Raw genomic sequence first — 461,373 nt, forward strand, 5'->3', positions numbered from 1 at the left:
CGCCGTAGAGAATGATGCCAGGACGCGCCCAGTCGAAATGGGACTGTGGCCACAGCAGAATACCGCCGGATGCCGCAATCGAGCGCATCCCCGGCTTGCCTTCGCAGAAGGTATTAAAGATATCCAGCTGCCGCTCGGTCGCACCGCACTCGGGCTCATCGGCACGGGCGAAGTGGCTAACAATATTCACCGGCTGGCGCACGTTTTTGCACCGGCATAAACGCTGATAAAACGCTTCCGCGCTCTCCGGACGCACGCCCAGACGGTGCATGCCCGTATCGAGCTTCATCCATACGGTCACCGGCTCGCTCAGCTCGGCGGTTTCAAGTGCGGCGAGCTGTTCTTCGTTGTGTACTGCCGTGTGAAGATGCTGGTCAGCGATGGTCGGCAAATCTGTGGCTTCGAAAAAGCCTTCGAGAAGCAGAATGGGTTGAGTAATGCCGCCCGCGCGCAGGCGGAGGGCTTCTTCAAGACGGGCGACGCCAAAGGCGTCGGCATCGGGGAGCGTTCGCGCGGTCTCCAGAAGACCGTGTCCGTAAGCGTTCGCTTTCACGACTGCAACGAGCTTGCTGGCAGGCGCCAGTTCACGCAGACGTTGCAGGTTGTGTCGCAGAGCGCGGCGGTTAATAACAACAGTTGCCGCTTGCATTTGAATTCCTTAGAAATTACTCATCATCATATTGAGGACCGGCATAGTTGTCGAAACGCGACCACTGTCCGTTAAAGGTCAGACGCACCGTCCCGATCGGGCCGTTACGTTGTTTACCAATAATAATTTCGGCGATCCCTTTCAGGTCGCTGTTCTCGTGATAAACCTCATCACGGTAGATAAACATGATTAAGTCGGCATCCTGCTCGATGGAGCCGGATTCACGCAGGTCGGAGTTGACCGGACGCTTGTCGGCACGTTGTTCCAGGGAGCGGTTAAGCTGCGACAGCGCAACGACCGGTACGTGCAGCTCTTTGGCTAACGCCTTGAGCGAGCGGGAAATCTCTGCAATTTCCAGCGTACGGTTGTCGGAGAGCGACGGGACGCGCATCAGCTGAAGGTAGTCGATCATGATAAGACCGATACCGCCGTGTTCACGGGCGATACGGCGCGCGCGGGAACGAACCTCCGTCGGCGTCAGGCCGGAGGAGTCATCAATATAGATGTTACGTTTTTCCAGCAAAATGCCCATGGTGCCGGAGATGCGCGCCCAGTCTTCATCATCGAGCTGGCCGGTACGAATGCGGGTCTGATCCACACGCGACAGCGACGCCAGAGAACGCATCATAATCTGCTCGGAGGGCATCTCAAGACTGAAGATAAGCACCGGCTTATCCTGCAACATCGCCGCGTTTTCGACGAGGTTCATCGCAAATGTGGTTTTACCCATCGACGGACGCGCGGCGACGATGATCAAATCCGACGGCTGCAGGCCGGCGGTTTTCTTGTTCAAATCGTCATAGCCGGTGTTCACGCCGGTGACGCCATCGTGCGGCTGCTGGAACAGCTGTTCGATACGGGCAACGGTGGCGTCGAGGACATCGGCGATGTTTTTTGGGCCTTCGTCTTTATTGGCGCGGCTTTCGGCGATTTTAAAGACGCGGGACTCAGCAAGGTCGAGCAGGTCTTCGCTGGTGCGGCCCTGCGGATCAAAACCGGCTTCGGCGATCTCGTTCGCCACCGAGATCATCTCGCGAACGACTGCACGTTCGCGCACGATATCAGCGTAAGCGCTGATGTTCGCCGCACTAGGCGTGTTTTTTGACAGCTCCGCCAGATAGGCAAACCCACCGCAGCTGTCGAGTTGACCAAGACGCTCCAGCGATTCCGCGAGCGTGATCAGGTCGATCGGGCTGCCCGACTCCTGCAGACGCGCCATTTCGGTAAAGATGTGGCGGTGCGGGCGGGTGTAGAAATCTTCCGCCACGACGCGCTCGGCGACGTCGTCCCAGCGTTCGTTATCCAGCATTAAACCGCCCAACACCGACTGTTCCGCTTCAATCGAGTGCGGCGGGACTTTTAACCCTGCGACCTGGAAATCACGCTCGCGAGGTTCAGTCTGTTTGTTGAAGGGTTTGTTTCCTGCCATAGTGAATGGAGTTACCGAGATAAAGAGTGGGTCGAAAGATTACCATATTTTTCTTACGGAGGGAGCATGGCAACGCGCATTGAATTCCAGAAACACGGTGGGCCAGACGTACTGAAAGCGGTGGAGTTCACCCCTGCCGCACCTGGCGAAAACGAAGTGCAGGTTGAAAACAAAGCCATCGGCATAAACTACATCGACACCTATATTCGCGGCGGTCTTTACCCGCCTCCGTCAATGCCGAGCGGCCTGGGCACCGAGGCAGCCGGTGTCGTCGTCAAAGTGGGCTGCGCAGTTAAGCATATTAAAGAGGGCGACCGCGTGGTGTATGCGCAGTCCGCGCTGGGCGCTTACAGCTCCGTTCACAACGTTCCGGCGGATAAAGCCGCCCTGCTGCCTAACGCCATCTCCTTTGAGCAGGCGGCAGCCTCGTTCCTGAAAGGTTTGACCGTTTACTATCTGCTGCGCAAAACCTATGAAATTAAACCCGACGAGCAGTTCCTGTTTCATGCTGCGGCGGGTGGCGTCGGGCTTATCGCCTGTCAGTGGGCAAAAGCGCTGGGCGCGAAGCTGATCGGCACCGTCGGAAATGCACAAAAAGCGCAGCGCGCGCTGCAGGCGGGCGCCTGGCAGGTGATTAACTACCGTGAAGAGAGCATTGTTGAACGGCTGAAAGAGATCACTAACGGCAAAAAAGTGCGCGTGGTGTATGACTCGGTAGGGAAAGACACCTGGGAAGCGTCGCTGGACTGCCTGCAGCGTCGCGGTCTGATGGTAAGCTTCGGGAATGCGTCAGGCGCGGTAACCGGCGTTAACCTGGGCATTCTGAACCAGAAAGGTTCTCTGTACGTGACTCGCCCTTCCCTGCAAGGATACATCACCAACCGGGAAGAACTTGAGGAAGCCAGCAACGAGCTGTTCTCGCTGATCGCCAGCGGCGTCATCAAAGTGGATGTGGCAGAGGCGCAGAAATTCGCGCTGACCGATGCGCAGCGCGCGCATGAGGTGCTGGAGAGTCGGGCGACGCAGGGGTCGAGTTTGTTGATTCCCTGAGCCCTAAAAAGAAATTGGGCTTCCCGTGGGAAGCCCTTTCTTTTTTTAGTTCGGCTGTATGTAGGGTACAGCTCGATGAATTCTTTAACGGCAGTCATAGTGACAGATTCGATAAGTAAATCCTATTCTGTTCTAAGCCCTGCCGCCGGAAAAGTTACAAGTATGTGACGAACCCCTCAATACCTTAGTAACGGAAGCGGTTATTGCGCTGATAACTGGGCACTTTTGGCGCTTTAATCGCCCGAATCACCCACACGACCGCAATGGCCAGCAGTAGCCACGGCAGCAGTTTTATCGTCAGGGCAAACAGTCCACCGATAAACATGACCACCGTCGCCACCACGATAGCCGCCAGAATGCCGAGCAGCGAAACGCCTGTCGCTAACAGCATGACAAAAAATCCAATCACAAAAAGTAGTTCCAGCATGGTGCTCTCCCACGAGTTCCCGAGTAATGCAGTAAGCATTACAAGAATCATGCCAGTATTAACCTGTTGTTATTAAAGCAAAACGCCCCGCGAGCGTTCGCAGGGCGTGGTGAATTTGACGAACTTTTAGCGAAAGTTATCGCTTGTCTGCCACCAGTCGCAGCGCATGTTCCAGCACCTCGATATCTGCACCGGCTTTATGCGCATTCTCGCTCAGGTAGCGACGCCACTGACGCGCGCCCGGAATACCCTGAAACAGGCCAAGCATATGGCGGGTGATATGGCCGAGATAGGTGCCATTGCTCAACTCGCGCTCAATGTAAGGGTACATCGCACGCACGACGGCAACCGGATCGGTGTCTGCGCCTTCGATGCCAAAAATTTCGCGATCGACCGTCGCCAGAATGCCCGGGTTCTGATACGCCTCGCGCCCGACCATTACGCCATCCATATGCGCCAGATGCGCTTTGGCCTCTTCCAGCGACTTGATGCCGCCGTTGATGGACATCGTCAGGTGCGGGAAGTCACGCTTCAGCTGATACACGCGCGGATAGTCCAGCGGCGGGATCTCACGGTTCTCTTTCGGGCTGAGGCCGGAGAGCCAGGCTTTTCGCGCGTGGATGATGAACATCTCGCACTCGCCTTTCCCGGATACCGTATTGATGAAGTCGCACAGGAATTCGTAGCTGTCCTGGTCGTCAATGCCGATACGGGTTTTGACCGTGACCGGAATGGAGACCACATCGCGCATCGCCTTGATGCAGTCCGCCACAAGCTGCGCGTTCCCCATCAAACATGCGCCAAACATGCCGTTTTGCACGCGGTCGGACGGGCAGCCAACGTTAAGGTTGATCTCGTCGTAGCCGCGCGCTTCTGCCAGCTTCGCGCACTGCGCCAGCGCGGCCGGATCGCTGCCGCCCAGCTGCAGGGCAACCGGATGCTCTTCTTCGCTATAGGCCAGATAGTCGCCCTTACCGTGAATAATTGCCCCGGTGGTCACCATTTCGGTGTACAGCAGCGTATGGCGGGAGAGCTGGCGCAGGAAATAGCGGCAGTGTCTGTCCGTCCAGTCGAGCATCGGCGCAATGGAGAAACGGTGTGCAGGGAAAGCGGTCTGTAATTCTGACGACATGGCGAAGTTTTAAGCATCTGGTGGAAAAGGGGCGCTACTATAGCACAGGCTCAAAAAGGATACGATCCGGCTTGATGTGATATCAAAAAGTGATATCATTTACTCCAACTTTGGCGGGGAAGAAAATTAAAATGGAATCTATCAACTATGAAAACATTGAACGCCCGCCACCAAAAAACATTGCAGTTGATTTTCTCTGTGCCAACGCCCAGTTCTCTGGAATGGCGCAGAATTGAAGCGCTTTTTATCGCATTGGGTGCGAAAGCCTCAGAAGGCAACGGCTCAAGGGTAAGATTCGAAATCAATGGAGTTGTGGCTTCGTTTCATCGTCCTCATCCGGATAAAGAAGCGAAGGTTTATCAGGTTCGCGACGCAATGGCTTTTCTCATCGCAACAGGGGTGTCTCCATGATTAACACTATGACTTATAAAGGCTATGCCGCAAAAATAGATTACAGCGACGAAGATCTGTGCTTCGTTGGGCATGTTGCTGGCATAAGAGATGTTATCGGTTTTCATGCTGATAACGTCGCTGCCCTGCGTAAAGCGTTTGAAGAAGCAGTTGATGATTATCTGGCTTATTGTGCTGAGCAGGGCCGAGAGCCTCTGCGACCAGCTAGCGGAAAAATCAGTTTGCGCATCTCGCCAGAAGTCCATTCAGCGATCAACATTGCCGCTGAAGTTTCAGGTAAAAGCGTGAATCAATGGATCAACGATACGCTGGCTAAAGCAGCACGCGGATAAGTGTAAAGGGCACCAGCAAGGGTGCCCTTTGTATTTAGAACGTCATACTCAGTTGCGCCCCTGCACCCCAGGTTTCTTCTTCACCGTACAGACCCATCAGGTCAACATGAACGGTACTGAACGGCGCGAAGCCAACACCGCCGGTAAAGACATTGCTGTCGTTACCCTTCACGTCCGCGCGATAACCCGCACGCACGGCCAGCCAGCTGAGCGGCGTAACCTCGGCACCGACGCCAACGTACTGCGACGTATCTTCGCTCTTGAAGCCTTTGGTTTCCGTCAAATCGCCATCGGCGGTCAACGTCACCAGATCGTTGTGCCAGGCGGCACCGGCGGTCACTACAGGACTGATTTGATAAGTATCACGCACGCCATCCACTTTCTTCGTGTCGATATCCCGGGAAAAGAGATTTTGTCCGGTTAGACCAACGGTCCAGTTATCACCAAAGTCAGCAGCAAGACCGGCGTCAACGTTAAAGCCGGTATCATCATTACGATAGCGACTACTATTGATATCGCCGCTGTCGAAGTTGTAGATGGAGACCGTATAGTTATAGAGCCAGGTTTTCTGCAGCTTAGGCGTGATACCGACAGAAACCGGTACGCCGCTAATGTCAAACTGACGCGCCACCGCCACACCATAGTCCGACACGATCGCCGCGCGACCAAAACCTTTTGACTTCAAATCATTCGGATTTACCGCTAACGCGGTGGCTGGAACGGCTTCAATACCGCGCAATGTGTCAATATCGCCCTGATCGATATAAGAACTCACGCGTGCGCGCGCATTCGCTTTTGCGACGAATGCTACGGATAACACGTCATTAGGAATGCTGACGGCAATCCCGGCACCCGCTTTACCGCTGGCGGTTTTTCCTTTCAGAGAATCCAGTTGATTAGCAAGATCGCCAGCGGCGGCTGAGACGTTCCGGGAGGCCGGACTCGCGGGATTGAGGAGATCGAAAAGATTAATATTATCCAGCGTGCTGCGATATTTGCTGACATCGTCGCTGATATCATCAATCTTATCGCGCAGATTGTCCTTATCCGAAATTTGAGCGCCAATTGACGGCAGAATAACCGTGACATCATCATCCGGCTTTGCCTTTGCCAGCAGCGCCGGGTTTATCAATACTGCACTGCCATAGCTCCCAGCCGCAACGCCGGTTCCACCCATTGCGTCACTGCGCGCTTCTGTCCAGGTATTGGCTGCTCCCGCCTGATTTGCCATAAACAAGGAAACAGCGATGCTAACCACCGAAAATTTAAAAATTTTTTTCACAGTATGCCCGTTATAGTCTGTTATGAAATAACCCCTGTCTGTTATCACCCAAACAGGAACGAACTATTGCTGTGAATAAGTAGTAAAAGACCCGCTATTTCTATCCCTAAGTAAAACTCCCTTACGGCCTGTTATATTTTGTGACGGCCCTCAATATTTATAGAAGAGGAAATTATTTTTTCCCAGGTTTTCCATCATGCGGTCCAAAAAACTGGGGTGGGTGGTCTACCCAGCGATCCTCACGGGTAGCGGCATACACCGGATTGAGGGGATAGTAGATGCGATTGTGCTTCTTGTTGGCCTCGCCTACGACCAGCAACCGCACCTCTTCCTCCGTGTTGTTGATAAAGGTGTGGCAGATACCGGTTCCGGCAGGGAACCCCACGCTGTCGCCCGGTTCAAGTTTCCATAAATAGCCATTAATCCACGCCTCTGGATAACCTTCGAGCACGTAAATGAACTCTTCTTCATCGCTTTCCGCGTGCGGATAGGACGTCCTGCGCCCGGGCGGTAAACGCTCATGATGGATACCAATGCGCCCGAGCCCAAGCCTGCGAGCCAACGGGGCGCCGATAGAAAAAAGCTCATCGCTATCTGGATAGGTCGAATCATCCGCACCTTCAACGTCGCGCCAGTGCCGAATACAGTCAGGTCTTTTCATTGTTTATTTCCCGGTTTGTAATGGGTCAGGTATAGCACAGACTGGTGGATCTCGGTGTTTTTACCAGAACATGATAAAGTGGGGGTTTTCCGTCCTATAACATCCGGGGTGCTAAATGGATAAGTCCACAAAAGAGCTGTTAGCGCAGGCCGAAAAGCTGTGCGCCCAACGCAATGTGCGCCTGACTCCGCAGCGCCTTGAAGTCTTACGTCTGATGAGCCTGCAGCAGGGTGCTATCAGCGCCTACGATCTGCTCGACCTGCTCCGTGAAAGCGAGCCGCAGGCGAAGCCACCGACGGTGTATCGCGCCCTGGATTTCCTGCTTGAACAAGGGTTCGTGCATAAGGTTGAGTCCACCAACAGCTATGTGCTGTGCCATCTGTTTGATCAGCCCACCCACACATCGGCGATGTTTATCTGTGACCGCTGCGGCGTGGTGAAAGAAGAGGGTGCGGAAGGCGTGGAAGATATTATGCATACGCTGGCGGCGAAAATGGGTTTTGCCCTGCGCCATAACGTGATTGAAGCGCACGGGCTGTGCTCTGCCTGCGTGGAAGTGGAAGCCTGTCGTCATCAGGACGCGTGCCAGCACGACCACTCAATTCTTGTGAAGAAAAAGCCGCGTTAACGGCAAAAAAGGCGGCTTAGAGCCGCCCTGTGGGTTATTCAGCGTTACCAGCGGTAGTCGTTACGGGTTTCCCAGTCTTTGACTTCGTTTTCCGCCTGATCTTTCGCGTAACCGTAACGTTCCTGAATTTTACCGACAAGCTGATCGCGTTTACCTTCAATGACGGTCATATCGTCATCAGTCAGCTTACCCCACTTTTCTTTCGCTTTACCTTTGAACTGCTTCCAGTTGCCGCCGATTTCGTCTTTATTCATCATCGTGTCCTCTTAGTTAAGCGTCGGGTCGTAACGTCCGTTACGTTCTTTTCTGCTGGACGTGATAATTATTGTAGTTAAGGATTCGGCAGTTGATTTCATATTCGGAATCTTTAACCGTCACGATATATCGTGGCGCGAGGGAAACCAGGTATTGTTTTGCCAGTGGCGGTGCCAGATAAAAGCCAGCGATATCCCTCGCAGCGAGAGGAAAACGGCCAGGGCCAGCCACAAACCGTGATTACCCAGCCAGGGAAGCGTCAGCAGCGTCAGGCCAAACCCTGCCGCCGCGACCGCCATGCTGTTACGCATTTCCACTCCGCGCGTCGCACCAATAAACATGCCGTCCAGCAGATAACACCAGACGCCGACCACCGGTAAGATGACTTGCCAGATGAGATAGTGACTCGCCAGCTCGCGCAGCGCAGGGATAGACGTCAGCAACGCAACGATCTGCTCACCAAAGCAGGCGTAAACCAGGCCGAACGCCAGCGCCACCAGTCCCGACTGACGGCAGGCTGCCCGCCAGACGTCCCGAAGCTGCCCGCTTTCGCGCGCACCGTACGCCTGCCCGGAATGCGCTTCTACCGCATAGGCAAAACCGTCCAGCGCGTAGGCGGTAAAGGTCAGCAGCGTCATCAATACCGCATTGACCGCAACGATTTCTGGCCCCAGTCGAGCCCCGAAAACCGTTAGAGCACCGAAGCAGAGCTGAAGCAGCAGCGAGCGCAGCATGATGTCACGATTGAGCGCCAGCAGCTTACGGATATTGCCGCGCCATGCGGTTTTGAGCAGCGCCAGGGAGATGCCGCGCATCGCCAGCACGCGCCAGACCATCCACAGGCCAATAATAAAGGTTCCGTACTCGGCAATCGCCGTCGCCAGCGCCGCGCCCTGCACGTTCATGTGCAGGCCCATTACCAGCCAGACATCCAGCACAATGTTGAGAAGGTTGCCCACTACCAGCAAAATGACTGGCGCACGGGCGTACTGAACGCCCAGTAGCCACCCCAGCAGAACCAGGTTAGCCAGCGAGGCGGGCGCGCTGAGCCAGCGGATTTCAAGGAAACGTCGCGCCTGCGCCAGTACCGCCTCGCTGCCGCCAACAACGTGGAGCGCAAGGTCGATCAGGGGCGCACGTAATAAAACGATTAACGCCCCCGCGCCAAGCGCAAGGATCAGCGGCTGAACCAGCGCGCGCGCCAGACGCAGCGGATCTTTTGCACCATAAGCCTGTGCCGTGAGCCCGGTGGTGCTCATACGCAAAAAGAGCAGCAGCATAAACAGGAAGCTGGTTGCCATCGCGCCAATCGCCACGCCGCCAAGATAAACAGGCGAATCAAGGTGACCAATAACGGCAGTATCGACCAGACCGAGCAAGGGAACGGTAATATTGGAGAAAATCATCGGCAGAGCAAGACGCCACAATGCCTTATCGGATGCCGTCAGCAGTGACATGAAAAATACCGGGAGTCGAGAATGAAGCAGGCTACAGCGGCGCCATAGCCTGTCAGGAAGTGGTTACAGCCATTCGCCGTTGCGAATGACCCCAACCGCCAGTCCTTCGATAGAGAAGTTGTGTTCGCGGAGATCGACCACAATCGGGGAGAACTCGTTGTTTTCAGGCAGTAGCTGAACGGTGTTCCCCTGTTTTTTCAAACGCTTGACGGTGACTTCATCATCAATGCGTGCGACAACCACCTGGCCGTTACGCACATCCTGCGTTTTGTGCACCGCAAGCAGATCGCCGTCAAGAATGCCGATGTCTTTCATCGACATACCGCTGACGCGCAGCAGGAAATCAGCGCTCGGTTTGAACATGGCCGGATCGACCTGGTAGTGGCCTTCAATATGCTGCTGTGCCAGTAAAGGCTCACCGGCAGCAACACGCCCCACCAGCGGAATGCCCGTCTCTTCTTCCACCAGCAGGCGGATACCACGTGACGCGCCTGAAACAATCTCAATCACGCCCTTACGCGCCAGCGCTTTCAGGTGTTCTTCGGCAGCATTCGGAGAACGGAAGCCCAGACGCTGCGCGATTTCCGCACGCGTGGGTGGCATACCCGTCTGGCCGATATGATCCCGGATGAGATCAAACACCTCTTGCTGCCTGGTCGTTAACGCTTTCATTCCGCCCCCTGGGTGTATATACAGTTATGCTGTGAGTATATACAGTCAAAGGCGATTTTGGAACCAAAAACTGCACAAAAAACCAGGGACTTAATTATTCCTCGAGGCTCATCGGAAATGTGACCAAAGCAGCGTGACCCAGGTGATAACGGCAGTGATAATCGCCAGCAACACGGCAGCAGAGCCCATGTCTTTTGCACGACCAGAAAGCTCGTGGAAATCTGAACCAATGCGATCAACAACGGCCTCAATAGCGCTATTAAGAATTTCCACTATCATCACCAGAAGCACGGAACCGATAAGAAGTACGCGGGTAATTGCATCAACATCAAGGAAACAGGCGATGATCACCGCGATGATAGCGGCGACGCCCTCCTGGCGAAAGGCGGCTTCGTTGATCCACGCAGCACGGAACCCTTTCCATGAATAGCCGGCGGCTTTGATGATACGCGTTAACCCAGTGGTATTATTGGCCATTAAAAGAACCTTTTATGAAAAAAAGCGTCAGTAACAGGAGCTGTAGCGCGTTTCGCTACAGCCTGAAGTATGACGGGTAACAACAGAAATTTTGCGCGCTTTCTGTTATCCTTGCGCAGCAATTGCATTATTAACCAGAGGCTTTACATCGTTTATGTCCGGCTGGCCACGAATTTACTACAAATTACTTAATTTACCATTAAGCGTCCTGGTAAAAAGCAAGTCTATCCCAGCAGAACCCGCGCTGGAATTGGGGCTCGATACGTCGCGTCCTATTATGTACGTTTTGCCTTATAACTCGAAGGCAGACTTACTGACGCTTCGCGCCCAGTGTCTGGCGCATGACTTACCTGACCCGCTTGAACCGCTTGAAGTTGACGGCACTTTGCTGCCGCGCTACGTGTTCATTCACGGCGGGCCGCGCGTGTTCACCTACTACACGCCAAAAGAAGAGTCCATCAAGCTGTTCCATGACTATCTCGACCTGCATCGCAGCAATCCCGATCTGGATGTGCAAATGGTGCCGGTATCGGTGATGTTTGGTCGTCGTCCGGGTCGTGAAAAAGGTGAAGAGAACCCACCGCTGCGTATGCTTAACGGCATCCAGAAGTTCTTCGCGGTCTCCTGGCTGGGACGCGACAGCTTTGTGCGTTTCTCCCCTTCCGTTTCGCTGCGTCGAATGGCGGACGAACACGGCACCGACAAGATCATCGCGCAAAAACTGGCGCGCGTGGCGCGTATGCACTTCGCGCGTCAGCGCCTGGCTGCCGTAGGGCCGCGTCTCCCGGCGCGTCAGGATCTGTTCAACAAGCTGTTGGCCTCCAAAGCGATTGCCCGCGCCGTTGAAGACGAAGCGCGCAGCAAGAAAATATCGCATGAGAAAGCCCAGCAGAACGCGATTGCGCTGATGGAAGAGATTGCAGCGAACTTCTCTTACGAGATGATTCGCCTGTCCGATCGTATTCTCGGCTTTACCTGGAACCGTCTCTATCAGGGCATCAACGTTCATAACGCCGAACGTGTACGTCAGCTGGCGCATGATGGTCATGAGATTGTCTATGTTCCCTGCCACCGCAGCCACATGGACTACCTGCTTCTTTCCTACGTGCTCTATCACCAGGGGCTGGTACCACCGCACATTGCTGCCGGTATCAACCTGAATTTCTGGCCAGCAGGTCCGATCTTCCGCCGCCTGGGTGCCTTCTTTATCCGTCGTACCTTTAAGGGCAACAAGCTCTACTCCACCGTGTTCCGCGAGTATCTGGGCGAGCTGTTCAGCCGCGGCTATTCCGTGGAGTACTTCGTCGAGGGCGGTCGCTCCCGTACCGGACGTCTGCTCGATCCGAAGACCGGCACGCTGTCGATGACCATTCAGGCGATGCTGCGCGGAGGAACCCGTCCCATCACGCTGGTGCCTATCTACATTGGCTATGAGCACGTGATGGAAGTGGGCACGTACGCCAAAGAGCTGCGCGGTGCGACCAAGGAAAAAGAGAGCCTGCCGCAGATGTTGCGCGGCTTGAGCAAGCTACGCAATCTCGGTCAGGGCTACGTGAACTTCGGCGAACCGATGCCGCTGATGACGTACCTGAACCATCAAGTTCCCGAGTGGCGCGAATCCATCGATCCTATCGAAGCAATTCGTCCGGCCTGGCTGACGCCAACGGTCAACGGCATCGCGTCCGAGCTGATGGTGCGTATTAACAACGCCGGTGCGGCTAACGCCATGAACCTGTGCTGTACGGCGCTTCTGGCTTCGCGTCAGCGCTCGCTGACCCGTGAACAGCTCACGGAGCAGCTGGATTGCTATCTGGACATGATGCGCAACGTGCCATATTCCGTTGATTCAACCGTACCGTCTGCTACCGCCAGTGAGCTTATCGATCACGCGTTGCAGATGAACAAGTTTGAAGTTGAAAAGGATACGATCGGCGACATCATCATTCTGCCGCGCGAGCAGGCAGTGCTGATGACCTACTACCGCAACAACATCACCCATATGCTGATGCTGCCGTCGCTCATGGCGGCCATCATCACCCAGCATCGCCGCATCTCGCGTCAGGAGCTATTGCGTCACGTTGATACGCTCTACCCGATGCTGAAAGCGGAACTGTTCCTGCGCTGGAGCAAAGATGAGCTGGCGGGCGAACTGGATAAACTGACGGAAGAGCTGCGTCGTCAGGGGCTGATTACCGTCTCAAACGACGAGCTGCACATCAATCCGTCGCGCTCCCGTACCCTGCAGCTGCTGGCGGCCGGTGCGCGCGAAACGCTGCAGCGCTACGCCATTACGTTCTGGCTGCTGAGTGCGAACCCGTCTATCAACCGCGGTACGCTGGAGAAAGAGAGCCGGACGCTGGCACAGCGCCTGTCCGTTCTGCACGGCATTAACGCCCCTGAATTCTTCGACAAAGCGGTCTTCAGCTCCCTGGTGCTGACGCTGCGTGACGAAGGCTTCATCAGCGATACGGGTGATGCCGAGCCGGAAGAGACGCTGAAGGTGTACCAGATGCTGGCAGAGCTGATCACCTCGGATGTGCGTTTGACGATTGAGAGCGCCACGCAGGGCGAGTGATGTGAAAAAGCCGGGTGGTGGTTTCACCTGACCCGGCCTGGCGTTCTGCATAATAGAAAGGCCCGGTAAGCGCTAACGCTACCGGGCCTTATTTTTAAGCCTTGTTACATCACCGCATTCAGCTCAGCAGCGTAAAGGCTATCATCCCGACAATCGCACCCGTCGTGCCGAGGATGGTTTCCATCAGCGTCCAGGTTTTCAGGGTTTGCGCTTCGGTGGCGCCGGTAAATTTACCGAACAGCCAGAAGCCCGCGTCGTTGACGTGAGAGACCACAATCGAACCGCCCGCGATACAGATAGACAGCGCGGCCATCTGCGCACCGGAGTAGTTCAGCTGTTCAATTACCGGCATCACCAGCCCCACGGCGGTTAAACACGCCACGGTTGCGGAACCCTGGATGATACGCACCGCCGCGGCCAGCACAAAGCAGGTTACCGCAATCGGCAGGCCCATCCCGGTCAGCGCTTCGCCCAGAGCCGGACCCACGCCGGAATCCACCAGGACCTGCTTGAACACGCCACCCGCACCAATCACCAGCAGGATAATACCTGCGGGCTGCAGCGCGGCACCGCAGATCTCCATCACGCGGTCTTTCGGCATCCCCTGACGCATCGCCAGGCCGTAAATCGCCACCAGACAAGCAACCAGGATCGCCGTGAACGGGTGGCCGATAAACTCAAACCACTCGTAGGCGCTGGAACCGACCGGCACAAAGCGCGCGGCGATGGTTTTCAGACCCACGAGAACCAGCGGCAGCAGGATCAGCGACAGGCTGAAGCCGAAGGACGGCATTTTGCCTTCGCCCAGGTGCGGCTCGGTAATGTCGTCCGGAATGTGCAGCTCAACGTAACGGCTGATAAAGTTACCCCACAGCGGACCGGCAATAATCATCCCCGGGATCGCCGCGCACAGGCCAATCAGGATCATCCAGCCAAAGTCAGCGTGCATCTGGGAGGCCAGCAGCATCGGCGCAGGCCCCGGCAGCAGAAACGCTGCGGCTGCCGCCACGCCCGCAAACAGCGGAATAACCAGCTTCACGAGGTTAGTGCCGGTATGGCGCGCCATGGAGAACGCGACGCTTATCAGCAGCACAACGGCGACTTCGAAGAACAGCGGCAGCGCGCAAATCAGGCCAGCCAGGCCAATCGCGTAGTGCGCCCGGCTGTGGCCGAAGGATTTCAGCATCTTGACGGCAATCTGGTCGACCGCGCCCGTCTCGTGCAAAATCTTGCCAAACATCGCGCCAAGGGCGACCACAATCGCCAGGAAGCCCAGCGTACCGCCCATCCCTTTTTCCATCGTCGCGGCGATCTTGTCGAGCGGCATACCGGAAAAGAGACCTGCACCTATAGAAACCACCATCAAAGCAACAAAAGCGTGCATGCGCGCCTTCATCACCAAAAACAGCAGCAGCAATACGGAACCCACTGCTGTCAAAACTAGCGTTAATGTACTCAAAACTTACTGCCTTTTATTAATGACCTCGATGGTGCTGGCAACAACACCTTCCAGTGACTGATCGATATCAACCACTAAGACGTCTTTCTCATCTTCACCCGGCTCCTGCAGCGCTTCGAACTGCGTCACCAGCATCTGGGTTTTGAAGAAGTGACCTTTACGCGCCTTCAGACGGCTTTCAATCACCTCGAAATCCCCTTTCAGGTAGATGAAGGAGAGGTTCGGGTTGCCGTCGCGCAGCAGGTCGCGATAGGTTTTTTTCAGCGCAGAGCAGACGATAAGAGAAACTTTGTTGGTACGCTGCATAGCGAACGCGGCGTCATTCAGCGCCTGCAACCACGGTTTGCGGTCGTCGTCGTTCAGCGGCTCGCCGGAGGCCATTTTCATGATGTTGCTGCGCGGATGGAGGAAGTCGCCATCAAGGAACGCAGCCTGGAGTTGATGCGCCACTTCGCTGGCTACGGCTGATTTCCCGCTACCGGAAACGCCCATCAGGACGTAGACGTGGTGATCGTGATTAGTCGTGCTCAAAGGGTGTCCCTCAGTCAATTGTTACGGGTAACAGTTATCGGTAACATTGTCCTGCCGGGGCAAAAGAGAAGCAATATCCAAACGTGCGCGAAGTGAATAAGTGTGAGCTACTTCAAATTTGTCAGTTCAAATAGATCCACCCGGTGACAAGGTGAAACCTAAATCTAACATTTTCGGAGTAACCGTCTCACCGCGAATGCGCGCCAGCAGGCGTTCTGCGCCAATGCGGCCCATACGTTCACGCGGGGTCAGGACGCTCGCCAGACGCGGCTCCATCACCTGGCCGATGTCGTGGCCGTGGAAACCGGCAATCGCCATATCGTCGGGGATCTTAAGCCCCAGACGCTGACACTCAAACGCCGCGCCGACCGCAAGGTCATCGTTGGTGCAGAAAATACCGTCCAGTTGCGGATACTCGCGTCGTGCCTGACGCATCAGCTCAATACCCGACGTATAGGAAGAGGACTGCTCCACCATCACGCTGTACGGGGTTAAGTTCGCGTCGAGCATTGCCTGCTCGTATCCCTTCTGTTTGATGATAGTACGTTCATCAAGACGCGCACCCAGATAGGCGATATGACGATGCCCACGGGCGATGATGGCCGCCGTCATCTGGCGCGCCGCTTCGAAGTTATCGAACCCAACGGCGATGTCGAGGCACGGCGACTGGCTGTCCATCAGCTCCACCACCGGAATACCGGCCACTTCGATCATTTTGAGCGTGCGGGCAGTGTGGGTACGTTCCGTTAAAATCAGGCCGTCGATGTTCCAGGAAAGCATCGATTCAAGACGTTCCTCTTCCAGTTCCGGCTTGTACCCGTAGTGGGCGAGCATGGTCTGATAGCCAAAAGCATCGGTGACGCTTTCGATACCGCGCAGAACTTCGGCGAAAACCTGGTTGGTCAGGGAAGGAAGCAGGACACCTACCGCACGGCTGGTCGCATTGGAGAGAATATCGGGTGCGCGGTTGGGGATATAACCCAGTTCATCAAGAGCCGCGGCAATCTTGCCACGCAACGCCACGGAAACCTGTTCCGGGTTACGTAAAAAACGGCTGACCGTCATTTTGGTCACACCGACGCGATCGGCGACATCCTGAAGTATGGGGCGTTTCTTTTTCATCGTCCTGAGAAATCTTGAAGTGAGAGATTTGCTCAGTTTATCACGGACAAAGCTCAACCTTCCCCGTTTAAAGGGAAGGTTGAGTAATTATTTATACCGGCGGCAGGTCAAACAGCAGGATTTCACTTTCGCTGTCGGCGTGCACGGAGAGCGCCTGCTCATCCCAGATGGCCAGACCATCGGCGGTGGTTGCTTTGGTGCCGTTGATGGACACTTCACCTTTCACGACCTGGATCCAGACGCGGCGGTTGGCGGCAATCTGATGAACAGACTGTTCGTCTTTCGCCAGCGCCCAGCGGTACAGCTCCATATCCTGATGCACCTTCAGGGAACCTTCACGCGCATCCGGTGACAGCACCAGCTGTTTGCCCTGTTTCGCGTCGAAGCGGCGCTGCTCGTAGCGCGGCGTGATGCCGGTCTCTTCTGGAATGATCCAGATTTGATACAGGTGCAGTTTTTCCGTTTTGCTCGGGTTGTACTCGGAGTGACGCACCCCGGTACCCGCGCTCATAATCTGGAACTCGCCCGCCGGAACCTGCTCTTTGTTGCCCATGCTGTCCTGGTGCTCAACCGCCCCTTCCAGCACGTAGGTCAGGATTTCCATGTCTTTGTGCGGGTGGGTACCGAAGCCCTGGCCTGCATCAATCACGTCGTCGTTAATCACGCGCAGTGCGGAGAAGCCCATGAAGTTCGGGTCGTAGTAGTCGGCAAACGAGAATGAATGCCATGAGTCCAGCCAGCCATGATTCGCGTGACCACGTTCGTTTGCTTTGCGTAAGTAGATCATTGTTTCACCCTCAGTTCGTTTCGATGGAGTAAGTGTGGACGCAAACCGCCTGGGATCATAGAGGGTGAAAATTGACTCCTCTGTTCAAAAATTATGAACAAGCGAAGAGGAGCCGTTTTTGCTTATTTCGCGAGGGTTATCGTGGCAGGAGAAGCCTGCTCGAAGGCCCGCTCAAGGATTTCCAGGTTGGTAAGAACGTCAGATTCCTTGACGTAATTCGGCGCGCCGGTTGTGAGGGTTTCATACAGCGCATCGTACACGCGGCCATAGTCGCCCACTTCCGGTTTGAGTTCTTCTTTTGCGGTTGTGCCATCGGCCTTCACATACTCCAGCACGCCCACGGAATCATCCGCCGCAAAGCCCGGCTCGCCCGGCATGATGTTAGCCTTCAGGCTGGTCTCCTGCTGGTCGATGCCGTACTTAATGAACGAGCCTCGGGTGCCGTGAACGATAAATTTTGGATAGTCGATTTTCACCAGATGGCTGGTTTTGACGATGGCTTTCAGGTCGCCGTAGAACAGCTGCGCTTCAAAGGTGTCGTCCGGGTTGGCTTTATTACGCAGGCTGCGGATGTCATACGCCACGTGGTCCGGTCGGCCAAACAGGGAGATGATCTGGTCCATGGTGTGCACGCCCAAACCATAGAACGAGCCGTCCTGCGGCAGGCCGGGCTGGGTCTCCGCCACCGGACGGTAGTAGTCGAAGTGGCTTTCGATTTCTACGATGTCGCCCAGCTTGCCGCTTTCAATCGCCTTTTTCGCCGTCAGGAAACAGCTGTCAAAGCGACGGTTCTGATACGGCGTAACGGTCAGGCCTTTGCTTTTCGCCAGCGCGAACAGCGTTTTCGCTTCGGCGATGGTCGGGGTGAACGGCTTTTCCACCAGCACGTTTTTGCCCGCTTCCAGCGCGCGTTTGGCGTAATCGAAATGGCTGTCGGCATGGGTGCAGACGACTACCAGTTTGACCTGCGGGTCGTTAAGCACTTCATCGAGATCGCTGGTGAAATGGATGTGGGAATACTGCGGGGATTGCTCTTCCGGCTTCGCGCGGCGACGGTAGATATGGGCCACGTGCCAGCTGTCTTTACGGTTGAGAACATACGGCAGGTGGTAGCGGGTCGTACTTTTACCAAATCCAATAAATGCGCAATGTAGTGTCATAGCTCAGTCCTTTTGGAAGGTTACTGAGTCTAACCATAACAAAAAAAAAGCCAGCTAGAAGCTGGCTAAAGTAATACTGGAAGCAATGTGAGCAATGTCGTGCTTTCAGGTTCCCGTAGGGGTCTTCCTGAATGCATAGCAATAATAATCATTCTCATTCGCACTTGTCTACTTTTTTTTGCAAAAAATAGCGGTTGACTCAAATTTTAAAGTCATTGATGTTGAAAGGGACATTTAACTGACTGAGGAACAAGGAATGAGTGAGATAGTGATACGCCATGCAGAACCGAAAGATGCCGAAGCCTTACGCCAGAACTACATGCATCCCGGGGTGTATCACGACACGCTACAGCTACCTCATCCTTCCCTTGAGTACTGGCAAGAACGTCTTATTACAAAACCCGGACAAAAACGGCTGGTCGCCTGCATTGATGAGCAAATCGTTGGCGATCTGATGCTTCAGGTGGAAGCCAGCCCGCGACGCAGCCATGTGGCAACGTTCGGTATCAGCGTTGCGGCGCACGCTCAAGGACGCGGCGTCGGGAGCGCGCTCATGCGCGAGATGATCAACCTGTGCGACAACTGGCTGCGCATCGAACGTATCGAGTTAACGGTTTTTGCCGATAACCCTGCTGCACTGGCGCTGTACCGGAAGTTTGGCTTTGAAATCGAAGGCACCGGCAGGAAATTTGCCCTGCGCAACGGCGAGTATGTGGATGCGTATTATATGGCGCGGATGAAGTAGTTTGTTGCCCTCTCCCACAGGGAGAGGGCATGAAACACGTAGGCCGGGTAAGGCGAAGCCGCCACCCGGCAATACATCAATACCCCGCCGACAAATCATCCACCGACCGCGGGTCCGACGCGCCAAACAGCGCCCCGTCCGGCCCCACCATAATGCTCTGGGTGCTGCCCATCGCCTCTTTCACCGCCACCTTTTGACCGCGCTGTTCAAGCAGCTTGATGGTATCCGGGCTAAAGCCCTTCTCCACGCGCAGTTCGTCCGGCAGCCACTGGTGATGGAAACGCGGGGCGTTGGTCGCTTCGGCGACGTTCATCCCAAAGTCGATGCTGTTCACCACCATTTGTAGCACCGTGGTGATAATACGGCTGCCGCCAGGGCTGCCGGTTACCAGCCAGGTTTTCCCGTCTTTCACGACAATCGTAGGCGACATGGACGACAGCGGACGTTTCTTCGGCCCTACCGCGTTCGCATCGCCGCCAACCAGCCCGTAGACGTTCGGCACGCCCGGCTTGGCAGAGAAGTCATCCATCTCGTTGTTCAGCAGAATGCCGCTGCTGCCCGCCACAATTCCGGTGCCAAAGGTAGTATTGAGCGTATAGGTCACCGCCACCGCGTTACCGTCTTTATCCACCACCGAGAAGTGGGTGGTCTGGTTGCTTTCGTACGGCGCCAGCTTGCCGGGGCGGATCTCGCTCGACGGTTTTGCCTTGTTGATGTCGATCTGTTCCGCAATGGATTTGGCATACGCCTTGTTGGTCAGCGCCTGCCACGGCACCTTCACGAAGTCCGGATCGCCGAGATATTCCGAACGGTCGGCGTAGGCGCGTTTTTCCGCTTCCGCCATCACCTGCATGGCATCCGCGCTGCCGAAGCCGAACTTGTGCATATCGAAGTTTTCAAGAATATTGAGGATCTGCACGATGTGGATCCCACCGGAGGACGGCGGCGGCATGGAGAAGACCTCGTAGCCGCGATAGGTGCCGCTAATTGGCTCGCGCTCCACCGCCTTGTATTCCGCCAGATCCGCTTTGGTGATGAGCCCGCCGTTCTTTTGCATCTCTTCCGCAATTTGGTCAGCAATCGCCCCTTTGTAGAAGGCGTCCGGACCGTGCTCCGCAATCAGCTCCAGGCTTTTGGCGAGGTTCTTCTGCACCAGCTTGTCGCCCTTCTTCAGCGGCTCACCGTCCTTCCAGAAGATGGCCTTGCTGTTTTCATGATTCGGAATAACTTCGCTGCCGTAGGTCTTGAGATCGTCCGCCAGGGCATCATTCACCACAAAGCCGTCGCGCGCCAGCTTGATGGCAGGCTGTACCACCTTGTTCAGCGGCAGGGTGCCGTATTTTTCCAGCGCCAGCGAGAAGCCCGCGACGGTACCCGGCGTGCCGGTGGCGAGATGCGAGGTCAGGGATTTTTTGCCGTCAGGGTTACCCTGGTCGTCGAGGAACATATCCCGGGACGCCTGGGAAGGCGCCATCTCGCGGAAGTCGATGGCGGTGGTTTTGCCGTCTTTGGTGCGCAGCATCATAAAGCCGCCGCCGCCGAGGTTACCCGCCTGCGGATGCGTTACCGCCAGCGCATAGCCGACGGCGACCGCTGCATCCACCGCGTTACCGCCCTGCTTGAGAATATCGACGCCCACTTTTGTTGCCAGCGCATCCACTGACGCCACCATGCCATGGGTTGCCCGCACGGGATGAAAAACATCTTCCTCCACGCCGTAAGAGACCGGAGGCGCCGCTGGCGGGTTGGCCGCCACGCTAAATGTGCCGCCGGCCATCAGCGCGGCGATGGCGACCCAGCGCAAAAACGTTGGTTTAATCATTATTGTTCTCCAGGTGAAGGGATCCATATTCCCCGCTTAAGCCTGGTTCACAACTCCTAAAAAATCATCGTCATGGTGAAATCAGGGTAAACTTAAGAGAGACCTCAAAAGGAGGAAATGACAATGAAACGCTTGATGATTCTTGCGGCGCTGATCCCGTTTGCCGCGCTCGCACAGCCACTCAACACCCTGAACAACCCAAACCAGCAGGGTTACGTTATCCCGAGCCAGCAGCGCATGCAGACCGAGATGATGAGCCAGCAACAGCAGCAGAAAGGGATGCTTAACCAGCAGCTTAAAACGCAGACCCAGATGCAGCAGCAAAGCCTGCAAAATCAGATGAACGCCAACACCCAGCGCGTGCAGCAGGGGCAGATGCGCGAGCAGCCGCTGCCGAATAAAAACGGCGGGATGTTAGGGGGGATGACGTCGTCAGGCAGCGGACAGCAGCATATGCTGCCGCCGCAGTCGAATGGCAGTATGCTTAATCCGCAGAACTAAAGTCCGGGCCTATCAGGTCAATTGCATCGGTACAGATGCTGTCCACGCCCCAGCGCAGCAGTTCGGCTGCACGCTGGGGTTTGTTAACCGTGTAGACCAGAATATGCAGACCCGCGTCTTTCAGCATCTTCACCCGCGCCTCATCCAGCAGCCTGTGATTGAGATGGATAGAGACGCACGCTAAGCGCGTCGTCAGCTCGCGCCAGTCCTCGCGCCACTCGTCAAGCAGCAGCCCGCGCGGCAGCGCCGGCACGGCCGCCTGTGCCGCTTCCAGTGCGTCAATTTCAAACGAGGAGAGCAGCGGCGGCGTCATGCCTTCCCACAGCTCGCGCGCGGCCAGAGCAATCACCTTGCCCGTCAGCGGCCCGGTGCCGGTGGTCGGTTTGATTTCGATATTGGCCATCATGCCGTGCAGGCGACAGCGATCCGCCACGTCCGCCAGCAGCGGCAGCGGTTCGCCTTTGAAATCGCCGCTGTACCAGCTTCCGGCGTCCACCTTCAGCAGATCGTGCCACGGCAGCTCCCCCGCCACGCCCCAGCCGTTGCTGGTGCGTTCGAGGTTATCGTCATGCAGCAGGAAAATTTCGCCGTCTTTCGACAGCTTGGCGTCGAACTCGATCATCGCGTGACCGTAGCGCGCGCCCATGTCGATGGCCGCCAGGGTGTTCTCCGGCGCCAGCTTACCGCCGCCCCGGTGGGCGACGACGTGGGGATAAGGCCAGTTGCTCATACTCGTTGTCCTGTTTCACCGTCAAATAAGTGCAGGTGATTTTCCGGCAGGTGCAGCCACAGCGTGCTGCCGGCTTTCGGGCGCTCCTGATGCGGCAGGCGCACCACCATTTTTTGCTCGCCCCAGCGCCCGTGCGCCAGGTTATCTGCACCCAACATCTCCAGCGTGTCCATCACCAGCGGCACGCCGCCGTCCGCCTGAGAGGTTAAACCGATATGCTCCGGGCGGATACCGAGCGTCATCTTACGCCCGGCGTAGCCACGATAGTACCAGTTGATCGGCAATGCCATCCCGCTTTCCAGTTCAAAATGCGTGCCCGCGCTGCTGATACGCCCTTCCAGCAGGTTCATTGCCGGACTGCCGATAAAACTCGCCACAAAGCGGGTGGCCGGTTTTTCGTACACTTCCACCGGAGTGCCGATCTGCTCGGCGATGCCTTTGTTCATCACCATCACGCGCTGGGCGAGGGTCATGGCTTCGACCTGATCGTGGGTCACGTACAGGGAGGTGGTTTTCAGACGACGGTGCAGCTGCTGCAGCTCAAGACGCATCTGCACGCGCAGCTTGGCGTCGAGGTTAGAGAGCGGCTCGTCGAACAGAAATACCGCCGGGTCGCGCACGATGGCGCGCCCCATCGCCACGCGCTGGCGCTGGCCGCCGGAGAGCTCGCGCGGGCGGCGCTTCAGCAGGCCGTCCAGCTCGAGAATGCGCGCCGCCTCTTTCACCCGCTCGTCGATGTGGCCTTTGCCCATGCCGCGGATTTTCAGCCCCCAGGCCATGTTCTCCTCCACGCTCATGTGCGGATAGAGGGCGTAGTTCTGGAACACCATCGCGATGCCTCTGTCTTTCGGCTCCATCTCGGTGACGCGCTGGCGGTCAATCCAGATATCCCCGGACGTCACGCGCTCCAGCCCCGCCACCATGCGCAGCAGCGTGGATTTGCCACAGCCGGACGGGCCAACCATCACGATGAATTCCCCGTCCGCCACGTCAAGCGTCAGCGGCTGAATAACCTGGGTTTTACCGTCCCAGCTTTTGGTTACTGCCTGAAGTTTTAAACCTGCCATCTTATTTCTCGCTATCGACCAGGCCACGGACAAACGCACGCTGCATGGCTAAAACAATGACTACGGGTGGGATAAGGGTGAGCAGCATTGCCGCCATCACCTGGTTCCAGAGGGTGGTGCCTTCGCCGGTGGCGATCATGCCTTTGATGCCCGCCACGGCGGTGCCGAGGTTGACGTCCTGAATAATCAGCAGCGGCCACAGGTACTGGTTCCAGCCGTAGATAAAGGTGATCACAAACAGCGCCGCAAGGTTGGTTTTCGACAGCGGCAGCACGATGTCGCGGAAGAAGCGCATCGGCGACGCGCCGTCGATGCGCGCGGCTTCAATCAGCTCGTCCGGCAGGGTCATAAAGAACTGGCGGAACAGGAAGGTGGCGGTCGCCGAGGCCATCAGCGGCAGGGTTAAGCCCGCATAGCTGTCGAGCATCTTGAGGTTGGCGATCACCTCCACCGTCGGGAAGATACGCACTTCCACCGGCAGCATCAGGGTAATGAAGATCATCCAGAAGAAGAGGTTACGCAGCGGAAAGCGGAACCAGACGATGGCGAAGGCCGAAAGCATCGACACCGTAATTTTGCCGACCGTAATGCCAAACGCCATGATGAAGCTGTTGAGCATCATCAGCCAGAACGGCGCGCTGTTAGCGCCCACGCCCTGGGTCCAGATGGTCTTCATGTTCTCGAAAAGATGCCCGCCGGGGATCAGCGTCATCGGCGTGTCGAACACCGCTTTGGTGTCCAGCGTGGCGGCGACAAACGCCACGTACAGCGGGAAGAGGATGACGATGATCCCTAAAATCAGCATGGTATGGCTGAAAATCGTCAGCCCGCGACGGTTCTCAATCATTGGTAGCGCACCTTACTTTCGACATAGCGGAACTGCACCACCGTGAGGATGATGACGAGGAACATCAGCACGACGGACTGCGCGGCAGAGGCAGAGAGATCCAGACCGGCGAAGCCTTCGCGGTAGATCTTATAAATAAGCGTCGTTGTCGCCTGCACCGGGCCGCCTGCGGTCGCCGCGTCGATCACCGGGAAGGTGTCGAAGAAGGCGTACACGAGGTTAACCACCAGCAGGAAGAAACTCACCGGGGCGATCAGCGGCAGCGACAGCCTGAAGAAGCGACGAATGGGCCCTGCGCCGTCAATTGCCGCGGCTTCCACCAGCGAGCGCGGAATGGACTGCAGCGCGGCAAAGAAGAACAGGAAGTTGTAGCTGATCTGCTTCCACACCGAGGCGAACACCACCAGGAACATCGCCTGGCCGCTGTTCTGGGCATGGTTCCAGTCGTAGCCCAGCTCGGCCAGGAAATGGGTAATCAACCCGCGCCCCGGGTTAAACAGGAAGATCCACAGCACGGCGGCGACGGCGGGAGCCACGGCGTAAGGCAGCAGCATCAGGGTCTGATAAATACGGCTGCCGCGCACCACGTAGTCCACCAGCGCGGCGAAAAACAGCGAGGCAACCAGACCGCTGACGGTCACCAGCGCGCTGAACTTCATCGTCGTCCAGAAAGAGTCCAGGTAGTAGCTGTCATGGAACAGCGCGGTGAAGTTGTCCAGGCCAACAAACTGGCTGGAGAGCCCAAAGGGATCGACGCTTTGTACCGAGTACCATAGCGCTTCGCCCGCAGGCCAGATAAAGAAAATAACGGTGATGACCAGCTGCGGCGCGACCAGCAGATACGGCAGCCAGCGGGAACGGAACACCGGACGGGATGATGACATTGAGATTTGGTTCCTGAACAATGCCGGGTGGCGGCTACGCCTTACCCGGCCTACATGGGGCACGTCGTAGGCCCGGATCGCTACGCGTCACCGGGCATTTTTTTACGATTTGGTCGACTGCTCAAAGCGGCGCAGCAGCTGATTCCCGCGCTCTACCGCAGAGTCCAGCGCCTGCTGTGGCGTTTTCTTCCCGGTCCACACGCTTTCCAGCTCTTCATCCACGATGGTGCGGATCTGCGGCATATTGCCCAGACGCAGGCCCTTGGTGAACGGCAACGGCGGCTTGTTCAGCATCTGGCGCGTCGCAATGTCCGCGCCTGGGTTCTTGCTGTAGAAGCCCTGCTCGCGGGTCAGGTCGTACGCGGCTTTGGTGATCGGCAGGTAGCCGGTCTTCTGGTGCCACTCGGCGGCGTTTTCAGGCTTGGCCAGGAAGTCGAGGAACTCGGCTACGCCTTTGTAGGTGCCCTTGTCTTTTCCCTGCATGACCCACAGGCTCGCCCCGCCGATAATGGCGTTCTGCGGCGCGCCCTTCACGTCAGCGTCGTACGGCATCATGCCCACGCCGTAGTTGAATTTGGCGTAGTGACGGATATCCGCCAGCGAGCCGGACGAGGCGGTGGTAATGGCGCAGTCGCCGTTGTAGAACTTCTCGGTGGATTCGTCTTTACGCCCGAAGTAGCTGAAGTCGCCCTTCTTGTTCAGATCGGCAAGCAGCGCGATGTGCTTCACCTGCTCCGGCTTGTTGAACTCCAGTACCGCATCGGTGCCGTCGAAGCCGTTGTTTTTGGTCGCCACCGGCAGGCCGTGCCAGGCGCTGAAGTTTTCAATCTGGATCCAGCCCTGCCAGCCGCTGGCGTAGCCGCACTTCATCCCCGCCGCCTTCAGCTTCGCGGTGTACTCGGCCAGGTCCTGCCAGGTTTTTGGCGGCTGCTCCGGGTCTAAACCGGCTTTCTTGAAGGCGTCTTTGTTGTAGTACAGCACCGGCGTAGAGCTGTTAAACGGCTGGGACAGCAGATGGCCGGTTTTGGAATCCGTGTAGTAACCCGCGACGGTCGGTACGAACTGCGATTCGTCGAAGTTGATGCCCGCCTCTTTGAACACTTCATACACCGGCTTGATGGCTTTGGAGGCCATCATGGTGGCGGTGCCCACTTCATAAACCTGTAACAAGGCTGGCGCGTTGCCGGTACGGAAGGCGGCGATACCCGCGCTCAGGCTCTGCTCGTAGTTGCCTTTGTACACCGGCACAATTTTGTAATCCGGGTGGGTGTCGTTGAAACGCTGCGCCAGGGAGTCAACTTCTTTACCCAACTCCCCTTCCATTGAATGCCAGAACGGAATGGTGGTGACAGCCATTGCGTTCGTCGCAAAAGCCAGACCCAGTGCCAGACCCAAAGCTGTGTGTCGTAACGATGTCATTGTCATCTCTCTTATTGTGCCGGATGCGCGATATCACGCGTTTTATGCTCGCGAGGTAACATGACATGCTCGAATTACAGAAAAATAACTGTTTGTTTACAGATAAGTGACAGCCAGGCGTCAGGGGGATGATGGTTGTGTGAAAGGGCGTAGTGGTTAAAAAAGCCGGGTGGCGGCTACGCCTTACCCGGCCTACTCGATCCCGTAGGCCCGGTAAGCGTAGGGTATGAACCGGAAACATGGGTAACACTTTAGACCGGATACATGGGTAACAGTTATAACTGGCATAGAAGAGGAGACTCGCTATGCCCTGGACTGAGACCCGACCTATGCAACGCCTTGATTTTATCCGTGCCTGCCATGCAGGTACGGACTCCTTCTCCGCTCTTTGCCGTCTTTTTGGTATCAGCCGTAAAACCGGCTATAAATGGCTTCAGCGTTTTGACCCCTCTGACCTGTCATCTCTCTCTGACCGGTCGCGCGCGCCACACTCCCACTCCCGGACGGTTACTGATGATATCGCCGGACACCTGACTGCCCTGCGTCAAAAACACCCTGACTGGGGCCCCAAAAAACTGCGGATGTGGCTGCTCAATCATCACGTCGATTTTACCGTCCCTGCTGCCAGCACTATCGGCGATATCCTCAAGCGTGAAGGCCTGGTTCCGGATAAAAAGCGAAAACGCAGAACCCCGGGTAATCGCCAGCCCCTGACCACCATCAGTGAGAACAATCAGGTCTGGAGCGCTGATTTTAAAGGCAAGTTCAGGCTGCTGAGCAGAGAGTACTGCCATCCCTTCACCCTGACCGACAATCACAGCCGGTATCTTCTGAGCTGCCGGGGAACGGACCGGGAGAGCGAGCCCTTCGTCAGGCAGTGCCTGACGGATGCATTCCTGGAGTACGGTCTGCCGGAAGTCCTGAGAACGGATAACGGTCAGCCGTTCGCGGGAACAGGTATCGCCGGGTTAAGTCGCCTTGCCGTCTGGCTGATAAAGCTGGGCATCAGACCGGAACGTATCAGAAAGGGGCATCCGGAAGAAAACGGCCGTCATGAGCGAATGCACCGCTCGCTGAAAAGTGCAGTGAAACAGGGCAACACCTTCATGACGATGGAAGAACAACAGCGGTGGTTCAGTGACTACCGGGAAGAGTTTAACCACGAAAGGCCGCATGAAGCCCTGGCGGGTGCAACGCCTGGAACGGTATGGAAACCCTCAGGCCGTCACTGGGATGGCAGGGTTCCTGAATATGTTTATCCGGAAGGAGGGACGGTCTACAGGGTGAAATCGAGGGGGACACTCTATATGGGGAAAAAGGGGACGGTGTTCCTGAGTGAAGCGCTGACTGATGAGTACATCATGCTGGAAGAACAAGATGATGGCCTTGAGGCCATCATCTTTAACGGAATAACGCTTGCGTACTATGACCGAAAAACCCAGAGTGTGCTCCGGATAGACTAAAAAGTGTTACCTATGTTCCCGGTCTGATCTGTCACCTATGTATCCGGTCATACAGTAGCGCCACCGGGCGATACAGACGGCTCAGCCGCCCAAATACGCGCTCCGCACCGCTTCGTTCGCCAGCAGCGCGTCGCCGGTATCCTCCAGCACCACGCGGCCGTTCTCCAGCACGTAGCCGCGGTCAGCGAGCTTCAGCGCCTGGTTGGCGTTCTGCTCGACGAGGAAGATGGTCATCCCCTCTTTACGCAGCTGCTCAATGGTGTCGAAGATCTGCTGAATGATGATCGGCGCCAGACCGAGCGACGGTTCGTCCAGCAGCAGCAGGCGCGGCTGGCTCATCAGCGCGCGGCCAATCGCCAGCATCTGCTGCTCGCCGCCGGACATGGTGCCCGCACGCTGGATGCGGCGCTCCCACAGGCGCGGGAAGAGTTCATATACCCACTTGATGCGGGTCTGGTATTCATCGCGGTGAGCGAAGAACCCGCCCATCGCCAGGTTCTCTTCCACCGTCATTCGGGAGAAGACGCGGCGCCCTTCCGGAACAATCGCCACCGCCTCGCGCATGATTCTGGCGGTCTGCCAGTCGGTAATGTCTTTGCCATCGAACACAATCCGCCCGCTGGTAGCGCGCGGGTCGCCGCACAGGGTACCGAGCAGCGTGGTTTTGCCCGCGCCGTTGGCGCCAATCAGGGTGACGATTTCACCCTGATTGATATGCAGGCTGACGTCGTGCAGCGCCTGGATCTTGCCGTAGTGCGCATTGACCTTGTCGAACGTTAACATCGCTTTTTCCATCTTATGCCTCACCAAGGTATGCGCGGATCACGTCCGGGTTGTTGCGGATCTCTTCCGGCGTGCCGTTTGCCAGCGGCGTGCCCTGGTTTACCACGTAGATACGGTCCGAAATGCCCATCACCAGCTTCATGTCGTGCTCAATTAGCAGAATGGTGGTGTCGTGACTATCGCGCAGCTCGGCAATCAGCTCGTCCAGCTCTTTGGTCTCTTTCGGGTTGAGCCCTGCCGCCGGTTCGTCGAGCATCAGGATTTCCGGCTGCGTCACCATGCAGCGCACAATCTCCAGGCGACGCTGGTCGCCGTAGGCCAGGTTGCTCGCCTGACGGTTGGCATGCTGCAGCAGGCCAATTCGGTCGAGCCAGGTGGCGGCGCGGTCAAGCGCTTCATCCTGCGCGCGGCGGAAGGCCGGGGTTTTCAGCAGGCCGGAGAACAGCCCGGATTTCAGCTGCTGATGTTGTGCCACCAGCAGGTTCTCAATCACCGTCATCTCGCGGAACAGACGCACGTGCTGGAAGGTACGCACCACGCCCATGCGGGCGATCTGCTGGCCCGGCAGCCCTTCCAGGTGCTGGTCGCGCAGCATGATGGTGCCACCCGTCGGCTTGTAGAAGCCGGTCAGACAGTTAAAGACCGTGGTCTTTCCCGCGCCGTTCGGGCCAATCAGGGAGACAATCTCTTTCTTGTGCAGATCCAGATTCACGTTGTTGACCGCCAGCAGGCCGCCAAAACGCATCATCAGACCGTTAACGGATAATAATGGCTGACTCATGCCTGCTCTCCTTTCGCTTGCCCGTTCTTCAGCTTCAGCTGTGGACGGGTCATCGGCAGCAGACCCTGCGGACGCCAGATCATCATCAGCACCATCAAACCACCCAGCATCAGCATGCTGTACTCGTTAAAGTCGCGCATCAGCTCGCGCGAGACCACCAGCAGGATGGCCGCGAGGATAACGGCAAACTGTGAGCCCATCCCGCCGAGCACCACAATCGCCAGCACGAAGGCGGATTCGGCAAAGGTGAATGATTCCGGGCTAACGAAGCCCTGACGCGCGGCAAACAGCGTTCCGGCGAAACCGGCAAACGCGGCGCTGATGGTGAACGCGGTCAGCTTGATGCGGGTCGGGTTCAGGCCAAGAGAGCGGCAGGCGATCTCATCTTCACGCAGCGCTTCCCACGCGCGGCCCAGCGGCATGCGCAGCAGACGGTTGATCACGAACAGGGTAATCACCACCAGCAGCAGCGCCACCAGATAGAGCCAGATCACGCGGTCGGACGGGTCGTACTTGATGCCAAAGAAGTTGCTGAAGGTATCCCAGCCGCCTTCGCGGGCGGTACGGCTGAACTCCAGGCCGAAGAAGGTCGGTTTCGGGATCTGGCTGATGCCGTTCGGGCCGCCGGTCACTTCGGTGTTGTTGAGCAGCAGGATACGGACGATTTCGCCGAAGCCTAAGGTCACAATCGCCAGGTAGTCACCGCGCAGGCGCAGCACCGGGAAGCCGAGCAGGAAGCCGGCAGCGGCAGAGACCAGCCCCGCCAGCGGCAGGCAGGTCCAGAAGCCGAGACCGTAATAGTGGTTCAGCAACGCAAAGGTGTAGGCGCCGATGGCGTAGAAGCCGCCGTAGCCCAGCACCAGCAGGCCAGACAGCCCTACAACCACGTTCAGACCGAGACCGAGAATCACGTAGATCATGGTCAGAGTGGCGATATCCACGGTGCCGCGAGACACCACAAACGGCCACGCCACGGCGGCCACCAGCAGCGCCACGAGGAACAGCTTCTGCTTAACGGTAGAGCCGTCGATTGCCGGCAGGACGAATTTCGGCCCGGAGACGTTTTTCAGCGTCTTCTGGAACAGCGGACGCAGCAGCTGGAACAGGAACACCACGGCAGTGCCGATAAACACCCACTGCCAGCGGATGTCGGGGGCGGTATCCACCACCAGCTTCGTGCCGTCCAGACCTAACTGGACGCCCATAAAGACGCCCGCCAGCACGAAGAACATGGCGGCAGAGAGCAGCGCCATTGCAAAATGCATCGGTTTCATACTTTCTCTACCTCCGGACGGCCCAGAATACCGGTAGGCATCACCAGCAGAACCAGAATCAGCAGGGCAAACGACACCACGTCTTTATATTCCGTGCTCAGGTACGCCGAGGAGAGCGCTTCCGCCACGCCCAGGATCAGGCCACCGATCATCGCGCCCGGAATACTGCCGATACCGCCCAGAACCGCCGCGGTGAAGGCTTTCATCCCGGCCATAAAGCCGATGTACGGGTTAATTACGCCGTAGAACTGGCCGAGCAGGACGCCTGCGACGGCCGCCATCGCTGCGCCAATCACGAAGGTTAGGGCAATCACGCGGTCGGTGTTGATGCCGAGGAGACTCGCCATCTTCAGGTCTTCTGCGCACGCGCGGCAGGCGCGTCCCATACGCGAGTAGCGGATGAACAGCGTCAGGGCAAGCATCGCAATAAAGGTCACGACCCAGATAACCAGCTGCATGGTGGTGATAGAGGCGGAGAAGTTTTCGCTGGCCCCCACAATCCACTGGCCGTTAAACAGGCTTGGCAGCGCCACGTCGCGCGAGCCTTCGGTCAGGCTGACGTAGTTTTGCAGGAAGATCGACATCCCGATGGCGGAAATCAGCGCAATCAGACGCTTGGAGCTGCGCACCGGCCGGTAGGCCACGCGCTCGATGCTCCAGCCGTAGGCGCTGGCTATCACAATCGCGCCGACAAACCCGGCGGCGACCAGCAGCCAGCTGCTGTCGATGCCCATCATCATCAGGGCGGCAATGATCATAAAGGAGACGTAACTACCGATCATGTACACCTCGCCGTGGGCGAAGTTGATCATGCCGATAATGCCGTAAACCATCGTGTAGCCGATGGCGATCAGCGCGTAGGTGCTTCCCAGCGTAACGCCGTTAAACATCTGCTGCAGGAAATAGAGAAACTGCTCGGACATATGCAAACCTTTTTATACCCGCCCGTCATGCCGGGCGGTGGGATAATTATTTGGCGGCCGAGGACGAACCGTCGGCGTGCCACTTAAAGACACCAAACTCAAATCCCTTCAGATCGCCTTTCTCATCCCAGTTCAGCGGCCCAATCACGGTGTTCGCCCCGTGTGCTTTTAAATCTTTCACCAGATCCAGCTGCTCTTTGCTGCCGGTACGCTCCAGCGCGGTGGCCAGAGACTGTACGGCCGCATAGGTGATCCAGACGTACGGACCACTCGGATCTTTCTTCTGCGCCTTGAGCGAATCCACGATAGCCTTGTTGGCCGGATCCTGGTCATAGCGTTTTGGCATCGTCACCAGCATGCCTTCAGCAGAACCCCCCGCGATGTTAGACAGAGAGGCATTACCCACGCCCTCTGGCCCCATAAACTGGGTTTTCAGGCCGGTGGCGCGCGCCTGACGCAGCATCTGGCCCATTTCCGGGTAGTAGCCGCCGTAGTAAACGAAGTCGATGTTCTCTTTTTGCAGACGGGCGATCAGCGCGGAGAAGTCTTTCTCACCGGCGGTAATACCGTCGAAGAAGACGATGTTCGCGCCGCCTTTTTTCAGGCCGTCCTGCACGGATCGCGCCAGGCCTTCGCCGTACTGCTGTTTGTCATGAATAATGGCAATGCGCTGTGGCTTAACGGTCTCGAGGATGTACTTGGCGGCGGTGGGACCCTGCGAGGAGTCCAGACCGGCGGTACGCATGATGTGCTGATAGCCGCGCTGGGTCAGCTCAGGGTTCGTTGCGCCTGGGGTGATCATCAGGATGCCTTCGTCTTCGTAGATATCAGACGCAGGCTGGGTGGAGGATGAACACAGGTGGCCGATCACATACTGAATACCGTCGTTGACGATTTTGTTGGCGACCGCGACGGCCTGTTTCGGATCGCAGGCGTCGTCATATTCCACGCCCACCAGCTTGTCGCCCTTGATGCCGCCCTTGGCGTTGATGTCTTTAATGGCCTGGCGCGCGCCGTTGAACTCCATGTCACCCCACTGGGCAACAGGGCCGGACATCGCACCCACTACCGCAACTTTAATGTCGTCGGCCATAGCGGCATGCGAGATCGACAGTGCGACCATCCCCGCGATTAACGTCTTCGCGTTCCTTTTCATCTGTGAATCCCCATTCGTGATGTCGTGTTTATATTTTGTTTTATTATGGTTAAAAGCATTCTGTACTTTTAATGAACAACGCTATTTTTACCAGTGCCTTTAATGGTTTAGCGCAGGTTTTTGTCAAAAACCAGACTAAAATCTCTATTTTTCAGGCGATTAAGCAAAGATAATATTCTGAAATAAGGCAGAGATAAACAAATAAAAGTGCAGTTTGCAGCATAAAATAACGGTACAAAGCGCCGAATAAATCACTACCCTTCAGGTTAAAATTCTGCTTATTTTTCGATCCATGTGTTTTCAAGCTGCCCATCGCGTTGCCAAAAAACTAATCACCTGGTTAATGAGAATAAAAAGAGGAAGCCGCTGAGTGAATAAATTGAGTACACTGCCCCTACTCAATCTGATTTGGACAAGTAGCTAATGAAACTGACTATCGTGCGTCTGGTGACCTTTAGCGACCAGGATCATATCGACCTGGGCAAAATCTGGCCGGAATATTCCCCTTCGTCGCTGCGCGTTGATGAGACCCACCGTATTTATGCCGCGCGTTTTAACGAGCGCCTGCTGGCTGCGGTTCGCGTCACCCTGAGCGGTACAGAAGGGGCGCTGGACTCGCTGCGCGTACGTGACGTCACCCGTCGTCGCGGTGTGGGACAGTATTTAATTGAAGAAGTGATCCGTGAAAACCCCAGCGTGACCTCATGGTGGATGGCTGACGTAGGCGTGGAAGACCGCGGCGTGATGGCGGCGTTTATGCAGGCGTTAGGGTTTACGGCGCAGGAGAGCGGGTGGGAGAAGCGCCAGAGTTGATTTATGCGGCCTGATGCCCTCACCCCGGCCCTCTCCCACGGGGAGAGGGAGAACACCGAGCGGTCCCCTCTCCCTGTGGGAGAGGGTTAGGGTGAGGGCATCAACCCGCACCAGTTTTATTTTGCGTCTGTCGCCGTCCCGTTCGCATGCCAGTCAAACACGCCGAACTCGAAGCCCTTCAGGTCGCCCTTCGCGTCCCAGGAGAGTGGCCCCATGACGGTCTGGACCGTGTTCGCTTTCAGCCAGGTGGCAATCTCAGCCGGGTCGGCTGACTGGTTCAGGCCCGCCTGCAGAGACTGCAGCGCCGCGTAGGTGGTCCAGACGAACGCGCCGCTTGGATCCTGTTTCTTCGCCTTGATGGCATCCACGATAGGTTTGTTCGCAGGGACCTGGTCGTAGTTCTTCGGTTTGGTCACCAGCAGGCCTTCGGCTGATTCACCCGCAATGTTAGACAGGGACACGTTCGCCACGCCTTCCGGGCCCATAAACTGGGTTTTCAGGCCCGCAGCGCGCGCCTGGCGCAGGATCTGGCCCATTTCCGGGTGGTAGCCACCGTAGTAAACGAAATCAATATTCTCTTTCTTCAGACGCGCCACCAGGGTGGAGAAGTCTTTCTCACCGGCAGTGATCCCATCGAAGAACACCACGTCAGCATTGGCTTTCTTGAGGTTGTCCTGCACGGAACGCGCCAGACCTTCACCGTACTGCTGCTTGTCATGAACGATGGCAATGCGCTTCGGCTTCACTTTTTCAACGATGTATTTCGCCGCGGTTGGGCCCTGGTCAGAGTCCAGACCGGTGGTGCGCAGGGTCAGCTTGTAGCCACGCGCGGTCAGCTCTGGTGCGGTCGCCGCCGGGGTGATCATCAGAATACCTTCGTCTTCGTAGATATCAGACGCTGGCTGAGTAGAGGAAGAGCACAGGTGACCGATAACGTATTTAATCCCGTCGTTCACCACTTTGTTCGCAACCGCGACCGCTTGTTTCGGGTCACAGGCATCATCATATTTTACGATTTGCAGTTTTTCGCCTTTGATACCACCCTTAGCATTAATGTCTGCAACCGCCTGCTCAGCGCCGGTAAATTCCTGGTCGCCGTACTGTGCTACCGGACCGGACATTGCGCCAACCACGGCCACCTTGATGTCTGCCTGTGCCATGGTGCTGAATGCCAACGCGATACATCCTGCCAGTAACGCTTTACCCTTCATGTTCATCCTGAGATTCCCCATTATTATGGTTATTACGATTGTTGTGATGTTGTTGTGCAGCGCTTTATGTCAGTTATAGGTGTGCTGTCCGCGCTTTTTCAGCATACTCTGCTAAAACATACCCGATTTTTATGATTTTGGAATAGCTAATTTGAAATGAATATATGCCAGGCCCGGCAGGGATTTTCGCCGGGCATGTGGCTTTAACGTGTCAGCGACGCGGAGATAATGTCCAGCGCTTTACGGAACTGCGCTTCAGGGATAGTCAGCGGATAGAGGAAGCGAATGACGTTGCCGTAGACGCCGCAGCTCAGAAGAAGCAGCCCTTCCTGCAACGCGCGCTCCTGCACCTGGCGGGTAAATTCCGGCGAAGGCTGACCCGTTTGCGGGTCGTTAAACTCCACCGCCACCATCGAGCCCTGCGCGCGAATGTCAGCGATATACGGGCAGTGTTCCTTCGCCTTGTTCAGCACTTCCACCAGATGATGGCCAAGATGCGCCGAGCGCGTGCAGAGATCCTCTTCATCAATCACATCGAGTACGGCATGCGCCGCCGCAATCGCCAGCGGGTTTCCGGCGTAGGTACCGCCCAGCCCGCCCGGCGCGGGTGCGTCCATCACCTCAGCACGGCCCGACACCGCTGAGAGCGGCATTCCGCCCGCCAGGCTTTTCGCCATGGTGATCAGATCGGGCTTCACGCAGTGGTGTTCCATCGAGAACAGCTTGCCGGTACGGGCAAAGCCGCTTTGCACCTCGTCGGCAATCAGCAAAATACCGTGGGTGTCGCACAGGGCGCGCAGCGCCTGCATAAAATCAGCTGGCGCAATGTTGAAACCGCCCTCGCCCTGAACCGGTTCGAGAATAATGGCCGCGACCTGGTCGGGGGCGATGTCCGCCTTAAAGATGCGTTCCAGGCTTTTCAACGCTTCCGCCGTGCTGACGCCGTGCAGGTCATTCGGATACTGCGCGTGATAGACCGACCCGGGGAACGGGCCAAAGCCGAGCTTGTACGGCGCAACTTTGCCGGTCAGCGCCATGGTCATAAAGGTGCGGCCGTGGAACGCGCCGCCGAAGGTGATAAGGCCAGGACGTTTGGTGTACGCCCGGGCAATTTTGACCGCGTTTTCGACCGCCTCAGCTCCCGTGGAGAAAAACGCCGTTTTAGCCGGACCGTCAACGGGCACGCGCTGGTTGATGCGCTCGGCAAGGGCGACATAGCCCTCATACGGCACAATCTGGTACGCCGTATGGGTAAACGCGTGGAGTTGTTTTTCAATGGCGGAAATGACTTTTGGATGGCGATGCCCGGTATTCAGCACCGCGATCCCGGCGGCGAAGTCGATGTACTCGTTGCCTTCCACGTCCCACACCGTGGCGTTTTCAGCTTTATCGGCATAGAAGTTACACATCACGCCGATACCGCGCGGCGTCGCCTGTAAACGCCGGTCGTTCAGTTCGTTATTTTTCACCCTGTCCCCCTGAGAAAGTCGCCTGCTTAGCGCATCAGTAAGTGTTTGCCAGGGGGAGGGAATTCGCCAGAGCGGGCGCTAAAAAAACAAAACCCCCGAATTTGCATTCGAGGGTTCTCGGTGTACTTCGCGGAAATTACGCTTCGATAGCGGCGCGAAGTTTTTTCATGGCGTTCTTTTCAAGCTGGCGGACACGTTCCGCAGAAACGCCGTAGCGGTCGGCCAGCTCCTGCAGCGTGGACTTGTTGTCTTCGTCCAGCCAGCGGGCGCGGATAATATCCTGGCTACGTTCGTCGAGGCCTTCCATCGCATGGGTCAGCTTGTTCGCGGCCTGATCTTCCCAGTTATCCTCTTCGATGCCATCGGCAAAGTTAGAGGTTTTATCCTGCAGATACAGAACCGGCGCCATCGGCTGGCTGTCAGATGCGTCGTCGTCGGAGGACATATCAAAGGTCATGTCCTGCGCGGCCATACGGGATTCCATCTCACGCACGTCTTTGCTGGTTACGCCCAGCTCGCGCGCCACCATTTCCACTTCATCCTGGTTGAACCAGCCCAGACGCTGCTTGGTTTTACGCAGGTTGAAGAACAGTTTGCGCTGCGCTTTTGTCGTGGCGACTTTCACGATACGCCAGTTGCGCAGCACGTATTCGTGAATTTCTGCTTTGATCCAGTGCACGGCGAAGGAGACCAGTCGCACACCCACTTCCGGGTTGAAGCGACGTACAGCCTTCATGAGACCGATGTTACCTTCCTGAATCAAGTCCGCCTGCGGCAGGCCGTAGCCCGCATAATTACGAGCAACGTGAACAACAAAGCGCAGGTGAGACAGGATCAGCGTCTTAGCTGCTTCCAGATCGCCCTGGTAATGCAGCTTTTCAGCAAGCTCCTTTTCTTCCTCGGCCGTTAACATCGGCCAGGTGTTCGCAGCCCGGATGTAAGATTCCAGGTTACCAACAGGGGCTAAAGCTAAAGTTTGCATTTCTTTGGTCATTCATTCCTCTCAATGTTTCTTCTGGTCCAGGTCGTCCCCGTCAGGCAACAACCATGCCAAAGCGTTTGAGCAACGAGATTAGCATTCACTCTTTTATCAGACAGTGATTTTATCCACAAGTTCCAGGTGCAACGGTGAATAAATTACGCACAAAATGTGACATGGAAATGATAACAGGGGGAGCGACGACAGGGACGCTTTCCCTGCAGAGCGAACATCTCGGTGCAGGGAAAGATTATATCACGCTTTTATTAGTCGGGAGTAAAGTGACGTAAATGTTGAACGGTTGCCAGCCAGGCTGCCACCCACCCAATCATTGAGCAAACCAGCAGCAGTAACAGGCACTCATCGAACCCTAAGCCACTGATATCAAACTTCGTTCCGAAAACCTGCGCCACTTCAGTCACGGCAGACGAAAGCCGCATCACCAAAATTTCTGACAATATCAGTGAAAGAAATGCGCCGGAAAAACCGAGTAATGCACCGCCGTAAAGGAACGGTCGGAGGATGAAGCCATCCGTCGCACCAATCAGTTTCTGCACGTTGATGGTATCGCGACGGGCAAAGATGCTCAGGCGTACGCTGTTACCAATGACGAGGAAGACCGCCGCCACCATCAGCACGCCAATCATCGCCGCGACGCGTCCTACCAGTCCGGTCAGGGCAGCAAGGCGCGCAAACCAGCTGTCGTCCATGCGCACTTCATCAATGCCCTTAATGCGCGTGATGCGATCGCGCAGGGTGTTAAGCGAATCGGTCCCCTGGAAATCCAGCTTCGGGATCACCACCGCCACGGCGGGCAGCGGGTTCTCTTCGAGCATATCCAGCGCGCCGCCAAAGCCAGACCAGTTACGGAACTCGCCCAGCGCGTCTTCACGTGAGAGATAGTTGACCTTCTCCACGCCCTGCTCGGCCTGGATTTGCCCAACCACCTGCGCCGCGGCGTTATCGTCGAGCGCTTTATCCATATAGACCGTGATCTGCGGGGACGGATAATACTGTGAAGCCGCCTGGTTGACGTTTTTATAGACCATATAGCAGACGCTTGGCAGCGTCAGGGAGATGGCAATTACCATCACCGTCAGAAACGTCGCCAGCGGTTTGCTTTTCAGGTCCTGCAGCGCGCCGTGGAAGGCGTAGCGCACCTGCTCGTTAAACACGTTGGTTTTACGGGAGGCCGGTTTTGGCGCGGCCTTCTGGCGCTTCGGCGCATTACGATTGCCGTCACCACCGCCCTGCGGCTTACGGAAACGGTCAAACCGGTTCCCGAACTGCCGAATCTGGTTCATTGCATCACGCTTGTTCACCGTGGCCTCCGTGCAAATGCCCGTCGCTCAGGGTCAGCATGCGGTACGAACGACGGGAAATGAGCCCAATGTCGTGCGTCGCCATCAATACGGTGACCCCTACGCGGTTAAATTCCTCAAACAGACGCAAAATCCCTTCGGACAGGGCATCGTCCAGGTTACCGGTTGGTTCATCCGCCAGCAGCACCGCAGGCTTGTTCACCACCGCGCGGGCGATGCCCACGCGCTGCTGCTCACCGCCGGACAGCTGGATCGGGAAGTTCTTCGCTTTGTCCAGCAGCCCGACCTTATCCAGCGCCGCAGAGACGCGACGGCGGATATCGTCATAGCTGGCGCCGGCAATAATCAGCGGAATGGCCACGTTATCGAAAACGGTGCGATCCATCAGCAGGTGGTGATCCTGGAAAATCATGCCGATCTGACGACGCAGGAACGGCACTTCGCGGTTTTTCAGGCGGCTGATCTCATGGCCGCCGAAAAAGATTTTCCCGGCGCTTGGCCGCTCGATCCCACAGATAAGCTTGAGCAGGGTACTTTTCCCCGCGCCGGAATGGCCGGTCAGGAATGCCATCTCGCCCGGCTGCAGGTGGAATGTCACCCCCTGCAGCGCTTGTCTCCCACCGAGATAGGCCTTGCTGACGTGTTCAAAGCGAATCATTGTTAGTCCTCTCGGGCAAATAATGCCTCAATAAAGTCGTCCGCTTTAAACGGACGCAAATCCTCAATACGCTCGCCCACACCGATGTAACGGATAGGAATGCCGAACTGATCGGCCACGGAGAAGATCACCCCGCCTTTCGCGGTGCCGTCCAGCTTGGTCAGCGCGATCCCCGTCAGTCCTACCGCTTCATTGAACAGCTTCGCCTGACTGATGGCGTTCTGTCCGGTGCTGGCATCAATGGTCAGCATAATTTCATGCGGTGCGTCTTCGTCCAGCTTCTTCATGACGCGAACGATTTTCTTCAACTCTTCCATCAGGTGCGATTTGTTCTGCAAACGCCCTGCGGTATCGGCAATCAGCACGTCCACGTTGCGCGCCTTCGCCGCCTGGATGGCGTCGAAGATCACGGACGCGGAATCCGCGCCGGTATGCTGGGCAATCACCGGAATGTTGTTGCGCTGGCCCCAAACCTGCAGCTGCTCAACCGCTGCCGCACGGAAGGTATCGCCCGCCGCCAGCATCACCGATTTGCCCTGCTGCTCGAACTGACGCGCCAGCTTGCCGATGGTGGTAGTTTTACCCACGCCGTTCACGCCAACCATCAGAATAACAAATGGCGTTTTGCCTTCAATATTAAGCGGTTCGTCAACTTTTGCGAGAATTTCGCCCATCTCGTCTTTCAGCAGACCGTACAGCGCCTCGGCGTCGCGCAGCTGTTTGCGGCTCGCCCCTTCGGTCAGGTTGGCGATGATCTTACGGGTGGTTTCCACGCCAACGTCCGCAATCAGCAGCTGTTCTTCCAGCTCTTCAAAGAGATCGTCGTCGATCTTCTTGCCGCGGAACAGACTGATAAATCCGGAACCTAAGTTTTCTTTGGTTTTGAGCAGGCTGCGCTTCAGGCGTGCGAAGAAACCTTCTTTAGTCGGTTTTTCCTGCTCCTGAACGATCTCTTCTTCCGGTTCTTCTTCCACCGGCACGACGATGACCGCTTCTTCAGCCGCTTCCGCAGCCAGCGCCTGGGCTTCCAGCTCTTCGTCGGTCAGTTCTGGCTCGAGTGCCGCCTCTTCTTCAACCGCCTCAACGATTTCAACGGTTTCCGCTTCGGCCTGCCACTCTTCGGCAGACACCTCTTCGGCTTTCACCTCTTCCGGCAGCGGCAGCTCTTCGCGCTCGATTACGGCCTGCGGCGCTTCGGCAACGGCCTCAACGACAACCGGTTCTGGCTTCTCGCTCTCCTGAACCTGTTCAGTGACCTCAACCACCTCTTCAGCAAAGGATTCAATCTCTTCTTTGCTGTGCGCCGTTTCTTCCGCTTCGACAACCGCGGCGGTTTCTACAGGCGTTTCAGGCTGTGACTGCTCTTCAACGGCTTGTTGCTCTTCGGTTTTCTGTTCTGTTTCTTGCTCTTTTTCACCGAAGCCCAGCCAGGAAAAGAAGCCACGTTTTTTTTGTTTTGCCATCTGCGACTACACTCCTCGCGGCGCTATATACATGGAAGCTAAAAAAATGATGAAATAGTCTAACACTTTACTTAATTGACATCACCGCCCGCAATCGCAGGCCAATTGTTAACAGAGCTTTCCTGAGATGAAGAAACCCAACCGCGCCCCGGCCGGTCAAATTCGTATTATCGGCGGTCAGTGGCGAGGCCGGAAATTACCGGTGCCGGATAGCCCCGGTTTACGCCCTACTACCGACCGCGTGCGCGAGACGCTGTTTAACTGGCTGGCCCCGTCAATGGTAGACGCCCACTGCCTGGACTGCTTCGCCGGAAGCGGTGCGCTCGGGCTGGAAGCGCTGTCGCGCTATGCCGCCAGCGCCACGCTGCTGGAGATGGAGCGCGGCGTTGCGCAGACGCTGCAGCAAAATCTGGCGACGCTGAAGGCGGGCAACGCCAAAGTCGTGAACACCAACACGCTGAGTTTTCTAGCGCAGAAAGGCACGCCGCATAACGTGGTGTTTGTCGACCCGCCGTTCCGCAAGGGGCTGCTGGAGGAGACGTTATCCCTGCTGGAGCAAAACGGCTGGCTGGCGGATGACGCGCTAATTTACGTTGAAAGCGAAGTGGAAAACGGTTTGCCGCCGGTTCCCACTCACTGGGATCTGCACCGTGAAAAAGTCGCGGGTCAGGTTGCTTATCGTCTGTATCACCGTCAGGCACAAGGAGGATCCGATGCCGGTACTGATTAACCTGGGACGTTTGCTGATGCTGGGCGTCTGGGCGTTCTTGATTCTGAATCTGGTGCACCCGTTCCCGCGCCCGATGAACATTTTCGTTAACGTGGCGCTGATTTTCACGTCGTTCATGCACGCCCTGCAGATGGTGATGCTGAAAAACGGCCTGCCGAAAGACGGCCCGCAGATGACGGGCTGGCAGCAGCTGCGCGTGTTTATTTTCGGCGTGTTTGAGCTGCTGGTGTGGATGAAAAAGTTTAAGGCGCAGGTGAAGAAGTAAGGTGCGGCCTGATGCCCTCACCCTAACCCTCTCCCACAGGGAGAGGGGACTGTTCGTGCATTATTCCGTCCTGAACCCCTCAAACCGCGACCCTTTGTAGCTCAACGTCCCTTTCTCCCCCACCGTCAGCTGATGATACTGCTGCGCCTCCAGGCGGAAGGTCATCTCCAGGCCGCCCGTTTCCGGCTTAAAGCTCGCTTCATAGCGCATGCTGGTTCCCGCAGGCGTCACCTGCTGCTGGCGCGAGCGGCGGTCGTTGAGCGGCTTCTCACGCTTGTTCGTCACCACCACGCGCTTTTGCATCAGCGGCGCGGCATCGTTATCCGCCTTCTCGCGGCGCTGCTGCACGAAACGGAACGAGGCGGCAATAACGATAATCGCCACCACGATAATGAAAAAAAGCGGCATCTTGCTCATTGAAAAATCCCATCAGATTATGCGGAATTCAGGATACCTTGCCTGTACCGGCATTGCCAAACGCCCGCTCGCGTCACTACACTGGATCAGAAACTGATTATTCAGACTTAACAGATACAGGGAGTTAATATGCTTTGGTCATTTATCGCTGTCTGTTTTTCCGCATGGCTTTATGTCGATGCGTCGTACCGCGGTCCCACCTGGCAGCGCTGGTTGTTTAAACCGGTCACGCTGTTGCTCCTGCTGCTGCTGGCCTGGCAAGCGCCGATGTTTAACGCCGTCAGCTATCTGGTGCTCGCCGGGCTGTGTGCGTCCCTGATAGGCGATGCGCTGACTCTACTCCCCCGCCAGCGTCTGCTCTATGCCGTGGGCGCGTTCTTCCTGTCGCATCTGCTCTATACCATCTACTTTGCCAGCCAGATGACGCTCTCGTTCTTCTGGCCGCTGCCGCTGGTGCTGCTGGTGATTGGCGCACTGCTGATTGCGGTGATTTGGTCACGTCTGGAAGAGATGCGTTTGCCGGTCTGCACGTTTATCGCCATGACGCTGGTGATGGTGTGGCTGGCGGGCGAGCTGTGGTTCTTCCGTCCGACCGCTCCGGCAATGTCCGCATTCTTCGGTGCCGCGCTGCTGCTGATCGGGAATGTCGTCTGGCTGGGCAGCCACTATCGCCGCCGCTTCCGGGCGGATAACGCGATTGCCTCCGCCTGCTACTTTGCCGGGCATTTCCTGATTGTGCGTTCGCTTTATATCTAAAATAGCGCTTGACTCTGGAGTCGACTCCAGAGTGTATGCTGCGGTTAATGAGAAAATTATCATTGCCGGAGACTGCCATGTCGACTCCAGAAATACCTAAAAAAGTTCCTCAATTCTCGGCACTTAAGCTCAGGCCGGCTCCGTCGAAAGACGACTGCTGCTGCGAAGGCGCGTGCGAAACGCCAACTCAACCCCTTCCTGAAAGCGGCAACCGCTTCAGCTGGGTCGTCAACGGCATGGACTGCGCGGCCTGCGCCCGCAAAGTGGAAAACGCCGTCAAACAAGTGCCGGGCGTGAGCCACGTTCAGGTGCTGTTCGCCACCGAAAAGCTGCTGGTTAGCGCCGATAACGACGTCAGCAAGCAGGTTGAAGCCGCCGTTAGCAAGGCGGGATATACCCTGCGCAGCGAAACGGCGCCCGTTGAAAAAACCTCCTCCCTGAAAGAAAACCTGCCGCTCATTACCCTCATCATCATGATGGCCCTGAGCTGGGCGCTGGAACAGATTAACCATCCGTTCGGCAATCTGGCGTTTATCGCCACCACCCTGGTCGGGCTGTTCCCGATTGCCCGCCAGGCGCTGCGCCTGATGAAAAGCGGCAGCTGGTTTGCCATCGAAACGCTGATGAGCGTGGCGGCAATCGGCGCGCTGTTCATTGGCGCGACGGCAGAAGCGGCGATGGTGCTGCTGCTGTTCTTAATCGGCGAACGTCTTGAAGGCTGGGCGGCAAGCCGTGCGCGTAAAGGGGTCAGCGCGCTGATGGCGCTGAAGCCGGAAACCGCCACTCGCGTGATAAACGGCACGCGTGAAACGGTCGCCATCAATACGCTGCGCCCGGGCGACGTGATTGAAGTGGCCGCCGGGGGGCGTCTGCCCGCCGACGGCGCGCTGCTTACCGCCACCGCGAGCTTTGATGAAAGCGCCCTGACCGGGGAATCCATTCCGGTAGAGCGTGCCGCAGGTGAAAAAGTGCCTGCTGGTGCCACCAGCGTCGACCGCCTGGTGCAGCTCATCGTGCTTTCCGAGCCGGGCGACAGCGCTATCGACCGTATCCTGAAGCTGATTGAAGAGGCCGAAGAGCGCCGCGCGCCGGTCGAACGCTTTATCGATCGCTTCAGCCGGATTTATACCCCTGCCATCATGCTGGTTGCCCTGCTGGTCACTATCGTTCCGCCGCTGTTCTTCGGCGCGCCGTGGGAGGGCTGGATCTATAAAGGCCTGACGCTGCTGCTGATTGGCTGCCCGTGCGCGCTGGTGATTTCCACCCCGGCGGCGATTACCTCCGGGCTGGCGGCGGCGGCACGTCGCGGGGCGCTGATTAAGGGCGGCGCGGCGCTGGAACAGCTGAGCCAGGTCCAGCATATCGCCTTCGATAAAACCGGCACGCTGACCGTCGGCAAGCCGCAGGTGACCGGCGTGTATCCGCAGGACATCAGTGAAGACGAACTGCTAATGCTGGCCGCCGCCGTGGAGCAGGGCTCCACTCACCCGCTGGCGCTGGCGATTGTGCGTGAAGCCCAGGCGCGCGGGCTGAACATCCCTCCGGCAACCGCCCAGCGAGCGCTGGTCGGGTCAGGGATTGAGGCCTCCGTTGACGGTAAAAAGGTACTGATTGTCGCGGCTGGCAAGTCTTCTCATCCAGAGGTTGAGGCGCTAGAGCAGACCGGACAAACCGTCGTGACCGTGATGCAGGACGGCGTCGCGAAAGGGATGCTGGCGCTGCGCGATACCCTGCGCGATGACGCAAAAGAAGCCGTAGCGGCGCTGCATCAGCTAGGCGTGCAGGGCGTTATTCTTACCGGTGATAACCCTCGCGCGGCGGCAGCGATTGCCGGTGAGCTGGGGCTGGAGTTTAAAGCCGGATTGTTGCCTGCGGATAAGGTCAGCGCGGTAACGGAGCTGAACGCTCGCGCGCCGCTGGCGATGGTCGGTGACGGGATTAACGATGCCCCCGCGATGAAAGCCTCCACCATTGGTATAGCGATGGGCAGCGGTACCGACGTGGCGCTGGAAACGGCCGACGCGGCATTGACGCACAACCGCCTGACCGGGCTGGCGCAGATGATTAGCCTGGCGCGGGCGACGCGGGCCAATATCCGTCAAAACATCGGCATTGCGCTCGGTCTGAAAGGGATTTTCCTGGTGACGACCCTGCTCGGCATGACCGGGTTGTGGCTGGCGGTGCTGGCGGATACCGGGGCAACGGTGCTGGTGACGGCGAACGCGCTTCGGCTGCTGCGCCGCCGGTAAAAAAGCCGGGTGGCGGCTACGCCTTACCCGGCCTACAATTCGTCACGACACGTAGGCCCGGTAAGCGTCAGCGCCACCGGGCTATTTTTCAGGAGAAGTAGCTCATCGCCAGGCCTAAAAACAGTACCAATCCGACGTAGTTGTTGTTCATAAACGCTTTAAAACAGGCGTCGCGCTCGCGCTTCGCAATCAGCTTTTGCTGGTACGCAAACAGCAGTCCCGCCACCAGCACGGACCAGTAAAACTCCCAGTTCAGACCGTTCAGGCGACCGATCGCGACCATCAGCGCCAGTACCGCGACCTGCAGGATACCGATAATCAGCTTGTCCTGACGACCAAAGAGGATGGCGGTTGATTTGATGCCAATTTTCAGGTCATCGTCGCGGTCTACCATCGCGTATTGCGTGTCATACGCCACGGCCCAGAGAATGTTCGCCAGGAACATCAGCCAGCAGCTGAGCGGTAAGGACTCACTAACCGCCGCAAACGCCATCGGAATCGACCAGCCAAACGCCGCGCCCAGCACCACCTGAGGCAGGTGGGTATAGCGCTTCATAAACGGATAAACCCAGGCCAACGCCAGCGCCGCAACGGAAAGCAGAATGGTCATGGTGTTGAGGGTTAACACCAGCAGGAAAGAGAGCAGCACCAGAACAATGAACAGCACGCGGGCTTCTTTCCCGGTGACCTGCCCGCTGGGTAACGGACGACCGGCAGTACGCTTAACATGGCCGTCGAATTTACGATCGGCATAGTCATTCACCACGCAGCCCGCCGCGCGCATCAGCCAGACGCCGGCAACGAATACGCCCAGGATCCACAGCGGCGGCACGCCCGGCGTTGCGAGCCACAGCGCCCATAGGGTCGGCCACAGCAGCAGTAACGCGCCAATGGGTTTATCGGTACGCATTAAGCGGTGATACGCCAGCAGCTTATTCTGCGTCAGGCTCCACTCCATTTTTTCTTCCTCTTAGTACAACGGTGATGCCGGTAAAAAAAGCTCCGTCAGAATTAACGGTTTACCGCTCAGGCGAAGGCGGGAACGACGCCCCCAGAGTTCGGCATCACGACCAATCTCAATAAAATCCCGGGTAAGCTCAGACGAGGTGAAAAGGTAACGCCCCAGCGGCGTTTTCCCCAGACGCTGCAGCGCCAGTTCTGGCCCGGAAAGGGTGGACTCGGGCACCACCGTCCGCCCGGCAAGCCATGGCTCACCGTCAGCACAGAGTAAAATTTCGCGCAGCCAGTAACGTGGCTCTTTCGGCAGCAGCGGCAGCTCGCTGGCGATCTCATCGCCAGAAACAAACCCTTCCTGAATCAGGGTCACCGTGACCGTTTTACCCTGTTGTTCAAAACGTTTCGTCATGGAATCTTCCAGCAACAGCCAGTCCAGCTGCTGCGGATCAAGCGCAGGTATTTGGTCGAAATAGCGCAGCGCACGCAGTTGCGTTAGCGCAGGGTGTGACATGCCAGACTCTCCGATACATAACGTAATGGCATTGTATCGCAGAAACACGGATTGAGGGGGGCCAAACGTTATTTAACGATCACGATCGCAACATGGGCGCAACAGCCTGGCGGATACGAAAAAAAGTGCGCCCACTCAGGCGCACCAAACTACTAACAAATCAGCACTGTGGGGAAACGGTTACCCCTTGCCTTTTACACTGCTGATAAAGGTGGAACGGGCAGTGGTTGAACCTAAGCGTTCGGCTTCATCAAGCAGTTTCAGCGCTTTATCGACATCGCCGCGCTTCACCGCCTGCTTAATGGCGTTGTTGAAGTACTCTTCGGTGTCGTTCAGAACCGGCTCAGCTTTCTTCGCCGGGGCAGGCGCTGCGGTCGCCACCGGTGCGGCTGCCGTAGCAGCTGGCGCGGTATAGGCAGGAGCAGCAGTGTTACCTACAGTGACAGGGCCGGTACCGGAGGAGCCAAACAGCGGGCCGACCAGCACGCTGGACGCATTGTTCGTTGAGACTTTCAGCTTGAGCAGGCCGTCGGTGACGTGGCGCGCTAAAGGATCCGGGATATCCGGAACAGAGTTACCCGTTCCTTTGGCGTAGGCTTTTGCCGGATCGATAAGCTTAGTGGTCTGCTGTAGATCTTTTTCAGTCGTGAAAACCAGAACATAAATCTTCTGCTGTCCCAAAGCTGGCGTCAGGCGCATTTTGCCTTCCAGGCGGTCGGCGCTCATGACGCCAGGCTCCTGATAGCTAAAGTACTCGCTTGGGAAGAAAGCAGATGGCGTCAGATTCTGATCCAGAATCAACACGTTCGGCGCAAAGACGCTGGTTTGCTTGTTCACTTCGCTGGTCAGCGTCAGGGTCAGCTCACCAATGTTGGCCGGCACGCTGTAGGCGGCAACAGGCCCGGCGATCCCCGGCACGTTCAGCTGCTGGCCGCCCGTAGAAAGCTGTGTCGACTGTGTTTTGGATTGATCAACAGGCGTCCATGTCAGCTGCTGGAGCGCCGCCGCCGGGATCGCCGGCGCAGCGCTGGTATTTTGTGGTACGAAATTCACGTCTGCAAAGGAGACCGCCGGAACACAGGCCATCAGCCCCGCAGAGAGGCACAGCGCGACGAGACTTTTCTTCATTTTCATTGTTATTACCTCTGATAGCGTGAGCACTGCGGTGGCCAGGCAATAGCGCGCAGCACCCTAAGGATAGAGGGGCTTTCGCCCCTCTTTTAGGTCATTACGTCAGGTCTAACGAATTACCACCAGATTTCCATCTGGGCACCGAAGGTCCACTCATCAGAGTCGCCACGGCTGAAGGTTTTTGCGGACGTGTCGCTGTACGCAATACCAGAGTCATAGCCTGCACCGGAGTCGCCGTTCGCGTAGCCCCATTTCTCATCCCATTTCGCGTAGGTTGCGAAGACACGGATAGCCGGACGGGACCAGATGCTGTCGCCAGCCTGCCATTGCTGTGCCAGGGTAATTTTGTACTGGCTGTTAGTGTCGTCAGTTTTCTGAGACTTGACGTTGTCGTAGCCCACTTCCAGCAGGGTGCTCATGATTGGCGTCCATTTGTACATAGGACGAACGCCGACGGTCCACCATTTGGTGCCGTTGTTGTTATCCAGGTTGATGTCCTGGTACATACCCACGTACATCAGATCCCAGGAATCGCCCAGAGAGATCGCACCGTGGTCCAGAACACGCCACATGTCGCCGTTGTTGTTGATGCTACCACCTTCCGGACGGCCCTTGCCGTTGGAGGTCATAGAGTCAGTTGCGTACTGCAGCACAAACTTGTTAAAGCCCTTCAGCATGCTCTGGGTATGTTCAGCGGTGAACATCCAGCCGTCTTTAGACGCGCCAGGCTGCAGGTAGTAGTCATCTGGAATATTGGTGTGGCCATAATCAACACCGAACTCCAGCGTACCGCCTTCGTTGACCTGCATCTGTGCTAAACGGACGTCGAAGACATCGTTCGGTACCAGGTTGTCATAAATACGGTTACCCAGCGCGTCACGATCGGCAAAGGTCGCTGAGCCGCCCGCTTCAGAAGAACGGGTTGCTGCCAGAGAGAGCTTACCGAAGCCCAGGTCGATGTTTTCGATACCCGCACCAGGACCTGAAATATCCCAGTAGTAGAAGTCGATCATGTGAACGTCATGACGCTGATAGAAGCGCTTACCGGCCCAGATGGTAGAACCTGGCAGTGCTTCAATGAGGTTTTTACCCTGCACGTTAGCTTCACGGAAGGCTGGGCTGGTGGATTCCCAGTCGTTCTGCTGAGAGACGGAATACGCGACGTTGGTGTCGAAGTAGAAGCTCTTATCGCCCTCTTTCCACACTTCCTGGCCCAGTTTCAGTTCAGCGTAGGTTTCACATTCGTTACCGAGACGGTATTTACTTTGAGCACCTGTTGCCTGGAAGCATTGCTGTTCACCGCCACTCCCGGTCCAGCCAATGCCGGAACGAGCATAACCTTTAAAGTCCACGGCGCCTGCCTGGGCAGACAGGATGCCTGCCGCAACGGCGATTGCCAGAGGGACTTGTTTGCGCAGAGTAATCATCATTCTATCTCCTGAGATCATTGCTTTTCTTTGAACACTTCACCTGTCGGTTTCGTGTCTTCTTTTGGGATTGCTTAAACGCCTGGCTCTTTGTGCAACCGACGACATGCAGTGCCATCCTCACGGAACAGATGGCAACGCTCTGGCGGCAAGCCGATAGCGAATTTGGCACCCTCTTCTACCAACACCACGTCATTCTGGCGGTAGACCAGGTTCTGACGGATGGCGGGGATCTGGATATGAATCTGTGTTTCGTGACCAAGCTGTTCGACGACCTGAACGTCACCTTCCAGGGTCACATCGGCGATGTGGCTCGGGAGTAAATGTTCAGGACGAATACCCAGGGACATGTTTGCCCCGACCTGTACGTTGGCGCTGTCGACCGGCAGCCAGACCTGCTGGCGGTTTGGCAGCTCCACCTGTACCTGTTCAATGGCTGTCGCGGTCACTTTGACGGGCAGGAAGTTCATCTTTGGCGAGCCAATAAAGCCCGCAACAAAGCGGTCTGCCGGATAGTGGTACAGCTCCAGCGGTTTACCCACCTGCGCCACGCGGCCGGCATCCAGCACCACGATTTTGTCGGCGAGGGTCATCGCTTCCACCTGATCGTGGGTGACGTAAATCATCGTGCGGCCAAGACGCTTGTGCAGACGGGAGATTTCAATACGCATCTGGACGCGCAGGGCGGCATCCAGGTTTGAGAGAGGTTCATCGAGCAGGAACACGCGCGGTTCGGCCACCAGCGTACGGCCAATCGCCACACGCTGACGCTGACCACCGGAAAGCGCTTTCGGTTTACGCTCCAGCAGATGAGCCAGCTGTAACACTTCCGCCACCTGCGTCACGCGCTGGTTAATGACCTCTTTCTTCGCGCCGGCCAGCTTCAGGCCAAAGGACATGTTTTCGGCAACGGAAAGGTGGGGATAGAGTGCATAAGACTGGAACACCATGCCTACGCCACGTTCGGCGGGCGGGATGTCGTTCATTCGGGTATCACCAATCAGCAGGTCACCGCTGGTGATCGTTTCAAGACCGGCAATCATACGCAGCAGAGTAGATTTACCACAGCCTGATGGGCCAACAAACACCACGAATTCGCCTTCGTTGATGTCCAGATTGATGTCTTTCGACACCACAACGTCACCCCAGGCTTTCGTTACATTACGCAGCTGTACGCTCGCCATGCCCTTCTCCCTTCGTTACAACCTGTCACCGACAGAAACATTCAAGATAAGTTCACTATGGGGTATCCATTACTTTCCCGAATCCTCCACCCCCCGCCTTTTTGATGGGGGAGGAGGCGGGAGGATGAGAGAGCAGGCTCTGCGACCGCTGTGGGAGGGCTGAGGCAAAATTCGTGAAGCCGCCTGCAAAATTCAGTGGGTTTTTATGTGCGCCAGCACTCATAACTTAAATTTATGCAACAGAGATCACACAAACGGGGGGTGGGGCGTAGGGGTTGGGAGGATGGAAAGAGGATGTCAAATAAGGAGACTGAGACACGTTGAACCACTGAAGTCATACCATGAGACATCACCAAAAAGGATGGCAGCTATGAATATCAAGACTGGCGCACGCGTTTTCGCATTGTCCGCCCTCGCAGCAATGACGATTTCCGCACCGGCGCTCGCCAAAATTGAAGAAGGCAAACTGGTTATCTGGATTAACGGCGACAAGGGCTATAACGGCCTGGCCGAAGTGGGCAAAAAATTCGAGAAAGACACCGGTATCAAAGTTACCGTAGAACACCCGGACAAACTGGAAGAGAAATTCCCGCAGGTTGCAGCAACCGGCGACGGCCCGGACATCATCTTCTGGGCGCATGACCGTTTCGGGGGCTACGCGCAGTCTGGCCTGCTGGCAGAAGTGACGCCAGATAAAGCCTTCCAGGACAAGCTGTTCCCGTTCACCTGGGACGCCGTTCGCTATAACGGCAAGCTGATCGCTTACCCTATCGCGGTTGAAGCCCTGTCTCTGATTTACAACAAGGACCTGGTACCAAACCCACCGAAAACCTGGGAAGAGATCCCGAAACTGGATAAAGAGCTGAAGGCGAAAGGTAAATCCGCCCTGATGTTCAACCTGCAAGAGCCGTACTTCACCTGGCCGCTGATTGCTGCCGACGGCGGTTACGCGTTCAAGTTTGAAAACGGCAAATATGACGTGAAAGACGTGGGCGTGGACAACGCGGGCGCGAAAGCGGGTCTGACCTTCCTGGTTGACCTCATCAAGAACAAACACATGAACGCGGATACCGACTACTCCATCGCGGAAGCGGCGTTCAACAAAGGCGAAACCGCGATGACCATCAACGGTCCGTGGGCCTGGACCAACATCGACAAGAGCAAAATCAACTATGGCGTGACGCTGCTGCCAACCTTCAAAGGCAAGCCGTCTAAACCGTTCGTTGGCGTGCTGAGCGCGGGCATCAACGCTGCCAGCCCGAACAAAGAGCTGGCGAAAGAGTTCCTGGAAAACTACCTGCTGACCGATCAGGGTCTGGATGAAGTGAACAAGGACAAACCGCTGGGCGCCGTTGCGCTGAAATCCTTCCAGGATCATCTGGCGAAGGACCCACGTATCGCGGCCACCATGGATAACGCCCAGAAAGGCGAAATCATGCCGAACATCCCACAGATGGCCGCGTTCTGGTACGCCACGCGTACCGCGGTCATCAACGCTGCAAGCGGTCGTCAGACTGTCGATGCCGCGCTGAAGGATGCTCAGGGTCGTATTACTAAGTAAGTCTGAAAAACGGCGGGTGGCGCATGCGCTTACCCGCCCTACGACTACGGCACGATCCGTAGGTCAGGTAAGCGCAGCGCCACCTGACGATAAGTTTCCACCGTTGTAGAGGAAGAACCCCATGGATGTCATTAAAAAGAAACGCTGGTGGCAAAGCGACGCGCTGAAGTGGTCAGTGATAGGTCTGCTGTGTCTGCTGGTGGGTTACCTTGTTGTTTTAATGTACGTGCAAGGGGAATATCTGTTCGCCATCATGACGCTGATTTTAAGCTCTGCTGGCCTGTATATTTTCGCTAATCGTAAAGCCTATGCCTGGCGCTATGTCTACCCGGGCGTGGCCGGGATGGGGCTGTTTGTCCTGTTCCCGCTGATTTGTACCATCGCCATTGCGTTCACCAACTACAGCAGCACCAACCAACTTGCGCAGGAACGCGCGCAGCAGGTCCTGCTGGATCGCTCATATCAGGCAGGCAAGACCTTTAACTTCGGCCTGTACCCTGCCGGTAACGAGTGGAAGTTAGCGCTTACTGACGAATCAAGCAGCAAATACTATGTCTCCGACGCGTTCAAATTTGGCGGCGAGCAGAAGCTGGCCTTAAAAGAGGCGCAGGCCCTGCCGGAAGGTGAACGTGCCAACCTGCGCGTTATTACCCAGAACCGTCAGGCGCTGACCCAGCTCACCGCCGTGCTGCCAGATGAAAGCAAAGTGACCATGAGCTCGCTGCGCCAGTTCTCCGGCACGCAGCCGCTGTACACTCTGGCGGACGACGGCACGCTGACCAACAACCAGAGCGGCGTGAAATATCGTCCGAATAACGACATTGGTTTCTATCAGTCCATTACTGCCGACGGCAAATGGGGTGATGACAAGCTCAGCCCGGGCTATACCGTCACCATTGGCTGGGACAACTTTACCCGCGTGTTTACCGACGAAGGCATTCAGAAACCGTTCTTCGCCATCTTCGTCTGGACGGTGGTCTTCTCGGTGCTGACCGTGATCCTGACCGTTGCCGTGGGCATGGTGCTGGCCTGTCTCGTCCAGTGGGAATCTCTGAAAGGCAAAGCGATTTACCGCGTGCTGCTGATTCTGCCGTACGCCGTACCGTCGTTTATCTCGATTCTGATTTTCAAAGGGCTGTTTAACCAGAGCTTCGGTGAAATCAACATGATGCTGAGCGCCCTGTTCGGCATCAAACCGGCCTGGTTCAGCGACCCGACCACCGCTCGCTCGATGATTATCATCGTGAACACCTGGCTCGGTTATCCGTACATGATGATCCTGTGCATGGGCCTGCTGAAGGCTATCCCGGACGATCTGTATGAAGCCTCGGCGATGGACGGCGCGGGCCCGTTCCAGAACTTCTTCAAGATTACGCTTCCGCTGCTTATTAAGCCGCTGACGCCGCTGATGATTGCCAGCTTCGCCTTTAACTTTAACAACTTCGTGCTGATTCAGCTGTTGACCAACGGCGGCCCGGACCGCCTTGGCACCACGACGCCAGCAGGCTATACCGACCTGCTCGTGAGTTACACCTACCGTATCGCCTTCGAAGGCGGCGGCGGCCAGGACTTCGGTCTGGCGGCAGCGATTGCCACCCTGATCTTCCTGCTGGTAGGCGCCCTGGCGATTGTGAACCTGAAAGCCACACGTATGAAATTCGACTAAGGAGGGCACTGATTATGTCTATGGTCCAACCCAAATCACAAAAGCTGCGCCTCTTCGCAACGCACTTAGGCCTGCTGATTTTCATCGCGGCGATCATGTTCCCGCTGCTGATGGTTATCGCCATCTCCCTGCGTTCGGGTAACTTCGCGACCGGGAGCCTGATCCCGGACGAAATCTCCTGGGAGCACTGGAAGCTCGCGCTGGGCTTCAGCGTGGAACACGCGGATGGCCGCGTCACGCCGCCGCCGTTCCCGGTGCTGCTGTGGCTGTGGAACTCGGTGAAAATCGCAGGCATTACCGCCATTGGTATCGTGGCGCTTTCCACCACCTGCGCCTACGCCTTCGCCCGCATGCGCTTCCCGGGTAAAGCGACGCTGCTGAAAGGGATGCTGATTTTCCAGATGTTCCCGGCCGTGCTGTCACTGGTGGCGTTGTATGCCTTGTTTGATCGTCTGGGCCAGTACGTACCGTTTATCGGTCTGAACACCCACGGCGGCGTGATCTTCGCCTATCTTGGCGGTATCGCACTGCATGTATGGACCATTAAGGGCTATTTCGAAACCATCGACGGCTCGCTGGAAGAAGCGGCCGCGCTGGATGGTGCGACTCCGTGGCAGGCGTTCCGCCTGGTGCTGCTGCCGCTGTCGGTGCCTATCCTGGCGGTGGTGTTTATTCTGTCGTTTATCGCTGCGATCACTGAAGTACCGGTTGCCTCACTGTTACTGCGTGATGTGAACAGCTACACCCTGGCCGTCGGTATGCAGCAATACCTCAACCCGCAAAACTACCTGTGGGGCGACTTTGCCGCGGCGGCGGTTCTTTCCGCCATCCCGATTACCGTGGTGTTCCTGCTGGCGCAGCGCTGGCTGGTCAACGGCCTGACGGCGGGCGGTGTGAAAGGTTAAGTTTCATTTGTTATGCCACTGCAACCCTCAACTTTAGACGTATTGTATTGACCCAACTTGTGACTGTTGTTAGGCGGCCTCCGGGCCGCCATTTTTTTATTCGCGTTTCAGCCGCTTCGAATTGCACAGCCAGAGGGTGATCACCAGCAGCAGGATCGCCGCCGAGTAGATCAGCACGTCGAGCGGAGATTTATGATCGACGATGATCAGACGCACTATCGCGGTGATCCCGATGTAGACAAAATAACGCAGCGGGAAGTGAAAGCCGGACTGAAAGTACTTCACAATCAGGGCGATAAATTCAAAGTAGAGAAAGTAGACTACCAGGCCTTCCACCAGCGCATATTTGCTGGTTTGTTCAGGGGCGAACAGTACATCCGCGAGATGCACCGTCTCTTTACCCAAAAAGACGACCAGTATCAGGCCAAGGCTCAACAGACCGAGGTTCAGCACGGTCTGGAGGATAGTTGAGATAAACTCAACGCGCGGGCGAGTCAGGGATGTCATACAGCACCTCATTCTCCAGGGCGAGGTTCCTGTATAACGCAAAAATGTGACGGGGATCTATATTTTTTAATTATGTTTTATGTAGGAAGAAAACCGATGGAGCGTAAACAAACCGGGGTTCGTAACGTGACCTGTGGCGACAATGTGATCGTATATGAACCTGCTAACCTTTACGACTGTGTGCTGGGCAACGGCGTATTCGTCGGCCCGTTTGTTGAAATCCAGGGCAATACGCGCATCGGTGACGACTGCAAAATCCAGTCGCACACCTTCATCTGCGAGTATGTCACTATTGGCAAGCGTTGCTTTGTTGGCCATGGCGTGATGTTTGCCAACGATATGTTTCGGGAGGGGAAACCGAACGCCGACCGAGAGAGCTGGGGCCATATTACCGTGGGGGATGATGTTTCGATAGGCAGTGGAGCGACCATTCTGGCGGTATCCATCTGCGACGGTGCGGTGATTGGTGCAGGGAGCGTGGTAACAAAATCGATCGTCGAGAAAGGTGTCTATGCCGGGAACCCGGCGAGGCTACTGCGCCGCTTGTGATTCGCCCGGTGGCGCTGCGCTTACCGGGCCTACAAAAACCGTTGGCCGGGCAAACGCAGTGCCGCCCGGCGTGAAGCATCAGCGGAAGTTAATGTTCTTATCGCTCGTCATGTCATACAGCTGGAACTTACGACCCAGCTGCTGACCGCCGTCACGCGTCAGCGGCGTCCAGCCAATCGCCGCGCGGCTGCGGGTTGGGCCTGACGAGAACAGATCCAGCGGAATGGACACGTAAACCCCTTTGGTGAAGTCCCCTTCCCCATATTCGTCCGGCGAGACGTTGGTGATGGTGGCGTACCCGCCCACCACGACGCCGCTGTCGAAGTGTTTGGAGATGTCCAGCGTACCGCCCTTATCGCCCGCCAGGTACTGGCCGACGCTGGCTTTCACCAGCACGTCAGGGGCGAACGACGGCGTCCAGTAGGCGGTCAGATGTCCCGTTTTGACGCTGTAGTCGGTGAACTTCATCATGTCCTGCGCGCTGCGCCAGTCACGCTGCTTGACGTAGTTGGCATCAACCCCGAACGCCCAGTTGCTGTCGACCGGACGATAAAGCACTTCTGCACCCGCGCCGCCGTACATGGTTTCCAGATACCCGCCGTACACCTGGCCGTAGAAGCCGTTGCCGAAGTACTGGAAGTAGTTGGCCTGCAGGTTATTCACGTAGGCATCGTTCTGCACGTATTCACGCACGCGGGTACGCACGCGCGGCAGCGTCGAGTCTTTTGGCGGGTTGGTGTAGTTGAACTTGTCGTAGTTGTTGGCGATGTTGCCGAACAGGCTGCCGGTGGTCAGCAGATGGTCGGTGAGCCACAGATCCGCCGTCGCCATGACGCCCAGCTGATACATGTAGAAGTTTTCAGGCCCGCCGACGGACTGGTTCAGCACCGGATCGATATGGAAATCAAAGCGCGATTTGTCGATATACCAGCCCTGCTCGGTGGTGTCTGGCACCACGGGCTCGATGCGTTTTTGCACCAGCTCGGTTTCATGCCCGAGCGGCTCGCCTTCCAGATGGCGCTTAAGGCTGGCAACGTCCGTTTCGGTTGTGACCTGCGGCAGGTTGAGGCGGTTTTCCGTCACGCGGATCGTGCGGATCCCCTCCGGCAGATCGTTCATAACGATCCGGTTGGCGCGTTCGATCCCTTCGCGCGAGTCGCGGTATTTCACCTGCTCGCCGGTGACGTAAAGCGTGTCGCCCTTGGTCTGAATCTTCGGATCCGCCAGGCCTGCATTGTATTTCAACAGCGTCAGCTGGTTTGCCACCACGGAGTGCTGCAGAATCGCATCCTGCGGCTCCGGCTGGTACGCAGGGCGGGCGTTATCATTGTAGTGCGGCCGCATGTCGTTAAAGTTGGTGCGCAACGTGAAGCCAAACATCACCGTATTGCCGCGCTCGTAGCTGAGGTTAACGTCGGCCCAGTCGGTGACGCGATAAATGGCGCCGACGTTAAACTTGCTCTTCTGCTCAATTTTCCCGGCGAAGTCCTGCGAGTAGTCATTCCCTTCATACTCCAGCTTCAGGCGTAATGGCTGCCAGGGCGTTTGATACTCGACCCCGCCAAACAGCGAGGCGGGGCCGTGGAACATCTGGTCACCGTTGATGGAACCGGCTTTTTTGTAGCTGTTATCGCGATAGCAGTATTTGTCGCTGTAGGAGCAGAACGGGTTTTTCACGTTGCCGCTGGTGCCCAGATAGCCCCACCCCAGGCCGAGCGAGAAGTCGAACGGCCCCCAGGCTTTGCTGGCCACGATGTATTCCGCATCAAACAGACCGGTACCACCGATATCTTTGGCACCCACGGACACCTGCGGCATCCAGTAACTCTCTTCCCACAGGCGCAGCTTGACGTCGAAGGCTTTATCTTTGTAGGTCTGATCGCCGGAGAACGCCTCAACGCTGCTGTATTGTTTCGTACGTACGTCGGTATAGCGCAGCGTGGTTTCAAGCCACGGGAACAGCTGCACCGACGCCGAGTAGTAGCGATACTGGTCGTTATCACGGTAGTTAAGGCTAATTTCCCCTTCACGCGCCATACGCGCGGTGGGCGTTTGCAGTAAACCGACGCCGCCGAAGTCTGACTGAGACGGGCCAATGGGTGCCGGATACGTTTCTGCATGGCAGGCGGCACTCACGCAGAGCGCCAGCATGCTGTAGAGATAAGTTCTTTTCATTATTCCGGTATCCGCTGAATCAGGGAGTGAAGGATATCGGCGTTAAGCCCGTCATACGCCTTCGTCCAGAAATGGTCGGCAAAACCGACAAAAATGATGCTGCCCGGCATAGGTTCGATATGCCGTTTATTCCAGTAAGCCACGGGGGCTTTTTGTGTGTGTCCGTCAGGGTAAACCACCCAGGCGTAGCTGTTATCGGCACCGCTCAGCAGGCTCTGCTCGTCGAGGTAGCTCGCCACGTCACGACCTGGCGTAAAGGGCTTGTTACCCGGGCTGCTGATAAGCCCCATCACGGTCACCGTCGTCGGCTTCGCCGGAAGCCAGAGCGTATACTCCCCTTCAAGCGTCGGGTTGCCCTTTTCCGTGACGCGCACTTCATCTGGATCAAGATTCACTTTCTGACGGCCCGTCACCTTCAGCGCCTGCAGCTGCTGGCGAACGCTGTTGATGGCCGCCGCGTCGTCGCCATCTTCCTGCTCCGCTAACCCCGTCAGCCTGGCAAGGAGCGCCTTGTGCTGTTGTTCCGCTTCAGCGGTCTTCTGCCGTTCAGCGATCACTGCCCCCGGCCACCAGCTGTTGGCGAGCCTTGGCTGTCCGACGAGATCGAGCAGATGCTCGGCGTGGGTTAAGGTTTTGGGTTTTTCACTGTCCGGCGTGTAGACCTTTACCGTCCCTGCGGACCATGCCAGCGGCGCGGCAAGGCTGGCGAGAAGCGCAACGTGGATGAGCGTTTTCATGATTTCGCCGCCTTGATCAGGGTGGTTTTAACCGGGAAGAATCCGGCACCGAGATACTGCAGGGACTGGCGGATCTGCCCTTCCTCGTCGATCCAGAAGCGGTTGTGCCAGGTGGCCTGTTCGGTGGTGACTTCTTCATCCAGCACGCGAACATGGGTTTCGTCGCTGCCGACTGTCACGCTGTCCGTGCCGTCCCAGCGGAAGGTCGAGCGTGCCGTGGCGTAACGCACCTGCTTATGTTCGGTCCAGCCCATCGTGCGCGTCCAGCTTGCGCCGTCGGCGATCTGGTTCGGCTCGATCAGCGGATCGGCAGCGATATTATTCACTTCCAGCAGGTTGTCGCCGCCCAACAGGGTTTTCACGATACGGCCATGCTGCGTCACGATGGTGGCCTGATCCTGCGTCACCCATTTCTGCTGCCCGTTTTCATCGAAAGCGAGCACCACAAACAGCTGCGGGCCATCGTTAAGCTGCATGTACTGACTGGCATAGGGCATGTTTTGAAGTTCGTCATCGGTCAGATGTACGCCCGGCGTGCCAAACACGCTTTCCCACAGTGAATTTCCCAGCCCTTTAGTGGTGGCCGAGCACGCCTGCAGCAGCAGGCAAATCAGAATGATTGCAGGTCGCTTCACGACTCTTCTCCGAAGGGGCGAAATAACCACACCGAAGTGTGGTTATGATTAAAACACCCGCTATTACTGGGTGCTGGTTGTCGTGGTGGTCGTGGTTCCGGTATTGGAGCCATCACCGCCACCGGTTGCCGCCAGCGCGACACCCACGGCTGAACTTACGGTGCTGGCGCTGGCTGCGGTAGAACTTCCCGCAGACGCAGACGTCGCAGCCGAACCTGCCGCTTCCCCGACCTGAACCGGAGCTGCATAAACAGATGTCGCCGCAAGCGCAGATATGGCAAAAATGCCATACAGTACTTTCTTCATAACAATTTCCCTTCAATGAATGAATGGAGATTTGCCCGAAAAGAATTTCAGGCGGAATCGAGTATACACAACTACTGCCGTGGGTTTGCCGTAAGGGGAAATAGGGAGCGGGTTTTCGGACTAATGGATAAAATCGAAATTAAAGGCAAATTACATAAATATATAACCAATATAAATCAATAAGTTATAATATAAAGACATTAATTAGCTTCTACGTATTTTCTTAAAATAAACCGCAGCAATTAACGGGTTAAGCGTCTTTTTCGGATTAAACTCAGATCCAGAATTTGAGTTAACTAACAGACATCAGGAATTATCCGATAAAAAAATGCCGGCATTAAGCCGGCACGTTTTCATGACGTTTTAATTACGCACGCCATGCTTTATAACGGTTGATCAAACCATTTGTCGAGCTGTCATGGCTGGCAATCGCTTTATCGTCACCCAGCTCTGGCAGAATACGGTTTGCCAGCTGTTTGCCCAGCTCAACGCCCCACTGGTCAAAGGTGAAGATGTTCAGGATGGCGCCCTGCGTGAAGATCTTATGCTCGTACAGGGCAATCAGCGCGCCCAGGCTGAACGGCGTGATTTCGCGCAGCAGGATGGAGTTGGTTGGACGGTTGCCTTCAAACACTTTGAACGGCACAACGTGGTCCAGGGTTGCCGGATCTTTACCCTGGTCACGGTATTCCTGCTCAACCACCTCGCGGGATTTACCGAACGCCAGCGCTTCGGTCTGCGCAAAGAAGTTCGACAGCAGTTTCGGATGGTGGTCGGACAGCGGGTTATGGGTGATAGCCGGGGCGATGAAATCGCACGGTACCATTTTGGTGCCCTGGTGAATCAGCTGGTAGAAGGCATGCTGACCGTTAGTGCCCGGCTCGCCCCAGATGATTGGGCCAGTCTGGTAATCCACCGCGTTGCCGTTACGGTCAACGTATTTACCGTTGGATTCCATGTTGCCCTGCTGGAAGTAGGCCGCAAAGCGGTGCATATACTGGTCGTACGGCAGGATCGCTTCGGTTTCAGCGCCGAAGAAGTTGTTGTACCAGATACCGATCAGCGCCAGCAGCACCGGCAGGTTTTTCTCTGGTGCGGTCGTGGAGAAGTGTTTATCCATCGCGTGCGCGCCAGAGAGCAGCTCAACGAAGTTGTCGAAGCCCACGGACAGGATGATGGACAGACCGATCGCAGACCACAGGGAGTAGCGGCCGCCAACCCAGTCCCAGAACTCGAACATGTTCGCGGTATCAATGCCGAACTCGCTGACGGCTTTACCGTTGGTAGACAGCGCCGCGAAGTGTTTCGCCACGTGCTTGTTGTCGCCTGCGGTTTTCAGGAACCAGTCGCGCGCGCTGTGGGCGTTGGTCATGGTTTCCTGAGTGGTAAAGGTTTTGGAGGCCACCAGGAACAGGGTGGTTTCCGGGTTCACGTTCTTCAGCACTTCGGCGATGTGGGTACCATCGACGTTAGACACAAAGTGCATATTGAGGTGGTTTTTATACGGGCGCAGCGCTTCGGTCACCATGAACGGACCGAGGTCAGACCCGCCGATACCGATGTTCACCACGTCGGTGATCGCTTTGCCGGTGTAGCCTTTCCAGCTTCCGGAGATGATCGCTTCAGAGAAGGTTTTCATCTTTTCCAGCACCGCGTTCACTTCCGGCATGACGTCTTTGCCGTCAACGATGATTGGCGTATTGCTACGGTTACGCAGGGCCACGTGCAGCACGGCGCGGTCTTCGGTGCGGTTGATCTTCTCACCGGAGAACATGGACTTGATGGCGTCGGCAAGCTCAGTCTCTTTCGCCAGATCCTGCAGTTTTGCCAGCGTCTCTTCGGTAATGCGGTTTTTGGAGAAATCCACCAGCATCAGGTCGTCGAAGGTCGCGGAGAACTTAGCGAAACGACCGGCATCTTTCGCGAACAGATCCGCGATGGTGACGTCTTTCATTTCATCAAAATGTTTCTGGAGTGCCTGCCAGGCAGCGGTCTGCGTTGGGTTGATGTTTTTCATTAGCAATACTCTTCTGATTTGAGAATTGTGACTGCGGTCGATTGTAGCGCCTGCAAATAAAAATTGTGATGGTTTTTATGCCATTGCCCTGGCCTGCATCAAACGCAGGTGAAAAGACCCGAAAAGTATAGCTGCTGAAGTGGCCTCCTGCGGCGGCGAAATGTCGCCCAAAACAGGCTAAAACGGAGCATAAAATATGGCCCTGTTATAAGTCCTGTTTCTCAGGGGTACCCCCCCATGAAAAATCCGCATAATCCCAGCATTGACAGGACCTCCCCCGCATTTTATTTATAGGGCCGTATTTTGCGCCTGCACCTGTTTTCATTTCATTCTTGTGCCATGGTCGCTTATTCATTCCCTGACACGAGGTTGTTATGACGAGTTTTGTGGTCGCCAAGTTTGGCGGCACCAGTGTGGCAGATTACGCTGCCATGAACCGCAGCGCTGATGTGGTGCTGGCCGATCCGAATACCCGCCTGGTGGTGCTTTCTGCATCCGCTGGCGTGACGAACCTGCTGGTTTCTCTGTCTGAAGGACTTGAAGCGACAGAACGTTTCGTGAAGCTGGACGCGCTGCGCAAAATTCAGTTCGACATCCTTGAGTGTCTTCAGAATCCGAATGTGATCCGCGAGGAAATCGAACGCCTGCTGGAAAATATCACCACCCTGGCAGAAGCGGCGTCTCTGGCAAACTCCTCGGCCCTGACGGATGAACTGGTCAGCCACGGCGAGCTGATGTCTACCCTGCTGTTTGTTGAGATTATGCGCGAGCGTAATATTCAGGCGCAGTGGTTTGACGTGCGTAAAGTGATGCGCACCAGCGATCGCTTTGGCCGTGCCGAACCGGACGTTGAGGCTCTGGCCGAGTTGACCAGCCAGCAGCTGGCACCGCGCCTGGAAGAAGGTATCGTGATCACCCAGGGCTTTATCGGTAGCGAAGCAAAAGGACGCACGACGACGCTGGGCCGCGGCGGCAGCGACTACACCGCCGCCCTGCTGGGCGAAGCGCTGCACGCCACGCGCGTAGATATCTGGACGGACGTGCCGGGCATTTACACCACCGACCCGCGCGTGGTCTCTACGGCAAAACGTATTGATGTGATCGCGTTTGAAGAAGCGGCGGAGATGGCTACCTTTGGCGCGAAAGTGCTGCATCCTGCAACCCTGCTTCCCGCCGTGCGCAGCGATATTCCTGTCTTCGTTGGCTCCAGTAAAGAGCCGAAAGCAGGCGGCACAATGGTGTGTAAGAGAACCGAAAGCCCGCCGCTGTTCCGCGCCCTGGCCCTGCGTCGCAAGCAGACGCTGGTCACGCTGCACAGCCATAACATGCTGCACTCCCGCGGATTCCTGGCAGAAGTGTTTGGTATTCTGGCGCGCCACAATATCTCCGTAGATCTGATCACCACGTCAGAAGTGAGTATTGCGCTGACCCTGGATACGACCGGCTCAACGTCCAAGGGCGATACCCTGCTGACCCAGTCGCTGCTGATTGAGCTGTCCGAGCTGTGCCGCGTGGAAGTAGAAGAAGACCTGGCGCTGGTTGCCATCATTGGCAACAAGCTGTCGCGCGCCTGCGGCGTGGGCAAAGAGGTGTTCGGCGTGCTCGACCCGTTCAGCATCCGCATGATTTGCTACGGCGCGTCCAGCTACAACCTCTGCTTCCTGGTGCCTGCCGATCAGGCCGAGCAGGTGGTGCAGAAACTTCATCAGAATTTGTTTGAATAAAATTCGTTAGCACGATAAACAATACCTATAAGCCGGGCACAGACCCGGCTTTTTCATAACTAAACAACACGACAATACTGCAAGGAATTCACTATGTTATCCGTCATTACACGGCTGTTCCCGCTATGGGCGCTGCTGCTCTCCGTACTCGCGTATTACACCCCCGCCACGTTCACGGGCATTGGTCCGTGGGTCGCCACGCTGCTGATGCTGATCATGTTCGGTATGGGCGTGCATCTGAAAATCGACGACTTCAAACGCGTACTGTCTCGCCCTGCGCCCGTCGCAGCGGGGATCTTCCTGCACTACCTGGTGATGCCGCTTGCGGCGTGGCTGCTGGCGATGGCCTTTAAGATGCCGCCCGATCTCTCCGCCGGGATGGTGCTGGTGGGCAGCGTGGCCAGCGGAACGGCGTCCAACGTCATGATCTACCTGGCGAAAGGGGATGTGGCGCTTTCCGTCACCATCTCCTCCGTTTCCACGCTGGTGGGCGTGATTGCCACGCCGCTGTTAACCCGCCTGTACGTGGACGCGCATATTCAGGTCGATGTGATGGGCATGCTGCTGAGCATTCTGCAGATTGTGGTGATCCCGATTGCGCTGGGGCTGGCCATTCACCATCTTTTCCCGCGCGTGGTGAAGGCCGTTGAGCCGTACCTGCCTGCGTTTTCGATGGTCTGCATTCTGGCGATCATCAGCGCCGTGGTGGCGGGTTCCGCATCGCACATTGCCTCCGTGGGCTTTGTGGTGATCATCGCAGTGGTGCTGCATAACACTATTGGCCTGCTGGGCGGCTACTGGGGCGGGAAGCTGTTTGGTTTTGACGAATCGACATGCCGCACGCTGGCAATCGAGGTAGGCATGCAGAACTCCGGCCTGGCGGCGGCGCTCGGTAAAATTTACTTCTCCCCGCTGGCGGCCTTGCCTGGCGCGCTGTTCTCCGTCTGGCATAACCTCTCCGGCTCGCTGCTGGCGGGTTACTGGTCCGGCAAACCGATTGATGAGCAAACGAAAAAAGATGCGGTGAAGCAGGGTTAATTTACGCGGCTTGCTTTACACTGAAGCCTCCCCAACAGGAGGCTTCAGCAATGGCTACACCACGTTTGACCCAGAAAGACATGACGGAAGCCGAGCAGCGCGAACTGAAAACGCTTCTCGACCGCGCCCGTATCGCACATGGCCGCACGCTGACGAACGCCGAAACCAATCAGGTGAAAAAAGAGTACATCGATAAGCTGATGGCGCAGCGTGACGCCGCGGCGAAAAAAGCCCGCAAGCTGAAAAAAGAGCAGGCTTATAAACCCGATGCAGAGGCGACCTTTTCCTGGTCGGCCACAACGTCTACCCGTGGAAGGCGCTAATCAGCGCCCTTTCTTTTTACGCCCCGGCTGAGTAAAGCGCTTTCCGTTGCCCGGCTTGCCTCGCCCTTTCTCTTCCGCCTGCGGCGCCTTCACCACCGGGCGCTTAATCGCCTGGGTTTTCGGTTTGGCTTTAGCTTTCGGCTTCGCTTCAGAAGACGAGTTCTCGATAAGCTTGAACAGCTCAATCAGCTCATCGCCAGTTAAGTCGCGCCACTCGCCCAGCGGAATACCGGACAGGCTGACGTTCATGATGCGCGTGCGTTCCAGCTTCGTCACTTCATAACCGAAGTGTTCGCACATGCGGCGGATTTGGCGGTTCAGGCCCTGCACCAGGGTAATGCGGAACGCGAACGGTGCTTCTTTCTTCACCTTACACTTCTTCGTGACGGTGCCGAGGATCGGCACACCGGCACCCATGCCGCGAATAAATTCGTCCGTGACCGGCTTATTCACCGTCACAATGTACTCTTTCTCGTGGTCGTTACCGGCACGCAGAATTTTGTTGACCAGATCGCCGTGGTTGGTGAGGAAAATCAGCCCCTGAGAGTCTTTATCCAGACGGCCAATCGGGAAGATACGGCTGCTGTGGTTCACGAAATCAACGATGTTGTCCCGTTCACCGTCTTCCGTGGTGCTGACAATCCCAACCGGTTTGTTCAACGCGATAAACACCAGGTCTTCAGCATCGCGCGGCTCGATGACCTGACCATTCACTTTAACCACATCGCCAGGGGCCACCTGATCGCCGATGGTGGCGCGTTTGCCGTTAAGAAACACGTTACCTTGTTCAATGTAACGGTCAGCCTCGCGACGTGAGCAGATCCCGCTCTCGCTAATGTATTTGTTTAATCGGGTTGATTGAGTTGGCAGCATAGTTTCTCCTGTGAAGGGCGAAATATACCTTAGGTTTGGGCCGAAAAAAAAGATTAGCCGACGGTAACTGAGACGGGTTTTCCAAGTTTACACAGCATCATGATCAGCGTATCAAGCGTGAACTTACTGGTTTTGAGGTTCACGACATCAGACACTCGGGGACGAGAGACGTTTAGCCTGGCGGCAGCGTCAGCCTGACGCAGTTTATTCTCCGCAATCCACGAGGAAATTTCCTGCATCAGTTGCCGCTTGATGGCAAGCAACTGCTCAACCTCTTTCTCGGCGCATTCGTGTAGTTGTTTAGCTTCACTTTCTTCGAAACCCAGTTCAGCAAAGATGTTCGTTTCTGAAGCCGTCACATGCCGAATTTTTGTATCAACGCGTCTTCCCATTTTCATCCTCTCCGAGCATCAAGCACCGACTGAAAACGTGCCTTTGCTATGTATTTATCATGGCCTGATGTCCGCTGCGTTTTCTTCTTAAAGCAATGCAGTACGTAAACAGCATCCTCGTAACGAGCCAAATAGATAATTCGGTATGCGCCCGTGTCACCGCGCAACCGTATCTCTGCAACGCCTTTGCCGATCTCTGAGATGGGCTTCCAGTCCGCCGCCTCTAATCCAGCCTGTAATCGGTGTAGCTGATATCCCGCATCCCGTCGGATTTCCTCCGGGAAGCCGCGCAAATCATCGAAGGCACTCCCCATCCATGCAATGGGCCTCATTGCTGGTCTTTCAGAAAGCATACCACATCCCTGTATAAAATTTTATACATTAAAAATCACATTGTCTTACTCCACAGGTCTGCATATGACCTGTGGGTGTGACGTTACGTTTTCAGTGGAGTTTGGTCACGTCTCATGGAGAGGATCTGCGAGGCGCTTTCAGAGATTAATATTCGTCCCGCTCGTCGTCTTCATCCGGCTGTTCCATCACGCTGTACGCCACCGCGCAGAACAACGAGTTGAGACGCTTCATATCCCCCAGCAGCCCCAGGTGCAGCGAACTGGTTTCGATACTCTGCACGTTCTGCTGGTGCAGACGCTCGACGTGGGCGTGCGAGTAGCGGCGGTTCAGAATACGGAAACGATGCTTGTTGCGGCGCAGGCGGCGCGCGCTCGGCACGTCGCTGGAGAAGAAGACCGACATCGCCAGCTTGAGGTTGCTGACCAGCTGTTCGTGCAGCGCTTCCAGCTCCTTCAGGCCTTCACCTGAAAACGCACGGCGCGCGGCAAGGGATTTGTCGGCGATCTCGCTGCCCATGCGCTCAACGATATCCGAGGCCTGCTCAAGGTTAAGCGACATCTCAATGATTTCCGCCCAGCGGCGCGACTCCTCTTCCGCCAGCTCGTCCTGCGGCATACGCGCCAGATAAAGCTTGATGGCGGTATAGAGCACGTTGATGTCGTCCGCTAACCTGCGCAGCTCTTTCTCTTCGCGCGGCTCGCCGTGCATCACCTTTTGCAGGCCTTCGAGCATGGTTTCCATTGCGTCGCCCATGCGCAGCGTCTCACGCGCGGCATTCGCCAGCGCCAGCGCCGGGGTATCCAGCGCGGACGTATCCAGGTGCTTCGGTTTCAGGCGCGCATCCAGCTCAGGTTCGTCCTGAATGAGTCGTTCGCAGAAGCGAGCCATCGGCCCAGCGAACGGCACCATCGCCAGGCAGCGCACCAGGTTGTAGAACACGTGGAAATAGATCACCAGCTCCGCCTTCGGCAGCGGAAGGTTGTCCATCAGGTTCGCCAGCGGGTGGATAAAGGGCAGGATAATCAGGCTGCCCACCAGCTTAAACAGCAGGCTGCCGAGGGCCACGCGGCGGGCGGCAGCATTCGCCGCGCTGTTATTGAGCATCGCCAGCAGGCCCGAGCCGAGGTTAGCCCCGATCACCAGACACAGCGCCACCGGGAAGGAGATCGCCCCTGCGGCGGTAAGCGTGGCCGTCAGCAGAACCGCCGCCAGGCTGGAGTAGCTGACGATGGCAAACACCGCGCCAATGAGCGCGTCCAGCATGATGTCCCCGGTCAGGGAGGCGAAGATGACCTGAACACCGTTGGCCTCGGTGATAGGCGTGACCGCCTGCACAATCAGCTCCAGCGCCAGCAGGATCAGCCCCAGGCCAATCCCTACGCGCCCGAGCTGTCCGGCGCGCGTCTGTTTGCGGCCGAGGAAGAAGATGACGCCGAGAAAAATCAGCAGCGGCGACAGCCAGGAGAGATCGAAGGTCAGAACACGCGCCATCAGTGCGGTACCTACATCCGCTCCCAGCACAATCACCAACGCCGGGGCCAGCGCGACCAGATCCTGCGCCACAAAAGAGGTGACAAGCAGGGTTGTGGCGTTACTGCTTTGCACCAGTGCAGTAACGCCAATGCCCGCACAGAAGGCGAGCGGCTTCTTCTCAACGCTGCTGCTGAGAACGGTACGTAAGCGCGCGCCAAATACGCGCATCACGCCGGTACGGACGATATGGGTGCCCCATACGAGCAGTGCGACTGCAGAGAGCAGGTGTAACAACGTCAACACGGAAGGTGTTCCTCCTTATCGTTATCTGTTTTCCTGAGGTTTAGCGCGTTGGCCCGGCAAGCGCAGCGCCACCGGGCAAAAGATAAGAACCTTCTTCCAGTATAAGGGTTTAAACGTAAGAAAGAGACAGGGCGCCCAATGAGCGCCCTGTTTGTTGTAAGGAAAAGTGATTTTAGTCGGCGTCGTAGCCGAGATTAGGGGCCAGCCAGCGCTCCACTTCAGACACGCTCATCCCCTTGCGCAGGGCGTAATCTTCGATCTGATCCCGCTGCAGCTGCGCCACCGCAAAGTACTTGCTGTCCGGATGGCTGAAGTACCAGCCTGAGACGGACGCGCCCGGCCACATGGCGAACGACTCGGTGAGCTTCATGCCGGTATGGGTTTCCACGTCCAGCAGTTTCCAGATGGTGCCTTTTTCGGTGTGTTCCGGACAGGCCGGATAGCCCGGCGCCGGGCGAATGCCCTGGTAGTTTTCGCGGATCAGATCCTCATTGCTGAGGTTTTCGTTCGCCGCGTAGCCCCAGTGCACCTTACGCACGCGCTCGTGGAGGTACTCAGCGAAGGCTTCTGCCAGGCGGTCGGCAATCGCTTTCACCATGATTTTATTGTAATCATCGTGCTGCGCTTCGAACGCGTCCGCCAGCGCATCTTCTTCCAGACCGCCGGTTACCGCAAAGGCGCCGATATAGTCGGCTTTACCACTCAGCTTCGGCGCGACGAAATCGGCCAGGCAGTAGTTGGCAAAGCCCACTTTCTCCGTCTGCTGGCGCAGATGGCGGCTGACCGCCAGCACGTGGGTGCGGGTTTCATCACGATAAATTTCGATGTCGTCGCCCACGCGGTTCGCTGGGAACAGGCCCACCACGCCGCGCGGGTTGAGGGTTTTCTCTGCGCTCAGCGCGTCGAGCATGTCGTTGGCATCTTTAAACAGGCGCTTCGCCTCCTCGCCTACCACCTCATCCTCCAGGATGCGCGGATATTTTCCCGCCAGCGACCAGGTCATAAAGAACGGCGTCCAGTCGATGTAGTTGCGCAGCGTTTCGATGCTGGCCGTTACGTCCTGCACGCCCAGACGGTGTGCGACCGGCGGCGTGTAGGTGGACCAGTCAAAGGCCAGATCGTTGTCGCGCGCCGCCTGAAGCGAAACAGGCGGGGTGCGCGGCTTCTTACGGCCGTGCTGGATGCGAACGGTTTCGTACTCTTTACGGGTGCGCGCCACAAAATCGTCGCGCTGGGTGTCGGAGAGCAGCGCGGAGACCACGCCCACCGTGCGCGAGGCGTTCTGCACGTAGACCGTCGGGCCGCTGTAGTTCTGCTCGATTTTCACCGCCGTGTGCGCTTTCGAGGTGGTCGCCCCGCCAATCAATAACGGGATGGTGAAGCCCTGTCGCTCCATCTCTTTTGCCACGTTGACCATTTCGTCGAGCGACGGCGTAATCAGCCCCGAGAGGCCAATCAGGTCGGCGTTCACCTCGCGCGCGGTCTTGAGGATTTTGTCCGCCGGGACCATCACGCCGAGGTCGATAATTTCGTAGTTATTGCACTGCAGCACCACGCCAACGATGTTCTTGCCGATGTCGTGCACGTCGCCCTTCACGGTGGCGATAACCATCTTGCCGTTGCTGGAGCCTTTCTCTTTGCTGGCTTCGATGTAGGGCTCAAGATACGCCACCGCCTGCTTCATCACGCGGGCGGATTTCACCACCTGCGGCAGGAACATCTTGCCTTCGCCGAACAGATCGCCGACCACGTTCATGCCGTCCATCAGCGGGCCTTCAATCACCTCAATCGGGCGGGCTGCCTGCTGGCGCGCTTCTTCGGTATCGAGCTCGATAAATTCGGTAATGCCTTTGACCAGCGAGTATTCCAGACGCTTTTTCACGTCCCAGGAACGCCACTCGGCCTGCTGAACGTTTGCCGCCTCATCCGATTTGCTGCCGCGGTATTTTTCCGCCATGTCCAGCATGCGCTCGGTGGCGTCGTCGCGGCGGTTAAGGATCACGTCCTCGACGGCATCGCGCAGCTCGGCAGGGAGGTCGTCATAAATCGCCAGCTGACCGGCGTTAACGATCCCCATGTCCATGCCGTTGCGGATGGCGTAGTAGAGGAACACGGCGTGGATCGCTTCACGCACCGGGTCGTTACCGCGGAACGAGAACGACACGTTCGACACGCCGCCGGAGATCAGCGCATGCGGCAGCTCGCGCTTGATGTCTTCACACGCCCCGATAAAGTCCTGGGCGTAGTTGTTGTGCTCTTCAATCCCGGTCGCGACGGCGAAGATATTCGGATCGAAGATGATGTCTTCCGGCGGGAAGCCCACCTCTTCGGTTAAAATTTTGTACGCGCGGCGGCATATCTCAATTTTGCGCTCGCGGGTATCCGCCTGGCCCACTTCGTCAAAAGCCATTACCACCACGGCAGCACCGTAGCGGCGGACCATCTTCGCGTGGTGGATAAAGATATCGACCCCCTCCTTCATCGAGATGGAGTTGACGATGCCTTTACCCTGAATGCACTTCAGCCCTTTTTCGATAACTTCCCACTTGGAGGAGTCGATCATGATCGGCACGCGGGCGATGTCCGGCTCCCCGGCGATCAGGTTGAGGAAACGCACCATTGCCGCTTCGGCGTCGAGCATCCCCTCGTCCATGTTGATATCAATAATCTGCGCGCCGCTTTCCACCTGCTGGCGGGCGACGTCCAGCGCTTCGTTGTATTTCTCTTCTTTGATCAGACGCTTGAACTTTGCCGAACCGGTGACGTTGGTACGCTCACCCACGTTCACAAACAGGCTGTCGTCGCCGATGGTCAACGGCTCGAGGCCGGAAAGGCGACAGGCAACCGGCAGCTCGGGCAGCTTGCGCGGCGGCAGCCCGGCCACGGCGTTGCTCATGGCCGCGATGTGCTCCGGCGTGGTGCCGCAGCAGCCGCCGACGATGTTCAGGAAGCCGGACTCGGCCCACTCGCGGATTTGCGCCGCCATGGTGTCGGCATCGAGATCGTATTCGCCAAACGCGTTCGGCAGACCGGCGTTCGGGTGGGCGGTGACGTAGCATTCCGCGATACGGGAAAGCTCCTGCACGTACTGGCGCAGTTCGTCCGGCCCCAGCGCGCAGTTGAGGCCAAAGGAGAGCGCTTCGGCGTGGCGCAGGGAGTTATAAAACGCTTCGGTTGTCTGGCCGGACAGGGTGCGGCCAGAGGCGTCGGTGATGGTGCCGGAAATCATGATCGGCAGGTCAACGCCGAGCGCCTCAAACTCCTCTTTCACCGCGTAAATCGCGGCTTTGGCGTTGAGGGTGTCGAACACCGTCTCAATCAGAATCAGATCGGAACCGCCTTCCACCAGCGCTTTGGTCGACTCGCGGTAGGCGGCCACCAGCTGGTCAAAGGTGATATTACGAAACGCCGGGTCGTTGACGTCCGGTGAAATCGACGCGGTGCGGTTCGTCGGGCCAAGCACCCCGGCAACGTAGCGAGGTTTGTCCGGCGTGCGGGCCGTCCACTCGTCGGCACAGGCGCGCGCCAGCTTCGCGGCTTCAAAGTTGATTTCCGCCGAAAGGGATTCCATCTGGTAATCCGCCATGGCGATGGTTGTCGAGTTGAAGGTGTTGGTTTCAACGATATCCGCACCCGCTTCGAAGTAGGCGTTGTGGATATCCTTAATAACGGACGGCTTGCTGAGCACCAGCAGGTCGTTGTTCCCTTTCAGGTCGCAGGGCCAGTCGGCAAAGCGCTCGCCGCGGAAATCCTCTTCACTCAGACGATAGCCCTGGATCATGGTGCCCATGCCGCCGTCCAGCACCAGAATTCGTTCATTTAACTGCGCACGCAGTTGCTCTACTTTGCTGCTCACACTTGCTCCCGACAACGCTCAACAAGGCCAAAAGGCTGGGTTCCATACTGGCACAATCTCGCAGGGTGGAAAAGGCGCACAGCGGTAACATGAGACATGTTCACCATCACTCCTCCGATCAGTCATGAAAGCGGTTGCAAAATCACCAAATAAAACGAAAATGATTTCCACGATACAGAAAAAGGAGTTCGTCATGGTCACGACCGTTCCCGCCAAACGCGGCAGAAAGCCTGCTGCCACCACCGCCGCACAACCCGGCGGACAGGTTCAATCGCTCACGCGCGGTTTGAAGCTGCTGGAGTGGATAGCCGAGTCGCACGGCAGCGTGGCCCTGACCGAGCTGGCCCAGCAGGCTGGTCTGCCGAACTCCACCACCCACCGCCTGCTGACCACCATGCAACAGCTGGGCTTTGTTCGCCAGGTCGGCGAGCTGGGGCACTGGGCGGTGGGCGCGCATGCGTTTATCGTTGGCAGCAGCTTCCTGCAGAGCCGCAACCTGCTGGCAATTGTGCACCCGATTCTGCGCAAGCTGATGGAAGATTCCGGCGAGACGGTAAACCTGGCGGTGCTGGACCAGAGCGACCATCAGGCGATTATCATCGACCAGGTGCAGTGTACGCAGCTGATGCGCATGTCCGCACCGATTGGCGGCAAGCTGCCGATGCACGCGTCCGGGGCGGGGAAAGCGTTTCTCTCGCAGCTGAGCGAGGAGCAGGTGACGGGGCTGTTACACCGTAAAGGGTTGCACGCCTATACCCACGCCACGCTGGTGTCGCCGGTGCATCTGAAAGAAGATCTGGCCCTGACCCGCAAGCGCGGCTATTCGTTTGATGATGAAGAACATGCCCTGGGCCTGCGCTGCCTCGCGGCCTGCATTTTTGACGAGCACCGCGAGCCGTTTGCCGCCATCTCCATCTCCGGTCCGATTTCGCGCATGACCGACGACCGCGTGACCGAACTGGGTGCACTGGTGATTAAGGCGGCGAAAGAGGTGACGCTGGCGTACGGTGGGATTCGTTAAGATCGCTTTGCCGGGTGGCGGCTTCGCCTTACCCGGCCTACATGATGTCCTCTGAAAACCTGATGCTAAACCTCTGCCTGCGGCGGTAGGCGTACACATCTTCGACATGCCCATTTTTGATCCGCGTTTGCAGTCCGCGCCAGTAGCTGGCACGGAACAGATCTTCATGCATCTCTTCGAATAGCGGCCCGATGCGCGGGTCGGCGCACAGCCAGTGGCGAAACTCCTCAGGAAACACATCGCCCGGCGAGACGCTGTACCACGGCTCACCGGAGAGCTCATCTTCCGGGTAGCGGGGCTGTGGTATATCGCGGAAGTTCACCTCGGTCATGTAGCAAATTTCGTCGTAATCGTAGAACACCACCCGCCCGTGACGGGTGACGCCGAAGTTTTTAAACAGCATATCGCCCGGGAAAATATTGGCGGCGGCCAGCTGGCGAATCGCGTTGCCGTATTCTTCAATGGCATCCCGCAGCGCCTGACCTTCGGACTGCTCAAGCCAGATATTCAGCGGCACCATGCGGCGCTCAATGTAGAGATGGCTAATCACGATTTTGTCACCCAGATCGGTGATTTTCGCGGGCGCTTCCTGCATCAACAGCACCAAGAGCGCCGGGTCGATCTGCTGTTTATCCAGCACAAAGTTTTCGAATTCCTGAGTATCCGCCATGCGCCCGACGCGATCGTGCTCTTTGACCAGCTGATAGCAGGCGCGAACGTGCGCGGCGGTCATCTCTTTCTGCGGCGCGAATCTGTCTTTAATCACCTTAAAGACCCGGTCAAAGCCCGGAAGCGTAAAGACCAGCATCACCATGCCGCGAATGCCAGGCGCTTCGATGAACTGTTCATCAGCGGTGGTGACATAGCGCAGGTACTCCCGGTAGCTTTCCGTTTTGGCGTGCTTCTGGCAGCCAATCGCCATATACAGCTCGGCGGTGGTTTTGCCCGGCAGGATCTCGCGCAGCCACTCCACCAGCGCGGCAGGCAGCGGGGCGTACACCATGAAATAAGAGCGGGCGAAGCCAAACACGATGCTGGCCTCGGCGCCGGTGGTCAGGCAGGTATCGACAAACAGTTCCCCGTCGTCGGTACGGTGAATGGGCAGCAGAAACGGCACAATGGCGGTTGGCGTAACCAGTTTGCCCACCAGCCAGGCGGCTTTATTGCGGTAGAAAAGCTCGTTGGCAACCTGCAAATGACTGTGGCTGAGCACCTCCGCGCCGAAGGTTTCGTTGAGATGCGCGTGGATATAGCCGATATCCCGGGTTTTATTCTCCCAGGGCAGGCGCAGCGGTAAATCCGTTAGCACGCGGTGCAGGAGCTTTTCCCATCCGCGATCGGGAAAGAAATCTTTCGCCAGCGGACGTGGAATGGTGCGAAAGCGTCGCTCGGGCTGGGAGCTGAAGATAAATAACCGCTCAGGAGATAATGAGCGGTGGTCAAATAACCGGCAATAGACGGAGTTGAAAAAGCTCTCCGCAATTTCGAAGCGCGGGTAGTCGGGTAACAAATGGGTGTAGTGCTCTTTCACGCGCAGTAAAAATTCCGCATCCGGGCTTTTACCGTCGGTAATACAGCGCAGCTGCTCCACCACCAGACCCACGTGGTGATCATAGAGATGGATACGCTGCTTCATGGCCTGCTGAACCGCATGCCAGTCTGCATGTTCAAAGCGCTGCTGCGCGCCGGATGTCACTTCAAGAAAACGACCATACTGGGCATCGAAGCCCTGCAAAATAGTTTGGGCAATCAGTAATTCCAGGCCACGCGACATATATTCCCCTTACCCAGCCCCCTCCCCAGAGGGGAGAGGGGGAAAAGATTAGAACTGTGCTTCTTCCGTTGAACCCGTTAAGGCGGTGACGGAGGAGGCGCCGCCCTGAATAATGGTCGTCACGTTATCGAAATAGCCGGTTCCCACCTCCTGCTGGTGAGACACGAAGGTGTAGCCGTCTTTGCCCGCCGCAAATTCTGGCTGCTGCACCTTCTCAACATAGTGCTTCATGCCCTCACCCTGCGCGTAGGCGTGCGCCAGGTCGAACATGTTGAACCACATGCTGTGGATGCCTGCCAGGGTAATGAACTGGTATTTGTAGCCCATGTCGGACAGCTGCTGCTGGAAGCTGGCGATGGTTTTGTCATCCAGCTTTTTCTGCCAGTTAAAGGACGGCGAGCAGTTGTAGGCCAGCAGCTTGCCCGGGTATTTCGCGTGGATGGCGTCGGCAAAGCGTTTTGCCAGCGCCAGATCCGGCGTGGAGGTTTCACACCAGACCAGGTCCGCGTAAGGCGCGTACGCCAGGCCGCGGCTGATCGCCTGTTCAATGCCGGCATGGGTGCGGTAGAAGCCTTCGCTGGTACGCTCGCCGGTGATGAATTCGCTGTCGTACGGGTCGCAGTCAGAGGTGATCAGGTCAGCCGCGTCCGCATCGGTACGGGCAATCACCAGCGTCGGCACGCCGAGCACGTCAGCAGCCAGACGCGCGGCAACCAGCTTCTGAATCGCTTCCTGGGTTGGGACAAGGACTTTGCCGCCCATGTGTCCGCATTTCTTCACTGACGCCAGCTGGTCTTCGAAGTGAACGGCCGCTGCACCGGCCTCAATCATCGATTTCATCAGCTCAAAGGCGTTCAGCACGCCGCCGAAGCCCGCTTCCGCATCCGCGACGATCGGCAGGAAGTAGTCAGTAAAGCGCGGATCGTTAGGTTCGATACCGGCGGCCCACTGGATCTGATCCGCACGGCGGAAGGTGTTGTTGATCCGATCCACCACCGACGGCACGGAGTTAGCCGGATAAAGCGACTGATCCGGATACATGCTGGAGGCCAGGTTGGCGTCCGCAGCGACCTGCCAGCCGGAGAGGTAGATCGCCTCAATACCGGCCTTCGCCTGCTGCAGCGCCTGACCGCCGGTCAGCGCGCCGAGGCTGTTGATGTAGCCCTTTTTAGAGCCACCGTGCAGCAGCTTCCACATTTTCGCCGCGCCATTTTGCGCCAGCGTGCATTCCGGATTGACCGAGCCGCGTAATTTCACCACTTCCTCCGCGCTGTAAGGACGGCGGATGCCTTCCCAGCGAGGTTGTGTCCACTCTTTCTTTAACTCTTCGATTTGTTGGGTACGGGTTTTCATGTGCAGATGCTCCATATTGTTATGTGGTGAGTTACGCCAGGAAGCGGTAGCCCGGCAGGGTCAGGAAGTCGATTAAGTCATCTGATGTGGTGATTTGTTCCATCAGGCGCGCAGCGTCGTCAAAACGCCCGCTGCTGAAGCGGTGTTCGCCCAGCTCGTCCTGGATCACCCGCATCTCTTCGGCCAGCATCTGGCGGAACAGAGATTTGGTCACGGGCTTGCCGTTGCTGAGCGTTTTTTGATGGTGGATCCACTGCCAGATGGAGGTACGTGAGATCTCCGCCGTCGCGGCATCTTCCATCAGGCCGTAGATCGGCACGCAGCCGTTACCGGAGATCCACGCTTCGATGTACTGGACCGCGACGCGGATATTGGCACGCATGCCCTCTTCCGTCCGCTCGCCCGCACACGGAGCCAGCAGCTGTTCTTCAGCCGTTGGAGCATCGTCTTCGCGCGTGACAAACAGCTGGTTTTTATTGTCACCGAGTACACGGTTGAAGACCTCCATCGCCGTATCGGCCAGGCCGGGGTGGGCAATCCACGTGCCGTCGTGACCGTTACGGGCTTCAAGCTCTTTGTCGGCCTTCACCTTGTTGAGCACCTGATTGTTGCGCTCTGCGTCTTTGCTCGGGATAAATGCCGCCATGCCGCCCATCGCAAAGGCGCCGCGCTTGTGGCAGGTTTTGATCAGCAGACGCGAGTAGGCGCTCAGGAACGGTTTATCCATGGTCACGACCTGGCGATCCGGCAGCACGCGATCGGGATAGTTTTTCAGGGTTTTGATGTAGCTGAAAATATAGTCCCAGCGTCCGCAGTTCAGGCCGACAATGTGGTCGCGCAGGGCGTGCAGAATTTCATTCATCTGGAACACGGCAGGCAGCGTTTCAATCAGCAGCGTGGCCTTGATGGTGCCGCGCGGCAGGTTGAAACGATCTTCCGCATAGCTGAACACCTCGCTCCACCAGGCCGCTTCCTGCCAGGCCTGCGTTTTTGGCAGATAGAAATAGGGACCGCTGCCTTTTGCCAGCAGGTTCTTGTAGTTGTGGAAGAAATAGAGTGCGAAATCAAACAGGCTGCCCGGAATGGCTTCCCCACGCCAGGTGACATGTTTTTCAGGCAGGTGCAGGCCGCGTACGCGACAGATCAGCACCGCCGGGTTCGGTTTAAGCTGGTAAATTTTACCGGCTTCGTTGGTATAGCTGATGGTGCCGTTCACGGCGTCGCGCAGGTTGATCTGCCCGTCGATAACTTTGTTCCAGTCTGGTGCCAGTGAGTCTTCAAAATCGGCCATAAAGACTTTAACGTTGGCGTTCATGGCGTTGATCACCATTTTGCGCTCTACCGGACCGGTGATCTCAACGCGACGATCCTGTAAATCTTCAGGGATGCCGCGGATTTTCCACTCGCCACGTCGAATGGAAGCAGTTTCCGAAATGAAGCCAGGCAACTTGCCATCGTCAATTTCCTGCTGCTGATGCATGCGTGCCGCCAGCAGCTTATTACGCTGCGGCGTAAAGCGGGTCACCAGTTCAGTCAGAAACTCTACCGCTTCCGCCGTCAAAACTTGCTGTTCTTGCTCGCCGTACGGCTTGGTAAAGGCCAGTTCATCGACCGTCGTTGCCTGTTGAGTCATTACTCTGCTCCTCATCAAAGATCCAAAATCACGCCCCCGATGCGAACGAAAGATCGTTGGGTAGTTTTCGCTCAGCAGAATTAAGACTATCTATATTTTTTCCAAAATCAAAAACAATTTCCATTTTAATTATTAATTGCAGTTAATTAATTGATTTTACTGAGATTAAAGTTTTATCGAACGGTGAATGACATTTCGGAAATGAAAAAGGCACCCGAAGGTGCCTGATTTGAATAGCTGAAACGCTTTAGGATCGTTTAGTGCAGAAGATTACTCCAGCGTCGGATTCATGTGACGCAGATCGTATGGCGTTATCTGATAGACGTAATAGTTGAGCCAGTTGGTAAAAAGCAAATTCCCGTGACTGCGCCAGGTTGCTCTCGGTTTGTTTTGCGGGTCGTCTTTCGGGAAATAGTTGTACGGTACATCCGGATTAAGACCCGCTTCGACATCACGGAAATACTCTGACGCAAGGGTATGCGGATCGTATTCAGGATGCCCGGTCACGAATGCAATGCGTTTATCCTTGCTGGCAAACAGATAAGCATCTCCATCTTCCGTTTCGGCCAGGATCTCCAGATCGGTGTAATCACGAATCAGCTGGGCCGGGAAATCGGCGTAGCGAGAATGCGGGGCCAGAAAAGAGTCATCGAAACCACGCGTCAGCAACGCATGTGGATGAAGAATGTGGTGTTCGTATACGCCGGAGAGCTTTTCAGTGCGGGTTTGCTTGGGGATGCCATAAAGAATATTCAGTGCGGCTTGTACAGCCCAACAGACAAACAATGTCGACGTGACGTGATCTTTTGCCCACTCCAGCACCTGTTTGATCTGCGGCCAGTAGGCGACATCGTTAAATTCAACCAGACCGAGCGGCGCGCCGGTCACAATCAGTCCGTCGAAGTTTTCACCCTGAATGTCCTCGAAGTTACAGTAGAAGTTGTTCAGGTGCTCAGAAGGCGTATTACGTGACTCACGGGCATCGATTCGCAGCAGCTGAATATCGACCTGCAGCGGGGAGTTCGACAGAAGACGCAGGAACTGGTTTTCTGTTTCGATCTTTTTTGGCATCAGATTGAGAATAAGCACCTTCAGCGGGCGAATTTCCTGACCTGTCGCACGCGAAGCCGTCATGACGAAGACGTTTTCTTCACGCAAGAAATTGACGGCTGGTAGCTCGTCCTGCACCCGAATCGGCATAGCTTATTATCCTCACAGCATACGTATAAACGTTTAGACATCCAGATAGCTAACGATACCCAGAAATGGTTTGAATGTCGAGCCTGCAAGAGGAAGGTGAGAAAGTTTCAAGGAGGGGGAAAAACAAAAGCAAAAAACCCCGCACCTTACGGTACGGGGTTCTTCTAATTGATGCCTGGCAGTTCCCTACTCTCACATGGGGAGACCCCACACTACCATCGGCGCTACGGCGTTTCACTTCTGAGTTCGGCATGGGGTCAGGTGGGACCACCGCGCTAAAGCCGCCAGGCAAATTCTGTTAAATCTGTATCAGGCTGAAATTGATTGTCTGTCTCTCGTCGCCGAAACAGCTTCGGCGTTGTAAGGTTAAGCCTCACGGTTCATTAGTATCGGTTAGCTCAACGCATCGCTGCGCTTACACACCCGACCTATCAACGTCGTAGTCTTCAACGTTCCTTCAGGACTCTCAAGGAGTCAGGGAGAACTCATCTCGGGGCAAGTTTCGTGCTTAGATGCTTTCAGCACTTATCTTTTCCGCATTTAGCTACCGGGCAATGCCATTGGCATGACAACCCGAACACCAGTGATGCGTCCACTCCGGTCCTCTCGTACTAGGAGCAGCCCCCCTCAATTCTCCAGCGCCCACGGCAGATAGGGACCGAACTGTCTCACGACGTTCTAAACCCAGCTCGCGTACCACTTTAAATGGCGAACAGCCATACCCTTGGGACCTACTTCAGCCCCAGGATGTGATGAGCCGACATCGAGGTGCCAAACACCGCCGTCGATATGAACTCTTGGGCGGTATCAGCCTGTTATCCCCGGAGTACCTTTTATCCGTTGAGCGATGGCCCTTCCATTCAGAACCACCGGATCACTATGACCTGCTTTCGCACCTGCTCGAGCCGTCACTCTCGCAGTCAAGCTAGCTTATGCCATTGCACTAACCTCCTGATGTCCGACCAGGATTAGCTAACCTTCGTGCTCCTCCGTTACTCTTTGGGAGGAGACCGCCCCAGTCAAACTACCCACCAGACACTGTCCGCAACCCGGATTACGGGTCTACGTTAGAACACCAGCCATTAAAGGGTGGTATTTCAAGGTCGGCTCCACGCAGACTGGCGTCCACGCTTCAAAGCCTCCCACCTATCCTACACATCAAGGACCAGTGTTCAGTGTCAAGCTATAGTAAAGGTTCACGGGGTCTTTCCGTCTTGCCGCGGGTACACTGCATCTTCACAGCGAGTTCAATTTCACTGAGTCTCGGGTGGAGACAGCCTGGCCATCATTACGCCATTCGTGCAGGTCGGAACTTACCCGACAAGGAATTTCGCTACCTTAGGACCGTTATAGTTACGGCCGCCGTTTACCGGGGCTTCGATCAAGAGCTTCGCGTTGCCGCTAACCCCATCAATTAACCTTCCGGCACCGGGCAGGCGTCACACCGTATACGTCCACTTTCGTGTTTGCACAGTGCTGTGTTTTTAATAAACAGTTGCAGCCAGCTGGTATCTTCGACTGATTTCAGCTCCACCCGCAGGGGCTTCACCTACATATCAGCGTGCCTTCTCCCGAAGTTACGGCACCATTTTGCCTAGTTCCTTCACCCGAGTTCTCTCAAGCGCCTTGGTATTCTCTACCTGACCACCTGTGTCGGTTTGGGGTACGATTTCGTGTTACCTGATGCTTAGAGGCTTTTCCTGGAAGCAGGGCATTTGTTACTTCAGCACCGTAGTGCCTCGTCATCACACCTCAGCGTTAAAAGAGTTCCGGATTTACCTAAAACTCCCGCCTACATGCTTAAACCGGGACAACCGTCGCCCGGCTAACATAGCCTTCTCCGTCCCCCCTTCGCAGTAACACCAAGTACAGGAATATTAACCTGTTTCCCATCGACTACGCCTTTCGGCCTCGCCTTAGGGGTCGACTCACCCTGCCCCGATTAACGTTGGACAGGAACCCTTGGTCTTCCGGCGTGCGGGCTTTTCACCCGCATTATCGTTACTTATGTCAGCATTCGCACTTCTGATACCTCCAGCACCCCTCACAGGACACCTTCAACGGCTTACAGAACGCTCCCCTACCCAACAACGCATAAGCGTCGCTGCCGCAGCTTCGGTGCATGGTTTAGCCCCGTTACATCTTCCGCGCAGGCCGACTCGACCAGTGAGCTATTACGCTTTCTTTAAATGATGGCTGCTTCTAAGCCAACATCCTGGCTGTCTGTGCCTTCCCACATCGTTTCCCACTTAACCATGACTTTGGGACCTTAGCTGGCGGTCTGGGTTGTTTCCCTCTTCACGACGGACGTTAGCACCCGCCGTGTGTCTCCCGTGATAACATTCTTCGGTATTCGTAGTTTGCATCGGGTTGGTAAGCCGGGATGGCCCCCTAGCCGAAACAGTGCTCTACCCCCGAAGATGAGTTCACGAGGCGCTACCTAAATAGCTTTCGGGGAGAACCAGCTATCTCCCGGTTTGATTGGCCTTTCACCCCCAGCCACAAGTCATCCGCTAATTTTTCAACATTAGTCGGTTCGGTCCTCCAGTTAGTGTTACCCAACCTTCAACCTGCCCATGGCTAGATCACCGGGTTTCGGGTCTATACCCTGCAACTTAACGCCCAGTTAAGACTCGGTTTCCCTTCGGCTCCCCTATACGGTTAACCTTGCTACAGAATATAAGTCGCTGACCCATTATACAAAAGGTACGCAGTCACACCACGAAGGTGCTCCCACTGCTTGTACGTACACGGTTTCAGGTTCTTTTTCACTCCCCTCGCCGGGGTTCTTTTCGCCTTTCCCTCACGGTACTGGTTCACTATCGGTCAGTCAGGAGTATTTAGCCTTGGAGGATGGTCCCCCCATATTCAGACAGGATACCACGTGTCCCGCCCTACTCTTCGAGTTCACAGCCTGTGTGCTTTCGTGTACGGGACTATCACCCTGTACTGTGCGACTTTCCAGACGCTTCCACTAACACACAAGCTGATTCAGACTCTGGGCTGCTCCCCGTTCGCTCGCCGCTACTGGGGGAATCTCGGTTGATTTCTTTTCCTCGGGGTACTTAGATGTTTCAGTTCCCCCGGTTCGCCTCGTTAACCTATGTATTCAGTTAACGATAGTGTGACGAATCACACTGGGTTTCCCCATTCGGACATCGCCGGGTCAAAGGTTCATATCACCTCGCCGGCGCTTTTCGCAGATTAGCACGTCCTTCATCGCCTCTGACTGCCAGGGCATCCACCGTGTACGCTTAGTCGCTTAACCTCACAACCCGAAGATGTTTCTTTCGATTCATCATCAAATTGCGAAAATTTGAGAGACTCGAACACACATAACATGTGTGTCGTTTCAATTTTCAGCTTGATCCAGATTTTTAAAGAGCAAAACTTCTTAATGCACTCAAAAGTACATTCAGAAGTTCATCATTCATCAGACAATCTGTGTGAGCACTACAAAGGCAGGTTCTTTAAGGTAAGGAGGTGATCCAACCGCAGGTTCCCCTACGGTTACCTTGTTACGACTTCACCCCAGTCATGAATCACAAAGTGGTAAGCGCCCTCCCGAAGGTTAAGCTACCTACTTCTTTTGCAACCCACTCCCATGGTGTGACGGGCGGTGTGTACAAGGCCCGGGAACGTATTCACCGTAGCATTCTGATCTACGATTACTAGCGATTCCGACTTCATGGAGTCGAGTTGCAGACTCCAATCCGGACTACGACGCACTTTATGAGGTCCGCTTGCTCTCGCGAGGTCGCTTCTCTTTGTATGCGCCATTGTAGCACGTGTGTAGCCCTACTCGTAAGGGCCATGATGACTTGACGTCATCCCCACCTTCCTCCAGTTTATCACTGGCAGTCTCCTTTGAGTTCCCGGCCGGACCGCTGGCAACAAAGGATAAGGGTTGCGCTCGTTGCGGGACTTAACCCAACATTTCACAACACGAGCTGACGACAGCCATGCAGCACCTGTCTCAGAGTTCCCGAAGGCACCAATCCATCTCTGGAAAGTTCTCTGGATGTCAAGAGTAGGTAAGGTTCTTCGCGTTGCATCGAATTAAACCACATGCTCCACCGCTTGTGCGGGCCCCCGTCAATTCATTTGAGTTTTAACCTTGCGGCCGTACTCCCCAGGCGGTCGACTTAACGCGTTAGCTCCGGAAGCCACTCCTCAAGGGAACAACCTCCAAGTCGACATCGTTTACGGCGTGGACTACCAGGGTATCTAATCCTGTTTGCTCCCCACGCTTTCGCACCTGAGCGTCAGTCTTTGTCCAGGGGGCCGCCTTCGCCACCGGTATTCCTCCAGATCTCTACGCATTTCACCGCTACACCTGGAATTCTACCCCCCTCTACAAGACTCTAGCCTGCCAGTTTCGAATGCAGTTCCCAGGTTGAGCCCGGGGATTTCACATCCGACTTGACAGACCGCCTGCGTGCGCTTTACGCCCAGTAATTCCGATTAACGCTTGCACCCTCCGTATTACCGCGGCTGCTGGCACGGAGTTAGCCGGTGCTTCTTCTGCGGGTAACGTCAATCGACAAGGTTATTAACCTTATCGCCTTCCTCCCCGCTGAAAGTACTTTACAACCCGAAGGCCTTCTTCATACACGCGGCATGGCTGCATCAGGCTTGCGCCCATTGTGCAATATTCCCCACTGCTGCCTCCCGTAGGAGTCTGGACCGTGTCTCAGTTCCAGTGTGGCTGGTCATCCTCTCAGACCAGCTAGGGATCGTCGCCTAGGTGAGCCGTTACCCCACCTACTAGCTAATCCCATCTGGGCACATCTGATGGCAAGAGGCCCGAAGGTCCCCCTCTTTGGTCTTGCGACGTTATGCGGTATTAGCTACCGTTTCCAGTAGTTATCCCCCTCCATCAGGCAGTTTCCCAGACATTACTCACCCGTCCGCCGCTCGTCACCCAGGAGCAAGCTCCCTGTGCTACCGCTCGACTTGCATGTGTTAGGCCTGCCGCCAGCGTTCAATCTGAGCCATGATCAAACTCTTCAATTTAAGTTTGATGCTCGTGAATTAAACTTCGTAATGAATTACGTATGTTCACTCAGAGACTTGGTATTCATTTTTCGTCTTGCGACGTTAAGAATCCATGTCACTTTGAGTGCCCACACAGATTGTCTGATAAATTGTTAAAGAGCAGTTGCAACGCGGCTTTCGCTCACCGTTGCGAGGTGGCGTATATTACGCTTTCCTCTTTCAGAGTCAACCCGTTATTTCAGGATTTTTTCTCTTCAACCGACCGGGTTGTTTGTGAAGTGATTCACATGTTCCGTGTCGATGGAGGCGCATTATAGGGAGTTCTCAGCGGGCCGCAACCGCTAAATGACAGAAAAATGACTGACTGCTGCATTCCACAGCAAAACCCCGCCTTATACCTTTTTACACACAGACTTATCCACAATGATACGAAAAAGTGAAAATGTGCGAGCGTTGCGCAAACGTTTTCGTTAAAATGCTCGCGCTTAACAAGGATGCCCCGTCAGGTGTGTTAGATGAGTTTTTCGCAGGAAAATTCATCTAACGCTCTCTGTAATCGTGAAATCCAGGGGATTTACCATGCAACAACGTCGTCCAGTCCGCCGCGCTCTGCTCAGTGTTTCTGATAAAGCCGGTATCGTCGAATTCGCTCAGGCACTTTCCGCACGCGGTGTGGAGCTGCTTTCTACAGGCGGTACCGCTCGCCTGTTAGCAGATAAAGGTCTGCCGGTAACCGAAGTGTCCGATTACACCGGTTTCCCGGAAATGATGGATGGACGCGTCAAAACCCTGCACCCGAAAGTGCACGGCGGTATCCTTGGCCGTCGCGGTCAGGACGATGGCATTATGGAACAGCATGACATCGCGCCAATCGACATGGTGGTTGTTAACCTTTACCCGTTTGCCCAGACCGTTGCCCGCGAAGGCTGCTCTCTGGAAGATGCCGTAGAGAATATTGATATCGGCGGCCCGACCATGGTGCGCTCCGCGGCCAAGAACCATAAAGATGTGGCCATCGTCGTAAAGAGCAGCGATTACGAAACCATTATTAATGAGATGGATGCCAACGAAGGGTCACTGACGCTTGCAACGCGTTTCGACCTCGCCATCAAAGCGTTCGAACACACCGCCGCGTACGACAGCATGATCGCTAACTACTTCGGTAGCCTGGTACCGGCTTACCACGGTGAAAGCAAAGATCCTTCTGGCCGCTTCCCGCGCACCCTGAACCTGAACTTCATTAAGAAGCAGGATATGCGTTACGGCGAGAACAGCCACCAGCAGGCTGCCTTCTATATAGAAGAAGAGGTAAAAGAAGCCTCTGTTGCGACAGCCCAGCAGGTTCAGGGCAAAGCACTCTCCTATAACAACATTGCTGACACCGACGCCGCGCTGGAATGCGTGAAAGAGTTCAGCGAGCCGGCCTGCGTTATCGTCAAGCATGCGAACCCATGCGGCGTTGCCGTGAGCACCTCTATTCTGGATGCCTACGATCGCGCCTACAAAACCGACCCGACCTCTGCATTCGGCGGCATTATCGCCTTCAACCGCGAGCTGGATGCTGAAACGGCTCAGGCAATCATCTCCCGCCAGTTTGTTGAAGTGATCATCGCGCCATCCGCATCCGAAGAGGCGCTAAAAATCACCGCTGCAAAACAGAACGTGCGCGTGCTGGTATGCGGCCAGTGGGCAGAACGCGTGCCGGCCCTGGACTTCAAGCGCGTGAACGGCGGTCTGCTGGTTCAGGACCGCGATCTGGGTATGGTGACAGAAGCCGACCTGCGCGTGGTGACCAAACGTCAGCCGAGCGAACAGGAACTGCGTGACGCACTGTTCTGCTGGAAGGTTGCGAAGTTCGTCAAATCCAACGCCATCGTCTATGCGAAAGAGAACATGACCATCGGGATAGGTGCGGGCCAGATGAGCCGCGTCTACTCCGCAAAAATCGCGGGTATTAAAGCAGGCGATGAAGGTCTGGAAGTCAAAGGCTCCGCCATGGCTTCTGACGCCTTCTTCCCGTTCCGTGACGGTATCGACGCGGCAGCCGCTGTAGGGATCACCTGCGTGATCCAGCCTGGCGGCTCAATCCGCGACGACGAAGTGATTGCCGCCGCCGACGAACACGGCATTGCGATGATCTTCACCGACATGCGCCACTTCCGCCATTAATTCCCGGAGCTGAAAATGAAAGTATTAGTAATTGGTAACGGCGGACGCGAGCACGCTCTGGCGTGGAAAGCGGCGCAGTCTCCGCTGGTGAAAACGGTCTTCGTGGCGCCGGGCAACGCCGGTACCGCACTGGAGCCGACTCTACAGAACGTCGCCATTGGCGTAACCGATATCCCGGCGCTGCTGAGCTTTGCCCAGAGCGAGAAAATCGACCTGACCATCGTCGGCCCGGAAGCGCCGCTGGTGATTGGCGTCGTCGATGCCTTCCGCGCGGCGGGCCTGACAATCTTCGGCCCAACACAAGGTGCCGCGCAGCTGGAAGGCTCCAAAGCCTTCACCAAAGATTTCCTCGCGCGTCATAACATCCCGACGGCGGAATATCAGAACTTCACCGAAGTAGAGCCAGCCCTGGCCTATTTACGTGAAAAAGGTGCGCCGATTGTTATCAAGGCCGACGGTCTGGCAGCAGGTAAAGGCGTGATCGTGGCGATGACTCTCGAAGAAGCCGAAGCCGCAGTTCAGGATATGCTGGCGGGCAACGCCTTTGGCGATGCGGGCCACCGCATCGTGATCGAAGAGTTCCTCGACGGCGAAGAGGCCAGCTTTATCGTGATGGTCGACGGCGAGCATGTTCTGCCGATGGCCACCAGCCAGGACCACAAGCGCGTGGGTAATGGTGATTCCGGCCCGAATACCGGCGGGATGGGCGCCTACTCCCCTGCTCCGGTAGTGACTGACGAAGTACACCAGCGCACCATGGATCGCGTCATCTGGCCTACCGTGAAAGGGATGGCGGCGGAAGGTAACACCTACACCGGTTTCCTTTACGCAGGTCTGATGATCGACAAGCAGGGTAACCCTAAGGTTATCGAATTCAACTGCCGCTTTGGCGATCCGGAAACGCAGCCCATCATGCTGCGCATGAAATCCGACCTGGTGGATCTGTGCCTGGCGGCCTGCGAAGGCAAGCTCGACGAGAAAACCTCGGAGTGGGACGAGCGCGCGTCTCTGGGCGTGGTGATTGCTGCGGGTGGTTACCCGGGCAACTACAACACCGGGGATGAGATCCACGGTCTGCCGCTGGAACAGATTGACGGTGCGAAGGTATTCCACGCCGGTACGAAGCTGGCTGAAGACGATCGCGTTCTCACCAACGGCGGACGCGTGCTGTGTGCGACCGCACTGGGTCATACCGTGGCAGAAGCGCAGAAACGCGCCTATGCGCTGATGGCGGATATTCACTGGAACGGTAGCTTTAGCCGTCAGGATATCGGCTATCGCGCGATTGCGCGTGAGCAGGACGAGTAATTTCACACCCTCACCCTAACCCTCTCACAAAAGGAGAGGGGATCGTTCGTAGGCCGGATAAGCGTTAGCGCCATCCGGCTTAATCCACAGAATTCAGAAACTCTTTTCCGTCGGCTGCCAGGTGCAGAAGTCTTCATTCGCCACCAGCAGCAGCTGAGAGCCTTCCGGCGCTTCCAGCCACGCCACACTCACCTCCATTGATGAATGACGCTGACGGCGTTGAATGTGTTCGGTTGCCCAGGATTCAAGCTCAGGCTTGACCGTCTGCCCTTCGCAGGTGGTCACCGTCCCATCGGCATGCCAGCGCCCCTGGCGCAGCACGACGCGGCCCAGACGAAGCGCATCGCTGGTCTGGCGGATTTGTTCGGCACGATAACGGTAGAGGGCGATTTGATCGCTGGAAAGCTGCTGTTTTTGACCGCTGACTTCGCGCTGCATAAAGCTCAGCTCGCCATGGTCGTCAAAACGCACTTTCACGTGTTCGGGGGTCTTGCTGTAGACGTTCAGCTCAATCAGCGACAGGTCATCTCCCTGCCAGCGATATTCCGCAGTCGACGTATTGCCGTTATGCCACGGGCTGAAGGCAGAAAGCAGATGCACTTCGCCGCCGGAATCCTTGCGCCAGATCCTGACCGCGCCCTGGTTGTCCGCGTAACCGCTGGCGGTAAACGGCGGCAGGGAAGTGTCGTGGCTGCAGGATGACAGCAGCAGCATGCCTGCCAGCACGAGCGTTCCACGCCAGAAAGACAAAAGGGGCGTTACCGCCCCTTCGCTAAAACTGTTCACTGCCACGCGTCTTACTTAACAGCGTCTTTCAGTGCTTTACCAGAAACAAATGCCGGCACGTTAGCTGCGGCGATTTTGATTTCTTTACCGGTCTGCGGGTTGCGGCCAGTACGCTCAGCGCGGTGGTTCACTTTGAAGGTACCGAAACCAACCAGTTGTACAGCATCGCCTTCTTTCAGAGACTCAGTAATAGCAGCCAGGGTAGATTCCAGAGCAGCTTTAGCCTGCACTTTAGACAGATCAGCCTTGTCCGCAATTACATCAATCAGTTGAGTCTTGTTCATAAGTTATCCTTTCAATGTGTTTATCGCTTGCTAAGCATCGAGTGCGACGAAAATGCCAAAAAAGCACTCTCCTGCATACACGCACCGATAGCCACTTTTTTTCGCCCCCCAAATGTAGACCAGACAAGGGGCGAAAGGGAAGAGTCGAGGAGCGACAAAACGGGCGTTATCTCAAGTTTTCTTGTCTCATTGGTTAAAAATTATACCAATATTGCTCTCAGCAGCCTCTCGCAAGTCCGCGCGCAGCCCTTTTATCAGCTCGATATCGCGTTCTTCACACTCTGCCAGCAGGCGGAAAATTTCCCACTGAATGTCCCATTCCTGCTCAACCGCCGGGTTCGCACGCAGCTCTTCGTCGGTCATCTCGCGACCTTCCTGGGTCATTTCCAGCATCGCGACGGTCGTAATAGATGCCTTACTGACTTCAATAGCGTGCTCCAGCGTTTCACCGCTCAGACGGGAGTGAAGCAGCTCGCTTAACGCCACGCAGGCATCAATAGCCGGGTAAACACCGTACAGGTCAAAATCATCCGCAGCCGGAATCGCCTCTTCCAGCTTTTCCAGCTGGGAGTCGAAGTTCACCTTCGCGTCTTTCACCGTCAGCGTTTCCCAGATCAGATCCAGAATGCGGCGGTAGATATGGCCATCACCAAAGCCCGTCTCCTTACAGAACGCGGCATAGTTGGGATACATGCGCTCGCACAGGCAAGCCATAAACGTCACGTGCTGCCAGCTTTCAACTTTCTCAAGGCGCAGGTGAATCGGGTTTTGTAGCATGATGATCTCTCGAATCGAAAATTAGGCGCAGTTTACCTGAATCACCGCTGAATTTCCTGCCAACGAACAAAAGCCGGACGCGAAGACGCCACGGCGTCTGCCCAGCGCGTCGGCTCCGGCAAGCGGTAGCCCTTCATGCAGCGCTGCACCCACGCCAGGGCGCTGTCCATGCTCACCCGGTGCCCGGTGGCGATAAAGAGCGGGTTACAGCGCGCCTTGCTGCGCCAGACCCACGCTAACTGCTCGCCTTTATGGATAAGCGGTGCCAGCGCGCCCGGCTCGGCAGAAAGAGGTTCAAACGCGCCGCACAGGCGTTTCTTGGCGACGCCAATGGTCGGCACATCCACCAGCAGCCCAAAATGGCTGGCAACGCCTAAACGGCGCGGGTGTGAAATACCGTGTCCATCGACAAACAGCAGGTCAGGTTTTTGCGAGAGTTGCTCCCACGCTGCCAGCAGCGCGGGATATTCGCGGAAGGAGAGAAAGCCCGGAATGTACGGCATGGTGGTCGCGATACGCGCGACCTTGTACTCCACCAGCTCAAGCGACGGGTATTTCAGTACCACCATCGCCGCTCGCGTCACTTCCCCGCCCTGCTCGAATCCGACGTCTGCTCCGCCAATGTACTGCGGAGGATCCTTATCCAGACGATCCTCGCGGATCACCGATGAGGCCAGTTCGATTTGCTGAGCGCGTAGCGACGCGAGATCCATAACCACTCCTTACTTGTGATACTGGGCAGAAAGCCGATGCACCGCCTCCACAAATACGCCTGCGTGTTCTGGCGGCACATCCTGATGAATACCGTGGCCGAGGTTAAAGACGTGGCCTTCCCCCTGGCCGAAACCAGACAGTATAGTCGACACTTCTTCTTCAATGCGGGCTGGCGGCGCATAGAGCATGGACGGATCCATATTGCCCTGCAGCGCCACTTTGTCGCCCACGCGACGACGCGCATCAGCAATATCGGTGGTCCAGTCGAGGCCCAGCGCGTCGCAGCCGGTTGCCGCCATAGCTTCCAGCCACTGACCGCCACCTTTGGTGAACAGCGTCACGGGCACGCGGCGACCTTCGTTTTCACGCAGCAGGCCATCAACGATTTTGTGCATGTAGTACAGGGAGAACTGCTGATAATCGCGCCCGGTCAGCACGCCGCCCCAGGTATCGAAAATCATCACCGACTGCGCACCGGCTTTAATCTGCGCGTTCAGATAGAGGGTGACGCTCTTCGCCAGCTTGTCGAGCAGCGCATGCAGGGCCAGCGGCTCGGCGTACATCATCTTTTTAATCATGGTGAAGGCTTTGCTGCTGCCCCCTTCCACCATATAGGTCGCCAGCGTCCACGGGCTGCCGGAGAAGCCAATCAGCGGCACTTCACCTTTCAGCTCGCGGCGAATGGTGCGTACGGCGTTCATCACGTAGCCCAGCTCGCCTTCCGGATCGGGGATCGGCAGCTTATCCACGTCGGCTTTGCTTTTGATTGGGGAGCTGAAACGCGGACCTTCACCGGTTTCGAAGTACAGGCCAAGGCCCATTGCATCCGGAATGGTCAGAATATCCGAGAAGAGGATCGCAGCATCCAGCGGGAAGCGGCGCAGCGGCTGGAGCGTCACCTCACAGGCCAGCTCGGCGTTTTTGCACAGCGACATAAAATCGCCCGCCTGCGCGCGCGTGGCTTTGTACTCTGGCAGATAGCGTCCCGCCTGGCGCATCATCCACACCGGGGTGACATCAACGGGCTGGCGCAGCAGCGCACGCAGATAACGATCGTTCTTCAGTTCGGTCATTTTTGCAGTTCCTTAAGCGTCATGGCCTCAGTGTAACACTACTCATACTCGGCCCGACACATCGCCACGGTATCTTCTATCAGCCGACGCGCCACGGTGCCCGGCGGAGGTAACAGCGGTAAATCGTCGTAGCGATACCAGTTCGCTTCAAGCAGCTCTTTCTGGTCGATAACGATCTCGCCGCTGTCGTATTCGGCCATAAATGCCGTCATCAGCGACTGCGGGAACGGCCACGGCTGGGAGGTGACGTAGCGCAGGTTCTTCACTTTGATCCCGCTCTCCTCCATTACCTCGCGCGCTACCGCCTGCTCCAGCGTTTCGCCCACTTCGACGAAGCCGGCCAGCACGGTGTGAACGCCGTTGCGATGGCGGGTATGCTGCGCCAGCAGGATGGAATCCTCCCGGCGGATGGCGACAATGATGCACGGCGCAATCTGCGGATAATAACGTTCGCGACAGTGGTTACAGAGCAACGCCCACTCGGTTTTGCTCGGGCGCATGGTATGTCCGCAGTAGCCGCAGTATTTATGCGAGCGGTAAAACTCTGCCAGCTGCACGCCGCGCCCCGCCAGCTGGAACAGCCCGACATCCAGATCCAGCACCTGGCGAACGGATCCCATATCCTGGCGGCGAGCCTGTTGGATCAACCACACAGGATCGCCTTGCCACTCGCCGATCTTCAGCGCGTGCTGGCCTACAAGATCGAACATTTCCGCTGCACCGTAGGGCAACTCTCCGGCAGGCAGCCATAATTTTTGTTCGTGACTGACGATCCACCAACCAAGATCTGATTTTTCAATAATACGATCCATATCTATTGCACTACCTTCGCTTCACTGACATGTTGTTAGCATTGTGGTTACATTCTGGATAAGCAGATTCAATCCTACATTTTGCGGAGTCGACCATGTTAAACCAGCTGGAAAGCCTGACTGAGCGCGTTAGAGGAAGTAACAAACTGGTGGATCGCTGGCTACATGTGCGCAAGCATCTACTCGTGGCTTATTACAATCTGGTCGGTATTAAGCCTGGCAAAGAATCGTTTATGCGACTGAATGAAAAAGCGCTGGATGATTTTTGTCAGGGCCTGGTCGACTATCTATCCGACGGCCATTTCAATATTTATGAACGCATTATCCGCGAAATGGAAGGGACAACACCGTATTTAGCGGCCAGCAAGCTCTATCCGCTGCTGGAAGCCAACACCCAGCAGATCATGGATTACTATGATTCCGCGCTCGAGAACGCCATCGATCACGATAACTATCTTGAGTTCCAGCGGGCGCTATCCGATCTCGGTGAAGCGCTGGAAGAGCGATTCACGCTTGAAGATAAGCTGATCGCTCTCGTGCTGGACAATGATTTGAACATCAGTAACGAAGAGAACGTCGCGCGCCCTGCTTGAGTTCTTCATCGTTAACGAGTAATTTACAACCATTCGCCCCTCTCACGAGGGGGATTTTTCTTGTCGGAGTGCCCAGCGCCTGAAAGCGCGGGCTGAGACCGTTAATTCGGGATCCGCGGAACCTGATCAGGCTAATACCTGCGAAGGGAACAAGAGTCAAACAGCTGTTGTATCGCCTAAGGGCGATCCTCTCTTGCTTCATCCGTCGTCTGACAAGCCATGTCCTTCACTTTTGGAATGAGCTATGTCTACTGCAAAACTGACCCGCCGCGAACAGCGCGCACAGGCCCAACACTTCATCGACACGCTGGAAGGCACCGCTTTCCCGAACTCGAAACGCATCTACATTTCCGGCTCGCAGGCCGATATCCGCGTCCCAATGCGCGAAATTCAGCTCAGCCCGACGCTTATCGGCGGCAGCAAAGATAACCCCCAGTTTGAAGACAACGAAGCCGTGCCGGTATACGACACCTCCGGCCCGTACGGTGACCCTGATGTTGCCATCAACGTCCAGCAGGGTCTGGCTAAGCTGCGCCAGCCGTGGATTAATGCGCGCAACGACTGCGAAGAACTGAGCGTGCGCAGCTCTGCGTACACCAAAGAGCGCCTGGCCGACGACGGTCTGGACGAGCTGCGCTTTACCGGCCTGCTGACGCCAAAACGCGCCAAAGCGGGCAAATGCGTGACCCAGCTGCACTACGCGCGCCAGGGCATCGTCACGCCGGAGATGGAGTTCATCGCCATCCGCGAAAACATGGGCCGCGAGCGCATCCGTAGCGAAGTGCTGCGCTACCAGCATCCGGGCGAAGGCTTTGGCGCTCGCCTGCCGGAGAACATCACGCCGGAGTTTGTGCGCGACGAAGTGGCCGCAGGCCGCGCGATTATCCCCGCCAACATCAACCACCCGGAATCCGAGCCGATGATTATTGGCCGCAACTTCCTGGTGAAGGTCAACGCGAACATCGGTAACTCGGCCGTGACCTCCTCCATCGAAGAAGAGGTGGAAAAGCTGGTCTGGTCCACGCGCTGGGGGGCGGACACGGTAATGGATCTCTCCACTGGCCGCTATATTCACGAAACCCGCGAATGGATCCTGCGTAACAGCCCGGTACCGATTGGCACCGTCCCGATTTATCAGGCGCTGGAGAAGGTCAACGGTATTGCCGAAGACCTCACCTGGGAAGCGTTCCGCGACACGCTGCTGGAGCAGGCTGAACAGGGCGTGGACTACTTCACTATTCACGCGGGCGTGCTGCTGCGCTACGTGCCGATGACGGCGAAGCGCCTGACCGGCATCGTCTCGCGCGGCGGCTCCATCATGGCGAAGTGGTGCCTCTCCCACCATCAGGAAAACTTCCTCTACGAACACTTCCGCGAAATTTGCGAAATCTGCGCCGCGTACGATGTCTCTCTGTCGCTGGGCGACGGCCTGCGTCCTGGCTCTATTCGCGACGCGAATGACGAAGCGCAGTTTGCCGAGCTGCACACGCTGGGCGAACTGACCAAAATCGCCTGGGAGTACGACGTGCAGGTGATGATTGAAGGCCCAGGCCACGTGCCGATGCAGATGATCCGCCGCAACATGACCGAGGAGCTGGAGCACTGCCACGAAGCGCCGTTCTACACCCTCGGGCCGTTGACCACCGATATTGCGCCGGGCTATGACCACTTCACGTCAGGCATTGGGGCGGCGATGATCGGCTGGTTCGGCTGCGCCATGCTCTGCTACGTGACGCCGAAAGAACACCTCGGCCTGCCAAACAAAGAGGACGTGAAGCAGGGGCTGATCACCTACAAAATTGCCGCCCACGCGGCGGATCTGGCCAAAGGCCACCCGGGCGCACAAATTCGCGATAACGCCATGTCGAAGGCGCGCTTCGAATTCCGCTGGGAAGACCAGTTCAACCTGGCGCTGGACCCGTTCACCGCCCGCGCCTATCACGACGAAACCCTCCCGCAGGAATCAGGCAAAGTCGCGCACTTCTGCTCTATGTGCGGGCCGAAGTTCTGCTCGATGAAAATTAGCCAGGAGGTGCGCGACTACGCCGCCGCGCAGACCATTGAAGTGGGCATGGCGGACATGTCAGAAACCTTCCGCGCCAAAGGCGGCGAAATCTACCTCAAAAAAGAGGAGGCGTAATGTACCAGCCCGATTTCCCGCCCGTCCCCTACCGTTTAGGGCTCTATCCGGTGGTGGACAGCATGGAGTGGATAGAGCGCCTGCTGAAGGCTGGCGTTCGCACCCTCCAGCTGCGCATCAAGGATAAACGCGATGACGAGGTGGAAGCCGATGTGGTTACCGCCATTGCGCTTGGGCGTCAGTATAACGCCCGCCTGTTTATCAACGACTACTGGCGGCTGGCCGTTAAGCACCAGGCTTACGGCGTGCATCTGGGCCAGGAAGACCTGGAAACAACGGATCTGAGCGCTATCCGTGAAGCCGGGTTGCGTCTTGGCGTTTCAACACACGACGACATGGAGATCGACGTGGCCCTGGCGGCCCGTCCCTCTTACATCGCGCTGGGTCACGTCTTCCCGACGCAAACCAAGCAGATGCCCTCCGCACCGCAGGGTCTGACGCAGCTGGCGAGTCACGTGAAACGCCTTGCCGATTACCCTACCGTCGCTATTGGCGGAATCAGCCTTGAGCGCGCCCCGGCGGTGCTGGAGACCGGCGTCGGCAGTATCGCCGTCGTCAGCGCCATCACCCAGGCCGCAGACTGGCGGCTCGCCACCGAACAGCTGTTACAGCTGGCAGGAGCGGGTGATGAACGATCGTGATTTTATGCGCTACAGCCGTCAGATCCTGCTGGAAGATATCGCCATCGACGGGCAGCAAAAACTGCTCGCAAGCCGGGTGCTGATTGTTGGTCTGGGCGGGTTAGGCGCGCCCGCCGCGCTTTATCTGGCTGGTGCAGGTATCGGTACGCTGGTGCTGGCCGACGACGACGAGGTTCACCTCAGCAACCTGCAGCGACAAATCCTCTTTACCACCGAGGATATCAACCAGCCGAAAGCGCAAGTCACCCGGCAGCGCCTGAGCCAGCTCAACCCGGATATCGCGTTGATTGCCCTGCAGGATCGGCTCAGCGGTGAAAGCCTGCGCCGTGAGGTCGCCCTTGCCGACGTGGTGCTGGACTGCACGGACAACATGGCGACGCGCCAGGCGATTAACGCCGCCTGCGTGGCAAGTAATACGCCGCTTATCACCGCCAGCGCGGTGGGGTTCGGCGGACAGATGATGGTCCTGACCCCGCCATGGTCGCAGGGCTGCTATCGCTGCCTGTGGCCGGACGATGCAGAGCCAGCGCGCAACTGCCGTACGGCAGGCATTCTTGGTCCGGTGGTCGGCGTAATGGGCACGATGCAGGCGCTGGAAGCCATCAAGCTGCTTAGCGGCATGGAAACGGAACGCAATACGCTGCGGCTGTTTGATGCCCGCTCCAGCGGCTGGCGCCATCTGGCGTTACACCGCGCCAGCCGCTGCCCGGTATGCGGAGGCCGCGATGCGCATTCTGTTTAACGATGAGCCGATGAGATGCGACGACGGGCTCACCGTTGCGGTACTGCTCGACAAGCTGCGTCAGCTCAAGCCGGGAACGGCGCTGGCGCTCAATCAACAGATCCTGCCGCGCGAGCGGTGGGAACATCAGCAGGTCAATGACGGCGACCAGATCCTGCTGTTTCAGGTTATCGCTGGGGGCTGAGATGTTACATATTGCCGACAAAGTCTTTGATTCACATCTGTTTACCGGAACCGGAAAATTCGCCTCGCCGCAGCTGATGGTGGATGCCATTCGCGAAAGCGGCAGCCAGCTGGTGACGCTGGCGCTCAAGCGGGTGGATCTGCGTCATCACAGCGATGCCATTCTGGCGCCTTTACTGGCGGCTGGCGTCACGCTGCTGCCTAACACCTCCGGTGCCAAAACGGCCGAAGAGGCGATTTTTGCCGCGCAGCTGGCCCGCGAGGCGCTCGGCACCCGCTGGCTGAAGCTGGAAATTCATCCTGACGCCCGCTGGCTGCTGCCCGACCCTATCGAAACGCTGAAAGCGGCTGAAAAGCTTGTACAGCAAGGGTTTACCGTCATGCCTTACTGCGGCGCCGACCCTGTCCTGTGCAAACGGCTGGAAGAGGTCGGCTGCGCCGCCGTCATGCCGCTGGGCGCCCCTATTGGCTCAAACCAGGGGCTGGAAACCCGCGCGATGCTGGAAATCATTATTGAGCAGGCTACCGTACCGGTGGTGGTGGATGCGGGAATTGGCGTGCCCAGCCATGCCGCGCAGGCGCTGGAAATGGGCGCCGACGCGGTGCTGGTCAACACGGCCATCGCGGTTGCCGACGATCCGGTCATGATGGCGCGTGCGTTCCGCATGGCCGTAGAGGCTGGCCTGCTGGCAAGGGAGTCCGGCCCCGGCTCGCGCAGTTTCCAGGCGCAGGCCACCAGCCCGCTGACCGGTTTTCTGGAGGCGATCTCATGAGCACGTTTACCGAGCGCTGGCGGCAGCTTAGCTGGGACGACATTGCCCTGCGCATCAACAGCAAAACGGCGGCTGACGTGGAGCGCGCGCTGAATGCCCGCCATCTGACCCGCGAGGATCTGATGGCTCTGCTCTCCCCGGCGGCCAGCCCGTACCTCGAACCGATGGCCCAGCGAGCGCAGCGGCTCACCCGGCAGCGTTTTGGCAACACGGTGAGTTTCTACGTGCCGCTCTATCTCTCAAACCTGTGCGCCAATGACTGCACCTACTGCGGTTTTTCCATGAGCAACCGCATCAAGCGTAAAACGCTCGATGACGATGAGATTGCCCGCGAGTGTGCGGCCATTCGTGAAATGGGCTTTGAACACCTTCTGCTGGTCACGGGCGAACATCAGGGAAAAGTAGGAATGGACTATTTCCGCCACCACCTTCCCGCCATTCGTCGTCAGTTTGCGTCGTTGCAGATGGAAGTGCAGCCCCTGGCGCAGGAGGAGTACGCGGAGCTCAAAACCCTCGGGCTGGACGGGGTCATGGTCTACCAGGAAACCTACCACGAGGCGACGTACGCCCGGCACCACCTGAAGGGCAAGAAACAGGATTTCTTTTTCCGGCTTGAAACGCCGGACAGGCTGGGCCGCGCGGGCATCGACAAAATCGGTCTGGGCGCGCTGATCGGGCTCTCTGACAGCTGGCGGGTGGATTGCTACATGGTGGCGGAACATTTGCTGTGGCTCCAGCAGCACTACTGGCAGAGCCGTTATTCCATCTCCTTCCCGCGCCTGAGACCTTGCGCAGGCGGGATTGAACCGGCTTCGCTAATGGATGAACGCCAGCTGGTGCAGACCATCTGCGCGTTTCGCCTGCTCGCCCCGGAAGTGGAATTATCGCTCTCAACGCGTGAGTCCCCGGCGTTTCGCGATCGCGTTATCCCGCTTGCGATTAACAACGTCAGCGCGTTTTCCAAAACGCAGCCCGGCGGCTACGCCGACGATCGTCCGGAGCTGGAGCAATTTGTGCCGCATGACGGACGACGTCCGGAAGCAGTCGCCGCAGCGCTGACGGCGCAGGGTCTTCAGCCCGTCTGGAAAGACTGGGACAGCTGGCTGGGAAGAGTCTCGCAATGACGTTGAAACGCACTGCAACATCATAAAAAATTGTCGAGGCGCTACGAAAAGGCAAAACCGGATGATTGTCAGCGATCGTCCGGTTTTTTATTGTCACACGGTCAGCAACGGATGCTGACCAGGGCGAAAAGCTTCTTCCTCGTTTCGCCCTGCCTCTGGTTCATTGCACAAACGGCCCCCGGCCATTTGAATAAGTATTTTCTTAATGGTTCTTAAGATAAATCATCCCGTCAGAAACCGTGTGCCGTATAATTCACCGCTAACCGCAGGACAGCGACTATGCTGAGAGGATATCGGCAGACGAAAAGTATTCACCATCAGGAACGATGTACAGCTCATGGCACTTCACAGCAAAAAGCTCTCTTTTACCCGGCCAATCATGCTCAGCTTCGCGGGGATCATCTGCAGTTTTGTGGTGATCGCGGTCGCGGTGACGCTTTCGCAACGAAAGGATTTTCTTGAGGATTATCACAAGATTAACAGCAATTTCACGCACAACCTGGCGGTGAACTACACCGAGTCGATCCTGCGTGAAAACGACTATATCCTGGGCCGCTCCGCGATGTACTTTTCGCGTAACGACAGGCTAAACGAGACGCTCAACGTCAACCCGACGCAGGGGCTGCAGATGGTGATGCATCTGCAGAACCTGATGCCGACCGTGTCCTCCATCTCGCTGGCGGACACGCAGGGGCATTATCTTCGCGCACCGGAAGTGCTCCCCACGGAGAAGAGTAAAACCTTCGATCCCCGGACGCGGCCGTGGTTTGTCGCTCAGGCCGAAGCCAGTATCTTCAGCCACTATACTCGCCCCTACATGGACTACTTCACCGGCCATCCGACGGTCACGCTCTATAAGCCATTGATTTCACCGGAAGGCAGACTGAAGGGAACGATCGCGTTTCATCTTGATTTGACGTCAATGGGCTACACCCTGCGTCAAATGGTGGCGCCCGTTCAGGGGGAATTCTTCGTCGTCGAACGCGACGGCGCCGTTGTGCTTCACCCGGATACGGGCGCGCTCTTCAAACAGTACGTGAGCGAAGCGCTGATGGACAAAATGACCAGCGGCGAAGGCCACCTTTACGACAAGAAAAGCAACGCCTGGTACTACTACTACTCGTTTACCAATCCGGACTGGTTTGTCATTTACCGGGTATCGGGTGCGACGCTCACCGATATCACCCGCCACGAAACGACGATCGTTGGCTGGGGGTTTGCGCTGGCAGCCATCATCATCATTCTCTTCGGCTTATACCTCCGCCACGCCTCGCGTAGCGTGTTGATGCACATTATCAATGCCATCAAAACCGGCGACGTCAGCGAGGCGCCGCGGCTGGAAGCGATGCTGAGCCATACTATCCAGTCCAATAAAGAGCGTGAGATGGCCTACGTGCGCCAGGCCACTCACGATGCGCTGACGGGCTGTAAAAACCGCCGCGCATTTGATAGCGATATCGCGGAGCTGCTGAATGCCCAGCAGCCTTTCGCGATGGCGCTGGTGGACATTGATAACTTCAAGTCGATTAACGACACGCTGGGCCACCTGACCGGTGATATCGTTCTGCGCAACGTGGCCCGCGAAGGGATCCAGATCATGCAGCCACATCACGTCTCGCTTTACCGGTACGGTGGAGAAGAGTTTGCGGTAATTTTCCAGGCTGAGCAGATGACGTCTGCGCTCTCATTACTGGAAGCGTGGCGTACCGCTGTTGAAAAACGCGTCTGGCGCGAAGAAAACCTGCGGGTTACGTTCAGCGGCGGTCTTGGGGAGTGGCATTTTGAACCGCTGGATCAATTTGTCGGAAGCGTTGATAACGCCCTCTACAGCGCCAAACAGCAGGGTAAAAACCGCATTAACCGAACGTCCATCAGCTAATCCTCCCTCTTTCACCCCTGCCCGTTTCGACGGGCCGGGTACACGACAACGCAAAATTGTAACCGGTTTCAGAAAATCGCCGGTTTCTTTGTGATGCCTGACACACAATCGCGGTAAACCGGTTGTTGAAGCGGTCTGCACGGGATAATTATCAATAAACACATGTAGATCGAGGCTGATTATGAAGAACATCGTTTTATGCTGTGCAGCGGGAATGTCAACCAGCATGCTGGTTCAACGTATGAAAGACGCCGCGCAGAAAAAAGGGGGTGAAGTCACCATTAAAGCCGTTCCGGTTGCGGAGTTTAAAGACAACATCGCGACGGCCGACATCGTATTGCTGGGGCCACAGGTTAAATACGAGCAAGCTAAACTTCAGGCGCAGGCCGAGCCGCTGGGTAAAAAGGTCGCGGTGATCGACATGATGGATTACGGCATGATGAAAGGTGATGCCGTACTGGAAAAAGCGCTCAAACTTCTGGAGTCATAATGGAAGACTTAGAAACCACGATTATGGAACTGCTGGTCAATGCAGGCGCGGCGCGCAGTGCGGCCCTGACGGCGCTACAGATGGCGCGTAAAGGTGAGTTTGACGAAGCAGAAAAAGCGATGGAAGAGTCGCTCGAATATGTGAAGCATGCGCACACGATCCAGACGCAGCTTATCGGTCTTGACGAAGGAACCGGGAAGCTTCCGGTTAACCTGATCACCGTCCACTCTCAGGATCACCTGATGAACGCGATGGTCATTCAGGATCTGGCGGGCGATATGATTGAGCTTTATCGTCGGATCCCATTGGTAAACTGATAACACACAGATGTAAAAAAACCCGCCGAGGCGGGTTTTTTATTGTCGGGTGGCGCTGCGCTTACCCGACCTACGAGGCACATGCCCGGTAATGTTCACCACCGGGCATCAACGATTACTCGTTGTCGGAACCGCCCAGACCTGCGTTCAGCAGTTCTGCCAGGCTCGCGGATGCATCTTCAGCAGTCACCTGCGGTGCAGCTGGCAGTTCGCCCGCAGCACGACGACGCATACGATCCTGATGGTACGCATAACCGGTACCAGCCGGGATCAGACGACCCACGATAACGTTCTCTTTCAGACCGCGCAGTTCATCACGCTTACCAGCAACAGCGGCTTCGGTCAGGACACGAGTCGTTTCCTGGAACGATGCAGCAGAGATGAAGGACTCGGTTGCCAGAGACGCTTTGGTGATACCCAGCAGATCGCGCGCGAAGGTCGCACCGATTTTGCCGTTCGCTTCCAGATCGCGGTTAGCAATCTTGACGCGTGAGTATTCAACCTGCTCGCCTTCCAGGAACTCGGAGCTGCCTGCGTTTTCGATGGTTGCTTTACGCAGCATCTGACGAACGATAACTTCGATGTGCTTATCGTTAATCTTAACGCCTTGCAGACGGTAAACGTCCTGCACTTCGTTGGTGATGTAACGCGTTACCGCGTGTACGCCACGAAGACGCAGAATATCGTGCGGCGCTTCTGGACCATCGGAAACCACGTCACCACGTTCTACACGTTCACCTTCGAACACGTTGAGCTGACGCCACTTAGGAATCATCTCTTCGTACGGTTCGCTACCATCTACTGGGGTGATAACCAGACGGCGCTTACCTTTGGTTTCTTTACCGAAGGAAATGATACCGCTGATTTCAGCCAGGATAGCAGGTTCTTTCGGACGACGTGCTTCGAACAGGTCCGCAACGCGTGGCAGACCACCGGTGATATCTTTAGTACCACTGGATTCCTGTGGAATACGCGCCAGCGCATCACCCGCACCGATCTGAATGCCATCTTCCAGCTGAACGATCGCTTTACCCGGCAGGAAGTACTGCGCAGGCATGTCGGTACCAGGGATCAGAACGTCGTTACCCTGAGCATCAACGATTTTCAGTGCAGGACGCAGATCTTTACCACCGGCAGTACGTTCAGCAGAATCCAGAACCACCAGAGAAGACAGACCGGTCAGCTCGTCGGTCTGACGAGTAATGGTCTGGCCGTCGATCATGTCAGTGAAGCGGATGAAACCACTTACTTCGGTGATAACCGGCATGGTGTGTGGATCCCAGTTTGCAACGGTTTCACCGCCGGCAACCTGCTCGCCATCACCTTTCGCCATAACCGCACCGTAAGGCACTTTATAGCTCTCTTTGGTACGACCGAATTCGTCGATCAGCTTCAGCTCGGTGTTACGAGAGGTCACAACCAGCTTGCCTGCGGAGTTAACAACAGACTTCGCGTTGCTGAGCTTGATGCTACCTTTGTTTTTCACCTGGATGCTGGATTCAGCAGCCGCACGAGATGCCGCACCACCGATGTGGAACGTACGCATCGTCAGCTGTGTACCCGGCTCACCGATGGACTGTGCCGCGATAACGCCGATTGCTTCACCTTTGTTGATGATGTGGCCACGCGCCAGGTCACGACCATAGCAGTGCGCACATACACCAAAGTCGGTGTCACAAGATACAACGGAACGTACTTTCACGGAGTCAACAGAGTTCGCTTCCAGCAGGTCACACCAGTGCTCGTGCAGCAGCGTGTTGCGTGGAACCAGAATGTCTGCAGTGCCCGGCTTCAGAATGTCTTCCGCAGTCACACGACCCAGAACGCGATCGCGCAGTGGCTCTTTAACATCACCACCCTCGATAACCGGGGTCATGGTGATACCTTCGAGGGTGCCACAATCGTCTTCGGTCACAACCAGATCCTGCGCAACGTCAACCAGACGACGCGTCAGATAACCGGAGTTCGCTGTTTTCAGTGCGGTATCCGCCAGACCTTTACGAGCACCGTGCGTGGAGATGAAGTACTGGAGTACGTTCAGACCTTCACGGAAGTTCGCGGTGATTGGCGTTTCGATGATGGAGCCATCTGGCTTCGCCATCAGACCACGCATACCTGCCAGCTGACGAATCTGTGCTGCGGAACCACGCGCACCGGAGTCGGCCATCATGTAGATGCTGTTGAAGGAAACCTGCTGCTCTTCTACGCCGTCACGGTTGATCACGGTTTCGGTCTGCAGGTTATCCATCATCGCTTTGGATACACGATCGTTCGCCGCTGCCCAGATATCGATAACTTTGTTATAGCGTTCGCCCGCGGTAACCAGACCAGACTGGAACTGCTCCTGGATCTCAGCAACTTCGGCTTCCGCTTCAGAGATGATCTCGTGTTTCTTCTCTGGGATGACCATGTCATCGATACCAACAGATGCACCTGAACGCGCTGCATAAGCAAAGCCGGTATACATTGTCTGGTCAGCGAAGATAACGGTCGGCTTCAGACCCAGAATGCGGTAACAGGTGTTCAGCATTTTGGAGATCGCTTTCTTGCCCAGCGCCTGGTTGACGATGGAGAAAGGCAGACCTTTCGGTACGATCATCCACAGAATAGCACGGCCAACGGTCGTGTCTTTCAGGCTGGTTTTCGCAACGAATTCGCCGTTTTCATCTTTTTCGTATTCGGTGATACGCACTTTAACGCGCGCATGCAGAGAGGCCAGGCCAGCGCGATAAATACGCTCAGCTTCTTTCGGGCCAGTCAGCACCATGCCTTCGCCTTTGGCGTTAACACAGTCACGGGTCATGTAGTACAGACCCAATACAACGTCCTGAGAAGGAACGATAATTGGTTCACCGTTCGCTGGGGACAGGATGTTGTTGGTAGACATCATCAGCGCACGCGCTTCGAGCTGGGCTTCCAGCGTCAGCGGTACGTGAACAGCCATCTGGTCACCATCGAAGTCGGCGTTATATGCCGCACAAACCAGCGGGTGCAGCTGGATAGCTTTACCTTCGATCAGCACTGGCTCAAATGCCTGGATACCCAAACGGTGCAGGGTTGGTGCACGGTTCAGCAGTACCGGGTGTTCGCGGATAACTTCGTCCAGGATGTCCCAAACGACAGCTTCTTCACGCTCAACCATTTTCTTAGCGGCTTTGATGGTGGTGGCGAGGCCACGCAGTTCCAGCTTGCCGTAGATGAACGGTTTGAACAGCTCCAGTGCCATTTTCTTCGGCAGACCGCACTGATGCAGACGCAGGTATGGACCTACGGTGATTACAGAACGACCGGAGTAGTCAACACGCTTACCGAGCAGGTTCTGACGGAAACGACCCTGTTTACCTTTGATCATGTCGGCCAAAGATTTCAGAGGACGCTTGTTAGAACCGGTGATCGCACGACCGCGACGACCGTTATCCAGCAGGGCATCAACCGCTTCCTGCAGCATACGTTTTTCGTTACGTACGATGATGTCCGGCGCAGCCAGATCCAGCAGACGTTTCAGACGGTTGTTACGGTTGATAACGCGACGATACAGATCGTTCAGATCGGACGTTGCGAAACGACCACCATCCAGCGGAACCAGTGGACGCAGATCTGGCGGCAGAACCGGCAGAACGGTCAGGATCATCCACTCTGGTTTGTTACCAGACTGAACGAACGCTTCCAGCAGTTTGATACGCTTGGTCAGCTTTTTACGTTTGGTTTCGGAGTTGGTTTCGTTCAGCTCTTCACGCAGCTGCTCGCACTCTTGCTCCAGATCCATGCTCTTCAGCAGGGCCTGAATAGCTTCCGCACCCATCTTCGCGTCGAATTCGTCACCGAACTCTTCCAGCGCGTCCAGATACTGCTCTTCAGTCAGGATCTGATGACGTTCCAGGTTCGTCATCCCGCCTTCGATAACCACATAAGATTCGAAGTACAGAACACGTTCGATATCGCGCAGCGGCATATCCAGCAGCAGACCGATACGGGACGGCAGAGATTTCAGGAACCAGATGTGAGCGGTCGGAGACGCCAGCTCGATGTGGCCCATGCGCTCACGACGCACTTTGGTCTGGGTCACTTCAACGCCGCACTTCTCACAGATCACACCACGGTGTTTCAGGCGCTTGTACTTACCGCACAGGCACTCGTAATCTTTTACTGGCCCGAAAATACGCGCACAGAAAAGGCCGTCACGCTCAGGTTTGAACGTACGGTAGTTGATGGTTTCCGGCTTTTTGACTTCACCGAAAGACCATGAACGGATCATGTCTGGCGAAGCCAGAGCAATTTTGATCGCATCAAACTCTTCGGTTTTAGTCTGCGCTTTCAGAAACTTTAATAAATCTTTCACGGATTTGCTCCCGTCGGAGTTAGCACAATCTGGTGCCGGGGGTTAACCCGGCACCAGTGACCTGTTTGAGCGAGAATTACTCGTCTTCCAGTTCGATGTTGATACCCAGCGAACGAATCTCTTTCAACAGTACGTTGAAGGATTCTGGCATGCCCGGTTCCATCTGATGGTTGCCGTCCACGATGTTTTTATACATCTTGGTACGACCGTTCACGTCATCAGACTTAACGGTGAGCATTTCCTGCAGGGTGTATGCCGCGCCGTATGCTTCCAGCGCCCACACTTCCATCTCCCCGAAGCGCTGACCACCGAACTGTGCCTTACCACCCAGCGGCTGCTGAGTAACCAGGCTGTAAGAACCGGTAGAACGAGCGTGCATCTTGTCGTCGACCAGGTGGTTCAGTTTCAGCATGTACATGTAACCTACGGTTACCGGACGCTCGAACTGTTCACCGGTACGGCCGTCAAACAGCGTAATCTGACCAGACGTTGGCAGACCACCCAGTTGCAGCAGCTCTTTAATTTCAGCTTCTTTCGCACCATCGAAGACCGGCGTTGCGATTGGCATACCTTTTTTCAGGTTCTCAGCCAGGCGCAGCACTTCTTCATCGCTGAAGGTATTCAGGTCGACTTTCTGACGCACGTCGGTACCCAGATCGTAGGCACGCTGGATGAATTCGCGCAGTTTCGCGACTTCTTCCTGCTGCTTCAGCATGGCGTTAATCTTGTCGCCGATACCTTTCGCAGCCATACCCAGGTGAGTTTCCAGGATCTGACCGATGTTCATACGAGACGGTACGCCCAGCGGGTTCAGTACGATATCTACCGGCGTACCGTTAGCATCGTGCGGCATATCTTCGATCGGGTTGATCTTAGAGATAACACCCTTGTTACCGTGACGACCTGCCATCTTATCACCAGGCTGGATCTGACGTTTAACGGCCAGATACACCTTAACAATCTTCAGCACGCCTGGTGCCAGATCGTCGCCCTGAGTGATTTTGCGGCGTTTCGCTTCGAGTTTTTTCTCGAACTCGTGTTTCAGTTCGTCATACTGCTCAGCCAGCTGTTCCAGCTGATTTTGTTTCTCTTCGTCGGTCAGGCCCAGTTCCAGCCAGCGATCGCGTGGCAGTTTGTCGAGCTTCTCAGCTTCAACGCCACCGGCAACCAGCACCGCATAAATACGGCTGAACAGACCCGCTTCGAGGATCTGCAGTTCTTCAGACAGGTCTTTCTTAGCCTGTTTGAGCTGCATCTCTTCGATTTCCAGCGCACGCTTATCTTTCTCAACGCCGTCACGGGTGAAGACCTGAACGTCGATAACCGTACCGGAAACACCGTTTGGTACGCGCAGAGAAGAGTCTTTAACGTCAGACGCTTTCTCACCGAAGATTGCACGCAGCAGTTTCTCTTCTGGCGTCAGCTGGGTTTCACCTTTAGGCGTAACCTTACCAACCAGAATGTCGCCGCCGGTCACTTCCGCACCGATGTAAACGATACCGGATTCATCCAGTTTGGAGAGCGCAGCTTCACCCACGTTAGGGATGTCAGCGGTGATCTCTTCTGGCCCCAGCTTGGTGTCACGGGACACACATGCCAGTTCCTGAATGTGGATGGTGGTGAAACGATCTTCCTGAACCACACGCTCGGAGACGAGGATGGAGTCTTCGAAGTTGTAACCGTTCCACGGCATGAACGCTACGCGCATGTTCTGACCGAGCGCCAGTTCACCGAGGTCGGTAGACGGACCGTCTGCCAGCACGTCGCCGCGCTCAACTGGCTCACCCAGAGATACGCAAGGCATCTGGTTGATACAGGTGTTCTGGTTAGAACGGGTGTATTTGGTCAGGTTATAAATGTCGATACCTGCTTCGCCCGGATACATCTCGTCTTCGTTAACTTTGATAACGATACGGGATGCGTCGACGTACTGAACAGTACCGCCACGTTTAGCAACCGCAGTAACACCGGAGTCAACGGCAACAGCACGTTCCATACCGGTACCAACCAGCGGCTTATCAGCGCGAAGAGTTGGAACGGCCTGACGTTGCATGTTCGCACCCATCAATGCACGGTTGGCGTCATCGTGTTCCAGGAACGGGATCAGGGACGCACCGACGGATACCACCTGCTGGGTGGATACGTCCATGTAGTCAACCTGGTCGCGGCTGAACAAGCTGGATTCGCCTTTGCTACGGCAGGTAACCAGATCTTCTACAAAGTGGCCTTCGTCATCCAGGTTGGAGTTCGCCTGAGCGATAACGTAGTTGCCTTCTTCAATAGCAGACAGGTAATGAATTTCGTCGGTTACAACACCGTCAGTCACTTTACGGTACGGGGTCTCGAGGAAACCGTATTCGTTAGTCTGTGCGTAAACGGACAGGGAGTTGATCAGACCGATGTTTGGACCTTCAGGCGTTTCGATTGGACATACGCGACCGTAGTGCGTCGGGTGTACGTCTCGAACTTCAAAGCCTGCGCGTTCACGGGTCAGACCGCCTGGGCCGAGTGCAGAGATACGACGTTTGTGCGTAATCTCAGACAGCGGGTTGTTCTGGTCCATGAACTGAGACAGCTGGCTTGAACCGAAGAACTCTTTCACTGCTGCAGAAATCGGCTTGGCGTTGATCATATCCTGAGGCATCAGGGTATCCAGATCGCCCAGAGACAGACGCTCTTTCACCGCACGCTCTACACGTACCAGGCCAACGCGGAATTGGTTTTCCGCCATTTCGCCTACGGAACGGATACGACGGTTGCCGAGGTGGTCGATATCGTCCACTTCGCCTTTGCCGTTACGGATATCGATGAGCTTCTTCATCACTTCGATGATGTCGTCTTTGCTCAGGATACCGGAACCTTCGATTTCGTCGCGCAGCAGAGAACGGTTGAACTTCATACGACCAACCGCGGACAGATCGTAGCGGTCTTCGGAGAAGAACAGGTTCTCGAACAGGCTTTCCGCCGCTTCGCGAGTTGGTGGCTCACCAGGACGCATCATGCGGTAGATTTCTACCAGCGCGCTCAGACGATCGGTGGTTGGGTCGACGCGAATAGTCTCAGAGATATACGCGCCGTGGTCCAGATCGTTGGTGAACAGCGTTTCGATACGTTTGTGGCCAGACTGGCTCAGCTTAGCCAGCAGATCCAGGCTCAGCTCCATGTTCGCTGGGCAGATCAGCTCACCCGTTGACTCGTCAACGTAATCTTTCGCGGCTACTTTTCCTGCAATGTACTCAACCGGAACTTCGATGAGTTTGATATCATCTTTTTCCAGCTGGCGGATGTGGCGCGCGGTGATACGGCGACCTTTTTCCACATACACTTTGCCGTCGGCTTCGATGTCGAACGACGCGGTCTCACCACGCAGACGTTCCGGCACCAACTCCATCTGCAGCTTGTTGTCGCGGATTTCAAAGATCACTTTCTCAAAGAACAGGTCCAGGATCTGTTCAGTGGTGTATTGCAGCGCACGCAGAATGATGGTTGCAGGCAGCTTACGACGACGGTCGATACGGACAAACAGGTTGTCTTTCGGATCGAACTCGAAGTCCAGCCATGAACCACGGTAAGGAATGATGCGTGCGTTATACAGTACTTTACCGGAAGAGTGTGTTTTACCTTTATCGCTGTCGAAGAAGACGCCCGGGCTACGATGCAGCTGGGAAACGATAACACGCTCAGTACCGTTGATAACGAAAGTACCGTTGTCCGTCATGAGTGGAATTTCACCCATGTAGACTTCTTGTTCTTTAATGTCTTTTACGGTGCCTTCCGGCGCTTCGCGCTCGTAGATCACCAGACGCAGTTTTACGCGCAGCGGTGCGGAATAGGTCACGCCACGGATCTGACATTCCTGAACGTCAAACACCGGTTCGCCAAGGCGGTAGCTGACGTACTGCAGCTCGGAGTTACCGCTGTAGCTCTGAATCGGGAACACGGAGCGGAAGGCTGCTTCCAGACCGTACTGCCCTTCAGGATCTTGCTCGATAAACTTCTGGAACGAGTCAAGCTGGATAGAAAGGAGATATGGAATGTCCAGAACTTGTGGACGTTTACCAAAATCCTTACGAATACGTTTTTTCTCGGTATAGGAGTAAACCATAGGGTTCCTCAGCTCGCTGACAAGTCGACCCATCTGTCCGACGAAGGGACAGTTTGTGCAACACCATTTTGTGGACCGGAAAATTGAATACTTTCCGCAATACCTGTTGCTATCACGCTTAAATCATTTCGTCGCGATTTACACAGAGCGAGCACCCTGTCGCAATATATTAAGTCGTCGATAGAAACATGCATTGTCAGGACAATCAGCAGTCAAACAGTGTGAAATGCTACTGATGCCTTACAGCGCAAAAAGGCTGGTGACTAAAAAGTCACCAGCCATCAGCCTAATTACTTAGGCTGCAACCAGAAAAGTTGGCTTATTTAACTTCAACTTCAGCGCCAGCTTCTTCCAGAGATTTTTTCAGTGCTTCTGCGTCGTCTTTGCTCACGCCTTCTTTCAGCGCAGCTGGAGCAGATTCTACCAGGTCTTTAGCTTCTTTCAGACCCAGGCCAGTTGCGCCACGTACTGCTTTGATAACAGCAACTTTGTTAGCGCCAGCAGCTTTCAGAATTACGTCGAATTCAGTTTTTTCTTCAGCAGCTTCAGCCGGGCCCGCAGCTACAGCTACAGCAGCAGCAGCAGAAACACCGAATTTTTCTTCCATTGCAGAAATCAGTTCTACAACGTCCATTACGGACATAGCTGCAACTGCTTCAATGATTTGATCTTTAGTGATAGACATTTAAATTGTTCCTGAAAATCAGAATAAGTTTATACGTAAGCAAATGCTTTATAAAGATAACTGCGATTAAGCAGCTTCTTTCGCATCGCGAACAGCAGCCAGAGTGCGAACCAGTTTGCCAGCCGAAGCTTCTTTCATGGTTGCCATCAGGCGTGCAATTGCTTCTTCGTAGGTCGGCAGGGTTGCCAGGCGATCGATGTTCGATGCCGTGATCAACTCACCTTCAAAGGCTGCAGCTTTGACCTCAAATTTTGCATTCGCTTTCGCGAACTCTTTGAACAGACGAGCAGCAGCGCCCGGGTGTTCCATAGAGTATGCAATCAGGGTCGGACCAACAAACGTGTCTTTCAGGCACTCGAACTGAGTACCTTCAACTACGCGACGCAGCAGGGTGTTACGAACAACACGCATGTATACGCCAGCTTCACGACCTGCTTTACGCAGTTCAGTCATTTTGTCTACAGTAACGCCACGGGAATCCGCAACTACTGCAGACAGCGCGCCTTTGGCTACTTCGCTGACTTCAGCAACAATCGCTTGTTTGTCTTGAAGATTTAAAGCCATTAGCTTTGCTCCTGGATGTTTGCCGGAACTCATGTTCCGGAACTCACTTCACTCTCCCCAACGGAAAGAGCGTCTTAATACGGTGAGCAGAAACAAGCCAGAGTATCCAAAAATAATCTTAGCGTTCTGTCACCGTCTACGCAGGGGATTAAGTCTCTTGCGAAACACCTGCGGTCTTCGACGGAGGCCTGGATTAGGCCAGGCTCCAACGAACAAATCTTTTAGCCGCTAACTTTCGTTAGCAAACGTGGGGGTAAGATTGTAGACAAAATCACCGCCCACGTAAAGGCATTAGTTTGCAGCAGCGCTCAGGCCAGCCTGGTCAACTGCAACACCTGCACCCATGGTGGTGGAGATGCTAACTTTCTTGATGTACACGCCTTTCGCCTGAGTTGGTTTTGCTTTTTTCAGCGCAACCAGCAGAGATTCCAGGTTTTCTTTCAGTTTGTCAGCGTCAAAGTCCACTTTACCGATGGTGGTGTGGATGATGCCGTTTTTGTCGTTACGATAACGAACCTGACCTGCTTTAGCGTTCTTAACCGCTTCAGCAACGTTAGGGGTTACAGTACCAACTTTCGGGTTTGGCATCAGGCAGCGTGGACCCAGAACCTGGCCCAGCTGGCCAACAACGCGCATTGCATCTGGAGAAGCAATAACAACGTCAAAGTTCATTTCGCCTTTCTTGATCTGATCAGCCAGATCTTCCATACCTACCAGTTCAGCGCCGGCAGCTTTAGCAGCTTCAGCGTTTGCACCCTGAGCAAATACAGCTACGCGAACGGAACGGCCAGTACCGTGTGGCAGTACAGTTGCGCCACGAACGTTCTGATCGGATTTACGAGCGTCGATGCCGAGGTTAACGGCAACGTCAACGCTTTCAACGAACTTAGCAGTTGCCAGTTCTTTCAGCAGAGCGATAGCTTCGTTGATGTCGTACTGTTTGGTCGCATCAACTTTGTCACGGATCACGGACATGCGCTTGGTCAGTTTAGCCATTTCTTAGTCCTCCACTACCAGGCCCATGGAACGTGCAGTACCTTCGATTGAGCGAGTCATCGCTTCAATGTCGGCACCAGTCATGTCGGCAGCTTTGGTCTGCGCGATTTCCTGCAGCTGAGAGCGGGAAATTTTACCCACTTTGTCTTTGTTCGGTTTACCGGAACCAGACTTGATACCAGCCGCTTTCTTCAGCAGAACTGCTGCTGGAGGGGTTTTGGTAACGAAAGTGAAAGAACGGTCAGCGTAAACAGTGATTACGACTGGGATTGGCAGACCTTTTTCCAGGGATTCGGTTTTGGCGTTGAACGCTTTACAGAATTCCATGATGTTCACACCCTGCTGACCCAGAGCTGGACCAACTGGTGGACTTGGGTTCGCCATACCAGCTGCAACCTGCAGCTTGACGTAGGCTTGTACTTTCTTAGCCATTCTAAAATCCTCTGATTGGGTAATAGCGCCTCAGGAAGGCTCCCCGTGAATAAAATTCGTTTTACGGGCCGGGGCCCATAAAAACAAAAGGCGCGAAATTGTATTCCAATCTCGCGCCCTGTGCAACGATTAAATCGCCGCTTTTTTGATCGCTGCTTAGGCTTTTTCGACCTGCGCAAAGTCCAGTTCTACCGGGGTCGCACGACCGAAGATAGAAACAGAAACTTTCAGGCGGGACTTCTCGTAGTCCACTTCTTCAACGACGCCGTTAAAGTCAGCAAACGGACCGTCGCTAACACGAACCATTTCACCCGGTTCAAACAGCGTTTTAGGACGCGGCTTATCACCCACCTGCTGCAGGCGGTTCATAATCGCATCAACTTCTTTGTCGCTGATTGGCGCCGGACGGTCAGACGTGCCGCCGATAAAGCCCATCACGCGCGGTACGCTGCGCACCAGGTGCCAGCTCGCGTCGTTCATCACCATCTGAACCAGCACGTAACCCGGGAAGAATTTACGCTCGCTTTTGCGACGTTGGCCGCCACGGATCTCAACCACTTCTTCGGTCGGAACCATAACTTCGCCAAATAACTCTTCCATGTTGTGTAATTTGATATGCTCACGCAGCGACGTTGCTACGCGGCCTTCAAAACCGGAAAACGCCTGAACGACGTACCAACGCTTTTTAGGGGCTTCAGACATCTTAGAACCTCAGGCCAGTAATAAAGGAAACCAGGCGAACCAGAATACCATCCAGTCCCCACAGGATCAGTGACATTACAGCGGTAACCGCCGCTACGATCAGCGTGGTGTGCAATGTTTCCTGGCGAGTCGGCCAAATGACCTTACGAACTTCGGTACGCGCTTCACGTGCAAAAGCAACGGTTGCTTTACCTTTAGTCGTCAACAGCGCGACACCGCCCGCTGCAGCAATCAGAATCACCACTGCCAGCGCGCGGAGCGGCAGCATCATGTCACGATAAAGATAGTTGCCAACGATTGCCACAATCAGCAGCACGGCAACAGCGACCCACTTCATCGCTTCCAGGCCGCGCCCGCTCCCTTGAGCTTCGGTATTCGCACTCATAAACCAACCTGTCAGAAGAATTCTACAAATAATTTCACCCCGCGATTGCGAGGCGAGCCAAATCGAAACGCTAATCCCTTTATGGATTATACGCTCTCTGCAGAGCCTGTCTCAGCAATGATTATGACAAAAATAATCACTGATGAGCCAGGTTCTGATGTGAAAGCGTGCAAAAAGGGCATCAAATGATGCCCTTTTCATGCGCATTGCGTCAAATGTTATCAGCGATTAGCCGAGAACTTTAGCAACCACGCCCGCGCCAACGGTACGGCCGCCTTCACGGATTGCGAAACGCAGACCGTCGTCCATCGCGATTGGGTGGATCAGAGTCACAACCATCTTGATGTTGTCGCCTGGCATTACCATCTCAACGCCTTCTGGCAGTTCGATGGTACCGGTCACGTCAGTTGTACGGAAGTAGAACTGTGGACGGTAGCCTTTGAAGAACGGAGTATGACGGCCGCCTTCGTCTTTGGACAGAATGTACACTTCAGATTCGAACTTAGTGTGTGGCTTGATTGAGCCTGGCTTCGCCAGTACCTGACCACGTTCGATTTCTTCACGTTTGATACCACGCAGCAGAACACCAACGTTCTCACCAGCACGGCCTTCGTCCAGCAGTTTGCGGAACATTTCAACGCCAGTACAGGTAGACTTCGCAGTCTCTTTGATACCAACGATTTCAACTTCTTCGCCAACTTTGATGATACCGCGCTCTACACGACCGGTAACAACGGTACCACGACCGGAGATGGAGAATACGTCTTCGATTGGCAGCAGGAATGGCTTGTCAATCGCACGCTCTGGTTCTGGGATGTAAGAATCCAGGAAGCCAGCCAGTTCGATGATTTTCGCTTCCCACTCTGCTTCGCCTTCCAGCGCTTTCAGCGCTGAACCACGAACGATTGGGGTATCGTCGCCTGGGAAATCGTACTGAGACAGCAGTTCACGAACTTCCATCTCTACCAGTTCCAGCAGCTCTTCGTCATCTACCATGTCGCATTTGTTCAGGAACACGATGATGAAAGGAACGCCTACCTGACGACCCAGCAGGATGTGCTCACGAGTCTGAGGCATTGGGCCGTCAGTCGCAGCAACAACCAGGATCGCGCCGTCCATCTGCGCAGCACCGGTGATCATGTTTTTAACATAGTCGGCGTGGCCTGGGCAGTCTACGTGCGCGTAGTGGCGAGTCGGGGTGTCATATTCAACATGAGAGGTGTTGATGGTGATACCACGAGCTTTTTCTTCTGGTGCGTTATCGATCTGATCGAATGCGCGAGCAGAACCACCGTAGGTTTTTGCCAGAACGGTAGTGATTGCAGCGGTCAGCGTTGTTTTACCATGGTCAACGTGGCCGATAGTACCGACGTTAACGTGCGGTTTTGTACGTTCAAACTTTTCTTTAGACATCGATTGTCCCTCTAAGACACGGATAAATCGGTGATATCACCACATCAACCAGGCGAAATGCCTGAATTGTTGAATACAGTAAAATTGAAACAGAGAGAAACGGGAAGGAGAAGTGAAGTGGTGCTGATACCCAGAGTCGAACTGGGGACCTCACCCTTACCAAGGGTGCGCTCTACCAACTGAGCCATATCAGCACGTATTGGAGCGGGCAGCGGGAATCGAACCCGCATCATCAGCTTGGAAGGCTGAGGTAATAGCCATTATACGATGCCCGCATCCTGAAACTCGGCTACCCAGTTCTTTCTGTAACAAAAAAAGAGATTTCTCTCTTTTTCAGTTTGAGCTGGCTAATTTTCCCAACCAGCTCCGGCGGCATTTACGCTGCCAGAAAGTGGTGGTGGGGGAAGGATTCGAACCTTCGAAGTCTGTGACGGCAGATTTACAGTCTGCTCCCTTTGGCCGCTCGGGAACCCCACCGGACTTGATGGTGCCGACTACCGGAATCGAACTGGTGACCTACTGATTACAAGTCAGTTGCTCTACCTACTGAGCTAAGTCGGCATCAAGTAGCGCGCATTCTATGGATACCTGCGCGGTCATGCAACTAAAAATTTGCATAAAACGTTCTTTCGCTCACATTTTATGCGAACGGCGTATCGGACGCTGTAAAAGTAGTCATTTGAGGTCAAATATTCAACATATCAGCGTGATTTGCACCGTATTCACCGTAGCGTGACGGCTTCCGCGTTACGCAGCGCTTTCCATCTTTTTTCTTATTATTCCTGTCATCTGGTGTTAACCTCCTGCCCATTGTCCAAAATTAACTGTGTGATGAGCCATGATCCGGCAGTGTGATGCTGGCTCACTGAAGCATGCTTATGAGCAAAAAAGAGCAAACGTTAATGACGCCTTATCTTCACTTTAACCGCAGCCAGTGGGCTGCCCTGCGTGATTCCGTCCCTATGACGCTGACGGAAGGTGAAATCGCACGGTTAAAAGGGATAAACGAAGATCTGTCCCTGGAAGAGGTGGCAGAAATTTATCTCCCCCTCTCTCGCTTGCTTAACTTCTATATCAGCTCGAACCTGCGCCGTCAGGCTGTGCTGGAGCAGTTTCTCGGGACGAACGGTCAACGCATTCCTTATATCATTAGTATCGCAGGCAGCGTGGCCGTGGGTAAAAGTACCACCGCGCGTGTTCTGCAGGCGCTGCTGAGCCGCTGGCCGGAACACCGCAGCGTGGAGCTGATCACCACCGACGGCTTCCTGCACCCGAACGAGGTATTAAAAGAACGCGGGCTGATGAAGAAGAAGGGCTTCCCGCTTTCTTATGATATGCACCGTCTGGTGAAATTCGTTTCCGACCTTAAATCTGGTGCCCCAAACGTCACCGCGCCAGTCTATTCGCACCTGATCTACGATCGCATCCCGGGTGGGGATAAAACGGTGGTCCAGCCGGACATCCTGATTCTGGAAGGTCTGAACGTGCTGCAAAGCGGGATGGACTATCCTCACGATCCGCATCACGTATTCGTCTCGGATTTCGTCGATTTCTCTATTTATGTCGATGCGCCGGAAGACCTGCTGCAAAACTGGTACATCAACCGCTTCCTGAAGTTCCGCGAAGGGGCGTTCACTGACCCGGATTCCTATTTCCACCACTATGCCCAGCTTTCTGAAGAAGAAGCGATCAACGTGGCCACGGGGCTGTGGAATGAGATCAACTACGTGAACCTCAAAGAGAACATCCTGCCGACGCGCGAGCGCGCGAGCCTGATCCTCACCAAGAGCGAGAAGCACGCCGTCGACCAGATTCGCCTGCGCAAATAATCAAGCAGACATAAAAAAACCGGCTTAGCGCCGGTTTTTTTCGTTATGCCTGTGGCTTCTCGCCATTTTCATCCTGATCGACCGCGAAGCAGGCAACCAGCTGGCCGCCATAATCCTTCAGCTGCGGCTGGAGCTGGGTGCACGGGCCAAAGCGGCGACTGCAGCGGGCGTTGAATGCACATCCCGGAGGCGGATTCATCGGACTTGGCAGTTCACCCGTCAGCTTAATACGCTCACGACGATCGTCCGGGTTCAGACGCGGCGTCGCGGACAGCAGCGCCTGGGTATACGGGTGACGAGGGTTATTAAAGATCTGGTCTTTGGTCCCCTTCTCCACGCAGCGCCCCAGGTACATCACCATCACTTCATCGGCAATATGCTCCACCACCGACAGGTCGTGGGAGATGAACACGTAAGACAGCCCCAGCTCCTGCTGGAGATCCATCATCAGGTTCAGCACCTGCGCACGCACGGATACGTCGAGTGCAGAGACCGGCTCATCGGCAATCACCACGTCCGGATCGAGCATCAGCCCACGGGCGATCGCAATACGCTGACGCTGGCCGCCGGAGAACATGTGCGGATAGCGATCGTAATGCTCGGTTTTGAGGCCGACCTTCGCCATCATCGCCAGCGCTTTTTCACGGCGCTGCTCTTTGCTCAGATTACTGTTGATCAGCAGCGGCTCTTCCAGAATCTGCCCGACTTTTTTACGCGGGTTCAAAGAACCATACGGGTTCTGGAACACAATCTGGATTTTCTGGCGACGCAGCTTCTGCGCCTGCGGATCGTGCTTAAGCAGATCCTGCCCCTGATAATAGAGCTCACCGCCGGTCGGCACTTCAATCATCGTCAGCAGACGGCCCAGCGTGGATTTACCGCAGCCTGACTCCCCTACCACCGCCAGCGTTTTACCGCGCTCGAGGTTAAAAGAGACGCCGTCCAGCGCTTTCACCAGGCGTTCAGGGGCAAACAGCCCCTTCTTCACCGGGTAGTATTTTTTCAGGTCGATGGCCTGCAACAGCGGCTGTTGCTTGGTGGCCTGTTGCGTACTCATAGTGTTGGCCTCCCGGCATCATCGAGTGGGTAGTGGCATTTCGACTGACGACCGTCAGCAAGCTGGTTCAGCTCTGGCTCTTCTGCCCGGCATTTGTCCGTCGCATATGGGCAGCGCGGATTGAGCAGACAGCCCTGAGGACGGTCATATTTACCCGGTACCACACCCGGCAGCGACGCCAGACGCGCTTTGTCCTGGGCAAACTCCGGCAGCGCGCGTAAAAGCGCCTGGGTATACGGGTGACGCGGCGCGCGGAAAATATCGTGTGAATTTCCGGTCTCGACCACCTGACCGGCATACATCACGATAATTTTGTGCGCGGCTTCGGCCACCAGCGCCAGATCGTGCGTAATCAGCACCAGCGCCATATTCTCTTTCTGCTGCAGCTCCAGCAGCAGTTCGATGATTTGCGCCTGAATAGTCACATCCAGCGCCGTCGTCGGTTCATCCGCAATCAGCAGTTTTGGTCGACAGGCAATCGCCATCGCGATCATCACGCGCTGGCTCATCCCGCCGGAGAGCTGGTGCGGGTAAACGTCCAGACGCGATGCCGGGTCAGGAATACCCACCTGGTTCAGCAGATCGATCGCGCGCTGACGACGGGTTTTCTTATTCCCGCCCTGATGCACCTTAATCGCTTCCATAATCTGGAAACCCACGGTGTAGCAGGGGTTCAGGCTGGTCATGGGATCCTGGAAAATCATCGCCACTTCGGCGCCCACCAGCTGGCGGCGCTGTTTCTCAGAAATGCGCTTCAGGTCCTGACCGTTGAACTGCAGGTTTTCCGCCATCACGCGGCCCGGGTAATCAATCAGCCCCATGATCGCCAGTGAGCTCACTGACTTACCGGAACCGGACTCCCCGACAATGCCAACCACTTCGCCCTGATTTACGCTGTAGCTGATGCGGTCCACGGCGCGAAACGGGGTGCCTTCGTCGCCAAAGTGCACCGATAATTTATCTACATTTAATAACGCCATCTCGTGCCTCTTACTGCTTCAGTTTGGGATCAAGCGCATCACGCAGGCCATCACCCATCAGGTTAAATGCCAGCACCGTCAGCAGGATTGCCAGACCCGGGAAGGTGACAACCCACCAGGCGCTTTGTGCGAACTGCAACACGTCGGAGAGCATAGTGCCCCACTCAGGTGTTGGCGGCTGCGCACCCATGCCCAGGAAGCCAAGAGCGGCCATATCAAGAATGGCGTTAGAGAAACCGAGCGACGCCTGAACAATCAGCGGCGCAAGGCAGTTAGGGAAGATATTAACGAACATCTGGCGCATCGCACCGGCACCCGCCACGCGAGACGCCGTGACGTAATCGCGGTTCACTTCCACCAGCACCGCCGCACGGGTTAAACGCACGTAGTGAGGAAGCGCCACGAAGGTCAACGCCAGCGCGGCGTTACCAATCGACGGGCCGAAGATCGCCACCAGCACCAGCGCCAGCAGCAGGCTTGGCAGGGCCAGCATAATATCGACGACACGCATGATGATATTATCAACGATGCCGCCGAAGTAACCGGCAACCAGGCCGAGTACGACGCCCATGATCAGCGACAGCACAACAACGAGACAGCCGACCAGCAGCGACAGACGCGCGCCGTACATCAGACGCGACAGCACGTCGCGGCCCACGTCATCGGTACCGAGCAGGTGCGTCAGGCTACCGCCGTCCTGCCACGCAGGCGGGGCGAGCAGCGCATCGCGGAACTGGTCCGCCGGGTTATACGGTGCGAGGAAGTTCGCAAACACCGCAATCAGGATCATGATTGCGACATACACCAGCCCTACCACCGCGCCTTTATTGCGCTTGAAGTAGTGCCAGAATTCCTGCAGCGGCGTCATAGGAACCGGTGCAGCGACCACTTTATTTTGAGTGACTTGTGACATGATGGTCCCTTACTTCTTATGACGAATACGCGGGTTCACCACGCCGTACAGCAAATCGACCAGCAGGTTGACGAGGATAATCATCGTCGCGACCAGCAGTACACCGCCCTGCACAACCGGATAGTCACGGCGTTGCAGCGCGTCAATCAGCCAGCGTCCAAGGCCCGGCCAGGAGAAGATGGTTTCGGTCAGGATCGCCCCCGCCAGCAACGTCCCCACCTGGAGGCCGATAACGGTCACCACCGGCAGCATGGCATTACGCAGCGCATGAACGATGATGACGCGCATACGCGTCAGGCCCTTGGCACGCGCGGTGCGGATATAATCCTCACCCAGCACTTCCAGCATTGATGAACGGGTCATACGCACGATCACCGCCAGAGGAATGGTGCCCAGCACCATGGCAGGCAGGATCATGTGCGCCACGGCATCAATGAAGTTGCCCTCTTCGCCCCAGATAGCCGTATCAATCAGCATAAAGCCGGTGAGCGGGTTGGTATCATCCAGGAAGACCATATCACTGACGCGCCCGGAGACAGGGGTTAGGTTCCATTGCACGGAGACCAGCATGATCAGCATCATGCCCCACCAGAAGATAGGCATGGAGTAGCCGGTCAGCGCCAGGCCCACGGCGGTATGGTCAAAAATAGAGCCACGCTTGACGGCAGCCAGTACCCCGACAGGAATACCCACCGCAGTGGCGAAAATCATGGCGCAGACGCCAAGCTCCAGTGTCGCTTTAAAACGCGGCACGAACTCGTCCCACACCGGAAGACGGCTTTTCAGCGAAATCCCTAAATCACCGTGCAACACGCCCCAGATATAGTGGAGGTACTGCTGCCACATCGGCTTATCGAGACCGAGTTCCGCCAGCAGCTGTGCATGGCGCTCAGGGGAAATACCACGCTCGCCCGCCATAATCATTACCGGGTCGCCGGGGATCATATGGACGAAGGCAAAAGTGAGAAGGGTGATACCGATAAACGTGGGGATAACAAGTCCCAGACGTCGGAGGATGAACTGCAACATAACCCGGATTCTCTCTGATGACGCACGACCAATGGCGTGACGTCTGTATTGCTCACAAATGTAAATTCCCTCTCCCTGTGGGAGAGGGTTAGGGTGAGGGGATACATGCACGACCCTCACCCCTGCCCTCTCCCAAAGGGAGAGGGAGAACACCCTACTTATTATTCAACAGATACGTTTTCGAAGTGGTGTTTGCCCAGTGGATCAACCACGTAGCCTTTCACCTCTTTACGCACTGGCTCGTACACGGTGGAGTGAGCAACAATCAGCGCCGGAGCCTGATCGTGCATAACAACCTGAGCCTGCTTGTACAGTTCAATACGTTTGTTGTGATCGTCGGTCGCACGCGCCGGCTGGATCAGGTCTTCAAACGGCTTGTAGCACCAGCGAGAGTAGTTAGAACCGTCTTTCGCCGCTGCGCAGCTGAACAGGGTGGCGAAGAAGTTGTCCGGATCCCCGTTGTCACCGGTCCAGCCCATCATTACCGCCTGGTGCTCACCCGCTTTGGCGCGCTTCAGGTACTCGCCCCACTCGTAGGTCACAATCTTGGCCTGAACGCCAACCTTAGCCCAGTCAGCCTGAACCATTTCCGCCATACGGCGTGCGTTCGGGTTGTATGGACGCTGTACCGGCATCGCCCACAGCTCAACGGTAAAGCCTTTATCCTGGCCCGCTTCTTTCAGCAGCGCTTTCGCTTTCTCAGGATCGTAGGTGTAGTCTTTAACGTCATCGTTATAGCCCCACATGGTTGGTGGGATCAGGTTTTTGGCAGCAACGCCTGCGCCCTGGTAAACCGCTTTGATGATCGCTTCTTTGTTCACCGCGTAGGTCAGCGCCTGACGCACTTTCACGTCATCAAACGGTTTCTTCTCGGTGTTGAAGGAGAGATAGCCCACGTTCAGGCCAGCCTGCTCCAGCAGGTTGATGTTCTTGTCCTGCTTCATGCGGGCGATGTCTGCCGGGTTCGGGTACGGCATCACCTGACATTCGTTTTTCTGCAGTTTTGCATAACGCACTGAGGCATCAGGCGTGATGGAGAAGACCAGACGGTCAATCTTCGGCTTGGTGCCCCAGAAGCCTTCGAATGCTTTGTACAGAATGCGGGAGTCTTTCTGGTACTGCAGCAGTTGGAATGGACCGGTACCGATTGGGTTCAGGTCGACTTTTTCCGGCGTACCGGCTTTCAGCATGTTGTCCGCGTACTCTTTGGACAGAATTGAGGCGAAGTCCATGGCCAGGTCAGCCAGGAATGGCGCTTCCGGGCGAGTCAGCACGAACTGAACCGTTTTATCGTCCACTTTTTTCACTTCAGCGATCAGGTCAGGCAGACCCATCCCTTCGAAGTATTCATAGCTGCCGCCAGACACTTTGTGGTACGGGTTCTGAGCGTTTTTCTGACGGTCGAAGGAGAACACAACGTCGTCGGCGTTGAAGTCGCGCGTTGGTTTGAATTCTTTGCTGTCCTGCCACTTCACGCCCTGGCGCAGGTGGAAGGTATAGGTTTTGCCGTCTTCGCTGACGTCCCACTTCTCGGCCAGACCCGGAATCACTTCCGTGGTACCGGTTTTGAATTCAACCAGACGGTTATAGATCGGTACAGAGCTTGCGTCGTAAGTCGTACCAGAGGTAAAGAGCTGTGGGTTAAAGCCTTCCGGCGAGCCTTCAGAACAGTAAACCAGGGTTTTTGCCTGTACGCTTGCTGCCACGGTCATAGCCACCAGGCTCAGACCAAGCTTCAGCATCCCTGACTTCTTCAAGGAAATACTCATTATTCTGCTCCAATGTGATGTTTTGCTTTGTTGTGTTACGCCGCCAGACCTTTATTTATTTTTTACCCGGTCCGGTCGGTGATGCCCGAAGGCTTTAAAGGGATGGAGAATCCTTTCAGAAGAGCGTTTGAGTTGCAGCGCAGATCGTCCCTGAAATGCCCCTCATGCCCTACAATCTGTCAATAGAATGTGAAAACGTCAATACAGGTGACGGGGATTTACGCTGAGTGTGAGAAACCGCAAACAAAGATTAAAAAAACTATGTGTGCCAGTTTTCAGCAGGGAAATTTATGCTACTCGCCCTCTTGCAGCACAACTCTCTTCATATTTCGCAACAATCAGTGATTAACTTTTATTCAGAATGGGTAAATTTTCTTGCAGAACGGTGATTATCTGAGCACTAAATACCGCGAACGTTAAAACGCACAGCGGAAAATGCTGAGGTTATCCATAAGCAACGCGAAAAAAGATCAATCTATATATAAAAAAATACAATGGATTATGTCACAAAATCGTTAACAGATAGGCAGAAGCGGGTGTAAGGGGCGTTTTGGTGACTCTGAAGGGCTAAGATCATAATGCAAAAAGGGCTAACCTTGCGGTTAGCCCTTTTCAGAATGTGGTCGGCGAGAGAGGATTCGAACCTCCGACCCACTGGTCCCAAACCAGTTGCGCTACCAAGCTGCGCTACTCGCCGAATGCGGAGCGCATCTTACTGCTGAGGTGCGCCCCCGTCAATCCCTTATTTTCAAAAAAACAATCAACTGGCGATATTCTCGCCAGAGCAGCTACTGCGCGGCTTTTGCGGTGTTATCAGGGAGTTTACACCAGTTGTTGTTTTCGTTAATCCCACCATTCGGTGAGGTATAGCCGAGACACCCCATAATGGTGTCGTACAGCTCAACGTGACGACGCGGCACCTTCATCTCCGCCTCTTTTTTCAGCTGAGCAAACATCTTCGCCTTCTCCGGATTTTCAAGATACTTATCCGACATCCACATGATCATCGGCACGCGGAACTGTTCTGGCGGTGCCAGCTTGCGCGGCGTACCGTGCAGGTGCTCTTTCTCGTTGATAGATTCACCGTGGTCTGCCGCGTAAATCACAATCGCTTTCTTATCGCGCAGCTGGTCAATCACCCGGCTCAGGAAGGTATCCACATACAGAACCGAGTTATCGTAGGCGTTGATCAGCTCCTGCTTGCTGCAGTCTTTATTAATGCCCACGCACTCAGGCTGCCACTTCGCGAAATCACGCGTGTAGCGCTGGTAATAGCTGTAGTGTGACCCTTTGGTATGCAGAATAACCAGATGCTTGCCCTGTGGATGATTCTTGAGTGACTCCGACATCTCTTCCAGAAGCAGCATGTCATCGACGTTTTTACCGCGGTTGCGCGGCTCGGCGCCAATCTGCTCGCGGTACGCGATGTTATCTGCCAGCGTGTTGGTGTAGAACCACATCTCACTTTGCATGGCGAACAGGTCAGAGCTAAATCCAAGCTGCTTCAGCACGGCAAACACGTTTTGCTCTTTCAGCGTGCGTTGCGGGTTATCGCTTGCACCGCCTTCACGCACAAACATACAGCGCAGCGAGAGCTTGGTTGCGGTATCGCAGGAGTAGCCACGGTAGGCCACCAGGTTCTTTTCCTGCGCCAGCTTTGGCGTGGTATCCCGGTCATAGCCGAGAATGCCCATATGATCCCAGCGCGTCGTTTCGCCAATGACAAAGACGACGTACGTATCATCAATCCCGTCGGCTGGCGGCTGGTAGGTGAATTTTTTCAGTGGATTGATCAGAGACTTCACATCACTGGATTCATCCGCCTGCGCCCAGGCATACAGACCTAACGCTGACAGCCAGTTAGACGGCAAATAGGAGTTTGCCACCACGCCGCCATAGCTTGGCATATCAACGCCCGTCGCTTTTTCGACGCGTTTTTGCTGCGTTTCCATCAGGCGGATAGGCGCCCATACCAGCAGACCGGCCAGCAGGACGACGACGATATTGCGGATCCGCTGTCCACGCGTACGCAGCTGGCGTAACAGCGTATAGCGGCAGGTATTGCTCCAGATAAAGAACAGCGGGATCAGACAGGTTAAAATCGTCCAGACGATAAAGCCGTTCCCAACCACCTCTTTCGAGAGATCGATATCCGTGGTCATCACCGAGGCAACGATACCGTAGCCAATGACCACGTTCATAAAGGTCATGTAATAGCTTGCGGCAGCAGAAATAATCACCACCAGCGAGGCTAAAATTTGCCAGGTTCGGCGGCCAAAGAGAGAGAGCAGGCGTAACAGGAAAAAGGTAGCCAGAACAGAGCCAAACACTTCAATCGCGGCGAATATCCCATTGCTTACGGTGAGGTGTTCAAAATAACCTTCCACTCTTCTGAACAGCACCGCGCCATTCAGAAACAAACCGATATAGACAGCCAGCATCAGACACAAACGTTGCTGGGTAAGAGACCTAATGTATTTCATGCAAACAACCCTGGGGGAAGGGGTATAAAGACCCGCCGAATCTCAAAGAGAAAGCGGACACAGTAAGTAAATGCGTAAGGAAGCGTTATAAGAAACGTCTACAAGCGCGGTAAGTAGACCACAGCGGGAGAGAAAAGTGGCAGCAGAGAGTGTGATCGGGGTAAATTTTTACAAAATATCGAGACGGGAAGCCTCTCGGATAAAGAAAAAAGAGGCCGCAATGGCCTCTTTCATACCGCTTATGCATGCACTTCTTTAAATACTTCGCGCTGCGGCTGGCGAATCGTGGTGGACAGCGCCAGGGAGATAATCAGCAAGGCGAAGATGACGCAGAAGGTCACGTAGAACCCGCCGAACAGGGAAGCAATCAGCGAGCCGCAGATACTGCCGATCCCGAAGCCCAGATAGATAACGCCGTAGTTTTTCGCCAGATTGTTCAGGCCAAAGAACTCGCTCACCAGTGACGGGAAGACGGTAATGGTGCCGCCGAAGTTAAAGGCCACGCAGGCAATCGCCGCGAAGAAGGTGGCTTCATTCAGCGGAGCGAACAGCAGCGCCGCCATGCCGACCAGCGAAACCACCTGCCCAATCGTAATCACACGGATGCGGGCAATTTTGTCAGACAGAATACCGAGGATCAGGCGACCGGAGAGGTTAGCAATGGAGATCACGGTTACCGCATTGGCCGCCGTGGCCGCATCCAGCTTCACCATCCCCTGCGCGATATCCTTCGCCACGCCGATAACATACAGACCGCTCATGCAGGCCGTCAGGAACATCACCGCCAGCATCCAGTACTGCGGCTTACGCATGGACTGCGCGAGAGTGAAGTCGTTCTCCACCACGCCGTTAACGGATTTGACCTCCTGCTGCGGCGCATCGGTCATCAGCGTGGCGCCGAACAGAATCATCACCAGCACGATTGCGCCCCAGATCATAAAGGTGTTTTCGAGGCCAACGGACGCCAGCAGGTGGGAGTCGATAAATTTGAACCCGAGGCTGCCCAGGCCATAGGAGCCGATGGCGAACGCGGAGATTAAGCCTTTACGCTCCGGGAACCACTTCACGCAGTTTGACAGCGTCAGCAGGTAACCTGCGCCGTCCGCCAGCCCCACCAGCACGCCGGCGCTCAGCCACAGCATCATCAGGTTGCTGGAATGCGCCGTCAGGAAAAAGCCCAGCCCCAGCAGTATGCCGGACGCCATCGTCACACGCTTCACGCCAAAACGCTCCTGCAGCTTGCCCGCGACGGAAGACGAAATCGCCAGCCCCAGGCTCAGCAGACCAAAGGAGAACGCAACCTGGCTGACCGGTGCGCCGAGTTTGTCGGAAAGCGCGCTGTTAAACAGGCTCCAGGTATAAACCGACCCCAGAGCAAACTGGGTGACGATGGTGCCAAAGAGCGTGAGCCAGCGCGTGCGGTTATAAGTTGATGTGTTCATGGCAGTTGTCCTGCAAGAGAAATTAAGGAAGTTCGCTGAGGACAACGATAAACAAAACCTTAATACCCTTGGGGGAAAACGGCATGAAATGCAGGCGGAACGGAATGAAATGCCTGGAATCGGGAATGAATGGCCTGGCCCGGGAATAAAGCGACAGCGTGTTAGTATCTGCTATCGCTGTAAAGCCCGTGGTTATTGTATTCGAGATGTTATCGTAACGTTTAAAAAAGTAACAACTCTAGAAATTGGCGCTGACGCCGAGGGTGTACAAAACTCCTCACCGGTGGTGGTGTGCTCCCCCTGAGCCAGCGACGCGTAGGCCGCCACGTGCGTATTAAATGGAATATCCGTTCCCACGGTGACGTCCATCCAGCTACCGCTTTGGGCAGGGGCTGGCGTTTGCGGCATGCCAAACTGCGATTTCCACTGGTTTTCACCAAACTGCTGGTTATAGCTTATCTGCGCCCACGGACGGAGATCGCCGTACTGGGTATTCACGCGCCAGCCCAGCGTGCTAACGCTGGCATGCCAGAGCGGATCGGTGAGAGCCTGCGTCGACGCGCTATCACCAAACTCGTTGACCATCATGGGGGCCGTGCCGTCGTACCGCCACGCCACCACCGGGCCGGTGGTGACACGTGCTGAAACCGGAAAATTCCAGCCCACGCTCATCGCTCCCTCTGTCGTGCTGCCAGATGGTATATTCAGGGCAAGGCCTGGCGCATTTTGTGAAGACTGAATACGCTCGGCCAGAATATCCTCATAACGCGGTTGGTGATCCGCGTCCCATGTATAGCGTTCCGCCATATTATTTTGGGCGTCTGAAACGATATATTCCTGTTGCCAGGCAGACGCTGTATTACAAAAAAACAGGCAGGCTGAAATCCCCACCAGGCCAGAAGCAGCATGGCGACCACTGATTTTTTTTATCATCATCAACGCGACCCCAGAGAGAGCCGAATTCGGCGATATTTGTCGTTATTCAGGAAGAGCTTATAGCCCTGTATTAACTATTGTCTTTATAGTAAACACGTCAAGCCGGTCAGAAAGAAAATTTTGCGAAATCAGTATCAATAAGGGAGATGAGGGATGGAACGTTGCGGTTGGGTAAGCCAGGATCAGCTTTATATCGACTATCACGATCGGGAATGGGGCGTGCCGGAAACGGAGGGTAAAAAACTCTTTGAGATGATCTGCCTGGAGGGCCAGCAGGCGGGGTTATCGTGGATTACGGTACTGAAGAAACGCGAAAACTACCGCAACGCCTTCCACCAGTTCGATCCTGTCGCCGTCGCCGCGATGACCGATGAGGACGTGGAACGCCTGGTGCAGGATGCCGGCATCATCCGCCATCGCGGTAAAATCCAGGCCATCATCGGTAACGCACGCGCTTACCTGGCGATGGAACAAAACGGCGAATCGTTCTCAGATTTTGTCTGGTCGTTTGTGAACAACGATCCGCAGGTCACCCAGGCCGCCACGCTCGCGGAAATCCCGGCCTCTACCCCGGCCTCGGATGCCCTCTCGAAGGCCCTGAAAAAACGCGGCTTTAAGTTTGTCGGCTCCACCATCTGCTACGCCTTTATGCAGGCCTGTGGCCTGGTCAACGACCACGTTACCGGCTGCTTCTGTCATCCGGGAGGCCATCATGATCCGCAAATGGCAAAGTGAGAATACCGCGCCGCTTCTGAGCCTGTGGCTTGAAAGCACTACAGAAGCGCATCCGTTTATTGAGCCGGCTTACTGGAAAGAGAATGAGGCCATGGTGCGGGACGTTTACCTGCCGTCGGCGGAAACCTGGGTCTGGGAACAGGACGGCGAACCTTACGGATTTATCAGCGTGATGCAGTCTCAGTTTGTCGGCGCGCTGTTTGTCGCGCCTAAGTGCATCGGGAAAGGCATCGGGCGCGCGCTGCTGAACCATGTTCAACAGCGCTTCCCGCACTTAACGCTGGAGGTGTACCAGAAAAATGTCCGGGCGGTGAATTTCTACCATGCTCAGGGCTTTCGCATTGAAGATAGCGCCTGGCAGGATGACACTCAGCACCCGACGTGGATCATGAGCTGGCAGGCGGATCAAACGCCGTTAAGGTAAGCTCGGGTCCCTGATATTTCTCGACCCAGGCCAGGGCCGTGTTCCCTGCGCAACCGTTCCCCAGCTTCGAGCTGGGGAGATCTTTGGTCAGCACGTTAACCGCCCCGTTTTTACAGATACCGCCTTCGGCGGGCTCAAGGTCGGGCCATGCGCCCTGATGAATGCAGATCACGCCCGGTTTAATCCCGTCGCTCAACACCGCCCCTGCCAGCACCTGCCCGCGCGAGTTCCAGACGCGCACCACGTCGCCGTCCGCGATCCCGCGGGCTTTCGCATCGAGGGTATTCAGCGTGACCGGCTCTCGCCCCGCGACCGCATACTGCTCGCGCAGGGACGTATAGTTAAGCTGGCTGTGCAGACGGTGCGCGGGATGCGCTGACAACACCTGCAGCTGCTCCGGCTGGGCGTTGCCGTGCCACTCGTCCGGCTCGAGCCACATAGGGTGTGGCGGGCAGTCGGCATAGCCAAAGCTGGCGATGCGCTCGCTGTGGATCACGATCTTTCCGCTTTCGGTTTTCAGCGGGTGGTTCTCCGGATCGCGGCGGAAATCGGCAAAACGGACAAACTTCGCGTTCTGTTCGCTCTCCGGCATCTCGACGATCTGGTTCGCCTCCCAGAACTCAGCAAAGGGAGGAAGCGTCACGCCCTGCGCCGCGCCGCGCTGTACGGCAATCTGGTAGAAGGTCTCCAGCCATTCGAGGTCAGTTTTCCCTTCGGTAAAACGCTCGCGACCGCCCGCTTCCCATAGCTCGCTCAGTTCAGCAAACACGTCAAAATCATCACGCGCCTCATCGCGCGGGGCGACAACGCGCTTCATCGGGACCATATGCTGGTTGCTGTAGTCACCGGTCATGGTGAGATCGTTACGCTCAAACGAGGTGGTCGCCGGCAGCACAATATCTGCATGCTTAGCCGAGCCGGTCCAGAAGCACTCGGAAATGACCACCAGCTCCGGCTTTTGCCAGGCGCGGATCAGGCGGTTGGTATCCTGATGGTGCGTGAAGTTCGACCCGCCCGCCCACCAGACAAATTTAATGTCCGGGAAGTGGCGGTCCAGACCGTTGTGCTGATAAAAACCGCCGGGGTTTTCCAGAGCTTCAACGATCCGCGCCACCGGGATTTTATCCACGGCATCCACGCCGCCCTGCACCGAGCCTTGCAGAGACGCCAGCACCGCCGCTTTACGCGTTGGGTTACCGCCGTTCGCAAAGTGATAGGAGAGACCAAAACCCCCGCCCGGCGTGCCGATCTGCCCAAGCATTGCGGCAAGCGTCACCAGCATCCAGTGTTTTTGCTCGCCAAACTGCTGACGCTGCATTCCCCAGCCGGACATTAACATCGTGGTGTTTTTATGGAACAACGCCGCCAGTTCGCGGATTTTCTGCGCAGGAACACCGCAAATATCTGCCGCCCACTCTGCCGTTTTCGCGACCCCATCGGATTGGCCCGTCAGGTAGTCGGCGAATTTATCGAAGCCGGTGGTACAGCGCGTCAGGAATTCGACGTCGTGCCAGCCGTTTTCGACCAGCGTATGGGCGATACCCAGCATCATCGCCACGTCGGTGCCCATATGGGGGGCAACCCACTCGGCGCTGTCGCCGAAGAAATCCATGGTTTCAGAGCGCATTGGGTCAATGCAGATGATGCGCTTGCCGCTTTTGCGCAGCGCGTCGAAATAACCAATGCCCTGCTCGTCGCTGGCATTCCAGGCAATTTTCAATGTGTTAAGCGGGTTAGCGCTCCAGAGCACCACCACGTCGGTGTGCGCCAGCACCAGCGGCCAGCTGGTCTGCTGCTGGTACACTTCGTTGCCCCCCACGACATACGGCATGATCGCCTGCGCCGCGCCGGTGGAGTAATCACCCAGATGACCGGTGTAGCCTCCCGCCAGGCTCATATAGCGCTGCAGCAGCGTCGAGGCCTTATGCAGCACGCCGTTAGAACGCCAGCCGTACGACCCGGCGAAAATGGACGACGGCCCGTAACTGTCGCGAATGCGCCTGTGCTGGGCGTGGATCAGCGCCAGCGCGTCATCCCAGCTCACGCGAACAAACTCATCCTGACCGCGAATACCCTGAGGCTTGTCCGGCGAGGCCAGAAAACCTTTACGCACCATCGGCCAGCGCACGCGCGTTTTGCTATGCACCTGATCGCGAACGACGGTCTGTAACGAGTTGGGATGTTGTGTTGGCAGTGCCCCGCGGGACGACAGAACATTTTCGCCATCGGTTTCGACCAGCATCGGCCCCCAGTGGGCGGCGGTCAGAATGGTTTTCGTTGAGGTGCTCAAGCGTGCGCTCCTGGTTGCGTGCAGGTTTTACGGCCTTCTTGCTGAGGCAGTTTATGGTTTGTCACAAATTTCAGACTTATACCCGGAATTTTCTCCGTATCTGGACGTCATAATCAACTGCCACGCTCGCCGTGGCAAAGAATAAAAAGGATTAAGGAAAGAAGATGAAAAAACGCGTACTCGTTATTGCCGCTCTGGTGAGCGGTGCACTGGCTGTTTCTGGCTGCACAACCAACCCTTACACCGGTGAGCGCGAAGCGGGTAAATCCGGCATTGGCGCGGGTATCGGCTCGCTGGTCGGCGCAGGCGTTGGGGCGCTCTCCTCCTCTAAGAAAGATCGCGGCAAAGGCGCGCTGATTGGCGCTGCGGCGGGCGCAGCACTGGGCGGCGGCGTCGGGTATTACATGGACGTGCAGGAAGCGAAGCTGCGCGACAAAATGAAGGGTACCGGCGTGAGCGTAACGCGCAGCGGCGATAACATCATCCTGAACATGCCGAACAACGTGACCTTCGACAGCAGCAGCGCAACGCTGAAACCTGCGGGGGCGAACACCCTGACCGGCGTGGCGATGGTGCTGAAAGAGTACAACAAGACCGCCGTGAACGTGATGGGCTACACCGACAGCACCGGCAGCCAGGATCTGAACATGCGTCTGTCCCAGCAGCGCGCCGACGCCGTGGCCAGCTCGCTGATTACCCAGGGCGTTGAAGCGAACCGCATCCGCACCAGCGGCATGGGCCCTGCCAACCCTATCGCCAGCAATAGCACGGCGGAAGGCAAAGCGCAGAACCGCCGCGTTGAGATTACGTTAAGTCCAATTCAGTAGGTAAAAGCAAAACGGCAACCCCGTTGCCGTTTTTAGTGTTTGCGCCCTCTCCCGTGGGAGAGGGTTGGGGTGAGGGCACCAAACCGCAACCTCCGGTAAGCGCAGCGCCACCGGGCAAATTACTTGATTCGCCAGATTTTCCCGTTAAGGTATTCTCACTAAATTCAGGGAAATCAGCGATGAGCAAACCAGCCCGGGCCACCATCAGCGACGTGGCGAAAGCCGCCAAAACCGGTAAAACCAGCATTTCGCGCTACCTTAACGGCGAGAAACACCTGTTGTCCGACGCATTGCTGGCGCGTATTGAACAAGCCATTGCCGATCTCGACTACCGTCCCAGCCTCATGGCGCGCGGGCTCAAGCGCGGTCGCACCCGCCTTATCGGGCTTATCATCGCTGATATCACCAACCCCTATTCCGTTAACGTGCTCAGCGGTATCGAAGCCGCCTGTCGCGAGAAGGGCTTCACGCCGCTGGTCTGTAATACCAACAACGAAGTCGACCAGGAGCTGCATTACCTCGATCTGCTGCGCAGCTACCAGGTCGAAGGGATTGTGGTTAACGCGGTGGGCATGCGTGAAGAGGGTTTAAACCGCCTGCAGCAGTCCTCCCTGCCCATGGTCCTCATCGACCGTAAAATTCCGGAATTTGCCTGCGATGTGGTCGGGCTGGATAACACCCAGGCCGCTACTACCGCCACCGAGCACCTGATCGAACAGGGCTTCGAGGCGATTCTGTTTCTGAGCGAGCCGTTAGGGATGGTCAACACCCGTCGCGAGCGCCTGAGCGCATTTCGCGCCACGCTGGAGCGATATCCCGGCGTGATCGCCGAAAATGCCGAAACCCCGCTTCACGAAGCCGACCAGCTCGACAACACCCTGCGTCAATTCCACACGCGCCATCGCGGGATGCGCAAAGCCGTTATCTCCGCCAACGGGGCGCTGACGCTTCAGGTCGCCCGCTCGCTCAAGCGCATTGGCCTACACTGGGGCAGCGACATCGGTCTGCTGGGGTTTGATGAACTCGAGTGGGCGGAGCTGGCTGGCGTCGGCATTACGACACTCAAACAACCCACCTGGCAGATTGGCTATGCTGCTGTTGAACAAGTGGTTCGCCGTATTGAAGGCACCAGCGATGCCGTTCGCGAGCAGGTCTTCTCCGGCGAGCTGATCGTTCGCGGCTCCACCGCGCGTTAATTTTCCCTTGTGATACCGATCATAAATTCGACATCCTGACCTTTTCTTTGGAACCGGTTCCATCTAGCGTAATAGTATTGATATGTTGCGATGGAGTCCGAAGATGGGCAGGAAAATTATGGTGGTCACCGCCGCGTACGGTGCGGAACAGGTGCGACAGGCGGGCGGTCAACGGGCAATGCTGCCCGTTATTGCAGGCGCGGGGGCAGACGGCGTGGAGATCCGCCGGGAACTGTTCAGCAGTGAAGAGCTGCTGGCGCTGCCTGCGCTGGGAGAATCCATTGAGCTGCTGGGCCTGCTGGCGTGCTACTCCGCCCCCGCCGCCCTGTTTATGCCCGACGGCACCCTCAACCCGGACCTGACCCGCTATCTCTCTGAAGCTAACACCCTGAACGCCCTGTGGCTGAAGGTTTCCCTGGGCCATTTCCGCGACGCGCAGCCTCTCGACGCCCTGCGTAGCCTGCTGAACGCAAGCGGCATGGCGCTGGTCGTGGAGAACGATCAGACCGACTGTGGACAGCTCGCACCCATGCAGCGCTTCCAGGCCGCCTGCCGGGAAATGGCGCTCCCCGTCACGCTGACCTTCGACATGGGCAACTGGCTGTGGGTTGGCGATTCGCCTGAAGAGGCCGCACGTCATCTGGCCCCTGCGGTAAGCTATATCCACGTTAAAGCCGCCGTGCCGCATAAAGATAACTTCCGCGCCGTGGCACCGGACCACGCCGATGCGCGCTGGCTGGATCTGCTCGGCCAGCTGCCTGCCGATGCCCCGCGCGGTATCGAGTTCCCGCTGGAAGGGACGGATTTAACCGCCGTTACCCGCCATTACGTCAACCTGCTGCGCGAGGAGTAAATCATGCACAAGACGCTGGATGTCATCACGATCGGCGAAGCCATGGCGATGTTTGTCGCCACTGAAACGGGCGAACTGAGCGCGGTAGAGCACTTTATCAAACGCGTGGCAGGCGCAGAGCTAAACGTCGCGACCGGCCTGGCGCGTCTCGGCCTGAACGTCGGCTGGGTCAGCCGCGTGGGGGACGACAGCTTTGGCCATTTCGTCCTCGACTCGCTGAAAAAAGAGGGTATTGATGCCGCAGGCGTCACCCTCGATGGACGCTTCCCTACCGGCTTTCAGCTTAAATCTAAGGTTGAAAATGGAACCGATCCCATCGTGGAGTATTTCCGTAAAGGATCGGCCGCAAGCCACCTCTCTGTAGCGGATTACCACACCGACTATTTCGCCTCCGCGCGCCACCTGCACCTGAGCGGCGTGGCGGCTGCGCTGTCTGCCAGCTCGTATGAGCTGCTGGATCATGCGGCAGCCACTCTCAAAGCCCAGGGAAAAACGATCTCTTTCGATCCGAACCTGCGCCCGGTGCTGTGGAAAAGCGAAGCGGAAATGGTCGAGAAGCTGAACCGTCTGGCGTTCAGGGCGGACTGGGTCCTGCCGGGCCTGAAAGAAGGGATGATCCTGACGGGTGAAAATACGCCGGAAGGCATTGCCGATTTCTACCTGAATAAAGGCGTAAAAGCGGTGGTGCTGAAGACCGGCGCCGATGGCGCATGGTTTAAGACGGCCAACGGCGAACAGGGCGCGGTCGCGGCGGTGAAGGTTGAGAACGTTGTCGACACCGTCGGCGCGGGCGACGGTTTTGCCGTGGGCGTAATTAGCGCCCTGCTGGAAGGCAAAACGCTGCAGCAGGCCGTCGCGCGGGGCAACAAGATTGGCTCGCTGGCCATTCAGGTGCAGGGCGACAGCGAAGGATTACCAACGCGAGCAGAGCTTAACGAATAAACATCCCCCTCACCCTAGCCCTCTCCCCAGAGGGGCGAGGGAATGACTTGCTCCCTCTCCCCTCTGGGGAGAGGGCCGGGGTGAGGGGCATAAATCGCACTCAACAAAACAAACCACCGTGTACCCTACAGACAACGGCGGTAACAACCTCAACAACAGAGGCAAGCCTATGAACAGTTCGACCAATGCAGTAAAACGCTGGTGGTACATCATGCCAATCGTGTTTATCACGTACAGCCTGGCGTACCTTGACCGTGCCAACTTCAGCTTCGCGTCCGCGGCGGGGATCACAGAGGACCTTGGCATCACCAAAGGTATCTCCTCCCTGCTGGGTGCCCTTTTCTTCCTGGGCTACTTCTTCTTCCAGATCCCCGGCGCGATTTACGCAGAACGCCGCAGCGTGCGTAAGCTGATCTTCGTCTGTCTGATCCTGTGGGGTGCCTGCGCGTCACTGACCGGCGTGGTGAACAATATTCCTGCCCTGGCCGCCATTCGCTTTATCCTCGGCGTCGTTGAGGCGGCGGTTATGCCGGCGATGCTGATCTACATCAGCAACTGGTTTACCAAATCTGAACGCTCGCGCGCGAATACCTTCCTGATCCTCGGTAACCCGGTGACGGTGCTGTGGATGTCGGTAGTGTCTGGTTACCTGATCCAGTCCTTCGGCTGGCGCGAAATGTTTATCATCGAAGGGGTCCCGGCTGTGATCTGGGCATTCTGCTGGTGGGTGCTGGTGAAGGATAAACCTGCCCAGGCGAAATGGCTTTCCGAAGACGAGAAAGCGGCGCTGCAGGCACAGCTGGATAAAGAACAGCAAGGCCTGAAGGCGGTACGCAACTACGGTGAAGCCTTCCGCTCCCGCAATGTGATCCTGCTCTGCGCGCAGTACTTTACCTGGAGCATTGGCGTGTACGGCTTTGTGCTGTGGCTGCCGTCTATTATCCGCAGCGGCGGCGAGAACCTTGGCATGGTAGAAGTGGGCTGGCTCTCTTCCGTACCGTATCTGGCCGCAACCATCGCCATGATCGTCGCATCATGGGCATCGGATAAGCTGCAAAACCGTAAGCTGTTTGTCTGGCCGCTTCTGCTGATCGCTGCCTTTGCGTTCATTGGCTCCTGGGCCGTCGGCGCGAATCACTTCTGGGCCTCTTACGCCCTGCTGGTTATTGCCGGTGCAGCCATGTACGCCCCGTACGGCCCGTTCTTTGCCATCATCCCGGAAATGCTGCCGCGTAACGTGGCGGGCGGCGCGATGGCGCTGATTAACAGTATGGGTGCGCTGGGTTCGTTCTGCGGCTCCTGGTTCGTTGGCTACCTGAACGGTGCCACCGGCAGTCCGTCCGCATCGTACATTTTTATGGGGGTGGCGCTTTTCGCCTCCGTGTGGCTTACTTTGATTGTTAAGCCTGCTAATAATCAACAACACCCTGTCGGCGCTCGCCACGCCTGAATCCTTAAAAATCAACGGAGATTAGCATGAAGCCGTCCGTCATTTTGTATAAAGCACTGCCGGAAGATCTGCAGAAACGCCTTGAAGAACACTTCACCGTCACGCAGGTGAAGAACCTGAGCCCGGAAACCGTGGCACAGCACGCCGAAGCGTTCGCCAGCGCCGAAGGCCTGCTGGGTTCAAGCGAGAAAGTGGATGTCGCCCTGCTGGAGAAAATGCCGAAGCTCCGTGCTACCTCTACCGTTTCCGTGGGTTACGACAACTTCGATGTGGACGCCCTCAATGCCCGCAAGATCCTGCTGATGCATACGCCACATGCCCTGACGGAAACCGTGGCCGACACGCTGATGGCGCTGGTACTCACCACGGCGCGTCGCGTGGTGGAAGTCGCGGAGCGCGTGAAAGCGGGCGAATGGACAAAAAGCATTGGGCCGGACTGGTTCGGCGTGGACGTTCACGGCAAAACGCTGGGCATTGTTGGCATGGGGCGTATCGGGCTGGCACTGGCGCAGCGCGCGCATTTTGGCTTTAACATGCCGATTCTGTATAACGCGCGTCGCCATCACGGTGAAGCCGAAGAACGCTTCAATGCCCGCTACTGCGAGCTGGATACCCTGCTACAGGAGGCCGATTTTGTCTGTCTGGTTCTGCCGCTGACGGACGAAACGCGTCATCTGATTGGCAAAGAGGCGTTTAAGAAAATGAAGCAGTCAGCCATTTTCATCAACGCGGGTCGTGGCCCGGTGGTGGATGAGAAGGCGCTGATTGAGGCCCTGCAAAACGGTGAGATCCATGCAGCAGGTCTGGACGTCTTTGAGCAGGAGCCGCTGCCGGTGGATTCCCCTCTGCTTTCGCTGCCTAACGTGGTTGCCCTGCCGCACATCGGCTCAGCCACCCATGAGACGCGCTACAGCATGGCGGCCACCGCGGTCGATAATCTCATCGCCGCCCTTAGCGGAAAGGTGGAGATAAACTGCGTGAACCCGCAGGTGCAACGATAGAAACGAAAAAACCCGCCAGAAGGCGGGTTTTTGAATTTTGTGCTACTGGGTTGGAAGCTTACAGGCTTACAACGTTACCAGCTGCTGGGCCTTTAGCGCCGCTTTCGATGGTGAAGGAAACTTTCTGACCTTCATCCAGAGATTTGTAGCCATCGTTCTGGATAGCAGAGAAGTGTACGAACACGTCTTTTGAGCCATCGTCAGGAGTGATGAAGCCGAAACCTTTATCAGCGTTGAACCATTTTACCAGACCAGTCATTTTAGCAGACATAGAAATTACCTTATTAACAAATATATTGTGCCTTCCGGCTTGATGGATTGCGTTACAGATTTTTAAGCGATGAAGGAAGGGTCACAACGAAGGGTATCTATGGATAACAATCTGGACTGCTTTACTAAACTGCTTTAGGTCTGTGTAACAAACCGACGGGGATAGTTATACCGATGTGGTAGAAGAATGACAAGCGTTATTTTCGATATGCATAAAAAAAACCCCGCCGGAAGCGGGGTTTTTTCGGTTTATTCTGTGGCCGTAACTGCGGCACTCCAGGCCTGGCTAAAGGCCTGATGCTGGGAGGCCAGCGGCCCAATCAGCGTATTGTACTGGCTTGCCTGCTGCGAGGTCGGGAACTGAATGCCGTTGGCAACAAAGCTCACCTGAGCCTCCTGCTGAGCGATAAAGTCACCCACCTGAACCAGCTGCTGCGTGAAGATTTGCGCGGCCGGAATCAGCGGTTGCAGTGCTTCAGACGGTTTTGTCACCACTTTCTCATACACTTTGTCGAAGACCGGTTTGAGATCGTCGCCCTGCTTCAGCGCAGAACGTGACGCGTCGGCCTGCATTTTCGCATTCTGCAACTGCTGGCTCAGCACGCCAAGCGCACCGTTGGACTGGCGAAGCGGTTCGCGCTGCGTCATATAATCCTGCGGAACGCGAATGGCGTTCACGCTATCCACCACGGGACGGATTCCGGAATCCATCGCCTGGCTCACCTGCTGTGAATAACCATAAAGAATGGCGTAATCGGACACGAAGGGGCCAAACTGTTTTTTCTGATCCGCAGTCAGCGTCGGCAACCGCTCACCGCTGCGCATCACTGTATTCTGTAGAAAATCGATAAACGCTTTGCGCTGATCGCCTTCTTTATCAAAACACCCACTCAGGCTAACAACCATCAACAACGCCGCAATAGGCGCAAACCAGCGAGAGCAGGACTTTCCTGTCGCCATTTTATTACTCCTTTCACCCAAAAAAGCGCACACCGGCACACGCGTGCCCGACGCTGACAAGGATAGTCCAGGTCAGCCTTGCAAGATACTCTTTTCATGCAAAACGGCTATTGCCGATTTATTTCTTACCATTTACAAAAAAATACCTGGCGAAGCCGACATATGACTAATCAGGGAATTAGCATAACTATCCATATTGCTGAATCGTGTAAAGCGATCGTTACCGCACGATTAATCACACCCGTGACGATCCTGGGTTGGTATTAGGGACTATTCTTAACTGGCTCTCTGATGTTCTTGATCACGATGTGAGATTTAAGAGGAGTCCTCAATGGAATATAAAGATCCTGAGTTTGAGCTGCTGAGCAGCCTGGAACAGATCATTTTTAAAGATGTACCGCAGACAATTACCCTGCAACAAAAATCCAATCCCTTTACAGAATATGAGCAATTGCGCAAAGGGACAGGACTGAAAACGGAAGAATTCGCCAGAGCGATGGGTGTCAGCGTGGCGATGGTGCAGGAGTGGGAGTCAAAACGTGAGAAACCCACCCCAACCGAGCTAAGGCTGATGCGCCTGATTCAGGCCAACCCTGCACTCAGCAAACATATAGCGTAGTGAAGTTTGAATGCCCCCGCCTTTGCGGGGGCTTGTGTTTTAAAGGCTATCACAACGCCAGCCCGCCTCTTCCCATACCCATTCATGCGTTAACGTTAAGCCTCTTAAAAAAGCCTCATCGTGTGATACCACCAGCAGAGCCCCGGGGAAACCGGCCAGTGCCGCTTCAATGGCCTGGACCGAGGCCAGATCCAGATGGTTTGTCGGACGTAACCTGGCTCTCTTTATATGGAGTTTTTTCCTGTTCGATATCCTGGTCCTGGCATTGGTGGCTAATCTGGTTTCGGGTTCCCTAACGTGCAGCCCCTACCCTGCTGCTAGTGGCGCTGAGCTTCCTATCTATCGACATGAGAGAATCAAGTTCCTTTTTGCTGGTGCGTTAGATGGTGTTGACTATGTCGAGCGTTGCTTGCGGATCGTCTGCGACTATGTTCTTTTCTTTTTTAACCATAGTAAAAACTTGGTCATGAGCATGCGTATAGCTGAAGTATGCACCGTGAGGCGGGTTGGCACTCTTAATTGTAATGGTGGATTTTTGCACGAAATATACACAGGGGTTTGAGGCGGCAGATCGTGCACGGTTTGTGCACCAGTCGCGCCAGTATGAACTTTGGTTTTCGGTTGAACATCCTATTCTTTTGCCGCTCAAACACCGAACCTCTCGCCTTTTAATTTACTCGAAGTTCTCAAGAGGGCGTTATTCTCAATTGCTATCAGCGCGGTAGCTCGAATAATAGTGCCCCGCTATAATGCGTTGACTTTTTAACCACATAAAGCAAAGGGATTTATTATGCCGAGTAAAGGTGTTTTTCTCTACCACCTAGATAAAACCACCTGTGGCGGGCGAATTATTGCCGGCGCACCGGATGAAACCTACGAAATAGGCGGCATAGTGCGACAACAGGTTCGGGCCGGAGACCCTGTAACCTGTGGTGTTCATGAAGGCCGGTTTCGGGTCTGTGGCGGTATGGGAGACACCTATGACGTTAATGGTGTTCTAAAGGAATGGGCTGGGTCGCTGGACAGTTTCAGCTCCTGTCCATGTAGGGCCCGGTTTGTTCCCACCGTTTTTTCGCATACCTACGACAGTAACTGTAATGCCGGTCGGATGGCTGAGCGGGAGAATACTATCCGCAAGAAAAAACTGGCTGAAGAGAAAGAGAAAGATCTTGAGCCTATGCCTGTTCCGGTTCTGATCTATGCTACGCAGCACAGAATGGACGACTATGACGCGAAGGATATGCATCACGGCGATCTGAATGAGGAGACTCTGAAGGGCCGTTTCGACCTTACTGACGTATCAGCGAAAGTAAACCCTTATAAGTTGACTCTTGCACCGTCTGCTACTGCCAGTCCTTATAGCGGATTTTATCCGGGTAGTCTAAAGGAGAATGAGTCGATGGTGGTCAGCCGAGAAGAAAGCGCCCGGATAATGTTTGATGAGTTCCGTGAGCTGGCGAAGCTGTTTTCATTCCAAGGGGAATATAAGGACATCATCACCGAAATGATTGACCACATGCAAGATAACAGTGGCACTCCTTACAGCAACCCGATGTTGGATAAGGCGCTGAAAGAGCAGATCCTTAATGACCATACTGAGCAAAGCTCCTTGCTGGTAATTCGAGATATTCTGACGTCTGCTATTAACTACGAGTATGGGTTTATTCCGCTTGATAAAAAGAACAAATTATTTGATGAGAGGGGTAACTTTAAGGACTTAAGCATGGCAGTCCTTCCAAAATTTGATCGTCTTATCGACCAGACTAACGGGTTGGTAATCACCGTCCATGATACATGGTCCACGCATATTACACTGGAGTCACTGGAGGTGACGGGCGAGAGTTACCGGGCAAAAGTTCGCTACCGGATTCAGGATCACTTCGGGCTAGATGAGGCGGATATCCTGAATTCTGTTTTCCATCAGGGGCGAATTTTTCGTATCTGGTTTGTGCTCCAGCGCTGGCAGGAGTACGACTATAAACCGTTTATCACCGAGATGAATACTACCGTTGAAATCAGCGGAGGCCGTGGATGAATAAGCGTTTGACAGGTGGCGTTGTGGCAGTTGCGGTTTGTAGCTATTTGCTCTGGCAGTTTTTCACTCCGGTTGAAATTGTCGCTGTTCACGACGGTAATACGATACTGGTAAGGCATTTCCCTTACCTGAAAAGCCGTCAGATAACCTGGTGGGAAACCAATAAGGATCAAATTCAGGCAAAATACGGCATACCGTGTAGAGGAGAGGATGATTATTACAGCGTGGTAATTATGGACTATGGTGAGGGGTATCGTATCGATAGAGGAACGGATGAAGATTCGGATCTACTGTGTTTTGATGATATTTCCGTAAATAAACGTTGCATCAAAAAAAAACCTCGTCTATGGATTCGATTCAGTGAAAATACAGGTCTGTTCTATCGTTAGTCCTCATTATTTCAGAATGGGTCTCCTAGAGATCTTTTTTTCCGCGTGCATTATTTTTCTCTGAAAAAGTGTTTAGGTCCAATCATACGAACACGAACGGCTGGACCTAAGCGAAAATCTGCTGCAACTCGATGCAATTAAGTACCCGATCTGATCACCCCAGCTCCCCGGCGTGCTGGATGCACCTCTGCCAACAGCATGTTCCTCATTGCGATAATTTTGCGAGTCCATTTCCATAAACATTTTTATTATCAGAGGCATAATTATTAATTTCGCCATAAAAAAACCCGCCGAAGCGGGTTTTTAGCATTTGTCACAACGGGCACATTACTGCAGCAGCGAAATATCCGCTACGCGCAGGAACAGCTCGCGCAGTTTCTCGAGCATGGAGAGACGGTTAACACGCAGCTCTTTATCTTCTACGTTCACCATCACTTTCTCGAAGAAGGCGTCGATAACGTCACGCAGCTCGGCCAGCTCCACCAGCGCTTCCTGGTAGCGGCCTTCCGCAAAGTACGGCTCGAGCTTGTCGCGCAGCACCACAACCTGCATCGCCAGAGCGATCTCTTCCGGCTCTTTCAGGGTTGCGGCGTTCACGCGCTCGTTCAGCGTCTCGTCGGATTTCGCCAGAATGTTAGATACACGCTTGTTGGCTGCGGCCAGGGCAGATGCCGCTTCCAGGGTACGGAAGTGGGAAACCGCCTTCATACGCGCATCGAAATCAGCCGGACGGGTCGGACGTCGCGCCAGCACCGCCTGAATGGTGTCAACGGTGTAACCTTCGTCCTGATACCACGCGCGGAAACGACCGAGCATAAAGTCGATCACATCATCCACAACGTTCGCGTTGGTCAGCTTGTCGCCGTACAGACGCACCGCTTCTTCGGTCAGCGTCTGCAGATCCAGGTTCAGGTTCTTCTCAACGATGATACGCAGCACGCCCAGCGCAGCACGACGCAGCGCAAACGGGTCTTTGTCGCCTTTCGGATGCTGACCGATACCAAAGATACCCGCCAGGGTGTCCATCTTATCGGCAATCGCCACGGCACAGGCAACCGGGTTGGACGGCAGTTCGTCACCCGCAAAGCGCGGCTGATACTGCTCGTTCAGGGCCACGGCCACGTCTTCCGCTTCGCCATCGTGACGCGCGTAGTGCATGCCCATCACGCCCTGGGTGTCGGTAAATTCGAACACCATGTTGGTCATCAGGTCGCACTTGGACAGCAGGCCCGCACGCGTCGCGTGGTTCACATCTGCACCGATTTCGCGGGCAATCCAGCCGGACAGCTCAGCGATACGGTCGGTCTTGTCGCGCAGCGTGCCCAGCTGCTGCTGGAACAGCACGGTCTGCAGGCGCGGCAGGTTATCTTCCAGACGCTTTTTACGGTCGGTATTGAAGAAGAACTCCGCATCCGCCAGACGTGGGCGCACCACTTTCTCGTTACCGGAGATAATCTGGATCGGATCTTTCGATTCGATGTTTGCCACGAAGATAAAGTTTGGCAACAGCTTGCCGTCGTTGGCGTAAACCGGGAAGTACTTCTGGTCACCCTTCATGGTGTACACCAGCGCTTCAGCCGGCACGGCCAGGAATTTCTCTTCAAACTTCGCGGTCAGCACAACCGGCCATTCAACCAGAGAGGTCACTTCTTCCAGCAGGCTTTCGCTCAGGTCAGCGTTACCGCCAATCTGGCGTGCCGCTTCTTCGGCGTCCGCTTTGATTTTGGCTTTACGCTGCTCGTAGTCGGCAATAACTTTACCGCGCTCCAGCAGGATCTGCGGATACTGGTCAGCATTGTCGATGGTGAACTCAGGCTCGCCCATGAAGCGGTGACCGCGGATCACGCGATCGGACGCCACGCCCAGAATGGTCGCCGGGATAACGGCATCGCCCAGCAGCAGGGTCACGGTATGCACCGGACGCACGAAGTGCACGTCGGACGCGCCCCAGCGCATCAGCTTAGGAATCGGCAGCTTCGCCAGCGAGGTCGCAATCATGTCAGGCAGCAGCGCTTCCGCGCTTTCGCCTTTCACGTGCGCACGGTACAGCAGCCACTCGCCTTTATCCGTAGTCAGACGCTCGGCCTGATCGACGGTGATGCCGCAGCCGCGCGCCCAGCCTTCAGCCGCTTTGCTCGGCTTGCCTTCCGCGTCAAACGCCTGGGCAATCGCCGGGCCACGTTTTTCGACTTCGCGATCCGGCTGAGACGCCGCCAGATTTGCCACTTTCAGCGCCAGACGGCGCGGGGCGGCAAACCACTCAATTTTACCGTGTGCCAGGCCAGCGTTATCCAGCTCGGCAGTCACGTTCGCAGCGAAAGATTCAGCCAGGCTGCGCAGGGCTTTTGGTGGCAGCTCTTCGGTGCCGATTTCCACCAGGAAAGTTTTCTCAGACATGGCCGCCTCTTATTTGTTTCGGTTGCACATCGGGAAGCCAAGGGCTTCACGGGACGCATAGTAAGCTTCTGCAACGGCTTTGGTCAGGGTACGAATACGCAGAATGTAGCGCTGACGTTCAGTCACGGAGATCGCTTTGCGGGCGTCCAGCAGGTTGAAGCTGTGGGCGGCCTTCAGAATACGCTCGTAAGCAGGCAGCGGCAGCGGAGTCTCCAGCGCCAGCAGCTGCTGCGCTTCTTTCTCGTACTGCTCGAAGCAGGTGAACAGGAAGTCCACGTCCGCGTATTCGAAGTTATAGGTGGATTGCTCCACTTCGTTCTGATGGAACACGTCGCCGTAGGTGGTTTTACCCAGCGGGCCGTCGCTCCAGACCAGGTCGTAAACGCTGTCTACGCCCTGAATGTACATCGCCAGACGTTCCAGACCGTAGGTGATTTCACCGGTGATCGGCTTACATTCCAGACCACCCACCTGCTGGAAGTAGGTGAACTGGGTCACTTCCATGCCGTTCAGCCACACTTCCCAACCCAGACCCCAGGCACCCAGCGTTGGGTTTTCCCAGTTATCTTCCACGAAACGGATGTCGTGGATGGTGGGATCCATACCCAGCTCTTTCAGCGACCCGAGGTACAGTTCCTGAATGTTGTCTGGTGATGGCTTAATCACCACCTGGAACTGATAGTAATGCTGCAGACGGTTCGGGTTTTCACCGTAACGACCATCGGTCGGACGACGAGAAGGCTGCACATACGCGGTCGCCATTGGCTCAGGCCCCAACGCGCGCAGGCTGGTCATCGGGTGTGAAGTGCCGGCGCCGACTTCCATGTCCAAAGGTTGAACAATGGTACAGCCCTGACGAGCCCAGTAATCCTGTAAGGTCAGGATCAGGCCCTGGAAGGTCTTGGTATCAAACTTTTGCATAGTATTTCGTGCTGGATACGTGTGGTTTTAAATGGAAGGGACCAGTATACCCGCTGGCTGCAAGATATACAGTACGAAACGGGGTTGTTTAGGGAAAATTGGGAAATAAGCCTTGCGGCCAGAACGCTGACGGCGTCTGGCTGTTGATTATACCAGCAGGCTAGCGCATGGAGAGGTGTAAAAACTGGCCGTCCGCATCAAACGAGCAGACAAAGCCCTCTTTGCGCGACGTATGGCCCCGCAGCTCATAGCTTCCCTGAAAACGCTCAAACCCGGTGACATCAATATTCTGAACGTCAGCGTTATAGCGGCGAGCGGCCCGATCCTTACAGAGCGCTTCCATATCCAGTGAACGTTCCGGGCTCATTTTACCCTGCTGCGCTTTTTGCACAGGTGCTTCTTGCGGCGCACCGCATCCCGCCAGGCTCGCCAGCAGAAAGAGTGACGCCACACGCTTCATCATCATTTTTATTACCGCCCTGGTCAGTGGCTGTTATTTTTAGTATCAAAGCTTTTATAGATTACGGTCCGGCATTCTGCGAATCTCGCGGCCTCCCTACAAGCCTGCTGAATAAAACTCAGAATTTTCCAAACGAAGACTTTTGGACAACGGCAGTCACACTCAATTTACAGGGAATACGAGGAACTGATGCAGTCAAAAATTAACTGGATTGATAACCTGCGAGGAATAGCGTGTCTGATGGTGGTCATGATCCACACGACGACCTGGTACGTCACGAATGCCCACAGCATCAGCCCCGTTAACTGGGATATCGCCAATATTCTCAACTCTGCGTCACGCGTCAGCGTGCCGCTGTTCTTTATGATTTCCGGCTTTCTCTTTTTTGGCGAGCGCAGCGCGCAGCCGAGGCATTTCATTCGCATCGCGGCCTGTCTGGGGTTCTACAGCGCCGTTGCCCTGCTCTATATCACCCTGTTCACCTCGATTAACGCCGGGCTTTCGCTGAAATACGTGCTGCAAAAACCGGTGTTCTATCACCTGTGGTTCTTCTTCGCCATTATCGTTATCTATCTGGTCTCCCCGCTCATCCAGGTAAAGAACGTCAGCGGTAAAATGCTGCTGGCCCTGATGGCGGTGGCTGGCATTATCGCCAACCCGAATACGCTCTCACAGAAAATCGACGGATTTGAGTGGCTGCCGGTCAATCTCTATATCAACGGCGATACTTTTTACTACGTGCTTTACGGCATGCTGGGGCGCGCCATCGGGATGATGGACACGCAAAAACGCGGTCTGAACTGGCTCTGCGGAGCGCTGTTTATCGCTGGCGTGGCGGTGATTTCACGCGGGACGCTGCACGAGCTGCAGTGGCGCGGCAATTTTGCCGATACCTGGTATCTGTATTGCGGGCCGATGGTCTTTATCTGTGCCGTTTCGCTGCTCACGCTCGCCAAAAACACCCTGAACGCGCGTCCCCTGCCCGTGCTGAGTCTGATCTCCCGGCACTCTCTCGGGATTTACGGTTTTCACGCGCTGGTGATCCACGCGCTGCGCACGAGAGGCGTTGAGCTAAAAAGCTGGCCGGTGCTGGATATCGTCTGGATTTTTGCCGCCACGCTGGCGATCAGCCTGCTGCTGTCGATGCTGCTGCAAAAAATAGACGCTCGCCGCTTCGTCAGCTAATGCTTCGCTGCCGGGCGCGATGGTACTGGCGCGGGGAGGAAAACCCTGCCGCCAGTGAAGCCTGCTCCACGCCGCGCCCCTGCAATAGCCACTGCTCCGCCACCGCCAGACGCAGTTGCTCCAGATAATCGCGAACGCTAATGCCTAAATGTGACTGGAAAAGCCGGGTGAGATGACGCGGGCTGACGTGCGCCAGTGCGGCAATGTCAGGCAAGCTCCACGTTTTTTGCGGCTCGGCGGTGAGCGCATCCTGCGCCCGATGAATCGCCGGATGAAGATGATTGCGGTAGCGTAGCCACGGAGATAGCTGGGGATCGTCACCCGAACGGCGGAACCAGACCACCATCTCACGCGCCACGGTCAGCGCTTTTTCGGGGCCGCACAGGCGGTTAATCATGTGCAGCGCCAGATCGATGCCCGACGTGATCCCCGCGCTGGTCCAGATATTCTCATCCTGCACAAATATGCGGTTTTCTTTAAACGCCGCCGTGGGGGCAGCGGTGCGTAAACGGCTAATAACATCATGATGGGTTGTGCACTGTCGGTTGTTCAGCAGGCCCGATTTCGCCGCCAGTAAGGCCCCTGAACAGACGCACATCACGGCGATCTCCTGGCGCTGGATCTGCGGCTGCAGGCGCATCAGCCAGTGCTGGATCTGCTGCGCCTGTGGCGTTGAGAACTGAACGCGGGAGTCGCTCACCCCCGGCAAGACCAGCAAGCTGCCCGATGGCAGGCTCTCCAGCAGCGGCTGGATGCCGCTCATCGTCAGGCCTATCGACGTCGGAACCTCCGGCTGCGGGCCAATGTAATGCAGACGAAACGCGTCGCCTGCCAGCACAAAGGTTTCAGCCGGGCCGGTCATGTCTAATGACAGCACCCCGGGCAACATCACGAACCAGACGTCGATGCTCATTACAGGGACTCCAGCGTCTCCGCTACCGTTTTAATCTCGGCAAAACGCCCGGACAGTACCGTCTCGGTACGATGGCGAATTTCCGCTGCGCTAAGGGTAATGCCCTTGTACGTCATGGGAAACGTCAGCGTTGCCTCACTGACAAAGGTCACAGCATAACCCAGATCGGATGCCACCCGGGCGGTGGTTTCGCAGCACTGTTCAGTGCGAATGCCGCAGATAATTACACTGTTGATATCACGCTCGCGCAGCCAGCGGTCAAGCCCGGTATCCGTAAACGCATTATGGACGTGTTTCTGGAAAACAACATCCGGCTGATGACGCAAAAAGGCCATCGGTTTGACATAGCCGCTTTCCAGGGTGAAAGGACCGTCTTCATCTACGTGAAAAATATCAACGACCGGAATATTGCGCGCCTGGCAGCCTTCAATCAGCCCCAGCATCGCCTGCTGAAAGGCAGGGATCTCGCTTTCCTGCCAGTAATTGCGGTGGTGAAATGACTGCTGAGTATCGATGTTGATTAATGCAGTGCGTGACATGATGGATCTCCTCGCCAGTGGGTGTGACACCATACTGGCAAGGAAATGAAGGCACGCACAGACCAAAAAAGGACATCCTCGTGCCTCTCCCGGACAAGCGTATTTACGACATCAGCGGCAGCAGCTGCTGGTAGATTTTGCGGAACACGTCGCGCCTTTCCGCGTACCGCGCATGGCGCGCCGCGTCAGGCACATGCGCCTGTTCAAGCGTAAGCTGCGGCAACAGTTGCGAAAGCGGCTGTTCCGGGTTCATAGCTATCTGCGCCAGACGCGCGGCGCCGAGCGCGGGTCCGACATCCCCGCCGGTGCGGAAATCCAGCTGCAAACCGCTGATATCCGCCAGCATCTGTCGCCAGTAAGCGCTTCGCGCACCGCCGCCAATCAGGGTGACGCTCGTCGGTTTCAGACCGCAGTCGTGCACCACGTCCATCCCGTCGGCCAGGGCATAGCCTACGCCTTCCAGAACCGCGCGCGCCAGTTCTGCCGGGCCATGCTGATGGGTTAAGCCAAAGAACACCCCTTTTGCTTCCGGATTGTTGTGCGGCGTACGCTCGCCGGAAAGATACGGTAAAAACCAGACGGTACCCGCAGCGTCATCCGCCTGCTGCGCCGCAGAAATAAGCGCCGGAACGTCGGCCATGCCGGTGAGTTTTGCCGCCCAGTCCAGGCAGGACGCCGCGCTGAGCATCACCGACATCAAATGCCATTTCCCGGGAAGAGCATGACAGAAGCTGTGCACAGCGCTTTCTGGATTACTGCGATACCCGTCGCTGACGGCAAAATAGACGCCAGACGTCCCCAGCGACAGCATCGCCTGGCCCGCCTCAACCATGCCAACACCGACAGCGCCCGCCGCGTTATCGCCGCCCCCGGCCACCACCGGTACGGCAGGCATATTCCAGCGCTCAGCAACGGCTGGCAGCAGCGCGCCCGTCACCTCACAGCCTTCGTACAGCGCGGGCATATGTTCACGGGTCAGATGGCAGGCGTCCAGCATCGCCTCGCTCCAGTCGCGCTTCGCCACGTCGAGCCACATCGTGCCGGCGGCATCAGACATGTCGGAAGCAAAATCGCCCGTCATGCGAAAGCGCAGATAGTCTTTCGGCAGCAGGACTTTCGCCACCTGACGGAAAATCTCCGGCTCGTGGCGCTGCACCCACAGAAGCTTAGGCGCAGTAAAGCCGGGCATCATCAGGTTGCCGGTAATCTCGCGGGAGGCAGGTACGCGCGCCTCGAGAAGCGCACACTCTTCCGCGCAGCGGCCATCGTTCCAGAGGATCGCAGGACGCAGCACGCGATGCTGGCTATCGAGCAGCGTAGCGCCGTGCATTTGTCCGGCAATCCCCAGCGCTTTCACGTCGCGCAGGCTGTGCTGCTCACCTAAGGCTTTGATTGCGCGATCCGTCGCCTGCCACCACTGCTCCGGATCCTGTTCCGACCACAGCGGATGCGGACGTGAAACCTGCAGCGTTTCCGTCTGCGTTGCTAGCACGTCGCCCTGCTCGCTCAACAGGATGGCTTTCACACCCGATGTGCCAAGATCGATCCCGATATACATTGTGGTGACTCCTTTGACAGAAATGCCCGGTGGCGCTGCGCTTACCGGGCCTGGATGCTGTTATTTATCGAACAGGTAATGATTGACCAGGTTTTCCAGCAGTTCCTGGTGCCCGCTCTGGTGCTGCGGTGCCAGCTGATGTTGTTCAGCGTACTTTGCGATTTCCGCAAGCGATAACTGCCCTTTCAAAATTTGCTGGCCCAGCTCACTGTTCCAGCCGCTGTAACGCTTCGCTACGCGTTTATCCAGCTCGCCGTCTTCAATCATTCGAGCCGCCACTTTCAGCGCCAGCGCCATGGTGTCCATCGCGCCAATATGGCCGTAGAACAGATCGTATTTGTCGGTGCTCTGGCGACGCACCTTGGCGTCAAAGTTCAGGCCGCCGGTGGTGAAACCGCCCGCTTTGACGATCTCGTACATCACCAGCGCATTCTCTTCCACGCTGTTCGGGAACTGGTCGGTGTCCCAGCCCAGCTGTGCATCGCCGCGGTTCGCATCGACAGAGCCGAAGATACCCAGCGCGATCGCAGACGCGATCTCGTGATGGAAAGAGTGCCCCGCCAGCGTAGCGTGGTTGGCTTCAATGTTCACTTTGATCTCTTTTTCCAGACCGAACTGCTTCAGGAAGCCATACACCGTTGCCACGTCGTAGTCATACTGGTGCTTGGTCGGCTCCTGCGGTTTCGGCTCGATCAGCAGCGTGCCGCGGAAGCCGATTTTGTGCTTATGGTCGACAACCATCTGCATAAAGCGGCCAATTTGTTCGCGCTCCTGACGCAGGTCGGTGTTCAGCAGGGTTTCATAGCCTTCACGGCCCCCCCACAGGACATAGTTTTCACCGCCCAGCTGATGCGTGGCGTTCATTGCCGTCACCACCTGCGTGGCCGCCCAGCTAAACACGTCCGGATCCGGGTTGGTTGCCGCGCCCGCGCCGTAGCGAGGGTTGGTAAAGCAGTTTGCCGTGCCCCAGAGTAGCTTCACGCCGCTTTGCTGCTGTTTCGCCGCCAGTACATCCACCATCTGCGCGAAGTTGTTCAGATACTCTTTCAGCGACGCGCCTTCCGGCGACACGTCCACGTCATGGAAGCAGTAGTACGGCACGTTCAGCTTGTGGAAGAACTCAAACGCCACATCGGCTTTGCGTTTCGCCAGCTCGATGGCCTCACCCGGCTGCTGCCACGGGCGGTCAAAGGAACCCACGCCGAACATATCGGCGCCGTTCCAGCAGAAGGTATGCCAGTAACAGGCGGCAAAGCGCAGATGATCTTCCATGCGCTTACCCAGCACCAGCTCATCCGGGTTGTAGTGACGAAATGCTAAAGGATTGGTCGTTTTTGGGCCTTCGTAACGAACACGATCGAGTTGGTCGAAATAAGCTTGCATATTGAGCTCCATAATCAGGGTATGCGGCGAGTCGTTGATACAGGAGTAATAGTGAATAGACATTTTGGGTTGCTCAATTACGTTATTTCACACTGCTATTGAGAGAATGCACAACTGTGCGCTGGCTCGCAAAATAATGCGCAGGCAAACTATTTTTCGGCGCATATTCCAGAATCAAATGTAATTAAGACGTTACGTATTTTAAAATCCGATCGCGGTCATAAATTCAGAAATAAACCAAATATCATAATGAGAAGATAAAAATCTGTAATTGCCAGCCCGCCTTTCCGCGTTAAAAATTTGCTGCGTCTCAGCAGTGAATGTTTCTTTTATCTCAGCAACACATACCCCTACAAAAAGGCCTAATAATTATGAAGATAAAGAACCTGACTCTAACGCTTTGCACTACGCTCCTCCTTGCAAGCTTTGCAGGACATGCCAAAGAGGTCAAAATTGGCATGGCGATTGACGACCTGCGTCTGGAGCGCTGGCAAAAAGATCGCGATATTTTTGTTAAAAAAGCAGAATCCCTCGGCGCCAGCGTGTTTGTTCAGTCGGCTAACGGCAACGAAGAAACACAAATGTCGCAGATCGAGAATATGATCAACCGTGGCGTCGATGTTCTGGTCATTATCCCCTATAACGGCCAGGTATTAAGTAACGTGGTGAAAGAAGCCAAACAGGAAGGCATAAAAGTCCTGGCCTATGACCGCATGATTAATAATGCGGACATTGATTATTATATTTCGTTCGACAATGAAAAAGTCGGGGAATTACAGGCGCAAAGCCTGATCGACAAAGTGCCTCAGGGCAATTATTTCCTGATGGGCGGCTCTCCGGTGGATAACAACGCCAAACTGTTCCGCGAAGGGCAAATGAAAGTCCTTAAGCCGTACATCGACAACGGGAAAATTAAAGTAGTTGGCGATCAGTGGGCCGACGGCTGGCTGCCAGAAAACGCGCTGAAGATCATGGAAAACGCGCTGACGGCCAACAATAACAAAATTGACGCGGTTGTGGCCTCCAACGATGCCACCGCAGGCGGCGCTATCCAGGCCCTGAGCGCCCAGGGGCTGGCCGGTAAAGTCGCCATTTCAGGACAGGATGCCGATCTGGCTGGCGTAAAACGCATTATCGCAGGCACTCAAACCATGACGGTCTACAAACCGATTACCCAGCTGGCCAATACGGCGGCGGAAATCGCCGTAGAGCTGGGCAATGGCAAACAACCTAAAGCAGACGCGACCCTGAATAACGGGCTGAAAGACGTTCCGGCTCGCCTGCTCACACCGATTGAAGTCAACAAAGAGAACATTGACGCCACCGTGGTTAAAGACGGTTTCCACAAGAAGAGCGAACTGTAATCCGGCGCGGCCCCTGCTCTGCGGGGGCGCATCACGTTGTACTGTTCTTCCCTCGGGTTATGTGGAGCGGTTATGCCTTATTTACTTGAAATGAAAAGCATCACCAAACGCTTCGGCACGGTGAAAGCCGTCGACAACGTCAGCCTCCGGTTAAACCCCGGCGAAGTGGTTTCGCTGTGCGGTGAGAACGGTTCGGGCAAGTCGACGCTGATGAAAGTGCTGTGCGGGATCTACCCACACGGCAGCTACGAAGGTGAAATCGTCTTTGCTGGTGAAGTTATCCAGGCGACACACATCCGCGATACCGAACGCAAAGGCATCGCCATCATCCACCAGGAGCTGGCGCTGGTGAAGCATCTCACCGTGCTGGAGAACATTTTCCTCGGGGCCGAAATTTCCCGCCACGGCGTGCTGGATTACGACACCATGACGCTCCGCTGCGAAAAGCTGCTGGCGCAGGTGAGCCTCAACATTTCCCCGGATACCCGCGTGGGGGATCTGGGCCTCGGGCAACAGCAGCTGGTCGAAATAGCGAAAGCGCTAAATAAACAGGTCAGGCTGCTGATCCTTGATGAGCCGACGGCCTCGCTCACCGAACAGGAAACCGCGGTTCTGCTCAATATCATCCGCGATCTGCAAAACCACGGTATCGCCTGTATCTACATTTCGCACAAGCTGAACGAGGTCAAAGCTATTTCGGACACCATCTGCGTGATCCGCGACGGGCAGCACATCGGCACGCGTGAAGCCGCCGGGATGAGCGAAGATGACATCATCACCATGATGGTGGGCCGCGAGCTGACGGCACTTTATCCGAATGAACCCCACGCAACGGGCGATGAAGTGCTGCGCGTGGAAAACCTGACCGCGTGGCACCCCGTTAACCGCCACATCAAGCGCGTCAATAACGTCTCGTTTTCCCTTCACAGCGGAGAAATTCTTGGGATTGCGGGCCTCGTCGGTGCCGGGCGCACGGAGGCCGTACAGTGTCTGTTTGGCGTGTGGCCGGGGCGCTGGGAGGGCACGATTTATATCGACGGCCAGCCGGTGAAAATCGACAGCTGCCAGCAGGCGATTGCCCGCGGCATTGCCATGGTCCCGGAAGATCGCAAAAAAGACGGCATCGTGCCGGTCATGGCGGTGGGTAAAAACATTACGCTTGCGGCACTCGATCGGTTCTCCGGGGCGCTGAGCAGCCTGGACGACGCCGCCGAGCAGCAGTGCATTCTCCAGTCGCTTGCCCGGCTGAAGGTCAAAACCTCCTCACCGGAGCTGGCGATTGGCCGCCTGAGCGGGGGAAACCAGCAGAAGGCGATTCTGGCGCGCTGCCTGCTTCTCAATCCACGCATATTAATCCTTGATGAGCCCACGCGCGGGATTGATATCGGTGCCAAATATGAAATCTACAAACTGATTAATCAGCTTGTACAGCAAGGGATTGCCGTCATTGTCATTTCGTCTGAGTTACCCGAAGTGCTCGGCCTGAGCGACCGCGTGCTGGTCATGCACGAGGGAAAACTGAAAGCCAACCTGATTAACCAGAACCTGACGCAGGAGCAGGTGATGGAAGCCGCTTTAAGGAGCGAACGTCATGTCGAAAAGCAATCCGTCTGATATCAAAGTCGCTGTTCCGACGCCCGGTGCGTTTGCGGGGTTAAAAGCGCTTAACCTGCAGGTTTTCGTGATGATCGCGGCAATTATCGTCATCATGCTGTTCTTTACCTGGATGACCGATGGCTCGTACTTAAGCGCGCGTAACGTCTCCAACCTGCTCCGCCAGACCGCCATCACCGGCATTCTGGCCGTGGGCATGGTGTTCGTGATTATCTCCGCGGAAATCGACCTGTCGGTCGGTTCGATGATGGGGCTCCTCGGGGGTGTGGCGGCGATTTTTGACGTCTGGCTCGGCTGGCCGCTGCCGCTGACCGTGGCGGTCACGCTGGTGCTGGGTCTGGTTCTGGGAGCCTGGAACGGCTGGTGGGTTGCCTACCGTAAGGTGCCATCGTTCATTGTCACCCTGGCGGGGATGTTGGCCTTCCGCGGGATCTTAATCGGCATCACTAACGGTACCACCGTCTCCCCGACCAGCGCGGCCATGTCGCAGATTGGCCAAAGCTACCTCTCAGATAGCGTGGGCTTTACCCTCGGAGTGATTGGGTTGCTGGCGTTTGTCGCGTGGCAGTGGCGTGGTCGTATGCGTCGTCAGGCGCTGGGGCTGGCTTCTCCGGCGTCAACCTCGGTGGTGGGGCGTCAGGCGCTCACGGCGGTCATTGTGCTGGGCGCCATCTGGCTTTTAAACGACTATCGCGGCGTTCCGACCCCCGTCCTGCTGCTGGCGCTTTTACTGCTGGGCGGCATGTTTATGGCCACGCGCACCGCGTTTGGCCGCCGTATTTATGCCATTGGCGGCAATCTTGAAGCTGCCCGCCTCTCGGGTATCAATGTCGAGCGCACCAAGCTGGCGGTCTTCGCCATAAACGGCCTGATGGTCGCTATCGCCGGGCTGATCCTCAGCTCGCGTCTGGGCGCTGGCTCTCCCTCCGCCGGTAACATCGCCGAGCTGGATGCTATCGCCGCCTGCGTCATTGGCGGCACCAGCCTCGCAGGGGGTATCGGTAGCGTGGCGGGCGCGGTCATGGGGGCATTTATCATGGCATCGTTGGATAACGGGATGAGTATGATGGACGTCCCGACGTTTTGGCAGTATATCGTCAAGGGGGCCATTCTTTTACTGGCAGTCTGGATGGACTCAGCCACCAAGCGACGGGCCTGATAACCGTATTGTGACTTAATTGGGAAGTGAGCCATGTTTGAAAAGCGTCACCGCATTACGTTGTTATTCAATGCCAATAAAGCCTACGACCGTCAGGTGGTGGAAGGTGTTGGTGAATATTTGCAGGCGTCGCAATCCGAATGGGATATTTTTATTGAAGAAGATTTTCGCACCCGTCTGGAGAACATCAAAGAGTGGCTGGGCGATGGCGTCATCGCGGACTATGACGATCCCGTCATCGAACAGCTGCTGACCGACGTCGACGTCCCGATTGTGGGCGTCGGCGGCTCCTACCATTCGCCCGAACACTATCCGCCGGTTCACTATATTGCCACCGATAACCATGCCCTGGTCGAGGCCGCCTTTCTTCATTTAAAAGAGAAAGGCGTCCATCGCTTCGCGTTTTATGGGTTACCGTCCACCAGCGGCAAGCGCTGGGCCGTTGAGCGCGAACACGCGTTTTGCCAGCTGGTCGCGAAGGAAAAGTATCGCGGCGTGGTGTACCAGGGGCTGGAGACCGCGCCGGAAAACTGGCAACACGCGCAAAACCGCCTGGCGGACTGGCTGCAAACGCTGCCGCCGCAAACCGGTATTATTGCCGTGACGGACGCCCGCGCGCGGCACGTGCTGCAGGTCTGCGAACATTTGCACATCCCGGTGCCCGAAAAGCTGTGCGTGATTGGCATTGATAACGAAGAATTGACACGCTATCTGTCTCGCGTGGCGCTCTCCTCCGTTGCACAGGGCACGCGTCAAATGGGTTATCAGGCGGCGAAGCTGCTGCATCGTCTGCTGGATAAAGAATCTCTGCCGCTTCAGCGCCTGCTCGTGCCTCCTGTCCGCGTCGTAGAACGTCGCTCAACCGATTATCGCTCCTTAAGCGACCCGGCCGTCATTCAGGCCATGCACTATATTCGCAACCACGCCTGCAAAGGGATAAAGGTCGATCAGGTGCTGGATTCGGTAGGCATTTCGCGTTCGAATCTGGAGAAGCGTTTTAAAGAAGAGGTGGGCGAAACCATTCATGCCGTCATCCATGCTGAAAAGCTGGAGAAAGCACGCAGCCTGCTCATTTCCACATCGCTGTCGATCAACGAAATCTCGCAGATGTGCGGTTACCCGTCCCTGCAATATTTCTATTCGGTGTTCCGCAAAGAGTATGACACCACACCGAAGGAGTATCGGGATCGCCACAGCGAGGTGCTGATCTAGAAAAGAAAACGCCTTCCGGTGGAAGGCGTTTTTTTGAGATTACATATGGGCGGCGATTAAGCGCTGGTTATCCTGGTACATGGCGAACAGATAGTTGTTATAGCTTTGTCCCTTTGTCGAATAACCTTTAAGCTTGTGGATCATCGTACTGGCCGTCACTTCCTGGTCCGCCTTACGCAGCTGAGCGCGTGATTTACGGAACGATGAGTAGGCCGGGTGCGTGTTCAGATTCACCACGTAGGCGCTGACGGAATCTTTCACAGATTCAAACTGCGAATAGCCTTTCACTTTGCCAGGGGCATTATTACAACGACCTTTCACACATTTCATGCCGAAAAGGTTGTTGTTGCTACGCGCAAGCTTAGACGTCCCCCAGCCGCTTTCGGCAGCAGCCATGGTCGCAACCATGCTGCCCGGGATGATATCCACACGCTCAAGGAGAGCATTCCACGGCACACGGCGGGTGTTACCGTTCCAGCTCAGCTTGTAGCGCTTCGTGATATCTTTCAGACGCGCGCGCTCTGACGGCGACCAGCGGCTATCGTACTGCTTGGAAATCAGCCAGTTACGATCCGCAGTAATCGCGGCATTTTGACTCGTGATGTAAGGCATTACCGTCCGGAGAAACGCTTTTTTCCTTGGTGTTCCGGAAGGGTATTTTCGCAAATCAGGAAGTGAACTACTCTTTGCACTATTGCGAGAATACTCTTGTTTACTGCTAACCTTACTACTTGTCGTCTGTATTACGTGGGCTTTCTTACTCGTTGTATCCGTGTGCGTCTTCGCAAGCACCTCACCCGAAAATGCCGTGGTGAGTAACATGAGTATCGCAGCCCCATATCGTCGAATGGGAGTCGATATCATTAGGTCTCCTGGTCGGATGTAATCATCCCAACACCTTATTTTTTTCACAAATTTGAGAGCGGAATCTCAAATCATATCAAAAATAGACTTCAAGAGCACGTATAGAAATAGTCCAATTCCGAAACTATGTCACCTGAAACTTGCTCATAAAAACATCATTCCACGAAAACTGTGTGCGCTATCGCAGATAACTGCCTAATTTTGCGCGAGATCACTCATCCTCACGCATCCTCCTGGCAGAAAGCGACGGGGGATGAGTTTTTGCCCACCGCCTGATGGCACACTGGTCAAAAATGCCGCGACAGGAAAAAGGAATGAAACGTACCGCATTAGCCTTTCTGATGTTACCCGCACTGGCGCATGCCAACTGGTCATCGCCGGGGTTTAGCGCCTTTAGCGCTGAAGGCACAGGGGTCTTTACCAGCCAGGCAAAGCTTGCGAAGGGTACGCGTCCTCTGACGCTGAGTTTTGACAAGACGTGCTGGCAGCCTGCGGACGCGATAAAACTCAACGAGATGCTGTCGCTCAAGCCCTGTGACGGCACGCCGCCGCAGTGGCGCCTTTTCCGCGACGGTGACTACCAGATGCGGATTGATACCCGCTCCGGCACGCCCACCCTGCTGCTGACGATTCAGAGTGCCGCAGAACAGCCGGTTGCAAACGTCATCCGCCAGTGTCCGAAGTGGGACGGCAAACCGCTGACGCTGGACGTCAGCAATACCTTCCCGGAAGGCTCCGTCGTGCGCGACTACTACAGTAAACAAACGGCGACGGTGCAGAATGGAAAAATAACCCTGCAGCCAGCCGCCAACAGTAACGGCCTGCTGCTGCTTGAGCGTGCGGAAACCGACAAGCCTGCGCCGTTTAGCTGGCAAAACGCCACCGTCTATTTTGTGCTGACCGACCGTTATGTGAATGGTGACCCGGGCAACGACAACAGCTACGGTCGCCATAAAGACGGCATGCAGGAGATTGGCACCTTCCACGGCGGTGACCTCAAGGGACTCGCCGGCAAGCTCGATTATTTACAGCAGCTGGGGGTGAACGCGCTCTGGATAAGCTCTCCGCTTGAGCAGATCCACGGCTGGGTAGGCGGTGGCACAAAAGGAGATTTCCCTCACTACGCCTATCACGGCTACTACACCCAGGACTGGACAAAGCTCGACGCCAATATGGGCACTGAGGATGACCTGCGCCAGCTTGTCGACGAAGCGCACAAGCGCGGGATCCGCGTTCTGTTCGATATCGTCATGAACCACGTTGGTTATGCCACCCTGGCAGACATGCAGGAGTATCAGTTTGGTGCCCTGTACCTGCAGGGTGATGAGCTGAAAAAGACGCTGGGAGAACGCTGGACGGACTGGAAGCCGGGCGCGGGCCAAAGCTGGCACAGCTTTAACGACTACATCAACTTTAGCGACAAAGCCGCATGGGAAAAATGGTGGGGTAAAAAGTGGATCCGCACCGATATCGGCGATTACGACAACCCTGGCTTTGATGATTTGACCATGTCGCTGGCATTTCTGCCGGATCTGAAAACGGAATCCACGACGCCTTCCGGATTGCCAAACTTTTACCAACACAAGCCCGACACCCATGCGAAGGCCATCACGGGATATACCCCGCGCGATTATCTGACCCACTGGCTCAGCCAGTGGGTCCGTGACTACGGCATCGACGGTTTCCGGGTGGATACGGCAAAACACGTTGAGCTTGCGGCCTGGCAACAGCTGAAAGACCAGGCAAGCCAGGCGCTGGCCGCCTGGAAAGGAGCGAACCCGGACAAAAAGCTCGACAACGCACCGTTCTGGATGACCGGGGAATCCTGGGGCCACGGGGTGATGCAAAGCGATTATTACCGCCACGGTTTTGATGCGATGATCAACTTTGATTATCAGGAGCAGGCGGCAAAAGCGGTGGATTGCCTGGCCGATATGGATCTCACCTGGCAGCAGATGGCGGAGAAGCTGCAAAGCTTCAACGTGCTGAGCTATCTCTCATCACACGATACGCGCCTGTTCCGTGAAGGGGGCCAACGCGCGGCAGAGCTGCTTCTGCTGGCGCCGGGCAGCGTGCAAATCTATTACGGGGATGAATCCGAGCGTCCGTTCGGCCCCACAGGCTCCGACCCGCTGCAGGGCACCCGTTCGGATATGAACTGGCAGGACGTCACGGGCAAGCAGGCCCTAACCGTCGCCCACTGGCAAACGCTGGGCCAGTTCCGCGCCCGCCATCCGGCGATTGGTGAAGGCAAGCAAACCACGCTGTCGCTGAAAGAGGGGTACGGCTTCGTGCGCGAGCACAAGGGCGATAAGGTGATGGTGGTATGGGCAGGTAATCAATAACGGCACACGCCAGTTCCCTCTCCCTGTGGGAGAGGGTTAGGGTGAGGGGAATCCCACCAGAACTATTCACTACACAAATCAAAATCCACCATACAAAACAACAAATCCGACCACATCACCCGATTTGCACCAGCACGGTGCTAGCGTTATGGTTACCCACTTTCAAAATAAGCTCGACAGATCACCTGCTATGACGTTTTCACTTTTCGGCGACAAATTTACCCGCCATTCAGGCATTACTCGCCTGATGGAGGACCTCAACGACGGGCTGCGCACACCGGGCGCAATCATGCTCGGCGGCGGAAACCCGGCTCAAATCCCGGAGATGACGACCTATTTCCAGACGCTGCTCGCTCAGATGCTGGAAAGCGGCAAAGCAACCGATGCGCTTTGCAATTACGACGGCCCGCAGGGTAAAACCGAGCTGCTGGCACTCCTCGCCGAAATGCTGCGTGACGAGCTGGGTTGGGATATCGAACCACAGAATATTGCACTGACAAACGGCAGCCAGAGCGCGTTTTTCTACTTGTTTAACCTGTTCGCAGGGCGTCGCGCCGACGGCACCACCAAAAAAGTGCTGTTCCCGCTGGCACCGGAGTATATCGGCTACGCTGATTCCGGCCTGGAAGAGGATCTGTTCGTCTCCGCGCGCCCGAATATTGAGCTGCTGCCGGAAGGCCAGTTCAAATATCACGTCGATTTTGAACATCTGCATATTGGTGAAGAGACGGGCATGATCTGCGTATCGCGTCCGACTAACCCAACGGGCAACGTGATCACCGACGACGAACTGATGAAGCTGGATGCGCTCGCGAATCAGCACGGCATTCCGCTGGTGATCGATAACGCCTACGGCGTGCCGTTCCCGGGCATTATCTTCAGCGAAGCACGTCCGCTGTGGAACCCGAACATCGTCCTGTGCATGAGCCTCTCTAAGCTCGGTCTGCCCGGCAGCCGCTGCGGCATCATCATCGCTAATGAGAAAATCATCACCGCCATTACCAATATGAACGGCATTATCAGCCTTTCACCGGGCGGCATTGGCCCGGCAATGATGTGCGAAATGATTAAACGCAACGACCTGCTGCGTCTGTCCAATGACGTGATCAAACCGTTCTATTACCAGCGCGTTCAGGAGACGATTGCGACAATTCGCCGCTATTTGCCGGAAGAACGCTGCCTGATCCACAAGCCTGAAGGGGCGATTTTCCTGTGGCTGTGGTTTAAAGATTTGCCTATCACCACCGAACTGCTCTACCAGCGCCTGAAAAAGCGCGGCGTGCTGATGGTACCGGGCGATTATTTCTTCCCGGGGCTCGATAAGCCGTGGCCGCATACGCACCAGTGCATGCGTATGAACTATGTGCCCGATCCGGAAAAAATCGAAGCGGGGGTTAAGATCCTCGCCGAAGAAATCGAAAAAGCCTGGCGCGAAGGCAATTGTTAAATAATAAGGCTCTTCAAATGAAGAGCCTTAATTTTTCCGTGATCTATATCTTATATAAAGGATATATCCTTCAGTATTTATTCCCTATTATTTAAAGGGATTATTTAGGATAATTCCTGTTGTTTTAATGGCGCTATAGTAATTAGAAAATAATTAAGTGCACGTTAAATAATAATTCAATTAACCCCTTGTTATATAAAATTTAAAACCAACAGCACTGGCAGAAAAATATCCTCGAAGCGAGTCTGTGTGCATTTTTAAAATACTGCATATACTCACTAATACGCCGCTCGGCGTTCTATTGCGTGGAGTATTTTTATGCTACCTAATAATGCTAGTCGCATCAGCGTAATTGCTGCTGCGGTACTGCTCGCGTTCTCTCTTTCTGCCTGCAGTGGAAGCGGTGGCGGATCTCACTCAACAGCCAAAAATAACCCTGCAACCGGAAGTAATACCGGCTCGGGTGACGGAAGTGGCACAACGGCTAACAATGGTGGTTCAGGTAGTAACGGATCTGGCTCAGGATCAGGGACAGGCTCCGGTTCCGGTTCCGGTTCAGGCTCAGGCACGGGCACGGGCTCAGGCTCCGGAACAGGCTCAGGAACGGGGACCGGGGGTAACGGCAGCGGAGGAACCGGAACAGGCAACACGGGCGGTGGCGGCACAACCACTGCAGGTGTGAATACTGTGCTGGGTGATGCCGGTAAAACGGTGACCAGCGTCGGCTCTACGGTGGACAGCCTGGGAAGCCAGATTCCGACAAATAATCCTGTAACATCAACCGTTTCAACAACCGTCAGCGGCGTTGGTAGCGCCGTCTCTACCGTGGGGACTGGCGTCACAACCGGCGTTGGCAATCCGGGTAACGCGAACGGTGTGGGGACAACGGTTAAAGGCGTGACTACGTCGGTCACTTCATTGGGCAATACCGTTTCAACGGTAGGCACGGGCCTGGCGAGTTCTACTTCAGGAACACCGGTCAGTGGCGTAACCGGCCTGACGGGCAGCGTGGTAAACAGTACAGGGCAACTGGTCAGTAACACCGGCACAGGTTTAACCAACACGGTAAGTAGCCCTGCTATAACGCAGGTAACAACCGATACCACAACCGTTGCCAACAAGACGCTGGGCGGAGTACAGGGCGTGACGCAAAGCGTGGGCACCACGACGGGTCTCGGCACACCGGTCAACGGTCTGCTGACGCAGGTTGGAAACACCGTGAGCGGCGTGGGGACCAACGTCAGCAACAGTAATAGCGGGCTTAACGGCGTGGGTCAGGTCGTACAGAACGTCGGCCAGACGGTGACGGATAGCGGCACGCTGGTGAAACCCGCCTCTTCGACAACCGGAGGAGGATCGGGCTCTCTCACGGCCAATGCAAATGTGGCGGCCACGAACAACAGCCTGGGTGCAACGGTCAATACGACCCTCAATACCCTGACTGCTGGCGTTACGGCCAACGCAGCAACAACATCAAGTCAAAACACGTCGACAACTAACCCGGTCAACGGTCTCAACACGTTAACCTCCGGTCTGCTGACGCCAAAACAGTAAAACGGTTATTGCCTTTCTGCGCCCCTGCTTCAGGGGCGCGTTGTACAGCGACACTCCCCCTAACCGGGAATGACGAACAGGGATAGCGCGATGAAAAACCATTTCCTTTTTTCGCTGACGGGGCTGGTTGTGCTGAGCATGGCCCGCGCCGATACACTGCCCTCTATTATTAACCCAGATAACCCGGCGCAAGTTTCTCGTAACGTTGCCCCGGAACAGCCTGAGACCGTCCCACAGCCGAAAGTCAAAATAGAAAAACCGCAGTCAACGCTAACGCCTGAAACGCCCATTACCATTCATCACATTCAGTTTATTGGCGGCACGCGTTATCCCTTGCAGGAATTACTTAAACCCTTCAGGCCTTATGCCGGAAAAACCGTGCCGCTAAAAACGCTCACGGGGCTGGTAAATGATATTACGGCGCGCTATAAGGCCGACGGTTTTCCGCTCTCCTATGCCTGGCTGCCGGATGATAATTTCCAGCAGGGAAATATTAAAATTGTCCTGGTCGAAGGGTACGTCGCTCACAGCGACATAACCAGTAATAACCCCAATATCGCCGCGCGCCTTAAACGTTTGTCAGAAAAGATCATGGGGGAAAAACCCCTGACTCAGAATACGTTCGATCGCTATAGCCAGCTGATGACCCGCACCCCGAACGTTCCGGTCACGGCTAACGCGCAGCTGCCAACCAATATCTATGGCGCGGCGGCGATGCAGATAACCGGTAATCAGGAGCGGAGCTGGAATATCGCTTCCACGATCGATACCCGTAAAGGGCAAGATTTAATGATGCTGAACGGCACGCTCAGCAACCTGACAAGTTACGGCGATCAGCTGGGCGTGGCCACGCTTATACCCTTAGATAGCAACACGCGAAAAAACTATGTCGGTCTGAACTGGCAGCAGTTTTTAAACGATGAAGGGCTGACGATGCAGCTCAAAGGCAGCTATTACCGTGAAGATCCGCGAGATTTTTCACCCCTGCTCTCTTTGCCCAATAATATTCAGGTCGATTCGAAGCAAAAAACAACGCAGTACAACGGCGGCGTGACGTTTGGCTATCCATTGCTGCTGACGCAAAAATCACAAATTAATCTCACCGGCGGTTTTGATTATACCGACCGCCAGGATGATTATGCCCTGCAGGCCAGACTGCAGGGCAAAACCTATAAACTGGATTCCCTCAACCAACACGCGCGGTATCCTGCGCTGGAAGTGGGAATTAATGGTGCGCATCAATTCACAACCGCCAGCATCAGCGGCCGGCTCAACGTCCGTCAGGGTATTGATGCGATGGGGGCCGATATCGTCTCAGCCCCTAAACCCGATATGAATTTTACGCTCACAAAAAGCTATCTGGACGCTGCCTGGCTGTTTGCCGATAAGTGGCGGCTATCAACCTCCTGGGAGGGAGACTGGTCAAATAACACGTTGCCAGAGCCCGAACGCGTTAGCTTCGGTGCCCAGCGCTTTGGCCGTGGATACCAGGACAGTGAAGCAAGCGGTGATTACGGCTATGGCGGGCAGGTAGAACTGCGCTATATCAAGATGCGGAAAGAGAGCACCTGGCTTGCCACTATCCAACCCTATATCCTGGCCGATACCGCGCAAACCTGGTTTAACACGTCCGGCTTACCTCATCAGCGGCTCGGGTCAGTGGCTACCGGGGTGATGATAGGCGATACGCGCCACTATAGCGTCACGGTGGAGGCGGCAAGACCCGTCGGTGATGTTCCGACAGACAGTCGCAACAGGGACTGGCGCTACAGTCTGACGTTCACGTGGAATTTCAATAAAATGCAGTAAGCTTTTCAGCCCGAATACTGACAGGGTCAACACAGCGCAGCGCGTGGGTTGGACAGGCCTCCACGCAGGCCGGTCCGCCTTCGCGATGCACACATAAATCACATTTCAGCGCCTGCGGCTTATTTCCCTCCAGACGAACCTGCATCGCGCCAAACGGACACGCCACCACACAGCTTTTGCACCCGATGCAGCGCGTCTGCTCAACGAGCCAGGCTCCCGCCGTACGGCTGATGGCATGGGTTGGACAGACGTTAGCACAGGGCGCATCCTCGCACTGATGGCAACCCACTGCCGTAGTGTAAGCGCCCCCTTTAACCACCCGAAGGCGGGGCGTAAAGGCATTAGCGGAGACAGCGCCCTGATGCGACACCGCGCAGGCCACTTCGCAGGTGCGACACCCAATGCATTTTTCCGCATCCGCCATGATAAATCGGTTCATCTGTTACGCCTCGCGCACGTTAAAACCCAGCTCTTTTGAAATAGCCTCTGCCGTTTCGCGCAGCGGCTTGAGTAAGTTCTTCTCACCCACCTGCTTCATGCGCGACGTTGAAAGCGAAATGGAGATCGCATACGGGACGCGGCCGTGGATATCAAATACCGGCACGGCAATGCAGGAAACCCCCAGCTCGTTCTCTTCTTTGTCCATCGCCATGCTGCGATCGCGAATTTCCGCCAGCTCATCATACATGGCGCTCAGCTCAGTGATGGTGTTGCGCGTCAAAGGTTGGATCTGTTCCTGATGGCTTTCCCAGTAGCTCGCCACGTAATCCTGATGACCAAACGCCATGTAGATCTTGCCCATTGCGGAGCAGTAGAGCGGCATATGCTGACCGATATAGGCGCGCGTGCGCAGCATACCGGTTGTCGGTTCGAGCTTGTAAATCAGGATCGCGTGGTCGTCTTCCCGGCTGGAGAAGTTCACCGTCTCGCCGGTCGCGATGTTCAGCGCTTCGAGGTGCGGAGCGGCCACGTGAATGATATTCAGCGACGACAGCGCCTTTTGCCCGACGGCGATAAATTTGGTGGTCAGGCGATAGCTGCCCGCCGCGGGTGCCGGGGTCACGTACCCGCACGACTGTAGCCCCTGCAGCAAGCGGTGCACCGTGCTCTTATTCAGCCCCGCCAGTTCCGATAAATGCGCAAGCGGACATCCGTTCGGATAGTTGCTGAGGATCTCAATCAGCATCAGGCCGCGAAACAAGCTCTGGCTGCCTGCTGGCCTCTCTTTTTCTTGCGTCATTTCGCTCTCTTTCATGCTCATTAAATGGCTCCTTTTTGTCGCGCCCTGATGGTAGCGCAAAGTGTGGTTCAGTTCACGATCTCAACAGAAAAAACACAACCATTTGATTTTAATCGATTTTGAAAAACATGAATGTCGTTGATCTGACAAAATTTGATCGCTATATTTGAAATCAGATTTCGCATAGTGAAATTTAGCGATAAAAAAGCACTCGCACTTGCCCCTTAAAAGAACAGGAGAACAGGGATGAAAGTGACCTTTGAAGAGTTGAAAGCGGCGTTCAATCGGGTCCTGCTCGATCGCGGCGTGAAAGCGGAAACCGCAGACGCCTGCGCCGAGATGTTTGCCCGCACCACGGAATCCGGCGTTTATTCGCACGGCGTTAACCGTTTTCCACGCTTTATTCAGCAGCTTGATGCAGGCGATATCATTCCCGACGCCCAGCCAAAACGGGTGATGACATTAGGGGCTATCGAACAGTGGGATGCCCAGCGCTCCATCGGCAACCTGACGGCGAAAAAGATGATGGATCGCGCCACCGAGCTGGCGTCCGACCACGGTATTGGTCTGGTGGCGCTGCGTAACGCCAACCACTGGATGCGCGGCGGCAGCTACGGCTGGCAGGCGGCGGAGAAGGGCTATATTGGCATTTGCTGGACTAACTCCATTGCCGTGATGCCCGCATGGGGATCAAAAGAGTGCTGCATCGGCACCAACCCGCTGATCGTGGCTATTCCCTCTAACCCGATCACTATGGTCGACATGTCGATGTCGATGTTCTCCTACGGCATGCTGGAAGTGAATCGCCTGGCCGGGCGCGAGCTGCCGGTCGATGGCGGCTTCGACGACGAGGGCAATCTCACCCGAGAGCCGGGCGTGATTGAGAAAAACCGCCGTATTCTGCCGATGGGCTACTGGAAAGGTTCAGGCTTATCCATCGTGCTCGACATGATCGCCACCCTGCTCTCCAACGGTTCCTCCGTCGCGGAAGTGACCCAGGACAACAGCGACGAGTATGGCGTCTCGCAGATCTTTATCGCCATCGAGGTTGATCGCCTGATCGACGGCCCAACCCGAGATGCCAAACTTCAGCGCATCATGGACTTCGTCATCACCGCCGAACGCGCTGATGAAAACGTCGCCGTCCGTCTGCCGGGGCATGAATTCACGCGCCTGCTGGAAGAGAACCGCCGCGACGGCATCACGGTTGACGACAGCGTGTGGGCGAAAATCCAGTCTCTGTAAGGAGTGGACCATGATATTCGGACATATTTCACAGCCAAATCCGTGTCGCCTGCCGCAGGCGATTGAAAAAGCACTTAATTTTCTACGCACCACGGATTTCACCGCCCTGGCGCCAGGCGTGGTGGAAATTGAAGGCCGCACTATTTTTGCCCAGGTTCTCGACCTGACGACAAAGGAACCGCACGAGAACCGTCCGGAAGTGCACCGCCGCTATCTGGATATTCAGTTTTTGGCCTGGGGTAAAGAGAAAATCGGTATCGCTATTGATACCGGCAATAACGAAATAAGCGAATCATTACTGGAACAGCGAGATATTATTTTTTATCGCGACAGTGAAAATGAATCGTTTATCGAAATGATACCCGGCAGCTATGCCATATTTTTCCCGCAGGATGTACACCGTCCTGCCTGTATTAAAAACAAGGAAGCCACAATTCGTAAAATTGTGGTGAAAGTGGCAATCAGCGAATTAGATTAATTTTCTGATAAATACAGGAACGCGAAATGACCAACACCGGTTTTATTATTGGTGCGTACCCCTGCGCACCCTCGTTTCACCAGAAAGGGGAAGAAGAAGAACAAACCTTCTGGCGGGAACTTTCCGACACCCCGAATATTCGCGGGCTGGAACAGCCTTGCCTTGAAAATCTGCATCCTCTCGGCGACGAATGGCTGTTCCGCCATACGCCGGGTGAATGGCAAATTGTGGTCACGGCAGTGATGGAAACCATGCGTCGTCGCGGTAACAACGGCGCGTTTGGCCTGGCCTCAGCCGACGAAGCGCAGCGTAAAGCGTGTGTAGACTTTTACCGGCATCTGCACCAGAAAGTTAACGCCGTGAACTCCCGTTATCCGGGCAAAGTGATTGCCCTGGAAATGCAGGCAGCCCCGCAGGCGGGCAATGCTTCCGTCGAACAGGCTACCGAAGCGTTTTCCCGCTCGATTCGGGAAATCGCGGGCTGGGACTGGGACTGCGATCTGGTGCTGGAACACTGCGATGCCATGAACGGCCCGGCACCGCGCAAGGGCTTCCTGCCCTTAGAGCAGGTGCTGGAGGTGGTGAAAGAGACGGATATCAGCGTCTGCATCAACTGGGCGCGTTCGGCCATCGAAGGCCGCAGCACGACCCTTCCGCTTGACCATGTTCAGGCCGCGCTCAACGCCGGGAAACTGGGTGCACTGATGTTTTCGGGCACGACCAGCCACGGGGAGTACGGAGAATGGCAGGATCTGCACGCGCCGTTTTCTTCATTCTGCGCCGACAGTTTGATGTCCACTGAACATGCAAAATCACTCTTTACTGCGGCGAGCGCCGCAACGTTGAAATTCTCCGGTATTAAATTACTGGAAATAAATGCTAATGCTGACGTCAGCCATCGCATCGCCATTTTGCGCGACGGTATTAGCGAAATGAATAAAGCAACGCAATAACAATAATAAAAGTTTATTCCGGTTACATTACTGAGAGATTAACTATGAATATTTCTACTCATGCTCTACATGCGGACATTCCGCGCCAGCGCTGGCTAAGAATCATTCCTCCCATTCTTATCGCCTGCATTATTTCATATATGGACCGCGTGAATATCGCGTTTGCGATGCCGGGTGGTATGGATGAAGAATTAGGTATTACCGCAACGATGGCGGGCCTGGCGGGCGGGATCTTCTTTATCGGCTATCTGTTCCTGCAGGTTCCCGGCGGCAAGATTGCCGTGCACGGCAGCGGCAAGAAGTTTATCGGCTGGTCGCTGGTTGCCTGGGCGGTGATCTCGGTGCTCACGGGCCTCGTAACGAATCAGTATCAGCTTCTGGTGCTGCGCTTCTTACTCGGCGTGGCGGAAGGCGGGATGCTGCCCGTTGTGCTCACCATGATCAGCAACTGGTTCCCGGACGCCGAGCGCGGTCGCGCCAACGCGATTGTGATCATGTTCGTGCCCATCGCCGGGATTATCACCGCCCCGCTGTCGGGCTGGATTATTACCGCACTCGACTGGCGCTGGCTGTTCATCATTGAAGGTCTGATGTCCGTCGTTGTGCTGGTGCTGTGGGCGTTCACCGTGTACGACCGTCCGCAGGAAGCCCGCTGGATCTCAGAGGCGGAGAAAAACTATCTGGTGCAAACGCTGGCGGCGGAGCAGCAGGCCATCGCTGGCAAAGAGGTAAAAAATGCCTCGCTCAGCGCGGTGCTGTCCGACAAAACCATGTGGCAGCTGATCGCCCTGAACTTCTTCTACCAGACCGGGATTTACGGTTACACGCTCTGGCTGCCGACCATCCTGAAAGAGCTGACGCACACCAGCATTGGTCAGGTGGGTATGCTCGCCATCCTGCCCTACATCGGGGCCATTGCGGGCATGTTCCTGTTCTCTACGCTTTCTGACCGCACCGGCAAGCGCAAGCTGTTTGTCTCCCTGCCGTTGATTGGCTTTGCGCTCTGCATGTTCCTCTCCGTGGCGCTGAAAGCAAACACCTGGCTGGCGTATTCCGCCCTGGTAGGCTGCGGGTTCTTCCTGCAATCCGCCGCGGGCGTGTTCTGGACCATTCCGGCGCGACTGTTCAGCGCCGAGATGGCGGGCGGCGCGCGCGGCGTGATCAACGCCCTGGGCAACCTCGGCGGCTTCTGTGGCCCGTATGCGGTTGGCGTGCTGATCACCCTGTACAGCAAAGATGCGGGCGTTTACTGCCTGGCGGTGTCTCTGGCGCTGGCGTCGCTGCTGGCCCTGCTGTTACCGGCGAAATGCGATGCTGGCGCAGAGCCTAATCCCACGGTGACGCCACACAAGCGTGCGGCCTGATGCCCTCACCCCACCCCTCTCCCACGGGAGAGGGAGAAAACCGAACCGTAGGCCGGGTAAGCGAAGCGCCACCCGGCGAATAAGTGAGATGAAGATGAGTGAAAAAGAGCCCTTCTGGCTGGGTATCGATTGTGGCGGTACTTATCTGAAAGCCGGTTTATACAACAGCCAGGGTAAGGAAGTCTGTATCGAACGTCGCTCGGTTGCCACGCTCAGCCCGCGCGCAGGCTATGCGGAGCGGGATATGCCCCAGCTCTGGCAGCACTGCCACGCAACCATCGCCGCGTTGCTTAAGAATTCAGGCGTAAACGGCAACCAGATTAAAGGGGTCGGCATTTCTGCACAGGGCAAGGGACTGTTTCTGCTCGATAAACAGGACCAACCGCTGGGCAACGCCATACTCTCCTCTGACCGCCGGGCGCTGGACATTGTGCAGCGCTGGCAGCAGGACGGCATTCCCGCAAAGCTTTATCCGCATACGCGCCAGACGCTGTGGACCGGGCACCCGGCCTCGCTCCTGCGCTGGGTGAAAGAGAACGAGCCGCAGCGGTACCAGCAGATTGGCAGCGTGATGATGGCGCACGACTATCTGCGCTGGTGTCTGACCGGCGTGAAGGGCTGCGAGGAGAGCAATATCTCCGAGTCCAATCTCTACAACATGAATACCGGGAAATACGACCCACAGCTTACGCGCTGGCTCGGTATCAGCGAAATTGACGGCGCCCTGCCGCCGATTGTCGGTTCAGCAGAAATTTGCGGGGAAATCACCGCTCAGGCAGCCGCCCTTACCGGTCTCGCGGCGGGTACGCCCGTCGTGGGTGGACTGTTTGATGTGGTTTCCACCGCAGTCTGCGCCGGGCTGCAAGACCAACACACGCTAAATGCCGTGATGGGCACCTGGGCCGTCACCAGCGGGATCGCCAGTGCGCTTCGCGACAACGAACCTTTCCCGTACGTCTATGGCCGTTACGTGCACCCGCAGCAGTACATCGTTCACGAAGCCAGCCCCACCTCGTCCGGCAATCTTGAGTGGCTCACCGCACAGTGGGGCGATATGTCATTCGATGAGATCAACCAGGCTGTTTCCAGCCTGCCGAAAGCGGAAAGCGATCTGTTCTTCCTGCCGTTCCTCTATGGCAGCAACGCCGGGCTGGAGATGACCAGCGGTTTCTACGGCATGCAGGCGCTACACACCCGCGCGCACCTGCTGCAGGCGGTTTACGAAGGCGTGGTGTTCAGCCACATGACCCACCTCAACCGCATGCTCGAACGCTTTACCCAGGTGCAGGCACTGCGCGTGACGGGTGGTCCAACCCATTCGGACGAGTGGATGCAAATGCTCGCCGACGTCAGCGGGCTGGCCATTGAACTGCCGCAGGTGGAAGAGACCGGCTGTTCCGGCGCGGCGCTGGCGGCGATGGTGGGCACCGGTGTGTTCACCGACTTCCACTCAGCGCAGCGCGCGCTCAAACATGACATCCGGGTGATTGAACCGGACATGCGCGCCCATGCGGCCTACCAGCGCAAATATCACCGTTACCAGCTACTGATTTCAGCACTACAGGGCTATCACGCCCGTGTTAAGGAGTACGACCTATGAGCCGACCATTACTGCAGCTGGCGCTCGACCACACTTCACTGCAGGCCGCGCAGCGCGACGTCGCGACGCTTGCAGATCACGTCGATATCGTCGAAGCGGGCACCATTTTGTGCCTGACCGAAGGGCTGAACGCCGTGCGCGCCCTGCGCGAGCAGTGCCCGGATAAAATTATCGTTGCGGACTGGAAAGTGGCCGACGCCGGAGAAACGCTGGCAGAACAGGCGTTTGGCGCGGGCGCGAACTGGATGACCATCATCTGCGCTGCACCGCTGGCCACCGTTGAACGAGGCCACGAGGTGGCACTGCGCTGCGGGGGAGAAATCCAGATAGAACTCTTTGGTAACTGGACGCTGGACGACGCGCGCGCGTGGCATCGCGTCGGCGTGAAGCAGGCAATCTACCATCGCGGGCGCGACGCACAGGCGAGCGGCCAGCAGTGGGGCGAAGCGGATCTCGCGAAAATGAAAGCGCTCTCCGACATCGGTTTACAGCTTTCAATTACCGGCGGCATCACCCCCGCCGATCTGACGCTGTTTAAGCAGATCAACGTTAAAGCCTTTATTGCCGGGCGCGCGCTGGCAGGTGCCGCTAATCCGCCGCAGGTGGCGCAGGCATTCCATTCGCAAATTCGCGACATCTGGGGAGCGTAACCATGCGTCAGCATCCGTTAGGGATTTACGAAAAAGCGCTGCCGAAAGATCTCTCCTGGCCGGAACGCCTGGTACTGGCGAAAAGCTGCGGGTTCGATTTTGTAGAGATGTCGGTTGATGAAACCGACGAGCGATTATCACGCCTCGACTGGAGCACCACGCAGCGCGCTTCGCTGGTTGAAGCGATGCTGGAAACCGGTGTGGCAATCCCCTCCATGTGCTTGTCTGCCCACCGTCGCTTCCCGTTTGGCAGCCGCGATGAAACCGTGCGCGAACGCGCCCGCGAGATCATGACCAAAGCCATCAGGCTGGCGCGTGACTTGGGCATTCGCACCATCCAGCTTGCCGGGTATGACGTCTATTACGAAGAGCACGATGAAGGGACGCAGCAGCGTTTTGCCGACGGGCTGGCGTGGGCGGTAGAGCGGGCCGCCGCCGCGCAGGTGATGCTGGCGGTAGAGATCATGGATACCGCGTTTATGAACTCCATCAGCAAATGGAAAAAGTGGGACGATATGCTCGCCTCGCCGTGGTTCAGCGTTTACCCAGACGTTGGCAACCTGAGCGCGTGGGGCAACGACGTCACCGCCGAGCTGACGCTGGGCATTGACCGCATTGCGGCTATTCACCTGAAAGATACTCAACCCGTCACCGCGCAAAGTCCCGGGCAGTTCCGCGACGTGCCGTTTGGCGAAGGCTGCGTCGATTTTGTCGGCGTATTTAACACGCTGAATAAGCTGAACTATCGCGGCGCGTTTCTGATTGAAATGTGGACTGAAAAAGCAAAAGAGCCGGTGCTGGAAATCATCCAGGCGCGCCGCTGGATTGAAGCCCGTATGCAGGAAGGAGGCATGACATGTTAGAACAACTCAAAGCCGAGGTGCTGGCAGCAAACCTGGCGCTGCCCGCCCACCAGCTGGTGACCTTTACCTGGGGCAACGTCAGCGCGGTTGACCGCAAAAGCGGCATGATGGTGATCAAGCCCTCCGGCGTGGAGTACGACGTGATGACAGTGGAAGATATGGTGGTGGTGAATATCGCCACGGGCCAGGTTGTCGAGGGTAATAAAAAACCCTCATCAGACACGCCCACCCATCTTGCGCTGTACCGTCGCTACCCGGAGATTGGCGGCATCGTGCATACCCATTCTCGCCACGCCACCATCTGGTCGCAGGCGGGGCAGGATTTACCCGCCTGGGGCACAACGCACGCGGACTATTTCTACGGAACCATTCCCTGCACGCGCCTGATGACCACGGCAGAGATTGCCGGAGAATATGAATACCAGACGGGTGAAGTGATCATCAAAACCTTCGAGGAGCGCGATCTCAGCCCGATGCAGATCCCGGCAGTGCTGGTCCACTCCCACGGCCCGTTCGCCTGGGGTAAAGACGCTGCCGATGCGGTCCACAATGCCGTCGTGCTGGAAGAGTGCGCGTACATGGGCCTGTTCTCACGCCAGCTCGCACCGCAGTTACCGGTTATGCAGCAGGAGCTGCTCGACAAGCATTATCTGCGCAAGCACGGGGCGAATGCCTATTACGGCCAGTGATGCTCTTTACAGATCGTAGGCCGGGTAAGGCGAAGCCGCCACCCGGCTTTACCGCATCAGAAACGCCAGGTCAGGCCGGTCATCAGCGCGAAGCTGTCGTCGCGGTCGATCATCGGGCTGTTCTTCACGTCGTCAGGCAACACGGTGTAGACCGCGCTGGCGTTGAGGTACAGCTTCTGGGTTAACTGATATTTAGCCGCCAGGCCGACGTATGGCGACCAGCTGTCACCGGCGGTGTATTGCTCCAGTCCTGAACGGCGAGACTCGCTGCCGGATACGCCGTAGTAGTAGTCGTTATAGCTTTCGTCGCTGTAGAACACACCAACAGAAGGCGTCAGGGTCAGGCGCTCCATTCTGATCGGACGGAAGTACGATACCTCGCCCACCACGCCACCGCTTTCATCCGTGGCATCACCCGAGACCGCCACTTTCAGCGAACCCCAGCTTTCATGGCGGTAGTACGCGCCGCCGAGGAAGGCTGACGCTTTACGCTCATCAAGCTGCTTCATCTGATGGTCATCGTTGTCATCAGGATCGAAATGCAGCGGCATCCACGACGCGGTCAGGCTGAATTCATTTTTTGCGTCTTTCCACAGGATCCACCCGCCGGTGGTCTGGCGAACGTAAAAGCGATCGCCTTCGTAGCTAATTAACGGTACTGCGGTCGTATTTTCGTTATAGCCTTTGTAAGGAGACTCATTAAATACAGCCCCCGCTCCAAGTGAAAAGTCTCCGGCCATTGCTGAGGATGTTGCAAATAACGCGGCAGCGATGAGTAAATTGTATTTAATAGTCATTACATGTAATCCATTAAAATGCCAAACAAGCGAGGCGCATAATAATGGTTACAAATTTGCCAATGCAACGCTGCGGTTTATATAATATTATATATAAAATCATATAGATGGGTGCGCATGATGAATAAATTACAGCTAAAGCCTCGCGAATTAAAAATTATATCCGTCATCGCAGCCACCCACAGCATTGGTGATGCCGCCGCCCTGCTGGGCATGGCGCAGGCCAACGTCAGTAAATATCTGTCTGATTTTGAAACGCGGGTTGGACTAAAGGTTTTTGAACGCACCACGCGGCAACTGGCCCTTACCCAGTTTGGTGAAGCGTTACTCCCTTACGTTAATGCCACGCTGGATAAGAACAGTCAACTCGTTAATTTCATTGCTGATTATAAGCATGAAAAGCGCGGAAGGGTCACAATCTATGCCCCTACAGGTATCGTGACTTATCTCGCGCGCCACGTGATCCATCAGATAGAAGATATCGGTGACATTCGCATCTCCCTGAAAACCTACAACCTGGACCGGAATGAGTTTTCAGAAGGCGTTTCCTTTCCCGATGACTGCGACATTTTAATTACCTATGCGCAACCGAAAGACGAAAGCCTGGTCGCCAGCGTGTTGACAAAATATTCCGTAACGGCGTTCGCAACCGTTGAGTATTTAAATAAACATCCCTTAACGGGACCTGAAGATTTAATTAACCACTCCTGCATTCTCATTGACTCCATGCTGGTCGATGATGCAAACATCTGGCGTTTCCGCGTGCACGGCAGTGATGATGTGCATGACTACCGTGTGACCGGTAATTATATTTGCGACAATACGCAGACGGCCCTGGAGCTGGCAAGAAATAATCTTGGGATTGTTTTTGCACCCAAAGAGAGTCTAAAGAAAGAATTAACAAACGGGATGCTGGTCCCCTGTTTCCCGCATCAGGAAGAGTGGTGGCTCGATCTGACGGCTATCTTCCGCAAACGCGAATACCAGCCCTGGCGGGTGCAATATATTCTGGATGGCGTTCTGAACTGCCTGCGCCAGCAAATTGCTCAGGCCGTCCATGGACGGCCTGAGATGGGTGATTAGAACAGCCCCAGCGGTTTATCGGAGTAGCTGACCAGCAGACATTTGGTCTGCTGGTAATGCTCCAGCATCATCTTATGGGTTTCACGCCCGATGCCCGACTGCTTATAACCGCCAAAGGCCGCGTGCGCCGGATAGGCGTGGTAGCAGTTGGTCCAGACACGCCCGGCCTGAATGCCTCTGCCCATTTTATAGGCCAGATTACCGTTGCGGCTCCAGACGCCTGCTCCCAGGCCATACGGCGTGTCGTTGGCAATCTCCAGCGCCTCCTCCATGGTTTTGAAGGTGGTCACGGCCAGCACCGGTCCGAAAATTTCCTCCTGGAAGACGCGCATGTTGTTCTGACCGAACAGGATCGTCGGCTCAAGGTAATACCCTTCCTGCAGATCCCCTCCCAGCACTTTACGACGACCGCCGGTCAGAATATCCGCCCCTTCTTTCTTGCCGATATCAATGTAGTTGAGGATGGTTTCCAGCTGTCCGTGCGAGACCTGCGCGCCCATCTGCGTGACGTTATCGAGCGGGTTACCGCTGCGGATAGACTCAACGCGGCGAATGGCCCGCTCCATAAAGCGCTCATAGATGGACTCCTGCACCAGCGCGCGGCTTGGGCAGGTGCAAACTTCCCCCTGGTTAAACGCAAACAGCGCAAACCCTTCCAGGGCTTTATCGAAGAAGGCATCCTCTTCCTCCATCACGTCCGCGAAGAAGATGTTCGGGGATTTCCCGCCCAGCTCCAGGGTCACCGGAATAATGTTCTGCGTGGCGTACTGCATGATCTGCTGGCCCACTTCCGTCGACCCGGTAAACGCCACTTTGGCGATCCGTTTCGAGGTAGCAAGATATTCTCCTATCTCACCGCCCGCACCGTTGACCACGTTAATCACGCCCGGCGGCAGAAGATCGCCAACGATTTCCATCAGCAGCAGCACCGAGAGCGGGGTCAGACGCGCCGGTTTCAGCACAATGCAGTTCCCGGCCGCCAGCGCGGGCGCCATTTTCCAGCTCGCCATCAGCAGCGGGAAGTTCCACGGAATGATTTGCCCGACGACGCCCAGCGGTTCGTGGAAGTGATACGCCACGGTGTCGCTGTCTACCTCGCTTATTCCGCCCTCCTGGGCGCGAATACAGGAGGCAAAATAGCGGAAATGGTCGATGGCCAGCGGCACGTCTGCCGCCATCGTTTCCCGGATCGGCTTGCCGTTATCCCAGGTTTCCGCCGTCGCCAGCAGCTCCAGATTCTGCTCCATCCGGTCGGCGATTTTGAACAAAATGGCCGCGCGGTCCTGAACGGAGGTATGGCCCCATTTATCTTTCGCTTTGTGCGCCGCATCCAGCGCCAGATCGATATCGCGCTTGCCGGAGCTGGCTATCTCGCACAGCGGCTGGCCGGTAACGGGGGTCAGGTTGGAATAGTATTCGCCGTCGACGGGAGCAACCCAGTCGCCGCCAATGAAGTTGTCATAACGAGGCTTCAGCTTGAGGGGAAAACCATACTCGCCGGGCTGGATACGCGATGAGGGAGGATTGTTTGTCATGACCGTCTCCTTGCTGTTGGTGTACAACAAGGGTAGTTCCGGCTGGCGATTTTCTCGCCAACCGGTAACGGCGTTTACGACGGGGGTCACATCGCGGCGCGATAAATCGCCACTATCTCATCATGGGTAGCCTGAACGGGATTGGTGAACCCGCAAGCATCCTTCAAAGCATTGGTCGCAAGAACCGGAATATCTTTCTCTTTGACGTTCAGTTCACGGAGGCCGGACGGGATATTCACTTTACGAGCCAGGGCGCGAATTTCCACGATGCACGCCTGTGCACCCTGCTCATCAGTCATCTTGCTAACATCTACGCCCATGGCTTCCGCACAGTCGCGCAAACGGGCTGCCGCCACTTTACTGTTAAACACCTGAACGTGCGGCAGCAGTACCGCATTACATACGCCGTGTGGAAGGTCGTAAAAACCACCCAGCTGATGCGCCATCGCGTGTACGTAGCCTAAGGAAGCGTTGTTAAACGCCATGCCAGCGAGGAATTGTGCATAGGCCATCGCCTCGCGAGCCCGCGCATTACTGCCTTCTTCAACAGCATGCACCAGATTTTCGCTGATCATCGTCACTGCTTTAAGGGCACAGGCATCCGTAATAGGCGTGGCTGCCACGGAAACATAGGCTTCAATCGCGTGGGTCAGGGCATCCATGCCGGTTGCCGCCGTTAGCGATGCAGGCATCCCTGCCATTAGAGAAGAATCGTTGACGGACAGAACCGGTGTGACATGTTTATCTACAATAGCCATTTTAATATGGCGCGCCTCATCGGTAATAATACAGAAGCGTGTCATTTCAGAGGCTGTACCGGCGGTGGTATTAATGGCAATCATTGGCAATTGCGGTTTTGCCGAGCGATCAACACCCTCATAGTCACGGATATCGCCGCCATTAGCGGCCACCAGTGCAATACCTTTTGCACAGTCATGTGGCGACCCGCCGCCCAGTGATATAACGCAGTCACAGTGGTTGCTCTTTAATATTTCCAGACCAGCAGCAACGTTTGCCGTTGTTGGATTCGGATGTGTGCCATCGTAGACCACACTGGAAATATCGCGCTCCTTAAGCGCGTTTTGGATATCAGTAACCATACCCAGTTTGCTCAGCATCGCGTCGGTGACAATCAGCGCGCGGCGCCATCCGTAGTCGCGCATGGTATCCATCGCGGAGGATAATGAATCAGAACCAATAATATTCACGGAAGGAATATAAAATACGGATGCAGCCATAATAAATCCTCAAAGAGATATAAACTATCGGCAGCATACGGAAAATATTATTTTAAAAATATGATCAAAAACCTGTTTTTGCGTACACTCTCGCAGGTTTAAAAAATTAAATCTGCGAAAGTGTTAATTAATATATAAATCTATTCCAATCGATTCTTATTCTGTATCAATCCCGGTTTTCGTTTCAGGAAATAATAATGAATCGCGCAATAAATGATCGTTACCGCGACGGCGGGTAAATCCAATCCGATTAAAATATTCCAGAATTTGAATCGCCAGCTTGCGGCCCACGTTCAGCCGGTCGCGGAAATCGGCTGCGCAGGTTGAGCCTCTTTCCTGATCCAGCTCGCGGATCAGGTTGGCAAACGCCACAATGCGATCGTTACGGTAATAACGATCTTTCACGATCGCGACTATTAGCCCCTGCTGCGCCGCATGGCGCAATACCTGACGCATTACCTGCTCGTCGGTGCTCGTTTCGCGGGCCAGATCGCGAACCCACCACGGCTCATCGCCAAACAGCGAGGCCACTTTTTGCCATACTGCTTCTTGCTCTGCGGTGAACCCGGCCTTGTGATCCGGCAGATGCAGCCAGCCGTGGTGGCTTTTGATCGCCCCGCTTTCGCGCATGTTTTCAATCAGCAGCAGCACCAGCGCATCGTCTTCCATCGGCAGCGCCATGCGTCGCAGGCGCTCGCGGCCCGGGCCTGGCTCATCCTGATGCTGCTCATGGTACGTCGCCAGCGTGTTCAGTATCTTACGCTGCCAGCGTGCAGCAACCGGAGCATTAAGCAGGCTATTTCCAGCCTGAATAAAGCCCGGCTGATGGGTCAGCTGGCGTAAGCCTTCCTCGCTCAGCTGGCGTGCCCATGCAAAATCACTCAGGCTCACCGCACCGCGATCGAGATGCACCCGCAGCGCGGCGCTATCATCGCTAGCCTGCGCCAGCGCTGCCAGCCACTGCAGATATTCAGGTTTACGCTTGCCGCGTCGCGGTGGATTCAGCGCGACGACCCGAGCCCCGGCCAGCGTTTCCCGCGCGGAAATATCACGCAGTACCAGACGATCGTTGTCTGCAAGCCAGAGCGGTGAATCGAATACCAGTTCAGCAAGGTCGTTTTCCAGCAGCGACACGCGCCCGGTGATATGGCTGGCCGCGTGGTGAATATGCAGCGGCTGCCATTGGGTCAGAGGCACGTTTGTCCGCAGAGAGACAATGACGCGTTCAGACGGTTCTGGTGGGGCATCGGCCAGCAGCCAGTCGCCGCGGTTAAGCTGCTCTTTTTCCGCATCCCCGGCAATGTTCAGCGCAATCCGCTGCCCGGCATGAGCGCACTCTGCGGGCTGGTTTTGTGCATGTAAGCCGCGCACGCGCATCGGCTTGTTAACGCCCGTCAGCCACAGGCTATCCCCCACTTTTACTTCACCGCTCAGCGCCGTACCGGTAACCACCAGGCCCGCGCCTTTGACGGTAAACGCCCGGTCAATGGCCAGACGGAAGCGGTGATGGCTGGCGTGGTCACGCGACGAAAGTTGCCGTAAGTGGTGGCGAAGTTCATCGATACCGCGCCCTTCTGTCGCCACGGTGACAAAAAGCGGAGCATCATCAAAACCATATTCCCGCAGGGTCGCCTGTACCGTTTCGCGCACCTCGCTGACGCGTGCGTCATCCACGCGATCGGCTTTGGTCAGCGCCACGGTCAGCTGCGGGTTGCCAGTCAGCTGCAGGATCGCCAGGTGCTCACGGGTTTGTGCCATAACGCCATCATCGCAGGCCACCACCAGCAGGGCATGATCGATGCCCCCCACGCCCGCCAGCATATTAGACAGAAACTTTTCATGCCCCGGAACATCTATAAAACCCAGTACGCGGCCATCAGGCTGGGGCCAGTAGGCATAGCCCAGATCGATGGTCATGCCGCGCTTTTTCTCTTCCGGCAGGCGGTCGGCGTTTATACCGGTAATCGCCTGCAGTAACGTGGTTTTTCCGTGGTCGACATGACCGGCGGTGGCAATAATCATTTCAACAACATCTCCAGAAATCGCTCTTCATCTTCAAGGCAGCGCAGATCCAGCCACATTCGGCCATCGTAAATCCGCCCGATAACCGGCGCAGGCAGGCCACGCCAGCGCGAAGACAGGGCTTCAAGGTGGCTGCCGCGCCCGTCGCGCGGGGTGAACGTGAGCGCTTCACTCGGCAGCCTGTCCACCGGCAGCGAACCGCTGCCAATCTGCGACTGGCAGGGTTCAATGCGAACGTCAAAATCGGGGTAGTGTGGGGCAATGCGCGGCAGCAGTAATTCGGCCTGGGCGCGAATCGAGGCGGCATCGCGGCTTAACAAACGCAGCGTGGGCAGGCGATCGGCCAGTTTCTCCGGGTGGAGATAGAGCCGCAGCGTCGCGTCCAGCGCGGCAAGCGTCATTTTATCGGCTCGAAGGGCGCGCTTGAGCGGATGCTGCTGCAGCTTCGCAATCAGCTCGCGCTTGCCGACGATAATCCCGGCCTGCGGCCCGCCCAGCAGCTTGTCGCCGGAAAAGCTGACCAGGCTAACGCCCGCGGCAATCATCTCTTGCGGCATCGGCTCTTTCGGCAGCCCGTACAGGCTCAGATCCACCAGCGAGCCGCTGCCGAGATCGGCAATCACCGGTATATTCAGTTCGCGCCCCATCGCGGCCAGCTCCGCCTCTTCAACCGTTTTGGTGAAGCCTTCAATGTGGTAATTGCTGGTGTGAACCTTCATCATCAGGCCGGTATTTTCATTCACCGCCGCGCGATAATCTTTCGCATGGGTGCGGTTGGTGGTGCCCACTTCATGTAGCATGCAGCCCGCCTGGCGCATCACGTCCGGAATGCGAAACGCCCCGCCAATCTCCACCAGCTCGCCGCGGGACACCACCACCTCTTTGCCGCTGGCGGTGGCCGCCAGCATCAACAGTACCGCTGCGGCGTTGTTATTCACAATGCAGGCATCTTCCGCGCCGGTCAGCTGGCACAGCAGGTCCGCCAGCGCCCGGTCACGATGCCCGCGTCCGGCGCCGTCCAGATCGTACTCCAGCGTCACGGGGGCTCGCATGGCCTGTGCGACCGCCGCAATAGCCTCTTCCGCCTGCTGCGCGCGGCCCAGGTTGGTATGCAGCACGGTACCGGTCAGGTTAATCACCGGGCGTAATGCGCTTTGCGCTTTCTCGTCCAGCCGGTATTCAACTTCCTGCTCCCACGCCGTGCACCAGTCGGGCAAGGCGTTTTCTGCCTGAATAGCGCATCGGGCTTCGTCCTGAAGCAGGCGTAACATCTCCACCGTCGCGGTATGGCCGAAGCGCTCAACAACAGCATGCATGCGGGGCTCGCGAAGGAGACGGTCGGTAGCGGGGATCTGGCTGTACAGCGAATGATGAGTAGTCATGAAAGCGCCTGGCGAGTAAATATCTTCCCCCCTCCCGACGGGAGAGGGAGTTAACATGTGGAGGGATTGTACCGCCTCCGACGCCGAAGTGTTATAACCCGCGTCAAGCCTTTGGCGGTTCGGTCCGGGCAAAGCTCTCGCGGCTAAAAAGCGTGTCTGCCAGTTTCACCAGCAGCGGACGGTCGACGCACCAGCCAGGTGAAACGCGGCGGAAGTTGAGATAGCCGATGGCGCAGGCGATGGCGATGGTTGCCAGGTTCAGGCTGTCGGCTTGAATCTTTCCCTCCTGGATTAGCTGTTCGCACCTGTCCAGGCTGCGGCTGATTTTTTCCCGCTGGCGTAACAGCTCCGTTTCCGACTGCTGGGCGGCGGGCCTTGCCTGTTCACGCACGGAGGTTAACGCCGCATCCATAATGCCATCGGCCAGGGCTTCGATTTGCTTCACTGCCAATGCCGCTTTTGGGTCAGCCGGCAGCATTGCCGGGGCAACGCCCAGCTGCTCGATATACTCCGCAATAATCGGGGAATCGAACCAGTATTCGCCCTCGTCCGTCACCAGCGCCGGAACTTTCCCCAGCGGGTTGTACTGCGCGACGCCGTTTTCAGCGTTGTAGGGCTGTTCATTGATGAATTCAAACTCAATCCCTTTCTCCAGCAGGAGAATCGAGATCTTTCGCACGAAGGGACTGGTGTAGCTACCGATGAGTTTCATTGCCTGATCCTTGATGCCGGAAAAAGGTCAGTATGGATCAAGCGATGAAAAAAGGGCAGGTATGCGTGTCGCATTCCTGCCCTGGAAGGATTAGTGATCGAGGTAGAGGTAGTGCATCCAGCTGGTCATACGGAGCAGCACTTTACGCATCACCGAGACGTGGGCGAAATGGTCCGAGTAGACCGCCACCTGGGCATAGATACCGTCTGGCAGCGCTTCGACTTCCGCATTCGGATCCAGTTCGATAGTGCCCAACACGCCATCCGTTCCGGGCACGACCGTCAGCGACTGCAGCGCACCCTGCGCCTGATAGGTTCCCCCCGGCACCACCGGCAGGATCGCGGTGAGCTTCCCGGAGAACACCTGGCCCGGCAGCGCGTTAAACACCACTTCCGCTTCATCACCCGGCTTCAGACGCAGCAGCGAGTTCTGACGGAACTGGGCCACGATCAGACGCTTCTGTTCAGGAATAAAGACCATCACCGGGCGCAGAGGCAGCGCGGCGGCATACGTTCCCGGACGGATCAGCACCTGGGTGATGTAGCCATCGCTTGGCGCACGTACCACGGTCTGATCCAGGTTGTATTTGGCTTCGGCAAGCTGAGCGCGTAAGGAGGCAATCTGCGACTGCTCGCCATTCACCATGCTGTCCAACTGGCTTTGAATCTGCGTCTGTTCAGCAACGGAGCCTTTTACCAGCGCATCCTGCGCGAGATAGTTCTGCCGCGCGTTGTCGATATCGCTTTCAGAGAACGGATTCACCTTCGCCTGGCTGCCTTTCAGGTAGCGCTGATAATCTTTATACAGGCGGTCACGCTCTGCGGAGACGCGCGTCGTATTGGCGACGGCCTCCACCAGCTGCGCTTTCAGATTGTCGATATTGTGCGTCGCGGTCACCAGGTCTGCCTGGAGTCTGTCGACGCGCGCCTGGTAGCGGCCTGGATCAAGTTTAAATAACACTTCGCCTTTTTTAATGAGCTGGTTATTTTTATCGGTCACTTCACTGACCACCCCGGTAACCTGCGGCGTAATCGGAATAGAAATAACCGCTTTTTGCGCAGTAAAAGTATACGGGTGGTTATAATTCATTAACAGAATAAGACCGGCAACAATAAACACCCCGCCTAATGTCGCGGTGGCAAGCGTCCACTGGTTTACCGGAATACGGAATATTTTAAAAATCACCCAGGCAAATGCCACATAGGTCAAAATAATTAACAGATCCATGATTAGCGCTCCAGCGTGTTCTTATCAGCAGCAGGCTTTACCGCGGCCAGCTTTTGTTCGAGTTCCGCCACGCGTTTGGCGAGCGCATCCATGCCCGGCACCTCATCAGGCTTTGTGATGTGGTTCTGCATACCCCAGCCGCGATCTTCACGGTACAGCGTGGCCCAAATCCACAGGAACGGCCAGATGGCATGGAGCGTAAACAGGCTAATCCAGCCTGCCGTGTGAATCGCATCGGCATGGGGATGGTTACGCTTTTTGGCCATATTATAAGGGATATCATGAATGGCGATGATTCCGTAAAAGAGAACCAGAAATACAAAAATCAATACGCCCAGCGCAAAATAGTTGAGAAACATATTCTCCTCACTTAAACAACGTCAACTCATTAAATTAATATAACGGTATGCAACCTAATTAATTTTTATAAGCACGGGGTTGTGCTTACTATTTACGAGCCGGGGAGTATGGGTTTTTATAATATCTCCATGCAAGTTTATAAGCGTGTCAAAATATATCCTGAATAATAATAGACTTAACCTTACAATATAAGCGTAATCCACCTTTTAACTTTTCGCCATACCACACATCAAAAGTGGTTTTTTAGCTTAACGTGTCGTGCTAGGTCATCCTGACGCCGAATTACCAGGCAGAGTTTGCCGCCGATCGCAGCAGGAGAAATCTGCATAAAAATATTTTGTGAAATCAGTCACAATCCGGAAACAAACACACAAAACCAAAACGTGAACACCATCACAGAAAAGGGTGGTTTTTGCTTTATTTCTCGCCATCGTATTTTTTTTGTCCATCCGTTTTGTGATTCAGATCACCTCATTGATATCCACACCCCCTACATTTACGTGATGCACATCACACAAATTTCCACTGTCTGGACAGTTGAACGATTCAGTGCCAGATTTCACAGCATCAGAACAGGGTCCGGCTACCTCTGCCGCCTCATTAACAATAAACCTCGGGCCGCAAGCCTAAGCGCAAACAGAAGAAGGGGTGTTTTATGTCATCCGATTTCAAGATCAAAGTTCAAAGCTTTGGTCGTTTCCTCAGCAACATGGTGATGCCAAATATCGGCGCGTTTATCGCGTGGGGTATCATCACTGCATTGTTCATTCCGACAGGGTGGTTGCCTAACGAAACGCTGGCGAAACTTGTTGGCCCAATGATTACCTATCTGCTGCCGCTGCTCATCGGTTTCACCGGTGGTCGTCTGGTGGGCGGTGACCGTGGTGGCGTAGTGGGTGCCATCACGACCATGGGTGTTATCGTCGGCGCGGATATGCCGATGTTCCTCGGTGCAATGATTGCCGGTCCTCTGGGCGGCTGGGCGATTAAGAAATTCGACGTCTGGGTTGATGGTAAGATCAAATCCGGCTTCGAAATGCTGGTGAACAACTTCTCTGCGGGCATCATCGGGATGATCCTCGCGATTCTGGCGTTCATGGGCATTGGCCCTGCGGTTGAAGTGCTGTCCAAAATTCTGGCGGCAGGCGTTAACTTCATGGTGGCGCACGACATGCTGCCGCTGGCGTCTATCTTCGTAGAACCGGCGAAAATCCTGTTCCTGAACAACGCCATCAACCACGGTATCTTCTCGCCGCTGGGTATTCAGCAGTCTCACGATCTCGGCAAGTCCATCTTCTTCCTGATTGAAGCGAACCCGGGTCCGGGTATGGGCGTTCTGCTGGCGTACATGTTCTTTGGTCGCGGCAGCGCTAAGCAGTCTGCTGGCGGTGCGGCAATCATTCACTTCCTGGGCGGTATTCACGAAATTTACTTCCCGTACGTGCTGATGAACCCGCGTCTGATCCTGGCCGTTATCCTCGGCGGTATGACCGGCGTGTTCACTCTGAGCGTGCTGGGCGGCGGTCTGGTTTCTCCTGCTTCTCCGGGTTCTATCCTGGCGGTACTGGCAATGACGCCAAAAGGGGCGTACTTCGCGAACATCGCGGCGATCTGTGCGGCGATGGCGGTCTCCTTCGTGGTCTCTTCTATCCTGCTGAAAACCAGCAAAGTGAAAGAAGACGACGATATTGAAGCGGCGACCCGTCGTATGCACGACATGAAAGCCGAATCCAAAGGCGCAACCCCACTGACCGCGGGCGATGTCTCTAACGACCTGAGCCACGTGCGTAAAATCATCGTTGCCTGCGACGCCGGTATGGGTTCCAGCGCAATGGGTGCAGGCGTGCTGCGTAAGAAAGTGCAGGATGCGGGCCTGACCAACATCTCCGTGACCAACAGCGCCATTAACAGCCTGCCGCCGGACGTTGACCTGGTCATCACGCACCGCGACCTGACCGAACGCGCCATGCGCCAGGTACCGCAGGCACAGCACATCTCGCTGACCAACTTCCTCGACAGCGGCCTGTACACCAGCCTGACCGAACGTCTAGTTGCGGCGCAGCGTCACGAAGACAACGAAGTGAAAGTGCGCTCCAGCCTGCAGGACAGCTTTGACGAGAGCAACGCCCACCTGTTCAAACTGGGTGCGGAAAACATCTTCCTCGGTCGTACAGCGGCAACCAAAGAAGAAGCGATTCGCTTTGCCGGTGAGCAGTTGGTGAAAGGCGGCTACGTTCAGCCTGAATACGTTGACGCGATGCTGGAACGCGAAAAACTGACGCCAACCTACCTGGGCGAATCCATCGCGGTGCCGCACGGTACGGTTGAAGCGAAGGATCGCGTCCTGAAAACCGGCGTCGTATTCTGTCAGTATCCGCAGGGCGTGCGCTTCGGTGAAGAAGAAGACGACATCGCCCGACTGGTGATTGGTATCGCCGCTCGCAACAACGAGCACATTCAGGTGATTACCAGCCTGACCAACGCGCTGGACGATGAGTCTGTTATCGAGCGTCTGGCACAGACTGAAAGCGTTGAAGAAGTTCTGGCACTGCTCAACAAATAACGGTACTCCTCCCTCTCCCCCATGGGGAGAGGGCTAGGGTGAGGGGAAACGTTCCTCACCCCAGCCCTCTCGGGTAAAAACATTGATGAAGGTTAACACTATGAAAGCATTACATTTTGGCGCAGGTAATATCGGTCGTGGTTTTATCGGTAAACTGCTGGCAGACGCGGGCATTACGCTGACATTCGCCGATGTGAATCAGGTTGTCCTGGATGCCCTGAATGCGCGTCATAGCTATCAGGTACACGTGGTCGGTGAAAACGAGCAGGTTGAGACGGTATCCGGCGTCAACGCGGTCAGCAGCATCGGTGAAGACGTTATCGACCTGATCGCCAGCGTCGATCTGGTTACCACGGCGGTAGGCCCGGTTGTCCTTGAGCGCATTGCTCCTGCGGTCGCGAAAGGCCTGGCAAAACGCAAAGCGCAGGGCATCGACACCCCGCTGAACATCATCGCCTGTGAAAACATGGTGCGCGGCACCACGCAGCTGAAAGGCCACGTTCTTAACGCTGTAGCAGATGAAGACAAAGCCTGGGTTGAAGCGCACGTCGGGTTTGTGGATTCCGCCGTTGACCGTATCGTTCCGCCATCAGAATCTGCCACCAACGACCCGCTGGAAGTGACCGTGGAAACCTTCAGCGAGTGGATCGTGGATAAAACCCAGTTTAAAGGCGCCCTGCCGACCATTCCGGGAATGGAATTAACCGATAACCTGATGGCATTTGTCGAACGCAAACTCTTCACGCTGAACACCGGGCATGCTATAACCGCGTACCTCGGAAAATTGGCCGGTCATCAGACCATTCGTGACGCTATCCTCGATGAGAAGATCCGCGCGGTGGTAAAAGGGGCAATGGAAGAGAGCGGCGCGGTGCTGATCAAACGCTACGGTTTTGATGCTGATAAACACGCAGCATACATCCAGAAAATCCTCGGTCGCTTTGAAAACCCGTATCTGAAAGATGACGTTGAGCGCGTGGGCCGTCAGCCTCTGCGCAAACTGAGCGCGGGCGATCGCCTGATTAAGCCGCTGCTGGGCACGCTGGAATACGGCCTGCCGCACGCCAACCTGGTGAAAGGGATTGCCGCTGCGATGCATTACCGCAGCGAGCAGGACCCGCAGGCGCAGGAACTGGCTCAGCTGATTGATAACAAAGGCGCACAGGCTGCGCTGGCGCAGATTTCCGGTCTGGACGCCAACAGCGACGTGGTTGTGGAGGCGGTTAACGCATACAACGCAACCAAATGATGCACAGTGAGGCGCAGGTTAACCTGCGCCCAGATAATAGATTGTCAGATATGCAGGCAATAATGGAACAAACCCAGGCCTTTGAAAATCGTGTGCTTGAGCGTCTGAATGCTGGCAAAACCGTACGAAGTTTCCTGATTGCCGCCGTCGAGCTGTTAACCGAGGCGGTAAATATCCTGGTGCTTCAGGTGTTTCGCAAAGACGACTACGCGGTAAAATATGCTGTAGAACCGTTACTGGACGGAGACGGACCGCTGGGCGATTTATCCGTGCGTCTGAAGCTGATTTATGGTCTTGGCGTGCTGAACCGGCAAGAGTATGAAGATGCGGAGCTGTTAATGGCGCTGCGCGAAGAACTCAATCATGACGGTAATGAGTACACCTTTACCGATGATGAGATCCTGGGGCCCTTCGGCGAGCTGCACTGCGTCACCGCGCTGCCCCCAGCCCCCCATTTTGATAACAGCGACCCTGAGCTCTACGCGATGCAAAAGCTGCGTTATCAACAGGTTGTCCGTTCCACGATGGTTCTCTCCCTGACTGAGCTGATTTCCCGAATCAGCTTAAAAAAAGCGTTTCAGAAGTAAGCCTGCTCACATTGGTGTATCCTTCCCTGTAAATTCCCCGTATTCAGAGTTATTTGTCATGAAAGAAGTCGAAAAGAACGAAATTAAACGCCTGAGCGACCGCCTGGACCTGATCCGCCACCAGATGGCTGGCCTGTCCCTGGTCGATTCCGCCGAGAAGTACGCCGAGCTGGAAAAAGAAGCCGCCACGCTGGAAACAGAAATCGAGCGCCTGCGCGAAGTGAAAGGTCAGAAGCTGAGCAAAGAAGCGCAGAAGCTGATGGACATGCCGCACCGCCGTGCGATCACCAAAAAAGAACAGGCCGATATGGGCAAGCTGAAGAAAAGCGTCCGTGGTCTGGTGGTCGTGCACCCGATGACCGAACTTGGCCGCGAAATGGGCCTGAAAGAGATGACGGGCTTTTGTAAGACGGCGTTCTGATTTCATGCCGGGTGGCGCTGCGCTTACCCGGCCTACTCTTTTCCCCTTCGCGTGAATTGGTCCAACCAATAGCGCAATCAATCCTCCCCCGGTTCACAATTCCATTATTTCCGCTCACAAAACCATTGCTAGCTCATAACATCTGGTTAACCATTCATTGTCATTAACCCTACAACACAACATTGGCAGGACCACTTTTACACAACCTGTGACGCAGAGTTGAGCGGAGACTCACCCGCAGCGCAGGCTGTCTGGTCCCCAGGAGACCTGCATGAGCCTCTGGCAACAAAACTACGACCCGGCCGGAAATATCTGGCTGTCGAGCCTGATCGCATCGCTTCCGATCCTGTTCTTCTTCTTTGCGCTGATTAAGCTCAAGCTGAAGGGCTACCTCGCCGCGACGTATACCGTTGCTATCGCCCTGATGGTGGCGCTGTTCTTCTATAAAATGCCGGTCGATCGCGCGCTGGCATCCGTCGTCTACGGTTTCTTCTACGGCCTGTGGCCGATTGCGTGGATCATCATCGCGGCGGTCTTTGTCTATAAAATCTCGGTGAAAACCGGGCAGTTCGACATTATCCGCTCGTCAATTCTCTCCATCACGCCGGACCAGCGCCTGCAGATGCTGATTGTCGGCTTCTCCTTCGGGGCGTTTCTGGAAGGTGCGGCCGGCTTTGGCGCACCGGTGGCGATCACCGCCGCGCTGCTGGTGGGTCTGGGCTTTAACCCGCTCTATGCCGCAGGCCTGTGCCTGATTGTGAACACCGCGCCGGTGGCGTTTGGCGCGATGGGCATTCCGATTCTGGTGGCCGGACAGGTCACCGGGCTGGACAGCTTTGAGATCGGCCAGATGGTTGGCCGCCAGCTGCCCTTCCTGACCATTATCGTCCTGTTCTGGATCATGGCGATTATGGACGGCTGGCGCGGCGTGAAGGAGACCTGGCCTGCGGTGATGGTGGCGGGCGGTTCGTTCGCCATTGCCCAGTACCTCAGCTCCAACTTCCTCGGCCCGGAGCTGCCGGACATCATCTCTTCGCTGGTGTCGCTGGTCTGTCTGACGCTGTTCCTGAAGCGCTGGCAGCCGGTACGTATTTTCCGCTTTGCCGACATGGGCGCCTCGCAGGTTGATCAAACCCTGGCCCGTACAGGCTATACCGCGGGACAGGTGATCCGCGCCTGGTCGCCGTTCCTGTTCCTGACCGCAACGGTCACCCTGTGGAGCATCCCGCCGTTTAAAGCCCTGTTCGCGCCGGGCGGGGCGCTGTACGACATGGTGATTAATATTTCCGTACCGTTCCTCGACAAGATGGTCGCCCGTATGCCGCCGGTGGTGCACGCCGCCACGCCGTATGCCGCGGTCTATAAATTCGACTGGTTCTCCGCTACCGGTACCGCCATCCTGTTTGCCGCTATCCTTTCCGTGGTGTGGCTGCGCATGAAGCCTGCGGCCGCGGTGCAGACCTTTGCGGCGACCATTAAAGAGCTGATGCTGCCGATTTACTCCATCGGCATGGTGCTGGCGTTCGCGTTTATCTCGAACTACTCCGGCCTGTCATCGACGCTGGCACTGGCGCTGGCCCATACCAGCCACGCCTTCACCTTCTTCTCGCCGTTCCTCGGCTGGCTGGGGGTGTTCCTGACCGGTTCCGATACCTCGTCTAACGCCCTGTTTGCCGCGCTGCAGGCAACGGCAGCCCAGCAGATTGGCGTGTCGGACGTCCTGCTTGTGGCCGCGAATACCACCGGCGGCGTGACCGGGAAAATGATCTCTCCACAATCCATCGCCATTGCCTGTGCGGCGGTGGGACTGGTCGGTAAAGAGTCGGATCTGTTCCGCTTTACCGTGAAACACAGCCTGATATTCACCTGCATGGTGGGGGTGATCACTACCCTGCAGGCCTATGTCTTAACCTGGATGATCCCATGATAGTGATGCCCAGACGCCTGTCCGACGAGATTGCCTCTCGCGTGCGGGCGCTGATTGAAGAACAACAGCTGGAAGCGGGCATGAAGCTGCCCGCCGAACGCCAGCTCGCCGCCCAGCTTGGCGTGTCGCGCAATTCACTGCGCGAGGCGCTGGCGACGCTGGTCAGCGAAGGGGTGCTGCTGAGCCGTCGCGGCGGCGGCACCTTTGTGCGCTGGCAGCATGACGACTGGTCCGAGCAAAACATCGTTCAGCCGCTGAAGACGCTGATGGAGAACGACCCGGACTACAGCTTCGACATCCTTGAAGCGCGTCACGCCATCGAAACCAGTACCGCCTGGCACGCGGCCATGCGGGCAACCGACGCCGACAAAGAGAAACTCATCGCCTGCTTTGAGGCCACGCAGAGCAGCGACCCGGATATTGCCTCTCAGGCGGACGTGCGTTTTCACCTGGCGATTGCCGAGGCGTCGCACAATGTGGTGCTGCTCCAGACCATGCGCGGGTTCTTCGACCTGCTGCAATCCTCCGTTAAACAGAGCCGCCAGCGCATGTATCTGGTTCCGCCGGTGTTTGCCCAACTGACCGAACAGCACGAGGCGGTGCTCAAGGCCATTCTGGCCGGTGATGCCGAGGCCGCACGCAAAGCGATGATGGCGCATCTCGGCTTCGTGCACACCACCATTAAACGATTCGATGAAGACCAGGCCCGACAGGCGCGTATTACCCGTCTGCCTGGCGACAGTGATATTTCCAGGGAGAACAAAGCATGATTATTTCAGCAGCCAGTGACTATCGCGCCGCGGCGCAGCGCATTTTGCCCCCGTTCCTGTTCCACTATATCGACGGCGGGGCGTATGCCGAATACACCCTGCGCCGCAACGTGGAAGATCTGTCGGAGGTGGCTCTGCGCCAGCGCGTGCTGAAGAATATGTCTGACCTGAGCCTTGAGACAAAGCTGTTCAACGAAACGCTCTCCATGCCCGTGGCGCTCGCGCCTGTAGGCTTATGCGGGATGTATGCCCGCCGTGGCGAAGTGCAGGCCGCCGCTGCGGCGGATGCCAAAGGCATTCCGTTTACTCTGTCCACCGTGTCCGTCTGCCCGATTGAAGAGGTCGCCCCGACCATCAAGCGCCCAATGTGGTTCCAGCTGTACGTCCTGCGGGATCGCGGCTTTATGCGTAACGCGCTCGAGCGCGCGAAAGCGGCGGGCTGCTCCACGCTGGTCTTTACCGTCGATATGCCGACCCCCGGCGCGCGCTATCGTGATGCCCACTCCGGCATGAGCGGCCCGAACGCTGCGCTCCGTCGCTACTGGCAGGCCGTGACCCACCCGCAGTGGGCGTGGGATGTCGGCCTGAACGGTCGGCCTCACGATCTGGGTAATATCTCGGCTTACCTCGGTAAACCGACCGGGCTGGAGGATTACATCGGCTGGCTGGCGAACAACTTCGATCCGTCGATCTCGTGGAAAGACCTGGAGTGGATCCGCGAGTTCTGGGATGGCCCGATGGTGATCAAGGGGATCCTCGATCCGGAAGATGCCCGCGACGCGGTGCGCTTTGGGGCAGACGGGATTGTGGTTTCTAACCACGGCGGACGCCAGCTTGACGGGGTGCTCTCTTCCGCACGCGCCCTGCCGGCCATCGCCGATGCGGTGAAAGGCGATATTGCCATCCTGGCCGACAGCGGCATCCGCAACGGGCTGGACGTGGTGCGTATGATTGCGCTGGGCGCCGACAGCGTACTGCTGGGGCGTGCGTATCTGTATGCGCTGGCGACGGCGGGCCAGGCAGGCGTGGCGAATCTGCTCGACCTGATCGAAAAAGAGATGAAGGTGGCGATGACGCTGACCGGTGCGAAAACGATCGGTGAAATCAGCAAAGACTCCCTGGTGCAGGAGTTAAGCAAATTACCGGCGGCGCTGGCTCCCCTTGCTCAGGGAAACGCGGCCTGACCTTCTCCGGTTAACCCCCCTTTCTCATGCGCCCGATTTCCCCCTCGGGCGCTTTTTTATGCCAAAAATAACATCCAGATAACATATTGGATAAGAAAATTTGACATCCACCAGCCGCCCGCAATTGTATAGACAAGCAAATACAAGAACACAAAAACAACATCAGATCGGAGTGGAGCGTATGGCGTATTCAGGTAAGGTGGATATTCAGCAGGTGATCGATGACAGTCCCTTTTCGCGGTTTCACTGGCTGCTCATCGTGCTGGGCTTTCTGGTTCTGGCAATCGATGGTTTTGATACTGCAGCGATGGGCTACATCGCGCCTACGCTGTCTGCAGAATGGGGGATACACAAACAGGATCTGGGGCCGGTGCTGAGCGCGGCGCTGCTGGGGCTGTCGCTGGGCGCGCTGATCGCCGGTCCGGTATCGGATCGGGTGGGGCGCAAGCGCGTGCTGGTCTTCTCCTGCCTGTTCTTCGGCCTCGCGAGCCTGGGAACGGCCTGGGCGCAAAGTCTGAATACCCTGACGCTGTGGCGCTTTCTGACGGGCCTGGGGCTCGGTGCCGCAATGCCTAACGCCATTACGCTGATCTCCGAGTTTGCCCCCCAGCGCTGTCGCGCCATGGCGATTAATACCATGTACTGCGGCTTCCCTCTGGGTGCGGCGGGCGGCGGCGCGATCTCATCCTGGCTTATCCCCCACCACGGCTGGCGAAGCGTGCTGCTGACCGGGGCGATTGCTCCGCTGATTTTAACGCTGCTGCTGGCGCTGTTTTTACCGGAGTCCGTGAAGTTTCTGGTGCAGCGCGGGAAAGACGTCATGCAGGTCCGCCGCATCGCCAGCCGGTTCGCCCGCAGCACGCTGGATAGCGTCACGGGCTTTTTCCTCGCGGAGGAGAAAGTCGCGTCTAAAAAAGGGAGCGTGTCGCAGCTGTTTTCCATGCCCTGGCTGCCCGGCACCCTGATGCTGTGGGTGACCTATTTTATGGGGCTGGTCATTTACTACGTCCTGCTGAGCTGGATGCCAACGCTGATGCAGGGGATGGGTTATGCCCTGGCGGAATCCGCCTGGCTCACCTCGCTGTTCACCTTCGGCGGCACCGCAGGCATTCTGCTCGCGGGCTGGATGATGGACCGCTGGGAGGCGCACAGGGTGGTTGCGTGCGGTTTTGTGCTGACAATGGGCCTCATTCTTTTGCTTGGCATAGAGCATAACCATATCGCCCTGTTTGGTGGGTTGATTTTCCTGATGGGGATCGCGATGAACGGTGCGCAATCGGGCATGCAAACCCTGGCCGCCACCTTTTACCCTACCGAGTGCCGCGCGACGGGCATCGCCTGGATGCAGGGGATCGGCCGCTTTGGCGGCGTGGCGGGAACCATGACCAGCGCCCAGCTTCTTTCCATGCAGTGGCAGGCAGACAGTATTTTAATGATTCTCAGCGTACCCGCCCTGGTGGCCGCTGCGGCAACCGTCTACAAAATGCTGTACAGCCGCTCGCAGGAACCCGGCGTCGCGTAGTTCCTCTCTTTTCTGCTATTCTGCCCCCGCAATTAAGGGGGCAGCATGCTTAACATCGTTTTATTCGAACCAGAAATTCCGCCGAATACCGGCAATATCATCCGCCTGTGTGCAAACACCGGTTTTCGTCTGCATATCATTGAGCCGATGGGCTTTACGTGGGACGACAAACGTCTGCGTCGCGCAGGGCTGGATTATCATGAATTTACCGCCGTCGTTCGCCATCACGATTACGCCGCGTTTCTGGAAGCAGAGAAGCCGCAGCGCATGTTCGCCCTGACGACCAAAGGCACGCCAGCGCATAGCGCCGTAAGCTATCAGGCAGGTGACTATCTGATGTTTGGCCCGGAGACGCGCGGCCTGCCGGCCACGATTCTGGATGCCCTGCCCGCCGAGCAGAAAATCCGTATTCCGATGATGCCGGACAGCCGCAGCATGAACCTGTCGAACGCGGTGTCGGTGGTGGTGTATGAAGCCTGGCGCCAGCTGGGTTACCAGGGCGCCATATTAAGGTAGGCCCGGTAAGCGCAGCGCCACCGGGCAAAATCTCAGATGCCGTCACCATACTCGAAGGTATGGTGAATGCCGTTGAAGTGCTGATCCATGTCCATGGACGGCTTATCGCTGTCTGGTTTACCGACGATGCGCGCCGGTACGCCAGCGGCAGTAGTATGCGGTGGTACAGGCTGGAGCACCACGGAGCCTGCGCCGATCTTCGCGCCGCGCCCGACTTCGATGTTGCCGAGGATCTTGGCACCCGCGCCAATCATCACCCCTTCACGAATTTTCGGATGGCGATCGCCGCTGGTTTTACCGGTGCCGCCCAGGGTGACCGACTGCAGGATCGAGACGTCATCTTCAATGACCGCCGTTTCCCCGACGACAATCCCGGTGGCGTGGTCGAGCATGATCCCGCGGCCAATTTTCGCTGCCGGGTGAATATCGACCTGGAACGTCACGGAAACCTGGTTTTGCAGGAAGATCGCCAGCGCGCGGCGGCCTTCATTCCACAGCCAGTGGCCGATGCGGTAAGCCTGCAGGGCGTGGAAGCCTTTCAGGTACAGCAGCGGCGTAGAATATTTATCGACCGCCGGGTCACGCGTGCGCACGGCCTGGATATCGCAGGCGGCAGAGGCGATCATTTCCGGGTCTGCGGCGTAAGCCTCTTCCACCACTTCACGGATGGCGATAGCAGGCATGATCGAGGAAGCCAGCTTGTTGGCGAGCATATAGCTCAGCGCGCTGCCAAGATTTTCGTGCTTGAGTAGCGTCGCGTGGTAGAAACTGGCCAGCATAGGCTCGCAGTCGGCCAGCGCCCGGGCTTCGGCTTTAATATTGTTCCAGACGATATCCAGTTCTTCACACGGCATTGCTTACTCCAGACGATAGTTAATGACCAGCCAGTTCTGCGCTGGCTGGGTCATTCAGGTGACAACGGTTCCGACTAGTTACTGCTGCGCTCGTCCTTGCGCGCACGACCTAATAAGGTCAATGCTGCCTCGCGCGCATTTTTTCCGCAATACAATACCTGATAAATTTCCTCGGTTATTGGCATTTCGACACCGAAACGGTGTGCCAACTCGCGGACTTCTTTGGTATTGCGATAGCCTTCAACCACCTGACCAATCTTCTCCTGCGCGCCTTTTACATCGCTGCCCTGTCCGAGCATCATGCCAAAACGGCGGTTACGAGACTGGTTGTCGGTACAGGTCAGCACCAGGTCGCCCAGGCCAGCCATCCCCATAAAGGTGGCCGGATCGGCACCCAGCGCTTCGCCCAAGCGGGACATTTCGGTCAGCCCTCGGGTGATCAGCGCCGTACGCGCATTGGCACCAAAACCAATGCCGTCTGACATCCCGGCACCAATCGCAATCACGTTCTTCACCGCACCGCCCAGCTGCACGCCGATAAAATCGGGGTTGCTGTAGACGCGGAAGCTCTTGCCGCAGTGCAGCAGCTGTTGAAGATCGTCGGAGAAAGCCTGATCGGTGGAGGCCAGCGAAATCGCCGTCGGCAGGCCAGCGGCCAGCTCTTTGGCAAAGGTCGGGCCGGAGATGACCGCCAGCGGGATCGCATCACCCAGCGCTTCGCGGGCAACGTCCTGCAGCAGGCGTCCGGTTTCGGCTTCCAGTCCTTTTGTCGCCCAGACAATGCGCGCATCCGGGCGCATCAGCGGCTTAATCTGACGGAGCACGTCGCCAAATACATGGCTCGGGACCACAATCAGAATGTTGCGGCTGGCCGCCAGCGCGGTCGCAAGGTCGCTTTCAAGGTGCAGGGAGTCAGGGAACGGAACGTCCGGAAGAAACGCGACGTTACAACGATCGCGTTGCAGCGTGGCGATATGTTTTGGGTCGTGGCCCCAGAGAACCACTTCGTGACCATTTCTTGCCAGCGTGATGGCAAGAGCGGTGCCGTATGAGCCGGCACCGATCACAGTCATTGACGCATTAACAGTGCTCATCAGGCATCCTGATGTTGTTCAGCACCTTCGCCAGCTTGCTGCTGCAGATAGTTCATGAACAGCGCATCAAAGTTAACTGGCGCAAGGTTCAGTTGCGGGAATGTACCGCGGGAAACCAGGCTGGTGATGCATTCACGCGCATACGGGAACAGAATGTTCGGGCAGTACGCACCCAGGCAATGCGCCATCTGGTTGCCTTCGATACCGCCGATAGAGAAGATGCCGCCCTGCTGTACTTCACACAGGAATGCGGTTTCTTCGCCCAGAGATGCGGTAACGGTCACACGCAGCACGACTTCATACACGTCATCTGCCAGTTGGGTAGATGCGGTATCCAGATCAAGTTTAACCTCTGGCTGCCAATCTTTCTGGAAAACATGTGGCGCATTTGGCGCTTCGAAAGAGACGTCCTTGGTGTAGATACGCTGGATCTGGAAAGTCATTTCGGTGTTGTTTTGTTCTGACATGGAAATACCCTTTTTAATTGTCCTAAAGTCTCTTAGCTCAGCAGCGGATCGAGTCCACCACGGGCGTCGAGCGCATACAAGTCATCACAGCCGCCAATGTGCTGCGCATCAATAAAAATCTGCGGAACCGTCGTACGACCACTACGTTTGATCATCTCTTCGCGTTTAATCGCGTCACCGTCAATTGGCAGTTCCTGGAACGTGACGCCTTTGCTGTTCAGCAGCGCTTTCGCACGATGACAGAACGGGCACGTCGCTTTGGTATAGATCTCAATATTGGCCATGACTGAACTCCTTATTTACCGCGAACCAAAGGAAGATTTTCCCCGCTCCAGCCGGAAATACCTTCTTTCAGCACCGTTACGTTTTCGAAGCCTGCTTTATGAAGCGCGCTGGCAGATTCCTGTGCCTGCATGCCGGTCGCATCGACAACGATAATCGGCTGGGCTTTGTGTTTCTCAAGCTCACCGACGTTGTTCGCTTTGATTTCAGCTGGCAACAGGTTGATTGCGCCTGCAATGTGACCTTTACGGAAATCGTCACGCTGACGCAGATCGACCACGACGGCATCTTCTTTGTTAATCAGACGCGTCGCTTCACCACGGGTGATAACCTTAATTTTAGACGTCAGGCTCTTAAATGTGGTGAACAGCACAGCAGCCAGCAGGCCAATCCACGCGATGCTCAGAACCGGATGGCGGCTAACGAATTGCATAATTTCTTGCATGGAGGGTAACTACTCCCGACTAAGTGATAAAAAAAACCAGGACAGGAGTATACCTGTGCGTTCTGGCAAATACAGCCAGCGACCATAACCTAATCCATTTTCTGCGGCATGCCACCTAAAAAAATGCCTCAAAATGGTCTGGTCAGCACCTTGCCCCTGCGCTTTCTTTGATCTTCTGCGGCTATTTGATCGATTCAGCTGTAGTAAAATTACGCAAATTTTGACTCTTGAGCATGAGGTTGTCGCAATGTCGGTTTCTAAAAAACCTATGGTACTGGTGATTCTGGATGGCTATGGCTACCGTGAAGACAGCCAGGATAACGCTATTTTCAACGCCAAAACCCCGGTCATGGATGCGCTGTGGGCAAAACGTCCGCATACGCTGATTGACGCGTCTGGCCTGGAAGTGGGCCTGCCGGACCGCCAGATGGGCAACTCCGAAGTCGGTCACGTAAACCTGGGCGCGGGTCGTATCGTGTATCAGGACCTGACGCGTCTGGACGTTGAAATCAAAGAACGCACCTTCTTCTCCAACCCAACGCTGTCTGGCGCGGTCGATAAAGCCGTTGCCGCTGGCAAGGCCGTACACATCATGGGCCTGCTCTCTGCAGGCGGCGTGCACAGCCACGAAGATCACATCATGGCGATGGTTGAACTGGCCGCCGAGCGCGGTGCGGAAAAAATCTATCTGCACGCCTTCCTGGACGGTCGCGATACGCCACCACGCAGCGCAAAAGGCTCTCTGCAAGCCTTCGAAGAGAAATTCGCCGCGCTGGGTAAAGGCCGCGTAGCGTCCATCATTGGTCGTTACTATGCCATGGACCGCGACAACCGCTGGGATCGCGTTGAACAGGCCTATGACCTGATGACCCTGGCAAAAGGTGAGTTCCAGTTCGCGACCGCCGTTGAAGCCCTGGAAGCGGCTTATGCACGTGATGAAAACGACGAATTCGTGAAAGCGTCCGTGATCCGTGCTGAAGGTCAGGCTGATGCCGCCATGGAAGATGGCGACGCGCTGATCTTCATGAACTTCCGCGCCGACCGTGCGCGTGAAATCACCCGTGCGTTCGTCAACAGCGACTTCGACGGTTTTGCCCGCAAGAAAGTGGTAAACCTCGATTTCATCCAGCTGACTGAATACGCCGCAGACATCAAAGCGCCTTGCGCGTATCCACCAGCATCGCTGGCAAACACCTTCGGCGAGTGGATGGCGAAGAACGATAAAACGCAGCTGCGTATCTCTGAAACCGAGAAGTACGCGCACGTCACCTTCTTCTTTAACGGCGGCGTTGAAGAGCCGTTCAAAGGCGAAGACCGCATTCTGATCAACTCCCCGAAAGTGGCCACCTACGATCTGCAGCCAGAAATGAGCTCTGCCGAACTGACGGAAAAACTGGTTGCGGCCATCGAGAGCGGTAAGTACGACACCATCATCTGTAACTACCCGAACGGCGACATGGTGGGGCATACCGGGGTGATGGAAGCGGCAGTGAAAGCGGTTGAAGCGCTGGACAACTGCGTTGAGCAGGTAGCAAAAGCGGTTGAATCCGTTGGCGGCCAGTTGCTGATCACCGCTGACCACGGTAACGCTGAACAGATGCGCGACCCGGCGACCGGCCAGGCGCACACGGCTCATACCAACCTGCCTGTTCCGCTGATTTATGTAGGTGATAAATCACTGAAAGCAGTGGAAGGCGGCAAGCTTTCTGACATCGCGCCAACCATGTTGACGCTGATGGGTATGCCGATCCCTGAAGAGATGACTGGTAAGCCGCTGTTCATCGTGGAATAATCGCTCCCCATGAGGGGAAAGGCGATTTTTTCAATCACATGGGTCGTGAAGCCGCTTAGGTTATCAGTCAGACCTCTGTTTTACGCCAGCGCGCTCAGCGCTGGCGTATTGCTGTGCGCCGCATCCGCCCACGCGGATGACCGCGACCAGCTGAAATCCATTCAGGCCGATATCGCCGCCAAAGAGCGTGCGGTACGCCAGCAGCAGCAGCAGCGCTCCGCCCTCCTCGCCCAGCTTAAGCAGCAGGAAGAAGCGATCTCCGCCGCCACGCGTAAACTCCGTGAAACGCAAAACACCCTCGCCCAGCTGAATAAACAGATCGACGAGATGAACGCGTCGATTGCCAAACTCGAGCGCCAGCGTGATGCGCAGGAGCGCAATCTTGCCGCACAGCTTGATGCCGCATTCCGCCAGGGTGAACATACCGGACTCCAGCTGATCCTCAGCGGCGAAGAGAGCCAGCGCGGCCAGCGCCTGCAGGCCTACTTTGGCTATCTCAACCAGGCGCGTCAGGAGACGATCGCGCAGCTGAAGCAGACGCGCGAAGAGGTCTCCACGCAAAAAGCCGAGCTGGAAGAGAAGCAGAGCCAGCAGCAGACGCTGCTCTACGAGCAGCAAGCCCAGCAGGCGAAGCTTGAGCAGGCTCGCAACGAGCGTAAGAAAACCCTCTCCGGGCTTGAATCCTCCATTCAGGAAGGTCAGAGCCAGCTGAGCGAAATGCGCGCCAACGAATCAAAACTGCGTAACAGCATCGCCCGTGCGGAAGCGGCGGCGAAAGCGCGCGCCGAAAAAGAGGCTCGCGAGGCGCAGGCCGTTCGCGACAAGCAGCAGGAAGCGTCCCGCAAAGGGACTACCTACAAGCCAAGCGAGAGCGAACGTTCCCTGATGTCGCGTACCGGCGGTTTGGGCTCTCCTCGCGGTCAGGCTTTCTGGCCCGTTCGCGGTTCAATTCTGCATCGCTATGGCGAACAGCTGCAGGGTGAGCTACGTTGGAAAGGGATCGTTATCGGTGCGTCTGAAGGTAGCGAAGTGAAAGCCATTGCCGATGGCCGCGTGATTCTGGCCGACTGGCTGCAGGGTTACGGACTGGTGGTGGTGGTCGAACACGGTAAAGGTGATATGAGCCTTTACGGCTACAACCAGAGCGCGCTGGTCAGCGTCGGCACGCAGGTGCGCGCAGGCCAACCCATCGCCCTTGTGGGCAGCAGTGGCGGTCAGGGCCGCCCGTCACTCTATTTCGAAATTCGTCGCCAGGGTCAGGCGGTCAATCCACAGCCGTGGTTGGGAAGATAAGTTTTGCTTCAATTTCGTCGATTGGTTTTCTCCGTCGTCAGCGCGCTGGCGCTGGCTGCACCGGTATATGCAGGTAAACTCGCTATCGTGATTGATGACTTCGGTTATCGTCCACACTATGAAAATCAGGTGCTGGCGATGCCGTCGGCCATCTCTGTCGCCGTCCTTCCGAATGCCCCCCACGCGCGCGAGATGGCGACCAAAGCCCACAGCAGCGGTCATCAGGTGCTGATCCACCTGCCAATGGCCCCCCTCAGCAAGCAGCCGCTGGAAAAAGATACCCTGCGCCCGGATATGAGCAGCGAGGAGATCGAGCGCATCATCCGCGACGCCTACAACAAAGTGCCGTATGCCGTAGGGCTGAACAACCATATGGGCAGCGCGATGACGTCAAGCCTGTACGGGATGCTCAAAGTGATGCAGGCGCTGGAGCGTTACAACCTCTACTTCCTCGACAGCATGACCATCGGCAACAGCCAGGCGATGCGTGCCGCTCAGGGAACGGGCGTAAAGGTGATTAAGCGTAAGGTGTTCCTGGATGATACCCAGAACGAAGCCGATATCCGCATGCAGTTTAATCGCGCGGTTCAGCTGGCCCGCCGCAATGGCTCAGCCATTGCCATCGGTCACCCGCACCCGTCTACCGTTCGCGTCCTGCAGCAAATGCTGCCGACCTTGCCTGCCGATATCACGCTGGTGCGTCCGAGCGATCTGCTGAACGAGCCGCAGGTGGATACCTCTACGCCGAATTCTGCGCAGCCCGTCCCGACGGCGCCGCGTAATCCGTTCCGCGGCGTGAAGCGCTGTGCACCGAAGCAACCGCTTGAACCGGTCTATGCGACCCGCTTCTTCTCCGTCATCGGAGACAGCATCAGCAACAGTACGCTGGTGAAATACGTCCAGCAGCAGTGGCAGGGATGGGGTAAGAAAGCCTGACGCTTATTTCGCAATCTGAGAGTCCGTCTGCTCGTTAGCAACGGACTCTTTTTTTTCCTGATATTGATACCAGGATTTGAAATACTTCAAAAAGCTATAGGCTGTGGCATACAGTCCTGTCGCCACCCCCACTTTGCCCTGACGCCAGGCACCGCTAAACAGATACCATTTGAAAAAAGCGCCGATGGCGCTGATTACGCCGCGCCCGATAGAGGGCCGTATTTTTTGATGTTGAACCAGGCGGGTTGAATAACAGTTTAATTTGTTAAAAAGCTCATGCAGCGTGGGAAACGTATCATGTTTTACATAGCCCGGAATACGCGCACAACGGAGAAAACCTTCGACCTGATCGTCTACCGGTCGGTTATTAAACCGGGACTGTTTACGGTTAAAAAGACGCACAGGGTAATCAGGGGATGAAACAGGATAGATCGTGCGGACTTCTTCCCCCAGAACAAACCAGTGCCGGCATATTCGCCATGCCATTCCGGGGTCTGGCTCATCGCCTGCTTTTAACGTTAAAACGGCATTAACCGTTTCCTGGTCAAGAATTTCGTCGCTGTCGATGCACAGGACCCAGTCATTGCTGGCTAACGATACGGCATGGTTCATCTGCTCGCCATGCCAGCCAAATTTTTTATATACGGGTAGCAGCCCAAAGCTTTCACAAATATATCGTGTTTTGTCCGTACTGCCTGAATCGACCACGACAACTTCATCCGCTATTTTTAAAAGAGGCGGGATAACATCGTGCAATAATCTTTCAGAATTAAATGTTAATAAGCAGACCGTTATTTTAAACATTTTTCCACTCTCAATAGCAGCCTAAATTAATATTATTAATACTATATAAATGAGTAGAGATGATTAAAGTCCTGAATCACACTTTTCAAATAAGCGCGTTTGAAATTTTGTCTAATCCTGAAGCGCAATAAAATAGAAAAATCTATTTTATTTCAACAGATTCTTTATAATGCAGTCAGATGAAGGGTAGCACACGGATTCAGACATGCCGCACAAAAGTAAAATTCTCCTCCTGGACACGGGTAAAGAATGGGGGGGAGGCACCAACAGTATGCTTGAGCTCCTGAAGCGAATCAATCGCGATAAATTCGATATTACCTGTTGTTTTTACAGTGATTATAGTCGTGCTGGAGGTGAGACAATTGGCCAGGTGCTCAACGGCATCGGCATCCAGCTCATCGTGATCCCTCAACGTCAGCAGCCGCTCTGGGCCAAATTGCTGAAGGAAGCGGGACGTAGCCTGCTGTTTTTCTCACGCAGCGCCCGCAAGGCATTAACACGTCATGTGGATACTATGTGGCGCATCAGGCCTAACGTCAGCAAGATCGAAACCCTTTTCACCCAGGGCGGTTTCGATACGCTCTATATGAATAATCAACCGGGCTCGAATGAGGAAGGCTATCTCGCGGCGGCAAAACTGCAGGCGCGGTTGATTCAGCACTGCCGTATTGAACCTGTTTTGACCCCACCGCTGGTGAAGCTGGTTAATGCCCATGCCACAAAAATCATCGCCGTCTCGCACGGCGTTGAACGCGTGTTGCTTCAGCATGGCGTCCGTCCCGAACTGTGTACGACGGTCAATAATGCCATCGACATCCACCAGCCTTTACCTGACCGACGCGCGATGCGCCAGCGCCTGAACATCGATGACGACACGTTTGTGTTCGGCAGTATTGGGTCGTTAATCCCTCGCAAAGCCAATCACCACACGCTGGAGGCGCTGGCGCAGTTCAGCCAGAAGCATCCCCAGGCGAAATGGAAAATGGTGCTGGTCGGCGAAGGTGCCGAACGCCGCGCTTTAGCGGAACAGGCCCGGGCGCTGGGAATTGAATCCCGCGTCATTTTCACCGGCTTTCAGAATACCCCGTTTGATTACCTCGCTACGTTTGACGCCTTTATTCTCGCCTCAAAAAGCGAAGGGCTGCCGCGCGTGGTGCTGGAAGCGATGCTGCTCAATATCCCTGTGATTGGGTCTCAGGTGACCGGCACGGCGGAATTAATTGACCATGATTCGACAGGGCTGCTCTTCCCCTGGAGCGATGTTTCACAGCTTGCACAGCATCTGGACAATATCTGGGCAGACGCGGATCTGCGGGCTCGACTGGCTGCGGCCGCATACCAGAACGTCTGTCATACCTATGCCATCGAAAACTATGTCAGCGGTGTCGAAGCCGTGCTTGGCGCGCGCTAACCAAACGAGATAACTATGTTTAAATTTCTTAATGCTCGCTATCGTCATATCACCGGGCGACACAACATTCCTTACAGCTCTCTGCCCGCGACGGGCGCACTTGCTGCGGTGGATTCTATTGTGATTCCGTGTACCGGCGCAGATTTCGTCGAAGAGGCATTACTCTCTGCCACCTTCGCGGAACGTTATGCCACCGGGGTGAGCGAAATCGTCATCGTCAGCGATCAGCCTGAATCCGCTTTTGGGGTGCTGCCGCCGAAAACACGCGTAGTGACGCTTAACCTTCCGGTTCGCGAGGAAGGTTACCGCTATAAGCAAATCTACCTCAGCCGTCTGGTGAAGCTTAACGCCCCGCTGCAGGCGCGTGGTGAAGGCGTATTGATGATCGATTCCGATCTCAACCTGCTGAAAATGCCCGAGATCGGCATGGCCGATATGCACATCTACTCCAGCTTCCGTCAGGGCAAAATGATTGCCAAACTTGACGGTGCGCCAGCGGAGAAAGTGCCGGCGTATTACAAAGAGACGGTGCGCCCGTATCTGGTCGATCACGTTAACGGCGCGTTTCTTGCGGCAACCAAAAAAACCTGGCGCCGTATCTGCCCGCTGTGGCTGACGCTGTTCCAGGATACCTGGGAACTGATGGATGATACGCAGCCGCCGACCGATCAATTACCCCTCGCCGCGCTGCTGGACATGCTGGATTTAAAAACGGTTAACCTGGGCGACTGGATGAACTGGCCGGTCTCCAAGAAGATCGGTGGTCAGGAAGCCGTTGTACCGAAAGAGGTGATTGGCGCACACGGCGGTTTCCCTCTCTCCGAATGGCAGAAGTATCTTGAATCGCCGGATAACAAACTGTTGTTCAAAGGTCAGGACTACACCCGCAAGGTGCGTTACCTGACGGACGAAGAGAAAAAGAATCAATGAAAAAAGGGGCCTGAGGCCCCTTTTTGATTATTTATCCCAGCTCAGGATCACTTTCCCTGACTGGCCGGAACGCATCGCGTCGAAGCCCTGCTGGAACTCATCGATGGAGAAACGGTGAGTAATAATCGGGGACAGATCCAGACCGGACTGGATCAGCGCCGCCATCTTATACCAGGTCTCGAACATCTCGCGGCCATAAATGCCCTTGATGAACAGCCCTTTGAAGATAACTTTGTTCCAGTCGATAGACATATCTGACGGCGGGATACCCAGCATCGCGATACGGCCGCCGTGGTTCATGGTGTCGAGCATGGTGCGGAACGCCGGTGGCGCACCGGACATCTCCAGGCCCACGTCAAAGCCTTCGGTCATGCCCAGCTCTTCCATCACGTCGGTCAGGCTCTCTTTCGAGACATCAACCGCGCGGGTGACGCCCATTTTGCGCGCCAGCGACAGACGGTATTCGTTCACGTCGGTGATCACAACGTTGCGCGCGCCCACGTGCTTCGCCACGGCAGCGGCCATAATGCCGATTGGGCCCGCGCCGGAGACCAGCACGTCTTCACCCACCAGGTCGAAGGAGAGCGCCGTGTGCACCGCGTTGCCGAACGGGTCAAAGATGGAGGCCAGATCGTCAGAGATGTTGTCCGGAATTTTGAACGCGTTAAACGCCGGGATCACCAGGTATTCCGCGAAGCAGCCCGGACGGTTTACGCCCACGCCAATGGTATTACGGCACAGGTGCGTACGTCCGCCGCGGCAGTTACGGCAGTGACCGCAGGTAATATGGCCTTCTCCGGAGACGCGGTCGCCAATTTTGAAGCCTTTTACTTCCTGGCCGATACCCACCACTTCGCCGACATATTCGTGACCGACAACCATCGGTACAGGAATGGTTTTCTGCGACCACTGGTCCCAGTTGTAGATGTGAACGTCAGTACCGCAGATAGCCGTTTTACGAATTTTGATCAGCAGATCGTTATGACCGACTTCCGGTTCCGGCACGTCGGTCATCCAAATCCCTTCTTCCGCTTTCAGTTTGGATAACGCTTTCATCACACGTCCTCAGGCAATGACGCCCAGCTGTTTACCGATGCGGGTAAAGGCTTCCACCGCACGTTCAATTTGTTCAGGCGTATGCGCCGCAGACATCTGGGTGCGGATACGCGCCTGACCTTTTGGCACCACCGGGAAGAAGAACCCGGTGACGTAAATCCCTTCTTTCTGCAGCTCGCGGGCAAATTGTTGCGCGACAACCGCATCACCCAGCATCACCGGAATGATCGCATGGTCAGCACCGGCCAGGGTGAAGCCTGCGGCGCTCATTTTTTCACGGAACAGGCGGGCGTTGGACCACAGGCGGTCGCGCAGCTCAGCGCCGGACTCCACCATCTCCAGCACCTTGATAGACGCAGAGACAATGGCGGGCGCCAGGGAGTTGGAGAACAGATACGGACGGGAGCGCTGGCGCAGCCACTCAACCACCTCTTTACGCGCGGCGGTATAGCCGCCGGACGCGCCGCCGAGCGCTTTGCCCAGCGTACCGGTGATGATGTCCACGCGGCCCATCACGTCACAGTATTCGTGGGAACCACGGCCGTTTTCGCCGACAAAACCGACCGCGTGAGAGTCATCGACCATCACCAGCGCGTCGTATTTATCCGCCAGGTCGCACACGCCCTTCAGGTTGGCGATCACGCCGTCCATGGAGAATACGCCGTCGGTGGCGATCAGCACGTGGCGAGCACCTGCTTCACGAGCCTCTTTCAGGCGCGCTTCCAGCTCAACCATGTCGTTGTTGGCGTAGCGGAAACGCTTCGCTTTGCACAGGCGTACACCGTCGATGATAGAGGCGTGGTTCAGGGCGTCGGAGATAATCGCATCTTCTGCGCCGAGCAGGGTCTCAAACAGACCGCCGTTGGCGTCGAAGCAGGAGGAGTACAGAATCGCATCTTCCATTCCGAGGAAGCTCGCCAGCTTTTGCTCAAGCTGCTTGTGGCTGTCCTGCGTACCGCAGATAAAGCGTACGGAGGCCATGCCGAAACCGTGGGTATCCATGCCGTTTTTTGCAGCGGCAATCAGCTCAGGGTGATTCGCAAGACCTAAGTAGTTGTTCGCACAAAAGTTGATCACATGGCTGCCGTCGGCAACGGTGATGTCCGCCTGCTGGGCAGACGTGATAATACGCTCTTCCTTGAACAACCCTTCCGCACGTGCGGTGTCGAGGTCGCTGTTTAACTGTTTGTAAAAATCACCACGCATTGCAATTCTCCAGACTCGGCAAATTTCGGGACATATTACCCAAACCTATAGTTCATGACGAGATGACACGTCATCTCTTGTCGTTTTTGCAGCATAAATCACGCGTACCCCTGCGCTGTGAAGGTGAATGGCTGAAGGGCAGCCATACTAATGATATGATAGAGACATTAGCGTCCGGGATTGTCCCCGGGCTTCACACTTCAAAGGTTACAGTTATGATCATCGTTACCGGCGGCGCAGGCTTTATCGGCAGCAATATTGTTAAGGCTCTCAATGACAAAGGCATCACCGACATCCTGGTGGTTGACAACCTGAAAGACGGCACCAAGTTCGTCAACCTGGTGGATCTGAACATCGCTGACTACATGGATAAAGAAGACTTCCTTATCCAGATTATGGCAGGCGAAGAGTTCGGCGAGATCGAAGCCATCTTCCACGAAGGTGCGTGTTCTTCCACCACCGAGTGGGACGGTAAGTACATGATGGACAACAACTATCAGTACTCAAAAGAGATCCTCCACTATTGCCTGGAGCGTGAAATTCCGTTCCTGTACGCCTCCTCCGCGGCAACCTACGGCGGCCGCACCTCGGACTTCATCGAGTCCCGCGAATATGAGCAGCCGCTGAACGTCTACGGCTATTCTAAATTCCTGTTCGACGAGTACGTGCGTCAGGTTCTGCCGGAAGCGAACTCGCAGATTGTCGGCTTCCGCTACTTCAACGTCTACGGACCGCGTGAAGATCACAAAGGCAGCATGGCAAGCGTAGCGTTCCACCTGAACACCCAGCTGAATAACGGCGAAAGCCCGAAACTATTCGAAGGCAGCGACGGCTTTAAGCGCGACTTCGTTTACGTGGGCGACGTTGCCGCAGTGAACCTGTGGTTCTGGGAAAACGGCGTATCCGGCATCTTCAACCTGGGTACGGGCCGTGCGGAATCCTTCCAGGCGGTGGCTGACGCAGCGCTGGCGTACCACAAGAAAGGCAGCCTTGAGTACATTCCGTTCCCGGAAAAACTGAAAGGCCGTTATCAGGCGTTCACGCAGGCCGATCTGACCAACCTGCGCGCCGCAGGCTACGACAAGCCGTTCAAGACCGTTGCCGAAGGCGTAACGGAATATATGGCCTGGCTGAACCGCGACGCATAAGTATGAAGATTCTGGTGATCGGCCCGTCATGGGTGGGCGACATGATGATGTCGCAAAGTCTCTACCGCACGCTCAAGGCGCGTTATCCCCAGGCGATAATCGACGTGATGGCACCCGCATGGTGCCGTCCGCTGTTGTCGCGTATGCCGGAAGTGAATGAAGCCATCCCGATGCCGCTTGGCCACGGGGCGCTGGAAATCGGCGAACGCCGCAAGCTCGGCCATAGCCTGCGCGAGAAGCGCTACGATCGGGCGTATGTCCTGCCAAACTCCTTTAAATCCGCCCTGGTGCCCTTTTTTGCGGGCATCCCACATCGCACCGGCTGGCGCGGCGAAATGCGCTACGGCCTGCTGAACGATGCGCGGGTGCTGGATAAAGAGGCCTGGCCGCTGATGGTGGAGCGCTATGTGGCGCTGGCCTATGACAAAGGCGTGATGCGCAGTGCGCAAGACCTGCCGCAGCCGCTGCTCTGGCCACAGCTTCAGGTTAACGACGGTGAAAAATCTCAGACCTGCAGCGCGTTTGGTCTTTCGTCTGAACGCCCGATGATTGGCTTCTGCCCTGGCGCCGAGTTCGGCCCGGCAAAACGCTGGCCGCACTATCACTATGCGGAGCTGGCGAAACAGCTGATTGACGAAGGCTACCAGATTGTCCTGTTCGGTTCGGCAAAAGACCACGAGGCTGGCAACGAAATTCTCGCGACGCTCAGTAATGAACAGCAGGCCTGGTGCCGCAACCTGGCAGGCGAAACGCAGCTTGAACAGGCGGTTATTTTAATTGCCGCCTGTAAGGCCGTGGTCAGCAACGACTCTGGCCTGATGCACGTCGCTGCCGCGCTCAACCGCCCGCTGGTGGCGCTGTATGGCCCAAGTAGCCCGGACTTCACGCCCCCGCTTTCTCATAAAGCGCGCGTCATCCGCCTGATCACCGGCTACCACAAAGTGCGCAAAGGCGATGCCGCAGAAGGCTACCATCAGAGCCTGATCGACATTACGCCAGAGCGCGTTCTCGAGGAGCTTAACGAACTGCTGTTGAGCGAAGAAGGATAACGAATGCGGGTACTGATCGTTAAAACCTCTTCGATGGGCGATGTTCTGCATACGCTGCCGTCACTGACGGACGCCATGCGGGCCGTTCCAGGCATTCGTTTTGACTGGGTGGTGGAAGAAGGCTTCGCGCAGATCCCCACCTGGCATGAAGCGGTTGACCGCGCGATCCCGGTGGCGATACGCCGCTGGCGCAAAGCGTGGTTCTCCGCGCCGATTAAAGCCGAACGCAAAGCCTTCCGTGAGGCGGTGCAGGCACAGCACTACGACGCTATCATCGACGCCCAGGGGCTGGTGAAAAGCGCCGCGCTGGTGACGCGTCTGGCGCACGGCGTAAAGCACGGCATGGACTGGCACACCGCCCGTGAACCGCTGGCGAGCCTGTTCTATAACCGCCGCCACCACATCGCAAAGCAGCAGCACGCCGTCGAACGTACCCGCGAGCTGTTTGCAAAAAGCCTGGGCTATGCGAAACCGGAAACCCAGGGTGACTACGCCATTGCGCAGCACTTTTTGCGCAATACAGATCCCTCTGCTCAGCCTTATCTTGTCTTCCTGCATGCCACAACGCGCGACGATAAACACTGGCCGGAAACGCACTGGCGAAGCCTGATTGAATTAATGCAACCCACCGGCATCCATATTAAACTCCCGTGGGGCGCCGAACATGAGCGGCAGCGCGCAGAGCGTCTGGCAGCAGGCTTTTCGCACGTCGAGGTATTGCCGAAACTCACGCTGGCGCAGGTTGCAGCGCAGCTGGCGGGGGCGAATGCTGTTGTTTCCGTTGATACTGGCTTAAGCCATTTAACCGCGGCGCTGGATCGTCCGAATATTACGATTTTTGGTCCGACCGATCCTGGACTGATCGGGGGTTACGGTAAAAACCAGCATCAGATGGTCAGCCCGACCCAGCAAACGAAGGATATCAGCGCAGATGCTATTTTTTCATTTTTACAGGGCAGCCGTTGGCTTTCCAACAGGGATATCTAACGCATGAGTTACGTATTTCTGCTGATTTTACTCTTTCCGGTGAAGCTTATCCGGAAGCTGTTCCGCAAAGAGACAGGTAAAAACCTGGTCATTCAGACGGCAAAAATCGGCGATTTTGTTAATGCAACGCCCCTTCTGGCATACCTGCAAAAAAGCGACGTGCTCGTCAGTCGTAGCGTCGGTGCATTGGCGAAGCATGATGAGACGATCGACGAGATTTTTTTTATCGAGCAGCATAAGCGCAGCCTGTGGCGAAAGCTGGTCTTTGCCTGTCGGATCATGAACCGCTATGACAATGTCTATCTTCTGCAGCCTAACAGCGTGAACCTCTTTTTTGCCTCCGTGTGTAATGCTAAAAACAAACAGTTTTTAAGCATTTACACGCGCAGATGGTATCACGGGATTTTCTATGCAACGGCAGACGGTACTGTTGAACACGGTAGAAAGACGCTGTCGGTCACGAACTATCTGAAACTGGCCGATCGCGCTCTGAGCTGGCAAGACTCTCCCAAGCACGCCACAAAACCCCTTTTCAAACCCGCGACCTATCCGGCAATCCTCGATAAACCGGGCGTGATCCGCATTGGCATCAGTATCGCCGCCGGGAATAAAGCGAAAACCGTTCCGCCGGTCATCTGGAAGCAAATTGCCGATCGTCTCGCCGACCTGCCCTGCGAATTTTATGTGTTTGGCGCCCCAAATGAACAATCGTGGATGGATGATATCACCCGCGATTATGGTGAACTGCCCAACTTTATTAATATGATTGGCAAAATCTCCCTTGAAGAGTTGCCGTGGGCCATTTCTAAAATGGATTGCTATATCGCGTCTGATTCGGGGAATGTCTACATTGCCGATGCTGTCGGGGTGCCGGTAATCTTATTGTTCGGGCCTTGCTGCCACTATGAACAGCGTCCGCTCGGCAACGTATTGCTGATTGGTAATGATGACAACATCTGCTCATATGTTTTTGAAACACGATATTACTTCTCACAGAGCCGGGAAGAACTCTTCGCTGTAACAGACGAATCGCTACGTGACCTCAAACATTTCATTTGCGAGCTACCAACAATTAACGCAAACGCAAACACCTTTGATGCTCTGGGAAACTAATTATTATGGCTTTTCTAAGCATCATTATTGCCGCGCATAACGCCAAAGATACGCTTAACGCCACCCTGGAAAGCCTGCAAAACGCGATTAATGGTGCGGGCGATGATGTAGAGATCATTATCTTTAATGACAGTTCCGATGACTCAACACAGGATATTATTGAGGCATGGCTGCCAACGTTTCCGAATGCGCAAGCCCGATACGTTGAGTACCGTAACGTTGGTCATGTTCGAAACAGTGCCGTCTCGCTGGCCTCAGGTGAATACATCACCATGCTGGATAGCGATGACCGATTGAAACCGGGCAGCATCCGGGACGCCGTGGCATACCTCAAAACAGAGCGCCCTGATATGCTACTGACGCGCCTGCTGGAAATTCGTGACACCAAAAAAATCACCGCCGACTGGCAGGGGTTCTCTCCTGTTGCTTTGTCACAACATGAGGCAATAAAGCGGTTCCTGCAGCACAAAGATTTTCAGGCACATCTCATCGGGCAGTTCATTCATCGGAAATTGTACGCAAGCAACCCGATTCCTTCGATGGTCTGCTATGAAGATTTCGCCGTATTTCCCGGCATGTTGATGCAATCGAGTAAAATAATCTATCAGCGTCAGGGACACTATTATTACATCAAACGTGGCGACAGTTTGTCGAGCCGACTTGATGCCAGTAAAATCGCGACGTTGATTGATTGCACATTGCAAATGGAAAAAACATTCCCGCATTCTTTTAAGCAACTTGTTCATTGTCACTGGTTTGATATCTACAGTAACCACCGGCAACATCTGACCGAGATGCAACTCAAACTGGTTAAACAGCGGGTAAACGCACTTTATTCTTTCTCTTTCTTCTTCTCGAGAGATGTACGTTTCAGCTACAAAAAAAGGGTCATCGAGGCATTATGGAAAAAGTAAAACTGCGGCTTTATCAGCTTACGCTGATTTTGAGCCTTATTTCGCTTGCGCTGGCGCTGCTGAGTTCAGGTAAGCAACGAGAGTTTTTCTATATTGCAATTTATGCCAGTATTATCGGTTTAGCTTGCGAATATAAAAAAATCACACTGCGTCCCTTTTCTATCGCATTACCCATTTTGTTGGTAGGGTTACTCAACCTTATCTGGTATATGGTGTATGAATATCATGGCGAAGGTTTAAACGCTTATAGCGATTATCTTGGTGCCAGTAAGAAACTGATTTTAGCGAGCATTCTCGTTTTCTACCTTGACCGGTTTAAAAGCTACATCGATAAAACCTCTTTCCAGAAATATTTCCTGTTTGCGGTAAGTGCGGGATTTGTCCTCGCCACAGGTTATGGCTTGTGGCAGGCGACGCAGGGTGTGGATCGTGTCGAGATGGCCATAAATCGTCCTACCGTATCGGCCTATGTTTACTCTGTCCTGTCACTGGCGCTGGTATACAGTCTTTATCTTCAAAAAAACAGAAAACTGTATGTTGTTGCGGGTCTCACCATCTTAATTTCCTGGTTTGTTATCCTTTTTACAGGAACACGCGCCGCAATGGGGCTATATTTGCTTCTGGCGATTGTGCTCACACTTTACCACTTCAGAAGAATTCATCTTAAAACCATGCTAATTTTCTTATGTATAGTGGCAGGTATTGTTATTGTTAGTTACAAACCCTTGATCTCGCCAAAGATAGATCAAACGCAGATGGAACTGGAAAGATACCAAAAAGGCAACGACGCCACGTCACTCGGTGCGCGTTTTTCCATGTGGATAGTCGGTATTCAGAACGGACTTTCTCACCCACTAGGACAGTCAATTGAAGATCGCGAGGTTTGGTCACAGCATTATGTTAAAGAGGGCCATCCCCACCTGGTTTCCGCACTCGGATTTCTTAGGATACATCTGCACAATGAGCTTATCGAAAAATACTCTCTGCAGGGGATCCCCGGCCTGGCGATATTATTATTCTTCTATATATCGATGATCGCTTACGCGCTTAAAAACAGAAATGGCCTGCTGCTGACGGCCATGCTTCTTTTATTACTCTATGGCCTGACGGACGTTATACTATTGAGCTCAGAAGCCTTAATTTTCTTTGTCACCGTGTTTGCGCTGAGTACACCTTTTTCGCAAACCAGGCAACGTTAATGATTATGCCCGCTGATGCGGGCATTATTTTTTCTTGTATTGATAAAACTCCGCCAGCGTCATCCCCACCGTCTTATCGGATAACCAGCTAAAGAGCGTTTCTAAATCCTGATACAGCCCTTCGATCGCCGCCTCATCTTTAAACGTAGGGCTTCCGTCAGGCATAAATTCCGACGAATGAAGCATAAACTCCACGTACTCACTTCCCTGAGACAGGCATTGCTGTGCAACCTGAATCATCTGCACCGCATTCCCACCGGACGGTCTTAGCCAGTTCACAGAGGGTGAGCGGTATTTACCGCGAATCCTGTCGTAACCCTGTTTGATCGTGTTCAACCAGGCCGGGTGTTTATACTGAATGCTCATCGGCACTTCGAGTAATGGGCTATTGCCCGCCCGGGAAATATTATCTAAATCCATAAAATAGGCGTGGTCGGGAAAATGCTGATAATTCGTTCCGCCATTTCCCTGCGGTGCCCCCTTCGCATTGCGCCAGTTCACCCGCGGCGTCACGGAACAATCCACCTGATAACCCAGTTCAACGAGCAATTTTGCATAGCGACTGTCAAATGCCCAACGCCCGGCACGGTGGCTTAACATTTTGGTCTGGAAGGTCTCTTCCAGCAGGCGGGTCATGAACAGCACTTTCTCGCGCATAACCTCATCCGAAAACTCAATCAAATAAGGCTGCCAGCGCCAGTCATCTCCTGTGAGATCGTGCTCCGGTGGGCTATTCCATGCGTGAAGGTGCATCCCCACTTCCCCCTGACCACGGGCGATCGCGTCCCTGGCGAATTCAATGAAAACAGGTTCGATCGCCATCTCGTAATTGGTCAGCCACACGGGCTTAAAGCCGAAACGCTCACAAAGCGTCTGGAATCGCGCCAGATAGCGCGCGTTTTCGGTTTTAATGACGCGGTGATTTTGCCAGAGATTATCGCCCTCAGTATCAATTGTGATGATAAACGCTGGTTTGTTCATAATGAGTCCGCAAGACAGGAAAGTTAGCGCTATGTTACGCACTCTCCAAAGCATGAGTAAACCCTTCCAGGGAAATTCCTGAGATTATGGAGAAAGAGTGCAAGTCGCTATCAGGTCTATTAGAATTGCCATCAGTACAACGCCGATAAGATGATGATGAATAACTTACCTGACACACCTGATTTGCGCATTTTACTTATCAAACTCCGCCATCATGGCGACATGTTGCTGACCACTCCCGTCATTGATTCGTTACGTCAAAAATGGCCGCAGGCGCAGATTGATGTCCTGCTGTATGAAGAAACGCGCGATATGCTCGCCGCGCATCCGGCGATCGGTACAATTTATGGAATCGATCGTAAATGGAAGCAGCTGGGCACGCTGAAGCATCTTCAAAAAGAGTGGCAGTTGCTGTGCGCGTTAAGAAATCAGCATTATCATCTGGTCATAAACCTTGCCGATCAGTGGCGTAGCGCTATCGTCACCCGTTTTACCGGCGCACCCGTTCGGCTCGGATTCGCGTTTAACAAACGCAACAGTGCATTCTGGCGTTTTTGTCATACCGATCTGGTCTCTGTCGACGGCCACACATCCCTGCATACGGTCGAACAGAATCTCTCCATTTTGACGCCATTATCGGTCGCGCCGCAGCCTGCCGTCACCATGGCCTACGCCGCAGAGGACTGGGATCATGCCCGTCAAAGACTGACGCAGTCGGGTGTGGGCGAGCGCTATGTCGTGATCCAGCCGACGTCCCGCTGGTTCTTTAAATGCTGGAGCGAAGACAAAATGGCGCAAACCATTACTGCACTGCAGCAGGATGGCCATACGGTTGTGCTCACCGCGGGGCCGGATAAAAAAGAGCTGGCGATGATCGATCGCATACTCGCTGCCGCACCGAAAACCGGTGTCGTTTCGCTGGCGGGCCAGTTGACGCTGCGTCAACTGGCGTCGCTTATCGATCACGCCTCTCTGTTTATTGGTGTCGACTCCGTGCCGATGCATATGGCCGCCGCGCTGCAAACGCCCTGCGTGGCGCTGTTTGGCCCTTCTAAACTGACGTTTTGGTCTCCATGGCAGGTTAAAGGGGAAGTGATCTGGGCCGGCGATTACGGCCCGCTCCCCGATCCGGATGCCATTGATACCAAAACGAAAGAACGCTATCTCGACGCCATTCCCGTTGATGCTGTCGTCTCCGCCGCAAGGAGATATCTGCCATGAAAGACCATCGTCTGGCCATTGTTCGCCAAAAGTATCGCCCTGATGGCGGAGCGGAACGCTTCGTTTCGCGCGCCCTTACCGCGCTGAGCAATCAGAACCTTGAACTCAACGTCATCACGCGTGAGTGGCAGGGAGAGAAGCAAGACGACTGGCATATTCACATTTGCAACCCTCAAAAGTGGGGTCGCATCAGTCGTGAGCGCGGATTTGCACAGGCCGCGCGCGCACTGTGGCAGCAACAGCAGTTTGATATTGTTCAAAGCCATGAGCGCATCCCGGGTTGTGATATCTACCGCGCGGGTGATGGGGTCCATCGCCGCTGGCTGCTGCAGCGCGCGCGTATTTTACCGGCCTGGCGTGCGCAAATGCTGATGTTTGACCGCTATCACCGCTACGTGATGCGTGCGGAACGGGAAATGTATCAGGCACCTGAGTTAAAAGCCGTAATCTGTAATGCGGAGATGATCAAACGCGAAATCGTTGAAGACTTTGATATTGACGCAAATAAAATCCATGTGATTTATAATTCTATTGATTCCAGCCGCTTCATTCCGGCCCAGGAGTCACAGCGTGCGATTTTGCGCCAACAGTTTGGTTTGCCAGCCGATGCGGTTGTGTTCTGTTTTGTAGGCTCAGGGTTTGAACGAAAAGGATTGGCCAGCGCCATACGCGCTATCGCGGGAACATCAGCCTGGCTGATTGTGGTTGGACAAGATAAGGCAGAAAGTCGTTATCGCGACCTCGCCCGTTCGTTAGGCTGCGAGGGGCAAATCCGTTTCCTGGGGGTGCAAAAAGAAACTCTGCCTTTTTATCAGCTATCCGATGGTTTACTGTTGCCAACGCTGTATGATCCCTTTCCTAACGTCATTCTTGAAGCGATGGCCTGCGGCTTGCCCGTCATTACTTCAGAGAGTTGCGGTGGTGCAGAATTTATTCAACAAGGCCAGAACGGGTTTTATTGTGACGCACTTGATATCAGTACATTGAAGGAAGCGGTAACAGCCGTCCCTTCTCTGGAAAAAAATAACAATATGGGACGAGCAGCACGTGAACGTGTAAAAGACGCCACTCCCGAAAAACTATCAAGTCAGCTTATTACGCTTTATCAAAAATTACTGGATTAAAAATGCGCATCCTAATGATTATTGATGGTTTACCCGGTGGAGGAGCTGAAAAAACGGTTCTTACACTCTCCCGTGGGTTAATAGAAATGGGGCATCAGGTCTCTCTATTCTCTCTGCGGAAAGTGTGCGACTACGCCATCCCGGAAGGCATCGATTATCAGGTTGTTCAGGACACATGTAAAAAACCGTGGCGAAAGCTGACGGAGATCCCACGTCGCGCCCACCTGCTGGATCAGGCGATTGAACGGGCTGAACGCAGCGGCAAATTTGATGTGGTTTTCTCTCATTTGCACAAAACTGACCGCATTGTGGCGCACTGCCGCGCGCTGGAACGTGACAAAGTCTGGTTCTGCGTGCACGGCATGTTCTCGTTCTCCTATCTTCGCCATCGCAGCGGACTTTCACGCTGGTTTAAACACCTTAAAATTCGTCATACCTACGAAAACCGTAACGTTGTCGCCGTCTCAGACGCCGTGTTGAAAGATCTTTCCGAAACGCTGGCACTCAATCTTCGACGCAAAGCGGTTATCCATAATCCTTTCGATATTCCTGAAATTCAGCGTCTGGCGGATGCTCCCTTCGAGATGCAGGGAAAGGATTACATCATTCATGTTGGCCGCTTCCATGAGCACAAACGCCACGACCGTCTCTTACGTGCGTTCGCCCTGAGTAAAATTGACACAACGCTGGTCATGATGGGCAATGGATCCGAAGCGCAAATTCAAAAACTCAAGCAGCTTGCTGCCGAGCTGGGTATTGAAAACAAAGCGGTTTTCCGCCCTTTCGATTCCAACCCCTATCCCTGGATTAAAGGGGCGCGCCTTTTAGTGTTAAGTTCTGACTGCGAAGGTTTTGGTAATGTGCTGGTCGAAGCCATTATCTGCCAGACGCCACCGGTCAGTACAAATTGCCCCGGCGGCCCCGCCGAAATCCTTACCGGCCCCTTAGCGCGCGGGCTGGCAGAGTTAAATGACGCGTCACTGGCAAAAACGCTGGCGCAGATTTATACCGCCCCGCCGGTCGTTGGCGATGCAACCATCGCGTCGTTCGGTATTAGTGCTATTTGCCAGCAATATATTGCTCTGGTCGACAATCAAAAATAATCAGGTTTCTTATGCAAAATTCAGCCCCATTGTTGAGCGTGGTGGTTGCCGTTTATAACGGTGAAGCTTTCCTGGATCAGTTCTTTACCTGCCTTGTGAATCAACGCATCGACAGCATGGAAGTCATTATTGTCAATGATGGCTCTACTGACCGCTCGATGGAGATCGTCGAAAACTGGCGAGAAAAACTGCCGCAGCTGCAGGTCATAGAACAGCAAAACCAGGGCGTATCCATCGCGCGTAACACCGGTCTGGCCGTTGCGACGGGTCAATATCTCTCTTTCCCGGATATTGATGATGTCTTTAAACCCGGCATGTACCAGCGCCTGCTGGAGATGGCCGTTACGCAGGATCTGGATGTCGCTACCTGTAACGGGAACTACGTCTGGGAGAACAACAAGAAACCCTCACGCCCGATCTTCCCTGAAGACAAACTGGCTTCGACAGGGGTCATGGCTGGCCCGGCGTGGTTAAAAATGGCGCTGGATTCGCGTAAGTTCCTTCACGTCACCTGGTTGAACATCTATCGCCACGACTTTATCCGTAAACACAGTTTCCATTTCGAACCCGGCCTGCGCCATCAGGATATCCCGTGGACCACCGAAGTGCTGCTCGCGGCAGAGCGGGTTCAGTACACCAGTGAGCGTTATTACGACTACTACATTCACTCCGCATCGGTGTCCCATATGCCTGACAATGACGACACGCTGATTCGCTCCGCGCGCCACTACATGAAAATCCTGCAGTTGCTTGATGCCATCAATCAGCGTTACCCGGATAAAGTGAAAGGGATCCCTGCCTGTCACTGGCAAATTGCCAAAGAGGGGCTGGGAATTATTCACACCTTCGACAACATGAAGGATGAGAAGAAGAAATCAATGATTATCAAAGAGTTCTTCGAAACAGGTATCTGGAAACTCATCTGGAAAAGTGCAAAAAGTCCGCGTCTGCGCTGGCGGCTGGGTCGACGTTATTTCCGTTTGAAACGGTATCTGGCATAAGAGATAGCTTTACCTGGCCTAAATGCTTAGAATTTGCCCGCCGAAACTAAAAAACGGATAATCGCTTGGAATTGTTGTATACCGCTCTGCTCTACATCATTCAGCCACTGGTGTGGCTGAGACTGTTGCTTCGTAGCCGGAAAGCGCCTGCGTATCGTAAACGCTGGGCTGAACGCTATGGCTTCTGCCGCAATAAAGTCACACCGGACGGTATTTTGCTGCATTCCGTTTCTGTCGGTGAAACGCTGGCGGCGATCCCGCTGGTTCGCGCCCTGCGTCACCGCTATCCGTCGCTGCCAATCACCGTCACGACGATGACGCCGACCGGCTCCGAGCGCGCGTTATCCGCTTTCGGCAAAGACGTGCAGCACGTCTATCTGCCTTACGATCTGCCCTGCGCCATGAATCGTTTCCTCAACACCGTGCGCCCGAAGCTGGTGATCGTGATGGAAACCGAACTGTGGCCGAACATGATTTCCGCCCTGCATGCCCGTAAAATTCCGCTGGTCATTGCCAACGCGCGCCTGTCAGAGCGCTCGGCGAAGGGTTACGGCAAGCTGGGTAAATTTATGCGCCGCCTGCTCAGCAGGATCACGCTGATCGCCGCGCAGAACGAAGAGGACGCGGCGCGCTTCATCGCGCTGGGCCTGAAACGCAACCAGCTTGCGGTAACGGGCAGCCTGAAATTTGATATTTCTGTTACCCCTGAGCTCGCCGCCCGTGCGATCACACTGCGTCGCCAGTGGGCCCCACGCCGTCAGGTCTGGATTGCAACCAGTACTCATGATGGCGAAGAAGAGATCATCCTGCAGGCTCACCGCAAGCTGCTGGAAAAATTCCCTGATTTACTGCTGATCCTCGTGCCTCGCCATCCGGAGCGTTTTAAAGATGCCCGTGAAATGGTCCAGAAAGGCGGCTTCAGCTTCACGCTGCGCAGCAGCGGTGAAATCCCTTCCGGCAGCACCCAGGTGGTGATTGGCGATACGATGGGCGAGCTGATGCTGCTGTACGGCATTGCTGACCTCGCGTTTGTCGGTGGCAGCCTGGTCGAGCGCGGCGGTCACAACCCGCTGGAGCCGGCAGCCCACGCCATTCCGGTGCTGATGGGGCCGCACACGTTTAACTTCAAAGATATCTGCGCGAAATTACAGCAGGCCGATGGTTTAATTACCGTGACCGATGCGGATTCGGTGGTCAAAGAGGTATCGACCCTTCTGACTGACGAAGATTATCGCCTGTGGTACGGGCGACATGCCGTCGAAGTGCTGCACCAGAACCAGGGCGCACTGACCCGACTGCTGCAGCTACTGCAACCTTATCTGCCCCAGCGGAGCCACTAATGTCAACGCGTCTGTCGGTCGTAATGATCGCCAAAAACGCCGCCGACCTGCTTCCGGATTGCCTGGCCTCCGTCGCCTGGGCTGACGAGATAGTCATTCTTGACTCCGGAAGTACGGACAACACGGTGGACGTTGCCCGGGCGGCGGGTGCAAAAGTCTTTGTCGACGCTGACTGGCAGGGCTATGGCATCCAGCGCCAGCGGGCGCAGGGGTATGCCACAGGTGATTATGTCCTGATGCTCGACACCGACGAGCGCATTACGCCGGAGCTTCAGCAGGCCATTCAGGCGGTGCTTTCCTCGCCCCAGCCTGGCGCCGTATACAGCATTGCCCGCCGCAACTACTTCCTTGGCCGTTTTATGCGCCACAGCGGCTGGTATCCCGACCGCGTCATGCGCCTCTACGAGCGCGAGCGGTATCAGTACAACGATAATCTGGTGCATGAATCCCTGAGCTGCGATAGCGCCCAGGTCATCCCCCTGACGGGCGATTTGCTGCACCTGACCTGCCGTGATTTCGCGAGCTTCCAGCGTAAACAGCTCAACTATGCCACCGCATGGGCGCAGGAGCGTCACCAGCGCGGCAAGAAGGCCTCGCTGACGGGAATCTTCACCCACACGCTGGGCGCGTTCCTGAAAACGCTGCTGCTGCGTGGTGGCGTACTGGACGGTAAGCAGGGCTGGTTACTCGCGGTAGTGAATGCCCAGTATACTTTCAACAAATACACCGAGCTGTGGGCGCTCTGCCGCGGCTACTCAGAGAAAACGTGAGCCATGAGCACAAAAGCGATTTATCCGGGTACCTTCGATCCGATCACCAACGGTCATGTTGATATCATCACCCGTGCGGCGTGCATGTTCGACAAGGTGATCCTGGCCATTGCCGCCAGCCCCAGCAAAAAGCCGATGTTTGACCTCAACGAGCGCGTAAAGCTCGCCACCGATGCCATTTCGCACCTGCCGAACGTTGAGGTGGTCGGGTTTAGCGACCTGATGGCAAACTTCGCCCGCGCCCAGCAGGCAAATATTCTGATCCGTGGTTTACGCGCGGTGGCGGACTTCGAGTATGAGATGCAGCTGGCGCACATGAACCGCCACCTGATGCCGGAGCTGGAGAGCGTGTTCCTGATGCCCTCCAAAGAGTGGTCGTTTATCTCTTCCACGCTGGTGAAAGAGGTGGCGCGTCATCACGGCGACGTCACCCATTTCCTGCCGACGAACGTCCACCAGGCATTGATGGAAAAGCTAAAGTAACCCTATTTCTGGCACTGACGGCAGTAGAACGTGGCGCGCTGAGCGTGCTTCGTGGCAATAACGGGCGTGCCGCAGACTCTGCACGGTTCGCCTTTACGGCCATACACCTGAAGCTCCTGGGCAAAATAGCCCGGCTTGCCGTCACTCTGCAGGAAGTCCTTCAACGTTGTCCCGCCCTGCTCAATAGAGCGCAGCAGTACCGCCTTAATGACCCGGACCAGCAGCTCACACTCCTGCGCAGACAGCGTAGAGGCCAGCCGATCGGGATGGATCCCGGCCGCGAACAGCGATTCGCTGGCATAGATATTCCCCACGCCGACCACCAGCTTGTTATCCATCAGCCAGGGCTTAATCGGGCTTTTCTTCTTCGCACACTTCGCCTTGAGGTATTCCGCGTTAAACGCGTCTGAAAGCGGCTCCGGGCCCAGATGCGCGAGCACGTTATGCCCTTCCAGCTCCTTCGTCCACAGCCACGCGCCAAAGCGCCGTGGGTCGGTGTAACGGAGCACTTTGCCGTTGCTCATCACCAGATCGACGTGGTCGTGCTTTTCCGCAGGCAGTTCTTCGGTAAGAATGCGCAGGCTCCCGGACATCCCCAGGTGGATAATAATCCAGCCGTCGGGCAGCTCCAGCAGCAGGTATTTAGCGCGGCGCTGTACGCTAAGGACGGGTTTATCGCTCAGGGCATGGATCTCATCGGACACCGGCCAGCGCAGACGTCCATTGCGGACCACCGCGTGAAGAATCGTCGCGCCGACCAGATGTGGCTCAATGCCGCGACGGCTGGTTTCTACCTCAGGTAATTCAGGCATGGTTCCTCCGTTGAGATGCAGAATGCAAAAAACCCCGCAGTTGCGGGGTTTTTCGATACAAGGAGACTAAAATTATTTGATTTTAGCTTCTTTGTACAGTACGTGCTGGCGTACAACTGGATCGAATTTTTTCAGTTCCAGTTTTTCCGGCTTAGTACGTTTGTTCTTCGTGGTGGTGTAGAAGTGACCTGTACCAGCAGAAGAAACCAGCTTGATTTTCTCGCGAATACCTTTAGCCATGATTTATTTCCTCTTTAAGTACTTAGTACTTTTCGCCACGGGCACGCAGTTCGGACAGAACTGTATCGATGCCTTTCTTATCGATTACACGCATACCTTTAGCAGATACGCGCAGGGTGACAAAACGCTTCTCGCTCTCAACCCAGAAACGGTGAGAGTGCAGGTTCGGCAGGAAACGGCGTTTAGTCGCGTTCAGTGCGTGGGAACGGTTGTTACCGGTCACCGGACGCTTGCCAGTAACTTGGCAGACTCGGGACATGTCTATTCTCCAAAAATCAAATTAGCTCGAGCTTCGTATGGGGTATCGGCGCCTCGTCAGGCTTTACAGCCCGGTCATCGCATAGTTCTAAGTGAACTCTCGATTGCCAGGCCCAAATGCCAAACCCGAGATTCTCAAAGGTGGCGTAGTATACGCTGACTCGGCGGTGTGCTCAAGTCCCGAACAGACAAAGATCCCGATGGATCGCGAGAAATAGCCTAAATCCAGCCATGTTCTGCGAAAGAAATGTACTCACCGCGGCCAATTATCAGATGGTCCAACACACGAATGTCCATGAATTGACAGCATTTGATAATGCGTTCGGTGATTTCTTTGTCCGCTCTGCTCGGTTCTGCACAGCCAGAGGGGTGATTATGCGCGAGGATCACGCCCGCTGCATTCACTTTTATCGCTTCCCGCACAATTTCACGCGGATGCACCTCAACGTGGCTCAACGTGCCCGCAAAGAGACAGCTATGTTTCAGCACCCGATTTTTGTTATCGACAAAGATCACCATAAAGATCTCGCGTTCAATATCGGTTAACTGGCTTTGCAGGAATTCACGCGTCATCGCGGGCGTCAGGATCGGATCTTCCTTCTCCATACGAACATTGTAAAAACGGCGGGCAAGTTCAGCAATGCCCCTCAACTGGGCATATTTCGCCACGCCGATCCCCTCAACGTGCTTAAACTGCGCCAGATCGGCGGTCAGTAAACCGTACAGCGAACCGAAATGTGCTATCAGCTCTTTTGCCAGCGTAAATACCGTTTTTCCGGGCGTGCCGGTACGTAAAAAGAGCGCCAGCAGTTCATCATCTTTTAACAGGGTGACGCCATAGCGCAGCAGTTTTTCGCGCGGCAGCAGCTGCTCATCCTCTTCTTCCATGCTCTTTCTCCCCTTTTTTAACCTCATGCTGCCACAGGCCAATTCGTCGCTCGACGGCCACATTGCGTTCTTGCGTAGCGCCTCGCAAAGTGGTCGAAGGACAAAATCACCCCGCTTTGGGGATTGTGATAAAATGCCCGCTCTCTGGTGAAACCCAACAGGAAAGAATCATGATGAGCCTGGCCGGTAAAAAAATCGTTCTTGGCGTGAGCGGCGGCATTGCTGCCTACAAAGCGCCGGAGCTGGTGCGTCGTCTGCGCGAGCGCGGGGCGGATGTGCGGGTCGCGATAACCGAAGGCGGTAAAGCCTTTATCACTCCCCTGAGCCTGCAGGCCGTTTCAGGATACCCGGTATCTGACAGCCTGCTCGATCCGGCTGCCGAAGCCGCGATGGGCCATATTGAGCTGGGTAAATGGGCTGACCTGGTCATCCTCGCCCCCGCCACGGCTGATTTAATCGCTCGGGTGGCAGCCGGTATGGCAAACGACCTGGTCTCTACCATTTGTCTGGCCACGCCTGCGCCTGTTGCCGTCGTTCCTGCCATGAACCAGCAGATGTACCGTAACGCGGCCACCCAGCACAATCTGGAGACGCTGGCCTCACGCGGCCTGCTTATCTGGGGCCCAGACAGCGGCAGCCAGGCCTGCGGCGATGTTGGCCCGGGTCGCATGCTTGACCCGCTGACGATTGTTGATATGGCCGCAGCCCATTTTTCGCCTGTCAACGATCTGCAACATCTCAACATCATGATTACCGCGGGCCCGACGCGCGAGCCGCTGGATCCGGTGCGCTACATCACCAACCACAGCTCCGGCAAAATGGGTTTTGCGATTGCCGCCGCCGCCGCAAGGCGTGGCGCGAACGTCACGCTGGTGAGCGGCCCGGTATCGCTGCCTACCCCTGCGTTTGTGAAGCGAATTGACGTTACCACCGCGCTGGAAATGGAAGCCGCCGTGCAGGCACATGCGCAAAGCCAGCAGATTTTTATCGGCTGTGCGGCCGTCGCAGACTATCGTGCCGAGACGATCGCCGAGGCTAAAATTAAAAAGCAAGGCGATGAATTAACACTAAAAATGGTGAAAAACCCGGACATTGTTGCCGGTGTCGCCGCACTAAAAAGCCATCGTCCATACGTTGTTGGGTTTGCCGCAGAAACGAATAATGTGGAAGAATATGCCCGGCAAAAACGTACCCGCAAAAACCTCGATTTGATTTGCGCGAACGACGTATCGCTGGCCACACAAGGATTTAACAGCGACAGCAACGCACTGCACCTTTTCTGGCAGGATGGAGATAAAGTCTTACCGCTTGAGCGCAAGGAACTCCTGGGCCAACAATTACTCGACGAGATCGTTACCCGTTATGATGAAAAAAATCGACGTTAAGATTCTGGACCCGCGTGTTGGCGAGCAATTCCCGCTGCCAACCTATGCCACCTCCGGCTCTGCCGGTCTTGACCTGCGCGCCTGTCTCGATGACGCCGTAGAACTGGCTCCGGGTGCCACTACCCTGGTTCCAACGGGCCTGGCAATTCACATTGCTGACCCGTCGCTGGCAGCGGTGATCCTGCCGCGTTCTGGCCTGGGCCATAAGCACGGCGTTGTGCTGGGTAACCTGGTCGGCCTGATCGACTCCGACTACCAGGGTCAGCTGATGGTCTCCGTCTGGAACCGTGGTCAGGACAGCTTCACCATTGAGCCGGGCGAGCGTATCGCACAGATGGTCTTTGTACCGGTGGTACAGGCAGAATTTAACCTGGTGGCAGACTTTGACGCCACCGACCGTGGCGAAGGCGGCTTCGGCCATTCCGGGCGCAAATAACGGCCCGAAAGACACGTATCTCACAGCGTCATAATGCAATAACAAACCGCAAACGCCAGTTTGCGGTCGCTGTGTGGATGCCAGCCTGGCAAGTGCTTATTTTCAGGGGTATTTTGTAACATGGCAGAAAAACAAACCGCGAAAAGGAATCGTCGCGAAGAAATACTTCAATCTCTGGCTCTGATGCTTGAATCCAGCGATGGCAGTCAACGCATCACCACCGCTAAACTGGCCGCCTCTGTGGGCGTGTCTGAGGCGGCGCTGTACCGTCATTTTCCGAGCAAGACCCGGATGTTCGACAGCCTGATCGAGTTTATTGAAGACAGCCTGATCACGCGCATTAACCTGATTCTGAAAGACGAAAAAGACACCACCGCGCGTCTGCGTCTGATTGTGCTGTTAATTCTGGGCTTCGGTGAACGCAATCCGGGCTTAACCCGTATCCTCACCGGCCACGCGCTGATGTTTGAGCAGGACAGACTGCAGGGCCGCATTAACCAGCTTTTCGAACGTATTGAAGCGCAGCTGCGCCAGGTACTGCGCGAAAAGAAAATGCGTGAAGGCGAAGGTTACAGCATTGATGAAACGCTGCTGGCGAGCCAGATTCTGGCGTTTTGTGAAGGGATGCTCTCCCGCTTTGTGCGCAGCGAGTTCAAATATTGTCCAACGGACGATTTTGACGCCCGCTGGCCGTTAGTGGCTGCTCAGTTGCAGTAACACCGTTGCCGGATGGCGGCTTCGCCTTATCCGGCCTACGAAATGCGTAGGCCCGGTAAGCGTAGCGCCATTGGCGCAATTTAATTACACCCCGAACTCTTCCCGGTACGCGCGTACCGCCGCCAGATGGTCCGCCATCTCAGGCTTCTCTTCCAGATACGCAATCAGGTCTTTCAGGGTGATAATCGACGTCACTTTACAGCCGTAATCGCGCTCGACTTCCTGAATAGCGGAAATTTCACCGCGACCACGCTCCTGACGATCCAGAGAAATCAGCACGCCAGCAAGCGTCGCACCGTTGGCCTGAATAATCTCCATCGATTCGCGGATCGCCGTTCCCGCGGTGATCACATCGTCAACCAGCATGACGCGGCCCTGCAGCGCGCTGCCGACCAGATTCCCGCCTTCACCGTGGATTTTGGCCTCTTTGCGGTTAAAGCAGTACGGCACGTCGCGGTCATGGTGTTCCGCCAGCGCCACCGCGGTGGTGGTCGCAATCGGAATGCCTTTATAGGCCGGGCCAAACAGCAGGTCAAAATCAATCCCGGAATCTACCAGCGCTTCGGCATAGAAACGGCCTAACAATGCCAGATCGCGCCCGGTATTAAACAGCCCGGCGTTGAAGAAATAGGGGCTCTTACGCCCGGATTTCAGCGTAAATTCGCCAAACTTAAGTACCTGCTTGTTAAGCGCAAACTCAATAAACTGGCGCTGATACGATTTCATGGATTTGCTCCTTTGGTTTTTCTGTCTTACAGGCAAAAAAAAGGCGACTCATTGGTCGCCTTTAAAATCAATTTTCTAACGCCGCTTTCTGCGTCGTTACAATGGATTCGATTCCCCCTCGGGCCAACGCCAGCAGGGAGAGAAGCTCTTCGTGAGTGAACGGCTCGCCTTCCGCCGTACCCTGTACCTCAATGATGCGACCATCTTCGGTCATCACCACGTTCATGTCGGTTTCGGCTGCGGAATCTTCAACGTATTCCAGATCGCAAAGCGCTTCGCCGTTAACGATACCGACAGAAACCGCCGCAACCATACCTTTCATTGGGTTGGTTTTCAGCTTACCGGCCGCAACCAGCTTGTTCAGGGCATCGGCCAGCGCTACGCAGGCACCGGTAATGGATGCGGTACGCGTACCGCCGTCAGCCTGAATGACGTCGCAGTCCAGCGTGATGGTGAATTCGCCGAGGATTTTCAGGTCAACGGCGGCGCGCAGCGCACGCGCGATCAGACGCTGAATCTCCATGGTACGACCGCCCTGCTTACCCTTTGCCGCTTCACGGGCATTACGGGTATGGGTCGCACGCGGCAGCATTCCGTACTCAGCGGTGATCCAGCCCTGGCCCTGACCTTTCAGGAAGCGCGGAACGCCTTCTTCGATGGAGGCGGTGCACAGAACTTTAGTGTCACCAAACTCAACCAGCACGGAGCCTTCAGCGTGTTTTGTATAGTTACGGGTCAGGGTGACGGGACGCACCTGATTGGCGCTACGGCCTGATGGACGCATGATGGATTCTCCGGCTTGAAACGAATGTGGCTGCGCATTATACGGATAAAGGACGCTTATTCCTATCCTGAGAAGCCCCCGAAAGCTATAATCCCCCCATCTCTCCTTTAAAAACGGGAATGTCTATGATCCGCAGTATGACCGCCTACGCCCGGCGTGAAATCAAGGGTAGCTGGGGCAGCGCCACATGGGAAATGCGCTCGGTAAACCAGCGTTACCTGGAAACGTATTTCCGTATGCCGGAGCAGTTCCGCAGCCTTGAGCCTGTCGTACGTGAGCGTATCCGTAATCGTCTGACGCGCGGGAAAGTGGAATGTAACCTGCGCTTTGAACCTGATGCCAGCGCACAGGGCGAACTCATCCTCAACGAAAAACTGGCGAAACAGCTCGTGAATGCGGCGAACTGGGTCAAAATGCAGAGCGATGAAGGCGAAATCAACCCGGTTGATATTCTGCGCTGGCCTGGCGTCATGGCCGCCGGTGAGCAGGATCTGGATGCTATTGCCGCTGAAATCCTGGCAGCCCTCGACGGCACGCTGGACGACTTTATCGTTGCTCGCGAAACCGAAGGCCAGGCGCTGAAAGCGATGATTGAGCAGCGCCTTGAAGGCGTGAGCACCGAAGTTGCCAAAGTCCGCACCCATATGCCAGAAGTGCTGCAATGGCAGCGCGAGCGTCTTGTCGCCAAACTGGAAGAAGCGGAAGTTCAGCTGGAAAACACCCGTCTGGAACAAGAGCTAGTGCTGATGGCACAGCGTATTGATGTCGCTGAAGAGCTGGACCGTCTGGAAGCGCACGTTAAAGAAACCTACAATATTCTGAAGAAGAAAGAAGCTGTGGGCCGCCGTCTGGACTTTATGATGCAGGAGTTCAACCGCGAGTCGAACACCCTGGCGTCTAAGTCGATCAATGCAGAAGTGACGAATTCAGCGATTGAGCTGAAAGTGCTGATTGAGCAGATGCGCGAGCAGATCCAGAATATCGAGTAGTGCCTTTCGGGTGGTGTCGACCGCACCACCCATTACTATTTCTAATCCATCTCAACGCCAATTTTTTCAAATCACCGCCTTTCATCAAGCCTACCCAATACAAATTGATAAAAATTTATAGGGAAAACTGACTCGCCTTAGAAAATCTCAATCGTGATCTTGCGCACAAATCGCTAACCTCCCCCGCGTTCACACCGGAGGGTATATGCTGCTTCACATCCTTTATCTCATTGGCATCACCGCAGAAGCCATGACCGGCGCACTTGCCGCCGGGCGTCGCCGTATGGATACCTTCGGCGTAATCATTATTGCTACCGCGACCGCACTGGGCGGCGGTTCCGTACGCGATATTCTGCTTGGCCATTACCCGCTCGGCTGGGTTAAACACCCTGAGTACGTAATTATCGTGGCGACGGCTGCCGTGTTAACCACCATCGTGGCGCCCGTTATGCCCCATCTTCGCCGCCTGTTCCTGGTGCTTGATGCGCTGGGGCTGATCGTCTTTTCGATCATCGGTGCGCAAATCGCGCTCGATATGGGGGAAGGGCCGGTCATCGCCACCATTGCTGCCGTGGTCACGGGCGTATTCGGTGGTGTGCTGCGCGATATGTTCTGCAAGCGCATCCCCCTGGTCTTTCAAAAAGAGCTGTATGCCGGCATCTCCTTTGCGGCAGCGGTACTTTATATCGCCCTGCAGCATTACGTTTCGAACCATGACGTGGTGGTCATCTCGACGCTGCTGTTTGGCTTTACGGCCCGCATGCTGGCGCTGCGTCTGAAGCTCGGGCTGCCCGTTTTTCATTACAAACACAGCGCGCACTAGCTTCAGAATCCGCTGATGTGCTGTTCAGCGAGCCATTTCGCCAGCACATCAATCTGAGGCGCGTGCATCCAGTTAACGATTTGTCGCGCTTTCTCCTCTCCCGTTCCCGGCAGGGTTTGCCAGACCTTTGCGTTGCGCCCGCTCATCTCCTGCCACGATATGTCTCCCATCGCCTTCAGCGAAGCCTGCGTCATTGGCACACCTAATGCCATGAGCCAGCGGATAAACGGCTTCTCGCGCACCAGATTGAATCGGTGCCAGAGCGCCAGCCCGCGTGCTGAGGAAAACCCCGGTGTAGACTCCAGCTGCGCCTGAGTTAATAACAGCCATGAAAAGAGATGTTCAAAATGATGCGCCTGCCAGAGGGTCCGCCAGCCTGACTCGCCTAATCCTTCAATATCGAATACCTGCTTTGAGCTGAGCCACGTCAGCCGGGCAAAGAACTGCTCCATACACTCCGGCGAAGCATAGAAACAGCTAAGCGCATGATAGCGCGGGGCCGGAGGCTCTGGTTTATGCCTGTCCGTCCCGCGCCAGAGCACCTTATCAAACCGGGGAATACCCTGCCCGGCCAGGCTGACCTGTATCTGATCACCCGGGGCAATATCCAGCCTCTGCCAGCGCCCAACCGAACCCAGACTCACCCGCTGCACCTGTTTATCATCCAGTTGCACGGGTTCCAGCGCTGCTACAACGGAAATTTTGCCCGTTCGCCCCACGGAAAAATGAATATCACTCACCTCAGCGGCCTGGGCTGCAGGAGGATATTTCCATGCGACAACCCAGTTGCCTTCACCCGGCAGCCAGCCTTCGCCCGCGGGTTCATCCTCCGAACGCACCACAATGCCATCCGTGGCAAAGGGTAATGCGGTCACGTGCCAGGCCGCGCGCTGTTTCTCGACGGCATCAACAGATTTAGCGGGAAGCGTATACCGTGCCGACAGCGTAAAACCGGCCTGAGACAGTTCAGCTAAAGAGGTCTGCATATCTTTCGGTCCGTCCGGCCAGGCCCAGATTAATATGCCTATCCTGCTCAATAGCGAGTTATCCTTTTGCCGCATCATCGCCCCCGCCACCTTTGCGCGAGCGTTCATTCCGCCCATCTGGTTCTGAATGTGGTTGTCACGTAACCAGAAAAGCTCGCCCTGTAAGACGCTATTCGCCAGCGCGCCGGTGAGCTTTTGCGGAACCGACGGGATTAAACGTACCTTATCGGTCCAGTCTTCCCCTTTCAGGCCATCACCGCGACTGATGGCCTGGGTTAACTTTCCGTCACGATAGACCAGCGTCACCGCCACACCGTCAACTTTCGGCTGCAGCCACAGATGCTGTCGGGCACGCATCCACTGCCTCAGCTCCTCTTTGCTGGCCACTTTATGCACGCCCGTGTGGGCAACAGGATGTTTTACGCTTCCCCTCAGCGCGGGGAGTTTCTCTTCTGAAGTCTCGCTGCCAAAACAACGCTGCCACTGCGTTAACCGCCCGTGAAGCTGGTCGTAAACCTCGTCGTTGATCTCGCTCACGCCCTGCTTCCAGTAGGCCTCATCCCAGCGTTTGATTTGCGCGCTTAACGACGCCATCTCTTTCTCTGCTTTTGCCTGCGACCACACCGGACATACCGCCGCGCCATAGCCACACCACAACAGCATTAACCCGCTTATCCATCGCCACATCGCTACCCCTCCTTTGCAATGCAGGAGGTATACCCGGATGCCCGAAACAACGCTAACGGCAACGTTTCACAATGCGAGACGCCATCCGGTATTTCTTTTGGTTGCTGAAAACCCCGGATAAAACCTGAAAACGGCACGCAAAATTCAATAATCCAGGGGAAAAAGTGTGACAAAGGCTACGTCACGGTGCGCCGACGTGTATAATAAGCCCGTATGTAGGACTTCTTCGTTAACACATACAAAAGACTCTCATGGCTCAAGGCACGCTTTATATTGTTTCTGCCCCTAGTGGCGCGGGTAAATCCAGCCTTATTCAGGCACTGTTAAAAACCCAACCGTTGTACGACACACAGGTTTCTGTTTCTCACACCACGCGCCAGCCGCGTCCGGGTGAAGTACACGGTGAACACTATTTCTTTGTGGATCACGACGAATTCAGAGCGATGATCGGCAGAGACGCGTTTCTTGAACACGCTGAAGTATTCGGTAATTACTACGGTACCTCGCGTGAAACCATTGAGCAGGTTCTGGCCACGGGCGTGAATGTGTTCCTGGATATCGACTGGCAGGGCGCACAGCAAATTCGCAAGAAAATGCCTGACTCGCGCAGTATCTTTATTTTACCGCCATCGAAAGATGAGCTTGATCGCCGCCTGCGTGGCCGCGGCCAGGACAGCGAAGAAGTGATCGCAAAGCGTATGGAACAGGCTGTTGCAGAAATGAGCCATTACGCGGAATATGATTACCTTATTGTGAATGATGATTTTGATGCCGCATTGAGCGATCTCAAAACCATTCTTCGTGCAGAACGTCTGCGTATGAGCCGCCAGAAGCAGCGACATGACGCATTAATCACCAAACTGTTGGCAGACTGAACCCACTTTCAGTATCATGCCCAGTCATTTCTTCACCTGTGGAGCATTTTAAGTATGGCACGCGTAACTGTTCAGGACGCTGTAGAGAAAATTGGTAACCGTTTTGACCTGGTGCTGGTCGCCGCGCGTCGCGCTCGTCAGATGCAGGTAGGCGGTAAAGATCCGCTGGTACCGGAAGAAAACGATAAAACCACCGTTATTGCACTTCGCGAAATCGAAGAAGGTCTGATCAACAACCAGATCCTCGACGTGCGTGAGCGCCAGGAGCAGCAAGAGCAGGAAGCCGCAGAACTGCAGGCCGTAACCGCTATTGCTGAAGGTCGTCGTTAATTAAACCTGCGGGTCGCCCTTGTATCTGTTTGAAAGCCTGAATCAACTGATTCAAACCTACCTGCCTGAAGACCAGATTAAGCGTCTTCAGCAGGCGTATCTCGTTGCACGTGACGCTCACGAGGGCCAGACACGTTCAAGCGGTGAACCCTATATCACGCACCCGGTAGCGGTGGCCTGTATTCTGGCCGAGATGAAACTCGACTACGAAACGCTAATGGCCGCTCTGCTGCACGACGTGATCGAAGATACCCCTGCCACCTATCAGGACATGGAACAGCTGTTTGGCAAAAGCGTTGCCGAACTGGTGGAAGGGGTCTCTAAGCTTGATAAGCTGAATTTCCGCGACAAGAAAGAGGCGCAAGCCGAAAACTTCCGCAAGATGATTATGGCGATGGTGCAGGATATCCGCGTCATTCTCATCAAACTCGCTGACCGTACCCACAACATGCGCACGCTGGGCTCACTTCGTCCGGATAAACGTCGCCGCATTGCCCGTGAAACCCTCGAAATCTACAGCCCGCTGGCGCACCGTTTAGGTATTCATCACATTAAAACCGAGCTGGAAGAGCTGGGTTTTGAAGCGTTGTACCCAAATCGCTATCGCGTGATTAAAGAGGTGGTGAAAGCCGCACGCGGTAACCGTAAAGAGATGATTCAAAAAATCCTCTCTGAAATCGAAGGGCGCTTACAGGAAGCGGGAATCCCGTGCCGCGTCAGCGGTCGCGAGAAACATTTGTACTCCATCTACTGCAAAATGGTGCTCAAGGAGCAGCGTTTTCACTCGATCATGGACATCTACGCCTTCCGCGTCATTGTCCACGACTCGGACACCTGCTATCGCGTGCTGGGGCAGATGCACAGCCTCTACAAACCGCGTCCGGGTCGCATGAAAGATTACATCGCCATTCCAAAAGCGAACGGCTATCAATCTTTGCACACCTCGATGATCGGGCCACACGGCGTGCCTGTTGAGGTGCAAATTCGCACCGAAGACATGGACCAGATGGCAGAGATGGGTGTCGCCGCACACTGGGCTTACAAAGAGCACGGTGGCGAAAGCAGCACGACCGCACAAATCCGCGCCCAGCGCTGGATGCAGAGCCTGCTGGAGCTTCAGCAGAGTGCGGGTAGCTCGTTTGAATTTATCGAGAGCGTTAAATCCGATCTCTTCCCGGATGAGATTTACGTTTTCACCCCAGAAGGTCGCATTGTCGAACTGCCTGCGGGCGCAACGCCGGTCGACTTCGCTTACGCCGTGCATACCGATATCGGGCATGCCTGCGTCGGCGCGCGCGTCGACAGACAGCCTTACCCGCTGTCTCAGCCGCTCTCCAGCGGCCAGACGGTAGAAATTATTACCGCGCCGGGCGCACGTCCGAACGCGGCCTGGCTGAACTTTGTCGTGAGCTCCAAGGCGCGCGCCAAAATTCGCCAGCTGCTGAAAAACCTCAAGCGCGATGATTCCGTCAGCCTGGGGCGTCGTCTGCTCAACCACGCGTTGGGCGGCAGCCGTAAGCTGGCTGAAATTCCGCAGGAGAACGTCCAGCGTGAGCTGGAACGTATGAAGCTCGCGTCGCTTGATGACCTGCTGGCAGAGATTGGCCTCGGCAACGCCATGAGCGTGGTGGTGGCGAAGAACCTGCAGCAAGGCGACACGACAGCGGTGCCGGCAACCACGCAAAGCCACGGACACCTGCCGATTAAAGGCGCAGACGGGGTGCTGATCACCTTCGCAAAATGCTGTCGTCCAATTCCTGGCGACCCGATTATTGCGCACGTCAGCCCGGGTAAAGGGCTGGTTATCCACCACGAGTCCTGTCGTAACATTCGCGGCTACCAGAAAGAAGCCGAGAAATTTATGGCGGTCGAGTGGGATAAAGAGACCGCGCAGGAATTTATCACCGAAATTAAGGTGGATATGTTCAACCACCAGGGTGCCCTGGCGAACCTGACGGCAGCGATCAACACGGCCTCTTCCAATATTCAGAGCCTGAATACGGAAGAAAAAGATGGCCGCGTGTACAGCGCCTTTATTCGTCTGACCGCCCGCGACCGCGTGCATCTGGCGAATATTATGCGCAAGATCCGCGTCATGCCGGACGTGATTAAAGTCACCCGAAACCGAAACTAGGTTTATGAATTCACAACGTTATGCACGTATCTGCGAAATGCTCGCCAGGCGTCAGCCTGACCTGACGGTCTGCATGGAGCAGGTGCATAAGCCTCATAACGTCTCTGCTATCGTTCGTACCGCAGATGCCGTCGGTGTGCATGAAGTGCACGCCGTCTGGCCGGACGGCCGTATGCGCAATACGGTCTCGGCGGCGGCAGGCAGCAACAGCTGGGTGTCTGTCAAAAATCATCACACCATTGGCGAAGCCGTATCGCACCTGAAAGGGCGCGGGATGCAGATCCTGGCCACTAACCTGTCCGCTAAAGCCGTGGATTTCCGCGAGATCGACTACACCCGCCCGACCTGCATTTTGATGGGTCAGGAGAAAACCGGGATCACCCAGGAAGCGCTGGATCTGGCGGATCGGGACATCATCATTCCGATGATCGGCATGGTCCAGTCTCTCAACGTCTCCGTGGCGTCCGCGCTCATTCTGTATGAAGCGCAGCGCCAGCGTCAGAACGCCGGGATGTACGAGCGCAGCAACAGCATGCTGCCGGAAGAGGAACAGCAGCGCCTGCTGTTTGAAGGTGGTTATCCGGTGCTGGCTCGCGTTGCGAAGCAGAAAAAATTGCCTTACCCCCACGTCAACGCGCAGGGCGAAATTGAAGCCGATGCCGAGTGGTGGGCCACCATGCAGTACGCCGGGTAAGCGATGAAAGGCCGCCTGTTGGATGCCATCCCGCTTAACAGCCTGACGGGCGTGGGTGCGGCGCAAAGCAATAAGCTGGCAAAAATTGGCCTGCACACCGTGCAGGATCTCCTGCTTCACCTCCCCCTGCGTTACGAAGACCGCACCCAGCTCTATAAGATTGGCGATCTCCTTCCCGCCATTTACGCCACCGTTGAAGGCGAAGTCCTGAACTGCAACATCACCTTCGGCGGACGCCGGATGATGACCTGCCAGATCAGCGACGGCACCGGTATTCTCACCATGCGGTTTTTCAACTTCAGCGCGGCAATGAAAAACAGCCTGGCGACGGGCCGCAGGGTGCTGGCCTATGGCGAAGCCAAACGCGGGAAATACGGCGCAGAGATGATCCACCCGGAGTACCGCGTACAGGGCGATCTCAGCACGCCGGAGATGCAGGAGACGCTCACCCCGGTTTACCCGACAACCGAAGGCATCAAGCAGGCGACGCTGCGTAAGCTCACCGATCAGGCGCTGGAGCTGCTGGATACCTGCGCCATTACCGAGCTGCTGCCGCCCGAGCTGGCGCAGGGCATGATGAGCCTGCCCGAGGCGCTGCGCACCCTGCACCGCCCGCCGCCAACGCTGCAGCTCAGCGATTTAGAAAGCGGCAAACACCCCGCCCAACAGCGTCTTATCCTTGAGGAATTACTGGCACATAACCTGAGCATGCTGGCGCTTCGCGCGGGCGCGCAGCGTTTCCACGCCCAGCCCTTAAGCCCGCTTGATGAGCTCAAAGATAAGCTGCTGGCCTCGCTGCCGTTTAAACCCACCGGCGCGCAGGCGCGCGTCACCGCCGAAATCGAACGCGATATGGCGCTCGACGTGCCGATGATGCGCCTGGTGCAGGGCGACGTCGGGTCCGGTAAAACGCTGGTTGCCGCGCTGGCGGCCCTGCGCGCGATTGCCCACGGTAAACAGGTGGCGCTGATGGCGCCGACCGAGCTGCTGGCAGAACAGCACGCCAACAATTTCCGCGCCTGGTTCGCGCCGCTGGGGATTGAAGTGGGCTGGCTTGCCGGGAAGCAAAAAGGCAAAGCGCGCCTTGCGCAACAGGAGGCAATTGCCAGCGGGCAGGTGCAGATGATTGTCGGCACGCACGCCATCTTCCAGGAGCAGGTGCAGTTTAACGGTCTTGCGCTGGTGATTATCGACGAGCAGCACCGCTTCGGTGTGCATCAGCGTCTGGCATTATGGGAGAAAGGCCTGCAGCAGGGCTTCCACCCGCACCAGCTGATCATGACCGCCACGCCGATTCCGCGCACCCTGGCGATGACCGCCTACGCCGATCTGGATACCTCCACCATCGACGAACTGCCGCCGGGCCGTACGCCGGTCACAACGGTCGCCATTCCAGACACGCGCCGCAGCGATATCATCGACCGCGTGCGCAACGCCTGCACCCACGAAGGGCGTCAGGCCTACTGGGTCTGTACGCTGATTGAAGAGTCTGAACTGCTGGAAGCGCAGGCCGCCGAAGCAACGTGGGAAGAGCTTAAGCTGGCGCTGCCGGAGCTAAACGTGGGTCTGGTTCACGGACGCATGAAGCCCGCCGAAAAACAGGCGGTGATGCAGTCGTTCAAACAGGGTGATTTGCATCTGCTGATCGCCACCACGGTGATCGAAGTCGGCGTGGACGTTCCGAATTCCAGCCTGATGATCATCGAAAACCCGGAACGTCTCGGCCTTGCCCAGCTCCACCAGCTGCGCGGGCGCGTTGGCCGTGGCGCGGTAGCGTCCCACTGCGTACTGCTCTACAAAGCTCCGCTCTCAAAAACCGCCCAGATGCGGTTGCAGGTGCTGCGCGACAGCAACGACGGCTTTGTGATTGCGCAAAAAGACCTGGAGATCCGCGGCCCGGGCGAACTGCTGGGCACGCGTCAGACGGGGAACGCGGAATTCAAAGTGGCGGATTTGCTGCGCGATCAGGCTATGATCCCCGAAGTTCAGCGCCTGGCTCGCCATATTCATGAACGCTACCCCGAACAGGCGGCAGCGTTAATTGAGCGCTGGATGCCGGAAACCGAGCGCTATTCCAACGCCTGATTTCAGGCAAACATCGGCAGCATCAGGTACAGCTTAATCACCAGCGCGTTGACGATATCAATAAAGAACGCCCCGACCATCGGGACCACCAGAAACGCCATGTGCGATGGCCCGAACCGTTCGGTGATCGCCTGCATGTTGGCGATAGCCGTTGGGGTAGCTCCCAGGCCAAACCCGCAGTGACCCGCCGCCAGCACCGCCGCATCATAGTTTTTACCCATCATGCGCCAGGTGACAAATATGGCGTATAGAGCCATAAACAGCGCCTGCACCGCCAGTATCGCCACCATCGGCAGCGCCAGCGAGGCCAGCTCCCACAGCTTGAGGCTCATCAGCGCCATCGCCAGGAACAGCGACAGGCAGACGTTGCCAAGCACCGATACCGCCCGTTCAAACACGCGATAGAAGCCCATCAGCGCCAGACCGTTGCTCAGGATCACCCCGATAAACAGCACGCAGACAAACGTCGGCAGTTCAAACGCTGAGCCCGCCAGCCATTGCGCAACCACTTTGCCCACGGTCAGGCAGATGGCGATCGTCGCGATGGTTTCAATCAGCACCAGCGAGGTAATGCTGCGCCCGACGTCCGGCTTTTCGAACGCGGTCGGCACCAGCTCATCGTCAGGCCTGCCGTTCGGCGTGGTGGAGTGTTTAACCAGATACCGCGCCACCGGGCCGCCAATCAGGCCACCCAGCACCAGACCAAAGGTCGCACAGGCCATCGCCACTTCCGTCGCGTTTTCAAACCCGTAGCGTTCGATGAACAGCTTGCTCCACGCCGCCCCGGTACCGTGACCGCCCGAAAGGGTAATCGACCCCGCCAGCAGCCCCATCAGCGGATCCAGCCCCAGCAGCGTCGCCATCCCGATGCCGATAGCGTTTTGCATCAGCAGCAGCCCCACCACCACAATCAGGAATACGCCGAGCACTTTACCGCCCGCCCGCAGGCTCGCCAGGTTGGCGTTCAGGCCGATGGTGGCAAAGAAGGCCAGCATCAGCGGGTCCTTCAGGGACATATCAAAATCGATTTCCCAGCCCATGCTTTTTTTCAGTATCAGCAGAGCCAGCGCCACCAGCAGGCCACCGGCGACAGGCTCAGGAATGGTGTATTTCTTCAGAAGGGAAACGCTATGTACCAGCTTACGGCCAAGCAGTAGGACCAGCGTTGCGGCAACAAGTGTCGACAACGTATCGAGATGAATCATAGAAGGCTCCTGTTTTGCGCGTGTTCCATACACACGCGGCGTTATCCTGGGCCGGTTTGCGCTCTTCATGAGCTCCCGGCGCGAAAAAGTGTAATTTTTTTTCCCGATGCGTTGTAGAAAACCTGCTCACAGCGGCAGATTTTCTTCCCTTTTTTTGCTGGCAATCGTTTGCTTTTACCAGGTGGTCAGATAAAATGCCCGCTTTTCCACCGTGGGATTGCCGCCGATGTCCGTTAACACCATAGAGTCGCCTGATGCGCAACCGATTGCGCAGAAGCAAAATAGCGAACTGATTTACCGCCTTGAAGACCGCCCGCCGCTGCCGCAAACGCTTTTCGCCGCCTGCCAGCATCTTCTGGCGATGTTTGTTGCGGTGATCACCCCGGCGCTGCTGATTTGCCAGGCGCTCGGTTTACCGGCGCAGGACACGCAGCACATTATCAGCATGTCTCTCTTCGCCTCCGGCGTGGCCTCGATTATTCAAATTAAAGCGTGGGGTCCGGTAGGGTCGGGATTATTGTCGATTCAGGGCACCAGCTTTAACTTCGTGGCACCGCTGATCATGGGCGGTACGGCGCTGAAAACCGGCGGTGCGGATGTTCCGACCATGATGGCGGCGCTGTTCGGCACGCTGATGCTGGCCAGCTGTACGGAGATGGTGATCTCCCGCGTTCTGCATCTGGCTCGCCGCGTCATCACCCCACTGGTTTCCGGCGTCGTCGTGATGATTATCGGCCTGTCGCTGATCCAGGTGGGCCTGACCTCCATCGGCGGCGGCTATGCCGCAATGAGCGACCACACCTTCGGCGCGCCGAAAAACCTGCTGCTGGCGGGTGTCGTGCTGGCGATCATCATTCTGCTTAACCGTCAGCGTAACCCCTACCTGCGCGTGGCCTCGCTGGTGATCGCCATGGCGGCCGGTTACCTGATGGCCTGGGCGCTGGATATGCTGCCGCAAAATACCGCACCGACAAATGCCGCGCTAATCACTATCCCAACGCCGCTTTATTACGGCCTGGGCATTGACTGGGGCCTGCTCCTGCCGCTGATGCTGGTCTTTATGATCACCTCTCTGGAGACCATCGGTGATATCACCGCTACCTCGGACGTCTCCGAGCAGCCGGTATCCGGCCCGTTGTATATGAAGCGTCTGAAAGGCGGCGTGCTGGCGAACGGCCTGAACTCGTTTGTCTCTGCAGTATTCAACACCTTCCCGAACTCCTGCTTCGGTCAGAACAACGGCGTGATCCAGTTGACCGGCGTGGCCAGCCGCTACGTCGGTTTTGTGGTGGCGCTGATGCTGATCGTCCTCGGTCTGTTCCCGGCGGTAAGCGGCTTTGTGCAGCACATCCCTGAGCCGGTGCTGGGCGGCGCAACGCTTGTGATGTTCGGGACTATCGCGGCCTCCGGCGTGCGTATCGTCTCCCGCGAGCCGCTGAACCGCCGCGCGATCATGATTATCGCGCTGTCGCTGGCCGTCGGTCTGGGCGTATCCCAGCAGCCGCTGATCCTGCAGTTTGCGCCAGACTGGGTGAAAAACCTGCTCTCTTCCGGCATTGCCGCGGGCGGTATCACCGCTATCGTTCTGAACCTCGTTTTCCCGCCTGAGAAAAATTGATTTCTCCCACGGCAGGCAGTCAATGCCTGCCGTGACATCTAATTACACCATTCCCGCCTTGAGGATTGCGCATAAATCGTGCATAACTCCCTTATGTGCGTTTTTGCGGGATGGAAGACCATGAAATTTATTGGAAAGCTACTCGTCTATCTTTTGGTAGCTCTGCTCATTGTGTTACTGGCGCTCTACATTCTGCTCCAGACCCGCTGGGGCGCGTCTCAGGTCAGCAGCTGGGTGACGGTGAATACCGACTACGAACTCAGTTTCGACAAGATGAATCACCGCTTTTCGTCGCCTTCCCACATCATTCTGGAAAACGTCACCTTCGGTCGGGACGGTAAACCCGCCACGCTGGTAGCCAAAAAAGTCGATATTGGCCTGAGCAGCCGCCAGATAACCGATCCGCTGCATATGGACACCATCACCCTGTTCGACGGCACGCTGAACCTCTCTCCGCAAACCGCGCCGCTGCCTTTCCAGGCGGATCGCCTGCAGCTGAACAACATGGCCTTTAACAGCCCGAATACCGAATGGGACCTGAGCGCGCAGAAGGTCACGGGCGGCGTCAGCCCGTGGCAGCCGGAAGCGGGCAACGTGCTGGGGAACAACGCGCAGATTCAGATGAGCGCAGGTTCGCTGACCCTGAACGGCGTACCGGCCACCAACGTGCTGATCGAGGGCCAGCTTAACGGCAAGGAGGTGGTGCTGAAAACGATTGGCGCGGACATGGCCCGTGGCTCACTCACCGGCTCCGCCCTGCGCAACGCCGACGGGAGCTGGATTATCGACACCATGCGCCTGAACGAGATCCGCCTGCAGAGCGATAAAACGCTGACGGCGTTCTTCGCGCCGCTGGCCACCATCCCCTCTTTGCAGATTGGTCGTCTGGACGTGACCGACGCCCGGCTTCAGGGCCCGGACTGGGCGGTGACCGATCTCGATTTAAGCCTGCGCAACCTGACGCTCAGCAAAGGCGACTGGCAGAGCCAGGAAGGTCGCCTGTCCATGAACGCCAGCGAGTTTATCTACGGCTCTCTGCATCTTTTCGACCCGATCCTGAATGCGGAGTTTTCCCCGCAGGGCATGGCGCTGCGTCAGTTCACCTCCCGCTGGGAAGGCGGCATGGTGCGCACCTCCGGCAACTGGCTGCGTGACGGTAAAGCGCTGGTGCTGGACGATGTCGCCATCGCCGGGCTGGAGTACACCCTGCCTGAAAACTGGAAAACGCTGTGGATGGATCCCCTGCCGGAATGGCTGAACAGCGTGACGCTAAAAAAATTCGGTCTGAGCCGCAACCTGGTGATCGACATCGATCCCGCCTTCCCGTGGCAGCTCACATCCCTGGACGGCTATGGCGCATATTTACAGCTGGTGAAAGACCGTCAGTGGGGCGTGTGGGGCGGTAGCGCAACCCTGAACGGCGCGGCGGCAACCTTTAACCGCGTGGACGTGCGCCGTCCGTCGCTGGCGCTGAACGCCAACGCCGCCACGGTGAACATTACCGACCTGAGCGCGTTTACCGAGAAAGGTATTCTGGAAGCGACCGCAACGGTTTCACAGCTTCCGCAGCGTCAGACAACGGTGAGCCTGAACGGGCGCGGCGTGCCGCTCAACGTGCTGCAGCAGTGGGGCTGGCCTGCGCTGCCGATTACGGGCGACGGCAATATTCAGCTCACCGCCAGCGGCAGCGTGCAGGCGAATGTCCCGCTTAAGCCGACGGTGAGCGGCAAGCTGAACGCGGTGAATATGGATAAACAGCAGGTGCAGCAGACGATGACCAACGGGATGGTGTCGGCGGTGGCTCCGGCACAGTAAATAGCCGGGTGGCGGCTTCGCCTTACCGGGCCTACGATCCCATGTAGGCCCGGTAAGCGAAGCGCCACCGGGCATTTTTACGGCTCAGAAGTGAACCACCACCTCATTCCCATCCGCTTTCACCACCACACCCCACTCGCTGCCCGCGTGTGAACCGCCCTTCACGCCGCTCACCTTCTGCACGTTGCGCAAGCACACCGACCAGTTTTGCGCGTCTCCCGCGCCGGTAAAGGTCACGATGTCGCCCCGACGTGACGCCTTCAGCGTGAACGCCACGGAGCCGTCCGCCGCAGGCACTTTGCTCACCGCCGTTGCGCCGTCGTCCAGGTTAAACAGCTGGAAGGCCGTCCCCTCGTTCCACGCGTAGTCCGGCTTCTGGTTATTGTTACCCAGCGCCAGCAGCGTGTTATCGCGCACGTAGACCGGCAGGCTCATGAAATCGTGCTGCTGCTTATGCCAGCGGCTGCCCTGAATTTCGTCGTTATGCCACAGGTGCGTCCAGCGTCCTTCCGGCAAGTAAAACTGCACGTCCCCCGCCTCGGAGAACACCGGCGCAACCATCAATGAATCCCCCAGCATGTACTGGCGGTCGAGGTAATCGCACGCCGGATCGTCCGGGAACTCCAGCATCATCGCCCGCAGCATCGGCGTGCCGAACTCGCGGGCCAGCGCCGCCTGACGATACAGATACGGCATCAGCTGACACTTCAGCTGCGTGAAGTGGCGCACCACGTCGCAGGACTCGTCATCGTACGCCCACGGCACGCGGTAGGATTTGCTGCCGTGCAGGCGGCTGTGGCTGGAGAACAGCCCGAACGCGCACCAGCGCTTGTAGACGTGCGCCGGGGCGGTGTTTTCGAACCCGCCGATATCGTGGCTCCAGAACCCGAAGCCGGACAGGCCAATCGACAGCCCGCCGCGCAGGCTTTCGGCCATGGATTCATAATTGGCGTAGCAGTCGCCGCCCCAGTGCACCGGGAACTGCTGCGCACCGACGGACGCCGAACGGGCAAACAGCACCGCCTCTTCTTCCCCCACCGTTTCTTTCAGCACGTTCCACACCAGCTCGTTATAGATGTAGGCGTAGTGGTTGTGCATCTTCTGCGGATCGGACCCGTCGAACCACTGCACGTCCGTCGGGATACGTTCGCCGAAGTCGGTTTTGAAGCAGTCGACGCCAATGTCTACCAGGCCTTTCAGCCTGTCGGCATACCACCGGCACGCCTCCGGGTTGGTGAAGTCATAAATCGCCAGCCCCGGCTGCCATTTGTCCCACTGCCACAGGGAGCCGTCCGGGCGCTTGAGCAGGTAGCCCTTCTCTTTCAGCTCCCGGAAGATCGGGGATTTCTGGCCGATGTACGGGTTAATCCACACGCAGACCTTCAGCCCTTTCTCTTTCAGGCGGCGGATCATCCCTTCCGGATCCGGGAAGGTCACCGGGTCCCACTCGAAGTCGCACCACTGGAAGGCCTTCATCCAGAAGCAGTCGAAGTGGAACACGTGCAGCGGGAGGTCGCGCTCGGCCATGCCGTCGATAAAGCTGTTTACCGTCGCTTCGTCGTAGTTGGTGGTGAACGAGGTGGTGAGCCACAGGCCGAACGACCAGGCAGGCGGCAGCGCCGGACGCCCGGTGAACTGCGTATAGCGGTTCAGCACCTCTTTCGGCGTCGGGCCGTCGATCACGAAGTACTCCAGATATTCCCCTTCCACGCTGAACTGCACTTTGGAGACCTTCTCGGAGCCAATTTCGAAGGAGACGTTTTCCGGATGATTGACCAGCACGCCGTAGCCGCGGTTGGTCAGGTAGAACGGGATATTTTTGTAGGACTGTTCGGTGCTAGTGCCGCCGTCGCGGTTCCAGGTTTCGACCGTCTGGCCGTTGCGCACCAGCGCGGTAAAGCGCTCGCCGAGGCCGTAGACCGTTTCCCCCACGCCCAAATCCAGACGTTCAAACACGTAATTGCGGTCGGTATTGCTGTCCTGCACGTAGCCGTTGTTTTTCAGCTGGCTGCCGGTGATGCGCTGCCCGTTACGCAGGAAATCCAGCGACCAGAACTCGCCTTTGGTGACGCGCACGCTGACGCTGCCGCTTTTTAGCTCGGCAAAATCGGCGTTGTTTTCAATCTCTACCTTCACGTCTTTCAGAACGTTCAGCGGATAGTGCGGGCCGTTATTCAGCGCGCCCTGGAAGTGCTCGATGCGCACCCCGACAATCCCTTCCTGCGGGGCAAACAGGCGCACCGTGAACATCAACGTGTCGAGCTGCCAGGTGCGTTCGCGCACGTCGCGCGGCGCCACGTACACCACCAGGTCATTGCCCTGCTGCTCCACGTCGAACACCTGAACCGGATACGTCACGTTCAGGCCCGGTTGAATGAGCCAGTTCCCATCACTGATTTTCATACTCTCGTCCTCTTAGTTCTGTAATTCTTTGCTGACCGGCAGGTTTTCAAACTCCTGCTGATTGCGGCGCGCGCCCTGCGCCAGCTCGCCCATGATTTTGGTCAGGAAGGGGGTTTTCAGCGTGTAGTAGCGTTTGGCGATGATGGCGCTCAGCACGTAGCAGACCGCCGGGGCCAGGGTAAACAGGCCGATAATAATGCTGATGGTCGCGCTGTTCTGGGTTTTGGCTGCCGCGTCGTAGCCGCCGCCTGCCAGCATCCAGCCGATCATCGCCCCGCCCAGCGCCAGGCCGAGCTTCAGCACGAACAGCGTGCCCGCAAAGCTGATGCCGGTCAGGCGCTTGCCGTTGGTCCATTCGCCGTAGTCGACGGTATCGGACATCATCACCCACTGGATTGGCGTCACCAGCTGGTGCAGCACGCCGATGACGAAGATAAAGGCGAACATCAGCACGGTGGCGTGCATCGGGACGAAGAACATCGCCACGCTGACCACCGCCAGCGCGGCGTTGGTCCACCAGAAGATGCTGACCTTGCACTTCCAGTCGGTGAGCGGTTTCGCCAGCGCGGAGCCGATCAGGTTGCCAACGCAGTAGGTGGTGAGGAACGCGACGAACACCTCCGGCGAGCCCATGATCCAGGTGCAGTAATACATCATCGCGCCTCCGCGCACGCAGACGGCGAGGATGTTGAGGATGGTGAGCACGCCGACGATGCGCCACTGGTCGTTGTGCCAGATGTCGCGCAGGTCTTCCCGCATGGAGGTGGTGCTCGGCGGCACCTGGATGCGCTCTTTGGTGGTGAAGAAGCAGAACGCCAGCATCAGGAACGCGACCACCGACAGCACGGCGATCCCGCCCTGGAAGCCGAACGCCTTATCGTCGCCGCCAATCAGGTTCACCAGCGGCATCATCAGCACCGTGGAGAGCATGCCGCCCGCGGTCGCCAGCACAAAGCGCCAGGACTGAAGGGAGATACGCTGCGTCGGGTCGTTGGTGATCACGCCGCCGAGCGCGCAGTACGGGATGTTGACCACGGTATAGAGCAGGGTCAGCAGGGTGTAGGTAACGGCGGCGTAAATCATTTTGCCGTTGAGGCTGAGGTCCGGCGTGGTGTAGGCCAGCACGCAGACGATACCGAACGGGATGGCACCAAACAAAATCCACGGACGGAACTTGCCCCAGCGGCTGCGGGTGCGGTCGGCAATCAGCCCCATGCACGGGTCGGAGATCGCATCCAGCGCGCGCGCCAGCAGGAACATAGTGCCGACAAACCCGGCGGGAATGCCGAAAATATCGGTGTAGAAAAACATCATGTAAAGCATGACGTTATCAAAAATGATGTGGCTGGCAGCGTCTCCCATGCCGTAGCCAATCTTCTCTTTTACTGACAATACTTCGCTCATCTTTTTTATCCTTCACGCTGTAGGGGGCGCTGAGACCGGTTACAAAGTTTTAAACCATTGTTTCAGGAGCGGGTATTGCGTTTTCTGGTTAGCAGATTACGTTTCTTGTTTTTTGTGATCGCGGTAAATGTTGAGAGCACGAGGGGCTAACATGAGGATTTTCTTAGGAATTAACTGAAACAGGGGTGTACAGGTCAAAAGAGAGGTGAAAAAAGTGGTGTGGGGTATGTGGTAAATGCCTGAAAGTAGCTATAATGCGCCCCGCCTCCATGTAGCAATCGAGGCGCGGAAGATCGTCATCTCCGGTGAGGTGGCTGGACTTCAAATCCAGTTGGGGACGCCAGCGTTCCCGGGCAGGTTCGACTCCTGTGATCTTCCGCCAGATTTTCTCTCTATTAACTAATTAAAAATTAGTTTTCAATCAAATATTCAAAGTAATCAACTCTCTGTCGTCACTTTGGTTTTGCTGCTCATCAGGGCTGATGGACTTTAGATATTGCATTACGGAATCATTTTCCAGAAGTGAACGATAAAGTACAAACTCCCAATTACTTCGTGCCTCATGTAAATCATGCTCCGAATATCGTGCATGAAGAACTTGCTCAATATTGAAGTTTGTGTTTTTTAACTTCCTAATCCATTTTTTTATTTCTTTATCGCAATAAACGAGGATTCTTTCTTTAACTTTAAGAGATATTATATGCAATATGATCGCTCTTTGTTCTTGCACATTATCCGTTCTAGTTGAAAATTTCACCTGAAAATTAACCTTACCCTCATCCAGTGAAGAAATTATTTCTATAATAACATTATCAAGAAGTGTTGAATAAAATGGATGGGCAAACATAACTAAATCATTTTCTTGGGAAAAGTATTTATTACTTTTTATCGGTGCACATGACCGACATTGTGGAACTAAATTATTTGGATATATAGAATATTCAGCAAGCTTATCTTTTGGTATAAAATGGTCTAATGTATCCGGAATAGTTGGATTTCCACAGTATGGGCAAGATGTCAATGCATGCTCACGTCTTTTAGAAATCAAAAGCTCTTTGAGCCTTGAAGTGGGATAGTTGTATAAATCAATAAAATGTTTTTTTAGGTCGCTATTTGCTTCAGATGAAAATATACTTTCGGGTAGATTGTTATCCAATCCATTGACAATATAAACATAATCATTATATTTTTCGCATATTTCTTTTTTTAATGTAGGTAATGAGACCTTTCTAGCCTTCTTACAAGCAAGGCCTAAATTCAACCATATTTTCTCGTCCTGCGTCAGTAATGCTTTAATAATTTTCATTTGCACCACCTTAATTAGAACTGTTTATCTTAGAAGCTAAGTATACCAACCCTTCGTCACCAATTTTATGCGATAACTTATCCAAATTTTCATTAAGACTTAACTTTTCATCCATAATATCATCAATCTCATGTTGATATGGTTTCTTTATGGAATAATCATCAAAAATCTCTCCAATTATTTCTTCTAAGGATTCTCCGTATGTTTCTATATTAGGACGATCAATCATCGTGCCAAAGGTAGCTTCTTTTAAAACATGAACACAATTTCTCTGAACTTCTCTTGCTATCAATGAAGAATGAGTAGCTATAATTGCATATGATTTTCTGTTTTTAAGTATAGTTTTCAACATTTCAATTAACCCAATCTCTAATGCTGGATGTAAATAAAGTTCAGGCTCATCTATTATAATTAATGTTTCATCTTGAATTTCTGACACTATTGATGGAATCATAAAAGAATAAATTTGTTGACCAGAGCTTAGTTTTATTTCTTCCCCATTATTTAGAAAACTGGCTCCTGCTTGGTAATTAATTTCTTCATCTTCATTGTTAAAATTAATTTTGTCACCGCTCATAGTTACATCTATATTTTTATTTTTTATAGTTTTAAATCTTATGGTGTCAAATTTCATTGATAATGAGAGTGTTGAAAAAATCGTTTTAAGTTTTCCTTGCCCACCTTCCGCCCACCACGCTACATCTCTGTCATATTCAATAGAGTTTAAAATAGATTTGGCTGAAAACGAAGTCGGCCATTCTCTATCAAATTGCCCTTCAACATTCCTAAAGCCTATGTAAGTATAATCATTTATTGATAATGGATTGTCATGGATATTTATCGGGTTTTGTAAACCATATTTGACAGATAAAAGTTCAGATAACTCTCTATTCGTATTGAAACTCTCAAAAGGAGAATAAGAGACTACGATTAATTTATTAAACAATGGCTTAGATCTTGCTGATTTTAGACCAGTAATGACATCACAAACCTCTTTAAGTATGTGTGTTTTTCCTAACCCATTTTTACCTATAATAAGATTAATTTCTCTAGGTATATCATTCAATTTATTAAATGAAAGAGTAAATGGCTCAAAAGAATCGCCTAAATCATTTAATGCGATTTCAATAACCCCATTAATCTCATAACTACCCATGGCAATTTTTGTGCCGTTTTTAAGTATAGACTTACTGCTTGAATTATCCCTATAAAAACGGCTAGTAAACCCATACCAATTTTTATAGAGATTCAAATTATCCTTGTAGTAGCTAACATCACACAATCTTTTTAAAATATTTATTGCTTGTTGTTCTTCAAAAAGACTGGCTATAGCCTTGTAATATTCAATGTTATTCGGCATTGATACTATCATTTTGGGTCGAAAAAGTTTTGTCACATCGTAAATTTTATTTCCTTCAATATGGTTACCTTCCTGTTCGAAAAACTCCCTCATATTTCGACTGTCTGGAGATAATACCATTACATTTCCAATCTTTTTTGCTAAATTCTTAGATTTCACATAATATAATTGGAAGTTTATAGCCAAACCACCTTCTTTATTTCCTTTTTTCTCAGGATATCCTAAATTATCAGGAAGAAAGTGCAGACCTATATAATATTCAAACCCATACCAATTGGAAAAATAAATTTTCATTCATTATCCTTAACATTTTATAAAAAGCATTAATATCTAATTATAATTTTGGAACAATACCTTTCCTAATCAACTCATTTTTAGCAATAGTTTTTATCCAATTCCCCAAACTCATCCCTGCATCCTTTGCTGCAGCCTCAAATTGCGCCTTCAACTCAGGCGTAATACGAATCTGAAAAGTAGGTGCTTTGCCGGATTTAGATTTGTTAGGGTCACGTTTAGCTGTTGACATGTACGTACCTACAAGAGCAAGATATCTTCACTGAGGTACGTACCTTAACATACGAAAACCTCAAATTGAAACGCTCTCGCCAGGTACTCGCAATACCGGACGAGAGCTAACCTCACCAACTATCAAGGAGTTGATTATGGCTGATTCGCATTCTACCCCAGACACCGACCAATCCGGAACCGAGCGTTCGTTAATTGTGGGATATCGCCCGAATGTTTTCGACAAGTCCACGCCGAAAATCATCCTTTCCGGCAAGTGGCTGCGCGCAGCGGGTTTTGATACCGGACAGCAGGTTACGGTAAAGATCATGAAAGGATGCATCGTTCTGGTGGCCTATAACGAGCAGGAACAAAGGATTCTGGACGATTACAAACGCACTAAAGCAAAGTTATGCCAGATAGAGAGCACGCTGGCGAGCCTGCAATTATCATAACCGTTCCCGTTGTTATCAAGTTGGCTGCTGCATGCAGCCAACATAAAAAACAATATGGAATGCCAGATTTCTTCCATAACATCCAAAACGCAATCGAACCCAACATGTAATGCTAACTTACAAGTTCAATATTTGATGACATTCATCATTTCAATACCTGATGCTATGTTAACTAACGATGGCAAAGAGATCATAATTCAACGTTATAATTTCAAAAAATCTATCTAAGAAACTAATACATCGCAAAGAGCAATGTTAAGTCCCACTCCAATATTTTATTTGCTTTTCTATTTTGAAATGAAAGTCACAATTTAAATCCATAATGAAGAGTAGTTTCCCTCAGTCTATAAAAGGAGATTGAGATGGCTATACCTGTTTACTTATGGCTCGAGGATAATTCAGGCCGGAGGATTAATGGATCTGTCGATATTAAAGATCGCGAGGGTTCAATAGAAGTGATTGAATTTATGCATTCTATAGAACAGCCTATAGATAAATTCTCCGGAAAAATTACTGCAAAACGTATTTATAGTACCTATTCATTCATGAAAGAGATTGATTCATCATCCTCTTATCTATACAAAGCCTTGTGCACTGGGCAAACACTAAAAAAGGCAGAATTCATATTTTACAGGATAAACCATAACGGTCTTGAAGAGGCTTACTTTAAGACAACTTTAGAAAACGCAAGAGTTGTTCAAATTGAACCTATCATGTTTGATATTAAACATCCGCAAAACGAACACTATACACACCATGAATATGTAGATATGACATATGAAAAAATCACATGGCACTACATTGATGGAAACATCATTCACTCTGATACCTGGAAAGAACGCGCTTAAGGAGAAAGTATGTCCTAGGAATATGATGTAAAAGAGCATAAATTTTATCTGGATGGTGTCTACCAATTTGATGCAGATTACGCAGGTGCAAGTGGTTACAAAAACGATCCGTCACAAGAATGTGTAAAAAACAGCGGACCGCTGCCACGAGGTACCTACACTATTGGGTCCCCTCATAATTCAGCCCACACTGGGAAATATACTCTCAGCCTCACACCCTATTCGACAAATGATATGTGTGGTAGGGACTCATTTAAAATACATGGTAAAAGCAGTTTGCACCCTGACGACTCTTCAGAGGGCTGCATCATTGCTCCTCTGAGTGCCAGAAGGAGTATCTGGAAAAGCAACGATACGGTATTGATTGTCAAATGAAGCGTGTATTTTGTTTATTGCCATTACTCGTTGCAGTCAGTTCGCACGTCTCAGCAACTGAAATGACCGGCTTCGCGACCCAGTATTACGATGAAGACGGATCGCTGACGGAAATTTCAACAACAATGCCCCTTACCCCAATCATCACCATCGGTAAGAAAACCGTGCAAATGGAGGTTACTCATCTGGCAGACATCTCCAGCACACCAGTTAACAAAGACAGTTCCGCACGCTGGGTCTGCCTTCATGACGACGATGATACGAATTACTGGTTCATTTCTGATAACGAAATGGGTGCAGGATTGTTAACTGCGCTAGTTATAGCCAAAGATGGCATCCATGAAGAGTGTGCTAAAACAACGGAACCTGTCAGAGTATCAGTCGCTAATGTTCCATTATTAAATGCGACGCATGGCAATTTAGTCGCATTGTTCGGCGAGAAAGAGACCGCCAAAAAGAAAGCGATGCTTTTTTATCAGGAGACGCCAGCACAGAATGGATTCATCCAGAGCAATACGGTCTCTTATTACTTCGATGGCGAAAAAGTGCGTGGCGTAATCATCGGGCAAATTACCAGTAACTAGCTTGCAGACTCCCTCTCCAGAGGGAGAGGGCGTTAAACCTGCCCACCCAACCGCATATGCAACAACGGAAACGGATTCCCCTGCCCGTCCAGTTCCGAGCGTCCGACCTGCTCAAACCCCATATGGCGATAAAACGCGACGCCCTGCGGGTTCTGCTCGTTCACGTCCACCTCGTTCGCGCCAAACTCTGCGATGGCGTGTTGCAGCAGCAATTTCCCGACGCCCTTCCCCCGGCTCGCGTCGTCAACGAACAGCATTTCAATGCGGTTTTCATCCACGCCTAAAAAGCCGTGAATAACACCTGCGTCATCGCGAGCGATCACGACCTTGAGGTTAGGCAGGTAGGCGTTTAGCAATAACGGGCGCAGCGCCGCAATATCGCTTTCCTGCAAAAAGTGATGGGTGGCGCGGACGGAGGATTCCCAGATCGCGACCAGACGTTCGAAGTGTGAGGGGAGTGCGGTTTCTATTTTCATGGGGGGATCATGTTTGGAAAATCCTACTAATGCAAGTCACTCTGTGCGGCCTGTTCCCCCTCACCCTAACCCTCTCCCACGGGGAGAGGGAACCGATTGTGCGGTTTATCACCCCACACCGTTCGCGCTAAACCCTAATCTCCATCACCGCGTACACCCCGTCCTTCGGCACTATCACGGTGACGTTTTCCGCCGGCACGCCCGCCGCGAGGTGAATATCCTGCAGCTGCTGTAACGACCTCGGGTGAATATCCTCCCAGCCGATACCGCGCAGCACAAAGTCAATTTGCGGGCTGCTGGTGAGCATGTTCGACACAATCACCGCGCCGCCGGGCTTGATCAGCCGCAGCGCGCGCTGGAGAAAAATCACCGCATCGGTATCGTTGAAGTATTCGAAAATCCCCAGCGCGTCGACCAGTTCGGCCTGATGCTCGCCCAGCTCCAGCAGCAGGTCCTCGTTACGCACCAGCGTATGGAGCAGGTTGCGCCTGAGAAGTGTCAGCTGTTCGCCCACCACAATGCCTTCCTGCGCCGCCATGGTTTCGGCCCAGCTGAGCGCCACGGGGTCTTTGTCTACCAGCGTGAGATACACCTGCTGGCCGTCGAGCTTTGCTTCGCGCAGCGCCTCCAGCACCGGGATAGCGGCACCGCCCGCGAGGCTGACCCAGTTGTTCTCGCTCTCATTATGAATGTACTTATCCACCAGCGCGGCCAGCACCCTGGCGCGGGAGCGCACGCCAACCGCATCGTTAGCGTGGATAAACCACTGGCGGCTTTCGCTGTCCATTTTGGTGCCGTCGGGCAGGCGATCTTCCAGCGGGTTTTGCACCACAAACAGCGCCAGCGCGGAAGGGACAAGCCGGGTTCGCCACGCGGCAAGCGCCGGGCGGTTGCGGAAGGCCTGTTCGGAAAAGCGGTTCTGGGGAACCAGCACGGCCTGCCCCCCTTCGTCGTATTCCACCCTCGGAGGCCGGAGCGCTGGCTCGGCTTTCAGGGCGCGGTCAAGGGAGGCGATCTCGCGGGCAGCGTCGTCTTTCATCGGCCACTGGTCGCTGACGTCGGGAAATGACGCGCTGAAAATCGTCATATTTTCCGGTGCATCGCCGCGAAAAGGCTGCCAGTTCATGTCGTCTTCCCTCCGTTAGGCTTTTAACGGAAGTCTATCCAGGCGGGCCAGTAATACCCTACGAAGAAAGCACGAAATCGGCACATCAGTTCTGCGACGCGCGCCATACTCCCGGCGTACAGCCGTACTCGATCTGAAAATGACGAATAAAGTGGGCGCAGTCGCTAAACCGCATCCGTCGCGCAATATCCGTCACGCTTTGCTGAGAGTTTTTCAGCAGCCAGCAGGCATAGCGCAGCCTGGCGCTGCGAATAAATTCCCGCGCCGTTTTGCCAAACTCGGCGTGAAACAGGCGGTTGAGCTGACGTTCGCTCAGCTTGACGTCCTGAGCGAGCCTGGCGGCGTTCAGCGGGTGAGTCAGATATTGTTCGACGATCGTCACCGCCCTGCGCAGCCGTGAATCGGGGATCATGGCGATATTCGCGGGCCGTGGCGTGGCGTCATCATGCGGAGAAAGAGACAGCCGCCGCGAGGTGATGGCCGCAACGTCGTCTCCCCCGTGGGTGCGGATCAGCGACGTCACCAGGGTAAGCGTTGAGATCCCACCCGGGCAGGTCAGCACATCACCTTCGTCGATAAAATCGAGGCCTTGCTCAGCATAAACCTGCGGGAACCGCTGCGTGAAAACGCCATGATGATGAGGATGAATCGAGGCGCGACGCTCGTTCAGTAAGCCTTCCTTCGCCAGAATAAAGCTGCCGGTACCAATACCTATCAGGGGAACGTTGTTGTGATGAGCTTCCGAGAGAAACGCTCTGTCGCCACGGTGTCCCTGGTGAAGATACTCCAGACCTCCACCGATCACCGCAATGTAGTCGAAGTCGCCGGGCGGTGAATGGGCGGCTTCGGGCCGCACGCTGATCCCCGAGCTGCTAACTATCGGTAAATCGGGATAAATACTTATCAGGCTGAGTTTAAAGCGTATTTTCTGGCTACGCTTCTTGACGCTGGATGCAATGCGTAACGCCTCTAATAATCCTGAAAATGCGAAAAGCGAGAACTGGGGCCACAGGAGTAACCCCATATGCAGGGATTTATTCCGTGCAGGCGTCATTCTGACGCTATCATCAATTAAAGTTTTCATTAACTTGCCGAAGAATAATAATTACATTATCGCAACATTATTGTTGCTGTTATATTTCCCTAAGATAGGTCCTGGCTGTTAAATCAAGCATAAATGATGTCCGCAAAAATTAAAAACATTTATCCCTGTCGCTATCCGTTTTTTGACGTGTGGCACACATAGGTCGGTAATGTGCCCAGAATAAATAAATAATTCTCATTCTGCTGTTTCTTAATACGCATATAAATGTTTTTATTCGGATAGATAAAAAATAAGGGCTCGTACTTCTCCAGCCAGCTGTCGCTGATGTTGTCGTCCGGAAATTTCATATTGCGTATGGACGTTAGATTATAGACGCTGTCTTTGCGTTCAATCTGAAAGAAAATTTTGCGATTCAGGGTCTTCGTTGGGTCGCTTTTCACCTGGCCGTTCATACTGAGTATTCCGCTATTACCCTCCACGGTGTAATTCAGCCACAGAGAGAGCGTCTCATCACGGTGATGTTGAATAAAGTTCACCTGACAGGCAAAGGGCTGGATGTAATGGCGATGCCAGAGGTAATACGCCGCCACGACAGCCCCCAGCAGCAGGCACAGACAGAGCGCAACGAGCGTTTGACGGTAGCGAACCATACTAGCGATCCTCTATAAAATAATCGGACATACAGCGGTTGGGTTCCGTCATCGGCCTGTCACAGCGAATGACCGACGCGCGAGGCAGCAGCGTGTAGCCGCTGACATATACCCAGGGGTAGTTCGCGCACTGGTCCTTAAACGGGGTGGCATAGGCCAGGGCTTTATCCCGATCGCGTTGCGTTTCAATATCGCGAGCAAAATAGAGCTGACACTCGCCCATCTTCATCGCGAAGCGGTATCCGTCCACAAAATAGCTGTCATGCAGCAGGTTATGGCTGATAACGCTCACGCCAGCCAGTACCAGCAATACCACCAGCGCGCCCGGCAGCCAGAAGCGGCGTGTCGAAACCATCGGAGCGACAGTCTCTTCGCAGACATCCGGAACAGCGCATTCTTCCTCTGCAGCCTGCGGCTGCATCTCTTTAATAGTGATTTGCGTATCGCTTGCGAGCGTCAGTCCAATGCGCGGGATAGTCACAATCGGATCGGTTTCGAAACCCACCTTCTTCAGCCCTTTACGCAGAATAGAAATGTTCTGGTAATAGGTATTAGGCGAAACCAGCATCCCCCGGCGCTGCCAGACAATATCCATGCACTCCTGTTGAGTCACAATACTTCCGACTCGTTCTATTAATAACAACAAACAGCGGCCCGCCGGGGAATTTAATACCACCACCCGGTCAGGATTGTTGAGATCGCGTAATGTGCTGGCGGCTGGGTGAAACTCTACCAGGCCATTAATAATGTAATGCTTATGCATAGAATGGGCTAAATACCTCCGGTCAACACCTGTTACTACAGTAGAATCCCTTCACGGTTAACCTGCGTATCCCTCGCCTGTGTAAGGATTAATGTGACGGATAAATGCGCAACTGTATATCCTGGCACCTGGCGAAAAATCTTATTTTTCCTTTCTCTTTATCTGACTGACCTGAAGTTTTCTTAACCGCCATTTAAAGCCGTCTTGACACTGACAAAACTCGACAAAGGTGCCCGTTGAACGCTTTAGCCATCATTGTCTGAATTATTCAGCATGCTTAATTTGTTTTTTTAACAAAAAGCAGAGAGGAAGCGCTCTGCCAGCGTGTTTCGAAATTACGAGTAATTCGAAAGCTGTCGTCTTAATTAACAATTTCGGCACGAAACTGTTAGCCACCGTCAGTAACAACCCGCCTCGCATGACGTCACCAGACTATTTCCTTACAAAACATTTATTAAAGCTAACTTTTCAATAAAAACTACCGGTATGATTATTTACAGGCAGATAAGCAAAAGCCGGTTTAGCGAGGAGAAATTGACGCTACACCTAAACTGCACTTAAAACAAATTAAGATTAATTCAGGTTACCTCTTTTACGCCCTGAGTATAGTGGGCTCACACCGTGCAATGCTTAATTGCTTCGAAAATACAGGCATCGTTCTGCCAGACAGACGAGTCTCATTACAATTATAAATCGAGGGAATGACATGGCGAATAAGCTCAACAACACACGTCATTTAAATATCGCGCTATTGGGTGGAGATCACTTTGCGCGTCTGGGGATTGCTGCGTTATTAAAAAATATTGCCCCGACTATGCAGATTACAGCATCAATCGATGATTACGCGGCGATCGAAACGATACTAACGGCTGCACCGGTAGATGTGATTTTTTTATCCGGCACGGAGAAATATCACGCGGGATATGATTGCCTGAAATATATCAGGAAGATGAAAGTCCTCTATCCCGGCGTACTTATTTGCATGTATTCCGCACCGGCGAATTCCTGGCTGTGGATACGCGGTGAAATAGACGCCTATATATCGCTGCAGGAGCCGCTTTATCACTGGCGAACCAGCGTATTAAAGCTGGTCGATAGCCGTTATCGACCCAAAAAGAAACCCACGGCGTTATCGCTGACGCCGGGCGAATGGCGAGTATTGAAGGAACTACGAAAAGGTCTGGATATGCGTTACATCGCCGAAACAGAGCAGCTTTCTTACCGTCGTGTCAGCGCGTTAAAAAGCTCAGCGATAAGAAAACTCGGGCTCAGGAACAAGACAGATTTGCTGGTCTTTTTAACCAGTTAGACCTGCTGCTTTCAGAGCAAATCTCGACATAACACCATAATGGAATCAGGACAATGAAAGCTCAATTCAATAATAAAACGCTGCTTGCGATCGCGATTGCTGCATTACTGCCAGCAGGCACGGCGCTGGCTGCCGGCACCAGCGGCGGCACGGTGAACTTTAGCGGCAAAGTGGTGACCTCCGCCTGCGCCATCAGCGCAGGAAGCGCAAACATTGACGTGGATATGGGCGAAGTGCGTACCGCAACGCTGGCGAGTGCAGGCAGTGAAGCCAGCACGGCAAAAGCGTTTGCCATCACCCTGGAAGATTGTGAAATCGCCGACACCTCAGCCTCAACGGAAGAGAACCCGATTGCCGCGACAACCGTGGCGGTCACCTTTACCGGTACGCCGGACGGTTCCGATGTTAACAGCTTGTCCGTCGGGGCAAACGGCAGCACCAACTCTGCGCAAAACGTGGCTATTCGCCTTTATGACGAGCAGGGCAACGTAGTGAGGCTGGGTGAACCGGCTTCGGCCATCCCTCTGCGTAAGGGAGCCAACACCCTGAACTTCAGCGCGAAATATTACTCGCCGAAGGGCGGCGCCACCGCGGGTGATGCCAGCGCTGTCGCGACCTACACCGTGACCTATTCGTAATCTTCAGGCCCGGTCTGCGGTCCGGGCCTGGCTCAGCTTTCAGGAGAAACACTATGCGCGTAAACACATGGATTTGCCTGGCGGGTACGTTATGTTCCTCCGCCGTCTATGCCGGCGGCGTGGGGTTGGGCGCAACGCGAATGGTCTACTCCAGCGCCACCACCCAGTCGATGATGCAGGTGAGAAACACCCATCCCGATGCCACGTTCCTGATCCAATCATGGATGGAGAATGAGAAAGGCGAACGCACCAACGACTTCGTGATCACGCCACCGCTGTACGTCATGAAACCGGCCAGCGAAAGCGCGGTGAAAATCATGTTTAACGGGAAAGCCCTGCCAGCGGATCGGGAGACGCTCTACTGGATGACGGTCAAAGCCATCCCCCAGCAGGCGAAAAGCGGCTCCGGGAATACGCTGCAGTTTGCGTCGGCTAACCGCATCAAGGTCTTTTATCGCCCGGAAGGACTCGGAGAAAGCGCGGGAGAAGCGTGGAAACGCCTGACCGGCGCCTACCGCACCGGAAGAGTGACGCTCAGCAACCCCACGCCGTACTACCTCACCACCATCAACGTGAAAATTGACGGTATCCCGGTGCAGCCGGTGATGGTGCCTCCAAAAAGCAGCGTGACGCTGGCCGAAACCTTTAGCCATGCGGGCAGCATGAGCTATCAGACCATTAACGATTATGGGGCATGGACCCCGGCCACGCGCGCGTCGTTATCCCAATAATAAAAACAGTAAGGCGTGACCACGTGAAAATAAAAATCCTGTGCGCCACGGTGATCTCCCTGGTGATTCGGCAAGCCGTGGCTGCTGAAAGCGAGCTGCAATTTAATCCCGCGTTCCTCAACGGCGAGAGCGCAAACAGCGCCGATCTCGCCTGGGTCAACGCCGGGAGCGCGTTGCCGTCGGGTGATTACAACCTCAACGTGTATATCAATACGAATTATGCGTTCACAGGTAACGTCACGTTCCGCCTTGCTGAAGGCAGCACGGGTGAAGCGCTGCCCTGCCTCACGCCCGAGCAATTTGCCGCGCTGGGCATCGATAGCCATCAGGCGAAGGGCGGCGACCTGCCGCTGACGCAACGCTGCATCTTCTTAACGAAGGCGTTTGCGGATACGCAGTTTGATCTGGACCAGAAGACGCTCACCCTGAGCTTCACCGTGCCGCAAAGTGCGATGCGCAATGTGCCGCGCGGGTACGTTAGCCCGGAAAGCTGGGAGGCAGGCATTCCTGCCGCGTGGCTGAATTATGTGGTCAACGGCTCGAACAATGAGTATCGCGGCGAGACGCGCACGCGGGAACAACAGCTGTTTGCGAGCCTCAACAGCGGCGTCAACCTGGGCGCGTGGCGGCTGCGTGATTTCACCACGTGGACCAAAGACAGCAATGAGCTCACCCACGTGCAGACCTGGCTGCAGCGCGATATTCGCGCCCTGCGTGCGCAGGTGTATGCCGGGGAAACGTACACCTCTGCGCAGGTCTTCGATTCCGTGGGCCTGCGCGGCATCGCCCTGAAAACCGATGACAATATGCTGCCCACCAGCCTCAGCGGCTACGCGCCAGAGGTTCGCGGCATCGCGCGAAGCAACGCCACCGTGACGGTTCGCCAGAACGGCAACGTCATCTATCAAACCTCCGTTCCACCAGGGGCGTTTGTGCTGAAAGATCTCTACCCGACCTCCTCGGGCGGCGATCTGGCGGTCACCATTCAGGAAAACGACGGCAGCAAAACGCAGTACACGCTTCCCTTTGCCAGCGTGCCAAACCTGGTGCGTAACGGACAGGTGAAATATGCCCTCGGTGCCGGGAAATACCGTCCGACGGGCAATCAGGATGCGCTCTCTTTCGCGCAGGGCGAACTGTTCTATGGCTGGCAATATGGCCTGACGTTTTACGGCGGGGCACAGTTTGCCGATCGCTATAACGGCCTGGCCTTCGGGTTTGGGCAAAACCTCGGCCGCTTTGGCGCCTACTCTCTTGACCTGACCCACGCCCGCAGCCAGCTGGCGGACGATCGGCACTACAGCGGTGATTCGTTACGCCTGCGCTACAGCAAGCTGCTGAATGATATTGGCACGCGGGTTAACTTCTTCTCCCTGCGCTACTCCACGAAAGGGTTTTATACCCTCAGCGACACGACGTACAAAGGGATGTCGGGCGGATCGCCAAAGCAGACTGTGGAAGACGATGGCACCGTCACCACCCATTACGACAACGTGTACAACCTGCGCATGTCGCGCAAGGCAAAAAACCAGCTGCTGCTGTCGCAGCCGATGGGACAATACGGCTCGCTGTCACTGTCGTGGGATCAGCAGACCTACTGGAACACGTCAGACACCACGCAAAGCCTGCAGTTTGCGTGGAACGCCACGTTTCGTAATGTGTCAGTTGGCGTCAGCGTCCAGCGAAGCTCAAGCCTGTATGACGACAAGAAAGATAACATCCTGTCGATGTCGATTTCGGTCCCGCTGGGCAACCCGGCGCTGTCGACCCGCGCGCGCTTTACCACGACCCATGCGGACTCCACCGGTACAACCGCCAGCACGGGCGTGAGCGGCTACCTGCCGGGCCAGGAAAATCTGTTCTATAGCGTCAACCAGCGCTACAGCGCCCAGCAGCACTACGGCGGCGATGCCACCCTGCAATACGAAGGCGCGTGGGGAGACTACAGCCTGGGCTACAGCTACGCCAGCAACTCCCGCAACCTCAGCTACGGCATCAGCGGCGGTGCGGTAGTGCATGAAGATGGCCTGACGCTGAGCCAGCCGCTCGGGAACACCAACATTCTGGTGAAAGCCCCGGGGGCCAGCAACGTCGCCGTGCTTAACCATAAGGGCATCAAAACGGACAGCCGTGGCTATGCGGTGATCCCGTACGCCACGCCGTACCGCGTTAACCAGGTCGCGCTGGACGTGACGACCGCCGGCAACGACGTGGAGCTGGAAAACGCCATCGCCAACAAAACGCCTACCGACGGTGCCCTGGTTCGCGCCACCTTCACCACGCATCAGGGAGCAAAAGCGATGTTTATCGTGCGTCACGGCAACGACGTGCTCCCCTTCGGCACGCTGGTCTCGCTCGATAATGACAAAACCAGCGGCATCGTTGGCGATGGCGGCAGCCTGTATCTCTCCGGTTTGTCAGAGAAGGGCACGCTGAAGGCCGTGTGGGGTCGCGGCAACGGCCAGCGCTGCGCCATGACCTATGCGTTAAACAAGCAGAACTATAACGCCCGCACCGGTCTCTATTCGCAGGAGGTGGTATGTCAGTAACGTTCCGGATCGGCTGCATCGCACTGCTGGTTTTCGCTTTCCCCGTTCGCGGGTATGACGTGCTGGTTTCCGTCACCGGCAATTTGATCGGCAATACCTGCGTAGTGGCGCAGGACTCCGAGGAGCAGAACGTGCCGCTGGGCACCATTGGCATCAAACAATTTACGCGTACCGGGGCCGTCAGCAATATCAAAACGCCCTTCACGCTCAGGCTTGAAGCGTGCGGGCCCACCTTTGCCGGCGTAAAAATCCGCTTCAGCGGTACGCCGGATGACGCCAACCCGCAGCTGTTGAAGATTGCCGACGGTGGCGCTACCGGCGTGGCGGTGCAGATCCTCGATAAAGAGAGCGTACTCATTCCCCTGAACACGCAAACCACCGCGTACGGAACGGCGGGGGATGACAGCGTACAGATGACCTTTTACGCACAGCTGATAGCCACCGCTACGCCAGTGGGCGCCGGCGATGTGTCAGCCTTCGCCACCTGGACAACGGAGTATCTATGATGCGTTTAGCGTTTCTTCTCGGCGGATTACTTTTCTGCGTCAGCGTGCAGGCTCTGGACTGGAAATCGGACATTACCCTCTCCCCTCAGCCGATGACCTACAGCGGGCCAGCGGATTCCGTGGTGCCGGGCAGTATTATCGGATCGACCTGGAGCGCGACAGCCAGCGTGCAGCAGGTGTTCTGGTGCGGGCTTATTTTTACCTGCAACAAAGGCACGCTGCAGCCCAGCAGCAGCGCGATTTCGAGCGGTGCGACGGTCACCATCGACGGCGCAAACTACACCATTTTTGAGACCGGCGTACCGGGCGTGGGGTACATCATCGGGCTGAAGGATTTTAAGGGTACACAATATATCCCCCTGCAAAACGGTATCACGCAAAGCTACCCGGCAGAGGGCACCAGTGGGTATGCCCAGGATCTGGGCTGGTCAGCAAAAGTCACCTTTATTAAAACCGGTACGGCGCTGAAATCCGGCGTCTATAACATCCCGACCATCAACGCCGCGGTATTAACCGCCTATAACAACGAGACGAAAACGGCGCAGGTCATCATCAGCCCGACCACCATCACGGTAACCGCCAGCGGGTGCACGGTCGGCAGCAAAAACGCCAGCGTGGCGCTCGGCACCATTGATATTCGCACCCTGCCCACGGTGGGAAGCACGTCGCCATCGGGGACGTTTACCGTCGGCCTGACCTGCGACGCGAACGTGGAGGTTCACGCGGTGATGACCGATCAGACCACGCCGTCGAACACCTCGTCGGTGGTAACGCTGACCGGAGACTCCACTGCGTCCGGCGTTGGGGTGCAGTTTTTCTACAACGGCACCGGACCGCTGACGATGGGGCCGGACAGCTCGGCCGCGGGCACGACCGGCCAGTTCTTCATCCAGAGCACCACGGCGGCGCAAACCCTGTCGTTACCGTTCCAGGCGCAGTACATCCGAACCGGCGAACTGGTCCCCGGCTCGGCCAACGCGCTGGCCAGCATTACGTTTTCCTACCAGTAAGGGCTACTGCTTGACCCACACCAGCTGGTCAACCCGGAAGCCCAGGCTGCGCGCGGTGTTCAGGTAATCCTGCTTTACCGCATCCGGGATGGTCGGCGTGCGCGACAGGATCCACAGGTAGTCGCGGTTCGGGCCGCTGACCAGCGCGTACTGGTACTTATCGTCGAGCCTGATCACGTTATAGCCGCCGTAGAACGGACCGAAGAAGGACACCTTCAGCGCGGCGGTGGTCGGCTCGCCGGTAAAGTACGCTTTCCCTTCGCTCTCGTTCCACTTGTTCTTCACCGGATCGTAACCCCGGTTGAGCACGCTGATGCCGCCGTCGCTGCGCTTGCCGTAGGTGGCGGTAACCTGCTCCAGCCCGCGTTCAAAGCGGTTTTCCAGACGGGCGACCTCATACCATTTGCCGAGATAGCGGCTGGCGTCAAAACCGGAAATTGGCTGCACGCCCTTCGGCGGCGTGGGAGATTTACAGGCGACCAGCGTCAGCGCAATGGCAACACCGGTCACAACAGGCCATAGCTTCATGAGAATTCCTTTCATTTGCACGGTTGGACGTTAAGTGTAGTGCACCGTTTCGGCGCTTCATCCCGTTCGGGAAAATTCGTAGTATATTGAGAGTATTCCTCCACTCTGGACACGGACATGGCTTACTCCATCGGCGAATTCGCCCGACTCAGCGGCATCACCGCCACCACCCTGCGGGCGTGGCAGCGTCGCTATGGTTTACTCAAGCCACAGCGCACGGAAGGCGGCCACCGCCAGTACAGCGATGCGGACGTCCAGCAGGCGCTAAAAATCCTCGACTGGGTAAAAAAAGGCGTCCCGATCGGCCAGGTCAAACCGCTGCTGGAACGCCCGACGCCGGGACGGACCAACAACTGGCAAACCCTGCAGCAGAACATGCTGCAACGCCTGCAGGACGGCAAAGTCGAGTCCCTGCGCCAGATGATTTACGACGCCGGACGCGAGTACCCAAGGCCGGAGCTGGTCGCCAACGTGCTGCGCCCGCTGCGCAGCCAGGTCTCGGCCAACGTCGCCGCCGCCATGACCCTGCGCGCGATCCTCGACGGCATCATCATCGCCTACACCTCGTTTTGTCTCGAAGGTGACAAAAAAGCGCCGGGCGATAACATTCTGCTCAGCGGCTGGCACCTGAATGACCCGTGCGAGATCTGGCTCGAAGCCTTAACGCGCACCGGGCAGGGCCACCGAATCGACATCCTGCCGGTTCCGCCTGACGCGCTGGCACCGGAAATTTTCCCGGAGCGTAAATGGCTTCTGGTCACCAGCGGCAAACTCACCGCCGGGCGGAAAAAACAGGTGGAGCAGTGGCAGCAGCAGGTATCGCTTGAAGTGATTATCCTCTGATAATTTTCTCCTGCGGGAATCTTCACGAAAAGTTGAATATTTTCCCGCGCCGCAGATGCTAACGTTTTCCTGTGACGAATAACTCCACAGGAAAACACCATGAAAAAAACTGCCCCTCTGCTGATCCTGGCCTCGATGGCCTTTGCCCCTGCCGCCTTTAGCGCCCCTGCCGGCACCCTGAGCGTCCACATTCTCGACCAGCAAACCGGGATGCCGCCATCAGACGTGACCGTGACGCTGGAGAAGCAGCAGCAGGACAAATGGACCCAGGTTGCCAGCGGCAAAACTGACCACGACGGCCGTATTAAATCGCTCTATCCGCAGGATCAGGACATGCAGCCTGGCGTGTATAAAGTGACCTTCAAAACCGCAGATTACTTCCACGGCAAAAAGCTGGACTCCTTCTTCCCGGAGATCCCGGTGCTGTTTACCGTGACCCGCACCAATGAAAAGCTGCACATCCCGCTTCTGCTGAGTCAGTACGGTTACTCGACCTACAAGGGCAGTTAATACGCATTGATTCTAAAGGAATAAAAAAAATAGTTCCGCGAATACTTGGACAAATTAGTCATGTTGTGTAAGTTTTAATTATATGAACGGGAGGACCACACCATGACAACGAAACCTGTACTCGGTATTAGCGGATGTTTAACCGGCTCCGCCGTTCGCTTTGACGGCGGACACAAGCGTATGGGCTTCGTCATGGATGAGCTGGCCCAGTGGGTGAATTTCAGGCCCGTTTGCCCGGAAATGGCCATCGGTCTGCCGACGCCTCGCCCGGCCATACGCCTGACGCTGATGGACAGCGGTGAAACGCAGCTCCGTTTCAGTAAACCGCCTCATGATGATATTACGCAGAAAATGGCCGATTTTACGGCGGACTATCTGCCAAAAATCGGCGATCTGTCAGGATTTATCGTCTGCGCAAAATCCCCAAGCTGCGGCCTGGAACGCGTGCGGCTGTACGATGAAAACGGCAACCGGGGCCGCAAGGAGGGCGTCGGGCTGTTCACCGCCGCCCTTCTTGAAACCTACCCGTGGCTGCCCGTCGAGGAAGACGGTCGCCTGCACGACCCGGTGCTGCGGGAAAACTTTATCGAGCGAGTATTTGCCCTGCACGAACTGAACACGCTGCGTAAAAATGGCCTCACGCGCCGCGCGCTGCTGGACTTCCACAGCCGCTATAAGCTTCAGCTGCTGGCGCACCATCAGGCAGGCTACCGTGAAATCGGCCCTTTCGTTGCCTCGCTGCACGAGTGGGAAGACCTGGACGCCTTCTTCGTGGCGTACCGGGAAAAGCTAATGACCATCCTGAAAAAACCCGCCTCGCGGAAGAATCACACCAACGTGCTGATGCATATTCAGGGGTATTTTCGTCGCCAGCTGAACACCCGCCAGCGAGGCGAGCTGCGCGACGTGATCCTGCACTATCGCAACGGACAGTTGCCTATTCTCGCCCCGATCACGCTGCTGAAGCACTACCTGGCCGAATACCCCGACCGGTATCTGATGACGCAAAACTACTTTGATCCCTATCCTGATGATTTGGGTCTGCGTCTGGCAGTCAAGTGATCAAAAAAATGCGAAGGCCCCATTAACCCGTAGAGGCCCAAAGCAGTACCCCGTTTAGACGACATCCTCACTGTCGTCTCTTTTTTGCATTTCATCTCAAAGACTGTGATTATATACAGGCTTATTCTGCAAAAAGGGGCCTGCCTGTGATCAACACCCTGCACATTCAAAACTACCGCTCCATCCGCGATATGTCGCTGGAGCTGGAGCAGCTCAACATCGTCTTTGGGCCGAACGGCACCGGTAAATCCAATATCTACAAGGCGATACATCTTATGCACAGCGCCGCCCAGGGGCAGTTTTCCCAGGCACTGGCGAACGAGGGCGGCATTCTGAAGGTGTTCTGGGCAGGTAAAACCCGCAGCGACCAGCTGCGGCGGATGAATCTGGCCGTGGAAACCGAGACCTACGAATACGAGCTGCAGGTCGGGTTTGTGGAGAAGCTGCCCTATCCCTCGCAGTTTCAGCTCGATCCGGTGATCAAAGAGGAGTCCATCTGGCTGAGCGGCCAGCACCGTCGGCCTTCTTCACAGCTGATGAAGCGTAAAAATCAGGCGGTGTTTCTGAACAACGTGCATCACGAGAAAGTGACCCACAGCGGCACGCTGTATGAGAACGAATCGGTGTTCGGGCAGCTCGGCGAGCCGCATCTTTACCCGGAAGTGTCGCAGATGCGCGAATCCCTGCGTAACTGGCGCTTTTATCATGAGTTTTCCGTCGCGTCCGGCTCGGCGATGCGCGCCCCGCAGGTCGGTTTCCGCTCCCCGGTGCTGGCCAGCGACGGCGCCAACCTGGCGGCGGCGTTCCAGACCATAGTGGAGATTGGCGACGAGCTGCTGCTGATGCGCATCCTCGACCAGGCCTTCCCCGGCTGCGTGTTCTACAGCGACAACAGCGGCGGACGTTTTCGCATGATGATGCAGCGCGAGGGGCTGAGCAGACCGCTTGAACCGGCGGAGTTCTCCGACGGCACCCTGCGCTTTCTGTGCCTGGCTGTAGCGCTGTTAAGCCCGCGCCCACCGGCGTTTATCGCGTTGAACGAACCGGAAAACAGCCTGCACCCGCAGATGCTGCCCGCCCTGGCGAGCTTAATCGCCGAGGCCAGCCGCTACTCGCAGATCTGGCTCACCAGCCACTCGCCGGAGCTGGCGAAGTTGATTGAGAAACAGCGAGCGTTTTCGCTGTATCAGCTGTCGATGGTGGAGGGAGAGACGAGGGTGGAGCGGTTGGGGTAGTCTCCAGAGGCACGGAGACTATTTTTCCGTATCTCGCTTCAGTGAAGCATGCCAATAAAGAACCCCAGATACCCGGCCCTGCTTAACCATATAAAGGGGCTGGTGAGGCCGGACCGCCGGATATTAACCAACTCTCTCATGGGCGCAAGCCCATCATTTTTGATAACGACATTTTTTGCGCAATAGCGACAGTGCATAATTAGAAACAAAATCCCGGCGATCACGAGACCAAAAAAGCTTTCTCGACTCCCCCAAAAATGTGCGCTTAATTTTAAATAAGTTAATCCCCATACGCTTAGTAAAAAGACGATAAATGAACATGCTGCGATATTCATGTCTCGCTTACTGCCCATCCCAAAAAAGAGGGCATCAAAGAAAGACATAGAGGTAAAAGGTGACTGGACGCTTCTTCCCGTCACTTTACTAAAGCGAAAAAAAACGGCCGTTCCAACTACAAAAGCGAAAAGTGCAATTCCTAATAATACGTAAATCATTTCAAGAATCCTTTTTGCCGCCTCATTCAGTACACCTATCTGTTCTTCGACAGGTAAGAAAGTATATTATCGGCATCAGGTTTGTTTGGTTGAGACTTAGTACGCCACACATTTTCTTCTTCCGCTATGTGCTCTCCTGTATCAGCATTAGAACAGCAGGTACGCCCGAAGGTGCATTAGCTCACGCTATCGTCTGGTTGGCATCATTCATCGCATCACCGGTATTGTTGCCTGCAACCGAGAGTGGAGAGGCTGGGGTAACTCAATCTCTTCATACCCAACTTACCGGGGTGGGTCTTCGGATCGGTTCTTTTCCTTTGCCATAACGCACTGTATTCCTCCAATGAGGATCCCACCACTAATAGCAAGGGTAGTAGCTTCAACAAGATCGCTGACTGGAAAATCAAATTGTCCGATGAAAAAAAAGCTGACCAGGGCAATCAACAAACGTCCAAATAAAAGCGTGGAAAATATTCCTGCTATCCAAACAGTGGCCAGTAACAAGAATAATTTTACCCTTGCAGTAATCATTATTTTTCCTCTATATGAATGCGGCAAACTGGTGAAGGACTGTAATCACTAGCTTCTGTAGGTTCCTGAATGCTCACATTTCTTAACCTGTCATTATTACAGAACTTTCACGCTAGTTCTGCAGACGGAACGTCCTACGCCACTCCGCCGGGCTGACCCCAAAACGCGTCTTAAACTGCTGTCGCCAGGTGACGGCGGAATTAAACCCCACCAGCTCGGCCACGCTTTCAACGGGCATATTTCCGGCTTCAAGCAGGATCTGGCTGCGCCGCAGGCGTTCGGCGGTAAGCCAGTGGGCGACGCTCATCCCCGTGGCTTTAATAAAATGACGGGTCAGCGTGCGGCGGCTCATCGAAACCACCTCCGCCAGTGAGTCCAGGCTATGCGGTTCGGTGATGTGCTGCTGTAGGTAGTCGATCAGGCAGTTAATGCGTCCGTCGCGGGTATCTTTCGGCACCGGCTGGGCAATGAACTGCGCCTGCCCGCCCTCACGGTGGGGCGGAACAATCATCCGACGGGCAATCTGGTTCGCGACCACGCTCCCAAAGCGCTGGCGAATGATATACAGACAGCAGTCCAGCGCGGCGGCAGTGCCTGCGGAAGTGATGATATTGCCGTCATCCACGTAAAGGGCATTAATATCCAGCCGGACGTTCGGGAAGAGCGACTGAAACTGGCGTTCGAACTCCCAGTGGGTGGCCGCGCGTTTGCCGTCCAGGATCCCCGCATAGGCGAGCACAAACGATCCCAGACACAGCCCGACGATTTCCGCGCCGTTGTCTCTCGCCTGCACCAGGCTGTCGAGCAGCGCCTGAGGCGGGCGTTCAAGGACGTGCTGCCAGTAGGGAACGACGACAATATCGGCCTGACCAATGGCGGTGTAATCCTGCGTGGCGTTGAGGGCAAATCCGTCTTTTGAGGTGAGAAACCCTGGCGTTTCGGCGCAGATCGTAACGTTAAAGCGCTTTTCGCCAGAGACCGAATCACCAAACAGAATGCAGGGAACGGAGTAGTGGAACGGGCTGAACCCGTCTACCGCGACAATCGCGACGTTGATTAGCGACATCTGTCTCTCCTTTCCCTTTAACGCACTCAGAATATAACGGTTTCGCCATCCTGGGGAATGCTCACTGCGTCACCCACCTGATTGGCTTCAACGTACTCACGCAGCGCGCTGCGGGTCAACAGGCAGTGGTTAATCGCCTCCATATGGATCGCCACAATGTTGGCCTGCGGCAGCAGGAAGTGAACGTTGAGCACGTCCTCCTGCCCCATAATAATGGGCCCAAAACCAATGACGTGGGCATAGCCCGCGTTCAGCACCACCACGTCCGGCTGGTGCTTTTGCAGATCGGCCGCCACCTCGTCACGCCAGACGGTATCTCCTGCAAGATAAAGCGTCTTCTCATCGGGATGACGCAGCACCACGCCACAGGCCTCGCCCAGCCGCTCCGCCAGCTCCGGCACGGCGTAAGCGCGATCGGTACCGTGCTGCCCGCCGTGGGTTTTCGTAATCTGAATATCGTCGAAGAAGGTCGCTTCGGTCATGACCGTCAGGTTGCTAAACCCCTGGCTGCGCAGCAGCGCGGCGTCACGGTCGTTTTGCACGTAGATCGGTTTATCTTTGGCGATCAGCTCCGCCGCGGCGCGATCCCAGTGATCGTCATGGGTATGGGTGACGATCACCGCGTCGGCGTCCAGCAGCGTGTTCACGTCAACGGGGAGTTCGACCGTCGGGTTACGGCGTTCGGCATGCGCCGTGCCGGGAAAGCCCGGATAAGCGCCCTTCGGGGCCAGCATCGGGTCGATTAAAAGACGTTTTCCGGCGTAGGAAATAAGCTGGGTGGCGTTGCGAATGTGGGTAATGTTCATGGGCTATCCTCCGGTTGGTGTGATAAGGAGGATAGCCAGCCGTCACTATTGGCGCTGTGGGCTAAAGGGCGATTACCGATGGAATCGGGCCAATTTAAGCAACCCGTCTTCCGTCAGAACGTTTACCAGCCCGGCACTGCCCCGCCGTTAAAGATCGTCTCCGCCGCTTTTGCCACCTCAGGCGACTGATACGACTGGATAAACGCCTTCACGTTCTCCGCGTCCTTGTTATCTTCGCGCGTCACCACGATGTTCACGTACGGCGAGTTTTTGTCTTCAATAAAGACGCTGTCATGCACCGGCGACAGCCCGGTTTGCTGAATATAGGTAGTGCTGATGATGGCGACATCCACTTTCGGGTCGTCCAGCACGCGCGGCAGCTGCGCCCCTTCCAGCTCCATGATTTTCAGGTGTTTAGGGTTGGCGGTAATATCCAGCGCCGTTGGCAGCAGCCCGGTGTCCGGCTTCAGGGTAATCAGCTTCTCTTTTTGCAGCAGCAACAGCGCGCGGCCGAGGTTGGTCGGATCGTTTGGAATGGCAATGGTTGCCCCGTCCTTCAGGTCAGACACGGATTTGATTTTGCGGGAATAGCCGGCCATCGGGAAGACGAAGGTGTTCGCCACGGCCACCAGCTTGTACCCATGCGCCTTGTTATCTTCTGCGAGGAACGGGCGATGCTGGAAGACGTTGGCATCCAGTTCTCCCTGGTTGGTGGCATCGTTGGGCAATAGCGAGCCGCTGAAGCCGACCAGCTCCACGTCCAGACCATATTTCTCTTTTGCCACCTTTTTGGCGACTTCCGCCACGTCCTGTTCAGCGCCGTTGATGACGCCCACTTTAATGTGTTTGGCATCATTGCCACTTTGATCGCATCCTGCCAGCAGCAGGCCAGCAAGTACCAGAGCACCCAATCGACGTTTCACAAGACAGTTCCTTTTGATAAATGGTGTAGTGACTATATCGACAACGAGACGCTGAAATAAAAACCGAAAAAGAATCAATAAGAAGGATACGTTATATGCGGCCTATTGTCGGGTGGCGCTACGCTTACCCGACCTACGCGCGGAGGTGTTGTAGGCCCGGTAAGCAAAGCGCCACCGGGCTATGGAGTCACGCCTGCCGACGCAGCGGCGCCTCACGTAAAAACCACGACAGCGCAAACGCCAGCACCATAATCCCCGCCGCCAGCAAGAACACCGCGTGAATGGCCGAGCCAAACGCATCGAGATAGTCCAGCCTCAGGGCGTCTGGCAAATGATGAATGGCGGTCGGGTTCAGCTCGCGCGGCAGTTCCGCCCCTTCAGGCAGCCTGTCGACCAGCCCTGACTGCAGAACGTTCGTGAACACCGCGCCAAACAGCGCGACGCCAATGGCCCCGCCAATGGAACGGAACAGCGTGACGCCAGAGGTGGCTACGCCGTATTGATCCGCCGACACGCTGTTCTGCACCGCCAGCACCAGCACCTGCATCACCAGGCCCAGCCCCATGCCCAGCACGCTGGTAAACAGGTACAGCTGCCAGGTCGGAGACGCGATAGAAATGCGGGTCAGTAAAAACATTCCCACCACGCCGAGCAGCGTGCCGAGGATCGGGAACAGACGGTATTTCCCGGTACGGCTGATGATCCGCCCGCTGATAATGGAGGTCAGCAACAGCCCGCCCATGAGCGGGATCAGCTGCAAACCGGCCTGCGTCGGGGTCGCATCTTTGACGACCTGCAAATAGAGCGGCAGGAAGGTCACCGAGCCAAACAGCGACATGCCGATGATAAAGCCAATCAGGCTGCAGAGCAGGAAGCTGCGGTCGCGGAAGAGCGACAGCGGGATGATCGGCTCCCACGCCAGCCGCTCCTCATAGATAAACCCGGCAATGCCCGTCAGGCCAAAGGCCAGAATGCACCACAGCTGCGGGTCGCTCCACTGGCGAACGGTGCCGCCTTCGGTGGTAAACAGGATGATGCACAGCAGCGCCATGCTGAGGTAAATCGCCCCCAGATAGTCAATCTCGTGCTTGCTGCGCCGCGCGCTGCCGTGGAACACCGCACCAATCACCAGCAGGGCAAACAGCCCCAGCGGCAGGTTGATGTAGAAAATCCAGCGCCAGGAGACGTGCTGGACGATAAACCCGCCGATCAGCGGCCCAATGACCGTCGCCAGCCCGAATACGCCGCCAAACAGCCCCTGATAGCGCCCGCGATCGGCAGGCGGGATCACGTCCGCCACGGCGGCCATGCTGATGACCATCAGGCCGCCGCCGCCCAGCCCCTGCAGGGCGCGCATCAGCACCAGCTGGGTCATGTTCTGTGCCAGCCCGCACAGCGCGGAGCCCACGAGGAACAACACAATCGCGATTTGCAGGACGATTTTACGCCCAAACAGATCGCCGAACTTGCCGTACAGCGGCACCACGATGGTGGAGCTGAGGATATAGGCCGTCACCACCCAGGAGAGCTTATCCAGCCCCCCAAGCTCGCCGACGATGGTCGGCAGCGCGGTAGAGACAATGGTCTGATCCAGCGCCGAAAGCAGCATCACCAGCAGCAGCGCGCTGAACAGCAGCTTAATCGACGGCGCTTTTTGCGCGGTTGGGGTCATGACGTCGGATTCCATAAGAGATCGCTTGAAATTAATTAATCGCATAATTAATATTTGTGGAAGTGATGAATAAGATCAAGAGGCACCGTGGTCATGCCAGCATTAAAAGACAATTCTGAACCGCGCCGCCCCGGCCGCCCTCGCGGGGGTAAACGCGTCACCGCCAGCCGCGAACAGCTGCTGGATATCGCCCTGAACCTCTTTTCCCGTCAGGGGATCGCCAACACCTCACTCAACGCCATCGCCAAAGAGGCGGGCGTCACGCCCGCGATGCTGCACTATTACTTCAACTCCCGAGAGCAGCTGCTGGATGCGATGATTGAGGAGCGTTTTCTGCCGTTACGCGAGAGGATCGGATCGATTTTCGCCGATAACCGGGATTCGCCGGTGAACGCCCTGACGGAAATGGTCAAGGTGCTGGCCGAACTGGCGGAACAGCATCACTGGTTTGCACCGCTGTGGATGCAGGAAGTGATCGGTGAGATGCCCGTTTTGCGCACCCATCTCCAGGCGCGGTTTGGCGATGAAAAATATCAGGCGACGCTCGCCACCATCAAAGGCTGGCAGCAGGAAGGGAAGCTGAATAATGAACTGGCACCGGAACTGCTGTTCACCACGCTGCTGAGCCTGGTGCTAGTGCCGTTCTCACGCATGCGCAATGACGAGAGGCTAAAATCCCTCTCGCCGGAAATCATTGTCCGTCATGCGCTTGCCGTAATCGGTACCGGGATAGGCGGTTAAAGCGCTTTTGCCAGATAGTGGCGCTGCATGCCCGCAAAGGGGTAATCCTGCAAAGACATTTGCAGCTGGTACCCCTGTTTTTCATAGAACGGGCGCGCCTGGAAGCTGGCCGTATCCACTAGCGCGTGCCTGCAGCCTTTGCGTCGGGCTTCGTCTTCTGCCGTTCTGATGAGCTGGCTGCCAACGCCGGATCCGCGCACGGTCTCGCTGACCCACAGAAAATCAATATTCAGCCAGTCGCCTTTACGCACCCCAATTAGCCCGCCGAGCATGATGCCTTTTTCGTCCCGCACGTAAACGCCAATATCCCCGCTGAAGGTCGCCAGATCTAAAAACTGCCCGTTATACGATCTCAGCCCCGTTAATAACTCTTCTTTTTCTTCCGGCGTAACTTTTTCAGTGATGCTCAACTGCATTTTGTTCTCCTTATTTTGAGCGCAATCTGAATATCTCACAGCTTCACCTTCATAAAAACTCCTTATTTCCTCCATTGTTTAACCCTGGAAATATTCATTCAATATGTAAATAAAAAAAGCCTTTCCAATACGCACCTAAAACGTATACTGAGAACGATCATTCTCACTTTTACACGGTAGCCGACGATGAGTACGAAACTGGAAGAACGACAAAAACTGCGCCAGGACGAGATTGTCACCGCCGCGCGCCGCTGCTTTCGCGCCAGCGGATTTCATGCCGCCAGCATGTCGCAGATCGCCAGCGAGGCGAAGCTTAGCGTCGGGCAAATTTACCGTTATTTCAGTAACAAAGACGCGATTATCGAAGAGATGATCCGCCGAATCATCGACTCGCGCATCGAGGAAATGCAGGGTAAAACCCTGGTAGAAGGGATGCCGCAGGCGCTCGCCTGGCGACAGACCCTCAACGAAGATGACGATGCGCTGATGCTGGAAATGTCCGCTGAGGCCACGCGCAATCCGCAGGTGGCAACGATGCTGATAGAAGCCGAATCGCGCATGTTCGCCAACGCCTGCGCGCATCTGAAAAAACAGTTTCCCCACCTGAGCGACGAGCATATTCGCTGCTGCGTGGAGATTACCGCCGTGATGATTGAGGGGACGATTTATCGTCGACTCACGCCATTAAAAGTACCGTCAGAACAATTAGAGCCTCTTTATCAGGATATTTTAAATATGCTTTTCTCTGCGAAGTAATCGCATATGAATAATTAGCGGGAATAAGTAATTCCCCATTTTTACATTTCTGGCTCAGCCAGAGATGCGGTATCGCTGTGCCTTTAAATAGCCCTCCTCCCTGTTAAGCGATTAACGGGGCAGGCATCGTTCACCCTGGAAAAAGATTATGAAAACCATAACAACCTCCATCGCGGCATTACTCCTCCTGACAGGGTGCGATAATGCGCAAACATCTGCTCCCCAGCGTCCTCTTCCGGACGTGGGGATTGTCACCCTCATGAGCCAGCCGGTGTCCGTCGTCAGCGAGCTGACGGGCCGCACCACCGCCGCCATGAGCGCCGAAGTGCGCCCGCAGGTGGGCGGCATTATTCAGAAGCGGCTGTTCACCGAAGGCGATACCGTTAAAGCCGGACAGGCGCTGTATCAAATTGACCCTTCCAGCTACCGCGCCGCCTACGATGAAGCCGCCGCGGCGCTGAAGCAGGCCCAGGCGCTGGTAGCGGCCGATTGCCAGAAGGCCCAGCGCTACGCGCAGCTGGTGAAAGACGACGGCGTGTCGCGTCAGGACGCAGAGGACGCGAAGTCCACCTGCGCGCAGGATAAGGCCAGCGTTGAGTCAAAGAAGGCCGCGCAGGAGAGCGCGCGCATTAACCTCAACTGGACCACCGTCACCGCGCCGATTGCCGGACGCATCGGCATCTCCTCCGTCACGCCCGGCGCGCTGGTGACCGCCCAGCAGGATACCGCGCTCGCCACCGTTCGCGGACTGGACAGCATGTACGTCGATCTCACGCGTTCCAGCGCCGATCTGCTGCGTTTACGCAAGCAAACCCTTGCCACTAACAGCGATACGCTAAGCGTGTCGTTAATCCTTGAAGACGGCAGCACCTACAGCGAGAAAGGCCGTCTGGCGTTAACCGAAGTGGCGGTGGATGAATCGACCGGCTCGGTCACGCTGCGCGCCGTCTTCCCGAACCCGCAGCATCAGCTCCTGCCGGGCATGTTCGTTCGCGCCAGGGTGGATGAGGGCGTCATGAGCGACGCGATCCTCGCCCCACAGCAGGGCATCACCCGCGATGCCAAAGGCGCCGCCACCGCGCTGGTGGTCAATGCCAGCAACAAGGTCGAGCAGCGTCAGCTGGAGACGGGCGACACCTACGGCGACAAATGGCTGGTGCTGAGCGGCCTGAAGGCGGGCGATAAGCTGATTGTGGAAGGCACCGACAAAGTGACTGCCGGGCAGGAAGTGAAAGCCGAAGAGATGAAAGCCAGTGGAGGAAACGCCTGATGTTTTCCCGCTTCTTCGTGCGTCGCCCGGTCTTTGCCTGGGTCATCGCCATTCTTATCATGCTCGCCGGGATGCTGGCGATCCGCACGCTGCCGGTGGCGCAGTACCCGGACGTCGCCCCGCCGTCGATCAAGATCTCGGCCACCTACACCGGTGCCTCCGCGCAGACGCTGGAAAACAGCGTGACGCAGGTGATCGAGCAGCAGCTCACCGGGCTGGATAACCTGCTCTACTTCACCTCCACCAGCAGCTCGGACGGGTCGGTGAGTATTAACGTCACCTTCGAGCAGGGAACCGATCCGGATACCGCCCAGGTGCAGGTGCAGAACAAGGTCCAGCAGGCGGAATCGCGCCTGCCGACCGAGGTGCAGCAGTCCGGCATTACCGTCGAGAAATCGCAGAGCAACTTCCTGCTGATCATGGGCGTGTACGACAAAACCGACGCCGCCAGCAGCTCGGATATCGCCGACTGGCTGGTGAGCAATATGCAGGACCCGCTGGCGCGCGTGGAGGGCGTCGGCAGCCTGCAGGTATTCGGTGCGGAATATGCCATGCGCATCTGGCTCGACCCGGCGAAGCTGGCGTCCTACTCGCTGATGCCGTCCGACGTGCAGAGCGCGATTGAAGCGCAGAACGTGCAGGTCTCCGCCGGTAAAATCGGCGCGCTGCCCTCGTCGAACGCCCAGCAGCTGACCGCCACCGTGCGCGCCCAGTCGCGCCTGCAGACGGTGGATCAGTTTAAAAACATCATCGTGAAGAGCCAGTCCAGCGGCGCGGTCGTGCACATCAGCGACGTCGCCCGCGTGGAGATGGGCAGCGAAGATTATACCGCCACCGCGAAGCTCAACGGCCACCCGGCGGCGGGTATGGCAGTCATGCTTTCACCGGGCGCGAACGCGCTCAACACCGCCACGGCGGTGAAAGATAAAATCGCCGAGTTTAAAAAGTCGATGCCGGAAGGCTACGACGTGGCCTACCCGAAAGACAGCACCGAGTTCATCAAGATCTCCGTTGAGGACGTGATTCAGACCCTGTTCGAAGCCATTATCCTCGTGGTGGTGGTGATGTACCTGTTCCTGCAAAACATCCGCGCGACGCTGATCCCGGCGCTGGCGGTGCCGGTGGTGCTGCTGGGCACCTTCGGCGTGCTGGCGCTGTTCGGCTACTCCATTAACACCCTGACGCTGTTTGCGATGGTGCTGGCGATTGGGCTTTTGGTGGATGACGCCATCGTGGTGGTGGAAAACGTCGAGCGTATTATGCGCGACGAGGGGCTGCCCGCGCGGGAAGCCACCGAGAAATCAATGGGAGAAATCTCCGGCGCGCTGGTCGCCATTGCGCTGGTGCTCTCTGCGGTATTCCTGCCGATGGCCTTCTTCGGCGGCTCCACCGGGGTGATTTACCGCCAGTTCTCGGTCACCATTATCTCGGCGATGCTCCTCTCCGTAGTGGTAGCGTTGACCCTGACGCCCGCGCTGTGCGGTTCGATTCTGAGCCACACGGCGCCGCATAAAAAGGGCTTCTTCGGCGCGTTTAACCGCTTCTACAGCAGGACCGAGCGCGGCTATCAGAACAAGGTCCTGCGCGCTCTGCGCCGTTCCGGCGGCATGCTGGTCATCTACGCCCTGCTCTGCGGCGCGATGGGCTTCGCCATGCTTAAGCTGCCGGGCAGCTTCCTGCCGACGGAAGACCAGGGCGAAATCATGGTGCAGTACACCCTGCCGGCCGGCGCGACGACGGTGCGTACCGCCGAAGTCAGCCGCCAGGTGCGCGAGTGGTTCCTCACCAACGAGAAAGCCAACACCAACGTTATCTTCACCATTGAAGGCTTCAGCTTCAGCGGCAGCGGCCAGAACGCCGGAATGGCGTTTGTCTCCCTGAAAAACTGGTCCGAACGTAAAGGCGATGAGAATACCGCTCAGGCCATTGCCCTGCGCGCCACGCAGGAGCTGAGCACTATCCGCGATGCGACCATCTTTGCCATGACGCCGCCTGCGGTGGACGGTCTGGGCCAGAGCAACGGCTTTACCTTTGAGCTGATGGCCAGCGGCGGCACCGACCGCGACGCGCTGCTGAAGCTGCGTAACCAGCTGATTGGTCAAGCCAACCAGGACAGCTCGCTGCACGCCGTGCGCGCTAACGATCTGCCGCAGATGCCGCAGCTTCAGGTAGATATCGACAACAACAAGGCCGTGTCGCTGGGGCTGTCCCTGAGCGACGTGACCGACACCCTCTCCAGCGCCTGGGGCGGGACCTACGTGAACGATTTTATCGACCGCGGCCGCGTGAAAAAGGTCTACATCCAGGGCGACAGCGACTATCGCGCCGTACCGTCCGATCTCAACAAATGGTATGTGCGCGGCAGCGACAGCACCATGACACCGTTCTCCGCCTTCGCCACCACCCGCTGGGAGTATGGCCCGGAAAGCCTGGTGCGCTACAACGGCTCGGCGGCGTATGAGATTCAGGGCGAAAACGCCAGCGGCGCGAGCTCCGGCACGGCGATGAGCACAATGGAGCAGCTGGCGAATAATCTGCCGTCCGGCAGCACCTGGGCGTGGAGCGGTTTGTCGCTGCAGGAAAAACTGGCGAGCGGTCAGGCGATGAGCCTGTATGCCCTCTCCATCCTGGTCGTGTTCCTGTGCCTGGCGGCGCTGTATGAGAGCTGGTCGGTGCCGATTTCGGTCATCCTGGTGATCCCGCTTGGCGTGCTGGGCGCGGCCGTCGCCGCCTCCCTGCGTGGCCTGAACAACGACGTCTACTTCCAGGTGGCGCTGTTGACCACTATCGGCCTGTCGTCAAAGAACGCCATCCTGATTGTCGAGTTTGCCGAAGCCAAAGTCGCTGAAGGGTACTCCCTGACCCGCGCCGCGCTGCGAGCCGCCCAGACGCGCCTGCGGCCGATCGTCATGACCTCGCTGGCGTTTATCGCAGGGGTGACGCCGCTGGCCGTGGCAACCGGTGCAGGTGCCAACAGCCGCGTGGCAATTGGTACCGGCATTATCGGCGGGACGCTGGCCGCGACGCTGCTGGCGATCTTCTTCGTCCCCTTATTCTTTGTACTGGTGAAACGTCTGTTCTCCGGTAAGCACGCGAACCGGAGGTCATAATGTTTCGTGTCTCTGTTTTAGTCTTAGCCCTGCTGAGCGCAGGCTGTGTGTCGTTAGACCCAACGTATCAACGCCCGGACGCCCCCGTCCCGGCAACCTTACCCGGCGCGCACGGCGAAGCCACTGCCGTGGTGAGCCAGTGGCAGCAGGTGATGAACGACGCGCGGCTGAAAAGCATGGTGACGATGGCGCTGAACAGCAACCGCGACGTGCAAAAAGCGATTGCGGATATCGACGCCGCCCGCGCCCAGTACGGAGAAACGCGCTCGTCCCTGTTCCCGACGGTGGACGCGGAGCTGAGCCACACCCGCAGCCGCACGCTGGCGAGCGGCGTGACCACCAGCGACGAAGCCAACGGCGCGGTCTCCAGCTTCGAGCTGGATCTGTTTGGCCGCAACCAGAGCCTCTCCCGCGCCGCGCGTGAAACCTGGCTTGCCAGCGAGTTCACCGCGCAGAACACGCGCCTGACGATGGTTAGCGAGCTGACCACGGCCTGGGTGACGCTGGCGGCGGATAACAGCAACCTGGCGCTGGCGAAATCCACGATGGAGAGCGCGGCGAATTCGCTGAAGATTGTGAAGCGCCAGCAGGAAGTGGGCGTCGCGGCGGCGACGGACGTCAGTGAAGCGATGGCGGTTTACCAGCAGGCGCGCGCCAGCGTGGCGAGCTACCGGACGCTGGTGATGCAGGACAAAAATGCCCTTAATCTGCTGGCGGGCGATACGGTGCCGGAGAACCTGCTGCCCGGCATGCTGGAGAGCCTGAGCGATAACGCCATCACGCTGATCCCGGCGGGCGTCAGCTCCAGCGCGCTGCTGCGTCGCCCGGATATTCAGGAGGCCGAGCATAACCTGCTGAGCGCTAACGCCAACATCGGCGCGGCGCGCGCCAACTTCTTCCCGACCATCTCGCTCACCGCCAGCGCGGGCGTCGGCAGCGATTCCCTCTCCTCCCTGTTCAGCCACGGGATGAAGGTCTGGTCGTTTGCACCGTCCATCACCCTGCCGCTGTTTAGCGGCGGGAACAACCTGGCACAGCTGCGCTACGCGGAAGCGGAGAAGAAGGGACTGATCGCCACCTACGAGAAAGCCATCCAGAGCGCGTTTAAGGACGTGGCCGACGCCCTTGCGCGACGTGAAACGCTGAGCGAGCAGCTCGACGCCCAGCGCGAATACGTCGCGGCGGAGCAAAAAACGCTGGACGTGGCAACGCGCAGCTATAAGGCGGGCGCGGGGGATTATCTGACGGTGCTGACCGCGCAGCGGTCGCTGTGGTCGGCGCAGGAATCGCTGATCGCGCTGCAGCAAACCGACCTGGAAAACCGCATCACGCTGTGGCAGTCGCTGGGCGGGGGGATCCAGTAACCTTATCGGTGGGCGATTCTCATGCGCAGAAAAGAGAAAATCATACTTTCGGCTGGAATCGCTACACTGAATGTAACGATATATTTCATGGGAAGCATGTGACTTCTAAAGGGGGTTGTTGATGAAAGCTGCGCACCTGGTCTGCCTGCTGGTTTGTCTGCTCTTCGCCGCGTTTGTCCATGCTCAGGAAAAGGAGGATCCGGCGAAAGAGGCGCAAATAAAGCAGCAGGTCCTGAAAGATATTAAGAAAACCTGTACGCCACAGAAAAAGCAGAGCGATAAGGCCTGGCAGGAGATGATTTTGTCCTCCGAGGCCAATCAGCTGCTGATCAAAAACGCCATCACCGCCGTCAAGCGCGACAACCTGGACGCCTACTGGGCCGCAATTGGCCAGGTTGATTGTATGGAAGATTATTGAGGGCTGGAAACGTGCTTCTCGCCGGGTGGCGGCTGCGCCTTACCCGGCCTACACAATATTTTTAACGCTTACGCATGTCCGGAATGATCAAATCCCCACGCAGAACGTAGGACCCGAGCATCTGCGTTTTCTCCGTCAGCCAGCTGACAATGCGCGCCGCCATGGCGTCCATGGAATATTCAATCGCCGGGATCACCGGAATACCCGGCAGATGCAGCGATCCGCCAAGGCTGAAGACCATGATGTCGTCCGGCACCGATTTATTAAACGCCTGCAGCTGCGGGATCACCCGCTGGGCTTCCTGCTCGTCCGCCACCAGCAGCGCGTTGAAATTCAGGGTGCTGGCGTTGTTCAGCAGCTCCTGCAGCGCAACGGATGAGGAGGTGGCGTCCATAAAGACCAGGTTGCGATTAAAGGGCAGGAAATTTTTCTCCAGCGCGTGCTTGTAGCCGAGCAGCACCTGGTCGGCAAAACCGCTGCCGTGCGGGTGGATCAGCGCAATCTGGCGACGCCCCTGGCTGGTGAGGTAGTTACAGGCGGTTTCGGCGGCAAACGCGTGATCGAACTGGATGCTGTTGGCGTTATCAGACTCCATACAGTCGACCAGAATGACGTTTTCCATATCCACGTCCAGCGGGAAACGGGCGCCAATCACCAGGATGTCGTCACACAGGCCGCAGGAGAGTTCTTCAAGGGCGTGCATCACTTCCGCTTTGCTGTGCGCGAAGCGCAGCAGGAGGTGTTTTTGATGCTGGCTGAGCTGTTTTTCCAGCGCGTAGAGATAACCGGTGGTCTGGTTAATGTTTTCCTGCGCGCAAATGACCCCGATACAGCCCGTCGACTGGCTCAGCAGCGACTGGGCGATCACGTTAGGCCGGTAGTTCAGCTCATCCACCGCTTTCAGTACGGCCTGACGGCTGGCTTCCTTTACGCCACGCGACCCGCTCAACACTCGCGATACCGTGGCTTTAGACACCCCGGCAAGACGTGATACATCATTGATTGTCGACATCTCTTTCCCCTGGCAGGCTTACCTCGCGCCTGCAAATTCCATGACCGCTTCGGCTCACATTATAGCCAGAACGGAGTATATCCGTTTCCGTTTTCCATGGAAACCGATTTTCCGTTTCCACTCAAAATGATGTCAAAACAGCCAAATTATGTGATGCGCATCCGGTTAATTAGCCTCATAAGCAAGGGATCTTGATGGGTATCACACTTCTGTCTTTTATGAATGGAAACCGGTTTCCGTATAATGTCCAATCATCCTCGCAATAACTTTTTACATTTAGAGGATGGTTGTCGATGTTCAAGATTATGCTGTGCTGCTCTGCCGGGATGTCCACCAGCCTGCTGGTCAGCAAAATGGTCGATGTCGCGAAAGAACGCGGTTTGCCGGTGAAGATTGATGCGTACGGTGTTTCCGAATTTGATACGCAGTTTCCGCAATACCAGGTTGTCCTTCTCGGACCGCAAGTGAAATACATGTTAAAGACGCTCTCAGACAAGGCGGCGACGCAAGGCATTCCGGTACAGCCCATCGACATGATGGACTACGGCATGCAGCGTGGCGATAAAGTACTGGACTATGCTCTGTCGCTCATCGAAGCGGCACACTAAAAGGTGTTCACATGAGTTCGTTATATCAATCCATGGTCGCGGTGATTGAGCAGTCAATTACCCCACTGGCCGCCAAGCTCGGCCAGCAAAAGTATGTGATTGCCATCCGCGACGGCTTTACCGCCGCGCTGCCGTTTATGATCATCGGCTCGTTTATGCTGGTGTTCATCTTCCCGCCGTTCTCGGCGGATACCACCAACAGCTTCGCCCGCGGCTGGCTGGATTTCTCCCAGACCTACCGCGAGCAGCTGATGCTGCCGTTTAACCTCAGCATGGGCGTGATGACCTTCTTCATCTCGGTGGGGATTGGGGCGAGCCTGGGGCGTCAGTTTAACCTCGACCCGGTGATGTCCGGCCTGCTGGCCTTTATGGCCTTCCTGCTGGTCGCCGCGCCGTATGCCGATGGCAAAATCTCGACCCAGTATCTCTCCGGCCAGGGGATTTTTACCGCGCTTATCACCGCCATCTACTCCACCCGCGTCTATGCGTGGCTGAAGCAGAACAACGTGACCATTCGCCTGCCGAAAGAAGTGCCCACCGGCGTGGCGCGTTCGTTCGAGATCCTGATCCCGGTGATGGTGGTGATCGGTACGCTGCACCCGCTGAACCTGTTCATTGAAGCGCAGACCGGGATGATCATCCCGCAGGCGATCATGCACCTGCTGGAGCCGCTGGTGTCCGCCTCTGACTCCCTGCCCGCCATTCTGCTCTCCGTGCTGCTGTGCCAGATCTTCTGGTTCGCCGGTATTCACGGCTCGCTGATTGTCACCGGCATCATGAACCCGTTCTGGATGGCGAACCTCTCCGCAAACCAGGCGGCGCTGGCTGCAGGCGCGGCGCTGCCGCACGTTTACCTGCAGGGCTTCTGGGATCACTACCTGCTGATTGGCGGCGTAGGCTCCACGCTGCCGCTGGCGTTCCTGCTGCTGCGCAGCCGCGTTACCCACCTGCGCACCATCGGCAAAATGGGCGTAGTGCCAAGCTTCTTTAACATCAACGAGCCGATTCTGTTCGGCGCGCCGATCATCATGAACCCGATGCTGTTTATCCCGTTCGTGTTCGTTCCGCTGGTCAACGCCTGCCTGGCGTACGGCGCAACCAAACTCGGCTGGCTGGCACAGGTTGTGTCGTTGACCCCGTGGACCACCCCTGCGCCGATTGGCGCCTCGTGGGCGGCGAACTGGGCGCTGAGCCCGGTGGTGATGTGCCTGGTCTGTATGGTGATGTCCGCGCTGATGTACCTGCCGTTCCTGCGCGCCTATGAGCGTACGCTCATCAAAAACGAAGAGCAGAAAGCCCAGGCAACCGTTGGCGCCGCTGAGACCGCCAGCAATTAAGTCAAAGAGGAAGAGTCATGAAATACGCATTTCCCGATAATTTCTGGTGGGGCAGCGCAAGCTCCGCTCTCCAGACGGAAGGGGCAAGAGAGGGGGAAACCACGTGGGATTACTGGTTTGCCCGCGAGCCGAACCGTTTTCACAACGGCGTGGGGCCGCAGCAGACCTCCACGTTCTATCAGCACTGGAAAACGGACATTCAGCTGTTAAAGCAGCTGAACCACAACAGCTTTCGCACCTCGATTAGCTGGGCGCGCCTGATCCCCGACGGCATCGGTGAAGTGAACCCGGAATCGGTCGATTTTTACAATCAGGTCATTGATGAGCTGAATGAACAGGGCATCACTCCGTTTATCACCCTGTTCCACTTCGACATGCCGATGGCGATGCAGGACATCGGCGGCTGGGAAAACCGCGACGTGGTGGACGCCTACGCCCGCTATGCGCAGATCTGCTTCGAGCTGTTTGGCGACCGCGTGCTGCACTGGTTTACCTTCAACGAGCCGATCGTGCCGGTGGAAGGCGGTTATCTGTACGACTTCCACTATCCGAACGTGGTGGATTTCCAGCGGGCAGCCACCGTGGCGTATCACACCGTGCTGGCCCACGCGAAGACGGTTCAGGCTTACCGCGCCGGGCATTACGCGGGGGAGATTGGCATCGTGCTGAACCTGACGCCGTCGTATCCGCGCTCGCAGAACCCGGCAGACGTGAAGGCGGCGCACATTGCGGACCTGATGTTTAACCGCAGCTTCCTTGACCCGGTCCTGCGAGGGGAATACCCGGCAGACCTGGTCGCGCTGCTGAAATCCTACGATCAATTACCCGCCTGTAAACCGGAAGACGGCTTCCTGATTGCGGAAGGGAAAATCGACCTGCTCGGCGTGAACTACTATCAGCCGCGTCGCGTGAAGTGTCGCGACAGCGCGGTGAACCCGCAGGCGCCGTTTATGCCGGAGTGGTTCTTTGATAGCTACGAGATGCCGGGCCGCAAGATGAACCCGTACCGCGGCTGGGAAATCTACGAGCCGGGTATTTACGATATTCTGGTTAACCTGCGCGACAATTACGGCAACCCTCGCTGCTTTATTTCTGAAAACGGCATGGGCGTCGAAAATGAGCAGCGCTTTATTGAAAACGGCCAGATAAAAGATCAATACCGCATTGATTTTATTTCCGAACATTTAGCCTGGCTGCATAAGGGTATTAGCGAAGGGTGTAATTGTCTTGGCTATCATATGTGGACGTTTATTGATAACTGGTCATGGTGCAACGCGTATAAAAATCGCTACGGATTTATTCAGCTCGATTTAAAGACGCAGCAGCGTACCATCAAGAAAAGCGGAGAGTGGTTTGCCGCCACCGCCTTAAAAAATAGTTTTGAAAAAGAGTAATGATGATGATCGCACTAGAAGAAGCCGTAATGGAAATTATCGTCAATGCCGGACAGTCCCGCAGCCTGTGCTTTGAGGCACTGCACGCGGCGCGTCAGGGCAACATAGACGAAGCTAAAAGCCTGCTGCGCGAAGCCGACGGCTACGCGCGCCAGGCGCACAAGATGCAGACCAAACTGATCGAGCAGGACGCGGGCGAAGGCCGCCAGCCGATGACCTTAATTATGGTGCACGCGCAGGATCATTTAATGAATTCTTTATTAGCGCGTGAATTATCCGAAGAAATTATTCATTTATATCAGAGATAGTCTATGGCGAAATAATTACTGTAATACCTCTGTACCCTAAATAGAGATCCACTTGTTCTGATGATAGCGACATACTCTGTCAGATCGGAGCGGGATGGTTATTGTCTGAATAAAATTAAACTATATTGAGATAACCATGAATACGATTAAAAAACTTCCATTAACCATGGCGGTTATCGCCGCGCTTTGCCCAATTTCCGTGCTCGCGCAGGAATTCACGCAGGAGCAAATCGACGCCATTGTGGCGAAAGCGGTGGATAAAGCCCTGGCCGAGCGTCAGGCCAAAATGGATGCGGCGGTCGCCAAAAAAGCGGACGTGGTGACCGAGCCGCAAAGCGCGGCGCAGTCCCCGGATATGGCGATCCCGTTCGGCATTAAATTTACCGGCTACGCCCGCTACGGCGCGCACTTCCAGGCCGCCGATCAGAAATACGTGGCGGTGGACGGCTCCTACAACGGCGCGTCCGCGATCGGTCGTCTGGGCAACGAAGGCAACGCCGGGGAATTCCAGCTCTCCAAGGCCTTCAAGGGTGAAAACGGCGCCATCTGGGACATCAACGTGATGATCGACCACTGGGGCGACGAAGTTAACCTGAAAAAAGCCTACGCGGGGGTGACCAACATTATGGCCTCTAACCCGAACGCCTATTTCTGGGCCGGTCGTGACTTCCACCAGCGTCCGCAGCAGGGCATCAACGACTACTTCTGGATGAACCACGACGGCCAGGGCGCCGGGGTGAAAAACTTCGACATCGGCGGCGTGCAGTTCGACGTGGCCGCCGTCGCGGCGGTGGAATCCTGTAGCCCGGAAGTGATGGAAGACGAAGCGAACCCGTCGCGCATCACCTGTACCGGCGGTTCCGGCACGGGCGACAAAGGCAACTACGCCGCGACCTCAAAAATCCACGGCATGAAGCTCGGCCCGATCGACATGGAGCTGTACGCCAACTACGGCTTTGACTCCAAGGCCGTGGAGAGCGATGAACGTCTGAACGCCTGGCAGGGCGGCGTGGTGCTGAGCCACACCAACGACAGCGGCGTGAACAAGGTGATTGCCCGCTACTCCGATAACGCGGACAACAGCGTGTTCAACAAAACCGAGGATCTGACCACGGTCTACGCCAGCTTCGAAGGGTTGTACAAATTCACCCAGGCGACGCAGGTGGAGTACATCCTCGCCTTCCACGACTACGACAACAGCCGCGATAAGACCGACAACCGTAAGAACTACAACGCCATCGTGCGCCCAATGCACTGGTGGAACGACGTTCACTCCACCTGGCTGGAAGCGGGCTGGCAGCACGTTGATTACGACAACGGCGGCGACAACAAGGGCTGGAAGCTGACCCTGTCGCAGAACATGTCTATCGCCATGGGGCCGGAGTTCCGCCCGATGCTGCGCTTCTACGTGACCGGCGGCAAAGTAGATAACGAACGCACCGCGCGCGTGAACGGCACCAAAGACGAAACCCTCGACGACTTCAACGTCGGCGCAATGTGGGAGGCGTGGTTCTAGTACAGCGACGTTTTTTTCGCCCGGCGGCGCTGCGCTTGCACGGGCCTACAAAACCTTGTAGGCCGGGTAAGCGCAGCGCCACCCGGCAAGATCCCATGTTATGCTACAAAAAAACCAACATAGCAGGGGAGAACATGGGTTCCACACGTAAAGGGATGCTGAACGTCCTGATTGCCGCCGTTTTATGGGGCAGTTCCGGCGTTTGCGCGCAGTACATCATGGAGAAAAGCCACATTTCTTCGCCTTACCTGACCATGGTTCGTCTGCTGTTTACCGGCGTGATCCTGCTGACCTTATCCTTCGTTCACGGCGACAAGATTTTCTCGGTCATCAAGCATCGCAAAGACGCCCTCAGCCTGCTGATTTTCTCACTCGTCGGCGCGCTCACCGTACAGCTCACCTTCCTGCTGACGATTGAAAAATCCAATGCCGCCACAGCCACCGTGCTGCAGTTTCTGTCGCCGACCCTCATTGTGGCGTGGTTCGCCCTGGCGCGGAAAAAGCGTCCCGGCGTGTTTGTGCTGTCGGCCATTTTGACGTCGCTTGTCGGTACGTTTCTGCTGGTGACCCACGGCGACCCAACCTCGCTCTCCATCTCGCCTGCCGCGCTGTTCTTCGGCATCGCCTCGGCGTTTGCCGCCGCGTTTTACACCACCTATCCGTCAACGCTTATCGCCCGCTACGGCACGCTGCCGATTGTTGGCTGGAGCATGTTGATTGCCGGATTGATGCTGACGCCGTTCTACGCCGGACGCGGCACCACCTTTGTGATTGACGGCAGCCTGCTGCTAGCGTTTTTCTACCTGGTGGTGATTGGCACGGCGCTGACGTTCAGCCTGTATCTGAAAGGCGCACAGATGATCGGCGGGCCGAAGGCGAGCATTCTGAGCTGCGCCGAGCCGCTGAGCAGTGCGCTGTTGTCGGTGATTTTGCTGGGCGTGGCGTTCACCCTGCCGGACTGGCTGGGAACGCTGCTGATTGTGTCGTCGGTAGTGTTGATTTCGATGGATTCGAGAAGACGGGTTCAGACATCGGCGTAGCCTGATGCCCCCACCCAAACCCTCTCCCACGGGAGAGGGAGAAAGCACTACTTCGCCTTAACCTTCCCCGCCACCAGCAGCGCCGTCAGCAGCATCAGCGTGCCGGAAATCACCAGCGGTGACGTCAGCCCCAGATGGTCGAGCGCCACGCCGCCAATGGCCGCACCGCAGGTATTCGCCAGCTGGATCACCGCCACCTGAATCGACCCGGCTTTCTCCGCCTGATCGGCCAGCGTGCGGGTGATCCACGTCGACCAGCCGACCGGGATCAGCGCAAAGGCAAAGCCCCAGATAATCGCAATCGCCGACGCCACCCACTTATCGCTACCCCACAGCACCAGCACCGCTGCACTGACAGCCAGTACCAGCGGCGCACCCGCCAGCGCCACCTTCAGGGAGCGCTTCAGGAACGGAGACGACAGCGAGGTGCCGACAAAGCTGGCGATGCCGAAGCTCAGCAGCACCAGCGTCAGGCCATCGACATCAAAGCCCGCCATGGTCATAAACACCGGGCGGATGTAGGTGAAGAAGGCAAACTGCCCGGCAAAGGCCATAAAGATGGCGGTCATCCCCGCCAGCACGCCGGGGCGCTTCAGCAGCACAAACATGTTCTGCTTGTGGTGCGCCGCTTCGCCCGGAAGCGACGGCAGCGCCTTCCACACCCAGATAATGCACAGCAGGCCCATCACCGCAGCGGCGTTAAAGACGTTACGCCAGCCGATAATCCCGCCGAGGAAACTGCCTAACGGCGCGGCGATCACCAGCGCGATAGAGACCGCACCGAAGATAACGGACAGGGCTTTTGGCACCGTGCGCGCCGGCACCAGTCGCATGGTGAGCGAGGCCGACATCGCCCAGAAGCCGCCGAGCCCCAGCCCCAGACAGGCGCGACCGAGCAGCAGCAGGGTGAAGCTTTCCGCGAAAGAGACCAGCAGGCAGGAGAGCGTCAGCAGCACGCTGAACAGGATGACCACCTTGCGGCGGTCGATGGTGCCAATCACCTGGGTGATAAACAGGCTGGCGAACATCGCCACGAAGGCGGTGACGGTAACGGACTGCCCCGCCACGCCTTCGGAAATACCCAGATCCTGCGCCATCGGCGTCAGGAGGCTCACCGGCAGAAACTCAACGGTAATCAGGCAGGCGACGCAGAACGCCACGGCGAAAACGGCCGACCAGTTGGGGCGAGAAACCTCTTTGGTCTGCGGTCTGGTCGTGGGCTGGATATGTTCTGTCATGGCGTCACCTGAAGATAAAAACGTGCGGAAAAGTCGCGCAGTTTATCATCAAAAGTGTGACGAATTTAACGATTTGACAACTTTTGTCGTTTTTAATGGGCCAGGAGGGAGATCGTCACCGACTGATACCTTTTCAGCATAACGAAAATGAAAATTCAGTATCCACATTTGAGGTGAAACAATCATAGCGTCTGAAAAGGAGAAACTATGAAAACACGTACTTTATCTCAAAATCTTACCGTCAGTGCTGTCGGCTATGGTGCCATGGGTCTGAGTGAATTTTATGGGCAGACTAATGACAAAGCCTCACTGCAGGTATTGCATAGCCTCATCGATCTGAACGTGACGTTTATTGATACCGCAAATTTATATGGCCGTGGTCATAATGAAAGACTAATCGGTCATTTTCTTGCCGGGCTGGATAAAAGCACTCGCGAGCAGTTCAAAATAGCCACGAAGTGCGGCATCGATCGCTCGCCTGACGAGTCTTACGCCCGCACCATCAACAATACGCCTGACTATATCATCCGCTGCTGTAATGAGTCCCTCAAGCGGCTTGGCGTTGAACGCATCGATCTCTTTTACCTTCACAGATTGAGCAACGAAACACCGGTCGAAGAGAGTATGGATTGCCTGAGTGCGCTCGTTAAAGAAGGTAAAATTAACCATATTGGTCTTTGTGAAGTTTCAGCGTCAACGCTGCGACGGGCCCATGAAGTCCATCCGGTCACCGCGCTGCAAACGGAATATTCTCTGTGGACACGCGATATCGAGGAAAGCATTCTGCCGGTCGTTAAAGAGTTAGGTATTGGTCTGGTGCCCTACTCGCCTCTTGGCAGAGGCTTCCTGACGGGAAAATACCTCAACAATAGCGAGTTTGCAGAAGGTGATTTCCGTAGAAATAACGAACGTTTTGTTCAGTCCAGTCTCGATCATAATCGCCAGCTGCTTGATATCATCCACCCGCTGGCGGCGAAGTACGGCTGTACCGCAGGTCAGATTGCCCTTGCCTGGCTGTTAGCGCAATACGATAAGCTGGTTCCCATTCCTGGCACTAAGCACCTCAACTATCTGACCGAGAATGCGCAAGCAGCCGACATTGTGCTTGATATGAACGACATTGAATCATTGAACAACCTTCATCGTCGGATAGCGATCAAAGGCGATCGCTATTCCGCCGAGGGTATGAAGGGCGTGAACGCCTGATACCTCATCATGAAATAAAAAAACCGGGTAAACCCGGTTTTTTTATGTCTACAGATACGCCGTGCCGTTAGCGATAAACGCTCAACGCGACGCCTTCCCCACCGCCTACGCACAGTGCGGCGACGCCACGCTTGCCGTCGTTACGGACCAGGGAATGAACCAGCGTCACCAAAATCCGGCAGCCAGATGCGCCTATCGCATGCCCAAGCGCGATGGCCCCGCCGTAAGGATTGATACGATCCGGGGAAATCCCAGCCTGCTGAATCACCGCCAGCGCCTGGGCGGCAAACGCTTCGTTGGATTCAAGGTGATCGACATCCTCAGACTTCCATCCCGAGCGGGAAAGACAGTCGGCAATGGCTTGAATCGGAGCTGCGCCCATTAATGCCGGCTGGATACCGGAATTGGTAAACACGCCCAGCGAAGCCAGAACCGGCAAGCCACGCGCTTCGGCGGTATCACGCGTACAAAGCAGCACCGCAGCGGCACCGTCATTCAGCGATGACGCATTTCCCGCCGTCACCGTTCCCTCTTTTCGGAAGACAGGCCTCAGCTTCGTCAATTTTTCAATACTGGTTGCACGCGGCCCTTCATCCCTCTCCACGCAAATCGTTTCGCCTTTTCGCGTCAGCCACTCAACCGGCACAATTTCGCGCTCAAAAATGCCGCGCGCCTGCGCTTCAAGCGCATTGTGGTGAGAGATAAGGGCATACTCATCCTGCATTTCGCGGCTGATACCAAACTCCGTCGCAACATTCTCAGCGGTGATACCCATATGATAATCGTTGAAGGCATCCCAGAGCCCGTCAGAAACCAGGCTATCTTTGAGAGTGATATCACCCAGCCGCGTTCCGCTACGTGACGTCATGGCGATATGCGGCGCGTTGGACATACTCTCCTGACCGCCGGCGATAACAAACTCAGCCTCACCCGTCTGAAGCGCCTGCATGCCTAGATGGACCGCCTTTAGCCCGGAACCACAAACCTTATTGATTGTCAGACATTGCGTTTCTACCGGTAATCCGGCATTCAGGGCCGACTGCCGGGCCGGATTCTGCCCGCAACCCGCAGTAAGTACCTGCCCCATAATGACCTGAGAGATATCACCGGCCTCTATGCCAGATTCTTTCAGGAGCGCCTGAATGACCCGACTTCCCAGGTCAGAGGCGGAATGCTCCGCAAGCGCGCCCTGAAATGCGCCAGTCGCCGTACGGCGGGCTGCAATAATGACAACCTCGCTCATGCGCCTTCCCCTTTCAGTCCTGGCAAGGTATGACCCGTCGCGGCCATTGCCGCCCGGTATGCAGTAAGACCATTCATACAGGCGGGAACGCCAGCATACACCGCCATCTGTATCACGATTTCAAGCAGCTCTTCCGGCGTCACGCCTGTGTTGAGCGCGCCTCTCATATGCAGTTCCAGCTGCGGCATGGCATTACCCAGCGTCACAAGCGAGGCGACGGTCAGCATTTCGCGCGTTTTGAGATCCAGTCCCGGACGCCCCACCACATCCCCGAACGCATAGTCGGTAATCAGGGCGGGCAGCCCCGGGTCCAGCTCGCTCAGGCGGCGGGTAACTTTATCCGCGAGTCCCGCTTCAAGACGGTCCATAATCTCTCTGCCATAGCGCGTGCGGTCATTAATTTGACTCATAAGATTTCTCCAGAGGGGACTGTTTTGCGGTCAACGTTGCAGGAATAACCGCGACAAGCAGAACGGACAGGCCGATGGCCGTGCCGGCGACGATATACAGGAGCGGCATTGAAAATGCTGAAACCATCCAGGCACCGACCGACGCGCCGATACCAATGGCGGTATTGAAAAACGAAACGTAGATTGCGGAGGCCGGGAAGGCTTTATCCTCGGCCATACGTAAAACCCACGTCTGGAAGCCGACAAATATTCCTGACACGGCAACGCCCCAGAGAATCATGCTGATGAATATCAACGCAGCAGAGAGCGAAGAACCTGATAGACCCAGGAACAGCAGCACCGCACAGATCAGCAGTACAGACAAAGAGACCGTCAGCTTGAGATACTTATCAATCAACACGCCGGTCAGGAAATTACCGGCCAGACCTGCAATGCCGTAAACAAAAAGCACAGCGGGAATAAACGCGGTGGACAGTAAACTCTGCGTGTGCAGCCAAGGTTCAATGTACGTAAAGGCGGCAAAGTGGGCCGTAACGGCCAGCAGGGTAGCGGAGTAAATTTTCCACAAGGTAGACGATTTCAGCACGCCTTTAAGTGCATCCAGGCCAAGCGCACTTTTGCTGGTGATCTGGGGAACAAGCACGCTAATACCCACAAAGGCAATTACGCTCAGCGCGGCCATCAGCCAAAATGCCTGCCGCCAGCCGAAGTGAATACCAATGTAGTTGGATACCGGCACGCCAAAAACGCTTGCTGCGGAGACGCCACCAAATACGATTGACGTTGCCGCCCCAATATATCTGGCAGGAACGATAGCAACCGCCGTTGCACCGATCATCGCCCAGAATGCACCGTGAGCAAGCGCACCCAGCACTCGGGCGCTAAGCAGCGTGCTGTAGGTGTTTACCGTCGCGGCCATGATGTTGGAGATCAGAAGCACCACGGTGAGCACGAGTAAAAGGCGTTTCTTGGCCACATTGCCTAAAAAGACTGAGGCAAACAGCGCACTCAACGCCCCTACCCAGGCATAAAGCGACACGGTCATGCCCACGGCGGATTCCGAAGACTGTAGCCCCTCTGCGATTGGCGTTAATAATCCGACCGGCGCCAGTTCGGTAGTGACAATAGTAAACGTTGAAATAGCCAGAATGAATAAAGCAAGCCATGACCTTAACGTCATATTTTGCAAAGAGAGTTCTGAAGTCATACTACTTACCTCAATGATGGTTTAAATAATGTGCCAATTTTTTTCTGTTGCATATCTGGTAAGCGCGGAATGCTCTCCCACACACACGGGATGCCCGATGGCTTCGAGCATTGGAATATCCGAAACATCGTCACCGTAGGCATAACAATCCGCCGGGTTAATCTCCTTATCCCGGCAAAACGTCATAAGCGCGTCTTTTTTACCCGATCCAATTGTTTGCGGCAGGCCGATTTCACCTGTTAACTCACCTGCTTCATTTATTATGACCGGCGCACAGAGTACATCCGTTACCCCAAGGTATTTCGCAATGGGTGAAAGAATCGGAAGCATAGAGCCCGATATAAATACGGTGTACATGTTCTGGCTCTGATGTTTTTTAAGTGCTGCAACGGCGCTATCAATAAAAAACTCATTTTCCAGCTTACGCCTGAACCATTCCTCGCCCATTTCGTCCAGATAACGACAAGATACACCTTTAAACTGGCGATAATACTCTCGGTTCAGCGTCTCCCTTGGCACACCGTTTTTTACGTCGGCACGAAAGCGAGACATAAAGCGTTGAAGACGATCGTGTTGATTATTTTCCCTGCACCAGAAATCATAGAAATCAAACATACTTTTAATATTTATAAGCGTCTCATCAACGTCAAAAAATGCGGCGTGTTTACGCAAGGCCTATTCCTCGTAGTTTTTTCTTCGACTCTTAACCGGGAAATCTTTATCCGTACCAGGCACGCCTGCATCCGCCCAGCGGGAAGGCGGAATTTCAGAAACTACCACGGAAATTTTATCCAGCGGTGCACCTGTATTTTTGTGAACGGCAAACGTAATATCTTCCTGAAGCCTGATGATTTGATTTTCATCTTTCGTCGGCCAGGTCATCACATGAACAAACGGCATACTTTTCTCACTCTATAGTTGTAAATTCATCGAAGGAACGGCCTTTGAGTTTTAAATGGGCATGGATATCGCCTCCAAGACCGTAAAAACCAATTGCACCGCCGTAGCTCTGACGCGAGCTCATATAAAGTACGACTACGTTAATAATTCTGTTTCCTTTCCTCTCCGGTGCCGGAAAAGGATCGGTTAACTCAGCCCAATATTCGGCATTACCTTCACTATCGGTTATAAATACGTTGGGTATGCCCAGCGGGCCAGGCCTGCTCGGCGCCTCAGAGGCTAAATCGTTTTCCCTGAGACTCATCACGGTATAAACGCTATCCGGAACAAGACTCCGGAACGAAAACGTGAACCGTGCTCGTTTTTTATCTTCGGACAACGTGACGTCAAAAGTTCCCTCTGCCTCAAGCCAGGCAGCGAGGGTGACAGGCTGGATGTCTCGCTTTCCATCGCTGCTGCGATAATCTGCGATATAGCCGTCATGAAGCGGCACGCTCGGCCTCTTTTCTTTGTTGGCGTGCGGCCGCTGTTCCGGTGCGAAAATCATCCGATAGTTGTTCATCGGAATGGGTAAAGGAAGAGTATGAAGAATGATGTCCTTCAGCGCGTCCTGAGGCATTTTCTCTATATCACACAGAATGTTATAGGGTGCGATTTCCCCAAATGCCGGGAGCACGCTGTCCGGTGAGACAATGACGCTTCGCCACTGCAGACCGTTATCCACGGGCACCATGCCAACCACGACAAAATTACCCTTCCCGTCCATGACCTCCGCAGGGGGGTAAAGCGGCCCCTGCGTGGTCGCAGCCAGACGGTATTTCTGGCTACGTAATTCAGGCATGCGTTACCCCCTGAACCACCCCTTGCTGCTGAACGATGGCCGCCTGCATGGCAACCTCAGCCAAAGATTTTTCTTTCTCTGTAATCAGGGCGGAAGGATAGACGGTGAACGACACATCCATTGTTGCGCAAAGCGTTTGGTGCTGAGTGACGCGTACCTGTGCCTTGAAACGCCCCCGGCGGTCGTTAATATCTTTTTCCAGAAATTCAAAATGGACCAGCGCCGGTAAAGGGAACAGAAAACTGGCAAAATTGATTGCCATGCTATTAATGACGTAATAGCGCCCGCTTTCCTGCTGGTAAATAAACTCTTCGGTGACGCCGATAAAGGCCTGTCGGCTGGCTTCAACCAGCAGCATTCCCTGAATATGCTGGCCCGTCTGGTGATCCGCCATCAATTCGCAACGCTCGTCGATCAACAAAGGCATAGCATACAGATCGGGATTATGCTCAGCCTGTTCCGCAGGCCCTATAAGTACGTTCTGTTCCAGCTTTTTATGGCAATGTGCATTTTTTTGGTCGCTAACCAGTTTTTCCAGAGAGCACATTTTAAGTTTATTACCATGAACTGCGTTTCTTGCCTGGTTTGAAATTACTTTTCCGGCAAAATCCTTGCGCACGCCCTGACCAACAATAATTTCGTGTTCTTTATCAATGATATTCGCAGGGATCTGAGTCAATAATTCAAGCTGAGATATAGTCAATACATCTTTACCGTTGGCAAATTCATTAAATTTATCGCCAACCACAACCAACTTTTTACAGTTCATTCAGTGTTCCTCAACAACAGCAAGCACGGTAGATACGCGTATAAAGGCCATCATTGCCGCCAGTGATAAAGTTGTCGCCGGCCTGCTGGATGATTTCCTGGTAACGCGCATTAGTAAATGCTTCTTTATATGCTGCTTTATCACCGTTGAATGAGGAGATAAACATTACGCCCGGAACGCCACTGATCAGAGAATGAAACGCTTCGAAACTTTCAATCTTATCTTTGTTATCTCTTACCACATTAAAAATGGTTTCATCGCGCCACTGACGGTACTGCTGATAGTTATGCGCAGGCACTTCAACGTGACGAAGCTGGATATAATTTGATTCTGGTAAGTTCTTTTTATTATCGATCGGGGATTCAACAAACTTAAGTAATTCGCGACGAATATCGGCAGAAAGAACATCAGAGAAACGATGGAACATGGAGTCCATTTCACTCTCAACCCACGCAATCTCTTTAATATCGTTGAACGCGCGCAGTTCCAGCAATTCATTAACACCGTTTTCTTCACAGGAATAGTAGCGAACGTTTTCATTGCTTTTTAATGAAGTGAATTCTTTTTCAGAAAAAGCATTTTTTAATGGGAAGCGTGATACCAGTACATATTTAGACGACATAATTACTCCGAATATTGATTGAGTGAGGATTCGGATAGAAATTTATCAATACAGGAAACAATTGGAATTGTTAAATTTGTAATATATTTTTGGTATTACTGTTAAAACGGGTTTTGCTGCCCGCATTTAGCGTGTAATATCGAAATCGAAAAAAGACTAAATACCTTTTCGCATTCAGGACTCACGTATGGCCACAGCAGAACATTTAATCAGCAATAACCTGCCCAGTATCAAACAATTACAATGCTTTCTCGCTGTTGCACATGAACTGAATTTCCGTAAGGCTGCCGAACGTCTACGCATGACTCAACCACCGTTGACGCGTCAGATAAAGTGCCTTGAAGCGGTTCTGAAACGTCAGTTGTTCAGCCGCAGCACGCATGACGTTAGCCTCACTGAAGCAGGTCGTGCGCTGGTTGTTCAGGCAGAAAAAATACTTAAAGACATCAGCAATCTAAAAGAAGATCCTCTCTCTTCTGAATCGAGCCTGCGTATCGGACTCACGCGGACGCTTAACTTTGAATATATTGAACCCGTGAATACCCAGCTTCAAAAAATGAACGCGGGAGATGATGTCGAAACGCCGGACCTGACGTCAGCCCAACTGCTGCAAAGCTTGTCTAAAAATATGCTGGATCTGGTGCTGACCGGTGAAAAAGGAACGGGTCATGAAGACATTGTTCAATACCGCTGGGTCTGCCAGGAACCGTTGCTCATCGCAATGCCCTCTTTACATCCTGCCAGCCTGAAAGAGAAAGTCGCGCTGGAGGATATTAGCGATCTCCCGATTTTTTGGTTTTCGCGAAGCGCTAACCCGTCATTCTATGACAAATGCGAAAGCTACTTTGATACGCTGAAAACGCCGCTGAGGCGGATAAAAGAGCCGGATGATACCCTCGTGATGCTAAGCCGTATCGCAAGAGGGAAAGGATTTGCGCTGCTGCCTCAGTCGAAATGCACCTTTAATCAGGAAGGACTTTGCTACCGTGAACTCACGGACGCGGAGGCAAAAAGGTTAAACATAGATATCTATGCCGCCACCCGCCTCAATGAAAACAGAGAAGAGATTCTTAACGCTCAAAATATCCTGTGCGGAAAAACGGCTTAATGCAGGTAAAACACACCCTCTTCCGGCAGGAAGAGCTGGTTATAGCGTAGCTGGAAGGCGTTCAGCTCCTGCGGATCGGGCTCCATTTCGCGCATAAAGCCAAGCGCCAGACGAATTTGCGCATCGGTAATGGGTGCCGCAAGGCGGGCTTTACGCAGCATACGGTGCCATGTATGCAGATTCTCTTCACTGCCATCGACAATGCAGACCTGCCAGATCAACAGCACCTGCGCGGCGTTTTGCAGATGCGCCTCGTCGGGGCGTTCAAGATAACGGATAAACTCATTGCCCGACGTTTTGCCAAACTGGTCAATCATCGACTCGACCGGCATTGGGGTGATCCCCAGCCGTTCGCTTAATCGTTTGATGGCGCGGCGGGAATCCGAAGTCAGGACGCGAAATCCCACCACAAACACCACGGCAAGCGTTGCCAGCATTATCCAGACCATGCGTTCTCCTTAGAATAGCCGCTCATCATAGCGGGAAACGCAGGGCGTCAACAGCGGGCAGAACCATAATAGTGAACTGAAAAGATGTTGAAGAATGGGATATGAGGAATTAACGCCTTCGGCGTAAATGTAAAAAAGCCCGGCATCACACACCGGGCAAAGAAGTTACCTGCACACTCAGGCTGCTTTTAATTTCTGCGCACGATTCTCACGGCGAATCTTACGTTCTTCCAGCACCGCCACCATCGCCATCAGGACGATACAGCCGATGGCTGCGGCATCCAGCGCCGCGAAGGTGCCCGCCCAGCCGGTGAGGCCGAAAATTGGCGTGCCGTCGGCGATCATCCCCAGGCCCAGCTTGGCGAAGCTGTCGCCGATAAGATAAGCGAAGGTGCCCTTAATCCCATCGGCGGCGCCGATCGCTTTTTTCGGGACGAAGCCCACTGCCGCCACGCCGATCAGCAGCTGCGGGCCAAACACCAGGAAGCCGAGCGCGAACAGGGAGGCCAGGTAAACGTACTGGTTGCTGGCGTGCTGGTAGACGCCGAGCGTGGCGATAATCAGCGCCAGCGCGACGCAGGCCACCAGCGCACGACGGCCGTTGGCGAGGTCGGAGAGCCAGCCCCACAGCAGCGTGCCGACCAGCGCGCCCACTTCGAACAGGGTGAAGCCCTGAATCGCCACTTCTTTAGACAGCTTCAGCTCCTGGAAGGCATACACGGTCGACCACTGGTCGATACCGATGCGCACCACGTAGAGGAAGATGTTTGAGAAGCACAGCAGCCAGATCACCTTGTTTTTCAGCACGTACTCAACAAAGATCTGCCATTTGGTCATCTCGTTTTCTTCGGTCTCTTTGTCCTCTTCGCTGATCTCCTCGCCGAACAGCTCTTCAGCTTTGCCGAGGCCGTAAGATTCCGGGGAGTCGCTGCCGAAGCGCAGGCCGATAAAGCCGACGATCAGGGCGATAATCGACGGGAAGATAAACATGCCGATCACGTGGCCGTCGAACAGGACGTTTGCGCCAAACAGCGCCACGCCTGCCGCACCCGCCCCGCCGAGGTTGTGGGAGATGTTCCACATGCCGAGGTAGGAACCGCGCTTGCGGCGCGGGGTCCATTTGGTGATGGTGGAGTAGCTGCACGACCCGCCGGTACTCTGGAAGAAACCGCTCAGGGCGTAGAAGGCGATCATCAGGAACAGGCTAACGGAGCCGGTGCCCATGCTGGCGCTGAAGCCAAGCATACAGATAGCGGAGAGGATCAGCATAAACGGCAGGAACTGCTTGGTGTTTTTGCCGTCCGCGTAGTAGGAAACGACGGTTTTACCCACGCCGTAGGTGATGGAGAAGCCCAGGCCAATCATCCCCAGCTGCGTCATGCTCAGCCCGTAGGTTGAGATCATGTCGTTCTGCGCGATGTTAAAGTTTTTGCGGATCAGGTACATGGTCAGGTAGCCGATGAAGACCACCAGATAGGACTGCATGAACGGTTTGAACCACATTTTGCGCCGCACGTCGAGCGGCAGGTCCAGGGTCGGCTTGCGCACCTGGTTTAAGAAGGCCAGCATGACTGAGTTACTCCTGAGCTGATTTTTGCAGCATTGTAAAAATCAGCCGGGAGAGATGCCTGAGACAGCGTCCAGGTAAAACCGGGAAAATTTCCTAGTTTTGCGCTATTCGGGGTGAAAAGGTGAGACGCATCACGCTTCGCTCACCTCGCGCGGCGCCTGCGCGTTCAAAAACGGCAGCAGCAGCAGGGCGGAGATCCCCGCCGCGATGGCGATCACCGCGAAGAACCCGCTCCAGTGCCAGACGTCGATCACCCGCGCCAGCGGCCAGCCGGAGAGCGATGCGCCAAGGTAGGCGAACAGCCCGACAAAGCCCGTCGCCGCGCCTGCCGCCTCTTTGTGGGAACACTCCGCCGCCGCCATGCCGATCAGCATCTGCGGGCCAAAGACGAAGAAGCCGGTGGTGAAGAAGCACGCCGCCTGCATCACGTAGCTGGCGAACGGCATCAGCCACAGCGAGCCGACGGAGAGCAAAATCCCGGCGGCGAAAATCAGGTTCATCGGGCCACGGTTGCCGTTGAACAGCTTATCCGACCCCCAGCCCGCCACCAGCGCGCCGATAAACCCGCCCAGCTCGAACATCGTCACCGCCGAGTTAGCGGTCACCAGGTCCACGCCGAGCGTCTCGGACATGTACAGATTGCCCCAGTCGTTGATCGCCGCGCGCACCACGTAGACCAGCACGTAGCAGAGCGACAGCAGCCAGATGTACGGGTTTTTCAGCACGTATTTGGTGAGGATCTCCCTGCGGGTCAGCCCAGCTCCTTCCTGCTGCTGGGCAATCTCCATCTCGTCGTGCCGCCAGTCTCCCACCGGCGGCAGGCCGACGGTTTGCGGCCTGTCGCGCAGGCGCCAGCAGAGGAACAGCCCGGCGACAATCGCGAGGCCTCCGGCAATCATCATCCCCGCGCGCCAGCCGTAGTGCAGCGCTGCGGCACCCACCACCATCGGGATCAGCGCCCCGCCGACGTTATGCGCGGTATTCCAGATTGCCCACCAGCCGCCGCGCTCGTTGCGCGAATACCAGGCGGTGAGCAGGCGGGCGCAGACCGGCGCGCCCCAGCCCTGAAAGAAGGCGTTCAGCGCCCACAGCAGGGCAAAGGCCCAGAGCGAGGTGGAGAAGCCAAACAGGATGTTCACCACCCCGGTGGCGATCAGCCCAACGCCCATAAAATAGCGCGCGTTGGAGCGGTCGCTGACGATGCCGGAGAAGAACTTCGACAGGCCGTAGGTGATGTAAAACAGCGTCGCCAGCAGGCCGATATCGGTACGCGTCATCACGCCGCTGGCGAGGATTTCCGGCGCGGCGGCGTTGAAGCTTTTGCGGGTGAAGTAGAACAGCGCGTAGCCGAGCCAGATGGTCATCAGGATATGGCGACGCCAGTAGCGGTAGCGGGAGTCGATTTCCGCTTTGTCGCCTATCGGCGCGGCGCTGGCAGGGGTTTTAAACATGGTGCGTCCTTAACGGCAAACTGACGCTGACGCGCGTCCCGTGGGTGCAGGAAATGTTCAGCGTGCCGCCGAGCGCCTTCACGCGCTCGCGCATGCCCGCCAGGCCAAAGCCCTGCTGGCCGGAACCCGGCGGCAGGCCGCAGCCGTCGTCTTCAATCACCAGCTTGAGGCTATCGTCCTGCTGCCAGCCCTGGATGGTGACCGCGCTGGCGCTGGCGTGCTTGACGATATTGTTCAGCCCTTCCTGACAAACGCGGAACAGCGTCACGCGCTGGCCTTCGCTGAGCGCAGGCTCGTTAATGCGCCAGTCGAGATGGCTGACAATGCCGCGGCTTTCCAGCTCCATCTCGCGCATCAGGGAACGCACCGCCTGCTCAAGCGTAAGGTCGTCGAGCTGGCGCGGGCGCAGCCGTCCTAACAGGCGACGAACGGAGTCATAGACGCCCAGCGAAAGCTGTTCGATATGCGCCCCGCCCTGCTTAACGCCCGCGTTTTCCGCCGCCAGGCGCTGGACAATGCCCGCCTGGGTGCGAATGGCGGTGATGGTCTGGCCGATATCGTCGTGCAGCTCGCGGGCCACCTCCTGCCGCACGCTCTCTTCCGTCTCCAGCAGACGCTCAGCCAGACGGCGGTTGCGCGCCAGCTCGGTCTGCAGGGACTGGTTCAGCTCGCGCAGGCGCTGAATGCCCGCGCCGAGCAGCAGCCCGGTCAGGCTCTGGGCCAGCAGGGAAAGCAGCAGGTCCACCGGATGATCGTGCCAGGTCTGGCTGGCAATCAGCGCGATGGCGTTCATCAGCGTCGCTATTAGCGCCCCCTGCCAGCCGTAGTGCCAGGCCAGGGCGATGATTGGCAGCGCCAGGCAAAACGGCGTGAAGCGTGAAAGCTCGGCGGGCAGGCCAAGCTGGAGCCACAGGCTCACCACAAACAGCAGCAGATACCAGATGAGGTGCCGGGCGCGCCAGTTCACCGGTTGAGAAACCAGCGCCGGGCCGAGCGGCTGCCAGACGGTGCTGGTGAGGTAGTGCCAGATCACGAGGCAGGTTGGGGCCAGCGTCAGGCCGCCGGTGAGGGTCAGCAGCAGGGCGTTGAGCATCTCCTTCTCGCCGACCCACGGAAGCGACTGCAGCAGCGCGGCGGCAATCAGCGCCGCCCCCTGACGCAGCAGCGTGCGCCAGTCGCGCTGGTGGCGGTAGCGGGAAATGAGCGCAACCGGGAGAAGCGTGAGCAGGCTTCCGGTCATCAATAAGGGCAAGTGCGCGAGGGCAACTTCCTGCGCCAGCCAGACCAGCATCAGCCACTCTGCGCCGAGCAAAACCGGCCAGTAGGCGCGCGGACACTGGAGCATTAACCCCAGACGCAGGCCGAAGGGAAACAGCAGCACCGCCAGCTCGGGGCGTTCCACCAGGTGCAGGCTGATGCTCCACAGGCAGAACCAGGCGGCGGAGAAGATAAAAAAGCTGGCGACAACGGCGATCAGCCGCGAAAAGACGGGACTCATTGCCAGCTGTCGAACATGCGGCGCGCCAGCTCCACGTCGTTGCTGACGTCGAGTTTTTCCATCAGGTTGGCGCGATGAACGTGCACGGTTTTCGGGGACAGATCCAGCTCGGCGGCAATCTCTTTCACCGACATCCCCTGCGCGAGTTTTTCCGCAACCTGGCGCTCGCGCTTGGTGAGCGGGTCCTGCCTTCCGGCCGCCAGCTTGATGGCGATATCCGGCGTTAAATAGCAGCCGCCGGTGGAGACGGTGCGCACCGCGGCGATCAGTTCGTCGGGGCTACAGCGTTTAGAGAGGAAGCCGCGCGCGCCCGCGTTGAGCGCCTGCTCGACCAGCGCCGGGCTGTCGTGGACCGACAGCATAATCGTCGCCATCCCTTTTGGCAGCTGGCTTAACAGCTCCAGCCCGGAGAGATCGGGCATCGATATATCGCAGATACAGACCTGCACCCCGCGCCCCGGCAGGCCCGCCAGCGCCTCGCGGCCGGAACCAAACTCGGCCACGACCTGAAAATCCGGTTCGAGGTTCAGAAGCTGGGCAAAGCCGGAGCGGACGATAAGGTGGTCGTCGATGAGAGCGATGGTGGTCATGGTTTGATCCTGATGCGTGAATACGCCGGATGGCGGCGTAAACGCCTTATCCGGCCTACGTGTAAAGTCCTTGTAGGCCGGATAAGCGCAGCGCCATCCGGCAAAAGCCTGTAACCTTAAGGGATTTACTCGAAAAACACCGCAATTTTGTTAAACATGGTGGGGTCGGACTGGTTGCGCGCCACTTTGGTCACGTCTTCCAGCTTGTCGATCTGCGCCATCATCTGCTCCAGCCGCTGATCGTCGTTGACCAGTAGCCAGATGCGGCTGTGCTCGCTGCCCTGAATCGGCAGGCAGAGAATGCCTTCCACGTTGAACGCCCGGCGGGCAAAGAGCCCGCAGACGTGGGTCATGACGCCAGGGTGGTTGCGGACGGTGAGTTCCAGAATGACGTTATCATGTTGTTTCTGCATGGCTTATTCTCCCACCATCTCAGTATTTGCCGCACCCGGCGGCACCATCGGATACACTTTTTGTTCAGGGTCGATACGCACGTGGATCAGCGCCGGGCCTGGGCGAGAAATCGCCGCCTGCAGCGCCGCGTGGGCATCCTCTTCCGCGTTCAGATCGCAGGTATGCAGGCCAAAACCGGCGGCAATCTGCATAAAGTTAATCATCCCCGGATAGGTCGCCGCAAACACCCCCTGCTTGTAGAACAGGCTCTGCTGCTGGTGCACCAGCCCCAGCGCCTCGTTGTTCATCAGGATGATTTTCACGTCTAACTGGTTTTCGGCCGCGGTCGCCATTTCCTGAATGTTCATCATCAGGCTGCCGTCGCCGGAGAAGCAGATGACCTTGCGGTCCGGATTCGCCAGCGCCGCACCCACGGCTGCGGGCAGGCCAAAGCCCATGGTGCCGAGACCGCCGGATGTCAGCCACTGGCGCGGACGGTTCAGCGGGTAGGCCTGGGCGGTCCACATCTGGTGCTGGCCCACGTCGGTGGTGATAATGGCGCTGTCGTCCACGCAGCCGGCCACGGCGTTGATCAGCCCGTAGTGGCTCAGCGGGTCGCCTTCGGTTGGGATGGCGCCCGGGAACTCGCGCTGCAGATCGGCCACCAGCTGACGCCAGTCGGCGCGGTCGGCTGCGTCCGTCTGCGGGATCAGCTGCGCCAGCACTTCCGCCACGTCCCCCTGAATCGCCACGTGCGGCTGCTTGATTTTACCCAGCTCCGCGCGGTCGATATCCACGTGAATGATCTTCGCATTCGGGCAGAACTGCTCGGTTTTGCCAATCGCCCGGTCATCAAAACGTGCACCCATAACAATCAGCAAATCCGCTTCTTGCAGGATGTAGTTGGTGCTGCGCGCGCCGTGCATGCCCAGCATGCCGAGAGAGAGCGGGTGCGCTTTGGGCAGCATGCCCAGCGCCATCAGGGTCATGGTGGTCGGCAGGTTGGCTTTTTCCGCAAACTGACGGATTTCATCCGCAGCGTTAATCGCCCCGCCGCCCAGATAGAGCACCGGGCGTTTGGCGGCGTTAATCATGGCGGCGGCGTCGCGCACGTTCTCAGCGCTGAATTCCGGCGCGGGGGCACGCTCGCCCGGCTCCGGCAGAACGTCGATCTCAATCTCTGCGGTCTGGACATCCTTAGGAATGTCTATCCACACCGGGCCCGGACGGCCAGACTGCGCAATGCGGAACGCATCGCTGATAACCTGAGGAAGCTCGCTGATATCGCGAACTAAATAGTTATGTTTGGTGATGGGGATAGAGATGCCGTAGGTATCCACTTCCTGGAACGCATCGGTACCGATCATCGAAGACGGCACCTGGCCGGTAATGCAAATCAGCGGAATGGAGTCGAGGCGCGCGTCGGCGATAGCGGTGACCAGGTTGGTCGCCCCCGGGCCGCTGCAGGCCATACAGACCGCCGGTTTACCCTGCGTACGCGCCATGCCCTGAGCGATAAAGCCGGCCCCCTGCTCGTGACGCGCCAGCACGTGGCGGATCTGCGTGCTTTGGCTTAACGCATCGTACAGCGGCAGCACCGTGCCGCCAGGGATGCCCGCAACGGTGGTGATGCCCTGTCGTTCCAGCAGATGAACGATCAGCTGCGCGCCAGTAAAACGCGTCTTGGTGGATGTTGTGCCCGAACTTGCCATGCTCCAGTCCTTTTCTTCTGAGCCGACGTTACGCGTCGTATTTCAGGTTGCAGATGCGTTGGCTGCGTTCACTCACCCCAGTCACGTACCTGTGTACGCTCCCGGGGATTCGCTCACTTGCCGCCTTCCTGCAACCCGAACTACTTAGCGTATCCGGGAGGGGTCCTAAACGAAAAACCCCGCCCGGTTTGCGCCGGCGGGGTTTTGGATTCGTGTGTTGATCCAGTCCCTACGGCGCATTGCCGACGACCACCACCACACGCACGACGACCACTGCGGCAGGTTGCGCAGTTTTTAGTAGGGTCGAAGTGAAGATGGATGAAGTCATTGGGGACCTGTGTTTGGAATCATTGATTGAATTTATACAAACACAGGTTTTCAGGCGTGACAATGGAAATATTTTCATCTGCGCAAAAATGCGTCAGGGATCACGTTTCGTTTGTTGAGTAATGACACTCAAAAATTCAGTTTTTACTCACTCAATAAACAGAGCAGGTGATACCCCAAATCTGGCCGCCAGCTTTTTAATATGGTTCAGAGTAAGCTGTCTCTGGCCATTCAGAACCCGTGAAACCATTGATTTACTGCCAATTTCATCCTGAAAATCCGATATCGTCAGGTTGTACTGATCCATCAAGGTTCTTAAAACCGCAATACCGACGGGAACGGACTCCATCTCCTTGCGTAATGCGACTATCTCTGGCCGACTGGCTTCGTAACGGCTAATCCTGGCGCACACAATATCCAGCAAGGGGCTATCGGGCTCGTTCATAAGGAGATACTCAACCAGCTCAAGCGCATCCTTATAATCTTTCTCGCTCGGCTGTTCACCCAGTAAAGGAACGGCCGCAACAAGGGCATGCGTAGCTTTCATTGCATCAGCGACGATCATCATTTCTTCCCCTTAGTGCGATGTTTCTCCGTAAAACGGTCATATTCCTTATGCTGGGGAAACTGGGTTACCGCATCCCAAATAGCTTTCATAGAGATTAAATGCATACTGCATGCCTGCCGCGTCCGTTGCCATTATGGCAATGATGACACGCATTGCCAATAAGTCAACAGGCATCTTTTTATGGGCAGACCAGAAAACAAAAAACCCCGCCTAAGCGAGGTTTTTATCAGGGTTTTGCGGTTGGTCGCCGCAGAACACACTGTGTTACGTCAACGCAAAAAGTATACGCGATCGAAGACGAACGCGCAATTCCGGCACGGATTTTGACGTTTTTGAGTATGGATCGCCTTCCTGATTTTGTCCAAAAAATACTGTTCATGCATACAGTATTTATCTATACTGAGGGTGTTCGCAGTGAGCGAGGGGGCCGCAGTTCTACCGGCGCAACGAAGTCCTGGCTGAAACGGGTGGTGCCGTCAGTGCCTTAACCCCCTGAAGTGAGCACACTGTGTTACGTCAATCCAGGTGCTGGCAACAGGCGGCGGAAAGGTACGCCAGCATCGTGCTCCTTTTAACCAAAAGGAGACGCGTATGAGCGTAGTGGATATGGTGATACTTATCCTCAAACTCATTGTTGCTGTACTGCAACTGCTTGATGCTGTCCTGAAATTCATTCGCTGATTCAGGTTCAAGTCGCACCTGAGAGGGGCGGGCAACCGCCCCTCTTTAATAACGAGGGAATGCTATGTCGCGTCTGTTAATTGAGCCTGTCACACCGGATGAGCCGGGGTATATCGCCCTGAAGGCGGAAAGTATCGCATTGAATTTCAACATGCTGCGCAGGCTGGAAGAGAACTGGCAGCGTGGTGAGAACCGCTTTAACGCGCCGGGTGAAAAGCTGCTGGGTGCGTTTCTCAACGGCAAGCTGGTGGGCGTGTGTGGTCTGAATCGCGATCCGTTCAGCCTGCAGCCGCGTGCCGGGCGCATTCGCCATCTCTACGTCAGCGAGAAGTGCCGCGGGCTGGGCATCGGCAAACAGCTTTTGACCGTGGTCATGGCCGATGCCAGCATCTGGTTTGATTTCCTGAATACCCATGCGCCGGGCAGCGCCTACGGGTTTTATCATCAAGCGGGTTTTACGCTGGTCTCAGACGAACCGCGGGTGACGCACCGCCTTTTTTGTGCGGTGTAACCGGCTGGCAGCCTCAGGATGTGAATGTTACAGTTGAGTGACAATTCATCACCCGATACGCCATGACCATCACCGTATTCTGCATTTTGCTTTTCGCCGCGCTGCTGCATGCCAGCTGGAACGCCATCGTTAAAGCCGGAACGGACAAGCTCTATTCCGCAATAAGCGTCAGCGGCTCCGCCACGGTTATCGCTCTGGTCTTACTGCCGTTTTCCCCACAGCCATCTGCTGCAAGCTGGCCGTTTTTGATTGTTTCCTGCGCATTGCAGGTGGTCTATACGGTGCTGGTTGCCAAAACCTATCAGGTCTCGGATATGAGCCAGACCTATCCCCTGATGCGCGGTACCGCCCCGCTGCTGGTGGCGCTGATCAGCGTTCTGGCGCTCGGGGATAGCCTCTCCTGGCTCGCCTGGTCCGGCATTGGCGCGATCTGCCTGTCGATTCTCATTATGGCGATGAATGGCCGTATGCAGTCACGCAAAGGGGTCTGGCTGGCGCTGCTGAACGCCTGTTTCATCGCAGGCTACACGCTGGTGGACGGCACCGGCGTGCGGCTGTCGGACACCGCGCTGGGCTATACGCTGTGGACCTTCTTTATGAACGGCTTCTGCCTGCTGAGCTGGGCGATGGTGGCGCGTCGGCGCGAGGCGTCCGGCTACCTGCGCCTGCACTGGAAAAAGGGGTTACTCGGCGGCGTTGGCACCATGGGCTCTTACGGTCTGGCGCTCTGGGCCATGACGCAGGCACCGCTGGCGGTGGTCGCGGCGCTGCGTGAAACCTCCATACTCTTTGGTGCGCTGATCGCGTTTGTCCTTTTAAAAGAGAAGGTTGCAGGCCTGCGCATCGCGGCGGCGCTGGGGATTGCCGGCGGCGCTATTCTGCTGCGCCTGGCGTAAATCACTGGCAACATTAGTTGCCGTTCTTGTTTACAAATCCTGCCTTTCCCGGTTTTTTCATTCACCACGACAATGCTTAAATTGTCATCTCTCTGTGGTAGATTCCTCGCGCATTTATGGGAATGCGTAGTCACTTATTCTTCATTTTTCTCTTTTGGCAAAAGTATTCAGCGACATGAAAAAACAAAGGAACGTTAACTTATTGTTGATGCTGGTGTTACTGGTGGCCGTCGGTCAGATGGCGCAAACCATCTACATTCCGGCGATCGCCGACATGGCAAAGGAATTGAACGTCCGCGAGGGCGCGGTGCAGAGCGTGATGGCAGCCTACCTGCTGACCTATGGCGTTTCGCAGCTCTTCTACGGTCCGCTGTCCGACCGCGTCGGGCGTCGCCCGGTGATCCTGGTGGGCATGAGCATTTTCATGGTGGCGACCGTCATTGCGATAACCACCCATAGCCTGACCGTACTGATTGCCGCCAGCGCCCTGCAGGGCGTCGGGACAGGCGTCGGCGGGGTGATGGCGCGTACCTTACCGCGCGATATGTATCAGGGCACCCAGCTCCGTCATGCCAACAGCCTGTTGAATATGGGTATTCTGGTCAGCCCGCTGCTGGCCCCGCTGATTGGCGGCCTGCTGGACACGATGTGGTCCTGGCGCGCCTGCTACGCCTTCCTGCTGGTGCTGTGCATCATTGTCACCTTCAGCATGGCGCGCTGGATGCCGGAAACGCGCCCGCAGGACGCGCCGCGCACGAAGCTCATCACCAGCTATAAAACGCTGTTCGGTAACGGATCGTTTACCTGCTACCTGCTGATGCTGATCGGCGGCCTGGCGGGCATTGCGGTGTTCGAAGCCTGTTCCGGCGTGCTGCTGGGCGCGGGGCTGGGTCTGAGCAGCATGGTCGTGAGTATTCTGTTTATTCTGCCGATCCCGGCGGCGTTCTTCGGCGCGTGGTTTGCCGGACGCCCGAACAAACGCTTTTCCACCCTGATGTGGCAGTCGGTGATCAGCTGTCTGCTGGCGGGTCTGATGATGTGGATCCCGGGGCTGTTTGACGTGATGTCGGTCTGGACGCTGCTCATCCCGGCGGCGCTGTTCTTCTTCGGCGCGGGAATGCTGTTCCCGCTGGCGACCAGCGGCGCGATGGAGCCGTTCCCGTTCCTCGCAGGCACGGCGGGCGCGCTGGTGGGCGGTTTGCAGAATATCGGCTCCGGCGCGCTGGCCTGGCTCTCGGCCATGATGCCGCAGACCGGGCAGGCTAGTTTGGGCCTGCTGATGACGCTGATGGGGCTGCTGATTTTACTGTGCTGGCTGCCGCTGGCGTCGCGTGTCCCGCATCACGAGCAGCCGGTTTAACCGCATGATGGCCCGGCTTCTCGCCGGGCTTTTCACAGACGGGCGCAATCATCGCCTGCAATAACGGCTCTGGCGCGGGCCGCCAGGCTCCCTCTTCTCCGTCGTAAAACTGGAAATCCGCGTTAAGCGCATACGGGATTTTCGCCTTTTGCAGCTCGCAGGCCATAAAGGTGGTGAAGGCCAGCTGCGAAGCGGTTGGCGTGAGGTGGTTTGACTCCCCCACGCCCCAGCCCCCGACCCAGCTAACGTGCCCGGTTTTTTGCTGCCAGCGCAGCGCGGTAGTGATGCGATTATGGATAGCCGCTTTCTCCGCCGCCGTGCCGGACGTCCACGGGTATTTACCGCTATTTTTCAGCGGCCCCCACGGGAAAATATGCCACTCCGCCAGCAGGAAATTTTGACTGTGCGCAGGCAGCTTCAGGCTGGATAAATCCTCCGGCGCGGCACGCAGGCGCGGCGCAATAAAGATCATGCGCTGCGGGTCAATGTCGTGGATTGCTTTAATGGTTTTTTCATACACGCGGTTTAGCGATGCGAGGTTATGGTTAAGCTTGTCGGCGGGTTCGTAGATGAGATCAAAGCCCAGCAGCGGGTAGCTCTGTCCGAAATAGTGCGCCACGGCAATCCACCAGTTGATCGTCTCTTTCTCGTTATCGGCTTTAGGGTCGTTTTTATATTCATCGGCCTGATAAGCGACTATCGGGATCACGCCATACTGCTCGCAGGCCTCCACCAGCTTGCGCAGGTGGATCAGCCGCGCTTCCGTCGGCTCATCGGCCACGCGGATGCGCACGTGGGTAATGCCTTTTGCACGAAAATCGCGAACCACCAGCGGGTCGAATTCGCGTATGCCGCGTTCGGTGCGCGCCCAGTCCACGTCCATCCCGACGCCCAGCTGCTGCGCATAATGGGCAGCCGTCAGCGGCGGCTCAGCGGCAATCGCCCAGCCGGAAGAGATCAGTAACGCAGAGGCAATAAAAGGCTTTAACACGGTTTACCCTGGATAAATCGAAAGCATTACCTGTATTTAGCACGCTTTTTCACATTTGGTGTAGAGCGAAAGCGTAATAATTCTTCAACCTGCCAGTTCTCTCAGCCAGCCGATAAAGGCGTCTATTTTCGGCCACTGACGGCCAGAAAGCGTCGAGATATAGTAGTGCTGATGACACTTCAGGGTCTTTTCACCAAACGGGGCGATCAGCTCGCCCCGCTCGAGCCGCTTCTGCACCAGCCGCTTTCTCCCCATCGCGACGCCGACGTGGTTAATGGCCGCAATAATCGCTAAGTCGGAACGATCGAAACCAATGCCCGACGATGGCGGCATATTCACCGCAAAGTGTTGCGCCCAGCTCAGCCACTCATCCGTACCGGAATCATTGCTCCAGGCCTGACGATCGTGCAACAGCGTGCAGTGGCTGAGGTTATCGGGGTTTTTCAGCAGTTCATGCTCGCGGGCGTACTGCGGTGAGCAGACGGGCAAAATCTCCTCGTCCATCAGGAAGTGATGAGAGAGGTGGTTTGGCGGCGTATCGTCGAAATAGATCGCCAGATCGACACCCGTTCGCTGCATATTGACGTAATCATTACCGGTCAGAATGGTGAGTGAAATCGACGGATAGCGGCGGGTAAAGTCCCCCAGCATGGGCACCAGCCAGCACTGGGCAATCGACGGGCGGGAGTACAACGTCAGCGTGCCGGAGAGCGCCTGGTTTTTGATGTCCAGGATCTCCTGATTCAGGGTGTCGAGGGACGATTTCAGCGTCCAGTAAACGCGCTTTCCCTCCTGCGTCAGCTCGACTTTACGGTGCGAGCGAACAAACAGCTGAATACCCAGCTCCTCTTCCAGCAGGTTGATGCGGTGGCTCACCGCGCTGGGGCTGAGCGACAGCTCCTCCGCCGCCAGGGCGAAGGACTCATGCCGGGCGGCGACTTCAAAGGTATACATTTTCGACAGCTGCCAGCCGTTTAGCAGCCGGTTTCTGGCTTCATTTGTATCGGTCATCACAATTCTCGCGCGTAGTTTCTGCGCTCAGCATACCGTTTAAGGGTGAATTTATGTGAACCTAATACGGATTAAGTGCGCTTTTTAGAGCGCAGTCACTCAGTTGATCCAATCTGGCTCATCTGAACGCCAATTTATATCGTTTGTCAGCCCACGCCGTTTTTTCGTCCAATACCCCCAGATGACATAAGGGTGAGGTGAGATATGGGATCTCAGGTCTGGGTTGTGGCAACGCTGCTGGTCAGCATTGTGTTGATTGTTTTAACCATCGTAAAACTGAAGTTTCACCCGTTCCTCGCGCTGCTGCTGGCGAGCTTTTTCGTCGGCGCGATGATGGGGATGAGCCCGCTGGATATGGTGAACGCCATTGAGAGCGGAATTGGCGGTACGCTGGGCTTCCTGGCGGCGGTGATTGGTCTGGGCACCATTCTCGGCAAAATGATGGAAGTCTCCGGCGCGGCCGAGCGCATCGGGATCGCATTGCAGCGCTGCCGCTGGCTGTCGGCGGACGCGATTATGGTGCTGGTGGGCCTTATCTGCGGCATTACGCTGTTCGTGGAGGTGGGTGTGGTACTGCTGATCCCGCTGGCGTTTTCCATCGCCAAAAAGACCAACACGTCGCTGCTCAAGCTGGCCATTCCGCTCTGTACCGCGCTGATGGCGGTGCACTGCGTGGTGCCGCCGCATCCTGCGGCACTGTTTGTGACCAATAAATTAGGGGCGGACGTCGGAACGGTCATTGTCTACGGTTTGATGGTAGGCCTGATGGCCTCTCTGGTCGGCGGCCCGCTGTTCCTGAAACTGCTCGGCAATCGTCTGCCGTTTAAACCGGTTCCGGCGGAATTTTCAGACCTGAAGGTGCGGGAAGAGCACACCCTGCCGTCGCTGGGCGCCACGCTGTTCACGGTGCTGCTGCCGATTGCCCTGATGCTGGTGAAAACCATCGCCGAGCTGAATATGGCAAAAGAAGGCACGCTGTATACGCTGCTGGAGTTTATCGGCAACCCGATCACCGCCATGTTTATCGCCGTGTTTGTCGCCTACTACCTGCTGGGGATCCGCCAGCATATGGGCATGGGCACGATGCTGACGCACACCGAGCACGGCTTCGGCTCTATCGCCAACATTTTGCTGATTATCGGCGCGGGCGGCGCGTTTAACGCCATCCTGAAAACCAGCGGACTGGCGGACTCGCTGGCGCATATTCTCTCGAACCTGCACATGCACCCTATCCTGCTCGCCTGGCTGGTGGCGCTGGTGCTGCATGCCGCCGTTGGCTCCGCGACGGTGGCGATGATGGGCGCCACGGCGATAGTCGCGCCGATGCTGCCCCTCTACCCGAACGTGAGCCCGGAGATCATCACCATTGCCATCGGTTCCGGCGCCATTGGCTGCACGATCGTGACAGATTCTCTCTTCTGGCTGGTGAAGCAGTACTGCGGCGCGACCCTGAATGAGACCTTCAAATACTATACGACGGCGACGTTTATCGCCTCGGTGCTTGCACTTGGCGGCACATTCCTGCTTTCTTTCATTATCTGAGCGCGAAGAGACGTATTATGGAAAACGCAACTATCACTACTTTAACCGCACAGTTTCCTCTGGTTGAGGATCTGATTGCCCTGAAAGAAACCACCTGGCTTAACCCGCGCACCACAACGCTGGCAGAAGGGTTGCCCTATGTCGGGCTGACCAAAGCCGACGTGGACGACGCGCACGCTCGCCTCAACCGCTTCGCGCCGTACCTGGCGAAAGCCTTCCCGGAAACCGCGGCAACGGGCGGGATTATCGAATCCGAACTGGTCGCCATTCCGGCGATGCAAAAGCGGCTGGAGAAAGAGTCCGGCAAGGCCATTCCCGGCACCCTGCTGCTGAAAAAAGACAGCCATCTGCCGATTTCCGGCTCGATTAAAGCGCGCGGCGGCATCTATGAGGTGCTGACCCACGCGGAGAAACTGGCGCTGGAAGCCGGGTTGCTGAGCCTCGAAGACGACTACAGTATTCTGCTGGAGCCGCGCTTTAAGGCGTTCTTTAGCCAGTACAGCATTGCGGTAGGCTCAACCGGCAACCTCGGGATGTCTATCGGCATCATGAGCGCACGCATCGGCTTTAAGGTCACCGTGCATATGTCTGCCGACGCACGCGAGTGGAAGAAAGCCAAACTGCGCAGCCACGGCGTCATCGTCGTGGAATATGAGCAGGATTACGGCGTAGCGGTGGAGCAGGGACGAAAAGCGGCGGAAAGCGATCCGAACTGTTTCTTCATCGACGATGAAAACTCCCGCACCCTGTTCCTGGGCTATGCGGTGGCGGGCGAGCGCCTGAAGGCGCAGTTTGCCGAACAGGGCCGCGTGGTGGATGCGGAACATCCGCTGTACGTCTACCTGCCGTGCGGCGTCGGCGGCGGCCCCGGCGGCGTGGCGTTTGGCCTGAAGCTGGCCTTTGGCGATAACGTCCACTGCTTCTTCGCGGAGCCAACGCACTCCCCGTGCATGCTGCTGGGCGTGTACACCGGCCTGCACGATGAAATCTCGGTACAAGATCTGGGCATTGATAACGTGACGGCGGCGGACGGTCTGGCGGTAGGGCGTGCCTCCGGCTTCGTGGGCCGCGCGATGGAACGCCTGCTCGACGGGTTCTATACGCTTTCCGATCAGAGCATGTACGACATGCTCGGCTGGCTGGCGCAGGAGGAAGGCATTCGTCTGGAACCGTCCGCGCTGGCGGGCATGGCCGGGCCGGTGCGCGTTCATTCGCATACCAACGTTACCCATCTGGTGTGGGCGACCGGCGGCGGGATGGTGCCGGAAGACGAGATGGCGAAGTATCTGGCGAAAGGGAAGTAATTATGCCGGGTGGCGGCTGCGCCTTACCCGGCCTACGGTTCGCGGCAGTTGTAGGCCCGGTAAGGCGTAGCCGCCACCGGGCTTACAGATTCACTATTTGCTGAATATGGGTAACTGCAAAGAGTAAAGACAGAGACAGCACGGCCAGCGCGATGAGGAACTTATCCCGCACCGCCTTCGGCTGGACAAAATCGTTCTGCGCCACGTCCATCAGGTTACGGCTGCGGGTATAGCGCCATAAAATAATCGCCACCAGCGCCAGCACAACCAGTGAGATCCAGAATGGCATACCCGTGCGGTGCCAGTTGTGCTTAATCGCCAGGGCGATCAGCGCGCCATACCCCAGCAGCGTGCGCAGCCAGGCGAGTGACGTCCGCTCCGGCTGCAGGCCGGGGTCCGCTTCGCGCCGCGCTTTGCGGCTATCCGCCATAGAACACCAGCACCATTACCACGCCCGCCACCGTCAGCAGAATCGTGCTGATGATGATTAACCCACGCGTATAGGGCAGATCCTGCTTCAGACGCATCGCCTTCTCATTGCGCAACCAGCGCAGATAGCCGTAAATCGCCAGCACGCCCGCGAACAGGCACAGCAGCAGCGCCAGCACTTCACGGATCGGCGGCGTAGCGAAATCCGGCGCGAGCTGATCGAGACCGACCCCAGCGGCAAGAAAGCCCAGCGCGGTGCGGATCCACGCTAAAAAAGTGCGTTCATTAGCCAGAGAGAAGCGGTAATCCGGCGCTTCGCCGAGGCGGGAAATTTTCATGGAGGTTCCTTGTCGTGCTGCGGGCAGGCTTCAGCATAGCGTAAATCGACAAGGACAAGGAGACCGGCATCGGGCGATGCCGGTCAGGACGATTAATGCAGCTCTGGCCAGTACTCTTTGTTGGCCTCGATCAGGTCATCCAGAATCGCTTTCGCGACGGACGCGCTCGGCACGGTTTTCGACAGGGTGATCGCCTGCCAGAGTTTCTGGTACGAACGCTGCTCCCAGGCATCCACCACCAGTTTTTCCACCGCCACCTGCTGGCTCATCAGCCCTTTCTGGAAGTGTGGTATATCGCCCACCGTGAGCGGTTCCGGCCCGTTATGGCCCACCAGGCACGGGATCTCCACCATCGCGTCGGCATCAAAGTTATGGATGGCCCCGTTGTTTGGCACAATCAGCAGCATCCGCTCCTGGGTGTTAAAGGCAATTGCCGTCGCCAGATCGACGATGTACGACGCATGTTCGTCAATTTCCAGCTCACCGGCAGCGGAGTTACCGGCTTCGATAATCGCCCGGCAGGAACTGAACACGTGCTTCTCACGGTGATCCATGACCTCATTGGCGCGGGTACGTTCCGGGTTGGAGTGCGCGACCACGTAGTCCGGGAACAGGTAATACTTCAGGTAGGTGTTCGGCATGGTGTCAGGATCCAGCGCCTGCACGTCTTTTGCTTTAGCAAAGGTATCGTTCCAGCTCGCTTCGGTATGCGCATCTTCCGAAGGCGGAACATAGCCGTTTTTCGCCACGTATTCGCGCAGTTTCGGCATCAGATCGTTTCCGTTCAGGTCTTCAATCGACGTCCACCAGCCGAAGTGGTTCAGGCCGTAGTAGCGCACGCGCATCTCTTTGCGGTCCTTCAGGCCGACAATCTGCGCCATGCGCCCTTCAATGCCGATCGGCATATCGCAGATGTTGAGGATTTTGGCGTTCGGACGCAGGCGACGCGTGGCTTCCGCGACAATCGCCGCCGGGTTGGAGTAGTTCAGCATCCACGCGTTTGGGGAGTATTGCTCCATATAATCCACCAGTTCCAGCACGCCGCCGATAGAGCGCATGCCGTAGGAAATCCCGCCCGGTCCGCAGGTTTCCTGGCCCAGCACGCCGTGGCGCAGCGGGATTTTTTCATCTTTTTCACGCATCGGGTATTTGCCCACGCGGATATGCGCCATCACGAAATCCACATCGGTAAACGCCGCTTTAGGATCGGTGGTGTAGCTGAACTCAATCTCCGGGGCTTGTTCCTTAAGGATGATTTTGCACGCTTCGGCGATGGTCTCCTGACGCGCGCCGTCGTTGTCATAGAACTTCAGGGCGCGCAGCGGGAAACGGTCGCGGTTGGCTAACAGCATCAGGACGATACCAGGCGTAAAGGTGCTGCCGCCGCCTGCAATGACAACTGAGAATTTTTTCATGATATAGCCTCTGTCAGGGTGGTTTGTTCATTCGATAAAGGGGTTTTCATCAGCGATTCAAGCTGGTCGCGCACCTGAGGAACGTGCAGGCCGACAATCACCTGAATGCCGTTGCCGCGTCGCACCACGCCGTGGGCGCCGAGGGCTTTGAAGACGTCATCGCTTTGCGTTTTCGCCATATCGACCAGGGCGATACGCAAGCGGGTGGCGCAGTTGTTGATGCTTTCGACGTTGGCCGCGCCGCCGAGCGCCTGTAAGAACCCGGCGGCCTGCCCGACCTGCTGGCTGGCCGCCGCCGGGGCGGTGGTTTGCCCGCGCGCCGCCTTATAGTCGGCCTTGCTGTAGAGCTTGATTTCGCTCTCTTCCCGGCCCGGGGTTTTCAGGTTCAGACGCGCAATCAGCGTTTTGAAGACCACGAAGTAGATCCCGGTGAAGCAGACGCCGATGCCAATCTGGGTGAATACCGTCGAGGCGTGGTTATGGAACATCGGGATCCAGTTTTGCGGCAGGAACTGGTCCAGCAGGCCGCCTCCCATGTTCCCCACGACGCCGAAGGCGTACATCACCGTTGCCATGGTGGCCGCCAGCACGGCGTGCACGGCAAACAGCAGCGGCGAGATAAACAGGAAGGTGAATTCGAGGGGTTCGGTAATGCCCACCAGCACGGCGGTGAGCGTGGCCGGGATAAGCAGGCCCGCCACCTTGACGCGGTTTTCCGGCGACGCGGTATACCAAATCGCTAGCGCAATCCCGACCGAGCCAAACACTTTAGAGTTGCCGTGCAGGGCGAATCCGCCTTCCGGGAAAAGGGTTTTCAGCGGCAGGGTACTCTGGCTGAATTCCTGCAGATGCTGCGCCCAGTAGACCTGAATCCCGCCTTCCACCGCCGCCGGGCCGAAGATAAACGGACCGTAGACGAAGTGGTGCAATCCGGTTGGGATCAGAATGCGTTCCAGGAAGGTATACACCCACACGCCCAGCGCACCGGCAGAGCGCAGGAACGCCTGAAGGGATTCGATGCCCATCTGCACTTTCGGCCAGCCCAGCAGCGTCAGCCAAGCGCAGGGGATCATGACGAAGAACGCGAGGATAACGACAAACGAACTGCCCTGAAAAATGCCCAGAAAGACCGGCAGCGGCTTGTCGAAGTAGCGGTTGTGGATGGCGGTGACGATGCCCGAAATCACGATCGCGCCGATGATGCTGGTATCAAGCGTTTTGATCCCGGCAATCATCGCCAGCCCGCTTCCTGCCGTCGGTTCGGCAGAGAAGTCGACGCCAAAGAAATGGCCCCAGGTCATCCCGATCGCGTTAATGAAGTAGTTCCAGGTCAGAAAGCTAATCAGCACCGCCAGACAGGCGCGGCCCTGCGCCTGCTTCGCCAGGCCAATCGGCAGGCCAACGGCAAAAATCAGCGGCATATTGCGGAACACCGCCCAGCCGCCTTCTTCAATGATGTGAACAATTTGCGCGAACAGATTATCAGGGGCAGTTAAGGCTTCGCCGACAAACAGCGGGTTGCGAAGCATGATGGCGATTCCCACCACGATCCCGGCGAATGGAAACAGCAACACCGGGGTAAACATGGCACCGCCAAAACGTTGTATTTGACTGAGCATTTTTAAATCCTCATGAAACAACCTGTAGGGGTAGAGGCCTTTATGGTTTTTTGCTGGCCTGAGGTGAGCATAAGAACTTACTGATGCGCGAACATGGCGTGCCGCTGCGATTCGTGATCGCATTCATGGTTTTATTTTGACCAATCAGGTCTACTTTTTGAGGTAAACATGGACATGTCAGGACGCAATCCACGCCCTGATAAGGGCATAGAGGTCTACTGGTGATCTACAAATCTATTGCCGACAGGTTGCGGCTGCGGCTGAATTCGTCGGACTACAACATCGGCAGCCCGCTGCCCGGCGAAAAAGCGCTGGCGCAGGAGTTCGGCGTGGCGCGAATGACCATCCGCAATGCGCTGGATCTGCTGGTGAGCTGGGGGCTGGTTGAGCGGCGGCACGGCAGCGGGACCTTTGTCTCACGCAAAGACGTTCACCACGAAACCACCAACCTGACCGGGCTGGTGGAGGTGCTGCGTCAGCAGGGAAAAGAGGTGCAGAGCAAGGTCTTGCAGTTCGAAGTGATGCCCGCCCCACCCGCCATCGCCAGCCAGCTGCGGATTCAGGTGGATGAGCGGATCTACTTTTCCCGGCGTGTGCGCTACGTGGACGGAAAACCGCTGATGCTGGAAGACAGCTTTATGCCGGTGAAGCTGTTCCGCAATCTGTCGCTGGCGCATCTTGAGGGGTCTAAGTTTGATTACATCGAGAAGGAGTGCGGGATCACCATTAGCGGCAACTACGAGAGCCTGACGCCGGTGCTGGCAGATAAAACGCTGGCCGGTTATATGAACCTGCCGGAACAAACGCCGCTGCTGCGCATTACCTCTCTCTCCTACAGCGACAGCGGCGAGTTCCTCAACTATTCCGTGATGTTCCGAAATACCAGCGATTACCAGGTGGACTACCATCTGCGGCGCATCCACCCGGACGACCTGCTAGCTCATCCCCCAGAACAGCACCGCCAGTAGCTGGGGTGTGATGATGCGCAGGAACATCACCAGCGGATAGACGGTGGCATAGGAGAGCGCGGCCGCGCCGCTGGTGGCGTGCAGGTTGTTGGCAAAGGCCAGCGCGGGCGGATCGGTCATGGAGCCCGCCAGCATGCCGCACAGGGTCAGGTAGTTCATTTTGGCGAACATCCGCGCCAGTATTCCCACCGTCAGCAGCGGGATCGCCGTGATAAAGATGCCGTAACCGACCCAGCTCATCCCTTCGCCCTTGACCAGGGTATCGACAAAATCCCCGCCGGATTTTAGCCCGACCACCGCCAGGAACAGGACGATGCCCAGCTCGCGCAGCGCCAGGTTGGCGCTCGGCGGCATAAACCAGTAGAGCTTGCCGATACAGCCGATACGCCCGAGGATCAGCGCCATAATCAGCGGCCCGCCCGCCAGGCCCAGCTTGAGCGCCACCGGGAAGCCCGGCACGTACACCGGAATAGAGCCGAGCAACACGCCAAGTCCGATACCGATAAACACCGGCAGCATCTGCACCTGCTGCAGTTTTTGCTGGGCGTTACCCACCATATCCGCCACGGCGTCGATGGACGACGGGCGCCCGACCAGGTTGAGGATATCCCCGAACTGCAGGCTGGCCTCCGGGCTGGCGACCAGTTCAACACCCGCACGGTTGAGGCGGGAGATCACCACGTCGTAGCGCTCTTTTACCTGTAGATCGCGTATTTTCTTGCCCAAAACCTGCTCGTTAGTCACCACAACGCGTTCCACGCGCATATCGGTGCCGCGGGTCGAGAGCGAAGTATCCACCTCCTGACCAATCACCAGCCGCGCGTTGTTTAAATCGCCGGGCTGGCCGACCAGGTGCAGCAGATCGCCCTGCTGGATAACGGTGCCGGGCGCGGGCACCATCAGCATATCGTCACGCTTAAGGCGGGAGCAGATGATGTTGGCGCTGTTCAGGATCGGCACGTCCTGAATCGCCATATTATTCAGGTTGGGGTTATCGACCCGAATGTTGATGGTTTTGATCGGCATATGGCCGTTGGTGAGCGTGGTTTCGTGGTCCTTCGCCTCTTTGTCGACGTTAATGCGAAACAGGACGCGTACCAGCCACATGGAGAGCAGAATGCCGCAAATCCCAAACGGATAGGCCATGGCGTAGCTCATCCCCATCTGGTCGACAATGCCGGGTTCAATGCCCAAATCGCGAAGGATTTGCTGCCCGGCACCGAGCGCAGGCGTGTTGGTGACCGCCCCGGAGAAAATGCCCAACACCACGGGCAGCGGGATATCGAAGATTTTGTGCAGAATTGCGGTGACCAGCCCGCCCATCACCACAATGCCGAGGGCAAACAGGTTGAGCCGTAATCCAGAGACCCGAAGTGAGGCGAAAAAGCCCGGCCCCACCTGAATACCGATGGTATAAACGAAGAGGATCAGGCCGAACTCCTGGGTAAAGTGGAGCATTTCAGCGCTGAGAACCAGCCCGAGCTTGTCGGCGAAGTGTCCGACAAAAATGCCGCCAAACAGCACCCCACCAATCCCAAACCCGACGCCGCGGATTTTGATATTCCCTATCCACAGGCCAACAACAGCGACCAGGGCCAACACGCTTACGGTTAACGCGATATCACTCATGATCCACTTCCTTGGCATAACCTTAGTTATGATAAGGATTCTCTCAGAGCTGGATACGGTTGTATGGGCGATGGCGCACAAAAAAGCCCTGCCGGAGCAGGGCTTAGTGCAGTCTGTGAGTATTGTCGGGTGGCGGCTGCGCCTTACCCGACCTACAGGTTCGGCGGGCTTGTTAACTGTTTAACGCCGGCCGCTCGCTAATGGCGATACGCTGCGGCGCGATGGCTTCCGGCACGTTGCGGAGCAGGTCGATATGCAGCAGCCCGTTGGTAAACGTTGCGCCGGACACTTCCATATGGTCTGCCAGGGTAAAGCTCAGGCTAAACGGCTGATTAACCAGCCCCTGATGCAGCCATTTGGTCTCGGTCTCTTGTTTTTCCGGCGACCCCTTCACGGTCAGGCGCGTGCCTTCAAGCTGGATGTCCAGATCGTCCTGGCGGAAACCGGCCAGCGCAAGGGTAATGCGATAGTGGTTATCGTCGCTTTTTTCGATGTTGTACGGCGGAAACGTCTGTTGCTCGGTGGTGCTTTGCAGGGCGTTAGCCAGTTTGTCAAAACCAATCCACTGACGCAGCAGGGGGGATAAATCATAGTTACGCATACTAAATCTCCTTCTGAGAAGCGAGTTCGGCACAGTTCAATTTTGTGCGCAGTTGTTCCTGCAAATCCCGATGGATTCGCATATGCTCCCGTTACGGCAAGCAAGTCCGGGTGGGCCGCTCACGCGACCCGCGTAATTAGTTAATTTCGATACGACGCGGTTTTTTCTCTTCCGGAATCACACGTTCCAGTTCGATAAACAGCAGGCCGTTGACCAGGTTCGCGCCTTTAACGTGAATGTTCTCGGCTAACTGGAACTTGCGTTCAAAGTTGCGCTCGGCGATGCCCTGATAAAGGTAGGTACGTTCTTTCTGCTCGGCCGTATGGGAACCTTTCACCACCAGCAGGTTGTCCTGCGCGGTGATCTCCAGTTCGTTTTCTGCAAAACCGGCGACGGCAATGGCGATGCGGTAGTGGTTTTCGTCAACCAGCTCAACATTGTATGGAGGGTAGCCGTTGCTCTGGCTTTGGTTATTTTCTAAATGGTTAAACAGGCGGTCAAAACCAATTGCAGAACGGTATAGCGGAGAAAGATCGAAGTTACGCATAAATAAAACTCCTGAAATCAGCGAGAAATTGTAGCCTTCCACCATGGACAGGCCTTTGCGCCCCCGAACACCCATCAGGCGAGTTCGTTATCGGGTCACATTCTTAAAATGGGTCTGCAATCGGGCTTTTCAAGCACACCAACTGCACTTTTTTTTGCACTTTCCTGCATCTCGCTTAGACTGGGACAACAGCACAAAGGGTTAAATTGCGATGGCTGCCACAGTGCGGGGTTATCGGGCTATCCATTTTGGATAAGGCTCGCTATAACCCTGAGTTGCAGGTCTATGCAGTGCCATTAACGATGACTGAGTGATGATGAAAAATGTTCTGATAAAGCTGACGACGTTCAGCGGGGTTGTTTTACTTTGCGGGTGTTCGAGCGTGATGTCTCACACCGGCGGTAAAGAAGGAACATATCCGGGGACGCGCGCCAGCGCGGCGATGATCTCCGATGACGATACAAACTGGGGCACCAAATCCCTGGTTATCCTGGATATGCCGTTTACGGCCGTGGCGGATACGCTTCTGCTGCCGTGGGATATGTTTCGTAAGGACAGCTCCGTGCGCTCACGGGTAGAAAAAAGCGAGCAGGAGAATCTGGCGACAAACGCCGTCATCCCGCCCGCAGAGATGCCTCCACGCTAGTGCTGCGCGGTTTCCGTTGCCCAAAGCTGACGGAAACCGCCCGTCTCTTCCATCCACGCAATAACGCGCCCGTCCGGGGAAAACACGACCGCATCAGCAGACGGCGGGTTACCGTGATCGGACGTTAAAAACGTCACCTCTCCGGTCTGCGCGTCGCAGCAGGCAATCCGATTTTCGAGCACAAACCCCAGACGGTCGCCGGAAGGATTCCAGTTAAATGCAGACTGGATGCCGCTCTCAGTATGGGTTAACTGGTGTGGCTCACCGCCCTCAGGAGAGATTAGCCACAGCTGCACAATGCCGTTATCATCCCGCATCAGAAACGCGATCTGCGTCCCCTGCGGGTTGCTGCGTACCCAGTGACGCGGCACGTTCACCAGCCCTGGATAACGGTTCTGGTGAGTGAAGGTCAATCGACGCTGCATCACGCTGGCAGGCGGCGCTGGCAGGGTCTCTGCGGTGCCCTGTAGCGGCGCATCGCCCGCACGCTTCCAGCCCTGCTCGTCTTTCGGCAGGTCGACGATAAACAGTTCGGGTACTTTTTCGCCCTGCGCAGAGAGGGTGTCGCCGATAAACGCCAGCCTGTCGTTGCCCACCCAGCCCTCTTCGTAAGCGCGGTTGATTTCATCGCTGCCCGGCTGTGGGTTAGGCGTCGTGCGGCTAACCAGCACGCTCCAGAAGGTTCCCGAATATTCACGGGGATGGTTTCCCTGCGGGTTCACCGGGCCGTAAGGCGCAGCCACGCCGACGTTGCGTAAATCAAGTTTAGGATCGCGCGCGTGCAGGACATGGTCGTTATAGGTAAAGCTGACGAGCTGCCCGTTCGGGCTGAAGACATGGACGTGGCTGCCGCCGCGCAGCGCGCCTGCGGTGTAAGGCGCGGTGATGTCCATCGCGTCCAGGTTGCTCACCTGACCGTTTTGCGCAATCACCCCCTGGCGATGATGAAAATCGTAGTGCCAGTCTGCGTCCGGGTTTTTCGGGCCGTGGATAAAGACATATTTCTCTTGTGCAGGATGAACGGTCACCACGCCGATATGCGCGCCGTCAGTGGCGCGATAAACCACCTCTACCTCACCCGTAACGACGTTGACCCGCTCGATGGTTTCACCGGTGAACGACGCACCGGACGGGCGCACGTCGTACACCAGCCACTGGCTGTCCGGCGTCCAGGTATTGATGTTAGTGAGCTGATGATGGTGGGAGGCGAAGGTGATTTGTTTCATGAGGATACCCTGATGCACGCTGAGTGCATCAGGGTAAAACATCCGCAGGGATTAGCCTACTCGTTTCACATCGCCCACCAGCAGGATGTAGGAGAGTGCCCCGATCAGCGCCACGGCAGAGATATAGACCAGCGCCGGGCCGAAGCCGTAGTCCTGCGCCAGGTAGCCGATAACCAGCGGTACGGTGATCCCGCCCAGCCCGCCGACGAAGTTGAACACGCCGCCGGTCAGGCCAATCAGCCGCATCGGCGCAAGAGACGACACCAGCGACCAGGTGATAGAGGCGAAACCGTTACCGAAGAACGCCACCGCCATCAGGGTCATAATCCACACCGGATCGTTGGTGTAGTTGGCACCCATGATGCAGGTTGAGATCAGCAAGCCGCAGATAATCGGCGTTTTACGCGCCACGCCCAGCGAGTAGCCTTTTTTCACCAGCTTATCGGCCAGCCAGCCGGAGAGCAGTACGCCGAAAAACGCCGCGAGGAACGGCACGGTGGTCATAAAGCCCGCCTTCAGCGCCGTGATACCCTTTTCCTGGGTCAGATAGTTCGGGAACCAGGTCAGGAAGAACCACAGCGTGGAGGTCACCGCGAACTGGCCCAGATAAACGCCCACCAGCTTACGGTGGAAGACCAGCTTCCAGTCCGCTTTGGTCAGCGGCTGGCGCGCCTCTTTTTTCACCGGCGCATCGCCATCCACCAGGCCACCGCCGTCGCGGATGTAGTCCAGTTCGGCTTTGGTGATGCTTTTGGTCAGACGCGGCGGCTGGTAAACCTTGAACCAGATCAGCGACCAGATAATGCCAATCCCGCCGGTGACGATGAACACCCAGTGCCAGCTCAGCAGCTCCTGGATCCAGATCAGCAGCGGCGTCAGGAACGCCAGGCCAACGAACTGCCCGGAGGTGTAAAAGCCGACGGCAGACGCACGCTCGTGCTCCGGGAACCAGCTGGTCACCATGCGGTTGTTGGTGGGAAACGCGGGCGCTTCGAAAATTCCGGTGATGGCGCGCAGGCCAATCAGCGACATCAGCCCGGTCGCGAAGCCCTGGAACAGGGTCGCCACGGACCAGCCGAAAATGGCGATAAAGTAGGTCATACGTGAACCGACGCGGTCAAGGAACCAGCCGCCGGGGATCTGGCAGAGCGTATACAGCCAGGCAAACGCCGAGAAGACGTAGCCCATTTCCGCTTTGGTGATGCCAAACTCTTCCTGAATATGGGCCGATGCCACGGCAAGGTTGGCGCGGTCGACATAGCAAATGACCACGGTAATAAAGATCATAATCAGCGTCAGGTAGCGGCGACGCCCGGTTTTTGTAGCGGTAACAGGAATATCCATCGCAATCTGTCTCCAGATTTTGGGCATAGCGAAGCCGCTCACCATGCCCTGTAATTTACAGAGGGTTATATTTTTGTATGTACGTTTTTTTGCCCGGTGGCGCTGCGCTTACCGGGCCTACGGGATGGCGATTACCATTCCGCTACGCTGCCGTCCTCATGACGCCACAGTGGGTTACGCCAGTCCGGCGCATTTTTACTCAGCTCAATGACTTTGGCTTCGTCAATCTCTACGCCAAGGCCCGGCTTCGTTAACGGTTTAAAGAAACCGCCTTCCATGCTGAAGTCTTCTTTATTTTTCACAAAATCGAGCAGTTCCGCGCCCTTGTTATAGTGAATGCCCATGCTCTGTTCCTGGAACACCGCGTTGCGGGAGACAAAGTCGACGTGCAGGCAGGCAGCCAGCGCGATTGGTCCGAGCGGGCAGTGCGGCGCCAGCGCCACATCGTAGGCTTCGGCCATCCCGGCAATTTTGTAGCATTCGGTGATGCCGCCCGCGTGAGAGAGATCCGGCTGCAGAATCGCAATGCCGCCCGCTTCGAGCACGCGTTTAAACTCGAAGCGCGAGAACATGCGTTCACCCGCCGCGATAGGAATGTGGGTCTGTTCTGCCAGCTTCGGATAGTACTCCGCCTGCTCGGCCAGCACCGGCTCTTCGATAAACAGCGGACGATACGGCTCCAGCTCTTTGATCAGCACTTTGGCCATCGGCGCGCTGACGCGGCCGTGGAAATCCAGACCAAACTCGATCTCGTTGCCGAAGGCTTCACGGATTTGCGCCACGGTATTCACCGCGCGATCCACCGCGCGCGAGTTGTCGATAATGCCCATCTCTTCGCAACCATTGAGCTTGAAGGTGTCGAAGCCGATGTTGCGCAGCTGCGTGATGCCGTCGATCACTTCCGCAGGACGGTCGCCGCCGACCCAGCTGTAGGCTTTTATTTTGTCGCGCACCAGGCCGCCTATCAGCTGCCAGACCGGCGCGTTCAGCACTTTGCCTTTGATATCCCACAGCGCCTGGTCGATACCGGCGATGGCGCTCATCAGGATCGGCCCCCCTCGGTAGAAGCCCGCGCGGTACATCACCTGCCACAGGTCGTTAATGCGTGCCGGATCCTGACCAATCAGGTATTCCCCCAGCTCGTGCACCGCGGCTTCAACGGTGCGTGCGCGCCCTTCAATCACCGGTTCGCCCCAGCCCACAACCCCTTCGTCGGTTTCGATTTTCAGGAACATCCAGCGCGGGGGTAAACGGTACGTGGTGAGTTTGGTTATTTTCATTTCACTGCCTCTCGATACGCTTTCACAAATGCTGCCGCCTGCTGCGCGGTACGTTCCACGGACTGCCCGGCGCGATACAGATCGCTGCCGAGCCCCGCGCCCACACAGCCCGCGCTCATCCACTGGCCCAGGTTTTCTGGCGTTACGCCGCCCACGGCAAAGACCGGCACGCTGGCGGGTAAGACCGCTTTCAGCGCTTTGATGTAGTCCGGACCAAAGGCCGATGACGGGAAAATTTTGAGCGACTGCGCGCCCGCATCCAGAGCAGCAAAGGCTTCCGTGGCGGTGGCGCATCCCGGGCAGACGGTCATGCCGTAACCCACGGCGCGGCGGATCACCTCAGGCTGAATGTTGGGCGTGACGATAAGCCTGCAGCCCATTTTCGCCAGTTCATCCACCTGCTCCGGGTGCAGCACGGTGCCTGCGCCAATCAGCGCCTTCTCACCGAACGCCTCCACCACGGCCGGAATGCTTTTTTCCCATTCCGGCGAGTTGAGCGGGATTTCTACCGCGTCGAATCCGGCGTCGATAACCGCACCGACGTGGGCTAACGCCTCATCGGGCGTGATGCCGCGCAAAATCGCGATAAGGGGAAGATCAGTTTGCCACTGCATGAGCGATGCTCCTTATTCCTGCCTGAAATGCCGTGTCGCCGGATACCGTTGAAACGTTACGCCCAACGGCGCGAAACGCCTGCTCGTAGCGCGACGTTAGCGATGCGCCGGCGACAAGGGTGATGGCCTGCTCGTGCGCGACGAAATCACGCATGCTGGCGACTTCTGCGCCAATCAGCAGGCCGGAGAGAAATTCGCTGACCTGTTCGCGCGGGAGATTTCCCAGCACGTGCGAGGCGCGAACCTCAAAAAGCTGCGGCAAAACATCAGGGGAAGCGATCCCACGTTCAAGCCCGGCAGCAAACGCCTCTGACGAGGCTTCCTGCTCCGGCAAACCGGCTCCCACCAGTGAATGGTTGAGCAGCAAATGGTGCAGTTCGCCGGTCATTACGGTGCGAAAATCGTGGATTTGCTCAGCGTCGGCCTGGACCCACTTGCAGTGCGTCCCGGGCATGACGTAGACAGAAGAAGGAGAAAGCGTGCGCGCGCCAAGCAGCTGCGTCTCTTCGCCGCGCATCACGTTATGGTTATCGTCGCGAGAGACGCACAAACCGGGAATGATCCAGATATTGTCGCCAACGGACGTTAACTGCTCGCCAATAGCGGAAAAATGGGCGGGAACAGGCAGATATGGCGCAACTTTCCAGCCTACGTTACTGCCGACCATGCCCGCCATTACCACCGGCGTGGCGCTGTCGCGCCAGTGTTGTGTGACCTCTGCTAACACCGCCTCAGGGGATTTACCGTTCAGGCGCGTCACGCCTGCTTCTGATTGCCTGCTCTCCAGGCACTGTTCGCCGTGGTACAGCCAGGCGCGCAGATTGGTCGATCCCCAGTCAATTGCGATGTAGCGAGATGTCATGTGATTTCCTTTAGCCTTCGTGTCGAGCTGGCAATCATAGTTAGTGCCGCCTGCTCTGCCGCATCGCCGTCCTGATGCCGTATCGCATCGAACAGCGCTTTATGTTCCTGGAGCGTTTTCGGCATGTTAGCCTCATCGCCCATCCAGGTACGTTCAAATACCGCTCGCTGTAGCGAGCTGATCGCCACGCTAAGCTGCTGTAATACTGGGTTATGCACCGACTCCAGCACCGCTTCGTGATAGCGAATGTCCGCCTCGTTAAACGCCTCCCGGTTCTGGTTATTGGCGATCATGTCGTTTAAAGCCGACTCAATCTGGGCCAAATCGCCGGAGGTTGCGCGCTCCGCCGCCCAGCGGGCGATGGCCGGTTCCACCAGGTTTCGGACTTCGCTCATCGCGCCGATAAGCCGCGGGTCGTAGTCGTTTTCCAGCACCCACTGCAGTACGTCGGTATCGAGGTAGTTCCACTGGTTGCGCGGGGCAACAAACGCGCCGCGGTACCGTTTCATTTCAATCAGCCGCTTCGCCATCAGCGAGCGGAACACTTCCCGGATGATGTTGCGCGAGGTTTCAAACTCCTCACACAGTTCAGCCTCTGCTGGCAGCGGCGAACCGGGAACGTATTTGCCCCCCACAATCTGGGTGCCCAGCGTGATGACGATGCGATCGGTTTTATTGAGAGTCATGGAGAGTCCTTGTGCTCTGTATGTCCATCACTACTTTACCGCGACCGCTGAATTTCACCTCACTTTTGCAGTACAAACGTGAGAGAGTTCGTCTTCGCCGCGGTGACAATGTAGTACAATCAATTAATGTTGTACTACAATCAAGATCACAAAAAGAACAATCCAATAAATTCAGCGCAAAAAAAAGCCCCGGTTAATAACCGAGGCTTATTATTCAGAGCGACTGTTACTGCAGCACAAATTTCTCGATCGCGTAGGCAACGCCGTCTTCGAGGTTGGATTTGGTTACAAAATTAGCCACTTCTTTCACCGACGGGATCGCGTTATCCATCGCCACGCCCATACCCGCGAACTCGATCATCGCGATGTCATTTTCCTGGTCACCCAGAGCCATGATCTCTTCCGGCTTGATACCCAGCGCATCAGCGAGCGATTTCACGCCGGTGCCTTTAGTGACGCGTTTATCGAGAATTTCGAGGAAGTACGGCGCGCTTTTCAGCACGGTGTACTTCTCTTTTACCTCGGCCGGAATGCGCGCAATCGCTTTATCCAGAATCTCCGGCTCGTCGATCATCATCACTTTCAGGAACTGCGTCGCCGGGTCCATTTTCTCCGCTTCACAGAACACGAGCGGAATGGTCGCAACGTAGGATTCATGTACCGTGTAGTAGCTGATATCGCGGTTGGCGGTATAGAGCGTATTGCGATCGAGCGCGTGGAAGTGGGACCCCACGTCGCGGGACAGTTTTTCCAGGAACAGGTAGTCATCGTAGCTCAGCGCGGTTTGCGCAACCGTACTGCCATCTGCGGCTTTCTGCACCAGCGCGCCGTTATAGGTGATGCAGTAGTCGCCAGGCTGATTCATGTGCAGCTCTTTCAGGTAGCTGTGTACGCCCGCATACGGACGGCCCGTGGTCAGGACCACATTCACGCCCTTTGCGCGCGCCGCGGCGATCGCGTTTTTAACGGCTGGAGAGATGGTGTGGTCTGGCAGCAGCAGCGTGCCGTCCATATCGATTGCAATGAGTTTGATAGCCATGAGTTCCCCGGGATAAATGATTGCTGCCTCATGCTAACGCGATTAAGCCCACAAAAATAGAGCTACATTGCGCAACAGAAACACCCCTTTTACGCTTATCCCGGGGAACAAAGGCTTACTCGCGGGTGAGAACGATTTTACCGAACGCGCCGCGGTCGAGGTGTTCAAACGCCTGTTCAAGCTCGTTAAAACGGTAGCGATGTTCGATCACCGGCTTCAGTCCGGTCACATCCACGGCGCGGACAAAATCTTCCAGCGCCCGGCGGTGGCCAACGCCAATCCCCTGAATGACGGGGGATTTCAGCAACAGTTCGCCAGCAGAGAGCGTAATCTCCGTCCCGGCCAGCACGCCGATAACAGAGATACGTCCGTGAACGGCAACGGCGCGCAGGGAATGCTTCAGGTTCTCGCCACCTACGGTTTCAATAATATGGTCGATGCCGCGATCCTGCGTGAGCGCCAGCGTATTTTCAGCCCAGTCGCCTTTCAGCCGGTTGATGCCCTGGCTGGCCCCCAGCGTTTTGGCCAGCGCCAGTTTTTCATCACTCCCCGAGGTGACAAACACCTCCGCACCGTGGGCTTTTGCAATTTGCAGGGCGAATATCGCCACGCCGCCCGTGCCCTGCACCAGTACCGATTGCCCGGCGCGGAGCTGACCGCGCTCCACCAGCGCAAACCAGGCGGTAAGCCCTGCGCAGGGTAAGGTGCTGGCCTCGGCGTCATCCAGCGTCTCCGGGGAGGCCGCCAGCGCGTCTTCATTCACAATCACATACTCGGACAGCATGCCCTGGAAGTATCCGCCGGACGTTTTGTAGGGCAGATTGCGCGCGTCCGCCTGCGGCTTACCGTCGAGCCACTCGGGAAAGAAGGTTGAGATGACGCGCGCGCCGGGTTTGAAGCGCGTAACGCCTTCACCAATGCTGTCCACCACGCCCGCCATGTCAGACGCCGGGGTAAACGGGAAGGAAAGCGGGATCGGCATGGTGCCTTCAACAACCATTTTATCGCGATAGTTAAGCGCAACGGCATTCACCCGTACGCGTACTTCACCCGGGCCTGGCTGTGGAACGGGCGCCTGAGTCAGCTTGAGGTTCTCGCGCCCGAGGGCGTCCATGGACCAGCGTTGCATTGTCTCTGTCATTTTATTTCTCCTGCCATCAGATGAGCTTTAGTCATGACAGTCTACCGTTGACTAAAGGTCGCCAGTGGCGATAAGTTTTCCCTTTATTGACGCCAGAATCGATACAATCCATGACCGATACGCTGAAGGATATTCCTGTTTTTGTGGCTGCCGTTGAGGCGGGAAGTTTTGCTCAGGCCGCAGTTCGCCTGCATTTGTCACGCTCGGCGGTAGGAAAAAGCATCGCTCGCCTCGAGGAGCGGCTGGGGGTACGCCTGTTTCAGCGCACCACCCGCAGCCAGAGTCTGACCGATAACGGCGCCCTTTTTTATGAACGCTGCCTGCGCGCGCTGGAGGAGATTCGAGGCGCGGAATCGCTGCTTGAAACAGGGAAACAGCAGGTCAGCGGCCGCCTGCGCGTTGCCATGCCGGTGCTGTTTGGCCGCCAGTGTGTCGCTCCGCTGCTGATAGCGCTGGCGCAGGAACACCCAGGGCTTGAACTGGAAATGTCGTTCAGCGACCGCGTGGTGGATCTCGTCGAGGAAGGGTTTGATATGGCGGTGCGTAACGGCACGCTTCAGGACAGCAGCGTTCTGGTCGCCAGAAAACTGGGGGAACACCGCATGGTGCTGTGCGCCGCGCCGGATTATCTGCAGAAGAAAGGTCAGCCACAAAGCGTTGATGATTTACCCCAGCATACGGCGATTAACTATCTGCGCGCAGGCAGAGTGTTGTCCTGGCAGCTGATGGATAACGAAGGAACGTCGCACACCTTTACACCCCGATCGTCGCTCAATATGGATGATTTGCAGGCGATTTGCGACGCTGTACTGGCCGGACACGGCATTGCATGGCTACCCTGCTGGATGGTCGTCAAAGATATTCACCAGGGTAAACTCGTCCCGCTCCTGAAGCAGGCACCGGATGTGCATTTCGACGTTCATGCGGTCTGGCAGCAGACGCCGCACCTGCCGCTGAGGGTAAGAATGGCGATAGATACGCTGGCGAGCCGTTTACCGTCCGTGATGTCGCTGGATATGCCTGCGCCCACAAAAAAGCCGCGCTAAAAGCGCGGCCAGTTATCGTGCGGTATAACGACGATTAAATATCGATATTTGCCGCTTTCAGGGCGTTCTCTTCGATGAAGGCACGACGTGGTTCAACCGCGTCGCCCATCAGGGTAGTGAACAGCTGGTCAGCAGCAATCGCGTCTTTAACGGTTACGCGCAGCATGCGGCGACTTTCCGGATCCATGGTGGTTTCCCACAGCTGATCCGGGTTCATTTCGCCCAGACCTTTATAACGCTGGATCGCGAGGCCACGACGGGACTCTTTCACCAGCCATTCCAGCGCCTGCTCGAAGCTGGCTACCGGCTGGCGACGTTCGCCACGTTCGATGAACGCATCGTCTTCGATCAGCCCGCGCAGCTTCTCGCCGAGCGTGCAGATACGACGGTATTCCGGACCGGTCACAAACTCGTGTTCCAGCGGGTAGTCGGTATCAACGCCGTGGGTACGCACGCGAATAATAGGCTCGAACTGCTTATCGGCGTTCTGCTGGATATCGCATTTCCACATGCTGCCGTGCTGCTCTTTCTCGTTCAGATCGGTCACCAGAGCGTTCACCCAGCGGGTCACGGTCTGCTCGTCGCTCAGATCGGCTTCGGTCAGGGTTGGCTGATAAACCAGCTCCTTCAGCAGCGTTTTCGGATAACGGCGTTCCATACGCGTGATCATTTTCTGCGTGGCGTTGAACTCGGACACCAGACGCTCCAGCGGCTCACCGGCCAGTGCAGGGGCGTGAGAGTTCGCATGCAGGGTCGCGCCATCAAGGGCGATCGCGATTTGGTACTGATCCATCGCTTCGTCGTCTTTAATGTACTGTTCCTGCTTGCCTTTCTTCACTTTGTACAGCGGCGGCTGTGCAATATAGACGTGGCCACGTTCAACGATTTCAGGCATCTGACGATAGAAGAAGGTCAACAGCAGCGTACGAATGTGCGAGCCATCGACGTCCGCATCGGTCATGATGATGATGCTGTGGTAGCGCAGTTTGTCCGGGTTGTACTCATCACGGCCGATGCCGCAGCCCAGCGCGGTGATGAGCGTCGCCACTTCCTGAGAAGAGAGCATCTTGTCGAAACGGGCTTTCTCAACGTTGAGGATTTTACCCTTCAGCGGCAGGATAGCCTGGTTCTTACGGTTACGGCCCTGCTTCGCAGAACCGCCCGCGGAGTCCCCTTCCACGAGGTACAGTTCAGACAGCGCCGGGTCGCGTTCCTGGCAGTCAGCCAGTTTGCCCGGCAGGCCTGCTAAGTCCAGCGCGCCTTTACGACGGGTCATTTCACGGGCTTTACGCGCCGCTTCACGGGCACGCGCCGCATCAATAATTTTGCCCACCACGATTTTCGCGTCGGACGGGTTTTCCAGCAGGTATTCGCTCAGCAGTTCGTTCATCTGCTGTTCAACCGCCGATTTCACCTCGGAAGAGACCAGCTTGTCTTTGGTCTGTGAGGAGAACTTCGGATCCGGCACCTTCACGGAGACAACGGCAATCAGGCCTTCACGGGCGTCGTCACCGGTGGCGCTGACTTTCGCTTTCTTGCTGTAGCCTTCTTTGTCCATGTAGGCGTTCAGGGTACGGGTCATCGCCGCACGGAAGCCTGCAAGGTGAGTACCGCCGTCACGCTGTGGAATGTTGTTGGTGAAGCAGTAGATGTTTTCCTGGAAACCGTCGTTCCACTGCAGCGCCACTTCCACGCCAATACCGTCTTTTTCGGTGGAGAAGTAGAAGATATTCGGGTGAATTGGCGTTTTGTTCTTGTTCAGATACTCAACGAACGCTTTGATACCACCTTCGTAATGGAAGTGGTCTTCTTTGCCGTCACGCTTGTCTTTCAGGCGAATAGAGACGCCGGAGTTCAGGAACGACAGTTCACGCAGGCGTTTCGCCAGGATGTCGTACTCGAATTCGGTGACGTTGGTGAAGGTTTCATGGCTCGGCCAGAAGCGCACCAGGGTACCGGTTTTGTCGGTGTCGCCGGTAACGGCCAGCGGCGCCTGCGGCACGCCGTGCGTATAGAGCTGACGGTGAATTTTGCCTTCGCGCTGGATAACCAGCTCCAGCTTCTGCGACAGGGCGTTAACCACGGAGACGCCTACGCCGTGCAGGCCGCCGGAAACTTTATAGGAGTTATCGTCGAACTTACCGCCTGCGTGCAGCACGGTCATGATCACTTCTGCAGCAGAGACGCCCTCTTCCGGGTGAATACCCGTTGGGATGCCGCGACCATCATCGGTGACGGAGACGGAGTTGTCCGCATGGATGGTGACCACGATGTCTTTACAGTGACCCGCGAGCGCTTCGTCGATAGCGTTATCTACCACCTCGAATACCATGTGGTGCAGACCGGTGCCGTCATCCGTGTCGCCGATATACATACCCGGGCGCTTACGCACCGCATCCAGCCCTTTCAGGACTTTGATACTGGAGGAGTCATAAGAATTCGACATCAACGTTTCTCGCTCATTTCAACTTGGGTTAATCCGTTATTTTACCCTTTTCCACGGTAAACATCTTCGAATTTTCGTCCGACATGTCTATAACGTGTTCAGCGCTAATGGCGCTGACGAAAACCTGCGACTGCGTGGCTTTTAAGCGGCTGGCAAGCAGCCCGCGCCGCGCGTCGTCGAGTTCCGAGGCAAAATCATCTATCAGGTACAGGCAGCGTCTTCCGCTCTCGCGGGTGAGAAACTCTCCCTGTGCCAGGCGCAGCGCACACATCAGGAGCTTGAGCTGCCCGCGCGACAGCGTGTCTTCCACCGGCGCACCGTCGGCACGAATGCGGAAATCCGCCTTGTGCGGGCCGTGCGCGGTGTAGGTCAACATGCGGTCGCGCTCGAAGTTTCTCTCTAACACCTCGGCATAATCCGTCTCTTTCTCCCAGCCGCGCTGGAAGGAGAAGGTGAGAGAGAATTCGGGTAAAAACTGTTTGCAGGTGTCGGCCATGTCTTCGGCGATACCTGCGCTGTATTCGGCACGCCAGCGGCTGATTTGTTCCGCGAGAGGGATTAACTCCATGTCCCACGGACGCAGCTGGGCGTAACGAGTAACCTGGCGCAACGCGGCGTTACGCTGCTTGAGCAGACGCTTCAGGTTGCTCCAGGCGTTAAAGAAACCGGCTTCGTTGTGAAAGCATCCCCAGTCGAGGAATGCTCTTCTGTATTTGGGGCCGCCGTTGAGTAAAGTAAACCCCTCCGGCGTAATCAGCTGCATTGGCATCAGCAGCGCCAGCTCGGCCACTTTGTGACCGTCGGTGCCGTCGATGCGCACCTTGCTGTCGCCCTGCTTGTCTTTGGTCAGGCCGATGGCGGTTTCGCGCTCCGCCCCCTGCAAACGTCCGTGCAGAACAAAGGCTTCCTGCTCGTGGCGAATGACGCGACCAATCTGCAAACTGCGAAACGCCCGACCGTGACCGAGCGTATAGATGGCCTCAAGCACGCTGGTTTTGCCGCTGCCGTTTGCGCCAACCAGGAAGTTAAAGCCAGGGGATAAAGCGAGATCCGCGCTTTCGATATTGCGAAAGTCGCGGATCAACAGACGGGTGAGCGACATTACAGTCTCATTGGCATGACAACATAGGCAGCCGACTGTGATGCGGCATCTTCAATCTGTACGCTTGAAACGGAGTCGGTCAGCAGAATGCGAACGTTCTCGCATTTCAGCGCATTCAGCACATCCAGCACGTAGCTGACGTTAAAGCCGATTTCCATCTCGGTTCCGGCGTAGGTGACGTCCAGAATTTCTTCTGCCTCTTCCTGCTCCGGGTTGTTAGCGGTGATTTTGATCTGGTTTTCACTCACGTACAGGCGCACGCCGCGGAATTTCTCGTTAGAGAGGATCGCGGCACGGGCAAAGGCCTGCTTGAGGCTGTCGCAGCCTGCTTCCAGCGTTTTGTCCGGATTCTTCGGCAATACGCGGCGATAATCCGGGAAACGACCGTCAACCAGCTTAGACGTGAAGACAAAATCGCCCACGTGTGCGCGGATGTTGTTGCTGCCGATCTGCACGCGCAGCGGCGTGTCGCCACCGTCGAGCATACGCATCAGCTCAATCACCCCTTTACGCGGCACGATCACCGAATGGTTTGGCAGTGAATCGCCAATCGGCATAGAACAGACCGCCAGACGGTGGCCGTCGGTCGCCACAGTACGCAGCTCTTCACCTTCGGTTTCGAACAGCATGCCGTTTAAGTAGTAACGAACGTCCTGATGCGCCATGGAGAACTGCGTGGCTTCAATCAGACGCTTCATCGTCGCCTGTGGCAGAGTAAATTCAACTTCACTCTGCCAGTCGTCCAGGTTCGGGAAGTCCGCAGCAGGCAGCGTGGAGAGCGAGAAACGGCTGCGGCCGGAACGCACCAGCATACGGTCGCCTTCCAGCTGCACGGCGATTTCAGCGCCTTCCGGTAGCCCGCGGCAGATGTCAAAGAATTTACGTGCCGGAACCGTGGTCGCGCCCGCATCGTGCGGCTGCGTCAGCGTAACGCGCGCGATCATTTCCATTTCCAGATCTGTACCGGTCAGCGACAGCGTACCGTCCGCGACCTGAAGCAGCAGGTTTCCGAGAATACGCAGCGTTGGGCGGCCACCTAATGGGCCACTCACCTGTTGCAGCGGTTTTAATAAATGTTCACGTTCAACGGTAAATTTCATAGCGTCACGATGATAATGTTCTGATTAGATTGGAAAAATCTTCTTTTATGTCGTGGCTTTCTTCGCGTAACTGCTCAATCTTGCGACAGGCGTGCAGCACGGTCGTATGGTCACGGCCACCAAACGCATCCCCGATTTCCGGCAGACTGTGGTTGGTTAACTCCTTAGCCAGCGCCATCGCCATCTGACGCGGACGCGCCACCGAGCGGGAACGACGTTTAGACAGTAAATCTGCCACTTTGATCTTGTAGTACTCAGCCACCGTCTTTTGAATATTGTCGATAGTGACCAGTTTTTCCTGCAATGCCAGCAAATCTCGCAGCGCTTCACGCACAAAATCGATGGTGATCGCACGACCGGTGAAGTTGGCATTGGCGATAACGCGGTTCAGTGCCCCTTCCAGCTCACGCACGTTGGAGCGCAGACGCTTGGCAATGAAAAACGCCACTTCGCCCGGCAGGCGAATGTCGTTTTCATCGGCTTTCTTCATCAGGATCGCGACGCGGGTTTCCAGCTCCGGTGGCTCGATCGCCACGGTCAGGCCCCAGCCGAAGCGGGATTTCAGACGATCTTCAACGCCGTTGATCTCTTTTGGATAACGATCCGAGGTCAAAATGATCTGCTGATTGCCTTCCAGCAGGGCATTGAAGGTGTGGAAAAACTCTTCCTGCGATCGTTCTTTATTGGCAAAGAACTGAATGTCATCAATGAGCAGCGCGTCAACAGAACGATAGTAGCGTTTAAACTCTTCGATCGCATTGTTTTGCAGGGCTTTTACCATGTCCTGAACGAAGCGTTCGGAGTGCATATACACCACTTTGGCATTGGGCTTGCGCGCCATAATGCCGTTGCCCACCGCATGCAGCAGGTGCGTTTTACCCAGGCCCGTGCCGCCATAAAGGAACAGCGGGTTGTAGGCCCCACCGGGATTATCAGCAACCTGACGAGCCGCCGCGCGCGCCAGCTGGTTCGACTTACCTTCAACGAAGTTATCGAACGTGTGTTTCACGTTGACGTTAGAGCGGTAGGTTGGCTCAGCCGGTGCAGGGACATTATCCCAGCCCTGACGAGCGGGTGCGACGCGAGGGGCCGGAGCAGGAGCAGCCTGAGCAGGCGCTGCTACGTTCACGGTTTCACGAACGGTTTGGGTGACCGGCTTTGTGCCCACTTCAAAGCGCAGCTGCGGGGCATCTGACCCGCAGAAATCGTTTAGCAGTCCATTGATGTTATTAAGGTACTTGTCCCTTACCCAATCGAGCACAAAACGGTTTGGCGCATACAAAGCCAGCGTGTTATCGCTCAGTTCCGCCTGCAACGGGCGGATCCACATACTGAATTCTGTGGCTGGTAACTCATCCTGCAATCGGGCAAGACACTGCTGCCAAAGCGAAAGTGACACGGCGGACTCCACTCGAACAATAAAAGAAAACTTATTGAATATTCATGATTGTTGGCGCACATCGACATGACCCTGTGTAAAGGGGGACGTGCGAATTGCTATCTGCAATTTATCCTGACCAGGATCCTGGGATCCCGATCGGGACCGCGGATCATAGCCTAAACTGAGCCAGAGATCTTCTGTTTCTCACAGATTCTTCCCGATTTATCCACAGGAAGATCCGAAACCGGGTAAGTGTAAACGATCCTGCCGCGAGTGCCCCGCGATTTAGTCCGCATATTGGAAAAATTAATGAGCAAAGACAATTTATTGCTTAAATGATCTAACGAAGATCCGGGACGATCCTTGCGCTTTATCGTCGAGCCCGTATAATCCTCGACCCGGCGCGTGATGCTCATCTTCCTGCGTCGTCCGTTGCTCATTTTCCACGCGAAAACGTGCGGAAATACGCGGGAAATAAGGAAAGAGAATTGACTCCGGAGTGTACAATTATTACAATCCGGCCTCTTTAATCACCCACGCTGAGGCGTTAGTCGTTCGAAACTCGTTCGGGTATACGCAAAAGTCAGTGAATTTATTCAAGTTTAGGTAGAAATCGCCATGAAACGCACTTTTCAACCGTCTGTACTGAAGCGCAACCGTTCTCACGGCTTCCGTGCTCGTATGGCTACTAAAAATGGTCGTCAGGTTCTGGCACGTCGTCGTGCTAAAGGCCGCGCTCGTCTGACCGTTTCCAAGTAATAAAGCTAACCCCTGAGTGGTTAAGCTAGCATTTCCCAGGGAGTTACGTTTGTTAACTCCCGCTCATTTCACTTTCGTCTTCCAGCAGCCACTACGGGCTGGCACGCCGCAAATCACCATCCTCGGCCGCCAAAATTCGCTGGGGCATCCCCGCATCGGTCTCACAGTCGCCAAGAAAAATGTTAAACGTGCGCATGAACGCAATCGGATTAAACGTCTGACGCGTGAAAGCTTCCGTTTACGTCAGCACGAACTGCCTTCAATGGATTTCGTGGTGGTGGCGAAGAAAGGGGTTGCCGACCTCGATAACCGTGCTCTCTCGGAAGCGTTGGAAAAATTATGGCGCCGCCACTGTCGCCTGGCTCACGGGTCCTGATAGCCCTCATTCGGGTCTATCAACGCCTGATTAGTCCGCTACTCGGGCCGCACTGCCGTTTCACACCAACATGCTCAAGCTACGGAATTGAGGCATTGCGCAGGTTTGGAGTGATAAAAGGCAGTTGGTTGACGGTGAAACGCGTATTAAAATGCCACCCTTTACACCCCGGTGGAGACGACCCCGTCCCCCCAGGACCCTTTGATACCAGAGAACACTAACGATGGATTCGCAACGCAATCTTCTTATCATCGCTTTGTTGTTCGTGTCTTTCATGATCTGGCAGGCATGGGAGCAGGATAAAAATCCTCAACCCCAGCAGCAGACCACGCAGACTACGACCACCGCAGCGGGTAGCGCCGCCGACCAGGGCGTACCGGCCAGTGGCCAGGGGAAACAGATTACGGTTAAGACCGATGTGCTTGAGCTGACAATCAACACCCGTGGTGGTGATGTTGAGCAGGCGCTGCTGTTGACCTACCCGAAAGAGCTGAAGTCTAACGAACCGTTCCAGTTACTGGAAACCACGCCTGAGTTTATCTACCAGGCGCAGAGCGGCCTGACCGGTCGTGATGGCCCGGATAACCCGGCTAACGGTGCGCGTCCACTGTATACCGTCGAGAGCGACACCTTTGTGCTGGCTGATGGTCAGAACGAACTCGCAATCCCGATGACCTACACCGACGCCGCAGGCAACACCTTCACCAAAACCTTCACCCTGAAACGCGGTGAATATGCGGTGAATGTGGGCTACAGCGTACAGAACGCCAGTGCGAAACCGCTGGAACTGTCGACCTTTGGCCAGCTGAAGCAGTCCATCAATCTGCCGTCTCACCGTGACACCGGAAGCAGCAACTTTGCGCTGCATACCTTCCGTGGCGCGGCGTACTCCACGCCAGACGCGAAGTATGAGAAATACAAATTCGACACCATTGCCGATAACGAAAACCTGAACGTCAGCGCTAAAGGCGGTTGGGTGGCAATGCTGCAGCAGTATTTCGCTACTGCGTGGGTGCCAAATAACGACGGTACCAACAACTTCTATACCGCGAACCTGGGTAACGGTCTTGCAGCCATCGGCTACAAATCTCAGCCGGTTCTGGTTCAGCCGGGTCAAACCGGTAAGATGGCAAGCACCCTGTGGGTCGGTCCGGAAATTCAGGACAAAATGGCCGCTGTTGCGCCGCACCTGGATCTGACCGTCGATTACGGTTGGTTGTGGTTCATCTCTCAGCCGCTGTTTAAGCTGCTGAAGTTCATCCACAGCTTCCTGGGTAACTGGGGCTTCTCCATCATCGTTATCACCTTCATCGTTCGTGGCATCATGTACCCGCTGACTAAAGCGCAGTACACCTCCATGGCGAAGATGCGTATGCTGCAGCCGAAGATTGCGGCGATGCGTGAGCGTCTGGGCGATGACAAACAGCGCCAGAGCCAGGAAATGATGGCCCTGTATAAAGCAGAGAAAGTAAACCCACTGGGTGGTTGCTTCCCGCTGCTGATTCAGATGCCAATCTTCCTTGCGCTGTACTACATGCTGATGGGTTCCGTTGAGCTGCGCCACGCGCCGTTCGCACTGTGGATCCATGACCTGTCCGCACAGGACCCGTACTACATCCTGCCGATCCTGATGGGCGTGACGATGTTCTTCATCCAGAAGATGTCGCCGACCACCGTGACCGACCCGATGCAGCAGAAGATCATGACCTTTATGCCGGTCATCTTCACCGTGTTCTTCCTGTGGTTCCCGTCAGGTCTGGTGCTGTACTATATCGTCAGCAACCTGGTGACCATCATCCAGCAGCAGCTGATTTACCGTGGTCTGGAAAAACGTGGCCTGCATAGCCGCGAAAAGAAAAAGTCCTGATTCGGTAAGTTAACGCTAAAATAAGGGCGGTCGATTGACCGCCTTTTTTATTTGTATTGAACGAGACCAACCATGAGCCATAACGACACTATCGTCGCCCAGGCAACCCCACCGGGACGCGGTGGTGTAGGCATTCTGCGTATCTCCGGCCTGAAGGCGCGCGAGGTGGCCGAAGCGGTGCTGGGTAAACTGCCAAAGCCGCGCTACGCTGATTACCTGCCGTTTAAAGACACCGACGGCACGCCGCTGGACCAGGGCATTGCGCTGTGGTTCCCCGGCCCGAACTCCTTCACCGGCGAAGACGTGCTGGAGCTGCAGGGCCACGGCGGCCCGGTTATCCTCGACCTGCTGTTAAAACGTATTCTGACCCTGCCAGGCCTGCGCATTGCGAAGCCGGGCGAGTTCTCCGAGCGTGCTTTCCTCAACGACAAGCTCGACCTGGCGCAGGCAGAAGCGATTGCAGACCTGATCGACGCCAGTTCCGAACAGGCGGCCCGCTCCGCGCTTAACTCGCTGCAGGGTGCATTCTCAGCCCGCGTAAATCACCTTGTGGAAGCACTTACTCACCTTAGGATCTACGTGGAAGCGGCTATCGACTTCCCGGATGAGGAGATCGACTTCCTCTCAGACGGTAAAATCGAAGCGCAGCTCAACCAGGTGATGAACGATCTCGACGCCGTGCGTGCCGAAGCACGCCAGGGCAGCCTCCTGCGTGAAGGGATGAAAGTGGTGATTGCCGGACGTCCTAACGCCGGGAAATCGAGCCTGCTGAACGCCCTGGCGGGCCGTGAAGCGGCGATCGTGACCGACATTGCCGGCACCACCCGCGACGTGCTGCGCGAGCATATCCACATCGACGGGATGCCGCTGCATATTATCGACACAGCGGGCCTGCGCGATGCCAGCGACGAGGTTGAACGCATTGGTATCGAACGCGCCTGGCAGGAGATCGAGCAGGCCGACCGCGTGCTGTTTATGGTGGACGGTACAACGACCGACGCCGTGGACCCGGCTGAGATCTGGCCAGACTTTATCGCCCGTCTGCCAGCTAAGCTGCCGATCACCGTGGTGCGTAACAAAGCAGACGTGACGGGCGAAACGCTGGGCATCAGCGATGTGAATGGTCACTCACTTATTCGCCTGTCGGCGCGTACCGGTGAGGGCGTGGACGACCTGCGCAACCACCTCAAGCAGAGCATGGGTTTTGACACCAGCATGGAAGGCGGCTTCCTGGCGCGTCGTCGTCACCTGCAGGCGCTGGAAGAGGCGGCGAACCACCTTGTTCAGGGTAAAGCGCAGCTGATCGGCGCGTGGGCGGGCGAGCTGCTGGCGGAAGAGCTGCGCCTGGCGCAGCAGAATCTGAGCGAGATCACCGGAGAGTTTACGTCGGACGATCTGCTGGGAAGGATCTTCTCAAGCTTCTGTATTGGTAAATAACTACCGCTGATTAATGGTGATTTCCTCCCAGGAAATCACCATTGTCCAAATGGCAACTCGCCTAATCCCTTTTCACCCCCTATCCTGCATGCCTGCATCTATGGGGGGTTTATGGCGCGTTTTCTGTTTTGTAGTTTCGCATTAGTTCTGCTTTATCCGTCTGGTATTGATATGTATCTGGTGGGATTACCGCATATCGCCCGCGATCTGGGCGCCAGCGAGGCTCAGCTGCACATCGCGTTTTCGGCCTACCTCGCGGGGATGGCGTCGTCGATGGTGTTTGCCGGGAAGATCGCGGATAAAGCAGGCCGTCAGCCTGTCGCCATAACGGGTGCCATCATTTTTGCCCTGGCCTCTCTTCTCTGCTCACAGGCGCAGAACAGCACCGTGTTCCTGACCGGACGGTTTATCCAGGGCATTGGAGCCGGTGGCTGTTACGTCGTCGCTTTTGCCATTTTGCGCGACACCCTAAGCGCTCAGCGTCGCGCTAAAGTGCTTTCGATGCTGAACGGTATTACCTGCATCATCCCGGTGCTGGCCCCGGTCGTGGGATACCTGATCATGCTGAAATTCCCGTGGCAGAGCCTGTTCTGGACCATGGCGGCGATGGGCACGCTGGTGTTTATCCTGTCCATCACCGTGCTGAAAGAGACCCACCCGGGCTCGCAGAATACCGGTCATACCCCAACGATTCACCCAGCCGAGAAGCTGCTTAACCGCTTTTTCCTCAGTCGTCTGGCCGTGACCACGTTAAGCGTGGCGGTGATCCTGACCTATGTAAACGTTTCCCCGGTTTTACTGATGGAAACCATGGGCTTCGATCGGGGTGAGTATTCAACGGTGATGGCATTAACCGCCATGGTCAGTATGGCGGTCTCGTTCTCCACTCCGTTTGCGCTAAATGTCTTCAGCCAGCGCGTGTTAATGCTGACCTCACAGGTTTTATTCCTCACGGCGGGCGTGCTCCTGGCGACCGCCAGCTCACATGCGGTGATGCTGGTGGGTATTACCCTCATTTGTGCCGGGTTCTCGGTTGGCTTTGGCGTGGCGATGAGTCAGGCGCTTGGCCCCTTCTCGCTGCGGGCAGGCGTGGCAAGCTCGGTGCTGGGGATTGCGCAGGTCTGCGGCTCATCTCTGTGGATTTGGCTGGCGGCGGTCATCGGGCTTAACGCGCTGAATATGCTGATCGGGGTTCTGATTGGCTGTAGCATACTGTGCATTACCTTACTTATGGTCATCCGGCCCGCGGCGAATTATGAAGAAGCCCATCAGCAGTCTCGATCTTAACCTGTTGCTGTGCCTGCAGCTTTTGCTGCAGGAGCGCAGCGTCACCAAAGCCGCGAAGCGGATGAACGTGACGCCGTCGGCGGTGAGTAAATCACTGGCCAAGCTGCGCGACTGGTTTGACGACCCGCTGTTTGTCAAAACGCCGTTAGGGCTGCTGCCAACCCCGCTGACGGTAAGCCTGGAGCAGGATCTGGCCGAGTGGATGCAAATCGGCAACCAGATCCTCGATAAATTCCACCATGATTCGCCAGGCGGGCTGACGTTCGTGCTGGCAGCCGAAACGCCGTTGATGCTGATCCGCTTTAACGCCCTGCTGGAGCAGGTGAACCAGCGCTATCCGCAGGCTACGGTGAAGATGCGTCACTGGGATTACGATTCGCTGGATGCCATTACGCGTGGAGAGGTGGATCTTGGCTTTACCGGCCGAGAAACGCATCCGCGCTCCCGTGAGCTGCTGAAGCTGTTGCCGTGGTTTATCGACTACGAGATCCTGTTTAGTGACCGCCCCTGCGTGTATCTGCGTGAGGATCACCCCGCGCTTCAGGATGAATGGAACCTCGAAACCTTCCTGCGCTATCCGCATATCAGTATCTTCTGGGAACGCAGCGACACCTGGGCGCTGGACGAAGTGCTAAAGGAGATGGGTCGAGAGAGAAATATCGCCATGTGCCTGCCGGGCTTTGAGCAGTCGATGTTTATGGCAGCCCAGCCCGGGCATAACTATATCGCCACGGCTCCGCACTACTGCCACCACTACAATCAACTCCACCAGCGGAAGCTGATCGCGCTGCCTATTCCCATTGATGAAGCGCAGGCTGAAAAGCTTACCGTTCCCTTCACGCTGATCTGGCATAAACGGAACAGCCATAATCCGAAAATCCTCTGGCTGCGGGAGACCATCAAGGCGCTGTACGGTGCCAGCGATCCAATTTTTGCCTAAGAAAATGTAAAGTTCGGTCCTAAGGCTTCTCTTACTCCCATTTACTGATTAAAACAGGAGTCAAGTTAAGCGATAATCATGTAACCGTTTAACCGATTACGACCATTATCAAGGAGCGAAAAATGGCTACGCACTTTGCAAGAGGGATACTTACGGAAGGACGTCTCGTATCGGCAAGAATTTCTTCAGCCTGTCACAGTGAAGCACTCACTCTCCCGGAGCACCGCAGAACGCGGTTTTTAGCGTCCAGAGCGCTTCTCGCAGAACTGCTGTTTATGCTGTACGGCACCAGCGAGCTGCCGGACATCATTACCCAACCCGAAGGCCGCCCGGTCTTTGCCGACCCGGATCTCCCTCGTTTTTCGATTGCCTACGCGGGCAATATCATTGGCGTCGCGCTGACCACCGAAGGGGATTGTGGGCTCGACATGGAGCTTCAGCGCGCGACGCGCAGCTTCCATGGCGGTAATGCGCATGAAGACTATCCGCTCTCCAGCAATGAGAAGCTGTGGGTACGCAACCAGAACGATCCTGTCGAAGCCAGAGCCCAGCTCATTACCTTGCGCCAGAGCATTCGCAAACTCTGTGGATGCGCCTCAGACGACGCCAGCCTGCTGCAGCTGCTGCCAGGCTCCGGACGTCTGCGTGCCACCCAGGCCACGCTGGTAGAGGCGCTCAGTGACGCAGAGGATGTGCTCATTTGGTCCATTGCGGTTACCCCCGCCATCGAACGCATGAAAATATGGGAATTTGACAGTCAACAGGGATGGCGTAGCCTTCCTGATGTGCCCGAGCGCGCCAACGAGCCCGCCGCACGCCTGATGCGTTTAACCAGTTTACCGGCAGAAAAAGCATTCACCCTTAGCTGATCCAATCAGGGTCATCATGATGAAACAGGAGTAATCATGTCTGATACGTTGAAAGTAGTTACGTTACTGGGAAGCCTGCGCAAAGGTTCATTTAACGGGATGGTTGCCCGCACGCTGCCACAGCTGGCACCGGCAGGAATGGAAATTAGCGCCCTGCCGTCTATTGGCGATATTCCGCTGTATGATGCAGATGTCCAGCAGGAAGAGGGTTTCCCGCAAAGCGTTGAGGCACTGGCAGAGCAGATCCGCCAGGCCGACGGCGTGGTCATCGTCACGCCGGAGTATAACTACTCGGTTCCGGGTGGCCTGAAGAATGCCATCGACTGGCTGTCCCGTTTACCCGAGCAGCCGCTGTCCGGCAAACCGGTTCTGATCCAGACCAGCTCAATGGGCGCGATTGGCGGCGCGCGCTGCCAGTATCATCTGCGCCAGATCCTGGTATTCCTGGATGCGATGGTGATGAACAAGCCGGAATTTATGGGCGGTGTGATTCAGAACAAAGTCGACCCGCAAACGGGTGAAGTGGTGGATCAGAGCACGCGCGATCATCTGTCTGGCCAGCTGACGGCGTTTGGGGATTATATTAAGCGGGTTAAAGCCTGATAAAAAAGCCCGGTGGCGCTAGCGCTTACCGGGCCTACACTCGTCAGTAGGTCAGGTAAGCGAAGCGCCACCTGACACCACAAACCGCACCTTAGTGCGCGTCAATAAACACAATCTTCAGCACAAACAGCAACGCCACAATGATGACGCACGGGCTGAGGTCGCGGAAGCGGCCGGTACCGATCTTCATTACGCAGTAAGAGATAAAGCCCAGCGCGATACCTTCGGTAATCGAAAAGCTGAACGGCATCATCACGGCGGTAATAAACGCCGGCACCGCTTCGGTTAAATCATCCCACTTCACGCGTGACAGGCTGGAGGTCATCAGCACACCCACATAGATCAGCGCGCCGGCTGCCGCATACGGAGGAACCATACCCGCCAGCGGAGAGAGGAAGATCACCAGCAGGAACAGAATACCCACGACCACCGCCGTCAGGCCGGTACGTCCGCCCACGGACACGCCGGAAGAAGATTCAATGTACGCGGTAACGGACGAGGTTCCGATAAAAGCACCGGTCACAGAGGAGACGCTGTCCACAAACAGCGCCTGCTTCATGCGCGGGAATTTCCCTTTTTCATCCGCCAGACCCGCTTTGTCGGTCACGCCAATCAGCGTACCGGACGAGTCAAACAGGTTGACCAGCATGAAGGAGAAAATCACGCCCGCCAGGCCCAGGTTCAGGGAACCTGCCAGATCGACGTGACCAATCACGGTAGAGACGCTCGGCGGCGCGGAGACGATACCGTTATAGTGAACGTCGCCCAGCATCCAGCCCAGCAGGGTGGTGACCACGATGGACACCAGCACCGCCGCGTGAATATTGCGGGAAGCCAGGATCGCGATAATAAAGAAGCCCAGCACGCCCAGCAGCACGTTATGTGAGGTCAGGTGACCGATGCTGACCAGCGTGTCCGGGTTCGCCACGATAACGCCGGCGTTTTTCAGCCCCATCATACCGATGAACAAACCAATACCGCTGGTGATGCCCACGCGCAGGCTCACAGGAATGTTCGCAATCATCCAGTAACGCACGCGGAAAATGGTCAGCAGCAGCAGGCCAACCGCGCCCCAGAAGATAGCGCCCATGCCAACCTGCCACGGCAGACCCATCGCCTGAACGACCACGAACGCGAAGAACGCATTCAGGCCCATCGCCGGTGCCAGCGCAACCGGCAGGTTAGCGAACACACCCATCAGAATGCTGCCAAGGGCCGCAATCAGGCAGGTGGTTACAAAGACGGCGCTGGTATCCATGCCAGCAACGCCCAGAATTTGAGGGTTCACAAAAACGATATAGACCATCGTCAGGAAGGTGGTGAAACCAGCGATCACTTCGGTGCGTGCCGTTGTGCCGTGCTCGCGCAGTTTGAAAACGCGCTCAAGCAGACCCTGACCAGACGTCTGGGTAGTGTGTTGTTGACTCATCATCAATTTCCGAACAAGGAGGGAAAATTCGTCGCTATCCTATACCAAAATGCGACAATAGTGGCGGTTACGTGATACTTTTTTCATTGATTTTGCTTATACGGCAACGATTGCGTCCCGGTGAACTACCGTACGTAAACGTTAAACTTGTTAAAAGGGAAAGGCATGTCCGGAATTGAAGCGGTATTTTTCGACTGCGACGGTACGCTGGTCGACAGTGAGGTCATTTGTTCCCGCGCGTATGTCACTATGTTCCAGGAATTTGGCATTACGCTGGAACTCGAAGAGGTGTTTAAACGCTTTAAGGGCGTGAAGCTCTACGAGATCATCGACATTATTAACGAAGAACACGGTGTGAATCTGGCTAAAGCCGATCTGGAACCGGTGTACCGCGCCGAGGTCGCACGCCTGTTCGACTCCGAGCTGGAGGTTATCTCCGGGGCTAACGCATTGCTGGATGCGATGACGGTGCCAATCTGCGTCGTCTCTAACGGCCCGGTCAGCAAAATGCAGCACTCGCTCGGCAAGCTTGAGATGTTGCACCATTTCCCGGAAAAACTGTTCAGCGGCTACGATATCCAGCGCTGGAAGCCAGACCCGGCGCTGATGTTCCATGCGGCAGAAGCGATGAACGTTAACGTAGAGAACTGCATCCTGGTGGATGACTCGTCTGCGGGTGCGCAATCGGGGATTGATGCGGGGATGGAGGTGTTTTACTTCTGCGCCGATCCGCACAACAAGCCGATCGATCATCCAAACGTGACGACCTTTACCGATCTGGCGCAGTTGCCTGAATTGTGGAAAGCACGCGGGTGGAATATAACTCGCTGAAAAAACAAAGCCGGATGGCGCTAGCGCTTATCCGGCCTACAAGACTCGTAGGGCGGGTAAGCGTTAGCGTCACCCGCCACAAACATCACTCTTTCGGATCTTTACCCGCCAGCAGCTTGTCCAGCTCGTCGCCGCCCACGTGACGGAAGTCCTGACCTTTCACGAAGTAGAAAATGTATTCGCAAATGTTCTGGCAGCGGTCGCCGATACGCTCGATGGAGCGCGCGCAGAACAGGGCAGTCAGTACGCTTGGGATGGTACGGGAATCTTCCATCATGTAGGTCATCAGCTGACGCACGATGCCTTCATACTCCTGGTCGACCTTCTTGTCTTCACGGTAGATACGCACCGCTTCGTCCAGATCCATACGCGCAAAGGCATCCAGCACGTCGTGCAGCATCTGCACGGTGTGGCGGCCCAGCGACTCCAGGCTCACCAGCAGCGGCTGGTGCTGCTGAGAGAACTTCTCCAGCGCGGTGCGGCAGATTTTATCCGCAACGTCACCAATACGCTCCAGCTCGGCGATAGTTTTGATGATCGCCATCACCAGACGCAGGTCGCTCGCCGTCGGCTGACGTTTCGCAATAATGCGCACGCAGGCCTCGTCGATAGCGACTTCCATCATGTTGACGTTTTTGTCGCCTTCAATGACGCGCTTCGCCAGTTCGCTGTCCTGGTTGTGCATTGCCGTAATCGCATCAGAAAGCTGCTGCTCAACCATGCCGCCCATGGTCATCACCTGCGTGCGAATGCTTTCCAGCTCTGCGTTGAACTGGCCTGAAATGTGTTTATTAAGATTGAGGTTGTCCATGGTTTCTCCACATGCACTAAGGCAAATCAACCGTAGCGGCCAGTAATATAATCTTCGGTTTGTTTCTTCGCGGGCCTGGTGAACAGCGCGTCCGTATCGCTGAACTCAATCAACTCGCCCAGGTACATAAACGCCGTGTGATCGGAACAACGTGCAGCCTGCTGCATGTTGTGGGTCACGATAACCACGGTGTAATCCTGCTTCAGCTCGGTGATCAGCTCTTCAATACGGCCGGTTGAGATCGGGTCCAGCGCTGAACACGGCTCATCCAGCAGCAACACTTCCGGGCGAATAGCAATACCGCGCGCAATGCACAGACGCTGCTGCTGGCCACCGGAGAGAGAGTAACCGCTCTGGTGCAACTTATCTTTGGTTTCGTTCCATAATGCGGCCTTGGTCAAAGCCCACTGTACGCGCTCGTCCATATCGGCACGGGAGAGCTTTTCGAACAGGCGAACGCCAAAGGCGATGTTGTCATAAATGGACATCGGGAACGGCGTTGGTTTCTGGAACACCATCCCCACTTTGGCGCGCAGCAGGGCGATATCCTGAGCCTGGGTCAGAATGTTTTCGCCGTCCAGGATGATTTCACCTTCAGCGCGCTGCTCCGGATAGAGCGAATACATTTTGTTAAAGGTACGCAGCAGCGTGGATTTTCCACAGCCGGACGGACCGATAAATGCCGTGACCTGGTTCTTGGCGATATCCAGGTTGATGTTCTTCAGGGCATGGAATTTGCCGTAGTAGAAGTTCAAATCACGAACCTGAATCTTACCCGGGGCAGTATCAACCATACTCATTGACTCATTTCCTCATTCGGCGCCGCGAGCTGCCGCGCCGTAAAAAATTAACCGTGTTTCTTCTTCGCGAAAATGACGCGCGCCAGAATGTTCAGCAACAGTACGCAAAGGGTAATGATCAGCACCCCGGCCCAGGCCAGCTGCTGCCATTCCGCGAATGGGCTCATCGCAAATTTAAAGATCGTCACCGGCAGGTTGGCGATCGGCTGCATCATGTCCGTGCTCCAGAACTGATTGGAGAGAGACGTAAACAGCAGCGGCGCCGTTTCACCCGCAATACGCGCAACCGCCAGCAGGATACCGGTCATGATCCCGGAGATGGATGCTTTGAGCGTAATCGCAGAGATCATCTTCCATTTCGGCGTACCCAGCGCATAAGCCGCTTCACGCAGGCTGTCCGGCACCAGTTTCAGCATGTTCTCGGTGGTACGAATAACAATCGGCACCTGCAGCAGCGCCAGTGCAATCACACCCGCCCAGCCGGAGAAGTGTTCCATCTGCGCCACCACCACGGTGTAAACAAACAGACCTACCACGATAGACGGGGCAGACAGCAGAATGTCGTTGATGAAGCGAATGACTTCCGCCAGCCAGGATTTACGACCGTATTCTGCCAGGTAGATGCCCGCCATGATGCCCAGCGGCGTGCCGAAGACCGTCGCCCAGAGGATCAGCAGGCCGCTGCCCGCCAGGGCATTCGCCAGGCCACCACCCGCCGTGTTCGGCGGCGGCGTCATTTCGGTGAACAGCGACAGTGACATCCCGTCAATCCCGCGAACGACCGTCGAGAAGAGGATCCAGACCAGCCAGAACAGGCCGAATGCCATCGTCGCCATAGAGAGCGACAGGGCAATACGGTTTTTTATGCGGCGTCTGGCCTGCATTTTGCGGCGGGATTCCGCCAGTTCAGCGGTAGCTTGCATTTCGAGAGTGGCCATTAGCGTGCTCCCTCATTTTTAGCGAGGCGCATAATCATCAGCTTGGAAATCGCCAGAACAATGAAGGTGATAACGAACAGAATCAGACCCAGCTCCATCAGCGCCGCCACGTGCAGCCCCGATTCCGCTTCGGCAAATTCATTCGCCAGCGCCGAGGTAATACTGTTACCCGGCATGTAGAGCGACACGCTGTCGAGCTGGTAGGTGTTACCGATGATAAAGGTGACCGCCATGGTTTCACCCAGCGCACGACCTAAGCCCAGCATCACGCCCCCGATCACCCCATTTTTGGTGAACGGAAGGACAATGCGCCAGATTACTTCCCAGGTAGTACAGCCGATGCCGTAGGCCGACTCTTTCATCATCACCGGCGTTTGTTCGAAGACATCGCGCATAACCGCCGCAATGTACGGAATTATCATGATGGCGAGGATCACACCTGCCGCCAGAATGCCGATACCGAAAGCCGGGCCAGAGAACAGGGCCCCCACAAACGGAATGGCTGAAAGAACGTTACCGACCGGTTCCTGGAAGTATGTGGCGAACAGCGGAGCAAAGATGAACAGGCCCCACATGCCGTAAACGATACTCGGAATAGCGGCCAGCAGTTCGATGGCAATACCCAGCGGGCGTCGCAGCCAGCCCGGCGCCAGCTCCGTCAGGAACAGGGCAATACCAAAGCTCACCGGAACGGCAATCAGAAGGGCGATGAACGAGGTCACCAGCGTGCCGTAAATCGGCACCAGGGCACCGTAGATGTCGTTCGGCGCGTCCCACTCTTTGGTCCACAGGAAGGAGAAACCGAATTTCTGGATGCTCGGCCATGAGGAGAAAATCAGAGACACGATAATGCCGCCCAGCAGCAATAGCACAATCAGCGCAGCCAGTTTTACCAGCGCGCTGAAAATCATGTCACCTTTTTTACCCGGAGGGTTAAATGCAGGCTTGGTTGCAGCCATAAATTACTCTTCTGTTTGAGACGTTTTTACGAATATGCCCGGTGGCGCTGACGCTTACCGGGCCTACAGCTTAAACCGTAGGGCGGGTAAGCGCAGCGCCACCCGCCATCTTCGTTAAATATATCCTGTTAGTACAGCGCTTTACCGCTGCTGTCTTTCACGTTGGTTTTCCATGCAGCACGAATCTGCTCAACCACGCTGTCCGGCAGGGTGGCGTAATCCAGGGCGTTAGCCTGTTTGCCGCCGTTTTTGTACGCCCAGTCGAAGAACTTCAGCACTTCGGTACCCTGCTCAGGTTTCTTCTGCTCTTTGTGAACCAGGATGAAGGTAGTAGAGGTGATTGGCCATGCACCTTCGCCTTTCTGGTTAGTCAGATCCTGCGCGAACGATTTGCTCCAGTCAGCGCCTTTCGCTGCGTTAGCAAAGTTCTCTTCGGTCGGGCTAACCGGTTTGCCGTCGGCTGAAACCAGTTTGGTGTAGGACAGGTTGTTCTGCTTAGCGTACGCATACTCTACGTAACCAATTGAGCCAGGCAGACGCTGTACGAACGCGGCGATACCGTCGTTACCTTTACCGCCCAGACCGGTTGGCCAGTTAACGGTAGAGCCGGAGCCGACTTTAGATTTCCACTCTTCGTTCACTTTTGCCAGGTAGCTGGTGAACACGAAAGAGGTACCGGAACCATCCGCGCGGCGAACCACGGCGATGTTCTGAGAAGGCAGCTTCAGGCCTGGGTTGAGTTTAGCGATCGCTTCGTCATCCCATTTTTTGATTTTGCCCAGGTAGATGTCACCCAGGGTTTTGCCGTCCAGCACCAGCTCACCCGACTTCACGCCCGGCAGGTTGATGGCCAGGACTACGCCACCGATCACGGTCGGGAACTGGAACAGGCCTTCCTGAGCCAGTTTGTCATCAGACAGCGGAGCGTCTGATGCGCCGAAATCAACCGTGTTCGCGGTAATTTGTTTAACGCCACCGGAGGAGCCGATACCCTGATAGTTAACCTTGTTACCGGTTTCTTTCTGGTAGGTATCCGCCCATTTGGCATACACCGGCGCAGGGAAGGTTGCACCAGCGCCAGTCAGGCTTGCTTCTGCAAATACAGAGAACGCGCTCAGAGATAAGGTCGCGGCGACAACAGTTGCGACAGTGGTACGCATAACTTTCATAATGTCTCCTGCAAGATTTTCGTAAATCGTTGTTTAGTGGCTACGATGAGCAAAATAGGACAAACAGGTGACAGATAAATGTACGAATTATGACAGTTTTATGACAACGGAAATTTCACTTAAAAATCAGCAAAAGAAAGCTTAATTTTCATCGCGTTAGCCACTTTTATGACAAGACGTTTTCAGAAATATTTTCTTTATATGACACTGAAAAAAGTAGCTGAAGATGACAAATTGTCATTATTAAAAACGAGAAAGGATTGATTAAAAACAAACCGGGCGGGATAAAAAAGCTCCACCCGAAGGTGGAGCCTGAAGGGATTATTCTACGGTAACCGATTTCGCCAGGTTACGCGGCTGGTCAACGTCGGTGCCTTTGATCAGCGCAACGTGATAGGCCAGCAGCTGCAGCGGAACGGTGTAGAAGATTGGCGCAATCACCTCTTCCACATGCGGCATCTCGATGATGTGCATGTTGTCATTGCTGACAAAACCGGCATCTTTGTCGGCGAAGACGTACAGTACGCCGCCGCGGGCGCGGACTTCTTCGATGTTAGACTTCAGTTTTTCCAGCAGTTCGTTGTTTGGTGCCACAACGATGACCGGCATATCCGCGTCAATCAGCGCCAGCGGGCCGTGTTTCAGCTCGCCTGCCGCATAGGCTTCAGCATGAATGTAGGAAATCTCTTTCAGCTTCAGCGCGCCTTCCAGCGCAATCGGATACTGATCGCCACGACCCAGGAACAGGGCGTGATGTTTGTCAGAGAAATCTTCCGCCAGCGCTTCAATGCGTTTGTCCTGAGACAGCATCTGCTCAATACGGCTCGGCAGCGCCTGCAGGCCGTGAACGATGTCGTGCTCAACGGAAGCATCTTCGCCTTTCAGACGCGCCAGCTTCGCCACCAGCATCAGCAGAACGGTCAGCTGAGTGGTAAACGCTTTGGTGGAGGCCACGCCGATTTCGGTACCCGCATTGGTCATCAGCGCCAGATCGGATTCACGCACCAGCGATGAGCCAGGAACGTTACAGATGGCCAGCGAGCCCAGGTAACCCAGCTCTTTAGAGAGACGCAGCGCGGCCAGCGTATCCGCCGTTTCGCCAGACTGGGAAAGGGTGATCATCAGGCTGTTACGACGCACCGCGGATTTGCGATAGCGGAATTCAGACGCGATTTCCACATCGCACGGCACGCCCGCCAGGGATTCAAACCAGTAGCGAGAAACCATACCGGAGTTGTAGGAGGTGCCGCAGGCCACGATCTGAATATGCTCAACTTTACCGAGCAGTTCGTTCGCGTTTGCGCCCAGCTCGCTCAGATCCACTTCACCGTGGCTGATGCGCCCGGTCAGGGTGTTTTTGATGGCGTTTGGCTGTTCGTAAATCTCTTTCTGCATGTAGTGACGGTAAGCGCCTTTGTCGCCCGCGTCGTACTGCAGATTCGATTCGATCTCCTGACGTTTCACCTGCTCGCCTTTGGTATCGAATACGGTCACGCTGCGGCGAGTCACTTCCGCGATATCACCCTCTTCGAGGAAGATAAAGCGACGGGTAACCGGCAGGAGCGCCAGCTGGTCAGAGGCGATGAAGTTTTCGCCCATGCCCAGACCGATAACCATCGGGCTACCGGAACGCGCGGCCAGCAGCGTGGACGGGTCGCGGGAATCCATGATCACCGTACCGTACGCACCGCGCAGCTGAGGGATAGCGCGCAGCACCGCATCACGCAGCGTGCCGCCCTGCTCCAGCTCCCAGTGCACCAGGTGAGCAATCACTTCGGTGTCAGTTTCAGAGACGAAGGTGTAGCCGCGCGCTTTCAGTTCTTCGCGCAGCGGTTCGTGGTTTTCGATAATGCCGTTGTGTACGACCACGATGTGTTCAGACACATGCGGGTGCGCGTTACCTTCAGACGGTTCGCCGTGCGTCGCCCAGCGGGTGTGTGCAATACCGGTACCACCGTGCAGCGGATGTTCTTCCGCGGCCTGGGCCAGCATCTGCACTTTACCGAGACGACGCAGACGGGTCATATGACCTTCTGCATCAACGACAGCCAGACCGGCTGAGTCGTAACCACGGTATTCCAGACGACGTAAACCTTCGAGAAGGATTTCAGCAATATCACGCTGCGCAACTGCGCCAACAATTCCACACATAATTTTAGATTCCGAATTTAGGCATTATGCCTGCGTTGTCGCTGACCTGTATTTGCCCTTTCCGGGCGCCCCGAGCCTTGTAGAGAGTGGGGTTATTTTTATGGGTACTGCTTGTGGGGGGAGATATATATTTATCTCCTCACCCGGGTTTGCCTGATGACGGCTATGCCTTATCAGGCCTACTCAATCGTAGGGCGGGTAAGCGTAGCGCCACCCGCCTTGTTGTTACTTTTTCTTCACCGGGCGCTTCCAGCCCAGCTTGCTGACCTGCGGAACGCGGCTTAACACCAGCTCGTTCTCGGCCACATCGCGCGTCACGGTTGTTCCGGCGGCAATGGTCACCCCGTTACCCACGGTAACAGGCGCCACCAGCTGCGTATCGGAGCCAACGAACACGTCGTCACCGATGATGGTTTTAAACTTATTCGCGCCGTCATAGTTACAGGTAATAGTCCCTGCACCAATATTCACGTTATTGCCAATTTCCGCGTCGCCAAGATAGGTCAGATGACCGGCTTTCGAGCCTTTACCCAGACGCGCTTTTTTCATTTCCACGAAGTTACCCACGTGAGCGCCTTCCAGCAGCTCAGCGCCCGGGCGCAGACGCGCAAACGGGCCGATGGTACAGGCTGCATCCAGACGGGCATCTTCCACCACGCTGTACGGGCTGATTTCGCAGTCATCACCGATGACACTATTTTTAATCACGCAGCCGGCGCCAATTTTGACGCGATTGCCCAGCGTGACGTGACCTTCGAGAATAACGTTAGTATCAATTTCAACGTCACGCCCGTGAGATAACGAACCACGCAGATCGAAACGCGCCGGATCGCGCAGCATCACGCCCGCCAGCAGCAGTTTTTCGGCCTGCTCGGACTGATAAATACGCTCAAGACGGGAAAGCTGAAGGCGGTTGTTTACGCCGTCCGTTTCGCTGATGCGCGCCGGATGAACGGCGGCAATTTCACGCCCTTCGTGGTACGCCATCGCAATGATGTCGGTGATGTAGTATTCACCCTGCGCGTTGTTGTTGTTGAGTTTGGACAGCCAGCGCTTCATATCCGCGCCATTGGCAATCAGGATACCGGTGTTGATCTCCTGAATCTGGCGCTGTTCGTCGCTGGCATCTTTATGCTCAACAATACCCGTGACGTTGCCGTTTTCACGGGTGATGCGGCCATAACCGCTTGGATCGTCCAGCACGACGGTCAATAAACCGATACCACCCTGCGGTTTGGCTTCACGCAGGCGAGTCAGGGTTTCAACGGAGATCAGCGGGACATCGCCGTAGAGCATCAAAATGTCTTCGTCATCCGCAAAGAAAGGCGCTGCCTGCTGCATCGCATGGCCTGTACCCAGCTGTTCGGCCTGAAGCACCCAGTTGAGCTTGTCATCGCTCAGCGTCTTTTTAAGCAGATCGCCGCCGTGGCCGTAGACCAGGTGGACCTGACTGGCACCCAGTTCATTCGCTGCATCAATGACATGCTGCACCATTGGCTTTCCTGCAAGCGTGTGGAGCACCTTAGGCAGATCGGAATACATGCGGGTCCCTTTGCCAGCGGCAAGGATCACCACGCTCATCGCACTGTTTGACATACGCATCCTGACGGTAGTTTGAGTGTGAAGTAAAAACGTTTGATGCTTAAAATTCTACATCTTTTTAATCATGAATTAAGGCCCAAAAAAAAAGCCAGCCTGGTATCCAGACTGGCTTTTGTGCTTTTCAAGCCGGTGTTACATCGCTTTTTTGGTCAACTCGATAACGCGCAGTTTCGCGATCGCTTTGGCCAGCTCCGCAGACGCCTGAGCGTAATCCACGTCACCATGAGAGCTACTAATGTGCTCTTCAGCCTTACGCTTCGATTCCAGGGCTCGCGCTTCGTCGAGATCCTGGCCACGGATAGCGGTATCGGCCAGAACGGTCACACTGCCAGGCTGCACTTCAAGAATGCCGCCGGACAGATAGATAAACTCTTCGTGACCGAACTGTTTAACGATGCGGATCATACCAGGCTTAATGGCGGTGAGCAGCGGTGCGTGGCCCGGGAAAATACCCAGTTCACCTTCACTACCCGTTACCTGGATTTTCTCGACCAGACCAGAGAACATTTGTTGCTCTGCGCTGACGACGTCCAGGTGGTAAGTCATTGCCATATCACCCTCCGATTAAGGCGTTAAAGTTTTTTGGCTTTTTCCACGGCTTCGTCGATGGAACCAACCATGTAGAACGCCTGCTCCGGCAGGTGATCGTATTCGCCTTCCATGATGCCTTTAAAGCCACGGATGGTGTCTTTCAGGGAAACGTATTTACCCGGAGAACCGGTGAATACTTCCGCAACGAAGAATGGCTGGGACAGGAAGCGCTGGATCTTACGCGCACGTGCTACCACCAGTTTGTCTTCTTCAGACAGTTCATCCATACCCAGGATGGCGATGATGTCTTTCAGTTCCTGGTAACGCTGCAGCAGGGACTGTACGCCACGCGCGGTGTCGTAGTGTTCCTGACCAACAACCAGTGGATCCAGCTGACGGCTGGTGGAGTCCAGCGGGTCAACGGCTGGGTAGATACCCAGAGACGCGATCTGACGGCTCAGTACCACGGTTGCATCTAAGTGCGCAAAGGTGGTTGCTGGAGATGGGTCAGTCAAGTCATCCGCAGGTACGTATACCGCCTGAACGGAGGTGATAGAACCGGTTTTGGTAGAGGTGATACGTTCCTGAAGAACACCCATCTCTTCCGCCAGCGTAGGCTGATAACCTACCGCTGAAGGCATACGACCCAGCAGTGCAGATACTTCCGTACCGGCCAGGGTGTAACGATAGATGTTATCAACGAACAGCAGAACGTCACGGCCTTCGTCACGGAACTTCTCAGCCATAGTCAGACCGGTCAGCGCAACGCGCAGACGGTTTCCTGGTGGCTCGTTCATCTGGCCGTAAACCAGGGAAACTTTGTCCAGAACGTTGGAGTCAGTCATTTCGTGGTAGAAGTCGTTACCCTCACGAGTACGCTCACCTACGCCCGCAAACACAGAGTAACCGGAGTGCTCGATCGCGATGTTACGGATCAGCTCCATCATGTTTACAGTTTTACCAACACCCGCACCACCGAACAGACCGACTTTACCGCCCTTCGCGAACGGACACATCAGGTCGATAACTTTGATACCGGTTTCCAGCAGTTCCTGAGAGCTGGACAGCTCTTCGTAGGAAGGTGCCGCGCGGTGGATAGCCCAACGCTCTTCTTCACCGATGTCGCCTTTCATGTCGATTGGTTGACCCAATACGTTCATGATACGACCCAGTGTTGCTTTACCTACCGGGACTTCGATCGGGTGCTCAAGGTCTTTAACTTCCAGACCACGACGCAGACCGTCGGAAGAACCCATCGCGATGGTACGCACGATACCGCCGCCGAGCTGCTGCTGAACTTCCAGCACCAGGCTCTCGTTACCATTCTGTACCTCAAGCGCGTCGTACACGCGTGGTACGGCGTCCTGAGGGAACTCGACGTCCACCACGGCGCCGATTACCTGGACAATCTTTCCAGTAGCCATCTTGAATCCTCTACGTAATTCGTAAACCTGGTTAAACCGCGGCGGCCCCCGAGACGATCTCGGTGAGTTCCTGAGTAATGCTGGCCTGACGAGCTTTGTTGTAAACCAACTGCAGCTCTTTAATCAGGCTGCCGCCATTATCGGTCGCGGCTTTCATCGCCACCATTCGTGCGGCCTGCTCGCTGGCCAGGTTTTCTACAACGCCCTGATAAACCTGAGATTCAACGTAACGACGCAGCAGGGTATCCAGCAGCGGTTTCGGATCGGGTTCATACAGGTAATCCCAGGCTTTTTGCTTCAGCTCGTCATCTTCTGATGCCGGTAACGGCAGCATCTGAGTGAGCGTTGGAACCTGAGACATGGTGTTAATGAATTTGTTGCTGACAACGTACAGTCTGTCCAGACGGCCTTCATCATAGGCCTGCAACATCACTTTAACCGGGCCGATCAGTTCGGACAGGGACGGGTTATCACCCATACCGGTCACCTGAGCGACAATGTTGCCACCAACGGAGTTAAAGAAAGAGACGCCTTTAGAGCCGATCATTGCGATATCGCACTGAACGCCTTTTTCAGACCATGCTTTCATATCCGCCAGCAGTTTTTTGAACAGGTTAATGTTCAAGCCGCCACACAGACCACGGTCGGTCGACACCACCAGGTAGCCCACGCGCTTAACGTCGCGTTCTTCCAGATAAGGGTGCTTATATTCCAGATTACCGTTTGCAAGGTGACCAATCACTTTGCGCATGGTTTCTGCATAAGGACGGCTGGCCGCCATGCGATCCTGCGATTTACGCATTTTGGAAGCGGCGACCATCTCCATCGCTTTAGTGATCTTTTGCGTGTTCTGGACGCTTGCGATCTTACTACGTATCTCTTTTGCGCCGGCCATGAGCTTCTCCTCAATGCCAGGCGGCTTGTCCTGAGACAAGCCGCCGGACGATTACCAGGATTGGGTTGCTTTGAAGGAATCGAGGATAGCTTTCAGCTTGCCTTCGATTTCGTCGTTATAGCCACCGGTCTGGTTGATCTCTTGCATCAGCGGAGCGTGATCACGGTCGACGTAAGCCAGCAGAGCGGCTTCGAAGCTACCGATTTTCGCCAGTTCCACATCTTCGAGGTAACCGCGTTCAGCCGCGAACAGTACCAGGCCCTGCTGAGCAACAGACATTGGTGCGTACTGTTTCTGCTTCAGCAGCTCGGTCACTTTCTGACCGTGGCTCAGCTGTTTACGGGTTGCTTCGTCCAGATCGGATGCGAACTGAGAGAACGCAGCCAGTTCACGATACTGTGCCAACGCGGTACGGATACCACCGGACAGTTTCTTGATGATCTTGGTCTGAGCAGCACCACCAACACGGGATACGGAGATACCCGGGTTAACCGCCGGACGAATACCGGAGTTAAACAGGTTGGTTTCCAGGAAGATCTGACCGTCGGTAATGGAGATTACGTTGGTCGGAACGAACGCAGAAACGTCACCCGCCTGGGTTTCAATGATCGGCAGAGCGGTCAGAGAGCCCGTTTTACCCTTCACTTCACCTTTGGTGAAGTTCTCGACGTATTCCGCGTTAACGCGGGAAGCACGCTCCAGCAGACGAGAGTGGAGGTAGAATACGTCGCCAGGGAACGCTTCACGTCCTGGTGGACGACGGAGCAGCAGGGAAACCTGACGATAAGCAACAGCCTGTTTAGACAGGTCATCGTATACGATCAGCGCATCTTCACCGCGGTCACGGAAGTATTCGCCCATTGCGCAACCGGCGTATGGCGCCAGGTATTGCAGTGCAGCGGATTCAGACGCAGTTGCTACCACAACGATGGTGTTAGACAGTGCGCCGTGCTCTTCCAGTTTACGAACCACGTTGGAAATGGTGGACGCTTTCTGGCCGATGGCCACGTACACGCATTTGATGCCGGAGTCACGCTGGTTGATGATGGCGTCGATTGCCATCGCGGTTTTACCGGTCTGACGGTCACCGATGATCAGTTCACGCTGACCACGACCGATTGGGATCATGGCATCAACGGACTTATAACCTGTCTGAACAGGCTGATCTACGGACTGACGGTCGATAACGCCTGGTGCGATAACTTCGATTGGGGAGAAGCCATCGTGCTCAACCGGACCTTTACCGTCGATTGGCGCACCCAGGGTGTTAACAACGCGACCCAGCAGGCCACGGCCAACCGGCACTTCCAGAATACGGCCAGTACACTTAACCTTCATGCCTTCGGCAAGGTCAGCGTATGGACCCATCACAACTGCACCTACGGAGTCGCGCTCCAGGTTCAGTGCGATAGCGTAACGGTTACCCGGCAGGGAAATCATCTCACCCTGCATACAATCGGCCAGGCCGTGGATGCGGATAACACCGTCACTTACAGAAACAATAGTACCTTCGTTGTGAGCTTCACTCACAACACTGAACTGAGCAATGCGCTGCTTGATCAGTTCGCTGATTTCGGTGGAATTCAGTTGCATGCTCCAGTCCCCTTAAGACTGCAAGACGTCTGCAAGGCGTTCAAGACGGCCGCGTACGCTGCCATCAATGACCATATCACCCGAACGGATGATTACGCCTGCCATTACAGACTTATCGATTTTGCAATTCAGCTTAACTTTGCGTGACAGACGTTTTTCCATCGCGGCGGTGATTTTCGCAAGCTGTTCGTTACTCAGTTCAGTCGCAGAAGTCACTTCAACTTCAGCGGTTGCTTCACTAAGGGCACGTAAGTGCTCAAACTGCTCGAGAACATCCGGGAGCACACGGAGACGACCATTTTCTGCCATGACCTTAATCAGGTTCTGGCCGTTGGCATCCAGTTGCTCTCCGCACACGGCGATAAACGACGCGGCGAGAGTTTCAGGTGCTAACGCACCGGAAAGCAACTCAGCCATTTGTTCGTTTTTCGTCACCTCAGCGGCAAACGCCAGCATATCCTGCCAGCGATCGACATTTTGGTGTTCGACAGCAAAGTCAAAAGCTGCTTTGGCGTAGGGGCGAGCTACCGTAACAAATTCAGACATCAGCCCCTCCCTCCTTACAGTTCAGCGACAAGTTTGTCCACGATGTCGCTGTTAGCAGCTTCATCCACGGAACGTTCGATGATCTTCTCGGCGCCAGCAACAGCCAGAATCGCAACCTGCTTACGCAGTTCTTCACGAGCACGTTTACGCTCAGCATCAATTTCTGCCTGAGCCTGTGTCACGATCTTAGTACGTTCCTGTTCTGCTTCAGCTTTGGCTTCGTCCAGGATCTGCGAACGGCGTTTGTTAGCCTGTTCGATGATTACCTGAGCTTCCGCTTTCGCTTTTTTCAGCTGGTCTGTCGCGTTGGCCTGTGCAAGGTCCAAATCTTTCTTAGCGCGTTCTGCAGAAGCCAGACCGTCAGCAATTTCTTTCTGACGTTTTTCGATGGCAGCCATTAAAGGCGGCCATACATACTTCATGCAGAACCAGACAAAGAGAATAAACGCGATGGCCTGGCCGAGGATTGTTGCGTTCATGTTCACAGCACAATACCTCTTTAATTTCTGTGGCTTAGGGTTTTAAAACTACTACTACGCGACAGCAAACATCACGTACAGACCCAGACCTACAGCGATCATTGGGATAGCATCCACCAGACCCATAACGATAAAGAACTGAGTACGCAGCAGAGGAATCAGATCAGGTTGACGCGCTGCGCCTTCCAGGAATTTGCCCCCGAGGATGCCGATACCGATCGCAGCACCGATAGCCGCCAGACCCATCATCACAGCGGCAGCCATGTACAGCAGATCCATATTCAGGTTTTCCATGACAGTCTCCAGTTTGTTTCAATTAAAACGTAGTAGTGTTGGTAAAAAATCAGTGCTCTTCAGACGCCATCGACAGATAGACGATCGTCAGAACCATGAAGATAAAGGCTTGCAGCGTAATGATCAGGATGTGGAAAATGGCCCAAGGCACATTAAGAATCCACTGTGACCACCACGGCAGAAGACCCGCGATCAGAATGAAAATCAGCTCACCCGCATACATGTTGCCGAACAGTCGCAGACCCAGTGAAACAGGTTTGGACAGCAGGCTAACGCCTTCCAGGATCAGGTTGACCGGAATAAACGCCCAGTGGTTGAACGGCTGCAAGGTAAGCTCTTTCACAAAGCCGCTTACGCCTTTCATTTTGATGCTGTAGAAAAGAATCAGGATAAACACGCCCAGCGCCATCGACAGGGTGATGTTCACGTCCGCAGACGGTACAACACGCAGCGCAGGCAGGCCGAAGATGTGCTCGCCGATAAACGGCAGCAGATCGATTGGCAGCAGGTCCATCAGGTTCATCAGGAAGACCCAAACGAACACGGTCAGGGCCAGCGGAGCAATCAGCTTGCTCTTGCCATGGTACATGTCTTTGACGCTGCCATGGACGAAGCCGATGATCATTTCGATGAAAGTCTGGAATTTCCCTGGTACACCGCTGGTCGCTCGTTTAGCAACACCGCGGAACATGGCCAGGAACAGAAGACCCAAAACCACCGAGAAGAACATGGAGTCGATGTTGATCGTCCAGAAGGTGGCCGGGGGGTTATGTGGATCCACCAGCGAGAATGTACGCAGGTCCAGCTGAAGGTTATTCAGATGGTGACCTATGTAATCCTGCGGCGTCATATTTTCTGAAGCCATGATGCCTTTTACCCTTTGTTATTGATTACAGCTGGAGCCAGAACTTGTACCACCAGCACCAAAACCCACGTTGCTATCAGCGGCATGAAGACCACTTTCAAAACCGCCAGCGCCATCACCAGTAGAGCAAAGGTCAGCAACACCTTACACACTTCGCCGAGGGCGAAGGACCAGGCCACGCGGCCTTTGGCGGGTGTATGCGCCTGATGACGCCAGGCAAAAATCATAAACAACACGTTTGGCAGCACAACCGCCAAACCCCCGCACACGGCGGAGATGCCCCAGAAGGGGTCTTTGAGGCTAAACAGCAGTCCACTTGCTATCACAGCCAGAAACTGAATGAACAGAAGCTTACGAGCAACGTTTCTACTCAAGAGCGACACAGACATCACGTTTTTACTCCTGCTCCCTTCGAGGTATGCCGCGTGTCGTATAAAACGTCCTTTAAGGCTCAGAGTCAAGCATCAAAAAGCGGTCAAATTATACGGTGCGCACCCGTGATTTCAAACATTAAGTAGCGAAAAGGTGAATAAATGTTTAAATATTTTCCCCCACCGCTATTTTTTAACTTTCGCTGAAAGCGTCAACCTTCGACCAAAACTGCAAACAGCGCGAAAACGTTGACGATAAAGCGTGCACGAGATCACAAAACACACATTTGCGATAAGGTTGTATTTATCAAAGGCGCAAATCGCGTAAATTTATCTTTATGAAATTAAACGCAAAACGTCGTAACTATTTTCAAAACAGCCCAGTACACAATAAAAACCTTTTATTGACATTCTTAATAAATAATTAACATTGCGTTCTGGTGACTGCCTTCCACTTTTAGCAGACTTATATTTTCACAGATGACTATCTTCACGGTGAATAATAGACGCTACGTTAACCGGAAGAAAAACCTTAGTGAAAAAGAGGTTAAACGCTCACCGGTAAATCCCCGGTAGTTGTGCTGTTTTTTAACATGCCAGGAACAGCACAAATTCCACATTTTTTATTAATTTTTTAAAAATTGTTTGGCTTAATTATCACCAGATGACGTTCCCCATCGAGCTGAGGAATGTTTAATTTCTCGATGGATTCAACAGCAAATCCATCCGGAAGCTGTTCAATCTCATCGCCTGGCAACTGCCCTTTCAGCGCATAGAAGCGGCCGTTCTCTGCGGGTAAGTGCTTGCACCAGCTCACCATATCGTTGAGCGACGCAAAAGCGCGGCTGATAACCCCATCAAACGGCGGCTCTGCCGGGAATTCTTCTACCCTGCTCTGCACGGGCGTGATGTTCTCAAGCTTCAGCTCATGCTGAACCTGACGTAAAAAGCGCACGCGCTTGCCAAGGCTGTCCAGCAGCGTGAAATGGCTTTCCGGGCGAACAATCGACAGCGGAACGCCCGGTAAACCAGGCCCCGTTCCCACGTCGATGAAACGCGCACCTTTCAGCCAGGGGGCAACCACAATGCTATCGAGAATATGGCGTACCAGCATCTCGTTGGGGTCACGTACTGAGGTCAGGTTGTACGCTTTGTTCCATTTGTTCAGCATATCGACATAGGCCACCAGCTGATTTTTCTGGTGATCGGTGAGCGAAATACCTGCCTGATCCAGCAGACGAGAGAGTTTGTTGAGCACGGTGAATACCTGTTGGAAAACTTAGGTGGCGGGTGGCGCTTCGCTTACCCGCCCTACGGGTTCAGTAGGCCCGGTAAGCGCAGCGCCACCGGGCAATGTTCTGGGCATTACGCGCTGCGGCGCAGCATACCCTGTTTTTTCAACCACACCAGCAGAATGGAAATCGCTGCTGGCGTGACGCCGGAGATACGTGAGGCCTGGCCGATCGACACCGGTTTGTGATCGTTCAGCTTGGCGATCACTTCGTTGGAAAGACCCGTCACCTGGCGGTAGTCCAGCATTTCCGGCAGCAGCGTGTTTTCGTTACGCTGCTGTTTTTCGATCTCATCCTGCTGACGCGCGATGTAACCTTCGTACTTCACCTGGATCTCAACCTGCTCTGCCGCTTCAGCATCTTCCAGTCCCGGCGCGAACGCGGTCAGTTTGACCAGGTTCTCGTAGGTGACTTCAGGACGGCGCAGCAGATCTTCCCCGCTGGCTTCACGCGACAGCGGCGCTGTTAAGTGAGCGTTTACTTCGGCAGCGGTTTCCGCCTGCGGATTCACCCAGGTGGTTTTCAGGCGCTGACGTTCCTGTTCAATGCGCTCCAGCTTCTCGTTAAAGCGCGCCCAGCGTTCGTCATCCACCAGACCCAGCTCGCGGCCCATTTCGGTCAGACGCAGGTCGGCGTTATCTTCACGCAGCATCAGGCGATATTCCGCGCGAGAGGTAAACATACGGTACGGTTCTTTGGTACCCAGCGTGCAGAGATCGTCAACCAGCACGCCCAGATACGCCTGAGAACGGCCTGGCGCCCAGCCCTCTTTCTCAGCAGAGAAGCGCGCGGCGTTCAGACCGGCAAGCAGACCCTGCGCAGCCGCTTCTTCGTAACCGGTGGTGCCGTTAATCTGCCCCGCGAAGAACAGACCGTGGATGAATTTGCTTTCCAGGGTTGGCTTCAGGTCACGCGGATCGAAGAAATCGTACTCAATAGCGTAGCCGGGGCGAACGATTTTCGCATTCTCCATCCCCTGCATTGAGCGAACAATTTGCATCTGCACGTCGAACGGCAGGCTGGTGGAGATGCCGTTCGGGTAAATTTCGTTTGAAGTCAGTCCTTCCGGCTCCAGGAAGATCTGGTGCTGGTTACGATCGGCAAAGCGCATCACTTTGTCTTCGATCGACGGACAGTAGCGTGGGCCGATCCCTTCGATCACGCCTGCATACATGGGGCTGCGATCGAGGTTGTTGCGGATCACGTCATGCGTTTTCTCGTTGGTGTGCGTGATGTAGCACGGTACCTGCTGCGGATGTTGCGCCGCATTGCCCATGAACGAGAAGACCGGCATTGGGTTATCGCCGTGCTGTTGCGCCAGCACGCTGAAATCAATGGTGCGCGCATCAATACGCGGCGGCGTACCGGTTTTCAGGCGGCTGACGCGCAGCGGCAGTTCACGCAGACGACGAGACAGTGGAATAGACGGCGGATCGCCAGCACGGCCACCGCTGTAGTTATCCAGACCGATATGAATTTTACCGTCCAGGAATGTACCCACGGTCAGCACCACGGCTTTCGCGCGGAATTTGAGGCCCATCTGGGTCACGGCACCTACGACGCGATCGTTCTCAACGATAAGATCTTCAACTGCCTGTTGGAAGATCATCAGGTTCGGCTGGTTCTCCAGCGCGGTGCGCACAGCCTGACGGTAGAGCACGCGGTCTGCCTGGGCACGAGTCGCCCGAACAGCAGGTCCTTTGCTCGCGTTTAGTATCCTAAACTGGATGCCTGCATGATCGATCGCTTTCGCCATCAGGCCGCCAAGTGCATCCACTTCTTTTACCAGGTGTCCTTTCCCAATGCCGCCAATCGCCGGATTACAGGACATTTGTCCCAGCGTGTCGATATTGTGTGTCAAAAGCAGGGTCTGCTGACCCATACGCGCTGCGGCCATTGCGGCCTCAGTGCCTGCATGACCCCCGCCAATGATGATGACGTCAAAAGGATCCTGATAAAACATGGTGGTCTGCCTCGCGTAAAGCGGTATGAAAATGGATTGAAGCCCGGGCCGTGGATTCTACTCAACTTTAGTCTTTCGAGAAAGCATTGGGATCCTGGGCTATTAAAAAGAAGATCTTTTTATTTAGAGATCTGTTCTATTGTGATCTCTTATTAGGATCGCCAACATGTGTGGATAAGTCCGATCTCATAAAGAAGATCATGCGGTTAGAAAGGATCGTTTGCTGTGAATGATCGGTGATCCTGGACAGTATAAGCTGGGATCAGATCGCGACTTTATACACAGGTCAAAAACCACACTACAGTTATTCTTTGGATAACTACGGGTTAATACGAGCTTTTAACCAGAGTTATCCACATCTGTTCGCGCGATCTTTAATCGTTTTTGAGTAAATTTTTCCATTCCGCGAGCCAGATCTCGGCTGGATCCTCCGGAATGTCATGATCGAGGATGTTGATCTTGAGTGTTTCACCCAGCTGTTTTGCTCCGCAGGAGGTGACAGCGGCTTCAACTTTCTCTATTGCCCCGCAAAAGGTGTCATATTCACGACTGCCGATCCCCACCGCGCCAAAACGGACGTTTGACAGGTCGGGCTGCTGTTCCAGCAGTTCGTCATATAAAGGTTGCAGGTTATCCGGCAGATCGCCCGCGCCGTGCGTGGAGGTGATCAGCAGCCAGACCCCGTCAGCCGGGAGATCTTCAAGCAACGGGCCGTGCAGGGTTTCCGTGGAAAAGCCCGCATCTTCCAGCTTTTCAGCCAGGTGTTCCGCTACGTATTCCGCACCACCAAGGGTGCTGCCGCTGATAAGGGTAATGTCCGCCATTGATCGCTCGCCCAGATAAAGAGACGGCCATTGTACGCTGTGAACGAGCTGGGATCTACCTGTGGAAAATGTGGGAATGAATTTGCCCGATCATGGGCGGATGGTACGCATGATCGGGTTTTGCAGGGAGATCAGAGTCTCGGTGGACTGAATTTCATCGATTGTTTGGATCTTGTTGATAAGTACCTGCTGGAGGGCGTCGATGGATCGACACATGACCTTAATAAAGATGCTGTAGTGCCCGGTGGTGTAATACGCCTCGGTGACCTCATCCAGCGCGTTCAGCTTCGCCAGGGCGGAAGGGTAGTCTTTGGCGCTTTTAAGAATGATGCCGATGAAGCAGCAGACGTCGTAACCCAGATGTTTAGGGCTGACGTCTATGCGTGCGCCGGTAATGATCCCCGCCTGCTTCATCTTCTCTACGCGAACGTGAATGGTTCCCGGGCTGACGCCAAACTGTTTCGCCAGCTCGGCGTAGGCGGTACGGGCATTGGCCATTAACGCCTCCAGGATGCCGCGGTCGAGATTGTCGATCTGATAATTTTCCATAGCTTTTTCTTATGAGGATTAATGAATCACTCTATTCTAGCGTTTAATTTTATCGAATTAAAAGTGAAGCTGGCTTTTTGTTGATGAGTTATTGAATGTGATGCCATTTCTGTTGCTTAATCAATATCAACAGGACGCAGGAGTATAAATAATGAAAACCGCTTACATCGCTAAACAACGCCAGATCAGTTTCGTTAAATCCCATTTTTCACGCCAGCTGGAAGATAAACTTGGGCTAATTGAAGTCCAGGCGCCGATTCTGAGCCGCGTGGGCGACGGGACCCAGGATAACCTGTCTGGATGCGAAAAAGCGGTACAGGTGAAAGTGAAAACACTGCCAGACGCTCAGTTCGAAGTGGTTCATTCCCTGGCGAAGTGGAAGCGTCAAACCCTGGGACAACACGACTTCAGCGCGGGCGAAGGGCTCTACACGCACATGAAAGCCCTTCGCCCCGATGAAGACCGTCTCACCCCAATTCACTCTGTCTATGTTGACCAGTGGGACTGGGAGCGCGTAATGGGTGACGGCGAGCGTCACGTTGGCACGCTGAAATCTACCGTTGAGGCGATCTACGCCGGGATCAAAGCGACCGAAGCAGCCGTAAGCAAAGAGTTTGGTCTGGCACCGTTCCTGCCGGATACGATCCACTTTGTACACAGCCAGGAATTGCTGAGCCGCTACCCGGATCTGGACGCTAAAGGCCGTGAGCGTGCGATCGCCAAAGAGCTGGGCGCGGTATTTCTGATTGGGATCGGCGGAAAACTGTCTGATGGCAAACGCCACGACGTTCGCGCGCCGGATTATGATGACTGGAGCACTGTGGGTGAGGGCGAATTTGCCGGGCTGAACGGCGATATTCTGGTGTGGAACCCGGTACTGGAAGACGCATTCGAGCTTTCTTCTATGGGGATCCGCGTGGATGCTGACGCGCTTAAGCGCCAGCTGGCGGTCACCGGTGATGAAGATCGTCTCAAACTCGAGTGGCACCAGGCGCTGCTGCGCGGTGAAATGCCTCAGACGATCGGCGGCGGTATCGGCCAGTCCCGTCTGACCATGCTGCTGCTGCAATTACCCCATATCGGTCAGGTCCAGTGTGGCGTCTGGCCGCAGCAGGTACGTGAAAGCGTTGGCTCTCTTCTGTAATTAACGCCGCCAGCGTCTGAGCAGGCGGCTACGCAGCCCGGTATCGAAGCGCCAGATATGATCGAAGATGCGCATGATGCCGGGTTTTCCATGGGCGGACATCGCCACCGCGTGAAAACGGTGCTGATGCACTCGCTGTAATTCCTTCACCTTATTCACCACGTCATCCGGCAGTCGCTGGGCAATAAAATCGGAAATCACCACTGCGTCAGCGTCGTACCAGTCGCCGCCCTGCATACGCTCCACAATGCTACGAAAGCAGCTGGCCAGATCCGTGCCGCCGCGAAAACGCTGGCTCAGGAAGCGGATTGCCTGCTCGATACCCTGCTGGTTCGTCAGCTCATAGCCCACAACCTCGCTGGAGAACAACATGATGAAGCAGCGACGACGATCGGCGAGCGCCACGCGCATCAGCGCCAGACAGAATGCCTTTGCACACTGCTCGTTAAACCCGCCCATCGATCCGGACGTATCCACGCAAACAATGAATGGCCCGCGCGGCTGCTCATCAAAGTCCTGATGGACCACCGGCCGTTGGCTGACTTTCTCGCGCCAGGCTTCGCCGTGCAGTCGGTAGGTGAGAAGCTGTTTTTCCACCAGCCGACGATAGAACTCATACTCCAGCTCGGTCATCCCCAGCGTGCTCAGCTCGGTCGGCAGCAGACGTAAGATGTCGTCGCTTTGCTGCAATCCATCCACCTGTTCCGGTACAGTGGCCGGTTCGCGCACCAGGGTGCGGAAGGTTTCCATCGGGGCATCTTTCTTTGGGACCGACTTTGCCTCCCTTGAGCGGCCCAGCTGTTCTGCAAGCTTCATCAGCTCCGGCTGCTGCGTTAGAAAGTCGCCGTACTTGACGATCAGCTGGTAGTCACCGCGCTTCAACTGCCCGGCGCTCATGTCCCACAGACGTCCGGCGGCGTTTTCATTTTCTACCAGCACCTCTTCAAGCTGGCCGCTCAGCGTCATACGCTCCTGAACTTCGCTAAGCAGCTGTTCACGCTCTTCATCCAGCAGCTGCTGGTTAAGGGTTGTGGCCTGAACGACCAGGCTCAGCCGCCAGCGCTGTAAAAACAGGGTATGCAGCGCCGGAGTAAAGGTGGCGTTATCCGTCACCAGCGCCCGCGCCTGGCCGGCAAACGGAGAGTGGACTTTATCAAGCAGCGTAAGGGTTTGCGGTAGATGGACGATAAACTGCGGTGTCGACAGCCGTTGGCACTGCTGATAGCTGGCGACCTCCTCCGTCAATTCAGGCGGGACTTCCGTCTCCTTAAACCGCTGGTGAAGGTTATCGCGCCAGCGTGGGAGATCGTCGGTCATCGCTTTTTTGAGCTTCGGGAATTTTTCAAAAAACGCCGCCAGCTGCGGCGATGCCAGAAGGGTAATGACCACTTCTTCGATCAACCCCTCCTCGCTGACGGCCAGCATGACGTTAAGCGTATCCAGCGTTAGCATTGACGCGCCTGTTTGATCTGCGCGCTGACGTCCTGCAGGCTGGCTTCGATACGACCTAACCAGTCGCTATGAATAAAGAGGCATTTTTGCTGATCGCTGAAGCGGGTGTGCTGCTGGTGCCATTCCGTATCCAGCGCTTCCAGCTGCTGCTTAATCTCTTCGGGGACGCTGTCAGAAGCGGTTCCCGGCAGCGCCAGACGCGATCCCTGCAGGCTGACGTCGCGGATCACCAGATGCTGGCTGCTGTCCACTTCCATCGTCAGCGGCTGCGCGAAACCAATGCCGTTGAGCTTGCCGCGGATCTCACCGCCCTTATCCAGCCACTGCGCCAGCGCCTCGCGCTCAATCGTAATGTGTACCACCTGCATATCATGCAGTTTGAGCGGCTGCTGGAGCAGCAGCGTGAGCGTTGTGCCGGTCAGATCGGCAGGAAGCTCGTAGTGCGGTTTGCGGGCGAACATGCCCCCGAGGCGATTCACTTTCAGCGCGGTTTTATCACTTTGCTGCTGTTGAAGCTGGATGCGCCGCTGGGCAATCGCCCCCAGCTGGTTGAGCATCGCCTGCTGTCCCCAGGCGTGCCCGGTCATCAAAACGTCAAGCTGCTGCTGCATCAGGTTCATGCCTTCTGCATCATGCCAGAGGCAGTCTTTGAGCAGGATCAGGTCGATTGGCGCAACGGCGTCACGCCCGCTGAACAAGGCGCTGGCCTGCAGCAGACGGATCGCTTTTTTCCAGCGGCGATCGGAAACATAGGGCGCAGAAGGGAGGAGATCGAGCTGCTGGCGCAGCAGATAGATCAGCTCGAATACGGCGTCAGGCAGTTTAATTTTGCTGATATCCTGCTGCCACTGGTGATACTCCTCATCGGTGACCTGTAGCGAAGCAGGCACCGGATTTTCGTTCTCATCCTGCTGGCTTATCAGCAGGGAGCGGAAATTGGATTTATCCTGCACTTTGTCCAGCCACAGGCGGATCAGCATACGGTCATACAGCGCTTCCAGACTGCTGTCGGCTTCAGGCAGTTCGTTAGAGGCGGCCACCAGCAGGCGCATCGGGATTTTCTCTTCACTGGCGCCGTTACGGAACCGACGTTCATTTATCGCCGTGAGCAAGGTGTTCAGAATAGCCGGTCCCGCTTTCCAGATCTCATCAAGAAAAACAATCTCAGCCTCCGGAAGATACCCTTCTGTCAGACGCTGATAGCGCCCCTCATCTTTCAATGCCTGAATAGAAAGCGGGCCAAAAACTTCTTCTGGGGTGGAAAACCGGGTCATGAGATATTCGAAGGCGCGGGCGTTCTGAAAAGCAAATTTTAGCCGGCGGGCGATCAGGCTTTTGGCAATGCCCGGTGGTCCCAGTAAAAACACGCTTTCACCGCTCAGCGCCGCCAGTAAACAGAGGCGAATGGCGTGGCTACGCTCGAAAAGGCCTTTCTCCAGCGCGCTGCTGAGGCGGGAAATTCTTTCTGCTAATAAATGTGAGTGAGCCATAATAGTTTTGCATCCTTTCGCCGTCGTGGCGGCCAATTGAAGCGAGTATAGACGTTTCAGTCAGGGCTGGTAATAGACTGAAGTGCGGCGCAATTTTCTTTGCGCTACATTAATGCGGTTGCATTTAGGGGTACGATTTTGCAATGAATCGTGCATACTGTGCGCTTTTTGTGGGCCAAGGGACCGGGAACACATTTGTTATTTAAACGAAAAGACTAGTCTATGAGCACTGATAATAAGCAATCATTACCCGCAATAACGCTTGCGGCGATCGGGGTTGTCTACGGTGATATCGGCACCAGCCCGCTTTATACGCTTCGTGAATGTCTGTCCGGCCAGTTTGGCTTTGGTGTTGAACGCGATGCCGTGTTTGGCTTCCTGTCCCTCATTTTCTGGCTGCTGATCCTGGTGGTTTCCGTTAAATATCTCTCCTTCGTTATGCGTGCTGATAACGCAGGTGAAGGTGGGATCCTGACCCTGATGTCCCTTGCCGGGCGCAATACCTCGGCCAGAATGACCTCAGTGCTGGTCATTATCGGCCTGATTGGCGGCAGTTTCTTCTACGGGGAAGTGGTGATAACGCCGGCTATCTCGGTGCTGTCGGCGATAGAGGGGCTGGAGATTATCGCGCCACAGCTCGATACGTGGGTGGTTCCGCTGGCCATTATTGTCCTGACGCTGCTGTTCATGATCCAGAAGCACGGTACTGGGCTGGTGGGCAAACTGTTTGCACCGATTATGCTGGCCTGGTTCCTGATCCTGGCGGCGCTTGGCTTGCGCAGCATTATCGCGAACCCGGAAGTGCTGCATGCGCTGAACCCTTACTGGGCCGTGCATTTCTTCCTCGAATACAAAGTGGTTTCCTTCGTGGCGCTGGGGGCCGTCGTGCTCTCCATCACCGGTGTGGAAGCGCTGTATGCTGACATGGGCCACTTCGGGAAACTGCCTATCCGCGTGGCATGGTTTATTGTGGTGCTCCCGTCGCTGGTGCTGAACTACTTCGGTCAGGGTGCGCTGTTGCTTAAAAACCCGGAAGCGATCAAGAACCCGTTCTTCCTGCTGGCGCCTGACTGGGCGCTGGTGCCGATGCTGATTCTGGCGACGCTGGCGACCGTCATTGCCTCCCAGGCGGTGATTTCCGGCGTGTTTTCTCTGACGCGCCAGGCCGTGCGTCTGGGCTATCTCTCACCGATGCGCATCATCCATACCTCAGAGATGGAGTCGGGTCAGATTTACATCCCGTTCATTAACTGGCTGCTCTATTTTGCTGTTGTCATTGTTATCGTCAGCTTCGAGCACTCCAGTAACCTGGCGGCGGCGTACGGTATTGCCGTAACCGGTACGATGGTGCTGACATCGCTTCTCTCCACCACGGTGGCGTACCGAAACTGGCACTGGAATAAATTCCTCGTGGCGATGATTCTGGTGGGCTTCCTGTGCATCGACGTGCCGCTGTTCTCTGCGAACCTCGACAAAATTGTCTCCGGTGGCTGGCTGCCGCTGACGCTGGGTCTGGTGATGTTCATTGTCATGACCACCTGGAAAAGCGAGCGTTTCCGCCTGCTGCGCCGCATGCATGAGCACGGGAACTCTCTGGAGGCGATGATCGCTTCTCTGGAGAAATCCCCGCCGGTTCGCGTGCCGGGGACCGCGGTATATATGTCGCGCGCGCTGAATGTCATTCCGTTCGCGCTGATGCATAACCTCAAGCACAATAAAGTCCTGCACGAGCGCGTGATCCTGCTGACGCTGCGCACCGAAGATGCGCCGTATGTTCATAACGTCCGTCGCGTGCAGATTGAGCAGCTGTCGCCGACCTTCTGGCGCGTGGTGGCAAGCTACGGCTGGCGTGAAACGCCAAACGTGGAAGAGGTGTTCCACCGCTGCGGCCTGGAAGGGCTGAGCTGCCGGATGATGGAGACGTCGTTCTTTATGTCGCACGAGTCGCTGATCATCGGCAAGCGCCCGTGGTATCTGCGCCTGCGCGGCAAGCTTTACCTCATCCTGCAGCGTAACGCCCTGCGTGCGCCAGACCAGTTTGAGATCCCGCCTAACCGCGTGATTGAGCTGGGAACGCAGGTCGAGATCTAAGTCTTTGTGCGGCCTGATGCCCTCACCCCGACCCTCTCCCACAGGGAGAGGGCGCAAACATAAAAAACGGTAACCTTGGGGTTACCGTTTTGCATTTACCTCCACTCCATTTCACTTAGCGAAACGTTTCGACGTCGATCACAAATCTGTTACGTCATGATGGTTTTCTGAACATTTCTGGCGCTACACTACTTTTAGCGAAACGTTTCGCTAGTGGAGCAAGAAAATGAAGAAAGGCACTGTACTCAACTCAGAAATCTCATCGGTTATTTCCCGTCTTGGGCATACCGATACGCTGGTGGTTTGCGATGCAGGCTTACCGGTTCCGCGCAGCACAACCCGTATTGATATGGCGTTAACGCAGGGTGTTCCTTCGTTTATGCAGGTACTGGAAGTCGTGACCGCGGAGATGCAGGTTGAGGCGGCCATTCTCGCGGCGGAAATCAAACAACATAATCCGCAACTCCACGAAACGTTGCTCAGCCACATTGAGCAACTGCAACAACACCAGGGAAACACCATAGAAATTCGTTACACAACGCACGAGCAGTTCAAACAACAAACCGCAGACAGTCAGGCGGTGATTCGCAGCGGGGAGTGTTCCCCGTATGCGAATATCATTCTCTGTGCTGGCGTCACCTTCTGAGGCCACCATGGACGCATTACTGCAGCTTAAAGGGATCGATAAGTCGTTCCCGGGCGTAAAAGCCCTCTCCGGTGCGGCACTGAACGTTTACGCCGGGCGCGTGATGGCGCTGGTGGGCGAAAACGGTGCCGGCAAATCCACCATGATGAAAGTGCTGACCGGTATCTATCAACGCGATGCCGGTTCACTCGTCTGGCTGGGTAAAGAGACCACCTTCAATGGCCCAAAATCCTCTCAGGAAGCGGGCATCGGTATTATTCACCAGGAGCTGAACCTCATCCCGCAGCTCACCATTGCGGAAAACATCTTCCTCGGCCGCGAGTTTGTTAACCGGTTCGGCAAAATCGACTGGAAAACCATGTATGCCGAAGCGGACAAGCTGCTGGCGAAGCTGAACCTGCGCTTTAAGAGCGACCGTCTGGTAGGCGATCTCTCCATTGGCGATCAGCAGATGGTGGAAATTGCGAAGGTGCTGAGCTTTGAGTCGAAGGTCATCATTATGGATGAACCGACCGACGCCCTGACCGATACCGAAACCGAATCCCTGTTCCGTGTGATCCGCGAGCTGAAGTCGCAGGGGCGCGGGATTGTCTATATCTCTCACCGAATGAAAGAGATCTTCGAAATCTGCGATGACGTCACCGTCTTCCGCGACGGGCAGTTTATTGCCGAGCGCGAAGTGGCCACGCTGACCGAAGATACGCTCATCGAAATGATGGTGGGACGTAAGCTCGAAGATCAGTATCCGCATCTGGAGAAAGCGCCGGGTGAGATCCGCCTGAAGGTGGACAACCTCTGTGGTCCGGGTGTGAACGACGTGACCTTTACCCTACGCCAGGGCGAGATCCTGGGCGTGGCGGGCCTGATGGGTGCGGGCCGTACCGAGCTGATGAAAGTGTTGTACGGCGCACTGCCGCGCACCAGCGGTTATGTCACCCTCGACGGTCATGAAGTGGTCACCCGCTCTCCGCAGGATGGTCTGGCGAACGGCATCGTCTATATCTCTGAAGACCGCAAACGCGACGGCCTGGTGCTGGGGATGTCGGTAAAAGAGAACATGTCCCTGACCGCGCTGCGCTATTTCAGCCGTAGCGGTGGCAGCCTGAAGCATAAAGATGAGCAGCAGGCGGTCAGCGATTTTATTCGCCTCTTTAACGTCAAAACCCCGTCGATGGAGCAGGCGATTGGCCTGTTGTCCGGTGGTAATCAGCAGAAAGTAGCCATTGCGCGCGGGCTGATGACGCGCCCGAAAGTGCTGATCCTCGACGAGCCAACCCGCGGCGTGGACGTGGGCGCGAAGAAAGAGATCTATCAGCTGATTAACCAGTTCAAGGCCGACGGCCTGAGCATCATTCTGGTCTCTTCCGAGATGCCAGAAGTATTAGGCATGAGCGATCGCATTATCGTCATGCATGAAGGGCATCTCGGCGGTGAATTCACTCGCGAGCAGGCCACCCAGGAAGTTCTGATGGCTGCCGCTGTGGGCAAGCTTAATCGCGTGAATCAGGAGTAAGAAGATGACTACCCAGGCTGTTTCTGGTCGCCGCTATTTCACAAAAGCATGGCTGATGGAACAAAAATCGCTGATTGCCCTGCTGGTGCTGATCGCGATTGTGTCCACCATGAGCCCGAACTTTTTCACCGTTAATAACCTGTTCAATATTCTGCAGCAGACGTCGGTGAACGCCATTATGGCGGTCGGCATGACCCTGGTGATTTTAACCTCGGGTATCGATCTGTCCGTCGGTTCCCTGCTGGCGCTGACCGGTGCTATCGCCGCTTCGATTGTCGGCATTGAAGTCAACGCGCTGGTGGCCGTGGCCGCTGCCCTGGCGGCAGGCGCGGCGATTGGTGCCGTAACCGGCGTGATTGTGGCAAAAGGCCGCGTTCAGGCGTTCATCGCCACGCTGGTGATGATGCTGCTGCTGCGCGGTGTGACCATGGTTTACACCAACGGCAGCCCGGTCAATACCGGCTTTACCGATAACGCGGATCTGTTTGGCTGGTTCGGTATTGGTCGTCCTCTGGGTGTTCCGACCCCGGTCTGGATCATGGCTATCGTCTTCCTGGCGGCGTGGTACATGCTGCACCACACCCGTCTGGGGCGTTATATCTACGCGCTGGGCGGTAACGAAGCGGCAACGCGCCTGTCCGGTATCAGCGTTAATAAAGTCAAAATTTTCGTTTACTCCCTGTGCGGTCTGCTGGCGTCACTGGCAGGTATCATCGAAGTGGCGCGCCTCTCCTCCGCGCAGCCGACGGCGGGTACGGGATATGAGCTGGATGCTATCGCGGCAGTGGTTCTGGGCGGTACGAGTCTTGCGGGCGGTAAAGGTCGCATTGTTGGGACATTGATCGGCGCACTGATTCTTGGTTTCCTGAATAATGGTTTGAATTTGTTAGGTGTTTCCTCCTATTACCAGATGATCGTTAAGGCAGTGGTGATTTTGCTGGCGGTACTGGTAGACAACAAAAAACAGTAACTGACGACACTACAGGACATCTTAGATATGAACATGAAAAAACTGGCTACCCTGGTTTCTGCTGTCGCGCTGAGCGCAACCGTAAGTGCTAACGCGATGGCGAAAGATACCATCGCGCTGGTTGTCTCTACCCTGAACAACCCGTTCTTCGTCTCCCTGAAGGACGGTGCGCAGAAAGAAGCGGACAAGCTGGGCTACAACCTGGTCGTTCTGGATTCACAGAACAACCCGGCGAAAGAGTTGGCTAACGTTCAGGACTTAACCGTTCGTGGCACCAAAATTCTGCTGATCAACCCAACCGATTCCGATGCCGTAGGCAACGCCGTGAAGATGGCAAACCAGGCGAAGATCCCGGTAATCACCCTGGACCGTCAGGCGTCTAAAGGTGAAGTGGTCAGTCACATTGCCTCTGATAACGTGCTGGGCGGCAAAATCGCGGGTGATTACATCGCGAAGAAAGCCGGTGAAGGCGCGAAAGTTATTGAACTGCAGGGGATTGCCGGGACTTCCGCAGCCCGCGAGCGTGGTGAAGGCTTCCAGCAGGCTGTAGCTGCACACAAATTCAACGTGCTGGCCAGCCAGCCGGCAGACTTCGACCGTACTAAAGGTCTGAACGTTATGCAGAACCTGCTGACCGCGCACCCTGACGTGCAGGCCGTGTTCGCACAGAACGACGAAATGGCGCTCGGCGCGCTGCGTGCTCTTCAGACCGCAGGTAAATCTGATGTGATGGTTGTCGGATTTGACGGCACGCCGGATGGTGAAAAAGCAGTAAACGATGGCAAACTGGCTGCGACCATCGCTCAGCTGCCTGAGCAGATTGGCGCCACTGGCGTTGAAACTGCCGACAAAGTGCTGAAGGGCGAAAAAGTTCAGGCCAAATACCCGGTTGACCTGAAGCTGGTCATCAAGCAGTAAAAGGCGAATCAGGCAGTCGCTGGCTGCCTGAGGGACACCAATAAAGAAAAGTGTGGCATACGCCACCGGGTAATACCGGTGGCGCTCTCAGATGGACAACCCAACAATGAAAACCGCAGGCAACCTCGTCGTCCTTGGCAGTATCAATGCCGATCACATTCTTAACCTTGAATCATTCCCTACACCGGGCGAAACCGTCACGGGTAACCAGTATCAGGTGGCCTTCGGCGGTAAAGGTGCAAACCAGGCCGTCGCCGCCGGTCGCAGCGGGGCAAACATTGCATTTATCGCCTGCACGGGTGATGACGATACCGGTGAGCGCGTACGCAAGCAGCTAGCGAGCGACAATATTGATATCGCACCGGTTAGCGTTGTTGCAGGGGAATCTACCGGCGTGGCGCTGATTTTCGTCAATGCGGAAGGTGAGAATGTTATCGGTATTCATGCTGGTGCTAACGCTGCGCTGACGACGGATCGCGTTGAAGCGCAACGTGCAATCATCGGCGGAGCCGAAGCCCTGCTGATGCAGCTGGAATCGCCGGTCGAAAGCGTGCTGGTCGCTGCCAAAATTGCGCATGAAAATCATACCACTGTCGTACTTAACCCGGCCCCAGCCCGTGTATTATCAGACGAGCTGCTGGCGCTGGTGGACATCATTACGCCGAACGAAACCGAAGCCGAAAAGCTGACGGGTATTCGCGTTGAAAATGATGAAGATGCCGCGCGAGCCGCGCGTGCGCTGCACGATAAGGGCATCGGCACCGTGATTATCACCCTGGGTAGTCGTGGGGTGTGGGCAAGCGTCAATGGCGAAGGTCGTCGCGTGCCGGGCTTTAAGGTCAAAGCGATTGATACCATCGCAGCGGGAGATACCTTCAATGGTGCACTGGTGACCGCGCTGCTGGAAGGCAAGAGAATGGATGATGCTATTCGCTTCGCACACGCTGCCGCCGCGATTGCGGTGACGCGCAAGGGCGCCCAGCCTTCCGTTCCGTGGCGTAAAGAGATCGATGAATTCTTAAGTCAGCAGGGGTAACGCTTGGCCACAATGAAAGATGTCGCCCGCATGGCGGGCGTTTCTACCTCGACGGTCTCTCACGTTATAAACAACGATCGCTTCGTCAGCGAGGCGATTCGGGAGAAAGTTGAAGCTGCGGTAAAAGATCTCAACTATGCGCCGTCTGCGCTGGCGCGCAGCCTTAAGCTCAACCAGACGCGCACCATCGGTATGCTGATCACCGCCAGTACCAACCCCTTTTATTCAGAACTGGTTCGCGGCGTGGAGCGCAGCTGCTTCGAGCGCGGCTACAGCCTGGTGCTGTGCAATACCGAGGGTGACGAACAGCGCATGAATCGTAACCTGGAAACGCTGATGCAAAAGCGCGTCGACGGGCTACTGCTGCTCTGTACCGAAACGCACCAGCCCTCGAAAGAGATTATCCAGCGCTATCCTTCTATCCCAACGGTGATGATGGACTGGGCGCCGTTCGACGGGACCAGCGATCTGATTCAGGATAACTCCCTGCTGGGCGGCGATATGGCGACTCAGCATCTGATTGATAAAGGACACACTCGCATTGCCTGTATTACGGGGCCGCTGGATAAAACTCCGGCGCGTTTGCGTCTGGAAGGGTATCTCTCTGCCATGGAACGGGCGGGGCTTGCCATTCCTGATGGCTACCGGATCACCGGCGACTTTGAATTTAACGGCGGTTTCGAGGCGATGCAGAAACTGCTGGCGCAAAAGCCGCGTCCGCAGGCGGTGTTTATTGGTAACGACGCGATGGCGTTTGGTGCCTACCAGGCGTTGTATCAGGCGGGGCTACGCGTGCCTGATGATATGGCGGTGATTGGCTATGACGATATCGAACTGGCCAGCTACATGACGCCGCCGCTGACCACGATCCATCAGCCAAAAGATGAACTGGGCGAGCTGGCCATCGATGTGTTGATCCACCGTATGGCGCAGCCCACGCTGCAACAGCAACGCCTGCAGCTTACTCCTGTTCTGATGGAACGCGGTTCGGTTTAGCTTTCTCTTTGTGACGCTCTTTAATCAGGTTTCGGCCGTCTTTCGGTTTTAACAGCATAAAGACCAGCGCCGATACCACGGTAAGTGCGCCCATGGTGATAAAGGTATAGTGGAACTGCTCAACGGTATTTGCGCTGTCAAAACCTTCATAAAACCTCAGCACCGCTGCACTCACGGCAACTCCTAAACTGATCGACAGCTGCTGCGTTACCGCCAGCACGCTGTTGCCGCTGCTGGCGTTCTCGTCAGTCAGATCGGCGAGGGTGATGGTGTTCATCGACGTGAACTGCGTCGACATCGCCATGCCCAACACAAACAGCGGCAGGATCAGCATCCAGACGGGTAACGCGGCGGATTGCAGCGAGAACTGCGCAATCATCAGACCGATAAAGACCGTCACGCCGACCAGCGTCTTACGATAGCCAAACCAGCGCAACACCTGCGTCACGGTAGATTTTGCCAGAATCGAGCCCATTGCCGTGGGCGCCATCATGCAGCCGGCAATCAGAGCCGGGTAGCCGAAACCGACCTGCAACATCAATGGCATCAGGAACGGTACGCAGCCCGTCCCCAGACGAGACGCTATATTACCTGCAATCCCTACGGAAAACGTTCGCGTGTTAAAGAGCCCCAGGGAGATTAACGGCGTCGGATGACGGCGCGCGTGACGTATATAAAGAAGGAATAGCAAAATACCGCCGAGGATAACGGAGAGCGCCATCCACGTCGCGACGATCTTCTCGCCAAACAGCTCCATCCCGCTGGAGAATAACACCAGGCTCAGGCCAAACAGGAAAAAGCCGCCCATGTCGAAGCTGCGTCTTGGCGTGGTGAAGTTCGGCATATATTTGCGGGCATACAGCAGCCCAGCAACGCCAATCGGAATATTAATCAGGAAGATCCAGTGCCAGCTTGCCCAGGTGACAAACACGCCACCGAGTACCGGGCCAAGTATCGGGCCGACCAGTCCCGGCATGGTGACGAAGTTGAGCACGGGAAGCAGTTCGCTCCTGGGGTAGGCTCGCAGCAAGGCAAGGCGCGCCACGGGCATCATCATCGCGCCGCCAATGCCCTGTAATACGCGGAAGATAACCAGCTCCGTTAAGGATGAGGAGAGCGCACAGGCCAGCGAACCGAGCGTAAAGAGCGTTACGGCCAGCATGAAAATTTTGCGGGTGCCAAAGCGGTCGGCCAGCCAACCGCTGACCGGAATTAACATTGCGACCGTCAGGGTGTAGCTGATGATGGCGGACTGCATCGCCAGCGGGGAGCGGTTAAGGCTTTGCGCAATAGCGGGAAGCGCTGTGTTGAGGATGGTGGCATCCAGTGCCTGCATAAAAAACGCCATGGCTGCAATCCACGGCAATCCGGCCATGCTGCGCGCTTTTTTCTTTGTCATTTATTTACCTGCTGGTGGGTTGGCGCGGCCAGCAATGCCTGGCACGCACTCAGGGCTCGATGCCCGTCGCTTTCCTGAATGGCATCCACTATCGCCTGATGCAAATCCAGTTTTACCACTTCATTTTGTGTAATAGAGGTAAAGTAGGTGTGATACACCGAATGAAATAAAGAGGCAAAAGAGGTGAGGAACGGATTGGCGCTCATCATATAGATGTGTTCATGCCAGGCCATATCGACCTCAACCCAGCGTTCGCGATTGAAGTGCTTTTTCAGGAACACCATCTCTTCCATCAGCGCGTTAAGCTGCGCTTTCTGCTCTGCTGTTCCTAGCGTGGCGGCAAGCAGACATGCCTGAGGTTCAAGGCTGCTGCGCATCACCAGAAAGTGATCGACGACCTGATGAAAGTTATCTTCCGTCATCCACCAGGAGAGCAGCTCCTGATCGAGAAAATTCCAGTTGCTCTGTGGCATCACGCGTGTGCCAATACGAGGACGTGGAAGCACCATACCTTTTGCCGTCAGGGTTTTCACCGCTTCGCGCACGGCGGTTCGGCTCACCCCAAACTGCTCACCCAGCTCCATTTCACCCGGCAGGATGCTACCCGGGGCATATTTACCCGCTAAAATCCGCTGAGCCAGCTTTTCTGCCAGCACGTACGATAGGTTTTTTTGGGCGGCCAGCTGTTGTGCGCTTAATGGCATCGCTTTTATTCCTTAAAGATTCATGCTGATAATTATGCCACCTCGAATGTGATTGTGGTTGCAGATACATCAAATAGAACAATTTGTAGCTTGATTTCACCTCTATTGGTGAAAAAAAACGCGGATGGAAACTTTTTTTAAATTTCCTCTTGTCACGTCGGAATAACTCCCTATAATGCGCCTCCACTGACACGGAACAACGGCTTACAGGCCGCCGGGTTAGCGGGGTTCAGAGATGAACGCCAGCAGAAGAAAGCGAAAATAAACGCTTGACTCTGAAGCGGGAAAGCGTAATATGCACACCCCGCGCCGCTGCGAAAAGCGAAGCGGCACTGCTCTTTAACAATTTATCAGACAATCTGTGTGGGCACTCAAAGTGACATGGATTCTTAACGTCGCAAGACGAAAAATGAATACCAAGTCTCTGAGTGAACATACGTAATTCATTACGAAGTTTAATTCACGAGCATCAAACTTAAATTGAAGAGTTTGATCATGGCTCAGATTGAACGCTGGCGGCAGGCCTAACACATGCAAGTCGAGCGGTAGCACAGGGAGCTTGCTCCTGGGTGACGAGCGGCGGACGGGTGAGTAATGTCTGGGAAACTGCCTGATGGAGGGGGATAACTACTGGAAACGGTAGCTAATACCGCATAACGTCGCAAGACCAAAGAGGGGGACCTTCGGGCCTCTTGCCATCAGATGTGCCCAGATGGGATTAGCTAGTAGGTGGGGTAACGGCTCACCTAGGCGACGATCCCTAGCTGGTCTGAGAGGATGACCAGCCACACTGGAACTGAGACACGGTCCAGACTCCTACGGGAGGCAGCAGTGGGGAATATTGCACAATGGGCGCAAGCCTGATGCAGCCATGCCGCGTGTATGAAGAAGGCCTTCGGGTTGTAAAGTACTTTCAGCGGGGAGGAAGGTGTTGAGGTTAATAACCTCAGCAATTGACGTTACCCGCAGAAGAAGCACCGGCTAACTCCGTGCCAGCAGCCGCGGTAATACGGAGGGTGCAAGCGTTAATCGGAATTACTGGGCGTAAAGCGCACGCAGGCGGTCTGTCAAGTCGGATGTGAAATCCCCGGGCTCAACCTGGGAACTGCATTCGAAACTGGCAGGCTAGAGTCTTGTAGAGGGGGGTAGAATTCCAGGTGTAGCGGTGAAATGCGTAGAGATCTGGAGGAATACCGGTGGCGAAGGCGGCCCCCTGGACAAAGACTGACGCTCAGGTGCGAAAGCGTGGGGAGCAAACAGGATTAGATACCCTGGTAGTCCACGCCGTAAACGATGTCGACTTGGAGGTTGTGCCCTTGAGGCGTGGCTTCCGGAGCTAACGCGTTAAGTCGACCGCCTGGGGAGTACGGCCGCAAGGTTAAAACTCAAATGAATTGACGGGGGCCCGCACAAGCGGTGGAGCATGTGGTTTAATTCGATGCAACGCGAAGAACCTTACCTACTCTTGACATCCAGAGAACTTTCCAGAGATGGATTGGTGCCTTCGGGAACTCTGAGACAGGTGCTGCATGGCTGTCGTCAGCTCGTGTTGTGAAATGTTGGGTTAAGTCCCGCAACGAGCGCAACCCTTATCCTTTGTTGCCAGCGGTCCGGCCGGGAACTCAAAGGAGACTGCCAGTGATAAACTGGAGGAAGGTGGGGATGACGTCAAGTCATCATGGCCCTTACGAGTAGGGCTACACACGTGCTACAATGGCGCATACAAAGAGAAGCGACCTCGCGAGAGCAAGCGGACCTCATAAAGTGCGTCGTAGTCCGGATTGGAGTCTGCAACTCGACTCCATGAAGTCGGAATCGCTAGTAATCGTAGATCAGAATGCTACGGTGAATACGTTCCCGGGCCTTGTACACACCGCCCGTCACACCATGGGAGTGGGTTGCAAAAGAAGTAGGTAGCTTAACCTTCGGGAGGGCGCTTACCACTTTGTGATTCATGACTGGGGTGAAGTCGTAACAAGGTAACCGTAGGGGAACCTGCGGTTGGATCACCTCCTTACCTTAAAGAACCTGCCTTTGTAGTGCTCACACAGATTGTCTGATGAAAAGTAAATAGCAAGGCGTCTTGCGATTGAGACTTCAGTGTCCCCTTCGTCTAGAGGCCCAGGACACCGCCCTTTCACGGCGGTAACAGGGGTTCGAATCCCCTAGGGGACGCCACTTGCTGGTTCGTGAGTGAAAGTCACCTGCCTTAATATCTCAAAACTCATCTTCGGGTGACGTTTGAGATATTTGCTCTTTAAAAATCTGGATCAAGCTGAAAATTGAAACGACACACATGTTATGTGTGTTCGAGTCTCTCAAATTTTCGCAAGTCGATGATGAATCGAAAGAAACATCTTCGGGTTGTGAGGTTAAGCGACTAAGCGTACACGGTGGATGCCCTGGCAGTCAGAGGCGATGAAGGACGTGCTAATCTGCGAAAAGCGCCGGCGAGGTGATATGAACCTTTGACCCGGCGATGTCCGAATGGGGAAACCCAGTGTGATTCGTCACACTATCGTTAACTGAATACATAGGTTAACGAGGCGAACCGGGGGAACTGAAACATCTAAGTACCCCGAGGAAAAGAAATCAACCGAGATTCCCCCAGTAGCGGCGAGCGAACGGGGAGCAGCCCAGAGTCTGAATCAGCTTGTGTGTTAGTGGAACGGTCTGGAAAGTCCGGCGATACAGGGTGATAGCCCCGTACACGAAAGCACACAGGTTGTGAACTCGAAGAGTAGGGCGGGACACGTGGTATCCTGTCTGAATATGGGGGGACCATCCTCCAAGGCTAAATACTCCTGACTGACCGATAGTGAACCAGTACCGTGAGGGAAAGGCGAAAAGAACCCCGGCGAGGGGAGTGAAAAAGAACCTGAAACCGTGTACGTACAAGCAGTGGGAGCACCTTCGTGGTGTGACTGCGTACCTTTTGTATAATGGGTCAGCGACTTATATTCTGTAGCAAGGTTAACCGTATAGGGGAGCCGAAGGGAAACCGAGTCTTAACTGGGCGTTAAGTTGCAGGGTATAGACCCGAAACCCGGTGATCTAGCCATGGGCAGGTTGAAGGTTGGGTAACACTAACTGGAGGACCGAACCGACTAATGTTGAAAAATTAGCGGATGACTTGTGGCTGGGGGTGAAAGGCCAATCAAACCGGGAGATAGCTGGTTCTCCCCGAAAGCTATTTAGGTAGCGCCTCGTGAACTCATCTTCGGGGGTAGAGCACTGTTTCGGCTAGGGGGCCATCCCGGCTTACCAACCCGATGCAAACTACGAATACCGAAGAATGTTATCACGGGAGACACACGGCGGGTGCTAACGTCCGTCGTGAAGAGGGAAACAACCCAGACCGCCAGCTAAGGTCCCAAAGTCATGGTTAAGTGGGAAACGATGTGGGAAGGCACAGACAGCCAGGATGTTGGCTTAGAAGCAGCCATCATTTAAAGAAAGCGTAATAGCTCACTGGTCGAGTCGGCCTGCGCGGAAGATGTAACGGGGCTAAACCATGCACCGAAGCTGCGGCAGCGACGCTTATGCGTTGTTGGGTAGGGGAGCGTTCTGTAAGCCGTTGAAGGTGTCCTGTGAGGGGTGCTGGAGGTATCAGAAGTGCGAATGCTGACATAAGTAACGATAATGCGGGTGAAAAGCCCGCACGCCGGAAGACCAAGGGTTCCTGTCCAACGTTAATCGGGGCAGGGTGAGTCGACCCCTAAGGCGAGGCCGAAAGGCGTAGTCGATGGGAAACAGGTTAATATTCCTGTACTTGGTGTTACTGCGAAGGGGGGACGGAGAAGGCTATGTTAGCCGGGCGACGGTTGTCCCGGTTTAAGCATGTAGGCGGGAGTTTTAGGTAAATCCGGAACTCTTCTAACGCTGAGGTGTGATGACGAGGCACTACGGTGCTGAAGTAACAAATGCCCTGCTTCCAGGAAAAGCCTCTAAGCATCAGGTAACACGAAATCGTACCCCAAACCGACACAGGTGGTCAGGTAGAGAATACCAAGGCGCTTGAGAGAACTCGGGTGAAGGAACTAGGCAAAATGGTGCCGTAACTTCGGGAGAAGGCACGCTGATATGTAGGTGAAGCCCCTGCGGGTGGAGCTGAAATCAGTCGAAGATACCAGCTGGCTGCAACTGTTTATTAAAAACACAGCACTGTGCAAACACGAAAGTGGACGTATACGGTGTGACGCCTGCCCGGTGCCGGAAGGTTAATTGATGGGGTTAGCGGCAACGCGAAGCTCTTGATCGAAGCCCCGGTAAACGGCGGCCGTAACTATAACGGTCCTAAGGTAGCGAAATTCCTTGTCGGGTAAGTTCCGACCTGCACGAATGGCGTAATGATGGCCAGGCTGTCTCCACCCGAGACTCAGTGAAATTGAACTCGCTGTGAAGATGCAGTGTACCCGCGGCAAGACGGAAAGACCCCGTGAACCTTTACTATAGCTTGACACTGAACACTGGTCCTTGATGTGTAGGATAGGTGGGAGGCTTTGAAGCGTGGACGCCAGTCTGCGTGGAGCCGACCTTGAAATACCACCCTTTAATGGCTGGTGTTCTAACGTAGACCCGTAATCCGGGTTGCGGACAGTGTCTGGTGGGTAGTTTGACTGGGGCGGTCTCCTCCCAAAGAGTAACGGAGGAGCACGAAGGTTAGCTAATCCTGGTCGGACATCAGGAGGTTAGTGCAATGGCATAAGCTAGCTTGACTGCGAGAGTGACGGCTCGAGCAGGTGCGAAAGCAGGTCATAGTGATCCGGTGGTTCTGAATGGAAGGGCCATCGCTCAACGGATAAAAGGTACTCCGGGGATAACAGGCTGATACCGCCCAAGAGTTCATATCGACGGCGGTGTTTGGCACCTCGATGTCGGCTCATCACATCCTGGGGCTGAAGTAGGTCCCAAGGGTATGGCTGTTCGCCATTTAAAGTGGTACGCGAGCTGGGTTTAGAACGTCGTGAGACAGTTCGGTCCCTATCTGCCGTGGGCGCTGGAGAATTGAGGGGGGGCTGCTCCTAGTACGAGAGGACCGGAGTGGACGCATCACTGGTGTTCGGGTTGTCATGCCAATGGCATTGCCCGGTAGCTAAATGCGGAAAAGATAAGTGCTGAAAGCATCTAAGCACGAAACTTGCCCCGAGATGAGTTCTCCCTGACTCCTTGAGAGTCCTGAAGGAACGTTGAAGACTACGACGTTGATAGGTCGGGTGTGTAAGCGCAGCGATGCGTTGAGCTAACCGATACTAATGAACCGTGAGGCTTAACCTTACAACGCCGAAGCTGTTTCGGCGACGAGAGACAGACAATCAATTTCAGCCTGATACTGATTTAACAGAATTTGCCTGGCGGCTTTAGCGCGGTGGTCCCACCTGACCCCATGCCGAACTCAGAAGTGAAACGCCGTAGCGCCGATGGTAGTGTGGGGTCTCCCCATGTGAGAGTAGGGAACTGCCAGGCATCAAATAAGTAGAGAGGCCATCCGGAAGGATGGCCTTTTTGCGTTTATACGCCAAAAAACGGTAGGCCGGATAAGGCAAAGCCGCCACCCGGCAAGTCAGACCGCACTCCACGCCACAATAAACTCCGCAATCCCATCCACATCATTTAAGTCCAGCACCGGAACCTCAAGCGGCAATACAACATCACTGGCCACCGCAATCACATGCTCATCCAGCGTTAACTCTCTGACATCATGCCCGGCATCGCTTCTGAACAGCAGGATCTTAGGCACAGCCTCATGCTTAAATCCCTCAACCAGCACCAGATCCAGCGTGGCATGATCCATCCGGCTGACAAGATAAGCGAGATCCAGCGGCGCCTCATCCGGCGTTTCTGTCATCAACGCCCAGCGTTGAGTACTTGCTACCATCGTCTGTGCTGCACCCGCTTTACGCAACGCATAGCTATCTTTGCCCGGTTTATCGACATCCATATTATGGTGGGTATGCTTAATCAATCCTGGACGGATACCTCTGGCACAAAGCGCAGGAATGAGCTTTTTCAGCAGCGTGGTTTTCCCGGTCCCACTCCAGGCGGAAATGGCTACAACAGGTATCATCTTTTCTCCTGCATCATCTGCAGATCTTCACGCGTATTCACGTTCACAAATGCTGATTTCAAATCGCTAAAATCAACGGGATGGCCGCCAGACTCGCGCATAAAAACCATTACCCTGCGTTCTCCTGCAGCCAGATAGGCCTGCAGGGCGGGTACTAGCGATCGGTGCATCAATGCGATAGCGGGATGGTCACGCTCACCGTCATGTACCCAAACCACAGGAGCAGTACCGCGAAGCAATAACAAACGCTCGACAAGACAGGACGGAATAAATGGGGTATCGCAGGGACAGAAGATAAACCACTCTCCTTGAGACTGTTGCAAGACCGAAAGCATACCGGCCAGCGGTCCCGGGTAATCCTCAAGGATATCCTGGTAAACGGCGTACCCGCTGAGCCGGTAAGTGTCGATATGCCGGTTAGCGCTGATGGCCATTGTCGACACCTGGCCTGCAAGCGTATCAGCGACACATTGCCATAAGGGTTTGCCGTTCAGGCGTTGAAGCCCTTTATCTTTTCCGCCCATTCGCGTCGCTCTGCCACCTGCCAGAACGACCCCAATGATTTCCTGGCTAAGATTCACGAATATCGCCTCTTTTATTGTGGGATTGACCCTGCTAACGTGTCACTCTAAATGAAAGGAGCACCACCATGAAATGTAAACGTCTGAATGAAGTTATTGAACTCCTCCAGCCCGCCTGGCAAAAAGAGCCAGAGCTAAATCTGATGCAATTTTTACAGAAACTGGCGAAAGAGTCAGGTTTTGACGGCGATCTGGCAGACCTTTCTGACGACATCCTGATCTACCACCTTAAAATGCGTGACTCAGCCAAAGATGCTGTTATTCCTGGTATTCAGAAGGATTATGAGGAAGATTTTAAGACTGCATTATTGCGCGCCCGAGGCGTAATTAAAGAGTAAAAGCTTGTAAGCGGCGGCACCGAAATCGCCACAAGATGATATCCTGAATCATTCGTATAATTTCCGGATGATCGGATGAACGACCAGGCTTTTACTTTCCAGACATTACACCCGGACACCATTATGGATGCCCTGTTTGAACAGGGTATTCGGGTGGATTCCGGGCTAACACCGTTAAACAGCTACGAAAACCGCGTCTATCAATTTCAGGACGAGGATCGTCAGCGCTTCGTCGTAAAGTTCTATCGTCCTGAACGCTGGTCCGCAGAACAAATTCAGGAAGAGCATCAGTTTGCTCACGATCTGCTGGATGACGATGTTCCCGTTGCCGCGCCGCTAAAATTCAATAACCAAACGCTCCTCACGCACGAAGGGTTTTACTACGCTGTATTCCCGAGCCTGGGTGGTCGCCAGTTTGAAGCGGATAATATAGACCAGATGGAGTGGGTTGCCCGCTATCTTGGGCGTATACACCAGACGGGACGCAAAAAAGCCTTTATTGCCCGCCCGACTATCGGGATTCAGGAATACCTTCTTGAACCGCGGGGAATATTCGAAACGTCTGCCATGATCCCCACTGCGTTAAAGGGTGATTTCCTCAACGCCACCGATAAGCTCATTGCTGCAGTTAAAACCTGCTGGCGCGACGATATTTCCGTCCTGCGCCTGCATGGCGATTGTCATGCTGGAAATATCCTCTGGCGCGATGGCCCGCTGTTTGTCGATCTCGATGATGCGCGTATGGGGCCAGCGGTTCAGGACCTGTGGATGCTGCTCAATGGCGATAAAGCCGAGCAACGCATGCAGCTTGAAACCATTATTGAAGCTTATGAAGAATTTAGTCCGTTTAATTCAGACGAAATTGCCCTGATTGAGCCTTTACGTGCGATGCGTTTTGTTTATTATCTCGCATGGTTAATCAGGCGTTGGGACGATCCCGCATTTCCCCGGAATTTCCCGTGGCTTACCGGAGAGGATTACTGGCGTAGCCAGATATCTACATTTACTGAGCAGGTCAAGGTTCTTCAGGAACCCCCTCTGCAATTAACGCCGATGTATTAATTGGACACACCCAGGAGAGAGTTAATCATGAAAAAAATTTGGCTGGCGCTGGCAGGTATGATTCTGGCATTTAGCGCTTCTGCTGCGCAGTTTACCGACGGTAAACAGTTTACCACGCTGGAAAAGCCGGTTGCTGGTGAGCCGCAGGTTCTGGAGTTCTTCTCGTTCTATTGTCCGCACTGCTATCAGTTCGAGCAGGTTCTGCATGTGTCTGACAACGTGAAGAAAAAGCTGCCAGAAGGCACCAAAATGACCAAGTACCACGTCGAGTTCCTGGGCCCATTGGGTAAAGACCTGACTCAGGCGTGGGCTGTTGCTATGGCACTGGGTGTGGAAGATAAAATCACTGCGCCAATGTTTGAAGCCGTACAAAAAACCCAGACCGTTCAGACCACTGCGGATATCCGTAAAGTGTTCGTTGATGCCGGCGTGAAAGGTGAAGAGTACGACGCAGCCTGGAACAGCTTTGTGGTGAAATCCCTGGTGGCCCAGCAGGAAAAAGCGGCTGCTGACCTCCAGCTTCAGGGCGTTCCGGCGATGTTTGTTAACGGCAAATACCAGCTGAACATGCAGGGCATGGACACCAGCAGCATGGATATCTTCGTACAGCAGTATGCAGATACCGTGAAATACCTGGTTGAGAAGAAGTAATTTCGTTGATGTAAAAACGCCGGTCACTGACCGGCGTTTTTGTATGAAGATTTAATATTGTCTATCTGTTCGTCTTTCTCTTTCCAGAGCGTATTAAGCCACTGCTGGAAACGACGTTTGAAATTCTTATCGTTAACGTAATCACCGTGCAGCCCGGCATCAATCGGGACCAAATCGACACGCACAACAATGCGCATCAGGTTGCCGCTGAGCATATCGAAGAACGGCGTCTTATCATTTTCCGGATAGCAGAGCGTGACGTTCAGGAGTTTATCGAACTGTGCTCCCAGCACGTTAAGCGCCATCGCAATACCCGCCGCCTTCGGCGGCAGCAGATGCTGATAAGGAGAGCGGGTTTGTTGATGCTTCTCTTCCGTAAACCGGGAGCCTTCAACAAAGTTCACGATGGTCGTTGGATGCGCGCGAAACTTTTCGCAGGAACGGCGCGTGGTCTCCACATCTTTGCCGCGACGCTCGGGATGACGAATCAAATAGCTGCGCGAATAGCGTTTCATAAACGGCATATCGAGCGCCCAGCAGGCCAGCCCGATAAAAGGCACCCAGGCGAGCTGCTGTTTCAGAAAGTATTTGTTCATCGGGATGTGTTTGCGAAAAAGCACGCATAACACCACGATGTCCGCCCAGCTGTGGTGATTGCAGATCAGCAGATACCAGTTCTTCTTGTTAAGGCTCTCCAGCCCTTTGATATCCCACTTCAGATGCGGGTTCAGGCACAGCAAGATCGCCAGTCCTTCGCACCAGCAGTACATCATGAAGTTACAAAATGCGGACACGGCTCGCCACACCACAGGGACAGGCAGCAGCAGTTTAACGATCCCGGCGACAATGATCGGCACAGAGCAGGCGACAGTCACCAGAATAGTTAAAATGATGCTTAAGAGTAATGTTATTGCAGCGAGTAATCTCGACATGATGAGCTTTTTCAGGTAGTTAGCTGTAAGTGAGCGGCCGGCTATGCAACGCCGGGCGCTGATTTTATCAGAAAACAGACAAATTAATGGTGCTTTCACGTGATGATTTGGCCGCTTTTACCCTGTCGTAGACGATTTCACTGTCATTCGGCGCTTATCAAGGCTTATATCCACATAGACTAAATTGCCATCAGTTGGCCATATAGATAGGATCTAATGCTATAACAGCATGATAATTAAGATCTAAAAATTATCTAATATGTGTTTTTTGTGTCTGTTATTCATATGAAGTGAAAATATGCACAAACTTATCCACAGTTTGATTTTTGCGAGCGATCCTCACGATCGCAAAATCTTTTCCTGTATCAGGCGCTAATAACTGATGTTTTCATCCTTCTGTGGCATCCTTTACCCATAAATTGATTAAAGGCACGGACATTATGGTTCAGATCCCAGAAAACCCTCTTATTCTCGTCGATGGCTCTTCTTACCTGTATCGGGCATACCATGCGTTTCCTCCTCTGACCAATAGCGCAGGGGAACCCACCGGCGCGATGTACGGCGTGCTGAACATGCTGCGCAGCCTGATCCTTCAGTATCAGCCAACCCATGCGGCTGTGGTCTTTGATGCGAAAGGTAAAACCTTCCGCGATGAGCTGTTTGAGCATTACAAATCTCACCGTCCGCCAATGCCTGACGATCTGCGTGCGCAGATTGAGCCGCTGCACACCATGGTAAAAGCGATGGGGCTGCCGCTGCTGGCCGTCTCCGGCGTTGAAGCCGATGACGTCATCGGTACGCTGGCGCGTGAAGCAGAAAAGATGGGGCGTCCTGTACTGATCAGCACCGGTGATAAAGATATGGCGCAGCTGGTGACGCCAGGTATCACCCTGATTAACACCATGACCAACACCATTCTGGGGCCTGAAGAGGTGGTCACAAAGTATGGCGTGCCGCCCGAGCTGATTATCGACTTCCTCGCGTTGATGGGCGACTCCTCGGATAACATCCCGGGCGTCCCTGGCGTCGGTGAAAAAACCGCGCAGGCGCTGCTTCAGGGGCTGGGCGGTCTGGACACGCTGTACGCGGAATCGGATAAAATCGCCGGGCTCTCCTTCCGTGGCGCAAAAACCATGGCCGGAAAGCTGGAAGAGAACAAAGAGGTGGCTTATCTCTCCTATAAGCTGGCTACAATCAAAACCGATGTCGAGCTGGAGCTGGGCTGTGAGCAGCTTGAAGTGCAACAGCCTTCCGCTGACGATCTGCTGAGTCTGTTTAAGAAATACGAATTCAAGCGCTGGATCACTGACGTGGAAGCCGGTAAATGGCTACAGGCAAAAGGGGCCAAACCTGCTGCAAAGCCGAAGGAGACGATCGTCGTTGACGCAGAAGAGCAGGCGGAAGAAGAAGCCGTGGCGCTTTCCTTCGACAACTACGAAACCATTCTTGAAGAGTCGCAGCTGATCGCCTGGATCGAGAAACTGAAAAAGGCCCCGGTCTTTGCCTTTGATACCGAAACTGACAGTCTCGATAACATCTCAGCCAATATGGTTGGCCTGTCATTTGCGACAGAGCCGGGTATTGCCGCCTACGTTCCTGTGGCGCACGATTACCTGGATGCGCCGGAGCAAATTTCCCGTGAACGCGTGCTTGAGCTGCTGAAGCCGATTCTGGAAGACGAAAAGGCGCTTAAGGTTGGGCAAAACCTCAAGTACGACCGCGGCATTCTGCAAAACTACGGCATTGAACTGCGCGGGATTGCCTTTGACACCATGCTTGAATCCTACATTCTGGACAGCGTCGCAGGCCGTCATGACATGGATTCCTTATCTGACCGCTGGCTCAAGCACAAAACCATCACCTTTGAAGAGATTGCCGGTAAAGGGAAAAATCAGCTCACCTTTAACCAGATTGCTCTTGAAGAAGCGGGGCGCTACGCGGCGGAAGACGCTGATGTCACGCTGCAATTGCATCTGAAGATGTGGCCAAAACTGCAGAAGCATGAAGGTCCGCTGAACGTGTTCCAGCATATCGAGATGCCGCTGGTGCCCGTGCTGTCACGCATTGAACGTAACGGCGTGAAAATCGATCCAACGGTGCTGCATAACCACTCCGGGGAGCTGGCGCAGCGCTTGACCGAGCTCGAGCAAAAAGCGCATGAGCTTGCAGGCGAGGCGTTTAACCTTTCATCACCGAAGCAGCTGCAAACCATTCTGTTTGAAAAGCAGGGCATCAAGCCGCTGAAGAAAACCCCTGGCGGCGCACCGTCAACCTCTGAAGAGGTGCTGGAAGAGCTGGCGCTGGATTACCCGCTGCCAAAAGTGATTCTGCAGTACCGTGGTCTCGCGAAGCTGAAGTCTACCTACACCGACAAGCTCCCGCTGATGATTAATCCGAAAACGGGTCGCGTGCACACGTCGTATCATCAGGCTGTCGCGGCGACCGGTCGTCTCTCATCAACCGATCCCAACCTGCAGAACATTCCGGTACGTAACGAAGAAGGCCGCCGTATTCGCCAGGCTTTCATCGCACCAGAGGATTATCTGATCGTCTCTGCTGACTACTCGCAAATTGAGCTGCGCATTATGGCGCATCTGTCCCGCGACAAAGGCCTGCTGACCGCGTTTGCCGAAGGGAAGGATATCCACCGGGCAACCGCGGCGGAAGTCTTCGGCTTGCCGCTGGACAGCGTGACCAACGAGCAGCGCCGCAGTGCTAAGGCGATCAACTTCGGTCTGATTTACGGCATGAGTGCATTTGGTCTTTCGCGCCAGCTCAACATTCCGCGCAAAGAGTCGCAGAAGTATATGGATCTCTACTTCGAGCGATATCCGGGCGTGCTGGAATATATGGAACGCACCCGCGCGCAGGCGAAGGAAAAAGGTTACGTCGAAACTCTGGATGGCCGCCGTCTCTACTTACCGGACATCAAATCCAGCAACGCGGCGCGTCGCGCTGGCGCTGAACGTGCGGCAATCAACGCCCCGATGCAGGGTACCGCGGCGGACATTATTAAGCGTGCAATGATCGCCGTTGATGCCTGGCTGGAAGAAGAGAAGCCTCGCGTGAAAATGATCATGCAGGTACACGATGAACTGGTATTTGAAGTGCACAAAGACGACCTCGACGCCGTGTCGAAGAAGGTCCACGAACTGATGGAAAGCAGCATGGTGCTTGACGTGCCGTTGCTGGTGGAAGTGGGAAGTGGAGAAAATTGGGATCAGGCTCACTAACGGTTCTTCGCATAACGCGCCTTTTATGTAAGTTTGCAACATAACAACGCGCGTTTTGTGACGATCATTAGAATTCCCTATGTAAAGAATGAAAAAAAACTACAAAAAGTGCTTTTTCTGCAGCACAAAAAGGGGTAGAGTTATCGGCGTAGGGTACAGAGGTAAGATGTTCTATCTTTCAGACCTTTTACTTCACGTAATCGGATTTGGCTGAATATTTTAGCCGCCCCAGTCAGTAATGACTGGGGCGTTTTTTATTGCGGCAAAGAAAAATCCAGGCAAAAAAAACGCGGCCATCGCCGCGCTCGGTATTACTCTTCTTCCGCTTCCGTCGCGGGTTCCAGCTCGCTAAACCAGGTGTCGAGCTTCTGACGCAGCTTGTCCACACCCTGCTTTTTCAGCGAGGAGAACGGCTCAACCTGCACATCACCGTTGAATGCCAGCACCGCTTCGCGAACCATATTCACCTGCGCTTTGCGCGCGCCGCTTGCCAGCTTATCGGCTTTCGTCAGCAGCACCAGCACGGCGATATCGCTTGCTACAGCCCAGTCGATCATCTGCTGATCCAGATCTTTCAGGGGATGGCGAATATCCATCAGCACCACCAGACCTTTCAGGCACAGGCGTTTTTCCAGGTATTCACCCAGCGCACGCTGCCATTTGATTTTCATCTCTTCCGGGACCTGCGCGTAACCGTAGCCCGGTAAGTCGACCAGGCGTTTGCCCTCAGCGACTTCAAACAGGTTGATCAGCTGAGTACGGCCAGGTGTTTTTGAGGTACGCGCCAGGCTCTTCTGATTGGTCAGCGTATTCAGGGCGCTGGATTTCCCCGCATTTGAGCGGCCAGCAAATGCCACTTCAATACCGGTATCAGAAGGAAGGTGGCGAATATCGGGCGCACTGGTGACAAAATGCGTCTGTTGGTAGTTCCAGGTAGTCACGTGGTCGTCTCCAAAATCGTAATCTGAAGGGGATTATACCCGAATGCAGGCAAAAGGCTTTTCCGATTGCTATGACCTGTAGGCGAATGCCCCAACCGGTGTGAGAGATCGGCCAGTGATGCTATGGGAGATTTCAGAGAATTCGCAGGCGTTAAAAAAGCCAAACTGTTTTAAATCATAAGTTTATTTCCGGGTAATTGTCTGAAAATCCCTTTTTGTACCGTTTCGTTGCTTGTTAGTTTAACGGAACAAGGTAAAGTGTGCGTCAAGGCGAGGAAGCCAACAGGATATCGACTTAAGGATTAGGGTCAGGAGCGCCAGGAGGCGAAGACGCAGGATTGTCAGGATGACCAGCGCCTGGAGGCGTTTTAACAGGAAATGGAACCGTATCACGGACGGTATTAGCCAAGGGATAAACAGGGTTTGTTGTTGGCAAACATGGAATGTCTGACCCGCTAAGGGTTGTGAGTCAGGAAAAAAGGCGACAGATTGCTCTGTCGCCTTTTTTCTTTGCTTGCTTTCTGCTAGATTTCGCCGCAATTCTATACTGAATAAAACGGCTTAAAGATAAAACATCATGAAAAAACCGACCACCGCAGCGGGCGCGAAACGCCCTGCAAAAGCACGCCGCAAAACGCGCGAAGAACTCAACCAGGAAGCGCGCGATCGTAAACGCGACAAAAAACATCGCGGTCACACTGCGGGTAGCCGTGCCAACGGTGGTGGTGCTGCGGGTACTTCTGCAAAAGGCAAACAGCAGAAAGACCCTCGTATCGGCAGTAAAACTCCCATTCCACTGGGCGTGACAGACACCCCGGTCACTAAGCAGCACAAACCAAAGAGCGAGAAACCTATGCTTTCACCGCAGGCTGAGCTGGATTTGCTGGAGAACGATGAGCGCCTGGACGCGCTGCTGGAACGTCTTGAAGAGGGTGAAACCCTGACCGCTGAAGAGCAGTCATGGGTGGATGCCAAGCTGGATCGTATCGATGAACTGATGCAGAAGCTGGGCCTGTCATACGATGATGACGAAGATGAAGAAGAAGACGAAAAGCAGGAAGATATGATGCGTCTTCTGAAGGGTGGAAACTAACATTTGCACCCGGCAGGCACGATAGTCCTGCTTATAACCCTTCCGGTTATATGTTATCTGGTGTGGTTATTCGTTAAACTACGGCGGTTGTCGCGGCGACAGAAGTGGCTGCGCACCCGAGTGATGGCCCGCAATGGGGCCAGAACGGGCCGCCGTATACGAACGCGACACCAACGGAAGGAGTGAGCATGTCAACACCAACTATCGACTGGGATTTGGCCCTAATCCAGAAATATAACTATTCCGGGCCGCGTTATACGTCATACCCCACCGCGCTGGAGTTCTCCGATGCCTTCGGAGAGCGTGATTTCCAGCAGGCTGTCGCGCGCTATCCTGAGCGTCCGCTGTCGCTCTACGTCCATATTCCGTTCTGCCATAAGCTGTGTTACTTCTGCGGCTGCAATAAAATCGTTACCCGTCAGCAGCACAAAGCCGACCAGTATCTTGATGCGCTCGAACAAGAAATTGTCCATCGCGCACCGCTTTTTGCTGGCCGTCACGTCAGCCAGCTTCACTGGGGCGGCGGCACGCCAACCTATCTGAATAAAGCGCAAATAAGCCGCCTGATGACCCTGCTGCGCGGCAATTTCAGTTTTAACGCCGACGCGGAAATCTCGATCGAGGTCGATCCGCGTGAAATTGAGCTGGATGTACTGGATCACTTACGCGCCGAAGGCTTCAATCGTCTGAGCATGGGCGTGCAGGATTTCAATAAAGAGGTTCAGCGTCTGGTGAACCGCGAGCAGGACGAAGAGTTTATCTTCGCCTTGCTCAACCACGCGCGTGATATCGGCTTTACATCGACCAATATCGACCTGATTTACGGCCTGCCAAAGCAGACGCCGGAAAGCTTCGCCTTCACCCTGAAGCGCGTGGCCGAACTTAACCCGGACCGCCTGAGCGTCTTTAACTATGCGCACCTGCCGACCCTCTTTGCCGCCCAGCGCAAAATCAAAGATGCCGATCTTCCTTCTGCCCAGCAGAAGCTGGATATCCTGCAGGAAACCATCTCCTCGCTGACCGAAACCGGCTATCAGTTTATCGGGATGGATCACTTTGCCCGTCCGGATGACGAGCTGGCGATTGCTCAGCGTGAAGGCGTACTGCACCGCAACTTCCAGGGCTACACGACCCAGGGCGATACCGATTTGCTGGGGATGGGCGTCTCCGCCATCAGTATGATTGGCGACTGTTACGCGCAGAACCAGAAAGAGCTGAAGCGCTACTACCAACAGGTTGATGAAACGGGCAACGCGCTGTGGCGCGGCATTGCGTTAACGCGCGACGACTGCATCCGTCGCGATGTCATTAAGGCGCTAATCTGCAACTTCCGTCTCGATTTCAGCGACGTTGAGTCGCAGTGGGATCTGCATTTCAGCGATTATTTTGCGGAAGACCTGAAGCTAATTGCACCGCTGGCGAAAGATGGGCTGGTGGATGTGTCGGAGAGCGCGATTGAGGTCACGCCGAAAGGGCGTCTGTTGATTCGTAATATCTGCATGTGCTTTGATGCCTATCTGCGCCAGAAAGCGCGCCTGCAGCAGTTCTCGCGGGTGATTTAAGGCGTATTGCCAAAAGCGCGAAACGTAGGCCGGGTAAGGCGAAGCCGCCACCCGGCTTTTACGTTCAACTCGCTAGCTAAACAGCCCCACCAGCGCCGCGCACAACATAGCCGCAACGGCTGTTTGTGGCGTGTGGCTTTCAGCGGCTCCGCTAGAGAGCATATTCACGATTGTTTCCAGCATGATGTTCACCCCCAATTTCCGGGCACGATCATACAAAACTCATCGGAACAGTAAAGCGCAAAATAACGGCAATTTGCGCTCAATTAATAACCTTTACACAGCGGCGTACGATCACTCCATTCCCAGCTCTTTAAGCTTGCGCGTCAGGGTATTACGTCCCCATCCCAACAGGCGAGCGGCTTCCTGCTTATGACCCTGCGTATGGCGAAGCGCGGTGGTTAACAGCGTACGCTCCATCTCTGGCTGAGCTTCAGACAGCAGGTTTTGATGACCGGAACGCAGCGCGCGGTCGGCCCACTGTGCCAGCAGCGTCGCCCAGCTGTCCGGCAGCGCGTGCCCGGTACTGCTTTCAGGCGCGGTCGCTTCAAACAGCTCGGCCGGTAAATCCTGAATCAGCACTTCCTGCCCGGCGGCCATCACGGTTAACCAGCGGCAGGTGTTTTCCAGCTGACGCACGTTGCCCGGCCACGCCAGACGCGTCAGAGCGGCATCGGTTTCCGGGTGAAGCTGCTTGGCTTCCACACCCAGCTCGCGGGCGGCCACCTGCAGGAAATGGCGTGCCAGGCGGGGAATATCTTCCCGACGCTCACGCAGCGGCGGCAAATGAACGCGGATGACGTTCAGACGATGGAATAAATCCTCGCGGAATTTTCCTTCCTGCACGCGTTGCTCCAGGTTCTGGTGGGTCGCGGCGATAATACGCACGTCCACCTTCACCGGCGCATAGCCGCCCACGCGATAAAATTGCCCGTCGGCCAGCACGCGCAGCAGGCGGGTCTGGACATCCAGCGGCATATCGCCGATTTCATCCAGGAACAGCGTGCCGCCGTCAGCCTGTTCGAAGCGCCCCTGACGAATGGTATTTGCGCCGGTAAATGCCCCTTTTTCATGGCCGAACAGTTCGGACTCAATCAAATCCTTCGGGATCGCCGCCATATTCAGGGCGATGAACGGCGCTTTTGCCCGTGGGCTATGGCGATGCAACGCATGCGCCACAAGCTCTTTACCGGTTCCCGATTCACCGTTAATCAATACGCTAATGGACGAGCGGGACAAACGACCAATAATGCGAAACACGTCCTGCATCGCCGGCGCTTCGCCGATGATGTCTGTCGTTGGCCCAAAATCGGGCGCGTGACGCGGCTGTTGCTGCTCCTGATAATGGCTAATCGCGCGCTCAACCAGCGCCACCGCTTCGTCGATATCAAACGGTTTGGGCAGGTAATCGAACGCCCCTTGCTGATAGGCGCTCACTGCGGCATCCAGATCGGAGTGCGCGGTCATTATGATGACCGGAAGCATAGGGTGGCGTTGTTTGATCTGCTTTAACAGCGCCAGCCCGTCCATGCCCGGCATACGAATATCCGAAAGCAGAACATCTGGCGTTTTGGTGGTGAGTGCGTCGAGCACTTCGCTGCCGCTCTCAAACGTCGTGCAGCTTAATCCCGCCCCTGTGAGCGCGCGTTCAAGCACCCAACGGATGGAGCTATCGTCATCGACTACCCAGACTATCCCTCGTTGCATAAACGTCACCTTTATTTTTTAATCGGCAGGAAAACCGAAAACTCGGTATGTCCCGGCCAACTGGTAAATTCAATTTTCCCGGAGTGCTGATCGATCAAACTGCGGGCAATGGATAAGCCCAGGCCGGTCCCGCCTTCGCGACCGCTTACCATCGGGTAGAACAGGGTATCCTGCAGATGCGATGGAATGCCGGGCCCGTTATCCTCAACGTCGATTCGGGCCGCCAGCCGGTAGCGCACGCCGTGTAACGTGAGCTGGAAGGCGGTGCGGGTGCGTAAAATAATCTCGCCCCCTTCAGACCCCAGCGCCTGCAGGGCATTACGCACAATATTCAACAGGACCTGCTCAATCTGATCCGGGTCATGGGCCAGTTCCGGCAGGCTTGGGTCGTAATCACGTACCAGCGTGACGTTCTCCGGCAGCTCCATTGAGACGAGCTTCACCACCCGCTCAGCCACTTTATGGATGCTTTCAGTGACGTGCATTCCCGGCTGCTGTGGCCCAAGAAGACGGTCTACCAGATTCCGCAGACGGTCCGCCTGCTCAATGATGACGTTGGTATACTCCGCCAGCGCGGGGTCGGGCAGCGCCTTGGTCAGAAGCTGCGCCGCGCCGCGTAATCCACCCAGCGGGTTTTTGATTTCATGCGCCAGACCGCGCACCAGGTCACGGGCGGCAATTTGCTGCGCATGCTGAAGCTGCTCCTGGCTCAGTCGACGCTGATTATCCATCGGCGCCATTTCCAGCAGGATCATCCCATCGGGAAGACGCTGCGCGGTCAGCGACAGAATGTGCGAGCGTCCGTCGATCACCAGCGTCACTTCGTTATCGGTAAACCCCTGGCCAGCCTGCAAACTTTCCTGCATCAGGCCAATATTCAGCGAAAAATAGCTCAGGAGTTCAGGAAGCGGGGTGCCGAACAGTTTACGTGCGCTTTGGGCGAGCAGCTGCTGCGCCGCCGGGTTGGCGTAATGAACGGCCAGCTCGTCATCGACCAGCAAAATGCTGTTAATCAAAGAATTGAGGATCTGCCCAGCATCGGGCAGCGTGCCAGTTGCCATTCAGCAGTCTCCTGGAGTTGTTGCACTGTTTTAGTGCAGTATAGCGTTTTCGGCGTAAAAAGCGCGTGAGATCAGGTTGTTGGTGGAGAAAAAAGCCCATCCGGAGATGGGCTAAAAGTTTCCACGGCAACTACCCCCGGCGCTTATCACGCCGGGTAAAACAACTTTATTAAACGCTGTAGTACAGCTCGAACTCAACCGGGTGCGGCGTCATACGCACACGGTCGTTCTCTTCAATACGCAGGGCGATGTAAGCGTCGATCGCTTCATCAGTAAACACACCGCCCGCAGTCAGGAACTCACGGTCTGCGTCCAGCGCCTGCAGGGCTTCTTCCAGAGAACCAGCAACCTGTGGGATCTCTTTCGCTTCTTCTGGCGGCAGGTCGTACAGGTTTTTGTCCATCGCTTCGCCCGGGTGGATCTTGTTCTTGATACCGTCCAGACCGGCCATCAGCAGTGCTGCGAAGCACAGGTATGGGTTAGCCGCTGGATCCGGGAAGCGCACTTCGATACGACGTGCTTTCGGAGAAGCAACAACCGGGATACGGATAGAAGCAGAACGGTTACGTGCAGAGTAGGCCAGCATCACTGGCGCTTCGTAGCCCGGGACCAGACGCTTGTAGGAGTTAGTGGTTGGGTTCGCCAGGGCGTTGATCGCTTTAGCGTGTTTGATAACACCACCGATGTAGTGCAGCGCCTGCTCGGACAGACCCGCATATTTGTCGCCAGAGAACAGGTTGGTACCGTTCTTGGACAGAGACATGTGGCAGTGCATACCGGAACCGTTGTCGCCAAACATTGGTTTTGGCATGAAGGTCGCGGTTTTACCGAAACGGTGCGCAACGTTGTGCACAACGTATTTGTAGATCTGAATCTCATCCGCTTTTTTAGTCATGGTGTTGAAGCGGGTAGCGATTTCGTTCTGGCCAGCGGTCGCCACTTCGTGGTGGTGAGCTTCAACAACCAGGCCCATCTCTTCCATGATCAGACACATGGTAGAACGGATGTCCTGTGAAGAATCGACCGGAGGAACCGGGAAGTAACCGCCTTTCACGCCAGGACGGTGACCTTTGTTACCACCTTCGTATTTGGTGGAAGAGTTCCATGCGCCTTCGATGTCATCGATAGCCACGTGGGAACCAGAAATTGAAGCGCCGAAACGGATGTCGTCAAACAGGAAGAACTCTGGCTCTGGTCCGAACAGAACGGTATCCGCGATGCCGGTAGAACGCAGGTACTCTTCAGCACGTTTTGCGATAGAACGTGGGTCACGGTCGTAGCCCTGCAGCGTGCCTGGCTCGAGGATGTCGCAACGGATGATCAGGGTTGGTTCTTCGAAGAACGGGTCAATGAGCGCAGTGGTCGCGTCCGGCATCAGAACCATGTCGGATTCGTTAATGCCTTTCCAGCCACCAATGGAGGAGCCGTCAAACATTTTGCCTTCTTCAAAGAATTCGGCGTTCACCTGATGAGCAGGGATTGTGACGTGCTGTTCTTTACCTTTGGTATCGGTGAAGCGCAGATCAACAAACTTCACTTCATGTTCGTTCAGCATCGTCAAAACGTGTTCAGCGGACATACTTAACTCTCCAGATTGGTCATTGTCGTCGTGGTAACGAGGTCTTCAATTTCTGTTTGTACTGGCTGTTGCCATGTATTTTTTATAAAGCGAAATCTGTGCCAACTTTTAAAACACCCCAAAAAGGCGTTATCATGCGCACCATAGTGCAAAAGGGCTGCACCACGATGGATTTGTTGCACCAGTATAGTGCTTCAATGTGAACATTGAGCACCATATTGGTGCAATTTACGTTAAAGTGCCCTTTTACCGCTCCGTGAAAGCGATCACAAAGCATCTCTGCAATACTTGTTTGCGGGGGATGTTTGTGATCCTGTTTTGTAGTGCGATTAATCCGTGTACAATAACGCGCTATTTCTAAATGCCTGAGGCAAAGTTGTGATCGAAAATTTGCGTAACATCGCCATCATCGCGCACGTAGACCATGGTAAAACTACCCTGGTTGACAAGCTGCTGCAGCAATCCGGTACGTTTGATGCGCGTGCCGAAACCCAAGAACGCGTGATGGACTCCAACGATTTGGAGAAAGAGCGTGGGATTACTATCCTCGCGAAAAACACCGCGATTAAATGGAATGACTACCGTATCAACATCGTTGATACCCCAGGGCACGCCGACTTCGGTGGTGAAGTTGAACGTGTAATGTCCATGGTAGACTCCGTTCTGCTGGTCGTTGACGCAATGGATGGCCCAATGCCACAGACGCGCTTCGTGACCAAAAAAGCTTTTGCCCATGGTCTGAAGCCAATCGTTGTTATCAACAAAGTTGACCGCCCTGGCGCGCGTCCTGACTGGGTTGTTGACCAGGTCTTCGACCTGTTCGTTAACCTCGACGCGACCGACGAGCAGCTGGACTTCCCTATCGTTTACGCCTCTGCGCTGAACGGTATCGCAGGTCTGGACCACGAAGACATGGCTGAAGACATGACCCCGCTGTATCAGGCGATTGTTGACCGTGTTCCTGCGCCAAACGTCGATCTCGACGGCACCCTGCAGATGCAGATCTCTCAGCTCGACTACAACAACTACGTTGGCGTAATCGGCATTGGTCGTATCAAGCGCGGTAAAGTGAAGCCTAACCAGCAGGTTACTATCATCGATAGCGAAGGCAAAACCCGTAACGGTAAAGTTGGTAAAGTACTGACTCACCTGGGTCTTGAGCGTATCGAGAGCGACATCGCTGAAGCGGGCGACATCATCGCTATCACCGGTCTGGGTGAACTGAACATCTCCGACACCATCTGCGATCCGCAGAACGTCGAAGCGCTGCCAGCCCTGTCCGTTGATGAACCAACTGTAACCATGTTCTTCAACGTCAACACCTCTCCGTTCTGTGGTAAAGAAGGTAAGTTCGTTACCTCTCGTCAGATCCTTGACCGCCTGAACAAAGAGCTGGTGCACAACGTTGCGCTGCGCGTTGAAGAAACCCCGGATGCAGACGCATTCCGCGTTTCTGGTCGTGGTGAGCTGCACCTGTCTGTTCTGATCGAAAACATGCGTCGTGAAGGTTTCGAAATGGCGGTTTCCCGTCCGAAAGTCATCTTCCGCGAGATCGATGGCCGTAAACAAGAGCCATTCGAAAACGTAACGCTGGACGTTGAAGAGCAGCACCAGGGTTCTGTGATGCAGGCACTGGGTGAGCGTAAAGGCGACCTGAAAAACATGAATCCAGATGGCAAAGGCCGCGTACGTCTCGACTACGTGATCCCAAGCCGTGGTCTGATCGGCTTCCGTTCAGAGTTCATGACCATGACCTCCGGTACCGGTCTGCTGTACTCCACCTTCAGCCACTACGACGACGTTCGTCCGGGCGAAGTGGGCCAGCGTAACAACGGCGTGCTGATCTCCAACGGTCAGGGTAAAGCGGTTGCGTTTGCGCTGTTCGGTCTGCAGGATCGCGGTAAGCTGTTCCTGGGTCACGGTGCTGAAGTTTATGAAGGCCAGATCATCGGTATTCACAGTCGTTCTAACGACCTGACCGTAAACTGCCTGACCGGTAAGAAACTGACCAACATGCGTGCGTCCGGTACTGACGAAGCAACGGTTCTGGTTCCACCGATCAAGATGACTCTGGAGCAGGCTCTGGAATTCATCGATGATGACGAACTGGTCGAAGTGACTCCACAGTCAATTCGTATCCGTAAACGTCACCTGACCGAGAACGATCGTAAACGTGCGATGCGCGGTCCGAAAGAAGACTAATACGGTATTCCGTAGGCCGGGTAAGCGCGAGCGCCACCCGGCAACTAAAAAGCCGCTGAGAGATCAGCGGCTTTTTTTATTAGAATGAATACCGTAACCCTAATCGAATACGGTACTGCTCGCGGTTGTAATCATTCCATCGGTCCAGCCACTGTAGCTCAAGATACGGCAGCCAGTTCCTGTCGATTTTATAGCTGAACTTATTGGTAATCTCCCAGTGATGGTCTTTGCCGTTTTTGCTGTGGTAATCATTCACCCGCTGGAAAAAGTGCGGTTCAAAGGTGTAGAAAAACGCATCCGTCACTTTGAAATTCCAGTAATTGGCAAACTCGTGCGTGTCGTTTTTATCCATCTGCCCGTTATAGTCCGGCGTATCGTAATTGTTATGGTTATAGCGATAGCGGAACGTCAGGTTGAACCCGTCCGTAAATTTGTAGTTGGTATCTAAATAAACCGCACCACCGGACCCTGCGCTGCTGTCGTTAATCAACCCGCCGGGCTGGAAGGTGAGTTTGTCGGTCGGTTTAAAGAGCGGATACCACCCCTCTATTTCGTTATAACTGTGCTTGAGTTCATCCCATTTCCCCACGTTATAGGCGTTGGTGAACATCAGCCCCGCGCCCATATCGAAGTTATATCCCGCGCGCAGGATCACCTCGTGTAGCTCAGAAGCCGTATTATATGCTTCACGCGTTTCGACATACGCTCCGGCAAATACCGGGCAGGACACAGACGACACGATCAGTACAGTAATGATTCTTTTCATAATTTGTCCATGTATCAGGTACAGAAAGGCCTCCCTCCTGATTAACAGGAAGGAAAGAATGGCCGGATTTATTGTTATAAAGTGACTGCTGACGCTTTATTGTTGGTGGTTATCTCAGGGGTATTCGCTGATTGTTTTTTCCGTTTTCCAATCTCCTCGATAATAAAGGCGAAGCGCGCTTCGTTGAGTTTATAAAACAACCCCATGGTCACGGCGGCCACGATCGCCAGGCCGCACGGCCAGAGGAAAATAAGCTGACGTAAGCCCAGAAGCGTGCCCGCGCTCTGGACGGCATGGGGAACGTATCCAATCTGGGTTAGCATGATGCCGGGCAGGAAACCGGCGAGCGCCGCAGAGATTTTGCGCGAGAAGGTGTAGCCGGTATAAACCGACCCTTCGGCACGGATACCGGTTTTCCACTCGCCATAATCAACCGTATCCGGCACCAGCGCCCAGTTGAGGCTGTTCACAAACGCCGTGCCGAAAAAGGCCATGCAGGAAAACAGTACGAACAGCAGGGAGCTGGTTCCCCAGAAGAAGTTCAGCACGTCTCCCACTGCCCATAGCGTCAGCCCACCCAAATAGACCGGTTTCTTGCCAAAACGCTTCACCGCGCCCGGCACCAGAAACACGCCAATCAGAATGCAGCCCATGCTGAAAAAGCCCATCCACGACAGCAGATGCAGATCGTTCAGCACGTACTGGGTGTAATAGACCTGAATCGCCAGCTTGATGTTAAACGCGGCGAGGGTACACAGGTTAGCGATGCACAACACCAGTAGCGGCGGATTGCGGAAAATCGCGCAGAACGATTTCAGCATGCCGGGCTTATGATGATCGGGCGTGAGCTCCACGTAGCGTTCTTTCACACCGCTATAGCACCACCACATGCAGAACAGGCCGCCGGTGACGAACACTAGCGCGGCCACCAGATAGCCCAGGGAGGGTTGACTGACGAACAGTGCCTGAATGGGCATAAAGCCGACGGTGCAAAGCAACAGTCCCACCGTTGCGCCACCCTGACGCCACGCTGCAAGCTGCGCGCGCTCGTTCGGGTTTTTGGTGATAGCCGGAACCATTGCGCCGTAGGCGCAGTTCATCAGGCTATAGCAGAGGCCAAACATCATGAAGAGCGCGGTGGCGAGGGCCGTTTTCACCGTCAGGCTAAAGTCATTGGCCATAAACTGCGCCGTCGCGACCAGCGCCACCGGGAGGGAGGCGTAAAGAATGAATGGCCGGAACTTCCCCCTCGGTCCGATGTTGCGCCGGGAGTCGAGCAGCACGCCGGTCAGCATGTCGGTCAACGCGGTAAAAAACTTCGCCACCAGGAAAATGATGCCGCCATAGAACGCAGGCATGCCCAGTTCGTCCGTGTAAAACTTCAGCAAATACAACGTCCCGATACAGAGCATCAGGTTCGAGCCAAAATCGCCCATCCCGTACGCGCACTTCTCGCGCAGGCTCAACTTCAGGGTTAACGGATCAGTGTTATGTGTCATGGTCGATCCTCAGAGCGCCCCGCTGGGCGCTCTATCACGTCATTTATGCCGTACGTTTGCGCAGTTCAATCTCTTCCACGATGCGCACATACATCTTCTCGTTAAGGTTGTAGAAGCAGCCCATCGCCACGATGGTGATGACCGCCAGCAGGCTCGGGTAGATAAATATCAGCTGCCGCAGCCCTTCAACCGTTCCGGCGGATTGCACCACGTTGGGCACATAGCCGATCTGCGTGAGCATGATCCCCGGGAAAAAGCCCGCCAGCGCCTGCGATACCTTCCGGAAGAAGGTAAAGCCGGTATAGACCGTCCCCTCGGAGCGCACGCCGGTGCGCCACTCGCCGTATTCCACGGTATCGGACACCAGCGCCCAGTTCAGGCTGTTCACAAACGCGGAGCCAAAGAACGCCAGGCAGGAGAACGCCACAAAGCTCACCGATCCTCCGCCGAAGAAGTAGTTGAGCAGATCGCCCGCCACCCAAATCATCAGCCCGCTGATGTAGACCTTTTTCTTCCCAAAACGACGCACCGCGCCGGGCATCATAAAGACGCCGATAAAAATACAGCCCATGCTGAAGAAGCCCATGTATGACAGCAGGATCGGGTCGTTCAGCACGTACTGCGTGTAGTACACCTGAATGGCGAGTTTGACGTTAAAGGCACCCAGCGTGCACAGGTTAGCGATGCACAGGATAAACAGCGGTCGGTTCCCGGCGATGGCGCGGAACGACTGCAGCAGGCCCGGTTTTTGCGCCGGGTTTGCAGGCTGTGTCTCGACGTAACGCTCGGTCACGCCCTTATAGCACCACCACATGAAGAACAGCCCGAACAGCGAGAAGAGGGTCGCAGCGAAGATATACCCAAGCTGGTCGTTACCTTCAATCAGGTTCATCACTGGCACAAAGCCCACGGTACAGAGCAGCAGGCCCAGCGTGGCGCCGCCCTGACGCCAGGCGGCCAGCGATGCGCGCTCGTCCGGGTTTTTGGTAATGGCGGGCACCATCGCGCCGTAGGAGCAGTTCATCATGCTGAAGAACAGGCCGTACAGCATGAACAGCACCGTCGCCATCACCGTTTTACCGGTGATTTCAAACGGCGTGCCGACGAAGTTGGCAATCGCCAGTAAGGTCACCGGGAACGCCGCGTACAGCACGAACGGGCGGAACTTCCCTTTCGGGCCAATCTTGCGCCGGGAGTCGAGCATGATCCCGGTACCCATATCGGTGAAGGCGGTAAAGAACTTCGCAATCAGGAAGATAATCCCGCCGTAGGTGCCCGGCAGCCCCAGCACGTCGGTGTAAAACTTCAGCAGATACAGCGTGCCGATATCCAGCAGGATGTTAGAGCCGAGATCGCCCATCCCGTATGCGAGTTTTTCTTTAAACGGCAGGCGTAGGGTTGCCGGGTCGGAAGTATGTTGACTCATTATTGTTCTCCGTCTGCCCGCAGGTTTCCCTGCGGGCGAGCCTTATCAGATATGACGTAAGGTGCTAAACAGATCTGCCCATTCGCTGTACTGGCGATAGAACACCGGCGGCTTGCCGAGCGGGGCATCAACGGTCACGTCACCGCCCTGGCAGGTTTCCCCGGTCCACGCATTGACCCAGCTGTCCTGCGGCAGATAGAGCGTCCAGTCGAGACGTCCCTCTTCATGAACCGGTGCCACCAGCAGGTCACGGCCAAACAGATACTGGTATTTCAGCGTGTAGGCGCGCGCGTCGTCTTCGTAGTGCAGGAACAGCGGACGCATCACCGGCAGGCCGCTTTTCGCGTTCTGCGCGACGGCGGCTTTGATGTACGGCTTCAGGGTGGTGAAGACGGTGGTCATGCGCGCGAAGTGCGCGATGGTTTCCGCGTCAGCGTCGAACTGCCAGTTGTCGCCCGGACGGTTGCCCTCGTGGGTACGCATCATCGGCGTAAAGGCGCTGAAGTCGCACCAGCGCAGCAGCAGCTCTTTGCTGCGCTTCATCTCGAACAGCGTCGTATAGCCGCCGATGTCGCTGTGGTGCAGGCCGTGCCCGGTCATCGCCAGCGAAAGGGCCGCAGGTACGACGGACGCCAGACCGTCGTCCAGGCTCCAGTCGACGTTCTGATCCCCCGCCCACATCATCACCGAGTGCTTCTGGCTGCCGGTGTAGCCCGCGCGCATGAAGAACAGGATCTCGCCGAGCTTGCCCGTCTCCTCCAGCGCCTCGTAGTTACACTTCGCCCACAGGGCCGGCCAGGCGTTGTGCATGATCTCCGCGCTGACGCCGTTGTGCAGGAAGGTATCAGTCGGCAGATATTCTCCGAAATCGGCCATCCAGCCGCCGCATCCCAGCGCGATCAGGTTCTTTTTAATGACCTCTTTGTACCAGCCGTAGGCCTCAGGATTCGTCAGGTCGATAACGCCCGCGTAGAACTCCCCGAACTCGACGTGGTAGTCCTTGCCGTCGGCGTCTTTGGTCAGATAGCCGCGCGTTGCCGCCTCTTCGCATAAATCACGATCGCTGGCGGCGTACGGGTTGATATAGGAGAGGAACTGCACGCCCTCCTGTTTCCACTGCGCAATACGCTCGTCAAGCTGCGGATAAAGTTCGCTGTTCCACTTCCAGTTCCACATCACGCGTTTGCCAAAGGAGGTCATGCGGATGCCGGACCAATCCTGCGCCCAGATGCCGTTCACCTTCACACCGCCCTGGCGCATAACGTCGAGCTTCTGCTGACACACCTCGGTGCCGCCCTGGATGCCAAGCGTCACGCCGTCGTAAACCCAGTCCGGCAGTTCAGGCTGACGCCCCAGCTGGCCGGTGAGTTTTTCCAGCAGATCGACGTAGGTTTCCGCACATTCGAAGCGCAGCGTGGCGTTATCTTCCCAGAACGCCAGCTCGTGGAAGTCAGGCGCGCTGAAATCGAAGTTCATATAGCAGCTGTTGTCCACGTGGCAGTAGTACTTCTGGGTGCTCACGAAGGTGGGCTGCGGGAAGAACGTCCAGTAGTAATCGCCGCCCGCGTTCTCTTTGCAGTCGGCCTGCCAGGTTACGTAGGTTTGCTTATTGCGGCCCACGCCCTGCTCGCTGGTCCACAGTGGGAACGGCTTGCCGCGCAGATCGAAGTACGAGAACTGCTCGCCGCAGCCGTAAATGTGATCTTCAGGTTTGGCCGCCAGACGCAGCCAGATGCGGTTATGGCTTGTGGCATCGTTTTTGAGCTTTAGCTCAAGACGGCCTTCCGCATCGACGCCTACCAGCAGCGTCGCGCTCACCGTATCGCCACGGGTAAAGCGGATCGCCCAGCCAGCGCTTTGCTGCGTGACGGTCGCATCCGTCAGGGCAATCTTTTCGTTGAGCTTGTCTTTGATGCTGAAGTTGCCGCGAAACATCTCGATATCGGCCTCACCTGCGCCGATCCACAGGCAAGGCTCATTAGTGGAATGGGATAAAATCAGACGGTCCTGCCAGCGCAGGGTGAAACCACTTTCGTTATTTTTCAGGTCAATATTGTGTAGGGTACGCATAAAAACTCCGTCTTTATTATTTGGCCAGGCTATCCAGTAATCCGGCGGCTACGGCAGGCGCTAAGCCCGGCGCCAGCGGCAGGCGGGGGATCGCCAGGCAATGCAGCAGATGGTAAATATCCTGCTTGCCGTCCCAGACTTTGGTGGTCACTTCGTTGTTGGTGTCCAGCTCCTGCCACCATGAGCCGTTTTCGTAATCCATCAGATACTTAATGCAGTAATCCCACCACTTCTGGTACCAGGCTTCGTACTGCGCCTCGCCGGTCACCGTGTAGAGGGCATAAGCCGTACCCATCGCCTCGACGATCGGCCAGCGCACGCGTTCGCGCACGATAGGCTTGCCGTCCCAGCCCACGGAGTAGACAAACCCGTCGGCCCCGTCGGGTGCCCAGGCGTCGCGGATGGTGGCGTGGAACAGCCCTTTCGCATCTTCCAGCAGCCATTCCGGCGGCGTTTCAAAGCGGGCTTCCAGCGCGGCGCGCAGGTGCAGCATCAGGCGCCCCCACTCGATCCAGTGTCCCGGCGTGCCGCCGTAGGCGCGGAAGCGGTGGGCGGGATTATTAATGTTGTAATCTCGGATTGGGTTCCAGTTCGTATCAAAATGCTCGTTAACGCGATACTCCCCTTTGCGTGCCACGTCGTGAATAATCACCGAGGCGATGCGCAGGGCGCGGTCGAGCCATTTTCGGTCGTGGGTTACGTCGTAGACGATCAGGAAGGCTTCCACGGCGTGCATGTTGGCGTTACCGCCGCGGTAATCTTCCGTTTCGCTAAAGGCCTCATCCCAGGACTCCAGGCACATTTGCTCCTGTTCGCTCCAGAAGTAGCGCTCAATCACCTCAATGGCATCGTCCAGCAGCCTGCGCGCCTGCGGATGGCCGGTGGTGACGGCGCTCGCCGCGCCCAGCAGTACGAAGAAATGCTGATAACCTTGCTTGGAGGCATCTATCACGCCCTCATCGTTAACGCAGGCGTACCAGCCGCCGTGCTGTTTATCGCGCAGCGGGCCGTTGAGGGCGTTAATGCCGTGCTCAACTAGCGCATAGGCACCGGGACGGCCCATGTTCGCTGCCACCGCGTACACGTGCAGCATGCGAGCGGTGATCCACAGATGGGTGCCCATATCGCTGCGGATTTGACCGTTATTGCCCAGCCAGCCAAAGCCGGTCGGTACGGCGGCGTTTTTGCCGAAATCGAGAATGCGGTCAGTCTCTTGTTCGAGCCAGCGGTTATGGCTCAGGGTGTTAAACCATTTCATGTTCGGGTCCTTTCTCAGCGGCGAGCCATCATTTCGTCGACGATCTCGCCCAGACGCTGCAGTTTTGGTACGGAAATATCGCGGAGCATCAGCTCGGTGTCCGGCAGGCCAATCACCGATGACCAGACGGCGCGACCGGCTAAAAAGCCCGATGCCCCCGCCTGCATCGCCACGCTCACGGCGCGCGGGAATAACTTATCGTCCACGCCGGAGGAGAGGATTACCCACGGCATGGCGATGTTCTCGTTCAGCTTCTGCGAGGCCGCCAGTAGCGCCTGCTGCGTGCCTTTGCCAAACAGCGGCATCTCCACTTTGTAAAGGTCGGCACCGCTGTCGCCCAGCTCTTTGGCCGCGTCGATAATCGCCTGTTCACGGTCAAACGCGGCACCGCGACGCGGCGGACGCACAACCGGCTCGATAATACTCAGTAGCCCGTTGTCGTGGCATAGCGTGTTGAACGCCTTCACCATCTCAAGACGCTGCTGCGGATCTTCATCGCTGCGCCACAGCACCAGCAGCTTCAGCGCCTTGCCGCCATCGCGTTTGACCGCCTGCGCGTCAATATTCTTGTCGATTACCACGCTGTCGACCGGGATCCCGTTCCCCGGAATAAACTCGTCAGCCGCCACAATCATCGCGCAGCTTTTGGCAACGGCCTGCTGCGCCACAATCTGGTGATAGCAGAACTGCTGGTCGACGAGAATGGCAGAGGCGTACGGCGAAAGAATCTTCGCCGCGTTGACCTTAAAATCCGTGAGGTGCTGGTCGGTTACCGGCAATGGCGCGCCTGCCGCAGCAAACATCAGGCGCATTGCTTCGCGCTGGTCCACGGCCAGCATCGCAAAACCGCCGGAAGGTCGGGTGATATCTTTCAGGGTGTACATCGTCATTCGTCAGTCCTTTTCGTATCAGTGTGTTTTTTTCAGCCCGGCAGATGCGCGAACCTGTTCCAGAATGGCCGTCCAGTCTTCGCGCCCGCGCCCGGCGGCGCGGGCCTGGTTGTAAACTTCGCGGGAAGCCGCGCCCAGCGGCATAGGAACGTGGAGCTGGTTGGCCACGTCCAGGGCGATCCCCAGATCTTTATGCGCAAGGTCGATCATGAAGGCGGGTGAAAGATCCCCTTTCAGCACCTTGTTCGGCCATGAGGTCGTAAAGTGGCCTTTACCTGCAGGCGTGCCGCTCATCACCTTGAGCGCTACGTCAAAGGAGAGGCCGAGAGCTTCGCACAGTACGGCCGCCTCTGCCGACAGGGCATTCAGGGCGATGCTCATGTAGTTATTGATAAGCTTCACGCGAATGCCCATACCCGGCCCGCCGGCGTTGATCAGCTCATTGCCCATTGCCATTAATACGGGGGTTGCGCGCTCAACCTGCTGCGCCGTGCCGCCAGCCAGCAGGAGCAGCGTGCCGGCGATGGCATGGTCAGAGGTTCGTCCGACAGGCACGTCCATAAGGCTGAAGCCGCGTTCAGCCATATCGCGGATCAGCGCGTCGGTTTGCAGCGGGTGGATGGTGGACATATCAATCACCAGCGCGTCGCGGGATAATCCTTCGCATACGCCGTGCTCGCCGAACAGCACGCTGCGCACCAGGTCGCCGTTTGGCAGCATGGTAATCACGAATTCAGCATCCGTTGCGGCCTGCTCGGGTGTTGCCGCCGCTCGTGCGCCGTTCTCCACGAGCGCCTGAGCCGCCTGCGGGTTGACGTCAAAAACGTTAAGCTGGTGGCCTTGCTTCAACAGATTCTTCGCCATTGGCGCGCCCATCTGCCCTAAACCGATAAATGCGATTGCTGACATGCCTTTCTCCTGTCACATCGTGTCAATTTCTGCGCGTTTGTGTTGTCTGTTTTTGATCGTATTTGTAATTTATAGTCAAAAAATTGACACGGGTCACTTTTTAAACATTTGATGAAATTAAAATGAAAGCATCAGAAATTGCAGAAGGAATCACCATGACTCGCATCGTTTGTGTCGGCATAACCGTGCTGGATCGCATCTGGTATCTCGATGATTTACCGAAAGAAGGTGGAAAATATGTCGCAAAAGACTATACGGAAGTGGGCGGCGGTCCGGCGGCAACTGCGGCCGTGGCGGCGGCAAAACTGGGCGCGGAAGTGGATTTTATTGGTCGGGTGGGGGACGACGATACCGGTAGACGGCTGCTGGCGGAGCTGGAGTCCCTGGGGGTGAATACCCGCTATACGCGCGTGTTTAAAGATGCTCGTTCGTCACAGTCGGCGGTGCTGGTTGACGGCAGCGGGGAGCGCGTGATTACGAACTATCCCAGCCCCGATCTCCCCGCCGCGGCAGACTGGCTGCGTGAAATCGACTTCTCGCAATGGGGTATCGTGTTAGCAGACGTGCGCTGGCATGACGGCGCAAAGCAGGCGTTTACCCTCGCCCGTCAGCAGGGTGTGACAACCCTTCTTGATGCAGATGTCACCCCGCAGGACATCGCGGAGCTGGTTGCCTTAAGCGATCACGCGGCCTTCTCCGCACCGGGACTCCGGCGCTTAACGCAGCGGGAGGAAACCGAAGACGCGCTGAAAAAAGCACAAACGCTCACAAACGGACATGTTTACGTCACGCAGGGGCGAGACGGCTGCTTCTGGCTGGAAAATGACTCGCTGTGCCATCAGCCTGGCTTTGAGGTCAACGTCATTGATACCACCGGGGCGGGCGACGTTTTCCACGGCGCGCTGGCGTTCAGCCTGGGACAGCAAACGTCCTCAGCCGACGCCGTGCGTTTTGCCAGCGCCGTCGCAGCCCTTAAATGCACAAAGCCCGGCGGGCGTGCGGGTATACCCGACTGTGATCAAACCCGCTCTTTTTTGTCACTTTTTGTATAAAATGCGGGGCGTGATGGTATTCAGAGGACAGCCCATGAGCCCTACCGAACTAACCGGCAACCCGCGTCACGATCGGCTGCTAACGCTGATTGCCGATCGCGGCTATATGAACATTGATGAACTGGCACAGCTGCTGGATGTCTCCACACAAACGGTGCGCCGGGATATCCGCAAGCTCAGCGAGCAGGGGCTGATCACGCGTCATCACGGCGGCGCGGGCAGAGCATCCAGCGTGGTGAACACGGCATTCGAGCAGCGCGAAGTCTCGCTTACCGAAGAGAAGCGTGCAATTGCTGAGGCGATTGCGGACTATATTCCCGATGGCTCAACTATCTTTATCACCATCGGGACGACCGTGGAGCATGTTGCCCGGGCGTTGCTTAACCATAATCATCTGCGCATCATCACCAACAGCCTGCGGGTGGCGCATATTCTGTATAAGAATCCTCGCTTTGAAGTCATGGTGCCGGGCGGCACGCTGCGTCCGCATAACGGCGGCATTATTGGGCCTGCGGCGACGGCGTTCGTATCGGGATTCCGTGCGGATTACCTGGTCACCAGCGTCGGGGCGATTGAGCACGACGGTGCGATGATGGAATTTGACGTCAATGAAGCCAGCGTGGTGAAAACCATGATGGCCCACTCTCGTCACATTCTGCTCGCGGCCGATCACACGAAATATCAGGCGTCTGCGGCGGTGGAAATTGGCAACGTGGCGCAGGCGACGGCGCTCTTCACCGATGAGATGCCAGGCTCGGCGCTGCAAAATCATCTGAAATCCAGTAAGGTTGAAATGGTGCTGGCCTCTACCAGCGATGATATCGCCTGAAGCAAAAAAGCCGCTGATTTCTCAGCGGCTTTTTTGTTGTTATTTGAAGCTGTATTTCACTCCCAGCATCCCCTGGGTATCGCTGTAGCCTTTGTCGCCTATTTGCTGAGCCACATTGCCCCATACGCTAAGCTGCGGCGTAATCTGTCCCTCTACGCCTGTCTTAAGTTCACCGATATTGCGAGTGCCGCGCATTTCATTGCTGACGTCATCCATGCGGATGCGCGTGGTCTGGGTATTGTGGATCCAGTTTGCCTCGATAAACGGCTGGAAGGTCCGTGATTTACCGTCGTCAATCGCATTATGGCCGCTGATGTAGGCCTTCACGCCGAGACGTGTCATCAGGTTCCCCTGGGTTTCGTCTTTCACCCGCGTACCGTTGCGTTCGCGATGATCGTCAGCCTGCACGTCCATCCAAACGGCCTGCGCCTTCGGCTGGATCCAGTAGCTGTTGCGACCGCTTTCGCCTACCTTAACGCTATAGCCAGCTTCTACAGAAGCGGTCACGCCGCTGGAGCGATAACGCTCTGTGGCCTGGTCCTGCCCCATAACCTTATTGTCGAACCAGTTATACAGCATCCAGCTATCCACGTAGGTACCACTTTTATCCGCGTCGTTTGCGTACCAGGTACCGTACAGCCCTACGCTATAGCCATTCACTTCACCGCGTGAGCGGTATCCGGTCAGGCTGGAAGCACTCCGGCTCTGGCTGTTGCCGTAGCCCGCCATCAGGCCAAGATGCCACCGATCCAGGCCGTCGGTGCTCCACTGGGCGACATCACCACCCAGCTGCAGTACGTAGCGATTGGCGGTGGTTTTTAGCTGACCGCTGCCGTCCCTGAAACGCGTATGGCCGCCGACGTTACGCATCCACAGACTCGTTACTTTTTGCTCGCCGGTGAGCATGTCGGTGTACTGCGTTTCACCCAGACGATCGTGCAGGCGGGTCATAAACAGCGTATTTGCCGCATAGCTGTTCGCCTGATAGCTACCAAATTCCGGGCGATATTGATGCTCGCTTTTTGGTGGTGCAGGCGGTGGAACCGGCTCTTGAGGCGGAATCACCGGGTCAACAGGCGGATCGATCGGGTCGACAGGTGGGGCTACGGGGTCGACAGGCGGGTCCACAGGGTCGACAGGTGGGTCTACCGGGTCAACCGGTGGATCAACGGGCTCAGCCAGGCTGGTCAGAAACCAGTTTTTACCTTTTTGCACAACGTTATAGTCATAACCCCCCGCTACGATACGGCTGGCCTTCTCAAACGTTCCGTCAGAGTTGCCGCCCACGCTGACAATTTCAATCCCTTCTACGGTTTGTGCGCCAGTACCGCCAATGTTATTCACTTCCACTCCGGTATGACCGGAGGTGTTCCCTTCAACGATCAGTTTGTCCGTTTCAGAGGTGTCGTCAAACAGCACGGTATTGAAAACCAGCTTGCCGCCGTTGCCGATAAAATCGTCACTGATGGTCAGAGTTTGCCACGCCGCATCCTCAGCATGCTGGAAATTAATCGTGCCGCCCTCATTCAGCGTCAGGCTGGTCAGCGTTGAGCTGTCACGCATATTCCACACGGCATCATTCATCGTAAGCGCGATAGTCCCGCTACCGTTGGCGTTGCTCTCAATATAAGACGCCCCGTTCCAGAGTGAGTTATCCTGCATGGTTAGCGCGATCGCGCTGTTTTGCGCTGCCGCAGTGCTGGTGGCCGCGACGCCGCCTGCGGAGAGGATATCGCCGTTGAGGATGAATTTTCCGCCCGCTGAGGCATCAATCACGCCACCGTTGCTGGCGTTCAGAGCATAGCTACCGTTGTCGCGCTGGCCAGCAGTGGTAATGGTTGCGCCACCCTCGAGCGTTATCACACCGCGCGACCAGGCATACATCCCGTGCGGCGCTTGCGCGGAGCTGCTGGTTTTCTCGCTGCTGTTGACCGCAATGGTGACGTTATCACCAAGATTCACCGCGCCTGTGTACGCATAGACGCCATGTGCGCTGGCACCGTTGGTGGTGATGGTCGCGCCTTCATCAAGGGTGATGGTTGACGAGCCGGTAGAGTACACCCCAGAGGCGCTGGCCGCGTCGGTGGTTATCGTCGCGTTTTTTCCCAGCTCAATTTTAGATGCGGAACCTGCATACAGGCCGTAGGCCGATGTGCCGTACGTTTCGATGGCGGCTTCATTACCCAGACGGACGTATGAGCCGCTCTGGTTGGTACGGATCCCCTCGGCGTAGGTACCACGCGTAACAATATGCGCACGATCGCCGACGATAACGTTATTTTTGGCCTTTGACGCATCATTCAGTGCATAGGCGCTGATGCCTCGACCGGTACTACCGGTGGTTTCGATATAGAGATCGTCACCTACATAAATATTGGCGGAGCCGAGAGAGCCCTGGCTGAAGGAGCTATATCCGGCATTAATGCCGTCACCGCTTTGGCCATTAACGTAAATGTGGGTGCGGTCGCCGGTAATGATAAACACCGGGTTGTCCGGCGTGTTCATCCCATGGGTACGAATGCCGTCGACGTCTTTACCATTGTTGGCGGCCACTTTTGACTGGGTGCGAATAGTCAGATCGTCACCAAATATCACTCCCGGGCTGCCGGACGTGGAGTTCTGAATCACGGTTACCGAATGCTCAAAGGCTTCTGCCCCCGGTCCCTCCAGGGTGATCCCATCTCCGTAGATCGGGATATTACCCGCGCTGTACTGGTAAACATAGTTAGGGTCGCTGGTATTTTTGCTAAAGTTCGCGTTTGCCGTTGCTGGAATCAGCGCCTGTATTTCTGCAGGCAAATCCGTTACTGCTCCGGAGGCAGGTAAATTAGCAAAATCTATTACCGCTGCATGTGCGGCAAATAGCGCTGACGATAACGCCAGAGAAATCGCAGCGGCGATTGGTGAATGTTTCATTAAATATGGCATAACTGCCCCCTTTCTTTCAGGCGTAGAACACCCTCCACACCATTAAATGTGGGTATATTAAGTGGTTGAAATTACAAAATAGAAACGAGAATTTTATGAATACTGTTGCCTAACTTCCTCTCAAGTCGTACTTTATGAACATAAATTTTTTTAACATCAATGCTGTCTGTTTTTATAATCTCCTGGAGACACGCTCCTGATAAAAATCGGTTAAGTAAAGTGAATTCGACGGTATTCAACGTACTTCCTCGTCTACTATTCACCCGTCTGCCGGAGAAAAGATGGCTAATTTTTTCCTGTAATATAACGTCATTATCATCCGAATAAATAACTCCCTTTATTTCACTGTGGTGATTGAATAAGTAATTAGCTAGCGCCTCCAGTTTGCGGTCCGTGATAATGACGATGTTCATGTTGGTTATCGTCAAACGTTCAATCCATTGCGGATCGGCAAGCACACGCAGGTTGTGCATCGAAAAATCTACAAAAATAAATCCACGTGATAAGTGATTCTTGTTCCCACGCAATATTTTATTTTCTACTGCAATCTGCAGGAAATGATTGCCAACAGGCCAAACCGCGAACGAGGCGTTGCCACAGTATTGTGATCGTACTGCGTTATCTGGATATAACTGACAGGACAATTCACAGCTTATACAGCGGACAACCTTTTGCGACGATGTTATCATCCAGTCCACTCCTGTCTTATTTTCATAGTCAATATTTCACTGCCGCTCAAATGTGTCAATCTTGAAACATATTTGGTGATCCTGCCTTATTTACGAAAAACAATGGCAGAGAATATAAATTCCTGGTGGTCTCTATTCTGTCAGGCCGTCGTCATAGCGAAAGAACATCCGCTGGCAGAAGTAAACCAGGAATATTCATCAATCCTTTAAGATTATTCGACAAAAAAAAGTCGAAAAGGAGATTCACGAAATAGCACTAATAGCTAAAGATTCGTTTCTTCTTTCTGCCGTTACGTCAGTCTTTTCTCTGGTTGCGGCTCAATATAGTTATTTAGCCTGGCGAAGTGTAATGAAATCTCATTATGTCGTTTTAGATGAGGAAAACCTAAGAAAAATGGCTTGTAACAGATTGAAAAATAATATGTTGTTTTTAATCTTAGGTGGGATGGTATCGCGTCCTAATCCATCTGACCTATAATGTTGTTAAATATACGTATATGTTTTTAGCGTATAAAGTTAGGCATTGTTATTGCAGAGGAAGTGAAAATTGTATCTCATTAACAAGTTGGTCGAGTATGACCCAGAAAACAAAACGCTGGTAAATCATATTACCGGGCGCACGATACAATTGCAGCTTCCTGCCAATCTCTGTTTTCTTTATCTCGCCACCCATCCTGGGGAAATTATTTCGCAAAACCAGTTAATGGTGGTGGGGTGGGGGGAGCGCAATGACGTCACCACACCGAATACCTTTTACCAGGCCATTTTGACATTACGCAATGCTCTGGCTGAGGTGGGGTTACCGCGCGATACGGTAAAAACGATTTCTCGCCGCGGGCTGATGCTTTCCGAAGCCACTCAGGTTGAAGTATTTACCCCAACCGCCGAGCTGACCATCGTCAATAAAGACGTGGCAATAGCCGATGGCACCGCGAGGCAGAAGACGGCCTGGTGGATAATTATCACCGCGACGCTTTTGCTGATCGCGCTTATCAACGGGGGGATATTATATAAACACCGCCAGAACATGCCGTTTAGCCACTTCATTCCACTTTCGACGGGCAGCACGACCAACGCCTGCCAGCTTTTTTATGCACCTAATGAACATATTCAGGATCATTACTTGCGCCTGTTAAAAAACTATCCCGGTCTGTGCGCCGAAAAACGATACGTTTTCCTCATCGGCTATAGTAAAACGGAGCGAATCGCGGCGTTTGTCTGTAATAACGATGCGCGACGGGACGCGGCAGCTTTATGTACCACGCATTATTTTTGGGCGCATGAGCAATGAAGACACTCCGGAACCGTATTATTTTGCTGGCGGCGTTTCTGATGGCCGCTATCACCAGCGGGTGGTTAGCGTATTCGCATTTTACGAGTACGCCGATACGCTGTACGGGAGATGTGGAATGGACGATTGGTAAAAACCGATTTGTGGGTACTGTTTCCTGGCGGATGCAGCATCGGGAGGGGGCTACCGTCATTAACGGTAAATTATTTGGTCAGACGGTTTCTGAAGTTAACCGGACCATCTATTTTCACTACAGCTATCATCAGAACGCGCGCGTACTAAATAACGATCGGATTGTTAAAACCTTCGCCGATAATGCGGATGAGGCTGATATCAACGCAACGCTGCCGGGTTTTTATCGCACGCCGGGAAGAGAGTTGAGCCTGATGATCGATGAGTATCGCGGGGCCTGGCTTTTCGCCGCGTCAAACGTCCCTTCACTTTACTGTCGTAAAAACGCGCCGTAGAAATCGATCGCACACCTTAGACGGCACGCATAGTCAAATCTCTCTATTCCCGCTACAGTTACTTCTCCACGGCGAGCAGGAGATAACCATGCTTTATATCTTTGATTTAGGAAACGTAATCGTCGATATCGATTTTAATCGCGTGCTGGGTGCATGGAGCGACTTTAGCCGCGTTCCGCTGGCGACATTGAAGCAGAATTTCGCGATGGGCGAGACCTTCCATCAGCATGAACGCGGCGAGATCGACGATGAAGAATTCGCTGAACGTTTCTGTCAGGAGATGGATTTACCCTTAAGCTACGAGCAGTTTTCACACGGCTGGCAGGCAGTGTTTGTCGCCATCCGGCCTGAAGTGATCGATATCATGCATAAGCTTCGCGAGCAGGGCCATCGGGTCGTTGTGTTGTCAAATACCAACCGTCTGCACACCACGTTCTGGCCTGAGGAATACCCTGAAGTTAAGGCGGCGGCCGATAAGATCTATCTCTCGCAGGAGATGGGGATGCGTAAGCCTGAAGCGCGCATTTATCAGGCTGTTCTGCAGTCAGAGGGATTCACCGCGGCCGATGCGGTCTTTTTCGACGACAACGCCGATAATATAGAGGGAGCTAACCAGTTGGGTATAACGTCAATTCTGGTGACCGGAAAAGAGACGATACCAAACTACTTCGCGAAGCAGCTATGCTAAAAACCGTTCATCAAAAAGCCACGCATCATACTCGCCCGCTGAGGGCCTGGCTGAAACTGCTCTGGCACCGTATTGATGAGGACAACATGACCACGCTGGCGGGTAACCTCGCCTACGTGTCGTTGCTCTCATTAGTGCCGCTGGTGGCGGTCATCTTTGCCCTGTTTTCCGCCTTTCCGATGTTTGCGGACGTCAGCCTGCAGCTTCGTCATTTTGTCTTCGCGAATTTCATTCCGGCAACCGGGGATGTCATCCAGAACTACATTGAGCAGTTTGTCGCCAATTCCAGCAAGATGACGGCAGTGGGGGCATGCGGTCTTATCGTCACGGCGCTGCTGTTGATGTATGCCATTGATAACGCGCTGAACACGATCTGGCGGAGTAAAAAAGCGCGGCCAAAAGTGTATTCCTTTGCCGTGTACTGGATGATCCTCACGCTGGGGCCGCTGCTGGCCGGGGCGAGCCTGGCGATCAGTTCATATCTCCTTTCCTTGCGCTGGGCGAGTGATTTAAACGGCGCTATTGATAATGCGCTTCGCATCTTTCCGTTGATCCTGTCGTGGCTCTCGTTCTGGCTGCTCTATAGCGTCGTGCCGACCACGCGCGTGCCTAACCGCGATGCGGTTGTGGGGGCGCTGGTAGCGGCGCTGCTTTTTGAGCTCGGTAAAAAAGGGTTTGCCCTCTACATCACCATGTTCCCGTCTTATCAGCTGATTTACGGCGTGCTGGCGGTGATCCCCATTTTGTTTGTATGGGTCTACTGGACCTGGTGTATCGTCTTGCTTGGTGCCGAAATAACTGTCACTCTCGGTGTATACCGCGAACTGAAAAAAGCAGCAGAAGCTGAAAAACAACAAGAAGCAGACCAACCATGATTGCATTGATACAGCGCGTAACCCGTGCCAGCGTCACCGTGGAGGGAGAGGTGACGGGCGAAATTGGCCCAGGACTTTTGGTGTTGTTAGGTGTCGAAAAGGATGACGACGAACAAAAAGCCAACCGCTTGTGTGAGCGCGTGCTGGGCTACCGTATTTTCAGCGATGCGGAAGGCAAGATGAACCTGAACGTCCAGCAGGCTGGCGGCAGCGTGCTGGTGGTTTCCCAGTTTACGCTGGCAGCGGATACCGAGCGCGGCATGCGCCCGAGTTTCTCTAAAGGTGCCGCGCCGGATCGTGCAGAAGCACTTTACGAGTACTTTGTTGAGCGTTGTCGCCAGCAGGAAATGAATACGCAAACCGGACGATTCGCTGCAGATATGCAGGTTTCGCTGGTGAACGATGGCCCCGTCACATTCTGGCTCCAGGTATGAGCCAACTGGCGGCGTGGCCGCGGGTAACAAGAGAGAGTACAGCTATGTATCACCTTCGAGTACCGCAAACGGAAGAAGAGTTAGACGCTTATTACCAGTTCCGCTGGGAAATGCTGCGCAAGCCACTGCATCAGCCAAAAGGCTCCGAACGCGATGGCTGGGACGCGATGGCCCACCATCAGATGGTGATGGACGAGGAGGGTAACCTCGTCGCCGTCGGGCGCTTGTATATCAACGCTGATAACGAAGCGTCTATTCGCTTTATGGCGGTTCATCCCTCCGTGCAGGACAAAGGTCTGGGAACGCTAATGGCGATGACCCTTGAGTCCGTCGCCCGTCAGGAAGGCGTTAAGCGCGTCACCTGTAGCGCCCGCGAAGATGCCGTAGAATTCTTCGCCAAACTTGGTTTTGTGAATCAGGGGGAGATCACGACCCCGCAAACCACGCCGATTCGTCATTTTTTGATGATTAAACCCATCGCCACGCTGGATGATATTCTTCATCGTGCCGACTGGTGTGGTCAGCTGCAGCAGGCCTGGTATCAGCACATTCCGCTCAGTGAAAAAATGGGCGTGCGCATTCAGCAGTACACCGGACAAAAATTTATTACCACCATGCCGGAAACCGGCAATCAGAACCCGCACCACACCCTGTTTGCCGGAAGTCTTTTCTCACTGGCCACGCTCACCGGCTGGGGACTTATCTGGCTGATGCTGCGCGAGCGCCATCTGGGCGGCACCATCATTCTGGCCGATGCCCACATTCGCTATAGCGCACCAATAAGCGGCAAGCCGACCGCCGTGGCCGATCTGGGGTCACTGGGCGGCGATCTTGACCGCCTGGCGCGCGGCCGTAAGGCTCGCGTACAGATGCAGGTCGAACTGTTTGGCGATAAAACACCGGGTGCGGTGTTTGAAGGGACCTACATTGTTCTTCCGGCGAAGCCTTTTGGTGCATATGAAGAGGGTGGGAACGAGGAGGAGTAATCTCTTGTTCATTCATCTCGGGCGTGCTTAATCCGCCCGGCGATATCCCGCATAACGTCTCGCGCTGACTGGCTGACGCCGCCAAGCTGAAAGAAGCCATGGATGACGCCCAGCCAGCGCTGAGCGGTACACTTCACACCCTGCTCAGTCAGATGCTGATACAACATTTCTCCCTCATCGCACAGCGGATCGTACTCTGCGGTAATGATATGCACTGGCGGGAGCCCGTAAAAATCATCGCGCCACAGAGGGCTAGCTTCCGGATGCTGGCGGTCAGTCTCTGCGAGATACATTTCATACCCGCTGAGCAGGGTATCGCGGGTGATAATATAATCCGTGCCATTAAGGGCATAGCTTTCAAAACTGGCCGTGGCGTCGAGCATGGGATAGATAAGAATAAGCTGCACAGGTTGCCACAGCTTTTTAACCTTAAGCCTCAGCGCCGTTACCAGCGCCAGATGCCCTCCTGCGCTGTCTCCACAGAGGGTGAGCCGGTTCTTATCTACGCCTAATTTGTCTGCATATTGCCAGACCAGATCCGCACCTCTTTCAGCATCGTCATGCGCGGCGGGAAAGGTATGCTCCGGTGCCAACCTGTACTGAATTGCAACGATCCGGCAGTTTCCTTTAAACGCCAACTGGCGAAGCTGATTATCATGGGTATCAAAACCACCGCTGACAAAACAGCCGCCGTGATAGTAGATGGCTGCAGGTAGTGTTTCTGGTGCATTGAGGGGCGAAAATACCCGAAAGGTCATACCTTCAAGAACATGCGTTTCAACCTGGACGCGAGCTTCTGTCTCTCCGGCCAGTTCTGTGCTGGCGACATACCCAGCCCTTCGGTCATCAATATCTTGCTTTCGCGAGGAAGGTCTTCCTGCAGCAATAAAATCTTGAACAAGCTTATCAATACCCTTTTCAAGAGCCATGGCGGCGTCCTTTTGCTGTATGAATACACAGTCTTATAACCTGGTTTAATGCAGAAGAAAACATCAAATTGTGTGAAACCAATGATCTGGAAAACGGCTCGCAGAAACCAACATCACTTGATGAAACAGATGGATAAGTAACCAAAATCGCAATAACGTAACTCATATTAGGGGTACGTCATTGACGTACGTTAGATGTTTGCTACTATAAGCCAATGGCGTATAATTTATGCTATTCATTGAAACGGATATTTTCACAGAAGACGTCAAAACGTTACTGGATGAAGACGAATACCATAGGTTCCAGATATTCCTGGCTACGCAACCGGAGTACGGCGATCTTATCCAGAATACGGGAGGCTTGCGAAAGATTCGCTGGCTTGCTGGCGGTAAGGGAAAGCGTGGCGGAGTCAGAGTTATCTATTTTCATCGCACGCGTGAGCTTGAAATCAGGCTGCTGCTCATCTATCGCAAAGGGATTAAAGATGACCTGTCTGCGAGTGAAAAAGCCGTACTGAGAAAGATGATTGAGAGGTGGTAAATGGACAAGGCACTCTTTGAGCGGTTAACCCAAAGCCTGGCGCAAATGAACGAAATCGCTGAGGGCAAACGTGAACCGTCACGTACTTTTCAAATCGATGCGATGAAAATCAAAGAAATCCGTCAGGCGTCCGGGCTATCGCAGAGTAAATTCGCGAATTTAATTTCTGTTAGTGTCGATACACTGCGTAACTGGGAACAAGGCAGGCGCTCACCGACAGGCCCGGCTAAAGCGCTGCTGCGGGCTATTGCCAACGATCCGCAACATGTTATCCCTGCACTTTCGCAGTAATTAGCCCGGCAGCAAAGAGCCTGACCGGGCTAAATGGAAATTACTCCCCTTCACCCGGGAACAGGAACGGGTTGATCGAGCTGCGGGCAAAGCCCTCCTGCTCCATCTTCGCGTCCAGAATCAGCGAGGCGAGATCGTCGGCCACGGCTTCGACTTTCGGGTCTTTTTCCTGATACAAAATCTTCAGGTAAGTGCCGCAGTCGCCGCAGCTTTCGGCTTTCACCGCCGCTTCTTCGTTTTCCAGCGACCAGTAGTTCAGATCGCGGGTCTGCTCGCAGTTGCTGCACTTGATGCGAACCACGTGCCACTCGGTTTCACACAGGTTGCAGTGCAGGTAGCGCAGCCCCTGAGTGGTGCCGATTTGCACCATGCTCGATACCGGCATGGAGCCGCAGACCGGGCAGAACTGGCGCGCTTCGCCGTATTCGGCGCGGGCCTTGCCCGGGATCAGGCTGGCCATTTGCGCCCAGTAGAGCGACAGCGCAGCCCAGATAAACGGCGCTTTATCGCTGCTCACCAGAGAGAAGTCGGAGGCAAACAGCGCGCTCGCCATCTCTTCCAGCTCCAGGTCAGAGGCTTTTTCCAGATTCTCAATGACCGCCAGCGCGGTGCCGCTCATCTCCGGCTTCAGCTCGGCAATGAGCGAATGCAGCAGCTTTTGCCAGTGCTTGTCGCGCGGCAGGACGTGAATGTCCAGCGGCGGCTTGCCCTGCTCGCTGGCTTCTTTGATGCGCGCGGTTAGGTCAATTTGCAGCGGGTGGTCGTACAGCACCACTTCCTGCGCGTGGGCAACCAGCGCGGCAAAGCGCAGAAAATCGCCCAGCGGGTTGTTCTCTGCCAGCTCGCGCAGACGCTCTGCGCGGCGGTTGTAGAGGTTCTTGAGTCTGGGGAATAACAACGGCGGAATGTAATCCGCCGTGCGTTTCTCGCTCGACCCCAGCTCATCTTGCGGGATTATGCGAATACTCATTCAGATGACTTTTCCTGTTTCTGGCGGACCTCTCGGTACCAGCGCGGGTGATGTTTCTTCGCCCACGTACTGGTTACCCATCCTTCCACCATCGCGGTAATGGTGCCTTTCACCCAAAGGGCGGCGTAGATATGCACCATGATAACCACAATTAACGCCACTGCGGCAAATGAATGCAGCATCAGCGCGAATCGGATCACCGGGATTGAGAAAGCAGGCGCAAAGTACGGACGCCAGATGATCACGCCGCTCACCAGCAACAGGACCAGGAAGATAATCGCCGCCCAGAATACGCATTTCTGGCCGAAGTTATAACGCCCGGTATCACCCACTTCCTCGTTGACGACGATCTTACGAATATTCTTCGCCCAAAAGATATCATCCCGATTGATTAGGTTATGGTGCCAGTAGCGGAAAAACATGATGATAAACGACGCGAACATGATGACGCCCACAAACGGGTGCAGAATACGCGCCAGCTGTGGTGTCCCCATGATCTGCATCAGCCAGTTGAAGGACGGGAAGAAGAACCCCAGCCCGCTTATCGCCGCCAGCATGAAGCAGAAGGCGGTGACCCAGTGGTTGATGCGTTCCGGCGCGGTGTAGCGCACGATGGTGTCACGTTTTCTCATTTGCGCACCTCGTCTTTCTCTTCATGCAGGTTGTCGTCTTCCTCTTCCGCGCGGTTCGGACCAACGCCGACGTAGTGGAAGATGCTCGCTGCGAAGGTGGCAGCAAAACCCACCGCTGCCAGCGGTTTCCAGATGCCTTTCCAGAACTTCACGGTGGCGCTGATTTCCGGGTTCTCCGGCAGGCCGTGATACAGGTTCGGCTTGTCGGCGTGGTGCAGCACGTACATCACGTGCGTACCGCCAACCCCGGCCGGATCGTACAGGCCTGCGTTATCGTAACCGCGGGTTTTCAGCTCGCCCACGCGCTCTGCCGCCAGCGTTTTCATATCCTCTTTGGAGCCAAAGTGGATAGCGCCGGTTGGGCAGGTCTTCACGCACGCCGGCTCCTGGCCGACGGTGACGCGGTCAACGCACAGCGTGCATTTGTAGACGCGGTTGTCTTCCGGGTTCAGGCGCGGTACGTCGAACGGGCAGCCCGCGATGCAGTAGCCGCAGCCAATGCACTGTTCGGACTGGAAGTCGACGATACCGTTGGCATACTGAATGATAGCCCCTTCTGACGGGCACGCCTTCAGGCAGCCTGGATCCGCACAGTGCATACAGCCGTCTTTGCGGATAAGCCATTCCAGTTTGTCGTTCTGCTCAACTTCCGAGAAACGCATCACCGTCCAGGACTTGGCGGTCAGGTCCGCCGGGTTGTCGTACACCCCGACGTTGTGACCCACTTCGTCACGGAGGTCGTTCCACTCTGAACACGCCACCTGACAGGCTTTACAGCCGATACAGGTGGTCACGTCGATAAGCTTCGCCACTTCCTGCTGGTGGTCCCGCGCCTGAGGCGCGGGCGTGAAACCGTTAGTCGCGGAACGACGGATAATGTCTTGAGATTGATAAGCCATAAGTCGTCTCCGTTACACCTTTTCCACGTTCACGAGGAAGGCCTTAAACTCCGGCGTCTGCGTGTTCGCATCGCCGACGAACGGCGTCAGGGTGTTCGCAATGAACCCTTTCTTCGCCACGCCCTCATAGCCCCAGTGGATCGGGATACCGATGGTATCCACCTCCTGACCGTGAACGTTCAGCGTGCGAATACGCTTGGTCACCACCGCCTTGGCTTTAATATAGCCGCGGTTAGAGGAGACCTTCACGGTATCGCCATGGGCGATGCCGAGCTTGCCCGCCAGCTTCTCGCCGATCTCCACAAACTGTTCCGGCTGCGCGATGGCGTTAAGCAGCGCGTGCTTGGTCCAGTAGTGGAAGTGCTCGGTCAGACGGTAGGTGGTGCCCACGTACGGGAACTTGTCCTTTTTACCCAGCGCTTCGAAATCGCCCTTAAAGATACGGGCTGCCGGGTTAGAGACCACGTTCGGGTGCAGCGGGTTGGTGCCCAGCGGCGTCTCAAACGGCTCGTAGTGTTCCGGGAACGGACCTTCCGCCATCTTATCGATAGCAAACAGGCGTCCCATCCCTTCAGGCTGCATGATAAACGGCCCAACGTCGCTGCCCGGTGCGGCAGTGCTGTAGTCCGGAATATCCACGCCGCCCCATTTCGCGCCGTCCCACTTCAGAAGCTGACGCTTCGGATCCCACGGGTTGCCCTGCGGGTCAGCGGATGCGCGGTTATAGAGGATGCGGCGGTTGAGCGGCCATGCCCATGCCCAGCCCAGCGTATTGCCGAGGCCCGACGGGTCGGCGTTATCGCGGTTGGCCATCTGGTTGCCCTTCGGCGTCCAGCTACCGGCAAAGATCCAGCAGCCGCTCGACGTCGTGCCGTCATCGCGCAGGTGTGCGAAGGTGCTGAGCTGATCGCCTTTCTTCGCCAGCACGGTACCGGTGGCCGGGTCGATAACGTCCGCCAGCGCCTTACCGTTGCTCTCCATCGCCACTTCTTCCGGCGCAGGGTTTTCCGGCGTCGAGTAGTTCCAGGTCATGTTCAGCACCGGTTCCGGGTTCGCACCGCCTTCTGCCGCATACATCTTACGCAGGCGTAAGAAGATGCCGGCCAGGATCTCGCCGTCGTTCATGGCGATGCCCGGGGCGTCCGCGCCTTTCCAGTGCCACTGCAGCCAGCGTCCGGAGTTGACGATAGAACCGTTCTCTTCCGCGAAGCAGGTCGATGGCAGACGGAACACTTCGGTCTGAATTTTCGACGGATCGACGTCGTTCGATTCACCGTGGTTCTGCCAGAAGGTCGAGGTTTCGGTATTGAGCGGGTCAATTGTCACCAGGAACTTCAGCTTCGACAGAGACTCAACAACCTTGTTTTTGTTCGGGAACGAGGCAACCGGGTTAAAGCCCTGGCACAGATAGCCGTTCACTTTGCCCTGGTGCATCATCTCGAAATACTGCAGAACGTCGTAGCCTTTGTCCCACTTCGGCAGCCAGTCAAAGCCCCAGCTGTTTTCAGCCGTCGCTTTATCGCCGAAGAAGGCTTTCATCATCGAGACGAAGAACTTCGGATAGTTGCCCCAGTAGTTCACCTGGCCTTCAAGCAGCGGTTTAGGCGTGCTGGCCGTCAGGTAGGTTTGCAGGTCGGTCTGTTTCTCGCTTGGCAGGTTCATGTAACCCGGCAGGCTTTGAGACAGCAGGCCGAGGTCGGTCAGACCCTGAATGTTGGAGTGACCGCGCAGGGCGTTCACTCCGCCGCCTGCCATCCCCATGTTGCCGAGCAGGAGCTGAACCATCGCCATGGTACGGATGTTCTGCGCACCGATGGAGTGCTGCGTCCAGCCGAGGGCGTACAGGAACGACGCGGTTTTATCTTTCGCGCTGGTTTCGGCGATCAGCTCGCACACCTTCAGGAAGTCAGCCTTCGGCGTACCGCAGATGTTTTCAACAACCTCCGGCGTGTAGCGGGATACGTGCTCTTTCAGCAGGTTCCACACGCAGCGCGGGTGTTGCAGGGTGGTATCGCGCTTCGCAAAGCCTTTTTCATCCAGCTCGTAGTTCCAGCTGGTTTTGTCGTATTTGCGTTTTTCGGCGTCGTAACCGCTGAACAGGCCATCTTCGAAGTGGTAATCCTCACGCACGATCAGGCTGGCGTTGGTATAGGCTTCGGTGTATTCGCGGTTATATTTTTCGTTGGTCATCAGGTACAGCAATACGCCTGACAGGAAAGTGATGTCAGTACCTGAACGAATAGGGGTGTAGAAATCCGCCACTGACGCAGTACGCGTAAAGCGGGGATCGATCACAATCAGTTTCGCACCGTTGTGGATTTTGGCTTCCATCGCCCAGCGGAACCCGACAGGGTGCGCTTCAGCGGCGTTACCGCCCATCACCACAATGAGGTTGGCGTTCTTGATGTCGACCCAGTGGTTGGTCATCGCACCGCGACCAAATGTTGGAGCAAGACTTGCTACCGTTGGTCCGTGTCAGACACGCGCCTGGTTGTCGACCGCGAGCATACCGAGTGCGCGCGTAAATTTCTGGGTTAAATAACCGGTTTCGTTGCTGGAAGCAGAGGCACACAGCATCCCGGTGGAGAGCCAGCGGTTGACCGTAACGCCGTCGGCGTTCTTCTCAACAAAGTTGGCATCGCGGTCTTCTTTAATGTGTTTTGCGATGCGGTCGAACGCCTCTTCCCAGCTGATTTGCTGCCATTTGTCGGAGCCAGGCGCGCGATATTCAGGGAATTTGAGGCGGCTTTCGGAGTGGATAAAGTCCACCAGACCGGCCCCTTTCGGGCACAATGCGCCGCGGTTGACCGGATGATCCGGGTCGCCTTCGATATGGAAAATAGACGCTTTGGCGTTTTTAGCACCGTCGCCGAGGCTATACATCAACAGCCCGCAACCGACAGAGCAGTACGTACAGGTATTACGGGTTTCACGGGTGCGCAGCAGTTTATACTGCCGCGTTTCCGCCAGCGCTACGCCGGGCGCAAAGCCCAGTGCCGCTGCCGTGGTGCCTGCCATACCGCCAGCGCAGATCTTAAAGAACTGCCTTCTGCTGACCTGCATGGGTCACTCCTTGTTTCGACATTGCTTACATATGTAGTTTTGACTTCGCGGCTTAAGAATGACCGCAAAGGAAAAAAATTTGCGTTAATCCCTCAATTCCACGAGGGATATCATCAGAATACCACAATGTCGGTACTGCTGTTCTAATGGCGTTAATACAAAGTGAACGTATTATCACCATGTTGATTATAAAGTGTGATATTGATCACATTAACAGCTCAGCTTGTTAAAGGTGTGTAGCGGGTGTCGGGTTGCACCCCTTCTAAATGAGTAGGAGAATGATTGTTGAAAAGTTGATCCATACTATGCGTAACGCCTGTGGATTATGCTGCAATAGCAGGCTCACCTCCGTGGTTGTTCAGGAATACCGCTGTGTCTAAACAAAACCGTGCTCCCCACTCGTCACCACTGCCTGCGGGCATTGTGGAACTGTCGGTACACAGACCGCCCTACATCACCCATGCCACGCCGGATTTTCTGGCGGAAGAGGTGCCCGTAGCGCTCGTTTACAACGGCATCTCGCATGTGGTGATGATGGCTTCGCCGAAAGATCTTGAGCTGTTCGCCATCGGTTTTTCTCTCTCGGAAGGCATCATTGACCATCCGCAGGAGATCTACGGCATGGACGTTGTGCAGGCTTGCAACGGCCTTGAAGTGCAAATCGAACTCTCCAGCCGCCGCTTTATGGGGCTGAAAGAGCGCCGCCGCGCGCTGGCCGGGCGTACCGGCTGCGGCGTCTGTGGCGTGGAGCAGCTCAATGATATTGGTAAACCCGTTGCGCCACTGCCGTTTACGCAGACCTTTAATCTGGCTCGCCTCGACCACGCGCTCGAGCACCTGAACGACGTACAGCCCATCGGCCAGCTGAGCGGCTGCACGCACGCGGCGGCATGGGTGTTGCCGTCGGGGGATATTGCCGGGGGACATGAGGACGTTGGCCGCCACGTGGCCCTGGATAAGCTGCTTGGTCGCCGGGCGCGTGAAAGTGACGTGTGGAAGCAGGGGGCGGCACTCGTTTCCAGCCGCGCCAGCTATGAGATGGTGCAAAAATCCGCGATGTGCGGTGTGGAAATTCTGTTTGCGGTCTCAGCCGCAACGACGCTGGCGGTGGAGGTGGCGGAGCGCTGCAACCTGACGCTGGTGGGCTTCTGCAAGCCGGGAAGGGCGACCGTTTATACCCATCCACAGCGATTAATTGTTAATCAATAATTTTGAATGATAATAGCAAATCCTTCCGCTTTTAGTTGTTCGTGATGAGGTCTAGTATTTATCTCATCAAGGCACGGTGCCTTACCTAAACAACTTAATGAAAGGGTTAAAACACATGAATAGCATCAAAACTTTTGTCGCTGTAATCGCTCTGGCTACTTCTTTCGGTTCTTTCGCTGCACAGACCGTGACCGCAACCGCGTCAACCATTGATGGCGCAGAAGCTAAAATCGCGGCTCAGGCTCAGGAAGCCGGCGCGTCATCTTACAAAATTACCCAGGCGTTCTCAGGTAACCGCGTACACATGACCGCTGAACTGACTAAATAAGCTGTCACACCGTCGAAAGAGCGCCCCCGGGGCGCTTTTTTAGTTTATGCCCGCCACGCGCAGCAGCGCGGTTACCACTGCCGCCGCTACGATCACCACAATTAACGGCATCTTCCGCCAGGCCAGAAACACCGCAAACGCCACGCCCAGCACGCGCGCCATTCCTGCGAAATGTTCGCCTTCATAAAACGTGGTCGCCAGCGCCACGGAAAACAGCAACACTGTCGCCGCATCTGACAGCAGCGCCTGTGAACGCTCTGACAATGCCAGCCTGTTCCCCAGTTTCGCCCCGCCAAGACGCATCAGATACGTTCCCGCAGACAAAATGGCGATGCCGAGAATAAAAAACGTCATGTTTCCCATTATTTTTCCTCGCAGCGAGACCCAGTAAAGAGAGCAGCACCGGTAATCCCACCGGGGCAAACGGCACGGCGGCCAGCGACACAACGGCACCGCTGCAGGCGCGGATAAGCGTGGTGCGGTTTTTAAATGCGGGAACCACCAGCGCCAGCAATATGGCCGGGAATACCGCATCCAGGCCAATGGTTTCCGGATCCGGCAGCAGTTTGCCGACCATAGCGCCCAGCAGGGCCCCCAGCGGCCAGACAATCGCCACGCCTAAACCGCATAACCAGTACGCCGCTTTACGCTGTTCGGGCGTTTTTTGCGACAGGCCAAAAACCACGCTTTCGTCGTTCATGATGTGGCAGCCCAAAAGGCTCAGGCCACGTTTGCCCACCAGTTCACGTACCGTGACGCCAAACGGCACGTGCCGCGCGTTGACCAGCAACCCCGCGGCTGCCGCCGCCAGTGGGTTACCGCCGCTTGCCACAATGCCGATAAACATGAACTCAGACGCGCCCGCGAGTACGGTGATGGAGAGTACAAACGGTACCCAGACCGGGAAACCGTAGGCCATCGCCAGGGAGCCGTATGACATCCCGACCACGCCGACCGCGAGGCAGACCAGGATAATTGCTTTTATGGTGTCGCCTTTCAGGCAAGAGAGATGATGCTTCATACATTTTTAGCCATATCGAACGTGTATCCATTATAATGAACGCAACAGAAGTGTTTTTCAAGATGAACGATTCGTTCGATTTATAGAACAAAGGGGCCGTTATATGACGCAGCCAATCAGCCTGATCGCTAAAAGTCTGGTGCGGGAGCGCCTGCGAACCGGCCTTTCACTGGCGGAAATTGCCCGCCGTGCCGGGATCGCTAAATCCACCCTTTCCCAACTGGAGTCCGGCAACGGTAACCCTAGCCTGGAAACGCTGTGGTCGCTTTGCGTGGCGCTGGATATCCCTTTTGCCCGCCTGCTTGAGCCGCAGTTGCCGACCACGCAGGTGATCCGCCGTGGTGAAGGGACGAAAGTGGTTGCCGGACAGGCGAATTACGAGGCCATTTTGCTGGCGGCATGCCCCCCGGGCGCGCGTCGCGATGTCTATCTTTTGATGACCCAGCCGGGCGCAGACCGTATTTCTCAGCCACATTCACCGGGCTCAGTAGAGCATATTATTGTGACGCAGGGACGGGCGCTGGTTGGTCTGCTTGACGCTGCGGAAGAGCTCGCCGCAGGAGATTATATTTGTTATCCCGCCGACCAGCCGCATATCTTTAAGGCGCTGGAGCCGGATACGCACGCGCTGCTGGTTGCAGAACAAAATTAACAGGGAGCCGGCATCCTCGCTGCAGGAGGATGTCGGCTACGTCTTCACGCCAGGTAAAACACCTCGTTCAGCTCGGCACTCACCGGGCTATTATCCAAATTTGACGGCATGACATCCCGCATGTGTTTCCACCAGCGCTGGCAAACGTCGGTGTTCGCCACCGCGTTCCAGCGTTCTTCCGATTCTATTTCTACGGTCGCAAACAGCAGGTTGCGTTCGTTGTCGAGATAGATGGCGTAATGGTGCGCGCCGTGGGCTTTCAGCACGCCTTCCAGCTCGGGCCAGATAGGATTGTGGCGGCGCGCGTACTCCTCGTGCGCGTCCGGGTTCACCTGCATCACAAACGCTTTGCGGATCATAAAGCCTCCAGGTACAGCTCGCGAACTTCCTCACGGCTGGCGGTGCGCGGGTTGCATGGCGCACACGGATCGGCGAGGGCTTTATCCAGCCAGCCTTCAATATCGGCTTTGGTCACGCCGAGCTGGCTGAAGCCGGACGGAATGCCGACGCGAGCGCTCAGGTCGCGAATAGCCTGAATCGCCGACATGCTGGCGGCTTCGTCGCTCATGCTACGCGTATCGACGCCCATCGCCTGCGCCACGCGGGCGAAGCGGACGACCGCGTTAGGGCGGTTAAAGTTTTCGATGACCGGCAGCAGGATGGCGTTGCACACGCCGTGCGGCAGGTTGTGGGTCGCGCCCGGCTGGTGCGCCAGAGCATGTACAAGGCCGAGACCCGCACTGTTAAACGCCATGCCCGCCAGATACTGACCAAACGCCATCTGCTCGCGCGCCTCAAGGTTATGACCGTTGTCGACCGCTTCCGGCAGCCACAGGTTGATCAGGCGAATCGCTTCCAGCGCGTTGGCGTCGGTCAGCGGGTGCGCGCCAACGGACACATAGGCTTCAATGGCGTGGGTTAACGCATCCATGCCGGTTGCGGCGGTCACGGAGGCGGGAATATCCAGCATGACGCTGGCATCGTCCACGGCGATGTCCGGGATGATGTTCGGGTCGATAATCACCTCTTTCACCTGACGCGCGGAGTCGATGATCACCGCGTTGCTGGTCATCTCCGCCGCCGTGCCTGCGGTGGTGTTGATCGCCACCAGCGGCACGCCCGCGTTTTTCACCTTGCCGACGCCGGAATAATCGGTTGACGGGCCGGGGTTGGCGGTGAGGATTTTAATCGCCTTGGCGGTATCAATCGGGCTGCCGCCGCCAAAGGCAATCACGTAATCACACTCCGCGTCCCGGTAAACAGAAATTCCTTTTTGCACCAGCGCTTCCGTCGGGTTCGGGAACACTTCATCGAACAGGTGATACGACATCTGATGGGCGTCCAGCGCGGTAAACAGGCTGTCGAGCAGGCCCAGCTTTACCAGCTGGCCGTCGGTGACAATCAGCGCTTTTCCCCACTGCTTGTTTGCCACCAGGTTGACCATATCGCCGATTGCGCCCGCGCCGTGAAGGCTGATTTTTGGAAGTGCCAACATAAAGCTCATGATATTTATCCTTAACGATCAACGTTCGTCCTGCGAAGGCGTTATGCGTATAAATCCAGCGCGGATTGCAACGGGCTCACGCCAAAGCGCTTGCCCAGTGCGATCAGTTCTTCCCGGGTGATGGTTTGCTTCATGCCGCCCATGGAGTACACCTTCACCAGCACTTCCGCTGATTTCTCGGCGGTGTCGATCAGGCCAAAGGTTTCATCCAGCGTTGGGCCGCTGCCGAAGACGCCGTGGAACGGCCACAGCACCAGCGAATGTTTTTGCATATCGACGGCGGTTGCCTGGCCGATTTCGTCGGTCCCCGGCACCATCCACGGCAGAATGCCCACGCCGTCCGGGAACACCACCAGACACTCGGTACTGCCTTCCCACAGTTTGCGGGTGATGAAATCGGCGCTGTTTTCAAGCACGTAGGTCAGGGCGATCAGGTTGGTGGCGTGGCAGTGCATGATCACGCGGTCTTTACCGTTAGTCGCCTTGATGCGCTCGCAGTGGGAGAGGAAGTGCGCAGGCAGTTCGGAGGTGGGCACCGCCTCGTCGGTCAGGCCCCACAGAATGTGGTAGCCCGCGCCGTCGCTGTCCACTTTCACCACGCCGAGGTTGGCCTCCGGGTCGAGCTGGACGTTGCGGAAGAACTTGCCGGAACCGGTGACGATAAACGGCGTGTTGGCGAGCAGCGGCATCGGCTGGCTCAGCGCAATATAGCGCGGCTTCTGGTGGAAATCGGCCGCGAACGGTTCGATATCCGCGTCGTCCAGGCGCAGCGTCAGGTTGCCGCCGTTGCGCTCGTCCCAGCCCTTCAGCCAGGCGTCGGAGGTGGCTTTGATCATGCCCTGGACGAACCAGGAAGTGGTGATGGTCTGCATACTGTGGTTCCTTTGAAAGTGCCGGGTGGCGCTACGCTTACCCGGCCTACTCTTACCTGTAGGCCCGGCAGGCAACGCGCCGCCGGGCGATGTTTTTACTGACGAGCGGCGAGAACGTCTTTCTCATACGCCCGCACGTTGTCCAGCCACTGGCTGCCCGCCGGGGCGTCGTTACGCTGGCAGTACATCTCCCACACCGCCTGCCACGGCAGGGATTTCTGCTCTTCCAGCAGCGCCAGACGCGCGGTGTAGTCGCCGTTCGCCTCCAGTTGTTTCAGCGCGGCGACAGGCTCCAGCAGCGCGCGGAGCAGGGCTTTCTTCATGTTGCGGGTGCCGATAACCCACGCCGCGATGCGGTTGATGGAGGCATCGAAGAAGTCGAGGCCGATGTGCACGCGGTCAAAGAGGTCGTGGCGGATGATTTCGCTGGCAATCGCCTGAGTTTCGTCATCCAGCAGCACCACGTGGTCGCTGTCCCAGCGCACCGGACGGCTGACGTGCAGCAGCAGGCGCGGCACGTAGAGCATGGCGGCGGAGATTTTGTCGGAGATCACCTCGGTCGGGTGGAAGTGGCCGGCATCCAGACACAGCGCGGTCTGGCGGCTGGTGGCGTAACCCATATAGAACTCGTTCGAGCCAACGGTATAGCTCTCGGCGCCAATGCCGAACAGCTTGCTCTCTACGGCGTCGATGTGGTGCGCCGGGTCCAGCTTCTCGCTGAGAGCCTCATCCAGCGCGGCCAGCAGGCGCTGGCGCGGAGCCAGACGATCGACGGTGATGTCCTTCATGCCGTCCGGGATCCAGATGTTCATCACCGACGGCGTGCCGAGCTGCTCGCCGAAATACGCCGAAACGCGGCGGCTGGCCTTCACGTGGTCGATCCAGAACTGGCGGATGTCGTCGTCCGCGTGGGCGAGGGTAAAACCGTCTGCGCTCAGCGGATGCGAGAAGCAGGACGGATTAAAGTCCAGGCCCAGCCGGTTGGCTTTCGCCCACTCTACCCAGTTCTTAAAGTGCTCCGGTTTGATTTCATTACGCGCCACCGGCTCGTCGGATTCGAGATAAATCGCGTGCAGGTTCAGGCGTTTTGGCCCCGGGATCAGGCTCAGCGCCAGCTCCAGGTCGGCGCGCAGTTCGGTCGCGTTACGCGCTTTGCCCGGGTAGTTACCCGTGGCCTGAATACCACCCGTCAGGGAACCGCCTGGGTTCTCGAAACCGGCGACGTCATCGCCCTGCCAGCAGTGCATGGAGACGGGCAGACGGTCGAGCTGGCGCAGCGCCTCTTCGACATCCACGCCGACGGCGGCGAAACGCTGTTTAGCCAGGCCCCAGGCTTGTTCTAATTGAGTTGTCATGCACAAAGCTCCTTAGTCACTCGGTTTTGCTGAAACTGCGCCCGAAAGCGAGCAATTTCACGGCAGGGATTGGGGGTAAAGGTGGTCAGGCTGGCGTTAGCCGCCACCACCGAACGGAAGTCGTCAACGTTGGAAAGTTCGTCCAGGGTCATCAGCTGAACGCCGATATTCCCGAGCGTGGAGGCCTCCACGGGACCTGCCACCACGGTGATGCCGCAGGCATCGGCGCAGAGCTGGTTCAGCAGCTGGTTCTGGCAGCCGCCGCCCACGATATGCAGCTGGCTGAACGGTTTTCCGCGAAGGCTCGCCAGCTCGCTGAGGGTGTCGGCATACAGCAGGGCGAGGCTGTCAAAAATGCAGCGCGCCAGTTCGGAAGGGCTGGACGGCACCGGCTGCCCGCCCTCAACGCAGGCGGCCTGAATTTCCGCGCTCATGTGCGCCGGGTTGATAAAGCGGTCATCGTTCGGGTTGATCAGGAACGTGCAGGCCTTCAGCTTCTCGGTTTCGGCGATAAGCGCGGGCAGGTCGTTAACGTTCTGCTCTTTCAGCACCCGCTGGAGCAGCCACAGCCCCATGATGTTTTTCAGTACGCGGTAGCGGCCTTCGGCGCCGCCTTCGTTGGTAATGTTTGCGGCCATCGCGGCATCGCTGGCGTACGGGGTTTTGCTCTCAAAGCCCATCAGCGACCAGGTGCCGGACGAGAGATAAGCCGCGTCTTTGCTGGCGAGTGGCGAGGCGATAACCGCGCTGGCGGTATCGTGGCTGGCGACGGCAACCACGGGGATTGCGTTCCCCTGCGGGCAAATCCAGTGGCCGATCACATTACCCGGGTGGGTTGGCGTGCCAAACCAGGAAGGCGATGCCCCCGTCCAGGCCAGCAGATGTTCATCCCAGCTATCCGAGTTGATGTTGACCAGCTGCGTGGTGGTGGCGTTGGTATATTCCCAGTTCATGTTCCCGGTCAGGCGGTAGCTCAGGTAGTCCGGGATCAGCAGCGCATGGGCCACGTCCGCGACCAGCTCCGGCTGTTGCTCGATCAGGGCACGCAGCTGATAAAGCGTGTTAAACGGCAGAAACTGAATGCCGCTGCGCCTGTAGATGTTGTCCTTGCCAAGCTGGGCGATAGCGTGCGCCATCAGGCCGTCGGTGCGGCTGTCGCGATAAGAAACCGGCAAGCCGACGCGCTCGCCATGGCTATCAAGCAGAACGTAGTCCACGCCCCAGGTATCAATGCCGATGCTGTCGATGCGAATGCCATCGTCGCAGACGTTGTTCAGTCCGATCCGGATCTCCGCCTCCAGGGCATCGATATCCCAGGCCTCAAAACCGTCCTGCTTCTGCAGGCAGTTGGCGAAACGGTGCATTTCGCGAAGCGAAAGCGTGTGCTGCTCACGGTCCCAGCTCGCGAGCATTACGCGGCCGCTGGATGCGCCTAAATCGACAGCCACACAATGGCGAAAAGTCATGGTCGGGTCCTTTCTTAAGTCATTAGCGGTGAGTGTAAAAAAGGGAAGAAAAAGTCACCTTCTCACCACTGACAGGCCAAATCTCGCGCTGGCAAGAAAGCAAAGGTGAATGTGAGGGAGTTCACAGTTTCCGGCAGTGGCGGGATTCTCAGGCAGTGTGACGCTGACCGCATTTCCCGATCTTTCCCCCTGTTTCTTGAAAAATGGACAGCTTTTGCGAGGTTTACTGCCAAAAATTGAAGGTGAGTGTGGGAGGCCTTAATTACTATTTTGAGAACATTTTTCATTGATGGGGGCCGTTATGACCGTACTGCACAGCGTGGATTTTTTTCCTTCAGGAGGTTCGCCTGTCGCGATTGAACCGCGGCTTCCTCAGGCTGCGTTCCCGGAGCATCATCATGATTTTCATGAAATTGTGATTGTTGAGCGCGGGACGGGGATTCATGTCTTCAATGGCCAGCCTTATACCATCAGCGGCGGTACGGTGTGCTTCGTGCGCGACCACGATCGGCACCTGTATGAACATACCGACAACCTGTATCTGACTAATGTGCTCTACCGTTCCCCGGACGCGTTCCAGTTTCTTTCGGGGCTGAATCAGCTGTTGCCCCGGGAGCAGGACGGACACTATCCGTCGCACTGGCGGGTGAATCAGTCCATCCTGCAGCAGGTGCGTCAGCTGGTGGGCCAGATGGAGAAGAGCGAGGACGGGCAGGAGACGCACGCCATTGCCACGCGCGAACTGCTGTTTATGCAGCTTCTGGTGCTGCTGCGCCGCAGCAGCCTGGTGGAAGGGCTGGAAGATAACAACGCGCGCCTGAACCATCTGATGGCCTGGCTGGAAGATCATTTCGCCGAGGACGTCTGCTGGGAAACGCTTGCGGATGATTTTTCACTGTCGCTGCGCACCCTGCATCGCCAGCTTAAGCAGCACACCGGGCTGACGCCGCAGCGCTACCTTAACCGTCTGCGCCTGATCAAAGCGCGTCATCTTCTACGTCATACCGACGAAAGCGTCACAGATATTGCCTACTGCTGCGGTTTTGGCGACAGCAATCACTTTTCAACGCTGTTTCGCCGGGAATTTAGCTGGTCGCCGCGCGATATTCGTCAGGGGAAAGACGCGATGCTTCAGTAACGCGAGGGCAGTCACCGTTTTATTTCCGCAAAAAAGCTAATAGTGTCAGGTTATTCGGCGTAGAGGTCGTGGTGTGGCTGCTCAGTTAATCCTTCGCAAAGATGATTTTTATGCCTCCGCGAGTCAGGCCGTCACGGTGGCCGATCGCTACCCGCAAGACGTGTTTGCCGAACATACCCACGAGTTTTGCGAGCTGGTGCTGGTGTGGCGCGGTAACGGCCTGCACATCCTCAACGACCGTCCCTACCGCATCACGCGCGGCGATCTGTTCTACATTCGCGCGGAGGATAAACACTCCTACGCCTCGGTTAACGACCTGGTGCTGCAAAACGTTATTTACTGTCCGGACAGGCTCAAGCTTAACGTGGACTGGGCCGCGAGCATTCCAGGCTTTCTTAATGCTAAGGGTTCTCCGCACTGGCGCTTAAGCAGTAACGGCATGGCTCAGGTCCGGCAGGTTATTTCTCAACTGGAGCAGGAGAGCCAGAAGAACGACCCCGTTGCTAACCAGCTGGCGGAGTTGCTTTTCGCCCAGCTGGTGATGACGTTGAAGCGCCATCGTTACGCCACTGATAACCCCCCCGCCACGACGCAGGAAGCGCTGCTGGATAAGCTCATCACCCGGCTTGCGGGTAGCCTGAATAAAAACTTTGTACTGGAGAAATTCTGCGAGCAGGAACAGTGCAGCGAGCGCGCGCTGCGCCAGCAGTTCCGCACCCTGACCGGGATGACGGTGAACCACTATCTGCGCCAGCTGCGCATCTGCCATGCACAATATCTCCTCCAGCATACGGAGTGGATGGTCAGCGATGTGGCGATGTGCTGCGGCTTTGAGGACAGTAACTACTTTTCAGTGGTGTTTAACCGCGAGGTGGGGATGACGCCGGTACAGTGGCGTCATCGCAGTCGAAAAGGGTCGTAATCAGTTTGCCATGCCGAGGCCGACGATATTGGCAGCGACAATAATCACCACGCAGCCGAGGCTCAGTACGCCAACCGGACGACGTCCGGCGTTCTTCCACTCTTTCAGCACCAGCCCTACCAGCCCGCCGCAAAGTACGTAGAAACTCATGTGCAGCATCCAGCTTATGTAGTCGTATTGCGCCGGAATGCTGGCGTGGCCCCAGGCGTAGAAGAAGAACTGCAAATACCACATCAGGCCGCCGAGAGCGGAGAGCAGCACGTTGGTGATGATGAGCGATTTTGCCAGCGAGAAATCGGTTTTTACCGACAGGTTTTTGACTTTTGCCAGACGAATGAAGCAGAAGCCCAGGTTAACCATCGCGCCGCCACCCATAATCACGACATAGCTTGGCAGCGCAACGTACAGCGGATCGACGCCCAGCGCGGCGGCGGCTTCGTGCATCGGTTTGGCGGCGTTCATGGCGAACGACATACCGGCCGAGAAAATGCCGCACATCACCGCCAGCAGAAGGCCTTTCTTCAGGTTAAAATCCTCGGCTTTAATGCCCATCTTGCGCTCTTTCAACTGCCCCGCGCGAGTCACAATTCCTACGCCAATGACCGCTACTAGCACGCCCAGAAGCGTCATCCGCCCACCCTGAGTATTAATAAGGACGTCGAAGTTGCCGTTGAGAATTGGCGTCATCAGGGTACCGACGATCAGCGTGATGCCAATCGCGATACCAATGCCCATCGACATGCCGAGATAGCGCATGGTGAGGCCATAGTTGATGTTGCCGACGCCCCACATCGCGCCGAACAGGAACACCGGCAGCAGGGTAGAGGCGCTGAAGGAGGAGAAGTAGCCCCAGAAATCGGGCAGCAGCATGGCGCTAATGGTCCAGGGCAGAATCAGCCAGGATACGATCCCGCCAACGGACCACATGGTTTCCCATGACCAGCCCCTCACTTTTTTAAACGGAGCATAGAAACAGGCTGCACTGGCAGCGCCTATCAAATGCCAGAAGATACCCATCGTAATCGCATGATTCATTTTTACACCCTCATCGTTTTTATCGTCAGTGGCTTCCCACCGACCTGAGGAGTGTAAAAATTAAGCGGTTTGGGGACCTTCAGAAGGTTGCCGCACATGTGTTCTGGATGGCAATCAGCACGTTAACCGCGTGAGCAGACTCACATTTCCGCTATTAATCGAAAAACGAATAACCATATAAAAACTACGGCATTGATAATCATTTTCAATATCATTTAATTAACTATAATGAACCAACTGCTTACGCGGCATTAACAGCTGTGCCGCCCGACAATAATGGAGAGGATTATGAGTTATACACTGCCATCCCTGCCGTATGCCTACGACGCACTGGAACCGCATTTCGACAAGCAGACGATGGAAATCCATCACACTAAACACCACCAGACCTATGTGAACAACGCGAACGCCGCGCTGGAAAGCCTGCCAGAGTTCGCTAGCCTGTCTGCTGAAGAGCTGATCACCAAGCTGGACCAGCTGCCAGCGGACAAGAAAACCGTTCTGCGTAACAACGCTGGCGGCCACGCTAACCACAGCCTGTTCTGGAAAGGCCTGAAAACCGGTACCACCCTGCAGGGCGACCTGAAAGCGGCTATCGAGCGCGACTTCGGTTCTGTTGACAACTTCAAAGCGGAATTCGAAAAAGCCGCTGCAACCCGTTTCGGCTCTGGCTGGGCGTGGCTGGTTCTGAAAGGCGACAAGCTGGCGGTAGTGTCTACTGCTAACCAGGACTCCCCGCTGATGGGTGAAGCAATTTCTGGCGCATCCGGCTTCCCAATCGTGGGCCTGGACGTGTGGGAACACGCTTACTACCTGAAATTCCAGAACCGTCGCCCGGACTACATCAAAGCCTTCTGGGACGTGGTGAACTGGGACGAAGCAGCAGCACGTTTCGCCGCTAAAAAATAAGGTTGCATTGACGCCTGTGAGAAGCGAGTCTTATGACTCGCTTTTTTTGTATCTGCGTAATGGAGGCAGCAATGCATTACCCGGTGAACGTGTTTACAGGCAAGGTCAGGGAGTACGACGGCAGCCGCCCGAGCGCCATCGCTAAAATTCAGGTCGACGGCGAGCTGACGTTAACCGACCTCGGGCTTGCGGGTGACGAGCAGGCCGAAAAGAAAATCCACGGCGGGCCCGAGCGCGCGTTGTGCCACTATCCGCGCGAGCACTATCAGCACTGGAAAACCGAGTTCCCCCAGCAGGCGGACCTCTTCGTCGCCCCCGCGTTTGGCGAGAATATCTCCACCGAAGGGCTCACCGAAAAGAACGTGTTTATCGGTGATATCTACCGCTGGGGCGATGCCCTGATTCAGGTGACGCAGCCACGCTCGCCGTGCTTCAAGCTTAACTACCATTTCGGCATTCATGACATGTCGGCTCAGATGCAAAGCGCGGGTAAAACCGGTTGGCTGTACCGCGTGGTGCTGGCTGGGCAGGTTTCAGCGGACGCGCCGCTTGAGCTGGCGTCGCGCCTGAGCGATGTGTCTGTTTATGACGCCTGCGCCATTGCCTGGCATATGCCGTTTGACGACGAGCAGTATCACCGCCTCCTGTCGGCTGCGGGGTTATCCACCAGCTGGACGAGAACGATGCAGAAGCGGCGTTTAAGCAGCAGGATCGAGGATAATTCGCGGAGATTGTGGGGGAAATAGTCCTCCGCAGAAAGTAGGCCGGGTAAGGCGAAGCCGCCACCCGGCACTAACAGCTACGAACGCTTATACAACGGTAGCCACAGCGTTAACCGTAGTCCACCCAGCGGGCTGTCGTCGGCTTTCACCCAGCCACGGTGCTGCTGCATGGCGGTTTCAACAATCGCCAGACCCAGTCCCGTACCACCCGATTCCCGGTCGCGCGCTTCGTCGGTACGGTAGAACGGACGGAAAATCTGCTCGCGGTCTTCCGGGCTCACGCCAGGACCGTCGTCATCGACAATGACCGTAATCCCGTCTTTATCCACCGAGAACGCCACCTCAATCTTCGTATGCGAGTAGCGCAGGGCGTTACGCACGATATTCTCCAGCGCGCTTTCCAGCGTGTTGGGGTTACCGTACAGCGGCCACGGGCCCGGCGGGAAGTTGACGGTGAAGGATTTACCCATCTGTTCCGCTTCGAACGCCGCGTTGTCCAGCACCTCGTGCCACAGGTGATTGGCTTTCACCGTTTCGCTCACCAGCGCGTTTTTCTGCTGATTGCGCGACATCACCAGCAGGTCGTTGATCATGCTGTCCAGGCGGTGAGCTTCCGTTTCAATACGCTCCAGCTCTTTGCTCTCACCGCTGCGGCGGCGCAGGAGCGCGGTGCCAAGCTGCAAGCGCGTAAGCGGGGTACGCAGCTCGTGCGAGATATCCGACAGCAGACGTTGCTGTGCGGTCATCATGCGATCGAGAGCGCTCACCATCTGGTTAAAACTGGTCCCGGCGGCAAGGAACTCCTGCGGTCCGGCTTCCAGTTCAGGGTGTTGTCGCAGGTTACCCTGCGCCACTTCATCGGCGGCATTCTTCAGCTTACGCGCCGGTTTTGCCAGGCTCCACGCCAGCCATAACAGCAGCGGCGAGCTGACCAGCATAGTGACAATCAGCAGCAGGAGAGGGCGGTCAAACAGCAGGTTGATAAAATCAGACTGGGAGTTGCTCGCAGGACGGATCAGGTAGAGCTGATAGTTATCCTCTCCGTCTCTGACGGAGAAAGGCCCGACCATCTCTACGCGGCCATATTTCTTCTTCTGGGGATGATCGGCGTTATCCGCCTGGCCAATGAAGTTGCGGATAATCTGCATTTCATTGCGATCGGCCCCTATGACGCGGCCTTCGCTGGTCACCAGCAGCAGGCGTTGTCCGGGCGGCGCCCACTTGTCGATAGCGCGAAACAGCCTGCGCCACCACATTAAATCGTTCGGCGGATCGTTTGCCAGCTCGGCTTCCACGTGCTGCTCGATCATCACGCCCTGACGTTGCTCGCTGTCGAGAAGCTCCGTCATCTGGCGTGAGTCGAGTTTTGGCAACATCAGTACGAGCATTAAAACCAGTGCCAGCGTCAGCCAGAAGATGGCGAAGATGCGGGCGGTTAAGCTTCCTATCATGAAGCGGAAACCATCAGATAACCGCGACCACGCAGGGTTTTAAACCATGGATGACCGTCTTTACGCTCCGGCAGCTTGCGGCGCAGGTTAGAGATGTGCATGTCGATGGCGCGGTCAAACGGGGTCAGACGTTTGCCCAGCACTTCCTGACTTAAGTGTTCACGCGATACCACCTGGCCGAGGTGCTGTGCCAGCAGATACAGCAGGGTGAACTCCGTGCCGGTCAGTTCCAGCGTCTGGCCATCAAAGCTCGCTTCCTGACGGCCCGGGTTCAGGCTCAGGGAGTCGACTTCAAGAGTCGGTGAGCTGTTGTCGGTATTTTGCTGCTGCTCGCTCCAGTGGGAACGACGCAGGATAGCGCGAATACGGGCAACCAGTTCACGGTCGTTAAACGGTTTCGGTAAATAGTCATCCGCGCCCAGCTCAAGGCCGAGTACGCGGTCAAGTTCGCTGCCGCGTGCGGTCAGCATAATAACGGGGGTCTGGTGTGTCTGGCGAAGCTCTTTCAACGTATCGATGCCGTTTTTCTTCGGCATCATCACGTCGAGCAAAAGTAAATCGATGCTGTCGTCAAGGAGACTCAGCGCCTGCTCGCCATCATGGGCAACCAGGACGTTGAAACCTTCCATGTCGAGCAACTCCTTTAAAAGGGATGTGAGCTCTCGGTCATCATCAACTAACAGGATTTTATTCATTGTTTAAATACCTCCGAGGCAGAAATTACGACATCAAGGCTGTCTAATCCATGACTTTACGTTGTTTTACACCCCCTGACGCATGTTTGCAGCCTGAATCGTAGACTGTCTCTCGTTGAATCGCGACACGAAAGATTTTGGGAGCAAGTGATGCGCAAAGTTACCGCTGCCGTCATGGCCTCAACGCTGGCGTTCAGTGCGTTTAGCCAGGCTGCTGTAGCTATCATCAGCGATAACAGTCCCTTACAAGAGGGTGCAACGCAGAACAGCAGCCAAAGCCATATGTTTGACGGCATAAGTTTAACCGAACATCAGCGTCAACAGATGCGAGATCTGATGCAGAGGGCACGACACGACCAGCCCCCTGTTAATGTTAGCGAAATGGAGACAATGCATCGCCTTGTCACCGCAGAAAATTTTGACGAAAACGCTGTACGCGCTCAGGCCGAAAAAATGGCACAGGAACAGATTGCCCGCCAGGTAGAGATGGCGAAGGTCCGCAACCAGATGTTCCACCTGCTAACGCCCGAGCAGCAAGCGGTTTTGAACACCAGACATCAGCAGCGAATGGACCAGCTGCGTGAGGTTGCACGGATGCAGCGAAGCTCAGAAACGACGTTTTTCAGTAGCAATAGCAGTACCCGTAGTAACCAGTAAACCCTGTTTTCCTTGCCATAGACACCATCCCTGTCTTCCCCCACATGATGTGGGGGTTTTTTTTATTCCTTCTTCTGCCCACCCTAAATCAAGGGCTCATTATTTTCATTGCGACGATATATTCTTTTTTAAAATAGTATTTTTCTTAATTGTTTGTAAAATATGCAAGCTACTGATAAGAAACAAAAGGGGATATCATGTCAGGAATGGTTTTTTGCCGAGGATGTGGCAAGGAGTTGCACAGTACCGCTAAGGCCTGTCCGCATTGTGGCGCCAGCCAGGTTGCAGCAGGAAGTAAAAATAAACTTACCGCAGCATTGCTCGCTTTCTTCTTAGGAGGCCTGGGCGCACATAAATTTTACTTAGGTAAGATTGGCCAGGGATTCCTTTACCTCATTTTTTGCTGGACCTTCATACCGTCAGTCATTGCCTTCATTGAGTTTATTATCTATCTGTGCACCTCTGAAGACGACTTTGCCAGAAAATATGGTTAAGTGCTGACTTAGCATTTTCAGGTTTCAAACCAGGAAAGCCCCTTTTAAACGGGGCTTTCTTATTGATGAACGCCACGGGCGAATATCACGTTATAAAAACCATTTATATCAATAGTATGATTGTAATCCTGCATCATCTGCCTCTCTTCATCTGCGACAGGTCTTTTGCTCGTCATTCTCTTTTGTTAACCGTTTATTCATCCTTCGACTCCCCATGCTTCCGTTATAATAGCGGCATGACATGACAGGAGCGTTTATGAATCAATCCTATGGAAGACTGGTAAGCCGGGCCGCAATGGCCGCGACGGTAATGGCGTCGTGTTTGCTGGTCATCAAGGTTTTCGCGTGGTGGTATACCGGTTCGGTCAGTATTCTGGCGGCGCTGGTGGACTCGCTGGTGGATATTGCCGCCTCGCTGACCAACCTGCTGGTGGTGCGTTACTCGCTGCAGCCAGCGGATGAAGAGCACACGTTTGGTCATGGCAAAGCGGAGTCGCTGGCCGCGCTGGCGCAAAGTATGTTCATTTCAGGTTCTGCGCTTTTCCTGTTTCTTACCGGCATTCAGCATCTCGTCTCACCGACACCGATGAACGATCCCGGCGTGGGCGTGATTGTGACGATCGTTGCGCTTATATGCACACTTGTTCTGGTAACGTTCCAGCGCTGGGTTGTTCGCAAAACGCAAAGTCAGGCAGTACGGGCGGATATGCTTCATTATCAATCTGATGTTATGATGAATGGGGCTATTCTTATTGCGCTCGGTCTGGCCTGGTATGGCTGGCATCGCGCCGATGCGTTGTTTGCGTTAGGGATTGGTATCTATATTTTATATAGTGCCCTGCGGATGGGGTATGAAGCGGTGCAATCACTGCTTGACCGCGCCCTCCCGGACTCAGAACGCAATGAAATTTTTTCTATTGTGACCTCCTGGCCTGGCGTCAGCGGTGCACACGATCTTCGAACGCGGCAGTCAGGGCCGACCCGCTTTATTCAGATTCATATTGAAATGGAAGACAACCTGCCACTGGTACAGGCTCACGTTATTGCTGAGCAGGTCGAGCAGGCGATTTTGCAGCGTTTTCCTGGTTCAGACGTCATCATTCACCAGGATCCCTGCTCGGTTGTACCCGGTCATGTTGGGCTTTCGTAATTCGTTGTAAAAAAGTGAGCCAGGCCAGCATTTTGTGTATAAATTACCGCCATTTGGTCTGACCTGAATCAATTCAGCTGGAAGGGATTGATATACTATTTGCAGTATTCGTTGGTCGATAAGTTTCTTCCGGCAACAGATTTCAATTTTGCATTCCTAAGTTCAGAGGTAGTCATGATTAAGAAAATCGGTGTGTTGACAAGCGGCGGTGATGCGCCGGGCATGAACGCGGCAATTCGTGGTGTTGTCCGTGCAGCGCTGACGGAAGGCCTGGAAGTTTTTGGCGTTTATGACGGTTATCTGGGCCTGTATGAAGATCGTATGGTTCAGCTCGACCGTTACAGCGTGTCTGACATGATCAACCGTGGCGGTACTTTCCTCGGTTCTGCGCGCTTCCCGGAATTCCGTGATGAACACGTTCGTGAAGTGGCTATCGAAAACATGAAGAAACGCGGCCTGGACGCCCTGGTGGTTATCGGTGGTGACGGCTCCTACATGGGTGCAAAACGTCTGACCGAAATGGGCTTCCCGTGCATCGGTCTGCCGGGCACCATCGACAACGACATCAAAGGTACTGACTACACTATCGGCTTCTTTACTGCACTGGGTACCGTTGTTGAAGCGATTGACCGTCTGCGTGACACCTCGTCCTCTCACCAGCGTATCTCTATCGTTGAAGTGATGGGCCGTTACTGCGGCGACCTGACGCTGGCGGCAGCCATTGCGGGCGGTTGTGAATTTATCGTCGTGCCAGAAGTCGAATTTAGCCGTGAAGACCTGGTGGCTGAAATCAAAGCGGGTATCGCGAAGGGTAAAAAACACGCGATCGTGGCTATCACCGAGCACATCTGTGACGTTGACGAGCTGGCGAAGTACATCGAAGCCGAAACCAAACGCGAAACCCGCGCGACCGTACTGGGTCACATCCAGCGTGGCGGTTCCCCTGGCCCTTATGACCGTATTCTGGCGTCCCGTATGGGCGCGTACGCTATCGATCTGCTGCTGCAGGGTCACGGCGGCCGCTGCGTCGGTATTCAGAACGAAAAACTGGTTCACCATGACATCATCGACGCGATTGAAAACATGAAGCGTCCGTTTAAAGGTGACTGGCTGGACTGCGCGAAAAAACTGTACTGATCGGCTCTGTTGCCCGGTGGCGGCAAGGTAAATGCAAAACGGTAACCCTTGGGTTACCGTTTTTTATGGTTGCTCCCTCTCCCGTGGGAGAGGGTTGGGGTGAGGGCATCAGGCCGCTCATTCTCTTCTTTTATTCCACTACGTTATAGCCAATCTTTTTTTATTCTTTAATCCTCGATTCGCTTTCTGGCACGCTGCATTCATCAAAACACTACATAAGAGAGCTGGGCGATGAATAAATGGGGCGTGGGTTTTACATTATTGCTGGCATCGACCAGCGTTCTGGCTAAGGACATCCAGTTACTGAACGTGTCATACGACCCGACGCGTGAACTGTACGAGCAATACAACAAAGCGTTTGCAGCGCACTGGAAGCAGGAAACCGGTGACAATGTCGTGGTTCGCCAGTCTCACGGTGGTTCTGGCAAGCAGGCGACCTCGGTTATCAACGGGATTGAAGCCGACGTGGTGACCCTGGCGCTGGCCTACGATGTTGACGCGATCGCCGAGCGTGGCCGCATCGACAAAAACTGGATCAAACGCCTGCCGGATAACTCCGCGCCATACACGTCGACCATCGTTTTCCTGGTACGTAAAGGCAACCCGAAACAGATCCATGACTGGAACGACCTGATCAAACCGGGCGTTTCTGTGATTACCCCGAACCCGAAAAGCTCTGGCGGCGCTCGCTGGAACTACCTGGGCGCGTGGGGCTACGCGCTGCACCACAACAACGGCGACCAGGCCAAAGCGCAGGAATTCGTGAAAGCGCTGTATAAAAACGTTGAGGTGCTGGACTCCGGCGCGCGTGGCGCCACCAACACCTTCGTCGAGCGCGGGATTGGCGACGTGCTGATCGCATGGGAAAACGAAGCCCTGCTGGCGACCCACGAGCTGGGTAAAGACAAATTCGAGATCGTGACGCCAAGCGAATCCATTCTGGCTGAACCGACCGTCTCCGTGGTCGATAAAGTGGTCGAGAAGAAAGACACCAAAGCGGTGGCGGAAGCGTACCTGAAGTATCTCTACTCACCGGAAGGCCAGGAAATTGCGGCGAAAAACTTCTATCGCCCACGCGATCCGGCCGTTGCGAAGAAATACGACAGCGTATTCCCTAAACTGAAGCTCTTCACCATTGATGACGAGTTCGGCGGCTGGACCAAAGCGCAGAAAGAACACTTCTCTAACGGTGGCACTTTCGACCAAATCAGCCAGCGCTAACCCTTAGCTAATGACACGGTGACCCGGCGTGAGAAATCCGCCGGGTTTTTTATTTGGTCATCATTTTGCGTTACTCTTTTGCCTCTATTGAAAACAGGGAACGCGTTGTGAAAAAAATTATCTTATTGATCCTCATTGTCATCGCCCTTGCCGCAGGCGGCTGGTACTGGATGAAGGCGGGTAATCCGAATGCGTTGCGACATATCGTTCTCGACCAGTGTGTGCCGAATCAGATCCAGAACCGTAACCCGGCACCGTGTGCGCAGGTGAAAACGGATGCAGGCTATGTGGTATTTAAAGATCGCAACGGGCCGCTGCAGTATCTGCTGATGCCGACATATCGCATCAACGGTACCGAGAGCCCGCTGTTGACCGAAGCGCATACGCCGAACTTTTTCTGGCTGGCGTGGCAGTCGCGCAGCTTTATGACCCTGAAGCGTGGTTCCGAGGTGCCTGACAGCGCCATTTCGCTGACGATTAACTCGCCGACAGGGCGCACGCAGAACCATTTCCATATTCATATCTCCTGCCTGCGCCCGGACGTGCGCGAGAAGCTCAACGCGGCACAGGGAGAAATCAGCACTCAGTGGCTGCCTCTTCCTGGGGGGCTGGAAGGACATGAGTATCTTGCTCGCCGGGTGACGGAGAATGAACTGGTTCAGCGCAGCCCGTTTATGATGCTGGCAGAAGAGCTGCCGGAAGCGCGCGACCATATGGGGCGCTTTGCCCTGGCGATGGCGCAGCAGTCGGACGGTTCGTTTGTTTTGCTGGCGACCGAGCGCAATCTGCTGATGCTCAACCGCGCGTCGGCAGAGGAATTGCAGGATCATCAATGCGCTATCCTGAATTAACCCCACCATAAATCGCGTTTACTCGGGCTGCCTGTCACCGTAGACTTGCTGAAAAATTCTACAGGAGACAGGTATGTCGCTCTGGTTAACGCATCCTCTGCTGCTGCCCTCACTGATCGTTAGCGTCACCATCGTGCTGTGGGCGACGTCGCTATTGCCGGAATTTATCACCGCGCTGCTGTTCTTCACGGCGGCGATGACCGCCAGAATCGCCCCGCCGGAGGTCATCTTCGGCGGTTTTGCCTCGTCGGCTTTCTGGCTGGTATTCAGCGGTTTTGTGCTCGGCGTGGCGATCCGTAAAACCGGACTGGCGGACAGGGCCGCCCGGGCGCTGTCGTCAAAGCTCACCGACTCCTGGGTGTTGATGGTGGCGAGCGTGGTGCTGCTGAGCTATGCGCTGGCGTTTGTGATGCCGTCGAACATGGGGCGTATTGCGCTGCTGATGCCGATTGTTGCGGCGATGGCAAAACGCGCCGGTATCGCCGACGGATCCCGGGCCTGGTATGGGCTGGCGCTGGCCGTGGGGTTCGGGACTTTCCAGCTTTCGGCGACTATCCTGCCTGCTAACGTCCCTAATCTGGTGATGAGCGGTGCGGCGGAAGGCTCGTACGGCATCCATCTGAACTATGTCCCGTATCTGCTGCTGCACACGCCGGTGCTGGGCATTCTCAAAGGCCTGATCCTGATTGGCCTCATCTGCTGGCTATTTCCCGGTAGCCCGAAACCGCAGAAGGAACAGGTGCCGTCTGAGCCGATGGGGCGGGATGAAAAGCGTCTCGCCTGGCTGCTGGCGGTGGTGCTGGGGATGTGGGTGACGGAGAGCTGGCACGGCGTGGGGCCCGCGTGGACGGGGCTGGCGGCGTCGATCATCGTCATGCTGCCGCGCGTTGGTTTTATCACCGGAGAGGAGTTTTCTGCGGGGGTGAATATGCGGACCTGTATTTACGTCGCCGGAATTCTTGGGCTGGCGATTGTCGTGACGCAAACGGGTATTGGAGCGGCAGTGGGCGAGGCGATGCTGCGTATTATGCCGCTGGATGCCGACAGACCGTTCACCAGTTTCCTGGCGCTGACCGGTATTACCACAGCGCTCAACTTCATTATGACCGCCAACGGCGTGCCGGCGCTGTACACCACCCTGGCGCAGAGCTTCTCGGACGCGACCGGTTTCCCGCTGCTGTCGGTGATCATGATTCAGGTGCTGGGCTATTCCACGCCGCTGCTGCCGTATCAGGCGTCGCCGATTGTGGTGGCAATGGGGCTCGGGAAGGTGCCTGCAAGGGCGGGGATGGTGCTGTGTCTCGCGCTGGCGGTGGCAACCTGGCTGGTGCTGCTGCCGCTGGATTATCTGTGGTTTAGCGTGTTAGGGAAGTTGTAGGGTTTTTGTAGGGCGGGTAAGCGCAAGCGCCACCCGCCACAAAGGCAATTACGCCTGTTTAGCCGCTTCTGCCGCTTTAACGATCACCGCGAAAGCGTCAGCTTTCAGGGATGCACCGCCAACCAGCGCGCCATCGATGTCTGGCTGGGTGAACAGCTCAGCAGCGTTGGAAGCGTTTACGGAACCGCCGTACTGAATAATCACTTGCTCAGCGACCTTCGCGTCGGCTTTAGCAATGTGGTCACGAATGAATTTGTGAACCGCCTGAGCCTGCGCAGGGGTTGCAGATTTGCCGGTACCGATCGCCCAGACTGGCTCGTATGCGATAACCGCGCCTTCGAACGCTGCCGCGCCCTGGGTTTTCAGCACGGCGTCGATCTGACGTGCGCACACTTCTTCGGTTTTACCCGCTTCGTTTTCCGCTTCGGTTTCACCGATGCACAGAACCGGGATCAGACCCTGCTCTTTCAGCACGGCGAATTTCTTCGCGATGAACTCATCGGATTCTTTGTGATAGGTGCGACGCTCGGAGTGGCCGATGATGATGTATTTCGCGCCGATATCTTTCAGCATTTCAGCGGAGGTTTCACCGGTGAACGCGCCAGACAGGTTAACGTCAACGTTCTGCGCGCCCAGAATGATGTGGCTGCCGTCAGCGGCGTGTTTAGCCAGATCCAGGTACATATCCGGCGGAGCGATAGCAACCGCGCAGCCCGTCACGCCAGCCAGCTCTTTACGCAGGTTCGCAACCAGCTCGTTTACCATGTGGCGGCTGCCGTTCAGTTTCCAGTTACCCATCACTAAAGGATGTCGCATTTCAATTCTCCACGCTAAATAAGCGAATTAAGGAATATGGCCACCCTGTCGGGCAGCATGGTCTGTGAATCAGTATAGAGATTTTCCCTCGAAAGGCTTTGCTTTTTGTCATTAATTCGCCCCGCCGAGAGTGTCAGATAGTGCCAGCTTAATCGGTTCAACAGCGAAGGTCAGTCCTTTTTCGCCGTTGTCCGCCACAACATAGCGGATCGCGCCTTCGGTATCGGCGTAGTAACGCTTATTTTTACCGGCGGTAAGGAGTTTTTGCAGCTTTTGCTGGCTTTGCTTTTTCGTCAGCGCAGGGGTAAAGGCCTGCAGTACCGCGCTCATGTACTCCAGTGCTTTCGCCTTAGCGGCTTTCTGCTCTGGCCCCTGTATCGGTAGCCAGGTGATTTGCATACTTTTGATTTTTAACGTACCGCGCTCCAGCGCCGTGGAGGCATACAAATTCTCGTTAATCTTGCTTGCCGCGCGGGTCAGGGTAGGCGTGTCGCGGGAGCCATCAATGGCGCGAAACTCATCCAGCGGCAGCGTGGGGTTGGTCTGATTGAAGGTTTCACGGAACTGGCTGATGGACTGATCGAACGACGGCGCGCCCGCCAGCAGATACGGTGCTGTGGTCGGGGCAGTGGTTTCGGCGGCGTGCAGGGGATAACCCACGCTGAGCAGCGCTAAACACAGGAAGAGAGAACGTGCCGAACTTTTCATCAACATTGCCCCTGGCCGTAAGTGCTCATGATTAAAACGATATCTGGTCGGCTTGTCAAAAGGTCACAACTCCAGGGTAAAATGCACGCTATACGATAATAAGGAACCTTACATGACCATACAGCAGTGGCTGTTTTCGTTCAAAGGGCGTATTGGACGCCGTGATTTCTGGATCTGGATGGTGACGTGGATTGTCGCCATGCTGCTTCTGTTTTTCGTTGCTTACAATGCATGGCTGAGCACGCAAACGGCGGCCTTTGCGCTGGTCTGCCTGCTATGGCCAACGGCGGCGGTTGTCGTAAAGCGCCTGCACGATCGCGGACGTTCCGGCGCGTGGGCATTTCTGATTATTCTGGCGTGGATGCTGGTGGCGGGAAACTGGGCGATGCTTCCGTCCATCCTGCCGTGGGTCGTGGGCAGGCTGCTGCCGTCGGTCATCTTCGTGATGATGATTGTCGATCTGGGCGCGTTTATTGGCACCCAGAGCGAAAACAAATACGGTAAAGACACCGTTGAGGTGAAATACCGCTGATCACCAGTAGTGTTCGGCGGTCATATGGCCCGGTCGGCGGCGAAGATGTTTCGTCATCTGCCGGGTATCCTTCAGAAGCTGCTGCGTGTCACGTACCATCTGCGGGTTGCCACACAGCATGACGTGGCTGGTTTCAGCGTTCAGCGGCAAACCCACCGCGTCTTCCAGGGCTCCACTCTCAATTAACGCCGGCACGCGACCGGTAAGCGCTCCTGCTACTGTTTCGCGGCTGACCACCGTCTGAATCTTTAACTTCCCGCCGTACTGCTGTTCAAGCGCCTGCATCTGCGGCAAATAGCTCAGGTCTGCGGCGTAGCGCGCAGCGTGCACCAGCACGATGTTTTTAAAGCGCTCCAGATCTTTGCCGTATTGCAAAATAGAGAGATAAGGGCCGATGGCCGTACCGGTTGCCAGCATCCAGAGCGTGTCACAGTCAGGGATCTCTTCGAGCACAAAGAAGCCTGCCGCTTCACTCACAATTTGCACCTCGTCGCCGGGCTTTAGGGCGGCAAGGCGCGGGCTGAGCTTACCGTCAGGAACGGTGACCAGATAGAACTCGAGATCCGGGTTATCAGGCGCGTTAACGTAAGAGTAGGCGCGCTGCACGCGCTCGCCGTCGACATCTAGCCCCAGCTTCGCAAATTGCCCGGCTTTAAACGGGTGAACGGGAGCATGTACGGTGAGACTAAATAGCGCATCGGTCCAGAACTGTACCTTTGTGACTTTACCTGTTACCCAGTCCGCCATGATCTTCTCCTGTGCTGTTTCTCTGTTCTATCTTCCGTACTTGTGGTGACAATTTCCAGCCCGTTAGGGCCGGAAAGCTCTATCGATCAAACGGTTTTACAGAATATGCGTCTGTACGTCCGGGTCTTTGCGGTCGAGATAGTGGATAGACTGGATGCGGCGAATGGTGCGTGATTTACCGCGGATCAGCAGCGTTTCAGTGGTCGCCATGTTGCCCTTGCGGGTAATGCCGTCCAGCAGATCGCCTTTGGTGATGCCGGTGGCGGAGAATATAACGTTGTCGCTGCGCGCCATCTCGTCCAGAGCCAGCACTTTATTGGCCTCGATGCCCATCGCTTCGCAGCGTGCCAGCTCGTCTTCGCCTATACGGCGGTTCTCTTCGCTGTCGCCTTTCACCTCATGGCGGGGCAGCAGACGGGCCTGCATATCGCCATCCAGCGCGCGGATCACTGCCGCTGAGACCACACCTTCCGGCGCGCCGCCGATGCCGTACAGTACGTCTACTTCGCTGTCCGGCATACAGGTCAGGATCGAGGCGGCAACGTCACCGTCCGGAATAGCAAACACGCGCACGCCGAGCTTTTGCATCTGTGCGATGGTGGCGTCGTGGCGCGGTTTTGCCAGAATAGTCACGGTAAGTTCGCTAAGGGGTTTGCCCAGGGCTTTGGCGATGTTGTGCAGGTTCTCTTCCAGCGGCAGGCTAAGGTCGATTGCGCCTTTCGCGCCAGGGCCGACAATCAGCTTTTCCATGTACATATCCGGCGCATTGAGGAAGCAGCCTTTATCGCCCACCGCCAGCACTGCCAGGGCGTTCGCCTGGCCCATCGCCGTCATGCGGGTGCCTTCGATCGGATCAACCGCGATATCCACGGCATCGCCTTTGCCGGTACCGACTTTTTCACCGATGTAGAGCATCGGCGCTTCGTCGATCTCGCCTTCGCCGATCACGATGGTGCCGTCGATGTTGACCTGGTTAAGCACAATGCGCATGGCATGGACGGCTGCGCCGTCTGCGGTATTTTTGTCGCCACGACCCAGCCATTTATAGCCTGCGAGGGCGGCTGCTTCGGTGACGCGGGAAAACTCGATAGCAAGTTCACGTTTCATGAGGTACTCGTGCAATCAAAAGGAATTGCACGAAGTTTATCACAGAGTGGGTAAGGTGCGGTCTGTACTCCCCTCACCCTAACCCTCTCCCCAAAGGGGCGAGGGGACTTAAAACACCCTCTCCCCAGGGGAGAGGGGATTCAGGACCATTACTCTTCGTGCTCTTCCCACGCCAGGGCGCGTTTCACCGCTTTTTTCCAGCCGCTGTAGCGGAAGTTACGCTCGGTGGTTTCGATGCCTGGGCGGAATTCGCGTTCGATAACCGCTTTTTCCTGCAGCTCGTCCAGGTTCTGCCAGAAGCCGACCGCCAGACCGGCAAGGTACGCCGCGCCCAGCGCCGTCACTTCACGCACTTCAGGGCGCTCAACGCGGGTGCCCAGAATGTCGGACTGGAACTGCATCAGGAAGTTATTCGCTACCGCGCCGCCGTCCACGCGCAGGGCGTGCAGGCGAATGCCGGAGTCAGCCTGCATCGCTTCCAGCACGTCGCGCGTCTGGTAGGCGATGGATTCCAGGGTGGCGCGAATGATGTGGTTAGAGTTCACACCGCGCGTCAGGCCGAAAATCGCGCCGCGTGCATACGGATCCCAGTACGGCGCGCCCAGACCGGTGAACGCAGGCACCACGTACACGCCGTTGGTGTCTTTCACTTTGGTCGCGAAGTACTCGGAATCGAACGCATCGCTGATCAGCTTCATCTCGTCGCGCAGCCACTGAATGGATGCGCCCGCCATGAACACCGCACCTTCCAGCGCATAGTTCACTTCGCCGCGTGGTCCACACGCGATGGTGGTCAGCAGGCCGTTTTCTGATTTCACCGCTTTCTCGCCGGTGTTCATCAGCATAAAGCAGCCGGTGCCGTAGGTGTTCTTCGCCATCCCTTCCTTGACGCACAGCTGGCCGAACAGCGCCGCCTGCTGGTCACCGGCGATACCGGCGATAGGAATACGGGTGCCGCCTTTACCGCCGATGTTGGTCTGACCGTACACTTCAGAAGACTTACGCACTTCAGGCAGCATCGCGCGCGGAATGTCCAGCGCGTCCAGCATCTTGTCATCCCACTCCAGGGTGTTGATGTTGAACAGCATGGTACGCGAGGCGTTGGTGTAGTCGGTGACGTGAACGCGTCCCTGGGTCATTTTCCAGATAAGCCAGGTATCGACGGTGCCGAACAGCAGCTCGCCGCGTTTAGCACGCTCGCGTGAACCTTCCACGTGGTCGAGGATCCATTTCACTTTGGTACCGGAGAAATACGGGTCAATCACCAGGCCTGTTGCGCTACGGATGTAATCTTCCATGCCCTCGCGCTTCAGCTTTTCGCAAATCTCTGCGGTGCGGCGGCACTGCCAGACGATGGCGTTGTAAATAGGCTTACCGGTTTCGCGCTCCCAGACAACGGTGGTTTCACGCTGGTTGGTAATACCAATCGCGGCAATCTCGTCGGAACTGATATCGGCTTTCGCCAGCACTTCGACCAGCGTGGAGCTTTGCGATGCCCAAATCTCCATCGGGTCGTGTTCTACCCAGCCTGGACGAGGATAAATTTGCTCAAATTCGCGCTGTGACACGCTGACGATGTTCGCGTCATGATCCATTACGACAGCGCGGGAGCTGGTAGTGCCCTGGTCGAGCGCAACGATATATTTTTTTTCGGTCATGGTATGTGTCCCGTAGTCAGATTACAGCGAAGCTTTTTGTTGTGCGGTAGAAGTCGTTTCCTTCTCCTCTTCCACACAGGTGTCGCACGGTAAGTGGCGACCAATTAATTTTCGATAGCTAAACGCACCCAGCGCAGCCCCGACAACCGGCGCAAACAGCGGTACCAGGAAGTAAGGAATGTCTTTGCCGCCGGTGAAGGCGACGTCGCCCCAGCCTGCGATAAAGGCGAACGCTTTTGGTCCGATATCACGTGCCGGGTTCATCGCGAATCCGGTCAGCGGACCCATGGATGCGCCAATCACCGCAATCAGCAAACCAATCAGCAGAGGTGCCAGCGGGCCGCGCGGAATGCCGTTTCCGTCGTCGGTCAGCGCCAGGATAACGCCCATCAGAATAGCGGTAATCACCATTTCAACTGCGAACGCCTGCACAAAATTGATATGCGGGTTAGGGTAGGTTGAGAAGATGCCCGCCAGATCCAGACTTTCGACGCTGCCGCGTACCATATGATGCGTCTGTTCGAAGTCGATGAAAAGATTGTAATAAAGCCCGTAAACTAACGCCGCTGCGCAAAACGCGCCGGCAAACTGAGAAAAAATGAAAGGTACAACTTTGCGTCCGTCGAAGCACGCGAACAGCCACAGTGCGATTGTCACCGCCGGGTTAAGATGTGCACCAGAAACCCCTGCGGTCAGGTAGATGGCCATCGCCACGCCCAGACCCCAGATGATACTGATTTCCCACTGACCAAAACTGGCACCCGCCACTTTCAGTGCAGCGACACAGCCCACTCCGAAGAATATCAACAACCCGGTACCAAGGAACTCGGCAATGCACTGGCCTTTTAAGGTTGATGTCTGACTCATAATCGGAATCCTGAAGAAATTGATGTTTATTGTTAGCATGACCGCCCGTGACAGCCACGATGTCCTGTAGACATAGTGTTAATTTATCGTTAACGAGCAAAAACGAGAAATATCGAAATCAAAATGTGTGGTCTGTGTCAATAAAATGAGCGTTTTCGCGCCATAAAGCACATTTTTGCATCAGTACAGGAATGTGAGCTGAATCATTTCATTAACGAATCAGTTAACAATTTAGGGGTATATGACGCGAACGCACCAGGACCAGACCTAAAAGTGTTGCAAACCGCGATCTGCGCGGTGTGTCGCTGGACACAGAGCGCCGCGCTCCATACAATCGACGGTATATGTCGTGCGCGTTTATGTTAAAGCGTCGCCTTGCAATTCAGGAGAGGTAGCATCATGTCTTTAGAAGTGTTTGAGAAACTGGAATCGAAAGTACAGCAGGCGATTGACACCATCACCCTGCTGCAGATGGAAATTGAAGAGCTGAAAGAGAAGAACAACAGCCTGGCGCAGGAAGTTCAGAACGCTCAGCACGGCCGCGAAGAACTGGAGCGCGAAAACAACCAGCTGCGCGAACAGCAGAACGGCTGGCAGGATCGCCTGCAGGCGCTGCTGGGACGTATGGAAGAGGTCTAATTCCGATTGGGATTACTGAGTAGGCCGGGTAAGGCGAAGCCGCCACCCGGCTTTTTTTATGGTTTGATGTCAGTCGGCGATAACCATAAAAAAGGCCGCCAGAGGCGGCCTTAACGCTACTTGTCCTGCGCTGTCATAGTAAGAGCAATCAACACATTCGGTTCATCACTCTTTACAACGAGTACGCTGGCGACAATGAACGCGATACATAAATAGCGTTTCATTATGCGGTCCCTGCAGCTAACCGCTCCACCGTTCACCACCGGTGATAAGTCGGTGGACACAAGCCCTGGTGTTAGCCTGCTTTACGGTAGTGAATAGACCTTTCCCTGGACCGATGCCCATTTGCGAGATGGCGGAAAGGGACGCTGCATCATAATGAGCATCAACCGTGGAGTTAAGGTATTCATAGACAATTAGGATTTTATAAAGGTTCTGAGGGGTTGCCCAAGGTTTGGACGAGAGTATGATCAAGCTCCTTGGTGTTAGTCTGCAAAACTTCCCAACGGACCGCGAATCCTGAGGGACAAAAAAACCGCCACATTGCTGTTGGCGGTTTTTTTTATGGTTCACGCTTACGGTTTTACTACTCGATATCCAGCGCATCCTCGGAAAGGATAATACCGGTGTTATCAGCGTAAAGATGGTCCCCGGAGAAGAAGGTCACGCCGCCGAAATTGACGCGCACGTCGCTTTCGCCGATGCCGTCACCTGCCGCCCCTACCGGTATGGCCGCGATGGCCTGAATCCCGATATCCAGGTCTTCCAGATCGTCCACCTGACGCACGGAACCGTACACCACAAGGCCTTCCCACTCATTCTGGACGGCAATGCCGGCCAGTTCAGCATCAATTAATGCACGGCGCACGGAACCGCCGCCGTCGACCACAAGTACGCGACCGCGGCCATTCTGTTCGAGCAGATCGTACAGCAACCCGTTGTCCTCGAAACATTTCACCGTGACGATTTGACCGCCAAACGACGACCTCCCACCAAAGTTGGAGAACAGCGGTTCAACGACGTTGACATCTTCCTGGTAGATGTCACAAAGCTCGGAGGTATCGTATTTCATAGGTTTAACGCTCAGTTGCTGCGAATGTGTTCAGTATATCGTGCGAAATGCGTTGTTGGCAAAATCATCAATTGTTAATTGATATTTGTCAGCTAACGCAGCGTCTGGCTTAAAACAATCCCGATGACGAACAACAGGTTAGTCAGCAGCGCGCCTTTTACCGTGCGCTCCAGCATTGGCGGCATGGCGGACGGGCTGAGTTCACGCATCACAAAGCGGGCCTGCTTAATCAGCAGCGGCGCGGCAAGCACAAACAGCCAGCCCCACAGGCTCTGCAAGGAAATCAGGTTAAACAGCGCCAGACAAACCAGCGCGCCAATGAGCAGGCAGGCATGATAGCGGCGGGCATTGACCGGCCCCAGACGAACCGCCAGGGTATTTTTGCCGTTCTCGCGATCGCTGTCGATGTCGCGCAGGTTGTTGATGTTGAGCACCGCCGTCGCCAGCAGGCCGCAGGCGGTTGCGGGCAGGAACAGGGCAGGGATGACCGTATGCGCCTGTAAGTACCAACTGCCCATCACGCTCAGCCAGCCGAAAAATACCAGTACGGAGATATCACCGAGCCCAATATAACCGTAAGGACGCGTGCCGACGGTGTAGGTGATGGCCGCGATAATGGCCAATAAACCCAGCACCAGGAAGCCAATAAAATCGCTGGTGGTCTTAGACGCCACCGTCACCAGCGCCAGGCCGGATACGCAGATCAGCACTACGGTGATAATCAGCGCGCGTTTCATCTGCGCCTGGGTAATCACCCCTTTCTGCATTCCGCGCAGTGGCCCTATGCGGTCCGGCTTGTCGCTGCCTTTTACCGCGTCGCCGTAGTCGTTAGCGAGATTGGAGAGAATTTGCAGCAGGCCAGCGGTAATCAATGCCAGCGCGGCGACCAGCGGATCAAAATAACCCTGCCACCAGGCAAGGGCGGTGCCGACGATAATCGCGGCA

The 461,373-nt window shown here is 55.7% G+C and carries 427 protein-coding genes, 7 tRNA genes, 6 rRNA genes, 3 pseudogenes, 1 riboswitch and 1 other annotated feature (2 of these 445 running past the window's edge); of the genes and pseudogenes, 197 read left to right on the top strand and 246 right to left on the bottom strand.

The window, feature by feature from the left end:
• Both alr and dnaB read right to left on the bottom strand, forming a co-directional pair.
• Positions 1-649, bottom strand: the 5' portion of a protein-coding gene (gene alr / locus V4835_RS21965; protein ID WP_331413721.1) for an alanine racemase. Its footprint begins 431 nt before the window's first position; only the first 649 of its 1,080 coding nucleotides appear in the window; its start codon is at positions 647-649; the stop codon falls past the left edge of the window.
• Between the two features lie 16 nt (positions 650-665).
• On the bottom strand, positions 666-2,078 hold the full coding sequence (dnaB, locus tag V4835_RS21970) for a replicative DNA helicase (protein ID WP_023310046.1): 1,413 nt from the start codon (positions 2,076-2,078) through the stop codon (positions 666-668).
• Between the two features lie 66 nt (positions 2,079-2,144).
• Between dnaB and V4835_RS21975 the strand changes: the two genes are divergently transcribed.
• Positions 2,145-3,128: a quinone oxidoreductase gene (locus tag V4835_RS21975; RefSeq protein WP_331413722.1), complete on the top strand. Its 984-nt coding sequence runs from the start codon at positions 2,145-2,147 to the stop codon at positions 3,126-3,128.
• 184 nt (positions 3,129-3,312) lie between these two features.
• Here the strand turns inward: V4835_RS21975 and pspG are convergent, their stop codons facing one another.
• Both pspG and dusA read right to left on the bottom strand, forming a co-directional pair.
• A complete protein-coding gene (pspG, locus tag V4835_RS21980; protein ID WP_023310044.1) occupies positions 3,313-3,555 on the bottom strand; it encodes an envelope stress response protein PspG in 243 nt (80 codons plus the stop codon).
• Between the two features lie 136 nt (positions 3,556-3,691).
• The gene (gene dusA, locus V4835_RS21985; RefSeq protein WP_331413723.1) at positions 3,692-4,687 is read right to left on the bottom strand and encodes a tRNA dihydrouridine(20/20a) synthase DusA; all 996 of its coding nucleotides are present in this window, start codon (positions 4,685-4,687) and stop codon (positions 3,692-3,694) included.
• 147 nt (positions 4,688-4,834) lie between these two features.
• Here dusA and V4835_RS21990 point away from each other — a divergent pair, with 147 nt between their 5' ends.
• Positions 4,835-5,098: a type II toxin-antitoxin system HicA family toxin gene (locus V4835_RS21990; protein WP_072163882.1), complete on the top strand. Its 264-nt coding sequence runs from the start codon at positions 4,835-4,837 to the stop codon at positions 5,096-5,098.
• The gene (locus tag V4835_RS21995) at positions 5,095-5,430 is read left to right on the top strand and encodes a type II toxin-antitoxin system HicB family antitoxin (protein WP_331413725.1); all 336 of its coding nucleotides are present in this window, start codon (positions 5,095-5,097) and stop codon (positions 5,428-5,430) included. Before V4835_RS21990 ends, V4835_RS21995 begins: the two co-directional genes overlap by 4 nt.
• Before the next feature lie 34 nt (positions 5,431-5,464).
• Here V4835_RS21995 and V4835_RS22000 read toward each other — a convergent pair whose 3' ends face one another.
• Both V4835_RS22000 and V4835_RS22005 read right to left on the bottom strand, forming a co-directional pair.
• Positions 5,465-6,712 (bottom strand): conjugal transfer protein TraF, encoded by a 1,248-nt coding sequence (locus V4835_RS22000; RefSeq protein WP_331413726.1) that lies wholly within the window; start codon positions 6,710-6,712, stop codon positions 5,465-5,467.
• A gap of 172 nt (positions 6,713-6,884) precedes the next feature.
• On the bottom strand, positions 6,885-7,373 hold the full coding sequence (locus V4835_RS22005; RefSeq protein ID WP_331413728.1) for a cupin domain-containing protein: 489 nt from the start codon (positions 7,371-7,373) through the stop codon (positions 6,885-6,887).
• A 115-nt stretch (positions 7,374-7,488) separates the two neighbouring features.
• On the opposite strand from V4835_RS22005, the gene zur reads away from it, so the two are divergent.
• Complete coding sequence (gene zur / locus V4835_RS22010) at positions 7,489-8,001, top strand: zinc uptake transcriptional repressor Zur (protein ID WP_025757832.1); 513 nt, start codon at positions 7,489-7,491, stop codon at positions 7,999-8,001.
• Positions 8,002-8,045: 44 nt separating this feature from the next.
• On the opposite strand, the gene V4835_RS22015 is transcribed toward zur, so the two are convergent.
• From V4835_RS22015 to V4835_RS22030, 4 genes are all read right to left on the bottom strand, one after another.
• Positions 8,046-8,255 carry a CsbD family protein gene (locus V4835_RS22015; RefSeq protein WP_024906712.1) on the bottom strand — a complete coding sequence of 70 codons (210 nt, stop codon included), beginning with the start codon at positions 8,253-8,255 and terminating at the stop codon, positions 8,046-8,048.
• Between the two features lie 120 nt (positions 8,256-8,375).
• Positions 8,376-9,713, bottom strand: coding sequence for an MATE family efflux transporter DinF (gene dinF, locus V4835_RS22020; RefSeq protein ID WP_331413732.1), 1,338 nt, complete (start codon positions 9,711-9,713; stop codon positions 8,376-8,378).
• 63 nt (positions 9,714-9,776) lie between these two features.
• Positions 9,777-10,385: a transcriptional repressor LexA gene (lexA, locus tag V4835_RS22025; RefSeq protein ID WP_024906710.1), complete on the bottom strand. Its 609-nt coding sequence runs from the start codon at positions 10,383-10,385 to the stop codon at positions 9,777-9,779.
• Between the two features lie 108 nt (positions 10,386-10,493).
• Entirely contained in the window at positions 10,494-10,862 is a 369-nt protein-coding gene (locus tag V4835_RS22030) for a diacylglycerol kinase (RefSeq protein ID WP_023334158.1), read from the bottom strand.
• Positions 10,863-11,016: 154 nt separating this feature from the next.
• Between V4835_RS22030 and plsB the strand changes: the two genes are divergently transcribed.
• Entirely contained in the window at positions 11,017-13,437 is a 2,421-nt protein-coding gene (plsB, locus tag V4835_RS22035; protein WP_331413733.1) for a glycerol-3-phosphate 1-O-acyltransferase PlsB, read from the top strand.
• A 118-nt stretch (positions 13,438-13,555) separates the two neighbouring features.
• On the opposite strand, the gene gntU is transcribed toward plsB, so the two are convergent.
• The 5 genes from gntU to V4835_RS22060 form a co-directional block, all read right to left on the bottom strand.
• Positions 13,556-14,896: a gluconate transporter gene (gntU, locus tag V4835_RS22040; RefSeq protein WP_010436459.1), complete on the bottom strand. Its 1,341-nt coding sequence runs from the start codon at positions 14,894-14,896 to the stop codon at positions 13,556-13,558.
• A 3-nt stretch (positions 14,897-14,899) separates the two neighbouring features.
• A complete protein-coding gene (gene gntK / locus V4835_RS22045) occupies positions 14,900-15,427 on the bottom strand; it encodes a gluconokinase (RefSeq protein WP_008503362.1) in 528 nt (175 codons plus the stop codon).
• A 126-nt stretch (positions 15,428-15,553) separates the two neighbouring features.
• Positions 15,554-16,549 carry a gluconate operon transcriptional repressor GntR gene (gene gntR, locus V4835_RS22050; RefSeq protein ID WP_331413734.1) on the bottom strand — a complete coding sequence of 332 codons (996 nt, stop codon included), beginning with the start codon at positions 16,547-16,549 and terminating at the stop codon, positions 15,554-15,556.
• 91 nt (positions 16,550-16,640) lie between these two features.
• Positions 16,641-17,336 (bottom strand): pirin family protein, encoded by a 696-nt coding sequence (locus V4835_RS22055; protein WP_000639796.1) that lies wholly within the window; start codon positions 17,334-17,336, stop codon positions 16,641-16,643.
• Between the two features lie 122 nt (positions 17,337-17,458).
• Positions 17,459-18,496 carry an oxidoreductase gene (locus tag V4835_RS22060; protein ID WP_331413735.1) on the bottom strand — a complete coding sequence of 346 codons (1,038 nt, stop codon included), beginning with the start codon at positions 18,494-18,496 and terminating at the stop codon, positions 17,459-17,461.
• Between the two features lie 256 nt (positions 18,497-18,752).
• On the opposite strand from V4835_RS22060, the gene yhhY reads away from it, so the two are divergent.
• Positions 18,753-19,241: an N-acetyltransferase gene (yhhY, locus tag V4835_RS22065; protein ID WP_063144997.1), complete on the top strand. Its 489-nt coding sequence runs from the start codon at positions 18,753-18,755 to the stop codon at positions 19,239-19,241.
• A gap of 76 nt (positions 19,242-19,317) precedes the next feature.
• On the opposite strand, the gene ggt is transcribed toward yhhY, so the two are convergent.
• Positions 19,318-21,063 (bottom strand): gamma-glutamyltransferase, encoded by a 1,746-nt coding sequence (ggt, locus tag V4835_RS22070; RefSeq protein WP_331413736.1) that lies wholly within the window; start codon positions 21,061-21,063, stop codon positions 19,318-19,320.
• 123 nt (positions 21,064-21,186) lie between these two features.
• Between ggt and V4835_RS22075 the strand changes: the two genes are divergently transcribed.
• The gene (locus V4835_RS22075; protein ID WP_063145302.1) at positions 21,187-21,564 is read left to right on the top strand and encodes a DUF2756 family protein; all 378 of its coding nucleotides are present in this window, start codon (positions 21,187-21,189) and stop codon (positions 21,562-21,564) included.
• Here V4835_RS22075 and ugpQ read toward each other — a convergent pair.
• From ugpQ to ugpB, 5 genes are all read right to left on the bottom strand, one after another.
• Positions 21,548-22,294: a glycerophosphodiester phosphodiesterase gene (ugpQ, locus tag V4835_RS22080; protein ID WP_331413738.1), complete on the bottom strand. Its 747-nt coding sequence runs from the start codon at positions 22,292-22,294 to the stop codon at positions 21,548-21,550. The genes V4835_RS22075 and ugpQ overlap by 17 nt on opposite strands.
• Entirely contained in the window at positions 22,291-23,361 is a 1,071-nt protein-coding gene (locus V4835_RS22085; protein WP_047360482.1) for a sn-glycerol-3-phosphate import ATP-binding protein UgpC, read from the bottom strand. Before V4835_RS22085 ends, ugpQ begins: the two co-directional genes overlap by 4 nt.
• Position 23,362: 1 nt before the next feature.
• Complete coding sequence (ugpE, locus tag V4835_RS22090) at positions 23,363-24,208, bottom strand: sn-glycerol-3-phosphate ABC transporter permease UgpE (RefSeq protein WP_028015153.1); 846 nt, start codon at positions 24,206-24,208, stop codon at positions 23,363-23,365.
• Positions 24,205-25,092, bottom strand: coding sequence for a sn-glycerol-3-phosphate ABC transporter permease UgpA (gene ugpA, locus V4835_RS22095; RefSeq protein ID WP_023310026.1), 888 nt, complete (start codon positions 25,090-25,092; stop codon positions 24,205-24,207). Before ugpA ends, ugpE begins: the two co-directional genes overlap by 4 nt.
• 102 nt (positions 25,093-25,194) lie before the next feature.
• A complete protein-coding gene (gene ugpB / locus V4835_RS22100; RefSeq protein WP_023310025.1) occupies positions 25,195-26,511 on the bottom strand; it encodes a sn-glycerol-3-phosphate ABC transporter substrate-binding protein UgpB in 1,317 nt (438 codons plus the stop codon).
• A 305-nt stretch (positions 26,512-26,816) separates the two neighbouring features.
• On the opposite strand from ugpB, the gene V4835_RS22105 reads away from it, so the two are divergent.
• Positions 26,817-27,974, top strand: coding sequence for a DDE-type integrase/transposase/recombinase (locus V4835_RS22105; protein ID WP_331411093.1), 1,158 nt, complete (start codon positions 26,817-26,819; stop codon positions 27,972-27,974).
• 81 nt (positions 27,975-28,055) lie between these two features.
• Here V4835_RS22105 and livF read toward each other — a convergent pair whose 3' ends face one another.
• The 5 genes from livF to livK are packed head-to-tail and all read right to left on the bottom strand — an operon-like array spanning position 28,056 to position 32,891.
• Positions 28,056-28,769 (bottom strand): high-affinity branched-chain amino acid ABC transporter ATP-binding protein LivF, encoded by a 714-nt coding sequence (gene livF, locus V4835_RS22110; protein WP_008500102.1) that lies wholly within the window; start codon positions 28,767-28,769, stop codon positions 28,056-28,058.
• Position 28,770: 1 nt separating this feature from the next.
• Complete coding sequence (gene livG / locus V4835_RS22115) at positions 28,771-29,538, bottom strand: high-affinity branched-chain amino acid ABC transporter ATP-binding protein LivG (RefSeq protein WP_063145306.1); 768 nt, start codon at positions 29,536-29,538, stop codon at positions 28,771-28,773.
• The gene (gene livM / locus V4835_RS22120) at positions 29,535-30,812 is read right to left on the bottom strand and encodes a branched chain amino acid ABC transporter permease LivM (RefSeq protein WP_063145307.1); all 1,278 of its coding nucleotides are present in this window, start codon (positions 30,810-30,812) and stop codon (positions 29,535-29,537) included. The genes livG and livM overlap by 4 nt, the downstream gene beginning before the upstream one ends.
• A complete protein-coding gene (gene livH, locus V4835_RS22125) occupies positions 30,809-31,735 on the bottom strand; it encodes a high-affinity branched-chain amino acid ABC transporter permease LivH (RefSeq protein ID WP_013099131.1) in 927 nt (308 codons plus the stop codon). Before livH ends, livM begins: the two co-directional genes overlap by 4 nt.
• Before the next feature lie 46 nt (positions 31,736-31,781).
• A complete protein-coding gene (livK, locus tag V4835_RS22130) occupies positions 31,782-32,891 on the bottom strand; it encodes a high-affinity branched-chain amino acid ABC transporter substrate-binding protein LivK (RefSeq protein ID WP_331413741.1) in 1,110 nt (369 codons plus the stop codon).
• A 423-nt stretch (positions 32,892-33,314) separates the two neighbouring features.
• Here livK and panM point away from each other — a divergent pair, with 423 nt between their 5' ends.
• Positions 33,315-33,704, top strand: a complete 390-nt coding sequence (gene panM / locus V4835_RS22135) for an aspartate 1-decarboxylase autocleavage activator PanM (protein WP_047345615.1) — start codon at positions 33,315-33,317, stop codon at positions 33,702-33,704.
• A gap of 116 nt (positions 33,705-33,820) precedes the next feature.
• Here the strand turns inward: panM and livJ are convergent, their stop codons facing one another.
• The 6 genes from livJ to ftsY form a co-directional block, all read right to left on the bottom strand.
• On the bottom strand, positions 33,821-34,921 hold the full coding sequence (gene livJ, locus V4835_RS22140; protein WP_074147346.1) for a branched chain amino acid ABC transporter substrate-binding protein LivJ: 1,101 nt from the start codon (positions 34,919-34,921) through the stop codon (positions 33,821-33,823).
• Between the two features lie 197 nt (positions 34,922-35,118).
• Complete coding sequence (locus V4835_RS22145; protein ID WP_331413745.1) at positions 35,119-36,384, bottom strand: 4-aminobutyrate--2-oxoglutarate transaminase; 1,266 nt, start codon at positions 36,382-36,384, stop codon at positions 35,119-35,121.
• Between the two features lie 136 nt (positions 36,385-36,520).
• Positions 36,521-37,378, bottom strand: coding sequence for an RNA polymerase sigma factor RpoH (rpoH, locus tag V4835_RS22150; RefSeq protein ID WP_024906692.1), 858 nt, complete (start codon positions 37,376-37,378; stop codon positions 36,521-36,523).
• A 251-nt stretch (positions 37,379-37,629) separates the two neighbouring features.
• Complete coding sequence (gene ftsX, locus V4835_RS22155) at positions 37,630-38,685, bottom strand: permease-like cell division protein FtsX (RefSeq protein WP_029741817.1); 1,056 nt, start codon at positions 38,683-38,685, stop codon at positions 37,630-37,632.
• A complete protein-coding gene (gene ftsE / locus V4835_RS22160) occupies positions 38,672-39,343 on the bottom strand; it encodes a cell division ATP-binding protein FtsE (protein ID WP_023310016.1) in 672 nt (223 codons plus the stop codon). The genes ftsX and ftsE overlap by 14 nt, the downstream gene beginning before the upstream one ends.
• 2 nt (positions 39,344-39,345) lie before the next feature.
• Positions 39,346-40,806, bottom strand: coding sequence for a signal recognition particle-docking protein FtsY (gene ftsY / locus V4835_RS22165; RefSeq protein ID WP_331413747.1), 1,461 nt, complete (start codon positions 40,804-40,806; stop codon positions 39,346-39,348).
• 127 nt (positions 40,807-40,933) lie between these two features.
• Between ftsY and rsmD the strand changes: the two genes are divergently transcribed.
• Positions 40,934-41,536 carry a 16S rRNA (guanine(966)-N(2))-methyltransferase gene (rsmD, locus tag V4835_RS22170; protein ID WP_063145311.1) on the top strand — a complete coding sequence of 201 codons (603 nt, stop codon included), beginning with the start codon at positions 40,934-40,936 and terminating at the stop codon, positions 41,534-41,536.
• Positions 41,520-41,801 (top strand): DUF1145 family protein, encoded by a 282-nt coding sequence (locus V4835_RS22175; RefSeq protein ID WP_010436509.1) that lies wholly within the window; start codon positions 41,520-41,522, stop codon positions 41,799-41,801. The genes rsmD and V4835_RS22175 overlap by 17 nt, the downstream gene beginning before the upstream one ends.
• Positions 41,802-41,861: 60 nt before the next feature.
• Here the strand turns inward: V4835_RS22175 and V4835_RS22180 are convergent, their stop codons facing one another.
• Positions 41,862-42,218: a DUF2500 domain-containing protein gene (locus V4835_RS22180; protein WP_331413748.1), complete on the bottom strand. Its 357-nt coding sequence runs from the start codon at positions 42,216-42,218 to the stop codon at positions 41,862-41,864.
• A gap of 129 nt (positions 42,219-42,347) precedes the next feature.
• On the opposite strand from V4835_RS22180, the gene V4835_RS22185 reads away from it, so the two are divergent.
• Both V4835_RS22185 and zntA read left to right on the top strand, forming a co-directional pair.
• Complete coding sequence (locus tag V4835_RS22185; RefSeq protein ID WP_029741976.1) at positions 42,348-42,974, top strand: lysoplasmalogenase; 627 nt, start codon at positions 42,348-42,350, stop codon at positions 42,972-42,974.
• Positions 42,975-43,051: 77 nt separating this feature from the next.
• Positions 43,052-45,223 (top strand): Zn(II)/Cd(II)/Pb(II) translocating P-type ATPase ZntA, encoded by a 2,172-nt coding sequence (gene zntA / locus V4835_RS22190; protein WP_331413749.1) that lies wholly within the window; start codon positions 43,052-43,054, stop codon positions 45,221-45,223.
• A gap of 88 nt (positions 45,224-45,311) precedes the next feature.
• Here zntA and ubiA read toward each other — a convergent pair whose 3' ends face one another.
• From ubiA to malK, 5 genes are all read right to left on the bottom strand, one after another.
• Positions 45,312-46,181 (bottom strand): 4-hydroxybenzoate octaprenyltransferase, encoded by an 870-nt coding sequence (gene ubiA, locus V4835_RS22195; RefSeq protein ID WP_063145314.1) that lies wholly within the window; start codon positions 46,179-46,181, stop codon positions 45,312-45,314.
• A 12-nt stretch (positions 46,182-46,193) separates the two neighbouring features.
• Positions 46,194-46,691, bottom strand: a complete 498-nt coding sequence (gene ubiC, locus V4835_RS22200) for a chorismate lyase (protein ID WP_063145315.1) — start codon at positions 46,689-46,691, stop codon at positions 46,194-46,196.
• Positions 46,692-46,871: 180 nt separating this feature from the next.
• Positions 46,872-47,825, bottom strand: a complete 954-nt coding sequence (gene malM / locus V4835_RS22205) for a maltose operon protein MalM (RefSeq protein WP_331413750.1) — start codon at positions 47,823-47,825, stop codon at positions 46,872-46,874.
• Positions 47,826-47,938: 113 nt separating this feature from the next.
• On the bottom strand, positions 47,939-49,252 hold the full coding sequence (locus tag V4835_RS22210; protein ID WP_331413752.1) for a maltoporin: 1,314 nt from the start codon (positions 49,250-49,252) through the stop codon (positions 47,939-47,941).
• Positions 49,253-49,323: 71 nt separating this feature from the next.
• Positions 49,324-50,433: a maltose/maltodextrin ABC transporter ATP-binding protein MalK gene (gene malK / locus V4835_RS22215; protein WP_059312961.1), complete on the bottom strand. Its 1,110-nt coding sequence runs from the start codon at positions 50,431-50,433 to the stop codon at positions 49,324-49,326.
• Between the two features lie 370 nt (positions 50,434-50,803).
• Between malK and malE the strand changes: the two genes are divergently transcribed.
• The 3 genes from malE (at position 50,804) to malG (ending at position 54,565) form a co-directional block, all read left to right on the top strand.
• Positions 50,804-51,994, top strand: coding sequence for a maltose/maltodextrin ABC transporter substrate-binding protein MalE (malE, locus tag V4835_RS22220; protein ID WP_063145318.1), 1,191 nt, complete (start codon positions 50,804-50,806; stop codon positions 51,992-51,994).
• Positions 51,995-52,115: 121 nt separating this feature from the next.
• On the top strand, positions 52,116-53,660 hold the full coding sequence (gene malF / locus V4835_RS22225) for a maltose ABC transporter permease MalF (protein ID WP_063145319.1): 1,545 nt from the start codon (positions 52,116-52,118) through the stop codon (positions 53,658-53,660).
• 14 nt (positions 53,661-53,674) lie between these two features.
• On the top strand, positions 53,675-54,565 hold the full coding sequence (gene malG / locus V4835_RS22230; protein WP_063145320.1) for a maltose ABC transporter permease MalG: 891 nt from the start codon (positions 53,675-53,677) through the stop codon (positions 54,563-54,565).
• A gap of 96 nt (positions 54,566-54,661) precedes the next feature.
• Here malG and psiE read toward each other — a convergent pair whose 3' ends face one another.
• Positions 54,662-55,072, bottom strand: coding sequence for a phosphate-starvation-inducible protein PsiE (gene psiE / locus V4835_RS22235; RefSeq protein WP_000202963.1), 411 nt, complete (start codon positions 55,070-55,072; stop codon positions 54,662-54,664).
• Between the two features lie 96 nt (positions 55,073-55,168).
• Here psiE and V4835_RS22240 point away from each other — a divergent pair, with 96 nt between their 5' ends.
• On the top strand, positions 55,169-55,621 hold the full coding sequence (locus V4835_RS22240; RefSeq protein ID WP_063145321.1) for an acyltransferase: 453 nt from the start codon (positions 55,169-55,171) through the stop codon (positions 55,619-55,621).
• Positions 55,622-55,699: 78 nt separating this feature from the next.
• On the opposite strand, the gene V4835_RS22245 is transcribed toward V4835_RS22240, so the two are convergent.
• The 5 genes from V4835_RS22245 to pgi all read right to left on the bottom strand — a co-directional run bounded on the left by V4835_RS22245 (position 55,700) and on the right by pgi (position 61,491).
• Positions 55,700-57,796, bottom strand: coding sequence for a YjbH domain-containing protein (locus tag V4835_RS22245; protein ID WP_063145322.1), 2,097 nt, complete (start codon positions 57,794-57,796; stop codon positions 55,700-55,702).
• A complete protein-coding gene (locus tag V4835_RS22250; RefSeq protein ID WP_331413754.1) occupies positions 57,796-58,533 on the bottom strand; it encodes a capsule biosynthesis GfcC family protein in 738 nt (245 codons plus the stop codon). Before V4835_RS22250 ends, V4835_RS22245 begins: the two co-directional genes overlap by 1 nt.
• Entirely contained in the window at positions 58,530-59,168 is a 639-nt protein-coding gene (locus tag V4835_RS22255) for a YjbF family lipoprotein (protein WP_331413756.1), read from the bottom strand. The genes V4835_RS22250 and V4835_RS22255 overlap by 4 nt, the downstream gene beginning before the upstream one ends.
• A gap of 63 nt (positions 59,169-59,231) precedes the next feature.
• The gene (gene yjbE, locus V4835_RS22260; RefSeq protein WP_008503423.1) at positions 59,232-59,474 is read right to left on the bottom strand and encodes an exopolysaccharide production protein YjbE; all 243 of its coding nucleotides are present in this window, start codon (positions 59,472-59,474) and stop codon (positions 59,232-59,234) included.
• A 367-nt stretch (positions 59,475-59,841) separates the two neighbouring features.
• On the bottom strand, positions 59,842-61,491 hold the full coding sequence (gene pgi, locus V4835_RS22265; protein WP_331413758.1) for a glucose-6-phosphate isomerase: 1,650 nt from the start codon (positions 61,489-61,491) through the stop codon (positions 59,842-59,844).
• Positions 61,492-61,865: 374 nt separating this feature from the next.
• Between pgi and lysC the strand changes: the two genes are divergently transcribed.
• The 3 genes from lysC (at position 61,866) to V4835_RS22280 (ending at position 64,576) form a co-directional block, all read left to right on the top strand.
• Complete coding sequence (lysC, locus tag V4835_RS22270) at positions 61,866-63,215, top strand: lysine-sensitive aspartokinase 3 (protein WP_063145326.1); 1,350 nt, start codon at positions 61,866-61,868, stop codon at positions 63,213-63,215.
• Positions 63,216-63,308: 93 nt separating this feature from the next.
• Positions 63,309-64,253, top strand: coding sequence for a ketopantoate/pantoate/pantothenate transporter PanS (gene panS, locus V4835_RS22275; RefSeq protein ID WP_331413760.1), 945 nt, complete (start codon positions 63,309-63,311; stop codon positions 64,251-64,253).
• Positions 64,254-64,303: 50 nt separating this feature from the next.
• On the top strand, positions 64,304-64,576 hold the full coding sequence (locus tag V4835_RS22280; RefSeq protein WP_023309994.1) for a DUF3811 domain-containing protein: 273 nt from the start codon (positions 64,304-64,306) through the stop codon (positions 64,574-64,576).
• On the opposite strand, the gene rluF is transcribed toward V4835_RS22280, so the two are convergent.
• The 5 genes from rluF to metH all read right to left on the bottom strand — a co-directional run bounded on the left by rluF (position 64,577) and on the right by metH (position 71,827).
• Positions 64,577-65,449, bottom strand: coding sequence for a 23S rRNA pseudouridine(2604) synthase RluF (gene rluF, locus V4835_RS22285; protein ID WP_331413762.1), 873 nt, complete (start codon positions 65,447-65,449; stop codon positions 64,577-64,579).
• Between the two features lie 53 nt (positions 65,450-65,502).
• A complete protein-coding gene (locus V4835_RS22290) occupies positions 65,503-65,841 on the bottom strand; it encodes a helix-turn-helix domain-containing protein (protein ID WP_193941061.1) in 339 nt (112 codons plus the stop codon).
• A 2-nt stretch (positions 65,842-65,843) separates the two neighbouring features.
• Positions 65,844-66,194 carry a type II toxin-antitoxin system RelE/ParE family toxin gene (locus V4835_RS22295; protein ID WP_331413765.1) on the bottom strand — a complete coding sequence of 117 codons (351 nt, stop codon included), beginning with the start codon at positions 66,192-66,194 and terminating at the stop codon, positions 65,844-65,846.
• A gap of 145 nt (positions 66,195-66,339) precedes the next feature.
• Complete coding sequence (locus tag V4835_RS22300) at positions 66,340-67,971, bottom strand: Na/Pi cotransporter family protein (protein WP_063145329.1); 1,632 nt, start codon at positions 67,969-67,971, stop codon at positions 66,340-66,342.
• Positions 67,972-68,143: 172 nt separating this feature from the next.
• On the bottom strand, positions 68,144-71,827 hold the full coding sequence (gene metH / locus V4835_RS22305) for a methionine synthase (protein ID WP_331413768.1): 3,684 nt from the start codon (positions 71,825-71,827) through the stop codon (positions 68,144-68,146).
• A gap of 193 nt (positions 71,828-72,020) precedes the next feature.
• Between metH and iclR the strand changes: the two genes are divergently transcribed.
• Complete coding sequence (iclR, locus tag V4835_RS22310; protein ID WP_074147348.1) at positions 72,021-72,848, top strand: glyoxylate bypass operon transcriptional repressor IclR; 828 nt, start codon at positions 72,021-72,023, stop codon at positions 72,846-72,848.
• A 37-nt stretch (positions 72,849-72,885) separates the two neighbouring features.
• Here iclR and aceK read toward each other — a convergent pair whose 3' ends face one another.
• The 7 genes from aceK to V4835_RS22345 form a co-directional block, all read right to left on the bottom strand.
• Positions 72,886-74,622, bottom strand: coding sequence for a bifunctional isocitrate dehydrogenase kinase/phosphatase (gene aceK, locus V4835_RS22315; protein ID WP_331413769.1), 1,737 nt, complete (start codon positions 74,620-74,622; stop codon positions 72,886-72,888).
• A gap of 48 nt (positions 74,623-74,670) precedes the next feature.
• The gene (gene aceA, locus V4835_RS22320; RefSeq protein ID WP_331413770.1) at positions 74,671-75,975 is read right to left on the bottom strand and encodes an isocitrate lyase; all 1,305 of its coding nucleotides are present in this window, start codon (positions 75,973-75,975) and stop codon (positions 74,671-74,673) included.
• A 31-nt stretch (positions 75,976-76,006) separates the two neighbouring features.
• Complete coding sequence (gene aceB, locus V4835_RS22325) at positions 76,007-77,608, bottom strand: malate synthase A (protein WP_331413772.1); 1,602 nt, start codon at positions 77,606-77,608, stop codon at positions 76,007-76,009.
• A 270-nt stretch (positions 77,609-77,878) separates the two neighbouring features.
• Positions 77,879-78,808 carry a homoserine O-acetyltransferase MetA gene (metA, locus tag V4835_RS22330; protein ID WP_151413575.1) on the bottom strand — a complete coding sequence of 310 codons (930 nt, stop codon included), beginning with the start codon at positions 78,806-78,808 and terminating at the stop codon, positions 77,879-77,881.
• 173 nt (positions 78,809-78,981) lie between these two features.
• A 5S ribosomal RNA gene (gene rrf / locus V4835_RS22335) occupies positions 78,982-79,097 on the bottom strand.
• A gap of 73 nt (positions 79,098-79,170) precedes the next feature.
• Positions 79,171-82,076: ribosomal RNA gene (locus V4835_RS22340) — 23S ribosomal RNA — on the bottom strand.
• Positions 82,077-82,284: 208 nt separating this feature from the next.
• Positions 82,285-83,824 (bottom strand): 16S ribosomal RNA (locus tag V4835_RS22345).
• A gap of 561 nt (positions 83,825-84,385) precedes the next feature.
• Here V4835_RS22345 and purH point away from each other — a divergent pair.
• The gene (gene purH / locus V4835_RS22350) at positions 84,386-85,975 is read left to right on the top strand and encodes a bifunctional phosphoribosylaminoimidazolecarboxamide formyltransferase/IMP cyclohydrolase (RefSeq protein WP_331413774.1); all 1,590 of its coding nucleotides are present in this window, start codon (positions 84,386-84,388) and stop codon (positions 85,973-85,975) included.
• A 15-nt stretch (positions 85,976-85,990) separates the two neighbouring features.
• The gene (purD, locus tag V4835_RS22355; RefSeq protein WP_331413776.1) at positions 85,991-87,283 is read left to right on the top strand and encodes a phosphoribosylamine--glycine ligase; all 1,293 of its coding nucleotides are present in this window, start codon (positions 85,991-85,993) and stop codon (positions 87,281-87,283) included.
• A gap of 93 nt (positions 87,284-87,376) precedes the next feature.
• On the opposite strand, the gene V4835_RS22360 is transcribed toward purD, so the two are convergent.
• The 6 genes from V4835_RS22360 to nudC form a co-directional block, all read right to left on the bottom strand.
• Complete coding sequence (locus V4835_RS22360; RefSeq protein ID WP_331414158.1) at positions 87,377-88,069, bottom strand: DUF1481 domain-containing protein; 693 nt, start codon at positions 88,067-88,069, stop codon at positions 87,377-87,379.
• 11 nt (positions 88,070-88,080) lie between these two features.
• Positions 88,081-88,353, bottom strand: coding sequence for a nucleoid-associated protein HU-alpha (hupA, locus tag V4835_RS22365; protein ID WP_002445246.1), 273 nt, complete (start codon positions 88,351-88,353; stop codon positions 88,081-88,083).
• Positions 88,354-88,539: 186 nt separating this feature from the next.
• On the bottom strand, positions 88,540-89,130 hold the full coding sequence (locus tag V4835_RS22370) for a YjaG family protein (protein WP_029742042.1): 591 nt from the start codon (positions 89,128-89,130) through the stop codon (positions 88,540-88,542).
• Positions 89,131-89,171: 41 nt separating this feature from the next.
• Positions 89,172-89,843, bottom strand: a complete 672-nt coding sequence (gene nfi / locus V4835_RS22375) for a deoxyribonuclease V (protein ID WP_023309979.1) — start codon at positions 89,841-89,843, stop codon at positions 89,172-89,174.
• Between the two features lie 9 nt (positions 89,844-89,852).
• A complete protein-coding gene (gene hemE, locus V4835_RS22380; RefSeq protein WP_331413779.1) occupies positions 89,853-90,917 on the bottom strand; it encodes a uroporphyrinogen decarboxylase in 1,065 nt (354 codons plus the stop codon).
• Between the two features lie 38 nt (positions 90,918-90,955).
• A complete protein-coding gene (nudC, locus tag V4835_RS22385) occupies positions 90,956-91,729 on the bottom strand; it encodes an NAD(+) diphosphatase (protein WP_063145606.1) in 774 nt (257 codons plus the stop codon).
• Positions 91,730-91,824: 95 nt separating this feature from the next.
• On the opposite strand from nudC, the gene V4835_RS22390 reads away from it, so the two are divergent.
• From V4835_RS22390 to V4835_RS22435, 10 genes are all read left to right on the top strand, one after another.
• Positions 91,825-92,322, top strand: a complete 498-nt coding sequence (locus V4835_RS22390; RefSeq protein WP_023334107.1) for an Rsd/AlgQ family anti-sigma factor — start codon at positions 91,825-91,827, stop codon at positions 92,320-92,322.
• 54 nt (positions 92,323-92,376) lie between these two features.
• Positions 92,377-92,488, top strand: a riboswitch (TPP riboswitch).
• Positions 92,489-92,566: 78 nt separating this feature from the next.
• A complete protein-coding gene (gene thiC, locus V4835_RS22395) occupies positions 92,567-94,462 on the top strand; it encodes a phosphomethylpyrimidine synthase ThiC (RefSeq protein WP_331413782.1) in 1,896 nt (631 codons plus the stop codon).
• Positions 94,462-95,103, top strand: a complete 642-nt coding sequence (gene thiE, locus V4835_RS22400) for a thiamine phosphate synthase (RefSeq protein ID WP_331413784.1) — start codon at positions 94,462-94,464, stop codon at positions 95,101-95,103. The genes thiC and thiE overlap by 1 nt, the downstream gene beginning before the upstream one ends.
• Positions 95,090-95,845: a HesA/MoeB/ThiF family protein gene (locus V4835_RS22405; RefSeq protein ID WP_331413786.1), complete on the top strand. Its 756-nt coding sequence runs from the start codon at positions 95,090-95,092 to the stop codon at positions 95,843-95,845. Before thiE ends, V4835_RS22405 begins: the two co-directional genes overlap by 14 nt.
• Complete coding sequence (gene thiS, locus V4835_RS22410; protein WP_331413788.1) at positions 95,829-96,029, top strand: sulfur carrier protein ThiS; 201 nt, start codon at positions 95,829-95,831, stop codon at positions 96,027-96,029. Before V4835_RS22405 ends, thiS begins: the two co-directional genes overlap by 17 nt.
• Before the next feature lies 1 nt (position 96,030).
• Positions 96,031-96,801 (top strand): thiazole synthase, encoded by a 771-nt coding sequence (thiG, locus tag V4835_RS22415; RefSeq protein ID WP_331413789.1) that lies wholly within the window; start codon positions 96,031-96,033, stop codon positions 96,799-96,801.
• Positions 96,798-97,925: a 2-iminoacetate synthase ThiH gene (gene thiH / locus V4835_RS22420; protein ID WP_331413791.1), complete on the top strand. Its 1,128-nt coding sequence runs from the start codon at positions 96,798-96,800 to the stop codon at positions 97,923-97,925. Before thiG ends, thiH begins: the two co-directional genes overlap by 4 nt.
• 337 nt (positions 97,926-98,262) lie before the next feature.
• Positions 98,263-99,804, top strand: a complete 1,542-nt coding sequence (locus V4835_RS22425) for a sensor domain-containing diguanylate cyclase (RefSeq protein WP_063145613.1) — start codon at positions 98,263-98,265, stop codon at positions 99,802-99,804.
• Positions 99,805-99,985: 181 nt separating this feature from the next.
• Positions 99,986-100,294 carry a PTS sugar transporter subunit IIB gene (locus V4835_RS22430; protein WP_331413792.1) on the top strand — a complete coding sequence of 103 codons (309 nt, stop codon included), beginning with the start codon at positions 99,986-99,988 and terminating at the stop codon, positions 100,292-100,294.
• Positions 100,294-100,611 (top strand): PTS lactose/cellobiose transporter subunit IIA, encoded by a 318-nt coding sequence (locus V4835_RS22435; protein ID WP_331413793.1) that lies wholly within the window; start codon positions 100,294-100,296, stop codon positions 100,609-100,611. The genes V4835_RS22430 and V4835_RS22435 overlap by 1 nt, the downstream gene beginning before the upstream one ends.
• A gap of 115 nt (positions 100,612-100,726) precedes the next feature.
• On the opposite strand, the gene rpoC is transcribed toward V4835_RS22435, so the two are convergent.
• From rpoC to V4835_RS22500, 13 genes are all read right to left on the bottom strand, one after another.
• The gene (gene rpoC, locus V4835_RS22440) at positions 100,727-104,950 is read right to left on the bottom strand and encodes a DNA-directed RNA polymerase subunit beta' (protein WP_063145614.1); all 4,224 of its coding nucleotides are present in this window, start codon (positions 104,948-104,950) and stop codon (positions 100,727-100,729) included.
• A gap of 76 nt (positions 104,951-105,026) precedes the next feature.
• Entirely contained in the window at positions 105,027-109,055 is a 4,029-nt protein-coding gene (gene rpoB / locus V4835_RS22445) for a DNA-directed RNA polymerase subunit beta (RefSeq protein WP_023334099.1), read from the bottom strand.
• 319 nt (positions 109,056-109,374) lie between these two features.
• Positions 109,375-109,740, bottom strand: coding sequence for a 50S ribosomal protein L7/L12 (gene rplL / locus V4835_RS22450; protein ID WP_006176746.1), 366 nt, complete (start codon positions 109,738-109,740; stop codon positions 109,375-109,377).
• Positions 109,741-109,806: 66 nt separating this feature from the next.
• The gene (rplJ, locus tag V4835_RS22455) at positions 109,807-110,304 is read right to left on the bottom strand and encodes a 50S ribosomal protein L10 (protein WP_005132895.1); all 498 of its coding nucleotides are present in this window, start codon (positions 110,302-110,304) and stop codon (positions 109,807-109,809) included.
• Positions 110,305-110,595: 291 nt separating this feature from the next.
• Positions 110,596-111,300 (bottom strand): 50S ribosomal protein L1, encoded by a 705-nt coding sequence (gene rplA / locus V4835_RS22460; RefSeq protein ID WP_331413795.1) that lies wholly within the window; start codon positions 111,298-111,300, stop codon positions 110,596-110,598.
• Between the two features lie 3 nt (positions 111,301-111,303).
• Positions 111,304-111,732 (bottom strand): 50S ribosomal protein L11, encoded by a 429-nt coding sequence (gene rplK, locus V4835_RS22465; protein WP_063145615.1) that lies wholly within the window; start codon positions 111,730-111,732, stop codon positions 111,304-111,306.
• A gap of 156 nt (positions 111,733-111,888) precedes the next feature.
• Complete coding sequence (gene nusG, locus V4835_RS22470; RefSeq protein ID WP_002438628.1) at positions 111,889-112,434, bottom strand: transcription termination/antitermination protein NusG; 546 nt, start codon at positions 112,432-112,434, stop codon at positions 111,889-111,891.
• A 1-nt stretch (position 112,435) separates the two neighbouring features.
• Entirely contained in the window at positions 112,436-112,819 is a 384-nt protein-coding gene (secE, locus tag V4835_RS22475; protein WP_014068449.1) for a preprotein translocase subunit SecE, read from the bottom strand.
• A gap of 228 nt (positions 112,820-113,047) precedes the next feature.
• Entirely contained in the window at positions 113,048-114,232 is a 1,185-nt protein-coding gene (gene tuf, locus V4835_RS22480; RefSeq protein ID WP_014068448.1) for an elongation factor Tu, read from the bottom strand.
• A gap of 118 nt (positions 114,233-114,350) precedes the next feature.
• Positions 114,351-114,426, bottom strand: a tRNA-Thr gene (locus V4835_RS22485).
• 6 nt (positions 114,427-114,432) lie between these two features.
• Positions 114,433-114,507 (bottom strand) — tRNA-Gly (locus tag V4835_RS22490).
• Between the two features lie 117 nt (positions 114,508-114,624).
• Positions 114,625-114,709: transfer RNA gene (locus tag V4835_RS22495), tRNA-Tyr, on the bottom strand.
• Between the two features lie 8 nt (positions 114,710-114,717).
• Positions 114,718-114,793 (bottom strand) — tRNA-Thr (locus tag V4835_RS22500).
• A 317-nt stretch (positions 114,794-115,110) separates the two neighbouring features.
• Here V4835_RS22500 and coaA point away from each other — a divergent pair.
• Positions 115,111-116,061: a type I pantothenate kinase gene (coaA, locus tag V4835_RS22505; RefSeq protein WP_063145380.1), complete on the top strand. Its 951-nt coding sequence runs from the start codon at positions 115,111-115,113 to the stop codon at positions 116,059-116,061.
• Positions 116,062-116,104: 43 nt separating this feature from the next.
• Here the strand turns inward: coaA and dppF are convergent, their stop codons facing one another.
• The 9 genes and pseudogenes from dppF to V4835_RS22550 all read right to left on the bottom strand — a co-directional run bounded on the left by dppF (position 116,105) and on the right by V4835_RS22550 (position 126,670).
• Entirely contained in the window at positions 116,105-117,118 is a 1,014-nt protein-coding gene (dppF, locus tag V4835_RS22510; protein WP_331413797.1) for a dipeptide ABC transporter ATP-binding subunit DppF, read from the bottom strand.
• Positions 117,115-118,098, bottom strand: coding sequence for a dipeptide ABC transporter ATP-binding protein (gene dppD, locus V4835_RS22515; RefSeq protein WP_008502772.1), 984 nt, complete (start codon positions 118,096-118,098; stop codon positions 117,115-117,117). The genes dppF and dppD overlap by 4 nt, the downstream gene beginning before the upstream one ends.
• Positions 118,099-118,108: 10 nt before the next feature.
• Positions 118,109-119,011 (bottom strand): dipeptide ABC transporter permease DppC, encoded by a 903-nt coding sequence (dppC, locus tag V4835_RS22520; RefSeq protein WP_063145378.1) that lies wholly within the window; start codon positions 119,009-119,011, stop codon positions 118,109-118,111.
• A gap of 9 nt (positions 119,012-119,020) precedes the next feature.
• Positions 119,021-120,040 (bottom strand): dipeptide ABC transporter permease DppB, encoded by a 1,020-nt coding sequence (dppB, locus tag V4835_RS22525; protein ID WP_063145377.1) that lies wholly within the window; start codon positions 120,038-120,040, stop codon positions 119,021-119,023.
• Between the two features lie 161 nt (positions 120,041-120,201).
• Complete coding sequence (gene dppA, locus V4835_RS22530) at positions 120,202-121,809, bottom strand: dipeptide ABC transporter periplasmic-binding protein DppA (RefSeq protein WP_032661780.1); 1,608 nt, start codon at positions 121,807-121,809, stop codon at positions 120,202-120,204.
• Between the two features lie 620 nt (positions 121,810-122,429).
• Positions 122,430-122,506, bottom strand: a tRNA-Pro gene (locus V4835_RS22535).
• Between the two features lie 91 nt (positions 122,507-122,597).
• Complete coding sequence (gene eptB / locus V4835_RS22540) at positions 122,598-124,292, bottom strand: kdo(2)-lipid A phosphoethanolamine 7''-transferase (protein ID WP_331413801.1); 1,695 nt, start codon at positions 124,290-124,292, stop codon at positions 122,598-122,600.
• 239 nt (positions 124,293-124,531) lie between these two features.
• A complete protein-coding gene (locus V4835_RS22545) occupies positions 124,532-125,734 on the bottom strand; it encodes an L-lactate MFS transporter (protein WP_331413802.1) in 1,203 nt (400 codons plus the stop codon).
• A gap of 238 nt (positions 125,735-125,972) precedes the next feature.
• A pseudogene (locus tag V4835_RS22550) lies at positions 125,973-126,670 on the bottom strand (autotransporter domain-containing protein).
• Positions 126,671-126,823: 153 nt separating this feature from the next.
• On the opposite strand from V4835_RS22550, the gene tag reads away from it, so the two are divergent.
• Positions 126,824-127,405, top strand: a complete 582-nt coding sequence (gene tag / locus V4835_RS22555) for a DNA-3-methyladenine glycosylase I (RefSeq protein ID WP_331413804.1) — start codon at positions 126,824-126,826, stop codon at positions 127,403-127,405.
• On the top strand, positions 127,383-127,829 hold the full coding sequence (locus V4835_RS22560; RefSeq protein ID WP_331413806.1) for an N-acetyltransferase: 447 nt from the start codon (positions 127,383-127,385) through the stop codon (positions 127,827-127,829). Before tag ends, V4835_RS22560 begins: the two co-directional genes overlap by 23 nt.
• On the opposite strand, the gene V4835_RS22565 is transcribed toward V4835_RS22560, so the two are convergent.
• A complete protein-coding gene (locus V4835_RS22565) occupies positions 127,792-130,071 on the bottom strand; it encodes a molybdopterin guanine dinucleotide-containing S/N-oxide reductase (protein WP_331414159.1) in 2,280 nt (759 codons plus the stop codon). The genes V4835_RS22560 and V4835_RS22565 overlap by 38 nt on opposite strands.
• 212 nt (positions 130,072-130,283) lie before the next feature.
• Here V4835_RS22565 and V4835_RS22570 point away from each other — a divergent pair, with 212 nt between their 5' ends.
• The 6 genes from V4835_RS22570 (at position 130,284) to ghrB (ending at position 136,388) form a co-directional block, all read left to right on the top strand.
• Positions 130,284-130,946 carry an OmpA family lipoprotein gene (locus V4835_RS22570; RefSeq protein ID WP_024909080.1) on the top strand — a complete coding sequence of 221 codons (663 nt, stop codon included), beginning with the start codon at positions 130,284-130,286 and terminating at the stop codon, positions 130,944-130,946.
• Positions 130,947-131,125: 179 nt separating this feature from the next.
• Complete coding sequence (locus V4835_RS22575; RefSeq protein ID WP_039261180.1) at positions 131,126-132,142, top strand: LacI family DNA-binding transcriptional regulator; 1,017 nt, start codon at positions 131,126-131,128, stop codon at positions 132,140-132,142.
• 103 nt (positions 132,143-132,245) lie between these two features.
• The gene (locus tag V4835_RS22580) at positions 132,246-132,995 is read left to right on the top strand and encodes a sugar phosphate isomerase/epimerase family protein (protein ID WP_331413808.1); all 750 of its coding nucleotides are present in this window, start codon (positions 132,246-132,248) and stop codon (positions 132,993-132,995) included.
• A 3-nt stretch (positions 132,996-132,998) separates the two neighbouring features.
• Positions 132,999-133,937: a sugar kinase gene (locus V4835_RS22585; protein WP_331413810.1), complete on the top strand. Its 939-nt coding sequence runs from the start codon at positions 132,999-133,001 to the stop codon at positions 133,935-133,937.
• Positions 133,938-134,106: 169 nt separating this feature from the next.
• Positions 134,107-135,387, top strand: a complete 1,281-nt coding sequence (locus V4835_RS22590) for an MFS transporter (RefSeq protein ID WP_023334085.1) — start codon at positions 134,107-134,109, stop codon at positions 135,385-135,387.
• 26 nt (positions 135,388-135,413) lie between these two features.
• The gene (gene ghrB / locus V4835_RS22595) at positions 135,414-136,388 is read left to right on the top strand and encodes a glyoxylate/hydroxypyruvate reductase GhrB (RefSeq protein ID WP_331413811.1); all 975 of its coding nucleotides are present in this window, start codon (positions 135,414-135,416) and stop codon (positions 136,386-136,388) included.
• Positions 136,389-136,446: 58 nt separating this feature from the next.
• Here ghrB and cspE read toward each other — a convergent pair whose 3' ends face one another.
• Positions 136,447-136,659, bottom strand: a complete 213-nt coding sequence (gene cspE, locus V4835_RS22600) for a transcription antiterminator/RNA stability regulator CspE (protein WP_003860775.1) — start codon at positions 136,657-136,659, stop codon at positions 136,447-136,449.
• A 248-nt stretch (positions 136,660-136,907) separates the two neighbouring features.
• Entirely contained in the window at positions 136,908-137,618 is a 711-nt protein-coding gene (locus V4835_RS22605; RefSeq protein WP_023334083.1) for a DUF3053 domain-containing protein, read from the bottom strand.
• Between the two features lie 331 nt (positions 137,619-137,949).
• On the opposite strand from V4835_RS22605, the gene V4835_RS22610 reads away from it, so the two are divergent.
• Positions 137,950-138,237, top strand: coding sequence for an HTH-type transcriptional regulator (locus V4835_RS22610; protein WP_063145367.1), 288 nt, complete (start codon positions 137,950-137,952; stop codon positions 138,235-138,237).
• A 39-nt stretch (positions 138,238-138,276) separates the two neighbouring features.
• On the opposite strand, the pseudogene V4835_RS22615 reads toward V4835_RS22610, so the two are convergent.
• Positions 138,277-138,444 (bottom strand): annotated as a pseudogene (locus V4835_RS22615) (ABC transporter ATP-binding protein); the annotation flags it as partial.
• 583 nt (positions 138,445-139,027) lie between these two features.
• On the opposite strand from V4835_RS22615, the gene V4835_RS22620 reads away from it, so the two are divergent.
• Positions 139,028-140,272: a PAAR domain-containing protein gene (locus V4835_RS22620; RefSeq protein WP_063145365.1), complete on the top strand. Its 1,245-nt coding sequence runs from the start codon at positions 139,028-139,030 to the stop codon at positions 140,270-140,272.
• Positions 140,269-140,661: a DUF943 family protein gene (locus V4835_RS22625; RefSeq protein WP_331413814.1), complete on the top strand. Its 393-nt coding sequence runs from the start codon at positions 140,269-140,271 to the stop codon at positions 140,659-140,661. Before V4835_RS22620 ends, V4835_RS22625 begins: the two co-directional genes overlap by 4 nt.
• Positions 140,662-140,988: 327 nt before the next feature.
• Here the strand turns inward: V4835_RS22625 and glyS are convergent, their stop codons facing one another.
• The 3 genes from glyS to V4835_RS22640 form a co-directional block, all read right to left on the bottom strand.
• The gene (gene glyS / locus V4835_RS22630; protein ID WP_331413815.1) at positions 140,989-143,058 is read right to left on the bottom strand and encodes a glycine--tRNA ligase subunit beta; all 2,070 of its coding nucleotides are present in this window, start codon (positions 143,056-143,058) and stop codon (positions 140,989-140,991) included.
• Between the two features lie 9 nt (positions 143,059-143,067).
• Entirely contained in the window at positions 143,068-143,979 is a 912-nt protein-coding gene (gene glyQ, locus V4835_RS22635) for a glycine--tRNA ligase subunit alpha (RefSeq protein ID WP_003860141.1), read from the bottom strand.
• 160 nt (positions 143,980-144,139) lie between these two features.
• Positions 144,140-144,445, bottom strand: coding sequence for a YsaB family lipoprotein (locus V4835_RS22640; RefSeq protein ID WP_331413816.1), 306 nt, complete (start codon positions 144,443-144,445; stop codon positions 144,140-144,142).
• Positions 144,446-144,628: 183 nt separating this feature from the next.
• Between V4835_RS22640 and V4835_RS22645 the strand changes: the two genes are divergently transcribed.
• Positions 144,629-145,624 carry an acyltransferase gene (locus V4835_RS22645; protein ID WP_331413817.1) on the top strand — a complete coding sequence of 332 codons (996 nt, stop codon included), beginning with the start codon at positions 144,629-144,631 and terminating at the stop codon, positions 145,622-145,624.
• Here the strand turns inward: V4835_RS22645 and V4835_RS22650 are convergent.
• From V4835_RS22650 to xylA, 4 genes are all read right to left on the bottom strand, one after another.
• Positions 145,617-146,537 (bottom strand): GlxA family transcriptional regulator, encoded by a 921-nt coding sequence (locus V4835_RS22650; RefSeq protein ID WP_331413818.1) that lies wholly within the window; start codon positions 146,535-146,537, stop codon positions 145,617-145,619. The genes V4835_RS22645 and V4835_RS22650 overlap by 8 nt on opposite strands.
• The gene (locus V4835_RS22655; RefSeq protein WP_063145360.1) at positions 146,537-147,076 is read right to left on the bottom strand and encodes an isochorismatase family protein; all 540 of its coding nucleotides are present in this window, start codon (positions 147,074-147,076) and stop codon (positions 146,537-146,539) included. Before V4835_RS22655 ends, V4835_RS22650 begins: the two co-directional genes overlap by 1 nt.
• A 103-nt stretch (positions 147,077-147,179) precedes the next feature.
• The gene (gene xylB, locus V4835_RS22660) at positions 147,180-148,634 is read right to left on the bottom strand and encodes a xylulokinase (RefSeq protein WP_331413820.1); all 1,455 of its coding nucleotides are present in this window, start codon (positions 148,632-148,634) and stop codon (positions 147,180-147,182) included.
• Positions 148,635-148,694: 60 nt separating this feature from the next.
• The gene (gene xylA / locus V4835_RS22665; protein WP_121426086.1) at positions 148,695-150,017 is read right to left on the bottom strand and encodes a xylose isomerase; all 1,323 of its coding nucleotides are present in this window, start codon (positions 150,015-150,017) and stop codon (positions 148,695-148,697) included.
• Positions 150,018-150,388: 371 nt separating this feature from the next.
• On the opposite strand from xylA, the gene xylF reads away from it, so the two are divergent.
• From xylF to xylR, 4 genes are all read left to right on the top strand, one after another.
• Complete coding sequence (gene xylF, locus V4835_RS22670; RefSeq protein WP_032650791.1) at positions 150,389-151,381, top strand: D-xylose ABC transporter substrate-binding protein; 993 nt, start codon at positions 150,389-150,391, stop codon at positions 151,379-151,381.
• 72 nt (positions 151,382-151,453) lie between these two features.
• A complete protein-coding gene (locus tag V4835_RS22675) occupies positions 151,454-152,995 on the top strand; it encodes a xylose ABC transporter ATP-binding protein (protein ID WP_331413822.1) in 1,542 nt (513 codons plus the stop codon).
• Positions 152,973-154,154, top strand: a complete 1,182-nt coding sequence (xylH, locus tag V4835_RS22680; protein WP_024909063.1) for a xylose ABC transporter permease XylH — start codon at positions 152,973-152,975, stop codon at positions 154,152-154,154. The genes V4835_RS22675 and xylH overlap by 23 nt, the downstream gene beginning before the upstream one ends.
• Before the next feature lie 33 nt (positions 154,155-154,187).
• Positions 154,188-155,366 carry a D-xylose utilization transcriptional activator XylR gene (xylR, locus tag V4835_RS22685; protein ID WP_331413824.1) on the top strand — a complete coding sequence of 393 codons (1,179 nt, stop codon included), beginning with the start codon at positions 154,188-154,190 and terminating at the stop codon, positions 155,364-155,366.
• 39 nt (positions 155,367-155,405) lie between these two features.
• Here the strand turns inward: xylR and V4835_RS22690 are convergent, their stop codons facing one another.
• A complete protein-coding gene (locus V4835_RS22690) occupies positions 155,406-156,230 on the bottom strand; it encodes a protein bax (protein ID WP_059347330.1) in 825 nt (274 codons plus the stop codon).
• 314 nt (positions 156,231-156,544) lie between these two features.
• Here V4835_RS22690 and V4835_RS22695 point away from each other — a divergent pair, with 314 nt between their 5' ends.
• The 5 genes from V4835_RS22695 to V4835_RS22715 all read left to right on the top strand — a co-directional run bounded on the left by V4835_RS22695 (position 156,545) and on the right by V4835_RS22715 (position 163,385).
• A complete protein-coding gene (locus V4835_RS22695; protein ID WP_331413827.1) occupies positions 156,545-158,575 on the top strand; it encodes an alpha-amylase in 2,031 nt (676 codons plus the stop codon).
• Between the two features lie 190 nt (positions 158,576-158,765).
• A complete protein-coding gene (avtA, locus tag V4835_RS22700; RefSeq protein ID WP_213330172.1) occupies positions 158,766-160,022 on the top strand; it encodes a valine--pyruvate transaminase in 1,257 nt (418 codons plus the stop codon).
• A 403-nt stretch (positions 160,023-160,425) separates the two neighbouring features.
• Positions 160,426-160,704: a hypothetical protein gene (locus V4835_RS22705; protein WP_331413829.1), complete on the top strand. Its 279-nt coding sequence runs from the start codon at positions 160,426-160,428 to the stop codon at positions 160,702-160,704.
• Between the two features lie 5 nt (positions 160,705-160,709).
• Positions 160,710-161,576 (top strand): collagen-like triple helix repeat-containing protein, encoded by an 867-nt coding sequence (locus tag V4835_RS22710; RefSeq protein ID WP_331413831.1) that lies wholly within the window; start codon positions 160,710-160,712, stop codon positions 161,574-161,576.
• A 90-nt stretch (positions 161,577-161,666) separates the two neighbouring features.
• Positions 161,667-163,385 (top strand): ShlB/FhaC/HecB family hemolysin secretion/activation protein, encoded by a 1,719-nt coding sequence (locus V4835_RS22715; protein ID WP_063145352.1) that lies wholly within the window; start codon positions 161,667-161,669, stop codon positions 163,383-163,385.
• Here V4835_RS22715 and V4835_RS22720 read toward each other — a convergent pair.
• The gene (locus V4835_RS22720; RefSeq protein WP_063145351.1) at positions 163,369-163,824 is read right to left on the bottom strand and encodes a 4Fe-4S dicluster domain-containing protein; all 456 of its coding nucleotides are present in this window, start codon (positions 163,822-163,824) and stop codon (positions 163,369-163,371) included. The genes V4835_RS22715 and V4835_RS22720 overlap by 17 nt on opposite strands.
• A gap of 3 nt (positions 163,825-163,827) precedes the next feature.
• A complete protein-coding gene (gene yiaJ / locus V4835_RS22725; RefSeq protein WP_021242452.1) occupies positions 163,828-164,646 on the bottom strand; it encodes an IclR family transcriptional regulator YiaJ in 819 nt (272 codons plus the stop codon).
• Between the two features lie 225 nt (positions 164,647-164,871).
• Here yiaJ and yiaK point away from each other — a divergent pair, with 225 nt between their 5' ends.
• The 8 genes from yiaK to araD all read left to right on the top strand — a co-directional run bounded on the left by yiaK (position 164,872) and on the right by araD (position 172,467).
• The gene (gene yiaK, locus V4835_RS22730) at positions 164,872-165,870 is read left to right on the top strand and encodes a 3-dehydro-L-gulonate 2-dehydrogenase (protein WP_331413834.1); all 999 of its coding nucleotides are present in this window, start codon (positions 164,872-164,874) and stop codon (positions 165,868-165,870) included.
• A 10-nt stretch (positions 165,871-165,880) separates the two neighbouring features.
• The gene (locus V4835_RS22735) at positions 165,881-166,348 is read left to right on the top strand and encodes a YhcH/YjgK/YiaL family protein (protein ID WP_331413835.1); all 468 of its coding nucleotides are present in this window, start codon (positions 165,881-165,883) and stop codon (positions 166,346-166,348) included.
• Positions 166,349-166,374: 26 nt separating this feature from the next.
• On the top strand, positions 166,375-167,301 hold the full coding sequence (locus tag V4835_RS22740; protein WP_331413837.1) for a DUF4862 family protein: 927 nt from the start codon (positions 166,375-166,377) through the stop codon (positions 167,299-167,301).
• A 44-nt stretch (positions 167,302-167,345) separates the two neighbouring features.
• Positions 167,346-168,665, top strand: a complete 1,320-nt coding sequence (locus V4835_RS22745; RefSeq protein WP_331413838.1) for an MFS transporter — start codon at positions 167,346-167,348, stop codon at positions 168,663-168,665.
• Positions 168,666-168,759: 94 nt separating this feature from the next.
• Positions 168,760-170,265 (top strand): FGGY-family carbohydrate kinase, encoded by a 1,506-nt coding sequence (locus V4835_RS22750; RefSeq protein ID WP_331413839.1) that lies wholly within the window; start codon positions 168,760-168,762, stop codon positions 170,263-170,265.
• The gene (ulaD, locus tag V4835_RS22755) at positions 170,262-170,915 is read left to right on the top strand and encodes a 3-keto-L-gulonate-6-phosphate decarboxylase UlaD (protein ID WP_331413840.1); all 654 of its coding nucleotides are present in this window, start codon (positions 170,262-170,264) and stop codon (positions 170,913-170,915) included. Before V4835_RS22750 ends, ulaD begins: the two co-directional genes overlap by 4 nt.
• A 2-nt stretch (positions 170,916-170,917) precedes the next feature.
• Positions 170,918-171,778 carry an L-ribulose-5-phosphate 3-epimerase gene (locus V4835_RS22760; RefSeq protein ID WP_331413841.1) on the top strand — a complete coding sequence of 287 codons (861 nt, stop codon included), beginning with the start codon at positions 170,918-170,920 and terminating at the stop codon, positions 171,776-171,778.
• The gene (gene araD, locus V4835_RS22765; protein WP_331413842.1) at positions 171,772-172,467 is read left to right on the top strand and encodes an L-ribulose-5-phosphate 4-epimerase; all 696 of its coding nucleotides are present in this window, start codon (positions 171,772-171,774) and stop codon (positions 172,465-172,467) included. Before V4835_RS22760 ends, araD begins: the two co-directional genes overlap by 7 nt.
• A gap of 56 nt (positions 172,468-172,523) precedes the next feature.
• On the opposite strand, the gene V4835_RS22770 is transcribed toward araD, so the two are convergent.
• Complete coding sequence (locus tag V4835_RS22770; protein ID WP_331413843.1) at positions 172,524-173,264, bottom strand: MipA/OmpV family protein; 741 nt, start codon at positions 173,262-173,264, stop codon at positions 172,524-172,526.
• A gap of 117 nt (positions 173,265-173,381) precedes the next feature.
• Between V4835_RS22770 and V4835_RS22775 the strand changes: the two genes are divergently transcribed.
• On the top strand, positions 173,382-174,347 hold the full coding sequence (locus tag V4835_RS22775; RefSeq protein WP_331413845.1) for a LysR family transcriptional regulator: 966 nt from the start codon (positions 173,382-173,384) through the stop codon (positions 174,345-174,347).
• On the opposite strand, the gene aldB is transcribed toward V4835_RS22775, so the two are convergent.
• The 7 genes from aldB to V4835_RS22810 all read right to left on the bottom strand — a co-directional run bounded on the left by aldB (position 174,344) and on the right by V4835_RS22810 (position 182,822).
• Positions 174,344-175,882 (bottom strand): aldehyde dehydrogenase AldB, encoded by a 1,539-nt coding sequence (gene aldB / locus V4835_RS22780; RefSeq protein WP_023309928.1) that lies wholly within the window; start codon positions 175,880-175,882, stop codon positions 174,344-174,346. The genes V4835_RS22775 and aldB overlap by 4 nt on opposite strands.
• 86 nt (positions 175,883-175,968) lie before the next feature.
• Positions 175,969-177,120 carry an L-threonine dehydrogenase gene (gene yiaY / locus V4835_RS22785; protein WP_331413847.1) on the bottom strand — a complete coding sequence of 384 codons (1,152 nt, stop codon included), beginning with the start codon at positions 177,118-177,120 and terminating at the stop codon, positions 175,969-175,971.
• 156 nt (positions 177,121-177,276) lie between these two features.
• Positions 177,277-179,142: a selenocysteine-specific translation elongation factor gene (gene selB, locus V4835_RS22790; RefSeq protein WP_331413848.1), complete on the bottom strand. Its 1,866-nt coding sequence runs from the start codon at positions 179,140-179,142 to the stop codon at positions 177,277-177,279.
• A complete protein-coding gene (gene selA, locus V4835_RS22795; protein WP_331413849.1) occupies positions 179,139-180,524 on the bottom strand; it encodes an L-seryl-tRNA(Sec) selenium transferase in 1,386 nt (461 codons plus the stop codon). Before selA ends, selB begins: the two co-directional genes overlap by 4 nt.
• Before the next feature lie 103 nt (positions 180,525-180,627).
• Complete coding sequence (locus V4835_RS22800) at positions 180,628-181,236, bottom strand: glutathione S-transferase (protein WP_331413851.1); 609 nt, start codon at positions 181,234-181,236, stop codon at positions 180,628-180,630.
• A 90-nt stretch (positions 181,237-181,326) separates the two neighbouring features.
• Positions 181,327-182,463, bottom strand: a complete 1,137-nt coding sequence (locus V4835_RS22805) for an HlyD family secretion protein (RefSeq protein WP_063145479.1) — start codon at positions 182,461-182,463, stop codon at positions 181,327-181,329.
• A gap of 2 nt (positions 182,464-182,465) precedes the next feature.
• Positions 182,466-182,822, bottom strand: a complete 357-nt coding sequence (locus V4835_RS22810; RefSeq protein ID WP_024906600.1) for a DUF3302 domain-containing protein — start codon at positions 182,820-182,822, stop codon at positions 182,466-182,468.
• 656 nt (positions 182,823-183,478) lie between these two features.
• Between V4835_RS22810 and V4835_RS22815 the strand changes: the two genes are divergently transcribed.
• The 9 genes from V4835_RS22815 (at position 183,479) to trmL (ending at position 193,562) form a co-directional block, all read left to right on the top strand.
• Positions 183,479-185,386 carry a PTS mannitol transporter subunit IICBA gene (locus tag V4835_RS22815; RefSeq protein ID WP_063145477.1) on the top strand — a complete coding sequence of 636 codons (1,908 nt, stop codon included), beginning with the start codon at positions 183,479-183,481 and terminating at the stop codon, positions 185,384-185,386.
• A gap of 100 nt (positions 185,387-185,486) precedes the next feature.
• Complete coding sequence (mtlD, locus tag V4835_RS22820) at positions 185,487-186,635, top strand: mannitol-1-phosphate 5-dehydrogenase (RefSeq protein ID WP_196350873.1); 1,149 nt, start codon at positions 185,487-185,489, stop codon at positions 186,633-186,635.
• Positions 186,632-187,222: a mannitol operon repressor MtlR gene (mtlR, locus tag V4835_RS22825; protein WP_038417732.1), complete on the top strand. Its 591-nt coding sequence runs from the start codon at positions 186,632-186,634 to the stop codon at positions 187,220-187,222. The genes mtlD and mtlR overlap by 4 nt, the downstream gene beginning before the upstream one ends.
• A gap of 58 nt (positions 187,223-187,280) precedes the next feature.
• Complete coding sequence (locus V4835_RS22830) at positions 187,281-187,643, top strand: YibL family ribosome-associated protein (RefSeq protein ID WP_063145475.1); 363 nt, start codon at positions 187,281-187,283, stop codon at positions 187,641-187,643.
• 271 nt (positions 187,644-187,914) lie between these two features.
• A complete protein-coding gene (gene lldP / locus V4835_RS22835) occupies positions 187,915-189,570 on the top strand; it encodes an L-lactate permease (RefSeq protein WP_032650757.1) in 1,656 nt (551 codons plus the stop codon).
• Entirely contained in the window at positions 189,567-190,340 is a 774-nt protein-coding gene (lldR, locus tag V4835_RS22840) for a transcriptional regulator LldR (RefSeq protein ID WP_121426006.1), read from the top strand. The genes lldP and lldR overlap by 4 nt, the downstream gene beginning before the upstream one ends.
• Positions 190,337-191,524, top strand: coding sequence for an FMN-dependent L-lactate dehydrogenase LldD (gene lldD, locus V4835_RS22845; protein ID WP_063145473.1), 1,188 nt, complete (start codon positions 190,337-190,339; stop codon positions 191,522-191,524). The genes lldR and lldD overlap by 4 nt, the downstream gene beginning before the upstream one ends.
• Positions 191,525-191,705: 181 nt before the next feature.
• Entirely contained in the window at positions 191,706-193,046 is a 1,341-nt protein-coding gene (locus V4835_RS22850) for an MFS transporter (protein ID WP_331413856.1), read from the top strand.
• 45 nt (positions 193,047-193,091) lie between these two features.
• Complete coding sequence (gene trmL, locus V4835_RS22855; protein WP_023334040.1) at positions 193,092-193,562, top strand: tRNA (uridine(34)/cytosine(34)/5-carboxymethylaminomethyluridine(34)-2'-O)-methyltransferase TrmL; 471 nt, start codon at positions 193,092-193,094, stop codon at positions 193,560-193,562.
• Between the two features lie 32 nt (positions 193,563-193,594).
• Here trmL and cysE read toward each other — a convergent pair whose 3' ends face one another.
• The 5 genes from cysE to V4835_RS22880 form a co-directional block, all read right to left on the bottom strand.
• A complete protein-coding gene (gene cysE / locus V4835_RS22860) occupies positions 193,595-194,416 on the bottom strand; it encodes a serine O-acetyltransferase (protein ID WP_008502718.1) in 822 nt (273 codons plus the stop codon).
• Positions 194,417-194,490: 74 nt separating this feature from the next.
• Positions 194,491-195,510, bottom strand: a complete 1,020-nt coding sequence (gene gpsA / locus V4835_RS22865) for an NAD(P)H-dependent glycerol-3-phosphate dehydrogenase (RefSeq protein WP_023334039.1) — start codon at positions 195,508-195,510, stop codon at positions 194,491-194,493.
• Entirely contained in the window at positions 195,510-195,977 is a 468-nt protein-coding gene (gene secB / locus V4835_RS22870; protein ID WP_003860835.1) for a protein-export chaperone SecB, read from the bottom strand. The genes gpsA and secB overlap by 1 nt, the downstream gene beginning before the upstream one ends.
• Before the next feature lie 32 nt (positions 195,978-196,009).
• Positions 196,010-196,261, bottom strand: a complete 252-nt coding sequence (grxC, locus tag V4835_RS22875) for a glutaredoxin 3 (RefSeq protein ID WP_023309914.1) — start codon at positions 196,259-196,261, stop codon at positions 196,010-196,012.
• 11 nt (positions 196,262-196,272) lie between these two features.
• A complete protein-coding gene (locus V4835_RS22880) occupies positions 196,273-196,704 on the bottom strand; it encodes a rhodanese-like domain-containing protein (protein WP_023309913.1) in 432 nt (143 codons plus the stop codon).
• 247 nt (positions 196,705-196,951) lie between these two features.
• Between V4835_RS22880 and gpmM the strand changes: the two genes are divergently transcribed.
• The 3 genes from gpmM to V4835_RS22895 are packed head-to-tail and all read left to right on the top strand — an operon-like array spanning position 196,952 to position 200,725.
• The gene (gene gpmM, locus V4835_RS22885) at positions 196,952-198,496 is read left to right on the top strand and encodes a 2,3-bisphosphoglycerate-independent phosphoglycerate mutase (protein ID WP_331413859.1); all 1,545 of its coding nucleotides are present in this window, start codon (positions 196,952-196,954) and stop codon (positions 198,494-198,496) included.
• A 33-nt stretch (positions 198,497-198,529) separates the two neighbouring features.
• The gene (gene envC / locus V4835_RS22890) at positions 198,530-199,789 is read left to right on the top strand and encodes a murein hydrolase activator EnvC (RefSeq protein WP_331414162.1); all 1,260 of its coding nucleotides are present in this window, start codon (positions 198,530-198,532) and stop codon (positions 199,787-199,789) included.
• A gap of 3 nt (positions 199,790-199,792) precedes the next feature.
• A complete protein-coding gene (locus V4835_RS22895) occupies positions 199,793-200,725 on the top strand; it encodes a divergent polysaccharide deacetylase family protein (protein WP_331413861.1) in 933 nt (310 codons plus the stop codon).
• Between the two features lie 3 nt (positions 200,726-200,728).
• Here the strand turns inward: V4835_RS22895 and V4835_RS22900 are convergent, their stop codons facing one another.
• The gene (locus V4835_RS22900) at positions 200,729-201,529 is read right to left on the bottom strand and encodes a glycosyltransferase family 2 protein (protein ID WP_331413862.1); all 801 of its coding nucleotides are present in this window, start codon (positions 201,527-201,529) and stop codon (positions 200,729-200,731) included.
• A 205-nt stretch (positions 201,530-201,734) separates the two neighbouring features.
• On the opposite strand from V4835_RS22900, the gene V4835_RS22905 reads away from it, so the two are divergent.
• Both V4835_RS22905 and V4835_RS22910 read left to right on the top strand, forming a co-directional pair.
• A complete protein-coding gene (locus V4835_RS22905; protein ID WP_063145466.1) occupies positions 201,735-202,940 on the top strand; it encodes a glycosyltransferase in 1,206 nt (401 codons plus the stop codon).
• 15 nt (positions 202,941-202,955) lie between these two features.
• Positions 202,956-203,870, top strand: a complete 915-nt coding sequence (locus V4835_RS22910; RefSeq protein ID WP_063145465.1) for a hypothetical protein — start codon at positions 202,956-202,958, stop codon at positions 203,868-203,870.
• Between the two features lie 27 nt (positions 203,871-203,897).
• Here the strand turns inward: V4835_RS22910 and tdh are convergent, their stop codons facing one another.
• Both tdh and kbl read right to left on the bottom strand, forming a co-directional pair.
• On the bottom strand, positions 203,898-204,926 hold the full coding sequence (gene tdh / locus V4835_RS22915) for an L-threonine 3-dehydrogenase (RefSeq protein WP_032650737.1): 1,029 nt from the start codon (positions 204,924-204,926) through the stop codon (positions 203,898-203,900).
• 9 nt (positions 204,927-204,935) lie between these two features.
• Positions 204,936-206,132 carry a glycine C-acetyltransferase gene (gene kbl, locus V4835_RS22920; protein ID WP_032661893.1) on the bottom strand — a complete coding sequence of 399 codons (1,197 nt, stop codon included), beginning with the start codon at positions 206,130-206,132 and terminating at the stop codon, positions 204,936-204,938.
• Between the two features lie 215 nt (positions 206,133-206,347).
• On the opposite strand from kbl, the gene rfaD reads away from it, so the two are divergent.
• The 6 genes from rfaD to V4835_RS22950 are packed head-to-tail and all read left to right on the top strand — an operon-like array spanning position 206,348 to position 212,542.
• Complete coding sequence (gene rfaD / locus V4835_RS22925) at positions 206,348-207,280, top strand: ADP-glyceromanno-heptose 6-epimerase (protein ID WP_331413864.1); 933 nt, start codon at positions 206,348-206,350, stop codon at positions 207,278-207,280.
• A 2-nt stretch (positions 207,281-207,282) separates the two neighbouring features.
• Positions 207,283-208,329: an ADP-heptose--LPS heptosyltransferase RfaF gene (gene rfaF, locus V4835_RS22930; RefSeq protein ID WP_029740812.1), complete on the top strand. Its 1,047-nt coding sequence runs from the start codon at positions 207,283-207,285 to the stop codon at positions 208,327-208,329.
• Between the two features lie 3 nt (positions 208,330-208,332).
• Positions 208,333-209,316, top strand: coding sequence for a lipopolysaccharide heptosyltransferase RfaC (rfaC, locus tag V4835_RS22935; RefSeq protein ID WP_331413866.1), 984 nt, complete (start codon positions 208,333-208,335; stop codon positions 209,314-209,316).
• A 3-nt stretch (positions 209,317-209,319) separates the two neighbouring features.
• Positions 209,320-210,429 (top strand): glycosyltransferase family 9 protein, encoded by a 1,110-nt coding sequence (locus tag V4835_RS22940; protein ID WP_331413869.1) that lies wholly within the window; start codon positions 209,320-209,322, stop codon positions 210,427-210,429.
• A gap of 5 nt (positions 210,430-210,434) precedes the next feature.
• Positions 210,435-211,343 carry a glycosyltransferase family 2 protein gene (locus V4835_RS22945; RefSeq protein WP_331413871.1) on the top strand — a complete coding sequence of 303 codons (909 nt, stop codon included), beginning with the start codon at positions 210,435-210,437 and terminating at the stop codon, positions 211,341-211,343.
• Positions 211,331-212,542: an O-antigen ligase family protein gene (locus tag V4835_RS22950; protein ID WP_331413873.1), complete on the top strand. Its 1,212-nt coding sequence runs from the start codon at positions 211,331-211,333 to the stop codon at positions 212,540-212,542. The genes V4835_RS22945 and V4835_RS22950 overlap by 13 nt, the downstream gene beginning before the upstream one ends.
• A gap of 24 nt (positions 212,543-212,566) precedes the next feature.
• Here the strand turns inward: V4835_RS22950 and V4835_RS22955 are convergent, their stop codons facing one another.
• Entirely contained in the window at positions 212,567-213,523 is a 957-nt protein-coding gene (locus V4835_RS22955) for a polysaccharide deacetylase family protein (protein ID WP_331413874.1), read from the bottom strand.
• 150 nt (positions 213,524-213,673) lie between these two features.
• Here V4835_RS22955 and rfaQ point away from each other — a divergent pair, with 150 nt between their 5' ends.
• The 7 genes from rfaQ to coaD all read left to right on the top strand — a co-directional run bounded on the left by rfaQ (position 213,674) and on the right by coaD (position 220,565).
• On the top strand, positions 213,674-214,744 hold the full coding sequence (rfaQ, locus tag V4835_RS22960; protein WP_331413876.1) for a putative lipopolysaccharide heptosyltransferase III: 1,071 nt from the start codon (positions 213,674-213,676) through the stop codon (positions 214,742-214,744).
• The gene (locus V4835_RS22965; protein WP_331413878.1) at positions 214,741-215,868 is read left to right on the top strand and encodes a glycosyltransferase family 4 protein; all 1,128 of its coding nucleotides are present in this window, start codon (positions 214,741-214,743) and stop codon (positions 215,866-215,868) included. Before rfaQ ends, V4835_RS22965 begins: the two co-directional genes overlap by 4 nt.
• Before the next feature lie 2 nt (positions 215,869-215,870).
• A complete protein-coding gene (locus V4835_RS22970) occupies positions 215,871-216,971 on the top strand; it encodes a glycosyltransferase (protein WP_331413879.1) in 1,101 nt (366 codons plus the stop codon).
• An 11-nt stretch (positions 216,972-216,982) separates the two neighbouring features.
• Positions 216,983-217,972, top strand: coding sequence for a glycosyltransferase (locus tag V4835_RS22975; protein WP_252033384.1), 990 nt, complete (start codon positions 216,983-216,985; stop codon positions 217,970-217,972).
• A gap of 65 nt (positions 217,973-218,037) precedes the next feature.
• Positions 218,038-219,312, top strand: a complete 1,275-nt coding sequence (gene waaA / locus V4835_RS22980) for a lipid IV(A) 3-deoxy-D-manno-octulosonic acid transferase (protein ID WP_063145649.1) — start codon at positions 218,038-218,040, stop codon at positions 219,310-219,312.
• Entirely contained in the window at positions 219,312-220,082 is a 771-nt protein-coding gene (locus V4835_RS22985) for a glycosyltransferase family 2 protein (protein ID WP_032661926.1), read from the top strand. The genes waaA and V4835_RS22985 overlap by 1 nt, the downstream gene beginning before the upstream one ends.
• A 3-nt stretch (positions 220,083-220,085) precedes the next feature.
• The gene (gene coaD, locus V4835_RS22990; protein ID WP_063145648.1) at positions 220,086-220,565 is read left to right on the top strand and encodes a pantetheine-phosphate adenylyltransferase; all 480 of its coding nucleotides are present in this window, start codon (positions 220,086-220,088) and stop codon (positions 220,563-220,565) included.
• 2 nt (positions 220,566-220,567) lie between these two features.
• Here the strand turns inward: coaD and mutM are convergent, their stop codons facing one another.
• From mutM to radC, 4 genes are all read right to left on the bottom strand, one after another.
• Entirely contained in the window at positions 220,568-221,377 is an 810-nt protein-coding gene (mutM, locus tag V4835_RS22995) for a bifunctional DNA-formamidopyrimidine glycosylase/DNA-(apurinic or apyrimidinic site) lyase (RefSeq protein ID WP_331413882.1), read from the bottom strand.
• A gap of 72 nt (positions 221,378-221,449) precedes the next feature.
• On the bottom strand, positions 221,450-221,617 hold the full coding sequence (gene rpmG / locus V4835_RS23000; protein ID WP_003024094.1) for a 50S ribosomal protein L33: 168 nt from the start codon (positions 221,615-221,617) through the stop codon (positions 221,450-221,452).
• Between the two features lie 22 nt (positions 221,618-221,639).
• On the bottom strand, positions 221,640-221,876 hold the full coding sequence (rpmB, locus tag V4835_RS23005; RefSeq protein WP_002436699.1) for a 50S ribosomal protein L28: 237 nt from the start codon (positions 221,874-221,876) through the stop codon (positions 221,640-221,642).
• Positions 221,877-222,094: 218 nt separating this feature from the next.
• A complete protein-coding gene (radC, locus tag V4835_RS23010) occupies positions 222,095-222,763 on the bottom strand; it encodes a RadC family protein (RefSeq protein ID WP_331413883.1) in 669 nt (222 codons plus the stop codon).
• A gap of 173 nt (positions 222,764-222,936) precedes the next feature.
• On the opposite strand from radC, the gene coaBC reads away from it, so the two are divergent.
• The 3 genes from coaBC to slmA all read left to right on the top strand — a co-directional run bounded on the left by coaBC (position 222,937) and on the right by slmA (position 225,301).
• Complete coding sequence (coaBC, locus tag V4835_RS23015; protein WP_087823747.1) at positions 222,937-224,148, top strand: bifunctional phosphopantothenoylcysteine decarboxylase/phosphopantothenate--cysteine ligase CoaBC; 1,212 nt, start codon at positions 222,937-222,939, stop codon at positions 224,146-224,148.
• Positions 224,126-224,584: a dUTP diphosphatase gene (dut, locus tag V4835_RS23020; protein ID WP_008502691.1), complete on the top strand. Its 459-nt coding sequence runs from the start codon at positions 224,126-224,128 to the stop codon at positions 224,582-224,584. Before coaBC ends, dut begins: the two co-directional genes overlap by 23 nt.
• A gap of 120 nt (positions 224,585-224,704) precedes the next feature.
• A complete protein-coding gene (slmA, locus tag V4835_RS23025) occupies positions 224,705-225,301 on the top strand; it encodes a nucleoid occlusion factor SlmA (protein WP_024906630.1) in 597 nt (198 codons plus the stop codon).
• Between the two features lie 84 nt (positions 225,302-225,385).
• On the opposite strand, the gene pyrE is transcribed toward slmA, so the two are convergent.
• Complete coding sequence (pyrE, locus tag V4835_RS23030; protein WP_331413884.1) at positions 225,386-226,027, bottom strand: orotate phosphoribosyltransferase; 642 nt, start codon at positions 226,025-226,027, stop codon at positions 225,386-225,388.
• A 67-nt stretch (positions 226,028-226,094) separates the two neighbouring features.
• The gene (gene rph, locus V4835_RS23035; protein WP_010426431.1) at positions 226,095-226,811 is read right to left on the bottom strand and encodes a ribonuclease PH; all 717 of its coding nucleotides are present in this window, start codon (positions 226,809-226,811) and stop codon (positions 226,095-226,097) included.
• Positions 226,812-226,936: 125 nt separating this feature from the next.
• Here rph and V4835_RS23040 point away from each other — a divergent pair, with 125 nt between their 5' ends.
• A complete protein-coding gene (locus V4835_RS23040) occupies positions 226,937-227,800 on the top strand; it encodes a YicC/YloC family endoribonuclease (RefSeq protein ID WP_063145645.1) in 864 nt (287 codons plus the stop codon).
• A 205-nt stretch (positions 227,801-228,005) separates the two neighbouring features.
• The gene (locus V4835_RS23045; RefSeq protein ID WP_023334014.1) at positions 228,006-228,623 is read left to right on the top strand and encodes a trimeric intracellular cation channel family protein; all 618 of its coding nucleotides are present in this window, start codon (positions 228,006-228,008) and stop codon (positions 228,621-228,623) included.
• Positions 228,624-228,625: 2 nt separating this feature from the next.
• Here the strand turns inward: V4835_RS23045 and ligB are convergent, their stop codons facing one another.
• Positions 228,626-230,296, bottom strand: a complete 1,671-nt coding sequence (ligB, locus tag V4835_RS23050; protein ID WP_331413885.1) for an NAD-dependent DNA ligase LigB — start codon at positions 230,294-230,296, stop codon at positions 228,626-228,628.
• A gap of 251 nt (positions 230,297-230,547) precedes the next feature.
• Between ligB and gmk the strand changes: the two genes are divergently transcribed.
• Genes gmk through recG form a run of 5 tightly spaced genes read left to right on the top strand, consistent with a single transcriptional unit; the run spans position 230,548 to position 236,414 of the window.
• On the top strand, positions 230,548-231,171 hold the full coding sequence (gene gmk / locus V4835_RS23055; protein WP_008502674.1) for a guanylate kinase: 624 nt from the start codon (positions 230,548-230,550) through the stop codon (positions 231,169-231,171).
• A 54-nt stretch (positions 231,172-231,225) separates the two neighbouring features.
• On the top strand, positions 231,226-231,501 hold the full coding sequence (gene rpoZ / locus V4835_RS23060; protein WP_000135058.1) for a DNA-directed RNA polymerase subunit omega: 276 nt from the start codon (positions 231,226-231,228) through the stop codon (positions 231,499-231,501).
• A gap of 19 nt (positions 231,502-231,520) precedes the next feature.
• On the top strand, positions 231,521-233,635 hold the full coding sequence (spoT, locus tag V4835_RS23065) for a bifunctional GTP diphosphokinase/guanosine-3',5'-bis pyrophosphate 3'-pyrophosphohydrolase (RefSeq protein WP_023309883.1): 2,115 nt from the start codon (positions 231,521-231,523) through the stop codon (positions 233,633-233,635).
• Positions 233,636-233,639: 4 nt separating this feature from the next.
• The gene (gene trmH / locus V4835_RS23070) at positions 233,640-234,329 is read left to right on the top strand and encodes a tRNA (guanosine(18)-2'-O)-methyltransferase TrmH (RefSeq protein ID WP_024906644.1); all 690 of its coding nucleotides are present in this window, start codon (positions 233,640-233,642) and stop codon (positions 234,327-234,329) included.
• Positions 234,330-234,332: 3 nt separating this feature from the next.
• The gene (recG, locus tag V4835_RS23075; protein WP_331413886.1) at positions 234,333-236,414 is read left to right on the top strand and encodes an ATP-dependent DNA helicase RecG; all 2,082 of its coding nucleotides are present in this window, start codon (positions 234,333-234,335) and stop codon (positions 236,412-236,414) included.
• A 2-nt stretch (positions 236,415-236,416) separates the two neighbouring features.
• On the opposite strand, the gene gltS is transcribed toward recG, so the two are convergent.
• Positions 236,417-237,619, bottom strand: coding sequence for a sodium/glutamate symporter (gene gltS, locus V4835_RS23080; protein ID WP_063145642.1), 1,203 nt, complete (start codon positions 237,617-237,619; stop codon positions 236,417-236,419).
• A 226-nt stretch (positions 237,620-237,845) separates the two neighbouring features.
• Here gltS and V4835_RS23085 point away from each other — a divergent pair, with 226 nt between their 5' ends.
• Entirely contained in the window at positions 237,846-239,237 is a 1,392-nt protein-coding gene (locus V4835_RS23085) for a nucleobase:cation symporter-2 family protein (protein WP_042714436.1), read from the top strand.
• 120 nt (positions 239,238-239,357) lie between these two features.
• Positions 239,358-241,052 (top strand): AsmA family protein, encoded by a 1,695-nt coding sequence (locus V4835_RS23090; RefSeq protein WP_331413887.1) that lies wholly within the window; start codon positions 239,358-239,360, stop codon positions 241,050-241,052.
• A gap of 84 nt (positions 241,053-241,136) precedes the next feature.
• Here V4835_RS23090 and yicI read toward each other — a convergent pair whose 3' ends face one another.
• Both yicI and V4835_RS23100 read right to left on the bottom strand, forming a co-directional pair.
• Positions 241,137-243,455 carry an alpha-xylosidase gene (yicI, locus tag V4835_RS23095; protein WP_331413888.1) on the bottom strand — a complete coding sequence of 773 codons (2,319 nt, stop codon included), beginning with the start codon at positions 243,453-243,455 and terminating at the stop codon, positions 241,137-241,139.
• Between the two features lie 12 nt (positions 243,456-243,467).
• On the bottom strand, positions 243,468-244,859 hold the full coding sequence (locus V4835_RS23100) for a glycoside-pentoside-hexuronide family transporter (RefSeq protein ID WP_198886717.1): 1,392 nt from the start codon (positions 244,857-244,859) through the stop codon (positions 243,468-243,470).
• A gap of 287 nt (positions 244,860-245,146) precedes the next feature.
• Between V4835_RS23100 and V4835_RS23105 the strand changes: the two genes are divergently transcribed.
• Positions 245,147-245,241, top strand: a tRNA-Sec gene (locus tag V4835_RS23105).
• 39 nt (positions 245,242-245,280) lie between these two features.
• On the opposite strand, the gene V4835_RS23110 is transcribed toward V4835_RS23105, so the two are convergent.
• The 3 genes from V4835_RS23110 to V4835_RS23120 are packed head-to-tail and all read right to left on the bottom strand — an operon-like array spanning position 245,281 to position 248,051.
• Positions 245,281-246,165: an HNH endonuclease gene (locus V4835_RS23110; protein WP_331413889.1), complete on the bottom strand. Its 885-nt coding sequence runs from the start codon at positions 246,163-246,165 to the stop codon at positions 245,281-245,283.
• A gap of 10 nt (positions 246,166-246,175) precedes the next feature.
• On the bottom strand, positions 246,176-247,819 hold the full coding sequence (locus V4835_RS23115; protein ID WP_331413891.1) for an AAA family ATPase: 1,644 nt from the start codon (positions 247,817-247,819) through the stop codon (positions 246,176-246,178).
• A gap of 40 nt (positions 247,820-247,859) precedes the next feature.
• Positions 247,860-248,051, bottom strand: coding sequence for a toxin-antitoxin system HicB family antitoxin (locus V4835_RS23120; RefSeq protein WP_131634643.1), 192 nt, complete (start codon positions 248,049-248,051; stop codon positions 247,860-247,862).
• A gap of 136 nt (positions 248,052-248,187) precedes the next feature.
• Between V4835_RS23120 and V4835_RS23125 the strand changes: the two genes are divergently transcribed.
• The 4 genes from V4835_RS23125 to V4835_RS23140 all read left to right on the top strand — a co-directional run bounded on the left by V4835_RS23125 (position 248,188) and on the right by V4835_RS23140 (position 250,291).
• Positions 248,188-248,484, top strand: a complete 297-nt coding sequence (locus V4835_RS23125) for a SymE family type I addiction module toxin (RefSeq protein ID WP_182931378.1) — start codon at positions 248,188-248,190, stop codon at positions 248,482-248,484.
• A gap of 362 nt (positions 248,485-248,846) precedes the next feature.
• Positions 248,847-249,332 carry an Hcp family type VI secretion system effector gene (locus V4835_RS23130; RefSeq protein ID WP_331413892.1) on the top strand — a complete coding sequence of 162 codons (486 nt, stop codon included), beginning with the start codon at positions 248,847-248,849 and terminating at the stop codon, positions 249,330-249,332.
• A gap of 48 nt (positions 249,333-249,380) precedes the next feature.
• A complete protein-coding gene (locus V4835_RS23135) occupies positions 249,381-249,707 on the top strand; it encodes a tlde1 domain-containing protein (protein WP_309258363.1) in 327 nt (108 codons plus the stop codon).
• Positions 249,704-250,291 (top strand): hypothetical protein, encoded by a 588-nt coding sequence (locus V4835_RS23140; RefSeq protein ID WP_331413893.1) that lies wholly within the window; start codon positions 249,704-249,706, stop codon positions 250,289-250,291. The genes V4835_RS23135 and V4835_RS23140 overlap by 4 nt, the downstream gene beginning before the upstream one ends.
• A gap of 32 nt (positions 250,292-250,323) precedes the next feature.
• Here V4835_RS23140 and V4835_RS23145 read toward each other — a convergent pair whose 3' ends face one another.
• The 5 genes from V4835_RS23145 to V4835_RS23165 form a co-directional block, all read right to left on the bottom strand.
• Complete coding sequence (locus V4835_RS23145) at positions 250,324-250,767, bottom strand: acetyltransferase (RefSeq protein WP_331413894.1); 444 nt, start codon at positions 250,765-250,767, stop codon at positions 250,324-250,326.
• 127 nt (positions 250,768-250,894) lie between these two features.
• On the bottom strand, positions 250,895-251,893 hold the full coding sequence (locus tag V4835_RS23150) for a class I SAM-dependent methyltransferase (RefSeq protein WP_331413895.1): 999 nt from the start codon (positions 251,891-251,893) through the stop codon (positions 250,895-250,897).
• An 85-nt stretch (positions 251,894-251,978) separates the two neighbouring features.
• On the bottom strand, positions 251,979-252,977 hold the full coding sequence (locus V4835_RS23155) for a GlxA family transcriptional regulator (protein ID WP_331413896.1): 999 nt from the start codon (positions 252,975-252,977) through the stop codon (positions 251,979-251,981).
• Positions 252,978-253,108: 131 nt separating this feature from the next.
• A complete protein-coding gene (locus V4835_RS23160) occupies positions 253,109-253,588 on the bottom strand; it encodes a hypothetical protein (RefSeq protein WP_331413897.1) in 480 nt (159 codons plus the stop codon).
• Position 253,589: 1 nt separating this feature from the next.
• A complete protein-coding gene (locus V4835_RS23165; RefSeq protein WP_331413898.1) occupies positions 253,590-254,351 on the bottom strand; it encodes a winged helix-turn-helix domain-containing protein in 762 nt (253 codons plus the stop codon).
• Between the two features lie 706 nt (positions 254,352-255,057).
• On the opposite strand from V4835_RS23165, the gene V4835_RS23170 reads away from it, so the two are divergent.
• The 6 genes from V4835_RS23170 to V4835_RS23195 are packed head-to-tail and all read left to right on the top strand — an operon-like array spanning position 255,058 to position 261,094.
• Positions 255,058-255,660: a helix-turn-helix transcriptional regulator gene (locus V4835_RS23170; protein ID WP_331413899.1), complete on the top strand. Its 603-nt coding sequence runs from the start codon at positions 255,058-255,060 to the stop codon at positions 255,658-255,660.
• A gap of 53 nt (positions 255,661-255,713) precedes the next feature.
• Positions 255,714-256,298, top strand: a complete 585-nt coding sequence (locus tag V4835_RS23175; protein ID WP_331413901.1) for a fimbrial protein — start codon at positions 255,714-255,716, stop codon at positions 256,296-256,298.
• A gap of 53 nt (positions 256,299-256,351) precedes the next feature.
• Positions 256,352-257,029: a fimbrial biogenesis chaperone gene (locus V4835_RS23180; protein WP_331413902.1), complete on the top strand. Its 678-nt coding sequence runs from the start codon at positions 256,352-256,354 to the stop codon at positions 257,027-257,029.
• Positions 257,030-257,052: 23 nt separating this feature from the next.
• Complete coding sequence (locus V4835_RS23185) at positions 257,053-259,578, top strand: fimbria/pilus outer membrane usher protein (protein ID WP_331413903.1); 2,526 nt, start codon at positions 257,053-257,055, stop codon at positions 259,576-259,578.
• Positions 259,569-260,084 (top strand): fimbrial protein, encoded by a 516-nt coding sequence (locus tag V4835_RS23190; protein ID WP_331413904.1) that lies wholly within the window; start codon positions 259,569-259,571, stop codon positions 260,082-260,084. Before V4835_RS23185 ends, V4835_RS23190 begins: the two co-directional genes overlap by 10 nt.
• A complete protein-coding gene (locus V4835_RS23195) occupies positions 260,084-261,094 on the top strand; it encodes a fimbrial protein (protein ID WP_331414165.1) in 1,011 nt (336 codons plus the stop codon). The genes V4835_RS23190 and V4835_RS23195 overlap by 1 nt, the downstream gene beginning before the upstream one ends.
• A 3-nt stretch (positions 261,095-261,097) precedes the next feature.
• Here the strand turns inward: V4835_RS23195 and V4835_RS23200 are convergent, their stop codons facing one another.
• On the bottom strand, positions 261,098-261,622 hold the full coding sequence (locus tag V4835_RS23200; RefSeq protein ID WP_033147067.1) for a lipocalin family protein: 525 nt from the start codon (positions 261,620-261,622) through the stop codon (positions 261,098-261,100).
• Between the two features lie 117 nt (positions 261,623-261,739).
• On the opposite strand from V4835_RS23200, the gene V4835_RS23205 reads away from it, so the two are divergent.
• From V4835_RS23205 to V4835_RS23220, 4 genes are all read left to right on the top strand, one after another.
• Positions 261,740-262,465, top strand: a complete 726-nt coding sequence (locus tag V4835_RS23205) for a MerR family transcriptional regulator (RefSeq protein WP_331413905.1) — start codon at positions 261,740-261,742, stop codon at positions 262,463-262,465.
• A 99-nt stretch (positions 262,466-262,564) separates the two neighbouring features.
• Complete coding sequence (gene uraH, locus V4835_RS23210) at positions 262,565-262,975, top strand: hydroxyisourate hydrolase (protein WP_331413906.1); 411 nt, start codon at positions 262,565-262,567, stop codon at positions 262,973-262,975.
• A gap of 102 nt (positions 262,976-263,077) precedes the next feature.
• On the top strand, positions 263,078-264,037 hold the full coding sequence (locus V4835_RS23215) for a YbgA family protein (RefSeq protein WP_331413907.1): 960 nt from the start codon (positions 263,078-263,080) through the stop codon (positions 264,035-264,037).
• Between the two features lie 146 nt (positions 264,038-264,183).
• Entirely contained in the window at positions 264,184-265,272 is a 1,089-nt protein-coding gene (locus V4835_RS23220) for an AAA family ATPase (protein WP_331413908.1), read from the top strand.
• A 38-nt stretch (positions 265,273-265,310) separates the two neighbouring features.
• On the opposite strand, the gene V4835_RS23225 is transcribed toward V4835_RS23220, so the two are convergent.
• From V4835_RS23225 to V4835_RS23250, 6 genes are all read right to left on the bottom strand, one after another.
• Positions 265,311-265,766, bottom strand: a complete 456-nt coding sequence (locus V4835_RS23225) for a hypothetical protein (protein WP_331413910.1) — start codon at positions 265,764-265,766, stop codon at positions 265,311-265,313.
• Positions 265,767-266,048: 282 nt separating this feature from the next.
• A complete protein-coding gene (locus tag V4835_RS23230) occupies positions 266,049-266,297 on the bottom strand; it encodes a hypothetical protein (RefSeq protein ID WP_331413911.1) in 249 nt (82 codons plus the stop codon).
• A 112-nt stretch (positions 266,298-266,409) separates the two neighbouring features.
• Entirely contained in the window at positions 266,410-267,363 is a 954-nt protein-coding gene (locus tag V4835_RS23235; RefSeq protein ID WP_331413912.1) for a GlxA family transcriptional regulator, read from the bottom strand.
• A gap of 26 nt (positions 267,364-267,389) precedes the next feature.
• The gene (locus V4835_RS23240) at positions 267,390-268,169 is read right to left on the bottom strand and encodes an MBL fold metallo-hydrolase (RefSeq protein ID WP_331413913.1); all 780 of its coding nucleotides are present in this window, start codon (positions 268,167-268,169) and stop codon (positions 267,390-267,392) included.
• 122 nt (positions 268,170-268,291) lie between these two features.
• Entirely contained in the window at positions 268,292-269,092 is an 801-nt protein-coding gene (gene nlpA, locus V4835_RS23245; RefSeq protein WP_442877320.1) for a lipoprotein NlpA, read from the bottom strand.
• Between the two features lie 187 nt (positions 269,093-269,279).
• Complete coding sequence (locus tag V4835_RS23250) at positions 269,280-270,779, bottom strand: MDR family MFS transporter (protein ID WP_063145154.1); 1,500 nt, start codon at positions 270,777-270,779, stop codon at positions 269,280-269,282.
• A gap of 78 nt (positions 270,780-270,857) precedes the next feature.
• On the opposite strand from V4835_RS23250, the gene V4835_RS23255 reads away from it, so the two are divergent.
• Positions 270,858-271,505 (top strand): TetR/AcrR family transcriptional regulator, encoded by a 648-nt coding sequence (locus tag V4835_RS23255; RefSeq protein ID WP_063145153.1) that lies wholly within the window; start codon positions 270,858-270,860, stop codon positions 271,503-271,505.
• Here V4835_RS23255 and V4835_RS23260 read toward each other — a convergent pair.
• Entirely contained in the window at positions 271,502-271,921 is a 420-nt protein-coding gene (locus V4835_RS23260) for a GNAT family N-acetyltransferase (protein ID WP_063145152.1), read from the bottom strand. The two genes, V4835_RS23255 and V4835_RS23260, sit on opposite strands and share 4 nt — an antisense overlap.
• A gap of 186 nt (positions 271,922-272,107) precedes the next feature.
• Here V4835_RS23260 and V4835_RS23265 point away from each other — a divergent pair, with 186 nt between their 5' ends.
• The 5 genes from V4835_RS23265 (at position 272,108) to V4835_RS23285 (ending at position 278,839) form a co-directional block, all read left to right on the top strand.
• On the top strand, positions 272,108-272,677 hold the full coding sequence (locus V4835_RS23265; protein ID WP_252033452.1) for a TetR/AcrR family transcriptional regulator: 570 nt from the start codon (positions 272,108-272,110) through the stop codon (positions 272,675-272,677).
• A gap of 148 nt (positions 272,678-272,825) precedes the next feature.
• Positions 272,826-273,947 (top strand): efflux RND transporter periplasmic adaptor subunit, encoded by a 1,122-nt coding sequence (locus V4835_RS23270; protein ID WP_331413916.1) that lies wholly within the window; start codon positions 272,826-272,828, stop codon positions 273,945-273,947.
• Positions 273,947-277,057: an efflux RND transporter permease subunit gene (locus tag V4835_RS23275; RefSeq protein ID WP_331413918.1), complete on the top strand. Its 3,111-nt coding sequence runs from the start codon at positions 273,947-273,949 to the stop codon at positions 277,055-277,057. The genes V4835_RS23270 and V4835_RS23275 overlap by 1 nt, the downstream gene beginning before the upstream one ends.
• Entirely contained in the window at positions 277,057-278,421 is a 1,365-nt protein-coding gene (locus V4835_RS23280) for a TolC family protein (protein ID WP_331413919.1), read from the top strand. The genes V4835_RS23275 and V4835_RS23280 overlap by 1 nt, the downstream gene beginning before the upstream one ends.
• Before the next feature lie 121 nt (positions 278,422-278,542).
• Positions 278,543-278,839 (top strand): YicS family protein, encoded by a 297-nt coding sequence (locus V4835_RS23285; protein WP_023333976.1) that lies wholly within the window; start codon positions 278,543-278,545, stop codon positions 278,837-278,839.
• A gap of 61 nt (positions 278,840-278,900) precedes the next feature.
• On the opposite strand, the gene V4835_RS23290 is transcribed toward V4835_RS23285, so the two are convergent.
• Entirely contained in the window at positions 278,901-279,851 is a 951-nt protein-coding gene (locus V4835_RS23290) for a LacI family DNA-binding transcriptional regulator (RefSeq protein ID WP_042714383.1), read from the bottom strand.
• Positions 279,852-280,144: 293 nt separating this feature from the next.
• Here V4835_RS23290 and V4835_RS23295 point away from each other — a divergent pair, with 293 nt between their 5' ends.
• The 6 genes from V4835_RS23295 (at position 280,145) to V4835_RS23320 (ending at position 286,054) form a co-directional block, all read left to right on the top strand.
• Positions 280,145-280,459, top strand: a complete 315-nt coding sequence (locus V4835_RS23295) for a PTS sugar transporter subunit IIB (protein WP_010426508.1) — start codon at positions 280,145-280,147, stop codon at positions 280,457-280,459.
• An 11-nt stretch (positions 280,460-280,470) separates the two neighbouring features.
• A complete protein-coding gene (locus V4835_RS23300) occupies positions 280,471-281,796 on the top strand; it encodes a PTS sugar transporter subunit IIC (RefSeq protein WP_032662003.1) in 1,326 nt (441 codons plus the stop codon).
• A 17-nt stretch (positions 281,797-281,813) separates the two neighbouring features.
• Positions 281,814-283,190, top strand: coding sequence for a glycoside hydrolase family 1 protein (locus tag V4835_RS23305; RefSeq protein WP_331413921.1), 1,377 nt, complete (start codon positions 281,814-281,816; stop codon positions 283,188-283,190).
• A gap of 5 nt (positions 283,191-283,195) precedes the next feature.
• A complete protein-coding gene (locus tag V4835_RS23310) occupies positions 283,196-283,498 on the top strand; it encodes a PTS lactose/cellobiose transporter subunit IIA (protein WP_029741865.1) in 303 nt (100 codons plus the stop codon).
• Positions 283,499-283,634: 136 nt separating this feature from the next.
• Positions 283,635-285,014, top strand: a complete 1,380-nt coding sequence (locus tag V4835_RS23315; protein WP_331413922.1) for a carbohydrate porin — start codon at positions 283,635-283,637, stop codon at positions 285,012-285,014.
• 134 nt (positions 285,015-285,148) lie between these two features.
• Positions 285,149-286,054 (top strand): EamA family transporter, encoded by a 906-nt coding sequence (locus V4835_RS23320; protein ID WP_331413924.1) that lies wholly within the window; start codon positions 285,149-285,151, stop codon positions 286,052-286,054.
• Between the two features lie 47 nt (positions 286,055-286,101).
• Here the strand turns inward: V4835_RS23320 and nepI are convergent, their stop codons facing one another.
• Entirely contained in the window at positions 286,102-287,292 is a 1,191-nt protein-coding gene (gene nepI, locus V4835_RS23325) for a purine ribonucleoside efflux pump NepI (protein ID WP_331413925.1), read from the bottom strand.
• Positions 287,293-287,499: 207 nt separating this feature from the next.
• On the opposite strand from nepI, the gene V4835_RS23330 reads away from it, so the two are divergent.
• Positions 287,500-288,498 (top strand): aldo/keto reductase, encoded by a 999-nt coding sequence (locus tag V4835_RS23330; RefSeq protein WP_063145143.1) that lies wholly within the window; start codon positions 287,500-287,502, stop codon positions 288,496-288,498.
• Positions 288,499-288,565: 67 nt separating this feature from the next.
• On the opposite strand, the gene V4835_RS23335 is transcribed toward V4835_RS23330, so the two are convergent.
• Genes V4835_RS23335 through V4835_RS23370 form a run of 8 tightly spaced genes read right to left on the bottom strand, consistent with a single transcriptional unit; the run spans position 288,566 to position 294,490 of the window.
• Positions 288,566-289,741 (bottom strand): acetyl-CoA C-acetyltransferase, encoded by a 1,176-nt coding sequence (locus V4835_RS23335; RefSeq protein WP_331413926.1) that lies wholly within the window; start codon positions 289,739-289,741, stop codon positions 288,566-288,568.
• Entirely contained in the window at positions 289,738-290,151 is a 414-nt protein-coding gene (locus V4835_RS23340; protein WP_047347459.1) for a carboxymuconolactone decarboxylase family protein, read from the bottom strand. The genes V4835_RS23335 and V4835_RS23340 overlap by 4 nt, the downstream gene beginning before the upstream one ends.
• A complete protein-coding gene (locus V4835_RS23345; protein ID WP_063145141.1) occupies positions 290,138-291,358 on the bottom strand; it encodes an MFS transporter in 1,221 nt (406 codons plus the stop codon). Before V4835_RS23345 ends, V4835_RS23340 begins: the two co-directional genes overlap by 14 nt.
• A 21-nt stretch (positions 291,359-291,379) precedes the next feature.
• Positions 291,380-292,030: an HAD family hydrolase gene (locus V4835_RS23350; protein ID WP_331413929.1), complete on the bottom strand. Its 651-nt coding sequence runs from the start codon at positions 292,028-292,030 to the stop codon at positions 291,380-291,382.
• 3 nt (positions 292,031-292,033) lie between these two features.
• On the bottom strand, positions 292,034-292,258 hold the full coding sequence (locus tag V4835_RS23355; RefSeq protein WP_047347457.1) for a tautomerase family protein: 225 nt from the start codon (positions 292,256-292,258) through the stop codon (positions 292,034-292,036).
• Positions 292,259-292,265: 7 nt separating this feature from the next.
• The gene (locus tag V4835_RS23360) at positions 292,266-293,099 is read right to left on the bottom strand and encodes a hypothetical protein (protein WP_331413931.1); all 834 of its coding nucleotides are present in this window, start codon (positions 293,097-293,099) and stop codon (positions 292,266-292,268) included.
• Complete coding sequence (locus tag V4835_RS23365; protein ID WP_331413932.1) at positions 293,092-293,868, bottom strand: AfsA-related hotdog domain-containing protein; 777 nt, start codon at positions 293,866-293,868, stop codon at positions 293,092-293,094. The genes V4835_RS23360 and V4835_RS23365 overlap by 8 nt, the downstream gene beginning before the upstream one ends.
• A gap of 10 nt (positions 293,869-293,878) precedes the next feature.
• Positions 293,879-294,490 carry a hypothetical protein gene (locus V4835_RS23370; protein WP_063145137.1) on the bottom strand — a complete coding sequence of 204 codons (612 nt, stop codon included), beginning with the start codon at positions 294,488-294,490 and terminating at the stop codon, positions 293,879-293,881.
• Positions 294,491-294,677: 187 nt separating this feature from the next.
• Here V4835_RS23370 and V4835_RS23375 point away from each other — a divergent pair, with 187 nt between their 5' ends.
• Positions 294,678-295,598 carry a LysR family transcriptional regulator gene (locus V4835_RS23375; RefSeq protein WP_331413934.1) on the top strand — a complete coding sequence of 307 codons (921 nt, stop codon included), beginning with the start codon at positions 294,678-294,680 and terminating at the stop codon, positions 295,596-295,598.
• Here the strand turns inward: V4835_RS23375 and V4835_RS23380 are convergent.
• From V4835_RS23380 to V4835_RS23420, 9 genes are all read right to left on the bottom strand, one after another.
• Positions 295,595-296,047, bottom strand: coding sequence for a DUF1198 domain-containing protein (locus tag V4835_RS23380; protein WP_047646739.1), 453 nt, complete (start codon positions 296,045-296,047; stop codon positions 295,595-295,597). The genes V4835_RS23375 and V4835_RS23380 overlap by 4 nt on opposite strands.
• 177 nt (positions 296,048-296,224) lie before the next feature.
• A complete protein-coding gene (gene uhpT, locus V4835_RS23385) occupies positions 296,225-297,616 on the bottom strand; it encodes a hexose-6-phosphate:phosphate antiporter (RefSeq protein WP_063145136.1) in 1,392 nt (463 codons plus the stop codon).
• A 132-nt stretch (positions 297,617-297,748) separates the two neighbouring features.
• Positions 297,749-299,068 carry an MFS transporter gene (locus tag V4835_RS23390; RefSeq protein WP_331413935.1) on the bottom strand — a complete coding sequence of 440 codons (1,320 nt, stop codon included), beginning with the start codon at positions 299,066-299,068 and terminating at the stop codon, positions 297,749-297,751.
• On the bottom strand, positions 299,061-300,566 hold the full coding sequence (gene uhpB / locus V4835_RS23395) for a signal transduction histidine-protein kinase/phosphatase UhpB (RefSeq protein ID WP_331413936.1): 1,506 nt from the start codon (positions 300,564-300,566) through the stop codon (positions 299,061-299,063). Before uhpB ends, V4835_RS23390 begins: the two co-directional genes overlap by 8 nt.
• Positions 300,563-301,156: a transcriptional regulator UhpA gene (gene uhpA, locus V4835_RS23400; protein ID WP_063145133.1), complete on the bottom strand. Its 594-nt coding sequence runs from the start codon at positions 301,154-301,156 to the stop codon at positions 300,563-300,565. The genes uhpB and uhpA overlap by 4 nt, the downstream gene beginning before the upstream one ends.
• Before the next feature lie 125 nt (positions 301,157-301,281).
• Entirely contained in the window at positions 301,282-301,569 is a 288-nt protein-coding gene (ilvN, locus tag V4835_RS23405; RefSeq protein WP_010426528.1) for an acetolactate synthase small subunit, read from the bottom strand.
• 3 nt (positions 301,570-301,572) lie between these two features.
• Positions 301,573-303,261 carry an acetolactate synthase large subunit gene (ilvB, locus tag V4835_RS23410; RefSeq protein WP_331413937.1) on the bottom strand — a complete coding sequence of 563 codons (1,689 nt, stop codon included), beginning with the start codon at positions 303,259-303,261 and terminating at the stop codon, positions 301,573-301,575.
• Positions 303,262-303,490: 229 nt separating this feature from the next.
• Entirely contained in the window at positions 303,491-303,589 is a 99-nt protein-coding gene (ivbL, locus tag V4835_RS23415; protein WP_057979964.1) for an ilvB operon leader peptide IvbL, read from the bottom strand.
• A 147-nt stretch (positions 303,590-303,736) separates the two neighbouring features.
• Entirely contained in the window at positions 303,737-304,156 is a 420-nt protein-coding gene (locus V4835_RS23420; protein ID WP_152537873.1) for a helix-turn-helix domain-containing protein, read from the bottom strand.
• Positions 304,157-304,747: 591 nt separating this feature from the next.
• On the opposite strand from V4835_RS23420, the gene tisB reads away from it, so the two are divergent.
• The 4 genes from tisB to emrD all read left to right on the top strand — a co-directional run bounded on the left by tisB (position 304,748) and on the right by emrD (position 307,604).
• Positions 304,748-304,837: a type I toxin-antitoxin system toxin TisB gene (gene tisB, locus V4835_RS23425; RefSeq protein ID WP_047347446.1), complete on the top strand. Its 90-nt coding sequence runs from the start codon at positions 304,748-304,750 to the stop codon at positions 304,835-304,837.
• A gap of 64 nt (positions 304,838-304,901) precedes the next feature.
• Positions 304,902-305,348, top strand: coding sequence for a GNAT family N-acetyltransferase (locus V4835_RS23430; protein WP_331413938.1), 447 nt, complete (start codon positions 304,902-304,904; stop codon positions 305,346-305,348).
• A 62-nt stretch (positions 305,349-305,410) separates the two neighbouring features.
• Positions 305,411-306,244, top strand: coding sequence for an EamA family transporter (locus V4835_RS23435; protein ID WP_331413939.1), 834 nt, complete (start codon positions 305,411-305,413; stop codon positions 306,242-306,244).
• Between the two features lie 175 nt (positions 306,245-306,419).
• Positions 306,420-307,604, top strand: coding sequence for a multidrug efflux MFS transporter EmrD (emrD, locus tag V4835_RS23440; protein ID WP_032662106.1), 1,185 nt, complete (start codon positions 306,420-306,422; stop codon positions 307,602-307,604).
• Here emrD and V4835_RS23445 read toward each other — a convergent pair.
• Both V4835_RS23445 and dsdC read right to left on the bottom strand, forming a co-directional pair.
• Entirely contained in the window at positions 307,507-308,595 is a 1,089-nt protein-coding gene (locus V4835_RS23445; protein ID WP_331413942.1) for a cellulase family glycosylhydrolase, read from the bottom strand. The two genes, emrD and V4835_RS23445, sit on opposite strands and share 98 nt — an antisense overlap.
• An 84-nt stretch (positions 308,596-308,679) precedes the next feature.
• On the bottom strand, positions 308,680-309,606 hold the full coding sequence (gene dsdC, locus V4835_RS23450) for a DNA-binding transcriptional regulator DsdC (protein WP_331413944.1): 927 nt from the start codon (positions 309,604-309,606) through the stop codon (positions 308,680-308,682).
• Positions 309,607-309,810: 204 nt separating this feature from the next.
• Between dsdC and dsdX the strand changes: the two genes are divergently transcribed.
• Positions 309,811-311,148 (top strand): D-serine transporter DsdX, encoded by a 1,338-nt coding sequence (dsdX, locus tag V4835_RS23455; protein ID WP_331413946.1) that lies wholly within the window; start codon positions 309,811-309,813, stop codon positions 311,146-311,148.
• 17 nt (positions 311,149-311,165) lie between these two features.
• Positions 311,166-312,452 (top strand): D-serine ammonia-lyase, encoded by a 1,287-nt coding sequence (dsdA, locus tag V4835_RS23460; RefSeq protein WP_331413947.1) that lies wholly within the window; start codon positions 311,166-311,168, stop codon positions 312,450-312,452.
• An 82-nt stretch (positions 312,453-312,534) separates the two neighbouring features.
• On the opposite strand, the gene V4835_RS23465 is transcribed toward dsdA, so the two are convergent.
• The 4 genes from V4835_RS23465 to V4835_RS23480 all read right to left on the bottom strand — a co-directional run bounded on the left by V4835_RS23465 (position 312,535) and on the right by V4835_RS23480 (position 316,253).
• On the bottom strand, positions 312,535-312,882 hold the full coding sequence (locus tag V4835_RS23465) for a DUF202 domain-containing protein (RefSeq protein ID WP_331413948.1): 348 nt from the start codon (positions 312,880-312,882) through the stop codon (positions 312,535-312,537).
• On the bottom strand, positions 312,872-313,219 hold the full coding sequence (locus V4835_RS23470; protein ID WP_331413949.1) for a YidH family protein: 348 nt from the start codon (positions 313,217-313,219) through the stop codon (positions 312,872-312,874). Before V4835_RS23470 ends, V4835_RS23465 begins: the two co-directional genes overlap by 11 nt.
• 92 nt (positions 313,220-313,311) lie before the next feature.
• Positions 313,312-314,634, bottom strand: coding sequence for a 6-phospho-alpha-glucosidase (locus V4835_RS23475; RefSeq protein ID WP_028014947.1), 1,323 nt, complete (start codon positions 314,632-314,634; stop codon positions 313,312-313,314).
• Complete coding sequence (locus V4835_RS23480) at positions 314,631-316,253, bottom strand: alpha-glucoside-specific PTS transporter subunit IIBC (RefSeq protein WP_331413951.1); 1,623 nt, start codon at positions 316,251-316,253, stop codon at positions 314,631-314,633. The genes V4835_RS23475 and V4835_RS23480 overlap by 4 nt, the downstream gene beginning before the upstream one ends.
• A 221-nt stretch (positions 316,254-316,474) precedes the next feature.
• On the opposite strand from V4835_RS23480, the gene V4835_RS23485 reads away from it, so the two are divergent.
• Entirely contained in the window at positions 316,475-317,221 is a 747-nt protein-coding gene (locus tag V4835_RS23485; protein WP_331413953.1) for a GntR family transcriptional regulator, read from the top strand.
• On the opposite strand, the gene V4835_RS23490 is transcribed toward V4835_RS23485, so the two are convergent.
• The 3 genes from V4835_RS23490 to ibpA form a co-directional block, all read right to left on the bottom strand.
• A complete protein-coding gene (locus V4835_RS23490; RefSeq protein ID WP_063145118.1) occupies positions 317,189-318,850 on the bottom strand; it encodes a putative transporter in 1,662 nt (553 codons plus the stop codon). The genes V4835_RS23485 and V4835_RS23490 overlap by 33 nt on opposite strands.
• Before the next feature lie 172 nt (positions 318,851-319,022).
• Positions 319,023-319,451: a small heat shock chaperone IbpB gene (ibpB, locus tag V4835_RS23495; protein ID WP_023333939.1), complete on the bottom strand. Its 429-nt coding sequence runs from the start codon at positions 319,449-319,451 to the stop codon at positions 319,023-319,025.
• A gap of 136 nt (positions 319,452-319,587) precedes the next feature.
• Positions 319,588-319,998, bottom strand: a complete 411-nt coding sequence (gene ibpA, locus V4835_RS23500) for a small heat shock chaperone IbpA (RefSeq protein WP_008500162.1) — start codon at positions 319,996-319,998, stop codon at positions 319,588-319,590.
• Positions 319,992-320,063: a sequence feature (ROSE (Repression Of Heat Shock gene Expression) occurs in the 5'-region of heat shock genes and acts as an RNA thermometer to modulate expression.), on the bottom strand. Its footprint overlaps the gene before it by 7 nt.
• 248 nt (positions 320,064-320,311) lie before the next feature.
• Between ibpA and V4835_RS23505 the strand changes: the two genes are divergently transcribed.
• Positions 320,312-320,644, top strand: a complete 333-nt coding sequence (locus V4835_RS23505) for a YceK/YidQ family lipoprotein (RefSeq protein WP_032640291.1) — start codon at positions 320,312-320,314, stop codon at positions 320,642-320,644.
• Here the strand turns inward: V4835_RS23505 and V4835_RS23510 are convergent.
• The 8 genes from V4835_RS23510 to V4835_RS23545 form a co-directional block, all read right to left on the bottom strand.
• Entirely contained in the window at positions 320,641-321,870 is a 1,230-nt protein-coding gene (locus V4835_RS23510) for a DUF3748 domain-containing protein (protein WP_331413955.1), read from the bottom strand. The two genes, V4835_RS23505 and V4835_RS23510, sit on opposite strands and share 4 nt — an antisense overlap.
• 51 nt (positions 321,871-321,921) lie before the next feature.
• Complete coding sequence (locus V4835_RS23515) at positions 321,922-323,259, bottom strand: MFS transporter (RefSeq protein ID WP_331413956.1); 1,338 nt, start codon at positions 323,257-323,259, stop codon at positions 321,922-321,924.
• A gap of 86 nt (positions 323,260-323,345) precedes the next feature.
• Positions 323,346-324,494, bottom strand: coding sequence for a galactonate dehydratase (gene dgoD, locus V4835_RS23520; RefSeq protein ID WP_331413957.1), 1,149 nt, complete (start codon positions 324,492-324,494; stop codon positions 323,346-323,348).
• Entirely contained in the window at positions 324,491-325,108 is a 618-nt protein-coding gene (locus V4835_RS23525; protein ID WP_331413958.1) for a 2-dehydro-3-deoxy-6-phosphogalactonate aldolase, read from the bottom strand. The genes dgoD and V4835_RS23525 overlap by 4 nt, the downstream gene beginning before the upstream one ends.
• On the bottom strand, positions 325,092-325,970 hold the full coding sequence (locus V4835_RS23530; protein ID WP_331413959.1) for a 2-dehydro-3-deoxygalactonokinase: 879 nt from the start codon (positions 325,968-325,970) through the stop codon (positions 325,092-325,094). The genes V4835_RS23525 and V4835_RS23530 overlap by 17 nt, the downstream gene beginning before the upstream one ends.
• Positions 325,967-326,656 carry a D-galactonate utilization transcriptional regulator DgoR gene (gene dgoR / locus V4835_RS23535; protein WP_063145113.1) on the bottom strand — a complete coding sequence of 230 codons (690 nt, stop codon included), beginning with the start codon at positions 326,654-326,656 and terminating at the stop codon, positions 325,967-325,969. The genes V4835_RS23530 and dgoR overlap by 4 nt, the downstream gene beginning before the upstream one ends.
• A 226-nt stretch (positions 326,657-326,882) precedes the next feature.
• Positions 326,883-327,695 carry a sugar-phosphatase gene (gene yidA / locus V4835_RS23540; protein WP_063145112.1) on the bottom strand — a complete coding sequence of 271 codons (813 nt, stop codon included), beginning with the start codon at positions 327,693-327,695 and terminating at the stop codon, positions 326,883-326,885.
• A 115-nt stretch (positions 327,696-327,810) separates the two neighbouring features.
• Positions 327,811-328,836, bottom strand: a complete 1,026-nt coding sequence (locus V4835_RS23545) for a zinc-dependent alcohol dehydrogenase family protein (protein WP_331413961.1) — start codon at positions 328,834-328,836, stop codon at positions 327,811-327,813.
• 110 nt (positions 328,837-328,946) lie between these two features.
• Here V4835_RS23545 and V4835_RS23550 point away from each other — a divergent pair, with 110 nt between their 5' ends.
• Complete coding sequence (locus V4835_RS23550; protein ID WP_331413963.1) at positions 328,947-329,882, top strand: LysR family transcriptional regulator; 936 nt, start codon at positions 328,947-328,949, stop codon at positions 329,880-329,882.
• A 34-nt stretch (positions 329,883-329,916) separates the two neighbouring features.
• Here the strand turns inward: V4835_RS23550 and gyrB are convergent, their stop codons facing one another.
• From gyrB to dnaA, 4 genes are read right to left on the bottom strand one after another with little or no spacing between them, the layout of a single operon-like run.
• Positions 329,917-332,328 carry a DNA topoisomerase (ATP-hydrolyzing) subunit B gene (gyrB, locus tag V4835_RS23555; protein ID WP_331413964.1) on the bottom strand — a complete coding sequence of 804 codons (2,412 nt, stop codon included), beginning with the start codon at positions 332,326-332,328 and terminating at the stop codon, positions 329,917-329,919.
• Positions 332,329-332,356: 28 nt separating this feature from the next.
• Positions 332,357-333,430: a DNA replication/repair protein RecF gene (gene recF / locus V4835_RS23560; protein WP_063145108.1), complete on the bottom strand. Its 1,074-nt coding sequence runs from the start codon at positions 333,428-333,430 to the stop codon at positions 332,357-332,359.
• Positions 333,430-334,530: a DNA polymerase III subunit beta gene (dnaN, locus tag V4835_RS23565; protein WP_331413966.1), complete on the bottom strand. Its 1,101-nt coding sequence runs from the start codon at positions 334,528-334,530 to the stop codon at positions 333,430-333,432. The genes recF and dnaN overlap by 1 nt, the downstream gene beginning before the upstream one ends.
• Before the next feature lie 4 nt (positions 334,531-334,534).
• A complete protein-coding gene (gene dnaA, locus V4835_RS23570; protein ID WP_010426558.1) occupies positions 334,535-335,929 on the bottom strand; it encodes a chromosomal replication initiator protein DnaA in 1,395 nt (464 codons plus the stop codon).
• Between the two features lie 600 nt (positions 335,930-336,529).
• Here dnaA and rpmH point away from each other — a divergent pair.
• The 9 genes from rpmH to V4835_RS23615 all read left to right on the top strand — a co-directional run bounded on the left by rpmH (position 336,530) and on the right by V4835_RS23615 (position 344,049).
• Positions 336,530-336,670, top strand: coding sequence for a 50S ribosomal protein L34 (gene rpmH, locus V4835_RS23575; protein WP_000831330.1), 141 nt, complete (start codon positions 336,530-336,532; stop codon positions 336,668-336,670).
• Positions 336,671-336,686: 16 nt separating this feature from the next.
• Positions 336,687-337,046 (top strand): ribonuclease P protein component, encoded by a 360-nt coding sequence (gene rnpA, locus V4835_RS23580; protein WP_032640303.1) that lies wholly within the window; start codon positions 336,687-336,689, stop codon positions 337,044-337,046.
• On the top strand, positions 337,010-337,267 hold the full coding sequence (gene yidD / locus V4835_RS23585) for a membrane protein insertion efficiency factor YidD (protein ID WP_001307474.1): 258 nt from the start codon (positions 337,010-337,012) through the stop codon (positions 337,265-337,267). Before rnpA ends, yidD begins: the two co-directional genes overlap by 37 nt.
• Before the next feature lie 2 nt (positions 337,268-337,269).
• Positions 337,270-338,913, top strand: coding sequence for a membrane protein insertase YidC (yidC, locus tag V4835_RS23590; protein ID WP_029741445.1), 1,644 nt, complete (start codon positions 337,270-337,272; stop codon positions 338,911-338,913).
• Positions 338,914-338,985: 72 nt separating this feature from the next.
• Positions 338,986-340,350, top strand: a complete 1,365-nt coding sequence (gene mnmE / locus V4835_RS23595; protein WP_023333930.1) for a tRNA uridine-5-carboxymethylaminomethyl(34) synthesis GTPase MnmE — start codon at positions 338,986-338,988, stop codon at positions 340,348-340,350.
• Positions 340,351-340,461: 111 nt separating this feature from the next.
• Positions 340,462-341,637, top strand: coding sequence for an MFS transporter (locus V4835_RS23600; RefSeq protein WP_063145547.1), 1,176 nt, complete (start codon positions 340,462-340,464; stop codon positions 341,635-341,637).
• Positions 341,606-342,577: an HTH-type transcriptional regulator YidZ gene (gene yidZ, locus V4835_RS23605; RefSeq protein WP_063145548.1), complete on the top strand. Its 972-nt coding sequence runs from the start codon at positions 341,606-341,608 to the stop codon at positions 342,575-342,577. Before V4835_RS23600 ends, yidZ begins: the two co-directional genes overlap by 32 nt.
• Positions 342,578-342,699: 122 nt before the next feature.
• The gene (locus tag V4835_RS23610; protein WP_063145549.1) at positions 342,700-343,446 is read left to right on the top strand and encodes a 4'-phosphopantetheinyl transferase family protein; all 747 of its coding nucleotides are present in this window, start codon (positions 342,700-342,702) and stop codon (positions 343,444-343,446) included.
• 36 nt (positions 343,447-343,482) lie between these two features.
• Complete coding sequence (locus V4835_RS23615) at positions 343,483-344,049, top strand: NADPH-dependent FMN reductase (protein WP_014833835.1); 567 nt, start codon at positions 343,483-343,485, stop codon at positions 344,047-344,049.
• A 91-nt stretch (positions 344,050-344,140) separates the two neighbouring features.
• Here V4835_RS23615 and adeP read toward each other — a convergent pair whose 3' ends face one another.
• A complete protein-coding gene (gene adeP / locus V4835_RS23620; protein ID WP_154816159.1) occupies positions 344,141-345,478 on the bottom strand; it encodes an adenine permease AdeP in 1,338 nt (445 codons plus the stop codon).
• Between the two features lie 165 nt (positions 345,479-345,643).
• Between adeP and yieH the strand changes: the two genes are divergently transcribed.
• Entirely contained in the window at positions 345,644-346,309 is a 666-nt protein-coding gene (gene yieH / locus V4835_RS23625; RefSeq protein WP_331413970.1) for a 6-phosphogluconate phosphatase, read from the top strand.
• An 85-nt stretch (positions 346,310-346,394) separates the two neighbouring features.
• On the opposite strand, the gene phoU is transcribed toward yieH, so the two are convergent.
• The 20 genes from phoU to asnC form a co-directional block, all read right to left on the bottom strand.
• A complete protein-coding gene (phoU, locus tag V4835_RS23630; protein ID WP_008500182.1) occupies positions 346,395-347,120 on the bottom strand; it encodes a phosphate signaling complex protein PhoU in 726 nt (241 codons plus the stop codon).
• Between the two features lie 26 nt (positions 347,121-347,146).
• Complete coding sequence (pstB, locus tag V4835_RS23635; RefSeq protein WP_010426574.1) at positions 347,147-347,920, bottom strand: phosphate ABC transporter ATP-binding protein PstB; 774 nt, start codon at positions 347,918-347,920, stop codon at positions 347,147-347,149.
• 47 nt (positions 347,921-347,967) lie between these two features.
• The gene (gene pstA, locus V4835_RS23640; protein ID WP_063145552.1) at positions 347,968-348,858 is read right to left on the bottom strand and encodes a phosphate ABC transporter permease PstA; all 891 of its coding nucleotides are present in this window, start codon (positions 348,856-348,858) and stop codon (positions 347,968-347,970) included.
• On the bottom strand, positions 348,858-349,817 hold the full coding sequence (pstC, locus tag V4835_RS23645; protein ID WP_023333924.1) for a phosphate ABC transporter permease PstC: 960 nt from the start codon (positions 349,815-349,817) through the stop codon (positions 348,858-348,860). The genes pstA and pstC overlap by 1 nt, the downstream gene beginning before the upstream one ends.
• Before the next feature lie 128 nt (positions 349,818-349,945).
• A complete protein-coding gene (gene pstS / locus V4835_RS23650; RefSeq protein ID WP_063145553.1) occupies positions 349,946-350,986 on the bottom strand; it encodes a phosphate ABC transporter substrate-binding protein PstS in 1,041 nt (346 codons plus the stop codon).
• A gap of 321 nt (positions 350,987-351,307) precedes the next feature.
• Positions 351,308-353,137, bottom strand: a complete 1,830-nt coding sequence (gene glmS / locus V4835_RS23655) for a glutamine--fructose-6-phosphate transaminase (isomerizing) (protein ID WP_331413971.1) — start codon at positions 353,135-353,137, stop codon at positions 351,308-351,310.
• Positions 353,138-353,362: 225 nt separating this feature from the next.
• Entirely contained in the window at positions 353,363-354,733 is a 1,371-nt protein-coding gene (gene glmU / locus V4835_RS23660) for a bifunctional UDP-N-acetylglucosamine diphosphorylase/glucosamine-1-phosphate N-acetyltransferase GlmU (protein ID WP_331413973.1), read from the bottom strand.
• A gap of 138 nt (positions 354,734-354,871) precedes the next feature.
• Entirely contained in the window at positions 354,872-355,291 is a 420-nt protein-coding gene (locus V4835_RS23665) for a F0F1 ATP synthase subunit epsilon (RefSeq protein WP_006177560.1), read from the bottom strand.
• 20 nt (positions 355,292-355,311) lie between these two features.
• On the bottom strand, positions 355,312-356,694 hold the full coding sequence (gene atpD, locus V4835_RS23670) for a F0F1 ATP synthase subunit beta (RefSeq protein ID WP_006177559.1): 1,383 nt from the start codon (positions 356,692-356,694) through the stop codon (positions 355,312-355,314).
• Positions 356,695-356,725: 31 nt separating this feature from the next.
• A complete protein-coding gene (gene atpG, locus V4835_RS23675; RefSeq protein WP_008500191.1) occupies positions 356,726-357,589 on the bottom strand; it encodes a F0F1 ATP synthase subunit gamma in 864 nt (287 codons plus the stop codon).
• A 51-nt stretch (positions 357,590-357,640) separates the two neighbouring features.
• Entirely contained in the window at positions 357,641-359,182 is a 1,542-nt protein-coding gene (atpA, locus tag V4835_RS23680) for a F0F1 ATP synthase subunit alpha (RefSeq protein ID WP_006808751.1), read from the bottom strand.
• Between the two features lie 12 nt (positions 359,183-359,194).
• Positions 359,195-359,728 carry a F0F1 ATP synthase subunit delta gene (gene atpH / locus V4835_RS23685; protein WP_023309790.1) on the bottom strand — a complete coding sequence of 178 codons (534 nt, stop codon included), beginning with the start codon at positions 359,726-359,728 and terminating at the stop codon, positions 359,195-359,197.
• A 14-nt stretch (positions 359,729-359,742) separates the two neighbouring features.
• Positions 359,743-360,213 (bottom strand): F0F1 ATP synthase subunit B, encoded by a 471-nt coding sequence (atpF, locus tag V4835_RS23690; protein WP_014072436.1) that lies wholly within the window; start codon positions 360,211-360,213, stop codon positions 359,743-359,745.
• A 48-nt stretch (positions 360,214-360,261) separates the two neighbouring features.
• Positions 360,262-360,501, bottom strand: a complete 240-nt coding sequence (atpE, locus tag V4835_RS23695; protein ID WP_000429386.1) for a F0F1 ATP synthase subunit C — start codon at positions 360,499-360,501, stop codon at positions 360,262-360,264.
• Between the two features lie 49 nt (positions 360,502-360,550).
• Entirely contained in the window at positions 360,551-361,366 is an 816-nt protein-coding gene (gene atpB / locus V4835_RS23700) for a F0F1 ATP synthase subunit A (RefSeq protein WP_023309789.1), read from the bottom strand.
• A gap of 8 nt (positions 361,367-361,374) precedes the next feature.
• Positions 361,375-361,755, bottom strand: a complete 381-nt coding sequence (atpI, locus tag V4835_RS23705; protein WP_008500194.1) for a F0F1 ATP synthase subunit I — start codon at positions 361,753-361,755, stop codon at positions 361,375-361,377.
• Positions 361,756-362,371: 616 nt separating this feature from the next.
• On the bottom strand, positions 362,372-362,995 hold the full coding sequence (rsmG, locus tag V4835_RS23710; protein ID WP_063145556.1) for a 16S rRNA (guanine(527)-N(7))-methyltransferase RsmG: 624 nt from the start codon (positions 362,993-362,995) through the stop codon (positions 362,372-362,374).
• Between the two features lie 107 nt (positions 362,996-363,102).
• A complete protein-coding gene (gene mnmG, locus V4835_RS23715) occupies positions 363,103-364,992 on the bottom strand; it encodes a tRNA uridine-5-carboxymethylaminomethyl(34) synthesis enzyme MnmG (RefSeq protein WP_014072433.1) in 1,890 nt (629 codons plus the stop codon).
• Between the two features lie 374 nt (positions 364,993-365,366).
• A complete protein-coding gene (gene mioC / locus V4835_RS23720) occupies positions 365,367-365,816 on the bottom strand; it encodes an FMN-binding protein MioC (protein ID WP_063145557.1) in 450 nt (149 codons plus the stop codon).
• A 90-nt stretch (positions 365,817-365,906) separates the two neighbouring features.
• Positions 365,907-366,365 (bottom strand): transcriptional regulator AsnC, encoded by a 459-nt coding sequence (gene asnC, locus V4835_RS23725; RefSeq protein WP_023333916.1) that lies wholly within the window; start codon positions 366,363-366,365, stop codon positions 365,907-365,909.
• Positions 366,366-366,516: 151 nt separating this feature from the next.
• Here asnC and asnA point away from each other — a divergent pair, with 151 nt between their 5' ends.
• Positions 366,517-367,509 carry an aspartate--ammonia ligase gene (gene asnA, locus V4835_RS23730; RefSeq protein WP_063145559.1) on the top strand — a complete coding sequence of 331 codons (993 nt, stop codon included), beginning with the start codon at positions 366,517-366,519 and terminating at the stop codon, positions 367,507-367,509.
• On the opposite strand, the gene viaA is transcribed toward asnA, so the two are convergent.
• Both viaA and ravA read right to left on the bottom strand, forming a co-directional pair.
• Positions 367,510-368,961 (bottom strand): ATPase RavA stimulator ViaA, encoded by a 1,452-nt coding sequence (gene viaA / locus V4835_RS23735; protein ID WP_331413976.1) that lies wholly within the window; start codon positions 368,959-368,961, stop codon positions 367,510-367,512.
• Positions 368,955-370,451, bottom strand: a complete 1,497-nt coding sequence (gene ravA, locus V4835_RS23740; RefSeq protein ID WP_331413978.1) for an ATPase RavA — start codon at positions 370,449-370,451, stop codon at positions 368,955-368,957. The genes viaA and ravA overlap by 7 nt, the downstream gene beginning before the upstream one ends.
• Before the next feature lie 222 nt (positions 370,452-370,673).
• On the opposite strand from ravA, the gene kup reads away from it, so the two are divergent.
• The 7 genes from kup to rbsR all read left to right on the top strand — a co-directional run bounded on the left by kup (position 370,674) and on the right by rbsR (position 378,621).
• The gene (gene kup / locus V4835_RS23745) at positions 370,674-372,542 is read left to right on the top strand and encodes a low affinity potassium transporter Kup (RefSeq protein ID WP_063145562.1); all 1,869 of its coding nucleotides are present in this window, start codon (positions 370,674-370,676) and stop codon (positions 372,540-372,542) included.
• A 226-nt stretch (positions 372,543-372,768) separates the two neighbouring features.
• The gene (gene rbsD, locus V4835_RS23750) at positions 372,769-373,188 is read left to right on the top strand and encodes a D-ribose pyranase (protein WP_003862392.1); all 420 of its coding nucleotides are present in this window, start codon (positions 372,769-372,771) and stop codon (positions 373,186-373,188) included.
• Positions 373,189-373,195: 7 nt separating this feature from the next.
• Positions 373,196-374,701: a ribose ABC transporter ATP-binding protein RbsA gene (gene rbsA / locus V4835_RS23755; protein ID WP_063145563.1), complete on the top strand. Its 1,506-nt coding sequence runs from the start codon at positions 373,196-373,198 to the stop codon at positions 374,699-374,701.
• 4 nt (positions 374,702-374,705) lie between these two features.
• Complete coding sequence (gene rbsC, locus V4835_RS23760) at positions 374,706-375,671, top strand: ribose ABC transporter permease (RefSeq protein WP_331413980.1); 966 nt, start codon at positions 374,706-374,708, stop codon at positions 375,669-375,671.
• Between the two features lie 27 nt (positions 375,672-375,698).
• Positions 375,699-376,589, top strand: a complete 891-nt coding sequence (rbsB, locus tag V4835_RS23765; RefSeq protein WP_023333911.1) for a ribose ABC transporter substrate-binding protein RbsB — start codon at positions 375,699-375,701, stop codon at positions 376,587-376,589.
• A gap of 106 nt (positions 376,590-376,695) precedes the next feature.
• Positions 376,696-377,625, top strand: a complete 930-nt coding sequence (rbsK, locus tag V4835_RS23770) for a ribokinase (RefSeq protein ID WP_331414168.1) — start codon at positions 376,696-376,698, stop codon at positions 377,623-377,625.
• 3 nt (positions 377,626-377,628) lie between these two features.
• Positions 377,629-378,621 (top strand): ribose operon transcriptional repressor RbsR, encoded by a 993-nt coding sequence (gene rbsR, locus V4835_RS23775; protein WP_074147373.1) that lies wholly within the window; start codon positions 377,629-377,631, stop codon positions 378,619-378,621.
• Here rbsR and mdtD read toward each other — a convergent pair.
• Complete coding sequence (mdtD, locus tag V4835_RS23780) at positions 378,587-380,020, bottom strand: multidrug transporter subunit MdtD (protein ID WP_063145566.1); 1,434 nt, start codon at positions 380,018-380,020, stop codon at positions 378,587-378,589. The two genes, rbsR and mdtD, sit on opposite strands and share 35 nt — an antisense overlap.
• Positions 380,017-380,724 carry a FadR/GntR family transcriptional regulator gene (locus V4835_RS23785; RefSeq protein ID WP_331413983.1) on the bottom strand — a complete coding sequence of 236 codons (708 nt, stop codon included), beginning with the start codon at positions 380,722-380,724 and terminating at the stop codon, positions 380,017-380,019. Before V4835_RS23785 ends, mdtD begins: the two co-directional genes overlap by 4 nt.
• A 477-nt stretch (positions 380,725-381,201) precedes the next feature.
• Between V4835_RS23785 and V4835_RS23790 the strand changes: the two genes are divergently transcribed.
• The 4 genes from V4835_RS23790 (at position 381,202) to rrf (V4835_RS23805) (ending at position 386,190) form a co-directional block, all read left to right on the top strand.
• A 16S ribosomal RNA gene (locus V4835_RS23790) occupies positions 381,202-382,741 on the top strand.
• An 85-nt stretch (positions 382,742-382,826) separates the two neighbouring features.
• A tRNA-Glu gene (locus V4835_RS23795) sits at positions 382,827-382,902 on the top strand.
• A gap of 192 nt (positions 382,903-383,094) precedes the next feature.
• Positions 383,095-386,001 (top strand): 23S ribosomal RNA (locus tag V4835_RS23800).
• 73 nt (positions 386,002-386,074) lie between these two features.
• Positions 386,075-386,190 (top strand): 5S ribosomal RNA (gene rrf, locus V4835_RS23805).
• Positions 386,191-386,287: 97 nt separating this feature from the next.
• Here the strand turns inward: rrf (V4835_RS23805) and mobB are convergent.
• Complete coding sequence (gene mobB / locus V4835_RS23810; protein WP_331413984.1) at positions 386,288-386,791, bottom strand: molybdopterin-guanine dinucleotide biosynthesis protein MobB; 504 nt, start codon at positions 386,789-386,791, stop codon at positions 386,288-386,290.
• Positions 386,788-387,372, bottom strand: coding sequence for a molybdenum cofactor guanylyltransferase MobA (gene mobA / locus V4835_RS23815; protein ID WP_331413986.1), 585 nt, complete (start codon positions 387,370-387,372; stop codon positions 386,788-386,790). The genes mobB and mobA overlap by 4 nt, the downstream gene beginning before the upstream one ends.
• Before the next feature lie 68 nt (positions 387,373-387,440).
• On the opposite strand from mobA, the gene V4835_RS23820 reads away from it, so the two are divergent.
• The 3 genes from V4835_RS23820 to dsbA all read left to right on the top strand — a co-directional run bounded on the left by V4835_RS23820 (position 387,441) and on the right by dsbA (position 389,423).
• Positions 387,441-387,710 carry a YihD family protein gene (locus V4835_RS23820; protein WP_008501866.1) on the top strand — a complete coding sequence of 90 codons (270 nt, stop codon included), beginning with the start codon at positions 387,441-387,443 and terminating at the stop codon, positions 387,708-387,710.
• Between the two features lie 75 nt (positions 387,711-387,785).
• Positions 387,786-388,772, top strand: a complete 987-nt coding sequence (locus V4835_RS23825) for a serine/threonine protein kinase (RefSeq protein WP_331413988.1) — start codon at positions 387,786-387,788, stop codon at positions 388,770-388,772.
• Between the two features lie 27 nt (positions 388,773-388,799).
• Positions 388,800-389,423 (top strand): thiol:disulfide interchange protein DsbA, encoded by a 624-nt coding sequence (gene dsbA / locus V4835_RS23830; RefSeq protein WP_023333903.1) that lies wholly within the window; start codon positions 388,800-388,802, stop codon positions 389,421-389,423.
• Positions 389,424-389,446: 23 nt separating this feature from the next.
• Here the strand turns inward: dsbA and V4835_RS23835 are convergent, their stop codons facing one another.
• The gene (locus V4835_RS23835) at positions 389,447-390,355 is read right to left on the bottom strand and encodes an acyltransferase (RefSeq protein WP_331413990.1); all 909 of its coding nucleotides are present in this window, start codon (positions 390,353-390,355) and stop codon (positions 389,447-389,449) included.
• Positions 390,356-390,795: 440 nt separating this feature from the next.
• On the opposite strand from V4835_RS23835, the gene polA reads away from it, so the two are divergent.
• Positions 390,796-393,588: a DNA polymerase I gene (polA, locus tag V4835_RS23840; RefSeq protein ID WP_331413991.1), complete on the top strand. Its 2,793-nt coding sequence runs from the start codon at positions 390,796-390,798 to the stop codon at positions 393,586-393,588.
• Between the two features lie 166 nt (positions 393,589-393,754).
• A complete protein-coding gene (locus tag V4835_RS24445; protein ID WP_071892919.1) occupies positions 393,755-393,802 on the top strand; it encodes a spot 42 RNA, inhibition of DNA synthesis in 48 nt (15 codons plus the stop codon).
• Between the two features lie 97 nt (positions 393,803-393,899).
• Here the strand turns inward: V4835_RS24445 and yihA are convergent, their stop codons facing one another.
• Complete coding sequence (gene yihA, locus V4835_RS23845; protein ID WP_023309768.1) at positions 393,900-394,529, bottom strand: ribosome biogenesis GTP-binding protein YihA/YsxC; 630 nt, start codon at positions 394,527-394,529, stop codon at positions 393,900-393,902.
• A 577-nt stretch (positions 394,530-395,106) separates the two neighbouring features.
• Between yihA and yihI the strand changes: the two genes are divergently transcribed.
• Both yihI and hemN read left to right on the top strand, forming a co-directional pair.
• The gene (gene yihI, locus V4835_RS23850; protein ID WP_331413992.1) at positions 395,107-395,622 is read left to right on the top strand and encodes a Der GTPase-activating protein YihI; all 516 of its coding nucleotides are present in this window, start codon (positions 395,107-395,109) and stop codon (positions 395,620-395,622) included.
• A 188-nt stretch (positions 395,623-395,810) separates the two neighbouring features.
• Positions 395,811-397,184, top strand: coding sequence for an oxygen-independent coproporphyrinogen III oxidase (gene hemN / locus V4835_RS23855; RefSeq protein ID WP_331413994.1), 1,374 nt, complete (start codon positions 395,811-395,813; stop codon positions 397,182-397,184).
• Between the two features lie 72 nt (positions 397,185-397,256).
• Here the strand turns inward: hemN and V4835_RS23860 are convergent, their stop codons facing one another.
• From V4835_RS23860 to glnA, 4 genes are all read right to left on the bottom strand, one after another.
• Positions 397,257-397,367, bottom strand: a complete 111-nt coding sequence (locus tag V4835_RS23860; protein WP_023333898.1) for a YshB family small membrane protein — start codon at positions 397,365-397,367, stop codon at positions 397,257-397,259.
• Positions 397,368-397,478: 111 nt separating this feature from the next.
• On the bottom strand, positions 397,479-398,891 hold the full coding sequence (gene glnG, locus V4835_RS23865; protein WP_023309765.1) for a nitrogen regulation protein NR(I): 1,413 nt from the start codon (positions 398,889-398,891) through the stop codon (positions 397,479-397,481).
• Positions 398,892-398,902: 11 nt separating this feature from the next.
• Positions 398,903-399,952, bottom strand: coding sequence for a nitrogen regulation protein NR(II) (glnL, locus tag V4835_RS23870; RefSeq protein WP_063144309.1), 1,050 nt, complete (start codon positions 399,950-399,952; stop codon positions 398,903-398,905).
• Positions 399,953-400,121: 169 nt separating this feature from the next.
• The gene (gene glnA, locus V4835_RS23875; protein WP_014072406.1) at positions 400,122-401,531 is read right to left on the bottom strand and encodes a glutamate--ammonia ligase; all 1,410 of its coding nucleotides are present in this window, start codon (positions 401,529-401,531) and stop codon (positions 400,122-400,124) included.
• 378 nt (positions 401,532-401,909) lie between these two features.
• Between glnA and typA the strand changes: the two genes are divergently transcribed.
• On the top strand, positions 401,910-403,733 hold the full coding sequence (gene typA, locus V4835_RS23880) for a ribosome-dependent GTPase TypA (protein WP_029741474.1): 1,824 nt from the start codon (positions 401,910-401,912) through the stop codon (positions 403,731-403,733).
• Positions 403,734-403,812: 79 nt separating this feature from the next.
• Here the strand turns inward: typA and ompL are convergent, their stop codons facing one another.
• The 7 genes from ompL to yihU all read right to left on the bottom strand — a co-directional run bounded on the left by ompL (position 403,813) and on the right by yihU (position 412,551).
• Positions 403,813-404,499 carry a porin OmpL gene (gene ompL / locus V4835_RS23885; protein ID WP_023333894.1) on the bottom strand — a complete coding sequence of 229 codons (687 nt, stop codon included), beginning with the start codon at positions 404,497-404,499 and terminating at the stop codon, positions 403,813-403,815.
• A 74-nt stretch (positions 404,500-404,573) separates the two neighbouring features.
• A complete protein-coding gene (locus V4835_RS23890; protein WP_063144312.1) occupies positions 404,574-405,998 on the bottom strand; it encodes an MFS transporter in 1,425 nt (474 codons plus the stop codon).
• Between the two features lie 43 nt (positions 405,999-406,041).
• Entirely contained in the window at positions 406,042-407,424 is a 1,383-nt protein-coding gene (locus V4835_RS23895; protein WP_003861932.1) for an MFS transporter, read from the bottom strand.
• 45 nt (positions 407,425-407,469) lie between these two features.
• Positions 407,470-409,494: an alpha-glucosidase gene (locus V4835_RS23900; protein WP_331413997.1), complete on the bottom strand. Its 2,025-nt coding sequence runs from the start codon at positions 409,492-409,494 to the stop codon at positions 407,470-407,472.
• A 16-nt stretch (positions 409,495-409,510) separates the two neighbouring features.
• The gene (gene yihS, locus V4835_RS23905; protein ID WP_063144314.1) at positions 409,511-410,752 is read right to left on the bottom strand and encodes a sulfoquinovose isomerase; all 1,242 of its coding nucleotides are present in this window, start codon (positions 410,750-410,752) and stop codon (positions 409,511-409,513) included.
• Between the two features lie 14 nt (positions 410,753-410,766).
• Positions 410,767-411,642 carry a sulfofructosephosphate aldolase gene (yihT, locus tag V4835_RS23910; protein WP_331413999.1) on the bottom strand — a complete coding sequence of 292 codons (876 nt, stop codon included), beginning with the start codon at positions 411,640-411,642 and terminating at the stop codon, positions 410,767-410,769.
• Between the two features lie 18 nt (positions 411,643-411,660).
• The gene (gene yihU, locus V4835_RS23915; RefSeq protein ID WP_331414001.1) at positions 411,661-412,551 is read right to left on the bottom strand and encodes a sulfolactaldehyde 3-reductase; all 891 of its coding nucleotides are present in this window, start codon (positions 412,549-412,551) and stop codon (positions 411,661-411,663) included.
• 155 nt (positions 412,552-412,706) lie between these two features.
• Here yihU and V4835_RS23920 point away from each other — a divergent pair, with 155 nt between their 5' ends.
• Positions 412,707-413,603 (top strand): sugar kinase, encoded by an 897-nt coding sequence (locus V4835_RS23920; protein WP_331414003.1) that lies wholly within the window; start codon positions 412,707-412,709, stop codon positions 413,601-413,603.
• A gap of 34 nt (positions 413,604-413,637) precedes the next feature.
• Entirely contained in the window at positions 413,638-414,432 is a 795-nt protein-coding gene (locus V4835_RS23925; protein ID WP_063144317.1) for a DeoR/GlpR family DNA-binding transcription regulator, read from the top strand.
• Between the two features lie 39 nt (positions 414,433-414,471).
• Here the strand turns inward: V4835_RS23925 and V4835_RS23930 are convergent, their stop codons facing one another.
• Positions 414,472-417,360 (bottom strand): autotransporter outer membrane beta-barrel domain-containing protein, encoded by a 2,889-nt coding sequence (locus tag V4835_RS23930; RefSeq protein ID WP_331414005.1) that lies wholly within the window; start codon positions 417,358-417,360, stop codon positions 414,472-414,474.
• A gap of 71 nt (positions 417,361-417,431) precedes the next feature.
• Positions 417,432-418,049, bottom strand: a complete 618-nt coding sequence (locus V4835_RS23935; protein WP_331414007.1) for a helix-turn-helix transcriptional regulator — start codon at positions 418,047-418,049, stop codon at positions 417,432-417,434.
• A gap of 547 nt (positions 418,050-418,596) precedes the next feature.
• On the opposite strand from V4835_RS23935, the gene V4835_RS23940 reads away from it, so the two are divergent.
• The 6 genes from V4835_RS23940 to fabY all read left to right on the top strand — a co-directional run bounded on the left by V4835_RS23940 (position 418,597) and on the right by fabY (position 422,790).
• Entirely contained in the window at positions 418,597-419,340 is a 744-nt protein-coding gene (locus V4835_RS23940) for a winged helix-turn-helix domain-containing protein (RefSeq protein ID WP_331414008.1), read from the top strand.
• Positions 419,337-419,807, top strand: coding sequence for a hypothetical protein (locus tag V4835_RS23945; protein ID WP_331414010.1), 471 nt, complete (start codon positions 419,337-419,339; stop codon positions 419,805-419,807). Before V4835_RS23940 ends, V4835_RS23945 begins: the two co-directional genes overlap by 4 nt.
• 88 nt (positions 419,808-419,895) lie before the next feature.
• Complete coding sequence (gene yihX / locus V4835_RS23950) at positions 419,896-420,495, top strand: glucose-1-phosphatase (protein WP_143347721.1); 600 nt, start codon at positions 419,896-419,898, stop codon at positions 420,493-420,495.
• Positions 420,489-421,370, top strand: a complete 882-nt coding sequence (locus V4835_RS23955) for a virulence factor BrkB family protein (protein ID WP_063144322.1) — start codon at positions 420,489-420,491, stop codon at positions 421,368-421,370. The genes yihX and V4835_RS23955 overlap by 7 nt, the downstream gene beginning before the upstream one ends.
• Positions 421,367-421,804 (top strand): D-aminoacyl-tRNA deacylase, encoded by a 438-nt coding sequence (dtd, locus tag V4835_RS23960; protein ID WP_008501836.1) that lies wholly within the window; start codon positions 421,367-421,369, stop codon positions 421,802-421,804. Before V4835_RS23955 ends, dtd begins: the two co-directional genes overlap by 4 nt.
• A gap of 44 nt (positions 421,805-421,848) precedes the next feature.
• Entirely contained in the window at positions 421,849-422,790 is a 942-nt protein-coding gene (gene fabY, locus V4835_RS23965; RefSeq protein ID WP_331414014.1) for a fatty acid biosynthesis protein FabY, read from the top strand.
• Between the two features lie 8 nt (positions 422,791-422,798).
• On the opposite strand, the gene V4835_RS23970 is transcribed toward fabY, so the two are convergent.
• Positions 422,799-423,719 (bottom strand): alpha/beta hydrolase, encoded by a 921-nt coding sequence (locus tag V4835_RS23970; RefSeq protein WP_331414016.1) that lies wholly within the window; start codon positions 423,717-423,719, stop codon positions 422,799-422,801.
• A gap of 229 nt (positions 423,720-423,948) precedes the next feature.
• Here V4835_RS23970 and V4835_RS23975 point away from each other — a divergent pair, with 229 nt between their 5' ends.
• Complete coding sequence (locus tag V4835_RS23975; protein ID WP_331414018.1) at positions 423,949-424,260, top strand: type II toxin-antitoxin system RelE/ParE family toxin; 312 nt, start codon at positions 423,949-423,951, stop codon at positions 424,258-424,260.
• Positions 424,261-424,551 (top strand): NadS family protein, encoded by a 291-nt coding sequence (nadS, locus tag V4835_RS23980; protein ID WP_023333879.1) that lies wholly within the window; start codon positions 424,261-424,263, stop codon positions 424,549-424,551.
• Positions 424,552-424,591: 40 nt separating this feature from the next.
• Here nadS and fdhE read toward each other — a convergent pair whose 3' ends face one another.
• Genes fdhE through fdnG form a run of 4 tightly spaced genes read right to left on the bottom strand, consistent with a single transcriptional unit; the run spans position 424,592 to position 430,115 of the window.
• A complete protein-coding gene (gene fdhE, locus V4835_RS23985) occupies positions 424,592-425,521 on the bottom strand; it encodes a formate dehydrogenase accessory protein FdhE (RefSeq protein WP_063144324.1) in 930 nt (309 codons plus the stop codon).
• Positions 425,518-426,153: a formate dehydrogenase cytochrome b556 subunit gene (fdoI, locus tag V4835_RS23990; RefSeq protein ID WP_008501832.1), complete on the bottom strand. Its 636-nt coding sequence runs from the start codon at positions 426,151-426,153 to the stop codon at positions 425,518-425,520. The genes fdhE and fdoI overlap by 4 nt, the downstream gene beginning before the upstream one ends.
• Positions 426,150-427,052, bottom strand: coding sequence for a formate dehydrogenase subunit beta (fdxH, locus tag V4835_RS23995; protein ID WP_008501831.1), 903 nt, complete (start codon positions 427,050-427,052; stop codon positions 426,150-426,152). The genes fdoI and fdxH overlap by 4 nt, the downstream gene beginning before the upstream one ends.
• A gap of 12 nt (positions 427,053-427,064) precedes the next feature.
• Entirely contained in the window at positions 427,065-430,115 is a 3,051-nt protein-coding gene (gene fdnG / locus V4835_RS24000) for a formate dehydrogenase-N subunit alpha (RefSeq protein ID WP_219322016.1), read from the bottom strand.
• Between the two features lie 372 nt (positions 430,116-430,487).
• Between fdnG and fdhD the strand changes: the two genes are divergently transcribed.
• The gene (gene fdhD / locus V4835_RS24005) at positions 430,488-431,324 is read left to right on the top strand and encodes a formate dehydrogenase accessory sulfurtransferase FdhD (protein ID WP_331414023.1); all 837 of its coding nucleotides are present in this window, start codon (positions 430,488-430,490) and stop codon (positions 431,322-431,324) included.
• A 115-nt stretch (positions 431,325-431,439) separates the two neighbouring features.
• On the top strand, positions 431,440-431,652 hold the full coding sequence (locus V4835_RS24010; RefSeq protein ID WP_032639988.1) for a DUF1471 domain-containing protein: 213 nt from the start codon (positions 431,440-431,442) through the stop codon (positions 431,650-431,652).
• 39 nt (positions 431,653-431,691) lie between these two features.
• Here V4835_RS24010 and V4835_RS24015 read toward each other — a convergent pair whose 3' ends face one another.
• Both V4835_RS24015 and V4835_RS24020 read right to left on the bottom strand, forming a co-directional pair.
• A complete protein-coding gene (locus V4835_RS24015) occupies positions 431,692-432,015 on the bottom strand; it encodes an AzlD domain-containing protein (RefSeq protein WP_116343751.1) in 324 nt (107 codons plus the stop codon).
• A 4-nt stretch (positions 432,016-432,019) separates the two neighbouring features.
• A pseudogene (locus V4835_RS24020) lies at positions 432,020-432,673 on the bottom strand (AzlC family ABC transporter permease); the annotation flags it as partial.
• Positions 432,674-432,776: 103 nt separating this feature from the next.
• Between V4835_RS24020 and V4835_RS24025 the strand changes: the two are divergent.
• Positions 432,777-433,325 (top strand): helix-turn-helix domain-containing protein, encoded by a 549-nt coding sequence (locus V4835_RS24025; protein ID WP_063144328.1) that lies wholly within the window; start codon positions 432,777-432,779, stop codon positions 433,323-433,325.
• Positions 433,326-433,369: 44 nt separating this feature from the next.
• Here the strand turns inward: V4835_RS24025 and rhaM are convergent, their stop codons facing one another.
• From rhaM to rhaB, 5 genes are all read right to left on the bottom strand, one after another.
• The gene (gene rhaM / locus V4835_RS24030; RefSeq protein WP_063144332.1) at positions 433,370-433,684 is read right to left on the bottom strand and encodes an L-rhamnose mutarotase; all 315 of its coding nucleotides are present in this window, start codon (positions 433,682-433,684) and stop codon (positions 433,370-433,372) included.
• Positions 433,681-434,829 (bottom strand): lactaldehyde reductase, encoded by a 1,149-nt coding sequence (gene fucO, locus V4835_RS24035; protein ID WP_331414028.1) that lies wholly within the window; start codon positions 434,827-434,829, stop codon positions 433,681-433,683. The genes rhaM and fucO overlap by 4 nt, the downstream gene beginning before the upstream one ends.
• Positions 434,830-434,870: 41 nt before the next feature.
• Entirely contained in the window at positions 434,871-435,701 is an 831-nt protein-coding gene (rhaD, locus tag V4835_RS24040; RefSeq protein ID WP_063144334.1) for a rhamnulose-1-phosphate aldolase, read from the bottom strand.
• A gap of 95 nt (positions 435,702-435,796) precedes the next feature.
• Positions 435,797-437,056 (bottom strand): L-rhamnose isomerase, encoded by a 1,260-nt coding sequence (gene rhaA / locus V4835_RS24045; RefSeq protein ID WP_063144335.1) that lies wholly within the window; start codon positions 437,054-437,056, stop codon positions 435,797-435,799.
• Positions 437,053-438,522: a rhamnulokinase gene (gene rhaB / locus V4835_RS24050; RefSeq protein WP_331414030.1), complete on the bottom strand. Its 1,470-nt coding sequence runs from the start codon at positions 438,520-438,522 to the stop codon at positions 437,053-437,055. Before rhaB ends, rhaA begins: the two co-directional genes overlap by 4 nt.
• Positions 438,523-438,823: 301 nt before the next feature.
• On the opposite strand from rhaB, the gene rhaS reads away from it, so the two are divergent.
• Together rhaS and rhaR are read left to right on the top strand one after the other, a co-directional pair.
• Positions 438,824-439,660 carry an HTH-type transcriptional activator RhaS gene (rhaS, locus tag V4835_RS24055; protein ID WP_063144338.1) on the top strand — a complete coding sequence of 279 codons (837 nt, stop codon included), beginning with the start codon at positions 438,824-438,826 and terminating at the stop codon, positions 439,658-439,660.
• A 73-nt stretch (positions 439,661-439,733) separates the two neighbouring features.
• Complete coding sequence (rhaR, locus tag V4835_RS24060) at positions 439,734-440,582, top strand: HTH-type transcriptional activator RhaR (RefSeq protein ID WP_331414032.1); 849 nt, start codon at positions 439,734-439,736, stop codon at positions 440,580-440,582.
• On the opposite strand, the gene rhaT is transcribed toward rhaR, so the two are convergent.
• Positions 440,583-441,617: an L-rhamnose/proton symporter RhaT gene (gene rhaT, locus V4835_RS24065; protein ID WP_331414033.1), complete on the bottom strand. Its 1,035-nt coding sequence runs from the start codon at positions 441,615-441,617 to the stop codon at positions 440,583-440,585.
• Between the two features lie 288 nt (positions 441,618-441,905).
• On the opposite strand from rhaT, the gene sodA reads away from it, so the two are divergent.
• Positions 441,906-442,526, top strand: coding sequence for a superoxide dismutase [Mn] (sodA, locus tag V4835_RS24070; RefSeq protein ID WP_063144341.1), 621 nt, complete (start codon positions 441,906-441,908; stop codon positions 442,524-442,526).
• 71 nt (positions 442,527-442,597) lie between these two features.
• Positions 442,598-443,272 carry a 6-hydroxyaminopurine reductase gene (yiiM, locus tag V4835_RS24075; RefSeq protein ID WP_331414035.1) on the top strand — a complete coding sequence of 225 codons (675 nt, stop codon included), beginning with the start codon at positions 442,598-442,600 and terminating at the stop codon, positions 443,270-443,272.
• A 53-nt stretch (positions 443,273-443,325) separates the two neighbouring features.
• Here yiiM and cpxA read toward each other — a convergent pair whose 3' ends face one another.
• Positions 443,326-444,699: an envelope stress sensor histidine kinase CpxA gene (gene cpxA / locus V4835_RS24080; RefSeq protein ID WP_023309731.1), complete on the bottom strand. Its 1,374-nt coding sequence runs from the start codon at positions 444,697-444,699 to the stop codon at positions 443,326-443,328.
• Complete coding sequence (gene cpxR, locus V4835_RS24085; protein ID WP_006179159.1) at positions 444,696-445,394, bottom strand: envelope stress response regulator transcription factor CpxR; 699 nt, start codon at positions 445,392-445,394, stop codon at positions 444,696-444,698. Before cpxR ends, cpxA begins: the two co-directional genes overlap by 4 nt.
• Before the next feature lie 150 nt (positions 445,395-445,544).
• Between cpxR and cpxP the strand changes: the two genes are divergently transcribed.
• The 7 genes from cpxP to V4835_RS24120 all read left to right on the top strand — a co-directional run bounded on the left by cpxP (position 445,545) and on the right by V4835_RS24120 (position 452,282).
• Positions 445,545-446,051, top strand: a complete 507-nt coding sequence (gene cpxP, locus V4835_RS24090) for a cell-envelope stress modulator CpxP (RefSeq protein ID WP_331414036.1) — start codon at positions 445,545-445,547, stop codon at positions 446,049-446,051.
• A gap of 197 nt (positions 446,052-446,248) precedes the next feature.
• Positions 446,249-446,545, top strand: a complete 297-nt coding sequence (locus V4835_RS24095; RefSeq protein ID WP_115876978.1) for a TM2 domain-containing protein — start codon at positions 446,249-446,251, stop codon at positions 446,543-446,545.
• 256 nt (positions 446,546-446,801) lie between these two features.
• Positions 446,802-447,695: a CDF family cation-efflux transporter FieF gene (gene fieF, locus V4835_RS24100; RefSeq protein ID WP_148244653.1), complete on the top strand. Its 894-nt coding sequence runs from the start codon at positions 446,802-446,804 to the stop codon at positions 447,693-447,695.
• Positions 447,696-447,869: 174 nt separating this feature from the next.
• Entirely contained in the window at positions 447,870-448,832 is a 963-nt protein-coding gene (pfkA, locus tag V4835_RS24105; protein WP_023309696.1) for a 6-phosphofructokinase, read from the top strand.
• A gap of 231 nt (positions 448,833-449,063) precedes the next feature.
• A complete protein-coding gene (locus V4835_RS24110) occupies positions 449,064-450,053 on the top strand; it encodes a sulfate ABC transporter substrate-binding protein (RefSeq protein ID WP_063144376.1) in 990 nt (329 codons plus the stop codon).
• A gap of 107 nt (positions 450,054-450,160) precedes the next feature.
• On the top strand, positions 450,161-450,904 hold the full coding sequence (locus tag V4835_RS24115) for a CDP-diacylglycerol diphosphatase (RefSeq protein WP_331414041.1): 744 nt from the start codon (positions 450,161-450,163) through the stop codon (positions 450,902-450,904).
• A gap of 73 nt (positions 450,905-450,977) precedes the next feature.
• Positions 450,978-452,282 (top strand): SLC13 family permease, encoded by a 1,305-nt coding sequence (locus tag V4835_RS24120; protein ID WP_331414043.1) that lies wholly within the window; start codon positions 450,978-450,980, stop codon positions 452,280-452,282.
• Between the two features lie 48 nt (positions 452,283-452,330).
• Here V4835_RS24120 and tpiA read toward each other — a convergent pair whose 3' ends face one another.
• Entirely contained in the window at positions 452,331-453,098 is a 768-nt protein-coding gene (tpiA, locus tag V4835_RS24125) for a triose-phosphate isomerase (RefSeq protein ID WP_014172206.1), read from the bottom strand.
• A gap of 111 nt (positions 453,099-453,209) precedes the next feature.
• Positions 453,210-453,806, bottom strand: a complete 597-nt coding sequence (locus tag V4835_RS24130; protein ID WP_063144379.1) for a DUF1454 family protein — start codon at positions 453,804-453,806, stop codon at positions 453,210-453,212.
• A 112-nt stretch (positions 453,807-453,918) separates the two neighbouring features.
• Between V4835_RS24130 and V4835_RS24135 the strand changes: the two genes are divergently transcribed.
• Entirely contained in the window at positions 453,919-454,338 is a 420-nt protein-coding gene (locus tag V4835_RS24135) for a DUF805 domain-containing protein (RefSeq protein WP_023333860.1), read from the top strand.
• On the opposite strand, the gene fpr is transcribed toward V4835_RS24135, so the two are convergent.
• The 4 genes from fpr to V4835_RS24155 all read right to left on the bottom strand — a co-directional run bounded on the left by fpr (position 454,339) and on the right by V4835_RS24155 (position 458,717).
• Positions 454,339-455,085: a ferredoxin--NADP(+) reductase gene (gene fpr / locus V4835_RS24140; RefSeq protein ID WP_029739198.1), complete on the bottom strand. Its 747-nt coding sequence runs from the start codon at positions 455,083-455,085 to the stop codon at positions 454,339-454,341.
• Between the two features lie 96 nt (positions 455,086-455,181).
• Entirely contained in the window at positions 455,182-456,192 is a 1,011-nt protein-coding gene (gene glpX, locus V4835_RS24145; RefSeq protein WP_331414046.1) for a class II fructose-bisphosphatase, read from the bottom strand.
• Positions 456,193-456,341: 149 nt separating this feature from the next.
• A complete protein-coding gene (gene glpK, locus V4835_RS24150; RefSeq protein WP_063144383.1) occupies positions 456,342-457,850 on the bottom strand; it encodes a glycerol kinase GlpK in 1,509 nt (502 codons plus the stop codon).
• Between the two features lie 21 nt (positions 457,851-457,871).
• Complete coding sequence (locus tag V4835_RS24155) at positions 457,872-458,717, bottom strand: MIP/aquaporin family protein (protein ID WP_063144384.1); 846 nt, start codon at positions 458,715-458,717, stop codon at positions 457,872-457,874.
• Between the two features lie 399 nt (positions 458,718-459,116).
• Here V4835_RS24155 and zapB point away from each other — a divergent pair, with 399 nt between their 5' ends.
• The gene (gene zapB, locus V4835_RS24160; RefSeq protein WP_010436935.1) at positions 459,117-459,356 is read left to right on the top strand and encodes a septal ring assembly protein ZapB; all 240 of its coding nucleotides are present in this window, start codon (positions 459,117-459,119) and stop codon (positions 459,354-459,356) included.
• A 586-nt stretch (positions 459,357-459,942) separates the two neighbouring features.
• Here zapB and rraA read toward each other — a convergent pair.
• Positions 459,943-460,428 (bottom strand): ribonuclease E activity regulator RraA, encoded by a 486-nt coding sequence (rraA, locus tag V4835_RS24165; RefSeq protein WP_032662736.1) that lies wholly within the window; start codon positions 460,426-460,428, stop codon positions 459,943-459,945.
• A gap of 92 nt (positions 460,429-460,520) precedes the next feature.
• A protein-coding gene (gene menA / locus V4835_RS24170) for a 1,4-dihydroxy-2-naphthoate polyprenyltransferase (RefSeq protein ID WP_033146936.1) crosses the window boundary here: on the bottom strand, positions 460,521-461,373 show its 3' portion. The gene runs 68 nt beyond the window's last position; the window shows 853 of its 921 coding nt (coding positions 69-921); its start codon lies off the right edge, out of view; the stop codon is at positions 460,521-460,523.

The organism is Enterobacter cloacae complex sp. CARB60 (assembly GCF_036487345.1).
Lineage (GTDB): Bacteria > Pseudomonadota > Gammaproteobacteria > Enterobacterales > Enterobacteriaceae > Enterobacter > Enterobacter asburiae_D.

What these genes read in the sequence shown, in the direction of transcription:
- dnaB (WP_023310046.1), bottom strand. Translation starts at nt 2,078, where the DNA reads ATGGCAGGAAACAAACCCTTCAACAAACAGACTGAACCTCGCGAGCGT.
- V4835_RS21975 (WP_331413722.1), top strand. Translation starts at nt 2,145, where the DNA reads ATGGCAACGCGCATTGAATTCCAGAAACACGGTGGGCCAGACGTACTG.
- pspG (WP_023310044.1), bottom strand. Translation starts at nt 3,555, where the DNA reads ATGCTGGAACTACTTTTTGTGATTGGATTTTTTGTCATGCTGTTAGCG.
- dusA (WP_331413723.1), bottom strand. Translation starts at nt 4,687, where the DNA reads ATGTCGTCAGAATTACAGACCGCTTTCCCTGCACACCGTTTCTCCATT.
- V4835_RS21990 (WP_072163882.1), top strand. Translation starts at nt 4,835, where the DNA reads ATGAAAACATTGAACGCCCGCCACCAAAAAACATTGCAGTTGATTTTC.
- V4835_RS21995 (WP_331413725.1), top strand. Translation starts at nt 5,095, where the DNA reads ATGATTAACACTATGACTTATAAAGGCTATGCCGCAAAAATAGATTAC.
- V4835_RS22005 (WP_331413728.1), bottom strand. Translation starts at nt 7,373, where the DNA reads ATGAAAAGACCTGACTGTATTCGGCACTGGCGCGACGTTGAAGGTGCG.
- zur (WP_025757832.1), top strand. Translation starts at nt 7,489, where the DNA reads ATGGATAAGTCCACAAAAGAGCTGTTAGCGCAGGCCGAAAAGCTGTGC.
- V4835_RS22015 (WP_024906712.1), bottom strand. Translation starts at nt 8,255, where the DNA reads ATGAATAAAGACGAAATCGGCGGCAACTGGAAGCAGTTCAAAGGTAAA.
- dinF (WP_331413732.1), bottom strand. Translation starts at nt 9,713, where the DNA reads ATGTCACTGCTGACGGCATCCGATAAGGCATTGTGGCGTCTTGCTCTG.
- lexA (WP_024906710.1), bottom strand. Translation starts at nt 10,385, where the DNA reads ATGAAAGCGTTAACGACCAGGCAGCAAGAGGTGTTTGATCTCATCCGG.
- V4835_RS22030 (WP_023334158.1), bottom strand. Translation starts at nt 10,862, where the DNA reads ATGGCCAATAATACCACTGGGTTAACGCGTATCATCAAAGCCGCCGGC.
- plsB (WP_331413733.1), top strand. Translation starts at nt 11,017, where the DNA reads ATGTCCGGCTGGCCACGAATTTACTACAAATTACTTAATTTACCATTA.
- gntR (WP_331413734.1), bottom strand. Translation starts at nt 16,549, where the DNA reads ATGAAAAAGAAACGCCCCATACTTCAGGATGTCGCCGATCGCGTCGGT.
- V4835_RS22055 (WP_000639796.1), bottom strand. Translation starts at nt 17,336, where the DNA reads ATGATCTACTTACGCAAAGCAAACGAACGTGGTCACGCGAATCATGGC.
- V4835_RS22060 (WP_331413735.1), bottom strand. Translation starts at nt 18,496, where the DNA reads ATGACACTACATTGCGCATTTATTGGATTTGGTAAAAGTACGACCCGC.
- yhhY (WP_063144997.1), top strand. Translation starts at nt 18,753, where the DNA reads ATGAGTGAGATAGTGATACGCCATGCAGAACCGAAAGATGCCGAAGCC.
- ggt (WP_331413736.1), bottom strand. Translation starts at nt 21,063, where the DNA reads ATGATTAAACCAACGTTTTTGCGCTGGGTCGCCATCGCCGCGCTGATG.
- V4835_RS22075 (WP_063145302.1), top strand. Translation starts at nt 21,187, where the DNA reads ATGAAACGCTTGATGATTCTTGCGGCGCTGATCCCGTTTGCCGCGCTC.
- ugpQ (WP_331413738.1), bottom strand. Translation starts at nt 22,294, where the DNA reads ATGAGCAACTGGCCTTATCCCCACGTCGTCGCCCACCGGGGCGGCGGT.
- V4835_RS22085 (WP_047360482.1), bottom strand. Translation starts at nt 23,361, where the DNA reads ATGGCAGGTTTAAAACTTCAGGCAGTAACCAAAAGCTGGGACGGTAAA.
- ugpE (WP_028015153.1), bottom strand. Translation starts at nt 24,208, where the DNA reads ATGATTGAGAACCGTCGCGGGCTGACGATTTTCAGCCATACCATGCTG.
- ugpA (WP_023310026.1), bottom strand. Translation starts at nt 25,092, where the DNA reads ATGTCATCATCCCGTCCGGTGTTCCGTTCCCGCTGGCTGCCGTATCTG.
- ugpB (WP_023310025.1), bottom strand. Translation starts at nt 26,511, where the DNA reads ATGACATCGTTACGACACACAGCTTTGGGTCTGGCACTGGGTCTGGCT.
- V4835_RS22105 (WP_331411093.1), top strand. Translation starts at nt 26,817, where the DNA reads ATGCCCTGGACTGAGACCCGACCTATGCAACGCCTTGATTTTATCCGT.
- livF (WP_008500102.1), bottom strand. Translation starts at nt 28,769, where the DNA reads ATGGAAAAAGCGATGTTAACGTTCGACAAGGTCAATGCGCACTACGGC.
- livG (WP_063145306.1), bottom strand. Translation starts at nt 29,538, where the DNA reads ATGAGTCAGCCATTATTATCCGTTAACGGTCTGATGATGCGTTTTGGC.
- livM (WP_063145307.1), bottom strand. Translation starts at nt 30,812, where the DNA reads ATGAAACCGATGCATTTTGCAATGGCGCTGCTCTCTGCCGCCATGTTC.
- livH (WP_013099131.1), bottom strand. Translation starts at nt 31,735, where the DNA reads ATGTCCGAGCAGTTTCTCTATTTCCTGCAGCAGATGTTTAACGGCGTT.
- livK (WP_331413741.1), bottom strand. Translation starts at nt 32,891, where the DNA reads ATGAAAAGGAACGCGAAGACGTTAATCGCGGGGATGGTCGCACTGTCG.
- panM (WP_047345615.1), top strand. Translation starts at nt 33,315, where the DNA reads ATGAAACTGACTATCGTGCGTCTGGTGACCTTTAGCGACCAGGATCAT.
- livJ (WP_074147346.1), bottom strand. Translation starts at nt 34,921, where the DNA reads ATGAACATGAAGGGTAAAGCGTTACTGGCAGGATGTATCGCGTTGGCA.
- rpoH (WP_024906692.1), bottom strand. Translation starts at nt 37,378, where the DNA reads ATGACCAAAGAAATGCAAACTTTAGCTTTAGCCCCTGTTGGTAACCTG.
- ftsE (WP_023310016.1), bottom strand. Translation starts at nt 39,343, where the DNA reads ATGATTCGCTTTGAACACGTCAGCAAGGCCTATCTCGGTGGGAGACAA.
- ftsY (WP_331413747.1), bottom strand. Translation starts at nt 40,806, where the DNA reads ATGGCAAAACAAAAAAAACGTGGCTTCTTTTCCTGGCTGGGCTTCGGT.
- rsmD (WP_063145311.1), top strand. Translation starts at nt 40,934, where the DNA reads ATGAAGAAACCCAACCGCGCCCCGGCCGGTCAAATTCGTATTATCGGC.
- V4835_RS22175 (WP_010436509.1), top strand. Translation starts at nt 41,520, where the DNA reads ATGCCGGTACTGATTAACCTGGGACGTTTGCTGATGCTGGGCGTCTGG.
- V4835_RS22180 (WP_331413748.1), bottom strand. Translation starts at nt 42,218, where the DNA reads ATGAGCAAGATGCCGCTTTTTTTCATTATCGTGGTGGCGATTATCGTT.
- V4835_RS22185 (WP_029741976.1), top strand. Translation starts at nt 42,348, where the DNA reads ATGCTTTGGTCATTTATCGCTGTCTGTTTTTCCGCATGGCTTTATGTC.
- zntA (WP_331413749.1), top strand. Translation starts at nt 43,052, where the DNA reads ATGTCGACTCCAGAAATACCTAAAAAAGTTCCTCAATTCTCGGCACTT.
- ubiA (WP_063145314.1), bottom strand. Translation starts at nt 46,181, where the DNA reads ATGGAGTGGAGCCTGACGCAGAATAAGCTGCTGGCGTATCACCGCTTA.
- ubiC (WP_063145315.1), bottom strand. Translation starts at nt 46,691, where the DNA reads ATGTCACACCCTGCGCTAACGCAACTGCGTGCGCTGCGCTATTTCGAC.
- malM (WP_331413750.1), bottom strand. Translation starts at nt 47,825, where the DNA reads ATGAAAATGAAGAAAAGTCTCGTCGCGCTGTGCCTCTCTGCGGGGCTG.
- V4835_RS22210 (WP_331413752.1), bottom strand. Translation starts at nt 49,252, where the DNA reads ATGATGATTACTCTGCGCAAACAAGTCCCTCTGGCAATCGCCGTTGCG.
- malK (WP_059312961.1), bottom strand. Translation starts at nt 50,433, where the DNA reads ATGGCGAGCGTACAGCTGCGTAATGTAACGAAAGCCTGGGGTGACGTT.
- malE (WP_063145318.1), top strand. Translation starts at nt 50,804, where the DNA reads ATGAATATCAAGACTGGCGCACGCGTTTTCGCATTGTCCGCCCTCGCA.
- malF (WP_063145319.1), top strand. Translation starts at nt 52,116, where the DNA reads ATGGATGTCATTAAAAAGAAACGCTGGTGGCAAAGCGACGCGCTGAAG.
- malG (WP_063145320.1), top strand. Translation starts at nt 53,675, where the DNA reads ATGTCTATGGTCCAACCCAAATCACAAAAGCTGCGCCTCTTCGCAACG.
- psiE (WP_000202963.1), bottom strand. Translation starts at nt 55,072, where the DNA reads ATGACATCCCTGACTCGCCCGCGCGTTGAGTTTATCTCAACTATCCTC.
- V4835_RS22240 (WP_063145321.1), top strand. Translation starts at nt 55,169, where the DNA reads ATGGAGCGTAAACAAACCGGGGTTCGTAACGTGACCTGTGGCGACAAT.
- V4835_RS22245 (WP_063145322.1), bottom strand. Translation starts at nt 57,796, where the DNA reads ATGAAAAGAACTTATCTCTACAGCATGCTGGCGCTCTGCGTGAGTGCC.
- V4835_RS22250 (WP_331413754.1), bottom strand. Translation starts at nt 58,533, where the DNA reads ATGAAAACGCTCATCCACGTTGCGCTTCTCGCCAGCCTTGCCGCGCCG.
- yjbE (WP_008503423.1), bottom strand. Translation starts at nt 59,474, where the DNA reads ATGAAGAAAGTACTGTATGGCATTTTTGCCATATCTGCGCTTGCGGCG.
- pgi (WP_331413758.1), bottom strand. Translation starts at nt 61,491, where the DNA reads ATGAAAAACATCAACCCAACGCAGACCGCTGCCTGGCAGGCACTCCAG.
- lysC (WP_063145326.1), top strand. Translation starts at nt 61,866, where the DNA reads ATGACGAGTTTTGTGGTCGCCAAGTTTGGCGGCACCAGTGTGGCAGAT.
- panS (WP_331413760.1), top strand. Translation starts at nt 63,309, where the DNA reads ATGTTATCCGTCATTACACGGCTGTTCCCGCTATGGGCGCTGCTGCTC.
- V4835_RS22280 (WP_023309994.1), top strand. Translation starts at nt 64,304, where the DNA reads ATGGCTACACCACGTTTGACCCAGAAAGACATGACGGAAGCCGAGCAG.
- rluF (WP_331413762.1), bottom strand. Translation starts at nt 65,449, where the DNA reads ATGCTGCCAACTCAATCAACCCGATTAAACAAATACATTAGCGAGAGC.
- V4835_RS22290 (WP_193941061.1), bottom strand. Translation starts at nt 65,841, where the DNA reads ATGGGAAGACGCGTTGATACAAAAATTCGGCATGTGACGGCTTCAGAA.
- V4835_RS22295 (WP_331413765.1), bottom strand. Translation starts at nt 66,194, where the DNA reads ATGCTTTCTGAAAGACCAGCAATGAGGCCCATTGCATGGATGGGGAGT.
- iclR (WP_074147348.1), top strand. Translation starts at nt 72,021, where the DNA reads ATGGTCACGACCGTTCCCGCCAAACGCGGCAGAAAGCCTGCTGCCACC.
- aceK (WP_331413769.1), bottom strand. Translation starts at nt 74,622, where the DNA reads ATGTCGCGTGGCCTGGAATTACTGATTGCCCAAACTATTTTGCAGGGC.
- aceA (WP_331413770.1), bottom strand. Translation starts at nt 75,975, where the DNA reads ATGAAAACCCGTACCCAACAAATCGAAGAGTTAAAGAAAGAGTGGACA.
- aceB (WP_331413772.1), bottom strand. Translation starts at nt 77,608, where the DNA reads ATGACTCAACAGGCAACGACGGTCGATGAACTGGCCTTTACCAAGCCG.
- metA (WP_151413575.1), bottom strand. Translation starts at nt 78,808, where the DNA reads ATGCCGATTCGGGTGCAGGACGAGCTACCAGCCGTCAATTTCTTGCGT.
- purH (WP_331413774.1), top strand. Translation starts at nt 84,386, where the DNA reads ATGCAACAACGTCGTCCAGTCCGCCGCGCTCTGCTCAGTGTTTCTGAT.
- purD (WP_331413776.1), top strand. Translation starts at nt 85,991, where the DNA reads ATGAAAGTATTAGTAATTGGTAACGGCGGACGCGAGCACGCTCTGGCG.
- hupA (WP_002445246.1), bottom strand. Translation starts at nt 88,353, where the DNA reads ATGAACAAGACTCAACTGATTGATGTAATTGCGGACAAGGCTGATCTG.
- V4835_RS22370 (WP_029742042.1), bottom strand. Translation starts at nt 89,130, where the DNA reads ATGCTACAAAACCCGATTCACCTGCGCCTTGAGAAAGTTGAAAGCTGG.
- nfi (WP_023309979.1), bottom strand. Translation starts at nt 89,843, where the DNA reads ATGGATCTCGCGTCGCTACGCGCTCAGCAAATCGAACTGGCCTCATCG.
- hemE (WP_331413779.1), bottom strand. Translation starts at nt 90,917, where the DNA reads ATGACCGAACTGAAGAACGATCGTTATCTGCGTGCGCTGCTGCGCCAG.
- nudC (WP_063145606.1), bottom strand. Translation starts at nt 91,729, where the DNA reads ATGGATCGTATTATTGAAAAATCAGATCTTGGTTGGTGGATCGTCAGT.
- V4835_RS22390 (WP_023334107.1), top strand. Translation starts at nt 91,825, where the DNA reads ATGTTAAACCAGCTGGAAAGCCTGACTGAGCGCGTTAGAGGAAGTAAC.
- thiC (WP_331413782.1), top strand. Translation starts at nt 92,567, where the DNA reads ATGTCTACTGCAAAACTGACCCGCCGCGAACAGCGCGCACAGGCCCAA.
- thiE (WP_331413784.1), top strand. Translation starts at nt 94,462, where the DNA reads ATGTACCAGCCCGATTTCCCGCCCGTCCCCTACCGTTTAGGGCTCTAT.
- V4835_RS22405 (WP_331413786.1), top strand. Translation starts at nt 95,090, where the DNA reads ATGAACGATCGTGATTTTATGCGCTACAGCCGTCAGATCCTGCTGGAA.
- thiS (WP_331413788.1), top strand. Translation starts at nt 95,829, where the DNA reads ATGCGCATTCTGTTTAACGATGAGCCGATGAGATGCGACGACGGGCTC.
- thiG (WP_331413789.1), top strand. Translation starts at nt 96,031, where the DNA reads ATGTTACATATTGCCGACAAAGTCTTTGATTCACATCTGTTTACCGGA.
- thiH (WP_331413791.1), top strand. Translation starts at nt 96,798, where the DNA reads ATGAGCACGTTTACCGAGCGCTGGCGGCAGCTTAGCTGGGACGACATT.
- V4835_RS22425 (WP_063145613.1), top strand. Translation starts at nt 98,263, where the DNA reads ATGGCACTTCACAGCAAAAAGCTCTCTTTTACCCGGCCAATCATGCTC.
- V4835_RS22430 (WP_331413792.1), top strand. Translation starts at nt 99,986, where the DNA reads ATGAAGAACATCGTTTTATGCTGTGCAGCGGGAATGTCAACCAGCATG.
- V4835_RS22435 (WP_331413793.1), top strand. Translation starts at nt 100,294, where the DNA reads ATGGAAGACTTAGAAACCACGATTATGGAACTGCTGGTCAATGCAGGC.
- rpoB (WP_023334099.1), bottom strand. Translation starts at nt 109,055, where the DNA reads ATGGTTTACTCCTATACCGAGAAAAAACGTATTCGTAAGGATTTTGGT.
- rplL (WP_006176746.1), bottom strand. Translation starts at nt 109,740, where the DNA reads ATGTCTATCACTAAAGATCAAATCATTGAAGCAGTTGCAGCTATGTCC.
- rplJ (WP_005132895.1), bottom strand. Translation starts at nt 110,304, where the DNA reads ATGGCTTTAAATCTTCAAGACAAACAAGCGATTGTTGCTGAAGTCAGC.
- rplA (WP_331413795.1), bottom strand. Translation starts at nt 111,300, where the DNA reads ATGGCTAAACTGACCAAGCGCATGTCCGTGATCCGTGACAAAGTTGAT.
- rplK (WP_063145615.1), bottom strand. Translation starts at nt 111,732, where the DNA reads ATGGCTAAGAAAGTACAAGCCTACGTCAAGCTGCAGGTTGCAGCTGGT.
- nusG (WP_002438628.1), bottom strand. Translation starts at nt 112,434, where the DNA reads ATGTCTGAAGCCCCTAAAAAGCGTTGGTACGTCGTTCAGGCGTTTTCC.
- secE (WP_014068449.1), bottom strand. Translation starts at nt 112,819, where the DNA reads ATGAGTGCGAATACCGAAGCTCAAGGGAGCGGGCGCGGCCTGGAAGCG.
- tuf (WP_014068448.1), bottom strand. Translation starts at nt 114,232, where the DNA reads ATGTCTAAAGAAAAGTTTGAACGTACAAAACCGCACGTTAACGTCGGT.
- coaA (WP_063145380.1), top strand. Translation starts at nt 115,111, where the DNA reads ATGAGCAAAAAAGAGCAAACGTTAATGACGCCTTATCTTCACTTTAAC.
- dppF (WP_331413797.1), bottom strand. Translation starts at nt 117,118, where the DNA reads ATGAGTACGCAACAGGCCACCAAGCAACAGCCGCTGTTGCAGGCCATC.
- dppD (WP_008502772.1), bottom strand. Translation starts at nt 118,098, where the DNA reads ATGGCGTTATTAAATGTAGATAAATTATCGGTGCACTTTGGCGACGAA.
- dppC (WP_063145378.1), bottom strand. Translation starts at nt 119,011, where the DNA reads ATGTCACAAGTCACTCAAAATAAAGTGGTCGCTGCACCGGTTCCTATG.
- dppB (WP_063145377.1), bottom strand. Translation starts at nt 120,040, where the DNA reads ATGTTGCAGTTCATCCTCCGACGTCTGGGACTTGTTATCCCCACGTTT.
- dppA (WP_032661780.1), bottom strand. Translation starts at nt 121,809, where the DNA reads ATGAGTATTTCCTTGAAGAAGTCAGGGATGCTGAAGCTTGGTCTGAGC.
- eptB (WP_331413801.1), bottom strand. Translation starts at nt 124,292, where the DNA reads ATGAAATACATTAGGTCTCTTACCCAGCAACGTTTGTGTCTGATGCTG.
- V4835_RS22545 (WP_331413802.1), bottom strand. Translation starts at nt 125,734, where the DNA reads ATGAACACATCAACTTATAACCGCACGCGCTGGCTCACGCTCTTTGGC.
- tag (WP_331413804.1), top strand. Translation starts at nt 126,824, where the DNA reads ATGGAACGTTGCGGTTGGGTAAGCCAGGATCAGCTTTATATCGACTAT.
- V4835_RS22560 (WP_331413806.1), top strand. Translation starts at nt 127,383, where the DNA reads ATGATCCGCAAATGGCAAAGTGAGAATACCGCGCCGCTTCTGAGCCTG.
- V4835_RS22565 (WP_331414159.1), bottom strand. Translation starts at nt 130,071, where the DNA reads ATGCTGGTCGAAACCGATGGCGAAAATGTTCTGTCGTCCCGCGGGGCA.
- V4835_RS22570 (WP_024909080.1), top strand. Translation starts at nt 130,284, where the DNA reads ATGAAAAAACGCGTACTCGTTATTGCCGCTCTGGTGAGCGGTGCACTG.
- V4835_RS22575 (WP_039261180.1), top strand. Translation starts at nt 131,126, where the DNA reads ATGAGCAAACCAGCCCGGGCCACCATCAGCGACGTGGCGAAAGCCGCC.
- V4835_RS22580 (WP_331413808.1), top strand. Translation starts at nt 132,246, where the DNA reads ATGGGCAGGAAAATTATGGTGGTCACCGCCGCGTACGGTGCGGAACAG.
- V4835_RS22585 (WP_331413810.1), top strand. Translation starts at nt 132,999, where the DNA reads ATGCACAAGACGCTGGATGTCATCACGATCGGCGAAGCCATGGCGATG.
- V4835_RS22590 (WP_023334085.1), top strand. Translation starts at nt 134,107, where the DNA reads ATGAACAGTTCGACCAATGCAGTAAAACGCTGGTGGTACATCATGCCA.
- ghrB (WP_331413811.1), top strand. Translation starts at nt 135,414, where the DNA reads ATGAAGCCGTCCGTCATTTTGTATAAAGCACTGCCGGAAGATCTGCAG.
- cspE (WP_003860775.1), bottom strand. Translation starts at nt 136,659, where the DNA reads ATGTCTGCTAAAATGACTGGTCTGGTAAAATGGTTCAACGCTGATAAA.
- V4835_RS22605 (WP_023334083.1), bottom strand. Translation starts at nt 137,618, where the DNA reads ATGGCGACAGGAAAGTCCTGCTCTCGCTGGTTTGCGCCTATTGCGGCG.
- V4835_RS22610 (WP_063145367.1), top strand. Translation starts at nt 137,950, where the DNA reads ATGGAATATAAAGATCCTGAGTTTGAGCTGCTGAGCAGCCTGGAACAG.
- V4835_RS22620 (WP_063145365.1), top strand. Translation starts at nt 139,028, where the DNA reads ATGCCGAGTAAAGGTGTTTTTCTCTACCACCTAGATAAAACCACCTGT.
- V4835_RS22625 (WP_331413814.1), top strand. Translation starts at nt 140,269, where the DNA reads ATGAATAAGCGTTTGACAGGTGGCGTTGTGGCAGTTGCGGTTTGTAGC.
- glyS (WP_331413815.1), bottom strand. Translation starts at nt 143,058, where the DNA reads ATGTCTGAGAAAACTTTCCTGGTGGAAATCGGCACCGAAGAGCTGCCA.
- glyQ (WP_003860141.1), bottom strand. Translation starts at nt 143,979, where the DNA reads ATGCAAAAGTTTGATACCAAGACCTTCCAGGGCCTGATCCTGACCTTA.
- V4835_RS22640 (WP_331413816.1), bottom strand. Translation starts at nt 144,445, where the DNA reads ATGATGATGAAGCGTGTGGCGTCACTCTTTCTGCTGGCGAGCCTGGCG.
- V4835_RS22645 (WP_331413817.1), top strand. Translation starts at nt 144,629, where the DNA reads ATGCAGTCAAAAATTAACTGGATTGATAACCTGCGAGGAATAGCGTGT.
- V4835_RS22650 (WP_331413818.1), bottom strand. Translation starts at nt 146,537, where the DNA reads ATGAGCATCGACGTCTGGTTCGTGATGTTGCCCGGGGTGCTGTCATTA.
- V4835_RS22655 (WP_063145360.1), bottom strand. Translation starts at nt 147,076, where the DNA reads ATGTCACGCACTGCATTAATCAACATCGATACTCAGCAGTCATTTCAC.
- xylB (WP_331413820.1), bottom strand. Translation starts at nt 148,634, where the DNA reads ATGTATATCGGGATCGATCTTGGCACATCGGGTGTGAAAGCCATCCTG.
- xylA (WP_121426086.1), bottom strand. Translation starts at nt 150,017, where the DNA reads ATGCAAGCTTATTTCGACCAACTCGATCGTGTTCGTTACGAAGGCCCA.
- xylF (WP_032650791.1), top strand. Translation starts at nt 150,389, where the DNA reads ATGAAGATAAAGAACCTGACTCTAACGCTTTGCACTACGCTCCTCCTT.
- V4835_RS22675 (WP_331413822.1), top strand. Translation starts at nt 151,454, where the DNA reads ATGCCTTATTTACTTGAAATGAAAAGCATCACCAAACGCTTCGGCACG.
- xylH (WP_024909063.1), top strand. Translation starts at nt 152,973, where the DNA reads ATGTCGAAAAGCAATCCGTCTGATATCAAAGTCGCTGTTCCGACGCCC.
- xylR (WP_331413824.1), top strand. Translation starts at nt 154,188, where the DNA reads ATGTTTGAAAAGCGTCACCGCATTACGTTGTTATTCAATGCCAATAAA.
- V4835_RS22690 (WP_059347330.1), bottom strand. Translation starts at nt 156,230, where the DNA reads ATGATATCGACTCCCATTCGACGATATGGGGCTGCGATACTCATGTTA.
- V4835_RS22695 (WP_331413827.1), top strand. Translation starts at nt 156,545, where the DNA reads ATGAAACGTACCGCATTAGCCTTTCTGATGTTACCCGCACTGGCGCAT.
- avtA (WP_213330172.1), top strand. Translation starts at nt 158,766, where the DNA reads ATGACGTTTTCACTTTTCGGCGACAAATTTACCCGCCATTCAGGCATT.
- V4835_RS22715 (WP_063145352.1), top strand. Translation starts at nt 161,667, where the DNA reads ATGAAAAACCATTTCCTTTTTTCGCTGACGGGGCTGGTTGTGCTGAGC.
- V4835_RS22720 (WP_063145351.1), bottom strand. Translation starts at nt 163,824, where the DNA reads ATGAACCGATTTATCATGGCGGATGCGGAAAAATGCATTGGGTGTCGC.
- yiaJ (WP_021242452.1), bottom strand. Translation starts at nt 164,646, where the DNA reads ATGAGCATGAAAGAGAGCGAAATGACGCAAGAAAAAGAGAGGCCAGCA.
- yiaK (WP_331413834.1), top strand. Translation starts at nt 164,872, where the DNA reads ATGAAAGTGACCTTTGAAGAGTTGAAAGCGGCGTTCAATCGGGTCCTG.
- V4835_RS22735 (WP_331413835.1), top strand. Translation starts at nt 165,881, where the DNA reads ATGATATTCGGACATATTTCACAGCCAAATCCGTGTCGCCTGCCGCAG.
- V4835_RS22740 (WP_331413837.1), top strand. Translation starts at nt 166,375, where the DNA reads ATGACCAACACCGGTTTTATTATTGGTGCGTACCCCTGCGCACCCTCG.
- V4835_RS22745 (WP_331413838.1), top strand. Translation starts at nt 167,346, where the DNA reads ATGAATATTTCTACTCATGCTCTACATGCGGACATTCCGCGCCAGCGC.
- V4835_RS22750 (WP_331413839.1), top strand. Translation starts at nt 168,760, where the DNA reads ATGAGTGAAAAAGAGCCCTTCTGGCTGGGTATCGATTGTGGCGGTACT.
- ulaD (WP_331413840.1), top strand. Translation starts at nt 170,262, where the DNA reads ATGAGCCGACCATTACTGCAGCTGGCGCTCGACCACACTTCACTGCAG.
- V4835_RS22760 (WP_331413841.1), top strand. Translation starts at nt 170,918, where the DNA reads ATGCGTCAGCATCCGTTAGGGATTTACGAAAAAGCGCTGCCGAAAGAT.
- araD (WP_331413842.1), top strand. Translation starts at nt 171,772, where the DNA reads ATGTTAGAACAACTCAAAGCCGAGGTGCTGGCAGCAAACCTGGCGCTG.
- V4835_RS22770 (WP_331413843.1), bottom strand. Translation starts at nt 173,264, where the DNA reads ATGACTATTAAATACAATTTACTCATCGCTGCCGCGTTATTTGCAACA.
- V4835_RS22775 (WP_331413845.1), top strand. Translation starts at nt 173,382, where the DNA reads ATGATGAATAAATTACAGCTAAAGCCTCGCGAATTAAAAATTATATCC.
- aldB (WP_023309928.1), bottom strand. Translation starts at nt 175,882, where the DNA reads ATGACAAACAATCCTCCCTCATCGCGTATCCAGCCCGGCGAGTATGGT.
- yiaY (WP_331413847.1), bottom strand. Translation starts at nt 177,120, where the DNA reads ATGGCTGCATCCGTATTTTATATTCCTTCCGTGAATATTATTGGTTCT.
- selB (WP_331413848.1), bottom strand. Translation starts at nt 179,142, where the DNA reads ATGATTATTGCCACCGCCGGTCATGTCGACCACGGAAAAACCACGTTA.
- selA (WP_331413849.1), bottom strand. Translation starts at nt 180,524, where the DNA reads ATGACTACTCATCATTCGCTGTACAGCCAGATCCCCGCTACCGACCGT.
- V4835_RS22800 (WP_331413851.1), bottom strand. Translation starts at nt 181,236, where the DNA reads ATGAAACTCATCGGTAGCTACACCAGTCCCTTCGTGCGAAAGATCTCG.
- V4835_RS22805 (WP_063145479.1), bottom strand. Translation starts at nt 182,463, where the DNA reads ATGGATCTGTTAATTATTTTGACCTATGTGGCATTTGCCTGGGTGATT.
- V4835_RS22810 (WP_024906600.1), bottom strand. Translation starts at nt 182,822, where the DNA reads ATGTTTCTCAACTATTTTGCGCTGGGCGTATTGATTTTTGTATTTCTG.
- V4835_RS22815 (WP_063145477.1), top strand. Translation starts at nt 183,479, where the DNA reads ATGTCATCCGATTTCAAGATCAAAGTTCAAAGCTTTGGTCGTTTCCTC.
- mtlD (WP_196350873.1), top strand. Translation starts at nt 185,487, where the DNA reads ATGAAAGCATTACATTTTGGCGCAGGTAATATCGGTCGTGGTTTTATC.
- mtlR (WP_038417732.1), top strand. Translation starts at nt 186,632, where the DNA reads ATGATGCACAGTGAGGCGCAGGTTAACCTGCGCCCAGATAATAGATTG.
- V4835_RS22830 (WP_063145475.1), top strand. Translation starts at nt 187,281, where the DNA reads ATGAAAGAAGTCGAAAAGAACGAAATTAAACGCCTGAGCGACCGCCTG.
- lldP (WP_032650757.1), top strand. Translation starts at nt 187,915, where the DNA reads ATGAGCCTCTGGCAACAAAACTACGACCCGGCCGGAAATATCTGGCTG.
- lldR (WP_121426006.1), top strand. Translation starts at nt 189,567, where the DNA reads ATGATAGTGATGCCCAGACGCCTGTCCGACGAGATTGCCTCTCGCGTG.
- lldD (WP_063145473.1), top strand. Translation starts at nt 190,337, where the DNA reads ATGATTATTTCAGCAGCCAGTGACTATCGCGCCGCGGCGCAGCGCATT.
- V4835_RS22850 (WP_331413856.1), top strand. Translation starts at nt 191,706, where the DNA reads ATGGCGTATTCAGGTAAGGTGGATATTCAGCAGGTGATCGATGACAGT.
- trmL (WP_023334040.1), top strand. Translation starts at nt 193,092, where the DNA reads ATGCTTAACATCGTTTTATTCGAACCAGAAATTCCGCCGAATACCGGC.
- cysE (WP_008502718.1), bottom strand. Translation starts at nt 194,416, where the DNA reads ATGCCGTGTGAAGAACTGGATATCGTCTGGAACAATATTAAAGCCGAA.
- gpsA (WP_023334039.1), bottom strand. Translation starts at nt 195,510, where the DNA reads ATGAGCACTGTTAATGCGTCAATGACTGTGATCGGTGCCGGCTCATAC.
- secB (WP_003860835.1), bottom strand. Translation starts at nt 195,977, where the DNA reads ATGTCAGAACAAAACAACACCGAAATGACTTTCCAGATCCAGCGTATC.
- grxC (WP_023309914.1), bottom strand. Translation starts at nt 196,261, where the DNA reads ATGGCCAATATTGAGATCTATACCAAAGCGACGTGCCCGTTCTGTCAT.
- V4835_RS22880 (WP_023309913.1), bottom strand. Translation starts at nt 196,704, where the DNA reads ATGCAAGAAATTATGCAATTCGTTAGCCGCCATCCGGTTCTGAGCATC.
- gpmM (WP_331413859.1), top strand. Translation starts at nt 196,952, where the DNA reads ATGTCGGTTTCTAAAAAACCTATGGTACTGGTGATTCTGGATGGCTAT.
- V4835_RS22900 (WP_331413862.1), bottom strand. Translation starts at nt 201,529, where the DNA reads ATGTTTAAAATAACGGTCTGCTTATTAACATTTAATTCTGAAAGATTA.
- V4835_RS22905 (WP_063145466.1), top strand. Translation starts at nt 201,735, where the DNA reads ATGCCGCACAAAAGTAAAATTCTCCTCCTGGACACGGGTAAAGAATGG.
- V4835_RS22910 (WP_063145465.1), top strand. Translation starts at nt 202,956, where the DNA reads ATGTTTAAATTTCTTAATGCTCGCTATCGTCATATCACCGGGCGACAC.
- tdh (WP_032650737.1), bottom strand. Translation starts at nt 204,926, where the DNA reads ATGAAAGCGTTATCCAAACTGAAAGCGGAAGAAGGGATTTGGATGACC.
- kbl (WP_032661893.1), bottom strand. Translation starts at nt 206,132, where the DNA reads ATGCGTGGTGATTTTTACAAACAGTTAAACAGCGACCTCGACACCGCA.
- rfaD (WP_331413864.1), top strand. Translation starts at nt 206,348, where the DNA reads ATGATCATCGTTACCGGCGGCGCAGGCTTTATCGGCAGCAATATTGTT.
- rfaF (WP_029740812.1), top strand. Translation starts at nt 207,283, where the DNA reads ATGAAGATTCTGGTGATCGGCCCGTCATGGGTGGGCGACATGATGATG.
- rfaC (WP_331413866.1), top strand. Translation starts at nt 208,333, where the DNA reads ATGCGGGTACTGATCGTTAAAACCTCTTCGATGGGCGATGTTCTGCAT.
- V4835_RS22940 (WP_331413869.1), top strand. Translation starts at nt 209,320, where the DNA reads ATGAGTTACGTATTTCTGCTGATTTTACTCTTTCCGGTGAAGCTTATC.
- V4835_RS22945 (WP_331413871.1), top strand. Translation starts at nt 210,435, where the DNA reads ATGGCTTTTCTAAGCATCATTATTGCCGCGCATAACGCCAAAGATACG.
- V4835_RS22950 (WP_331413873.1), top strand. Translation starts at nt 211,331, where the DNA reads ATGGAAAAAGTAAAACTGCGGCTTTATCAGCTTACGCTGATTTTGAGC.
- V4835_RS22955 (WP_331413874.1), bottom strand. Translation starts at nt 213,523, where the DNA reads ATGAACAAACCAGCGTTTATCATCACAATTGATACTGAGGGCGATAAT.
- rfaQ (WP_331413876.1), top strand. Translation starts at nt 213,674, where the DNA reads ATGATGATGAATAACTTACCTGACACACCTGATTTGCGCATTTTACTT.
- V4835_RS22965 (WP_331413878.1), top strand. Translation starts at nt 214,741, where the DNA reads ATGAAAGACCATCGTCTGGCCATTGTTCGCCAAAAGTATCGCCCTGAT.
- V4835_RS22970 (WP_331413879.1), top strand. Translation starts at nt 215,871, where the DNA reads ATGCGCATCCTAATGATTATTGATGGTTTACCCGGTGGAGGAGCTGAA.
- V4835_RS22975 (WP_252033384.1), top strand. Translation starts at nt 216,983, where the DNA reads ATGCAAAATTCAGCCCCATTGTTGAGCGTGGTGGTTGCCGTTTATAAC.
- V4835_RS22985 (WP_032661926.1), top strand. Translation starts at nt 219,312, where the DNA reads ATGTCAACGCGTCTGTCGGTCGTAATGATCGCCAAAAACGCCGCCGAC.
- coaD (WP_063145648.1), top strand. Translation starts at nt 220,086, where the DNA reads ATGAGCACAAAAGCGATTTATCCGGGTACCTTCGATCCGATCACCAAC.
- mutM (WP_331413882.1), bottom strand. Translation starts at nt 221,377, where the DNA reads ATGCCTGAATTACCTGAGGTAGAAACCAGCCGTCGCGGCATTGAGCCA.
- rpmG (WP_003024094.1), bottom strand. Translation starts at nt 221,617, where the DNA reads ATGGCTAAAGGTATTCGCGAGAAAATCAAGCTGGTTTCTTCTGCTGGT.
- rpmB (WP_002436699.1), bottom strand. Translation starts at nt 221,876, where the DNA reads ATGTCCCGAGTCTGCCAAGTTACTGGCAAGCGTCCGGTGACCGGTAAC.
- radC (WP_331413883.1), bottom strand. Translation starts at nt 222,763, where the DNA reads ATGGAAGAAGAGGATGAGCAGCTGCTGCCGCGCGAAAAACTGCTGCGC.
- coaBC (WP_087823747.1), top strand. Translation starts at nt 222,937, where the DNA reads ATGAGCCTGGCCGGTAAAAAAATCGTTCTTGGCGTGAGCGGCGGCATT.
- dut (WP_008502691.1), top strand. Translation starts at nt 224,126, where the DNA reads ATGATGAAAAAAATCGACGTTAAGATTCTGGACCCGCGTGTTGGCGAG.
- slmA (WP_024906630.1), top strand. Translation starts at nt 224,705, where the DNA reads ATGGCAGAAAAACAAACCGCGAAAAGGAATCGTCGCGAAGAAATACTT.
- pyrE (WP_331413884.1), bottom strand. Translation starts at nt 226,027, where the DNA reads ATGAAATCGTATCAGCGCCAGTTTATTGAGTTTGCGCTTAACAAGCAG.
- rph (WP_010426431.1), bottom strand. Translation starts at nt 226,811, where the DNA reads ATGCGTCCATCAGGCCGTAGCGCCAATCAGGTGCGTCCCGTCACCCTG.
- V4835_RS23040 (WP_063145645.1), top strand. Translation starts at nt 226,937, where the DNA reads ATGATCCGCAGTATGACCGCCTACGCCCGGCGTGAAATCAAGGGTAGC.
- V4835_RS23045 (WP_023334014.1), top strand. Translation starts at nt 228,006, where the DNA reads ATGCTGCTTCACATCCTTTATCTCATTGGCATCACCGCAGAAGCCATG.
- ligB (WP_331413885.1), bottom strand. Translation starts at nt 230,296, where the DNA reads ATGTGGCGATGGATAAGCGGGTTAATGCTGTTGTGGTGTGGCTATGGC.
- gmk (WP_008502674.1), top strand. Translation starts at nt 230,548, where the DNA reads ATGGCTCAAGGCACGCTTTATATTGTTTCTGCCCCTAGTGGCGCGGGT.
- rpoZ (WP_000135058.1), top strand. Translation starts at nt 231,226, where the DNA reads ATGGCACGCGTAACTGTTCAGGACGCTGTAGAGAAAATTGGTAACCGT.
- trmH (WP_024906644.1), top strand. Translation starts at nt 233,640, where the DNA reads ATGAATTCACAACGTTATGCACGTATCTGCGAAATGCTCGCCAGGCGT.
- recG (WP_331413886.1), top strand. Translation starts at nt 234,333, where the DNA reads ATGAAAGGCCGCCTGTTGGATGCCATCCCGCTTAACAGCCTGACGGGC.
- gltS (WP_063145642.1), bottom strand. Translation starts at nt 237,619, where the DNA reads ATGATTCATCTCGATACGTTGTCGACACTTGTTGCCGCAACGCTGGTC.
- V4835_RS23085 (WP_042714436.1), top strand. Translation starts at nt 237,846, where the DNA reads ATGTCCGTTAACACCATAGAGTCGCCTGATGCGCAACCGATTGCGCAG.
- V4835_RS23090 (WP_331413887.1), top strand. Translation starts at nt 239,358, where the DNA reads ATGAAATTTATTGGAAAGCTACTCGTCTATCTTTTGGTAGCTCTGCTC.
- yicI (WP_331413888.1), bottom strand. Translation starts at nt 243,455, where the DNA reads ATGAAAATCAGTGATGGGAACTGGCTCATTCAACCGGGCCTGAACGTG.
- V4835_RS23100 (WP_198886717.1), bottom strand. Translation starts at nt 244,859, where the DNA reads ATGAGCGAAGTATTGTCAGTAAAAGAGAAGATTGGCTACGGCATGGGA.
- V4835_RS23110 (WP_331413889.1), bottom strand. Translation starts at nt 246,165, where the DNA reads ATGAAAATTATTAAAGCATTACTGACGCAGGACGAGAAAATATGGTTG.
- V4835_RS23115 (WP_331413891.1), bottom strand. Translation starts at nt 247,819, where the DNA reads ATGAAAATTTATTTTTCCAATTGGTATGGGTTTGAATATTATATAGGT.
- V4835_RS23120 (WP_131634643.1), bottom strand. Translation starts at nt 248,051, where the DNA reads ATGTCAACAGCTAAACGTGACCCTAACAAATCTAAATCCGGCAAAGCA.
- V4835_RS23125 (WP_182931378.1), top strand. Translation starts at nt 248,188, where the DNA reads ATGGCTGATTCGCATTCTACCCCAGACACCGACCAATCCGGAACCGAG.
- V4835_RS23130 (WP_331413892.1), top strand. Translation starts at nt 248,847, where the DNA reads ATGGCTATACCTGTTTACTTATGGCTCGAGGATAATTCAGGCCGGAGG.
- V4835_RS23140 (WP_331413893.1), top strand. Translation starts at nt 249,704, where the DNA reads ATGAAGCGTGTATTTTGTTTATTGCCATTACTCGTTGCAGTCAGTTCG.
- V4835_RS23145 (WP_331413894.1), bottom strand. Translation starts at nt 250,767, where the DNA reads ATGAAAATAGAAACCGCACTCCCCTCACACTTCGAACGTCTGGTCGCG.
- V4835_RS23150 (WP_331413895.1), bottom strand. Translation starts at nt 251,893, where the DNA reads ATGAACTGGCAGCCTTTTCGCGGCGATGCACCGGAAAATATGACGATT.
- V4835_RS23155 (WP_331413896.1), bottom strand. Translation starts at nt 252,977, where the DNA reads ATGAAAACTTTAATTGATGATAGCGTCAGAATGACGCCTGCACGGAAT.
- V4835_RS23160 (WP_331413897.1), bottom strand. Translation starts at nt 253,588, where the DNA reads ATGGTTCGCTACCGTCAAACGCTCGTTGCGCTCTGTCTGTGCCTGCTG.
- V4835_RS23165 (WP_331413898.1), bottom strand. Translation starts at nt 254,351, where the DNA reads ATGCATAAGCATTACATTATTAATGGCCTGGTAGAGTTTCACCCAGCC.
- V4835_RS23170 (WP_331413899.1), top strand. Translation starts at nt 255,058, where the DNA reads ATGGCGAATAAGCTCAACAACACACGTCATTTAAATATCGCGCTATTG.
- V4835_RS23175 (WP_331413901.1), top strand. Translation starts at nt 255,714, where the DNA reads ATGAAAGCTCAATTCAATAATAAAACGCTGCTTGCGATCGCGATTGCT.
- V4835_RS23180 (WP_331413902.1), top strand. Translation starts at nt 256,352, where the DNA reads ATGCGCGTAAACACATGGATTTGCCTGGCGGGTACGTTATGTTCCTCC.
- V4835_RS23190 (WP_331413904.1), top strand. Translation starts at nt 259,569, where the DNA reads ATGTCAGTAACGTTCCGGATCGGCTGCATCGCACTGCTGGTTTTCGCT.
- V4835_RS23195 (WP_331414165.1), top strand. Translation starts at nt 260,084, where the DNA reads ATGCGTTTAGCGTTTCTTCTCGGCGGATTACTTTTCTGCGTCAGCGTG.
- V4835_RS23200 (WP_033147067.1), bottom strand. Translation starts at nt 261,622, where the DNA reads ATGAAGCTATGGCCTGTTGTGACCGGTGTTGCCATTGCGCTGACGCTG.
- V4835_RS23205 (WP_331413905.1), top strand. Translation starts at nt 261,740, where the DNA reads ATGGCTTACTCCATCGGCGAATTCGCCCGACTCAGCGGCATCACCGCC.
- uraH (WP_331413906.1), top strand. Translation starts at nt 262,565, where the DNA reads ATGAAAAAAACTGCCCCTCTGCTGATCCTGGCCTCGATGGCCTTTGCC.
- V4835_RS23215 (WP_331413907.1), top strand. Translation starts at nt 263,078, where the DNA reads ATGACAACGAAACCTGTACTCGGTATTAGCGGATGTTTAACCGGCTCC.
- V4835_RS23225 (WP_331413910.1), bottom strand. Translation starts at nt 265,766, where the DNA reads ATGATTTACGTATTATTAGGAATTGCACTTTTCGCTTTTGTAGTTGGA.
- V4835_RS23230 (WP_331413911.1), bottom strand. Translation starts at nt 266,297, where the DNA reads ATGATTACTGCAAGGGTAAAATTATTCTTGTTACTGGCCACTGTTTGG.
- V4835_RS23235 (WP_331413912.1), bottom strand. Translation starts at nt 267,363, where the DNA reads ATGTCGCTAATCAACGTCGCGATTGTCGCGGTAGACGGGTTCAGCCCG.
- V4835_RS23240 (WP_331413913.1), bottom strand. Translation starts at nt 268,169, where the DNA reads ATGAACATTACCCACATTCGCAACGCCACCCAGCTTATTTCCTACGCC.
- V4835_RS23250 (WP_063145154.1), bottom strand. Translation starts at nt 270,779, where the DNA reads ATGGAATCCGACGTCATGACCCCAACCGCGCAAAAAGCGCCGTCGATT.
- V4835_RS23255 (WP_063145153.1), top strand. Translation starts at nt 270,858, where the DNA reads ATGCCAGCATTAAAAGACAATTCTGAACCGCGCCGCCCCGGCCGCCCT.
- V4835_RS23260 (WP_063145152.1), bottom strand. Translation starts at nt 271,921, where the DNA reads ATGCAGTTGAGCATCACTGAAAAAGTTACGCCGGAAGAAAAAGAAGAG.
- V4835_RS23265 (WP_252033452.1), top strand. Translation starts at nt 272,108, where the DNA reads ATGAGTACGAAACTGGAAGAACGACAAAAACTGCGCCAGGACGAGATT.
- V4835_RS23270 (WP_331413916.1), top strand. Translation starts at nt 272,826, where the DNA reads ATGAAAACCATAACAACCTCCATCGCGGCATTACTCCTCCTGACAGGG.
- V4835_RS23275 (WP_331413918.1), top strand. Translation starts at nt 273,947, where the DNA reads ATGTTTTCCCGCTTCTTCGTGCGTCGCCCGGTCTTTGCCTGGGTCATC.
- V4835_RS23280 (WP_331413919.1), top strand. Translation starts at nt 277,057, where the DNA reads ATGTTTCGTGTCTCTGTTTTAGTCTTAGCCCTGCTGAGCGCAGGCTGT.
- V4835_RS23285 (WP_023333976.1), top strand. Translation starts at nt 278,543, where the DNA reads ATGAAAGCTGCGCACCTGGTCTGCCTGCTGGTTTGTCTGCTCTTCGCC.
- V4835_RS23290 (WP_042714383.1), bottom strand. Translation starts at nt 279,851, where the DNA reads ATGTCGACAATCAATGATGTATCACGTCTTGCCGGGGTGTCTAAAGCC.
- V4835_RS23295 (WP_010426508.1), top strand. Translation starts at nt 280,145, where the DNA reads ATGTTCAAGATTATGCTGTGCTGCTCTGCCGGGATGTCCACCAGCCTG.
- V4835_RS23300 (WP_032662003.1), top strand. Translation starts at nt 280,471, where the DNA reads ATGAGTTCGTTATATCAATCCATGGTCGCGGTGATTGAGCAGTCAATT.
- V4835_RS23305 (WP_331413921.1), top strand. Translation starts at nt 281,814, where the DNA reads ATGAAATACGCATTTCCCGATAATTTCTGGTGGGGCAGCGCAAGCTCC.
- V4835_RS23310 (WP_029741865.1), top strand. Translation starts at nt 283,196, where the DNA reads ATGATCGCACTAGAAGAAGCCGTAATGGAAATTATCGTCAATGCCGGA.
- V4835_RS23315 (WP_331413922.1), top strand. Translation starts at nt 283,635, where the DNA reads ATGAATACGATTAAAAAACTTCCATTAACCATGGCGGTTATCGCCGCG.
- V4835_RS23320 (WP_331413924.1), top strand. Translation starts at nt 285,149, where the DNA reads ATGGGTTCCACACGTAAAGGGATGCTGAACGTCCTGATTGCCGCCGTT.
- nepI (WP_331413925.1), bottom strand. Translation starts at nt 287,292, where the DNA reads ATGACAGAACATATCCAGCCCACGACCAGACCGCAGACCAAAGAGGTT.
- V4835_RS23330 (WP_063145143.1), top strand. Translation starts at nt 287,500, where the DNA reads ATGAAAACACGTACTTTATCTCAAAATCTTACCGTCAGTGCTGTCGGC.
- V4835_RS23335 (WP_331413926.1), bottom strand. Translation starts at nt 289,741, where the DNA reads ATGAGCGAGGTTGTCATTATTGCAGCCCGCCGTACGGCGACTGGCGCA.
- V4835_RS23340 (WP_047347459.1), bottom strand. Translation starts at nt 290,151, where the DNA reads ATGAGTCAAATTAATGACCGCACGCGCTATGGCAGAGAGATTATGGAC.
- V4835_RS23345 (WP_063145141.1), bottom strand. Translation starts at nt 291,358, where the DNA reads ATGACTTCAGAACTCTCTTTGCAAAATATGACGTTAAGGTCATGGCTT.
- V4835_RS23355 (WP_047347457.1), bottom strand. Translation starts at nt 292,258, where the DNA reads ATGCCGTTTGTTCATGTGATGACCTGGCCGACGAAAGATGAAAATCAA.
- V4835_RS23360 (WP_331413931.1), bottom strand. Translation starts at nt 293,099, where the DNA reads ATGCCTGAATTACGTAGCCAGAAATACCGTCTGGCTGCGACCACGCAG.
- V4835_RS23365 (WP_331413932.1), bottom strand. Translation starts at nt 293,868, where the DNA reads ATGAACTGTAAAAAGTTGGTTGTGGTTGGCGATAAATTTAATGAATTT.
- V4835_RS23370 (WP_063145137.1), bottom strand. Translation starts at nt 294,490, where the DNA reads ATGTCGTCTAAATATGTACTGGTATCACGCTTCCCATTAAAAAATGCT.
- V4835_RS23375 (WP_331413934.1), top strand. Translation starts at nt 294,678, where the DNA reads ATGGCCACAGCAGAACATTTAATCAGCAATAACCTGCCCAGTATCAAA.
- V4835_RS23380 (WP_047646739.1), bottom strand. Translation starts at nt 296,047, where the DNA reads ATGGTCTGGATAATGCTGGCAACGCTTGCCGTGGTGTTTGTGGTGGGA.
- uhpT (WP_063145136.1), bottom strand. Translation starts at nt 297,616, where the DNA reads ATGCTGGCCTTCTTAAACCAGGTGCGCAAGCCGACCCTGGACCTGCCG.
- V4835_RS23390 (WP_331413935.1), bottom strand. Translation starts at nt 299,068, where the DNA reads ATGTTTAAAACCCCTGCCAGCGCCGCGCCGATAGGCGACAAAGCGGAA.
- uhpB (WP_331413936.1), bottom strand. Translation starts at nt 300,566, where the DNA reads ATGAGTCCCGTCTTTTCGCGGCTGATCGCCGTTGTCGCCAGCTTTTTT.
- uhpA (WP_063145133.1), bottom strand. Translation starts at nt 301,156, where the DNA reads ATGACCACCATCGCTCTCATCGACGACCACCTTATCGTCCGCTCCGGC.
- ilvN (WP_010426528.1), bottom strand. Translation starts at nt 301,569, where the DNA reads ATGCAGAAACAACATGATAACGTCATTCTGGAACTCACCGTCCGCAAC.
- ilvB (WP_331413937.1), bottom strand. Translation starts at nt 303,261, where the DNA reads ATGGCAAGTTCGGGCACAACATCCACCAAGACGCGTTTTACTGGCGCG.
- ivbL (WP_057979964.1), bottom strand. Translation starts at nt 303,589, where the DNA reads ATGACTTCATCCATCTTCACTTCGACCCTACTAAAAACTGCGCAACCT.
- V4835_RS23420 (WP_152537873.1), bottom strand. Translation starts at nt 304,156, where the DNA reads ATGATGATCGTCGCTGATGCAATGAAAGCTACGCATGCCCTTGTTGCG.
- tisB (WP_047347446.1), top strand. Translation starts at nt 304,748, where the DNA reads ATGAGCGTAGTGGATATGGTGATACTTATCCTCAAACTCATTGTTGCT.
- V4835_RS23430 (WP_331413938.1), top strand. Translation starts at nt 304,902, where the DNA reads ATGTCGCGTCTGTTAATTGAGCCTGTCACACCGGATGAGCCGGGGTAT.
- V4835_RS23435 (WP_331413939.1), top strand. Translation starts at nt 305,411, where the DNA reads ATGACCATCACCGTATTCTGCATTTTGCTTTTCGCCGCGCTGCTGCAT.
- emrD (WP_032662106.1), top strand. Translation starts at nt 306,420, where the DNA reads ATGAAAAAACAAAGGAACGTTAACTTATTGTTGATGCTGGTGTTACTG.
- dsdC (WP_331413944.1), bottom strand. Translation starts at nt 309,606, where the DNA reads ATGACCGATACAAATGAAGCCAGAAACCGGCTGCTAAACGGCTGGCAG.
- dsdX (WP_331413946.1), top strand. Translation starts at nt 309,811, where the DNA reads ATGGGATCTCAGGTCTGGGTTGTGGCAACGCTGCTGGTCAGCATTGTG.
- dsdA (WP_331413947.1), top strand. Translation starts at nt 311,166, where the DNA reads ATGGAAAACGCAACTATCACTACTTTAACCGCACAGTTTCCTCTGGTT.
- V4835_RS23465 (WP_331413948.1), bottom strand. Translation starts at nt 312,882, where the DNA reads ATGGCGGATAGCCGCAAAGCGCGGCGCGAAGCGGACCCCGGCCTGCAG.
- V4835_RS23470 (WP_331413949.1), bottom strand. Translation starts at nt 313,219, where the DNA reads ATGAAAATTTCCCGCCTCGGCGAAGCGCCGGATTACCGCTTCTCTCTG.
- V4835_RS23475 (WP_028014947.1), bottom strand. Translation starts at nt 314,634, where the DNA reads ATGAAAAAATTCTCAGTTGTCATTGCAGGCGGCGGCAGCACCTTTACG.
- V4835_RS23480 (WP_331413951.1), bottom strand. Translation starts at nt 316,253, where the DNA reads ATGCTCAGTCAAATACAACGTTTTGGCGGTGCCATGTTTACCCCGGTG.
- V4835_RS23490 (WP_063145118.1), bottom strand. Translation starts at nt 318,850, where the DNA reads ATGAGTGATATCGCGTTAACCGTAAGCGTGTTGGCCCTGGTCGCTGTT.
- ibpB (WP_023333939.1), bottom strand. Translation starts at nt 319,451, where the DNA reads ATGCGTAACTATGATTTATCCCCCCTGCTGCGTCAGTGGATTGGTTTT.
- ibpA (WP_008500162.1), bottom strand. Translation starts at nt 319,998, where the DNA reads ATGCGTAACTTCGATCTTTCTCCGCTATACCGTTCTGCAATTGGTTTT.
- V4835_RS23505 (WP_032640291.1), top strand. Translation starts at nt 320,312, where the DNA reads ATGATGAAAAATGTTCTGATAAAGCTGACGACGTTCAGCGGGGTTGTT.
- V4835_RS23510 (WP_331413955.1), bottom strand. Translation starts at nt 321,870, where the DNA reads ATGAAACAAATCACCTTCGCCTCCCACCATCATCAGCTCACTAACATC.
- V4835_RS23515 (WP_331413956.1), bottom strand. Translation starts at nt 323,259, where the DNA reads ATGGTGAGCGGCTTCGCTATGCCCAAAATCTGGAGACAGATTGCGATG.
- dgoD (WP_331413957.1), bottom strand. Translation starts at nt 324,494, where the DNA reads ATGAAAATAACCAAACTCACCACGTACCGTTTACCCCCGCGCTGGATG.
- V4835_RS23525 (WP_331413958.1), bottom strand. Translation starts at nt 325,108, where the DNA reads ATGCAGTGGCAAACTGATCTTCCCCTTATCGCGATTTTGCGCGGCATC.
- V4835_RS23530 (WP_331413959.1), bottom strand. Translation starts at nt 325,970, where the DNA reads ATGACATCTCGCTACATCGCAATTGACTGGGGATCGACCAATCTGCGC.
- dgoR (WP_063145113.1), bottom strand. Translation starts at nt 326,656, where the DNA reads ATGACTCTCAATAAAACCGATCGCATCGTCATCACGCTGGGCACCCAG.
- yidA (WP_063145112.1), bottom strand. Translation starts at nt 327,695, where the DNA reads ATGGCTATCAAACTCATTGCAATCGATATGGACGGCACGCTGCTGCTG.
- V4835_RS23545 (WP_331413961.1), bottom strand. Translation starts at nt 328,836, where the DNA reads ATGACAGAGACAATGCAACGCTGGTCCATGGACGCCCTCGGGCGCGAG.
- V4835_RS23550 (WP_331413963.1), top strand. Translation starts at nt 328,947, where the DNA reads ATGACCGATACGCTGAAGGATATTCCTGTTTTTGTGGCTGCCGTTGAG.
- gyrB (WP_331413964.1), bottom strand. Translation starts at nt 332,328, where the DNA reads ATGTCGAATTCTTATGACTCCTCCAGTATCAAAGTCCTGAAAGGGCTG.
- recF (WP_063145108.1), bottom strand. Translation starts at nt 333,430, where the DNA reads ATGTCGCTCACCCGTCTGTTGATCCGCGACTTTCGCAATATCGAAAGC.
- dnaN (WP_331413966.1), bottom strand. Translation starts at nt 334,530, where the DNA reads ATGAAATTTACCGTTGAACGTGAACATTTATTAAAACCGCTGCAACAG.
- rpmH (WP_000831330.1), top strand. Translation starts at nt 336,530, where the DNA reads ATGAAACGCACTTTTCAACCGTCTGTACTGAAGCGCAACCGTTCTCAC.
- yidD (WP_001307474.1), top strand. Translation starts at nt 337,010, where the DNA reads ATGGCGCCGCCACTGTCGCCTGGCTCACGGGTCCTGATAGCCCTCATT.
- yidC (WP_029741445.1), top strand. Translation starts at nt 337,270, where the DNA reads ATGGATTCGCAACGCAATCTTCTTATCATCGCTTTGTTGTTCGTGTCT.
- mnmE (WP_023333930.1), top strand. Translation starts at nt 338,986, where the DNA reads ATGAGCCATAACGACACTATCGTCGCCCAGGCAACCCCACCGGGACGC.
- V4835_RS23600 (WP_063145547.1), top strand. Translation starts at nt 340,462, where the DNA reads ATGGCGCGTTTTCTGTTTTGTAGTTTCGCATTAGTTCTGCTTTATCCG.
- yidZ (WP_063145548.1), top strand. Translation starts at nt 341,606, where the DNA reads ATGAAGAAGCCCATCAGCAGTCTCGATCTTAACCTGTTGCTGTGCCTG.
- V4835_RS23610 (WP_063145549.1), top strand. Translation starts at nt 342,700, where the DNA reads ATGGCTACGCACTTTGCAAGAGGGATACTTACGGAAGGACGTCTCGTA.
- V4835_RS23615 (WP_014833835.1), top strand. Translation starts at nt 343,483, where the DNA reads ATGTCTGATACGTTGAAAGTAGTTACGTTACTGGGAAGCCTGCGCAAA.
- adeP (WP_154816159.1), bottom strand. Translation starts at nt 345,478, where the DNA reads ATGAGTCAACAACACACTACCCAGACGTCTGGTCAGGGTCTGCTTGAG.
- yieH (WP_331413970.1), top strand. Translation starts at nt 345,644, where the DNA reads ATGTCCGGAATTGAAGCGGTATTTTTCGACTGCGACGGTACGCTGGTC.
- phoU (WP_008500182.1), bottom strand. Translation starts at nt 347,120, where the DNA reads ATGGACAACCTCAATCTTAATAAACACATTTCAGGCCAGTTCAACGCA.
- pstB (WP_010426574.1), bottom strand. Translation starts at nt 347,920, where the DNA reads ATGAGTATGGTTGATACTGCCCCGGGTAAGATTCAGGTTCGTGATTTG.
- pstA (WP_063145552.1), bottom strand. Translation starts at nt 348,858, where the DNA reads ATGGCCACTCTCGAAATGCAAGCTACCGCTGAACTGGCGGAATCCCGC.
- pstC (WP_023333924.1), bottom strand. Translation starts at nt 349,817, where the DNA reads ATGGCTGCAACCAAGCCTGCATTTAACCCTCCGGGTAAAAAAGGTGAC.
- pstS (WP_063145553.1), bottom strand. Translation starts at nt 350,986, where the DNA reads ATGAAAGTTATGCGTACCACTGTCGCAACTGTTGTCGCCGCGACCTTA.
- glmS (WP_331413971.1), bottom strand. Translation starts at nt 353,137, where the DNA reads ATGTGTGGAATTGTTGGCGCAGTTGCGCAGCGTGATATTGCTGAAATC.
- glmU (WP_331413973.1), bottom strand. Translation starts at nt 354,733, where the DNA reads ATGTCAAACAGTGCGATGAGCGTGGTGATCCTTGCCGCTGGCAAAGGG.
- V4835_RS23665 (WP_006177560.1), bottom strand. Translation starts at nt 355,291, where the DNA reads ATGGCAATGACTTACCACCTGGACGTCGTCAGCGCAGAGCAACAAATG.
- atpD (WP_006177559.1), bottom strand. Translation starts at nt 356,694, where the DNA reads ATGGCTACTGGAAAGATTGTCCAGGTAATCGGCGCCGTGGTGGACGTC.
- atpG (WP_008500191.1), bottom strand. Translation starts at nt 357,589, where the DNA reads ATGGCCGGCGCAAAAGAGATACGTAGTAAGATCGCAAGCGTCCAGAAC.
- atpA (WP_006808751.1), bottom strand. Translation starts at nt 359,182, where the DNA reads ATGCAACTGAATTCCACCGAAATCAGCGAACTGATCAAGCAGCGCATT.
- atpH (WP_023309790.1), bottom strand. Translation starts at nt 359,728, where the DNA reads ATGTCTGAATTTGTTACGGTAGCTCGCCCCTACGCCAAAGCAGCTTTT.
- atpE (WP_000429386.1), bottom strand. Translation starts at nt 360,501, where the DNA reads ATGGAAAACCTGAATATGGATCTGCTGTACATGGCTGCCGCTGTGATG.
- atpB (WP_023309789.1), bottom strand. Translation starts at nt 361,366, where the DNA reads ATGGCTTCAGAAAATATGACGCCGCAGGATTACATAGGTCACCATCTG.
- atpI (WP_008500194.1), bottom strand. Translation starts at nt 361,755, where the DNA reads ATGTCTGTGTCGCTCTTGAGTAGAAACGTTGCTCGTAAGCTTCTGTTC.
- mnmG (WP_014072433.1), bottom strand. Translation starts at nt 364,992, where the DNA reads ATGTTTTATCAGGATCCTTTTGACGTCATCATCATTGGCGGGGGTCAT.
- mioC (WP_063145557.1), bottom strand. Translation starts at nt 365,816, where the DNA reads ATGGCGGACATTACCCTTATCAGCGGCAGCACCCTTGGTGGTGCGGAA.
- asnC (WP_023333916.1), bottom strand. Translation starts at nt 366,365, where the DNA reads ATGGAAAATTATCAGATCGACAATCTCGACCGCGGCATCCTGGAGGCG.
- asnA (WP_063145559.1), top strand. Translation starts at nt 366,517, where the DNA reads ATGAAAACCGCTTACATCGCTAAACAACGCCAGATCAGTTTCGTTAAA.
- viaA (WP_331413976.1), bottom strand. Translation starts at nt 368,961, where the DNA reads ATGCTAACGCTGGATACGCTTAACGTCATGCTGGCCGTCAGCGAGGAG.
- ravA (WP_331413978.1), bottom strand. Translation starts at nt 370,451, where the DNA reads ATGGCTCACTCACATTTATTAGCAGAAAGAATTTCCCGCCTCAGCAGC.
- kup (WP_063145562.1), top strand. Translation starts at nt 370,674, where the DNA reads ATGAGCACTGATAATAAGCAATCATTACCCGCAATAACGCTTGCGGCG.
- rbsD (WP_003862392.1), top strand. Translation starts at nt 372,769, where the DNA reads ATGAAGAAAGGCACTGTACTCAACTCAGAAATCTCATCGGTTATTTCC.
- rbsA (WP_063145563.1), top strand. Translation starts at nt 373,196, where the DNA reads ATGGACGCATTACTGCAGCTTAAAGGGATCGATAAGTCGTTCCCGGGC.
- rbsC (WP_331413980.1), top strand. Translation starts at nt 374,706, where the DNA reads ATGACTACCCAGGCTGTTTCTGGTCGCCGCTATTTCACAAAAGCATGG.
- rbsB (WP_023333911.1), top strand. Translation starts at nt 375,699, where the DNA reads ATGAACATGAAAAAACTGGCTACCCTGGTTTCTGCTGTCGCGCTGAGC.
- rbsK (WP_331414168.1), top strand. Translation starts at nt 376,696, where the DNA reads ATGAAAACCGCAGGCAACCTCGTCGTCCTTGGCAGTATCAATGCCGAT.
- mdtD (WP_063145566.1), bottom strand. Translation starts at nt 380,020, where the DNA reads ATGACAAAGAAAAAAGCGCGCAGCATGGCCGGATTGCCGTGGATTGCA.
- V4835_RS23785 (WP_331413983.1), bottom strand. Translation starts at nt 380,724, where the DNA reads ATGCCATTAAGCGCACAACAGCTGGCCGCCCAAAAAAACCTATCGTAC.
- mobB (WP_331413984.1), bottom strand. Translation starts at nt 386,791, where the DNA reads ATGATACCTGTTGTAGCCATTTCCGCCTGGAGTGGGACCGGGAAAACC.
- V4835_RS23820 (WP_008501866.1), top strand. Translation starts at nt 387,441, where the DNA reads ATGAAATGTAAACGTCTGAATGAAGTTATTGAACTCCTCCAGCCCGCC.
- V4835_RS23825 (WP_331413988.1), top strand. Translation starts at nt 387,786, where the DNA reads ATGAACGACCAGGCTTTTACTTTCCAGACATTACACCCGGACACCATT.
- dsbA (WP_023333903.1), top strand. Translation starts at nt 388,800, where the DNA reads ATGAAAAAAATTTGGCTGGCGCTGGCAGGTATGATTCTGGCATTTAGC.
- V4835_RS23835 (WP_331413990.1), bottom strand. Translation starts at nt 390,355, where the DNA reads ATGTCGAGATTACTCGCTGCAATAACATTACTCTTAAGCATCATTTTA.
- polA (WP_331413991.1), top strand. Translation starts at nt 390,796, where the DNA reads ATGGTTCAGATCCCAGAAAACCCTCTTATTCTCGTCGATGGCTCTTCT.
- yihI (WP_331413992.1), top strand. Translation starts at nt 395,107, where the DNA reads ATGAAAAAACCGACCACCGCAGCGGGCGCGAAACGCCCTGCAAAAGCA.
- hemN (WP_331413994.1), top strand. Translation starts at nt 395,811, where the DNA reads ATGTCAACACCAACTATCGACTGGGATTTGGCCCTAATCCAGAAATAT.
- V4835_RS23860 (WP_023333898.1), bottom strand. Translation starts at nt 397,367, where the DNA reads ATGCTGGAAACAATCGTGAATATGCTCTCTAGCGGAGCCGCTGAAAGC.
- glnG (WP_023309765.1), bottom strand. Translation starts at nt 398,891, where the DNA reads ATGCAACGAGGGATAGTCTGGGTAGTCGATGACGATAGCTCCATCCGT.
- glnL (WP_063144309.1), bottom strand. Translation starts at nt 399,952, where the DNA reads ATGGCAACTGGCACGCTGCCCGATGCTGGGCAGATCCTCAATTCTTTG.
- glnA (WP_014072406.1), bottom strand. Translation starts at nt 401,531, where the DNA reads ATGTCCGCTGAACACGTTTTGACGATGCTGAACGAACATGAAGTGAAG.
- ompL (WP_023333894.1), bottom strand. Translation starts at nt 404,499, where the DNA reads ATGAAAAGAATCATTACTGTACTGATCGTGTCGTCTGTGTCCTGCCCG.
- V4835_RS23890 (WP_063144312.1), bottom strand. Translation starts at nt 405,998, where the DNA reads ATGACACATAACACTGATCCGTTAACCCTGAAGTTGAGCCTGCGCGAG.
- V4835_RS23895 (WP_003861932.1), bottom strand. Translation starts at nt 407,424, where the DNA reads ATGAGTCAACATACTTCCGACCCGGCAACCCTACGCCTGCCGTTTAAA.
- V4835_RS23900 (WP_331413997.1), bottom strand. Translation starts at nt 409,494, where the DNA reads ATGCGTACCCTACACAATATTGACCTGAAAAATAACGAAAGTGGTTTC.
- yihS (WP_063144314.1), bottom strand. Translation starts at nt 410,752, where the DNA reads ATGAAATGGTTTAACACCCTGAGCCATAACCGCTGGCTCGAACAAGAG.
- yihT (WP_331413999.1), bottom strand. Translation starts at nt 411,642, where the DNA reads ATGACGATGTACACCCTGAAAGATATCACCCGACCTTCCGGCGGTTTT.
- yihU (WP_331414001.1), bottom strand. Translation starts at nt 412,551, where the DNA reads ATGTCAGCAATCGCATTTATCGGTTTAGGGCAGATGGGCGCGCCAATG.
- V4835_RS23920 (WP_331414003.1), top strand. Translation starts at nt 412,707, where the DNA reads ATGACTCGCATCGTTTGTGTCGGCATAACCGTGCTGGATCGCATCTGG.
- V4835_RS23925 (WP_063144317.1), top strand. Translation starts at nt 413,638, where the DNA reads ATGAGCCCTACCGAACTAACCGGCAACCCGCGTCACGATCGGCTGCTA.
- V4835_RS23930 (WP_331414005.1), bottom strand. Translation starts at nt 417,360, where the DNA reads ATGCCATATTTAATGAAACATTCACCAATCGCCGCTGCGATTTCTCTG.
- V4835_RS23935 (WP_331414007.1), bottom strand. Translation starts at nt 418,049, where the DNA reads ATGATAACATCGTCGCAAAAGGTTGTCCGCTGTATAAGCTGTGAATTG.
- V4835_RS23945 (WP_331414010.1), top strand. Translation starts at nt 419,337, where the DNA reads ATGAAGACACTCCGGAACCGTATTATTTTGCTGGCGGCGTTTCTGATG.
- yihX (WP_143347721.1), top strand. Translation starts at nt 419,896, where the DNA reads ATGCTTTATATCTTTGATTTAGGAAACGTAATCGTCGATATCGATTTT.
- V4835_RS23955 (WP_063144322.1), top strand. Translation starts at nt 420,489, where the DNA reads ATGCTAAAAACCGTTCATCAAAAAGCCACGCATCATACTCGCCCGCTG.
- dtd (WP_008501836.1), top strand. Translation starts at nt 421,367, where the DNA reads ATGATTGCATTGATACAGCGCGTAACCCGTGCCAGCGTCACCGTGGAG.
- fabY (WP_331414014.1), top strand. Translation starts at nt 421,849, where the DNA reads ATGTATCACCTTCGAGTACCGCAAACGGAAGAAGAGTTAGACGCTTAT.
- V4835_RS23970 (WP_331414016.1), bottom strand. Translation starts at nt 423,719, where the DNA reads ATGGCTCTTGAAAAGGGTATTGATAAGCTTGTTCAAGATTTTATTGCT.
- V4835_RS23975 (WP_331414018.1), top strand. Translation starts at nt 423,949, where the DNA reads ATGCTATTCATTGAAACGGATATTTTCACAGAAGACGTCAAAACGTTA.
- nadS (WP_023333879.1), top strand. Translation starts at nt 424,261, where the DNA reads ATGGACAAGGCACTCTTTGAGCGGTTAACCCAAAGCCTGGCGCAAATG.
- fdhE (WP_063144324.1), bottom strand. Translation starts at nt 425,521, where the DNA reads ATGAGTATTCGCATAATCCCGCAAGATGAGCTGGGGTCGAGCGAGAAA.
- fdoI (WP_008501832.1), bottom strand. Translation starts at nt 426,153, where the DNA reads ATGAGAAAACGTGACACCATCGTGCGCTACACCGCGCCGGAACGCATC.
- fdxH (WP_008501831.1), bottom strand. Translation starts at nt 427,052, where the DNA reads ATGGCTTATCAATCTCAAGACATTATCCGTCGTTCCGCGACTAACGGT.
- V4835_RS24010 (WP_032639988.1), top strand. Translation starts at nt 431,440, where the DNA reads ATGAATAGCATCAAAACTTTTGTCGCTGTAATCGCTCTGGCTACTTCT.
- V4835_RS24015 (WP_116343751.1), bottom strand. Translation starts at nt 432,015, where the DNA reads ATGGGAAACATGACGTTTTTTATTCTCGGCATCGCCATTTTGTCTGCG.
- V4835_RS24025 (WP_063144328.1), top strand. Translation starts at nt 432,777, where the DNA reads ATGACGCAGCCAATCAGCCTGATCGCTAAAAGTCTGGTGCGGGAGCGC.
- rhaM (WP_063144332.1), bottom strand. Translation starts at nt 433,684, where the DNA reads ATGATCCGCAAAGCGTTTGTGATGCAGGTGAACCCGGACGCGCACGAG.
- fucO (WP_331414028.1), bottom strand. Translation starts at nt 434,829, where the DNA reads ATGAGCTTTATGTTGGCACTTCCAAAAATCAGCCTTCACGGCGCGGGC.
- rhaD (WP_063144334.1), bottom strand. Translation starts at nt 435,701, where the DNA reads ATGCAGACCATCACCACTTCCTGGTTCGTCCAGGGCATGATCAAAGCC.
- rhaA (WP_063144335.1), bottom strand. Translation starts at nt 437,056, where the DNA reads ATGACAACTCAATTAGAACAAGCCTGGGGCCTGGCTAAACAGCGTTTC.
- rhaB (WP_331414030.1), bottom strand. Translation starts at nt 438,522, where the DNA reads ATGACTTTTCGCCATTGTGTGGCTGTCGATTTAGGCGCATCCAGCGGC.
- rhaS (WP_063144338.1), top strand. Translation starts at nt 438,824, where the DNA reads ATGACCGTACTGCACAGCGTGGATTTTTTTCCTTCAGGAGGTTCGCCT.
- rhaT (WP_331414033.1), bottom strand. Translation starts at nt 441,617, where the DNA reads ATGAATCATGCGATTACGATGGGTATCTTCTGGCATTTGATAGGCGCT.
- sodA (WP_063144341.1), top strand. Translation starts at nt 441,906, where the DNA reads ATGAGTTATACACTGCCATCCCTGCCGTATGCCTACGACGCACTGGAA.
- yiiM (WP_331414035.1), top strand. Translation starts at nt 442,598, where the DNA reads ATGCATTACCCGGTGAACGTGTTTACAGGCAAGGTCAGGGAGTACGAC.
- cpxA (WP_023309731.1), bottom strand. Translation starts at nt 444,699, where the DNA reads ATGATAGGAAGCTTAACCGCCCGCATCTTCGCCATCTTCTGGCTGACG.
- cpxR (WP_006179159.1), bottom strand. Translation starts at nt 445,394, where the DNA reads ATGAATAAAATCCTGTTAGTTGATGATGACCGAGAGCTCACATCCCTT.
- cpxP (WP_331414036.1), top strand. Translation starts at nt 445,545, where the DNA reads ATGCGCAAAGTTACCGCTGCCGTCATGGCCTCAACGCTGGCGTTCAGT.
- V4835_RS24095 (WP_115876978.1), top strand. Translation starts at nt 446,249, where the DNA reads ATGTCAGGAATGGTTTTTTGCCGAGGATGTGGCAAGGAGTTGCACAGT.
- fieF (WP_148244653.1), top strand. Translation starts at nt 446,802, where the DNA reads ATGAATCAATCCTATGGAAGACTGGTAAGCCGGGCCGCAATGGCCGCG.
- pfkA (WP_023309696.1), top strand. Translation starts at nt 447,870, where the DNA reads ATGATTAAGAAAATCGGTGTGTTGACAAGCGGCGGTGATGCGCCGGGC.
- V4835_RS24110 (WP_063144376.1), top strand. Translation starts at nt 449,064, where the DNA reads ATGAATAAATGGGGCGTGGGTTTTACATTATTGCTGGCATCGACCAGC.
- V4835_RS24120 (WP_331414043.1), top strand. Translation starts at nt 450,978, where the DNA reads ATGTCGCTCTGGTTAACGCATCCTCTGCTGCTGCCCTCACTGATCGTT.
- tpiA (WP_014172206.1), bottom strand. Translation starts at nt 453,098, where the DNA reads ATGCGACATCCTTTAGTGATGGGTAACTGGAAACTGAACGGCAGCCGC.
- V4835_RS24130 (WP_063144379.1), bottom strand. Translation starts at nt 453,806, where the DNA reads ATGAAAAGTTCGGCACGTTCTCTCTTCCTGTGTTTAGCGCTGCTCAGC.
- V4835_RS24135 (WP_023333860.1), top strand. Translation starts at nt 453,919, where the DNA reads ATGACCATACAGCAGTGGCTGTTTTCGTTCAAAGGGCGTATTGGACGC.
- fpr (WP_029739198.1), bottom strand. Translation starts at nt 455,085, where the DNA reads ATGGCGGACTGGGTAACAGGTAAAGTCACAAAGGTACAGTTCTGGACC.
- glpX (WP_331414046.1), bottom strand. Translation starts at nt 456,192, where the DNA reads ATGAAACGTGAACTTGCTATCGAGTTTTCCCGCGTCACCGAAGCAGCC.
- glpK (WP_063144383.1), bottom strand. Translation starts at nt 457,850, where the DNA reads ATGACCGAAAAAAAATATATCGTTGCGCTCGACCAGGGCACTACCAGC.
- V4835_RS24155 (WP_063144384.1), bottom strand. Translation starts at nt 458,717, where the DNA reads ATGAGTCAGACATCAACCTTAAAAGGCCAGTGCATTGCCGAGTTCCTT.
- zapB (WP_010436935.1), top strand. Translation starts at nt 459,117, where the DNA reads ATGTCTTTAGAAGTGTTTGAGAAACTGGAATCGAAAGTACAGCAGGCG.
- rraA (WP_032662736.1), bottom strand. Translation starts at nt 460,428, where the DNA reads ATGAAATACGATACCTCCGAGCTTTGTGACATCTACCAGGAAGATGTC.